The sequence below is a fragment of the Solwaraspora sp. WMMD792 genome, assembly GCF_029626105.1.
In the GTDB taxonomy this organism is placed as follows: Bacteria; Actinomycetota; Actinomycetes; order Mycobacteriales; family Micromonosporaceae; genus Micromonospora_E.
The window spans coordinates 3,396,607-3,857,979 of sequence record NZ_JARUBH010000009.1; the positions used below are offsets into that span (position 1 = coordinate 3,396,607).

Sequence of the window (461,373 nt, forward strand, 5' to 3'; positions counted from 1 at the left end):
GTACGCCGACGACCAACGCGCTGTCGGCCACGTTGAAGATCGGGAAAACCTGGCCGTACGGGTGGAAGACGCTGAACATGTCCACCACGTGGCCGAGAAGGGGCCCGGGGGCGCGGAACACCCGGTCCAGGAAGTTGCCGAGCGCCCCACCGAGGATCAGCCCGAGCGCCACCGCCCAGGGCAGCGACCGCAGCCCTCTGGTCAACCAGCCGATCCAGCCGACGACCGCCACGGTTACGAGCGGGAATATCCAGGTGTAGTCGGATCCGAGGCTGAACGCCGCACCGCTGTTGCGGATCAGCGTCAGGTAGAGGGCGCCGCCCAGCAGGCGGACCGGTTCCCGGTCGGTCAGGGCGCTGATCGCCCACTGCTTCGCGCCGAGGTCGACGAGCAGTGCCGCCGCCGCGACCAGGGCGAAGACCCACAGCGCACGTCGGCCGGTGCCCGTCACCGGCTCGCCGGTGACGGGCACGCCAGGGCCCGCTTCAGGTGCTGGCGGGGCGTCGTCACCGGCGTTCGGAACGTCCGGACGCGGATCGCCGTCGGCGGACAGACGCCTCTCCCTTCTCAGTGGAGCGGCTCGCCCGCGTCGGGCCCGTCACCGCCCGGCTAGCGCCGCTCCTCGATCTGCTTGCAGGACACACAGAGCGTGGCCGAGGGGAAGGCGGCGAGCCGCTCGACCGGAATGTCCGTGCCGCACCGCTCACACCAGCCGTAGTTTCCCTCGTCCAGCCGCTCCAGCGCCCGCTCAACCTGGTTGATGCGGTCCAGGATGCTCTTGGCGAGGGAGATCTCCTGCTCCCGCTCGAACGTCTTGGTGCCGGTGTCGGCCTGGTCGTCGCCGGCCGAGTCGGTCAGCCGTTCCCGCTGCAGCTCGGTGATCTCACTCAGCGTCTGATCATACTCGGCTCGCAGCTCGTCCCGACGGGCCTGCAGGGCAATCTGGATCTTGGTGGTCTCGGCCGCGCTGCGCGGTGCCCGGGCCGCTCGCCCGCGGGCGGCGGTCTTCGTGTCGGCTGGCTTCGCCATCGTCGCTCCCTCGGCCGCGTCACCCGCGGCGATCGGCAGTGCCTGTACGGGATCCTCCGGCGTCGGCAGGCCGGACGGTACGCGGCGCGGCGCGGCGGACGGGGTCACCCGACCCGTCCGGCACCTCGCTCCCGTCAGCTCGGCCATGCTGCCCCCAAAGCACAAAACGGGCGTACAACGGGTCCGTTGCACACTCCGGAGATTCGCAAGGATACGGAACGTGAAGACATCCGACAACAATGGCACAGCTTTCGTCCGGTGATGCACCGATTTGACTGGCCAGATCGAGCCGAAGGACACGGCGGCGCGGCGCGGGCCGACATATCACCCAAGAAGGACAGTCGCCGCGCCTTGTCGAGGAGTGTGACGTGTGGTCGGGGTGTCGTCAGCCGACCGTTCACCCGTCCCGCAGCCGCCGCAGCCGGGCGTCCAACGCCTCGGCCTCGTCGGTGGACACGGTGTCCACCCTGAACAGCTTGTCCCGACTGGCGGCACCGGACCGTAGCGTGACCCGCCGGGTCGGCACCTCGAGCGCTGTCGCGAGCGCATGCCGGGCCGCCTCCGTCGCACGGCCGTCCACCGCCGGGGCAGTGACCGCGACGATCAGCGCCGGTCCCTGAGGGCCGGGGTGACAACCACCGATCCGGGCGCGGGACGCACCGGGCTTGACCCGGACGGCGACCACCAGGTCGGTCTCCGGACGCCCGCTGGCACCGGCGGCCGGCCGGGTGGGCCGGCGGCTGCTCGCACGGGACACGAAAGACGCCGCCTGTTCAGACGCGGCCGGACTCGGCCAGCAGGGTCCGGTTCGGCTGGCAGAGCCCACACGGGGTGAATCCGAGTTCCAGGGCCTCGCGCACCGGCAGTGGCTCACCGTCCCTGGCCACCAGGTGCAGGCAGCTCGCCCGGTGGTAGCGGGGCCGTCCGTCGACCACGATCACCTCGGCATCGAGCCCGGCGAGCCGGGCGTGATCGGTCTCACCCATCTGCTCGACCGCCGGTTCGTCGGGCGGGTCGTCGTCGGCTGCCCCACCGCCGAGATGGTCGTCGGCCGGGTCGGTCGGCTGCCGACCGACCGGCGCGGCGGATGACCGTTGACCGGCCCACTGGTCCGGATCGGGGTCGACGCCGAACTCCGGACGGGAGTCCGGCTCCGGGTCGAACGGGCCGGTGCGCAGGTTGCCGGCTCGGGCCGCAGCGGCCTGCCGAGCACCGACCACGAGAGCCACCGCCGCGAGCAGACTGGCGACGATCGAGCCGACCAGCAGCAGGCTGGACCCGCTCGCCAGGCCGAGCACGAGCAGAGTGACGGCGACGAGGATGAGCACCAGACTTGCCACTATCACGGCTCACCCCCGCCGCCTCGTTGCTGACGTACCCCCCGCGAGAGGCTCGGCCTCAGCGGCCGGCCTCCAGCGCGCCGGACCGCCCACCGCCGTAGGAGCTGGCCAGGCCGGCGGTCGCCAGACCACCACCGCCCGACGCGGAGCGGCCGCCCTCGACCCGCCCCATCTCGGCCTCGAGGCCCTGACCGCGACCGTCCAGGTCGCGCAGCTGGCTCTCCAGGTACGCCTTGAGCCGGGTGCGGTACTCCCGCTCGAACTGCTTGAGCTCCTCGATGTGCTTCTGCAGGGCGGTCCGCTTGGCGTCCAGGCCACCCATCGCCTCCTGGTGGCGCTGCCGCGCGTCCCGCTCCAGCGCGTCGGCCTTGGCCCGCGCCTCGCGGGTGACCTCCTCGGCCTTGGTGCGGGCGTCGGTAAGCAGCTTGTCCGCTTCCCGGCGGGCGTCGGAGACGTGGTCGTCCGCCGTCCGCTGGGCCATCATCAGCACCCGCAGCGCCTGCTGCTCGCCGTCACCGCCGCCGCCGACGACCGGGCCACCGGCCGACCTGACCTGCTCCAGCTCGGCCTGCATGGCACGGGCGGCCTGCTCGGCGGCGGCCTTGTCCCGCTGTACGCGGTCGAGCTGGGCCTTCATGTCGTTGAGCTCCGCCGCGAGACGCGGGTCGGCGCCCGGGCCCGCCGGCCCGCCACGACCTCCGCGCTCCACCTGGGCGCGCAGCTCGTTGTTCTCCTCGATCAGACGGGCGAGCTCACGCTCGACCTCGTCCAGGAAGGCGTCGACCTCCTCCTCGTCGTACCCCCGCTTGCCGATCGGAGGCTTTTTGAAGGCGACGTTGTGGACGTCGGCCGGGGTTAGCGGCATCGAAACTCCTCGGGTCAGTTGCGGCCGCGTAGCGCGCCGGTCAGTTGGTTGCCCTGATCAGCGGCTCCACCACGAACGTGATCAGCACGAACAGGATAACCAGGAGCACAAGGGAGGCCAGGTCGAAGCTCACGGTACCAATTCGCAGTGGTGGGATCACCCGCCTCAACGCCTTAAGGGGGGGATCAGTGACGCTCCACACCGATTCCAATCCGGCTGCGGCACCCCGACCGGGTTGCCAGCGTCGACCGTACTGAAGCACCGCACTCAGGACAAACCTCGCCAACAGGGTGAGCAGAAAGACGTACAGCAGCAGATACAGGACTTGAAACAAGATCGACAACACGGCAGGCGAGGTCCTCAGGTCAGGCTAGCCCAGGCTGAAAAATCCACCCTCGGCTATCTTGGCCTTGTCCTCCGCGGTGACCTGGACGTTGGCCGGTGAGAGCAGAAACACCCGGTTGGTGACGCGTTCGATCGTACCGCGCAGACCGAACGCCAGACCGGCAGCGAAATCAACCAGACGGCGGGCGTCGGCCTCATCCATCTCGGTGAGGTTGATGATCACCGGCGTGCCGTCGCGGAAGTGCTCCCCGATCGTCCGGGCCTCCCGGTAGGTGGTCGGGTGCAGCGTGGTGATCTGGTACCGCTGCTCCTCCTCGGCGACGACCATCCGCTCCCGCACCACAGGCTGTGGCGCCAGAGCCAGATTGTCCCTGGTCGGGTAGCTGGCCGGCGCGGCCTCGGCACCGGCCCGGGTGATCGATCGCACACTGGCACGCTCACCCCGGTCGGGATCCGGACCCCGGTGCTCCCGCTCGGCAGCCCGGTGCTCCCGCTCGGCAGCCCGGGCCTGCAGCCGCTCCGACGGGCGCAGCCGCTCCACCGGTGGCCGCGCGCGTGGTGGCGGGTCGTCCGGCTCCTCGTCGTCGGCGAACTCGTCGGCGTACCTATTGTCGCGGTATCGCGACTCTCGGTAGCCACCCTTGTCGTAGCCATCGTCGTAGCCCTGGTCGTCGTCCTCCTCGACCAGACCTAGCCAGACCCCCGCTTTGCGCAGTGCACCCATGCCGCGCCCCTCCGTCCGCCGTGCGGCACGCGCCCCCGCCGTGCCACTGTCGCGCGTGAACACTGCAGTGCCCACCGGTCCGAGCCGGCTCCCCGCCATGACCGGTGCGCGGTCACGGACGTCGACCCCCGACGACGGGGAGTCCGGCTCAAACAACACTGATGTAGTTTGGTATCCGCCGCCAGGCTACCGTAGCGTTGGGCGCTTTCCGAGCAACGCACTTCCGACACGGACATGTGTCGCGCCGGCGTCCACCGCCGCCTCCAGGTCGGCGCTCATCCCGGCCGAAACCATCCACGCCCCCGGCACGGCGGCTCTGAGCTGGGCAGACACCTCCGCCAGCCGGGCGAACGCCGGCTCCGGCGGCTGGTCGAGCGGAGCCACCGCCATCACCCCGGCGAGTCGCAGATCGGACTGGCCCAGGATGCACTCGACCACCGGCCAGAAGCCGGTCACCGCATCCGCCGAGTCCGGCAACGCGCCGCCGCGCCCCGTCACGCCGTCCAGACTGACCTGGACCAGCACGTCGAGCGGTCGACCACGCCGACCGGCAGCGGCGGCCAGGGCGCGGGCCAGGGGCACCCGGTCGACCGAGTGCACCAGGTCCGCGTAGCCGACCACCGACCGGCACTTGTTGCGCTGCAGCTGGCCGACGAAGTGCCAGCGCAGCCCTGGCCCGCCGGACGGTCCGGGGGCCAGCTCGGCAGCCTTGGCCGCCGCCTCCTGGTCCCGGTTCTCGCCGACGTCGGTGACCCCGAGCTCGGCCAGCAGCCGCACGTCGGCGGCCGGATAGGTCTTGGTCACCGCGATCAGCGTGACGCTGTCCGCCGGCCGACCCGCCGCCGCCGTGGCGGCGGCAAGCCGGGACCGTACGGCGGTCAGCCGGTCGGCCAGTTCCGCACGTCGCCGTTCGGTGTCGACCGTCATGATCCGTTTTTGAGGAAGTCCGGTACGTCGACGTCGTCGAAGAGCACCCGGCGGGTCTGCTGGGTCGGCGTCTGGGGCGCCGGGGCGACAGCCGGGCTGGTCGGCGCGGCCGGCGAGACCGGTGCCGCCGGGACCTTACGCGGACCCTCGGCCGGCTTGTACGCGGGAGCCCCACCGTCGAAGCCGGCGGCGATGACGGTGACCCGCACCTCGTCGCCCAGCGCGTCGTCGATGACCGCCCCGAAGATGATGTTTGCGTCGGCGTGCGCGGCGTCGGTGACCAGCTGCGCCGCGTCGTTGATCTCGAACAGGCCGAGATCGGATCCACCGGCGATGGAGAGCAGCACCCCTCGGGCACCGTCCATGCTCTGCTCCAGCAGCGGGCTGGAGATCGCCGCCTCGGCCGCCTCGACCGCCCGGTTCTCGCCCCGCGCGCTGCCGATCCCCATCAACGCGCTACCGGCCCCGCTCATCACGCTCTTGACGTCGGCGAAGTCCAGATTGATCAGGCCGGGCGTGGTGATCAGGTCGGTGATGCCCTGGACACCGGAGAGCAGCACCTGGTCGGCCTGCCGGAAGGCGTCCATCATGCTGATCCCCCGGTCGCCGAGGGCCAGCAGCCGATCGTTCGGGATGACGATCAGCGTGTCGCACTGGTTGCGCAACTCCTCGATACCGGCCTCGGCCTGCACCTGGCGTCGCTTGCCCTCGAAGGAGAACGGCCGGGTGACCACACCGATCGTCAGGGCGCCGAGCTTGCGGGCGATGTTGGCCACCACCGGCGCCCCGCCGGTGCCGGTACCACCGCCCTCACCGCAGGTGACGAAGACCATGTCGGCGCCCTTGAGCACCTCCTCGATCTCGTCGCGGTGGTCCTCCGCGGCGTTCTTGCCGACGTCCGGGTTCGCCCCGGCGCCGAGGCCCCGGGTCAGCTCCCGGCCGACGTCGAGCTTGACGTCCGCGTCGCTCATCAGCAACGCCTGGGCGTCGGTGTTGATCGCGATGAACTCGACGCCCTTGAGGCCAACCTCGATCATCCGGTTGACGGCGTTGACTCCGCCTCCGCCGATGCCGACGACCTTGATGACCGCCAGGTAGTTGTGCGGAGGTGTCATCGGGGTGCCTTCCCTTCGAGAGTGGCGGGCGCCGGCCTGACCCGGCCCACTGGGACCACGGAGGACAGACCCGTCGGTACACGAGAGCGGGACGAACCCTCACCCTCTACTAGAGGCTTAGGGTTATGTCAACCACTGAACCTCTCCGGGCAACGTATGCGCACGTACCGCGTGATCCAAGGACCATGCTGGGCGTGTCGCAGGCCGCACCGGGCCGAGTCATTCTCGGCAGACCGTAATGTACCTTCTACACCGAGCCGTCCTGAAATCACCCAGACGACATGCCGGATCAGCGGATGGTCACCACGTCCGGCGCGCTGACGTCGATCACACTGCCGTCCTGGACCAGCAACGCGTCGGCGACCCTGGCCTTGACCGCATTCTCCGTGGCGTCACCCCAGATCACCACCCGGTCGTCGGCGATCCGCAGCTCGATCCCGGCCGGGCCGCTGACCACGACCTCCACCAGCACCTCACGCAGCTGGGCGGTCAGCGAGTCGAGTACCGCGACCGCGTCACGGACCAACGCCTGATCGAACTCGACCGTTTCCAGCCGGACGACCGCCAGGTCGTCCGGGCGCGCAGCCAGTGTCCGGAAGGCCACCCCGGCCCCGTCGACCACCACGAACGCGTCGCCCTGGGGCACCACGGCGGCCGGCACCCGCTCCACCACGGTGATCACCACCGTACCCGGCCAGTCCCGGCTCGCCACCACCCGCTCCACCGCAGCCAGGCCGGAGACCCGGCCGGCCACTGCGGCCAGATCCACCCGCGCCAGTGGGGTCCCCGGCGGAATCTGCGCGGCCTGCCGTACGTCCGACTCGGTCACCAGCGCCGCCCCCGCGACCCGGACCTGGTCCACGCCGAACACCGAGGTCGCCGAGACCACCCACCAGCCGACCGCGGCCAGGGCCGCCAGGCAACCGGCCACCGCCCAGGGCAGCGCGGCCCGCAACCGTCGTCGCCGGGCCCGGCGCATGAACCGCCGGACCGACGGTGGCACCGCCTCCCGGCTCGCCCGGACCAGCCGCCAGCGGCCCGTCGACCCGTCCGGGCGTCCCGGCTGGCGCCGGGTGTGCCCGGTCTCCGCTCCCGCCGGACCGGACCGGGCGGCGGGCACCCCGGCCCGACCGGTCCGACCGGCCGGCCGGACATCGCCCAGCCGACCAGCGCCGGAGCGGCTGGAACCGGTGCGCCCCGAGCCGGGCCTCGGCGAGCGACCAGGCGGGGTCATCCTGAGCCAGCCGCCGGATCGGCGAGCGCGGACAGCAGTTCGTCACCCAGCAACGAGATCGGTGGAGCGCCCATCGTGACCACCAGGTCACCCGGCCGGCAGCGGCGGGCCACCTCCGGTGGGACGTCCTCCCAGGACGGTACGAACACCTTACGATCGTCCGGCAACGGGACGTCCGCCGTCAGCGCCACCCCGCCCTCGCCCGGCTCCCGCAGCTCACCCGGCCCGAACACCTCCATCACGATCACCTCGTCGGCGATCGCCAGGGCGGCGGCCAGCTCGGCCTGCAGGTCCCGGGTCCGGTAGACCCGGTAGGGCTGGAACACCACCACCAGCCGGCCGGCACCGGCGACCTCCCGCATGGTGTGCAGCGCCGCGGTCATCGACGTCGGGTGGTAGGCGTACTCGTCGTAGACGGTGACGCCGCCGGCCGAGCCTTTGCGTTCGAACCGGCGCCGAACTCCGGGGAACGCGCCCAGCGCGGCGACCGCGTCACTCAACGGCAGCCCGAGGCGCAGTGCGGCAAGCACCGCGGCGGCGCTGTTCAGCCCGAGATGCCGGCCGGGTACCGGCAGGGCGATCTCGCCCAGCGGCGCGCCGTCCAGGGTGGCCAGGTAGCGGACCCCGGCCGCGGACGACGTGATCTCGGACAGCCGCAGATCGGCGTCGGCGGACTCACCGTAGGTGTGGACGGTCCGGCCCTCGTCGCGCAACGCCTCGGTCAGCTGCCGGGTCCCGGGGTTGTCCGCGCAGGTCACCACGAACCCGTCCGGATCGGTCAATCCGGCGAACTCGGCGAAACCCGCAGCGAGCCCGGCCAGGTCGCCGTACGTGTTCAGGTGGTCCGCGTCGATGTTGGTGATGATCGACACGAACGGGCGGTAGAGCAGGAACGAACGGTCACTCTCGTCGGCCTCGACGACGAAGTACTCGCCCGTACCGTGGTGGGCGTTCGAACCCACCTCGGAGATCTCGCCACCGATGACGAACGACGGGTCCTCGCCGGCCCGCTGCAGGGTCAGGGTCACCATCGAAGTGGTCGTGGTCTTGCCGTGGGTGCCGGCGACCGCGATGGTCCGCCGACCGGTCATCGCCGCCGCCAGGGCCTCCGACCGGTGCAGCACCCGCAGCCCACGCCGACGGGCGGCCGCCAGCTCCACGTGGTCGGCCGGGATGGCGGTGGAGTAGACCACCGTGTCCACCCCGTCGAGGTTGGCCTCCTCGTGGCTCATGTGGATGGTGCCGCCGAGTGCCCGCAGCACCGCCAGCGACGGCCAGTCCCGCAGCTCGCTGCCGGTCACCGGAATCCCCCGGGTCAGCAGCAGGCGGGCCAGGCCACTCATCCCGACCCCACCGATACCGATCAGGTGTACGGTCCCCAGCTCCTCGGCGGCGAGCGTGCCGGTGGGGGCGAACTCGGTGATGTTCACGTGGTCACCTTCCCGTGCGGGTCATCGGGACACCGCCTCGTAGACGAAGTCGAGCAGCGCCTCGTCGCCGTCGCGGCGACCGTACCCCGCCGCCGCCGAGCCCATCGCGGCCAGCCGCTGCGGGTCGCGAGCCAACGGAACCACGACCTGCTCCACCCAGGCCGGAGTCAGTTCGGCGTCGTCGACGAGCAGACCGCCACCGGCCTCGACCACCGGCAGCGCGTTGCGCTTCTGCTCCTGGTTGCTGTGCGGATAGGGCACGTAGACCGCGGGCAGTCCGATCGCGGCGACCTCGGCGCAGGTCATCGCACCCCCCCGGCAGACCATCAGGTCGGCTGCGGCGTACCCGAGCTCCATCTCCGACAGGTACGGCAACGTCACGTACGGCACCGGCAGATCACTGGGCACCGAGACCGGCTCGTTGCGGGCACCGATCGCGTGCAGCACCTGGACACCGGCCCGGGCCAGCTCCTTCGCCGCCCCGGAGACCGCCAGGTTGATCGACCGGGCGCCCTGGGATCCACCGGAGACGAAGACCGTCGGCAGATCCGGCCGCAGCCCGAAGTGCGCTCGGGCGGCTTCCCGGGTGGCCGCCCGGTCCAGCCCGGTGATGGACCGGCGCAGCGGCACCCCGACCACCCGGGCGTCGCGCAGCGACTCGGCCTGGACCGGCTGGTGTGGGAAGCCCACCGCGACGTGCTTGGTGAACTTCATGCCCATCCGGTTGGCCACGCCCGGCGGCACGTTCACCTCGTGCACCACGATCGGCATCTCGCGACGCCATGCCGCCAGGTAGGCCGGAACGGACACGTACCCGCCGAAGCCCACCACCACGTCGGCCCGCACCTCGTCGATGACCTTGCCGGCGGCGCGGGCGGCCTTGAACATCCGGTCTGGCGTACGCACGAGGTCCATGTTGACCGACCGGGGCAGCTGATGTGCGGGGATCAACCGCAGATCGTACCCTTTCGGCGGAATCAGCTCGTTTTCCAGCCCTTTCGGGGTACCGAGACAGGTGATCTGCACGCTCGGGTCGTGCCGGCGCAGACAGTCGGCGAACGCCAACAGCGGGTAGATGTGCCCACCGGTCCCCCCACCTGCCAGCACCACCGATCGCAGCGGACCCATCAGCAACTCCTCTCGCTCGACTCGGTGGCCGCGCGGCGGACCCGGCGGACCGCCGACGGCCCACGCGGCACGCCGGGCGGTGCGTACGGGGCCCGCCGGCCCGGATGCGCGCTTCGCGGGGGTACGTTAACGCCCGTCCCGTCGCCTCGGCACACGGGGCGTCGCCGACCCGCCCTGGCCGCCCGACCGTGACGCACCGCGACCACCCGAGCCTGACGTACCGCGACCACCCGAGCCTGACGTACCGCGACCACCCGAGCCTGACGCACCGCGACCACCCGAGCGCGACGAAGCGGACCCGGCCGACCGGCCGCCGCCGTCGGGGGCGGTCGATCGGCTGGGCTGCCCGGTGCCGGCCGGTCTGGGTCCGACACCGGTCATCCGCGGCTTGGCCGGGTGGCGCTTGCGGGGCATCGGCGGCAGCGGAGCCCAGACCAGCCGTACCCAGCGGGCCGGCGGACGGGCGTTGAGCGCCCGGGCGGCGTCGGGTTCGGCCCGGGCGAACGACGCCAGCATGCCGATCGCGGCGAGCGTCACCACCAGCGCACTGCCACCGGCCGAGATGAACGGCAGCGGAATACCGGTGATCGGCAGCAGCCCGATCACCCCAGAAATGTTGATCACCGCCTGGCTGATCAGCCAGCTGGCCGCCGCTGCGGCGGCGAGTCGCCGGAACGGGTCGTCGACCCGACGGGCGATCCGCAACGCGGTGTACGCGAGGACCGCGAACAGGGCGAGCACCACGACGCAGCCGACCACCCCGAGTTCCTCGGCGACGATGGCGAAGATGAAGTCGTCCTCGGCCTGCGGCAGGTATCCCCACTTCAACCGGCTGGAGCCGAGCCCTTCACCGAACCATCCGCCGTTGGCGATCGCGTACCTCGCCTGCAGCGCCTGGTAGCAGTCGTCGACGCACTGGTCCGGTGGAGTGAAGAACGACGTCAGCCTTGCCAGCCGGTAGTTGTCCGCGTCCTGCGCACCGGAACCGGCGCCCTGCCAGGCGGCGGCGATCAGCAGACCGATGCCGACCAGCCCGACCGCGCCCAACGTGGCGAAGATTCGCAGCGGTACGCCGGCCGCCCAGAGCAGCCCGACGACCAGGGCCAGGATGCACAGCATGGTGCCCAGGTCGTTGTAGCCGACCAGGAGGAACAGCAGGCCGACGGCGGGGAACAGCGGGATGGCCAGCTCCCGCCAGTGGCCCAGCTCGGCACCCTTGCGGGCGATGACGTCGGCACCCCACAACACCAGGCCGAGCTTGGCCAGCTCGGAGGGTTGCAGCTGGAAGGAGCCGAAGTAGAGCCAGAGCAGCTCCGCCTCGACCGGACCGACCCGGGCGGCCGGCCAGCCCGCCAGCGTGGACACCAGCAGCAGGCCGTTGAGCAGCAGCAGCAGGGCGACCGCCGCGCCGAGCACCACGATGCCCAGAGTGCGGAACGTCGCCGCCGGCAGCCGTTGACAGATCCAGAACGCGACCAGGCCGATCACCGCGAAGGTCGCCTGCCGGCTCAGCACGCTGAACGCGCTGCCGTCGTCGATGTACGCCTTGATGCTGGTCGCGGAGAAGACCATGGTCAGGCCGATCATCAGCAGCAGTCCGCTGCTGAAGATCAGCAGATAGTACGAGGCGAGCGGCCGGGCCAGCAGACCACGCAACGCGGCCAGTCCGCCGATCGGATCCAGCCGGGCCGCGGGGCCGGGCCGATTTGGGACAGGCTGCCCCGGGGCCGGCCGGTCCGAAGCCGGGCGGTCTGGGACAGGCCGGTCCGGAGCCGGGCGATCCGGGGCAGGCCGGTCCGAATCCGGCCGATCCGCAGCGGTGACAGGCCGATCAGTGACGGGCCGGCCCGGGTCAGCGTTCATCCGGGCCGCCACCTGTCGTCGCCATCGGTCCATCATCGGCGCTGCCGCCCTCGGCGGCCGGACATCGACACCGCACCGGCGTGTCGGGCCGGCCGCCGCCCACCGGGCGCGGGCTGGTCCGGGCGCTAGCCCATCACCGCGAGGAACTCGCTGTAGAACAGGCCGAGGCCGATCGCCACGCCGATCCCGGCGATGATCCAGAACCGGACGACGATGTTGACCTCGCTCCACCCGGCCAGTTCGAAGTGGTGCTGCAGCGGCGACATCCGGAACACCCGCTTGCCGGTGGTCCGGAACGAGATGATCTGGATCACCACCGACATGGTGATGATGACGAAGAGCCCGCCGATGATCAGCAGCAGCAGCATGGTCCGGGTGGCCATCGCCATCCCGGCGATCAGCCCGCCGAGCCCGAGCGCGCCGGTGTCGCCCATGAAGATCCGCGCCGGCGAGGTGTTCCACCAGAGGAAGCCAACACAGGCTCCGGCGGCCGCCCCGGCGATCAGGGCGATCTCCAACGGGTCGCGGACCTGGTAGCAGTACTCGGCGGTGTAGTTCGGGTCGGCGCACCAGTGCCGGTACTGCCAGAACGCGATCAACGCGTAGGTGGCGAGAACCATCACCGACGCGCCGGTGGCCAGACCGTCCAGCCCGTCGGTCAGGTTGACGCCGTTGGTCGTGGCCATCACCACCAGGATGAAGATCACCACCGACGCGGCCTTACCGACGTCGAGGGCGTCGATGTCGCGGATGAACGACAGCGTGGTGCTACCGACCGTCTCGGTGTTGGTCGCATCGCCGGTGGTGTCCACCATCGTGCTCGGGAAGTACAGGGCGATCACCCCGAACACCGCGCCGACCAGGATCTGGCCGAGCAGCTTGCCCCGCTTGTTCAACCCGGCGCTGTTGCGCTTGCGGACCTTGAGGAAGTCGTCGACGAAGCCGACCGCCCCGGAGAAGACCAGCAGACCGAGCAGGACGAGTGCGGTGATGGTCGGCCCGACCTGGGCGATCTGCTGGGCGGGCAGGGTGGTCAGGGCGAGGTGACCCGCGACGTACGCGATCACCGTCGCCACGATGAAGACCACGCCACCCATCGTCGGCGTGCCCTTCTTGCCCTGGTGCATGACCGGGCCTTCGGCCCGGATCGGCTGGCCGGCCTTGAGCCGGGTGAAGACCTTGATCGCCACCGGGGTGCCGAACAGTGACACCAGGAAGGCCACGGCCGCCGCGACGATGACCGCTCTCACGCCGTCGCCTCCCCGGCCCCGGTGACCGGCGTACCGTCCGAGGCCGAACCGTCACGCAGCGCGTCAGCGACCTCCCAGGTGCGGTACCGCGAGCCCTTCACCAGCACCACGTCCCCGTCGGCGAGCTCCCGCCGGAGCAGGTCGATCGCCGCCTGTTGATCGGTGACCAGCACCGACTCCCCTTCCCACGTCGCAACCGCCGCCGCCGCGTGCCGGATCGGCGCGGCCTGTTCACCCACCACCAGCACCCGGTGCACGCCGAGCTCGGCGGCCAACCGGCCGACCTCGGCGTGTCCCTGCTCCTCGTACTCGCCGAGCTCGGCGAGGTAGCCGAGCACTGCGAAGGTCCGCCGACCCGCGCCGAGATCGACCAACGCCCGCAGCGCCGCCGCCGTGGAGGCGGGGTTGGCGTTGTAGGAGTCGTCGATGACGGTGATCCCGTCCGCCCGGTCGAACACGTCCATCCGACGGGTCGAGACCAGCCGGAGCCGGCCGAGCGCGGCGGCCAGCTCCGCCGGGTCGGTCAGCCCCAGTTCGACCGCCACGGCCGCGGCGAGCAGGCTGTTGCCCACCTGGTGCCGGCCGCTGACCGCGAGCCGCACCGGCGCCGACCCGGCCGGGGTGACCAGCTGGTACGCCGCGCGTCCCCGGGCGTCCACGGTGACCTGCTCGGCACGCACCGTCGCCGCAGGATCCTCCCCGGCCAGCACCACCCGCCCGGCGGTGCGGTCGGCCATCCGCCGTACCCGGGGGTCATCGGCGTTGAGCACCGCCACGCCGTCGGCCGGCAACGCCTCGACCAGCTCACCCTTTGCGGTGGCGATGGCGTCGACCGAACCGAACTCCCCGATGTGCGCGACCCCGACGTTGATCACCACGCCGATCCGGGGCGGCGCGATCTCGCACAGATGCCGGATGTGGCCGATTCCCCGGGCGCCCATCTCCAGCACCAGAAACCGGGTCTCGGCGTCGGCCTGCAGCACGGTGTACGGGTGGCCGAGCTCGTTGTTGAACGAGCCGGCCGGCGCCACCGTCGGGCCGAGCCCGGCGGCGAGCTGCGCGATCAAGTCCTTGGTCGTGGTCTTACCCGACGATCCGGTCAGGCCGATCACGGTCAGCTGGGGCAGTCGGTCCAGGACCGCCCGGGCCAGCCGGGCCATCGCGTCGAGCGGGTCGTCGACAAGCACCATCGGCACCGGGGTGGCACCGCCGTCGACGGCGATCGGGCGGGTGCCGAGCACCGCGACGGCTCCGGCGGCGAGCGCCGCGCCGGCGAAGTCGTGCCCGTCGACCCGCTCGCCGGCGAAGGCGACGAACAACCCACCGGGCCCGATCTTGCGGGAGTCGAACTCCACCCCGCCGGTGACCCGGCTGGCCGGGTCGGCGTCCCGCAGCCGCCCACCGACCGCCTCGGCCACCTCGGCCAGCGTCATCGTGATCATGCCTGCCTCACCAGTGCCGGGAACCGGGCGGTCAGTGACGCCGCGAGCTCCACCCGGTCGTCGAACGGCTGGACGTCGCCGTCGATCTCCTGTCCCTGCTCGTGGCCCTTGCCGAGCAGCGCGACCACGTCGGTGGGCCCGGCCAGGCGGACCGCCTCGTCGATCGCCGCCCGCCGGCCGGCGACCTCCACCACCTCGGCTCCGGCGACGCCGTCGGCCCCGTGGCGTACCTCGGCCCGGATCGCCGCCGGGTCCTCGGTCCGCGGGTTGTCGTCGGTGACGATCACCAGGTCGGCGCCGCGGGCGGCGGCGGCGCCCATCGTCGGACGTTTGCCCCGGTCCCGGTCGCCGCCGGCGCCGATCACACAGATCAGCCGGCCCCGCCGGGAGTCGGCGAGGCCGCGCAGCGCGGTCAGCACGGCGACGATAGCGTCCGGCTTGTGCGCGTAGTCCACCACGCCGAGCACCGGGCCGGGGGCGGTGACCTGTTCCAACCGGCCGGGTACGCCGGGGCAGTCGGCCACTCCGGCGGCGGCCGTGGCCGGATCGACGCCGAGCGCGACCAGGGTCGCGATGGCCAGCAGCGCGTTCGCCACGTTGTGCCGCCCCGGCAGCCCGACGGCGGCCTCGATGGAGATCCCGTCCGGGCCCAGGGCGATGAAGTGTTGCCGGTAGCCGTCGTCGCTGACCGCCGCAGCCCGCCAGGTGGCGGCGGCGTCCCCGGCGGCCGAGTAGGTGACCGTGTGCGGACGACGCAGCGGTTCCAGGGCCGGGTCGTCGTGGTTGAGCACCTCGACCGCGCAGCGGCCGTCGAAGAGCCGGGCCTTGGCGGCGAAGTAATCGGCGGCGTCGGCGTGAAAGTCGAGGTGGTCCGACCCGAAGTTGGTGTAGCCGCCGACGGCGAACCGCACACCACCGACCCGGTCCAGGGCCAGCGCGTGGCTCGACACCTCCATCACCACGCTGGCCACGCCGTGCTCGCGGGCCACGGCCAACATCGCGTGCAGGTCGGTCGCCTCGGGGGTGGTCCGCACGCTGGGCACGACCAGTTCGCCGAGGCGGGTCTCGACCGTGCCGATCAACCCGGTCGACTGGCCGGCGGCCCGCAGTCCCGACTCGACCAGGTACGCGGTGGAGGTCTTGCCGGCGGTGCCGGTCAACCCGATCATGGCCAGGTGCCGGGTCGGCTCGCCGTAGACGACCGCCGCGACCCGGCCCAGTACGGTCCTCGGCTCGGGGACCACCAGGGCGGGCAGTCCGGCTTCCGCAGCCGCCGGGGCGCCGGCCGGATCGGTGAGCACGGCCACCGCGCCTCGGGCACCGGCGTCGGCGACGAACTCGGCGCCGTGCCGGCGGGCCCCGGGCAGCGCGGCGTACAGGTCACCGGGCCGGACGTCGCCGCTGGCGTGGGTGATTCCGCTGATCAGCGGGGCTGCGGCGGTCGGTGGCGGCACCGCCAGCGACGCGGCGAGCTCCGCGAACGGAATCGGACGATTGGTGCGGGGTCGTGGATTGCCGGGCACGGCGCTAGACCCTACCCGGTCCGCGGTCCGGGCCCGCGCAGCGGCGTACCGGTCGCTCCGCATCGCGCGGCGTTTCGTCCGTACGGATGAGTCCCGAACGTTGGTCGGGACGGACCGTCACGGGTGCACCACGAACTCGGGTGGCTCGGTGCCGGTCGGCGGAACCCGGTAGTGCAGCAGGGTGAAGCGCATCATGTCGCGGAACGCCGGGGCGGCGACGTCCCCGCAGCCACCACCGGGGGTGTGCGACACCACGGCGATCACGTAGCGCGGGTCGTCGGCCGGCGCCATGCCGATGAACGACGTCACCTCACCGGGGGCGACGGAGCCGTTGACGATCCGCCGACCGGTGCCGGTCTTGCCGGCCACCCGGTAGCCGGGGACCGCCGCCGCGGTGCCGGTGGCACCGGGGATGGTGGTGACGCCTTCCATGATCCTGCGCAGCGCGGCGGCGTTGTCGGCGCCGAGCACCCGGCGGGCGGTCGGCTCCTCGGTCGGGGTGCGCTGCCCGTGCTCGTCGACGATCTCCCGGACCAGACGGGGCGGTACGTAGACGCCGTCGTTGGCGATCGCCGCGTACGCGGCGGCCATCTGCAGCGGGGTGGCGTCGACGCTGTGCCCGAGCGGCACCGACCCGTACGACGAGGCGCTCCACTCGTCCAGCGGCAGCACCCGGCCGCTGGCCTCGCCGGGCAGTCCGACACCGGTCGGGCTGCCCAGACCGAACGCCTGCTGGTACGCATGCAGCCGCTCCGGCCCGAGCTGGTCGGCGATCTTGATCGTGCCGACGTTCGACGAGTAGGCCAGCATGCCGGCCAGGCTGGTCGCGACACCCGCCTCGATCGGGCGGGTGTCACGGAAGGTGGTGTCGCCCTTGCGGATCGTCGGACCGAGGTCGAGTGTGGTGTCCGGCTCGATCAGCCCTTCCTCCAAGGCCGCGGCGAGCACCAGCGGCTTGTGCACCGAGCCGGGTTCGGCGGTGAAGGTGGTGGCGATGTCCTGCCGGTCGGACGGGTCGCTGGACCATGCGTCGGCGGCGTTGTAGGTGGGCTCGCTGGCCTGGGCGAGCACCTCCCCGGTACGCGGGTCCAGTACCACCGCGGCGGCCACGCTGGCGGTGCACTGCTCCAGCGTCGCGCTGAGGATGCGTTGCACCTCGTACTGCAGGTCCCGGTCGATGGTGAGCACCAGCGAACTGCCGGGCTGCGGCTCGGTCTCCTGCCGGTAGCCGCCGGGAATCTCGGCCAACCGCAGGTCACGGTTGCCCTGCTCGGCGATCCGCTGCCCGTTCACCCCGCGCAGCACCTCGTCGTAGCGCGCCTCGAGGCCTTCCAGCCCGTTCATGTCCAGGCCGACGAAGCCGAGCAGGTTCGCGGCCAGGTCGTTGCCGGGCACCTCGCGCCGTTCGTCGTAGTCCACCCCGATGCCGGCCAGTTCGAGATTCATCACCTGTTCGGCGAGTTCGACGTCCACCCCGCGGGCCAGGAACTCGAACCGCGACTCCTGCCCGTCCGGGCGGGTCTGCGGGACCAGCCGCTCCAGCAGTGTGGAGCGGGGGATGCCGAGCAGCGGTGACAGCGCCTCCGCCGTCGCCTGCGGATCCTCGACCAGGACCGGGTCCGAGTAGACGAACCGGGCGGCGACGCTGTGTGCCAGCACCGCCCCGGTGCGGTCGTAGATGCTGCCCCGGGGGGCGGGCACGACGACCGGTGCGCCGACCCGGTCCCAGACGCCGCCGTCGGCGTACGCCGGGGCGTCGACGACCTGCAGCACGATCAGCCGGATCCCGATCACCACGAACATGGTCAGGGTGAGGAAGGTGCCCAGCCGCAGCCGGCGCCGGGGGTCGGCCAGCCGGGGCAGGGTGGCGGGCCGCCGTGGGCGGCCCCGGGTGCCCTGTCGGGCCGGGCCCGGGGCACGCCGGGCGGAGCCGGACGACGCCTGCCGGGACTTGCCGGCCGACCCGGCACGGCCGGTGGTCGACCGGCGGCGGTCGGAGTCGGCTCCGCGCCGCGCTGCCCGGTCCGGGTCGACGTCGCGGCGTGCCCTCCGGTCCGGGTCGACGTCGCGGCGCGACGTGCTCCGCCGGTCGGCGTCGCGACGTGGTCCGGTACCCGGTTCGGTGCCCCGGTCGCCGGGGTCCGCCGAGCCGGTCCGGGCCGGCGACCGACCGCTGGTGGCCCGACCCCCGTCGAGCACCTGCAGCGCGGGCCGGAACGGATCCCGGCTGCGTTCGGCACGGCCGGTACGGCGTTGCTCGGCCGACTCGCGCACCGTCCGACCCCGGGGGGTGTAGGCACGGGCGTCGGCGATCCCGCCGATCGGGCCGGGTTCACCGACGCCGCCGCGCCGGGATCCACGTGGATCCCGGCGCGGCGGATCGGAACGGTCAGCCACCCGGCTTACTCCCCCGCCCCCTGCTGCGAGCTGGTGATGGCCGGCTCACCGGTGGCCGGCTGCGGTACGCCGATGATCCGTCCGTCCGGCAGCCGGATGAACGCCGGCGGACCGGACTCGACCAGGCCGAGCTTGCGTGCCTGAGCGGCCAGGTTGTTCGGCGCCTCGTACTGCGCGATCTCCTTCTCCAGCTGCTGCTCCTGCAGATCCAGGTTCGACTGCTGCTGCTGCAGGGTGCCGATCCGCACCGCGTTCTCGTTGATCTTGGTGTTGACCAGCAGCACACCGAGCACCCCACCGACGACGACCACCAGGATCATCGCGATGAACGGTGCCCGGGGCACCGACACCGGTGCCGGCGGTGCGACCCGCAGTCGCGGCGGCGCCGGCTCCGCCGAGCTGTCCCAGACCCGGACCGAGTCCTGAGTCGTGGGCTGCTCCTGCAGCGCCGCGCTGCCCTGGGTCACGTAGCCCCCTGACGGGTTGCTGCGCCGCGCCGCGGTCCGGCCCCCCGACCGCGGTGCGCCCACCCGGGCGCCGCGCTGACCGACCTGCCCCGAGCGGTCGCGCTTCTCGACGTTCATCTCCCCTCCCCCTACTCCTTCTCGTCACGACCCCGATCGTGACGTCTCCGCCGGCCGGCTATCCCGTCCGGTGTGGATGGCCCGGACGCCGCCGCGTCGGGCCGGTGTGGTGCTGTCCCCGGGTGGGGCCGTTCGCGGGCGGCCCCACCCTTTCCCCGCCCGGCGGTGCCGGCACTGCGCACCGCCGCCTGTCCGATGTGCTCCGCCGCGCGCAGCCGTACCGACGCCGCCCGCGGGTTGGCCGCGATCTCCGCCTCGCCAGCCTGCTCGGCACCCCGGCCGAGCAGCCGCAGCGTCGGGCCGGTGCCCGGCAGCTCGACCGGCAGCTCCACCGGCGCGGTGCTGCGCGCCCGGCCAGCCAACGTCTGCTTGGTGATCCGGTCCTCCAGCGAGTGGTAGGACAGCACCACCATGCGGCCGCCGACGTGCAACGCGTCCAGCGCGGCCGGCAGCGCCCTGCGGAGCACCGCCAGCTCCTCGTTTACCTCGATACGCAACGCCTGAAACGTCCTCTTCGCGGGGTTTCCCCCAGTTCTTCGAGTAGCCGCCGGCACCGCCGACTCGACCAGTTCGGCCAAGCGCGTCGACGAGGTGATCGGCTGCCGCTGCCGCTCCCGCACGATCGCCGAGACGATCCGGCTGGCGAACCGCTCCTCGCCGTACTCCCGCAGCACCCGGACCAGGTCCCCCGGGGGGTAGCCGTTCACGATCTCCTCGGCCGTGGTCCCCCGCCCCTGGTCCATCCGCATGTCCAGGGCGACGTCCCGGGAGTAGGCGAACCCGCGCTCGGGCGCGTCGAGCTGCAGTGAGGACACCCCCAGATCGAACAACACGCTGTCCACCCCGGACAGCTCGAGCTGGTCAAGGACCTCGGGCAACTCGTCGTAGACCGCGTGGACCAGATGGACCCGGTCGGCGAACCCGGCCAGCCTCGCCCGGGCGTGTGCCAACGCCTCCCGGTCCCGGTCCAGCCCTACCAGGGTGACCAGCGGGAACGCCGCCAGCACCGCATGGGCGTGACCGCCCAGGCCGAGAGTCGCGTCGACATGCACGGTCGGCCGGTCACCGCGGTCCAGCGCGGGGGCGAGCAGCTCGAGACACCGCTCGAGCAGCACCGGTACGTGCGTACCGCGAAGCTCCCCCATGTCGACCCCCAGTGGCCTGCCTGCCGTGTCGTGCCCGGTTGCTGCGTTGCCGCTCGTCGTACCGCCAGATCCCCATCCGCTCTACTCCCGCCCACCGCCCGTGCCGGACCGGTGCTCGAAACACGCGCCTGGCGCCGGGGAAGTGGCGCCAGGTGCGGGAGCGGCTGGAGATCTCGCAGTACGTCGGACGACCGGTGCCGACCGGCGGCTCTCGCGTCAGCCACCGACACCCGACGAGACGTCGGGCGGTCGACCATCCGTTGCCCTACAGTCCGCCGGGCAGCACCCCCTCTTCGATGTCCGCGAAGTCGTCCTCGCTATCGGAGAGGTATGTCTCCCATGCCTGCTTGTCCCAGATCTCCACCCGGCTGCTCGCCCCGATCACCACGAGGTCGCGGCCGAGCCCGGCGTACTCCCGCAGATGTGCCGGGATCGTCACCCGGCCCTGCTTGTCGGGCACCTCGTCATGCGCACTGGCGAAGAAGACCCGGCTGTAGGCCCGCGCCGCCTTGTGCGTCATCGGTTGCTCGCGCAACTGCTCGGCGATCCGCTGGAACTCCGGCGTCGGGAACACGTACAGACAGCGTTCCTGTCCCTTGGTGATCACGACACCTCCCGCCAGCTCGTCCCGAAACTTGGCTGGAAGGATCAACCGGCCCTTTTCGTCCAGGCGCGGAGTATGGGTGCCGAGAAACACGGCCCAACCCCCCTTGCCCTTGTACGGCATTCGCGGTGCCGCATCCCCCGGGGCCGGCGGGCCCTCCCGGCCCCGCCATCGCGCCCCACTCTACTCCACTTCCCTCCACCTGCAACCAGAATCGCGACCGAAACACGCCCAATTCACCGACAAAACCGCACGTCAGCGGGGGTGGTGCCGAGTGGAGGGCGGGCGGGCGCCGGTCCGCTTTCCGACAGCGCGACATCGTTCTCTCCCGTCCGGCTCCCGTCCGGCGCGGACACCGACACCGCCCGCAGCGACGATGGCAAGGGCTGTCCGCTCCCGATGGCGGCAGCGGCTGTCGCTTCCGATGGCGGCCCGCTACCCGGCGAGGATCTCCAGCGCCGCCCGCACCGGATCACCGTTCCAGCGGGAGGCGAAAGCGTCGACCAACGCCCAACCGGCCCGGCGCAACGCCCGCTGCCGCGCCAGGTGCGCTTGCGGACCATCCGGATGGACTACACAGTTGAGACCGACGGCGTCGGCGCCGACACCGAGACAGATGTCCACCGTCCACCGTCCGACCGGGTAGTCGAACCGCACCACGCCGCCGATCTCGGTCAGCCGGGCACCGAGCTGTTCAGTCCAACCGCTGACCCCGGCGGTGGTCACCACACCCCCGGACGGCACCGCTGGCGGCGGTTGGCGCGCGTACCGCAGAAACTCCCCCACCAGACCGTCGGCGGCGGTCAGCGAGGTCACCACCACCAACTGCCGCCGTGCCCGCGTGATCAGGACGTTGAACAGGTGCGGATCGGCCAGGAAACGTAGCCTGGCCGGCGGATCGTCGTCGGTCACCGCGAACGACGCCACCACCGTCTCGGCCTCGCCGCCCTGGATCGCGTGCACGGTGCCGACCCGCAGCCCCAGCTCCTCGATCCGCTCCACCGGAAACTCCGCGACCAGCGCCGCCTCCAGCGCGTCGGCCTGCGCGCGGAACGGAGTGACCACGCTGATCTGCGACTGGCCGGAAGTGGCGAGTTCCCGCACCACTTCGACGGTGGCGGTCACCTCCGCCTGATTCACCCCGTCCACGGTGGCCGCCGACACCACCTGTCGCACCGCGATCACGTCGATCGACTCGTTCGCCGGGTGGCGGGTGGTGACCGCGAACCGGTCGGCGTAGAACCGCCGGGCCGAGAACTCGATCAGCTGCGGTACGCAGCGGAAGTGCTCGTCGAGCCAGGTTACCGGTGCGCTGGCGGCGGCGAGATCGAAGGCGCTGACCCGGCGGACGTCGAGCCGGTCGTCCAGACCGTGTCGGTCGAGCGTGTCGGCCACGTCCACGTCCGCGACGAAGGAGACGAAGCGCAACTGTCGTGGGTCACCGACGACCAGCGCCCGCCGGGCCCGGGCCAGCGCCGGGGCAGCCCGGATCTGGTCGCTGTGCGAGGCCTCATCGAGGATGACCAGGTCGAACAGACCGGGCGACGGCGGCAACAGCTCGGCTACGTCGGTCACCGTGCCGATCCACAACGGCAACGCCCGGACCAGGGCCGGACCGTCCAAGGCGGTCAGCAGCTCGCGGCGCCGGTTGCGCCCGGCCCGCAACGCGCTCGCCAACGCCCCGGCGTTGCGCCGGGCCGGCGGATCCCATCGACGCTCGCTGCCGGCGCGGTCCCGCATCGCGGTCGCGACCCGTTCGGCGAGCTCCCGGTCGGCCTCATCGAGCCGGTCCCAGTACGCCGCCAGATCAGTGCCGCCCGCAGCGGCGAGCCGAGCCCGAGCCGCCACCGCCCGGGCCGCCTCGACCGCGTCGGCGACCTGGTCCAGCGCACCGTCGGTGTCCCCGGCGAGGTCGACGGCGACACCGAGCCGACGCCGCAGCCAGCGACGGGCGGCCCGCCGACGCCACCTCGTCCACCAGTTCCCGCCACCCGGGGTACGCGCCAGCCGGACCGCACGCGTGGCACCGGACAGGTCGGCCCCGGGTACGAACGCGCCCGGTGCGGTCAGTGACAGCGCACCGAGCAGCGGCTCCCACTCGGTCGCGGCGGCGGCCAGCCGCTCGGTCTCCAGGGCGAGCCGGATCAGTCCGGTCTCCCGAGTGACCCGGCGGCGGGCCACCGCCACCGCGTCCTCGGCGGCGGACACCCGCACGGCCGGGACCCCCGAACCGGCACCGGCGGCGAGAGTGGCGGCGACCTCCGCCCGTCGTCGGGCGTCGCCGAACAGCACCGGGGTCGGCCCCCGGTAGCGGGCCAGGAGATCAACCAGTACGTCTGCGGCATGCGGCGACTGGGTCACCACCAGGACGCTGCCGCCCCGATCGACTGTGTCCAGGGCCGCGGCCACCACGGCGTGGCTCTTGCCGTTGCCCGGCGGACCAGACACGACGGTGAGCCGTTCCCGCCGGACCCGCCGGACCACGTCCGACTGGGCGGCGGTCAGCGGCAACGGCGACTCGACCGCAGCGGCGTCGAACCGGGCGCCGGGCGTGGCGGCGTCCCCCGCCACTGTTTCGCCGGCACCGCCGCCAGCGCCGTCAGCGCCGGTCGGCGTCGGCTGGTAGACCGCCGCCAGCGCGGTGCCGGTCAGGTCCCGGCCGGCCCAGGCCCGTAGTCCGTCGGCGAGCGCCACCCCGTAGACATCCCGGACGGTGAACAGCACCGCAGCCAGATAGCCGGTCAGCCCGCTCGCCGGCAGCCGGGGCCGCCGACCGGTCGGTGCCGGCCGTACCTCGGTCAACGGCAGCCCGGCTGCCGCGGCGGCGGTCCGCAGCCATGCCTGCGTCCCGGTCGCCGTCAGCCAACCCGGCCCGCCCAGACCCGGCACCGATTCCAGGTTCGCCGCCACGGCGCGATCCGTGACCAGGGAGGTCAGCTCCAACTCCCCGGCCGACACCACCCGGTAACCACGCAGCGCACGCTCCAACCGGACCGGTTCGGACAGCAACGGCAGCCGGACCCGGCGGCGGACCCCGTCCCGTTCGACGGTGCCGACGACCAGACCCAGGCCGCGTCGCAGGATCCGCTCGTCGCGGTGCAACAGGTCGACCGCAGCCAACCGGTCGGTGGCGGCATCACGCTGGTGCCGGTCCGGATCGGCGAGCCAGAGCAGCGGCTGGCCACCCCGGGTCACGTCCAACATCCGCTCGGGTGCGGCGGGCGCCAGCTCGGCCAACGCCCGCAGCGCGGTAGCGACCATTGAGCTACTCATCGGTCGTCGACCGTACCAACGCGTCCGTGCGGCGATCGGCACCGGACAGGGTCCGGTAACCTCGCTCGGGTGACGGACGCGAAGATGCCCTTGCGGGCAAAGGTGGCCAGCTCGGTGTCGCGCACCGCCGCGGCGCTGTCGCGGGCCGCCGGACGGGGCGACGGGTCGGTGATCGGCGGTTGGATCGGCCTCAAGATCGATCCGGAGCTGCTGGCGCATCTCGCCGCCGGGCGGGCCGTCGCGCTGGTCTCCGGCACCAACGGCAAGACCACCACCACCCGGCTCGCCGCGGCGGCGGTCGGCGTGCTCGGCCGGGTCGCGACGAACTCGTACGGCGCGAACATGCCGACCGGGCACACCTCCGCGCTGGCCAAGGCCGGCACCACGCCGTACGCGGTGCTCGAAGTGGACGAACACTACCTGGCTCAGGTGCTGGAGGCCACCAGTCCCCGGGTGGTCGCCCTGCTCAACCTCTCCCGCGACCAGCTGGACCGGGCCAAGGAGGTGGCGATGATGGCCCAGCTGTGGCAGGTGGCGCTGGCCGAGCACCCCGAGGTCAAGGTGGTGGCCAACGCCGACGACCCGATGGTGGTGTGGGCGGCCGCGACCGCCGGCGCGGTCTCCTGGTTCAGCGCCGGGCAGCGGTGGCACGACGACTCCTGGGTCTGCCCGGAATGCGGCTCGGCGATCGAACGCTCCGACGACCAGTGGTGGTGCGCCGGCTGCCCGCTGCGCCGACCCGAGCCGGAGTGGGTGGTCGACGAGGACGGCGTCATCGACCCGACCGGCGCCTGGCACAAGGTGACGCTGCAGCTGCCCGGCCAGGTCAACATCGGCAACGCGGCCACCGCGCTGGCGGTGGCCGCCGAGTTCGGCGTACGCCCGGTGGACGCGGTGTCCCGGCTGGCGGTGGTCACCTCGGTGGCCGGCCGGTACGCGCAGGTGGTCCGCAACGGGCGGACCATCCGGCTGCTGCTGGCCAAGAACCCGGCCAGTTGGCTGGAGGCGTTCGACATGGCCGAACAGGCACCGACGCTGCTGTCGATCAACGCCCGCGACCCCGACGGGTTGGACACCTCCTGGCTGTTCGACGTCGACTTCTCGCCGTTGCGCGGCCGCCAGGTGCTGATCACCGGGGACCGCGCCTTCGACCTCGCCGTCCGGCTGGAGGTCAACGACGTGCCGTTCCTGCACGTCCCGTCGCTCAACGCGGCGATCTCCTCGGTGCCGCCCGGCCGGCTAGAGGTCATCGCGAACTACACCGCATTCCAGGACATCCGAGCGGAGCTGGACCGTGTCAACTGAGTCGTTCCCGGCCATCGGCCCGTCGATCGGCGGCCCAAGCGTGCTCCGCCTGGTCTGGATCTACCCTGACCTGCTGTCCACCTACGGCGACCGGGGCAACCTGCTGATCCTGGCCCGGCGGGCCCAGCAGCGCGGCATCCCGGTGGAGCTCACCGAGATCCGTTCCGACCAGCCGGTGCCGCAGTCGGCCGACATCTACCTGATCGGCGGCGGCGAGGACGGCCCGCAGGCGCTGGCCGCCCAGCGGCTACGGGCCGACACCGGGCTGCACCGCGCGGTCGGCCAGGGTTCGGTGATCTTCGCGGTGTGCGCCGGCTACCAGTTGCTGGGCACCTCGTTCTTTGCCAAGGGCACCCAGTGCACCGGCCTGGAGCTGCTGGACCTGTACTCCGACCGGGGACCGAGCCGGGCGGTCGGCGAACTCGCCGGCGACATCGACCCGCGGCTCGGCGTACCGCCGCTGAGCGGTTTCGAGAACCACGGCGGGCGCACCCATCTCGGCAACGGCGTCTCGCCGCTGGCCCGGGTCACCGCCGGGGTCGGCAACGACGGGGCCAGCGAGGGCGCCTGGCGGGGCAACATCCTCGGCACCTACGCGCACGGCCCGGCGCTGGCCCGCAACCCGGCGTTGGCCGATCTGCTGCTGCGCTGGGCGATCGGCGCGGCCAGCCTGCCACCGCTCAACGACCTGTGGGCCGACCGGCTGCGGGCCGAACGGATGGCCGCGATCCGCACGTGAGGCGGCTGGGCCGGGCACTGCGCGAGCCGGCGGTGGCCCGGTTCGCGGCCCTGCTCACGCTGATCGGTGGCTGCGCCCTGCTGGTGCTGCTGGTCCCCCGGCCCGATCTGGCGGCCCTGACCGGGCTGCCCGACCGGCTCGGAGCGGCCGGGCCGGTGCTGGCCGTGGTCGGCGGCGCGCTGCTGCTGACCGTGCTGGTCCCCCGCACGTTCATCACCCTGACCTGGGGAGCACTGTTCGGCCCGGTGGCGGGTGCCGGCTACAGCCTCGCCGCGGCCGCGCTGGCGGCGCTGATCGGCTTCGGCGTCGGACGGTGGCTCGGCCGGGAGTACGTCGTCAGCCGGACCTCGATGGCGGCCCCGCCGGCCGGCCTGGCCGGGCGGACCGACCGGATCCGGTTGCGGCTGGCCCGGCTGGACCGCTGGTTCGCCACCCAGAGCGTGCTGGGCGTGGTCATGGTCCGGCTGCTGCCGATCAGCGGGTTCGGCATGGTCAGCTACGGCTACGGCACCACCGGCGCCCGGCCGGCCCCGTTCCTGATCGGCAGTGTGCTGGCGTCGGCGCCGACCGCGGTCGGCTACGCGGTGATCGGCGCGGCGGTGGTCGCCCCCGGTGAGGTCAACTGGCTGGCCGCCGCGCCCGCCGGGCTGGGTGCGGCGGCCACCGTCGTCCTGCTGCTGCGCTGGCGCCGCGCGGTCCGGGCGGACCGCGCGGCGCTGCGGGTCACGGGACCACGCTGACCATCCGGCCCGGGACCACGATCACCTTGCGCGGCGTACGGCCGGCCAGGTGCTCGGCGACGGCGGCCAGCGCGGCGGCCCGTACCTCGTCCTCGGCGGCCTCGGCCGGCACCTCGACGCGGCCCCGGACCTTGCCGGCCACCTGCACCGGGTAGGTCACCGACGCGGCCCGCAGCAGCGCCGGGTCGGCCGCCGGGAAGTCGGCGTAGGTCAGCGAACCGGTGTGGCCGAGCCGCTGCCACAGCTCCTCGGCGACGTGCGGGGCGAACGGGGCCAGCATCAGCACCAGCGGTTCGGCCACCTCGCGGGGGGTGGCCGGCAGCCGGGTCAACGCGTTGGTCAGCTCGATCAGTTTGGCGATCGCGGTGTTGAACCGCAGCCCGTCCATGTCCGACCGGACGCCGTCGATCACCCGGTGGGTCAGCCGGCGCAGCTCGTCGCCGGCCGGGTCGTCGGTCACCCGGGACGCCCCGGAGTGCTCGTCGACCAGGGCCCGCCAGACCCGTTGCAGGAACCGGTACGAGCCGACCACCGCCCGGGTCTCCCAGGGGCGGGACACCTCCAGCGGGCCCATCGACATCTCGTACACCCGGAACGTGTCGGCGCCGTACGCCTCGCACATCTCGTCCGGGGTGACCACGTTGCGCAGGCTCTTGCCCATCTTGCCGTACTCGCGGTTGACCGCGACGTCGCCGTGGAACCAGCCGCCGTCGCGCTCGGTCACCGCCGCCGCGTCGACGTACGCGCCGCGCGCGTCGGTGTACGCGTACGCCTGGATGTAGCCCTGGTTGAACAGCCGGCGGAACGGCTCGACGCTGGACACGTGCCCCAGGTCGAACAGCACCTTGTGCCAGAACCGGGCGTACAGCAGGTGCAGCACGGCGTGCTCGACCCCGCCGACGTACAGGTCGACACCGCCGCAGTCGGCCGACGACGCCGGACCCATCCAGTACCGCTCGTTGGCCGGGTCGACGAAGGCGTCGCTGTTGGCCGGGTCGGCGTAGCGCAGCTCGTACCAGCAGGAGCCGGCCCACTGCGGCATCGTGTTGGTCTCCCGGCGGTAGCGCCGCCGGCCGGCCGGCGCACCCGGCACCCCGGTCAGGTCCAGCTCCACCTCGACCCAGTCGGTGGCCCGCGACAGCGGGGTCTCCGGGTCGGATGCGGCGTCGTCGGGGTCGAAGGTACGCGGCGAGAAGTCGTCGATCTCGGGCAGCTCCAGCGGCAGCATCTCCTCCGGCAGCGGGATCGGCAGCCCGGTTTCGTCGTACACGATCGGGAACGGCTCGCCCCAGTAGCGCTGCCGGCTGAACAGCCAGTCCCGCAGCCGGTAGGTGACCGCGCCCCGGCCGTGACCGCCGGCCTCCAGCCAGGCGATGATCCGTTCCTTGGCCTCGGTCACGCCCAGGCCGTTCAGGAAGTCGCTGTTCATCGCCGGTCCGTCGCCGGTGTACGCCTTGCCGGTGAAGTCCTCCGGCGGCGTCACGGTCCGCACGATCGGCAGGTCGAACACCTCGGCGAAGTCCCAGTCCCGCTCGTCCTGCGCCGGCACCGCCATGATCGCCCCGGTGCCGTAGCCGGCCAGCACGTAGTCGGCGATGAAGATCGGCAGCCGGGCGCCGTTGACCGGGTTGGTGGCGTACGCGCCGACGAAGACGCCGGACTTGTCGCGGGTCTCGGCCTGCCGCTCGGCGTCGGTGCGGCCGGCCGCCTGCTTGCGGTACGCCTCGACCGCCTCGGCCGGCGTGGCGTGCCCGCCGGTCCACGCCGGCCGGGTGCCGTCCGGCCAGGCGGTCGGCACCAGCTCGTCGACCAGGGCGTGCTCGGGGGCCAGCACCATGTAGGTGGCGCCGAAGACGGTGTCCGGTCGGGTGGTGAAGACCTCGATCGGGGCGGCGTCGGTCGGGAAGGTGATGTGCGCGCCGGTGGACCGGCCGATCCAGTTGCGCTGCATCAGCTTGATCGGCTCGGGCCAGTCCAGCAGGTCCAGGTCGGTCAGCAGCCGGTCGGCGTAGGTGGTGATCCGCATCATCCACTGCCGCAGGTTGCGCTTGAAGACCGGGAAGTTGCCCCGCTCGGACCGGCCGTCGGCGGTGACCTCCTCGTTGGCCAGCACGGTGCCCAGACCGGGGCACCAGTTGACCGGCGCCTCGGAGACGTACGCCAGCCGGTGCGCGTCGACCAGCTCGCGGCGTTCCCGGTCGGTCAGCTCGGACCAGGCGCGCCCGTCCGGGGTGGCGCGCCGACCCGACTCGTACGCGGCGATCAGTTCACTGACCGGCCGGGCCTTGCCGGCCTCGGTGTCGTACCACGAGTTGAAGACCTGCAGGAAGATCCACTGGGTCCAGCGGTAGAACTCCACGTCGGTGGTGGCCACCGACCGCCGGTCGTCGTGGGCCAGCCCCAGCATCCGCAGCTGGGCCCGGTACCGTTCGATGTTGGCCTCGGTGGTGGTCCGCGGGTGCTGGCCGGTCTGCACCGCGTACTGCTCGGCGGGCAGGCCGAAGGCGTCGAAGCCCATCGCGTGCAGCACGTTGCGGCCGGCCATCCGCTGGTAGCGGCCGTAGCAGTCGGTGCCGATGAAGCCCAGCGGGTGGCCGACGTGCAGGCCTGCGCCGGACGGGTACGGGAACATGTCCAGCAGGAAGAGCTTCTCGGCGTCGGCGCGCGGGTGGGCCGGGTCGGCCAGCGGGCCGACCGGGTTGGGCGCGTGGAAGGTGCCGTCACGTTCCCACCGCTGCTGCCACCGTCGCTCGATCTCGCCGGCCATCGCGGCGGTGTACCGGAACGGTGGGGTGTCCGCCGCGGTCTCGACTGCCTCGCTCATCGTCGGTCGCCACCTCAGGGTCGGTTGTGGGCTGTGATGTGTTGGTCGTGGGCATGAAAAAACCCCTCCACAGGAGGGGTCGCCGTGCCGCCGCCGCCGGACGGCCGCTGCGCCGGTCAGGCGGCCTGGTGGGTCAGCACGGCCGGAGAAGGAGCAGGAAGGCGCCGGCCATGGCGCCAGTGTACTCCGGGTCGGAAAACCAGGTGGACCGCCCTCACCGCCGCCCTCACCGCCGCCTCGGCGACGGCTCCGGCTCCGGCGACGGCTACGGCGACGGCTACGGTCGGCTGGCCTCCCCCGGTCCCTCCGGCACCGCGCCCGGCCGTGTCTCGCCCTGCTCGGCGAGGGCGTCGAACCTGCTCTGCGGGCTCATCGGCGCACCGGACAGGTAGGCCGCCCGGGCCAGCGCGTACCCGCCGACCGGCGCGGTGACCACCTGCAGCAGTACGGCCAGGGTCACCACCGCCGCGGTCCGTGGGCTGGGCAGCAGGGTCAGCACGCCGAGCAGGATGAGCACCAGGCCCAGGCTGGCCGCCTTCGCCACCGCGTTCATCCGGTTGTAGACGTCGGGCAGCCGTAGCATGCCGAGCCCGGTGATCCCGATCAGCAGGGTGCCCGCACCGAGCAGTACCCCGGCGAGCACGTTCCAGCCGGTCACCGGCTCCTCCGATGTACCAGGCGGGCGAGCGCGACCGTGGCGAGGAACCCGACCAGGGTCGCGGTCAGCACGATGTCGAGCAGTTCGGCGATCCGCAGCCGGGCGGCGAGGACCGCCACTCCGGCGATGAAGACGAAGAAGCCGAAGTCGACGGCGGCGGCGCGGTCGGCGTCGGTCGGGCCGATCACCAGGCGGATGATCGCCGTCGCCATCGCCAGGGCCAGGACGGCGAGAACGAGGTCGAGTCCGGTCACCGGCGGGCTCCCCCCGGCTGGTCGGCCGGGTCGTCCCGGATATCCCGGATGTCCCGGACGGCTGGGCGCGCGGCGGGCAGCAGGTGGTCCTGTAGCCGGGCGAGTTCGGTGCGGAACCGCTGCGGGTCCTCGGCGTGCATGCCGTGCACGAACAGGGTCGGCGGTTGTGGCCGGACCGCCACGGTGAGCGTGCCCGGGGTCAGCCCGACGGCCAGCGCCATCAGCACCATCTCGGTGCTGGTCCGGGTCCGCAGCGGGAACTCGACGATCCCCGGCGACAGCCCGCTGCCCGGCGTGACGATCTCCCGGGCGACAACGACGTTCGCCACCACCAGGCGACCGGTGAAGTAGCCGACAAAGCTCAGCACCCGGCCGGCCCGGCGCAGCGTCCGGACCGACCAGTGCAGCAGCGTCCGGACCGACCAGTGCAGCAGCGTCCGGACCGGCCAGTGCAGCAGCGTCCGGGCCGGCCCCCGGCGCGGCCTGCCGACCCGGCCACCGCCGGCTCGCCGGCCGGTGCGGCTCTCCACCTGGCCGGTACGGGGCTCTTCCGTCCGTCGCGTTCGTCTGGTCACCGTCCGGTCACCGCCTCCACATAGGCACTCGGGTTGATCAGTCCGTCGGCCGCGGTGGCCGCCAGACCGAGCAGGGGCTGCGCGGCCGGCCCCAGCAGCAGGGTGAGGGCCGCGAGCAGCACCGCCGGCCCGGTCAGCCAGGTGGCGATCCGCGGCGGTACGTCGTCGGCGGTACGGGCGGGCGGGTGGCCGGCCGGGTCCGCGGGTGCGGGCGCGGGTTCGCCCCAGAACGCCAGATCCCAGATCTTGATCATCGAGATGAGTGTCCCGAGGCTGACCAGCACCGCGACCGCGAAGATCAGATAGTTGCCGTCGGCGACCGCGGCCCGCAGCAGCAGGAACTTGGCCAGGAATCCGGAGAACGGCGGCATCCCGGCCAGCGACAGCCCCGCGCCGATGAAGGCCAGGGCGAGCAGCCGGTGCGCCGTGGCCAGCCCGCCGAGCCGGTCCAGCCGATCGGTGCCGTAGCCGACCACCACCGCCCCGGCGCAGAGGAACAACGCCGCCTTGACCAGGATGTACTGCACCAGGAAGAAGATCGCCGCGGTGAGTGCGGCCGGGCTGAACACCACCAGCCCGATCAGCAGGTAGCCGATCTGGCTGACCATGTGGAACGCGAGCACCGAACGCATCGTGGTCTCGCCGAGCGCCCCGAGGACGCCGATCACCATGGTCACGGCGGCGGCCAGCCCGATCACCCACCGGTAGTCGACCGCGCCGTCGTAGACCACCGCCACGATCCGGACGATCGCGTACCCGCCGACCTTGGTGAGGATGCCGGAGAACAGCGCGGTGACCACCGGTGGCGCGTACGGGTAACTGCGCGGCAGCCAGCCGTGCAGCGGCACCACCGCGGCCTTCACCGCCAGGGCGAGCAGCACCACGGTGCCGGCCAGGGCCAACGCGCCGTCGCGGCCGGCCGCCCCGGCCAGTTCGCCGAGATCGACGGTGCCGGCGACGGCGTAGACCAGCCCCACCCCGGCCAGCAGGATCGTGGACGCCAGCAGGTTGACGGTCACGTAGATCCGCCCGGCCACCGTCCGCTCCCGGCCGGCGCCGGCGGTCAGCAGCACGTACGACGGCACCAGCATGACCTCGATCAGCACGAACAGGTTGAACAGGTCGGCGGTCAGGAAGGCCCCGAACGCGCCAGCGCTCGTCATCAGCGCCAGTGGGACCAGGTACGGCCGTCGGTCGTCCCCGGAACCGATGGCGAAGACCCCGCACAGCAGCACGACCAGCGCCACGACCGTGACCATCAGCGCGCTGAAGGTGTCCGCCGCCAGGGTGATCGCGAAGCCGGCCGGCCCGCCACCGATCCGTTCGGTCAGCACCTCACCACGGCGGGTCGCGGCCAGCAGCGTACCGCCCTGGGCGAGCACAGCCGCGCCGGTGCCCAGCCAGCCGATCCGGTGCAGCGTCAACCGATGCGGTACGGCCAGCAGTAGTCCGGCCACGACCAGTGGCAGCACGATCGGACCGACCAGCGGCAGCGGTGCATTCATCGGGGCAGCTCCCCGGTGTCGCCGCCGGCCGCCGTCCGACCGTGTTCGGCGACCTGGTCGGACATCGACCGTGGCTCGGTCAGCACCGGCTCCGGGCCGGGTTCCGGCTCCGGTCCCGCCGCGCCGTCCGGACCGTCCCTGCCGTCCGGGCCGGCCTCGCCCAGCTCCAAGTCGGGTCGGCCCGGTCGCGGCCGGTCGACCACCGCGAGCGCGAGCAGGAAGATCGTGATGCCGAAGGTGATCACGATGGCGGTGAGCGCGAAGGCCTGGGGCAGCGGATCGGCCGTCGCCGCCGGGTCGATGTCGCCGAACGGCGGCTGCCGGCGCCACAGCCCGCCCGAGGCGAGCAGCAGGATGTTGACGGCATGGCCGAGCAGGACGAAGCCGATGACGACCCGGATCAGGCCGCGGTGCAGGATCAGATAGACGCCGGCCGCGGTGAGCAGGCCGATCACCAACGCGACGGTCACGGTGCCCGCACCCCCGCCGCGTCCGGCGGGACCGGCGCGTCCGATGCGACGCCAGCGTCCGACGGAATCCCAGCGGCCGACGGGACCACCGCGCCGAGCCGCCGTACCGCCGCCGTGATCAGGCCCAGCACCATCAGATAGACGCCGAGGTCGAAGAAGGTCACCGGCGACACCGAGAAGCCGAGCACCGACAGTTTCAGTCCGGGCGACGGCGTCAGGAACGGCTCACCGGCCAGCAGCGCGGACAGGCCGATCCCGAGACAGGTCAGCAGCCCTGCGGCGAGCAGCGGCCGGGGCCGCAGCCGGCCGGCCGCCGTCGGTGGGCGGCCGGCGTACGCCAGTTGGCCGAGCCCGGCCGCGATCCCGGCCACCAGCGCGGCGACGAAGCCGCCGCCGGGCTCGTCGTGGCCGCGCAGGAACAGCCACGCCGAGACCACCAGCATCACCGGGGTGAGCAGTCGGTGCGCGAACCGGAGCACCGGATCCGGTACGGCCGGGCCGGATCCGGTGCGGCCGCGCCCAGCGGTGCCGCCAGGCCCGCCAGCGACGCCAGGCCCGCCGGTATCACCAGGCCCGCCGACGACGCCGCGTCCGGTGGTCCGGAACAGCCCGACCAGCCCGAGCGCCACGGCGACGAGGACGGTCGCCTCACCGAGGGTGTCGAACGCCCGGAACTCGACCAGGATCACGTTGACCACGTTGCCGCCCCCGGTCGCCGGTTGCGCAGTCCGCAGGAAGTAGTCCCCCGGGGCGGACAGGTCACGACGACCGGTCAGTCCGACCGTCGCGGCCACCGCGACGACACCGGCGGCGACCGCGAGGGCGGCGGCGAAGAAGCTGACCGGCTGGCGCCCGGCGCCCGGCAGCCGGGCCGGCAGCCGGCGCAGGACGAGCATCGCGACGACTGCGGTCAATACCTCGACGAGCATCAGGGTCAGCGCCACGTCCGGCGCGCCGGCGAGCAGGAACCAGGTGGCGACCATCAGACCGACCAGGCTCAGCAGCCCGACCGCCGCGAGTGCCGACCTGGCCAGCACGATCCCGGCCAGGGCCACCGCCAGCAGCACCAGCAGCGGCCAGTCGCCGGCCGCCGCGCCTGCGGCCGGCCAGGGCGGCATCGACCCCAGCGCGGCGCTGCCGGCCGCCCCGATCAGCACCAGCAGCAGCACCGGCCGGAACAGATGGGCGGCCGGCGAGTCGTAGCGGGTCGGCCGGCCGGCGATCCCGCCCAGTCTCAGCAGCGCGCCGTAGCAACGGTCGAAGGTGACCGCCCCGGCCGGTGGCAGCCGGACCGACTGCACCAGCTGGTCGACCCGGCTGCGGGCGATGAACAGGGCCGTACCAGCCAGCACGGTGAGCGCCGACAGCGCCAGCGCCGGGGTGAAGCCGTGCCAGAACGCCACGTACGGCGGATCGCCGCCGGGGGACGCGTCCTCGGTCGCCTGGTCGATCAACGGGCCGAGCAGCGCGGCCGCCGGGCCGAGCAGCAGGCTCAGCAGCGCGGCGATCGCCGCCGGGGTGAGAAACGTCCATGCTGGCTCGTACAGCTCCGGCTGTCGCGGCGGTCCGGCGAAGGTCTCATAGACGATCCGGGCGCCGTACGCGAAGGTGAGGGCGGACGCGGAAACGGCCAGCACCTCGGCTGACGGGCTGAGCCACGGATCGACCCCGGTCTTGATCAACGCGTCGAAGATCGCCTCCTTGCTGACGAACCCGAGCAGCGGCGGCAGGCCGGCCATCGACATCGCGGCCAGCCCGGTCAGGGTGGCGGTCACCGGCATCACGTGGCGCAGGCCGGAGAGCTGTCGGATGTCCCGGCTGCCGGCTTCCCGGTCGATGATGCCGACGAGCATGAACAGGGTGGCCTTGAACAACGCGTGCGCGACGGTGTGCAGCACCGCGGCGGCCAGCGCCGCCGGGGTGCCGACCCCGATCACCCCGACCAGCAGCCCGAGCTGGCTGACCGTCGAGTACGCCAGCATGGCCTTCAGGTCGTGCTGGCGCAGCGCGAGGAACGCGCCCGCCAGCGCGGTGCCGAGCCCGCCGAGGACCAGCACGACGGTCCAGGCGGCGTGGTGGGCGTAGATCGGCGAGAACCGGATCAGCAGGTAGATCCCGGCCTTGACCATCGTCGCCGCGTGCAGGTAGGCGCTGACCGGGGTGATCGCCACCATCGCGCTGGGCAGCCAGAAATGGAACGGGAACTGCGCGGACTTGGTGAACGCCGCGAGGATCAGCAGACCGCCGACCACCCAGGCGACCGGCGAGTCGAGCAGCCGGTCGGGGTAGGCCAGGATGGTGGTCAGGTCGCTGGTGCCCAGCTGGACCGTCATCACCACGACCGCCGCCAGCAGCGCCAGGCCGCCACCGGCGGTGACCAGCAACGCCCGGGTGGCGGGGCGGGCCGCCGCCGGACTGGCCTGGCCGATCAGGAAGAACGAGCAGACCGTGGTCAGCTCCCAGAACAGGAACAGCAGTACGGTGTCGGCGGCGAAGACCAAGCCGAGCATCGCCACGGTGAACAGGGTCAGCAGCGTGTAGAGCGCGGCGCACGGGCGGTGCGGGGCGAGGTAGCGCGGGCAGTACATCATGATCAGCGCGCCGACCCCGAGCACCAGCAGCCCGAAGACCATCGCCAGTCCGTCGAGCCGCAGCGCGAACGCGATGTCCAGCGACGGCAGCCAGCGGGCGGAGACCCCGACCGCGCCGTTGTCCAGCACCACCGGCAGCCGGGAGGCGAGCAGCCCGCAACCCAACAGGTAGCCGACCGCGAGCGGGTAGCCGGCGTCGCGGCCGAGCGAGCGGGTGAGCAGTGGTACGGCGGCGGCGAGCCCGGTCAACAGGGCCAGCACCGCGACCATCGTCAACGGGCACCCCTCGGCGCGGCGGTGATCCGGGCGTACGGACCGGCCCGGCACCGGTCGACGGTCGCCGGGCGCACCTCAACCGTCCTCGCTGGCGGCCAGCAGCACCGGCCGGGTGGCGTCCCGGACCACCTGGTCGGCGACGCTGCCGAGCAGCCGGTTGGACAGTCCACGGCCCCGCCGCCCGACCACGATCATGTCCACGTCGCGGGCCTGCGCGACGTCCAGCAGGGCCCGGGCGGGCCGGCCGGTGACGATCTCGATGCTGCTCGGCAGGGGCGGTCCGTCGGCGTGGCGCAGTCGGGCTGCCCGGTCGGTGAGCAGGTCCCGTGCCCGGTCCAGCTGGTCGGCCTCCTCGGCGGTGCGTTCGCCCCGCTCGACGGCGGCGACGTCGACCACGGTGGTCAGGATCAGCTCGCCGACGCGACCGGCGAGCACCCGGTGTGCCGTACGCAGGGCGTGCTCGGAGTCGGCGGAGCCGTCCAGGCCGACCAGCACCCGGGGTCCGGGGCCGGGTGCGCTCGGCCCGGTGCCGGCCGGCGCCGGACGGGCTTCCAACCGTCCCGTCGGTCGCGATCCGCGCTCCACCGCGATCGGGACGAAGAGCAGGCCGAGCACGGCGCCCAACGGATACCAGTACCAGGCGCGTTGGCCGTGCCGGGCGATGAACACCGCTACCGCTACGATCCCGGAGAGCACCCAGACGGCGACGACGGCCACGATGTATCCGGCTGTGGACATCCAGCTCCCTCCGGTTGCACGTACCGGTCGACCCGGCCCGACTATCTGGCCTGGTCACCGCTGGTGTCGCCGACTACCCGGGAAACGCCCGGCGTACCAGCTCACCCGGCGGTTCACCCCGCCGGGTGGTGTCGGTCGGGGGCGGGGCGATCGGTCCGGCAGGGCACTTGAACCGGACCGGTCACCGGCCCGTACTCCCGGTGGGGAGCGGGTGCCGCCCGGCCCGCTCCCGCGCGGCGCCCGGACCGTCCGTCTACGACCGGGTCGCCCACGGTGAGCAGGGCGGGTGAGCAGACCACGCCATCCCGTGGATGGCGGACATGCGAAAGATGGATAGCCTGAGAGGCATGTGGGGTCCCTGCGGCGGGAGACGACGGTCCCCCACCTGACCGACGGCGGGCGGCCGGACCGACCGACCCGCGTGACGCCGTACGACGAGGAGGAGGATCGTGACCCAAGACAGCTGGGACGATCTGGGTGCTCCGATGCCCCATGACGAGTTCCGCGCCGTGTCCGACGCCATCGTGGCCAACATAGAGCAGGTCATAGAGGGCAAGACCGCCACGGTTCGGCTGGCACTCGCCGTCCTACTCGCGGAGGGACACCTCCTGATCGAGGACGTTCCCGGAGTCGGCAAGACCAAACTCGCCAAGACGCTGGCCAGGTCGATCGACTGCTCCGTACGCCGGATCCAGTTCACCCCGGACCTGCTGCCCAGCGACGTGACCGGAGTCAGCGTCTACAACCAGGACAACCACGACTTCGAGTTCAAGCCGGGCGCGGTCTTCGCCAACCTGGTGGTCGGCGACGAGATCAACCGGGCATCCCCGAAGACCCAGGCCGCGCTGCTCGAATGCATGGAGGAGCGGCAGGTCACCGTCGACGGCACCACCTACGAGCTGCGGACGCCGTTCATGGTGATCGCCACCCAGAACCCGATCGAGATGGAGGGCACCTACCCGCTGCCGGAGGCGCAGCGGGACCGGTTCACCGCCCGGATCGCGATGGGCTACCCCGACCCGAGCGCCGAGCTGGCCATGCTCGACGGGCACGGCGCGGCAGATCCGGTGCACCAGTTGCAGCCGGTCTCCGACGCGGCCGGGGTACGGCGGTTGATCGCCACCGTCCGGGAGGTGCACGTCGCCGACCCGGTCAAGCAGTACGCGGTGGACCTGGTGACCGCCACCCGGGAGTCCCCGGAGCTGCGGCTCGGCGCCTCGCCCCGGTCGACGCTGCAGCTGCTGCGTACCGCCCGCGCGGTCGCCGCGCTGGAGGGCCGCGACTACGTGCTCCCGGACGACCTGCAGGCGCTCGCCGTTCCGGTGCTGGCCCACCGGCTGATCCCGACCGCCGAGGCCCAACTCGCCCGGCGGACCACCGACGCGATCATCGCCGAGCTGGTGCACCGGATGCCGTTGCCCCACGAACGGCAACGCCCGGCCGCTGCGGCGTACGACGGTCGCCAGTTCGGCCCGGCGGACGGCACGGTGGCGGCGGTCCCCTTCGAGCCGCGAGGGCGCTGACCGATGCGGGCGGCGCTGCGCGGCCTGACCACCCGCGGCCGGTCGTTCCTGGCCGCCGGCGCGGCGGCGGTCGTCTCGGCGCTGATCCTCGGCGAGAAGGACCTGCTGCGGGTCGCCATCCTGCTGGCCGTCCTGCCGCTGCTGGCCGCCCTGTACGTGGGCCGCAGCCGGTACAAGCTGGCCTGCACCCGCTCGCTGGAGCCGCACCGGGTGCCGGTCGGCTCCAACGCCCGGGTGGTGCTGCGGCTGCAGAACCTGTCCCGGCTGCCCACCGGCACCCTGCTGCTGGAGGACCGGCTGCCGTACGCCCTGGGCAGCCGGCCCCGGGTGGTGCTGGAGCGGCTCGGTGCCCAGCAGGCCAGCTCGGTGGCGTACACGGTGCGGGCCGAGGTCCGCGGCCGCTACGAGGTCGGGCCGCTGGTGGTCCGGCTCACCGACCCGTTCGGCCTGTGCGAGCTGACCCGGGCCTTCCCCAGCGTCGACCGGCTCACGGTCATCCCGCAGGTCACCGCGTTGCCGACGGTCCAGCTCGCCGGCGAGTACGCCGGATCCGGTGACAGCCGGGCCCGGTCGGTGGCGGTGCACGGCGACGACGACTCCGCCACCCGCGAGTACCGCCGCGGTGACGACCTGCGCCGGGTGCACTGGAAGTCGACCGCCCGCACCGGTGAGCTGATGGTGCGCCGGGAAGAACAGCCGTGGGAGACCCGGGCGACCGTGGTGCTCGACACCCGGGCGTACGCGCACCGTGGCGAGGGCCCGACGGCGAGCTTCGAGTGGGCGGTGGCGGCGGCGGCGAGCATCGCCGTGCACTTCCGGTCGAACGGCTACCGGCTGCGGCTGGTCACCGACACCGGCATCGACGCCGACGCCACCGAAGCCGACGGGGACGGACTGCTGCTCGACCGGCTGGCCGACGTCACCGCCAGCCAGCGCAGCGACATCGCCACCCTGGTCGATCAGGTACGCCGCCGCTCGGACAGTTCACTGGTGGTGGCGTTGTTCGGGGCGCTCACCCCGACCGAGGCGGAGCTGCTGGCCGGGCTGCGGGGCAACCGGTCGACCTGCGTCGGCCTGCTGATCGACAGCTCGACCTGGATGAATCTGAGCCCGGACGAGCGGGCCGAGGCCGACCGGGCGCACGGTGCCGCCGCGCTGTCGCTGCTGCAGAGCGGCTGGCGGGTGATCGGCGTGAACCACGGTGACCAGTTGCCGTCGCTGTGGCCGCAGCTCGCCCGGGGTTCCCAGGGCTTCGCCTGGCGGGCCGCGCTGGCCGAGACGATAGCCGGAGGAGTGAATTGACCACCCGCAGACACCTCGGTCTGGTCGCGGCGGCAGCCACCCTGATGGCGGCCGCGCCGATGGCCACCATCTTCCAGGACTGGACCTGGCTGGTGCAGTGCGCGATCACCGTGACCATGATCGGTGGCGCCGGGATGCTGGTCCGCTCGGTGCGGGCTCCCGGATGGCTGCACCCGGTGGCCATGATCGGCGCGCTGTTCCTCGCCCTGACCTGGCTGTTCCCCAGCGGCGACGAGTTCCTCGCGGTGCTGCCGTCGCCGGCGACGATCGGCCATTTCGGCGCGCTGCTGGCCCAGTCGGCGCAGGACGTGCACGCGTACGGCGTACCGGTGCCCGACGGCGACGCGCTGCTGTTCATCACCGCGCTGGGGATCGGTTCGGTCGCGGTCGTCGTCGACGTGCTCACGGTGACCCTGCGCCGGCCGGCGCTGGCCGGCCTGCCGATGCTGGCGATCTACTCGGTGCCGGTGGCGATCTACGTCGACAGCGTCCCGGCGGCGCCGTTCGTGGTCGGCGCGGTCGGCTACCTGTGGCTGCTGATGGCCGACAACGTCGACCGGGTCCGCCGGTTCGGCCGCCGGTTCACCGGCGACGGCCGGGACGTCGACGTCTGGGAGCCGTCGCCGCTGGCCGCCGCCGGACGGCGACTCGCCGTGCTCGGGGTGGTCGTCGCGGTGCTGATCCCGCTGACCATCCCGGGCATGACCTCGGGCCTGCTGACCAACCTCAGCGGCGGCGGGACCGGCGGCAACGGGCTGGGCAACGGGCCCGGCCAGGTGAACCTGTTCGCGGCGTTGAGCGGCCAGCTCAACCAGAGCGAGGTCACCGAGATGATCCGGGTGACGACCAACGACCCGGCCCCGGCGTACCTGCGGATCGGCATCGCCGATGAGCTGCGCGAGGACGGTTTCGCCAGTCGCCCGCCACGCGGGCGGCCGGACTCGGCCCGGTCGCTGCCCGACCCGCGGACCGACCCGAACATCCGCAACACCGGGGTCAGCCACCAGGCGTACGAGGCGACCGTCGAGGTCACCGGGAACTTCAACATGGCGCTGCTGCCGACCTACGCGGTGCCGGTGCAGATGCGCGACGTGGATGGCAGCTGGGCGTACGACCGCACCGCGCAGATCGTCTTCTCCGGTCGGTCCCGGGCCCGCAACATGACCTACGGATTCGAGTACGTCCGCACCAGCTACACCCCGGGGGCACTGCGCCGGTCCCAACCGCTGCCGGCCGACAACGACCTGCGGCAGGCGTTCACCACGGTGCCGCAGGTGCCGCAGGTGACCGAGCTGGTCGGGGAGCTGACCGCCGGCGCGCGCAGCGACTACGACCGCGTGCTGGCCATCTACGAGCACTTCTCCCGGGACAACGGTTTCACCTACAGCCTGGCCACCGAGGGCGGCACGGCCAGCCAGGACATCGTCAACTTCCTGGACAACAAGGTCGGTTTCTGCCAGCAGTACGCCGCCGCGATGGCGTGGCTGGTCCGCGCCGCGGACGTGCCGGCCCGGGTGGCGTTCGGTTTCACCAACGGCTCCCGGCGGCTGGAGAACACGTACACGCTGACCAACCTCAACCTGCACGCGTGGACCGAGGTCTACTTCGACGGGCTCGGCTGGGTGCCGTTCGACCCGACCCCGGCGGCGAGCATCCCCGGCTCGGTGCGCTCCGAGTGGGCGCCGGACGTGGACGCCCCGCCGGACGCCGGCCCGAGCGCCGGACCGAGCGCGGCCCCGTCCGCCGCGCCGTCGACGACGGCGCTGCCGGAGGCCGGGCCCGGCCAGCTCGACCCGGGTGCGCTGGGTGCCGGATCCGCCGCCGATTCCACCGCCGGTCCCCGTTGGCCGTGGTGGACCCTCGCCGGGGTGGTCGCGGTGCTCGTGTTGGCGGCCCTGCCGGCGGCCCGACGCGCGACGGTACGCCGTCGGCGGCTGGTCCGTGTCCGGGCTGCGGTGACCCCGGCGGGCACCGACCCGACGGACGCTCGGGACACCGACTCCCCCGCCGTGAGCGGGGCCGCCGCCGGTGCCGCTCCGCTGATGACGGTCACCGGCGCCGACGCCGGGGCCGCCCGGCAGCACGCGCACGCCGTCTGGAGCGAACTGGTCGACACCCTGGTCGACCTGCGGATGCCGGTCGACCGGTCGGAGACGCCACGGGCGACGGCGGCGCGGCTGGCCGGTCTGGAGTCGGTCCACGGTGCGGCGGCCGACGCGGTCCAGCTGCTCAGCCAGGCGGAGGAGCGGGCCCGGTACGCCCGTCAGCCGGTGCCGGGCGAGCCGCTGGTCGAGGCGTTGGGGCGGGTACGGGCGGCGTTGGCGGCCGGGGTGGGTCGGCGTACCCGGTTGGCGGCCCGGCTGCTGCCGCTGTCGGTACTGCTGCGCTGGCGGGACGCGGTTGTCGAGGCGTACAGCCGGGTGTTCTCGGTCGTCGGCCGGTGGCGCGACGCGGCGGCGCGGTTGAGCCCGCGCCGGCTGTTGGCCAACCGGGCGGGGCGCTGACCCGTCCCGGGGTTTCGCGAAACCGCCACCTCGGGTCGGCGCACCGGGCATAATCGCCCACGTGCCGAGACGCTCGATCGCAACGCGGTCAGTCAAGCAGCACGGTCAGTCGACGGGATCCGTGGCCGACCGCCGCTGCCCGGCGTGGGGGGCCGGCAGGTGGGCACGACGCGGCCGCCCGGTCACGCCGGACCGGGCGGCTGATACCCACCGGCTAGGTCAGCGGTGGCCCTCCGGCCGCTGGCGCCAGCGCTCGTCCAGCCGGTCGATCAACGATGACCGTCGCCCACTGCGGGTCTTCCGGCGCGTGGTCCCGCCGACCACCCGCAGATCGGGCGAGTTCGACTTGCGCTGGGACTGCATGGCGAACGCCGCTGCCCCGAGCATGACCACGAAGCCGGCCACACCGAGCAGCGGCACTTTGCTCACTGTGCCGTAAACGACCAGGGCAAGGCCAATGATGATCACACCGGCAGCGACGAGCAGGCGACGCCGCGCGTGGAAACGCGGGTCGCTGGCGCGCACGGCCGAGGCGAATTTGGGGTCCTCGGCAAGCGACCGCTCGATCTGCTCGAACAGCCGCTGCTCGTGCTCCGAGAGCGGCACGGCACTCCTCCCCGGTCACGTTGGTCAGCCCGGTCGGACCGACAGACCGTGGCAGCCAACCGGCTGCTTACCCGCAAGTCTACGAGGGGGGTCGCGGGTCGGAAAGCCGGACGACGGACCGCCTAGGTTGATTTTCCGTCCGGCGGACGTCATCACCTGGTAACAGAGTAGCCGCCCAACCGGACAGTGCACCGCTACCCGGCCCTCGTCACACCAGGAACTCGATCTTTCTCGCCCGCCGCACCGCGAGTTTCACTCCTATAGCACGCCCAACCGGGCAAATCACTCGGGACCCGCGCCGGTGGCGATCAGCAGTGGAACGGCCATCTCGACCTCGGTCACTCCACCGTGGAAGCCGACCAGCGCGGAGCCGACCGGGTCGGTCCGGGTGGCCACCACGACGGACCGGTCCCGGCAGATCACCACGACGTCACCGATCCGGCCCAGATGATCCGGTGGCACCGGGCCGAACCAGCCTTCGGCGATCAGCTCGTCCCGCTCGGCCACCCGGGCCGCCGGGCCGAGGACGGCCCGCCACCCGGCGATGACGTCGCCCACCGCACCCGGCACCGGGTGCAGGTAGCGGGCGCGAGGCTCCCCGGCGACCACCCGCACGCCGGCCCGCAGCCGGGGGTCGGTGTCCAGGTCGAACCGGTGTCGCGGGTCGGCCGGCACGTTCAGCTGACCGTGGTCGGCGGTCACCAGCAGCGCCGCGTCCCGGGGCAGCCCGGCCAGCACCCGGTCCAGCAGCCGGTCCAGGTCGGCGGCGGCGGCCCGCCAGGGCGGGGAACCGACCCCGGACAGGTGGCCGTGCCGGTCCAGGTCGGGGTGGTAGCCGGAGACCAGCACCGGAGCGTCGCCGGCGGTGACCGCGTCGAGCAGCCCGGTGGCGAGAGCGTCGGCGTCGGCCGCGCCCCGGTACCCGCCGCCCCGGTTGGCGGCGACCGTCAGCCCGCTGCCGGCGAACTCGGGCCGGCTGACCACGGTGACCGTCACCCCGGCGGCCGCCGCCCGTTCCAGCTGGGTCGGCACCGGCTGCCACTGCCGCGGGTCCGGGTCGTCGCGCCAGTCGACGTGGTTGAGCACCCGGTCGGTGCCGGGCACCAGACTGCGGAAGCCGAGCACCCCGTGCGCCCCCGGCGCGGCACCGGTGCCGAAGCTGACCAGGCTGGTCGGCGTGGTGGACGGGAAGCCGGTGGTGAGCCGCCGCGCGTACCGGCCGGCGACGAGCGCGGCCAGCGTCGGGGCGTGTTCGCCGGCTGCCGGCAACTGGTGCCAGCCGAGCCCGTCGACCAGCAGCACGACGACGCGCCGCACCCCGGTGAGCGGCCCGGTGAGGCCGAGTACGTCACTCGCGCCGGGCACCCCGAGCACCGCCAGCACGCTGGGCAGCACGTCGGCGAGGCTGGCCGCGCCGTACTCCGGACGCACCGGGCGCAGCAGCTCCGCGGCCGGCGGTTCCGGCGCTGTCACAGCGGTCGCCGGGCGAACAGGTGCAGCTGGGTGGCGAGGTCCCGGTACGGCGGCTGGGCGGCGACGGCCAGTTCCAGGGCGAGCAGGGCCTGCGGGTCACCCTCGGCGACGGCCGCCGGCAGCAGGTCGGACAGCACGCGTACCCCGTGGATCTGCTCGACCCGCAGCCCGGCGGCGGCGAGCAGATCCACGGCGCGGTCGGCGTCGTAGCGGCGGCGTAGCGTGTCCCGCGCGCCGGCGGCGCCCTGCGGGTCGGCGAGCAGCGCGGCGGCGAGGTCGAGATGCCCGTTGACCGCGCGGGCCAGCACCGCCGCGGCGCGGCCGGCGACCAGTACGCTGGCCGCCCCGCCCGGCCGCAGCACCGTGGCCAACGACTCCACCACCCGGGCCGGCTCGTCGACCACCTCCAGCACCGCGTGGCAGAGCACCAGATCGGCGCTGGCCGGCGCGATCAGCTCGCCGAGCGCGTCGCCGTCGCCCTGAGCAGCGGTGATCCGGTCGGCGACCCCGGCGTCGGCGGCCCGTCGGGTGAGCGCGGCCAGCGCGTCGGGGCTGGCGTCGACCACGGTCACCTGGTGTCCGGCCTCGGCCAACGGCACCGCGAAGCCACCGGTGCCGCCGCCGACGTCGACGACGGTGAGGCTGCGGTCGGGCTGTCGGTCCAGTTCGTGACGCAGTACGGACCAGACCACGGCGGTTCGCGGGCCGGCCGCCTGGCCGGCCGGAATGTGTGTCAGTTCCACCCGCGCGAGCCTATCGGCCCGGCCCGGTCCCACTCGGTCCGGTGCGGCCCGGGCCGGTCCGGGGCGGCCGGATCCGGGGCGGCGCTCGTCGCCGGGCGGCGGTACTCCGCGATTGACGGTATATCGCACTGCGAAGTAGTCTGCGAAGCGTGGATACCACCCAGCTTCTCAAAGGGGTGCTCGACCTGGCCGTCCTCGCGGTGCTGCAGCACGAGGACGGCTACGGCTACGACATCCTGCGGCGACTACGCACCGCCGGGCTGACCGAGGTCGGCGACGCCTCGGTGTACGGCACGCTGCGCCGACTGTTCCAGGCCGGTCTGCTCACCACCTACGTGGTCCCGTCCGAGGAGGGCCCGCACCGCAAGTACTACTCGCTCAACGGCGCCGGGCGCGACCAGCTGACCCGCTCCGGCAAGACCTGGCGCAGCTTCGCCGCCACGATGGACAACCTACTTGACGATCGGGGGGTGGCGGCGTGAACGCCGCGACGCAGGCTGAGATCACGCACTACGTCGAGCAGGTACGGGCCGCGCTGGCCGACCTGCCCGGCCCGGTCCGCGACGAACTACTCGAGGATCTGCCCGAGCACCTCGCCGAGGTGCTCGCCGAAGGCGACGGCACGCTGGTCGACCGGCTCGGCGACCCGACGGAGTACGCCGCCGAACTGCGTACCAGCGCCGCACTGGACGCGCCGGCAGCGGCGCCGGGGATCGGCCACCGGGCGGCCGTCGCCTGGCGGGCCACCCGCGACCGGCTGGGCCGGATCGACCGCCGGATCGGCCCGGTCCTCGGCTACGGCACCGCCAGCGAGTTCCTACGGCTGCTACGCCCCGGCTGGTGGGTGCTCCGCGGCTACCTGGCCGCAATGCTCTTCAGCTACCTCACCTCGGGCAACCCGCCGGGGATCTTTCCGCGTCCCGGCGGCAGCGTCGTCATCGGGCTGCTGGCGCTCGGCGGGTTCGTGGCCGGCTCGATCTGGCTGGGGCGTCGCCGGCCCAGGCTGACCAGCTGGCCCCGCTGGACACTCACCGTGACCACCGCCATCGCAGTGTTGTTCGGCATGGTCGCTGTGGTCGACATCGACCGCCGGTCCCGCAGCAGCACCCCGGGACCGGTCTACTACCAGAACGATCCGTACTTGCAGGTGCAGGACGTGTACATCTACGACGGACAGGGCCGGCTGGTCGAAGGTGCCCGGCTGTTCGACGAGAACGGCCAGCCGATCTCGCTCGGGGACCCGTACCGGTGCGAGCAACTTGACTACTCCCGGCAGGGGGTCGAGGAGATGTCACCACGGTTCGACACCCCGCGGTACGTCTACCCGTTCTGCCCCGAGCAGGCGCCGTTCACGCTGCCCGCCTCCACCCCGACACCGCCGCCGGTGCAGCTGGCACCGAGCGGACTGCCGTTGACCCCGCTGACCCCGACGCCCGGCCCGTCGGCGCCGGCGGCGGAGCCGGCGGTCAGCGGAAGTCCCGGGACGCCGGACTGACCGGGGTGGTCACCGCGTCCAGCCGGTCGGCGACCAGGTTGATCACCCCTTCGGCCTTCTCCAGCCGGCCCCGCACCAGCAGGGCGGCGCTGGACCGGGCCACCGTCCGGTAGCGCTGCCACAGCCCGGGTGAGCAGGTCACGTTGAGCATCCCGGTCTCGTCCTCCAGATTGACGAACGTCACCCCACCGGCGGTCGCCGGGCGCTGCCGGTGGGTGACGATGCCGCCGACCCGGACCCGGGTGCCGGCGTCGACCCGACCCAGGGCGGCGATCGGCACCGCCCCGGCGGCGGCCAGCCGGTCCCGGACGAACCGCACCGGGTGGGTGTCCGGTGACAGCCCGGTGGCCCACACGTCGGCCATCAGCGCGTCGACCTCGTCCAGGCCGGGCAGGGTCGGCGCGGCGACCCCGACGGCGACACCCGGCAGCCGGTCGGCGCGTTCCTGCGCGGCGGCCCCGGCTGCCCACAGCGCCTGCCGACGGGTCAGCCCGAAACAGGCGAACGCGTCGGCGGTGGCCAGCGCCTCCAGCTGGGCGGCGGTCAGCCCGACCCGGCGGACCAGGTCCGGCATGTCCCGGTACGGCCCGTGCGCGGCCCGTTCGGCCTCGATCCGCTCGGCCAGGTCGTCGCCGATGCCCCGTACCGCCGACAGGCCGAGGCGCACCTGCGGGCCGCCGACCCCCCACTGGTGCGGCGGCTCCCCCGGCGCGCCACCCCACCGGGTGCGGGCGTCGACGACCAGGGTGGCCGCCGCACCGCTGGCGTTGACGTCCGGCCGGTGCACCCGTACCCCGTGCCGGCGGGCGTCGTCGACCAGGGTCTGCGGCGAGTAGAACCCCATCGGCTGGGCGTTGAGCAACGCGGCCAGGAACGGCGCCGGGTGGTAACGCTTGAGCCAGGCACTGGCGTACACCAGGTAGGCGAAGCTCATCGCGTGGCTCTCCGGGAAGCCGAAGCTGGCGAACGCGCTCAGCTTCACGTACAGGTCATCGGCCAGCTCACCGGTGATGCCCCGGCCGGCCATCCCGGCGTACAGCCGGTCGCGGATGGCGGCCATCCGCTGTGCCGACCGTTTCGACCCCATCGCCTGGCGCAGCTGGTCGGCGCCGGCGGCGTCGAAGCCGGCCAGGTCGATCGCCAGCTGCATCAGCTGCTCCTGGAACAGCGGCACCCCGAGGGTCTTCTCCAGCGCGTTGCGCATCAGCGGATGCGGGTAGGTCACCGGGTCCTGGCCGTTGCGCCGACGGATGTACGGGTGCACCGAGCCGCCCTGGATCGGGCCGGGCCGGATCAACGCCACCTCGACGACCAGGTCGTAGAAGCAGGTCGGTTTCAGCCGGGGCAGGGTGGCCATCTGGGCGCGGCTCTCCACCTGGAACACCCCGACCGAGTCGGCCCGGCACAGCATCGCGTACACCTCGGGGTCGTCCAGCGACATGGCACCGAGGTCCAGTTCGGAGCCGATCAGGTCGTGCGCGTCGTGCAGCGCGGTCAGCATGCCCAGCCCGAGCAGGTCGAACTTGACCAGGCCGACGCTGGCGCAGTCGTCCTTGTCCCACTGCAGCACGGTGCGCCCCGGCATCCGGGCCCACTCCACCGGGCAGACCTCGATCACCGGCCGGTCGCAGATCACCATCCCGCCGGAGTGGACGCCCAGGTGCCGGGGGAAGGTCTGCAGCTCGTCGGCGTACGCCACCACCTGCGCCGGGATGTCCTCGCCGGCCGCCGCGACCGCGCCGTAGTGGTCGATCTGTTTGCTCCAGGCGTCCTGCTGGCCGGGTGAGAACCCGAACGCGCGGGCCACGTCGCGCACCGCCGACCGGGGCCGGTACGAGATCACGTTGGCCACCTGGGCGGCGTGTTCCCGGCCGTAGCGGCGGTACACGTACTGGATGACCTCCTCGCGGCGGCCGGACTCGATGTCGACGTCGATGTCGGGTGGCCCGTCGCGTTCGGGGGCGAGGAACCGCTCGAACAGCAGCTGGTGGCGGACCGCGTCGACGTTGGTGATCCGCAGCGCGTAGCAGACCGCCGAGTTGGCCGCCGACCCCCGCCCCTGGCAGTAGATGTCCTGCTCGCGGCAGAACGCCACGATGTCGTGCACGACCAGGAAGTAGCCGGGGAAGTCCAGCTTCTCGATCATGTCGAGCTCGTGGTCGAGCTGCTGGTACGCCTCCGGGTGGGCCTCGCGGGGGCCGTACCGGTCCAGCGCGCCCCGCCAGGTCAGCTCCCGCAGCCAGCTCATCTCGGTGTGCCCCGCCGGCACCGGATGGTCGGGCAGCCGGGGGGCGACCAGCTGCAGGTCGAAGGCCAGCTCGGTGCCGTAGCCGGCGGCCCGGGCCACCGCGCCCGGGTAGCCGGCGAACCGGGCCGCCATCTCGGCGCCGGAACGCAGGTGGGCGGCGCCGGCGGCGGGCAGCCAGCCGTCGATGTCGTCCAGACCGCGGCGGGCCCGGATCGCGGCCAGCACGGCGGCCATCCGGTGCCGGGCCGGCGCGGCGTAGTGCACGTTGCCGCTGGCCACCGTCGGCAGCCGCCGGGCGCGGGCCAGCTCTGCGAGGGCGTCGTTGCGGTCGCCGTCGTCCGGATGCCCGTGGTCGGTCAGCTCGACCGCGACGCCGTCCGCGCCGAACAGCGCCACCAGCCGGTCCAGCTCCGCGTCGGCGGCGGCCACCCCGCCGGTACGCAGTGCCGCCGGCACCGCCCCCTTGCGGCAGCCGGTGAGCACCAGTACGTGGTCACGCAGCTCGGCGGCGACCTGTTCCAGGCTGCCGTAGTCGGGGCGGCCCTTCTCCCCGCCGCGCAGCTGCGCCCGGGAGATGACGCGGGCCAGCCGGGCGTACCCGGCCGGGCCACGGGCCAGCGCCAGCAGATGCCGCCCGGCCGGATCCGGCTCCCCGGTGCGCGGTGCCGCCCGCCGGTCTGCGGCGTCCACGGCGCTGGTGAGGGTCAGTTCGGCACCGAACACGGTCGGCAGCCCGTACGCGGCGGCCGCCTCGGCGAAGCGGACCACCCCGTAGCAGCCGTCGTGGTCGGTGACGGCCAGCGCGGTCAACCCCAGCCGGACCGCCTCCTCGACGAGTTCCTCCGGGTGGCTGGCCCCATCGAGGAAACTGAAGTTGCTGTGGCAGTGCAGTTCGGCGTACGGCGTGACCGGCCCGCCCCCGGCGGTGACCAGCGGCGCGGCCGACGGTGCGGCCAGTGCCGGCGGCGGGGTGTACGGTGCCCGCTTGCGGGTCCAGCCCGGCGCGTCGCCGCCGTCGCCGTCGACCGCGAGTGGGTCGACCACGATCGGGTCGTCAGTCATAGACGGCCTCCACCACCCAGCGCCCGTCGGTGCGGGCGATCAGCAGGGCGCTGCCGTCGGCGAGCGCGACCTGGAACCGGGCCCGGCGGCGCGCCTCGGCCGGTGCCCACCAGCGTTCGTCGAGCGGCCACGGGCCGGCCCAGCCGGTGACGTCGACCGCAGGGCCCGTACCGACGGCGAGCCGGGCCGGCGCGGCGCTGACCACCAGCCGGGCGCTGACGGTGACCGGTTCGCCTGCCGCGTCGTACACCTCGGCCGGCAGTGGGGCGGGCAGCACGACCGCCGGTGCCGGTGGCGGCAGCCGGCCGGGCCACGGCGGCTGACCGGGCCGGGACGGTGCCCGTTCGTCGCCCCACGGCACCAGCCGGACCTGGTCGACCGGGGACCGGCCGCCACCGAGCACGGCGGTGACCACCGCGTCCGGCCCGAGTAGCCCCTGCACCCGGGTCAACGCCCGGCGGGCCCGGGCGTCCTCCGCGCCGATCTCCCCCCACAGGCCGGGTTGCAGGGCGACCCGGGCGAGCACCCCGTCCGGGACGAGCCGCAGCCGGACGATCCCGGCAGTGGGTGGTGGCGGTGACGCGGCGTCACCGGCACCCGGGCGGCGGGCGGCGGCGCCGGTGAGCCAGCCGTCGAGCTGCCAGCGCAGCCGGTCGGTGATCGCCGCGGCGGTGAGCATGCCGTCGTGTCGCCAGACGCGGTGCAGTTCCTGGCCGTGTGCGGTGACCGCTTCGATGCCGACCCGGGTGCAGGCCAGTCCGTGCCCGCTGAGCTGGTCGTGCAGTTGCTCGGCCAGGGCGCGGGCGGCGAACGCGGCCGCGTCGACCCGGTCGAGCGGTTCGTCGTAGTCGGCGGTGACGGACAGTTCGGGCGGCGGCTGTCGGGGGGTGAACGGCTGTTCGTCGCGCCCGTCGGCGAGCCGGTGGGCCAGCGCCGCGTCGGGGCCGAACCGGGCGAGCACGTCGCGGGCCGGCAGCGCGGCGAAATCCCCGAGGGTACGCAGACCGAGCCGGCGCAGCAGGCCGGCCAGGTCGGGTCGGCCGAGCACCCGCAGCGGCAGCCCGGCCAGGAACGTGCGGCTGTCGCCGGGCGGGACGATCCGGCCGGTACGGGCGGCCAGCCCGGCGGCGAAGAACCCGTCGGCGACACCTACCTGGCTTTCGACCTCGCAGACCTGCGCGACGTGTTCGACGATCTGCTCGGCGGCGGCCTCCTCGCCGCCGAAGTAGCGGGCCGGGCCTCGGGCGGCGACGGCGCACGCCCCGGGACGGTGCACCTCGACCCCGGCGACGACCTGTTCGATCGCGGCGACGACCGGCTCGAACGCGCGGGCGTCGCGGGCCGGGTCGTGGTCGAGCACGGTAAGCCCCGGGCAGCGACTCTGCGCCTCCCGTCGGCGCAACCCGGGGTGTACGCCGTCGGCGCGGGCGGCGGCGGAGCAGGCGACCACCCGGTTGGCGTGCAGGACGGCGACCGGCCCGGTGGCCGGCACGCCGTCGATGATCTCGGCGGCGGTCACCGGCCAGTCGGGGCACCAGACAACCAGCGCCCGGGTGGGCGGGCCGGGCCGGCCGGCCGGGGTGACCGCGTTCATCCGGGCCGCACCAGGGTCAGCCGCACCAAAGTCAGCTCAGTGCGGCTCATCCCCGCCGCACCAAAGTCAGCTCGGCGCGGCGGGCCCGGCGGGTGATGCCGCCGGTCGGCGCGGCGGCTGCCGGCGGCGGGCCACCGGGCAGCCAGATCCGGATCTCCCGGGGCCGGGTCAGTGTCCCCCGGCCCCGGGCGGAGACGACCATCTCCCGCCGGCGGAGCCGGCCCCGGCCCGCCCCGAGCCCTTCCCAGCGGCCGTTCACCACCTGCAGGGTGACGTCGGGGGCGTCCCACCGGCCGCAGGGCACCAGCACGCAGCCCCGCTGCCGGGCCCGGGCGGCGAGCCGGCCGGTCACCTGCGCTGTCACGGCGGCGGGGGCGGCGACGACCACCACGTCCACCCCGTCGATCAGCGCGGCGACCACCGCCGGCCAGTCCGGTCCGGGGTTGGGCACCAGGGCCAGCCGGTCCAGGGCGATGCCCAGCTCGGCGGCGGCGGTCACGCCCAGCGCCGGCACTCCGACGACGGCGCACCACAGGCCGGCCCGGGACGCCTCGGCGAGCAGGGCGAGCAGCAGCGAGGTGGCGCCGAGCCGGGCCGACCGGTGGGGCAGCACGTTGACGGTGGAGCCGCGGCGCAGCCCTCGCCCGGGTAGCAGGCCGGTGAGCATGGTCGGGACGGGAAGCACCTGGTCGATGCCGGCCGAACCGGGCAGGCCGGTCGGGTCCGGCGTACCGGCCGTCGCCGCTGAGCCGGCACCGCCGGCGAGCGCGCTGGCCGGGCGGACCAGGTTGGCGGCGGCGACCGCGGACAGTGCCGCCGTGCCGGCCACCATTCGCCCCGCCATCCTGCTTCTCTCCCCCGGGTTTCGCTCACTGGTGTTGGTCTCGGTGTTGGTGCGCGCGTGGTCGCCGCCGGCACCACGAGTGCCGGCGGCGACAGAGGTCACGCCGGTGCGGGGGTTGGTTGGTCAGGCAGCGGCCAGGCCGTCGAGAGCCGGGTCGAGAGCCGGTTGGTGGGCCAGCCCGAGGGTGTCCTCGACCAGGGAGACGAACTGCCCGGCGGAGCGCAGCAGGTCGTCGGCTTCCCGGGCGGTGACCACCCGGGGGATGCCGGCTTCGGCGGCGGCCCGTTTGCTGGCACCGGCGGCGAAGAAGGTGGCCCACTCGGCCATCTCGGGAGCGACCATCATCAGCAGGGCCCAGACGCTGGTGACCCGGTTGCGGCGGGTCGGGGCGGGCCGGGCGCGGGCGGCGAGCATCGCGGCGGCGGCGCGCAGAGCGGACAGGTGGGCCGCCGCGTACCGCAGCCCGTCGGGGCGGGTGCTGCCCGCTTCGGTCAGCCCGTGCCGGGCGAGGACGAGCAACTGGGCCGGGGTGCGGTTGGGCAGCAGGTGCGCCGGCACCGTGGGTGCCTGGGCCGGGACTGCAGTCGTGGCCTGGGCCGGTGCCGAATGAGCCGGTGCCGAAGTGGTCGGCATGGATCCTCCTCCGCGCGTTTCACCTGTTCGGGTGCCCGCCCACGGAGGAAGACGTCGGCGGGGCGTCGTCGGTGCGGATGCGGATGCTTCCCCACACCGCATCCGCACCGACGATGCTGGCGGGGTCCGCTGCCCGCCGCCCGGGGGTCGGGGGCGGCGGGCAGCGGTCCTGCCTGGTGGCGCTGGACCCGCGAAAGCCCAGTGCCGGGGCGTGCGGCTCGCGGCGCCGCACTGCCGGGACTCGCGCCGCGAATCGCTCCTCCCGGCGGCCAGTACGGGTGTCGACTCCGGTGGTGCCGTTGCTGACCGGCGGACCCAACCAGCAGAGCTACCTGTTATCGAACACCCGTTCTAACCTCTGCTTCACAGTACACCCTGCCACCGACGAAAATGCAACGTCAGGCACGCCAAACGCCGCTGGCCGGGTCCCGGCGTACGGGACCCGGCCAGCGGACCGGTCAAGCAACCTCATCGGTTCGACCTGGGCAGAGCTCGGGGACGTGGCTCAGGGACGGCTCAGGCGGAGTAGCCGCGCTTGGCGGTCCAGTCGGCCAACGCGTCGAGGTCCATCCAGTACTCCTGGCCCTCGTAGTACGGGTCGGCGATCTTCACCGTGTCACCACCATCGCGGTAACCGGTCACCGTCAGGTAGTGCCCACCCTCGTACGAATGCGCCACCCCGTCGACATCCGACGCCGTACCCATGATGTTCGCCACCACGGCCCGGTCGTCGTCCACCGCCTCCCGCACATCCGCCTTCAGCTTCTCCACATGCTCCGGCTTCGCCGCAGCCGCACCAATCGACACCGTCTCGTACTCGTCGCCACCGGTCACCTCGTTCAGCACCCGGGTCGTCTCCTCAGCCGAATCCGTACCGGCCTCCGTCGTCCCCAACTTGCCCGCCACCTCATCCTGCGACGGAGCATGACCCTGCGCCGTCAACGCGATCCGCGTCGCCGCCGGCCCGCAGTAGTAGAAATTCGGCTGCGCCTCGTACCGCACCGCCACCTCACGCGCACCACCATCGGCACCCGGACCAGCCGCCTGCGCCACCGCGGGAGCGGCCACCACACCACCAGCGGTCAACACACCAGCAACCGACAGAACAGACTTACGGAAGATCGTGTTCATAGCAGAATCTCCGTTCCGAGGGGAATGAACCGGACACCAGACCACACCGGGTCGATGACCGGTCACGAACGGGACAGAACAGAACACGCACAAGAAAGTCGAACTCAAACGATGCGCTCCGACCTGCGCACACCCGCCGATCCAGGCGGGAGGGCGGTCCCACCGGCGCACCGGATACAACCACCCGGGGGTGCCCGGCATTCCGCACCGGGCGGGGCCGCAGACCCGGCCGTACCCGCACCGGGCGACAGACCAGGCGGACCAGACCCGGCAGATCAGCCGGGCCGCTCGCCTACTCGGTCCAACGCCGGGATCCAACGCCGCCCGGCCGGCCGATGTTCCCCCGCGCCCGGCACCTCAGCCACCTACCCGCTGCGCCGCGCCGAACCTCGCAAACGGGACGCCACCGACCCCGGTCAGTCGCCCGGCTTCTTCCACAGCACGTACTCCAGTTGCAGCGGGCCTTCCTCGCCGTCGACCGAGGTGCGCTGGGTGAGCGTGCCGTACCGGCCGTCGCTGGTCCGAATGCAGTAGACCGGAAACAGCCGCCGCCACCGGTTGCCGCTGAACATGCCCTGGACGACCTCCTCGTCGTTCCAGGCCGAGTCGGGCAGTGACGAGCAGCCGCCGAGGGTGGGCGTGCCTTCGTCCCAGTCTGCGGCCTGTGCGCCGTTACGCAGGGCGGCCTGGCCGCCGGTCAGCGAGCTCCACGTGCCGGCGGACCGGGGCTCCACCAGATCCACCGCCGCGGCGAACTCCGGATCCTGCTCCGGGTCGCCGAACCGCCCGGTGTCGAGGTCGTAGTGCAGGTCGTCGCCGGTGAAGACGAGCCGGTCGCCGGCGTACACCGGTTCGCTGTCCAGCGCATCGGTGATCACGAGCGTGGAGTCGACGGTGGGGTCGGCGGTGATGGTGATCCGGTTCTGTTCGATCTCGGTGACGAACCGCCCGTCCATGTCGATCCGCAACTTGCGGGTGGTGTCGATCCGGAAGACGCTGACCCGCTGCGTACCGTCGATCGTCTGGTTGATCAACAGGTAGGTGGCGTCCTGGTCGGCCGCCTGCTCGTGGGCCGCCTCCTCGGTGGCGTAGATGCCGACCTCGGCGACGATCCGGTACGGCGCCGGCAGGGCCGCCACCGACTCCTTGGCGATCTCGACGACGATCGGCATGATCGCCTCCTCGAAGGCGGCCATCCGCTCGTCGTCACCGCAGCCGGCGACGGCGGTCAGGGTGACGGCGGCCGCGACGAGCCCGGCCACCGCCCGGGCCCATCGGCCCGACCCGTTACCTCCGTACGGCCGTGATCGTCCCGTTCGCTGCACGCGCACCTACCGCCTCTCCGACCACACCGGCACCGACCTGCCGGTTTGCTGATCATGGTGAGGTGGTCGGGCAAGGTCAACGCCCGGTCGGGCTCAGCCGGACGCCATCGCGATGTCGAGGGCCGCCGACCGGACATCGGGCACCGGATGGCGGCGCAGCCGGTGCAGCGACGACCGCCACGGCGGCGACCAGCCGTACCGGTCGCCGGCCCGGACCAGCGCCACCGCGAACAGCCCGGCGGCCAGGTCACCTCGGTCGGCCAGCGCCCCGGCAACGGTCGTCAGCACCGCCGGGTCCCACCTGCCGTCGGCGCGGCGGACCTCGTCGGCCAGCGTCTCGGCGAGCCGGCCGGCCAGCACCGGCCGGTCGGCGACCAGGTCGGCGAGCGCGGCCAGCTCTGCCACGACCGGGGTCGCGGTCGGTGCGGCCAGCGGCACCAGGTGGGCGAGCAGCCGGGCCGCCTGCGGGGTCAGGTCGGCAAACCCGACGAGGGTACGCGCGGCGGCCCGCACCGCCGCCCGGTCGGTGTCCGGGTCGGCGTCGCGGCACCAGCGCACCGCCGCGTCGACGAGCCGGTCGAGGCGGCGGCGGGCCGGCCGGTCCCCTGCCGGGTCGCCCGGCCGGTCGTCGGCCCGGTCCAGCCGGGCCAGCGCGTCCACCGCGACCACCAGCGGCGACCGGTCGACGGCCGGCGGCGACCCGTCAGCTGCCGACAGCGATCCATCGGCTGCCGCCGCCGGTTCGTCGAGCAGCCGGGTCACCACCCGCATCGCCGACGCCCACCGGTACGGGTCGTCCAGGTCGGTCAGGGCGGCGACGGTCAACCCGGTCAGCTCGGGTACCCAGCGGGCCCAGGCCGGCAACGCCATCCAGGCCAGCCGGGCCGCTTCCGGATCCGGGTTGCCGGTGGCGGCCACGACCAGTGCGGCGTACCGGGGGCGGTCCGGCTCGGCGATGGTCGACGGTGGTGCGTCCAGCAGCGCCGTCACCTCGGCCCGCGACGGTCTCGGCGAATCGGCTCCGCCAGCGCGGCCAGCGGTACCAGCCGCGTCAGCGGTGCCGGCCGCCCCGGCCAGGATCGTCCAACTGGCCGGCACGTCGGGTCGCTGCCGGGCGGCGGCGACGGCGGCGGCCCGCACGTCGGGGTGCTGGTCCACCCGCCGGTACGCCGCGGTGACCACGTCGAACGCCTCCGGCGGGCCGTACCGGGCGAGCAACCGCAGCGCCTGCTTGCGGCTGGTCACCTTGCCGGCGCCGAGCGCCACGTCGGTGAGCGTGGCAACCAGCGTCGACGGTGCGACGAGCCGGGCGGTACGGCCGGCCACGTAGACGGCGACGCGGGCCCGGTCGTCGTCGACGTGCCGCAGCAGCACCGGCAGCGCCTCGTCTGGCCGGTCGGTCCAGGCCAGCGCGGCCAGTGCCGCCTCGGCGAGGGTGACGTCCGCCGCGTCGAGATACCGGGCGACGACCGCCCAGCCGGCACCGGGTACCGGGGCGGCGCAGCTGATCGCCCGTACCCGATGGTGTCTGGCCATGCTCCGGTCGGCGGCGATCGACATCAGCAGGTCGGCGTACGCCCGCTGGTGGCGGGGCAGCCACCGGTCGACCCGGTGCGCCGGGCCGGGCACCCAGCCGGCACCGGCGGACAGAAACTTGCCGGCCCGCTTACCGGGCGGCGTGGTGAACACCTCATCGAGCAGGTCGGTGCGGCGGGCGCAGATCGTCTGCCACACCTCGTGGATCTCTACCGTGGACGCATCGACGGCGAGGACCTCGCCGACCCGGTCGGCCCGGGTCGCCGGGTCGGCCAGCCACAGCGTCACCGCCCGGCGGAACACCGACGACACCACGCCAGGATGGATCGCCTTGCGCAGCAGCCGCTGCAGGTGCGGCAGCCGCCAGGCCCGCCGGCCCAGCGACCAGGCGACGGCGAACAGCGGCTCGTACCGGTCCCGGGTCGCCGCGCCCTCGATCCACGGCGCGATCCGGGTGAACAGGTCGTGCTCCTGACCCCGGCGCAGCACCTGGTCGAGTCGGCCGAGGAACGGCAACTGCCGGCCGTCGTACAGCGTCTCGAAGGTCTGCATCGCCCAGCCGACCAGCGCCGGGTCGGCTGTGTGCCGGCGCAGCACCTGCCCGGCCAGCCCACCGATCGCCGTCAGGCTGGCCGGCGAGGTGTCCCGGGCGGCCACCGCCTGGGTGACGACGTCGGTCAGCGCCGGCACCGTCGCCGGGGTGAGCAGGCCGACCACCTGCGACAACGCGGTGAACGCGCGGGCCCGTACCGGATCCTGGTCGTTGCGCAGCCGGCGCAGTTGCTCGACGGCGGCGACGACGGCCGCCGGGTCGCCGCTGCGCCCGGCGGCGGCCAGCAGCAGCGTGTAGCCGGTGCCCCGGGCGGTGGCGTCGGCGCGCCGGGCCGCCGCGACCAGCGTCGACTCCGCTTCGGCCCAGGGCAGGAACGCGGTGTACGTCAGGGTCGAGTCCTCGCTGGCCCGGACCCGGTCGATGTGGAGCATCCGACGGGCCTCCCGGTGCCGACAGCGGCGGGGCAGCACGGCCAGCAGCTGCTCCGACAGCAGCAGCTCGGTGGTGTCCACATCAGCCGTCACCGCGTCGTACAGCTCACCGCGGCGGGCCGGTGCCAGGGCGGCGAGCAGCCGGGCGAAGGTGTGGTCGGTGCCGCGCAGCCGTACCCCGAGCGGGGTCAGGTCGGCCAGGTCGGCGTCGCGCAACCGGTACAGCAACCCGGACGGCAACGGCTGGCGGCGCAGCCAGCCGGCCCGGGCCGGGGCGGTGAGCAGCCGCAGGGTCCGCGTCGGATCGGCACCGGCCAGCACGCCGTACGCGGTCAGCTCGCCGGGCAGGCGGGTCGTCGGGGCGTACCGCTCCAGCAGGTCGAACACCCGCGTCGGATGCTGCTGCGCGGTGTGCAGCACCGCGCGGCCCCACTCGGACCACCAGTCCTCGCGGGCGACGCCGGACCGGCCGGCGAGCTGCGTGTCGGCGAAGTCGAGCAGTACGGTGGGGTGCCGGCGGGCCAGCCCGGCGCCGCCGGCGACGGTGTACGACAGCGGTGGCAGCAGCCGGGCGACGGTCTCCGGGCCGCAGGCGGGCAGCAGGACCGCGGCCTCGGTGTCGCCGAACCGGGCGCGGACCGGGTCGATCAGCGCGTCGGCGAGGTCGGCGCGGCGGGCGGCGCGCAGCGTCCGGTACGCGGTGCGCCGCAGGTCGGCCGGGGCGTCGTGCAGCAGCGCCGCCGCCTCGTCGGGGTCCGCCCAGCCGGAGCGCAGGTACGCGGTGACCGCGACCGCCCGCAACCGCCGGTCCGGGTCGGCGAAGCCGGCGCGCACCGTCGCCTGGTCGCCGACGATCACCGCCATGGTGAGGCCGAGGAACCGCTGGTGGGAGTCGCCGGCCGCCAACTCGGCCAATACGGCGGGCAGGTCTGCGGTGGCGGCCAGCCGGCGGGCGTGCCCGGCCAGGGCGGACATCCGGGCCCGGTGGGTCAGCGGGTCTCCGGCGGCGAGCAATTCGGCGGTGGGGTGCGGCACCGGATGATCGTCTCAGCCGCCGGCAACCGAATACCCGTCAGCGACACGTGGGCGGCACGTCCGTGAAGTGACGTCGTCAGCGGCTCGGTCAACGACGGCAAGCTGGACCCTATGTAGATGTCCGAGTATGCTGCCGGCATGACGCGACCGGTCCAGATCACCACCGGAGTGGCCCGGGTGCTGGCGGCGCTGCTCGACGACCCCGGCAACGGGCGCTACGGCCTGGAGCTGATGCGGACCACCGGGCAGCCCAGCGGCACCCTCTACCCGATCCTCAACCGGCTGCTGGCCGCCGGCTGGGTGCACGCGCAGTGGGAGCAGATCGACCCGGTGGACGAAGGCCGCCCGGCCCGGCGCTACTACCAGCTCACCCCGGACGGCCTGGTCGCCGCCCGCACTGAGCTGGCCGCGCTCTACGCCGCGCTGCGCCCGCACGCACCCGGGCACGCCGACCCGGCCACCGGCCGACCCGGCGCAGTCTCCCCCGAACCCACGTGACCAGCATGCTGAGCCGGCTGGTCCACCGGGCGTTCGTCGTCGCGGCCCGCCACTGGCCGGCCGCCGACCGCGACGAACTGATCCGCGAATGGCTCGCCGAGTCGTACACGCTCGGCCACGAGCCGGGAGTTCCCGTGCCGGTGCGCGCCTGGCGGCAGATCCGGTTCGCGGCGAGTCTCGCCTGTGCCAGGCAATCTCCGATCGGCGCCGTCGGCACGGTCCCGGTCGACCGCGTCGAGCGGACCGCGCTGCACGTCGTCGCACTGTTCCTCGCCCCGCTGGCGGCGGCCGTCCTGGCCATCCTCGCCAATGGACCACTGTGGATGGCCACTAGCACCGGCGACGACCTGCCGTCGGTCCTGACCCTGCTCCACCGCGCCGGGCACGTCGCCGCCGGGATCGGCTGCGGCGTACTGCTCGCCGACCGGATGCGCCGACGGCGGGGAGCACCGGTCAGCTGGCCGTGGTGCGTCGCCGCGACGGTCCCGGTGCTGGCCGGGCTGGTCGTCGCCGAATCGGCCGTACGCCACCTGGCGATCATCGTCGCCGGTCCGACGTTCACCATCGCTGTCACCGGTCCGGCAGGCACCGTCGCGGGCCCGGCCGTCGTCGCCGGGACGCTGATCCCGTTGACCATCCTGGTGGCGGCCCTCGCCCGCCGCGCCACCCGGTGGGCGCTCGCCGCCGCCGTACCGGGCACCGCCGCCATCACGCTGGCCGCGACCACGACCGCAGCCGCGCTCGTCGCCGGGCCTGATGGGGCACAGATACCGCTGCCGATCCCGCCCGGGATTCTGCTCGGTGCCGTCGCGCTGTCCCTGGCGTACACGGTGCGGGCGGTCCGGCCCCGACCGCCAGCGCCACCGCGACCTCGACCGGCACCGGCACCGCGCCTGCTGGTGGCCACGACGGCGGTGACCGGCGGCGGACTGCTCGTCGCCTACCTGTTCACCCCGTACGCCTGGTGGGCGACCCTGCCCACACCGGTCGTCACGGTCGCCACCCTCGCCACGAACGCGTTCTGTTTCGCCGTGGCGCGCTGGGTGGTCGTCCGGATCCCGGCGAGCCGGCCCGACCCGATCTGGCCGGAGGTCGTTCCCGGTCAGCCGGCCGTCGCACCGAATCAGGCGGCCGTACCAGCCGGTCAGCCGGAGTCCGTCCCGCTACGCCGATCCTGGCGGGAGGTCCTCGCCTGGGGCGGGGCGGCGGGCGCGGCGATCGGCTGGGCGGTCACGCTCGCCTACCTGACCCCGAACATCGGGCTGCAGACGCCGTGGCCGCACACCGACGCGGTGCCGGCGGGCTGGGCCGAGTGGGACACCTCGACCGGCCGGGTCTGGATGCAGGACCTGCAGATGTACGCCATCTGCTGCGTTGCGGTGTGCCTGGCGGCCGCCGCCGCGTACCGTCGCGCGTCGCTGCTGCCCGCACTGGCCAGCCCGGTCGTGCTGCTCGCCGCCACCGTCGGGGTGATCCAGTCCGGCTGGCACACCCCGGTCGCGCTGCCCTGGCTGGCCGCCGGGGCGCTACTGCTCACGATCGCGGCATGGTGGGCGACCGCTCGCCTCGCACCCACCCGTCGACGCACCCCGGAACGCGACAGGTTGCTGATCGCGCGGCTCGCCGTGCTGGCCGCGTTCCTGGTCCCGGGCATGTACGTTTACGGCGTCTTCCTCAGCGACGAGCCGTCGGTCCCGCCGGTCGCGCTCACCGTGACCGTCGGCCTGTCGACCGTACTGGCGATCGTCGCCAGTGCCGCGGTGACCGCGTCCTCGGCGCGGACGTCGATCAGGACGCTACCCGAGACAACTGCGGCGGCCTGGTCGCTCACGGTCGGTGCCGGCGTGGCGGTGTTCGGTACGGCGGTGTTCGGTACGGCGGTGCTCAGCGGCGACGGCACGTCGTCGCCGGTCAGCTATCCCCTAGCGGCCGTCGCGCCGGCGCTGGCAGTGCCGGCCGCCGCGCTGACCATCGCGGCGGTCCGCGCCTCAGGAGCACGTCGCACGCCGGAGGCGGGCCGCGCTACGAAAGCGGGCCGAGTGTCCGGGCCTGCCGGCAACGGCCGTTACCGCGTCGGTTCCGTGCGCCGCCTCGCTGTCGTGCGCCGCGTCGGCGGCGGCATCGGGCTCGGCGTAGCGCTGCTGACCACTGGATACGTGGCCCTGATCTGCGGCATGATCCTCGCGTTCGGGTTCGGCCAGCTGATTCCCTGGCTGGAGTACCAACAGAGCTACGACCCGATCGGCTATCTGCCCGGTGGGGTCGCGCTCGGTCTGCTGCTGGCCTTTCTCACGCCGTACCTGGTCGAACCGTGGGGAACGTATCCGGCCCGGCCGGCGGTGCCGATGCCACTGCGGGCCGTCACTGATTGACCGGTCTCGTGATCCACTTCGCGCTGTCGATCGGCGTCTCGGTGTGTCGCGTCGATCAGCCGAAGTGGATCAATGCCGCCAGCAAAGGAGTCGGCGGCCGGTGATCGGCTCACCCGCTGGTGAGTCGAGCGACCAGCCGGCGCGACACCGTCCAGCGGGCGAGCAGATGAAAGCTGGAAATCGTTGTGAAGGCCACCAGGAGGCCGGACATCGCCACCGTCATCGCCCAGCGGCCTGCGCTGCGGTCGGCCGGTAACGGGCCGTACCAGCCGTTCGGGTCCACCCACATGGTCAACTGGTCACCGTCGCGGCGTACCCCGATGTCGTGCCGGTACTGCCAGCCGAGGTCCGCTCCGGTATCCAACCGCGCCAGCCGGTACCGCTCGGTTTCACTGCCGCGCCAGGTGTCGGTCACGACGACCGGTGTCCGTTCACCCGCAAGGTGCAGATAGACCGGGCCGAGCCCGACGAAGACCGCCCAGCCGAGCAGTACGACAGCGACGAGCGCGACCCGTGACGGCACCGAAGCCCGAGGGCGGATGGCCCGGACGATGAGCAGTCCCAGTCCGAGACTGCCGCCGACGAGAGCGGCACCGAGATAGATTCCCCAGTACTGGCCATTGTGGTACAGCGAGCCGCTGTAGACGCAGAGGAGCAACCAGCCGAGCACAGCGGCAACGGCACTCATCCGCTGGGCGACAGTCCGCCATCCGATCGCTCGTATCCGGGACACCCGGCCGACGGTAACGCCCGCCCGCATCCCTGCCGGGCGCACCGCACCACGGGACCGGTCCGACAGATTACGGCTTGATCCACTTCGCGTCAGCAGACAGTGGTACGGCATGTCGCGTCGATCAGCCGAAGTGGATCAACCGCTGGCTGTCCGGCGTCGGCGGCGAACCATTGGCCGTACCCGGGCGGTTGTCTGAAATCTGTCTACCGGTTGGGTGCGGCTGGCCAGTCGGGTCGGATATGTTTGCCGGCTGCCCTCGGCGCAGCGGTGGGCCGGCATCCACGGTCCGCCTGTCCGTCCGTGTCTTAAGTACAGGCACCGGAACGACAGAGGGGAACGGATGAGCAGCCAGTCTCCAGCGAGCGGCAAGAGCCGGCACTGGGTGGTGATAGAGACCGGCGCCAATCAGGCGTACGTGTTCGCCAGCAACAAACAGGCGGTGAACGTCGGAGCCAGCGAATTGATCTTCCGGAGCGGCACCGAGTGGGTGACCGAGGCGGTCAGAAAGATCAACGAGAGGTCCGGGCGGGATGCTGTCGAGATCGTGGTAGCTGCCTCCGGCAAAGCACTGCTGCTGGCCCCGAACGCCGCCGATGGGAGGGCAGTCATCAGGGCGGTGACCCGCCGGGCACTGCATCAGGCGCCAGGGCTGGAAATCTGGGGCACCGTTGACCCGAAGGCGGTCGACAACGACGCCGACCTGGCGGATGGGCTGAGCCGGGCGTACCAGTTGCAGGCGGCGTGGCGCAGCCGCCGCCCGTCGCCGCTGCTGCGGCACCCGACGCTGCCGTTCACCCGGCCCTGCCACTACTCGGGGCAGCCGTCGACCGCGTTCGGCGACGAAGGCGGCACACCGTACCCGAGGGCGGCGAAGGTCGACGCGGCCTGGCGGCGGCGCAACGTCGGCCGGGACCGGATGGCCGATCGACTGGTCGACTCGGCAGTGGTCCAGGCCGACAAGTTGAACGACGGGGTCAGCAACGCCGGCTGGGTCGCGGTGATGCACGCCGACGGCAACGGCATCGGCGACGTATTCCGCAAGATCAGCACGACGTACAGCGGTCAAGATTTCCTCACCAAGCTGGGTGCCTTCAGCCGGGCGCTCGACGAGGTGACGGTCACCGCCCTGCGGTACGCCGTCGAGCAGGTCAACGACCGGACCGGTTGGCTGCTGCCGCTGGTCGTCGGCGGCGACGACGTGACCGTGGTGATGGACGCCCGGCCGGCGTTCGAAGTGACCGCGACCTTCGTGGAACGGTTCGCCGAGCAGGCCGCCGGCAACGAAACCATCTCGCAGGTGCTGACCGACGCGCGGTTGCCGGGTCTGACCGCCTGCGCCGGGATCGCGTACGTCAAACCGCATTACCCGTTCAGCCAGGCGTACGAGTTGGCCGAGGAATTGTGCAGTTCCGCCAAACAGATCAAGCGGATCGATCCCAGCTACGGTGCGCTGGACTTCCACGTGCTGCACGACTCGATCGGGCAGAGCCTGGGACGGATCCGCGCACCGCTGACCGTGACCGATGGCGACGAGGCCGAGTTGCGGCTGTGGCCCGGTCCGGTGGTCATCGGCGAGCCGACGAAAGGCGGCTGGGCGGCGGCGCACGACGTCACACTGTTGCGCGAAGTGGCCAAGGAACTGGGCCGCAAGCCGAGTGAGACCGACCCGCCGGTGCTGCCCCGCAGTGCCCTGCACCGGCTGCGGCAGGCGCTGCTCGCCGGCCGGACCGAAACAAACCGGGCTCGTGACCAGGTCACCGTATGGGCGCCCAACAGGGAGAAGGCGGACGCGTTCCTGCGGGACCATCTGCTGGTCGACGAACCGCCATCGGATTCCGGCGTCACGTTCAGCCGGATTCTCGGCGCGATCGACCTGATCGACATGGCGACCGGCACCGCCCCACACACCGCTGCGGAACGCGACAACATCCGCGCGGCGCAGCCGTCCAGGGAGGCGGCCTGATGACCAACACCAAGTCAGCGGCGGGCAACGCCGGGCTGCGTAACGGTCAGCCATTCACCGTCGACGTGGAGTTCCTCAGCGACTGGGCCTGCGGCACCGGCACCGGCCGGCACGGCGCGGTGGACCGCGAGGTGCAGCGCGATGCCGACGGGCTGCCGATGCTGCGCGGCAAGGCACTCGCGGCGGTGCTGCGTGACGCGGCGGAGACCGTCGCCACCGGTTTGGACGAAGGCGTCACCGGCACCTGGCACGCCTGGGTGGAGGCGGTTTTCGGCAGCCAGCCCGGTGCGTCGTCCCTGCAACGACTCGGCCCCGACGCGGCTGGCGAGCCACGACCGCAGCCACGCTCGATGCCGGTTCCGGCAGCGCTGCAGGCCCGGCCGCTACGCCTGCACACCGATGTACGGGAGGCGGTCGCGGCGTTCGGCGACCGGGACCGTGTCCTGGCCCGGGAGGCGGCTGTGTTGCTGCGTCCCGGGGTGCAGATCGACCAGTATCGGCACACCGCAGCAGACGACATGTTCCGCGTCGAGGAACGGGCTGCGGTCGGGTTGACGGTGACCGCCGACTGGCAGCTGGACTTTCCAGGGCTCGCCGTCGGCGACCCGGTGCCGTGGGAGGCCGAACTGCTGCTGCTGGCCGCCGCCCGGCTGGTCGACGCCGTCGGCGGCAAGCGGCGGCGCGGCGCGGGGCGGTGCCGGGTCACCATCGCCGGCCACGGCACCGACGGCGGTGCCGGTCCCCGGCTGACCGCTCTGCTGCACAAGATCGATCAGGCGAAGACCCCGGCCAAGTCGGTGGCGACAGCTGGCACGGAAACGGCCGGTACGACGCTCGGCGCCAAGGCCAAGACTTCGCCGGAGCACCGTCAGGATCTGCGGATCACCGCGCTGACTCCGTTGATGGTGGCCCGTGGCGTGCTCGGCAACCTGGTGTTGTCTGAACGGTTCGTGCCCGGCACGTCGCTGCTGCCGATGGTGGCCAAGGCGCTCGGCGACCGCGCCACCGAGCTGATCACCAGCGGTCAGGTGGTGGTCACCAACGCCACCGTCGAGGTCGGCAACGAACGGTCGCTGCCGCTGCCCCGCTCCCTGCACGAGTTCAAGGACGCCGACCCCAACCGGTCGGACGAACCACCGGTCCTGGTGAATCTGCTGAAGCCCCGTAGCGACGACGGCAAACGACTGCGGACCATGGTCGGCTTTTGCGTCCGCGACACCGTTGACGGCGGCATCCGCATCGCCGAGGTGGACCTGGTGACGCAGGCGCACGCCGTCATCGACGACACGTCGCAGCGGCCGACCGAGGAGTCCGGTGGCCTGTTCGTCTACGAGGCGATCGCCGCCGGCACAGTGCTGCGTTGCGAGCTGTGGCTCCCCGCCGACGCGGAGTTGGACACCGACTGGATCAACGGCGAACACGCGATCGGACGGTCCCGCAAGGACGATTACGGCCACATCAGGGTCGAGGTCATCGACCAGCCCACCAAGTCGGCGTTGACCAGCCGCGACGAAGATCCAATCGAGGGCGAGCTGGTCGTGTGGTTGCTGTCGGATCTGCTGCTGCGCGGCCCGGCCGGTGCGCCGGTGACCAGTCCGAACCTGCTGGGCACCGTGCTCGGCGAGGCGCTGGGCGTCGACCTGAAACTGCCGCCGCTGAAGCCGGGACAACCACCGGCGGAGTTCGTCACCACCCGGCGGGTCGAGTCATGGCAGCGCCGTTGGTCGATGCCGCGCCCGTCACTGACCGGAATCGCCGCCGGCAGCGTCGTGCGGTTCCAGATGAGTGGGGTGCCCACCGACGAAGCGCTGCACCGGATCGAGGCCGCCGGGCTCGGGGAGCGGACCGCCGAAGGCTACGGCCGGCTGGCGTTGCAGCCCTGGCTACTCGGCCAGGAGACGGTCCAGCTACCCAAACCCGACAAGAACAAGGACGGCAGCAGGGGCGGTGAGGGCACGGCCCGACGGTGGCTTCCGGATGACGTACCGGAGTTGGCGGTCGATCTGCTGGAGCGTGGCTGGCGGCGGGAACTGCACCGTACGGCAGCGGTCCGGGCAGCCGACGACACCCTGCGCGACCTTCTCGTGCCGGGCAACGCGACCGCGGCGCAGCTTGGGATCCTGCGCACGTTGGCCGACCGGCTCACCGCTGGTGACGGCTCAGCGCAGCTGCGGAGCTGGATCGCGGCGACCCGGCGCAACCCGCCACGCATGCAGGTGTGGGGCGAGCAGCGGCTCGATCAGTTGGCGCTGCTGGCCGGCGGCGACGAGAAGCTGTGGACCCATCTGGGCGTTCGTCCGCCGGAACCCATCGCGGGCGAGCTGTACCAGCAGGCAGCCGGCTGGCTGCTCACCGAGGTGGCGCGGGCCGAGGTCGAACGACGCCGCAACCCGGGGACAGACGACGACCAGCAGGCCGGTCCAGAAGCCGACCGCAACGAGGAGGTGCCGGTATGAGCCGCCAGGTGGCAATCAGGTGGGAGCTGACCGGCATCCTCGTCGCTAAGGCTGCGGTGCACATCGGTGGTCTCGACGCCGGGCCGGCGCAGCTGGTCCAGGCCCGCGACGGTGCCGGCCGGCCGCTGCTGCCCGGCACCGCGCTGGCCGGGGTGATCCGCTCCGCGCTACGCGGGGCAGGGAGCCCCGACAGTGTCCTGTGGGGCCTGCCGTCCGATGCGGACGGCGACGGCGGGCAGGCTTCCTGGGTACGGGTCGACGACGCCCCCGCGCTCGGCAGCCCGCACGTCGAGGTACGTGACCATGTGTCGATTGACCGGTTCCACGGTGCGGCGGCCAAGGGGCACCTGTTCAGCCGGGAGGTGCTGGCCGCCGGCACCCGATTCGCCTTCCGCATGGTGGTCGACGCCCCCGCAGACGGCGACGCGGCAGCGGCGCAGACTCTGGTCGAAGCGGTCGCGGCTCAGCTACGCGGCCCCGGCATCAGCGTCGGCGCGGCCACCACCCGTGGGCTCGGCCTGGTCCGGCTGACGGACGCCGTACGGCGCAAATCGGATCTGGCCACCCGGGCCGGCATGCTCGCCGCGCTGCGCAGCGGTGGGGAGCCGGTCGGCCTGCCCTCTGCGGATCCGGATCAAGTGCCGGCCGGTGTGCTGCGGATTCGGGTGCCGTGGCGTCCGCACGGTCCGCTGGCGGTGCAGGTCAGCGCGGACGGTGACGTGGTCAGCGCGTTTCCGTTGACCGGCCGCGACGAGGCTGGCATCCACCTGGAGCTGCCGGGCAGCTCGATCAAAGGTGTGCTGCGCAGTCACGCCGAGCGGATCACCCGTACGGTGACCGGCAAGTCCGCTCCCGAGGACTTCCTGGACCAGATGCGGGCCGACGGGCTCGACTCGGTGGCGGCCCTGTTCGGCACCGCCGCCGCCCGCGACAGCAGGGACCGGGATCAACCGACGGGTCGGCGCGGCGCGTTGCAGGTGGCCACCTGTACCAGCGAGGCCACCTTGCCGGCGGCTCAGTGGGACGCCGTGCGCCTGCTGCAGCAACGCCTCGGTGACAGTGCACGTGGTGGTGGTGTCGAGATCGATAAGAAGCCCGACAACAGACGATCGAGAAGAAGAAGGGAGAAGAATAAACCGCAGGCGGCCGGCAACACCGCGAACACGGCCAGCAAGGATGGCACCCAGCAGGAAGCAGACGTGCACCGGGTCGCGTTGGGCCAGCTGCAGCTCGCCGTCGACGAGCTGAACCGTGGCGTCAAGGACATCAAGTTCATGATCGCGCACCATGTGGCGGTGGACCGGTGGACCGGCGGCGCTGCGGACGCGCTGCTGTTCGCCACCTTGGAGCCGCACGCCACTGGCGACAAGGCGTGGCAGCCGATCACCCTCGATCTGCGGGTCAACGAACTCGGGCCGGCGCCGTCGAAGCCGGACCCCGGATCCGAGCAGGACGGGCAGTGCGCCCCGCCAGAACAGCTTGCCGCGCTGGCGTTGCTGCTGCTGGTGCTGCGGGACCTGTGCGACGGCTGGCTCGGCTTCGGCCACGGCACCACCCGTGGTGCCGGTGGCGTACGGGTCGACGCCGACAAGGTCCGCTTCACTGCCGGCTCGATGACCGGCTGGTTCAGCTGCCTCGACGGCCGGTCGCTGGCCCAGGTGCTGGCCGACCAGGAGCTGACGGCGTCGCTGACCACCGCCTGGCTGGCCACAGCTGAAGGAGCACCGGCATGAGCAAGACCATCCGTACCGTTAGTCCGGTCGACGCGGGCCCGGCCGGCGCGGCGCTGGCTGCGTTCGCCGCCGGCACGTCGGGAGTGGGTTTCTGCTACCGGCCGGCGGATGTCCGCTGGTTCCGGTTCGCCTCCGACGGGGTGGCTCGGGGCGATGACGGGTCGGCGCTCGACCTGACCGGTGTGTTCGAGCTCCGGGCGTTCACCGGTGAGGCCGAGTTGCGCTGGTTGCATGACAGCGGCGGAACGGGCACCGCTCACTGGGTCGGCGAGTCCGACACCGGCCGCAGCCGGCCAGGCGTGCCATGGCGGCTGCAGCACAAGCCGTACGAGCGGCTGCTGTGGGGCGCCGTGGTCGGCGAACGCAACGACCACGGCTGGGTGACGCTGCACGACGGGCGGATCGGCACGCTGCCGGTGCCGGTCGACGGGCCGGCACCGGAAGGCTCCCTGGTGTGGCTGCAGGCGGTCGAGTACGCCGAGAACGACGAGCACGGCAACGTAGCCGTCGTGGATGAACGTCTGGTCGGGCTGGTGGCCCGACCGTTTCCGACGCCGAAGGACAAGGGGGCCGCACGATGACGATCGACCAGGTTCCGAGCGAGGCGCCCGAGCCGTTGCCGATCGGCAACGGGTTCCTCAACCCGTACGCCTTCGTCTCGATCCCGGACCGGGCAGAGCTGCCGAAGTCGCTGTCGGACTGCGGGTTGGACAGCAGATTGGCAGGCAAGCTGGCCGGCCATGACCGTTACCACGCCGACCGGTGGACCGGGACGATCGGCGTCACCATCACCACCCGTACCCCGATGTTGATCCCCGACCACGGGCGACGTGCGGCCACCAGCACGAACGCCGATGAGCCGCTGGAGGTGCGGGTGGACCACAAGGGCCGTCCGATGCTGGCCGGGTCGGCGGTCAAAGGCGCGCTGCGCTCGGCGTACGAAATGATCACAAACTCGCGGTTCGGGGTATTCCAGCAGGACAGGCAGATGGCCATCCGGTCGACTGTTGACGAGAGCCTCGCCGACCTGCGACCGGCGGTGGTGCTGGAGGTCGGCGACGACACCGCCACCCTGCAGGTGGTCGAGTCCCTCACGCCGCACCATCTGCAGGGCAAGAAGCTGGAGCGGCCGGTGCAGACGGCGGTGTGGTCGAAGATGACGCTGCGATGCGAGTGCACCGGCGGCTGCAGTGGCAAGATCGGGCACGGCACGGACGGTGCCGAGGACCCACCGCGCAGCCCTGACCTGGAAGCGTGGATCTACTTCGCCAGGCTCGGCAAGTTCCCGCTGTGGCGGGTCGCCGCCCTTGCCGAGCCGGGCAAGTTGTGCGACAAGTCGACGGCGCGACAACGGCGGAGCGAGGACATCGAGCGTGAGAAGAAGCGCACCCGCGGGCTGACGATCGATGCGCAACATGACCTGGTCAAGGTTCGGGGACGGCTGCACCGTACCGGCAGCACCTTCCCGGCCGGCGGTGAACGGAAACGGTACGAGCGTTTCGTGGTCACCCAGGTGCTCGGCGGCCCCGCCGATGCGAAGCTGACCAAGGTCACCGTCGACAAGCAACTGCTCGACGGCTGGCAGGCCACGATCGACTCGTACCACCAGGCGCATCACCGGGAGAAGGACACGCACACCCGCTACGGCCAGTACGTGTGGCAGCCGCAGCGGTGGAGGCAACTGCGCCCGCACGACACCCTCTACGTCAGGATCGAGGAGGTCGACTCGGCGAAGGGCCGCACGATCCAGGCCAACCGGCTGTTCCCGGCGATGGTCGGTCGGGTGCCGTTTGCCGGCACGCCGGAGCAGAGCCTGCCGGAAGCACACCGTCCGGCGAAGAATCATTCGGAGCTGTCGCCAGCCGACCGGGTATTCGGCTGGGTGGGGCAGGATGGCCGCCGAGGTGACGAAGGCCCCGCCTATCGGGGGCATCTGCGGGTGCTGCCGCCACACGAGTCACAGGCACCGGACCCGAGCAGCGTGCACCGGATCGGTGGAGGGCTGCAGCTGGTCGCCCTCAACTCCCCCAAGCCGTCACAGTTCCGTTTCTACCTGGGTGACCGCGACGGAAAACCGCTCAACGGAGTGGCGAAGGACGCCGACGAGGGCTACCCGGCCGAGCCGGGCCGGCGCCGATTGCGCGGGCGCAAGGTCTATCTGACCCACGCGGAGGTGCTCTACGGCCAGCACTCCCCCGCGTACTGGAATCCGCCGGCTGCCGACGGCACCGGCCCGCTGAAGCCGGACCTCGTGCACGTCAAAGCCGGCCCGCGCTACCGCGAGTACGCCCGGACGCCGGTCCGCGACGGTGACAAGGACAACGTGGACGTCATCACGTCGGTGTCGCAGTGGGTGAAGCAGGGCACGAAGTTCCGGCTGACGCTGCAGGTCGACAACCTCACCGACACCGAACTCGGCGCGCTGCTGTGGCTGCTGTGGCTACCCGAAGGTGCCTGCCTCAAGCTCGGGCTGGGCAAGCCGCTCGGGTTCGGCGCGGTGCGGGCCGAGGTGAACTGGGACGACACCAGACTGTTCCATGGCGACCGGCTGCGGGAGCGCTACCGACTGTTGTCGCGCTCGCCGGAGCCGGTCGAAGTGTCGGCCGTCCGGCAGCTGATCGACGACTACGACGCACTACTGCGCGAACATCTCCCAACGGTACGGACGGAGTTCCTGAACGCCGCCTACGGTTTCCTCAATGCCCCGGTGCACTACCCCCGGGCGGCGGACACCGACAAGGAGCACACGCCGCCGCAGCCAGGCCAGCCGTCGACGCCACGCAACACCACCTACGACTGGTGGGTGACCAACGACGCCATCGGCGAGAAGGACAACCGGCCGAAGGACCGACGGCTGGCGTTGGGTGAGCTGTCCAACCCAGAAAACCTCGTCCTGCCGTACCACCCGATGAAGAAGGAACGCAACGCTGGCGGCAAGGGTGGCGGTAACGGGGGCAACGGCAAGAACGGCGGTGGCGGTGGAAAGAACGGCGGTGAAAAGAAGTAACTCTGCGCGCCGGTGAGCCGGCCGGGCTCCGGTGGAGGTCCCGCCACCGGAGCCCGGCGCCGGCCCGGCGGACGTGTCAGGTGTCGCGCAGTCGGCGTACGTCGTCGCGTAGCTCGGCGAGCACGTCGGCCAGCCGAGGGCCGCCGCCGACTCGGTCACCGAACGCGGTACGGGCGGCGGTGGCCATCGCGGTGAGCAGGCCGCTGACGGTGTGCTGCGCTCCCCCGGTGCGCTCCAGGATCAGGTCGTCGAGGGCGCGGGCGTCGAACGGCCCGTGCCCATGGGTGACCGGCAACTGGTTGCGGGTGTCGAACATCCAAGTCAGCTCGTTGCGGATCTTCGTCTTGGTCTGTGCGTGGTTGTCAGCTGAGCGTTCGGCGCAGGCGCAGGCACCGATGATCGCCCGCATCCCGGTTGCCGGGTCCGTGTCGACGCCGGGCAGCGCGGCCCACACCCCGATCCGTTCGGCGACCATGCGGACGGCGCGGTCCTCGGCGTCTACGGTGGTCATCGGCCAGTCCTCCGGCTCGCCGGCGAGGCGCAACGCGTTTGACAGACACTGCGCTTTGTCGCGCAACTGTTTGCCGGTGGCGAGGGTGCCGAGTAGCCGGGCGGCGGTGTCGAGTTCGGCGACGTCCAGGGCGTGGCTGGCGGCGGCGAGGATGGCCCGGTCGGTGCCGAACCGCAGCGGCAGCCGGTGGGTGCCGGCGTCGAGCACAGTCTGGGTCTTGGTGACGAGCTGGCGCAGGAACAGCGGGATGCCCCGTACGGCGGCGATCTGTTGCCCGGCGTCGAGCAGGGTCAGCACGTGCTCCTTCGGCCCGGTCGGGATCAGCACGATCGCCCCGGTGTCCGGGCCGACGTGTTGGCTCAGCAGCTCGACCGCGGCCTTCTCGGTGAACGCGTCCGGATGGTCGGGGTCGAGCCCGACGGCAGCGACCGAAGCGGTGACGACGGTGTGTCCAGCGGCGCGCAGCTGCTCGCCGACCCGCTGCGCGTGGGTGAACGTCCCGGAGGCGGTGCCGAGGATGATCATTTTCACCGGTACCTCGACCGGACCGCCGAGGTAGGTCTGGACGTCTTTCTCGATCCGCCGCCACCGGTTCTGTTGGACAGCATCGGCGATCTCCTCGACGACGTAGTCACCGCCTTTGCTGTCCGGCCAGCCGAGGATGGTGAGGTAGCAGACGGTGTCGCCGGGCACCAGGGGCAGCGGCCCGAGTCCGGACAGGGTGGGCAGGTCGGCCGCCGGGGCGGTGTCGTGTTCGGCGAGGTGCCGGCGCAGGGCGTCGAGCATCGCCGGCTGCGGCGGCGCGAGTTCGTGAGAGCTGTCCTTGCCCATCTCGTTGAGCTGCCGCACGATCGGCGAGAGGAGCCACTCGCCGCTGGCCGTGCGCTTCGCGTCGAGCACGGCGGCATCCTGATGCTCCCGGTCGATCGTGCCTATCAGCTTGCCGAGGGTGGCGGTCCGTCGCCCGTTGCGCTGCTGCGCCCAGGTGAGCAGATCGAGCGTGCTGCCGTCGTGTTCCCGCAGCTCCTGGTAGCGGTGGACGATGTAGGCGCGGACGGCGAAGCCGCTGCTGCCGTCGCCGCGCATCAACGCGGCGGCCATCACGGCCCGCATCCGGTCGGCGTTCGGCACGACGTACGCCCGCCCGAAGTGATCAGCCTCCGCGTCGACGACCCGCCGCTGCTCGACCGTCAGGCTCAGCTGGCCCGTGTCGGCGAGAACCCGCAGCAGATCGTGGTAACGCCAGCGACGCAGCAACGGCACCACCGGGTCGACCGGCAACCCGGCCGTCGGGTCGTAGACGGCGTGCCGGGGCACCACGGTCGGCCCGATCCGGATCAACGACCACGGCAACCCGGACGTGATCACCGCGTCGAGCGCGCCGAGGATGACCTGGGTGGAGCCGCTGCCCCATACCGTGTAGACCCGCCCCGCAATGGAGTCGGCGCGGCTGCGCAGGAAGCGGGCGACACCGCAGGCGATGTCGGGTTCGGTGACGCTCACGCCGTGGACGATGGTGACGGCGGTGACCGGTACGCCGTACAGGTCGGGTTGGCGGTCGAGGGCGTGCGCGATGACGTCGGCGATCGGCGCGACGACCGGGGTGCACAGGAGCACCAGGTGGATGGTGGTGGCGCCGGTATCGGTCGGCAGGGCGCCCAGTGCGGCGGCGAGCGGCGCGACCTGGCCGGTTGTCTGCTCGGGGGTGCGTAGCAGCAGGATCTGCCGGGTTTGGGGGTCGTCGTCGGGCCGCTGTTCGAGCCGGGCGAGGAGCTCACCGGCGTCGGCCTGCCCGGCCGAAAGGCGGGCGCGGCCCGCCGGTGCACCGAGGTCGGAGTTTCCGACGGCGTGGAGCAGGTAGGTGACGTGTCGGGTCACATTCGTCCTATTCGGGTCGGGTGTCGATGATGGTGCCGAGCCTGTTGTCGCCCAGGCCGCCCAGGCCGGGCAGTCCGGGTCGACCCGCCTGGCCGGCCCGTTCGGCGCGCCAGGCCAGCTCGGTGTGTTCGGTGTCGCGCAGCCGGCGTACGTCGGCGCGCAGCTCGGCGAGCAGGTCGGCCAGTCGGGGGCCGGTGCCGGGGCGGTCGCCGAAGGTGGTGCGGGCGGCGGCGGCCATCGCGGTGAGCAGCCCGCTGACGGTGTGCTGCGCTCCCCCGGTGCGCTCCACGATCAGCGGCTCCAGGTTGAGCGGCTCAGGGTTGAGCGGCTCCGGGGTGTCGCCGTCGGCGCGGCCGTGGCCGTGGGTGATCGGCAGCCGGTTGCGGATCTCGTACAGCGGTCGCAGCACCTGCCGCCGGGTGGCTTCCTTGAGCCGGTTGGCGTCGATGGAGTGTTCGGTGCTGGCGCAGGCGCCGATGATGGCGCGCATCCCGGTGGCGGCGTCCCGGTCGACGTCGGGCAGCGCGGCCCACACGTCGATCCGTTCGCCGATCATCCGGAAGGTGCAGTCCTCGGTGGTGGTGACGCCGGCCTGCACCGGTACCGGCCAGCGGCGCAGCCGCGGGGTGGCGCAGCGCAGCGCGTCGGACAGGCTCACCGCGCGGGCGCTCAGCGGCTGTCCGGTGGCGAGGGTGCCGAGCAGTCGGGCGGCGGTGTCGAGTTCGGCCACGTCCAGGGCGTGGCTGGCGGCGGCGAGGATGGCCAGGTCGGTGCCGAAGCGCAGCGGCAGCCGGTGGGTGCCGGCGTCGAGCACGCTCCGATCGCGGGTGACGAGTTGCCGTAGGAACAGCGGGATGCCCCGTACGGCTGCGGTCTGCTGCCCAGCGGCCAGCAGGGTCAGCACGTGTTCCTTCGGCCCGGTCGGGATGAGCACGATCGCCCCGGTGTCCGGGCCGACGTGCTGGCGCAGCAGTTCGGCGGCGGCCGGCTCGGTGAACGCGGCCGGGTCGTCTGCGGCGACACCGAGGTCGGCGATCGGGGCGGCGACGGCGGTGTGCCCGGCGGCCCGCAGCCGGTCGGCGGCCTGGCGGGCGTGCGGGTAGGTGCCGGCGGCGGTGCCGAGGATCAACGCCTTGACCGGCACCGGCTGGCCGGCCGGCAGCCCGAGGTAGGTGCGGACCGCCGGGTCGAGGTCGTCGCGCCGGTCGGGGTCGGCGGCGGCCTGGACGATCTGTTCGACGATGTACGGGCTGCCGTCGCGCGACGGGTTGCCGACGACGCTGAGGTACCAGACGGTGTCGCCGGGCACCAGGGTCAGCGGCCCGAGCCCGGCCGGCGCGTCGTCACCGGCTGCCGGCACGCCAAGGCCATCGCCAGCGGTGGCGGTGGCGGTCGGGGTTCTGTCGTGTTGGCGCAGGTGTCGGCGCAGCGCGTCGAGCATCAGCGGGTCCGGTGGTCTGAGTTCGTGGGCGCTGGCTTTGCCCATCTCGTTGAGCTGGTGCACGATCTGCGAGGCGAGCCACCGGCCGCTGGGTGCGGCTTTCGCAGCCCGTACCGCCGGGTCGGCGTGCCCGGCGCGTTGCTCGCGGATGACCCGCAGCATCGCCCCGAGGGTGACCGGGGTTCGTTTGGCGTGCTGTTCGGCCCAGGTGAGCAGGTCCAGCGGGGAGCCGTCGGCGGCGCGTAGTTCGTGGTAGCGCTGGGCGACGTAGGCGCGGACGGTGAAGCCGCTGCTGCCGTCGCCGCGCATCAACGCGGCGGCCATCACGGCCCGCATCCGGTCGGCGTTCGGCACGACGTACGCCTGCCCGAAGTGATCAGCCTCAGCGTCCACGACCCGCCGCTGCTCAACCGTCAGGCTCAGCTGACCCGCGTCGGCGAGAACCCGCAGCAGATCGTGGTAGCGCCAGCGACGCAACAACGGCACCACCGGGTCGACCGGCAACCCGGCCGTCGGGTCGTAGACGGCGTGCCGGGGCGCCACGGTCGGCCCGATCCGGATCAACGACCACGGCAGGCCGGACGTGATCACCGCGTCGAGCGCGCCGAGGACGGTCTGGGTGGAGCCGCTGCCCCAGACGACGTACGCCCGGTCGGTGCCCGGGTCGGCGTGGGTGTCGAGGGTGCGGGTGACGCCGGTGGCGATGTCGGTCTCGTCGAGGCTGTCGCCGTGCATGACGGTGACAGCGGCGATGGTGCCGCCGTACAGGTCGGGCAGGCGACGGACGGCGCGGTCGATCGCGGCGGCGATGGCGGCGACCCGGGCGGTGGTCGCGAGGATCAGGTGTACGGCGGTGCCGGCGGTGTCGGGGTCGGCGTGCAGGGCGGCGAGGGCGGCGGCCAGCGGCGCGGTGTCGCCGGTGGTCTGCGCCGGGGTGCGTAGCCGCAGGATCCGCCGGGTCTGGTCATCGTCGTCGGGCCGCTCGTCGAGCAGCCGCAGCAGGTCGGTGGCGCCGGCGCTGTCGGGTGGGGGTACGCCGAGGTCGGCGTGCCCGACGGCGTGCAGCACGAAGGAGACGCGAGGGGACACGGCCCGTCCAATCGAGGGGGTGGTCGCGGGGGATGGTGCCGAGCCGATCAACGTTACTCAGTGGATCTGTCGCGGAGCCGGCGGTGTCGGGTATCCGATGGCGACCTTGCCCCGGCGGCGGGTTCCACAGTGGCGCGGTCGGCGTCGATGATGGCACGGTGACGGACGATCGGTGGGACGGACCGGGGCTGACGGTGTTCGGCTCGGCCACCGGTGGCGGCCGGGCTGGCCGGGCCGGCGGCGGGTCGGGCGGTGACCGGGGCGGCTGGGCGGGCGGGCTGCGGGCGGCGTTGTCGGACGGGACGGCGGCGGTGGCGGTCGGCGGCGCGCTGGCTGGCGGGTTCGGTGTCGAGGCGGCCAAGTCGGTGATGGTCGGTGAGGCGGCCGGCCGGTGGTGGTTCGTGGTGGGTTGCCTGGCCGGGGTGGCGCTGCTGGTGGCCGGGTTCGGGCTGCGGGAGCGGGCGCACCGGCAGGTGCAGGTGGGGATCGTGGTGACCGCGCGCGACGTCGGGCGTGGGCTGGCCAGGGCCCGGCAGTACGAGCAGCAGGCCGAGGAGTTCAGCCGGTCGACGTGTGCGGTGACGGTGGCGACGGCGGTCACCTTGTCCGGTGATCCGGCGGTGGACAAAACTCGGGTCGAGGAGTTGGCGGATGAGACGTTCAACGCGTTGATGCTGGCGCAGCGGCTGACGCCGGAGGCGACCCGGGTCAATCTGATCCCGACGATGCCGCTGCATCTGGCGTTCTGGTTCGGGGCCCGGCTGGGTCACACCCATTCGCGTGAGGTGCGGGTCCACGCCGTCCGCCAGGCCGACGGGTCTCCCCCGTATTTCGCGGCGACGGCGTTGCGGGCCACCGAGTCGGCGGTGGCACCGTTGTCGGCGAGCCTGGAGGTCGTGGCGGGCGGGGATCCGTCGCGGGCGGCGCTCGCGTTGGATCTGCAAGGCTTCGGGCGCCAGTTCGCCGATCCGGTACGGGAGACCTGCCGACAACATGGAATCGGTCACCTGCTGGTGCTGCGCAGCGCGGGTGCGTTGTTGACCGAGGACGCGGCCACCTACACCGGGGTGGTGGAGCAGGCCCGCCGGGAGTGGCTGGCCGCCGCGTTGCCGAGTGCGGCCCGCACCGGCCGGTACGCGGTGTTCCTCAGCGGCTCGGTGGCGATCTCGCTGGCGTTGGGTGCCCGCCTGGCGGCACCGGATCCGGGGCGGTGGACGGTCTTTTCGTTCGACCGGGACACCCACTCGTACCAACCGTTTCCCTTGCCGGAGCCGACCCGGTGAGCGACAATTTCCACATCGGCCTGTCGGCGACTACCGGGCGGGAGGTGAGACAGCCACGCCGGGCACAGCGGCCTCCATCGAGGACGGACAAGCCATCGATGTACGCAAGATTAGGTGCCGGAGTTGTGGCGAAATGTCGATTGCGACAACCTCCGACACGCCCGGGATCCGGGGGAGGTTGGCGGAAAGATCCCAAAGTACGCCTGAGCTGCGAAAACTCACCTTACGGAGATCATCTAAGCCGGCATCAAGATCATGATGATCATGAGGTTGCCCTCGGAGCCACCTGTTTGCGCAGCTCAGACCGCCCAACATTTCGGACACGGTCTCCGGACACACGAAAACCGCACCGGATTGAAACCCGATGCAACCTCCGCCCCGCCTGTTGCCTGTCAGGGTCTCCGGACACACGAAAACCGCACCGGATTGAAACCCGATGCAACCTCCGCCCCGCCTGTTGCCTGTCAGGGTCTCCGGACACACGAAAACCGCACCGGATTGAAACGTCAGCAACCCCAGTAGGCTGCGCCGCAGCCATTGGAGTCTCCGGACACACGAAAACCGCACCGGATTGAAACTTGAACCGCCCAACCACCATTCTGCTGACCTGTGTCTCGGTCTCCGGACACACGAAAACCGCACCGGATTGAAACGCGCATCAGACATCCCTGAGTTTTGCACTCAGCGGATGTAGTCTCCGGACACACGAAAACCGCACCGGATTGAAACCGGCCCCAAAACGTCAGGGATGGGTAGACCCGAGCCGATTTCGGGGCTGAGTGTCAGCGCGGTGGTGGTGGGGTGGTGGTAAGTTCGCCGCATTTGGGGCACCAGCGGCTCTTGACTCGGAATGAGAACAGGCCGGCGAGGTAGCCGATTAGCGCGGTGCTCGTCAACGCGCAGATGTCCATTATCCTCTGCCTTCTCTACGAATGAGGATGGTTGGGGTCGGGCCGGTGGTTGCCGCCACCGGCCCGACCCCTGAAGCTCCACCGGGTCACCCCAGCGGAGTACGAGCCCGGGGCGCTTGTCCTGCCGCTGCGACACCCTGACTGTGTAGGCAGCGATGGACACCGGGCCGAGCGGCCGTCCGCGTGCTCGGAGGCGGACGTGGGGGCGTCACCGCTCGTCGGGTGCCTGGTGCCCGGCCGCCCACCAGGGCTGCAGCGGGTACGCGCCCCGGGGGTCTACGGCCGCTCGGTGGCGGGGAAGTCGACGCCGTTGGGTGGCTGCCGGCGCTGCACCACACCGGGGCGGGTCAAGGCACTCTTGTAGACGCCGATCGCGGCCATCCGCCCGTCCCGCCCGGCCGAGGTAATAGTGGCGAGGATGCCCACCACCGGGGAATCGACATCGTCGAGGCCGTACCGGATGTCAGAGACCCGTACCGTCATCGATCGGTCACCGAACACCCAGTCGGCCTTACCGAGATACAGCGTGTCGCCTACCCGGATCAGATCGCGGTCGGTCATCAGTCGTCCCGCCCGTCGTGGACGTACCCGTCCGGCCAGAGCCCGGCGTATCGCAACACCGCCCGCACCCGACGCGCCTTGACCTGATCCCACCGGTCCAACACGGCCAACGCGCTGGTAAACGGCGGGCAGAACGCCGGCACGTCACACACCCGGCACTCGGCCAACCGACTCGGCATGTGCCCGGCGACCGTCTCCCGCGCCTGGGCCAACACCTCCGCGTCCGGCCGGTTCCGCATCGCCGCCGCCACCGCATCCAAGGGCGTCCCCTGCGGGTCTTCGCCAGGTGCCGCCGCCCCACGAGCGGCCAGCAACCGGAAACGCGGATCACGCCCGATGTCCGTCTGTCCCGGCGCCCGTCGCGGCAACGGCGGCCGGTCCGGCGTCGGACCCGCGCTAACCACTGGCTGTCGGGTCCGTTGATACCTGTTGTCGGGAACCTGGTTCCTGTACACGGCTCTCTCCATCGCGGGTCAAAATGCGTTTGAAGGATCTTTTGTGGACTCTTCCTGTGTGGAGGGGATGCCGGGACCTCTGCGTCAGGTAGCCTAGGGACGTTCACAAACGTCCCGGGAGTGATCAACCATGAACACAGCGCTGCACGTGGCGATGAGCCGAACCGGCATGACACCCGCGACCCTGGCCGGCAAGGTGGGCGTCGACCCGAAGACTGTCGCCCGGTGGCTCGGCGGTCGCGTTCCTCACCCCCGCCACCGCTCGCAGGTCGCCCAGGTGCTGAGAGAAGATGAAGACGTGATCTGGTCCGGCTTGGTCAAACGCGGATACGACCGGGAGATCCGCGCCGCATGGCCGACACGCTCAGCCGTCCCCCGGGAACTCTGGAACGACCTCCTCCACCGCGCCACGTCCCGCATCTGGTGCGCCGGCTACACCTCATACTTCCTCTGGACCGAGGTCCCCGGCATCACACCCACCCTGCGCAACAAGGCCGCATCCGGGCTCGACCTACGCTTCCTCCTCGGACACAAGGACTCACCCGTCACCCGCGACCGCGAACGCGTCGAGGACGCCGCCCTGTCGATCTCCACCCGCATCGACATCACCACCGCCGAACTCACCAAAATCGAACCCACCCCACAGGTACGCCACACCGACCGCCACATCAGCCTGTCCGTCTGGATCTTCGACGACGAAGCCCTCGTCAGCACCCACCTCGCCGACCAACTCGGACACGCCTCCCCCACCCTGCACATCCGCCGACGCGGATCCAGCGGACTCTTCGACCAATACGCCAACCACGTCGAACACCTCTGGGATGCAGCCGCCGCACCAGCAACAACCACCTGACAGCAGGTTGAGGCGAGCCAATTAGGCTTTGGTGCTTATGCTCGCCGCGTACGTGATCCGGCACTGCCCCCTGGAGGATCGACCCCGAGCGATTACAGCGTCGCAGACAGCGGCACGAGCTGCCCCCCGGCACGGGAGCGGGCGATCACCGCAGCGTCCTTGCTGTCCCGGAAAGCTTCGAGCTCTTCCCACTCGTCGATTTGGTGACCCCACTAGATCGGCGGCCACGTTCAGTGGGCGGTCCAGCCGGGTTGGCGGGTGAGGCGGTGTGGCTGGCGGGCCGGCAGCCACCTGGCCCGGCGGGCGCAGTCGGGGCACGGGGCGTGGCCGTGGATCCGGTCCGCCGGGCCGGCGACCGCGGCCAGGTCGGCGACGACCCGCGCCGCGGTCAGGTTGACCTCCGGTGGCACCAGCCACCCGCTGTACTGGAAGCGGTCGGCGATCGGGCCGAGCCGGGCACGTACCTCGGCGCGGCGGCGGTCGTTCACGATGTCGTAGACGACGAGCACCGGCCGGTTCACCAGCCGGCCCAGCCCTGCTCGGGGAGGACTTCCAGCGGTACGCCGTACCCGGCGGTTTCGCAGTCCGGGCAGGACGGCAGGGCCAGCAGGTGCCCGCCGCCGGTGAACCGTTCGGCGCTGGCGGCGAGCAGCCGGTCCAGGTGCGCGTCACCGATGTGGATGGTGAAGACGCTGTACAGCACCCGTACGCCGTGGCGGCGCAGCAGCGTCGTCAGCTGCCGGCGGTCGCGGTCGTCGGGCAGGTCGAAGGTGACGGTCCACCAGCTGGGCCTCATGACGGTCACCTCCAGCGGAACGGCCGGTACTGCGCCTGCTCGTCGAGCAGCCAGCCGCGCAGCCGCAGCGCCTGGCGGCGTACCAGTTGGTGGTAGGTCGGCTGGTCGGCGGGGGCCGGCCATTCGCGGGCCGGCATGGCAAGCCGGGCCTGATACCGCGAGATCAGCGCGGACGTCGCGCCGGGTGTCAGGTGGGTGCCGTCGAAGTCGGCGTCGGTCACGGTACGCAGACCGAGCATCGCCAGTACGGTGCTCTCCAGCAGCGCCGGCCGCCACTCCTCCATCAGGTCGAAGGCGAGCGTGGGCCGGCCCCGGCTCGGGGTGTGCAGGAACGACAGGTACGGGTCGAGCCCGGCGGCGAGGATCGCCCCGTGTACGGTTTCCCGCAGCAGCGCCGAGCAGTAGTTGATCAACGCGTTGATCACGTCGCGGCGGCTGCGGTCGCGGGCGGCGAAGCCGTACTCGGCCGGTGTCATCACCCGGACGGCGCGGAAGTACGCCCCAGCCGCCGCGCCTTCGATGCCGATCAGTTGTGCCAGGTCGGTCGCGGCGCTGGCGGCCTGCTCGAACTCGGCGAGCCGGGTGACCGCCGCCCACACCGTCGCCGGGTCGCCACTGCGTTTGGCGCGGCGGCGCAGCAGCGTCGCCTGGTTGGCGATCTTGGCGGGGATGACGGCGCGGGCCAGGTCGAGCCGGGCGGCCGGGTCGCGGTGCCGGTCGAGTTGACGCAGCCGGGCGGCGATGTGCCCGGCGGTGGGCGGTTCGAGCCGACCCAGCGGTCGGCCGGTGCGGCTGAGCAGGATCAGCGGGATGTCGTGGGCGAGCATGCTGTGCATGGCGTGCGGGGTGACGGTCACCCGGCCGGTGGCGACGACCTCGCCGACCATGGTCAGTGGCGCGGAGGCGCGCAGCACACCGTCGCGGTGCACGACGAGCCGGCCGTCGCGCCGGCCGAGGACGCAGTCCGGGCCGATCACGTGGAACGCCTTGCCGATCATCGCCGGCTCCCGTTGCTGGCCGGCAGCTTGCCCCGCTGCGGCGTGTTGAGCAGCGGATGGGTCCAGTCCGCGTTGGGCTGCTCGGGCCGGCCGTGCTCGCCGTCGAACACCCAGCCGAGCATGCTGAACCCGGCGTCGAACGTGGTGATCTGCGTCTTGTCCGGGTGCAGCCGCAGGTTGAGCGCGGCCAGCTCGGCGCCGATCTGCCGGGCGCCGCTGATCGCCGCATCGAGGTCGAGGCAGAACAGCGCCAGGTCGTCGGCGTAGCGCACCAGTCGGCCGTGCCGGCCGTCGACCCGGGCGTCGAATTCACGCAGGTAGAGATTGGCCAGGGTCGGGCTGATCGGCGCGCCTTCGGGAATACCCCGGACCCGGGTACGCAGACCGGCGGCGGTCAGCATCGGCGCGGCGAACCAGCCGCGTACGATCCGGCTGACCGCCGGGTCGGCGAGACTGCCGCTGACCATCTCGTGCAGGAGCTGGTGGTCGACGCTGGCGAAGAAATCCGCGATGTCCGCGCGGACCACATAGCGCAACCCCTTGTCCCGGTACGCGAGAGCCATCGTCAACGCGTCCACCCAGGAACGACCCCGCTGGTACGCGAAACTGACCTCGGCGCGGCGGGTCTCCCACCGGTCGCCGGCGACGTGCAGGAAAGCGCGCTGGGCGACCCGGTCGGCGACGGTCGGAATGCCCCGGTCGCGGCGCTCGCCACCACGGTTGACGGTCATCAGTCGAAGGGGTTGTGGGGTGTATTCGCCGCTGCGCAGCAGCGTGGACAGCGACTCCAGTCGTGGGCCGAGGTGATGGGCGAACTCGGCGACGGTCACACCGTCCGCTCCGGCGAGTGCGGTGCCGGCGGCGACCCGCGACCACGCGGCCCACAACGTCGGCTGGTCAGACATCCGACTCAACAGCCGGGAAGGAGAGGTATTCATGCCGAGATCGGACGGACGAACTCCGATAGAATCGGTGGCATCGACGTCACCGCCGAGATCAACAGGAGCTTATGTCCGGAAATGCCCATTGCGACAACCCCCGACACGCCCGGGATCCCGGGTAGGTTGGCGGAAAGATCCCAAAGTGAACCTGAGCTGCAAAAACATGCCCCATGGAGATCACTTGAGGCTCCCCCAAGATCATGATCAACAAGAGGTTGCCCCCGGAGCACCATGTTTGCCCAGCTCAGACCGCCCGACATTTCGGACACGGTCCCCGGACACACGAAAACCGCACCGGATTGAAACCTGAACCCCGCGGGGCAGGTTGATCTTCTTGATCGTCCCCGGACACACGAAAACCGCACCGGATTGAAACTCATGTCCATGGTGGGGTCTGCCCGGGGGGGCTCAGTCCCCGGACACACGAAAACCGCACCGGATTGAAACTGGGGGAGCTCCCTCTCGAGCAGGTGCCGTTCCGCTAGTCCCCGGACACACGAAAACCGCACCGGATTGAAACGGGTTGGGAGGAGGCCCTTCAGCCTTCTTCCCTCCAGTCCCCGGACACACGAAAAACGCGCCCGTATTTGGGCAGGCAAGAATGCCCGTCGGGGTGTCCGCGAGTGGCGTACCACGACGGTGCAGCATTGATCCCCGATGCACCGTCGCGCGTGATCCCGTCAGGGGAGAAAATCCCGTGGCGGGATCACGCGAAATCGCATCAGGTCTACCGAGAGCCGGCGTCAGCTGGGCTGGGATCAGGTGTCGTGGTGGCGGGACTCGTTGCGTGGGCCTGGCTCGCCGGGTGACGAATATCGGGATGGCTGGGTGTTCGGGCTCGGTGATGCTCCGGCAGCGTCGTGCGCCGCTGGAGGCGCGGTCGTCCGGGCCACGGACGGTGGGCCGGCGGCGTCGCTGAGCCCGCGTGGCGAGTCCGGCCCGCAGGCCAGGCACTCCGGGTCGCGGTCGGCGTCCAGCACCGTCGTTTCGTTCGCCGTCGCGTCCATCAGCAGATACCGCACCGGTGGCCGCCACGGTGAGACATAGTTCAGCAGCTCGCCGACGGCGTACCCGGCGATGATCTGGTTGAGGAAAACCACGCTGGGCGTCGGCTCGGCCGGATCGTCGACCCGGTAGCCGGCCGCCCGGCGAGCAGCTGCCAACCCCGGGTCAAGCTCGGCGTCCACCAGCCGCGGGTCGTAGCCGGACAGGCAGAGCAGGCACGGGCCACCGGGGCGGACCACCGCCAGATGCCCGCCGGCTTCCAGCCGTACCCGGGAATTGGCTTCTTGGTTGTGGTCGTCGGGCGGCTCCGGCCGGGGTGCCGGTCCCAGCTCGACCCCGACGTCGAGATAGCAGCGGGCGTACTGCACGGCCAGCCGGTTCAACGCCCAGCGTGGCGCGTGCCCGTCGACCGCGCCGAGGATCACCTCGGCCGGGCGCACCTGCTGCCAGACGACCGGGTCGAGGATGCTGCCGGCGATGCCGCGTACCCGTACCTGCGGGTTGATGGTCCGGACCGTGCGGGACGCGACAGTGACCTTGGTCGCCGCCCGCGCCACGTCGGCCGGCTTGGCGCCGACCAGACGGTTCAGGTTGGTGGCGGTGACCGTGTCCGGGTCGACCAGCAGCAGCCCACCCACGCCCAGGTGGGCCAGTGACTGGACGACCTGGCTGCCGACGCCGCCGAGGCCGACCACGGCGACGGTCAGCTCGGCGAGCCGACGCTGCGTGTGCGGACCGAACGCCCGGACCTGCCGGTCGTAGCGGTCCGCCGGGGTCGGCCCGTTGGAATCGGCCTGCGGGTCCGGCCCACGGGCCGGTGTGGTCAGGGTCGGCGTGGTCAGAATCGGCACAGTTTCACCTCGGTCAGGTCGTCGTCGCCGAGCAGCACCAACCGGTCGAGCATCCGCAGCGTCCCGTCGTCCGGGTCGGTGTACGCGCCGGCCACCGACGCCTGCCCGAGCACCAGCGACGCCACCCCGACCGGCGGCGCGGCCGGCATCCGGTCGAGGAACTCGGTGTGCGTCTGGCGCATGTTCTCCACGTCGAGGCCGGAGAATCTGACCGTGTCGTCGGCGAACGGGTGGCTGTGCACGTCGACCAGGGACAGACCGGTCTCGAAGCAGGCGATCAGCACCTCCCGGGTCAGCCAGGCGGCGACTTCGATCCGTACGCCGTTCTGCACCGACAGCGCGTCGTCCGGGATCGGGATGGCCCGGGTGACCAGCAGGTCGGTGACGGCCCCGGTGCCCCACGGGTCGGTCCACCGGCCGGCGCGGGCCAGCAGGTAGGCGCCGCGTTCGTCGTCGCTGTCGCGCAGATGCCGCCGTACGGTGTCCCAGGTGTCGTGGCTGATCCGCAGCACGCAGGTCATCAGTCGACCGTGCCGAGGTAGGTGCGGATCGCCTCGACGTAGCTGACCAGCGAGTCGAAGCGCGGATCCCAGTTGCGTTCGGGGTCTTCCAGGCAGTACCAGCGGTAGCCCAGCTCGGCGTAACGGTTCTTGTAGGCCGAGAAGTAGTGGGCGGGTTGCACGAGCGTGCGGCCGTCGCGGCGGCGCAGGTGGTCGCCGAGGAAGAAGCCGTCCGGGGCGGTCTCCGGGTAGGTGGCCGGCGGCACGATCAGCACGGTGGTGCGGTCCGGCTCCCAGTGTGGCGGCAGCCGGAACTCGGGGATGTGCAGCCAGGACTCGTCGTCGGCGACGGTCAGCCCCGGGTACGCGTACGCGAGCTGGGCGGCTTCGTGGCGGATGCGCAGCCGCCTCGGGTCGAGCGTGTTCATCGCCTTGGAGTGCCGGGCGTGGTGGGTGAACTGCTGCTGATCGGCGACGCGGATCCGCTGGTCGTCGGGGACGATGACGTTGCGGTCGTCGTCCTGGCGGACCAGGACCCGCTCCTGCGGCAGGCCGGCCGCCCGCTTGATGTCGCGGCCGGACAGCATGTCGTCGATCACCGGTACGTCGACCCCGTTGATCCTGATCGTCTTGCCCATGTCGTCCTCCGGTTGCCGGGGTTGCTCCTACCTGGAGCAGATGGACGAAGTGGCAGCGCAGTCCACCAGGTGGACGTGTGTGGACGGTCACCGGCCTCGGATCGGCCTCCAGTTGCTACCATCGAGTAACCACACGTATGGTATTCACATGAACACCAGGAGTTAGTCTCACTGGTTGCCTCGCTCCCCGTCCACGGTCCTTGGGCCGGCGCCCTGGGCGGTCGCTCCCCACCACATCACGACACCGGTGTCGTCCGGCGGGCACCCAGCCCGCCCGCTCATCCACCCCGCTGTTCTCCTGCGTCGCAACGGGAGGCACCTCGATGGACACTGCACTGCGTTCACCGGAACCCGCAAGACACGTACACCTTCTTCTTCCTCGCCGTCGTCCGCGCCATGACCCACCACCTGGGGATGGTCATCGCCCGCACCGTGCACGGCACCAGCCACTGCGTCGACAGCCCGCGCGCCGCCAACCGGTGGCTGCACCTGTGCGCCAACTGCGCCGACGTACGCGACGAGCACATCCGCCGCCAGTTCGACCGGCTCCGGCGCAACGCCACCGACCACGGCACCGCCAGCGGCAACGCCGGCAGCGGCTCCGGCGGCACCAGCGTCGGCGGCCCGACCCGGATCGAGGAGATCAACCAGGTGGTGTCCTTCCTATACGGGCCACAGGCGTCGACGGTCGACCCGGACGCTGCCGGTGCGGACCTGCTCCGCTACGCGCACCACCCGGATCGGGCCAACGCTGACATCGCTCCGTGGCTACGCGCCGTCTACTGGCAGTTCGTGCACCAGGACCAGCGCCAGGCCATCGCCGAACTGCGCCGCCGGTCGGCGACGGCGCGCGGCATGCACGCCCGCCCCGAACGCGACCTCACCACTGCCCGCTGGGCGGCGCCGCTGGCCGCCGACCCGGTCGGCCTCGACCTGCTGATCAGCTTCGTGATCGGGCTGCGCGACCAGGTCGCCGACCCGTGGCGGATCCCGCACGCGGCGGCCAAGCACGGACTCACCGACCAGCAGGTACGCCTGCGTCTGACGGCGGCCGTCGACCTGCTCCGGCGGATCAACCCGGCCTTCTACGAAGCGAACGTCGCCGCCGCGCTGCACCGCCGCGCTGACCGACTCGACCCGTGCGACGACCTGCCAGGTGCCCGGCCGATCCGCGGCACCGCCCCGGGCGACCCGGCCGAGCGGTACGCCGACCCCGGCGACACTCCCCAACGGCGTCGTCGCCGCCAGGTGCTGCTGCGGCTGCTGGCCAACCCGGCCGTACGCCGCAGCGGGCTGCCGAAGCTGCTCGCCGAGATGTGCGATGTCGCGCTCGAACGATCCGCCGTCGATCTGGAAAAGTCCTGCGCACGACGACTGCGGCTGCCGGCCGGCATCGCCCGTCGGCGACTGGAAATCCTCGCGGTCCTCGTCGCCGGTGCCGGTGTCGAGTGGCTGGACGATCTCCTATCGGAACCACCCGGATAGTCCGGGTATCCGGGGAGTGGGTGGGGCGGCGGAAACCCACCGCCGCCCCACCTACTCCCCTATTCCATCACTGAGCCTTTTTCATCCTGTGTAGCGGTTGGCTTCGACGTGCTGCAGAACGAGGATGGCCTGCACGATGGGGGTCGCTCGTCGTGGACAACAGCGCAGCTTGTTCAGGATCTTCCAGGTCTTGACGGTGGCGATCGCGCGTTCGCCGCGAGCGCGGATTTTCGCGTGGGCACGGTTCACGGCCTTCTGCCGGCGTGACAGCTTCGGGCGGAAGCGGCGTCGCTTGAACGGTGTGCGCACGCTGCCGTGGGCTCCTTGGTAGCCCTTATCGGCGAAGGTCATCACGTCTTCCCTGGTCAGTGCGTCGATGATGCCGTGGGTTCGGGCTGCGGTCAGGTCGTGGACCGAACCGGGCAGCGCCCGTGAAGCCCATACGAGCCGGCCAGCGGCATCGGCGATGACCTGCACGTTCACCCCGTGTTGCTTGTGTTTCCCGGAGTAGTACGGTCGTTGGTCGGCGACCCGGTCGATCGGAATCAGGGCGCCGTCCAGGATTGCGTACGCCAGCAGCCGGATGCGTCGCATCGCGGTGTCCAGGTCGTCGGCTGCCGAACTGAGCAGGGCTATCGCCTCCTGCACGTACCGCCAGGCGGTGGCGACACCGATCTTGAAGCCGGCGGCGAGGCGGGTGTAGGTGTCGCCGTTTCGCAGATGAGCCAGAACGAGCAGCGCCTGCCGGGCGGGGTCGAGTCGCCGCCACCGGGAGCGGCGCTGCTTGCGGTGGCCGCGGATACGTTCGGCGAGGTGGTTCAGGGTGCGGCTGGACAACGGAATCGTGGCGGGGTAGGACAGCACGGCGAGGCTCCCGGTTGGGGCTTCGAGTCTTGGTCGACAGCTGTCCTACCTGGAGCCTCGCACCCATCGATCACCGGGCCTGCCACACCCCTCCTGAGCTGCAACATCAGCTTGGAAAAGGCTCACTGTGGACGAGCGAATAGACTGGAGCCTGGCAGACCCGCCAGGATCCCCCAGGGAGGTGATTCGTCCGGAATGCCCGTTGCGACAACCCCCGACACGCCCGGGATCCGGGGTAGGTTGGCGGAAAGATCCCAAAGTAGACCTGAGCTGCGAAAACATGCCCGTCAAAGATCGTCTAGCAGCTTCCCAAGATCATGATCAACAGGAGGTTGCCCCCGAGGGCCCCTGTTTCCGCAGGTCAGACCGCCCGACATTTCGGACACGGTCCCCGAGCACACGAAAACCGCGCCGGATTGAAACAAGTCGTACCGCGCGCATGCTTCGTCGATAGTTGTGAACTCCCCGAGCACACGAAAACCGCACCGGATTGAAACTCGCGCAGCTCGTACACCTCCTTCATAAGATGGTACTGTCCCCGAGCACACGAAAACCGCACCGGACTGAAACCTGGTCACCAGATGTCAATTGACATGCGCCTCTACATGCTGGACACAAGGCGGAGATCGCTTATCTGATTGTTGCGACGCTGGCCGGCCTTGTCGGTGCCGTATTCGGTTCATGGCTGGGCTGGCAGACGGCAGGGCCGACCACCGACACGGTGGCAGCCCGACAGGCGGTCGCTGTCGCGTTTCCCGGCGTCGAGGCGGGTGAGCCGACCCGAAACGGTGACCGGCACGGATTTCCGCCGGCTGTCGACGGTGCCTGGAACCTGCTTGTCGGAGGACGGCTACGTCGCCGGGACCGTCAGGGTCCCGTTGCCGTTCGGTCCGGCGTCAACCTCCGACGGCCGCATGGTCAGCGAGGCGGTCGACCGGCTCACGGCTGCCGGTTGGGATGCCAAACGATTCCGCGCCAGAGGCGACTACGACGCTTTCACGGCGACCCGGGACGGTGTCGCCGTGCGCCTGTCCGCGCGGGACGCCACGAGCTTCGTGCTCGACGTTGGCCGCGCGCAGCCGTCGTGGGTCTGGCCGCTGGCGGTCACCGGATTCCTCGTCGCCCTGATCACCACGTTGCTTGCCCTCCGGCAACTCGATGCTCACACCAGAAGACGCGCCCGGGTCCGGGCCGTCACCGTCTCCTTGCTCGGAGCTGCCGCCGTCTTGATCCTGCCCGCTCTGGCGGTGGGCGGGCTGGCCGCCAACCATGCCGCGATCAGCGGCGGCGACCCGTGGGCGCCGCCGTGGCTCGGCTTCACGATGGTCGGCCTGCCCCATGGCGTGGCTGGCCGGGCTGCTCACGGTCACCGCGACCCTCATCGCCACCGCACCACCGACGCGAACGCCGGCGACCGGCTGTGAGCGAGGTGCCGCGTACCCGAGCCAGGAAACCCATGATGCTTCCGTGGCTTGATGCCTCAGGTGCATCTTGATGCACCTGAGGCATCAAGCTCGACCAGTGATCCCGACCCGGTGAGGTGACACGGCGTCCGCCGGCCAGAGCGCAACGTCACCGGCGGGCACGGCGGGCGACGACGGCACCGCTCACCACCAGCACCAGCAGATTGAAGGCGAACGTGCCGACGTACGCCTGCCGGGCGGCCACGGCGGTCACCGCGCGGGCCTCGGCCTCGACCGCCGTGCGTGTCGTCGGCGGCGCGTCGGGGCAGCTGACGCGGGTGCCGGCGGTGAAGTCGGTCAAGCCCTCGTCGGCGCAGGCGGCGACGGCCGGCCGCGTGGCACCCTCGCCGTCGCCGTCGGCGGGCAGCGCCTGATCCAGGCTGGCCTGCGCCAACGCCGCGAAGATGATGGTGACGATCACGACGCTCAGCGACTGGGCGACCAGTTGCACGGTGGTGAACACGGCTGACGCCGTCGAGGCGATCTCTCGGCGGACGTTGCGCAGCAGCATCTCGTACAGCGGCGTGGTGACCAGAGCCTGGCCGGTGCCGAGCAGCAGCACCGGCAGGATGAGGGCGGCCAGCGTGATCTGTTCCCCGGTGGTGTGCACGACGGTGGCGAGTCCGGCGAGCGCGACGGCCATCACACCGCAGCCGAGGACGATCGTCCAATCGCCGAGGCGGCGTTTGATCGGGTTGATGAACTGCGAGGTCAGCACGAAGGTGACGCCGAACGGCAGCAGGCTCAGGCTGGCCTGCAACGCGGTGAATCCTGCGACAACCTGCAGATACAGCGTGGTGAGCAGGAAGAATCCGGGCGGGCCGAGGAAGAACACCACGATGACGGTCAGGCCCAGCCGGAAGGTGCGGTCGCGGAACAGGTCCGGCGAGAGGACCGGATCGTCGCCGCGGCGCAGGACGCGCCGTTCCACGGCCACGAAGACCACGGTGGCCACCGCGGAGAGGGCGAACCCGGCGATGCTCCAGGCCGGCCAGCCGGCCTGACGGCCGAGAATCAGCGGGACGATGAGCAGGCCGAGAAGCACGGCCAGGGTCGCCATGCCGAGCAGGTCCGGCCGTGGGGCGGCGGGGCGGCGTGACTCGGTGAGCGTCAGCGCGGCGCCGGTGAGGGCGACGGCGGCGAGCGGCACGTTGATCAGGAAGATCGCGCGCCAGCCGAGCCCGGCGATGTCGGCGCTGAGCAGGAGGCCACCGAGCACGATGCCGCTGACCCAGGCCATTCCCATGGAGACGCCGAAGACGGCGAATGCGCGTTCCCGGGCCTGGCCGGCGAACATCGCGTGCAGCGAGCCGATCGCCTGTGGCATCAGCAGCGCGGCCGCCGCTCCCTGGACGACCCGGGCGCCGATGAGCACCCAGGCGTCGGTGGCGGTGCCGCACAGCAGGGACGCGACGGCGAAGCCGGTGACGCCGATCATGAAGATGCGTTTGCGGCCGTACAGGTCGCCGAGCCGGCCGCCGGTGATGACCGCGACGGCGTAGGCGGCGCCGTAGCTGACCGCGATCAGCTGCACCTGCGACAGGGTCGCGCCGAGGTCGGCCTGCACGCTCGGGATCGCGACGTTGACGATGAAGAAGTCCACCTGGGCCACGAATGTGCCGGTCAGCAGCACGGCGAGGCCCAGCCAGGCGCGTGTCGATGTCTGCTGCTGGGCGGTCGACCCGGTCTCTGCGGTGGTCACGGAGCTGGCTCCTCCTCGATGTTCAGCAGTTGGGCGACGCGGCGCAGCGCAGCGTCGCCGACCATGTCGAAGTGGTCGCCGGGGATCTCAACCACTTCGACGTCCCGTCCGGTGAGTTGCTGCCATGCCCGGACCTGCGCGCGTCGTACGTCCGGGGCACGGTCGGTGGCGGTGACCAGCAGCAGCGGCAGGTCGGCGGGTTCCGGCCGGTACGCCTGGCCGAGCCGGACGTGGGCGCGGAACGTGTCGTAGGTGGCCCGCAGCTCCTGCTCGGCGACCTCCGCATCGATCCATCCGAGACGTCGGGCGGCGCTCACCAGCTCGGGCCAGCTGCCCGGCGGTTCACCGGTGTCGACCGCGCCGGCCCGGCGGCGTAGCTGCAGCGTGAACTCCCGCAGCATGGCCTCCTCGTCGGTGATCACGTCGCCGGTCAGCGGCTCGGCGTCGAGCAGCACGACCCGCCGCACCGGCGTGCCGGCCGCGACGGACTGTCGCGCCATCTCGTAAGCCAGCAGCCCGCCGAACGACCAGCCCAGCAGGTCGACGGGGCCGAGCACGCCTGCGGTGCGCAGTTCGTCGAGGTACGCGGCCGCCATCTCGGTCAGCGACCGGTGCCCGCCCGGCGGCACGGGGTCGGCCTGCACGCCCCAGACCGGCTGGTCCGGCCCGCAGAAGCCGGTCAGCGGCGCGTACGGCAGTACCGTGCCGTCCGAGGTGTGTACGCAGATCAGCGGCGTACGACCGTCGCCGGCCTGCAGCTGGATCAGATGCCGACGGGTGTCCTGCTCGGCGGTGAGCGCCCGGGCGATGTCGCGGACGGTCGGGGCCTGGAAGAGCAGCGGCAGCCGGATGTGGTGGCCGGTCTCGCGGCGGATCACCGACGCCAGACGCATGGCGTTGAGCGAGTGGCCGCCGTGTTCGAAGAACGAGTCGGTGACGCCGATCTGCTCGGTGCCCAGCACCCGTCGCCACAGCGGCAGCAGCTCAGCTTCCAGTGGCGTGGCCGGCTCGGTGACGGTGTGGGCGGGTCCGTCGTCCGCCTGCGCCCGCAGCCGCCGGCGGTCGACCTTGCCGTTGTGGGTCAACGGCAGGCTGTCCAGCACGGTGGTCACGCTGGGCACCATGTAGCCGGGCAGGGTGCGGCGCAGGTGCTCGCCGACCGTGCTGGCGGACCCGACGGCGCCGGTGACGAAGGCAGTCAGCCGGCGGCCGGTGCCGGTGCCGGTGACGACCACGGCCGCGTCGGCGACTGCGGGGATCTGCCGCAGTGCCGCCTCGATCTCGCCGAGTTCGATGCGGAATCCACGGATCTTGACCTGGTCGTCGACCCGGCCGACGAAGTCGATCTGCCCGTCGGCGCGCTGGCGTACGCGGTCACCGGTCCGGTAGAGCCGCCCGCCGGGTGGGCCGAACGGGTCGGGCAGGAAACGGTCGCGGGTCAGCTCGTCCTGGTTCAGGTAGCCGCGGGCGACCTGTACTCCGCCGACGTAGAGCTCGCCCTCGACGCCGGGCGGCACCGGCCGGTGCCGGTCGTCCAATATGTACGCGGTGGTGCCCGGCACCGGTCGCCCGATCGGCGGCTGCCGGTCGTACGGGTCGTCCGGCTGCACGACGGCGACCGTCGACAGGATCGTGTTCTCCGTCGGGCCGTACCCGTTGATCAGTGTGAAGCCGCACCCGCCCAGCGCGGGCTGCCGATGCAGCCGGTCCCCGCCGGTGATGACGGTCCGCAGGGCCAGGCCGTCGGGCACCGGCTCGGCCAGCATCGTCTCGACCAGCGGGGTGACCAGGAAGCTCACGGTCGCGGCGATGTCCCGCAGCCAGTTCCACATGCCGGCCGGGTCGGTCAGGACAGCGGCGGGGGCGAAGTGCAGCGTCGCGCCGGCGGCGAGGCACGGCCACAGCTCCATCACGCAGGCGTCGAAGCCGGCGTTGACTGTCTGCGTGCACTGGTCCTGCGGCCCGAGTCCGTACGCCTCGGTGAACCAGGCCACGAAGTTGTCGAGCGCGGCGTGCTCGACCAGCACGCCCTTCGGCTGCCCGGTCGAGCCGGACGTGTAGATGACGTAGGCCAAGTCGGCCGGCTCAATGTCCCGCTTTCGGGCCGGCGCCTCCGGTCCCCCGGGTGACTGCGGTCCGTCGATGACCAGGGTGGCGACGTCGTCCGGTACCAGGTCGGCCGTGGCCGTGGTGACCAGCGCAGCGGCGGCGCCGCTGTCGCGGAGCATGAACCGGATGCGCTCCGCCGGGGTGCCGGCGTCGATCGGCAGGTACGCCGCGCCGGTCTTTATCACCGCCAGGCAGGCGGCCACGAACATCGGGGTGCGACCGGTCAGCACGGCGACGATCGTCTCCGCGCCGATGCCCTGCTCGATGAGTTGGCCGGCCCAACGGTCGGACAGCGCGTCGAGGTCGGCGTAGGTGAGCGTCGTGTCGTCGTCGCGGGCGGCGACGGAGTCCGGGCGCTCCTGGGCGTGCCGGCGTACGGCTGCTTCGACGGGCAGTGGGCGTCGCGGCTGCGCCGGGCCGGCGCCGGCGCGTAGCAGCTCGGCGGTCTGGGCGTCGTCGAGCAGCTGGTAGTCGCCGAGCGGCCGGCCGGCGTCGCGCACGACCTGGCGCAGCAGCCGTACGAAGTGCCGGGCCATGCCCTGGACCTGGTCCTCGTCCCACAGGTCCGCGTCGTACTCCCACCAGCCGCCGAGCGCCTCGTCGGCGGTGATCAGGCTGACCGTGAGGTCGTACTTCGCGGTACGCCACTGCACGTCCAGGCGTTCGGCCTGCACCCCGGCGAGCCGGAGCTGCTGTGCCTCCGGCGGCTCCGAGGTGAACAGCACCTGCACCAGCGGCGAGTATCCGGGATCGCGTGGCACGCCGAGCTCCCGGACGATGTCCTCGAACGACATCCGGTGGTGCTCGAACGCCTCCAGGCAGGTTTCCCGTACGGTGGCGAGGAAGTCGGCGAACGTGGGGTCACCGGCGAGCCGGGTGTAGAGCGGCAGGTTGCCGGTGAACATGCCGACGACCTGGCTGCCTCTGTCCTCGTCCTCGGGGCGTTGCACGAAGGCGGTGCCCACGCCGATCCCCGGCGAGTCGGCGCTGTTGACGTAGCGCAGCAGCAACGTCTTGAAGACCGCCAGCAGGACGATGAACCGCGTCGCGCCGTGGCGGCGGGCGAACTCGCCGACCCGCTGCCACTCCGGGCCGTCGAACGACACCGGCACCCGGCGGCCGCGGTACGCCTTGCGGGCCGGCCGGGGCCGTTCGGTGGGCAGCGGCAGCAGCGCCGGCGCGCCGTCGAGCGTGTGGCGCCAGTAGGCCACGTCCGCCGGGTCGGGGCCGGGTCCGGCCGGGTCCGGCAGCACGTCGATGAAGTGTGCCGGCGGTGCCGGGGTGGGCGCGCGGGCGGCCAGGACTCCGGCGTACTCGGCGGAGATGTCGCGCAGCACGGCGGCCAGCGACGACCCGTCGACCATCGCGTGGTGCACGAGCAGCCCGAACGCCCACTCGCCAGGGCCGAGCCCGATGAGCACCGCGCGCAGCACCAGCCCGGTTTCGAGGTCGAGGGTCTGCGCGGCGAACTCCTCCAGCGCGGCCCGCAGGCCGTCGGGTCCGGCAGTGGCCGGCAGCCGCCGCTGGGTGAACGACGCCGCCACGTCGGTGCGCACCCGCTGCGTCGGCGTGCCGTCCACATCGGTCACGGCGGTACGCAGCGCCTCGTGCCGGTCGACGACGCGCTGCACGGCGGCGCGCAGCATGGCCGGGTCGAGGTCACCGGCGAGTCGCCACGCCTTGCAGATGTTGTAGAGCGTACGCACACCGCTGATCTGTTCGTGGAGGTAGATGCCGCGCTGGTGGGTGCTCAGCGGCGCGGTCCGCGACTCGGCGGGCCGGTCCTCACGCCGGTACCCCAGGGCACGGGCCAGTGCCGTCGTGGCCGGTGACAGCGTCGCGGGGTCGAACGCGTGCCGCCAGCGCTCGGCGGCGGTGGCGTCGACGCCGCGGTCCGGGTCGAACGTCGGGTCGCCGTGCATGCGCGACTGCGGGTGCAAACCGCTGGTCATCCGGCCGTCGGCGCCGACGGCCGGGTCCAGCATGGCCGGTTCGAGGGGTACGCCGAGGAAGCCGGCGAGCCGGGTCAGCACCTCCTGCGGGTCGGCGACGAGGTCCTCGTAGCGGATGAGGATGCGGCGGTCGGCCGGCACGTCGGCGAGTGCGGCGGTGACGTTGTCGTTGGCGGTCAGCCAGGTCAGCTCGGCCAGCTCACGCGGGGTGAACGCGTGTGGGTGGCGGAACACCTGCTCCATCCGGGCCCGCAGGAACGAGTCGATCATGCCGCCCGGATGCCGGACGAGGTGGATGTAGTACGGCTGGTCGAAGAGCGTCTCGGCGCGGCGGATCGCTGCGGCGTCCACGGCGTAGGTGGAGGTCTTGTCGACCAGCAGCCTGCCCCGCGCGCTGGACTGCAGGTAGTCGTAGGTGTCCCGGACCGGCCGGTCGGCCAGCTCGGCGAGGCGTTCGGCCGCCTGGGCGGCGGTGCCGCCGTCGAGGTCCATGGCGGCGCGTAGCAGACCCTCCGTGGCGTACCGGTGGCTGCCGCCGAGCGCGGCCGCGCGCTGGGCCATCGTGTCGAAACCGAGCAGCTCCAGCTCCGGCGGGGCGAAGAGCCGGCTGCTGCCGGCCAACAGCACGCGCAGCAGGGTGGACCCGGACCGTGGGGCGGACAGGATGAAGGCCGCGCGGGGCAGCTTCGGACCGGCGGCCGGCGCCGGCTCGACGCCGGTGACGATGGCGCGGAACCGTCGCAGATCGGCACCGGTGATCGCCGTGTCGGGGCGGCGGCTGGCGGTGGTCTGCGGCGCGCCGGTGAGGTGGGTCGCCAACGCCGGGTACTGCGTGGCCAGGTAGGTGCAGAAGGCGCGCAGGGTCGGAGCGTCGAACAGGGCGCGGACGTAGAGCACGTCGCCGGCGGGGTTCATCCGCTGGAGGCGGTTGATCAGCTCGCCCGCGCGCAGGGACGAGCCGCCGATGCCGAAGAAGTCGTCGTCCACGTCGACCGTGTCGACGGCCAGCACGTCGGCCCAGATCGCGGCCATCGCGGTGCGCAGAGCCTCGCCGTGGGGGCGCGCATCGGATCGCGCGGCGAGGTGCGCCGCCGACCTCTCGGCCTCCGTCGAGGGCCGCCCTTGCGCCGGGGACGCGGTGACTGGGGGTTCCGCCTGCGCCGGGGACGCGGTGGTCAGCGGCGTACGGCGCAGTGCCGGACGGTCGATCTTGCCGTTGGGCAGCAGCGGCAGGCTTGCGCTGAGGGTCAGGCGGGACGGCACCAGGTACGGCGGCAGGACCCGCGCCAGCCGAACCCGGATGTCGGCGACCGTGACGGTGTCGTCGGCGGGCACGACCCAGGCGGCCAGCTCCTTCGCGCCGTCCGGCCCGGCCACGGCGGCGACCACCGCGCGTTCGACGCCGGACAGCCCGGCGAGCGCCGCCTCCACCTCCCCGGGCTCCACCCGGAATCCAGCGATCTTGATCTGCTGGTCGTCCCGGCCGAGGATTTCCAGTCGGCCGTCCGGCAGCCGGCGGGCCAGGTCACCGGTTCGGTAGAGCCGGCGGCCGGCCGCGTCGACGGGAAACCGCTCCGCGGTCAGTTCGGGGCGGTTCCAGTACCCGCGGGCGAGCCCGGCGCCGCCGATGCACAGCTCGCCGACCCAGCCGACCGGGACCGGCCGGAGGTGGGCGTCGGTGACGTAGACGCTCTGGTTCGGCAGCGGGCGGCCGATCGTCGGGCGGTCGGCGTCCTGGATCCCGATACGCGCCGCCGTCGACCAGACCGTCGTTTCTGTCGGTCCGTACATGTTCCACACCGCACGCGACCGTGCCACCAGCCGACGGGCCAGCGCCGGCGGCATGGGCTCGCCGCCGCAGAGCGCGATCAGCGGCGGCAGGTCGGGGGTCGCGGCCAGCAGCATCTGCCAGGTCGTCGGGGTGGCCTGCATGACGCCGGCCCCGCTGCGGCGCAGCAGCTGCCCGAGCCGGGCGCCATCGCGCACGTCGTCCGGTCCGGCGATGACCACCCGTCCGCCGGTCAGCAGAGGCGCCAGCAGTTCGAGCGTGGCGATGTCGAAGGACAGCGAGGTCACCGACAGCAGCGCGTCGGCCGGGCCGAGGCCGATCAGGTCCGCGGCCCCGTACAGCAGGTTGAGCAGCGCCGAGTGCGGCACGTCGACGCCCTTCGGCGTGCCCGTCGACCCGGAGGTGTAGATCAGGTACGCGGTGCCGCCCGGGGCGGCGTCGCACTCGTGGCCCGCCGCCGGGTCGCGGTCCGGTTCGCGGTCCGGTTCGCTGTGCAGCAGATCGTGGTGGAGAGGCAGCAGCACCCGGCCGGCGTGCAGCCCGGCGGGCGGGGTGGCGGCCTCGGCGTCGGTGAGCACGATCATGGCGCCGCTGTCGGTGAGCATGAACTCCAGGCGCCGGTGGGGGTAGGCGGGGTCGAGGGGCAGCCAGGCCGCGCCGGCCCTCCAGACCGCCAACATGGCCACCACCTGCAGCATCCCGCGTTGCAGGTGTACGCCGACGATGTCGCCGGGTCCCGCGCCGGTACGGCGCAGCCGGGCCGCGAGCCGGTGGGCGGCGGCGTCGAGCTGCCGGTAGGTCAGCGTCTCGTCGCCGCAGATCAGCGCGACGGAGGCCGGTGTGCGCCGCGCCTGCGCCGCGATCAGGTGCGACGCCGTGGTACCGCTCGGGTACGGGCGCGCCGTGTCGTTCCACCTGTCCTCGATGAGCGCGCGTTCGTCGTCGTCGAGCAGGCTCAGCGAGTCGATCGGGGCGTCGGGGCTCGTCGCGCAGCCGCGCATCAGCACCGGCAGCCGCCCCAGCCAGCCCGGCACCGGCCCGCTCGTGCCGGCGGTGGCGTACAGCAGGTCGCCGTCGTCATGCACCTCGACGACGATCGGCACCGCGTCGTCGTCGGCGGCGATGCGCGTGCCGCGCTGTGCCAGCAGCGCCCGCGGCGAGGGCGCGCCGGTCAACCGGTAGCGGTGCTGATGGGTCAGGCCACCGGTGATGACGGTCGCCTCGACCGTGGTCGTCTCGGTGCCCTGCTCGGTGCGGACCGCGATGGCGGCGACGGCGCCGAGCACGCATTCGACGGGGCAGCCGGTGTGGTGGCTGAGGCCGGCCGTTGCGGCGATGTCGGTGCGTGGGACGGCGACGCTCATCCGCGCTCGACCTGGGCCGGCACGGTGTTGGTGGCTCGCCACTGCTCACCGGTACGCGCCACGATGGTGTCGCCGGTCGAGACCGCCAGCGGCGCCGCCAGGGGGCTGTACGTCTCGGTGGTCCAGACCGGCTGTCCGTCGTAGAGCAGCTCCTGCGTCCACAGCAGGCCCGACACCCGCCCTGGTACCGCTGCCCGCAGTCGCGTCTCGCCGGGGAAGCCGATGAACGACGGTGCCGAGTAGTCGATCATGTGGAAGGTGTCGGTCTCGCTGAGCAGCCGCACGTGACGTCGGTCGAAGCGGACCGATGCCATCGAGGTGGGTGGCCGCCAGGCCGTCGCGGCCGGGTCGGTGGGCCGGCTCCGCTTGATCGGCAGCTCCTGCTTGGTGCGGTCGATCAACGGCTGGTAGTCCAACCCGTACACGCTGCGGAGCACGTCAGCGGAGGCGTCCAGGTCGGCCCGCTCGGTGAACAGGTCCCAGTCCAGCCGCTCGCACGCGGCGACGCTGTAGCGCACCGCTCCCGGCACGATGCGGCACTCGGGCACGCAGAAGCGGTCCCGCAGCTCGAACACCATGCGGGAGCGGGCCTCGTCGATCAACGGATGGTTGGTGTAGATGAAGGCCAGCAGCAGGTCGAACCGAGCCTCGAGGACGGCCGGCGGCAGGTCCAGGTCCATCAGGTCTGCCTGCAGGAAGGTCATCCGATCGGCCAGGCCGTTCTTCTCCGCCACCGCCTGGGCCAACTCCAGGTGCTGGCGGTCGACGCCCACCGCGCTGACCGCCCCGGCCCGCAGGGCGACGAACGACAGCAGGCCACTGCCGGTTCCGGCATCGAGGACACGGTCGCCGGGGCGGGTGGCCGCCCGCACCGCGCGCTGCACGTTGTGACCACGGTCGAGACTCAGCAGCAGGCGCAGGTGCAGATCGGTGGTGAACGGTACGTCGACAAGGCGGCTCATTGGCCCTCCGTGGGCTCGGATCTGAACACGGAGACGCGAAGCCGCACCGCAGCCGCCGGTCCTCCGTGCAGGACCGTTTCAGCATCGACGGCGGTAACATCGACGCTACACTGTTATGTCACAGGCCTGAGCATTGACTCGTTCACAGAGGACGGATACCGTGTCGCCGCTTTGGCGCTTCGGGGGGATGCCAAGTGGAGTACCGGATCCTTGGCGCGCTTCAGGTATGCGCCGATCAGGGAGACGTACCGGTGGGTGGGCCGCGGTCGCAGCGACTACTGGCCGCGATGCTGCTCAACGCCAACCGCCCGGTATCGGTTGACGCGCTGATCGCGGCCGCCTGGGACGGCGATCCACCGAGGACGGCCCGCCGGCAGGTCCTCAACCGTATCGCCGGCCTCCGGGCCACGCTCACCCGCGCCGGGGGCGCCGTCGACACCCGCACCGCTGGCTACCTGCTGCGGGTCGCGCCGGAGCAGGTCGACGCCCTCGCGTTCGACAGCCTCGTCCGGCAGGCCGCCACGGCACCCGACGACGCGAGGTCCGTCTCGATGTACCGGCAGGCGCTCGCACTGTGGCGAGGTCCCGCGCTCGCCGGTCTACGGGGCGGGTTCCTCGAAGCGGAGGCGGCCGGACTCGACGAGCGGCGCCTTTGCGTACACGCCGACTGCATCGAGCGCGAACTGGCCCGTGGCGAGGCCGACCGGCTCGTCCCGGAGCTGCGCCGGCTGGTCGCCGAGCACCCGTTCCGGGAGCGGTTCGCCGGGCTGCTGATCACCACCCTGACTCACGCCGGCCGGCGGGCCGAGGCCCTGGATGCCTACCGGGAGCTTCGCGAACGCCTCGTCTCCGAGCTCGGCTTCGAGCCGAGCGCGGCCCTGCAGGCGCTGCACCAGGCCGCCCTGCGGGACGCGCCGGCGTCGACCGCCGCCGCGTCACAGCCAGCACCACGACAGCAGCCGCGCGACGTGCCCACCTTCACCGGCCGCCACCAGGAGCTCGCCACGATACGGCGGCTGTTCGGCACCGGCACCACCGGACCCGTGGCGGTGGTCGCGGTGCAAGGAGTGGGCGGCATCGGCAAGTCGGCTCTGGCCGTACACGCCGCCCACCGGTTCGCCGACCGGTTCCCCGACGGTGTCCTCTACGCCGATCTACGCGGCGCTACCGCCGGTCTCGCCCCGGTGAGCCCACTCGACGCCCTGCACCGGTTCCTGCGGGCGCTCGACGCCGCACCGGTCCGCCTGCCGATGGACGTCGACGAGGCTGCGGCGATGTTCCGCTCGGCAGTCGCCGACCTGTGCCTGCTTGTCGTGCTCGACAACGCACGCGACGCCGCCCAGGTCGCGCCCCTGCTACCCGGCGGCGGCGGATGCGGCGTGATCGTGACCAGCCGCCGGATGCTGAGCACTCTCGACGGTGCACACCACATCCAGCTGGAACCCCTCACCGAGCAGGAGGGCCTAGCCCAGCTGACCGGGACCGTCGGGAACGAGCGCATCGCCGCCGATCCGCAGGCCGCGCGTGAGCTGGTCCGTTGGTGTGGCCGGTTCCCGCTGGCGCTGCGGATCGCGGGCGCGCGACTGGCGGCCCACTCCGGGTGGACGGTGCGGGACTTCGCCGCGCGGCTCGCCGACGAGCAGCGCCGCCTCGACGAACTTGAGGTGGCCGACCTCAGCGTCCGCGCGAGCATCGCCCTGTCCCACCGGAAGCTGCGCGGCAGTGCCGACCCCATCGACCGGGACGCCGCGACCGCGATCGCGACCCTCAGCATCTGGGACGGGCCGGACGTCAGCGACCTGTTCGCCGCCCGGCTGATGGACCGGCCCCCGACCGCGGCCGCCCGGGCGTTGGAACGGCTCGTCGCCGCGAGCCTGCTCGACAGCGAGGTGCCCGGCCGCTACCACCACCACGACCTCATCCGCCTGTACGGCCGTGAGCAGGCCACCATCTCCTTGCGTGGCGCGGAGCGGGCCGCCGCACTCACCCGGGCCATCGGTTGGTACGTCGGTACGGTCTGGGGGACGTACCCCCTGCTGCGCCCCGGCGACCGCCGCCCGCAGACCGTGGGAGACCAGTGGACAGGCGACGCCACCGCGTTCCCGGACCCCGACTCGGCGCTGCGCTGGCTCGACGACGAGCGCAGCAACCACCTGGTGGCGCTGCACCAGGCCGCGGCGAATCCGGCTGTACCGGCCAGCCTGGTCGTCCAGCTCGGTCAGGGCCTGTATGCCTTCCACCGGGTTCGCAACTCCTGGGGCGACGTGTCGGCCATCAACAGCCTGGTGCTCGAGGTGGCCGCCCGCAGCGACGACAATTCCGCACTGGCCGTCGCCCACACCGACATGGGCGCGGCACTGTGCCAGCTGGAACGGTTCGACGAGGCCGCCGAACACCTGCGTACCGCGATCGCCCGGCACCGCGCCATCGGCGACCGGCACGGCCATGCCCAGGCGCTGGCGCTGATGGGCAACGTCCACCAGGCCGAGGGACGCAGCCAGGAGGCGCTGATGTGCTACCAGGCGTGTCTGGCCGTCAACGAGGAGCTGGGTGACCTGCGCGGCCAGGCCATGAACCTGGGCAACCTGGGCCTGGTGTGGCGTCTGCTCGGCCGTTACGACGAGGCTCAGCGCGCCCACGAGCGGGGCATGGCACTCTTCCGGGAGCTCGGCGACCGTTACGGGCAGGCCATCGGGCTCACCAACCTGGCCAGCCTCTACCGGGACACCGAGCGCTACGACGCGGCGGTCACCGTCCTGCAGGAATGTCTGGAGACGTACCGCAGCGTCGGCGATCGCTTCGGCCAGGCCAAGGTCCACCTGGAGCGGGGCATGGTGCGCCGGCTCCAGCAGCGCTACCAGGAGGCGCTGGCCGACCAACGCACCGCAGCCGCTGCCCTGCGTGAACTGGGCCGGCGGCAGAGCCTGGCTGAAAGCCTCCGCGAATCCGGCCTGATCCTGCACCTGCTCGGCCAGTTCTCGGCTGCCCGGCACGACTGGCAGGAGGCGCTGGGCCTGTTCCTGAGCCTCGGGATACGGTCCGAGGCCGCCCAGGTTCGGCGGCTGCTCGCACCACTTGACGCGACGACCCGCCCAGCTTGACCGGTCGGTCGGCCGACCGACCGGCCAGGGGTCAGGGCTCGCGGTCGAACAGTCGTTTCGACCAGAGGTATCCGCCGAGCGCGATGGCCGCGCACCAGGCGAGCGCGATCCACCCGTTGTCGCCGACCGGCTCGTCCATCAGCAGGCCGCGCAGGGTTTCGATGATCGGGGTGAACGGCTGGTACTCGGCGAACCAGCGCAGCCCGGCCGGCATCGAGTCGGTGGGGACGAACCCGCTGCCGAGCAACGGCAGCAGGATCAGCGGCATCGGCAGGTTGCTGGCCGTCTCGACGCTGCGGCTCACCTGGCCGAGCGCGACGGACAGCCAGACGAGCGCGAAGGTCACCACCAGCAGGAATCCGGCGGCGGCCAGCCACTCGACCGGCCCGGCCGTGGGCCGGAAGCCGACCAGCAGCGCCACGCCGATGACGACCGCCAGGCTGACCACCGCCTGGATCATGCTGCCCAGGACGTGTCCGGTCAGCACCGAGCCGCGGGCGATGTGCATCGTACGGAATCGGCTGATGATGCCTTCGGTCATGTCCATGGCGATCGAGATCGCCGTCCCCTGGACGGTGGCCGTCACGGTCATCAGGATGATCGCCGGTGCCACGTAGTTGACGTACGCGGCGCGCCCACCGGCCCCGCCGCCGGGAAGCGTCCCGCCGGACATCGTCGCGCCGAGTTCGCCGAGCCCGGCGCCGAGGGTGCCGCCGAACACGTAGACGAACAGCAGCAGGAAGACGACGGGCATCCCGACGAGGGTCACGGTCATCGACGGGTAGCGCAGCATGCGTCTGAGGTTGCGGCGCAGCATCGTCACCGAGTCGCGCAGCGGGTGGTTACGCAGGCCGGCGACGGCGGCGGCCGGGCCGGCCAGGGCGTGGGCGCTCATCGGGTGGTCACCTTGTCGTCGGAGGGGTCGCCGGTCAGGGCGAGGAAGACGTCGTCGAGGTCGGGTGTGTGTACGGACAATTCGTCGACTTCGACGGCCTGGGCGTCGAGCCGGCCGATCAGGGTCTTCAGCGCCTGCAGGCTGCCGTCGCTGGGCACCCGCAGGGCGAGCGGGTCGTGGTCGCGGGTGGCCTGGCCGAGTGAGTGGGCTGCCTGGCCGAGCGCTGCTGGTGTCTGGTCGAGTACGCGGGTGGCCGCGTCGAGGCGTCGCTGGTCGGCGAAGCGCAGCCGGATGTGCCCGCCGGGGATGCGGCGTTTGAGCTCCTCGGCGGTCCCTTCGGCGACCACCCGCCCGTGGTCGAGCAGCGCGATCCGGTCGGCCAGTTCGTCGGCTTCGGCCAGGTACTGGGTGGTCAGGAAGATGGTGACGCCGTCGGCGACCAGGCCCCGGACGATCTGCCACATGGTGCGTCGGCTGCGCGGGTCGAGCCCGGTGGTCGGCTCGTCGAGGAAGATCACCCGGGGGTCGCCGACCAGGGTCATCGCCAGGTCGAGTCGCCGCCGCATGCCGCCGGAGTAGGTCGACGCCGGTTTGCCGGCCGCCTCGGTCAGGTCGAACTGGTCGAGCAGTCCGGCGACGCGCCGCTGCCGGTCGGCCCGGCCGAGGTGGTGCAGGTCGGCCATCAGTCGCAGGTTCTCCGCGCCGGTGAGCAGGTTGTCCACCGCCGAGAACTGGCCGGTGACGCCGATCGCGGCGCGTACCGCGTCGGGGTCGCGGGTGAGGTCGTGCCCGGCGACCCGGGCGTCCCCGGCGTCCGGTCGGATCAGCGTGGACAGGATCTTGACCGTGGTGGTCTTCCCGGCGCCGTTCGCGCCGAGCAGCGAGAAGACCGTTCCCGCCGGTACGTGCAGGTCGATGCCGTCGAGCACGACGTGATCGCCGTACGCCTTGCGGAGCCCGGTGGCGGCGATCGCCGGCTGGGGCTGCGTGGAGGTCATGGTGTCCCTCTCTTCGAGCAAGGAGTGGGTCAGGAGCGGTGGATGGTGATGTCGCCGTAGGAGACGCGGGCGCGTACCTCGACGGTCTCGTCGGCGTCGTCGGGCCGGGTGGCGGTCTCCAGCAGGTTGTGGACCTGCCCGAAGTCGGTCTTCACTTCCAGCCAGGCGGCGGTGCCCTCGGCGATGCCGACGTCCAGGTTGCCCATGGCGGTGCCGAGCACGACCGAGCCGCGCACCACCTCGCCGAGGCGGATGCTGCCGTTGGACGTCTTCGCGTCGACGCCGGCGCCGGCCCGTTCGACGCGGATGTCGCCGTTGGCCGCCCGCACCCGTACGTCGCCGGTGACCGCGTCGATCGTGGTCTCGCCGTTGGAGTTCTTGACCACGGCGGTGCCGTCGATCTCGCCGAGCTGGACCTTGCCGGAGCCGGTGGCGATCCGGGCGTCGCCGGTGACGCCGTCGACGGTGACGTGGCCGGCTGCGGTGTCCACCCGCAGCGGGCCGGTCAGCTCCAGCCAGGCGTTTCCGGCGGCGGTCTTGACCCGGCACTGCCCGAGCCGTCCGGTGCAGCGGACGTCGCCCAGCTGCAGTTCGGCGGAGACCTGGGAGCCGCTGGGCAGTTCGATGGACACCTCGGCCGATCGGGTCCGGCGGGAGAAGTCGAAGGCGGGTGACTTCGGGCCGGTGATCCGCAGGGTGCCGTTGGCGTAGTCGACGCGTACCCGGGCGGCGGCGGCCACGTCGGAGTCGTCGGCTGCGTCGCTGGGGCGGACCTCGACGACGGTGTCGGTGCGGTCGCTCGCGGCGATCCGTACGTCGCCGCTGCCGAGTTCGAGGGTGACGGAGATCGGTTCGGGTGTGTCGAAAGTAGGCATGGTTGTCCCCGCATCTTGGGTTGGTGGGCCGTCCCCGCAGGTCGGGGACGTGAGGTGTGGAAGGTGGACGGTGGACCGCGGGGGGCGGTGTGGCTAGCGCACCCAGCCGGTGAAGGTCTGCGTGCTCCGTTTCCCGGTGCCGCGTTCGTCGCGACGCCGGTCCCGGCCGCCCTGCTGGACGGTGGTGGCCGCAGCTCGGACCAGCCAGGCGTTGACCGAGCGCCCCTCCTTGGCGGCGGCCTCCTCGATGGCGGCCTTGAGCTGCTCGGGCAGGCGTACGTTGATCCGCGCGACCGGGCCGTCCTCGGCGGTCAGCAGGTCGCTGTCCGGTGTGCCGTCGTCCGTCGCTGGGGCGTCCCCGCCGGCGGGTCCGGTCGGACCGGTCGGATCGGCGGGTGGCGCGGTGACGACGAACTGCGGGTCGCGTCCTCGCAGCCGCAGTTCCACCGAGCCGGGTGCCAGGTCGCGGGTGATCTCGTCGGCGGCGGCCGACAGCGCGTCCAGCAGGGTCATCCGGATGGCTGACTCGAGCGACCCGGTCAGGCGCTCGACCAGTGCCCGTGCCTCGTCTCCGCCGGTTTCGGCGAGGGTGGCGAACTCCCGCCCGAGGTTGCTCACGTACGACGTCAGGTCCATGACGCCATCATGGCACACGATGGCACCACTAGCAAGCCGCAATGGCATCACAGTGATGCCCTTCTGGCACCTCGTGGCACCCTGATCCGAAGGAGTGACGCTGCGGCCGAAAGACAGAACTGCGCGGCACCCACCAGCCGATGGGTGCCGCGCAGTTCCTCGTTGATCAGCTTGCGGTGCAGCTCAGCGAAGACACGTTGGCTCCGCTGTTGCCCGAGCCGATGAAGCCGAACGTCGTACTGGCTCCGGCGCCGAGCGACCCGTTGTAGGAAACGTTGCGGGCGGTCACGTTGGCACCGCTCGACGTGACAGTGGCGCTCCAGGACTGGCTGACGGTCTGCCCGCCGTTGAACGTCCAGGTGACCGTCCAGCCGCTGATCGACGTTGATCCGGCGGTGACCCGCACCTCACCTTGGAAGCCACCCTGCCACTGCCCGATCACCGAGTACGTCGCCGAACACGACGGCCCGGTGGGCGGCGGCGTGGTCGGTGGTGCGGTCGTCGGCGGGGCCGTGGTCGGTGGTGCGGTGGTCGGTGGAGCGGTCGTTGGCGGGGCCGTGGTGGGCGGCGCCGTGGTCGGTGGCGCCGTCGTCGGCGGTGGGGTCGTGCCGCCGCCACGGAAGGTGAACTCGTCGACGTCGAACAGGTAGCTGGAGCCGCCGGTGAAGACGAGGAACAGGTTCTGCGTACCGCTGGGTGGGGTGAGCGTGCCGGTGACGGTGGTCCAGGTCTCCCAGTCGCCGGTCGGACTCACGGTGGCCGTACCGATGACGGGTCCCGACGCCGAGCCGGTCCGCAGCGAGATGGTGCCGCCGGAGCCGGCGGAGGCGACCCGGGCGGTGAACGACGTGGCCCCGGCCAGGTTGTACGGGGTGAACGAGATCCAGTCGCCGTTCTCGATGTAGCCGACCGCGCTCCCGCCGTGTGCGGAGGCCTTCTCCACCAGCGTGGTGCCCTGCTGGTCGCCGTAGTGCTCGGCCTGGCGGGTCCGGGGCTGCAGCACCGTCTGCGCCGAGGTCACCGGGATGGTCTCGCCCGCCGGGGTGTACTCGGCGATCATGACTCCGAAGATGTTCGCGTTCGGGTCGTGTTCGCCGTCCTCGGTGGTCTGCAGGGTGCCCGAGCAGCCGGTGGCGCTGGAGATGCCGTGGGCGTGGCTGTCGTGCCCGAGCAGATAGTTGACCTTCACCCGGCTGCAGTCGATCGTCGACGCGTCCGGGTCGGTGACCGTCACCTCGAACGGGATGGCGTCACCGAACTCGAACAGCCGGCCGTTGCGCGGTAGGTCGAGGGTGACCGTCGGCCGGCCCACCCCGATCACCACGCTCGCGGTGGCGCTGCGGCCGGTGCTGTCGCGCACTGTGAGCGTCGCCGTGAACTCGCCGTTGCTGGTGTACGTGTACGACGGGTTCGGCTGCGTCGAGTCGGTGCTGCCGTCCGTGGTGAAGTCCCACGCGTACGTGATGGCGTCACCGTCCGGGTCGCTGGTCCCGGCCGAACTGAACTGCACGGTCAGCGGCGCGTTACCGGTGGTCGGGTCGGCGGACGCGGCGGCGATCGGCGATCGGCCACCGCCGGAGCTGTACTCGATGCGGTACACCGCCGAGCTGGCGTCACCGCTGCCCCAGCCGGTGCCGTAGTCGAGCACGTAGAGGGCGCCGTCCGGGCCGAACTCCAGGTCCATCACCTGGGTGCCGGTGTAGTCCGGGAACGGGTCGATCGAGCCCACCCCGCCGGAGCCGGTGACCGTGACCGTCTTGATCCACCGTCGGCCGAACTCGCCGATGAACACCTTGCCGTTCATCGACGCCGGGAACTTCACGTCGGAGGCGAGCGAGGGGTCGTAGTTGTAGACCACGGCGTCCATCGGTGACAGGCCGCCGCAGCACAGCTCCGGCGGGTTCTGCTCGCCACCGTACGGCAGCCAGGCCCGCTGCGACGGGGGCAGCTGGGTGATGCCGGAGTTGTTCGGGGAGTTGTTCACCGGCCCGCCGGAGCAGTTGAACGGGGCACCGGAGGGGCCGGACGGGAACGTGAAGTCGATGTACGGCGTGTTGTAGTTCGAGCAGTACGGCCAGCCGTAGAAGCCGGGCTGGGCGATGCGTTCGAACGCGACGTGGTTTGCCGGCCCGCGGTTGGGGTTGGCGGTGCTGGCGTCCGGCCCGTACTCGCCGAGGTAGACGATGCCGGTCGCCTTGTCCACGGACATCCGGAACGGGTTGCGGAAGCCCATCGCGTAGATCTCCGGCTTGGTGTTCGCCGTGCCGGCCGGGAACATGTTGCCGGCCGGGATGGTGTAGCCGCCGTTTGCGCTCGGCCGGATCCGCAGCACCTTGCCCCGCAGGTCGTTGCTGTTGCCGGCGGTACGCTGCGCGTCGTACGCCGGGTTGCGGTTGGACCGTTCGTCGATCGGCGTGTAGCCGCTGGAGTCGAACGGGTTCGTGTCGTCTCCGGTCGACAGGTAGAGGTTGCCGTCCGCGTCGAAGTCGATGTCACCGCCGACGTGGCAGCACATGCCCCGGCTGGTCGGGACCTGCAGGACCGTCACCTCCGACGACCGGTCCAGGGTGTGGTCGGCGTTGACCGTGAAGCGGGACAGCCGGTTGTAGCCGTTGAACGGTGCGAACTGCGACGCCGAGCCGGTCGACGGCGCGTCGCCGCCCGGGGTGTTCAGTGGCGGCGAGTAGTACACGTACACCCAGCGGTTGGTGGCGAAGTTCGGGTCCGCCTCGATGCTCTGCAGCCCTTCCTCGTCGTGGGTGTACACCGGGATGGTCAGCGCCACCTTGGTGTTGCCGGCCGCGTCGGTGTAGCGGATGGTGCCTTCGCGGGAGGTGTGCAGCACGCCCCGGTTCGGCAGCACCGTCATGCCCATCGGCTCGCCGACCTCGGCCACGCCCTTGGCCAGGGTGACCTCGCTGTAGCCGGGGGGTGTCTGGCTGGTCGAGCAGTTGCCGGCGCCCTGTGCGGCGTACTGGATGCCGCCCAGCACGTGGCTGCGGAAGTTCGCGTCGCTGAAGCTCTCGTTGGTGTGGCCCATGCCGGTGTACCAGGAGCGGCCACCGTCGTAGCCTCGGCACCACGCGATCGGGTGGTCGCTGCCCATCGTGCCGCCGGTGTACGTGCTCTCGTCCACGGTGGCCAGGATGTGGTTGTCCGAGCGTGGGTTGGTCCGGTAGTTGTACCACTCGTCGTAGCGGTTCCACGCGGTCGGCAGCCCGGCCGTCGACGGGTGCGAGCTGTCCTCGATCCGTACGGTGGCGTTCTGGTTCGCCGGGTGGCTGGCGAAGTACGCGCCGACCAGGTTGCCGTACCACTGCCAGTTGTATTCGGTGTCGGCCGCCGCGTGGATGCCGGCGTAGCCACCGCCGCCTCGGATGAAGCTCTCGAACGCCGACTGCTGGCTGGCGTTGAGGACGTCTCCGGTGGTCGACAGCCAGATGACCGCCTGGAACCGGGACAGGTTGGCGGTGGTGAACTGGCCGGCGTCCTCGGTGGTCTCGACGGTGAAGTTGTGCTGCGCGCCGAGCTGCTCGATGGCGGCGATGCCGGCCGGGATCGAGTCGTGCCGGAACCCGGCGGTCTTGCTGAAGACCAGGACGGTGAAGTCCGCCTGGGCCTGGGCCGGCACGGCGCTGAAGCTGATCGTGACCAGCACCATGACCAGGCAGAGGGCCAATCTTCGGAACATGATTCGGGAGCTCGCTTTCTGTCGTGACAGGTGCGGACAGGCGTGCGCCGAATCACGCCGCAGGGGGATCGACTGGAGCGGGGACGCTGGCCGGCGAGGCTCGAGCCACGCGCGCACAACGGGCGGGCCCGCCAGGGCGGCCCTGCTCACCTTCGCCCGGAGCGACACACGATGCCGGCTCCAGGTCACCGCATCGCTATCGAAGGCCGTCGTTGCGACCCTACGGGAGCCACAAAATGGAAGTCAATGGATCTGTCGCAGCCAGACACGCCCCGGCGGTACGCCCGCCGGGACCACGTCCTTCCATTACGACCTTGGTACGTCGTAACCTCTGTCGATGGAAGCGCTCCCACGACTGCCCAACCCACGACAGGAGAACCGCTAAATGCCGTCGATACGGACACGGTGGGTCGCCACAGCGGCGGCCGGCCTGCTACTCGGGGCGGTCGCCGCCGTCCCGACCGCCCCCGCCACGGCAGCCGCCGCCCCACCGGCTGCCCGCACCGGCACGTCGGCCACCGCATCAGCGCCAGCCACCGCATCAGCCGCGGCCGCGGCCGCAGCCGCGCAGGCCGTGCCGGCGAACGACTGGCTGCACACCGACGGCAACACGATCGTCGACGAGGCCGGCAACCAGGTGTGGCTCACCGGGGCCAACTGGTTCGGCTACAACGCCACCGAGCGGGTCTTCCACGGCCTGTGGTCGGCCAACATCGAGGCGGTCACCCGCGCGATGGCACAGCGCGGCATCAACATCGTCCGGGTGCCGATCTCGACCCAGCTGCTGCTGGAGTGGAAGGCCGGCCAGCCGCTGGCCCGGCCCAACATCAACGCGTACGTCAACCCGGAGCTGGACGGGCTGAACAACCTGCAGATCTTCGACTACTGGCTCGACCTGTGCGAAAAGTACGGCCTGAAGGTCATGCTGGATGTGCACAGCGCCGAAGCCGACAACTCCGGCCACCTCTACCCGATGTGGTTCAAAGGCTCGATCACCCCGGAGGACTTCTACCAGGGCTGGGAGTGGGTGGCCGAGCGCTACCGCGACAACGACACGATCGTCGCGATGGACATCGAGAACGAGCCGCACGGCACCCCGAACGACCCGCAGCGGGCCAAGTGGGACTCGTCGACCGACCAGGACAACTTCAAGCACGCCTGCGAAACCGCCGGTCGGCGGATCCTGGCGATCAACCCCGACCTGCTGATCCTCTGCGAAGGCATCGAGGTCTACCCGCGCCCGCACGCCGACTGGGACTCCCCCAACACCAACCCGGACCTCAGCCCGAACTACTTCTACAACTGGTGGGGCGGCAACCTGCGGGGCGTCGCCGAGCACCCGGTCGACCTGGGCACCAACCAGGACCAGCTGGTCTACTCCCCGCACGACTACGGCCCGCTGGTCTACGAGCAGCCGTGGTTCCAGGGCGAGTTCGACAAGGCGTCGCTGACCGAGGACGTGTGGCGGCCCAACTGGCTCTACATCCACGAGGACGACACCGCGCCGCTGCTGATCGGCGAGTGGGGCGGCCGGTACGGCCAGGACGCCCGGCAGGACAAGTGGCTGCACGCCCTGCGCGACCTGATGATCGACTACGGCATCCACCACACGTTCTGGTCGTTGAACCCCAACTCCGGTGACACCGGCGGCCTGCTGCTCGACGACTGGACCAGTTGGGACGAGGTCAAGTACAACCAGGTGCTCAAGCCGGCGCTGTGGCAGCACGACGGCAAGTTCGTCAGCCTCGACCACCAGGTGCCGCTCGGCGGGGCCGGCTCCACCACCGGGATCAGCCTCGCGCAGCGCTACAGCGACGGCGGCGGGGACGACGACGTGACCGCGCCGACCGCCCCCGGCCAGCCGACCGCCAGCGACGTCACCGCCGACTCGGTGACGTTGACCTGGGCGGCGTCGACCGACAACGTCGGCGTCACCTCGTACCAGGTGCTGCGGTCGACCGGCGGTGCGCCGGCCACCCTGGTCGCCACGGTCTCCGGCACCACGTACACCGTCTCCGGCCTGACCGCCGAGACCAGCTACACGTTCACGGTGCGGGCCCGCGACGCCGCCGGCAACGTCTCGCCGGCCTCACCGGCGCGGACGGTCACCACCGCGGCCGACGACGGTGGCCCCGGCGACGACGGCTGCACCGCGACGTACACGGTGACCAGCAGCTGGCAGGGCGGCTTCCAGGGCGGCATCGAGGTGCGCAACACCGGCACCTCGGCGATCTCCGGCTGGACGCTCACCTGGACCAACCCGAGCGGTACGTCGATCGGGTCGCTGTGGAACGGCCGGTTGACCACGTCCGGCGGAGTCAACACGGTACGCAACGAGCCGTACAACGGGGCCCTCGCGCCGGACGCCGCCACCACGGTCGGCTTCGTCGGCTCCGGGCCCAGCACCACACCGACCGACCTGAGCTGCACCGCGTCCTGATCCTGCACCGGTACCGCCTACGGAGCGGACCGAATCCGGATCCGATCCGCTGCCCGACTCCGACCGGGTCGGGCAGCGGATCCCCCGGCCCGCTGGCGCCGGTCTGCTTGAGTGGGGGGCACTCACCGACCACACCAGACCGAGAGGGTACGCCGGCCCGATGCCCACCCAGATCGTCGTCTCCCTGGTGCCGACCGCCGCCACGGCGGTCCCGCCACCGCACACCGGCCCGGCCGTCTACGCCGCGTTCCTCAAAGCGGTCCGCGCCGTCGACCCGGAGCTGTCCACGATGCTGCACGACAGTGCCCGGTACAAGCCGTTCACCCTCAGCCCGGTCCTCGACGAGCAGGGCCGGCCACCGTCGACACCGGGGCAGCCGGCCCGGATCGTGGTCGGCCTGCTGATCGACGCGTACGCCGCCCCGGTGCTCGCCGCGCTGCACCACGCCGCCGGGCATCAGATCGCGCAGACCCGTTACCGCACCGTCGACGTCGCCGTGCACGCCGTGTCGTACGCCGAGCTGGCCACCGGCGCCGACCCGGCCGCCACCACCTGGGCGTACGACCTGCTGACCCCGGTCGGGTTCGCCACCGGACGCGGGGACGGTGCCCGCCGCCAGCGCCCCTGGCCGGACGCGGAGCGGGTGTTCACCAACCTGACCCGGCGCTGGGACGCGTTCGCCGGGGAGGTGGCGTTGCCGACGTCGGCGGAGCCGGCGGTCGTCGACCATCTGGAGGTGGTCGACGCTCAACTGCGGATGGCCACGCACCTGGTGGAGCCGGGGCAGCGTAACCCGGAGCACCGGTTCCGTCGGGGCACGGTCGGCTCGGTGACCTTCCAGTTGGCGGAGGCATCGGGGGTGCCCGGCGACGCGCGACGCGCGGTCGACGCCCTGGCGGCGTTCGCCAGCTACGCCGGTTTCGGGGACCGGACCGCGATGGGCATGGGTCACGTCCGGCGCAGGCTCAGCCCGCCACCGCAGCAGTGATCCACTTCGGCTCATCGGACTGCCGACCGGCGTGTCGGGTCGATGAACCGCAGCGGATCAAGGCCAGCCGGTGACGACCGTTGGCCGGGTCTGCCGGGTACCCGGCAGACCCGGCCAACATGGTCAGGGCGAGGTCAGGACGTCAGTGCGAGTAGCCGCGGGTGGCGATCCAGTGCGCAAGGGTCTCGGTGCTCACCCAGTAGTGTTCGGCGCCCAGGAAGGCCGGGTCGGCGATCTTGACGGCGTCGCCGCCCTCGCCGTAGCCGACCACGGTCACGTAGTGCCCGCCCGGGTACGAGTGGGTCCGGCCGTCGACGTCGCTCACCGTACCGATGATGTTGGCCACCACGGCCCGGCCGTCGTCCACGGTCGCCCGCACGTCGTCGCGCAGCTGGTCGATCTGCGCCTGGCTCGCCTTGGACGCCTCGATCGCGGTGGTCCGGTACTTGTCGTCGCCGGTGAGCTCGTTGAGCACCCGGGTGGTGTCCTCGGCCGAGTCGGTGCCGGCGACCGTGGTGCCCAGCCTGCTGGCCACCTCGTCCTGCGACAGTTCGCGGCCCTGCGCGGTCAGCGCGATCCGGGTCGCCGCCGGCCCGCAGTAGTAGAAGTTCGGCTGCCGCTCGTAGCGGGTGTTCAGCAGCCGGCCCTCGCTGGACCACTCGCCGCTGCCGGAACTGGCGGAGGCAGTGGTGGACCTGGCGGTGTCCGAGGCCGGGGCGGCCTGGGCTGCGGCAGCCGGACCGGCCACCACACCGCCGGCTACCAGCAGACCGGCGACGGACAGTGCGGATCTGTGAAGAACGGTGGTCATCTGCGGATCTCCGTTCCGGGAGGGTGCGGAAGATCCGGGCACTGATCGTCTGGCAGAGGCCCGGACCCCGCGAACGGGACATACGGTCAGTCGGTGCCCAGCACGGCGGTCAGGGCTGATGCGACGCCCATTCCCGACCGCGCGGAACGCCCCGCGTGCGGAAATCACAACGACGCGTACGCACGGGACGCACCGGGTAACAACCGCAGCAGGGCGGCCGACATTCCGTCGTCCCGCCAATCAACCGGAGATCAACCGCCGATTGCCGGTCGCTCGGCGACGTCGTTGAAGATCTGGTCCTCGAACGCGAGCAGCGTCGAGCCGACGGCCTTGATGAATGCGAAGTTCAGCCCTCCGCCGACCACCGCTCCGACGATCGGCACCGCCTTGCCCAGAGTGCGCGCCGTGAGCCGTTTGAGCAGTTCCTGCGCGACCCGTAGGGCGAGGAACTCGACACCCTTGATGCCCAGTGCCAGCGTCACTCCGCCGCCGAGCCCGGCAGCGGCGCCGGTGCCGGCGGCCAGACCGGCGCAGTAGTTGATGTAACCGTTCATCCATCGGATGCCAACGAATTGTTTGGCAACGCGACGGTATTCGACGACGAAGCCCAACCGCGAGAGTGGTACGTACAAGCACGACAGTCAGCCACACCGTCGGCACCGCCGGGCCGGGCGGGTCAGCCCGGCGAAGGACCATTGTCGACGAGCCGGAAGTATGTCGTGAGCGTCGCGTCGCCCAGCTCTTCGAGGATCAGGCCCCGGGTGGCGGAGTGCTGCAGGTACGCCGAGGCGCTGCTGATCGCGTACGACGGTTCCCCGCCGGCCCGTTCCACGACGCTGATCGCGAAGTGCTGCCGCGGCTCAGATGCCACGCAGTCCGCCGCGACGACGGTCAACGGGTCCGAGCCCGACGACCTGACCTGCCAGCACGCGTCGGAGCCGTCCGGGTTCGGTTCGGCGGCGCGGATCCGGAAGGTGTCCGCCCCGGCCGGTTCGATGACGAACAGCCGTCGGCCCTCGGTCCCGTCGACCTCGCCCAGCGGGCCGTCGTCGAGCAGCGACACCGCCGACTCGAACGCGTCGGTACGCACGATCGCGACCTGGCGGTCCCCGGACAGCAGCGGATCGTCCCCGACGGAGGCCGGCGCCCCGGTCGGGACCCCAGTCGGGGTGCCAGTCGGTGATCCGGTCGGCGATCCGGACGGCGATCCGGACGGCACGCTCACCGTCGGGCCGGCCGGTCCGACCGGCAGCTGCGGTGCGGCGGTCACCAGCTGGATCGCAGCGACGCCCGCGCCGACGGCTCCGACCAGCGTCACCGCCAGCGCGGCGGTGGTGGCCCGTCGGCGTCGGCGCAGCGTCTCGCCGCGCCGCCGGATGTCCGCCGCCGGGGCGAGCCGGCCGGTCTGCCCGGCCCGCCGGGCCACGTCGCGTAGCGTCTCGTCGAATCGGTCGTCAGACGGCACGGCTCCGCCCTTCGTCGCCGCTGGTGGTCAGGTGTACAGCCAACGCCTTGCGGCCCCGGGCCAGCCAGGTCTTGATCGTGTTCGGGCTGGTGCCGGTCTCCGCGGCGATCTCAGCGACGCTCAGGCCGACCAGGTGGTGCAGCACGACGGCCCGGCGCTGGTCGACACCGAGCCGCCGCAACGCGGCGACGATCGCGACGTGGTCGGCCGACACCTCGTCGACCTGTTGGCCGTTGGCGTCGCGGCGGTGGGCGCGCAGCCGGTTCACCGCCTTACGCCAGGAGCTCACCGCGATCCGGTACGCGACCGTGCGTACCCAGGCTTCCGGGCTGTCACAGTCGCGCACGGACCGCCACCGGTCCCACGCGCGGGCGTACGCCTCCGCGACCGCGTCCTCGGCGTCGGCCCGGTTGCCGAGCACCACGGACAGGTGTCCGAGCACCCGTTGGGCGGACGCGGCGTAAAAGGCGTCGAACTCGTCGGCGTCACGCATCCGTCGTGCTCCACCCGTCACCTGGTCGTGCCTCACCCGTCACCTGATCGTTCCTCCGCCGGTCACCGGGTCGGCGCCGGCCCATTGTCGGTGAACCGGAACCCGTCCGGGGTCGGCGAACCGTCGCCCTGCTCCTCCAGGATCAGCCCGGAGCGGGCCGAGGTGCGCAGGTACGCCGACCTGTTGCTGATCATGAAGGTGTCGTCGGCGCCGGTGTCGGCCGCGACGATCGCGAACCGCTGCCGGGGGTCACCGGCGTCGCAGGCCGCACCCTCGACCGACAACGATCCCCCGTCTCCAGGGTTGTGCACCCGCCAGCAGACCGGGTCACCGGCGCCGGGGCCGCCGCCGCCGGTCCCCTGGTACGACTCGATCAGAAACAGCCGCCCCTGCAACGGGACCGCGACGAACAACTGCCGGCCCTCGTCTCCGTCGACCTCGGCCAACCGTCCGTCGTCGGTGACCGACAGCCCGGACTCGAACGCCTCGGCCCGCACGATGGTGACCTGCCGGGTGCCGGACAGCACCTGCGGCAGACCGCCCGTCGGTGCCGTCGGCTCCGGCGGCGGCGCCAGGCTGCCGGTCGGGGTCCCGGTCACCGTCGTCGGGTCCGGGTCGGACGTCGGCGTCGCGTCACCGGCCGGTGCGGTCGTGCCGCACGCCGCCACCGCGCCGGCCAGCACGGCGATTCCCAGACCCGTGATCCATCGGCTCGTCACCACGTTTCACCCTCATCCGACTGTCGGTGACCCGGCGGCGACGGCTACCCGCCCACCGCCGGGGTCCCGGTCGATGTTCCCAATTCGACCGACATCCCCCAGACGTGTGGCGGAGGCGCGCGGTTTCAGCCGTGCCGGGAAACTTCCCGGCAGGCGTGGTCGGCCAGGCGGGTCGTCTCCGGCAGCCGGTAGTGAGGCGTCAGGCGCAGGGTGACCTCGGTCGCCTGGGCGATGTCGATGAGATGCCCGGCCGACACGTACACCGGTTTGACGCCGGTGCGGGTGCGCAGCGCCCGGCCGACCACCTCACCGCCGTCGACCAGGTCGGCCCAGCCGCCGCGCTCGGGCGGCACCTCGCCGTGGGTGCTGACGAACGCCGTCTTGGCCACGCCGAACGCCGGGATGCCGGTGACCACGCCCAGGTGGCTGGCCAGGCCGCAGCGGCGCGGATGCGCGACGCCGTACCCGTCGCAGACCAGCAGGTCCGGGCGGACGGTGAGCTGGTCGAGGACGGTGAGCAGGACCGGAACCTCGCGGAACGCGAGCAGGCCGGGAACGTACGGGAAGTCGCAGACGCCGGTCGCGGTCGCGCTGGCCACGACGGACAGGTCGTCGGCCAGGTCGAGCACGACGACGGCACCGGCGAGTCGGCCCGCCGCCGACGAGTCCGATTCGTACGCGACGTCGACGCCGGCGACGAACCTCGGCGGGTCGGCCATCGGCTGGTCGACCCGTACCCGGCGGGCCAGCTCGCGCTGGATCTCGACGGCCTCCCGCTCGGTACGCGGTGTCGCCGCCGTCATCGCGGCCCCGTCCCGTGCGTGGCCGGCGGAGACGGCAGCGTCGCACCGAGCGCCCCGGTCGTGTCGACGTCGTCAGACGGCCGCAGCCCGCTGCCGTCCTGGTGGGTGCCGCGTCCCCACTCGTCGCGGGCGTCGAGCCATGACGCGTACAGCTCGATGGTGGGTGCGATCAGCTCAGGCACGTCGGCAGACTACGCGGCATGGCAATCCGTATCCGCCCCGTCGATCGGCACGACACGGCCCGGCTCGGCGTCCTGCTGGATCAGCTCGGCTACCCCACCGATGACGCCGATGTCCACGAACGTCTGACCTACTGGCTGCACGACCAGGCCAGCGTGCTGCTCGGCGCCGATGACGCCGGCGAGCTGATCGGAGTCGCCGCCCTGCATGTGTGTCCGATATTGGAGAGGACCGGCAGGTTCGGCCGGGTCGTCGCCTTGGTCGTCGACGACCGATACCGGGGGCAGGGCGTCGGGCATTCGTTGCTGACCGAGATCGAGCGCCGGGCCTGGGCCGCCGGTTGCATCATGATGGAGGTGACCAGCAGCGTTCACCGGGACGCGGCGCACCGGTTCTACGCGGGTCTTGGGTACGAGGACACGGTGGACAGGTCTCGACGATTTATCAAGCCCTTACCACCTGACGGGGAGAGCCCGCGCAGGTAGCCCGTCCGGCGCCCCGGAAACAGTGCCAGGCCGAGGGCACCGAGCAGCAGGTACGCGGTCGTCGGCTCGCCCACCGCCTCTCCTGCCTTGTCGTTGTGCCACCCGACCAGCTTGACCGCAGGGCTCAGACGCTCGGCGGTGGCGGGGTGGTGGTGAGTTCGCCGCACTTGGGGCACCAGCGGCTCTTGACCCGGAACGAGAACAGCCCGGCCAGGTAGCCGAGCACCGCAGCGCTGGTCAACGCGCAGACGTCCATAACCTGTTCCTTCTCTCCAGGGCGGGCAAGACATGACTTCGTCTCGGCGGCGACGGCTCGGCTCACCCGGCCGGAGGCGGCGTCGGGCCGGCAGCCCGTCGCCGACGGTCGATCCAGGAGGCACGCAGCGACAGCCAGCTCGACGGGCCTCGGGCGTACACCTCGGTCAGCAGGGATGCGAAGACCTCGCTCCGCCGGTCGGCCGGCAGGTGCGGTCGGGCCAGTCTGTGGTTGTCGGGCGGCGGCCCGGTCCCACATCAGGGTTTCGGCGTGCAGGGCGTCGATCTCGTTGCGGCACGCACCGGTGCACCGGTAGACGCGGGTGGCGGCACGGACGGCCGGGGTCATCGGGGTCCGGCAGTCCGCGCAGTGGATCAGTGCGGCCAGTGGGTATCCGGCCGGGTCGGGGTAGTCGACCATCATCAGCCGCCGCCGGTCAGCCACGGTGGGCGGCGACGGTACGGCCGAGTGCCGCGCGGGTCTGCCGGGCCAGGTCGACGATCGGCGGCCAGCCGTGGTCGACGAGGGTGCGCAGGTCGTCGTAGGCGTGCGGCGGCGCACCGTTGAGGATGTGCCGGTCGAGGCCACAGGCCCAGGTCAACGCCGCCAGACCCTGATCGGTGACGTGGAGGCGGCGGCGGGCGCGCAGCGCGGTGGCCAGCCGGACGGCGGGCCAGCCGGCGGTGTTCATGTCGGTGGGCACCCACCGTTCGCCGCGACCGACGAGGCGACGGCGGGTCACTTCCCGGCGTACGTGGCCGGCGCGGGCCAGTCGGGTGGCGACCTGCCGGACCGCGGTCTCGCTGAGCAGACCGACCCAGGTCTTCACCGGTTGCGGGGTCGGCGCGGCGCTGATCTGGGCGAGGATGCCGTGCACCAGGTCGTCGGGCGGGGCGACGGTCGCGCCGACGACGACCAGGCCGCGGCGCACGGCGATCCGCTGCGGGTAGAGCAGTTCGGCCAGCAACGCGGCGGCCAGTCCGTGGCTGAGCGCGCGGGGGTGCAGCAACGGTCGGCCGTGCAACCGGTGGTGGGCCATCCGGAACAGGTCGTCGGCCAGCGGGTACGTGGACATTCGGCAGACTCCTCGGCAGAGTGCGCAGACAAGGGCGTGGAACGCCGCCCGCCGCCACGCCCACCTCGGCAGCGACGACGGGCGGCGGCTCAGGTGCGCCAGACGATCAGCAGGTCGTCGGCGTCGGCACCGACGTACACCTGATCGATGGCCTCGCCGATCACGTCGGCGTCGGTGCGCGGCGGCGACACAGCGGCCAGGTCGGGGCGGCGGCGGGCGATGGACAGGCCGACGAGCCGCTCGATCCGGCCCGCGTCGGCCGGGCCCAGCCGGCAACCACACGGTCCCCGGTACGCCCGCCCACCGTCAGTGGTCCGCAACGGCTGCAGCCGCCGCCCACACGCCGCGCACATCAGGACCCCACGTAGCGGCCACTGGTCGGACGTGTCGCCGCGCTCGGGTTCCCCGACCGGTGGGCCGTCTTTGGGCAGGTCAGAGCGCAGCGAAGGCATCGAAGGACTCCTACGGGTGCACGAGGTTGGCCGGCGACGGAACGGGTGCCACCGGCACAGAGGACTGAAGATCACAGATCGTCGCGATCCAGTAACTCGCTTGGATCGACAGTGGCACGCCGAATCTGGTCCGTCAATTCTTCCATGGAAAAATCTTGAGACCATCTCGATCGGTCGGCCTTAATGATCAAGATGGATCACGCTAGCCTGGTTGCGCTGACAGGCATGGATGGTCCAAGATGGCGGAATCCACCTCACCCACTGTGGAGGCAGACGTGCCCAAGGTCGTCGGTCCAACCATCCCGCGCTGGCAGCTCGGCGAGGAGCTCACCCGCCTACGCCGCGCCGCCAACCTCACCGAGGCAGTCGTCGCCGACAAACTCGGCTGCTCCGAGTCGAAGATCAAGAAGGTCGAGGCGGGCTACGTCGGCACCAACCGCGCCGAGCTCATGGTCATGCTCGACATGTACGGCGTCACCGACGAGACCGCCCGCAACGACATGATCGAGCTGCAGAAGCGCGGCAAGGAACGCGGCTGGTGGTCCAAGTTCGGCATGGTGCCCCAGCAGTTCGCGACCTTCCTCAGCCTGGAGTCCTCGGCCACCAACATCCGCGTCTTCGAACCGCTGATGGTCCACGGACTCCTGCAGACCGAGGACTACACCCGCGCGATCGTCTCGACGCACCTGCCGAACGCGCCCGCCGAGGAAGTCGAACGGCAGGTGCAGATCCGCCGCGCCCGTCAGGAACGGCTCTTCGCGGACCCGCCGCAGACCTGGATCATCCTCGACGAGGCGGTCCTGCACCGCCGGGTTGGCGGCACCGACGTGATGCGCGCCCAGCTCACCCACATCCTCGACACCGTCAAGGCTGCTCCGTGGCTCACTCTCCAGGTCGTCCCGTACAGCCACGGCAGCTACCCCGGCGAGCTCGGCGCGTTCACGATCTTCGACTTCGAGGAGGACATCCACTCACCCGTCGTCTACGTCGAAGGCCAGGCCGGCGGCCTCTATCTCGAACGCGAGGCAGACCTGCGTCGGTGTAACCTGGCGTACAACCACATCACCGCCGCCGCGCTCAGCCCACCCGAGAGCGCCAAGCTGATCACCGCCCTGACCCGCGCCACGGGTTGACCGACGAGGAGCAGCACGTGACCCCCGACCTCGACCTCAGCACTGCCGTCTGGCGCAAGAGCAGGAAGTCATCCGCGAACGGTGGCTGCGTCGAGGTCGCCAACCTGGGTCAGGCGTACGCGCTCCGCGACTCCAAGAACCCGGACGGTCCGGTCCTGATCTTCACCCCCGAGGAGTGGGACTGCTTCCTCGACGGCGCAGAAAAGGGCGAGTTCCGCCAACTCTGACCGGACCTGCGACCCGCAGGCTCCGACAGCAACCAGCCACTGACCTCCGGTGACCCGTGTCCACTGCGGATCTCCGAGAATTCATCATCGCAACCGTTTGGACTTCAGCGATCAGTCGGAAAATCCACCGATCCACTGAGATCGTCAAGTTCGATTGCGACGGCATCCGCCTCATCTCGACCAGTCACCCCGATCATGGTCAACAGATACGCAGCCCGGCCATAGCAGTACTCATCCAGCCTGCCAAACATGGACAGGAAGTCAATACACTGCATCCTTTCCGGACGCGATCCGCACTCCGCTATTTCGGCGACCGCCGGCAGGCAGTTGATGACCTCACGGCGCACAATCCCCGCCTCGGGATGTCGCACCACCCCTCCTGCGAGCTGAAAGGCCAGGTAAAGCAGCTCAATTCGACCAGCTCCAGCAGCTCGGACAAGACCTTGGGCAACACAGGCAGCAACGGCAGCCGCCATCGCTTGACGCATCGGCCCGTTGGCAGGAACGGCTTCGGCCTCAACGAGTGCCATCAGCTCACTCGCCCGATCCCCATCTTCCGTGGCCACAAGCTCTTCGATCCACATACCGACACGAGCGTTGCCCAAGCCCAACCAGTCATGTCTGGAGATTTCCCACCGCATTCAGCCAACCCCAACACAACAAGCATCAGGCGCTACCGCTGCCATAGTACGACGATCTCGGCGGAGTCACAGCTAGACTATTGACGGCCTGCCCGGATCCAACAGATCAGGATCCGCCGACACCAACAGGCGCTCGAATGCATCCCAACCCTCGCTCGACACGAACTCAGCCTCGGCGACGCTAATGGGGACCATCCACACTATAGCGACACCGCAGCCATCCTCGAGCTCAACTGAATCAAATCCTTCGTCGAAATAGCCCGGAGCTGCAGCGTACAACACTGCCATTTTACTGCCCTCCGCCACCGACCACGGCAGCGCGAACGTTTGACCACGCAGGATCGGAACGTGGCGCGCAAGTAGTTCACCTGCGACCAGTTGAAGGGCCTGAGGGAATCGAGAAGGAGCCAAAGCGGAGTGCGTCGTCATCACGAGCTCCAGCGAGATGCCCTGCTGGCCAGCCGGAGACGGAAGAGAATGTCTACTGACTCCGATGGTCGCGTATGAGGTGGATCCCACGAGCTGCCCGCCACCGCCGAACTCAGCAACTTGAAAAGGGAGTTCGACCCCACTCGGATCACGCGTCCAACCGGACCTAAGGGGCCCAAGCCGAGTTTCCAGGTGATCGACAATCACCGGCGTCAGCTTATCCACTAAGTCACCCCCTCGTCGATCTTCACGCACTCCCATACCAACTCCTGCAGCTCATAGGAAACAGCAAGGACTTTAGCGCCCAACTCCCCGGAATACAATTGGGAGTTTGATTCGGTGGCCGGAACTATATCGACCAAAATACCGACACCGAGCCGGGGAATAGTATCACAATTCACCCATGCAAGAGCACACTTTTGGAGCGCATCTTTGAGCGCAATCAGCGCCGGCTCATTTATCCCACGATTCTCCCGAAGCGCCAGGTCGAATTCTTTCCAGGACCCAGCCAGAAGCGAAAGCTCCGGTGACATTACCGCCCCCCCCCACGGCACGTAGATCGGCACGAATTTCGGGCAGAGAAGACGATCAGTGATCGATCCGACCCCCAGCTCGTAGTAGCCACAACCGGATTCCCGATATTTCTTAACGTCGGCATCGTTGATGTAAACGATACTCTATTCCAAATTGTCGTCAATCAACTTGCCACCTATCCCGGAATGCCGCGACGCGCGCACGGTCAAGATCGACTACATCCAGGACGTCTAACATGAAATCAGCGTTGATCTTCGATAGCTTAGAGTACATCACCCAGATGCCCTCCCTTGCTCGCTCCACACAGCGCTCGACGAGGTCGTAGTTACCCATTTCCAACTCGGACGCATGTGGCTCTCCCGTAATGATATTGTGCAGCACATTCATCAGCTCCATCTCGGCCGCAACCGGAAGATTCTCTGCATATGCCGCCACAATGACCCCAACAGCCGGCAATGCTACCTCGTACACCATCGACTGAACCTCGAGGCGGTATTCAAGGGTGCAACCAAGTAGGTCCGAATCCGAATCAGCTTCGAGTATCCGCATGAAGATATCGGGAATGCCGAACCCATTGCCAGTGGGCGCTCGATACGTCGACCAGTCATATCGGGCGAGTTCCACTTTCGCAGCCGTCACCTGCACGGACTCACGCCCTGCACCTATCCAGTCGTGCACGTTCAGCCCGCCATCATTCCACTAATCCGATCATTTGAGGAATGTTGCGAATGAACCGCGCCTCATGCTCGTCGAGCGAATCACTGGCGACCACTTCGACGAGCTCAATAAACTTGAAGCGATCAACTTCCGCGAATTTTAGAAGTTCGTGCGCGATGCTCTCCATTCCACGCACGGCAGCATCGGGATCAACCTCGTCAGAACTCGATTCTTCCAGGAAGATCATCGCAGCCACGATAGCCCTAACCAACGGCTTCTTGTTCATCTACGGAGCCAATCTTACGGTAATTGTGGACACTCCGGCGAAGTCCATGAATCTATTTGCGGCTGCGACAGCCCCCGGTGTTGGCATTTCCCACACAGCCTGAAATCCATTATACGCGGCGGTTGCTGCCTGGCGTCGCGCCTGATCGACCGCCTTATCAGTAAACATCGGGTTCAGCTTGCGATCGATAACCTCGTTTCCATCGATGCCGTCAAACTTCGCCGTAATAGTCGTTCCATCTACAGCTGGCATTTCCAATTGCGGCGCCATTCCACGCCTTGTCGCAAGGTTTGAACGGGCACCAATAACTCCAGATTGGTAATCGTATGCACCAGAAGGCATACCGCGTCGACCAGTGGCTAGATCACCACCTTCATCAACCCAGCAAACGGCACCGTTGTTGTTGTGGACGAGGACGGGGTGGTCGTCTGCGAGTACATGGTACGTGTGGGTGTGGGCGACTGTCAGGTCGCGCATCTCCCGCTCGTCCCGGCGTGTCTCGACCGACACCACCGTGACCTCGCCGCGACCGGCCACCCGCAGCCGGGTGCCCGGTGTGAGGTCGCCGGCGTTGACCCATGCCTGCCGGTCCTCGTCCCAGAAGGGGTGGTTCGGAGTGGTCTCGACGACGACCGTCGCACCGCCACCGCCGCGGTTGTGGTTGTCTCTGGTGCGGACCTGGACGTCGGTGAGTTCGTGGTCGGTGTTGCGGTGTAGTTGGGTGACGGGTTTCGGCGACGATGTGCCGGACACCGGGTCGGTGGCTATGACCTGGTCGCCGATGTTGATGTCGGTGATGGGGCGGGTGGTGCCGTCGGCCATCAGGACGCGGGTGTCGGGGGCGAAGCTGTGCGTACGGCATCCCGGTCCTGACCCGCCACGACCACTTGAGGCGGATGGGCTGGCGGTGCTGCCGCCGCGTCCGGGTGGGGCGCGGGCGGGGCCTGCTCCGCCCCCTTTGCGGCCGATGAGGTTGAGTCCCGGCACCGTCCCGAGTGCGGCGGCTTTGAGGTCGACGCGTCCGGTGGTGGCGGCCTGGGAGATGACGTCGGAGATGCCGTTCTCGACGGCGTCGCTGGCCAACCGGGCGGTCACCCCGGAGCCGGCCTTGGCGGCGATCGCCGTGCCGACCTTCGCCGCGATCGCCCCACCGGCCCCGCCGGCCAGGCCCATGATCGCCCCCGTACCGAGGGAGCCGAGGGCGTCACCGACGGAGTGGATGTCGCCCTGCGCCACGTCCTTCGCCAGGTTGATCAACGCACCCGCGCCGACCATGCAGGCGACCGCGCCCGCGCCGGCGGTGACCGCCGTGCACGCCAGCCCGGCGACGACGGCGCCGGCGATCGCGGCGACCTCCAGGATGGTGTCCTTGTGCTCCACCACCCACTTCTTGGTGGCGTTCGCCGCGTCCTTCACCACGGTGACGGTCTTCTTCACCACCCGGGTCGCTTTCGCGGCGACCTTCTTCGCCGCCTGCTTCACCTGGGCGACTTTCTGTTTCACCTTCTGTTTCGCCTTGGCGACCTTCTTCGCCACGTACTTCTTGGCCTGGTTGACTTTCTTCTTGACCGCCTTCTTCGCCTTGGCGTACGTCTTCTTGACCTTGTTCTTGACCTTCGCGGCCTTGGCCTTGACCTGGTCGACCTTCTTCTTCGCGGCGGTGGTGACCTTCCTCGCCGCGGTCTTCGTGACCTTCTTCGCCTTCTGGTAGGCGGCGCTGCCGTAACTCGACACGCTGGACACCGCCCGGCGGGTGACGCTGGACACCTTCGACGTCGCTTTCGACGCCAGCTTCGCCGCCGCCTTCAACGGGTTGCCCCAGTGCCCGGTCGGGTCGATCGTCGTCAACGGGGTGCCGTCGCCGTACTGGTAGCGGTTCGCCGCGATCGAGTCCGGCACCGGGCTGTTCGCCGCCGTGTCGCGGGTGTCGAACTGCCCGGTGTCGGTGTTGTACCAGCGGGCGTGCATGTTCACCCGCGACGTGGCCGCGTCGGTCCACTCCGACTGGTAACCCAGACTCCCCACGATTCCGGTGCTCGCAACCACCTTGCCCAGCGGGTCGTACGTCGTCGCCCCGGCGAGGGTGGTGCCGGTCGTCGTGAACTGGCCGACCACGTCGGTGTGCAGATCCGTCCACACCAGCCGCTGCGTGCCACCCGCCGTCCCGGCCACGACCTCACCCGACGGCCCCCGCACGTACGTCGCCGTGTCGTCGGCCGCCAGGTCGTTACCGACCCCGGTGTACGCGAACCCCGGCCGCACCGCCCGACCCAACCCGTCGTAGTCGTAGGTACGGGCCGGCCCACCACCGCCGGTCTGCTGGCTGTGCACCTGACCGAACGCGTCGGCGGTCGTGGCGACGGTGCCGGCGGCGGCGAGGGTGCCACGGGCGGTGTACGTGTACGCCGTCCCGTCGGCGGTCAGCAGCCGGTTCCGCTGGTCGTAGGTGAACAGCTTGGCGCCGTTCTGCACCCGGTTACCGGCCTTGTCGTACGCGTACACCACGGTCGCCGAACCGTTGTTCCACGACGTCAACCGGTCGGCCAGGTCGTAGCTGTAGGTGTTGGTGACGGCGGCACCACCGAACCCGGTGGCCGTCTTCGAGACCAGGTTGTCGTTTTCGTCCCAGCCGTAGCCGATCGCCGCGATCTGCGTACCACCGGAGGTCTTCAACGTGTCGCCGGTGAGCCGGTGCAGGTCGTCGAAGGTGAACTCCCGGCGGTTGCCGGTGCCGCCGTAGGTGATCTGCGAGACCTGGGACAGGTTGTTGTACGCGTAGCCCATCGTCACGCCGGCCGTCGGGTTGGTCAGGCTGGCCAGCCGCCCGGCGGTGTCGTAGCCGTAGCTGGTGGTGCCGGCCGCGTCCTGCCGGCTGGCCAGCTGCCCGCTGCCGTTGTACGTGAACGTCGAGTTGCCGACCGGGCCGCTGATCGACAGCGGCAGGTCCCGGTCGTCGTAGCTGATCGTGTTGGTGCCACCGCCGCCGGAGAACTCGGTCATCCGGCCGCCGAGGTCGTAGTCGAAGACCCGGTCGACGGTGGTCGCCTCCGCGCCAGAGCCTTCCTGACGCAGCAGCTGGCCCATCTCGTCGTACTCACTGCTGATGGTGACCCCGCCGGGCAGGAACTGGGTCACCGGTCGGCCGGCGGCGTCGTAGGCGACGCTGAACGTCCGGTCGGCCGCCGCCGGGTGCGCGGTGGTCGACGGCTCGATCTGCTTCTCCGGCAGATGCCACGGGTTGTACCCGGTCCAGAAGGCGTTGCCGCGCCCGTCGGTGAACCGGGTCCGGTTGCCGGACAGGTCGTAGCCGAACGTGGTGACGATGTCGTCGGAGCCGGAGATCGGCTGGGTGTGCTTGGTGAGCGCACCGGTGGCGTCGTACTCGAAGGTGGTGGTAGTGCCGCGCCCGTCGGTCGCGGCGGTCACGTTGCCGGCCCGGTCGTAGCTGGTGGTCTCCCGCACCAGCTGCACGCCGGCCGCGTCGTACATGGCGGTCGCCAGGACCCGGCCGGTCAGATCGTGCTCGACGTTGGTGTAGCTGTCGTCGGGCAGCGTGGTCCGGGTCATCCGGCCGGCACCGTCGTAGGTGTACTCGGTGGTGTTGCCGGCCCCGTCGGTGACGGTCAGCGGCTGCCCGACCGCGTTGTACGTCGCGGCGGTGGTCACCCCGGTCGGGTCGGTCACCTGGGCGAGCCGGCCCCCCGGGCCGTAGCTGTACGTGGTGGTGTGGTTGGTGCCGGTCTGCCGGACCACGTCGGTGCTGGTTTCCTGCCGGCCCAGGTAGTCGTAGGTGGATCTGGCCACCGCGCCGGTCGGGTCGGTGGTGGTCAGCAGGTCCCCGGCCAGGTTGTACGCGTACCGGGTGGTGCCGTCGTTCGGGGTGACCACCTTGGTCAGCCGGCCCAGCTGGTCGTAGGTGTACTCGGTGGTCTCGTCGAACGGGTCGGTGACCGAGGCCACCTGCCCCGACGCGTCGTAGCTGTAGGTGATCTCCGGGGTGATCGGGGTGGCCGACCCCGGCGGGGTGTACGCCGGCAACTGCTCACCGGCCACCCGGCCGTCGGCGTCGTAGCTGGTCACCGACCAGTTGCCGGACGGGTCGAGGGTGTCGGTGACCTCGTCGAACGTGTTGTAGCCGACCCAGGAGGCGGCGTTGGCCAGCACCGGCGACGGGCTGTCGACCGACTGGGCGTACGCCGCCGGGGCGGTGGTCTTGACCGCGTTGCCGCCCTCGTCGTACGTGATGTAGGTGGTGTCGCCGTTGGCGTCGGTGGCCGCGACGACCTCGCCGTTGGCGTCGACCTGGTAGCTCTCCCGCACCACGTGGGCGTCGGCCGCCGGTGCGGTGCCGCCGTGCACGGCGGCGACCTCGGTCGGGCTGAGCGCCTTCTGGTACGCCTGCACGTCGCTGATCTCACCGGGCCAGAAGTTGCCCCGGGATCCGTTCCACATGCCGGCGCCGACGACGAACGTGCCGCGGGCGGTGAACGGCTTCGCGCCGCTCTGGCTGCCTTCCAGTGCACCGTTGACGTAGATGCTGATGGTGCCGGTGGCCGCGTCGTACGTCCCGGCCAGGTGGGTCCAGGTGTTCAGCGCCGGGGTGCTGGTGGACACGACGGTGACCGGTTGCGTCACGTCCGGCGCGTCGAGGGTGCTGGTCCGCAGCCGCCAACGGTCGGCGGCCTTGTCGTAGGCCAGGTCGAACGGGGTCTGCTGCTCACCGTTGGCGGCGACCGCCTTGCGCAGGTCACCCTTGTCGGTCAGGTACACCCAGGCGGCCACGGTGAAGCTGCGTCCGGTGTCGATGACCGGGCCGTCGCTTTCGATGACCGAGCTGATGCCGTTGAATCCGGCGGCTCCGCCGTTGCCGGTGGTCCACCACATGCCGGGGACGGCCGTGCCGGGGCTGTTGCCGGCGGAGTCGGCGGCGGCGACCCCGGCGGTCTCGTCGAGCCGCCAGCGCAGCACCGGGGTGGGGTCGGCGATCGACGGGTATTCGGTTTCGGCGAGCACCTCGCCGGCCGGGTCGTACAGGGTTTCGCTGAAGCCGACCGTGGCGCCGCCGGCGTCGGTCTGTCGTTCGGTGACCACGTTGTCGTCGGCGTCGTAGCCGTAGTGGGTGGTGCGCTTCAGCCCGTCCGGGTCGACGGTGGTCGACGTCTGCCGGCCGGCGGCGTCGTAGGCGTACGTGACGACGGTCGCGCCGTCGTCGGTGACCTCGCGGACCAGGTTGCCGGCCGCGTCGTACTCGTTCGACTCGACGACGAACGACGAGCTGCCGTTGGTGCGGGTGACGTCGGCGATCAGCCCGTTGTCGGTGTACGTGTACTCGGTGATCCAGCCCATCGGGTCGGTCTCGGCGGCCAGCCGCCCGGCCGGGTCGTACGACTTCGCCGAGATCAGCACGTCGGTGGCGGGCTGCGGGTCGTCCGGGTCGCCGGTGAAGCCGAGCACCTTCGTGGTCAGCAGGTTGCCTTCGTCGTCGTACTCATTGGTGGTGACGCCGCCGTCGTGGTCGGTCTCGGTGACCACCCGGCCGTACGCGTCGTAGCCGAGGGTGGTGACCGTGCCGCCGGGGGTGGTCGAGGTCTCCTGCTGGCCGTACTGGTTGTAGGTGTGCTGTTCGGTGCGCGACGCGTCGCCGCCGGTCAGGTCGGCGACGGTTTCGGTGAGCACGTTGCCGTCGTCGTCGTAGGTGTAGGTGGTGCGGGCGGTGTGCACCGCGCCGGTGACCCGGTTGGTCACCGGAGGCCCGGTCTCGGTCGCCACCCGCCCGGCCGCGTCGTACGTGTAGGTGGTGGTCAGCCCGGCCGGGAAGGTGTCGCTGAGCTCCGTCTCGGTCAGGGTGCGACCCAACCCGTCGTACGTGAACCGGTCGATCTTGCCGCTCGGGTCGGTGACCTGGGCTACGTCGCCGTTGGCGTAGTACTCGACGGTCTGCACCGCGCCGCCCGGGGTGGTGACCCGGGTCGGCAGGCCGGCCGGGGCGATCCCACCGCCGTACGCGGCGGTGCTGGTGCCGTCGGTGTAGCCGGTGGTGGTGACCCGGCCCAGCGGGTCGGTGATGGTGGTCTGGTTGCCGCTGGTGTCGTAGCCGTACGACGTACGGTAGGTGTCGTCGGTCTCCGACGCCGACCGTCCGTCGCGGACGGTGAGCAGCAGGTCGTTGCGGGCGTCCGGAGTCAGCGTCGTGGTCGTCGCGTCCGGGTAGTAGGTGTAGTAGACCGACGAGCACTTGTCGGCGGACTGGTCCTGGCAGCTGACGCTCTGCTTGGTGTTGCCGCGCACGTCCTGGAACGTCTGCGTCCACACCCCGCGCGGGTCGTAGACGAGGCTGCTGTAGCCGCCGACGTCGTAGCCGAACTTGGTGACGTTGCCGAGCGCGTCGGTCTGCGCCACCGGCCGCCCGCCGTTGACCAGGTCGTAGCTGTAGGAGAGGGTCTCGCCGGTGGGGCCGGTGACGGCGACCTGGGACACCGGCATCGGGATCGCGGTGGCCACCCCGGAGATCATCGTGACGGCGACCGGGGCGGTCTGCTGCGACGCGGCGTAGTGGGCGGTGACCTGCGTCTGGCTGAGTTCGCTGGTGAAGAACGCCGCCTCGGCGATCTGCCCCGGGAAGTAGCTGATGTCCCCGGAGGTCGACGGCCAGGTGCTCGGGGTGAAACCGGTACCGAGGTACGCGTAGGCGGCCGGGGTGGTCTGGCCGCCGTAGTTGAGCGTGCCGACGAGGTTCCCGTCGAGGTAGAGCCGCTGGGTGTTGGCGGACAGGGTCATCGCGACGTGGTGCCAGTTACCGTCACGGACACTGCCGGTGGTGGTGATCGGCGGATGGGTGTTGCCGCACCAGCACCACTTGCCGCGCAGTTTGCCGTCGGCACCGACGTACAGCGCGGGAATCCGCTCGTTGGCGACGAGACCGCTGGTGATCGAGTTGGTCTGGAAGCTGTAGAGAACACCGCTGGAGGTGCCGCCGGTGGGCATCCTGAACCACATCGACACCGACGCCGGATCGGTGCCGCCGATGCGCTCCGGTGGCAACTCGACGTACGAGCTGGTGCCGTTGAAGGAGGCGGCGGTGGCACCGGCGAACGGGCCGTCCGCGCCGAGAGTCACCTGGTTGTAGGTGGCGACACCACCGTCGACCTGGTTGACCGCCTCGGTCACCGCCACCTCGCCGAGACGCCAGTAGTCGGCCGGCTTCGCGCCGAGCACCGACGCGGCGTACACGTCGGCGCTGCCGGCGACGGTCGGGGTGCCCATCGTCCAGACGCCGCCGTTCTCGTCGGTGACGGTGGCGACCCGGCCGGTGGTGCCCTGGTAGGTGACCTGCGCGGTGACGCCGCCGGTCGGCCGGGTCACCGTCGACAGCACCGGATGGGTACGGGTGCCGGCGGCGTGCAGGGCGGCGACGGTGGCCGCCGGCAACGCCTGGTTGTGGAACGCCACGTCGGAGATCGAGCCGGAGAAGTAGCTCGCCGCCGCCGGGCTGACCCCGCTGTTCTGGTGGCCGGGCCAGTTGCCGCCGATGAAGCCGGCGCCGACGTGGATGTTGTCGGCGTTGTCGGGCAGCTGCATGATGATGCCGCCGAGGCTGCCCTGGGCGACGCCGTCGAGGTAGAGGGTCTGCGTGCTGCCGGCCCCGGCGAGCGCCACGTGGTGCCAGTCGCCGTCGTTGACCGGCGCGGCGGTGGTGATCGCGGCGGCGGCGTTGCCCTGCCAGAACTGGCCGCGCAGTTTGCCGTCACTGCCGACGTACAGGGCCGGGACGTAGGTGGTGGGTGTGGTGCCGGCGGTGACCGGCGCGGCGCTGTAGCCGAACAGCACGCCGTTGACGGCAGTGGTGCGGAACCACATGCTGACCGTCTGGTACTGGCCGTCGGCGACCAGGTCGCCCGGCAGCTGCAGGTACGACGAGGCGCCGTCGAAGGCGGCGACGGTGGCGGTCGAGCCGGGGCGGGCCGCCGGCTGGCCGAGGGTCACTGCGGCGTACCGGGCGTTGTCGATGCCGGCGTTGGTGAGCACCGCGCTGCGGGCCACCGTCTCACCGGACGACTCCGACAGCGGCCAGTACGAGTACGGCCCGGTGTCCAGCACCGTGTTGGCGTACGGGGAGATGGTGGTGTGGCTGTAGCCGTGGCAGGCGCTCGGGCCGGTCGGCGGGCAGACCTGCGTCAGGGTGTCGTCCGGGCCGTACGCGTACTGCCAGGTCTCGGCGCTGGCCGGGGTGCCCGGATCGGCCGGGTCGGTGGCGACGGTGGTGACGTGCGGGTGGGCCGACCCGGTCGGGGTGTCCCAGGTCAGCCACAGCGACCGGCCGGCGGCGCTGGTGATCCGGCTGGCCAGCCCGCCCGTGTAGTCGACGGTCAGGGTGCGGCCGTTGGCGTCGGTGACCGCGGTCAGCCGGAACACGCCGCCGCCGGCGGACTGCCCGAACGTGTAGACGGAGGCGTCCTTGTCGGTCAGCGTGTAGCCGGTCAGGGTGGTGCCGCTGCGGGTCTCGGTGAAGGTGGCGAACCGGCCGGACGGTGCGGTGAAGGTGCCGTCGGCGTTGCGGCCGAACGCGATGTCCTGCCCGGTCGGATAGGTGACCAGCACCGACTGGACGCTGCCGGTGGCGTCCGGCACGGCGGTGGCCCGCACGTCGAGCAGGCTCGACCAGCCGGTGCCGAACGCCGACGTACGCCGGGTGTCCAGGCTGTTGTAGCTGCGGGTGATGGTCAGTGACGGGCCGACGGTGGCGACCGTCGCGTCGGTCGCCGAGGTGGTGTAGTTGCCGATACCCGGGTCGTAGCCCTTGCCGGCGTTCTGGCTGAGGTTGCCGGCCAGGGTCGGTTGCGGCACGCCGGTGGTGAACGCGTACGCCGGGTATACGGCGCTGTAGCTCACCTGGTCGTGCACCCGGACCGTGTAGAGGTAGGTCTTGTTCCAGGCCAGCGTGCCGGTCGGTACCCGCCACGACGGGCTGGTCACCCAGCCGGAGTTGGCCACCACGGTGGTGCCGGTGCTGTCGTAGACGACGTACTGGTGGCGCAGCCCTTGGTTGGGCCAGGCGTCCGGGTCCTTGGACCGGACCAGCAGTTCCGGGGTCAGCGTCGGAGTCACCGCGTTGTTCGCCGGGTAGCGGACGTTGACCTGCGGCGCGACGTTGTCGGTGTAGGTCAGCTCGACGTACGGCTTGTAGGCGCCGCCGCCGTAGTTGGCCGAGGTGAACCGCTTCCAGCCGTTGGAGTCGGTCTCCGAGGCGGTCAGCGCCAGGCCGTGGTTGGTCCCGCCGGTGGACCAGTCGTTGAAGGTGGCGACGTTCAGCGGCACGGTCACCCATTTGCCGACACTGCGGTCGCCGGAGGTGTTCTGGCAGGACGGATAGTTGTCGGTGACGGTCAGCGAACCGATCGAGCTGGAGATCGCCGGGCCGGGGTGGCTGGCGGTGGACAGATTCGCCACCGTCCACGCCTGGTTGACCCGGTGCACGGCGAAGGCCCGATGCTCGGAGCAGCTGTAGGCCCAGGTCAGGTAGAGCTTCAGTTTGGCGGCGGTGATCCGCTTGCCGATGAACCCGTCGTCGTCGAACTCGTCGAAGTGGATGAACGAGCGGGCCTTGACGCCGCCGCCGTCGTAGGTGCCGACCGGCAGGTTGTCACCGTTGTGGTTGGTGGTCTGGTTGTCGCTGTCGACGTACACGTCGCCGGTGGTGCCGGTGGTGGCGGTCGGGTCCACCCGGACGGGGTAGACCCGGGCCGGGTCGTCCAGCCAGGCCCGGTCGGCGGTGACCTTCAGCGCCTGGCCGCCGCCGGGCTGGTCGACCAGCTCGAAGTCGACGTCGGGCGACTGGGCCGGCGCGCCGGAGTGCGGGTCGACGTTGCTGTCCTCCATGAACCCGCGCGGGAACCAGACCCTGGCGTCGCCGTCGGCGTCGACCAGCTCCACCCAGCCTTCGGCGGTGAGCCGGGGCGTCAGCCCGGTCAGGTCGAGCGGGAACATCCAGGTCGACGGGGCCTGCGGTGAGTGCAGGATCAACGTCTCCTTGAGCCCGGCGTCGAAAGTGATCAGCTCCAGGTCGGTGTGCGGAAGGATGTCCCGGTAGGTCGCGGTGTTGCCGTCGGTCTCGGCGGCGACGTCGGCGGCACCGTCCAGCTCGTAGGCGACCCGTTTGCCGTCGGGCAGTGCCAGCACCCCGAGGTCGGTGTCGCCGGTGCTGCCGGCGACGCTCACCTGCAGGCTGTTCGCCCGCATGTGCAGCCGCCCGTCGCGGCGCTCGACCAGGTCGGTGTCGATCGGGCGCCAACTGCCGTCGGCGGCCCGGTAGTTGACCGGCCGGCTGTAGGTGCGCACCGTCGTCGAACCGTCGGCGTTGTCGTAGACGTCGGTCCGGGCGGTGGCCTCGTCGGCGTCCCGGCGGCTGGTCGCCGCGTCGAATCCGGGCTCGGCGACACCGGTCGGGGTGGTCGGCACCGTCGGGTCGTGCGGCTGGTACGGCGGCAGCGTGTCGGCTACCTGGCTGGCCCGGCGGCCCGCGCCGCCGGCCGCAGTGGTCTCCCCGGCCGGCACGTGGTGCTCGCCGGTGAACGGTGCCGGGCCGGCCATCACCGGCGCGCCGAGGGCGGCTGCCGCTGCCGACCACAACGGACGGTTGACCGCCCACGACCACAGCCACGACGTCGGCCAGGAGTCGGCCGGTACGGCACCGGCCGGCACCACCACGGTCAGTCCGAAGATCAGCAGCGTCAGGGTCGCGATCCGGCGGGACGCACGACTGATGGCACGGCGCATGGCCGCCCTCCCCCGTGTACAAAGACTGTCCGACGTTGATCACGCCGACATCGGACAGTCTCCGACCGCACTAGCGGAGCGCACAAGCGTCCGTACGGAGGGTTGACTTAGATCAACCCTCGGCGATTTAATCCCGGGCTCAGTCGTCGGCCGGGTCACCGACCGCTGCGGCGACCAGGTCGCGTACCCGCTGCTGGACAGCGGCCGGATCGGCGTCTGACACCACGGTCACGTTGCCGGCGTCGCCCGCCGGCTGGCCCTCGGCGATGAGTACGAAGTCGACCTGCGGGTAACGGCTGGCGTCCCCGGCCGTCGCGGCGGTCGGCGCCTCGCCGACGGCCAGGACCAGTTGACACTGGCTGCCGGCCAGACTGGCGAGGTATCCGGCGGCGTTGTCGGCGGTCTGCGGCCCGTTGACTTCGAGGAACTGCACCCTGGCCCGGGTCTGCAACGAGGCGTCCTGCATCCCGGCCCAGACCGGCGCGGCGGCCGGGTCGGTCACCCCGCCGGATCCGGTGAGCAGGCACGCGGTGACGTCACGGTACTCGCGGGCGCGGGGCTCCTCGGGATCGTCCGGCCACAGCACCACCGTCAGCAGCACCGCCACGACGACGACCAGCCCGGCACCGCCGGCCAGCAGGGCGATCCGCTTGCGCCGCTGTCCATCCTGGTGGTCCTGCGTCCGCTGCCCGTCCCGACCGCCCTTGCGCTTCGTCACGCTCGCACCCTACCCGCCGGCACGGTCGCCACGACCGCCGACGCGTTCGGCCAGGTGCACAGCCAGCAGGTCAGCGGTGGTGGGCCGGCGCGTACCTACGACTACGACGGGTTGGGTCGGGCGGTGCGGCCGAGCCGGAACGGCTCGACCGAATGCGCGCAGACCCCATGTTCAGTACATGTCGTACTCGGCCCGCGACAGCCGGAACCCATGACCACTGTGCTCGCTGTAGCATTCGACACCGGACGGCTCGCTGATACAGACGACCGGGCCGGTCCGCAGCCCGTGGCCGTACTCCAGTACGAAGTCGTACTGACCGCCGGGGCCGTCGCCAGCGCAGAGGAAGTAGGAGTCACCGTCGGATTCGACCTGGACGGCGTGGCCATAGTCGAGTTCGCAGTCCGGCGGGGTCTGCACCGCCCATTCCTTGTCGACGATGTCACAGCGGGCTGCTTCGCCGTCGTACGCGGTGGCGGGGTCGAGCCGACAGATGATGTTGTGTGACGGGGCGGCGAAGATGACCGGATCGGTGATGACGGCGACGACCGGACCGGGGGGCGACGGCGACGGAAGCAGGGACGGCGGTTGCGACCCGACCGCTGGCGGCGGTGTCGGGCCGTACGCCCCCGGTTGGAACGCGGTCGGCGGAAGCGCGGTGCAGTAGCGTGCCATCGTCACCAGCGCGGTACTGGCGCGGGTCATGTCGCCGGCGCGCAGCCCGGCTTCGGCTTCGCGTGACATGCTCCCCAGCACCAGATCGGGGGTTGCCCGCGCGGCCATCGTCACGTCGGCTTCCCGGACGCCGTAGCTGCCGTCCATCACCTCGCTGAGACTTCGGGTGCGGGTCGCGTCGACCAGCGCGAGGCATGCCTCGGTCATCGCCACCGGCTCGGTGCCGGGGTCCGCCAGCCGGTCCAGTACGGCCTGTGGGACGGGCGTCGCCGCCGACGTGAACATGGCGGTGAACCAGACCGGAGTCCCGGCATACGCAAAGAACCCCATCGCGGTCAGGACGGGCAGGAACATCGCGAGGACCGCTGCTCGACGACGGGCCGGTGGTTCCTGACGCCGTTTGTTGGACATCCGATCGGTGACCGCCCGCAGCGACGATCCGGCCAGGACCGCCGTGCCGGTGCCGAGCGCCAGCACGGCGAACGCGAGCATCGACATGCCGCCGTTGGTCACCTCCGGCAGGTCTGATGACAAGATGCAATCGACCCCGGACGAGTCGACTCCGCACAGCGCCAGACCCACGTGCAGGTAGACGAGCGGGACCGCTGCCAACGCCGGAATGACCATCCCCAGCAGACTCGCTGCCAGGACGACACCGGTGCGGCGGCGGCCACCAGCCGTCCAGCCGACGGTCGCGCCGGCGACGACAGCGACGGCACCGGCAACGGCGCTCAGCAGCAACAGCGCACCGATCAGGGCCGACTGCTCGCCGGTGACGTACGACTCGATCAGACTCCGTCTCAGCATCGGATAGACCGGCCATCCGGCGACGGCGAATCCGGCGGTGACCACGCCGCTCAGCACGAGCGCCGACAACAGCGGGGTACGGGGACCACGCCACACCACGACAAGGTAGGCACACGCCCACAGAATCGTCAGCTGCAGCGCCGGGTTCAACGCAATGGTGAACATGACCAGGGTCAGCGACCGCAGGCTCGGCACGCCGACGACGACCATCTCATTGACGAGGAACCAGAACGCCAGCCACAGCGCGACGAGGATCGCCGACTGGAGCACCCCGATCCAGTAGGCACGGCGGCCGGCGTCGTGCCGCATCCGGGTCCACGCACCGAGCACCGTCCAGCGCAGGTAGACCAGGGTCATCAGCAACAGCAGCAGGGCGGTGGCCACACCGATCAGCGGCGCGGACCCGACGATCGGGCGCCAGCTGCCGACGAGCGGGAACGGCGGGGCAAGATACTGTGCGGCCAGGACACCACCGGTGAAGGCGACCGCGAACCGGCCGGTACGCGGCGGCGGTTCGCCGAGCACGACGCTGCCCTGCACCGCCCGCCACACCGCGCCGGTCACCACGGCGGCCACCAGACCACCGAACAGCAGGGCGACCAGCCAGCCCCGCACATGCACACTGCTGCTCGCGTCCACCAGCGTGAGGACGTAGTAGGCGGGTGGGTAGCCGAAGCCAAGGAGCAGGCCGACGGCTGCCCCCAACGCCGGGCTCAGCCGGTACACCCTGGGTGCTCCGTGCAGTACGGCGATCCGGTTACGGATGCGCGGGTGGTGCACCGACCGCAGTTGCCAGCGCAGCCAGCCGAGTGGTGTGCGGCTGACGGGACGGTCGGGGATGGTCCGCAGCACCGCCACCAGGTCGTCGGGCGGGGCCGACCGGGCGACGTGCAGATCGGCGTAGTACTCACGGGTCCTCAGCACCGCGACACGGATCAGCCACATCATCACGATCAGCACGGTCATCGGCCAGACCAGGCCGATCAGATCGGCTGGTCGTAGGGCGACGGCGACAGCCGACGGGACGCCGACCACGGCCAGGAAGGCCCACCAGACCGCGATGGTCATCGACGTCAGGTCGACGTCCCGGTTCGCCAGGTGGCCCAGTTCGTGATCGAGCACCGCCCGCAGCGTGCGTTGCGTCTGGGGGGTGGCGCGCAGCAGACGTGCGTCGAGCAGGATTCGGTAGTGCCGGAGCCGCCCGAAGGTCCGGGCGAGACCGACCAGTGGTGCGACGCTCACATGGACCCGTACCCGATGTCCTGATGCGGCGACGGCCTCGCGGACCAGTGCCGCAGCAGACGTGGCGGCCATCGTGTCGAGTGGCAGGACTCCCCGGCGGAGCACCCACCAGGGGGTGGCCAGGTAGATGATGGCGGTGACGACCGCCAGGAGCACCCCGGGCACCACCAGGTACGCGGCGATACGCAGGTTCACGCCGTACTGGCAGCGGTCGAACGCGGCGACCAACGCCGCCGGCTCCACCGCTTCCACCGTCTCGTAGGCGCGGGCGCCGCACTGGAAGAGACTCGCCCCGAGGTCGGGCTGGTAGGCGACGCCGATCCAGTAGTAGGCATAGCCGGAGCTGACCAGTGCGGTCAGGATCAGCAGCAGGAACCGGCCGGCGGTGGCAGGTGGCAGCCGGAACGCGTCGGCGGCGGTGAGCGCCCGGCCGGGCTGGTTCCCGGTCATTTCCCGGTTGGATCTTCCATCAGTTTGGCTGCCAGGGTGATGGACAGCCGGGTGCCGGTGTCGGTGGACAGACCGCAGCTGTGGGCCAGCTGCCTGGCAAGTTCGCCGACCGCCGCCGCCTCACCTGGGGTGAGCTTCGGCAACGGCGTGGCCTCGGCGGCCGGGGCCGCTGAGGTCAGCTGACGGGCGAGCCGACGGCTGGCCAGCCAGCGGCCCAGGTCGTTGATCTGGTGTTCGGCGTAGCCACTGAGGACATTAGTCGCTACCCCGTTGAGGATGATGAGGGCAAGGGACGCCACGAGCTGGCCTGCTTCGACGGCGCCGAACCCGAGGGCGGCGTCGCGGCCCTTGCCGAGCAGGATGCCGCGCACGGTGGCCCGACGGGAAACGTCGCTGCCGTAGAAGCTGTGGGTCACGGCTGCCAAAAGATCCAGTTCGTCGGATGCCACATCGGCCACGACGTCCTGTAGAGCATCTGCGATTGTCGCCACCGGACCAGCGTATTCCGACGGTCCACGGAGGATAATTAGCCGATCATACGTGCCGTGCCACCCTGTCGACGGCATCGGGGTGACCTGTGCCGCCGATGGTCGGGCCGGTCGGCCAGAGTGCCGCCAGGTCGGCCGGGGCCAGCGGGCCCTGGTACGCGGCCCGCAGCACCGCCGCGCCGGTCTCGACGCCGCCCCGGTCGGCGAGCGCCACGAACCAGTCGACGCCGGCCGGGTACGCCCACAGGTACGACCGCAGCTGCGGGTCGACGCCACGGTCGGTCAGCGCGTCGCCGATCTCCTCGTCGGACCAGAACGGCACCCGCTGCCGGGCCCACGCCACACAGTCGGCGACCGGCACGCCGTCGTCGATCGCCCGGTGCAGCCCGGCCCGGACCAACTGGGTGTAGTGCGTCAGCCGCACCCGCGCCACCGCCGCCGCGTCGTCGCCGATGACGAACAGCGGCAGCGCCTGCGCTAGCCCTTCCAGCAGCACCTGGGTGTTCGTGTGCACCGACAGCAGGCGTACTACACCATCGTCCACGGTAGACCATTCGGCGTACCAGCTGGCCGACTGCAGGGCGTGGCCGAGCACCTCGTGCAGCGCGAACACCCGGGCCTGCGTCTCGGTGAACTCGGCGCGCTGCCGGTTCAGCCGCAGCCGGGCGGCGGAGCCGGCCCCGTCCAGCCAGTACGACCAGTAGGCGTCGACGTCGACCCGTTCGATCGTCAACTGGTACGGCGCGGACGTGCCGGTCGCCGCCCGTACCTGGGGTTCCAGCTCGGCGGCCGCCTGCTCGATGGCGTCCGGGACGTCCTGGCGGCGCAGGATGCCTTCGGCGCGGGCCAACCGGCCGGGGAGCCGGTCGTCCCAGTCCACCCCGAGGCCGGCCAGGCTGGTCCGGGCCCGGTCGCCGACCTCCGCCAGGTGGTCGTCCGGCCAGCCCGCCGCGCCGCAGCCCTGGGTTCGCCGGATGTAGTCGGTCAGCGGCAGCCGCTCGCCGAGCATGGCCCGCAGGTAGGCGATGTCCGCGTCGACCCGGGCCCGCAGCCGGTCGTCGGCCCGGCAGTCCGGCCCGTCGGCGACGGCGGCCAGTTCGTCGGCGACGGCGGTCAGTTCGGCCAGTACGGCGAACCTGCTGGTCGCGGGTGCGGGTGACGGGGCGGCCGGGTCGAGCGGCGCGCAGTCGTAGTCGATCACCGGGGTGGCGCCACGTCGGCGCTCGTAACCGTCCCACCCCCGCAGCGTCGCCTCGACCCTGTCCCGTACCGGCATCGTCGTCACGGTCCCATCCTGGCGTACCGGCTGGCACAGCCAACTCCCAGCTGGGATCCAGCGGGCAGCGGGCAACGGTGGTGAGGGTTGGTCGCAGATACGCACGACACCCGACAGTGAGCCATCTTCACGAACGGAGAAACGGATGCGACGCGACTCCCGCCGGGACACCACCCCGCGCTACCAGGGACGTCCGCTGGCCCGTCCCGACGAGGAAATCGTCGACCAGGGCCTCGGCTTCGACCTCGGCACCCTGCTGGGCCGCCGGCAGGTGCTGCGGGCGTTCGGCCTGGGTGCCGCGACCCTCGGCCTCGCCGCCTGCAGCGCGAACACGGGCGCCAGGGGCGGCACCTCGGCGGCGGCCGCGACCGCTGCGGCGACCGGCGAGATCCCGGACGAGACCGCCGGACCGTACCCCGGTGACGGCTCCAACGGGCCCGACGTCCTCGAACAGAGCGGTGTCGTCCGCAGCGACATCCGCTCCAGCTTCGGCGAGTCCAGCGGTACGGCCGACGGCGTACCACTGACCCTGGAACTCACCGTCACCGACCTGGCCAACGGCGGCACCCCGTTCGCCGGCGTCGCCGTCTACGTCTGGCACTGCGACCGCGAAGGCCGCTACTCCATGTACTCCGAAGGCGTCACCGACCAGAACTACCTCCGCGGCGTCCAGATCACCGACACCGACGGCAAGGTCACCTTCACCACCATCTTCCCCGCCTGCTACACCGGCCGCTGGCCGCACATCCACTTCGAGGTCTACCCCGACGAGGCCAGCATCACCGACGCCGGCAACGCCATCGCCACCTCCCAGGTCGCCCTTCCCCAAAATGTCTGCGACACCGTGTACGCCGAACCCGGCTACGAATCATCGGTCACCAACCTCGCCCAGCTCAGCCTCGACACCGACAACGTCTTCGGCGACGACGGCGGGGCGAGCCAGCTGGCCACCGTGACCGGGGACGTCTCGGCCGGCTACGCGGCGACGTTGGTGGTGCCGGTCGACACGACGACGGAGCCGACCGGCGGCGGCGCGGCTCCAGGCGGTGGCGGCCCGTCCGGTGGGCCGGCGGGTGGTGGACCGGCCGGAGGCGGTCCCGGCGGGGCGCCGCCGAGCGGCATGCCGTCCTGACCTGCCACGTGCTGCCGCCGGGTCAGCCGCCCCCGCCACCTCCGTCGCCCCCGCCGGAGCCACCGGTGCCACCGCCACCGCCACCGTCACCGCCGCCGTCGCTCCCACCGGCACCGTCGCCACCACCGCTACCGTCACCGGTTCCGCCGCTGCCCTCCGCCGCGCACCAGTCGGTGAAGTGCAGGGTCGGTCGGTCCACCTCGGTGAGCCCCCAGGTGGCCGGGTCGAACAGGTCGGTGTCGATCTCACGGTCCCGTACGGTCCGTCGGCCGGCGCTGATCGCGAGCAGCTCGGCCCGGGGTGGGGCGAGCGCCCGGCCGAGAACGGTGAACGCCGCCCGCAGCGCGGCGGCGACCGGCTCGGGGTCCGGCCGGTGGTCGTGCCACCACCCGGGACGGGTCACCGGCGCGCTGGGCAGGTCCCGCTGAGAGCCGGCGAGCCAGAGCAGTTCGTAGGGCAGGCCGGCGGCGGCCGGGGGGCGGCCCCGGCGGTGGCGACCGTACCAGCGGTAGTGGCTATGGGCCCGGCGCTGGCGCGCCGAGGCGGCGCGGCCGGTCCTGGTGCGGATGACCTGCTTCGGCAGCGCGTAGCGCACCAGGCCGAGCAGGCTCCCGGTGAGCACCATGACCAGGACGGAGAACATCAGCGCGGCGAAGTTGCCGGTGCCTTCGAAGACCTGGACGAGGACGAACAGGCACAACAGCAGGTAGCCGACCTGCAGGAGGCGGAAGATCTCGTGGGGCTTGACCGCCGACAGGTATCCGGTCTCGGTGAGTCGGGCCCGCGTGGTCGCCACGATCAACGGCGCAACCGGCCGGTCCCCCGGTTGGTCCAGGGTCAGTTCCCGGCCGGCACCGTCGAGTTGTCCGAACAGGGCGGTCAGGATGTCGCGCTGCCCGGTGGGCAGCCCGTCGCCGGGCCTGGGCGAGCGGACCAGGGTGACCGACTCGCCGGACCGGCCGGCGTGAACGTCGAGGTAGCCGGCCTCGGCCAGCTCCACGACGGCTGCGGCCAGCGCCGTACCGCTGTGCAGCACGGTTCCGTCGGTCAGGACGTAGATGTCCAGCAGCGTCGGCGGTCCGGACGGATCCGTTTCGATGCCGGCGCCGCCGGCTCGCTTCGTCACGTCGGCCATGGCACCGAGTGTGACGACCCCGCGCCACCGGGTGGCGACTGAGACAGCTCGGTGGCAGGTCGCCCTGCCCCGTCGACGTCGGACCGGCGTTGCGGGCACCGGTCCGACGTCGGCGGCGGCCAGGGTCAGCTACGCAGGGTCCACTGCTGGTTGGTGCCGGTGTGGCAGGTCCAGAGGATCATCTTCGTGCCGTTGGCGGTTGCGGCGCCGTTGGCGTCGAGGCAGAGCCCGGACTGTACGCCCCGGATGGTCCCGTTGGCGTCGACGGTCCACTGCTGGTTGGTCTGCCCGTTGCAGTCCCAGATGATGACCGTGGTGCCGTTGGTGGTGCCCTGGCCGTTCGCGTCCAGGCACTTGCTGCCGTACACCATGAGCTGCCCGGCGGAGGTGTGGGTCCACCGTTGGCCAGTGGCACCGTTGCAGTCCCACAGCTGGGTCTGGGTGCCGTTGGTGGTGCTCGAGTTCGGCACCTCCAGGCAGCGTCCGGACTGGACTCCGACGATCTGTACGGTCTGTTCGTCACCGCCGCCGGTGCGGGGTCCGGCGGCGGCCATCACCGCGCGGGCACCCGCCGGCCAGTTGCCGTTGGTGACGGTGGTGTTGTTGTTGACGACGTTACCCCGGTCGCCGTTCGTCACGTTGGTACTGCCGTTTGTCGACCAGTTGTTGGTGACGGTGAAGTTGCCCATGTTCTCGGCGAACCAGTAGTTGGCGGTGGCCCACGTGCCGGTGTTCGAGAAGACGTTGTTCCTGGCGGTCCAGTACCGGGATCCTTCGTCGAAGTAGACCCCGAAGTAGCCGTTGGTCCGTAGGCAGTAGTTGTCGCTGATCAGCCCGCCCTGGTTCGCCGACAGCGTGTAGATGCATCCGCCGTCGTTCATCTGCTGCATCACGTCGTGCACGTAGTTGCCGATGAGCCGGTTGTTCGACGCGGTGGTGGGCGTCGAGTAGCGCGGCTGGTAGTTGTACAGGCCGCGGTCCGCGTAGTGGTTGCTGCCGCCCGCGTCGTTGGCGCCCCAGCCGTACCCCATGGACATGCCGGTGTACGGCATGTTGTAGACCTCGTTGTAGGAGACAGTGGCGTTGGTGACGTAGGTGGTCAGGACCGAGACGATGCCCCGGTGTTCGATCCCGATGTCGTGGATCCGGTTGTCGCTGATGGTGATGTCCCGGTTCACCATCCGCTGGTCGCTGGGGTGGTGCGCGTCGGCCCGCACCCCGCCGACCACGATGCCACCGGCCGACGTACGGGCGATCTCGGACTTTTCGATCGTGATGTTGCTGGCGCCGAGTCCGACGCCGCTGGCGTGGGCGTTGGCGTCGTTGCCGATACCGAGCGCCGTCTGGCCCAGGTTGACGAACCGCGAGTCGGTGATCGTGATGTCGTTGGCGGCGGATATCTGCACGGCGGCGGGTGACTGGTACCAGTTCGGGCGGGCGGCCTCGAACTGCGGGCAGCCGTTGTGGCAGGAGGAGAAGCCGGGCCAGTTCCAGTTGCCGGCGATGTAGGCGCCGGTCTGCTGGTCCACGTAGCCCTGGTTGCTGCTGGGCCCGAGCCAACTGGTGCCGGTGAACGTGATTCCGCTGAATGTGACGTGGTGCACGGGGGCGTCGTAGGTGCCGCCGAGGTTCACCAGCGACTGCAACGTCGGCAGTTCGACGCTGATGCCGGTCATGTTCCGGCCGGCGGGTGGGATGTAGTACAGGTCGCCGGTGGTCCGGTTGAGATACCACTCCCCCGCCGCGTCGAGGAACTCGTACGCGTTGGTCAGATAGAGCGGGCCGGCGCGGTGCGGGCTGGTGAAGGTGTCGTACCCGAAGTTGTTGTTGTTCCACGCCGGTTGCGCCATGGTGATGAGGTTGCCGGCGATGCTCTGCACCGGGGAGTACCGGTCCGTGAAGGAGCCGACGCTTTCCATTTCGATCCGGTTCTGGTTGGCCAGATTGTTCAGGTAGCCGAGCGCGGGGTTGCTGAACCTCATGCCGGTGCTGCTGGGGGTGAAGTCGGCGCGGTTGACCTGGGTGCGCGCCCTGGTGGCGATGGCACCGTCGACGTACAGCTGCCGGGTTTCGGTCCCGGCTCCCACGTTCGCGCGCCAGATGTTGCGTCCGGAGTCGGCCAGCGACCAGCCGGTGACCGCCCGCGCGCCGCTGATCACCGGGTTCGCCGACGGTGCCGCCTGCCAGAGCACCCGGTAGCCGTTGTTGCCCGAGTCCGCCGCGGTGAACCGCAGCGGTGCCGACAGCCGGTACACCCCGTCGGCCAGTTGCACGACGATGTCACCGGACATTGCACCGTTGAGTGAGCGCACCGCCGACTGGGCGGAGGTCAGCGAGCAGGGCTGGGCGAGAGAGCAACTGGCGCCGGTGCCGGACGGGGACGCGTACAGGGTGGTGGTGGCCGCCATCGCGGGAGCCGCCCCGACGACGGTCACTGCGGCTACGGCGGTCAACGCCGCGACTCCTCCGGCCAACACCCGGCTTCGCGCCGAGGAGGATGCGGATCTGGACACGGTGGATCTCCTTACCCTTGGGACGGGACGGTGCGGTGCGCGAACAGGACGGTTGTTAGCGCTAACAGAAGCCTTGCCCGGGAGGCCTGTGAAGAATAGAGCATACGTCATACGTTGATTAACGTCAATGCAGTTGAACTGTTTCGCGGTTTGCTACGAATCGGATGAAGATGGTTCCGGTCGCTCCGTCGCAAACAGCACCGGCACCCGGTCGGAAATCGTCATCGGTCGTCACCGGCGCCCTGACCGGTGCCGGTCAGGCCAGCCGCCCGCAACGCCAACCAGAGTTCGCCCGGAACCTCGATGTCCGCCCGCCGCAGGGTCTCGGTCACCTGGTGGCTGTTGCGCATGCCGACCACCGTCGAGACCACCGTGGGATGCGATCGGGCGAAGGCGAGTGCCGCCTGCGGAAGCGTGACACCGTGCCGCTCGCAGATCGCCGCGATCCGCCGGGCCCGCTCGATCAGCTCCGGCGCCGCCCGGCGGTAGTCGTATAGCGCGTCGTCCGGTGGCCGCTCACGCGACAACAGCCCCGAGTTGTAGACACCGGCGATCACCACACCGACCGCGCGCTCCTGCGCCGCGGGCATCAGATCGGCCAACGCGGCCTGGTCGAGCAGAGTGTACCGGCCGGCACACATCACCAGGTCGACGTCGGACTCCCGGACGAACCGGGCAAGCAGCCGCGACTGGTTCATGCCGACCCCGACCGCGCGCAGGACGCCCTGGTCACGGAGCTCGGTCAGGGCGGGCAACGCCTCGGCCACGGCCTGCTCCCAGTGGTCGTCGGGGTCGTGCAGGTAGGCGACGTCGATCCGGTCCAGACCCATCCGCTCCAGACTCGCCTCCAGACAACGGCGCACACCGTCGCGGCTGAAGTCCCAGACCCGGCGGTGGCTCGCGGCGACGTCGAACCCCTCCGGGTCGCGCGAACCCGCGGTCTCCGGCGACGGTACGAGAATCCGTCCGACCTTCGTCGACACCACGTACTCGTCGCGCGGTCTGGACCGCAGGGCGGCCCCGAGCCGCCGCTCGGACAGCCCCAGCCCGTAGTGCGGCGCGGTGTCGAAGTACCGGACACCACCGTCCCACGCGGTGTCGATGGCGGCGGCGAACTCCTCGTCGGTCGTCACCCGGTGCAGATTGCCGCCCTGGGACGCGCCGAAGCCGATACCGGTCAGGCGTACCGCCGGTCGACGCGGCAGCGACCGGTCCGACGTCAGGTGCTCCGTACCGCCCGTCATCAGAGTCCTTCCGTGGATACTCCGGCCTTCAGGCCGGGGAGGAAACGGAACCCCTGCGGAGCAGGGCAGGGAAAGCCGGTTCGCCGCCAAGGCGGATCGGCGTCCACCCCACACGCGACCCCACGGCTCACGACCGAATCGCTAGACTGTGGACTGTGTCCAGGACCGTGAAGCGGGCGTTCAAGTACCGCTTCCACCCCACCCCGGAGCAGGCCGCCGAGCTCGCCCGGACGTTCGGCTGTGTCCGGCTGGTCTACAACATGGCCCTGGCCGCCCGCAGCGAGGCGTGGACCCTGCGTCGGGAGCGGGTCACCTACAACGCCACCTCGGCGATGCTGACCGGGTGGAAGAAGACCGACGACCTCGCCTTCCTCGGCGAGGTGTCGTCGGTGCCGTTGCAGCAGGCGCTGCGGCACCTGCAGACCGCGTTCACGAACTTCTTCGCCAGACGCGCCCGGTACCCGACGTTCAAGTCGAGGAAGAGGTCGCGGCGGTCGGCGGAGTACACCGCCAGCGCGTTCCGCTGGCGCGACGGTCGGCTGACCCTGGCGAAGATGTCCGATCCGTTGGACATCGTGTGGTCCCGACCGTTGCCGGAGGGCGCGGCGCCGTCGACGGTGACCGTGTCGCAGGACCCGGCGGGCCGCTGGTTCGTCTCCCTGCTCTGCGACGACCGGATCGAACCGGCCCCGGCGTCGGGTGCCGTGGTGGGGGTCGACGCCGGCCTCGACAGCCTGTTCACCCTGTCCACCGGGGAGAAGATCCCCAACCCGAGACATGAACGCCGCGACCGGCGGCGGCTGGCCCGCGCCCAGCGGAACCTCGCACGCAAGGCCAAAGGCTCGGCGAACCGGGCCAAGGCCCGGCTGGCGGTGGCCCGGATTCATGCCCGGATCGCCGACCGCCGCCGCGACCACCTGCACAAACTCAGCACTCGGCTCGTTCGTGAAACCCAAACGATCGTGATCGAGGACCTGACCGTCCGCAACATGACGGCCAACCACCGTCTGGCCCGCGCCGTCTCCGACGCGGGCTGGCGGCAGTTCCGCAGCATGCTGGAGTACAAGACGCGCTGGTACGGCCGCGACCTGGTGGTCGTGGACCGCTGGTTCCCGTCGACCCGACTGTGCTCGGGCTGTGGCGTACTGGCTGAACACCTGCCGTTGCAGGTGCGGTCGTGGACCTGCCGGTGCGGGCAGGCCCATGACCGGGATGTCAACGCGGCCCGCAACATTCTCGCGGAGGGGCTCTCCGTGATTGCCTGTGGAGGCGGTGTAAGACCTCACCGGGAGTCCTCCTCTCGGACGGGGCGGTCGTCGGTGAAGCAGGAACCCCCTGGGGCGACCCAGGGAATCCCCGTTCCTTCAGGGCGGGGAGGAAGTCAACGGCCCAGCCAACCGCCGTCGACCGGCAGGACGATCCCGTCGACGTAGTCCGAGGCGGACGACGCCAGGAAGACGGTGGCCCCGCCGATGTCGTCAGCCCGCCCCCAGCGGCCCGCCGGGATCCGCGTCAGGATGGCCTGGTTCCGGTCCGGGTCGTCGCGCAGCGCCCGGGTGTTGTCCGTGGCGATGTAGCCCGGCGCGATCGCGTTGACGTTCACCCCGTGCGGCGCCCACTCGTTCGCCAGCGCCCTGGTGAGCCCGGCCAGGCCGGACTTCGACGCCGCGTAGCCCGGGACGTTGACGCCGCCCTGGAAGCTCAACAGCGAGGCGGTGAAGATGATTTTCCCGTACCCCCGGGCGACCATTTTCCGACCGATCTCGCGGCTCAGCACGAACTGGCTGGTCAGGTTCACCTCGATGACGTGGTCCCAGCTCTCGTCGGGATGCTCGGCAGCCGGGGCGCGGGCGATCGTGCCGCCGTTGTTCACCAGGATGTCCGGCGGACCGGCAGCGGTGAGATCGTCCGCCAGCTGACGCACGGCCGCCCGGTCGGCCAGGTCGGCCCGCAGCGCGGTGAACCGGCGGCCGGCGGCGCGTACCCGCCGCTCGACCTCGCTGCCGCGCGCCTCGAGACGGGCGGAGACACCGACGATGTCGGCGCCGGCCCGGGCGAGCGCCTCGGCCATGGCCAGGCCGATACCGCGCCGCGCGCCGGTGACGACCGCGGTCCGCCCGGTCAGATCGAACGCGGCGGTCACCGGGCCGCCGCCTGCCAGTCGAGCAGCACCTTCAGCACCCCGTCGCCGTTCTCCAACGCCGCGAAGGCGGCGTCGACCGATGCGAAGGGCATGACCCGCGAGATGAGCGCGCGCGCCGGGATGTCCCCCGCGGCCACCAGCCGAATCGCCTCCACCATGTCGTCGCGCCGGTACAGGCGGGCACCGAGCAGTTCCAGCTCACGCCAGAAGAACCGGTGCAGGTCGACGGTCCGCGGCTGGGCGTGGATCGCCACCATCACCAGCCGGCCGTGGGTGGTCAGGACGTCGACCGCGGTGGCGACGCCGCCGGCTGAGCCGGACACCTCGAAGGCGATGTCCGCGCCCGCGCCGTCGGTCCACTCGTTCACCACCGTCACCGGATCCGTCGCCTGCGGATCGACCACCGCGAACCCGATCTCACCGGCGACGGCCCGCCGGAACGGATCCGGTTCGACGAGCAGGACCCGCGCGCCGTGCAGCTGGGCGACGGTGGCGATGAGGACACCGACCGGTCCGCCGCCGATCACCACGACCTGGTCGCCAGGGGTCACGCCGGCCCGCCGGACGTCGTGCACGGCGACCGCGACCGGCTCGACCAGCGCCGCGTGGTCGAGTGGCACCCCTTCCGGCAGCGGCAGGACCAGCTCCGCCGGCACCGTCCAGTACGACTGCATGGCACCCGGCGAGTCGATGCCGAGGAAGTCCATCGCGTGGCAGACGTGGGAACTTCCGCGCCGGCAGGCGACACACCGCCCGCACGACCGGGTGGGCATGACCGTGACGGCCTGGCCGACGGACCAGCCGTCGACGCCCGGTCCGACGTCGGCGACCCGTCCGGACATCTCGTGCCCGATCACGGCCGGCGCGCCGACCCGGGCGTCCATGTCCCCGTGGTAGATGTGCAGATCGGTGCCGCAGATCCCGGTGTAGGCCACCGCGATGCTCAGCTCGCCGGGACCCGGCGGCCGCGCGGCACGTGCCTCGACCTCGAGGTGACGAGCGGTACGGTAGACCACTGCCTGCATCGGTCCTCCCTCTCAAATGGTCGGTGCTCCGAAGTGCGCGGGACGGTCAGCTCGCGGCGGTGGGGAACACCTCGTTGCGGCTGGGTGGAGGTCCGACCGGTAGCTGGTCGGCGAGGTGCCGCGGTCCGGCCGGGGTACCGTCGACCGCCCCCAGCAGCTGTCGTCCGGCGCGCTCCGGCCGGATGTGCGGACCGTCGGTGGTCGGCGGGCTCGGGTGCGGGCCCGAGGACGTGATCGCGTGCTCATCGAGCCGGACCCCCAGCCCCGGGGCGTCGCCCAGGACGAACGCCCCGCCCTCGACGTGCAGGTCGAGGGCGATCCCGAGCGGCGGACGCAGATCCTGCAGCTCACTGGCCATGTGGTTGGGCACCGACGTCGCGGCGTGCAGCAGCCCGACCGGGCTGTTGCCGATCGGGCTGACCGGCAGGTCGTTGGCGTGCGCCAGAGCACTGACCCGGAGGAAGTGGGTCACTCCCCAGACCGCGGACGTCTGGACCACGTCGACCGCTCCCGCCGCGATCAGCGGCCGGAACTGTTCGAGGCCGGTGAGGTTCTCCCCGGTGGCGACCGACGCGCGGATCCCCCGACCGACGGCGGCGAGACCTTCCGCGTCCCACCGTCGGACCGGCTCCTCGATCCAGATGAGATCGAGGGTGCGCTCGAGCTCGCAGACGTGCCGGACGGCCTGCTTGCGGGTCCACGCCTCGTTCACGTCGAGCATCAGCCCCGGCCGCAGCCCGTGCGCCGCCTCGGTCAGGACGTCCCGGACCAGACACAGGCGGTGCCGGTCCCGCTCGATGTCGAGGCCGCCCTTGAGCTTGGCCGCCCGCAGGCCGTGGGTGGCGTAGACCCCGTACTCCGCGACGAGCTGGTCGTCGGTCAGGCCGATGTCCAGGCCGGAGGCGTACGCCGGAACCCGCCGGTCGCGCCCACCGAGCAGTCGCCAGAGTGGCTCGCCGGCCGCTTGGGCCTTGATGTCCCACAGCGCGGTGTCGAGAGCACCGATGGTGCCGAAGACCGGGCCGGCGTGGCCCGCCTTGAACGCTTGGCGCAGCATCCGGTCGTACAGGGCTGTCACCGCGCGTGGGTCCTCGTTGTCGATGGCCGGGAAGATCCGCTCGATGTCGACGTGCGGCCCCATGCCCACCCCGGAGATTCCCTCGTCGGTCTCCACGACGACGATCGGCACCGAGGTGACGCCGTCGGCGAAGACGCCGTTGGCATCGCCGACCGGTCGGCCCCATTGCTGGACCGTCGTCAGGGTCCGATACCCGGTGATCCGCATGTCAACCCTTCGTGGAACCGGCGGCGACGCCGTCGGCGATCTGACGCTGGAGAAAGAGATAGACGACCAGAACGGGAACGGCAGCGATCAGCACCCCCGAGGCGAAGGTCGGGATGTCGTCGGAGTACTGGCCACGCAGCGAGGTGACGCCCACCATGAGGGTCCGGTGCTCGGCCGACGGCATCATCAGCAGTGCAATGAGCACGTCGTTCCAGCAGAACAGTGCGTCGAGGATGCCGACCGACAACAGCGCCGGTGTGCCGAGCGGCAGCATGATCCTCCGGTACACGCCGTACACGCTGTTTCCGTCGATCCGGGCGGCGTCCACGATCTCCGGTGGGATCGTCCGGTAGTAGCTCGTCATGAGAAAGACGGTGAACGGAAGGAACTGCGCGACATAGGCGAGAATCAGACCCGGGTAGGTGTCGATCAGGCCACTGTCCGCCATGGTCCGGGCGAGCGGCACCATGATCACCTGGAACGGGACGAAGAGCGCCGCCAGACAGCCCAGGAAGATCATCGAAGACCCGCGGAACCGCAGCTGACTCAGCGCGAACCCGGCCATCGACCCGATCAGCAGGAGCAGCACCACCGAGAACGTCACGACGACGAGCGAGTTGACGAAGTACCGGCCCATTCCGACCGAGCCCCACGCTGTCTGGAGATTCTCCACGCGCACCGCGTCAGCCAGCGAGAACCGGTCCAGGATGTACTCGCGCCGGGTCTTCGAGGCGACGTTCGCGGTGAAGACGAGTGGGTAGATCGTCGCCAGGGCGAGCAGTGCCATCGGTACGGCGACCACCCATCTGGCCAGCCGGAAGCGGGACATCAGTCCTCCCTCCCCGCCCGCCGGAGCAGGCTGATCTGCAGCATCCCCACCACGAGCATGATGAGGAAGAGAACCGTCGACGCGGCCGACGCGAGTGCCGGTCGGTTCATCTGTCCCTGCTGAATCCAGATGTAGTACTCCGGCAGATACGTCGAGCCCTCCGGGCCACCGCTGGTCATCACGTACAGCAGTCCGAACATGGAGGTCAGCATCCCGGCCATCGTGGTCACGAAGACGAACTGGATGGTACGGATGAGACTGGGGACGATCACGTGCCAGATGGTCTGGGGAAGCGACGCCCCGTCGACCCGGGCCGCGTCCAGCAGCGATCCGTCCAGGGTGGCGAACCCGGCGAGGAACACCACCAGGGCCATTCCGAAGGTCGCCCAGACGTGCACCCCGACGACCGTGAACATGGCGACGTCCGGGTCACCGAGCCAGTCGATCCGGCCGATGCTGACCGCCGACAGGGCCGCGTTGACCGGGCCGTCGAACGCGAGCAGAAGATTGAAGATCGCGCCGACGATGACCGGGGAGAGCACCGCTGGGAAGAAGTAGACGCTGCGGTAGAGCCGGTGCCCGGGCACCCGCAGGTAGATGAACGTCGCGATCAGGCCGGGAATCGCCACGGCGACCGGAAGGAGCAGCACCAGCAGCGCCACGTTGCCGAGCGATGTCTGGAACAGCGGATCACCGAACAACTCGAGGTAGTTGTCGACGCCGACCGCGGTCCCGTCGCGCTCGCCGTCGCCGGTGAAGGAGAAGTTGACCCCGAGCAGCAGTGGCCACAGCCGCAGTACGACGATGGTCAGGACAGCCGGCGCCACCAGGACGTACGGGGCGAGCCGCTCGCCCCGACGCGCGGCGGAGGTCGCCACGGGCTCAGCCCGCTTGGTCGGAGTCAGCCAACTGCCGCACCGCCTCGTCGACGGTGACCGAGCCGCTGAGGAGTTGCTGGGACAGTCGGCCCATCAGTTCCAGGGTCTGCGAGGAGAGCGCCACGTGCAGGGCGGGTTTGCCGGAACTGAGCTGCGGCACCATCGCGGCGACGGCCGGCCCGGCCTGCGACACGTCGATGGTGGTGTCCGAGGCGATCGCACCGGCCTCGGCGTAGAAGGCGTTCAGCGCTTCGGTCGAGGTCAGGGACCGGACCAGGGCTGCGGCGGCATCCGGATCCGTCGTCCACTTCGCCACCCCGTAGCCGATACCACCGTCGTACGGCAGGCTCGGGACGGCTCCGGCGGTGGCCGCCGGGGCGGCCATGACGCCGAGCTCGTCGGCCGCCAGGAACTCGCCGAAGTCCTTCCAGTGCCCGACGTCGGACATCAGCCCGATCACGTGGGCGGCCTTGCCGGACTGGAAGAGCGCGAAGGAGTCGTTGAACATCGCCGTCGAATTTGCGCCCTCGTTGTTGAGCCCCTTGTCGCCGGCTTCCTTCCACAGTTGGAAGATCCGCTTGACGTTGGGCGACTCCCAGTCGCGCTTGCCGTCGATCCAGGCGTCGTACTCGTCGGGGGTGAGGATTCCGGACGCCAGGCCCGACATGAAGAACTGGATGCCGTAACCTTCCTTGTTTCCGAGTGCGAGGCAGTCGGCACCGGTGGACTCGATGATCGCCGCGCAGTCGTTGACGAACTCGTCCCAGGTCGTGGCCGGACTGTCCGGGTCGAGCCCCGCTTTCTCGTAGAGCGCCTTGTTGTAGTAGATCGGATGCCCCTGCAGAGTCACCGGTGCGGCGTAGGTCCGGCCGTCGCTGGTGAACGCCTCCCACCCGGCCAGCCGCTGCCGGTCATCGGCCACGTACTCGTCGAGCGGTAGCAGCGCGTCGACCCGGTCGCGGATCTGGCCGCCACCGTTGAACAGAACGACGTCGGGCCCCTTGCCGGCCTGGATGGCCGCACCGAGCAGGGTGTAGTACTGGTCGAAAGGTTGGGCGACGAACTCGACGGTGACGTCCGGGTGTTTCCTGGCGAAGTCCGCTTTCGCCTTGTCGATGTAGGCGGCGGCACTCGCGTCGCCGGACTTCCAGTCCCAGACCACCAGTTTGCCGTCCGACTCGCCGGACGAGGATTGCGATCCGGTGGCGCTCCCGCAGCCCGCCAGGGCCAGGCCCGCGACGAGAATGGCCGACACCACTACTCGGTGCTTCATCGCTGCTCGCTTTCGAAGAGGGGGGCCGGCGGAACCGGTCATCGGGACGCGAAACACGAACGTAACTCGTATGACGTCTGACGTCAAGAGCGAGACGTACACTGACCACGGAGGTCGTGGCACGGCGGCCACCCCGGAGGGAACGATGACGGCAACGCAGCACACCGCCTTGAACGCTTCGACGCCTCCGGCCTGGACACGACGGCCGGCCAACCTCGCCACGGCGGTGACCGCGGAGCTCGTGCAGAGAATCGTGCGCGGGGTGCACCCTTCGGGCACGACGCTGCCGGCCGAACCGGTCCTCTGCGAGACCTTCTCGGTGAGCCGGACGGTCGTCCGGGAAGCCGTGAAGATCCTCCAGGAGAAAGGGCTGGTACAGATCCGCCAGGGCAGCGGAACCATCGTCACGCCGACGTCGATGTGGGACATGCTCGACGAGCATGTCCTCGGGGCGACCATCGCCGAGGACGACAGCCTGGCGATACTCGACGACCTCGTCGTGACCCGGCGGGTGCTGGAGTCGGACATGGCCAATGTCGCCGCCCGGCTGGCCGACCAGGACACCATCGACCGGCTGCACACCCTGGTCGAGCGGATGGACGAACTCGTCGACGACCACGTCACGTACCACGAGCATGACCGGGCCTTTCACGACACGGTCATGCAGGCATCCGGGAACCGCATCGCCCGCGGCGTCATCCGGGCGTTGGAGAGTCAGGTCGTCAACACCGCCCGGTACATGGGACGGACCGAGCGTGCCCTGTGCGTGGCGTCCAACCGCGGCCACCGACGGATCTACGAACGCATCGCCGCACACGACCCGGAAGGCGCTGCGGCGGCGATGTTCACGCACATCACCGAAGCCTGGCTCGTCCGCCGCAGCGGCCCCGGCGAGCCCGCCCGGCTGCAACGGTAGGGCCGGTCCCCCGACACGCCGGTGGCCGGGTCCCCGTACGGGAACCCGGCCACCAGGGATGTCACCGGTCAGGCGGAGTAGCCGCGCTTGGCGGTCCAGTCCGCCAGCACCTCAAGATCCATCCAGTACTCCTGACCCTCGAAGTACGGGTCGGCGATCTTCACCGTGTCACCACCATCGCGGTAACCGGTCACCGTCAGGTAGTGCCCACCCTCGTACGAGTGCGCCACCCCGTCGACATCCGACGCCGTACCCATGATGTTCGCCACCACGGCCCGGTCGTCGTCCACGGCCTCCCGCACATCAGCCTTCAGCTTCTCCACATGCTCCGGCTTCGCCGCGGCCGCACCGATCGACACCGTCTCGTACTCGTCGCCACCGGTCACCTCGTTCAGCACCCGGGTCGTCTCCTCAGCCGAATCCGTACCGGCCTCGGTCGTCCCCAACTTGCCCGCCACCTCATCCTGCGACGGAGCATGACCCTGCGCCGTCAACGCGATCCGCGTCGCCGCCGGCCCGCAGTAGTAGAAATTCGGCTGCGCCTCGTACTGCACCGCCACCTCACGCGCACCACCATCGGCACCCGGACCAGCCGCCTGCGCCACCGCAGGAGCGGCCACCACACCACCAGCGGTCAGCAGACCAGCAACCGACAGAGCAGACTTACGGAAGATCGTGTTCATAGCAGAATCTCCGTTCCGAGGGGAATGAACCGGACACCAGACCCACAGGCGATGACCGGTCACGAACGGGACAGAACAGAACACGCACAAGAAAGTCGAACTCAAATGATGCGCTCCGACCTGCGCACACCCGCCGGTCCAGGCGGGAGGGCGGTCTCACCGGCGCACCGGATACAACCATCCGGGGGTGCCCGGCATTCCGCACCGGGCGGACCGGGCGACCCCGCACCACGGGCGCTCGCCTACTCGGTCCAACGCCGGGATCCAACGCCGCCCGGCCGGCCGATGTTCCCCCGGCGCCCGGTGCCTCAGCCACCCGCCCACCCCGCCGCGCCGAACCTCGCAAACGGTGCCTGATGCCCCATCGGTGTCCTGCGTCCACACGAAAACCGATGGCGACCATGGCGGCGGGTTGCGTACCGTCCGGCGGCATGAGCGCCGAGTTGAGCCCGTTCATCCGCGAGGGGCGTCTCGTCTCGTTGCCGGCCCGGCAGGCGCGCCGCCGCGTGGTGCTGGCGCACATCGCGCAGGCGTGTTTCGAACGCGACGTGGTCTACGACGAGTCGACGGTCGACGAACGGTTACGCCGCTGGTGTGATGGCGGGGCGGTGGACCACGTCACGGTCCGCCGATACCTGATCGAAGCCGAGCTGATGGCTCGGGCCGACGGCCGGTACTGCCGCAACGCGCTGGCGTTGCCGTACCCGAACAGCGCCGAGCGGTACGTGGAGTCGATGGGCCTGAGCTGAGCCGACCGGCCGGTCAGTTGCCGGCGGACTCGTAACGGCGCAGACCGGATCGGAAGATCAGCGCCGCCACGGCGACACAGTAGGCGGCGACCAGCGGGGTGAGCCAGCCCAGCCAGGTCGGACCGACCCCGGCGCGGACGGCATCGTCGCCACCGGCACCGAGCACCGCGCTGGCCGGGAAGAATCCGACGAAGGCGAACGGCAGCCCGACCACCAGCACCAGCCGCACCCCGAACGTATAAACCGATACCGGGTAACGGGCCAGGTCACCGATCTGGTGCACCGCGTACGCGAAGATCGAATGCGGACTCTGCAGCCAGAACGCCGACGAGTTGGTGGCCAGGCTGATCGACAGCTTGACCGCCATGCCGCTGGCGAACAGCCCCAGCCCGCCGACGACCAGCGCCGGGGTCCAGGCGACGTCGACCCGCCACAGCGCCCAGCCGAACATCGCCCCACCGGTGACCAGGTTGCCCAGCCCGTTGATGCCGACGTCGTCACTGAGCACCTGCAGCACCACCGGGTACGGCCGGACCAGTTTGTAGTCCAGCTCCCCCTTGTTCACCAGCCACGGCAGCCGCCACACGCCCTCGAACAGCAGCGGCCCGACCGCGTCGGAGAGCACCACGACCGAGTAGATCAGCACCACCTCGGCGAACGTCCAGCCGTTGACGTGCGGCACCCGGGAGAAGACCGCGCCGAGAAATGCCAGGCCGACGAGCTGGGTCAGCGCCGATCCGGCGACCAGGATCCAGAAGTCCGCCTCGTACTCCAGGGTGGACCGCAGGTGGGCGCCGAGGCTGCGCCGGTAGAGCCGTACCCCCCGGCGTAGGCCGGTCTGACGCGGGCCGCTGCGCGTTCGCATGATCATCCCCCGTGTACGGTCAGTTGGCGCACCGCCGAGCGCCAGGCCAGCCGGGCTCCCCACCACAACGCCACCGTCCACACCGCCTGGATGCCGATCAGCAGCCAGGCGTCGGATCCGGTCGCCTGCCCCAGGTAGATCGTCGCCGGGGTGAACGTCATCCCGGCGAACGGCAGCACCGCGGCGATCGCCTGCAGCCAGCCGGGCAGCAGCGTCAACGGCACCAACGCCCCGGAGAACAGGTTGGTGATCGCTCCCCGGGCCAACGACACGCCGAAGATGTTCTGCGTCCAGAAGCACAGTAGGGCCGTTAGGTAGACGGTGGTGAACCGTAGCGGCAGCACCAGCAGGGCGCTGACCGCGAACAGCGCCGCCTGGCCGGGCGGCGGCACCGGGACCGGCCCGGTGACCGCCAGCACCACGGCACAGACCGCCAACGCGAAGGCGACCTCGACGACGGCGACGCCGAGCGTCTCGGCGAACCGGGCCCGCTGGTAGTCGACCGGGCGGGTCAGATCGACCGCGACCATGCCGTCACGGATCCGGGCGGCCATCTCCCAGTCACCGAACGACATCAATGACCCAGTGACATAGGCGATCAGCAGGTACGCCTTCATCTGCGGCCAGCTGAACCCGCCGACGCTGGTCCCGGAGCCGAGCAGCACCGCCCAGATGGACAGCATGGCGAGCAGCTGCAGCAGCACCCCGGCCATGCCGAGGACGAAGCTCAACGGGTACGCGACGGCGCTGCGGGCCGCCACCCGGGCCAGCGCCCGGTACGGCCGGACACCGGTGGACGGTGTGGCCCGAGCCGGAGCGCCCGTGTCGGCGGCGACCGTGGTCACGGTGCCGGCACCAGCCGCAGCTCACCGGCGTACACCTTGCGGACCACGTCCTCGATGGCCGGCTCGTCGATGCGCAGGTCGCGTACCTCGGACACCGCCGACACGGCCGCGATCACCTGGCCGGCGGTGACCGCGAACCGGTCGAACCGGACGGTGAACTCACCCGGCGTCGCGCCGGCGGCGACCTGCGCGCTGCCGACGGCGGCGGCGACCGTGTCCAGCGGCACCGGATCGGCCAGGTGCAGGTGCATCGACCGGTGCCGGGCGAACTGGTCCTTCACCCCGGCCAACGGGCCGTCGTAGATGATCCGCCCCTGGTCGATGATCACGATCCGCTGGCAGACGTCCTCGATGTCGCCGAGGTCGTGGGTGGTCAGGATCAGCGTGGTGCCGTCGGCGCGCAGCTCCCGCAGGAACGCCCGGACCCGGTCCTTGACCGCGATGTCCAGCCCGATGGTCGGCTCGTCGAGGTAGACCACCCGGGGGCGGTGCAGCAGCGCGGCGGCCAGGTCGGCGCGCATCCGCTGACCGAGGGAGAGCTTGCGGGCCACCACCGGCAGCAGCTCACCGAGCCCGAGTACGTCGTCGAAGCGCTCCAACTGCTCCCGGTAGGTAGCGGTGTCGACGTCGTACAGGTCACGCAGCAGGGCGAGGGACTCGCGGACCGGCAGGTCCCACCACAACTGGGTACGTTGGCCGAACAGCACACCGATCTGCCGGGCGTTGGCGACCCGCTGCCGGTGCGGCACCACCCCGCCGACCCGGACCTGCCCGGCGGTCGGCACCAGGATGCCGGCCAGCAGTTTCACCGTGGTCGACTTGCCGGCGCCGTTCGGCCCGACGTACGCCACCGCCTCGCCCGCCTCGACCCGCAGATCGACGCCGTCGACCGCGACATGGTCGGCGAACCGGCGTACCACCAGGTGTTTCAACGCGCCGCGCAGACCCGGGCCCTTCACCGGTCGGCGGAACCGTTTGGTCAAGCCATCAGCTTCGATGAAGGCCATGCCCGGATGGTGCCGTAGTCGGGGCGTTGCCGCCCACCGAATTTCCGGCCGGCGGACCACCATGCTTTCCGGCCGGCGGACCACCATGCGGTAAGGGCCGATATCGGGTACGGCACTGACAGCGGTGAGGGTAGCCTCACCGCCGTGACGACTGTGTTCGCCCGTCGACCGGTGCTCGGCCTGGCCATGGTGGTCGGGGCCAGCGCCCTGTTCGCGATCAACGGCACCGTTTCCAAGCTGGTGCTGCGGGCCGGGCTGGACGCCCCGCAACTGACCGTGCTGCGGGCGGTCGGCGCCTTCACCGGGCTGCTGGTGCTCAGCGTCGTGCTGCGGCCCGGTGCCCGCCGGGTGCGGCTGCGCCGCCGCGAGGTTCCGCTGCTCGTCGCGTACGGGCTGACCGGTTTCTTCCTGGTCCCGATGCTCTACTTCGTGGCCATCTCCCGGCTGCCGGTCGGCATCGCGCTGCTGTTCGAGTACACCGCGCCGCTGATGGTGGCGGTCTGGGCCTGGGCCGTGCAACGCCAGCAGGTGCGGTCCCGGCTGTGGGCCGGGCTGGCGCTGAGCCTGCTCGGGCTGGCCTGTGTGGCGCAGGTGTGGGGCGGGCTGACCCTCGACCCGCTGGGGGTAGCCGCCGGGCTGGGCGCGGCAGTGATGCTCGCCGCGTACTTCCTGATCGGTGCCCGGGGCGTCCAGGACCGCGACACCCTGTCCCTGACCACCTGGGCGTTCGGCGCGTCGGCGATCGCCGGGCTGATCGTCCGCGCCGCCACCGCCGGCCTGGACGGCTGGCAGCCGCTGCTCACCCGTACCGAGAATGGGGTACCGGTCGCGTTGCTCTGCTGCTACGTGGTGGTCCTCGGCTCGATCGTGCCGTACCTGATGATCACCGGCGCGTTGCGGCACCTGCCGGCGACCAGCGTCGGCATCGTCGGCATGGTCGAGCCGGTGTTCGCCGCCACGGTGGCCTGGGTGGTGCTGGGCGCGAGCGAGGCGTTGACCCCGGTGCAGCTGGCCGGCGGCGCGTTGGTGCTGACCGGGGTGGCGCTGGCCGAGACAGCCCGGACCGGCACCGGCGCGCCGCCCGCCGTACCGCCGGCACCCGACGGGCCGCTGCCACCGGGACCGCCGCTGCCGGACGGCCGGCCGGCACCGGGACCGTCACAGCCGGACGGCCGGCCGCCGTCGGCCGGCGTAGTGGCCGGTGCCGGCGGGTAAGACCGGCGGTATGAGTGCACCGAAACGGGTCGCCGTCGTCGCGCACCGCAAGAAGACCCTCGGCGGCGGCCTCGACGAGTTGCGCGCGGCGATCGCCGGGCACGGCGCCGAGGACATCGACTGGTACGAGGTGCCGAAGAGCCGCAAGGCACCGAAGAAGGCCCGCCGGGCCGTCGAGCGGGGCGCCGAGCTGGTCTTCGTGTGGGGCGGCGACGGGATGGTGCAACGCTGCCTGGACGCGCTGGCCGGCCGCGACGCCACCGTGGCGATCGTCCCCGCCGGCACGGCGAACCTGCTGGCGGGCAACCTCGGTGTGCCCGAGGACCTCGGCGAGGCGGTGCGGATCGGTTTCCAGGGCGAACGTCGCCGGCTCGACCTGGGCAGGGTCAACGGCGAGCATTTCGCGGTGATGGCCGGGGCCGGTTTTGACGGGCGGCTGATCCGCGACGCCGACCGAGACCTGAAGGACCGGGCCGGCAAACTCGCGTACGTCTGGACCGGTCTGCGCCACGTCGGCGGCGTCACGCCCCGGACCCGGATCAAGGTCGACGGCACGACCTGGTTCGACGAGCCGGCCAGCTGCGTCCTGGTCGGCAACGTCGGCCGGATCACCGGCGGCATCCACGCCTTCGACGATGCCCGGCCTGACGACGGCTGGCTGGAGGTCGGGGTGACCACCGCGCAGGGGGCGGCAGAGTGGGCGCGCACGCTGGGTCGGATGGCGGTCGGGCGCTCGGAGCGCTCCCCGTTCGTCCGAATGACCCGGGCCCGGCGGGTCGACATCCGGCTGGCCGAGCCGATGACGTACGAACTCGACGGCGGCGCCCGGGGTCAGGCCAAGAAGCTGAAGGTACGGGTGGTGCCCGCCGCGATCACGGTCTGCGTCCCGGCCTGATCCGGAAGAGTGCGTGGCGGCGCACCGGGCCGTCGGGCACGTTCGGGTGGTCGAAGTCGCCGTCCGGGTCACGGGTCATCCCGATCCGCCGCATCACCGCCTGCGAGCGCAGGTTGCCGACGGCGGTCAACGCGACGATCTCCGGCAGGCCGAGGGTGTCGAAGCCGTACGCCAGGCAGGCGCGGGCGGCTTCGGTCGCGTACCCGTTGCCCCAGGCGTCGCGGCGCAGCCGCCAGCCGACCTCGACCCCGTCGAACGGCATGTTGGCCTCCACCGGGCTCAGGCCGGTCATGCCGATGAACTCGCCGGTCTCCGTCACCTCGACCGCCCACCAGCCCCAGCCACGCTGGTCCAGGCCAGCCTGGCAGCGGGACATGGTGGTGGCACTCTGCTCGCGGGTCGCCAGGCCCGGGAAGAACTCCCGCACCTGAGGGTCGGCGTTCATCGCCACCCACGGCTCCAGGTCGGACCCGCGCCAGTGCCGCAGCACCAGCCGCGGCGTGGTCAACTCCGCCATGGCGGCACTGTAGCGCCAGTGCCGCACGCCGAGATCGTCGAGCCCGGTCACCGGCCGGGCAGGAGGATCACCGTACGGCCGGCGTCGGTGGTCGCCGAGAACCGCATCGGCAGTGGTGTCGCCAACCTGTGCATGATCGTGTCGCAGTCGAAGCTGACCCGTACGTCGACGGATCCCACTCCTCCAGGCCGTACGCGGGTCTGCCCGCCCGTATCGGCCACTGCCAGGCCGGGGGACTCCGTGTCGAGGACCCGTACGGTGACCTGCTGCGTTCCGGTGTTGACCACGGTCACCTTGGCGTTCAGCTGCCCGTCGCCCATGCCCACGCCGGCCAGCAGTACGCCGACGAGCCGGCCCGGTCCGCGAAAGCGTCGCCGCGCCGCGTCGCCAGCCGGTGCCGCGGGCGCCGTCGCGCCGGTCGGCCGGTCGAGATCGATGAGCCGCCCCTCCGCCGTCACCGGACCAGGTTAGTCGCAACGCCGATCAGTCAAAGACAACGGTGGCTGCGTGCAGCGGACGCATCGTCACCTTCATCGGCCCTGGGTGCCGGTCGGGCTTGATGCCACAGGTGCATCAAGATGCACCTGTGGCATCAAGCCTGCGGCGGCACCTTGGATCCCCGGGAGCCGGCACGGGGCACTCCGCTCGCGCGGGCCGGCCGGCCGCGCGCATCCGCCTGATTGACCGGCGCCGAGATTCATCGCAGCACGAGCCGAACACCAGATACCTGTTCCGGCGGCGATGAGGTATCTGACGTTCGGCTCGTGCCGAAGCGCGCAGGCGTGCAGGCGTGCAGACGGAGCAGGGCGAGCGGGGAAGGCCGGAGCGGGGCGGGTGAGCCGGTGCGCGGGGCGGGTACGCGGGTGCGCGGGTGCGCGGGTGCGCGGCTGGGTTCAGTGGCGGAGCAGGCCGCGTACCGGAACCGGGGTGACGTGGCCGCTCGGCGGGCGGGTGCGGTCGAGCTCCAGACCGACGTCGACGATCACCGCCCGGGTCAGCTGCGGCACCTGCGACAGCGGCACCCACTGTGCCAGGTCGGTGGAGCCGCCGACCTCGGGCCGCAGCGCTCCGCCGACGACCCGTACCCGGTAGAAGACCCCCAGGTTGTGCCGTTCGCCGCGGCCGGGCAGCCGGCGCTGCGCGGGCACGGTACGGGAGTCGACGCCGAGCAGCGACTCCACCTCGACCTGGTAGCCGGTCTCCTCGGCCGCCTCGCGGACCACCGCGTCGACCGGGTCCTCGGCGTGTTCGACCTTGCCGCCGGGCAGCGTCCAGTGCCGCCGCGAGCCGCCCGGCGAGACGAAGCGGGCCAGCAGCAGCTGCTCCTGGTCGACACAGACCGCATAGGCGGCCACCCGAAGCCGGTGGGCAGTCATGCTCGTAATTCCTCCGCGCTAGATCCGCCACAAGGAGCATAACTCTCCCAAATAGGGTGTAAATGATCCGGGCGGCGGCACGATCCGGGCCACGAGCAAGATAGAGGCCATGCAGACACATCCGAACGTGCAGGCGGTGCAGGACGCGTTGAACACCGCCGACGCCCGGGACGGCTCCGGTGCCAACTGCCGGGTCCGGCTACTGCCGGACGCGGTGCACACCGCCGCCGCGGCGGCCGCCGCCCTCGACATCGAGGTGGGGCAGATCGCCAACTCGTTGATCTTCGACGCCGACGGTGAGCCGCTGCTGGTGCTCACCTCGGGTGCACACCGGGTGGACACCGCGAAGGTCGCCGCCGACCTCGGCGTCTACGCGCTGCGCCGAGCCACCCCCGAGTTCGTCCGGGAACACACCGGGCAGCCGATCGGCGGGGTCGCGCCGCTGGGCCACCCCAAGCCGGTCCGCACCCTGGTCGACGTCGCCCTGGAGCAGTACCCGGAGATCTGGGCGGCCGGCGGCGTACCCCGGGCGGTCTTCCCGACCACCTACGCCGAGCTGCTGCGGATCACCGCCGGCACCGCCGCCGAGGTGGCGTGAACGACCCGGTCGACCACGCGGCCCCGGTTCCCGACCACGCGGCCCCGGGTTCCGGGCTGGTCACGCTGCACGTCTGGCGGGTCCCCCGGCGACGGTTGCCGCGCGTGCTGGCCCGGATGGCCGTCGACGCCCGCCGGCTGCGGCGCGTCGACGGCGTACGGTTCGCCAAACTGCTCGGCACCGGAACCGGCACCGGATTCGGGCCCACCGACGTCGACCCGACCCGGTGGGCGGCGCTGGTGGTGTGGGACGACCCGGCGGCGGCGGCCGGGTTCGACACCTCGCCGGTCGGGCAGTCGTGGCGACGGATCGCCGACGCGCGGGTCCGCGTCGACCTGCGGCCGTTGCACAGCCGGGGCCGCTGGTCCGGCATCGCGCCGTTCGGCGAGCCGAGCGGTGGGCCGGGCGGCGAGCCGGGCGGTGGGCAGCCCGGCGCCGGGCGACCGGTGTTGGCGTTGACCCGGGCGCGGCTGCGGCCGGCGAAGGCGGTCACCTTCTGGCGGGCGGTGCCGCCGGTCGCCGCCGCCCTGGCCGACGCCGACGGGCTGCACTGCCGATTCGGCGTCGGCGAGGCACCGCTCGGCTGGCAGGGCACCGTCAGCGTGTGGCGGGACACGGCGGATCTGACCCGGTTCGCGTACCGTCACCCGCAGCACCGGGCGGCCATCACCCGGACCCCGGTGACACAGTGGTACGCCGAGGAGCTCTTCGCCCGGTTCGAGGTGCTCGGTGTCACCGGCGACCGGGCCGTGCTGGGCTGGGCCGGAGAGGACGAGGATGGGACATGCGGTGCTGGCGGCGGATGAGAGGCGGACCCCGATGAGGCTGGTGCCGTGGCTGCCGGACGACCTGCTGCGGCGGCTCGACGACGTGGTCACCGTGTACGGCGAGGCGATGAACTACCGGGCCGAGCTGCTGGAGGTACGCCGCGGCTACATCGCCACCCACGTGCGGCGCCCCGGGTTCCGGGCGGTCGCCACCCTCACCGCCGAAGGCGCGCTCGCCGGGTTCGGCTACGGCTACCGGTCGGCCGCCGGGCAGTGGTGGCACGACCAGGTACGCGGTGCGCTGTCGAAAACCGCCCGCAGCACCTGGCTCACCGACTGCTTCGAAGTGGTGGAGCTGCACGTGCACCCGCAGGCGCAGGGGCACGGGCTCGGCGCCCACCAGCTGCGTACCCTGCTCGGGATGGCCGCCGGCGCGACCACCCTGCTGTCCACCCCGGAGGCCGACGAGCAGCGGTCCCGGGCCTGGCGGTTGTACCGGCGATTCGGCTACGTCGACGTGCTGCGCAACTTTCACTTTCCCGGCGACGAGCGGGCCTTCGCGGTCCTCGGCCGTACCCTGCCGCTGCCCCACCCGCAGGCCGCACCGGCTGCGGGGGCCGGGCCGTCGACGGACCCGGCGCCGCAGCGGTCATGAGCGCCCGACGGGTGCTGCCCTGGGCATTGCTGGCGCTGCTGGTGCTGGCCCAGATCGGCTACCCGCTGACCGGCGGCGGCACCCGGGCCGGATTGACCGTCGCCACCGTGGTGATCGGCTTCGTCCTGTCGGTCGGCCACGCGTGGCTGACCCGGGGGCCGGCCGCCGCCGCCGCGCTGCTGCTGGTCACCACCGGCGGTGGGCTGGCGGTCGAAGCCTGTGGGGTGGCGACCGGGGTCCCGTTCGGCGGCTACGACTACGCCGGCACGCTCGGGCCGAAGCTGCTCGGCGTACCGGTGGTGATCCCGCTGGCCTGGACCTGGATGGCCTGGCCGGCGTGGTTGGTCGCGGTGCGGCTGGTCCGCCCGACGGCGGCCCGGATCGCCGTCGGCGCGGCCGCGCTGGCCTCCTGGGACCTCTTCCTCGACCCGCAGATGGTCACCGAGGGCCACTGGACCTGGCTGGACACCGACCCGGCGCTGCCCGGGGTGCCGGACGTCCCGATCGGCAACTACCTGGGCTGGCTGGCCGTGGCAGCGGTGATGATGACGCTGCTGCGGCTCACCGCCGGGGTCGACGCCCGCCGGGCCGACGGGCCGGCGGACGCCCCGATGTACGCGCTGTACCTGTGGACGTACGCGTCGAGTCTGCTCGCCCACGCGGTGTTCCTCGGGCTGCCCGCCTCGGCCGGCTGGGGCGGGCTCGGCATGGGGCTGGTGGCGGTGCCGTTCGCGGTGATGCTGATCCGGACGCGGCGGGCGACACGACCTGGTGGACGACGGCCGCGACGGGTGACATGACCAGGTGGACGGCATGACCAGGTGGACGGCATGACCAGGTGGACGGCATGACCGGGTGGACGGCGGCCGCGACGGGTGCGCTCGGCATCGTCGCGGTGCTGCTGGCGCTGACCGCGGCGACGCTGGTCAACACGCTGCGCTGGCTGCGCCGGCCCGGCCCGGCGGCACCGGTGACCGAACCGGTGTCGATCCTGCTGCCGCTGCGCGACGAGGCCGACCGGGTGGCACCGTGCCTGCGGGCGCTGCTCGCCCAACGGCAGCTGACCGACTGGTGGATCGTGGTGCTCGACGACGGGTCGACCGACGGCACCGCCGAGGTGGTCGCCGAGGTGGCCGGCGACGACCCCCGGGTACGGCTGATCACCGGTGCCCCGCTGCCGCCCGGCTGGCTGGGCAAGCCGCACGCCTGCCAGCAGCTCGCGGACGCGGTCTCCTTCATGCCGGACGGGGTACTGGTCTTCGTCGACGCCGATGTGGTCCTCGCCCCTGATGCGGTGGCCGCCGCCGTCGGCACCCTGCGGTCGGTGCCGGCGCAGCTGCTCAGCCCGTACCCGCGGATCGTCGCCGGGTCGGTCGGCGAGCGGCTGGTGCAGCCGCTGCTGCAGTGGAGCTGGCTGACGTTCCTGCCGCTGCGCGCGATGGAACGTTCGCCGCGTACCTCGCTGGCCGCCGCCGGCGGCCAGTTCCTACTGGTCGACCACGACGCGTACCGGCGGGCCGGCGGGCACGCCGCCGTGCGGGACCAGGTGCTGGAGGACATCGGGCTGGCCCGTGCGGTGAAGCGGGTCGGTGGGCGGATCGCCCTGGCCGACGGTTCGGCGTTGGCGACCTGCCGGATGTACGGGTCCTGGCGGGAGCTGTCCGCCGGCTACACCAAGTCGCTGTGGGCGTCGCTGCCGTCGCCGGCCGGCGCGGCCGCCGTCGTGGCCGGACTGTTGACGTTGTACGCGGCCCCGCCGGTGCTCGGCGTTGTCGGGCTGGCCGGGCTGGCCGCCGGGGCCGGTCCGGCGGCGGCGGCGCTGGTCGCGGCCGGTGCCGTCGGGTACGGGCTCGGGGTGGCCGGGCGGACGCTCGCCGCCCGGGCCACCGGCGGCCGGGCGATGCCGGACGGATTGGCACATCCGGTCTCGGTCGCGCTGCTCGGCTGGCTCGTGATCCGGTCCTACTATCTGCGCAAGCGACGGCGCCTCGCCTGGCGCGGTCGCCCGGTGGCCCTGCCCTGACCGAAACTGCTGCGAGGAGGAGCACCGATGAGCCGGGTGGTGGTGATCGGCGCCGGGGTCGGCGGGTTGGCCGCCGCGATCCGGCTGGCACACGGCGGGCACGACGTCACCGTCATCGAACAGGCCGACACCGTCGGCGGGAAACTGGCCCGCTGGACCCGGCAGACCCCCGCCGGTGCGTTCACCTTCGACACCGGGCCGAGCCTGCTGACCCTGCCGCAGGTCTTCGCCGACCTGTTCGACGGCACCGGCGAACCACTGGAGAAGGTGCTGGATCTGGTCGAGCTGGATCCGATCGTGCGGCACCGGTTCCCGGCCGGGCCCGGTGGGCCGGTAGGACGGCTCGACCCGTGCTGGCTCGACTCGTGCGCCGACCCGGCGACGTTCGCCGAACGGATCGCGGTGGCCTTCGGCGACGGAGCCGCCGACGACTGGCAGCGGGTGTGGCGGCGGGCCCGACGGATCTGGGACGCCTCCTGGCGGGACGTGCTGCGCCGGGAGGTCAGCTCGCCGCTGGCGATGGCGCGGATGGCGTACCGGCTCGGCGACCTGACCGCGGTCGCCCCAGGCCGCAGCCTGCGCGGGGTGCTGCGCCGCGAGGTCCGCGACCCGCGACTGCGGACCCTGCTGGAGCGGTACGCCACCTACACCGGCGCGGACCCACGGCGGGCCCCGGCGGCGCTGCTCGCCGTGCCGTACGCCGAGTTGACCTTCGGCGGCTGGTACGTGCGGGGCGGGCTGGGGGCGCTCGCCGACGCGCTGCTGTCCCGCTGCCTGGACCTGGGCGTGGTGGTGCGCACCGGGTCGACGGTCACCGCGATCGACGCGGCCGGTGGCCGGGTGCACGGCGTCCGGGTGGCCGGTGAGGCCCGTCCGGTGCCGGCCGACGTGGTGGTGGCCAACGTGGACGCGTCGCGGGTCTACCGGGAGTTGCTGCCGCACGCCCGGCGGCTGACCCGACTGGCCGACCGCAGCCTCGGCGGTTTCGTACTGCTGCTCGGGGTGCGCGGCCGGACCCCGGAGCTGGCCCACCACACGGTGTTCTTCCCGCGCGACTACGACGCCGAGTTCGACGCGGTGTTCGGTGATCCGGGGCGGGGTCGGCCGGCCCGGCCGGTCACCGACCCGACGATCTTCGTGACGGTCGCCGACGACCCGGCGGCCCGGCCGGACGGTCACGAGGCGTGGTTCGTGCTGGTCAACGCGGCCCGCCAGGACCTGTCGCTGGCCGGGGTGGACTGGCGCCGGCCGGGTCTGGCCGACGCGTACGCCGATCAGGTGCTGCGGGTGCTGGCCGACCGGGGGGTGGACGTGCGGGACCGGCTGCTGTTCCGCGAGGTGCGGACACCGGCGGACCTGGCCGCGTCGACCGGCACGCCGGGCGGGTCTATCTACGGTACGGCCGGCGGGCTGCTGCGCCCGGCGAACCGGGCACCGGCGGCCGGACTGTTCCTGGTCGGCGGGTCGGTGCACCCCGGTGGCGGGCTGCCGATGGTGACCCTGTCAGCGCAGATCGTCGCCGACCGGATCGGCCCGGCCGGCCGCTGAGTCAACGCCCAGCACCGTCAGGCCAGGGCGCGGCGGACGGCGGTGAACAGTTGGCTGAGCCCGAACAGGCCGAGCAGCACCCAGACCGAGGTGGCCAGGGTGAGCACCCCGGCGGCGAGATCCGGCGCAATCAGCGCGGCGGCACCGGCCAGCAGCAGGCCGACCAGGGCGATGCTGACCCGGGTCGGTCGCTCCCCGACCGTCACCGCGCCGATCTCCCGCATGCCGGCCGCCGCTGCCCGGGCCCGCAGGTACTCGTGCAGCCAGGACAGCGTGCCGGCGGCGACGACCAGCGGGCCGGGGGCGCCGGCCAGCCAGAAACCGAGCAGCCAGAACGCCTCACCCGCCCGGTCGGCGAGCGAGTCGTAGACGTAGCCGAGCCGGGTGGTCCGGCCGGTGACCACGGCCAGCGCACCGTCGACGGTGTCGGCGACCGCGGCCAGCAGCACCAGGCCGGCGGCGGCGAGCAGACCGGGACCGCCGCGCGGGGCGAGCACCGGCACCCCGAGGCAGAGCAGCACTCCGGCGGCGGTGACCGCGGTCGGGCCGACCTTGGCCCGGCCGAGCAGGTCGGCGACGGCGTGCGCGGCGCGCAGCCAGTAGCGCACCACCGGGGTGGCGGTGCGGGGGTCGAAACCGCCGTGCAGCCGTGCCCAGGTGACGGCGTAGTCCTGCCAGTTGAGCCGGGTCTCCACGACAGCTCAACCGCTGCGGGACGGCTCGGGTGGCGGGCCGGTCACGCCCGGGTGCCGGCGGCGACGTTGAGCCACACCTCACGGGTGGCCGTCGACCGGTTCATGGTGATGAAGTGCAGACCCGGCACGCCCTCGTCGATCAGCCGCTGGCAGAGCTGGTTGGCCTGGTCGATGCCGAGCCGGCGGACCGCGTCGGCGTCGTCGGCGACCTGGGCGAACTGGGCGGCCAGCGCCGGCGGGAACGGGGCACCGGACAGCTGCTCGGAGCGCTCAATGGTGGCCAGTTTGGTGACCGGCATCACGCCGGGCAGGATCGGGGTGTCGCAGCCCGCCGCTGCGACCCGGTCCCGCAGCCGCAGGTAGTCGTCGGCGTCGAAGACCATCTGGGTGATCGCGAAGTCCGCGCCGGCCCGGCACTTGCGGATGAAGTACCGGGTGTCGGTGGCGATGTCCGGCGAGCGCGGATGTTTGTACGGGAAGGCGGCCACGCCGACGCTGAAGTCACCCGACTCGCGGACCAGCCGGACCAGGTCCTCGGCGTAGTGCACGCCCTGCGGGTGGGCGACCCACTCCCCGGTCGGGTCGCCGGGCGGGTCACCGCGCACGGCGAGCACGTTGCGGACCCCGGCACCGGCCAGCCGGCCGATGACGTTGCGCAGCTCGGCGACCGAATGGTCGACGGCGGTCAGGTGCGCCATCGGCAGCAGGGTCGTCTCGGTGGCGATCCGTTCGGTGAGGTCGACCGTGGTGTCCCGGGTGGTGCCGCCGGCGCCGTAGGTGATCGACACGAACGACGGCCGCAGCGGCTCCAGCTCGCGGATCGCCTGCCAGAGCAGCTGCTCGCCGGCGGGGGTCTTCGGTGGGAAGAACTCGAACGAGAAGGTCGGCTGGCCGGCGCGGATCAGCTCCCCGATCGACGGCTGCGAGCCGGGGAGTACGGACGGTAGACCGAGAGCCACGCAGCCGACTGTACCGGGTGGCCTGCGGGCGGCGCATCGACCAGCCGATAGCGTCAGGGAGTGGCAGACAGCATCACGGTGGCGCCGACCGATCGGGCCGACCTGCGTCGACGTGTCGACCGGGCGTTGGCCGACTTCCTCCAGGGCCGGCGACGCTGGCTGGGCGACGTCGACGAGGCGCTGCTGCCGGTGGCCGCGGCGATCGAGGACTTCGTGCTCGGCGGCGGCAAACGGCTGCGGCCGGCGTTCGGCTACTGGGGTTACCGGGGAGCCGGCGGCGGCGACTCACCCGAGGTGGTCGCGGCCCTGGCTGCACTGGAGTTCGTGCAGGCCAGCGCCCTGATTCACGACGATCTGGTGGACGGTTCGGACACCCGGCGCGGCGAGCCGTCGATCCACCGGCGGTTCGCCGCGCACCACCGGCGCAGCGGGTGGCGCGGGCCGGCGGACGGCTTCGGTGCCTCGGCGGCGGTGCTGCTGGGCGACCTGTGCCTGGTCTGGTCCGACGAGCTGCTGCACGGTGCCGGGCTGACCGACGGGATGCTGCGCCGGGCCCGGCCGGTCTTCGACGAGATGCGCACCGAGGTCACCGTCGGGCAGTACCTGGACGTGCTCACCCAGTTCACCGGCGACACCTCGGTGCACCGGGCCACCCAGGTGGCCCGGCTCAAGTCGGCGAAGTACACCGTGGAGCGGCCGCTGCTGCTGGGCGCGGCGTTGGCCGACGCGCCGGCCGCCGTCGCCGCCGGCTACTCCGGGTACGGGCTGCCGCTCGGTGAGGCGTTCCAGCTGCGCGACGACGTACTCGGGGTGTTCGGTGACCCGGCGCTCACCGGCAAGCCGGCCGGTGACGACCTGCGGGAGGGCAAACGCACCTTCCTGGTGGCGTCGGCGTACCGGACGACGTCGCCGGCCGGCCGGGCGTTGCTGGACGACCGGCTCGGTGACCCGGCGCTCGACGCCGACGGGATCGAGCGGCTGCGCGAGGTGATCGTGGCCAGTGGTGCGTTGGCCGTCACCGAGGCGCGGATCACCGAGCTGACCGAGCGGGCGTTGACCGCGTTGGCGCCGGTGCCGGTCGAGCCCGAGGCCGGGCAGGTGCTCCGGGAGCTGGCGGTGGCGGCGACCACCCGTACCGGCTGACCGCCGCCCACCCCAGACCGGCTCAGCTCAGCCGGTAACTGTTGGCGAAGTTGTTCGGGCTGCAGACGTTGAGCTGGCTGCGTACCTGGTCGTAGCTGAACCCGGTCGGCACCCGGCAGGCCCACATCCCGACCACCGGCACCCGGATCCGGTAGCTGTTGGCGAAGTTGTTCGGGCTGCACGTGTTGAGCCGGTTGGTCACCAGGTCGTAGGTGTACCCGGACGGGACGGTGCAGGTGGAGATGTTGTCCCTGGGCAACCGCAGCCGGTAGCTGTTGGCAAAGTTGTTCGGGCTGCATTCGTTGAGCCGGCTGACCACCAGATCGTAGGTGTAGCCGGACGGCACCGAGCAGGCGTAGGTGCCGTCCAGGTTCTGCCCGACCGTCCAGCTGAAGGCGGTCGCGGCGGTCCGGTTGGCGGCGTCGCGGGCGGTCACCGTCACGCTGTACGTCCGGACGGTCGTCGGCGTTCCCGAGATCAGCCCGGTCGAGGAGTTGATCGACAGCCCGGCCGGCAGCCCGGTCGCCGACCAGGTGTACGGCGCGGTCCCGCCGGAGGCGGTCATCCGCAGGCTGACCGCGACGCCCCGCAGGGTGTTCTGGGCGCCCGGGTTGTCGACGGCCGGCATGCCCGGCGTACCGCCGCCGGTGTTGACGAACAGCAGCCGGTTCGGCGAGCCGCTTCCCGCGTTGGTGATCTTGTTGGGGGTGGCGATGGTGGACATCGCGGTGGCGACCTGGGCGGGGGTCAGGTTCGGGCTGGCTGCAAGGATCAGCGCCGCGCCGCCGGCGACGTGCGGTGCCGCCATCGAGGTGCCGCTGATCGTGTTGGTGGCGGTGTTGCCGGTGTGCCAGGCCGAGGTGATGCCGACCCCGGGGGCGAAGATGTCGGTGCAGCTTCCGTAGTTGGAGAAGGAGGCACGGGCGTCGTTGCTGGCGCTGGCGTTGACGGTGATTGCCTGGCTGACCCGGGCCGGGGTGAAGTTGCAGGCGTTGGAGTTGGAGTTGCCGGAGGCGATCGCGTAGACCACGCCGTCGGCGATGGAGTTGCGTACCGCGTTCTCCAGGGTGGTGTTGCTGCCCTGGCCGCCCAGGCTCATGTTGGCCACCGCCGGACCGGAGGCGTGGTTGCCGGTCACCCAGTCGACCCCGGCCGTCACCGCGGCGAACGAGCCGCTGCCGGCGCAGTCGAGCACCTTCACGGCGACCAGGCGGACCGCCTTGGCCACCCCGTACGAGGTGCCGCCGACCGTGCCGGCGACGTGGGTGCCGTGCCCGTTGCAGTCGGAGTTGCTGCCGCCCACGGTGTTGACCCCCCACACCGCCCGGCCACCGAAGTCGCTGTGCGTGGTACGGATGCCGGTGTCGATGATGTACGCGGTGACGCCGGACGCGGTGTTCGGGTAGGTGTAGGCGTTGTCCAGTGGCAGATTCCGCTGGTCGATCCGGTTCAGGCCCCAGGACGGCGGGTTGGTCTGGGTGGCGGTGGTCCGCACCTCGCCGTTCTGCTCGACGTAGGCCACGTCGGGGTGGGCGGCCAGCCGGCGGGCGGCCCGCTCGCTGAACCGGCCGGCGAAGCCGCGCAGCGCGTGTCGGTAGGTGTAGTCGACGCGGGCACCGTACCGGCCGGCCAACGTGCTGGTGAGCGCGTCCACCCGGTGGGGAGACGCGTCACGGTCGGCGAAGACGACCAGGTAGCTGTCCTTGATGGCGGTCGGGTTGGCGGTGCCGAGGATCTCACCTGCGGCCTGCGCGGGTGCGGCGGCGACGGTGCTGAACGCCAGCAGCGCCGCCAGGGCCGCACCGACGGCGGCGAGCCGCCTGCCGCGAACATGTCGAACCTTTCCCATGACAGATTTCTCCCCTTCGGGCAGAACAGAACGGGGTATAGGTAGGTTCGCGCGACCGTGGTACGGACACTAAACGATCAGATGACGCAGATCAATGCATCACATCGCGACGAATTTTGCCGTAAACAAATCGGTGCGAATTCGTAGCAGTTTCTGGTCAATGCTCGTCTCCGGGGGCTGCTGCGGACTGGCGCGCCCGGCGCCGCCGCCGCAGCCGGGCGAGCAGCCAGTCGCCCTCGCCGGCCGCCGGGGTGCGCTGCACGCCGCGCCGCCCCAGCCACACCCACACCGACAGGGTGAACAGCACCATCGCGAAGCCGAACAGCAGATCCTCGACCGGCGCGTACGCGATCCGCAGCCCGACGATAGCGGCCGGGTCGTAGCGCACGATGGCACGGCCGGTCAGGATCCCGTTGGAGAGCAACTGGAAGCCGACGATGATCGGGTAGGTCGCCCAGAAGACCGCCCGCAGCACCAGCCGGGTACGCAGCACCACGAGGTCGACCAGCACGGCGGCCACCACCCCGAGCAGCGCGGCGACGGTGTAGCTCACCGGACTCGCCGCCGGCCGGCATCGGCCCCGTCGCCGGCCCGACTGCGGTCGGCCTCGTCGCCCGCCGGCCGGTGATCGGCCTCGTCGCCGGCCGACCAGCGGTCGTCGGGCCGGCGTGGGCGGCCGGGCGGGGTGCGCACCGCGCGGACCGCCTCGAACCCCAGCACCGTGCAGATCGGCACGACCACGAAGAACAGCAGCTCGTCCAGTGGCAGCTGGCCGGGCAGCAGCACCCCGGTCGTCTGGGCGGGGTCGAAACTCCAGTGCCCGGCGGCGATCGCGGCCAGGTCCCAGGCCACGAAGACCACCACCACCGCCAGCAGGGTCAGGGACAGCCGACGCCAGCGGCGGAGCACGTTGACCCGCAGCACCGGCTCCAGCCAGATCGCGGCGAACAGGCAGCCGGCCAGCACCGCCAGGTAGCTGAGCTGACCCATGCCGGTCAGAAACCCTCGGCCTGTGCCCGACGTTTCACCTCGCGGGCGCGGTCCCCGCCGAGCGCAGTCGCGGGCGTGCCGGGCAGCGAATCGTCCGGCCGGTACAGCCAGCCCAGCATCTCCTCGTCGGAGAAGCCGGCGTCGTGCAGCAGGGTCAGGATGCCGGGCAGGTGCTTGCGTACGGTGTGGTTGGCCACCAGTTCGGCCGGCACCCGGCGGACCCCGTCACGCCGGACCGCGAGCAGTTCCCGGTCCCGGATCATCTGGTGGACCTTGCTGATCGTCACGTCGAGGCGTTCGGCGACATCGGGCAAGGTCAGCCAACCGGCCGGCTCGCCGACGGTCACCGGCCCGGTCCCACCGGAGGCCGGCTGCGCTGAGGTCGAGGCGGGATCTGTCACGTCACCACCCTGCCACGCACCGGCCCCGCCGGCACCACTGACCCCGTCCTGACGCGCCAGGTGAGCCCGTCCGGTTGCGCCGCGACGGGTCGCCGTTCGGCGGGTCGGGGCGGGTTGCCAGTTGGTTGCCGTACGCTGCCGGCAGGTAACGGTTTGGCCCGGTTCGGCGGACCCGGCCTGATCGGAGTTCTGCCCTCCCCCTGCGGCCGCATAGACTGCCTGCCGATGGACACACAGGTCGCCGACTCGCTGCTGGGCTCGTTGATCGACGGGCGGTACCGGATCCGTGCCCGGGTGGCGCGGGGTGGCATGGCGACCGTGTACACGGCGACCGACGAACGGCTCGAACGCACCGTCGCGCTGAAGATCATCCATCCGACGCAGCTCAACGACGTGCAGGGCCGCGACGCCGGGTTCCTCGACCGGTTCACCGACGAGGCCAAGACCATCGCCCGGCTGACCCACCCCAACGTGGTCGCCGTCTACGACCAGGGCACCCACCTCGGGCTGCCGTACCTGGTGATGGAGTACGTCCGGGGCCGGACGCTGCGCGACGTGCTGGCCGAGCGACGGCGGCTCAACCCGGGCGAGGCGCTGGCGATCCTGGAGCAGATGCTGGCGGCGATCGGTGCCGCCCACCGGGCCGGACTGGTGCACCGCGACGTCAAACCCGAGAACGTGCTGGTCGCCGAGGCGCCGACCGGCGGCGCCGGGAACCTGATCGACAGCGTCGTGAAGGTCGCCGATTTCGGCCTGGCCCAGGCCGTGCAGGCCAGCGCCGAGGCCGGCGGCGGACAGTTGATGGCCACCGTGGCGTACGTGGCGCCGGAGCTCGTCACCCAGGGCCGGGCCGATCCGCGTACCGACGTCTACTCGGCGGGCATCGTGCTGTTCGAGATGCTCACCGGCCGGGTGCCCTACGACGGCGACCGCCCGGCGGAGGTCGCCTGGCAGCACGTCGACCAGGACGTGCCCCCGCCGTCGCAGTCGGTGCCGGGTGTCCCGGCGATGGTCGACGACCTGGTCGTCCGGGCCACCCGCCGGGATCCGGGTGAACGCCCCACCGACGCCGGGGCGCTGCTGTCCGACGTCCAGGTGGTCCGCGACGATCTCGGCAACGCGAGCGCCAACACGGCGGTGCTGCGCCAACTGGCGCAGCCGACGATGGCGGTCTCGCCGGTGCCGGAGGCCGAGCGCCCGTCCTGGGCCCGGCTGCCGGAGCCGAAGGACCGACGGGACCGGTCGGCACCGCGCCGACGGGCCGCCTCCAGCACCGTGGTCCGCTCGGCCGCCGCCGGTGGGCCTCCAGTGATCGCCAGCGGCGGGGCCGACCCGGCGCCCGGCCGGCGGCGCGGCGCCGAGCGGAGTCGGGCGAAGAGCACCGAACAGCCCGGCGGCGCAGGTGCCGGCGGGCTGCGGGACCGGCTGGCGGAGGATCCGCGGGCCCGGCTGGCGGCGATCGCCGGGGCGCTGGTGTTCCTGCTGCTACTCGGGGTCGGCGGCTGGTGGCTCGGGGCCGGCCGGTACACCGTCGCGCCCAGCATGGTCGGCCTCGACCAGGCACAGGCGCAGGCACTGGCCGCGCAGCGCGGCCTCACGATCAGCGTCGCCGACCCCCGGCACGACGAGACCGTCGCCCGCGATCTGGTGCTGGCCCAGGATCCGCCCGGCAACGGCCGGATCGTCCGCGGCGGCGAGATCACCCTGACCTTCTCCCTCGGCCCCGAGCGCTACGCGGTGCCGGACGTGGTCGGCAAGACGCTCGACCTGGCCCGGGTCGACCTGGAGAAGGCGCAGCTGGTGTTGGAGCAGGCGGCCGACCGGTACGACGACAACCTGCCCGCCGGCGTGGTGGCCGCCGTCGACCCGCCGGTCGGCACCGAGGTGCAGGCCGGCGACGTGGTGAAGGTGACGGTCAGCAAGGGCCGGGCCCCGATCACCGTGCCCAACGTGGTGGGGCTCAACGTCGACGAGGCACGCCGGATGTTGGAGGAGCTCAAGCTCGAGCCGCTGGTCGCCTCCGAGGAGTCGGACAAGCCGAAGGACCAGGTCATCGGTCAGGAGCCGGCGGACGGCGCCGGGGTGGAAGAGGGTACGGAGATCAGGCTCAGGGTGAGCGAGGGCCCGCCAGCGGTCGTCGTGCCGAGGATGATCGACCGACCCTGCCAGGAGGCGCTGGCCGAACTGCAGGGCCTGGGCTTCCCGGTCCGGGTCGACTTCAACCCCAACGGCACGGTCCGCTATCAGAGCCCCAACGACGGTTCCGAGGTGCCGCCGGGCACCGAGATCGTGATCGGCTGTCTCTGAGATGCCGGTCGACGGTTCCGCCGGGCACCGGCCGGTCGGCTCGCACACGCCCACCTCGGGCGGGCTGGCCCGAGCCGCACTGCCGTACGCCGACGCGGCCGCCTCCGAGGTGGTGCAGGTGTACGTCGGCAACTCGCGCGGCTGGGCGATGCCCGACGGCGACCCGGCCCAGGACGTGGCGTTCCGCGACGGCTGCGCCGAGCGTGGGCTGCGCGCGTACATCCACGCCTCGCTGCTGGTGAACCTCGGCTCGCCGACGACCGCCACGGTGGAACGCTCCGCCGCGACCCTGGCGCACGCGCTGCGCCGGGGCCGGGCGATCGGCGCCGAGGCGGTCGTCTTCCACGCCGGCAGCGCCGTCGACGACGGCTACGCCGACACCGCGATGCGTCAGGTACGGGAGGCGCTGCTGCCGTTGCTGGACGCCGCCGAGGCCGCCGGCGGACCGATGCTGCTGGTGGAGCCGAGCGCTGGCGGTGGCCGGTCGCTGGCGTCCCGGGTCGAGCACCTGCGGCCGTACCTCGCCGCGGTGGACTGGCATCCCCGGATGGGGGTCTGCTTCGACACCTGCCACGCGTGGGCCGCCGGGCACGACGTGGCCGGCCCGGGTGGCATGACGGCGACGATCGACGCGCTGGTCGACGCCGTCGGGGCGGACCGGTTGCGGCTGGTGCACGCCAACGACTCCCGCGACGGTTGCGGGTCCACCCGGGACCGGCACGAGACGATCGGCGCGGGCATGATCGGCGAGGCGGCGTTCGCCGAGTTGATGCGGCATCCGGCCACCGCCGGCGTGCCGGTGCTGGTCGAGACGCCGAGCGAGAAGCACGTCGGGCACGCCGCCGACATCGCGACGCTGCGTCGCCTGGCCGAGGTGGCGGACGGCCCGGCCGGGCTGGTGGCCGTCCGCCAACCGTCGTCAGCGCGCTGACCCGAGGTCAGGTGCGAAGCTTGCGGTATGCCCGCGCGGCGAGCGGGGCGAAGATCGCGGTGATCAGCAGCGGCCAGCACGGCGAAGCGCAGCCGCAGCAGCCCGACGCAGCGGTCCTTCCGCTTCGGCCTGGACCGGATCGTCGACGGGCTGCAGCGCCTACTTGAGCGCTAGCGACGCAGAATGGTGCCCAGCACCTCGCCCGCCCGGTCCACCGCCGCGTCGTCGACGTCCAGGTGGGTGACCAGCCGGGCGGCGGTCGGCCCGACCACCGACACCAGCACCCCGTCGGCCCGGGCCGCCTCGGCCAGCGCCGGGGCGGCCAGCGGGGTCTTGGCCAGGTCGAGACCGACGATGTTGCTGCGCACCTGGTCCGGGCGCACCACACCGTACGGCTCCAACGTCCGCGCGAGTCGGGCCGCCCGCACATGGTCGTCGGCGAGCCGGTCCACGTGGTGTGCCAGGGCGTACCGCCCGGCGGCGGCGAGCACCCCGGCCTGACGCATCCCGCCGCCCATCCGTTTACGCAGGACGCGAGCGGCCGCGACCCGTTCGGCGCTGCCGACCAGCACCGAGCCGGCCGGCGCGCCGAGCCCTTTGGACAGGCACACCGACAGGGTGTCGAACATCGCGCCGTAGTCGGCCAACGGCACACCGTCGGCGACGTGCGCGTGCCAGATCCGGGCACCGTCGCAGTGCAGCGCCACCCCGGCGTCGGCGGTGACCGCCCGCAGCCCACGCAGCACGTCCAGCCCGATGATCTGTCCGCCGGAACGGTTGTGGGTCTGTTCGACGGCGACCGCCCGGGTCGGCACCGCGCCGTACCCGGCCGGCCGGATCATCGCCGCGACCAGGTCGGGGTCGAGGTCGCCACCGACCGGCGGCCAGGTCCGTGAGGAGATCCCGCCGTACGCGGCGGCAGCACCGACCTCGTAGGTGACCACGTGTGCGTCGGCGTCGCAGAGCAACTCGCCGCCGGGCGGCACCAGGGTCTGCAGGGCGACCTGATTGGCCATCGAACCGGTCGGAGCGAACAGCGCCGCCTCGTGGCCGAACATCGCGGCGACCTCGGACTCCAACGCGTTGACCGTCGGGTCCTCGCCGTACACGTCGTCGCCGACCTCGGCCGCGGCCATCGCCGCCCGCATCCCCGGCGTCGGCCGGGTGACGGTGTCCGACCGCAGGTCGACCACCGGCCGGACGGCGCTGCCGGACGGGGTCGGCTCAGCCACGGAGCATCTCCGCGACCAGGAAGGCCAGCTCCAGGGACTGCTGGGTGTTGAGCCGCGGGTCGCAGGCGGTCTCGTACCGGTCCGGCAGGTGGATGTCCTCGATCGCCTGGGCGCCGCCGAGGCACTCGGTGACGTCCTCGCCGGTCAGCTCAACGTGCAGACCACCGGGGTGGGTCTGCAGACCCCGGTGCACCTCGAAGTAGCCGAGCACCTCGTCGACGATGCGGTCGAAGTGGCGGGTCTTGTAGCCGTTGGACGACTCGTGGGTGTTGCCGTGCATCGGGTCGCACTGCCACACCACCCGGGCGCCAGCGGCGGTGACCTTCTCGACGATCGGCGGCAGCGCGTCGCGGACCTTGTGGTTGCCCATCCGGCTGATCAGCGTGAGCCGGCCGGGAATGTTGTCCGGGTTGAGCTTCTCGCACAGCTCGAGGGCCTGCTCGGGACTGGTGCCGGGGCCGAGCTTGACGCCGATCGGGTTGGCGATGCGGGAGATGAAGTCGATGTGCGCGCCGTCAATCTGCCGGGTCCGCTCGCCTACCCACAGGAAGTGTCCGGACAGTCCGTAGGGGCGGTCGCCGGAGATCCGGGTCAACGCCCGGTCGTACTCCAGCGCGAGCGCCTCGTGTGAGCAGTAGAGGGTGACGGTCCGCAACGCCTCGTCGTCGGTCATCCCGCAGGCCTGGATGAACGCCAGCGCCCGGTCGATCTCCCGGGCGATCGCCTCGTAGCGTTCGCCGGCCGGGGACCGCTTGACGAAGCCCTTGTTCCAGTCGTGCACCGCGTGCAGGTCGGCCAGCCCACCGGCGAGGTAGGCGCGGAGCATGTTCATCGCGGCGGCGGAGTTGGCGTACGCCCGGATCATCCGCTGCGGGTCGGCGACCCGGGCCTGCGCCGTGGTGTCCAGCGAGTTGATCATGTCGCCGCGGTACGCGGGCAACCCGAGCGCGTCGGTCGGCGACGAGCGGGGCTTGGTGTACTGACCGGCGACCCGGGCCACCTTGACCACCGGTAGCGACGCGCCGTACGTCAGCACCACCGCCATCTGCAGGATGGTGCGGGCGTTGGCCAGCAGATGGCTCTCGGTGTTGTCGGTGAAGGTCTCGGCGCAGTCGCCGCCCTGCAGCAGGAAGGCCTTGCCGTCACAGACCAGCGCCAGCCGCTCCCGCAACTGGTCGACCTCGTACGGGGCGACCACCGACGGGACGTTGCCCAGCACCTGGCACACCTCGTCGACCGCGGCCGGATCCGGCCAGGGCGGTGTCTGTGCCCGGGGCAGGCCGCGCCACCGGTCCAGCCCGAACGCCTCGTCCTCGACCGAGTCGGCGGCGGGACGGCTGGTCTGCAGGCTCGGGTGCCCGACCGACGGATAGCTCAACTGATGCCATTCTTGGCCCATGGCCAAAAGCCTAGTCCGGCGGCGCGGCGGCGGACCCGCCGGCCGGGGCGGTACCCGGCGCACCTGCCGGAGCGGCATCGACGTCGACGTCGACGTCACCTGGACCGGTGTCGCCGGGCTGGTCTGGCGTCGCGGTCTCATCGTGGATGCACCAGCCGCCGTCGCCGCTGCCGGCCGGCGTCACGGTGAACACGAGACTGACCCGGAGCGTCTCCGACCCGGCCCGGAGCGTGGTGGATCCGACGGCAGCGGTGACGGTGGCGGTGACCTCGTGGCCGACCGGGACCGGCCGGGAGGCCACGATCTCCGCCCGCTCCACCATCAACGACTCGGCGAAGTCGCCGTTGGGGCCGGTGGCGCTCGCGTCGAAGATCTCCTGCGTCGCGGCGCAGAGCTGGGCGCGCCCTTTGTCGAGGTCCTTGGCGACCATCGCGTCGAGGTAGTCCTGCACCAGCCGCCGGGACTCTTCGGCACCGACGGGCACGTCCGTCCCGGTCGGTCCCGGTTGTGGTTGCGGGCTGACGGTGCAGCCGGTGGCCGTCGATGTCAGCAGGGCCAGGGCGCCGACGGCCATGCCGCGGGCTGGTAGCGCCCGGGTCCGCATCCGCAGCGCGCTGGTCCGCATCCCGTTCCTCCCGTACCGCTGGCCGCCGTCGCCGCAGGCCACCACCAGCCGCCGAGTCTACGACCGGGCTGGCAGTAACTGATCCGTCGAGGGATTGACATGCCGTCGACACAGTCGTAGCTTCCTTGTCGAATCGCTTCGTCGAAGCGTTTCGACAACCGAATTCGTCTCCCCCTCCACCGATCAGCCGCGTTCGAGACCCCGCCGTCAGCGGGCAGCCTCACCGCGGTCCGTGACCTTCACCCGACCCCTGTCCCCGTGGCGGCGCCTGCACCGCGCCGCCCCTGCGGCACACCCGCGAGGAGGCTGGAAGTGTTCCGTCAACCGAGAACAAGCACCCGCACCCTGATAGCCGCCGTACTCACCGCCACCGCCCTGACCCTGTCGGCCTGCGGCGCCGATGCCGACGACAGCGGCGACGGCAGCACCCTGCGCCTGTGGCACTACGAAGGCGCCAACAGCGCCATGGGCATCGCCTGGGCCGAAGCCATCAAGCAGTTCGAGGCCAGCCATCCCGGCGTCACCGTGGTCTACGAGGAGAAGGGCTTCGAGCAGATCCGGCAGAACGCCGGCATGATCCTCAACTCCGACCAGGGACCGGACATCCTGGAGTACAACAAGGGCAACGCCACCGCCGGCCTGCTGTCCAAGCAAGGGCTGCTCACCGACCTCAGCGACGTGGTGGCCGAACGCGGCTGGGACGAGATGATCTCGCCGAGCGTCGCCACCACCTGCCGGTACGACGCCAACGGGGTGATGGGTGGCGACACCTGGTACGGCATCCCCAACTACGGCGAATTCGTGATGGTCTACTACAACAAGGACATGTTCGCCGAGTACGACCTGTCGGTGCCCACCACCTTCGCCGAGTTCGAGGGCGTCCTGGACACCTTCGTCGACAACGGCGTCACCCCGATCTCGGTCGGCGGCGCCGAGTACCCGGCCCAGCAGATCCTCTACGAGTTGGCGTTGACCCAGGCCGACCGGTCCTTCGTCGACGACTTCCAGCTCTACGCCAACCCGGTCGACTTCCACGGTCCGGAGTTCAGCTACGCGGCCACCACGTTCGCCGAGTGGGTCGACAAGGGCTACATCGGCGCCGACTCCGCCGGCATCAAGGCCGAGGACATGGGCGTCGCCTTCACCCAGGGCAGCTTCCCGATCATGATCTCCGGCAGCTGGTGGTACGGCCGGATGAGCGACGAGATCACCGACTTCGAGTGGGGCACCTTCCTCTTCCCCGGCAGCGACCTGCACCCCGGCTCCGGCGGAAACATCTGGGTGGTGCCGAGCAACGCCAAGAACAAGGACCTCGCCTACGACTTCATCGACATCACCATGCAGCCGGACATCCAGAACCTGCTCGGCGAGTCCGGCGGGGTGCCGCTGGCCGCGGACCCGGCCGCGATCACCAACCCGAAGGCCAAGGAGCTGATCGAGAACTTCAACACGCTCAACGACTCCGACGGGCTGGCCTTCTACCCGGACTGGCCGGCACCGGGCTACTACGACGTCCTGGTCGCCGGGGTCCAGCAGCTGATCAACGGCAGCAAGTCGCCGGACGAGGTGCTCGACGAGATCGCCAAGCCGTACAACGACAACCTGGCCAGCATCGGCGAGTGAGCGACGACCGTGCGCCGGGGACGCCGGTCCCCCGGCGCACGGTCCGCTCCGGGAGGTTCCATGGCTAAGCCGCTCACCCGCCCTCACCCCCGTACCCGCGCCGGCGCGGGCGCCCGGAAAACGGACTACGGATACGTAGCCTTCCTGCTCCCCGGGATCGTGCTGTTCCTCGCCGTGATCGTCGTGCCGCTGCTGATGAACATCGGGATCAGCTTCACCCGGTGGTCCGGCGTCGGGACGCCGGAGTGGATCGGGTTCGACAACTACGACCGGTTGCTGCACGACACCAACTTCTGGATCTCGTTTCGCAACATCGGCTTCATCATCCTCGCGATGGCGGTGCTGCCGACGCTGCTCGGCCTGTTTCTCGCCGCGGTCCTGTTCGACTACGTGGCCAAGCGGATCGGCCCGCGTACGGCGAGCGTGTTCCGCTCCGGGCTGTACCTGCCGCAGGTGCTGCCGGTCGCGGTGACCGGCATCGTCTGGGGCTGGATCCTGCACCCCAGTTACGGTGCGCTGAACTCGATCCTGGACCGCGTCGGTCTGGGTGCCCTCGCCCAGAACTGGCTCGGTGACCCGGCGTACGCCCTGCTCAGCGTCATGGCGGTGATGGTCTGGTTCCAGCTCGGCTACCCGGTCGTGATGTTCATGGCAGGTCTGCAACGGGTCGATCCGGAACTCTACGAGGCGGCCGACCTCGACGGCGCCGGCTGGTTCCAGCGGTTCACCCGCATCGCGGTGCACCAGATCAGGCCGGAGATCTACGTCGTACTGGTCACCACGACCATCGCCGCGCTGAAGATCTTCGGGCAGATCTTCGTGCTGACCCGGGGCGGCCCGGGCAACGCCACCCTGGTGCCGTCGTACTTCGCCTACCAGAACTTCTTCGAGAAGGCCGACGCCGGATACGGCTCGGCGATCGCCACCGTACTGACCGCCATCATCGTCGTGCTGACCTACCTGTTCCTGCGGATCCAGACCCGCGACGAGCGCCTGGAAGGGAGCTGAGATGGTCGCCGCCACAACTGCCCGGCGCGGCCGGCCCGGCCGGCTGACCGCCTCGACCGTCCTGATCGGCCTGACCGTACTCACCCTGCTGGTGCTGGCACCGTTCCTGGTCGTGGCGCTCAACGCGGTGAAGGCGCCGGCCGAGTACGCCGCCAACGGTCCGCTCTCCCTGCCCGGCGAGCTCTACCTGCGCGGTATCGTCGACTTCTGGTTCCGGGTCGACTTCGGCGAGAAGCTGTGGAACAGCTTCCTGATCAGCGCCACGGTCGCCGTCGGCGCGGTGGTGATCTCGGTGCTCAACGCGTACGCGATCGGCATCGGTCGGATGCGCGGACGACTCGCCTTCCTGATGTTCTTCCTACTGGCCAACCTGCTGCCGCAGGAGGCGCTGGTCTACCCGCTCTATTATCTGTCCAAACAGGTCGGACTCTACAACAGCCGGATCGCGGTCATCATCATCTTCACCGCGATCCAGGCGGCGTTCGGCACCTATCTGCTCTCCTCGGTGTTCCGCGACTTTCCGCGACAGTTGCTGGAGGCCGCCGCGATGGACGGGGCGGGCAAGTGGCGGGTGCTGTGGAAAGTAGTCGTTCCGACCAGCTGGCCGACCCTGTCGGTGCTGTTCACCTTCTTCTTCATCTGGACCTGGAACGAGTTCTTCCTGCCGCTGATCTTCCTGATCTCCAACGACAAGCAGACGGTGCCGGTGGCGCTCGGCGTACTGCAGGGAGACCGGATGATGGACGCCACCACCACCAGCGCGTCGGCGCTGCTCGGCATCGTGCCGGCGGTGCTGTTCTTCCTCATCTTCCAGCGCACCCTGACCCGGGGTGTGCTGGCCGGCGCGGTCAAGTAGGACCTGACCCGAGAGAGGGTTCGATGAAATTCAGCAACGGATACTGGCGGATGCGTGACGGCGTACGGCCGCTCTATCCCGCGCAGGTGCACGACGTCGAGGTCGAGCCGGCGGCGTTGACCGTGTACGCCCCGACCCGGCGGATCACCGGTCGCGGCGACACCCTCAACCAGCCGCTGCTCACCGTACGCTGCACCTCCCCCGCCCCAGACGTGATCTCCGTCCAGGTGGGGCACTTCCTCGGCCGGCGGCCCCGGCATCCGGACTTCGCCCTGGCCACCGAGCCGGACACCGACGTCCAGGTGACCGACGGCGCCGAGCACGCCAGCATCACCTCGGGTGAGCTGACCGCCCGGTTCGCCCGGGGCGACGGCTGGCGGCTGGAGTTCGTGGCCGCCGACCGGGTGCTCACCGGCAGCGGCTACAAGAGCATGGCCGCGCTGGACACCGACGACGGGTCGTACGTGCGGGAACAGCTCAGCCTCGGCGTCGGCGAGACGGTGTACGGACTCGGTGAGCGGTTCGGCCCGCTGGTCCGCAACGGCCAGGTGGTCGACATCTGGCAGGAGGACGGCGGCACCAGCAGCGAGCAGGCGTACAAGAACGTTCCGTTCTACCTCACCACCGGCGGGTACGGGGTGTTCGTCAACCACCCCGGGCTGGTCTCGTTCGAGGTCGGCTCCGAGGTGGTCTCCCGGGTGTCGTTCAGCGTCGCCGGGCAGAGCCTGGAGTACCTGGTCATCTACGGCCCGACGCCGCACGAGATCCTGCGCAAGTACACCGCCCTGACCGGCCGTCCGGCCCTGCCGCCGGCCTGGTCGTTCGGGCTGTGGTTGAGCACCTCGTTCACCACCTCCTACGACGAGCAGACGGTGAGCTCGTTCATCGACACCATGGCGGAGCTGGAGCTGCCGCTGTCGGTGTTCCACTTCGACTGTTTCTGGATGCGCGAGTTCCACTGGTCGAACTTCGAATGGGATCCGCGGGTCTTTCCCGAACCCGAGCTGATGTTGGAGCGGCTACGCAAGCGGGACCTGAAGATCTGCGTGTGGATCAACCCGTACATCGCGCAGCGGTCGGCGCTGTTCGCCGAAGGGGCGGCGCGGGGCTACCTGGTCCGGACCGCCGACGACGACGTCTGGCAGTGTGACCTCTGGCAGGCCGGGATGGGTCTGGTCGACTTCACCAACCCGGACGCCCGACGCTGGTACGCCGACAAGTTGCGGGCGTTGCTGGACATGGGCGTCGACGCGTTCAAGACCGATTTCGGGGAGCGGATCCCGACCGACGTCATCTGGCACGACGGCGCCGACCCGGAACGGATGCACAACTACTACACGCACCTGTACAACCAGACGGTGTTCGACCTGCTCCGGGAGCACCGCGGCGAGGGCGAGGCGGTGCTGTTCGCCCGGTCGGCGACCGCTGGCGGGCAGCAGTTCCCGGTGCACTGGGGCGGTGACTGCGAATCCACCTTCGAGTCGATGGCGGAGAGCCTGCGCGGCGGCTTGTCGCTGGCGATGTCCGGGTTCGGCTTCTGGAGCCACGACATCGGCGGTTTCGAGGGCCGGCCGGCACCGGAGGTGTTCAAGCGCTGGATCCCGTTCGGGCTGCTCTCCTCGCACAGCCGGTTGCACGGCAGCCAGACCTACCGGGTGCCGTGGACGTTCGACGAGGAGGCGGTCGACGTACTGCGGATCTTCACCCGGCTCAAGGCGCGGCTGATGCCGTACCTGTTCGGTCAGGCGGTACTGGCCCACGCCGAGGGGATCCCGGTGATGCGTCCGCTGGTCGCCGACTTCCCGGACGACCCGGCGGTGACCCACCTGGAGCGGCAGTACCTGCTCGGGGACAGCCTGCTGGTGGCGCCGGTGTTCCGGGCCGACGGGCAGGTGGATTTCTACCTTCCGGCCGGCACCTGGACCCACCTGCAGACCGGCGAGGAGATCACCGGCCCGGGCTGGGTGCGCCGGACGGTCGGGTTCGACCAGGTGCCGGTGCTGGTGCGCCCCGGCACGGTGCTGCCGCTCGGGGCGAACGCGGACCGACCGGACTACTCGTACGCCGACGGGGTGACCCTGGCGGTGTACCAGCTCGCCGACGGGCAGCAGGTGCAGGTGTCGGTGCCGGCGCTGGACGGGTCCGAGGCCGCCAGGTTCGTGGTCGCCCGGCACGGCACGGCGGTCACCGCGGACCGGGTCGCCGGGCCGGCCCTGCCGTGGCGGGTGCAGCTGGTCGGCCACGGCGAGGTCCGAGAGGTGGCCGCCGACATCAGCCGGTGGCAGGGGGAGCTGACGGACCGGTAGCCGGGTTGGCTGCCCGGCTGCCCGCCGGGTCGGCCGCCGGGTCGGTTGCCGCCCCGGCGGTGAGGGCGGCGGCGACCGAGGCGGCCAGCCGGGCGACGTAGCCGCGCGGCAGCGGGGTACGGGCCACCGCGAGCCGCCAGTAGAGCGGGCCGACCATCAGGTCGACGACGAAGTCGGGATCGGTGTCGGCGGGCAGTTCGCCCCGCCGCACCGCCCGGTTCGTCACCAGGGTGCCGATCCCCCGCTGGTTGTCGCGCAGGGCTGCCTGCAGGGTCTGCGCGATCGCCGGGTTGCGGGCCGCCTCGGCGAGCAGGTCCGGCACGATCTGCCCGGCCAACGGATGACGCAACGCCCGGGCCGCGATGGTCAGCACCAGCTCGAGGTCACCGCGCAAGGTGCCGGTGTCCGGCACGGCGGTCACCCCGAGGGCGACCTCGGAGACGATCCCGATGACCATCTCCAGTTTCGAACCCCACCGCCGGTAGACGGCGGTCTTGCCGACCCCGGCCCGGCGGGCCACCGCTTCGATCGACATCCTGCCGTAGCCGACTGCGGCCAGTTCCTGCAACGCGGCAGCCCGGATCGCCTGCGTCACATCCTCCCGCAGTACCGCCGCGCCCGCCGGCGGTCGCTTTCCGTCGCCCTGCATTCGAGCCAGTGTAACCGCACGACGATACGGTTGCGTATCGTCGTTGCCTCCCCTACCGTTTCCGTCAGGACGCGACGGTATCGTTCCGTGCCATCGGACATGAAGATGAGAAGCCGGACATGAACCGGCCTCACCGGTCCGGCACCACCCGTGCCAGCGGGTCGCGCGGCACCGTCGTCGCGGCGTCCGGGACGAGAGGTACCCGTCGGAGAGGGGCGCGGGTGTGCACGAGCGGCAGCGTTGGCTGATGGAAGGACAGATCGGATGCGGCAGCCAACCAGTGGCACGACCGTGACGCTGGAACCGGATAGCGGGCCTACCCTCGCCGAGCTGGCCCGACAACACGGCCTGGCGGTGAGCGGTGCCCGCCCGTCGCTGGGTGCCTACGTCAAGCAGTTGTGGTCGCGGCGGCATTTCATCTGGGCGTACTCCAACGCCCGGCTGATCGCCATGTACACCAACGCCCGGCTGGGCCAGATCTGGCAGGTGATCACCCCGCTGGCCAACGCCGGGGTGTACTTCCTGGTCTTCGGGCTGCTGCTGGGCACCGACCGCGGCATCGACAACTACATCGCGTACCTCTGCACCGGGATCTTCATCTTCACCTTCACCCAGCAGGCGGTGACCACCTCGGCCCGGTCGATCGGCGACAACATGAACCTGATCCGGGCGGTGCACTTCCCCCGGGCCAGCCTGCCGTTGACCTCGGTGCTGGTGCAGTTGCAGCAACTCGCCCCGTCGATGACCGTGCTTGCGGTCATCATGCTGGCCACCGGTGAGGGGATCGACTTCAGCTGGCTGCTGCTGATCCCGGCGCTGCTGCTGCAGACGCTGTTCAGCGGCGGGCTGGCCATGATGGTGGCCCGCTGGGCGGCGCGCACCAGTGACCTCTCCCAACTGCTGCCGTTCGTGATGCGGACCTGGCTGTACTCGTCCGGCGTGTTCTACAGCATCGACCGGTTCACCGGCGACCTGCCCGGCTGGGTGGTCACCGTGCTGCAGTTCAACCCGATGGCGGTCTACATCGACCTGGTCCGCTACGCGTTGATGGACTCGATGGGCAGCCCGCCCGGGTACCTGTGGCCGGCGGCCGGCGGTTGGGCCGTGCTGATGGGTGTGGTGGGCTTCATCTACTTCTGGCGTGCCGAGGAGGAGTACGGCCGTGGCTGACCTGCTGGACGCACCGGCTTCCGGGGCCGACACCCGGGTGCCCACCGTGATCGTCGACAACCTGCACGTCGTCTACCGGATCAACACCGGCGGCGGTGGGCGCAACAGCCCGGTCGCGGCGCTGCGGCGGATCGCGACCCGCAAGCAGGCCCCGACGGTACGCGAGGTGCACGCCATTCGCGGCGTCAGCTTCGTGGCGCACCGTGGCGAGGCGATCGGGCTGATCGGCAGCAACGGCTCCGGCAAGTCGACCCTGCTGCGTGCGGTGGCCGGCCTGCTGCCGCCGCGCCGGGGCAAGGTCTACACCCAGGGTCAGCCGTCCCTGCTCGGGGTGAACGCCGCCCTGATGAACGACCTGACCGGCGAGCGTAACGTCGTGCTCGGTTGCCTGGCGATGGGAATGAGCCCGGCGGAGGTGCGGGCGAAGTACGACGGGATCGTACAGTTCTCTGGCATCAACGAACGGGACGATTTCGCGTCGCTGCCGATGCGGACCTACTCGTCGGGTATGGCGGCCCGACTGCGGTTCTCGATCGCCGCGGCGAAGAGCCACGATGTGCTGATGATCGACGAGGCGCTGGCCACCGGCGACGCCGCGTTCCAGCGGCGCAGCGAGGAACGGGTCCGTGAGCTGCGGGCCGAGGCCGGGACCGTCTTCCTGGTCAGTCACAGCAACAAGTCGATTCTGGACACCTGTGAGCGCAGTATCTGGCTGGAGTCCGGCGTGATCCGCATGGACGGGCCGAGCACCGAGGTGGTCAAGGCCTACCAGGAGTACGCCAACCGCAGGTGACCCGAGCCGGGTGTCCGGGGGCGGCGTACCCGCCGCCCCCGGACACCCGTGCGGGTGGTGGTTTCAGCCTCAGCCGAGACCGTTGCGGATCGCGGTGACCAGTTCACCGTTGCCGGTGTCGCCGGACAACTCCCAGAAGAACGCCCCGCCGAGGCCCTGGCCCCTGGCGTAGTTCATCTTGCCGCCGATGGTCGCCGGGGTGTCGTAGCTCCACCAGTTGTTGCCGCACTTGGCGTACGCGGTGCCGCCGACGGTGCCGGTCGCCGGGCAGGTGTTCTTCAGCACCTTGTAGTCCTCGATGCCCTGCTCGTAGGTGCCCGGTGCCGGACCGGTGGCGGTGCCACCCGGAGCGCTCTGGCTGACGCCGGTCCAGCCCCGACCGTAGAAGCCGATGCCGAGCAGCAGCTTGTTCGCCGGGATGCCCTTGCTCTTCAGCTTCTGGATCGCCGCGTCCGACCAGAAGCCCTGCTGCGGGATTCCCGGGTACGAGGTCAGTGGCGAGTGTGGGGCGGTCGGTCCCTGCGCGTTGAAGGCGCCGAAGTAGTCGTACGTCATCGGCATGATCCAGTTCAGGTCGCCGACCGCTCCGGCGTAGTCGGCCGCATCGATCTTGCCGCCGTTGCTGCCGTCCGCGGTGATCGCCGCGGTCACCAGCGCGCTCGACCCGAACCGGTCACGCAGTGCCGAGATCAGGTTCCGGAACGCCGCAGGACCGCTGGAGTCGCAGGTCAGGCCACAGGCGTTGGGGTACTCCCAGTCGATGTCGATACCGTCGAACACGTCCGCCCAGCGTGGGTCCTCGACCAGGTTGTAGCAGGACTCGGCGAACGCGGCCGGGTTCTGCGCGGCCTGGGTGAAGCCGCCGGACCAGGTCCAGCCGCCGAACGACCAGATCACCTTCAGGTGCGGGTACATCGCCTTGAGCTTGCGCAGCTGGTTGAAGTTGCCCCGCAACGGCTGGTCCCAGGTGTCGGCGACCCCGTCGACGCTGTCCGCGGCGGTGTACGCCTTCTCGTAATCGGCGTAGCTGTCCCCGATGGCGCAGCGCCCACCGGCGGTGTTGCCGAAGGCGTACATGATGTGGGTCATCTTCGCCGCCGACCCGCTCGTGTGGATGTTGCGCACGTGGTAGTTGCGGGCGTAGACCCCCCACTGGGTGAAGTAGCCGACCACCTTCTGCCCACCGGGCGGCGGTGGCGGAGTCGTCGGCGGTGGCGTGGTGGGCGGCGCGGTGGTGGGCGGCGCCGTCGTCGGGGGCGGCGCGGTGGTCGGTGCCGGGCCACCGGCACAGGAGACCCCGTTGATGGTGCAGTTCTGCGGTGCCCGGAATGCGCCGGTGCCGATGTAGCCCCAGCTGAACGATGCTCCCGGCGCGAGGCCACCGGCCCAGCTCTTCTTCACCGCGGTGTACCGGTTGCCGCTGCGCGTCACGTCGGCGTCCCAGAAGCTGCTGATGGTGGTGCCGGCCGGCAGGTCGAACTCGATCCGCCAGGTGCCGACGGTGGCGTCGGAGCCGTTGGCGACCGTCACCCGGACCTCGTGTCCGGTACCCCAGTCGGAGCTGGCGACGAAGCTGGCGGAGATGGTGCCGGCGCCGAACGCCGCGGTGACCGGCACCGCCGCCGCGGCCGTCACCACGGCCAGCGCCCCGGCCCAGACGGCGCGGCGCAGTGATCTTCTCATCAGGCGTCTCCCCATTTAGTTAGGAAACTTTCCATAAAGTGCCTGAGACGCTACTCACACATCGACCAGTTCGTCAAGATGTCGATATCTCGATGGCTGCGCGACCCCGGCCAGGCGTCGTCCGACAGCACCGGGGAACCGCGCGGACGAAGCCGGGCTCAGATCCGGCGTCGGCCGGAGAACCCACACTCCAGGCGGTGGTACCAGCGGATCTCGCCGTCGCCTTCCAGCCAGCACCACAGGACCGGACGGTCGTCCAGCTCGCCCGGGAAGTCGAGCAGCACCGGGGCGACGCCCTTGACCTGGATCTCCTGCTCGTTCAGCTCGTCGAGAATCCCGTAGATCCGCGCTTCCAGCCCTTTCACCTCGGCCAGACCGCCGTGCGGGCTGTCCGATCCGGCCGCCAGATCCGCCCGCAACTCAGCCAGGTCCGCGCGGAGTAGGACCAACTCGTCGATCCGTGGACGGAGGGTTGCCATCAGGTGGCGGGCCTGGGCGAGGGTGAACACGTTCGCCAGTATGGTCCATCACCACCCGTCGTGGGTCGACCGGTCGCCGGAGGACTGCGGCCGACCGTCACGCGAGGCCGCTGGGCTGCGGCCGACCGCCCGGCGCGGCCACTGACCCGGACGGCTGCCCCGGGCCGCCGCCGGTCGCCGTGCGCCGGCGGCGGCACTGGGCGCGTCGGCGGAACGCGCCCGTCAGCCGGCCGCAGGGGGGCAGCCAGGGCCGGCTGTCGACGTCGCCGCAGGGGAAGTCACGATACGACGCCGGTACGGCGGTCGCCCAGTGCCGGCGGACCTCGTTCCCGTCGAGCCACCTACGACCACCTATGTCGCAAACGGTAGCCACACCGACACGTTCGGCGGAAGAGGGTGAGCGTGAATGAATACCTCAGCCGTGCTGCGCGGCCAGCTCCCGGGCGCGGTCGCGGGCCGCTTCCAGGGCGGCGAGCAGCGCCGCCCGGACCCCGTGGTTCTCCAGCTCGCGGATGGCCGAGATGGTGGTGCCGGCCGGCGAGGTGACGGCCTCACGCAGCTTGACCGGATGCTCGCCGGAGTCCCGCAGCATCACCGCCGAACCGATCGCCGTCTGCACGATCAGGTCGTGCGCCACCTGGCGGGGCAGCCCGAGCAGGATTCCGGCGTCGATCATCGCCTCGACCAGCAGGTAGAAGTAGGCCGGGCCGGAGCCGGACAACGCGGTGACCGCGTCCTGCTGGGTCTCCGGCACCCGGATCGTGACACCGAGCGGCTGGAACATCTCCTCGGCGAGGGCCAGATGCTCGGCGGTGGCGTGCCGGCCGGCGGAGATGGCGGTCATCGCCTGATCCACCAGCGCCGGGGTGTTGGTCATCACCCGTACCACCGGGGTGCCGTCCGGTAGGCGGCGGGCGAAGAACTCGGTCGGTAGTCCCGCGCAGAGCGAGACGACCAGCTTGTCCGCCGGCACCTTGGGGCCGATCTGGTCCAGCAGGGTGGCGGCGTCCTGCGGCTTGACCGCCACGGCCAGCACCTCCGCCTCGGCCACCGCGGTGTGGTTGTCCACCACCGACACGCCGTAGCGCACCGCGATGTCCTCGGCCCGCTCCCGCCGCCGAGTCGTCGCCAGCAGTTGATCGGCCGGCCAGCCGGCCCGCAACAGGCCGGAGAGGACCAGCTCGCCGATCTTGCCGGCGCCGATCACGGCCACCTTGTGCGCGCCGGGAGGCATCCGTACGTCATCCTCTCTCGAACCGAACCGAACCGAACCGAACCGGTGACCGACCGGGACCGAATCGCGCCGGACCGGACCGTGACGGACCGGGCGGAGCGGCGCCCTGGCGGGAGCCGCTCATCCCGGCCCGGAACGGGTGGTCAGCTGCCGAAGAAGACCTCGGCCTCGGTGTAGCGCTCCAGCGGGACGGTCTTGAGCTCCCGGGTCGCCTCGGCCAGCGGCACCCGGACGATGTCGGTGCCCCGGATACCGACCATCTTGCCCCAGTCGCCGTCGTTGGCGGCGTCGATCGCGTGCAGGCCGAGCCGGGTGGCGAGCACCCGGTCGAAGGCGGTGGGGGTGCCGCCGCGCTGGATGTGCCCCAGCACGACGGTCCGGGCCTCCTTGCCCGTCTTGGCCTCCAGCTGCTCGGCGAGCCACTGGCCGATGCCGCCGAGCCGGACGTGGCCGAAGGAGTCGAGCTCCTTGTTCTGCAGGACCATCTGGCCCTCCATCGGGTGGGCCCCCTCGGCGACCACCACGATCGGGGCGTACTGCTTCTGGAACCGCTTCTCGACGTAGGTGGCGACCTGCTCCACGTCGAACTCGCGCTCCGGCAGCAGGATCACGTTCGCCCCACCGGCGAGGCCGGCGTGCAGCGCGATCCAGCCGGCGTGCCGGCCCATCACCTCGACCACCAGGGTGCGGTGGTGGCTCTCGGCGGTGGTGTGCAGCCGGTCGATGGCCTCCATCGCGATGTTGACCGCGGTGTCGAAGCCGAAGGTGTAGTCGGTGGCGCCGAGGTCGTTGTCGATCGTCTTCGGCACGCCGACCACCTGCACGCCGAGTTCGTGCAGCTTGGTGGCGACGCCGAGAGTGTCCTCGCCGCCGATCGCGACCAGGGCGTCCACGCCCTGGGACGCCAGGTTCTCCTTGATCCGCTCGACCCCGCCGTCGATCTTGAACGGGTTGGTCCGGGACGAACCGAGGATGGTGCCGCCGCGGGGCAGGATGCCCCGGACCTCGTCGATACCGAGAGGCCGGCTCAGCCCCTCCAGCGGTCCGCGCCAGCCGTCGCGGAATCCGATGAACTCGTGACCGTAGCTGGCGACGCCCTTGCGCACCACCGCCCTGATCACTGCGTTCAGGCCGGGGCAGTCGCCGCCGCCGGTGAGCACGCCGATACGCATGATCCGCTCATCCTCCAGGAAACTGTGCGGTAGACCCACTCGAGCCCCAGGAACGAAGTCCGGTCAGACCGTCGGCATCGTTGCCGGCCCGGGGCGGGCCGTCAGTGCGCACTTTATCGGCCCGACCGGCGACCGGGCGAGCAGACCCCGAGGATCACCGGACCGTCGCTGGCCCGGTCACCGCCGGTAGGCCCGGCTGATCACCTGCCAGCGGGCAAGGTTGTGGCGTGCGTCGACGAGCGCGTCGTGCCGGTCGGCGGCCGACGCCGGCAGCTCCGGCCGACCGGCGTCGTCCCACCGCTGCCGCAGGTCCTTGGTGAACCGGGGAATCTCCCGGGGCAGGGCCGGCATGGCCCCCCACAACTGGGCCAGCGCCACATGATCGTACGCGGCGTACCAGGCCCACAGCTCCAACTCGGTGGCCGAACCGTCGCGCAGCGGCGCGACCAGGAACGCGTACAGCTCGTCGCGGATCCGCGCCCGGGACCGCCAGGCCGGATCGGCCGGTGACGGCAGCTTGTCGAGCACGTGGCGACGCACCCACGGCACCGCCCGGGCACCGTCGAACTCCGTGGAGACCGCGTAGAACTCCCGGCCGTGCTCGTCGACGACACCGATCGAAACCAGATCGACGAGGCGCCCGTCCTCGATGAACTCGCAGTCGTAGAAGTAGCGGTAGATCATTACCGCCATCCTCGCCGATACCGGAGATAGACCCCCATCGGGGTACCGGCCGGAGCGTCGCCGTCGACCGGCTCGCTCCGACCGGTACCGCATCCCCACGGCCGGATCCGCCGGGCCCCGTGTCGGCCCCCACCCGCCGGTGGATCTGGCCGCTAGCCTGCCGGTTTGTCGGGCACAGGACTGTCACAGAAATGATTGTGGGGGTGTACACCACGCGACACGGCAGCCATGATCTGATGTTGACACCGTTCTCCGAACGGTATCTATTTCATGTTCGCCTGGGTCGGGTGATGCACCCCGGACGGGCACGATGGTGCCCCCAGTGGGATGGTGCCCTTGGTGGGGAGGGGTTGGACCGTGGAGATGCGCCTGCCGGAGCCGGGTGACGCGCTCACCGGCGTGGACATGTTCGCCGGGCTCGAACCCGAGGTCCGGCAACGGGTCATCGCTGCCGCCGTGCCCCGCACCTACCGCAGGGGTCAGTTGCTCTTCGTCGAGAACGACCCGGGCGAGTCGCTCATCGTGCTCAAAAGGGGCGCCGTCGCGGTCTTCCGCACCGCGCCGACCGGCGAACGGGCGGTGTTGTCCGTCGTCCGCCCGCCCGACGTGCTGGGCGAGGTGTCGCTGCTGGACGCGTCGACCCGGTCGGCGTCCGCCGAGGCCATCGAGGACTGCACCGCGCTGGCGTTGTCCCGGGGCGCGTTCATGGATCTGGTGCACTCCAACCCGCGCATTCTCGACGCGGTGATGCGCTCACTCGGTGCGCTGATCCGCCGGCTCACCGAGCAGAACGCCGATCACGTCTTCCTCGATCTGCCCGGTCGGGTGGCCAAGACGCTGGTCCGGCTGGCCGGGGAGAGCCAGGCCCCGATGATCACCATCGAGCTGAACCAGAGCCAGCTGGCGGAGATGGCCGGTGGCTCCCGGCAGAGCGTCAACCAGGCGATCGGATCGTTCAGCAACCGGGGTTGGCTGCGTACCGAAGGTCGGCGGATCGTGGTGACCGACGTGGCCGCGCTGCGCCGCCGGGCCGGAATGGCCGACCGATGAGGACGATACCGGCGGTACGCGCGTGGCGCGCGTACCGCCGGGCCTGACGTCTGCCGCTGTCAGGGCTGGGTGCTGGTCGGGCCGATCCAGTTGGTGCCGACCTTCTCCCCGGTCGGGCCGATCCACTCCTCGGCCACGACCCCCTCCTCCTGCAACTTCGCCAGCGTGCCGGCGTCGAGATCGATCATCTCCCCCGCGCCGTGGCTGGCCCCGGACGGGTCCGTCCAGTCCTTCTCCAACTTGACGTACACCATGTCAGGACTCCCCTGCTCGGTCTGATCTGGCCAGATGAATGTATCCCGGTACCACCGGTAGATGGACTGTCCATTAGCCAACAGCCCGGTTATGGACAGTTGACCGCACCGGCGATACTCGGGCTGACGCACCCGCCGTGACCTGCGAGTCCGGCCACCCCGGCAGGTCGGGTCCGGCACCGCCACGCCCGGCCGGGCATAGCCGCTGGCCAGGGCAGGTGGCCAGATGCGACAGTAGGCTCCCGACTCGACGTTCCCGCGAGGAGGCTGGCATCGCTGCCCCGTGCGAAAAGTGTGGCCGGACCGCGGCCGACGACGACCGCTACTGCGGCGGCTGCGGTACGGCGCTCATCCCTGTCTGCGCGCACTGCGACCGCCCGCTGGCGGCCGACGCGAGCTTCTGCACCTCCTGCGGCCAGCCGCAGGGTGGCCGACGGCCGACCGAGCCGAGTCAGGAGGACCGACGTCGGGTCAGCGTCCTGTTCATCGACCTGATCAACTTCACGCCGTACGTGGAACGGGTCGACCCCGAGCAGGTCCGGCGGATGCAGACGAACTTCTTCTCCATCGCGCGCCGGGTCGTCGGCCAGTACGGCGGGGTGGTGGAGAAGTACATCGGCGACGCGGTGATGGCGCTGTTCGGTGCACCGGTGGCCACCGAGAACGACGCCCTGCGCTGCGTCCGGGCCGGGCTCGACCTGCGCCGCGCCCTGACCGAGTTCACCGCGACGGCCGGCGAGGGACTCCGGTTCCGCATCGGCGTGGCCACCGGCGAGGCACTGGTCGACACCGGCGCGGCCCGCGACGGCGGCCAGGCGTTCCTGGCCGGCGACGTGGTCAACACCGCGTCCCGGATGCAGGCGGTGGCACCGGCCGACGGGTTGCTGGTGTGCGGCGTCACGCACGGGCTGACCAAGGAGGCGATCCGCTACGACCCGCAGCCGGCGGTGACGCTGCGCGGCCGGTCGTCGCCGACCGAGGTGTGGCTGGCACTGGCCCCGCTGCGTCCGGTGCCGGCCGACCGGCAGACCGACGCGACCCCGCTGATCGACCGCGAACACGAGCTGGGGTTGCTGGTCAACGCGCTGTACCGGTCGATCCGCGACCAGCGCCCCCAGGTGCTCACCGTGCTCGGCCAGGCCGGCATCGGCAAGAGCCGACTGGTCCGGGAGCTGCTGCGGCACACCGAACGGCTGGTCGACCAGCCGGTCACCTGGCGGATCGGACGGTGCCCGCCGTTCGGGGAGAACGTCACGTTCGCCGCGCTCGCCGACATCGTCAAGGCCGAGGCCGGCATCCTCGACACCGACCTGGCCACCGTCGCCGAGCAGAAGTTGGCCGCCGGGGTCCAGGCCCTGGTGGGGCCGGAGGCGGACCGGCTGGTCGACGCGTTGCGCCCACTGGTCGGGCTGCCGCACCGCAACCTGCCGGCCGAGGAGACCGAGTCGGCGTGGCGGCGGTTCCTGCTCGCCCTGGCCGCCCGGCAGCCGACCGTGCTGGTCTTCGAGGACCTGCACTGGGCCGACGAGGCGATGCTGCGCTTCGTCGAGCTGCTCGGCGCCTCCGCCCGCCAGGTGCCGCTGCTGCTGCTGTGCACCGCCCGACCCGAGCTGATCAGCCGTGAGCCGGCCTGGGCGGGCACCACTCCGGGCGCGCTGACCGTCACCCTGCCGCCGCTGCGCGACACCGGGGTGGCCGCGCTGTACGCGCACATGTTCGGCGCGGCGCCGTTCTCGGCCGACCTGCTCGGCCCGTTGATCGAGGTGGCCGACGGCAACCCGCTCTATGCCCATGAGTACGTGCGGATGCTGATGGAGCAGGGGGCGTTGCGGCGCAGCGGCCGTGGTTGGGCGTTGACCCGCAGCGGCCAGCTGCCGATCCCGGACAGTGTGCACGGGGTGATCGCCAACCGGATGGATCTGCTGGACGTCACCGACCGGGCGGTGCTGCTCGCCGCAGCCGTGGTCGGCGTGCAGTTCTGGCCCGGCGCGGTCGCCGCCGCCCTCGGCCAGCCGGTGGAGCTGGTCGACCGGGCGCTGCGCCGGTTGGAGCAGCGCGACTTCGTCCACGAACAGCCGGATTCGGCGATGGCGCAGCAACCCGAGTTCCGGTTCCGCCACGTGCTGGTCCGCGACGTCTGCTACCAGCGGCTGCCCCGCAACGAACGGGTCGCCCGGCACGCCCGGACCGCCGACTGGCTGGACACCCTCGCCGGCGACCGGGACACCGACCTGGCCGAGGTGCTGGCCCACCACCGGTGGGCAGCGCACGAGATCGCGCACACGCTGGGTCTGGAGACCCACGGGTACGCCGATGCTGCCCGGGACGCCCTGCACCGTGCGGCCCGCCGGGCGTACGCCCTGCACGCGCTGGACGTGGCGAGCGGGCACGTGGAACGCGCGCTGCGCCTGGTGACCGTCGCCGGCACCGACGGACTGGGTGAGCGGTTGCAGCTCGAACTGCTCGGCGCCGAGCTCGCGTTTCTGCGCGACGGCCCGGGCTTCCTCGCCGAGGGTGGCACCGACCGGCTGGGTGCGCTCGCCGACCAGCTGGCCGAGGTCAACGACCAGGGGTGCGCGGCCCGGGCCTGGACCCTGCTCGGGCGGGCCGCCTGGCTGCGGACCGACCGGGACGAGGCGCTGCGCTGCCTCGACCGGGCGGTGGAACTGTTCGACGCGCTGCCGGACACCGACCAGAAGGCCGACGCGTACGCCGAACTGGGGCGGCTGCACATGCTCAACCTGGAACGGGACCCGGCGGTCGCGGCGGCCGGGGCGGCGGCCGAGATCGCCGACCGGCTGGGGCTGACCGAGGCGCTGGCCAACGCCCGGATCACCGTCGCCATGGCCCGGTACCAGGCCGGTGACCGATCCGGGCTGGACGAGCTGCGGGCGGCCACCGCGATGTGTCGCGAGCACCAGTTGCTCGCGCTGCCCCGGGCGCTGCAGAACCTGTCGTACGCGTTGTGCGAGGAGGGCGACTGGTCCGGTGCCCAGGAGCTGATGTCCGGTGCCGCGTCCGGCTCCGGGCTGAGCACCGGATACTCCGGCGAAGCCATGCGTGCCTACTTCGCCGGGGACTTCGCCGCTTTCCTCGCCGCGGCCGACGCGTTCGTCGCGACGCCCAGCGGCCGGTGGGACATCCAGGTACGGGGCCTACGGGCGTGTCTGCGGGTGCTGCGCGGCGATCCGGTGCCCATGGCCGACCAGAGCGGGGTCGACGACGTCGCCGACGCGGTCCGCGCGGCCCGGGACAGCGGCTTCCGCCGGCCGTACTGGAACAGCCTCGGGTTGGGCGCGTTGTGCCGCGCGCTGCAGGGGCGGGGTGCGGAGGCCGCGGCGCTGCTCGACGAGCTGGACCGGTCCTGGTCGAAGGTGCCCGCGCTGGCCAGCGGCGAGTGGATCGCGGCTGCCGCGTTCGCCGCCGCGATCGCCGGCCGTGGCCCGGCGGTGCAGGTACGGGCGATGCTCGACCGGGTGCAGCATCGGACCCCGTGGGCCGAGGCCGCGCTGCGGACGGTGACCGGGGCGGTGGCGGCGGCCGACGGCGAAGACCGCCGGGCAGGCGAGCTGTACGCCGCCGCGGCGGCCGGGTTCGCCGACATCGACGCGACCACCGACCGGATGATCGCGTTGGCGCTGGCCGTCGCGGCGTGGCGGCGTGGCGGCGACCGCGACGCCGACGCGGCGGCGCTGGCCGAGGTGCGAAGCTTCGCGCTGCGTAACAAGGCACCCGGGTTGCTGCACCTCGGCGACCAGGGCACGGGCGGCTACCGCTGGTCTCCGACGCTGGCGTCGTGACCACCGGCGGCGGGATCGACGGGCACGGCACCGCACAACGCACTCCCACAACCACCTACCGGCGTGTCACGATTCAAGGGCACGGCACGCCCCCGGCCGGGGGCCCGCCGGCGGACAGGGCGCGACGGCGGCCGGTGAGGAGTTGATTCGGTGTCTGCGGGTGGCGCGCGTCGGGGGCGGCGGGACAACGGCCTCGACGCATCCGAGTACGCCGTGGCCGGCGACGTCGACCCGCGGGTCGGCGAACACCTGCTCGACGTACTCGCCGCCGGTGGGATCGCGGCCTACCTGCAGCCGTCGTCGGACGTCAATCCGGTCACCCGCACGACAACCGTGCCGGCCCGACCGGTGGACCGGCTCTTCGTCGACCGGGCGCACCTGGACACCGCCCGGGGCTACCTGGTGCAGTTGGCCGAGGACGGTCCGGTCGCACCGGGCAGCCGCCCCGGTACGCCGGCCACCGGGTCCGGGCAGATCACGTCGCCGGCGACGGACCCGACCGTTCCGGCCGGCGCGGGGCAGCCGGCCGGTCGGGACGCAGATGTCGACGCCGTCTGGGCCGGCATCATCGCCAACTATCACGCTCCGGCTCCGGCGGACCCCACCGCCGCCCCCTGGCCGGCCGCCGAGAACCTGCCGCCGGTCGAGAACCTGCCGGTCGAGGGCCGGTCGACCAGGCGGGATCCGCTCGCCGGCGGTCCGCGCCGGGACGGGACCGGAGGCGAGGGCGACGGCCGTGAGCCGGCCAGCCGGGACGCCACCGGCCGGGACGCCACCGAGCGAGGCCCGGCCGATCGGGACAGCGACAGCCGGGACAGCGACAGCCGGGCCGGCGACGACGCTCACGGCCGCGCCGAGCCGGAGTCCACGGCCACCGCCTCGCCGGACCCGTTGCCGTGGGCGGTCGGCTACACCAACATCTCCGTCGGACGGCGGGACGACGAACCGTCCCTGCTGGACGGACTGGACACCTTCGGTGCCCGGCTGCCGGACGAGCCGGAGGAGGGTTACACGCCTCCCCTGCCGCCCCCGTTGCCCCGGTTGTCGTCGGCTGCGGTCCTCGGAGTACTGGCGATCATCGCCGGCTTCATCCTCTTCGTCTTCCCGACGGTGCTTCCGGTGGATCGTGGACTGGCCATCCTGCTCGGTTTCGCTGGCGTGGTCGGTGGGTTTGTCACGCTGATCTGGCGGCTGCGGCCGGATCACGACGAGGATGACGATCTGGACGACGGCGCGGTCGTCTGAAACTGACCAACGGATGGCGAAAATCCGGATTCATTGACGGCTGTGGTCACTCTGTAACACTCGCGTAACTTGGTCTCAGTAGGAATAATTCTCGTAGCCGATCCCCCACGAGTTCGTGATCACTCGCCATGCGCGGCATCCGCCGCAGCGAAACGAGGTCCCCTCATGCGTCAGAGTTCTCTCGTCGTGGTGGCGAACCGGCTGCCGGTGGATGACAGCGTCGCGCGCGACGGCGCGTGCGAATGGCGTCGCAGCCCCGGTGGTCTGGTCAGCGCCCTGCACCCGATCCTGCAGCACACCCCGGCCACCTGGGTCGGCTGGGCCGGTGGCACCGGCCCGGCACCGAGCCTGCCCGACATCGACGGCGTACGGATGCACACCGTCGCTCTGTCCCAGGAGGACATCAGAGACCACTACGAGGGATTCGCCAACGCCACGCTCTGGCCGCTGTATCACGACTCGGTGGAGCAACCCGCGTACCACCGCAGGTGGTGGGAGGCGTACCAGCGGGTGAACCAGCGCTTCGCCGAGGCGGCGGCGGCCGCCGCCGAGCCGGGCGCGCTGGTCTGGGTGCAGGACTACCACCTGCAGCTGGTGCCCGGGATGCTCCGGGCGCTGCGGCCCGACCTGCTGATCGGATTCTTTCTGCACGTTCCGTTCCCGCCGCCGGAGCTGTTCATGCAGCTGCCGCGCCGGGCCGAGCTGATGCTCGGCATGCTCGGCGCCGACCTGGTGGGGTTCCAACGCGCCCAGGCCGCGCACAACTTCGCCCAGCTGGCGACGAAAGTGCTCAAGGTGCCGGCCACCGACCGGCGAATCGCCATCGACGACCGGGTGGTGCGCATCGGCGCCTTCCCGGTGTCGATCAACATGTCCGAGATGGAGTCCCTCGCCGGCCGGCCGGATGTGCTGGAACGGGCCCGTCAGCTGCGGTCCGACCTCGGGGACCCGCAGCACGTCATCCTCAGTGTGGACCGGATGGACTACACCAAGGGCATCGAGCAACGACTCAAGGCGTACAGCGAACTGATCGCCGATGGGCACATCAAGGTCCGCGACACGGTGATGGTTCAGGTCGCGGTGCCCAGTCGGGAACGGGTCGAGCAGTACCGCATCCTGCGCGACCGGGTGGAACGCGAGGTCGGACGGATCAACGGCGAGTTCGGCCGGGTCGGCGAACCGGCGATCCACTACCTCAACCAGTCGTTCAGCCGGGCCGACCTGGCGGCGCTGTACCGGGTCGCCGACATCATGGCGGTAACCCCGCTACGGGACGGGATGAACCTGGTCGCCAAGGAGTACGTCGCCGCCCGGGTCGACGACGACGGTGCGCTGCTGCTCAGCGAGTTCGCCGGTGCCGCCGCCGAGTTCCAGCAGGCGTACCTGGTCAACCCGCACGATCTCGACGGACTCAAATTGACACTGATGCACGCGCTGGAGGCGTCACCGACCGACGTGGCGGACCGGATGCGCTCCATGCGCGAGCATCTGCGCACCCACGACATCCGAGCCTGGGTGCACGGCTACCTCACCGCGCTGGACCGCACCGGTTCCCTGGCCGCCCGGCTCACCGCCTGATCGCACCGGCCGATCGCCAGCGGTCAGCCGGCACCCTTGTCCAGCCAGTCGAGGATCGCGTCGACCGGCTCCGTCCAGCGTGCGTCGAGCATCAGATCGTGGCCCATCCCCGGGAACAGCAACGGAGCGCCCCCGTACCGCCGGGCCGCGCGGTCCAGCACCGCAGCCGGCACCACCCGGTCGTCGGGGCTGCCGAGGACCAGCACCGGTGGGTCGCCCACCGGCGGCTCGACCCGCTGGCGGAGCAGCAGCTGCCACTGGGCCCGGGCCGACGCGCGCCCCAACCGATCCACGTAGGACAGTGCGACGGCCTCCGGAAGCTCCCGGCTGAACAGTTGACCGGCGCGCAGCCGCAACGCCCCGCCGAAGACGGCCGGCAGGGTGCCGAACGGATTGCGCCGCAGCGCCGCGCCGAGCAGCGGCCAGCCACCGAGCACGGGGGCGGCCAGCACCGCGGCCCGCGCCGGATAGCGGGCCAACGCGTGACCGACCACCAACGCCCCGGCGCCGTGCCCGATCAGCACCGCCTGCCGGGGCAGGCCGGCCGCGGCCTGCACCACGTCGTGCACGTACGCCCGCAGGTCGGCCCGTGGCGCCGCCCCGCTGTCCCCGTGCCCGCGCAGACTGACCGCGTACGCCGGGAACCCGCGCTCGGCGGCCCGCTCCAGCCAGTGCTCGGCGAACACCCACGCGCCGTGCCCGAACCCGGGCACGAACAGCAGCGGCGATCGGCCCTCGTCGCGCGACACGTCGGCGTGCAGCACCTCGCGGCGCACCGCCGGGACCGGTCTGGCCCACTCCCGGGTACGGACGATGCGGGGGGCCGCAAGGGTACGGCTCATCGGGCCGCCACCTCCAGACTGTCCAGGGTCTCCTGCAGCGCGCGCAGGTAGGTGACGTGGCTGACCTCGAACCAGCGCCGGGCCGGGTCGGTCACCTTGGCGTCGTGCCAGGGCCGTCCCGCGCCGGCCTCGATCCGGGCGGCGAGGGCCGCGGTGGCCGCCGGGTCCGCCGACCGGGCGCGCAGCCACCGGGCGACCATCACGCTCTGCCAGTGGACCAGCGGGAAGACCCCGAACTCCGCCTGCACCAGCCCGACCACCGACAGCGTCGGATGTCCCGGGGCGAAGGTGTGCAGGTGCAGGCGAGGCCGGCCGTCCGCGTCGACGCCGAGCACCCGAGGGTCGAGAAAGTCGAACTGGGGCTGGTAACCGGTGGCGAGCACGACGAGGTCGGGATCCACCTCGGTGCCGTCGGCGAGCTGCACGGTGTGCCGGCGGAACCTGGCCACGTCGGGCACCGGGCGGACCGTGCCGTGCCCGATGTGCAGGACGAGTTGGCTGTTGACCACCGGATGGGCGTCGAACACCCGGTGCTCCGGAGCCGGTAGCCCGAACCGGGTCTGGTCACCGACGACCAACCGGAGCAGCCGGTGAAGAACTCCCTGGCGCAGCCAGCGCGGCAGACGCCGGGCGAGCAGCCCTGCGTTGACCTGGTCACTCGGCCGGCCGAACAGGTACTTCGGGGTGTACCAGTAGCCCCGACGGGTGGAGTGCCAGCAGCGGGCCGCCTGTTGCCCGGCCTCGACCGCGATGTCGCATCCGGTGTTGCCGCCACCCACCACCAGTACCCGACGGCCGCGCAGCTGGGTCGCGTCGTGGTAGGCCGACGCGTGGATCACCTGGCCGGTGAAATCGGACAGTCCTTCGTAGTCGGGCAGCCGGGGTGCCCAGTTGTGTCCGTTGGCGACGACCACGGCGGCGTAGCGTTGGGTGCGTTGGGCACCGTTGCCGCCGGCGCTGCGGGTCGTCACGTCCCAGCGGTCCCCCGGCGCCGGTTCGACCCGTACCACCTCGGTGCCGAACCAGATGTGCCGGCGCAGATCGAAATGGTCGGCGTAGCGTTCCAGATAGGCCAGCAACTGGCTGTGGTGCGGGTAGTCGGGCCAACTGTCCGGCAGCGGGAAGTCAGGGTACTGGCTGAACGGCTTCGACGAGATCAGATGGGTGCTGGCGTAGACCGGACTGCGGTCGTGGCGCCAGTTCCAGGCACCCCCGACGCCCGTCTCCCGTTCGTAACAGTCGACCCCGAACCCCTGTTCGCGCAGGTTCTTGACCGCGCACAACCCGCTCGCCCCGGCACCGATGACGCAGACGTTCTCACCCTGTTCGGAGATCGGGCGGTCGTCCCGCCACCGGTCGTCACCGGTGGTGGGGCTGTCGTAGTCAGCGGAAGTAGACACCGGCAATCTCCTTCGTACGGCTGCGAAATCGTGCCGGCTAGCCGCCCCGCTTGTCCAGTCCTGGTGCCGGTTCGGTGAGCACCAGATCGGCAACGACCGGAAGATGGTCACTCGCCCGCCGCGCCGCCGGGGTGTCCACCACTTGGCAGCCGACCACCTCGATGCGCGGATCGACGAAGATCGCGTCGATCCGTCGGCGCGGGTCGCGGCCCGGGAACGTGCCGGCCCGGCCCGCCCCGGCGGCGGCAGCGGCGTCGGTGAACCCGGCGGCGGCCAACCGCCACGCCGCACCGGTGTCGCCCGGCGGCGGGGCGTCGGTGCCGGACGCAAACCGGGCGTCGGTGCCGGACGTCGGCGGGTCGTCGGGGTCCGCCGGCTGGTCGTTGACGTCCAGCCCGAGGATCACCGGCCCGTCGACGTCGGCGCAGGCCTGGCGGAGCAGCCGGGCCTGCGCCGGCCGCTCCGTCGGATCAGTGGACAGATGCGATCCGACCACCACGAAGCGGGCCGGGCCGACCGCGCAGCGGGCGAACACCGCGCCGCGCAGGTGCCGGCCGGGCGTCAGCGGGAACCGGACCGACCAGGTGCTCCCCACCCGTACCCGCAGCGTGGTCAGCACCAGGTTGCCCAACGGCGGTGGCCCACCGGATCCGACGACCATGTCGAACGCGTTCGCCAGCGCGGCTGACCTGGTCCGCCACCGCCACCGACGCGGCGCCTCCTGCAGGATCGCCACATCCGGGGCGATCTGGCGGACCACCTCGGCCAGCGCGGCCCGGTCGTCACGCTGGCCGTGGATGTTGTACGTGAGCACCCGCAGCCGCACACCGGGCCGCTGCGGCGCGGTCGTCTGGTCAGCCGTCACAGTCTCCTCCTCGGCACGATGTGAAGGGGCCGGAATCCGGTGGGCGGGTCGGCTCAGATCCGGTGGACGGGTCGGCTCAGATCCGCCGGGCGAGGTCGGCCGCACCGACCACACCGGCGGCGTTGCCGAGTTCGGCCGGCCGCACCTCGGCCACCGGAATGCGGACCCGCTGGGCCAGCGCGTCGGTGTACGCCCGTTGAGCGGGGCCGAGCAGCAGCTCACCCGCGTCGACCACGCCGCCGCCGATCACCATCACCTCGGGATCGAGAATCTGCGCCAGGTCGGCCAGGCCGATGCCGAGCCAACGCCCGATCTGCGCGAACGCCTCGCAGGAGACCGGATCACCGGAGCGGGCCGCGGTGGTGACCATCGGCCCGGTGACCGCCTCGGCGTCGCCGCCGGCCAGGGCGAGCAGTTTGGTCGCCCGGTCCGGTTCCTGCCGGGCGCCGGCACGGGCGAACCGGACCAGGGCGTTGCCGCTGGCGTACTGCTCGATACAGCCCTGCCGGCCGCAACCGCACTGATGTCCGTCCGGGACCGCCAGCATGTGGCCGAGTTCCGCGGCGATGCCGTGCGCGCCACGGACGAGTTCGCCGCCGTACACGATCCCGCCGCCGATGCCGGTGCCCACGGTGAACATCACCATCGAGTCGGCGGCGTCCCGGCCGGCGCCGTGCCGGAACTCTGCCCAGGCCGCGACGTTGGCGTCGTTCTCGACGATCACCGGCAGGTCGACCGCCGCGCTCACGTACTCCCGCAGCGGTTCGTCCCGCCAGGCGAGGTTCGGGGCGAACAGCACAGTTGAACGACGTGCGTCGATCCATCCGGCGGCCCCGATACCGACCGCGCCGACCGGGTGGTTCGCCGCCAGCTCGAGCACCACCTCGATGATCACGTCCCGGGTCTTGGCCACGTCGTCGGCCGGCGTCTCGTGCCGGGTCCGGGCCAGGACCTTTCCGTCCGGATCGACGACCCCGCCGGCGACCTTGGTGCCACCGATGTCGACTCCGATGGTCAGCGTCACCGCTGCCGCTCCCCTCTGCTGTGCTCTTCGCGCGCCGGTGTCCGCACCGGTCCGGTCCGGCGGCTGTCCACCGCCGGGGCAGTCGTCCGGCCGGACGGTGCCGGATCAGGCCGGATCAGGTCCCGGCCGGCCGTGGTCCGGCCGGGTGGCACCCGACCGGTCCGGCTCCGCCCCGGCGGCATCCGCGCCGGGTGTCGCCGGGGCGGTCACCGCCGGACCGCCGGAGCGGCCCTGGGCTGGTGGTGCGCCTGTCCCGGCGACGTCGACGGGGGCGTTCGTCGCGGCCGACCAGACGTCCCGATCACCCGCTGAGTCCGAATCATCCATGGTCCAGGTGGCCTGGCGCCAGACCTCGTCGTCCGAGGTCATCCGGCCGGTCGGCGGATCGTGCCGGTCCGGCGGCGGGCCGGCGGGATCCGCAGCCGGCGAACCGGCCGCCGGCTCCGGCGGCGCGGCGGGGTCAGCCGGACGCTCCGATTGCCCGGCGGAGTCGGCCGGACGCTCCGGGGCCAGGGCACGCAGCAGGCTGGCGACTCCGGCGGCGAAGTCCCCGGCACCGGCGGCCAGCCGGTCGGCCAGCTCCGGGCTGGGGTCACGCAGTGCCGTGATGGCCCGGCAGACCGGGCAGACGCAGCAGGCCGGGTCGCCGGTGGCGACCGGCCCGGTGCCGCCCAGCAGGTCACGCAGCAGGCCGAGGCCGCCGGCGGCACCGGCGCCGAGCCGCTGGCCGCGCGCCGCCAGCTGCGCCATCGCCAACGCGGTCGCCACCAACCGTTCCGCCTCCGCCCGCGCGGAGCGAGGATCTGTGCCCACCGTCGGCCCGCCCCCTAGCCTGTCTCCGTCGCACCGAGCTGTTCCACTCGGTGCTTGAGCTGTGTCAGGGCAGCATCCATGATCATTTTTTCGGCCTTGCGGCGGAACATCCCGAGCATCCCGACGGAGAGCTCCACCTCCAGCGTGTAGGTCACCGTGGTGGTTCCGTCCCCGTTGTCCTCGATGTCGTACGCACCGTCCTGCCGGCGCTGCATCCGGGACGGCTCAGCCAGCCGCCACTCGATCCGGGACAGGTCCTCGGAGTACTCGTAGATCAACGTGTACTCGTCTGCGAGCACTCCGGCGTCCAGCACGAAGCGGACCTCACGGGCGTATCCATCCTCGTACTCCTGGCGCACCTCGACTCGGTCCAGCGCCTCGGTCCACTCGGGGTAGCGCACGAAGTCGCAGATCACCGCCGTCACCCGGGACGCGGGCGCGGCGACGACGATCGACTTGGTGGAGGACTCCGCCATGTGGGGCAGGCTACCCGGTGCCGGGCCAAGATCAAGCCAGTGGCCGACAACCGTCCGGCCGCCACCGGCAGCGGGCTGACCGCGCAGGTCATCGGTCGCCCGGTAGGTTGCGGGTAGCCGGACGTGCACCGCCGGTCCGGTCCGCCTCAGCCCGCGAGCACAAGGAGTGCAGGTGCGCGAGTTCTCCGTACCACCGGTCGTCACGGTCGGTGATGCCGCCAACCTGACCGATCCGGTCTGGGACAACGCCGAGACCGCACCGGACGCGGTCCAGTTCACCCGGCCCGGACCGGACGGGCCGCAGGAGGTGACCTGCCGGGAGTTCCGCGACGAGGTGGTGGCGGTCGCCTGCGGCCTGATCGGCGCGGGAATCAACGCCGGCGACCGGGTCGGTCTGATGAGCCGGACGCGGTACGAGTGGACGCTGCTCGACTACGCGATCTGGTCGATCGGCGCGGTGACCGTGCCGGTGTACGAGACGTCCAGCGCCGAGCAGGTCAGCTGGATCCTGGCCGACTCCGGGGCGGTCGCCTGCGTGCTGGAGACCAACGGGCACGCGATCACCCTGGCCTCGGTCCGCGACCGGCTGCCCGCGCTACGCGAGGTGTGGCAGCTGGAAACCGGCGGTCTCGACGAGATCCTGGCCCGGGGCGGGACCGTCGACGCCGCCCAGGTGCAGCACCGCCGCCAGCAGCTGACCTCGAACGACATCGCCACGATCATCTACACCAGTGGAACCACCGGACGGCCGAAGGGCTGCGTGCTCAGCCACCGGAACATGTACGCCGACATCGCCAACGCGATCCCCGGTCTGCCGAACCTGTTCCACGAGGGTGCCGCCACTCTGCTGTTCCTGCCGCTGGCGCACTCGTTCGCCCGACTGATCCAGATCGGCGCGGTGCACGCCCGGGCCACGATGACCCACGCCGCCGACCCGAAGAACCTGGTCGACGACCTGGCCAGCGTCCGCCCGACATTCGTGTTGTCCGTACCCCGGGTCTTCGAGAAGGTCTACAACGCGGCCCGGCAGCGTGCCTACGACGGCGGCAAGGGCGCCATCTTCGACCGGGCCGACCAGGTGGCCGTCGCCTACAGCGAGGCGCTGGACACCCCCGGCGGGCCGGGGCTCGGGCTGCGCGCCCGGCACGCGGTGTTCGACCGGCTGGTCTACCGGAAGCTGCGGGCCGCGCTCGGCGGCCGGTGCCGCACCGCGATCTCCGGCGGCGCCCCGCTGGGCGCCCGGTTGGCGCACTTCTTCCGCGGCGTCGGGGTGACCGTCTACGAGGGGTACGGGCTGACCGAGACCTCCCCGGCGGTGTCGGTCAACCTGCAGCACGCGATCCGGATCGGCACCGTCGGCCGGCCGCTGCCCGGCGTCAGCGTCCGGATCGCCGACGACGGCGAGGTGCTGATCAGCGGCGACCTGGTGTTCCAGGGGTACTGGAACAACCGGCAGCAGACCGATGAGGTGCTCACCGACGACGGCTGGTTCCGCAGTGGCGACCTCGGCCAGCTCGACGACGACGGATTCCTCACCATCACCGGGCGTAAGAAGGAGCTGATCGTCACCGCCGGCGGCAAGAACGTCGCGCCCGCCGTGCTGGAGGACCAGTTGCGGGCCCACCCGCTGGTCAGCCAGTGCGTGGTGGTCGGCGACCGACGGCCGTTCATCGCCGCGCTGCTCACCGTCGACGAGGACGCCTGGCCGGGCTGGCTGGAACGCAACGGTCACCCGGCCGGTCGCACCGTCGCCGATCTGCGCGACGATCCGACGCTGCTGGCCGAACTCCAGCAGGCCGTGGACGAGGCGAACCGCGCCGTCTCGGCCGCCGAGTCAATCCGGCGGTTCCGGGTGCTGGCCCGCGACTTCACTGAGGCGAGCGGCGAGTTGACCCCGTCGCTGAAGGTGAAACGGGCGGTGGTGCACGCCAACTACGAAGCCGAGATCGCCGAAATCTACGGGGGCTGACTACCATCCGTCACGTGTCCGCACCGACATCCGACGCGCCCCGTCCGCATCCACTCGCCGCGGTGGCGCGCCTGGTCATGCTCGCGCTCGTCGCGGTACTGACCCTGGTCACCACCCGGGACCTCGGCGAACTGCGCTGGGTGGCGCTGCTGGCGGTCGCCGGCGCCCCGGCGGTACTCGTCCCCCGTCACCCGGTCATCGCCATGCTCGGCCGCCTCGCCGAGGTCGTCATCGTCGGCCTGGCCACGAGCGAGGTGGCCGCCGCCGCCAACCTGCGCGGCTCCATCGGTGCCGGGCTGGGCGCGTCGGCGATGCTGCCGTACCTGTCGGTGCCGTTGACGGTGGCGGTGCTGCAACGGCGGACCCGCGAGGCGACCGCGCTGCTCGGCGTCACCGCGCTCACCCTGGCCCTCAGCGGGTTGTTCACCACGATCGACGGCCGACCGCAGCTGGCCCAGCTCGGCTACGTCGCGGTCTGCACGCAGTGGCTGATCCTGGCCAGCCTCGGCATCGTGGCCGCCGGCACGCTGCAGCAGGTGATGCAGGCCCGTGGGGAGAGCAAGCCGGCCCCGTACGCGGAGGCCACCCGGCTGCTCACCCAGCTGCGCAGCGTCGCGCGGCAGCTGCCCGGTGCCACGCTCGACCCCGGCAGCATCTCCGAGCATCTGATCGAGGAGCTGCGGGCGGTGGCGCCGACCGGTCGCACCGCGGTGCTCTCCGGCAGCGGTGGGGGGCGGCTGGTGGTGCTCGCCCAGGCCGGTCTGGATCGGGTCGACTGGGAGACGACTCTGGACGCCGATTCGGCCATCGCCGACGCCTGGGCCAGCCAACTGCCGCAGACGGCGGCCCGCTCGCAGGCCCGGTCGCATCCCGGCGGTGACGTGTCGGCGCTGGTGGTGCCGCTGGTCGCCGGGGTGCGCACGGTCGGTCTGGTGATCCTGGAGACGGACAGCGCCAACGCCTACCCGCCGCCGGTGGTCGGCCGGATCACCGCGTTGACCCGCCCGGCGGCGCTGCGGCTGGAGGCCGCGCTGCTGTTCGACGAGGTCCGGTCGCTGGCCACCAACGAGGAACGGCAACGGCTGGCCCGGGAGATCCACGACGGGGTGGCCCAGGAGCTGGTGATGGTCGGCTACGGCATCGACAACGCCCTGGCCACCCTGCCGGAGGGCAGTGACGAGACCGCCGAGGACCTGCGGACGCTGCGCGGTGAGGTCACCCGGGTGATCACCGAGCTGCGGCTGAGCCTGTTCGAGCTGCGCAGTGAGGTGGACCGGCACGGCGGGCTGGCGGCCGCGATCGCCGAGTACGCCCGTACCGTCGGATCGTCCGGCCGGTTGCGGGTGCACCTGTCGCTGGACGAGTCCGGGGCCCGGCTGCCGGCGGCCACCGAGGCGGAACTGCTGCGCATCGCACAGGAGGCGATTACCAATGCGCGCAAGCATGCCGGTGCCGCGAATCTGTGGGTCACGTGCGACATTGACCCGCCGTACGCGCAAATAGAAGTGTCGGATGACGGTCAGGGGATCGCCGACCAGCGTCCGGACGGGCGGTACGGTCTTGCGATCATGGCAGAGAGAGCGGAACGTATCCGGGGCCGGTTGGAGATCAGGCCACGACACCCGAGCGGAACGACCGTGGCAGTGGTGCTCGGAACCTCGCCCCGGCGCGATAGCGTGCGCGATAGCGTGACAGCACCAGAAGGGGAGTAGCCACAGCATGACCACCAGCCCCACACCGACCACCCGGACCAAGGTCCTGCTTGTCGATGATCACGACCTCATCCGGAAGGGCCTGCGGCACGCTTTCGAGCGCGACCGCCAGTTCGAGGTCGTCGGTGAGGCCGCAACGGCGGCCGAGGGTGTACGCCAGGCGGGCGCCCTGCAACCAGATGTTGTGATCATGGACCTGCGGCTGCCGGACGGCAGCGGCCTCGAAGCGACCCGGGCGCTGCGCAAGTCCAGCTCCACGATGGGCATCGTGGTGTTGACCATGTACGCCGGCGACGACCAACTGTTCGGCGCGCTGGAGGCCGGGGCCAGCGCGTTCGTGCCGAAGACCGCACCGGCGGACGAGGTGGTCGCGGCGGCCCGGCACGCGGCCTCCTCGCCGAGCGCGTTCACCGCGGCTGACCTGGCCGAGGCGATGAAACGCCGGCTCGCGCCGTCCGGGCCGCAACTGTCCCCCCGGGAGGGCCAGGTGCTGCGCCTGCTCGCCGACGGGATGAGCGTGGCCGGGATCGCCAAGCAGTTGTTCGTCAGCGAGTCGACGGCCAAGACGCACATTTCCAAGTTGTACGAGAAGCTCGGCGCGGCGAACCGGGCCCAGGCGCTGATGACGGCGCTGCGGCTCGGTCTGCTCGAGGCGCCGGACGCTCCGAAGTTCTGACCTGGTCACGTGGTGCCGGCGACGGGTGGGCCGGCCCACGTCGACCGTGGCGACTCTGATCGGCGCGGCGGGAACCTCGCGGTTCGGACGCTCTGGATGCCCGGGCACGCAGCGGGCACAATGGCTAGCGCCACCAGCCAGCCAGCAAACGGCCAGACAGGGACAAAAGGGGCGAAAATGGATCGGCCGCACTGGGCACCGGAGAACATCGACGTCGAGCGGCCGAGCGTCGCCCGGATGTACGACTACTACCTCGGCGGCTCACACAACTTCGCCGCCGATCGGGCCGCCGCCCAGGCGATGATCACGGCCGTTCCCGATGCCCCGTTGATGGCCCAGGCGAACCGGGCCTTCATGCGCCGCGTCGTGCAATTCCTCGTCGAGTCGGGAATCCGGCAGTTCCTTGACATCGGCTCCGGGATCCCCACTGTGGGCAACGTGCACGAGATCGCCCAACGGCTGGCACCGGAATCGAAGGTCGCCTACGTGGACGTCGATCCGGTCGCCGTCGCACACAGCCGGGAGATCCTCGCCGGCAACGACCGGACCACGATCCTGCATGAGGACCTGCGCAACCCGGAACGGATCCTGCACGATCCTCAGGTGCGCAAGCTACTCGACTTCGACCAGCCGGTCGCGGTGCTGATCGTCGCGGTCCTGCATTTCGTGCCGGACTCCGACGACCCCACCGGGATCCTGGCCGAGCTGCGCGCCGCCCTCGCGCCCGGCAGCTATCTGGTCCTGTCCCAGGCCAGCGACGACGGTCGCAGCGACGAGGAACGCCGCGAGGCGGACCAGATCTACCGGCGCACCGACAACCCGCTCAACATCCGGTCCCGGGCCGCGCTGACCAACTTCTTCGACGGGTTCGACCTGCTACCGCCGGGCGTGGTCTGGGTGCCGCAGTGGCGCCCCGAGTCGCCCGAGGCGGCCGAGGACGCCGAGCGTGCCGTCTTCATGGGCGGGGTAGGCCGACTCGGTGGCTGAGCAGTCCGAGCCGGCCGCCGATCCGCCCGGTGGACGGCCACCGGGCGTCGCCGCCGTCGCCCGGGCCTGGGCCAAGGCGGTAACCGGGACCAGCTACCTGCCGCTGACCCAGGAGCAGTTGGAGGCGTTTCTCGGCGACCTGACCGTACGGCTCGTCACGGCGCTGCGCGCCGAGCCGTTCACCATCCGGGTCGGCTACCAGGTCGGGTCGGACCTGGTCGCCGCGCACATCGCCTCGGCGGAAGGGCTCGGCCGCACCATCGAGGTACTCGACCTGCGGCTACTGCGCGACCTGGACATCGACGACCCGGACATGCCGGACCGGATGGCACGGCTGCTCGGCGGTATCGCCACCGGCTACACCCGGGCGCTGCGCGACCGCACCCTGGACGAGCAGGAGACCATCCGCCGCGCGGCGTTGGTCGCCCGGGAGCAGGCCGAGATCGCGCTGCGGGAGAGCGAGGCCCGGTACCGGCACCGGGCCACCCACGACCCGCTCACCGATCTGCCCAACCGGAGCCTGTTCACCCAGCGGCTGGACGACGTGTTCAGCACGACCGGGCGTACCGGCGGGGACGGACGCCGACTCGGCGTCTGCTTCGTCGACCTCGACGGTTTCAAGATCGTCAACGACACCCTCGGCCACCACATCGGGGACCTGCTGCTGGTCTCCGTCGCCGAGCGGCTGCGCCGGGGCGTCGGCGAACACCTGGTGGCCCGCATCGGTGGCGACGAGTTCGTCATCCTGGTCGCCGACACCACCTGCACCGACGACGTGCTCAAGGTCGCCGAGGCCGCGCTCGCCGCGATCGGCGAACCGGTCGTCGTCGACGGCCACGAGCTGACCGTGACCGCCAGCATCGGCATCGTGGAGCGCACGGTCGCCGGCACCACCCCGAGCGAGGTGATGCGGGCCGCCGACGTCACCCTGCACTGGGCGAAATCGGCGGGCAAGGGCCGGTGGGCGCTGTTCGATCCGGTGCGCAACGACCACCAGCTGGCCCGGTACGCGCTGTCCGCGGCGATGCCCGCCGCTCTCGACCGGGGCGAGTTCTTCCTGGACTACCAGCCGCTGGTCGCGCTCGCCGGCGGCGCGCTGCTCGGCGTCGAGGCGCTGGTCCGCTGGCGGCACCCGACGATGGGGGTACTCGGGCCGGACCGGTTCATCTCCCTCGCCGAGGACTCCGGGCTGATCGTCCGGCTCGGATCGTGGGTGCTGGCGGAAGCCTGCCGGGAGGCCCGGCGCTGGCTGGACCGCAGCGCGAACGCCCCGTTCGTCAGTGTCAACCTGGCTGTCCGGCAGGTCAACGACCTCGGTCTGGTGCGGTACGTGACCGAGGTGCTCGCCGACACCCGGCTACCAGCCGACCGGCTGCAGCTGGAGATCACCGAGAGCGCCCTGATGAGCACCGCCGACGGACCGGTCCGCACCCTGCGAGAACTGGCCGACCTGGGCGTACGGATCGCCATCGACGACTTCGGGACGGGCTACTCCAACCTGTCCTACCTCCGCTCGCTGCCGGTGCAGGAGCTGAAGCTGGCCGGGAAGTTCGTCGAAGGGCTCCGTGCCCCGGCGGGCACCGACCGGACCGACGAGAGCATCCTGCTCACCCTGGTGACGTTGGCCCACACGCTGCGGCTGACGGTCACCGCCGAAGGAGTGGAGACCGCCGGGCAGGCCGAGCGGCTCCGGGCGATCGGCTGCGACGCCGCCCAGGGCTGGCATTTCGGCCGGCCCGGACCAGCCGACGGGATCACCGAACGACTCGGCTGACGCCGCAAGCAGCCGCCCACCGCAGGAGGGCCGGGCGACGCCGCCGGGAGTCACGCCGCCGAGGGTCACGCCGCTCAGCCGGCCAGCAGCGACGCCATCCGCTGCGCCTGGGTGTCCCAGCGCCATTCACGCTCCACCCAGGCCCGACCGGCGGCCCCCATCCGCCGGGCCAGCTCCCGGTCGGCCAGCAGGCCCGCCAGCCGTTCGGCCAGCTGGCTCGAGTCTCGACCGTTCACGACGTACCCGGTCTCGCCGTCGCGGACCGCATCCGGCGCGCCGCCGGAATCCCCGGCCACCACTGGCAGCCCGGTCGCCGATCCTTCCAGGTAGACGATGCCCAGGCCTTCCACGTCGAGCCCGCCGCGACGGGTGCGGCAGGGCATCGCGTACACGTCCCCGGCGGCGTAGTGCGCCGGCAGTTCCGCCCAGGGCACCGCCCCGGTGAAGGTGACGTCGTCGGCCACCCCGGCGCGCCCGGCGAGTCGTTGCAACCGGCTGCGGTCCGGGCCGCCGCCGACGATCAGCAACGCGGCGCCCGGCACCCGACGCCGTACCAGCGGCCAGGCCCGGATCAACGTGTCCTGACCCTTGCGCGGCACCAGCCGGGACACGCAGACCACCACCGGCCGGTCCGACAACCGGTGCCGGCGGCGCACCTCGCCGCCGTCGACGCCCGGATGGTAGGCATCGGTGTCCACACCCGGGGCGAGCCGACGCAGCTCGGTCAGCCCGCCGATCGCGCGGTCCAGCCGGACCCGGGTGTACTCCCCCAGGTAGGTCACCACGTCGGTGGCGCGGGCGATCCGGCGGAGCATCGACCTCGCGCCGGGCAGCGCGGCCCACCCCACCTCGTGCCCATGGGTCAGGGCCACCGCCCGGCTGATCCCGACCCGCCGGCGCAGGCCGTCGGCGAGCAGGCCGAGCGGCGCGGCCGCCCCGAACCAGACGGTGTCGCAGCCCCGGGCCCGCGCCAGGGCGGCGGTCTGCCGGGCCACCGCCGGCGTGGGCAGCAGCATGCCGGTCGGGTTACGGATCACCTCGAACGGCTGGTCGGCGTCGAACCGCTCGGCACCGTCGTAGCTCGACGCGTAGACCACGATGGTCTGCGCGGGCTGCCGCAGCGCCAGATTGTGCACGAACGACTGGATGCCGCCGGGCCGCGGCGGAAAGTCGTTGGTGACCAGCAGGGTGCGGTTCATCGGCCCGCCCGGTCGGCGTACCTGCGGGCCGCCGCGATTCGTTCCACGGTCGACGGGTGCGTGGCGGAGTAGAGGTACTCCCAGCGGGGCGGGTCCGGATCGGCGAGATTGATCGCGGACAGCCGGCGGTGCACCGCCGCGTACGCCGCCGGGTCACCGTGCAGCGCCAGCGCGTGCGCGTCGGCGCGGGCCTCGATCCGGCGCGACACCAGCGCCTGCGCCGGTGTCGCCACCAGACCGACCAGCGTGACCACGGCCAGCAGCAGGGCGATCGCCCGCGGCTCGGCGATGTCGGCGACGCCGGCCGCCCGCAGCACCGGCCGCCAACTGCCGAGCAGGTACAGCCCGACGACGGCCGCGGCGGCGCCGAGCGCGCCCAACCCGGTGCCGGTCAGCACGTCCCGCGCGCGGGCGTGGCCCAGCTCGTGGGCGACCACGGCGGCCAGCTCCGCCGGAGGCGCCTCGCGCAGCAGGTTGTCGTAGACGACGATCCGCCGGGTGGGGCCGAACCCGGACACGTAGGCGTTGACCGCGCGGGTACGCCGGGACGCGTCGGCGACCAGCACGTCCCGCACCGGGACGCCGTCGCGCTCGGCCAGCTCCAGCAGCTGCGTGCGCACCGGACCGTCCGGCATCGGGGTGAACTTGTTGAACACCGGCTCGACCAGCACCGGCAGAACGAACGACAGCAGCACCACCAGGGCGGCCGCGCCGGTCGCGGCCAGCGCCCACCACCAGCGGGGGGCCAGCCGAACGACGGTGTAGAAGCCGAGCAGGGCCACCGTCGCGATGACCGCGCCGACCGCGTACGACCGGGCCAGGTCCAGGCCCCAGCCGGCCCAGCCCTGGGTGGCCAGCCCGTGCTCGGTCAGGATCCGGTGCCGCAAGGCGGCGAACGGCAGGGTCAGCAGGTCGGCCAGGAACACCACGAGCAGCCCGCCGAGCAACGCCTGGGCGGCCCAGTGGCCGCCGAACGGCCGGCCGGCGACCTCCACCAGCCGGGCACCGACCGGGGTGAACCCGAGCAGCAGCGCCACGAGCAGGCCGGCCAGCATCGCGCCGTAGCGACCCGGTCGCAACGCCGCCCGCAGGGCCCGCCCCCGCTCGACCTGATCGACGGGCAGCTCACGCAGGGCGGCGAGCTGGTCGGCGCGGGGCACCGGCGGCCGCTGCCACGGCACCAGCACGGCCGCCGCGACGACGACCGCCACCACCAGGACGGCGAAGGTGACCAACGCCCATGCGCGAGGCGTCATCGGGCTCCTTCCGCCGGCCGGTCGCCCGACCATCCTAGGTGTGCCGGCGCGGTCCCGGTCCGCGCTCGGCGACAGACCGGATCCTGTCAGCTCGACCGGTCGATCGCTCAGGCGACCTGTCTTCGGGACCGGGGCCGGCGCTGCCGGCGGCCACGCGGCGCGGCCGTCGACCCGCCGAGCACCTCGACGTCGAACCCGGCACGCGCGAACACCTCGATCGCGTACCGCTCGCCGGCGTCCAGGTTGGCCACCGCGTCCGGGCTGTCGATCAGGGCACTGACCAGGCAACCCCGGCAACTCGGGCCGCGCTCGACGGCGCAGGTGTCACAGTCGATCAGCATGGTCGTCTCCTCACGTGACGGTGCGATCGGACAGTGGCCGGCGGTGACCGGCCCCCGTACGACGCAGCATCGCCGACCGACCACCGCCAGTGACATCGACGATAGGCATCAGGTACGACAGTTCCGCGCGACCGGGTGTCGGCTCAGGACCGGGCCAGTCGACGCAGCAGCGAATCGGCGCCCATCGGGTACGCGCCGTGCCGCCGGACCCCGTCGGCCACCTCCCGGTCGGAGGAGACCACCACGATCACCCGGCCGGACGGCTCGGCCCGGACCAGCCGACGGATGAGTTCGTCGGCTGTTTCCCCTTTGCGGGAGAACAGCACCCGTACGCCGCGTGGAGCCGGCGGCAACCCGTGCATCCGCTCGGCGCCGTCGAAGACCACGGTCACCTCGTCCCCGGTCTGCGCGGCGATCCCACCGAGCCCGGTGATCAACCGCTTGCGTTGCTGCTCCAGCGGCATCTCACCGAAGCCCCGCTTGGTCACGTTGTAGCCGTCGACGACGAGGTGGGCCCGGGGCAGGGCGAGCAGGTCGTCCAGCCGGGCCGGGTCGTCGGTGTCGCGGGCCCGGGTCGACGTCGCCGCCGCCGGTCGGTCGGTGAACGCGTCGGCGACGTAGTCGGCCGGCAACCGGTCGGCCGGGTCCAGGGCGAGCTCCCGCCGCAGCCCCTGGGCCGCCTGCCCGATCGTCTCCAGCAGCAGCCACAGCCGGGCGTCGTCGACCGCCCGGGCCTCCTTCGCCGACTGCCGGGCGGCGCCGGCGGTCAGCTCCGCGTCGGCGAGCTTGGCGCGCAGCCGCCGCAGCTCCGCGTCGTGGTCGGCGGCGGCCCGCCCGGCGCGGCCGCGTTCGGTGGCGAGCAGCTCGTTGGCCCGCCGCTGCTGCGCCTGCGCCTCGCGCAGCGTGCGGGACAGCTGCCGGGACTCCTCGCGGAGCTGGCCCAGCTCCTCGCGTACCCGGGCCAGCTCGTCGCGGAGCTTCTCCACCTCGACCCGGGCGACGGTGCGGTCGTGTTCGGCCCGGTTGGCGCGGGCCTCGGCATCGCGGATCAGTTCGGCGACGGCGGCCCGGTCGGCCTCGGCCCGGACCGCCGCACCGGCGGCGTCGACCAGCTCACGCCAGCCCGCCGGCCGCATCAGGTACGCCAGGGCGGCGACCTCGACCGGGTCCGCCGCCGCGGGTGAGACCCCTTCGCTGACCGCTGTGCCCAGCTCACCGGCCTCGGTCAGCGCGCGGGCAGCCACCCGTTGCCGCAGCGACGGATCGTTGGTCAGCGCCGCCGCGATCGCCGCGCCGCCGTAGCGGGCCCGCCGGTTCGGCGCGAACTTGGCGACCTTGCGCAGCTGGGGTGGCATCTCGTCGGTCGGGATCTCGGGCAGCGCGGCGGCGGCGAGCACGACGATGCGCGACCGCACCGGCTCCGGCAGCACCGGCTCGGCGGGTGGACCACCGGCCGGCTGGTCGGCGGACAGGGGCAGGGCGCCGGTCGTCGGCGCCGCCCCCTCGGGACGAGCGTCGGTCGGATCCGGTGCGGCCATGCACCCCAGTCTCCCACCGGGTGGCCGCCGCGTGCCCGACAGGAAGAATGATCTCGCAGAGTCGATCGGATCGTTACCGATGGTACCCATGGGACGGCTGTGTCGTACCCACGTCCTATCGTCTGCGCCGTGGCACCGCCTGACCCCGCACCTCGACCGGCCTACACCCAGGGCTCGATCGACTCGCTGCTGTCAGCCGGGCCGGGCCAGTCGCTGTCGACCGGCGCGGACCGGTCGCTGCGGGAGACCACCTTCGTCGTGCTGGATCTGGAGACCACCGGCGGCGCGCCGGACGGCGGCGGCATCACCGAGATCGGCGCGGTCAAGGTGCGCGGCGGGGAGGAGCTCGGCGTCTTCGCCACGCTGGTCAACCCGGGCCGACCGGTGCCGCCGTTCATCACCGTGCTCACCGGCATCACCGAGGCGATGCTCGTTCCCGCGCCGCCGATCGAGCAGGTGCTGCCCAGCCTGCTGGAATTTCTCGGCGGCGCGGTGCTGGTGGCGCACAACGCGCCGTACGACGTGGGTTTTCTCAAGGCCGCGTGCGCCCGGCACGGCTATTCCTGGCCGGCGCCGACGGTGTTGGACACCGCGGCCCTCGCCCGCCGGGTGCTGACCCGCGACGAGGTGCCCAACCGCAAGCTCGGCACCCTCGCCGGCTACTTCCGCACCCCTCGCCGGCCCACCCACCGGGCACTTGCCGACGCCCAGGCGACCGTGGACGTGCTGCACGGGCTGATCGCCCGGCTCGGCGGGCACCAGGTGACGAGCATCGGCGACGCGGTCGAGTTCAGCCGGGCGGTCAGCGACGTCCAGCGACGCAAGCGGCACCTCGCCGACGGGTTGCCCCGCTCCCCCGGGGTGTACATCTTCCGGGCGGCCGACGACCGGCCGCTGTACGTCGGCACCTCGGGCGACGTCGCGACCCGGGTACGCAGCTACTTCACCGCCGCCGAGCGGCGGGCGCGGATGTCCGAGATGCTGGCCGCAGCGGTGCGGGTCGACGCGGTCGAGTGCGCCCACCGGCTGGAGGCCGAGGTACGTGAGCTGCGGCTGATCGCCGCCCACGCGCCGCCGTACAACCGCAGGTCGAAGTTCCCGGAGCGGATGGTCTGGTTGAAGGTCACCGACGAGGTCTATCCACGGCTGTCCACGGTCCGGGCGATCTCACCGGCCGACACCACCGTGCTCGGGCCGTTCGCCTCCCGCCGGGCGGCCGAGCTGGCCGCCGCCGGCATCCACGACGCGCTGCCGCTGCGTCAGTGCACCCACCGGTTGTCCACCCGGACCCGGACCCCGGCCTGCGCGCTGGCCGAGCTGGGTCGTTGTCCGGCACCGTGCGAACACCGGATCGACCCGCTGCAGTACGCCGAGCTGGCCGTCACCCCGCTGCGTACGGCCCTCGAAACCGACCCGCAGCCACTGGTCGACACGTTGCTCGCCCGGATCGACCGGCTCGCCGCCGGGCAGCGGTTCGAGGAGGCGGCGGTGGTCCGGGGCCGGTTGGCCGCGTTCCTGCGGGCGACCGTCCGGATGCAGCGGTTGACCGCGCTGACCCGCATCACCGAGCTGGTCGCGGCACGACGGGCCGGGCACGGTGGCTGGGAGCTGGCGATCGTCCGGCACGGTCGGCTCGCCGCCGCCGGCGTGTCGCCCCCACGGCAGCACCCTCGGGCCACCATCGAGCTGCTGTGCGCCACCGCCGAGACAGTGCCGGCCGGGCACGGTCCGGTGCCCCGGGCGAGCGCGGCCGAGAGCGAGCGGATTCTGTCCTGGTTGGAGCCGGAACAGACCCGACTGGTCAGGGTGAGCGGGGACTGGTCCTCGCCGGTCCGCGGCGCCGGCCGATTCCACCATCTGCTGGTCAAGGCCGAGGAAGCCGCCCGGACGACGGCCGGCGTCGACGAAGCGGACCAAAGACTCGACCGATCGATCACCCGCAAGTAGCCGATCGTACTACGCTCGCTCGCTTAGGCTGTTAGAGAAGTGCAGTCCTGTCAGCCAACGCCCGATTCGTGGCGTGCGTCCGGGCGGTCGACCGGCCGGGCGATGGGTGAGGAGGTGTCTCCGCGTGGACGTCGACGCCGGTCCCGGCGCCGCCATCGGACGTTTCCTGCCCACCGCGACACCCCTGTCCGCCCGCCTGCGGGCCTGGCTGTCCTGGTCGCCCGGCGCGCCGGAACCGGTCGCCGAGCTGATCCGGGTCCACCGGTCGATCCACCCGTCGGCGGACCCGGCGGTGCTGCGCCGCGGCTACCAGATCGCCGACAGCATGCACGCCGGCCAGTACCGCAAGAGCGGCGAGCCGTACATCACCCACCCGTTGGCCGTCGCGGAGATCTGCGCCGGGCTCGGCATGGACACCACCACCCTGGTGGCCGCACTGCTGCACGACACCGTCGAGGACACCACGTACGACCTGCCGACACTGGCCGCAGACTTCGGCGACGAGGTCGCCCACCTGGTCGACGGGGTGACCAAGTTCGACAAGGCGTTCTACGGCAAGGCCGCCGAGGCCGAGACCATCCGAAAGATGATCATCGCTGCGGCGAAGGACGTTCGGGTGCTGGTCATCAAGCTCGCCGACCGGCTGCACAACATGCGGACCCTCGGTGTGCGCTCCCCTGCCTCCCGGGCCCGGATCGCCAAGGCGACCCTGGACGTGCTGGTCCCGCTCTGTGATCGGCTCGGCATCCAGAAGCTCAAACGGGAACTCGACGACATCGTCCTGTTCCACCTGGAGCCGGAGGCCTACCAGCAGATCGAGGAACACCTGGCCAACCGACCGGGCTGGGCGACGTACCTGGACACCGTCTGCGGACAGGCGCGGGTGACGTTACGCCGGGAGAAGGTCACCGCCCGGGTCGCGGCCCGGCCCCGGCACCGCTACTCGATCTGGAAGGACACCGTCGCCGGCGGCCACCGTGCCCCGTTCGACCTGCCCCGCATCGAGGTCGTGGTCACCGGGCCGGACACCGACTGCTACGCGGCGCTCGGCGCGATCCACTGCCGCTGGCGACCGGTACCGGGCAGGTTCAAGGACTTCATCGCGGCACCGAAGAACAACCTCTACCGTTCGCTGCACACCACGGTCATCGGTCCGGACGAGCGTCCACTCGAGGTGCTGATCCGGACCGAGGCGATGCACCGCTCCGCCGAGTTCGGCATCGCCGCGCCGTACCACTTCCCCAAGCCCGGCCGCAGTCGTGCCGCCGCCCGCGCCGACGAGCTGGCCTGGCTGCGCAGGGCAATCGACTGGTCACAGGAAAACATCGACGCCGACCAGTTCGTCCACTCGCTGCGCTGCGACCTGGTGGACGCGCAGATCCAGGTCTTCACCGACGGCCGGCCGATCGTGCTGCCGGCCGGGTCGACGCCGGTCGACCTCGCGTACGAGCTGGATCCACGCAAAGGCGCGCACTGTCTCGCCGTCCGGATCAACGGCCGACTGGCACCGCTGGCCTCCGAGTTGACCGACGGCGACGTGGTCGAGATCTTCACCGAGAGCGACGACCAGCCGACCGGGACGGCACCGACGTCAGCCGGGCCGCGAAAGGAGTGGCTGGGTTTCGTCAAGTCGCCGCAGGCCCAGATGCAGATCAACCGCTGGTTCGCCGAACACTCCGAACCGGGCATCAGCATCAGCGACAAGGTACGCCTCGGCCGCGCCACCGTCAGCCTGATCCTGCGCAAACACGACCGGGCGTTGTCCAACGACAAACCACTGCGCCAGCTCGCGGAGAACCTCAAGTACCCGGACATGGAGACCCTGCTGGTCGCGGTGGTGGACCGGACCATCGAGCCCGAGGCCGTCGTCGATCAGCTCATCGCCCTGGTCGACCAGCCGGGCTGACCTGACCCGGCGCCGGCGACCGGCTACCTCTAGCCTGAACCATATGATCACCCGCCGATCCCCCGCACGCGCCCTGTTGTACGGCGTGTTCTACCGGTTGCCGCACCCGGTCCGTCGGCGGTTGGTCCGGCTCGCTGTGCAGAAGTACATCGTCGGCGCCGTGACGCTGGTGACCGATGCCGAAGTCGATCCGTCGGCACCCGCCCGACTACTGCTGCTGCGCCAGCCACCCGGCCGGGGCTGGACGCTGCCCGCCGGTCTGCTGCGACACCGCGAGGCGCCGGTGGTCGGCGCGGCCCGGGAGCTCGCCGAGGAGACCGGCATCCGGCTGGCCCCGGACCAGCTACGCCCGGCGGTACCGAACGCCGTGGTGCACGCCAAGGGCTGGGTGGACGTCGTCTTCGAAGCCGCCGTGGCAGCGTCGCGAACCCAACTGGTGGTCGACGGGGCCGAGGTGTACGAAGCCGCCTGGCACCGGCTCGACGACCTGCCCCGGCTGACCCCGGCGACCGCCCGGCTGCTGGCGCATTACGGCATCGGGCCGCTCGTCGTGCCAGCGGAGACCGACGTACCAGTGGAGACCGGCCCGCCAGCGGCCGGGCAGCCGCCGGCGGGCCAGGAGCCGGGGTGAGCGCACCGGCGGTCGGACCGGACCGGATCTGCGCAGTGATCCTCGCCGCCGGTGAGGGCCGCCGGCTGCGGCCGTTGACCGGTCTCGTCCCGAAGGCGCTCTGCCCGGTCGGGAACGTACCGCTGCTGGACCGGGCACTCGCCCGGGTCGGCGCCCTCGGCTTCACCGGGCCGGCGGCGGTCGCGGTCAACGCCTGCTACCTCGGCCGGCAGGTGGTGGCGCATGTCGGAGACCGGGCACAGCTGTCCGTGGAGCCAGGAGACCCGTTGGGCACCGCCGGCGGCATCGGCCGGCTACGGGACTGGATCGATGGCCGGGGCGTACTGGTCGGCAACGTCGACGGCTACCTCGCCCATCCGGATCTGGCTCCCGGGCCGGACATCGCTGCGCTGCTCCACGGCTGGGACGGTGAGACGGTCCGGCTGCTGGGCAAGCGGTTCACCGACCCGGCCGCTCAGGGCGGCTTCGACGGGCACCGGTTCGCCGGCTTCTCGCTGCTGCCGTGGCGCTACGTCAGCGAACTACCGGCCGCCCCCGGCGAACTGGTCCGTACCGTCTGGCGGCCGGCGGAGGCCGTCGGCGCGCTGCAGGTGATCAACTATCCGGGTACCTACCTGGACACCGGGACACCACCGGACTACCTCGCGGCCAATCTGCACGCGGCAGGTGGTCGGAGCCTGCTCGACCCGTCGGCCACGGTGACCGGCCCGGTCGACCATTCCGTGGTCGGCGCCGGGGCGGTGGTACGGGGGACGTTGGTCCGCTCGGTGGTGTGGCCCGGCGCGCGGGTGCCGGCCGGGGAACAGCTGACCGACGCGATCCGGGTGGGCAGCGATCTGACGGTGTCCGCCGGTTGACCGTTCACTATTGAGTAACATCGGCGGCGGACGCCGATGAGGGACGGAGGACCTGCGTGATCACTGCGATCGTGTTGATCGACTGCGCCACGGACTCGATCCCGGAGGTGGCCGAGGCGCTTGCCGGTCTCGACGGGGTGAGCGAGGTCTACTCGGTGGCCGGGCACGTGGACCTGATCGCGATCGTCCGGGTGCGGCAGTTCGACCAGATCGCCGACGTGATCGCCGGACGGATCTCGAAGGTTCCGGGTGTACTCAACACCGAGTCGCACATCGCCTTCCGCGCCTACTCGCAGCACGATCTGGAGGCGGCCTTCGCGATCGGGCTGGCCGACGCCGACTGACCAGCGCTGCTGACTTTCCAGCGCGGACTGACCGGCGGCGCTGATCCTCCGGACGCGGGCACGGACAGTTGTCCGCGCCCACCGGCGAGGCGGCGGGCGCGGACAACTGTCGTGGTACGGGACGATCAGCGGCTGCCGCTGCTGATCTCCTCCCGGTCGGCCGTCTTCCTGTCCTTGTCGGCCGGCGGCAGATCAGCCGGCTGTTCCTCGGCCGGGTCGATTGCCACATGCGCCGGCGGCGGGACCTGCACCGGCTTCTCGATCGGGAAGAAGAAGCCCTTGACGGCCGGGCCGAGCGCGCCGAGCCGGTTCATCTTCTTCGGCACCACCCAGCCGACGTACTCCAGCTTGCCGTGGCCGTGCTCGTCGGTCGGTCCCAGCGGCTGGTGCACTTCGACGAAGCGGCCGTCAGGCAGCCGTCGGATGATGCCGGTCTCGACACCGTGCGCCAGCACTTCCCGGTCGTGCTGCTGCAGACCGAGACAGATCCGGTAGGTGACGTAGTAGGCCAACGGCGGGAGCAGGATCAATCCGATCCGGCCGGCCCAGGTCATCGCGTTCAGGCTGATGAAGAACTTGTCGGCGAACACGTCGTTGCCGCCGGAGATGGTCAGCACGATGAAGAAGGTGACGGCCATCGCGCCGACGGCGGTCCGGGCCGGCACGTCCCGGGGCCGCTGCAGCAGGTTGTGGCTGGCCTTGTCCTTCGTGTACCGCGCTTCGAGGAACGGGTACGCCAGGGAGAGCATGACCAGGATGCCGGGCAGCACCACGGTCGGCCAGAACAGCGGCGGGATCACGTACCCGTCGCCGATCGGGATGGTCAACTCCCAGGCTGGCATCAACCGGGTGGAGCCGTCCAGGAACATGACGTACCAGTCGGGCTGGCTCGCCGCCGAGACGACGGCGGCCTCGTACGGGCCGAACAGCCACACCGGGTTGATCTGGAAGACCCCCGCCATCAGGGCGACCACCCCGAAGACGATCATGAAGAAGCCGCCCTGTTTGATCGCGTAGCGGGGGAACATCCGCTCACCGACCACGTTGTCGTTGGTCCGTCCCGGGCCGGGCCACTGGGTGTGCTTCTGCTTGAAGACCAGGCCGAGGTGGGCGCTGATCAGCGCCACCAGCAGCCCGGGGATCAGCAGCACGTGGGCTATGTAGAACCGGCTGATGATGATCGTGCCCGGGAACTCGCCGCCGAAGATCGACGAGGTGACCCAGGACCCGATCACCGGGATGGACAGCATGATCGCCGACGCGATCCGCAGCCCGGTGCCGGACAGGCCGTCGTCGGGCAGCGAGTAGCCGGTGAAGCCGGCGAGGAAGCCGACCCAGAACAGCAGCGAGCCGATGATCCAGTTGGCCTCACGCGGCTTGCGGAACGCGCCGGTGAAGAACACCCGCAGCATGTGCACCACGATCGACGCCATGAACAGCAGCGCCCCCCAGTGGTGCATCTGCCGCATGATCAGGCCGCCCCGGACGTCGAACGAGATGTCCAGCGTCGACGCGTACGCCGCCGACATCGGGATCCCGCGCAGCGGGGCGTAACTGCCGTCGTAGACGACCTCCTCCATCGACGGGTCGAAGAAGAAGGTCAGGTAGACACCGGTGAGCAGGACGACGACGAACGAGAAGAGCGCGATCTCGCCGAGCAGGAACGACCAGTGGTCCGGGAAGACCTTGTTCAGCAGCTTGCGCAGCGGGGTGGCGGCCTGGAACCGGTCGTCGAGCTGCCCGGCGGCCTGGCCGGGCAGCGCCCGGGCGTCGAACTTACGGCGTTTCATGGCCGCTCCCAGAAGTCGGGTCCGACGATCTCGGTGTAGTCGGAGGTGGCGACGAAGAAGCCCTCGTCGTCGACGGAGATGGGCAGCTGCGGCAGCCGACGGCTGGCCGGGCCGAAGACCGGCTTGGCGTTGTCGGTGATCAGGAACTGCGACTGGTGGCAGGGGCAGAGCAGCCGGTTGGTCTGCTGCTCGTACAGGCTCGCCGGGCAGCCCGCGTGGGTGCAGATCTTCGAGTACGCGATGTAGTTGCCCCACATGTAGTCAGGCTTGCCCACCGCCTCGTTGTTCTCCCGGGCGGTCCGGGCGTCGTCCAGCCGCAGATGGATCAGCAGGGTCGGCGAGTCGGCGTACCGGTTGGTGTGCCCGCCGGGAATCCCCGGGAAGACCGTCATCTGACCACCGACGCTGACGTCCGCGGGCCGGATCGGCGAGCCGTCCTCCCTGGTCAGCCGGACCAGCTCGGTGCCGCCACCGACCGTCTCGACCGGCTCCCAGCCGGTGGTGGCCATCTGGTTGTCGGTGTGCGGATCCCGGATCAGGCCGCCGACCAGCGGAGCGGCCGCGACCGCGGCCACCGGAGCCAACCCGGCCAGCAGCGACACCCCGAGCAGCGGACGGCGCTTCACCCCGAGCTCGTCCACCATGTAGGTGAGCGTGCCGCCGGTGATCTTGCGGTCGTCCGGGCTGGACGGGCCGTCGTGCCGGTCCTGGATCGCCACCTCGTGGGGCAGCAGCTTCTTGCCCCAGGTGAGGATGCCGACGCCGATGGCCAGCAAGGTCAGCCCGAGGCTGACGCCGAGCAGCGGGGTGTAGAACTTACTGATCCCGGTGCCGAGTTCGTACTCCCAGGGCCACCAGATGTACACCACCAGGAACGCGGTCGCGGTGAGCCCGGCGAGCAGGAACAGCCCGGCGACGAACCGGCTGATCCGCCGTTCCGCCCTGGTGCCGGGCACCGGAAATGGCGGCTCGTAGTGGACGATCTCGATGTCGTCGCGCCGGGCGCCCTCGCGCAGCACGTCGAACGACGTCAGCCGAGGGTCGTCCAGGCTCACCGGCGCCGGCTGGCGGTGCTGCTGAGTGGTGTCGATGTCGGTGCTCATGACTTCCCCGCAATCCACAGGCTGGCGAAGACCAGCGCGGTGATGCCGACCAGGAAGATGGCGATGCCCTCGGTCACCGGACCGTACCGGCCGAGGTTGGCCAGCCCGCCGGGGTCACCGTCGGTCTTCAGCCCTTCCTGCACGAAGGCGATGATGTCGCGCTTCTGCTCGGGGGTGAGCTGGTTGTCCCCGAAGACCGGCATGTTCTGCGGGCCGGTCAGCATGGCGGCGTACAGCTGCCGGTCGGTGGCCGGATCCAGGCTCGGTGCGTACTTGCCGGAGGACAACGCTCCGCCGCCGCCGCTGAAGGCGTGGCAGGACGAGCAGTTGATCCGGTAGAGGTGACCGCCGACGGCGATGTCACCGCCGGTACGCAGCATCTCGCCGTCCGGCAGCTGCGGGCCGCCGCCCAGCTCCTGGATGTACTGGCCGAGCTGGCGGATCTCCTCCTCGGTGAAGACCACCGGCTTGCGCTCGGCCTGGGCCTCCTGCCGGGCCATCGGCATCCGGCCCGTGCCGACCTGGAACTCCACCGACGCCGATCCGACACCGATCAGGCTGGGGCCGCGTCCCTCGACGCCCTGGGCGTTGCGCCCGTGGCAGGAGATGCAGCTCTGGTCGAACAGCGCCTTGCCGTCCTCGGCCGCCTGGGACAGCTGCGGGGTGTCCTGCGCCTGCAGGCCCGGGGCGAAGACGGTGTACGCACCGCCGGCCAGGAACAGCGCGGCGAGCAACCGGACCGCGGTGCCCAGCCGACGGCGGCCCCGGCCTCGCGGCGTGGCCCGCCCGCTGCGCAGCCGGGCGAGGAGACCACGTCCGCGGTCGGCTCGCCGGTCGGCGGGGGTGTCAGATGTCATTGACCTGAATCCTTGTCGGTTTTGCGACCTGCCTGGTCGGCACGACGCCGCACCATCACGGTGAGTGACCGCTTGATGATCATTGCAGCCAGTAGATCATGAAGTAGAGGCCGATCCAGACCACGTCGACGAAGTGCCAGTAGTACGACACGACGATGGCCGAGGTGGCCTGGGCCGGGGTGAACCGCCCCATCGTGGTGCGGACCATGTAGATCAGGAAGGCGACCAGGCCACCCGCCACGTGCAGCCCGTGGAAGCCGGTGGTGAGGTAGAACACCGAGCCGTAGCCGTCACCGTTGATCTTGATGCCGTGGTGGACCAGCTCCCGGTACTCGTTGACCTGGCCGAGCAGGAAGATCAGGCCCATCACGAAGGTGATCGTGAACCACCGCCGCAGCGCGTGCACGTCTCCCCGCTCTGCGGCGAACACCCCGATCTGGCAGGTGACCGAGGAGGCCACCAGGATCGCGGTGAAGACCGTCGCGTACGGGATGTTCAGCTCTGGGGTGTGCTCCTCCCACATGCTGTAGTCCGCCGCGCGGATGGAGAAGTACATCGCGAACAGCGCCGCGAAGAACATCAGTTCGCTGGAGAGCCACACGATCGTCCCGACGCTGACCATGTTCGGTCGGGTCAGCGAGTGGATCCGGCTCTTGTCAATCGCTGGGGCCGCAGTCACGCGGTCATTATTGCTGCCGGTCAGTGCCCACGGACGGCGGGGTGGCAAACCCGACCCGCCGGTGGGCCGGATAACGTCGACCGAGGCCGCTGGCCTAGCCTCGTCGTGTGGCAGATGTCGCTGCGATGGCCGTCCCGCCGTTCACGGTCTCGGCCCTGTTCACCGAGATCCAGCTGACCAACTGGCTGGCGCTGGCACTCGTCGTGGCCGCCGGCCTCTACCTGTACGGGGTGCACCGGCTGCGGCTACGCGGCGACCGCTGGCCGGTGTCACGCACCGTACTGTTCCTCGGCCCCGGACTGGGTGGCATCGCCGCCGTCACGGTGAGCGGAATCGGCGCCTACGACACCACGCTGCTGTCGGTGCACATGGTCCAGCACATGGTGCTGTCGATGATCGCGCCGATCTTCCTCGCGCTGGGTGCACCGGTCACCCTGGCGCTGCGCACCCTGCCCGGCAACCCGCGGCGCCGCCTGCTCGCCGTCCTGCACAGCAGGTACGCCCGAGTGGTCACCTTCCCGCTGGTCGCCTTCGGCCTGTTTGTCATAAACCCGTTTGTGCTGTATTTCACTGATTTGTACCGGTTGACCCTGGAGAGCAGCCTCGCCCACGAGTTCGTCCACGCCCACTTCATCATGACCGGCTGCCTGTTCTTCTGGCCGCTGGTCGGGCTCGACCCGCTGCCCGGCCGCTGGCCGTACCCGGCCCGGGCGCTGCTGATGGTGCTCTCCGTGCCGTTCCACACCGTGCTCGGGCTCACCGTCATGCAGAGCAGCACCCTGTTCGGCGGCGACTGGTACCCGTCGCTCGGGCTGACCTGGGCCGACCCGTGGGCCGACCAGGAGGTGGCCGGCGGCGTCCTGTGGGCCGGCGGGGAGTTCGTCAGCGTCACCATGCTCGCCGTGCTGGTGGTGCAGTGGATGCGCCAGTCCGAGCGGGAAGCCCGACGCATCGACCGGGAACTCGACCGTCAGGAGGCGCGACAGGCCCGCGCGGCGGTCGCCGCCGACTGACCCGCTCGCCGGACGCGACCCGGACGGACGGTACGATCAGCGCGCAGCTACGAGGTGGGAGTCGAGCGAGAAGATGACCGAGCGCGTGCACACCGTCCTGCTCTACAGCGACGACCCGCAGGTACGGGACCGGATGCGGCTGGCCGTCGGCACCCGCCCCGCCACCGACCTGACCGTCGAGTTCGTCGAGGCGTCCGACTACGCCGGGTGCGTCCGGCTGGTTGACGAGTACGAGATCGACCTGATGCTGCTCGACGGTGAGGCCACCCCCGGCGGCGGGCTCGGTATCGCCCGGCAGATCAAGGACGACCGCGCCGACGCGCCGCCGACCTGCGTGGTGATCGCCCGCGCCGCCGATCGCTGGCTGGCCTCGTTCGCCGAGGTCGACGCCACCCTGATGCACCCGCTCGACCCGGTGACCACCGGCCAGACCGTCGCCGGCATGCTGCGCGGCCGGTCCGGCAAGCTGCCCGCCGCCTGACCCGCGCACCACGGCACCGGCACCGGCTACACCGCACCGCATCACGGCACCACCCACGCCCCCACCGCACCGCCCCATCGCATCTGGGAGAGGCCCCATGGGTGAACGGTCCTGGCCGAATCTGCTCAACGCGCTGCTCGCCGGCGAGCAGCTCTCCACCGCCGACACCACCTGGGCGATGGGCGAGATCATGACGGGCTCCGCCACACCCGCGCAGATCGCCGGCTTCGCCGTCGCCCTGCGGGCCAAGGGTGAGACGTCGGCCGAACTGGTCGGGCTGGTGGAGTCGATGCTCGCCAACGCGGTGCCGGTCGGTCTGCCGGACGGACTGCGCGCGGAGACGGTGGACGTCGTCGGCACCGGCGGGGACCGGGCCCACACGGTGAACATCTCCACCATGGCCGCGATCGTCACGGCGGCCGCCGGTGCCCGGGTGGTCAAGCACGGCAACCGGGCGGCCTCGTCCTCGTGCGGCGCGGCCGACCTGCTGGAGCACTTCGGTATCCCGCTCGACCTGGGGCCCGAAGGGGTGGCCCGGTGCGTGGCCGAGGTCGGCATCGGTTTCTGCTTCGCCGCCCGGTACCACCCGGGGATGCGGCACACCGGGACGACCCGGCGGGAGATCGGCGTACCGACCGTGTTCAACTTCCTCGGCCCGCTGACCAACCCGGCCCGGCCCCGGGCCGGGGCGATCGGCTGTTTCGACACCCGGATGGCGCCGGTGATGGCGCAGGTGTTCGCCAGCCGGGGCGACACCGCGCTGGTGATGCGGGGTGAGGACGGGCTGGACGAGCTCAGCACCGCCGCCCCGACCAGGGTCTGGTTCGCCGCCGACGGCGGGGTCCGGGAAATGGTCGTGGACGCCGCCGAGGACCTGGGGGTCGCCCGCAGCGCCCCCGGCGATCTCCGTGGCGGGGACGCCGCCTTCAACGCCGATGTCACCCGGCGGCTACTCGCCGGCCAGACCGGTCCGGTCCGGGACGCGGTGCTGGCCAACGCCGCAGCGGCGCTGACCGCTCAGGCGGTACAGACCGGCGCCGCGCCGGTTGACGAGCCGCTGGAGACGATGCGGGCACAGTTGGGCCGGGCCGCCGAGGCGGTGGACAGCGGCGCGGCCGCCGCGCTGCTGGACCGGTGGGTCCAGGTGGCCCAGTCGGCTGCGGGTACCACCACCGGCTGAGTCGCGACGCCCAGCGGCTGAGCCGGATGTGGTCGCCGGGACCGGTGAGCAAACAGTGACATTCTCCCAGCAATTTACCTTAATATTCCCAGCTTTGCCCCTTTTATCCGCAGATTCGATGACGTAGCGTAATCACTGACCGCAAGGGTGCGGCGCCCCCCGCCCCCTCCCCCCTTGAGGTCAGCGATGCTGCGGATCTTCCTCACCGCACTGGTCGTCCTCGGCGGTCTCTTCCTCGTCTCCCTGCTGGTCGCCTTCGGCTACGGCCTGCTGCGCCCGGAGCGGGTCCACCGCGCCGCCCGGGCACGCCGCGCCAACCACCCCCGGTACGGCCCGGTACGCCACGATCAGGTGGCTATCCTCGTCGCCTGCCGCAACGGCGCCGGCACCATCGCCGCCGCAGTGGCGGCGGCCCGCCGTACCGGGGCACCGGTCTTCGTCGTCTCCGACGCCTCGACCGACGACACTGCCCGCCGCGCGGCCCAGGCCGGCGCCGAGGTGCTGGACCTGGCCACCAACGTCGGCAAACCGGCCGCGCTGCACGCCGGATACCGGCACTTCCAGCTCGGCGCACGGTTCCGGGCGGTGGCGATCCTCGACGACGATGTGATCATCGCCGAGAACTTCGTCACCGAGGCGCTGGCCACCATGACCGACCAGGTGGCGATCGCGGTCGGGCACAACGTCACCTGGTGGCCGCGCGAGCACCGGTGGAATCCATGGCTGGCCAAGCGGGCCTACAGCTACTGGAACTACCAGCTGTTTCTGCGCCGGATCCAGAGCCACTTCAACGTGATGAACTGCATCTCCGGCTCCAACTCGCTGTACCGGGTGGAACTGCTCGACCGGGTGTTGCCGCAGCAGCCGCCGTACATCGTCGACGACACCTACTGGGTGCTGGAGACCCACCGCCGCGACCTGGGCCGGGTCGTCTACGCACCCCGGGCCACCGCGCTGTTGCAGGACCCGACCTCACTACGCGACTGGTACAAGCAGAATCTGCGCTGGCTCTGGGGCACTTTCCAGGGCATCCTCGGTCACCGGGTGGGGCGGCAGGTCAGCACCTTCGACTACGCGTACCTGCTGCTGATCCTGCACTGGGTGCTGTACGTGGCGGGCGCCCCGCTCACCGTGTGGGTGCTGGCCACCGCCGGACCGGGGTTGCTGCCCGGACTGCTGCTACTCGCTGCCGGTCAGGGTGTCTGGGTGGCACTGGCCGCCTGGCGGCTACGGCACCCGCAACTGCTGCTCATGCTGCCGCTGATCATGGTCGCCGACGTGATCTACCGGGTGATCTTCGTCCACGCGGCGGTCAAGGCCGTACGCCGACCCACCGTTGACCGCTGCGTCTGGTCCTCGCCGGAGCGAATCGGCACCCCGGCAGCCGCCGCCACAGCCGCCACCCCGGCAGCCGTCACACCGTGAAAGCCGTCGACAGAAGACCCTGAACCCGTCCAGCAGGACCCTGAACCAGTCAGCACGCCCTGAACCACCTCGAACGCCTCAGGAGGCAAAATGTCCGCGAGTCAGGACCTTCCAGTCACCGGAGCACCGGCCGCAGCCGTCGGGCTGGTCGGCGCGATCTCCCTCGCCATCGGTACGGCGCTGGTCGCCGTCGCCGGCTGGGGCGCGAAGCTGCGCCGCCGCAACAACCGGTGACTACCGGCTCAGCCGGAGCGGGCGACGGTCAGCTCAGTGCTCGGCGGTACGCCGGGTGCCGGTGTAGTACTCGAACAGCAACCCGGCCGCAGTGGCGATCACCGAGAGCAGCCCGAAGATGAGCAGCCACCACTGCCAGAAGACCAGGCCGAGACCGGCGATGGTAGCGGCCAGTGCCACCCCGAACGGCCAGTAGCTGCCCGGGCTGAAGAAGCCGACCTCGCCCGCTCCGTCGGAGATCTCAGCGTCCGGCCGGTCCTCGGGGCGCAGATCGATCCGGCGCGACACGAACCAGAAAAAGCCGCCACACATCGTGCAGAGCAGGAAGGACAGGATCAGCGCCGTGGTGCCGATCCACTCGACGTGCCCGAGCTGCCCGTAGGTCCACGCCGGGTAGACACCGGACACGACGAGCAGGAACGCCGCGACGATGCCGAACAGTCGCCACTCGGTCTTCATGACCGGCCCTCAGCTTCCCGCGCCCTGGGCGCTCGCGTTCCCGAAGTTCTGCGCGTCACGCTTGGTATCGAACGGGAAGGTCGTCACCGCGTACGGATCCTCCCCGATCGCGGCCAGCGCGTCCGGCGTCGAACTACCGGCCTGCTTCGCCGCGATGAACTGGTCGTACTGCTCCGGGTCGACCACCCGCATTTCGAAGTTCATCATCGAGTGGTACGTGCCACACAGCTCGGCGCACCGGCCGACGTAGGCGCCGTTCTGTTCGATGGTCACCTCGAACTGGTTGCGGATGCTGCCCGGGAAGACGTCCCGCTTGAACAGCAGCTCCGGTACCCAGAACGAGTGGATCACGTCGGTGCTGGTCTCCTCGAACCGGATGGTCCGCTCCGACGGCACCACCAGCACCGGGATGATGTCGGACGAACCGACCGTCGACGCCACCGTGTTGGCGTCCTCGCCTACCCCGTCACGGTAGTTGAACTGCCAGTTCCACTTGAACGCGACGACCTCGACGGTGACGTCCGGGTCCTCGCTGAGCCGGTCGACGTCGGTCTGCACCACAGCCGTGTAGTAGAACAGCACCGACACGACCAGGATCGGCGCGATGGTGTAGAGGAACTCCATCGGCATGTTGAACCGGGTCTGCACCGGCAACTGGTCACCGCGCTTGCGGTACCGGATGATGCACCAGAAGATCAGGCCCCAGACGAAGACGCCGACCGCGAGCGCCGCGATCACCGAGGCGATCCACAGGTCGTACATCCGGTGGGCCTGCGGGGTGATGCCCTGCGGCCAGCCGAAGCCGCCGAACGCAGCCCCGACGTCGCAGCCAGTAAGCAGGGTGAGCAGTGCCGCGCCGCCGAGACCGAGCTCGACGGCCCGCAACCGGAGCTGCCGCCGGCCGGGCCCGCGCCGTGCGCGCGTCGGCTGCCGGCCGTCGGCCGACGGCTGCCCTGCTGAATCGCTTGCGACCACCTGGTCCTGCCTCCCTCGCGGTGCCACCGATGCCACCTGTGGCAACCGGAACGACCTGGCCACGCGTGACGACATCGGCGATCAAAGGCGTCACCGACGGTCGCAGATTACTCGACCCGACAGGTCACCATCGGCGTGGGGTCTGGTTTGTCACCCGCCACGACCACCGGCGGGCCAGCCCACGGCCGGTACCGTCGACGGCTGTGGACTATCTCGACGCCGCGACCGCCGCACCGCTGCACCCGGTCGCCCGGGAGGCGCTGTCGGCGGCGCTGACCGACGGCTGGGCCGACCCGGCCAAGCTGTACACCCGGGCCCGCCGGGCCGGTCAGCTCCTCGACGCGGCCCGGGAGGTCACCGCCGACGTGCTGCGGGTTCGCACCGACGAGATCTCCTTCACACCCAGCGGTACGGTCGCCGCGCACGCCGCCGTCCTCGGCGGTCTCGCCGGGCGACGGCGGGTCGGGCACACCCTGGTGCACTCGGCGGTCGAACATTCGGCGGTGCTGCACGCCGGGCAGCGGCACACCGCCGACGGCGGCGAGGCGGTGTCGGTGCCGGTGGACCGGCTCGGCCGGATCGACCTGGCCGTCTGGTCGGCGGCGGTGTGCCGGCCGGGTGTGGCGTTCGCCGCACTGATCAGCGCCAGCCACGAGGTGGGTACGGTCCAACCGGTCGCCGAGGCGGCCCGGGTGTGCGCCGCGCACGGGGTGCCGCTGTACGTCGACGCCGCCCAGTCGGTGGGTCGGGTGCCGGTGCCCGACGGCTGGTCGGTGCTGACGGCCAGCGCCCACAAGTGGGGCGGGCTGCCGGGCGTCGGGGTGCTGGTGGTCCGCAAGGGCACCCGGTGGGAGTCGCCCTACCCGGCCGATGAGCGGGAGTTCGGCCGTACGCCCGGAGCGGTGAACCTGCCGGCGGTGGTCGCGTCGGCGGCGGCGCTGCGCGCGGCGGCCGCCGAGGCGCACGCGCAGGCCGCCCGGTTGTCGGCGCTGGTGGACCGGATCCGCGCGACGGTGGCCGCGACGGTGCCGGACGTGGAGGTGGTCGGCGACCCGACCGACCGGCTGCCGCACCTGGTCACCTTCTCCTGCCTTTACGTCGACGGTGAGGCGCTGCTGCACGCACTGGACCGGCGCGGCTTCGCAGTCTCCTCCGGCTCGTCGTGTACGTCGTCGACGCTGCGCCCGTCACACGTGCTGGAGGCGATGGGGGTGCTGTCGCACGGCAACGTCCGGGTCTCGCTGCACCGGGACACCACCGAGGCCGAGGTGGACCGGTTCCTGGCCGAGTTGCCGCAGGTGGTGGCCGACCTGCGGGCCGAGGCCGGAGTGGTCGGCCTGTGACCGGCGACGGCGCGGCACCGCAGCCCTCCGGCTGCGAGACGGCGCAGCCACCTGGTAGCGAGGTGGCGGAGACTCTCGACTGTCTGGGGCAGCGCTGCCCGCTGCCGGTGATCGCGCTGGCCCGGCGGCTGCCACAGCTGCCGGTCGGGTCGGTGGTCCGGGTGCTGGCCGACGATCCGGCGGCCGCCCTGGACATCCCGGCCTGGTGCCGGATCCGCAATCAGGAGTTCGTCGCCGCGTCGACCGTCGCCGGCTCCCCCGCCTTCGACGTCCGCCGCACCAGCTGAGCTGTCCGCCGCACCCACTGCGCGGACGGTGGCGCCACCGATGTGAGGCTGAGATACCTTACGACGCGGGCGGATTCAACCGGTCGTCGCAACAGTGGGTGTTTATGCTGCTGACGGGGCTGATAGTAGCTCGGCGAGGGCCTCGGCGGGGGTGCGGATGCCGAGTGTCTTGCGGGGGCGTCCGTTCAACTCGGCGGCGACAGCGGCGAGATGCTCGGCACTGTGGACAGAAAGGTCGGTGCCCTTCGGGAAGTACTGCCGCAGCAACCCGTTGGTGTTCTCGTTGCTGCCCCGCTGCCACGGCGAGTGCGGATCGCAGAAGTAGATGTCGATCCCGGCAGCGATCGACACCTCGACGTGGCGGGCCAACTCCCGGCCCTGGTCCCACGTCACCGACCGCCGCAACTGCTCGGGCATTGTCCGGATCGCCGCGATCAACGCATCCCGCACCTGCACCGCGTCGCGCCCGTCGGGCAGGTGCAGCAGCATGCAGAACCGGGTCGACCGCTCCACCAACGTCCCGATCGCCGACGCCCCGTTACGGCCGATGATCAGGTCGCCCTCCCAATGTCCGGGCACCGCCCGGTCAGCGACCTCCGCCGGCCGGTCCCGAATGTTGACCATGTCCGACAACCGGCCCCGCCGCTCACGCTCACGCCGACGCGGCCGCCGCAACGCCCGCCCCGTGCGCAGACACGCCGCCAGTTCCCGCCGCAACGCGCCCCGGCCCTGCACGTACAACGACTGGTAGATCGTCTCCGGTGAAACCCGCATGCTCTCATCGTCGGGGAACGCGGCCACCAGCCGCAGACTGATCTGCTCCGGTGACCACCGCAACGTCAACCAGTGCTGCACCACCATGTGTAGCCGCTCGTCGGCGGCCAGCTTCGCGACCTTCGGCCGTCTTGCCCGTTGCCTGGTCATCTTCTCGGCAGGTCCGGCCCGATAGGGGCCCCGCCAACCCTTGTTGCGGGTGACCTCCCGACAGATCGTCGACGGCGAGCGACCCAACCGGGTCGCGATCGACCGCTGCGACTCGCCCCGCGCCAAGGCCAGGGCGATCTCCTCCCGCTCATCGAACGACAGGTAGCGGCCCGACGCCGCCCGAGGTCCGTTGCTCTTCACCCCACCAGCCTCGGCGAACCACCGCAGCTCAGTGGGATGAGTGACCCCGGCGTGTCGTCCCGCCTCCTCGTTCGACATACCCGCCCGGACCGCGTCCCAGAACGCGACCCGCCGGAACCGGGGCAGTGATCTAGACATCGCAACTCCCTTGATCAACTCAGGTGTTGCGACGACCCCTTGAACCCGAGGCGCAGGTTAGGTATCTCAGCCTCACATCGGCGTGTCCAGAGGGTCGGCCGCCCGCGCACGCTACAGGTAACGAACGTCATGCTCGGGTCGAAGAGGTGCGTGCGAGGATGGCGGGCGTGAGCGCGCAGAACGGGTGGAGCAAGCTGCTGGAGTCCAACCCTGGGCACTCACAGTGGTACGTCGACCGGTTCCGGTCACTGGCCCGCGACGGTGCCGACCTCGACGGCGAGGCCCGGCTGGTCGACGCGATGCTGCCGCGTACGGCACGGGTGCTGGACGCCGGCTGCGGTCCCGGCCGGGTCGGCGCGGCTCTGGCCGCCGCTGGTCACGACGTCGTCGGCGTCGACCTGGACCCGGTGCTGATCGACGCCGCCCGGCAGGACCACCCGGGCCCGCGGTGGCTGGTCGGCGACCTGGCCGGGTTGGACCTGCCCGCACAGGGCATCACCGACGGCTTCGACGCGATCGTCAGCGCCGGCAACGTCATGACGTTCCTGGCTCCGGACACCCGCCGGGAGGTGCTGCGCCGGATGCGGCTGCACCTGCGCGACGGTGGCCGGATCGCGGTCGGGTTCGGCACCGACCGGGGCTATCCGGTCACCGACTTCCTGGCCGACACGCACGCCGCCGATCTGGTCGAGGATCTGCTGCTGGCGACCTGGGACCTGCGCCCGTACCGCGACGACTCCGATTTCCTGGTCGCGGTGCTGCGACCGGCCTGACCCCGCCGGTCAGGTCAGCTGGCGACCGTCGGGCGGGTCGACCCACACCAGCTGTACGGGGCGGACCATCCCGTACATCCGCAGTGCTGCCTTGACACCGCTGAACGGGTTGGGCAGGCCGCCGTTGGTCGGTACGACCACGGCTTCGTCGTCGAACGCCAGTCCCCAGCCGAGCACTCCACCGTCCTCGCCGGCCTCGGTCTCCGCACAGATCGCGAAGCGCGCCGGCACCTGCTCGGACGCCTGCTCTGTCATCATCTGCCGGACACTCACAGGCGTCTCCGACTGACGTCCTACCTCGTCGAGCCCCATAGCAGCCTCCTTCAGTTGCTGCGGCCCGAGGACGGCCCGCATCAGGCCAGCGCCATTGGGCAGTTCGCACTACTCGAGTTCGGTCACGGCATCCGGCCGGTGGCATACACGGAGCTTCTCGACGACGCCGTATTCGTACATGACCTCGATCGGGTCCGCACGTACCAGTGGGTCGCCGACAACCTTCGCGAGCTCGCGCTCCCGCCCGCCGAGACGCTCAACTGTCTTCAGACAGAGCTGAACCGGTGGTCGAAGGCGGGGTGAGCTGAGCAGAGATCAAGATCAGGTGAGCGCTGTGGACGTCTCAACCGCGAGGTGAGGTCCATGGCGCTCACCTGATCTTGGCCACCGACGCTGTCGTGAGTGCGCGGGCCAACGCTGTTGCGAGGCGAGCGGGCGGGTGGGCGAGCCGGTAGACGGCGCGGCCGGCGGTGCAAGCAGTTTGTCAGGCCGGCAGGTGGGCGCGGACGTCGTCGGCGACGGTGTCGCCGTACGAGTCGGCGAGCCGCTTGAGGAAGAGGTCCGGCTTGACGGCGTACTCCTGCGGTCCGGTGGTCTCCAGCACCAGCGCGGCGAGCAGGCAGCCGACCTGCGCGGCGCGTTCCAGGCCGAGGCCCCAGCCGAGGGCGGCGAAGAAGCCGGCGCGGAAGCCGTCACCGACACCGGTCGGGTCGTCGGCGACCACGTCGCGGGCCACCGGTACGTGGATCCGCTCGATGCCCCGGCCGGTGATCTCCACCCCGTCGGCGCCGAGCGTGGTGACCCGTACCGACACCAGGTCGAGCACCTGGTCGCCGGTGAGGCCGACCTTGCTCTCCAGCAGCGACCGCTCGTACTCGTTGGTCAGCAGGTACTCGGCGCCGTCGATCAGCTGCCGGACGTCCTCGCCGCTCATCCGGGCCAGCTGCTGCGACGGGTCGGCAGCGAACCGGTAGCCCCGGGCCCGGCACTCGGCGGAGTGCCGCAGCATCGCCTCGGGGTCGTTGGCGCTGACCAGCACCAGTTCAAGGCCACCCACCCGGGCGGCGACCGGCGCCAACTCGATGTTGCGGGCCTCGCTCATCGCACCGGCGTAGAAGGACGCGATCTGGCACAGGTCGTCGTCGGTGGTGCAGACGAAGCGCGCCGTGTGCGCCAACTCGCTGACATGCACCGAGTCGCAGTCGACGCCGTGGCGCTCCAGCCAGGAACGGTAGTCGGCGAAGTCGGCGCCGACCGCGCCGAGCAGCACCGGGCGCAGACCGAGCTGGGCCATCCCGAAGGCGATGTTCGCCGCCACCCCGCCCCGGCGGACGACCAGGTCGTCGACGAGGAACGACAGGGACACCTTGTCCAGCTGATCGGCGATCAGCTGGCCGGCGAACCGGCCGGGAAAGTGCATCAGATGGTCGGTGGCGATCGAGCCGGTGACGGCGATCTTCATGAGGGCCCTCGGGTGTCGGGGGTACGGAAATCGTGCGCGGGCCAGCTTACCGGGACGGGAGCCACCGGAACCCGTACCTGTCTCAACTATGCACGTTCAGCGCACAACCGACCGACTGCCGCCCAGGGCCGGACTGACGTCTGCCCCGGACGGCACCGAAAGGACCGATCGGATCAGTGGAAGGAGTCGCCGCAGGCGCAGGAGTTCTGCGCGTTCGGGTTGTCGATGGTGAAACCCTGCGCGTCGATCCGGTCCGCGAAGTCGATCTTCGCGCCGGTCAGGTACGGGGCGCTCATCCGGTCCACCACGACCTCGACGCCACCGAAGTCGTCGACGATGTCCCCGTCGAGCGACCGCTCGTCGAAGAACAGCTGGTACCGCAGGCCGGAGCAGCCGCCGGGCTGTACGGCGACCCGCAGCCGCAGGTCGTCGCGGCCTTCCTGGTCGAGCAGTGCCTTGACCTTCTCGGCCGCCACGTCGGTGAGGACGACGGTGGTCGAGGCGGCGGTCTCGGCCGTTTCGGACTGCGCTGATGTGCTCACGTGAAGGTCTCCCCTGCGACGGTGCGAATTCGTCCGTATCAGGTAACGCTAACCGGCCGGGCCACGATTCCCAATCCGGGTGGCCACAATCCGTACGTGATCCGCCGCGCATCCCACCATCCGGAAGATCACCAGGAACTCACCGTCCCACAGCCGCCGGCACGCCGTCAGCGGCTCCACTGGCCGGCCAGCCGGGCGGCGATCCCGCGCAGCCCGTCCGCCGGCCGGGCCAGTGCCTGCGCCAGCCCACCGCCGGTCTCGCCGCCGAAGTGGTCCACGAGGGCGTACGCCTCGGTGACGCCGGCCGCGGCCGACTCCCGCCGGCCGGTGGACACCTGGCCGGCGAGCACTACGCAGGGCAGTCCCCGGTCCCGGGCCGCGCCGGCCACCCCGGCGACCACCTTGCCGCGCAGTGACTGGTGGTCGAACGACCCTTCCCCGGTGATCACCAGGTCGGCGGCGTCCAGCGCGGCGGGCAGCCCGATCAGCGCGGTGACGAGGTCGATGCCGGACTCGCACCGCCCGCCGAGGGCGAGCAGCGCGGCACCGATGCCACCGGCGGCGCCGGCCCCGGGTAGCGCGGCCAGCTCCGGCGGGCAGCCGGGCAGCTCCGCGACCAGGGTGCCGGCGAACCGTTGCAGCGCGGCGTCGAGCAGCAGTACGTCGGCCCGGTCGGCACCCTTCTGCGGCCCGTACACGTTGCTGGCCCCGTGCAGCCCGGTCAGCGGGTTGTCGACGTCGGTCGCGGCGACCAGCTCGACTCCGCGCAGCCGGGGTGCGCCGTCGAGGCGGTCGACCCCGGCGAGGGCCGCGCCGCCGAACGGCAGCGCGTAGCCGGCGGCGTCGAGCGGGGTGACCCCCAGCGCGGTGAGCATGCCGGCACCGGCGTCGTTGGTGGCCGACCCGCCGAGCCCGACGACCACCCGACGGGCACCGTGTTCGACCGCCGCGACCAGCAGCAGCCCGAGGCCGTACGAGGTGGTGTGTTTCGGGTCACGTTCGGCTTCGGCGAGCAGGTGCAGCCCGCACGCCTGGGCGCTCTCCACGTACGCGGTCGGGCCGGCGGTCGCGGTCCCCCCGGCCCCCGGGCCGTCGACCAGCAGGATCTCGCCCGGCACCGGTCGGCCGAGTGGGTCGACCGTCGGTACCGGGACCCGCCGGCCGGCGGTCGACTCGGCCAGCACCTCGACGAATCCCGGACCGCCGTCGGACAACGGACGCAGCACCAGTTCGTCGGTCGGCGCCCGGTCCCGCCACCCGGTGGCGACGGCGGCGGCCACCTCGGCGGCGGGCAGGGTGCCGGCGAACTTGTCCGGACAGATCAGGACCCGCATGGTTTGGCAGTGTGGCAGGCCACACTTGGGCTGGTCGCAGGCGGGCGGACCTGTGCGAGCATGGATCTCGTGACTTCGACGTGGGTTGAGCCTTCCAGCACCGCGACCGCCCTGTTGCTGCTCGGTCGGGGCAGCGACCCGGCCAGCGAGCGCGGCGTCGACTGTCCGGGTGAGCTCCCGGCACCCAGCGATCCGGATCTGGTCGCCCGGGCCACCGCCGCCAAGGCGGCGCTCGGCGACCGGGTCTTCGTGCTCGGTCACCACTACCAGCGCGACGAGGTCATCCAGTTCGCCGATGTCACCGGCGACTCGTTCAAGCTGGCCAGGGAGGCCGCCGCACGGCCGTCGGCCGAGTTCATCGTCTTCTGCGGTGTGCACTTCATGGCGGAGAGCGCGGACATCCTGACCGGCGACGCGCAGCGGGTGGTGCTGCCGGATCTGGCCGCCGGCTGTTCGATGGCGGACATGGCGGCCCTCGGCCAGGTGGAGACCGCCTGGGAGGCGCTGGCCGACGCGGGCGCGGCCGACTCGACGGTGCCGGTGACGTACATGAACTCGTCGGCGGACATCAAGGGCTTCGTCGGCCGCAACGGCGGGGTGGTCTGCACCTCGTCGAACGCCAAGCGGGCCCTGACCTGGGCGTTCGAGCGCGGCCAGCGGGTGCTGTTCCTGCCGGACCAGCATCTGGGCCGCAACACGGCGGTGCTGGAGATGGGCCTCGACGCCGACGACTGCGTGCTCTACGACCCGCACAAGCCCGGTGGTGGGCTGACTGCGCAGCAGTTGCGCGAGGCGAAGATGGTGCTCTGGCGGGGGCACTGCTCGGTGCACGGCCGGTTCACCCGCAGCAGCGTCGACGAGGTGCGGATGCGGGTGCCCGGGGTCAACGTGCTGGTCCACCCGGAGTGCCGCTACGAGGTGGTCACTGCCGCCGACCAGATCGGCTCGACGGAGTACATCATCCGGACCATCGAGGCCGCCCCGGCCGGATCGGCGTGGGCCGTGGGCACGGAGCTGAACCTGGTCCGCCGGTTGGCGCTGGCCCACCCGGACAAGCAGGTCATGTTCCTGGACCGGACGGTCTGCTACTGCTCGACGATGAACCGGATCGACCTGCCGCACCTGGTGTGGGCGTTGGAGGAGCTGGTCGCCGGCCGGGTGCCGAACCAGATCACGGTCGAGGCGCGTACGGCGCATTTCGCCCGGGTCGCGTTGGACCAGATGCTGGCACTGCCCTGATCGGACAGGCTCCCTGGATCGGATAGCAGACACCGCATCACCGGGTCACTCAACGTAATCTAAGTCCTACGTATACGTGCCGTCGTTCCCGAATTCGTGCCAATCGCAGCCGCTGCGGGATCCCACTTTCATCACGGAGCGCTATGCTGCCTCAGGCGACGAACGGGCAGCGCGGATCTTCGATGCTCCCCGGTGACAACCGGTAACCGGATGTCACCCGAGGTCCACCGACCGCCGGCTCCGTACGTGGGTCGTCCGGTTTCACCCACCGCCGGCTGGGACATGTTCATCCCATCTCGCCGGGCCAGCTCCACCCCACAAGACGGCAGCATCGACGCGCTGGAGGTTCCCTTGACCGACGACGTCCTGATCGTGCACGGCGGCACCCCCCTGCACGGGCAGATCCGGGTCCGAGGCGCCAAGAATCTCGTCTCCAAGGCGATGGTGGCCGCCCTCCTCGGCGACGAGCCGAGCAGGTTGTACGACGTACCGCGGATCCGCGACGTCGAGATCGTCCGAGGCCTGCTCGAACTGCACGGGGTCAAGGTCAGCGACGGCGTTGAGGACGGCGAGCTGGTGCTCGATCCGGCCAATGTGGAAAGCGCCTCGTTCGACCAGATCAACGTGCATGCCGGCTCCAGCCGGATCCCGATCCTGTTCTGCGGCCCGCTGCTGCACCGGCTCGGTCACGCCTTCATCCCGGACCTCGGCGGTTGCCACATCGGTCCCCGGCCGATCGACTTCCACATGCAGGCGCTGCGCGAGTTCGGCGCGGTCGTCGAGAAGACCCCGCAAGGGCTGCACCTGACCGCGCCCAACGGTCTGCACGGCACCAAGTTCGAGCTGCCGTACCCGAGCGTCGGCGCCACCGAGCAGGTGCTGCTGACCGCCGTACTCGCCGACGGGGTGACCGAGCTGCGCAACGCCGCGGTCGAGCCGGAGATCGTCGACCTGATCTGCGTCATGCAGAAGATGGGCGCGATCATCAAGGTGCACACCGACCGGGTGATCGAGATCCACGGCGTTTCCCGGCTCGGCGGCTACTCGCACCGGCCGATCCCGGACCGGATTGAGGCGGCCAGCTGGGCGGCGGCGGCGCTGGCCACCGGCGGCGACGTCAACGTGCTCGGCGCGCAGCAGGCCGACATGATGACCTTCCTGAACGTGTTCCGGTCGGTCGGCGGCGCGTACCAGGTCACCGACGCCCGCCCACCGCGCGTCGGCAGCGCCGGCCAGGAGGGCGGAATCCGGTTCTGGCACCCGGGCAACGAGCTGCGCGCGGTCGCCCTGGAGACCGACGTGCACCCGGGCTTCATGACCGACTGGCAGCAGCCGCTGGTCGTCGCGTTGACCCAGGCCCGTGGGCTGTCGATCGTCCACGAGACGGTGTACGAGCAGCGGCTGGGCTACACCGAGGCGCTCAACACGATGGGCGCGACGATCCAGGTCTACCGGGAGTGCCTGGGCGGGACCCCGTGCCGGTTCGGTCGGCGCAACTTCAAGCACTCGGCGGTGATCGCCGGGCCCAGCAAGCTGCACGCCGCCGACCTGGTCATCCCGGACCTGCGGGCCGGGTTCAGCCACCTGATCGCGGCGCTCGCCGCCGAGGGCACCTCCCGGGTGTACGGCGTCGACCTGATCAACCGCGGGTACGAGGACTTCGAGGCCAAGCTGGCCGACCTCGGCGCCCACGTGGAACGTCCCTGATCCGACGCGACCCGACTCTGATCCGACGCGTCCGCGCCGGATCCGACGTACCCGCGCCCGGTTCGTGCCCTCGTGGACCGGACCGGGCCGGGGCGTCCGGTGCCCTCGTTCGCCGGCCGGCGAGCGACGACCGGGTGCGAGGTGCGGGTGACGCACCTGGTTGGCTACCCTTCACGCGTGCCGTCGCTGTTTCGCCGCAAGTCCGCCGATGTCGTGGAAGCCGACCTGCCGGAGGACGATGTTCCCCCGTCGCAGGACGAGGCCGGGTCCGTCCGTGCCCGCCGGCACACGCCGAGCAAGAAGGAACTCGGTGTGGTCACCCCGAAGCGGCCGGCTGCCGGCCGCCGGCCGGCGGCAAACGCCAAGCCGCTGACCAAGCAGGAGGCCCGCGAGCAGCGACGGGCCCGACGGGCGGCGATCTCGGAGGAGTTCCGGCGCGAGGGCGGGCCACGTGACCGTGCCCCGGAGCGCGGGCTCGCCCGCGACGTGGTGGATTCCCGGCGTACGGTCGGCACCTGGTTCTTCGGTGGCGCGCTGCTCGTGCTGATCGGGTCCGGCCCGACGATGCCGCCAGCGGTGCAGTTGGCGTCGAACCTGCTCTGGGTGACCCTGGCGGTGCTGGTGGTCGTCGACTCTTTGTTGATCTCCCGCCGGATCCGCAAACTGGTGCGGGAGCGGTTCCCCAAGTCGGACCAGCGGATGGGCGGCCTGTACTTCTACGCCATCATGCGCGCGATGACGTTCCGCCGGATGCGCACCCCGATCCCCCGGGTGCAGCTCGGCGACAAGATCTGACCTGCCCGGCAGGCGCTGGACGGGCTACGGCACCCGAGAGCCCGGGCACCTCGGCGGGGCGGAAAAGACACTGTTTCGATTCAGTACGGGCGGTTCGGTGGCGTCGACCGAGCCCGCGCGGCTACCCTCCATCCGCAACCACGCCGCCACTGGGCCGGGGGGACCCGATCGGGTTGCCACGGTCGCTCAGCGAGTATTCGACGAGGTGACACGCCGTGAGCGAGCCACACGGACCGCTGACACGGTTCTCGCCTGCCCGGCGGGCCGCCCGTAACGACACCCGCGGCGAGGTGCCGGCGTGACCGAGGGGTACTTCGACCGCCGTTGGCAATCTTGGCAGTGGGAGGACGACGGCGCACCGGACCGTTCGGCCGACGGACATCGCGACGTCGGCTGGGACGACGACGACCGGTGGGAAGCGATGCGCCGGGCGCGGGACCATCGGCCGCAGGAACCGGGCTGGGTCACCGATCCGACCAACGAATGGGTGCCGCTACCGGGCCAGCGGTACCCCGGCGACAACGGCGCGGGTCGGTCGGCCCGGCGGGAACCGACCAGCCGCGGTGTCAGCCGTGGGCGAGCCAACGTCTACCAGTCCGGTTCCGGAACCGGGCGGGCACCTGTCGGCGACCGGACAGACCAGCCCTCGGCCCGCAGGCCGCAGATTGACGCCGACCGGGCCCGGCGGGACGGTCGCCGCGAGGCACCACGCCCGAACGAACCGGCGCCGGAAGCCGCCGGGGCCGCCGGCTGGTTCGCCGAGGGCGGCCAGCAACAGCCGTCCCACACCGACGGGACCGGCCGTCGGCAGCATCCCGACGACGTGTTCCACCACCGCCGCCGGCATCCGGACGATGTCTTCCACGAGCGCCCGTACCCACCGGAGCGACGCCGTGGTGGTCCACCCGCCGATCGGGACCGGCCCCCGTGGCAGCCGGCTGAGCCGTTCGACCGGGACCGGCCGCAGCCTCGTGACCAACGGCCGCCGGTGCGGCCGGACGGCCCGGCGTCCCGGTGGGACCAGCACCATCGGGCAGGCCCACCGGACGGCCCTCGCCGGGACGGACAGCAGCCCTCGGACGCCGACCCGCGCCGCACACCGCAGCGCTGGCATACGCCACCGCCGACGGCACCGCCACCGCCACCGGCACCGCCGCCACAGACTGCGCAGACGGCACCGCCACCGGCACCGGATCGCCGGGTGGCTGGCCGGCCGGCAGCCCGGCAGCCGGGACCGGATGAGGTGTACCGGGTCAAGCCCGCCGCCCAGGCGCCCCCGCCGGCACCTCCGGAGCATCCGGCGCGTCCGATCTCCGGCGCGGTCCCGCCACCGCCGGGTCGGATGCCCACGGCAGGGGCGGGCCCCGACGGCCGGCTCCACCGACCGGACCCGGGTCAGACCGGCGAGCAACTGCCAATTCCGGTCTCCGCCCCGGCCGGGCCGCCCCCGGAGTTCCGGGTACAGACGCCGACCGGCGAGCACCCGCAGATCCGGCCGGTCCCCCGAGGGGAGGATGTCGCCGAACCGGAGTACGTGGTGCGGGCCAAGGCCGAGCCGCGGCACGCCCCGCCGCCGTACATCGTGCGCCCGCAGCCGGACCAGCCAGCACCGCCGCGACCAGTGCAGGCCTCCCCGGCGGGACCCGTGGCTGAGCCGCCGGCGCCGGTCTCCCCCACCGCCGCACCGTCCGGTCGGGTCCCGTCGCAGGCGCCGGTCCCGGCCGAGGCCCCAGTTCCGGCCGAGGCCCCGGTCCCGGCCGAGGCCCCAGTTCCGACCGAGGCCCCGGTCCAGTCGGACGTCCCGGCGCCACCAGCCACCGCGTTGGTCCGGCCGGACACAGCGCCCGCTGCGGAAACCGCCGCTGCCGCTGCCACGGACCGCGACGGCGGACCGTCTCCGCTGCCCGACCAACTCGATATTGACCCGGCTGGCACCGAGCCGGCCGGCACCGACCCGCCTGCCACCGACCCGGCCGGCACCGAGCCGGCTGCCGGACTCACCGACGATCCGATCGGTACCGCCCCGGACGACAACGATGGCGGGTCCGGCTCCGGCCCTGCCGGGCCGCCGGCCAGTCCGGACACTGTCCTACCGGTCACCGGGACCGCCGCCGGCTCGGCCACGGCGCTCGGCGCACCCACCATGCTGGCCCCGCTCGTACAGCCGGACCTGCCAACCGACGAACCCGACCCGGCGCAGGATCCCGAGACCGCACCGGACGAGACCGAGCCCCAGCTCAGCGATCCCGAACAGATGCTGTCGTCGTACCACTGGCGTTTCCACCACGAGACGCTACGTGAGCTGGTGGACAATCCCGACGAGTTCCGGGCCATCCGGGACCGGCTCACCGAGAAGATCGAACCGGCGACTGACAACGCCACCCGGGCCCGGCTGTTGAGCCTGCGGGCGGTCGTCTCCCGCATCCTCGGCGACCTCGGCAAGGCACTGGCCGACGCCAAACTGGCGCTAGCGCACGCCGAGGCGACCGGGGAACTACGCCGGGTCGCGATCGCCCAGGCGCGGCTGGCGCACGTGCTGCAGTGGCGGGGTGACTTCGCTGAAGCGGACCGGTTGTTCGAGGAGGCCAACTCGGCCGAACTACCGGACCGGCTGCGGGCGACGATGCATGAACACGCCGGTCGGTCCTGCTACGACCAGGGCCGCTACATGGAGGCGTGCAACCACTTCGAACGTGCGCTGGAGCTGCGCAAGGTCGAGGATCCGGACCTGATCGCGCGTACCGAGCTGGCGCTGGACGCGGTGTTCGCCAAGGTCGCCGAGAACGGTTGGGGGCCGTACCCCCGGGACCGGGAGGAGATCCTGCGGCTGCACCGTCCGCCGCGACCGACCTTCAGTGACCAGGCCCAGCAATGGGGGTACGCGGGGGTCGACGGTGAGCTGGTGATCGCTCCCGGCTACGCCGACGTCCAGCCGTTCCACGAGGGGGTGGCCTGGGTCCGCCGGCCGGAGGCCAAATGGTGGGAGCTGATCGACGAGTCGGGGACAACGGTGATCGCGCCGACCGCCGGCTACATCGGGGTCGGCTCGTTCTCCGACGGACTCGCCTGGGTCACCGCCGACGGCACCGGCAGCTGGATCGCCATCGACCGGAACAACACCGTGGTGATCGGGACCGGCTTCGAGGACGTACGCCCGTTCCGGCGCGGCGTCGCGGTGGTCCGGCGCGGCGGCTGGGGCGCGGTCGACAAGACCGGCCGGATGCTGCTCCCGCCCCGGTTCGGCGGCTTCCCGACCGCGCTCACCGACGGCCGCTACATCGACGGCTTCACCGACGAGGGTTTGGCGATCATCGACTCGGGTGGGCGCAAGGGCGTGGTCGACCGGTCCGGACGGATGGTCGTACCACCGGTGCATCCGGCGATGGCGATCCACCCCGTGGCGTTCCTGGTCGCGGCCCCCGACGGACACTGGGGGGCGTTGGACCGGCGCGGGGAACCGCTGATCGACCCGGTGCTGCCCAGCCGCGCGGACGTGATGGACGAGATCGACCGGCTGCTGGCCGACACCAAACCGCTGCTGTGACGCCGCGGTACTCGGCGCCCGTACCGGACAACCGGTCCGTCGGCACCATCGCGAGATCGATTTACCGCTGTACGCAAGCTCATGCCGAACGTCCCGGCGGGCCGACGGCCGACTAGGGTTGAGGCATGGAATTCCGACACCTAGGCCGCTCCGGCATGCTCGTCAGCGAGATCTCCTACGGAAACTGGATCACCCACGGATCGCAGGTGGAGGAAGAAGCAGCCAACGCCTGCGTACGCGCCGCGCTGGACGTCGGCATCACCACCTTCGACACCGCCGACACGTACGCCGGCACCCGGGCCGAGGAGGTGCTCGGCCGGGCGCTGCGTGGCGAACGCCGGGAAGGGCTGGAGATCCTGACCAAGGTCTTCTGGCCGACCGGCGAGGGGCGCAACGACCGGGGATTGTCCCGCAAGCACATCATGGAGTCGATCAACGGCTCGCTGCGCCGGCTGCAGACCGACTACGTCGACCTCTACCAGGCGCACCGGTTCGACTACGCCACTCCGCTGGAGGAGACGATGGAGGCCTTCGCCGACATCGTGCATTCCGGCAAGGCCCACTACATCGGGGTCTCGGAGTGGAACGCCTCGCAGATCCGTCAGGGCCACGCCCTGGCCCGTGAGCTGAAGATCCCGCTGGTGTCCAACCAGCCGCAGTACTCGATGCTGTGGCGGGTCATCGAGGCCGAGGTGATCCCGGCCAGCGAGGAACTCGGCGTCGGGCAGATCGTCTTCTCGCCGCTGGGTCAGGGTGTGCTCACCGGCAAGTACCAGCCTGGTCAGCCACCGCCGGCCGGCTCGCGGGCCACCGACCAGTCCGGGGGCGCGACGTTCATCGCCCGGTTCATGACCGACCAGACGCTGAGCACCGTGGCGCAGCTCAAGCCGCTGGCCGAGCAGGCCGGCCTGTCGATGGCCCAGCTGGCCCTCGCCTGGGTGCTGCAGAACCCCAACGTGTCGTCGGCCATCATCGGTGCCACCCGGCCCGAGCAGGTGCGCGACAACGTCAAGGCCAGCGGGGTCCAGCTGGACGGCGGTCTGATGAAGGCCATCGACGAGATCCTGGAGCCGATCGTCGAGCGGGACCCGGGCCGGACCGTCAGCCCGGCCAGTCGGCCGTAGCCGGCACCGTGCCAGGTCCGTCATGCCGCTGCGGCACACCGCAGCGGCATGACACACCGGCCGACGCGTTCGGCCCGGCACGGGTACCCCGCCGCCGGACCAGACAGCCGTCAGGACCAGAACCGGATCAGCGCCAGACCGTAGCTGTAGAGCGGGGCGGGCAGCCCGAGCAGGTCGCCGAGCCGGAACACGGCCTGGAAGAACGCGCCGCCGATCTGGTCGTCCCACAGCAACGCGAACAGGCCGATGAAGCCGAACGGCGCGAGCACCTGGTAACCGCGCTGCCAGGCCGGCGGCAGCCACGGTTGGATCATGTTGCCGCCGTCCAGTCCGGGGACCGGCAGCAGGTTGAGCACACTGGCGGTCAACTGCAGGAAGCCCAGCAGGGCGAGGCCCGCCCAGAACTCCTGTCGGCCGCCCGGATCCACGCCGACGAGGAACGGCACCGCGAGTGCCACCGCGAGGGACACGTTGACCGCCGGGCCGGCGAGGCTGACCAGGGTGTGCCGGAGCCGGCCCGGAATCCGGTGCCGGTCCACCCAGACCGCGCCCCCGGGCAGGCCGATCCCGCCGAGCAGGACCACCAGCACCGGCAGCGCGACGGACAGCAGCGGATGGGTGTACCTGAACGGGTTGAGCGTCAGGTAGCCCCGGTGCGCCACGCTGCGGTCACCGAACCGGTAGGCGACCAGCGCGTGCGCGTACTCGTGCAGGCAGAGTGAGACCAGCCAGCCGCTGACCACCAGCGCGAAGACGGCCAACCGGGCGTACCGCTCACTTGACCAGGCGAGTGCGCCGCTGCCGGCCACCAGGGCGACCAGGACGAGGAAGACCGGGCTGGGCCGCCAGCTCGTCGCCGGCCGACCGGCCAGCGGGCCACCCGACGGTCCGTCGGACGGCACCGGCCGCATCTCACTTGCCTGCCGGCAGCAGACTCATCCGGTACTCGGTGCGGTCGTCCTCCAGCAGCTCGACCGAGGCGACGCCCGCTGCGGCCAACTCCCGCCAGGCCTGGCCGATCCAGGACTCGGCGTCGGCCTGGGTGCCGAACGTCTCGGTCGGCCCCTGCGCGGGCTGACCTTCCGCGTCCACGTACCGCCAACTCCATGGCATATCGCTGCTCCCGTTAGCTTTCAGTGCGCTTCGACCCAGTGCGCTTCAACCCTCGGCGATGGATGCATGCAAGCCTAGCCGCGACCGGTGACATCCCACCGCACCGGAGCACCGCCGGCACCGCCCCGGCAGGTCACGGCCGGCCGCGCCCGCCGTAAGGTACGGGCATGTCCGTTGGCGGGTGGCAGTCCATTCTCGTGCTCGGTGGGATCCGGTCCGGCAAGTCCGACTACGCCGAGTCCCTGGTCACCGGGGATCCGGTGGTGCGTTACGTGGCGACGGGAGCGGCGGATCCGTCCGACGCCGAGTGGCTCGCCCGGATCGAGGAGCACCGGGCACGCCGGCCGACCGACTGGCACACCGACGAGGCCACCGGGGATCCGGGCCGGCTGATCGAGGCGATCTCGTCGGCCCGCGCGGAGGAGACGCTGCTCGTCGACGACGTGGGCGGCTGGGTCGCCGCGCTGCTCGATCCGGCTCGGCAACCAGCCGACGACCGGGCCGCCATCGCTGAGCTCGCCGCCGCGGTGCGGTCCTGTCCGGCCCGGTTGGTGCTGGTCAGCCCGGAGGTGGGGCTGGCGCTGATGCCGTCCACACCGGTCGGCCGGGCGTTCGCGGATGCGCTCGGCCTGACCAACCAACTGCTGGCCGAGGTGGCCGACACGGTGGTGCTGGTCGTGGCCGGACAGCCGGTGCAGCTGAAGTCGACCGGGCCGACCGTGACCGGGCCGACCGTGACCGGGCCGACCGAGCAGGCCAGGCCGGAGCAGACCGAGCAGGCCGGGCTGGCGAGCGGCCCGGAGCAGGCCGGCCCGGAGCTGGCGGCGGCCGATGGTTCCGGCACGGCGGCGCAGATCACCCCCGGGATGACCCTGCCGATGCCGGCGGAGAAGACCCGGACCGCCGGCGTCGCCCGGCTGGGCCGGCTGGACCTGCCCGGCGCCGGGTTCGGTGCGCTCGAAAACGTCATCGGGTTCGCCGCCGGTACGCAGGACGCGGTCAGCCCACGACCGTGGGACCCGGTCCAGGTGGTGCTGATCCACGGCGACCACGAAGGTGGAGTCGCCGCCGGCGACAGCCCGCAGGACTCGGCGCGCCGGGCCGACCAGGCCCGCGCCGGCCACGGGGCGCTGGCGCGGCTGGCCGCCACCGCCGGTGCGGTCGTCGACGTCGTCGCCGCCCCCGTCGCCGCCCCGATCGAACACCGATCGGCGCTCACCCCCGACGAGGTGGACAGCGCGTTGGCGACCGGGTGGGAGGTGGCGCAGCGGGCCGGCCGGGCCGGCGTGGCGGCGATCGTCATCGCCGCCTGCGGCGCGGGCGGTGCCGCCGCAGCGGCCGCCGTCGTCGCGGCGACCACCGGCGCGGAGCCGGCGGCGCTGCTCGGCCGGGTGCCTGCGGCGGGCGGAAAGGTCGACGACGCCGCGTGGATGTCACGGTGCGCCGCGGTACGTGACGCGCTGCACCGCACTCGGCGCGGCACCCGTGGTGCCCGGGAGGTACTGGCGGAGTACGCCGGCGGGGAGATCGCGGTGGCCACCGGGGTGCTGCTCGGTGCGACCGCCAACCGGATCCCGGTGCTGTTGGACGGCCCGGTCGGGGTGGCCGCCGCGCTGGTCAGCCGGGATCTCGCCGGCCAGGCCCGGCACTGGTGCCTGCTGCCCGACCATGGTCGGCAGCCCACCGTGCGGCACGCGGCGGACGTACTCGGCCTGACCCCGCTGCTGGACCTGCGGCTCGACCTGGGTGAGGGCGCCACCGCGCTGGCCGCGTTGCCGCTGCTGCGTTCGGCGCTCGCCCTGGCCGACACGCTCGACGAGCACCCGACGTTCGCCGAACCGGAGCCGGCCGGCCCCGGTCCGGCCGCTGCCGACCCGGTGCGGTGACCAGCGAGCGGCCCACCGGTGCGGTGCGCACCGTCTCCGCCGGCGTCCGGCTCGCCGTCACCACCTTCACCGTGTTTCCGCTGCGGCCCGGCGCGGTGCACCGGGCGGCGGCGGCCGTGGCGATGTCGGTCGCCCCGGTGGTCGGCCTCGGGCTGGGCGTGCTCCTCGCAATGGCCCTGCTCGCGCTCTCGGCCGCCGGGACCCCGGCGCTGGTCGCCGCAGCGCTCGTGACGGGCCTGGCCGCAGCGTCGACCCGGGGACTGCACCTGGATGGACTGGCCGACACCGTCGACGCGCTCGGCTCACACCGGCCCGCTGACGGCGCGCTGGCGGTGATGCGCCGGCCGGACATCGGTCCGTTCGGCGTGGTTGCCCTGGTCGTCGTACTGCTGGCGCAGACGGCGTCGCTCGGGTCGCTACCGGCCGGCCGGTCGTGGCCGGCGGTCCTGGCGACGGTCGCCGCCGCAGTCGCGGCAGGCCGGCTCGCGGTCACGTGGGCCTGCCGCCAGACCGTGCCGGCAGCCCGACCGGACGGGCTCGGCGCGCTGGTGGCCGGCACCCAGCGGTGGCCGGCGGTGGCGGCCGGCACGGTCCTGGTCGCCGCCGTGGCGGTCGCCGCCGTACCCGACCGCCCCTGGCAGGGGCCACTGGTCGTGCTGGGCGCGGTGCTGCTGTGGCTGATCTGGCTGCGCCATCTGGTACGCCGGTTCGGCGGGATCACCGGCGACGTGCTGGGTGCCGGCGTCGAGTTCACCAGCACCGCCGTCTACCTCGGCCTGGTGACCGTGCGGTAACCCGGTGCCCGAAGCCGCCGTGACCTGGTGACCGTGCGGTGCCGGCCGCGCCCCGACCAGCCGCGCCCCGACCAGCCGGCGGCGGGCCACGGCGATCGGCAACCTCGGCCGCCACGGGTCCGGAGCGCGGTAGCGTTCACCTCGCCAGCGACGCACGACCCGGGGAGCAGTGAGCACCTATGGCCGCCAGTTCGGACGACCTGCTGCTGCCGGTTCCGGTGCCGGAGTCGCTGGCCGCCACCTACCTGGTCCCGGTAATACCGCCGGACGCGGCCGTACCGGATGCGCTGGACGCGGTGGACCGGCTCGGTGACCGGCTGTCCCGGCCGGTACGTGACCTGACCCGGCAGATGCTCGGCAGCCCGCTGATGACCGTGCAGACCCGCCCGGTCGACCGGCTGCCGGAGCTGCCGCCGGATCTGCTGGCCGCGTTCGGGGCCACCGGTGGCCAGCTCGCCCGGCTGCGCACCGCGCAGCGTTGCGTGGTGGTGCAGGCCAGCTACCGGCCGGGTTGGCCGCCGGCGCACGAGTGGGCCGCGCGGGCGGTCGGCGCGGCGCTGGCCGACGCGCTCGACGTCGACCTGATCGACCTGTTCGGGCTGCAGTTCCTCGACCCGGCCGGCGCGTTGCGGTCGCTGCCCGACGCCGACGGACGGATCCGCCTGGTCGACTGGGTCCTGGTGCCCTACTCCCCCGACGACGACGGGCTCTGGTTCACCACGAAAGGGCTACGTCGGTTCGGGCTGCTGGAGCTGCAGGCGCAGCAGGTGCCGCCGAGATTCGTCCGGGCCTGGGGGGCGATCATGACCGGGACCGCCCGACGGCTGCTGCGGATCTGGACCGAGGCCCTGGCTGAACCGGAGCCGCCGGCCTTCGTCCAGCTGCCGGTGAACCTGCCGGTGTCCGGCCACGACATCGCCGTCGCGTACGGCAACCAGGACCGGCACGATTCGGCGGGTTCTGCGCTGCTGCGGATCGTGCTGGACCCGTCGACCGATCCGGAGGCCGACTCCTTCCTCACCCTCCGTCCGCCGCCGCAGGTGGCCGACAGCGACGCCGGGGACTATTTCGCCCAGGTCTGCGGCGAGCTCTTCGGCGCCGGGCAGCCGGAGATCCACTACGCTCGACAGAGCGACGCGATGGCGCAGGCGATCACCACCGCCCGCCGGTCGCTGGGCGGGGTCCGGGCCCGGTTCCTCGCCCGCGCGCTCGGCGGCCAACTGCTGGTCAAGTACGGTCTCACCGCGCCGGACGGCCACGAGTACGTGTGGGCCAGCGTCACCGGCTGGCCGCATCCCGGCCGGATTCACGCCGCCAGCACGGTCGACGCGGTCTGCGACCCGACCGTACGGGTCGGCAGCCCGGTCGAGGTGGACGCCGCGGACGTGGTCGACTGGGCGCTGATCAGCGGGGACCGGATGGTGGAGGGTGGTTGGACCGAGTCGGTGCTCGATCAGGGCGACCGAGGTGCGACCGGGCGCTGAGCCGGGACGCCGGCAGCGCAGCTGGCAGTCAGCGCACCGACGACGGCACGAACGGCGGGGTCACCACCCGCATCGGCGCGTGCCGGCCGCGTACGTCGACCTGCACCTCGACACCGTCGGTCGGCACTGCGGCGGTGTCCAGCAGAGCCAGGCCGACGCCTGCCTTGCGGGTCGGCGAGAACGTACCGCTGGTCACCGCACCGACCTGCGCTCCGTCGAGCAGCACCGCCATGCCGGGTCGCGGGATGGCCCGCTGTACGGCCTGCAGACCGCGCAGCAGCCGGGCCGGCCCGGCCGTCTTCTCCGCCAGCAGTACGGTCCGACCCCAGAAGTCCGGTTTGCGCCAGCCGACCGCCCAACCGAGCCGGGCCTGCACCGGGGTGACCGCCACCGTCAGGTCCTGACCGTGCAGCGCATACCCCATCTCGGTGCGCAGCGTGTCCCGCGCGCCCAGCCCACAGGCCCGCGCGGCGACCGGCGTCTCGGCGGCCAGCAGCAGGTCCCACACCCGGCCCGCCGCCTCGGCCGGCACCACCAGTTCGTAGCCGTGCTCGCCGGTGTACCCGGTCCGGCAGACGACCAGGTCGGTGCCGGCCAGCCGACCGGCGGCGAAGCTCATGTACGGATGCCCGGTGGGCAGTCCCAGCCCGGCGAGCAGTCCAGCCGAGGCCGGTCCCTGCACCGCCAGTACGGCGTACCCGGTGTGCTCGTCGGTCACCGTGACCCCGCCCGGCGCCGCCGCCCGCAGGCGGCCGACCACCTCGCCGGTGTTGGCCGCGTTGGGCACCAGGAACACGTGGTCGTCGGCGTACCGGTAGGCGATGATGTCGTCGACGACGCCGCCGGTGGCGTCGTCGCAGCAGAGCGTGTACTGGGCCGAGCCGGCGGTGATCCGGTCCAGGTCGTTGCTGAGGCAGGAGTTGACGAACGCCGCCGCGCCGGGTCCGGTGACCCGGGCCTTGCCGAGGTGCGACACGTCGAACACGCCGACGGCGTTGCGCACCGACTCGTGCTCGCGCAGCACGCCGCCGCCGGCGTACTCCAGCGGCATCTGCCAGCCACCGAAGGCCGCGAACTTCGCGCCGAGCGCGACGTGCCGGTCGTGCAGCGGGGATTTGCGCGGCGCGCCGTCCCCGGTCATGGTCACCTCGGTCATGGGAGGCAACTTACCGGCGGACCCGCAGGTGGCTAGCATCGGCGGGGCACCACCCCGTCCGGCGGAGCAAGTTGCGCCGGAGACCAACCTGCCGGTCGCCCACAAGGCAACCGGCCCAGCTGCCGGAGACGCCGAGTGACATCAACCACCACAACCCTGGACCTGGTCGACACCGACCCCGCTGAGCTGGCCGTGGACGCGCTGGTGATCGGTGTACATAGTCAGGACCAGCCGGACGCAGACCAGGCGGCGGACGGCGCGCCGGGCACGACGCGCGCCCTGTTGCTGGCGACCGGGGCGGAGAGCATCGCGGTCGCGTTCGAGGGTCGACTGACCGAGGCCCTCAGTCTGCTCGGCGCCACCGGCGCCGCCGGCGAAGTGATCAAGCTGGCCACGCTCGGTACGGTCGGGCCGCCGCTTCTGGTCGCAGTCGGGCTGGGTCCGGAGCCGACCGGCGCGGCGCCCGCCCCGGAAACGCTGCGCCGAGCGACCGGCGCGGCGGTACGGGCACTCGCCGGCACCTCGCGGGTCGCCGTGGCGTTGCCGGTCCCGGATGACGCGGACGGACCGGCGGCACTGCGCGCGGTCGCCGAGGGCGCGCTGCTCGGTAGCTACCGGTTCGCCGGCTACAAGACCCGGCCGCAGCCGGGCCGACGGGCACCGGTCGCCTCGATCGCCCTGCACGTGACCGACGCCGCCGACCCCGCGGTGCAGGCCGAGGTGGCCCGAGCGGAGGCGGTCGCCGCGGCGGTGATCGCCTGCCGGGACTGGGTGAACACCCCGCCGAACGAGCTGCGGCCGCCGGCGTTCGCCGATTCGGTACGGGACGCGGTGGTCGCCGCCGGGCTGACCGTGCAGGTGCTGGACGAGCAGGCGCTGGTCGACGGGGGCTACGGCGGGATCCTCGCCGTGGGCGGCGGCTCGGCCGCCCCGCCCCGGCTGGTGATCGTCTCCTACACGCCGCCGGAGGCGGCCCCGGACGCCCCACGGGTCGCGTTGGTCGGCAAGGGCATCACCTTCGACACCGGCGGCGTGTCGATCAAGCCGGCGCAGGGCATGTGGGAGATGAAGTCGGACATGGCCGGCGCGGCCGCCGTCGGGGCGGCCATGCTGGCGATCGCGGCGCTGCGGCCGTCGGTGCCGGTCACCGCGTACCTGCCGATGGCGGAGAACATGCCGTCGGGTACCGCGTACCGGCCCGGCGATGTGGTGACCATGTTCGACGGCAAGCGGGTGGAGGTGCTCAACACCGACGCCGAGGGCCGGATGGTGCTCGCCGACGCGATGGCCCGGGCCTGCGCGGACGGCTGCGACTACCTGCTGGAGACCTCGACGCTGACCGGCGGTCAGGTGGTCGCGCTGGGCAAGCGGATGGCCGGGGTGATGGGCAGCGACGAGCTGTGCGCCCGGGTACGGGCCGGCGGGGACGCGGTGGGCGAGCCGGCCTGGCCGATGCCGCTGCCCGACGACGTCCGCAAGGGCATGGAGTCGGAGGTGGCGGACATCTGCCAGGTGAACTCGGCGATGGACCGGGCCGGCCACATGCTGCAGGGCGGGGTGTTCCTCCGCGAGTTCGTCAGCGAGGGGGTCGCCTGGGCGCACCTCGACGTCGCCGGCCCGGCTTACCACTCCGGCGAGCCGTTCGGCTACTGGAGCAAGGGCGGCACTGGCGTACCGGTGCGCACGCTGGTGCACCTGGTGCAGGACATCGCGGCCAACGGCTGACCCGTCACAGCCCGACGTGGGTCGGGTGCCGGCCGGCACCCGACCCACGCGGGGACGTCAGCCCCGGTCGGCCCGGTCGGCCCGCTTGCGCCGTTCGTTGAAGTCCCGCATCCGCTGCGGGTAGCCGACCAGCGCCACGTCGTAGATCGGGATGGCCATCTTGTGCGCGAAGCGACGGGCGGTGTCCGGGCCGTCGACCCGACGACGGGTCCACTCACCGTCGTACGCGATGAGCATCACCGTCGTCTCGGTAACCGTGGTCCGGGGCTCGATGAACGCCTCGACCCCGCGGCGGCTGCGGACGAACTCCTCGAGATGGTCGAGATCAGCCCGGTTCGCCGGCCGTCCTCCCGGTGCCCCGCTCGACTGCTTGCGCCGACGAAACCACGCCACCGGCGTTCCCCTCCCCCAGCTGACAAGACCGCGCAGGTGCCGGCCGGGCGGCCTGGTGCGGTCGGGCCGGGCCCGGCTGTCCGACGCCCGCGCGCATAGACGGACAGGGCAAGCCTACGTTGCGACCACGTGTCCTTGGGCACCTCGTTGAGCGTTCAGACACTACAAGTGACAAGATGACCGGGGAAAGTCTGCCCGTTCCATGGGACGACGCAGGGGACGGCCCTCCTGTGCAGCGACGTGACCTGGGAGTGAACTGTGAGTGAGCCGAACGGCGGGACCTTCGACCTGGTCATCCTCGGCGGCGGTAGTGGAGGCTACGCGGCTGCCCTGCGCGCCGTACAACTCGATCTGTCGGTAGCCCTGATCGAGAAGGACAAGGTCGGTGGCACCTGCCTGCACCGTGGCTGCATCCCCACCAAGGCGCTGCTGCACGCCGCCGAAGTGGCCGACAACGCGCGCGAGTCCGAGCAGTTCGGTGTCAAGGCGGACCTGGTCGGCATCGACATGGCCGGGGTGAACAGTTACAAGGACGGCGTGGTCGGCCGGCTGTACAAGGGCCTGCAGGGCATGATCAAGTCTTCGAAGATCACCTACGTGGCGGGCACCGGCCGGCTGGTCGGCCCGGACACCGTCGAGGTCGACGGGGCCCGGTACACCGGCCGCAACGTGATCCTGGCCACCGGGTCCTACTCGCGTAGCCTGCCCGGCATCGAGGTCGACGGCGAGCGGATTCTGACCAGCGAGCACGCGCTGGAGCTGGACCGGGTGCCGTCGTCGGCGATCGTGCTCGGCGGCGGGGTGATCGGTGTCGAGTTCGCCAGCGTCTGGCGCTCCTTCGGCGTCGACGTGACCATCGTCGAGGCGCTGCCCCGGCTGGTCGCCGCCGAGGACGAGGAGTCGTCCAAGGCGCTGGAGCGGGCGTTCCGCAAGCGCGGTATCGGGTTCAAGACCGGCAAGCCGTTCGAGAAGGTCGAACGTACCGAGTCCGGCGTCCGGATGACGATCGCCGGCGGCGAGACCCTGGAGGCCGAGCTGCTGCTGGTCGCCGTCGGGCGCGGGCCGGTGACCGCCAACCTCGGGTACGAAGAGCAGGGTCTGAAGATGGACCGTGGCTTCGTGCTGACCGACGAGCGGCTGCGGACCAACCTGCCGAACGTCTACGCCGTGGGCGACATCGTGCCCGGCCTGCAGCTGGCCCACCGCGGCTTCCAGCAGGGCATCTTCGTCGCCGAGGAGATCGCCGGCCGCAGCCCAGCGGTGATCGACGAGAGCGGCATCCCCCGGGTCACCTACTCGGACCCGGAGCTCGCGTCGGTCGGGCTGACCGAGGCGAAGGCCAAGGAGCAGTACGGGGCCGACAAGGTCAAGACCTACAACTACAACCTCGGCGGCAACGGCAAGAGCCAGATCCTCAAGACCACCGGCTTCGTCAAGCTCGTCCGGGTCGTCGACGGCCCGGTCGTGGGACTGCACCTGGTCGGTGCCCGGGTCGGCGAGCTGATCGGCGAGGCGCAGTTGATCTACAACTGGGAGGCCGACCCGGCCGACGTCGCACCACTCGTGCACGCCCACCCGACCCAGGGCGAGGCGCTGGGCGAGGCCCACCTGGCCCTGGCCGGCAAGCCGCTGCACGCACACGCCTGACTAGAGGAGTCTTGTAGATATGCCGGTATCGGTCACCATGCCCCGGCTCGGCGAGAGCGTCACCGAGGGCACCGTCACCCGCTGGTTGAAGCAGGAAGGCGACCGGGTCGAGGTCGACGAACCGCTGCTGGAGGTCTCCACCGACAAGGTCGACACCGAGATCCCGTCGCCTGCGGCCGGGGTGCTCACCCGGATCGTGGTGAGTGAGGACGAGACCGCCGAGGTGGGCAGCGAACTCGCGGTCATCTCCGGCGGGCAGGACGACGGCGGACAGCAGGAGGACGGCGGACAGGACGACGGTGGGCAGACCGCCCCCGCCGAGCCCGCCGCGACCACGCCGCAGGAACAGCCCGCCGAGCCGGAGCCGGCCGCAGCGCCGGCCCAGCCAGCGGCCGACAGCGCCCCACCGGCGACCGGTGGCGACGCCACCGCGGTCCGGATGCCGGCCCTCGGCGAGAGCGTCACCGAGGGCACCGTCACCCGCTGGCTCAAGCAGGTCGGTGATTCCGTCGAGGTCGACGAACCGCTGCTGGAGGTCTCCACCGACAAGGTCGACACCGAGATCCCGTCGCCGGTCGCGGGGACGCTGCTGGAGATCAAGGTGCCGGAGGACGACACCGCCGACGTCGGTGCCGAGCTGGCCCTGGTCGGCAGCCCCGGTGGGGCCTCGGCTCCGGCGGCACCGGAGCCGGCCGCCGCACCGCAGGCCGAACCCGCCCAGCCGCAGCCGGCGGCACAACCGGAGCCGGCCGCCCCCGCACCGGCCCAGCCGGGCGCCTCGTACGCCAGCCCGGCCCCGGCCACCGAGTCCGCCGCACCGACGCAGGCCGCACCGCCGGCACCGGCACAGCAGACCGCTCCGGCGGCCCCGCCGGCCAGCGCCAACGGTGACGGCGGTTACGTCACCCCGCTGGTCCGCAAGCTCGCCGCCGAGCAGGGGGTCGACCTGGCCTCGGTGCGCGGCACCGGGGTCGGCGGGCGGATCCGCAAGCAGGACGTGCTGACCGCGGCCGAGCAGGCGCGGGCCGCCGCCGAGCGGGCCAAGGCCGAACAGGCCAAGCCGGCGGCACCGGCTGCGGCACCGGCTGCGGCACCGACGGCGGCCAAGGCGCAACCCAGCCCGCTGCGCGGCCGGACCGAGAAGATGAGCCGGACCCGGACCGTCATCGCCAAGCGGATGCACGAGTCGCTGCAGAGCTCGGCCCAGCTGACCACGGTCGTCGAGGTCGACGTGACCAAGATCGCCCGGTTGCGGGCCCGGGTCAAGGGCGACTTCCAGGCCAAGCACGGCGTCAAACTGTCGTTCCTGCCGTTCTTCGCGCTGGCGGCGGTGGAGGCACTGCGCACCTACCCGGTGGTCAACGCCTCCATCGACATGCAGGCCGGCACGATCACCTATCCCGACGGGGAGCACCTCGGCGTGGCGGTGGACACCGAGCGGGGTCTGCTGGTGCCGGTGATCCGCGACGCCGGCGATCTCAACCTCGGTGGACTGGCACGGCGGATCGCCGACGTGGCCGAGCGGACCCGGACCAACAAGATCGGCCCCGACGAGCTGTCCGGTGCCACCTTCACGCTGACCAACACCGGCAGCCGGGGGGCGCTGTTCGACACCCCGATCGTGCCGTTGCCGCAGGCCGCCATCCTCGGCACCGGAGCGGTGGTGAAACGCGCCGCCGTGGTCGACGACCCGGAGCTCGGCGAGATCATCGCACCACGGTCGATGGTCTTCCTGGCGCTGTCCTACGACCACCGGCTGGTCGACGGCGCGGACGCCGCCCGGTTCCTCAGCGCGGTCAAGGAGCGGCTGGAGGCCGGCGCGTTCGAAGGCGAGCTCGGCCTGTCCTGACGGCGTTCGACGACAGAGCGACCCCGGTTGCCGTAGCGGTGGGTGCCGGCCGATCCCGGCCGGCACCCACCGCCGTTCTGCACCGGATGGTGGTGGTCCGCATCCGGCATCACCACGATCAGCGAAGATGTCGGCATGCGCATCCTGCTGGCCGGCGCGTCCGGCTTCCTCGGCACCAGACTGACCGACCACCTGCACAGCTGCGGACACGAGACCGTACAGCTGGTCCGCCGACCGGCGCGCGGGCCGGCTGAGTTCAGCTGGTCACCGTCGGCCGGGCAGCTCGACCCGGCGGTGTTCACCGGCATCGACGCGGTGATCAACCTGGCCGGCGCCGGGGTCGGCGACAAGCGCTGGACCGACGGCTACAAGGCGTTGATCCGGTCCAGCCGGGTGGACAGCACCACCACGCTGGCCACCGCGATGGCCGGGCTCGCGGCGGCGGACCGGCCGGCGGTGCTGCTGAACTCGTCGGCGGTCGGCTGGTACGGCGACACCGGCGACCAGCCGGTCGAGGAGAACGCCCCGGCCGGTGAGGGTTTCCTGGCCGACGTGGCCCGGGTCTGGGAGGCGGCCACCGGGCCGGCCGAGACCGCTGGCGTACGGGTGGTCCGGCTGCGCACCGGTCTGCCGTTGCACCGCGACGGCGGCCTGCTCAAGCCGCAGCTGCTGCCGTTCCGGCTCGGCCTGGGCGGCAAGCTCGGCAGCGGGCGGCAGTGGGTGCCGTGGATCGCCATGCAGGACTGGCTGCGGGCGGCGACCTTCCTGCTCGACCACGACGACATCTCCGGGCCGGTCAACGTGGTCGGGCCGGCACCGGTGACCAACGCGGCGTTCGGCAAGGCGCTCGGGGCGGCGGTGCACCGACCGGCGGTGCTGCCGATCCCGGCGTTCGCGTTGCACGTGGCGCTGGGCGAGTTCGCCACCGAGGCGCTGCGCTCCTCCCGGGTGCTGCCCGGGGCGCTGACCGAGGCCGGCTTCACGTACCGGTATCCGGAGCTGCCGGACGCGCTGCACGCCGCCCTGACGCAGGGGTGACCCGGCACCGGGTGGCGTCCAGACCGGTCAGAGCTCCGAACCGGTCAGGGCAGGGCCGGGAGCAGATCGGTGCCGATGGCGCTGATCAGCTCGCCGGTGGCGGCCGGGCCGACGCCCTCGACCATCAGCACCAGCCGGTGGGCGCCGACGGTCGCCGCGCTGGCGGCGAGCCGCGCGGCGCACTCGGCCGCGCTGCCCAGTGGGTGGATTCGCAGCAGGTGCTCGGCGTAGGCGTCGAGGTCCCGGTGGGCCGGCGACGAGCCGTCGATCCGGACGTACTCCCGGGTGGTGGCCAGCCAGGGTGGCAGGGTCCGGCGGAGCTGACGCTCGGCGGCGGCCCGGGAGTCGGCGAGCCCGATCAGATGCACCGAGGCGTGCGGCACGACGGCCGGATCGTGTCCGTGGTCGGCGGCGACGTCGGCGTACCGGGCCAGCGTGGCGGCCTTCGCCGCGTCGTCGTCGTGCACCCCGAGCAGCAGCGGATGGCCTCGGGCGGCCGCGAGGTCGACCGTGGCCGGCGAGGTCGCCGCCACCCAGACCGGGATCGGGCGGGCCGGTCGGGGCACCACCGGCACGTCCCGGAACGCGAAGAACCCGCCGTCGGCGCCGACCGTCGCCGCGCCGGAGAGCCAGCGGCCCAGCAGATCCAGCGACTCGGCGAAGCCGTCCCGGTACCGGTCCAGGCCGGTGCCGAAGACCTCCAGGTCCACCCAGGGACCGCCACGGGCGACACCGAGCCGGAACCGGCCGGCGGAGACCGTGTCGAGCAGGACCGTCTCCTCGGCGAGCGCGACCGGATGCCGGTTGGACAGCACGGCCGCCGCGGTGCCGACGGCGATCCGACGGGTGGCCCCGAGCAGGTAGCCGGCCAGGGTGGTGGCGGACGGGCACTGCCCGTACGAGACGAAGTGGTGTTCGGCCAGCCACACGCCGCCGAGGCCGGCTGCCTCGGCGGCGCGCGCGTAGTCGACGGTGGCCGGCAGACCATGTGCCGCCAGCAGGAACAGGTCCACTGCTGGCTGGTTCAGGTCGCCGGCCACCGGTGCGGTGATCGGCTCAGCAGTCACGCAGCTCGGGTGACTGGTTGCGCAGCTGGGCCACCGGGGAGATGAACTCCTGGTAGGTCACTCCGCCGACGGCGGAGAGTTTGAAGGCGGCCACCCGGTGGCAGTTCTGGAAGGCGAACTTGACGCCGAAGTGCCGCTCCAGGCCACCCCGGATCGCGTCGCTGGCCAGCGCCCGCAGCAGCTGGCCACGCTCGGCCTCGCTGGGCGGCGGCACCGCGTGGTCGGCGAACTCGGCCGGGCCGTCCTGGGCCTCGGCGGCCACCTGGGACACCACCGACCAGGCGTACGGCAGGGACTGGCGTACGCAGTCGACGAACTCGGCGTCGTCGACCCGGCCGGCCTCGGCCTGCTCCAGCAGAGCGGCGGGTACGTCGAGGGACATGCTTTCTCCTCACGCTGACGGTCAGCGGACCAGGAGGTCTGGTCCGAGTACGAACTCCGGGTCGACCTGGTCGGCGAGGTTCTCGCCGACCCGGTCGTTGGCCCAGGCGGCGGCGTTGCGCAGGTGGAACTCCACCGCCTGCCGGGTGTAGCTGGCCCAGTCCTTCACACAAGCATCGACGGCTGTACGCATCGTGTCCAGTGCGTCACGGTTCGCCGGCTCCATCGCGGTGATCGGTTGGTGTCGACCTCGTTCGGCGGCCTTGACGAAGGCCGACCGGCCGACCCAGGTAAGCAGGTCGGCGCCGACGTGCTCGCGCAGGAAGTCCACGTCCGACTCGTCGTCGATCTTGTTGCCGATCACGTGCACCCGTACGCCGTAGTCGCGGGCGTACCCGACGTACTGCCGGTAGACCCCGACGCTGCGCACCGTGGGCTCGCAGACCAGAAACGTCGTGTCGAATCGGGTGAACAGCCCGGATGCGAACGAGTCGGCCCCTGCGGTCATGTCGACCACCACGTACTCGCCGGCACCGTCGACCAGGTGGTTGAGCAGCAGTTCCACCGCACCGACCTTGGAGTGGTAGCAGGCGACGCCGAGATCGTCGGTGGCGAACGGCCCGGTCACGGCGAGCCGGATGCCGGCCACCTCGCGGACCAACGCGTCGTAGATCGGGTTGGCCCCGGCGACGGTGAGCAGCCGCGAGCCACGCCCGGGCGGGGTGGTCTTGACCATCGCCGCAGCCGAGCTGATCCGGGGATTGTCGCCGCGCAGGTACTCCTTGATGTCGGCCAGGTGGTCGCCCAGCGCCGGTAGCAGCACCGCCTCGTCGTCGCTGGCACCGAGGGCCGCGGCGAGATGCTGGTTGATGTCGGCGTCGACCGCGAGCAGCGGCGGCGGGCCGCCGTCGGGGCCGACCGGGGTGGCTGCGAGGTGGCGGGCGAACAGGGCCGCCAGGGTGGTCTTGCCACTGCCACCCTTACCGACAAAACAGATCTTCACCGTGGATCTCTCCCAAACAACTCAACAGGTACGCGTACATTGGAAGTCATTTCCAATAACTTCGTCAAGCCTAGGTACGGCACGGGCGTGTCGGGCGAAATTGGTACTCTCCGCCGGTGCCGACCGCTCCGTCCCCACTGCCCGACAGCGCCGCGACCACCCGGCCGGTGACCAGCGGCCGTCCGGGGGGCCGGGCCGGCGGCCCGACCCGGTGGCGCGCCGACCTGGTCGTCGCGGTCGTCGCGGTGGCCCTCGCCGGCTGGGTCACCAGCGGACTCTGGGCCGGACCGGGCAGCCGGGCGATCACCGTCAACTCCAGCGACCAGGCGCTGTTCGAGTGGCTGCTCGGCTACGGGGCGTACGCGCTGACCCACGGCGAGAACCCGTTGTTCACGTACCTGCTCAACGCCCCCGACGGGGTGAATCTCGCGGTCAACACCTCGATCACCGTGTACGCGGTGCTGTTCGCGCCGCTGACCTTCCTGATCGGGCCACCGGCGACCTTCCTGGTGATCCTCACCCTCAACCTGGCCGGCACCGGTTTCGCCTGGTACTGGCTGCTGTCCCGGCTACCCACCGGCGACAACGGCGCTCCGTTCGTGCCGTCCCGGCTGGCCGCCGCCGTCGGCGGACTGTTCTGCGGCTTCGCGCCGGCCATGGTGTCGCACGCCAACGCCCACCTCAACTGGACCGCCGGCTGGCTGGTGCCGATCATCGTCTGGCGGGTCCTCGCGCTGCGTGGGCGCCCCGGAGCGCGGCCGCTGGACCGGGGCGGCTGGGCACGCAACGGCCTGATCCTCGGCGTAGCCGTCGCGGCGGCCTTCTCGATCGCCGCCGAGGGCCTGTTCTTCACCGCTCTGGCCTGCGGCGTGTTCCTCGGCGTCTGGGCGCTGGACCGCAGCCGCCGGGCCGAGGTCCGCGACGCGCTCCCCCGACTGCTACGCGGACTGGCGGTGACCGCGGTGGTCGCCATCACGCTGTTGGCGTACCCGTTGTGGTTGCACTTCTTCGGCCCGCAGGTGTTCCACGGCACCGGGTTCGACGCCCGGGTGCACAGCGAGGACCTCCTCGCCTACGGGGCGTTCCCGGAACGCTCGCTGGCCGGTGTCGCCGGGCTGGGTACCGGGCTGGCGCCGAACGAGACCGAGGAGAACAGCTTCTTCGGCGTACCGCTGCTGGTGTTGACCGTCGGCTGCCTGGTGCTGCTCTGGCGGGCCGCCGATCCCGGCCGGCGAGCGACGCTGCGAGCCCTCGCCGTCACCGCCGCCGTGTTCGCGCTGCTCTCCCTCGGCCCCCGACTGAAGATCGGCGGGACGATCACCGACATCCCGCTGCCGTACGCCCCGTTGGCCGGCGCACCGGTGTTCAACGCCGCGCTGCCGGCCCGGCTGGCCATGGTGGTCACCCCGGTCATCGGCATCCTGCTGGCGCTGACGCTGACGCTGCTACTCACCCGTCGGGCCGCCGGGCAGGCGCGGTACGGCCGGTGGTGGGCCGCGGCGTTCGTCGCGGCGCTGCTGCCGCTGACCCCGGCCAGTCTGCTCACCATCGAACGGGAGCCGATCCCGGACTTCATCACCTCGGGTGCCTGGCGCGACCACGTCAGCCAGGGCGGGGTGCTCGCCCCGGTACCGTTCACCCTCGACGTGCTCCCCGACGGTCAACGCTGGCAGGCGTACGCGTTCGCGAACCGGCAGGGCGAGTTCGCCATCCCGTCCGGCTTCTTCCTCGGCCCCGGCGGACCGGACGGCCGGGGCCGGATCGGACCGGTCCCCCGGGCCACCGACGGGCTGCTGCACGAGGTCGCCCGCTCCGGCGTGGTGCCGCCGATCACCGACGCCGACCGGGCCGCCGCCCGCGCCGACCTGCGGTACTGGGACGCCGAGGCAGTGGTGCTCGCCGATCAGGTGCACGGCGCGAAGTTCCCGGTCGACGCCGAGGCCCTGCTGACCGCGACCACCGAGCTGCTCGGCCCGCCGCAACGGATCACCGACGTCTGGCTCTGGCCGGCGCCCGAGGGCGGCTGGTGAGCCGGACCACGGACCGGACCGGCCCGACCGACCGGTAACGGACTAGGCTGGACGGCGTGACCAGCACCCTTCCCCGCGCGCGCGGGGTCCGAGCCGGAGTCGTCGACTACCAGACCGCCTGGCAGGAGCAGCGTCGACTGCACGCCGCCGTGGTCGCCGGTGAGGAGCCGGACACCGTGCTCCTGCTGGAGCACCCGAGCGTGTACACGGCCGGCAAGCGCACCGAACCGTGGGACCGCCCGGTGGACGGCACCCCGGTGGTGGACGTCGACCGGGGCGGCAAGATCACCTGGCACGGCCCGGGGCAGCTGGTCGGCTACCCCATCGTCCGGTTGCCGGAACCGATCGACGTGGTCGCCTACGTACGCCGGGTCGAGCAACTGCTGATCGACGTCTGCGCCGAGTTCGGGCTGGCCGCCACCCGCCTCGACGGGCCGAACCACAGCGGGGTCTGGGTGCCGGCCGACGACCGTGGACCGGCCCGCAAGGTGGCGGCGATCGGCATCCGGGTCGCCCGCGGGGTCACCCAGCACGGCTTCGCGATCAACTGCGATCCGGACCTGACGGCGTACGACCGGATCGTGCCGTGCGGTCTGCGCGACGTCGGCGTCACCTCGCTGAGCGCCGAGCTCGGCCGGCCGGTGACCGTCGCCGAGGTGCTGCCGGTCGTCGAACGGCACCTGCCCACGCTCGGCTGAGCCGACCGCTCTCCGGCCAGCCGGCCGATCTCGGGTCAGCCGGCCGATCGATGCCTCGGGTGAGCCAACTCACCCGGTGAGCGGCGGCCGCGCGGTCGCCTGGCCGCCCGAGCGGGCACCGGCCGGCGTAGGCTGGCAAGGGTGACCATTGCTCCGGAGGGACGACGCCTGCTGCGCCTGGAGGTCCGCAACGCCGAGACCCCGATCGAGCGCAAACCCCCGTGGATCAAGGTCAAGGCCAGGATGGGGCCGGAGTTCACCGAGCTGCGCGGGCTGGTGCAACGGGAAGGGCTGCACACCGTCTGTCAGGAGGCCGGCTGCCCCAACATCTACGAGTGTTGGGAAGACCGGGAGGCCACCTTCCTCATCGGTGGGGACCAGTGCACCCGGCGCTGCGACTTCTGTCAGATCGACACCGGCAAGCCGGCCGAGTTCGACGCCGACGAGCCCCGCCGGGTCGGCGAGTCGGTCGCGGCGATGGGTCTGCGCTACGCCACGGTCACCGGGGTGGCCCGCGACGACCTGCCCGACGGGGGTGCCTGGCTGTACGCCGAGACCGTCCGGCAGATCCACGCGCTGCAGCCCGGCTGCGGGGTCGAGTTGCTGATCCCGGATTTCAACGGCGACGCCGGCCAGCTCGACGAGGTGTTCGCCGCCCGACCGGAGGTGCTCGCCCACAACGTCGAGACGGTGCCCCGGATCTTCAAGCGGATCCGGCCGGCCTTCCGGTACGAGCGCTCGCTCGACGTGCTCACCCGGGCCCGCACGGCCGGTCTGGTGGCCAAGTCCAATCTGATCCTCGGCCTCGGCGAGGAGCGCTCCGAGGTGTCGCAGGCGCTGCGCGATCTGCACGCCGCCGGGTGCGAGCTGATCACCATCACCCAGTATCTGCGCCCGACGCCGCGGCATCACCCGGTGCAGCGCTGGGTCAAGCCGGAGGAGTTCGTCGAGCTGCGCGAGGAGGCCGAGCAGATCGGCTTTTCCGGGGTGATGAGCGGCCCGCTGGTGCGTTCGTCGTACCGCGCCGGCCGGCTCTACCAGCAGGCGCTGCGCCAGCGCGAGGCCCAGCCGCTGGCCGGCTGACCGCCCGGTGAACGGCTTCGCCCCCGGCAACTAGACTCCCTCGCATGGCGAAACCCCAGGAGAAGGTGTCGTTCGGCCAGCGGCTGAAGCAGATCGGCATGGTGTTCTCGTTCACCGCCAAGCGCGACAAGTGGTTCGTCCCGCTGGCGGTGGCCGCCGTCGTGCTGCCGCTGGCGATCACTGTGCCGGTGACGCTGGCCTGGGGCTGGATGTGGCTGCCGGTCGGCATCCTGCTGGCGCTGCTCGCCGTACTGATCGTGCTGAACCTGCGGTCGAACACGGCCATGATGAACGTCGCCGAGGGCCAGCCGGGTGCGGCGGCCTCGCTGCTGGAGAACATGCGCGGTGACTGGCGGGTGACGCCGGCGGTCAGTTCGACCACCCAGATGGACATGGTCCATCTGGTGATCGGGCGGCCGGGGGTGATCCTGCTCGCCGAGGGCAACCCGCAGCGGGTCCGAGGGTTGCTCGGTCAGGAGAAGCGGCGGCTGGCGAAGGTGATCGGCAGCGCGCCGCTGTACGACTACGTGATCGGCACCGACGAGGGCGAGTTGTCGATCCGCAAGATGCGTACGACGTTGATGCGCTTGCCGCGCAACCTGACCGGCAAGGACGTCAACGCGTTGGACAAGCGGCTGACCGCGTTGTCGGCCCGGCCGCAAATACCCAAGGGCGCCATTCCGAAGAACATGCGCCCGCCGAAGGGCGCCTTCCGGCAGACCCGCGGCCGCTGACCGCCGGTCGCCGCCATTGCGGTCCGGGTCGGGTCGGTCGGTCCGGTCGGGTAGCGGCGGGCCGGGCAGTCCGGCTAGGGGTGGCGGTGCGGTCGTGGGTCAGCGGGGGGCGGCGACGACGACCGATCCGGCGGCCCGGTCGTGCAGGCCGCGCCGCCGCCCGTCCATCACCAGGGGCGGGATCACCAGGGCCAGCAGCAGTCCGCGCAGCAGTGCCCGGGGTACGCCGATCCGGCCGCCGTCGGCGTCCGAGACGCACCGGATCCTGGCCAGCCACATTCCCGGGGTCTGGGCGAACAAGCCCAGGAAGAAGCCGTACTCGGCGATCAGCACCACCACCGGTGGCCAGCCGGAGCGGGCCGGGTCGGCGAAGAGGCTGGAGATCAGCACACAGAGTAGCCAATCAATCACCAGGGCGCCGGTTCGTCGTAGCAGACTCGGCACCTCGTCACCCGGCCCCGCCGGGCCACCGGTCGCTCCACCCGCAGCCGCGTTTGCGCTTGCCGCCACGCTGCCCCCTCCCGATACCCACGAACGGCCAGACTAGTCTGGGCCGTCTGCCGTATCCTGCGGGGGACGATTGGTCGGGATCACGCTCCGCACCGGACGTAACACGGCGGAAACATTAGAGACATGGTGGGGCAACCCTGCGGCCATAGCGTCGCGACCAGCATAGCCATCAGTGCGACGTGCCAGGAGGACGTGTGTTCGCCAATCCCGAGGAACTACTGCGGTACCTCAAAGACGAGGGCGTGAAATTCGTCGACGTACGCTTCTGTGACCTGCCCGGCGTGATGCAGCACTTCAACTTGCCGGTCGAGTCGGTCGACGAGGACATTTTCACCACCGGCCTCGCCTTCGACGGGTCTTCGATCCGTGGTTTCCAGGCGATCCACGAGTCGGACATGCTGCTGCTGCCGGATGTCGCCACCGCCTTCATCGACCCGTTCCGGATCGAGAAGACGCTGGCGCTCAACTTCTTCATCCACGACCCGTTCACCCGGGAGCCGTACTCCCGGGACCCGCGCAACGTGGCCAAGAAGGCGGAGGCCTACCTGGCGGCGAGCGGCATCGCCGACACCGCCTACTTCGGGCCCGAGGCGGAGTTCTACATCTTCGACTCGATCCGCCACGAGACCTCCGCGAACCAGGCCTACTACTACATCGACTCGATCGAGGGCTGGTGGAACAGCGGTCGCGAGGAAGAGGGCGGCAACCGCGGGTACAAGACCAACTACAAGGGCGGCTACTTCCCGGTGCCGCCGGTCGACCACTACGCCGACCTGCGTGACAAGATCGTCCGCAAGCTGATCGACACCGGCTTCACCGTGGAGCGGTCGCACCACGAGGTCGGCACCGCCGGCCAGGCCGAGATCAACTACAAGTTCTCCACCCTGCTGCACGCCGGCGACCAGCTGCAGCTGTTCAAGTACATCGTGAAGAACACCGCCTGGGCCAGCGGCAAGACGGCGACCTTCATGCCGAAGCCGCTGTTCGGCGACAACGGCTCCGGCATGCACACCCACCAGAGCCTGTGGCTCAACGGTGAGCCGCTGTTCTACGACGAGACCGGCTACGCCGGCCTGTCGGACACCGCCCGCTGGTACATCGGCGGTCTGCTGCACCACGCGCCGTCGCTGCTGGCCTTCACCAACCCGACGGTCAACTCGTACCGCCGGCTGGTGCCCGGCTTCGAGGCGCCGGTCAACCTGGTGTACTCGCAGCGCAACCGGTCCGCCTGCACCCGTATCCCGGTCACCGGCAGCAACGCCAAGGCCAAGCGGGTCGAGTTCCGGGTGCCGGACCCGTCGGCCAACGTCTACCTGGCCTTCTCCGCCATGCTGATGGCCGGTCTGGACGGCATCAAGAGCAAGATCGAGCCGCCGGAGCCGATCGACAAGGACCTGTACGACCTGCCGCCGGAGGAGTGGGGCAACGTCAAGCAGGTGCCGGGTTCGCTGCCGGCCGTGCTGGACTCGCTGGAGGCCGACCACGACTTCCTGCTCGAGGGTGGGGTCTTCACGCCGGACCTCATCTCCACCTGGATCGACTGGAAGCGGTCCAACGAGGTCGACCCGGTCCGCCTGCGGCCGACCCCGCACGAGTTCGCGATGTACTTCGACTGCTGATTCCGGCCGCGCCGGTCCAGCAGTGGACGACGGCGGTGGGGGCGGGCCTCGGCTCGCCCCCACCGCCGTTTCGCTGCCCGCCCCGGTCTCGTCCGACGTCCGTCAGCTCGCGTCGGGGCGCCGGGCGGACCGGACCGCCCGCACCACCAGCACCACGATCAGCGCGCACATGGCCACCGTGCCCGGCGCCTTGGTGAGCGCGGCGACCCCCGAACCGTCCGGCAGGACCAGGAAACCGGCGACCGCCACCGGCAGCAGGAACCACCCGGTGCGGTACGCGGCGGCGGCCAGCAACGCCAACGGCCAGCTCAGGTACCACGGGTAGACGACCGGCGCGGCGAGCACCGTGGCGGCCAGCGCCAGCCCTGCCCCGAACACCACGGTCCCCCGGTCCCAGGTCGCCGGTGGGCCGACGGAGTCCGCCACCGGCACGGCACGACCGTCCGGGCCCCGCCAGCCGGCGAACGGTCCGCCGCCGCGCCACACCCGCCACCACAGCCACACCAGGAAACCGGCGAGCACCGCCAGGCCCACCACGCGGGCCGCCCCGACCGCGTCCAGTCGCACCCCGACCAGTCGCCCCAGATAGTCGATCAGCAGCCCGACGGCGGTCGGCGGTGAGGTCCACTGCCGCGAGTCGCCGCTGCGAAACAGCCCGTCCACCCAGCCCAGGCCGAGCCCGGACAGCGCCGTGGTGGCCGCGACCGCGCCGACCACCCCCGCCACCACCAGCGCACCGGCCCGGACCAGGGCGGCCGGTCGGCGCGGCCCGGCCACCGCGAGCACCGCCGCGAACGGTACGACCACCAGGGCCGTCGCCTTCACCGCGACGGCCAGCCCGAGCAGCAGCCCACCGGCGACGGCCGCCACCGACGCACCACCGACGCCGCCGGTCCCTGGATCGGTCCCGCGGGCCGAGCCGGCGGCGATCACCCATAGCGCCGCGACCAGCAGACCGACCATCAACGCGTCGTTGTGCGCCCCCGACACCAGGTGGATCAGCACCACCGGGCAGCCCAAGGTCAGCCAGAGCGCCCGGCCGGCCGGCAGGCCGCACCTGGCGGCCAGACCGGGCAGCGCCACCGCCACCAGCACCAGCCCGGCCACGGCGGTCAGCCGCAGCGCCAGCAGGGTGCCGATCAGACCGGCACCGACCGCGACCGCCAGCCCGGCTAGCCAGACGAACAGTGGCCCGTACGGGGCCGGGGTGTCGCGCCACAGCGGGGCGACCGCGTCGACCCAGGGACAGCCCTGACCGGCCACTCCGGAGTACGGGTCGCCACCGTCGCGCAGAATCCAGCCCTGGCAGGCGTACGAGTAGATGTCCCGGCTGCCCAACGGCGGCGCCACCAGCAGCGGCACCGCCCAGAGGCCGACGGTGGTCGACGCCCACCGTACCGACGGCACACCGTGCCGGGCCGACCACCAGGCCCACACCATCGCACCGGTGCCGGCGGCCCAGGCGAGCACGCTGAGTACGCCGGTTCCGCTGGTGAAGACCGCCCAGCCGGCGGCCGGTGGTTCGGGCAGCGCGCCGCCCAGGCCGGCGGCGACCGCGAGGGCGACCGCGCCGGCCAGACCGACGTAGCGGATGAGGTGGTACCGCGTCCCGGGCTCGCCGCCGCGGTCAGGCACCGAGGACCCGCTCCGCCGCGGCCCGGCAGCGGCGGGCGGTCCGCAGGTAGTCGTCCAGGAACTGGCCGGGGTCGGTGCCGCCGAGCAACCGGACCACCCCGGCCAGCTCGGCACCGTGCCGGGGCAGTTGGTCGGTGGCCCGGCCCCGGACCAGCATCAGCGCGTCGCGGACCCGGGAGGCGAGGACCCATCCGGCGCGCAGCGCGGTCGCGTCGGCCCGGTCGACCAGGCCGGCATCGCGGGCCGCGGCCAAGGCGACCAGGGTACGGGTGTCGCGCAGCGCCGGCACCGCGTGCCCGTGCCGCAGCTGGGTCAGCTGCACCGCCCATTCGACGTCGGCGAGCCCGCCCCGGCCGAGCTTGGTGTGGGTGGCCGGGTCGGCGCCGCGCGGCAGTCGTTCGGTCTCCACCCGGGCCTTGATCCGGCGGATCTCGACGACCTGCTCCCGGCTCAACCCGCCGGCCGGGTAGCGGACCGGGTCGGCGACGGCGACGAACTCCTCGCCCAGCGACGGGTCGCCGCAGACGAACCGGGCCCGCAGCAGCGCCTGCGCCTCCCACACCTTCGCCCACCGGGCGTAGTACTGGGCGTACGCCGCGAGGCTGCGCACCAGCGGCCCCTGCCGGCCTTCGGGGCGCAGGTCGGCGTCCACCCCGAGCGGCGGGTCGGGGGCCGGCATGCCGAGCAGCCGGCGCAGCTCCTCGGCGACCGCCCGGGCGGCGGCGCTGGCCTCGTCGTCGGCGAGGCCGGGCGGTGGGTCGTAGACGAAGAGCACGTCGGCGTCGGAGGAGTAGCTCATCTCGTACCCGCCGAGGCGGCCCATGCCGATGATCGCGAACCGCAGACCGTCCGGTGGCGGCACGGTCTCGACCGCGACCCGCAGCGCGGCGGCGAGCGTGGCGTCGGCCACCGCGGACAGCCCGGCGCCGACGGCGGCCACGTCCAGCCGGCCCCGGGCCTCGCGGGCCGGGGCCAGCGCGCCGGCCCGGTTGAGTACGTCGGCGCAGGCCAGCCGGAGCAGTTCGCGCCGGCGCAGGGCCCGTACCGCGCGGACCGCCTGGACCGGGTCGGGCGGCTCGCCGCCGCCGCTGCCGAGGTGGCGGGCCGCAGCGGCGTCGAAGCCGGCGCGCAGCACCGCCGCGTCGCGTGGGGTGAGTTCGACGTCGGAGGCCAGCATCCGCAGTGCCTCGGGCTCGCGGGCCAGCAGGTCGGCGGCGTACCGGGACAGCCCGAGGGTCCGGGCGAGCCGGCCGGCGACCAGACCTTCGTCGCGCAGCAGCCGCAGGTACCAGGGGGTGCTGCCGAGCTTGTCGGACACCTGCCGGTAGCTCAGCAGCCCCCGGTCCGGCTCGGGGGCGTCGGCGAACTCCTGCAGCAGCACCGGTAGCAACGTGCGCTGGATGGCGGCGGTCCGGGAGACGCCGCCGGTGAGGGCTTCCAGGTGCCGCAGCGCCCCGGCCGGGTCGGCGAAGCCCAGCACCTCGAGCCGGCGCCGGGCGGCCTGTGGGGTCATCCGCAGCGACTCGGCCGGCACCCGGGCGACGGATTCGAGCAGCGGCCGGTAGAGCAGTTTGGCGTGCAGCCGGCGTACCTCGGTGGCGTGACTGACCCAGTCGGCCCGGAACGCGTCGACGACGTCGGTTTCGGGGGTCGAGGCGTAGCCGAGGGCCTGGGCCAGCCAGCGCAGCGCCACCGGGTCGGCCGGCACGGTGTGGGTGCGGCGCAGCCCCTGCAGTTGCAGCCGGTGCTCGACGCCGCGCAGGAACCGGTAGCCGCGCAGCAGCGCCTCGCCGTCGGCGCGGCCGACGTACCCGCCGGCGACCAGGGCCCGCAGGGTGGGCAGCGTGCCGGGGGCCCGCAGCGTCTCGTCGACCCGACCGTGCACCAACTGCAGCAGCTGGACGGCGAACTCGATGTCGCGCAGCCCGCCGGGGCCGCGTTTGATCTCGCGTTCCAGCTCGCGGGGTGGGACGTTCTCGATGATCCGGCGCCGCATGGCGCGCACGTCCTCGACCGCCTCCGGGCGCTCGGCGGCGTGCCAGACCAGCGGCGACAGCAGCCGGATCCACTCCTGCGCGAGGTCGCGGTCGCCGGCCGCCGGCCGGGCCTTGAGCAGCGCCTGGAACTCCCAGGTCCGGGCCCACCGCTGGTAGTAGGCGAGGTGGCTGGTGAGGGTACGGACCAGTGGCCCGCGGTTGCCTTCCGGGCGCAGCGCGGCGTCCACCGGCCAGGCCACCAACCCGCAGATGTGGATCAGGCGGGTGGCGACGGTAGTGGCGACCGTCAGGTCGGCGTCGTCGGCGGCGACGAAAATGACGTCCACGTCGGAGACGTAGTTCAGCTCGTTGCCGCCGCACTTGCCCATCGCCACCACGGCGAGCCCGGGCGGGCCGCTGCCGTCGGGCAGCTCGGCGACGGCGATGTCGTACGCGGCGGACAGGGTCGCGTCGGCCAGCGCGGACAACGCCGCCATGGTCTGTTCCAGGCACCGTCCCCCGGTCAGGTCGGCCGCCGCGATCCGCAGCAGGGCCAACCGGTACGCCCGGCGCAGCGCGGTGATCGCCGCCGCGCCGACCAGCGGGGTCGGCGCGGCGTCGGCATTTCCGTCGGCAGCGGCGGGGGGCGGGTCGACGTCGAGGGCACCGTCGGCGGTGGGGGCCACCCCGTTCTCGGTGGCGAGCACCGACCACTGGTCCGGGTTGGCGACCAGATGGTCGCCGAGGCTGGATGAGGCACCGAGGACGGCGATCAGCCGCCGACGCAGCCCCGGGTCGGCGTGCAGGGCGTCGAGCACCGGCGACCCGCCGGCACCGTTTCCACCGCCAACCCCGCTACCGCTACCGCCGGTGCCGGCGTCGCGCCGCTGCGCCTCGACGAGCCGGTGCAGCTGGCGCAGCGCCAGATCGGGGTCGGCGGCCCGGGACAGCGCGGTCAGCAGTTCGGCGGCCGGCGGGTCGACGGGCTGCTGCGCCTGCACCTGCCACAGCCCGAGCCCGTCGGGGCCGAGCAGGTCGGCGGCCCGGACGGTGTCCGTACCGCTGACGTCGAAGCCGTATCGGGCGAGCCGGCCGGTGGCACTGGTCGGTCTGGTCATCGGGGGCCTAACTGCCGAGCAGTGGAAGGGTCCGGGGGAGGTCCGAGTCGGGCAGCTGGCCGAGGGCGAGCGCGGCGAACCGGACGGCGAACGGTTGCCAGACCTCCTCGATGTCACCGAGCACCTCGACGCAGGCGTCGACGACCACGTCGGCGGGCAGGCGCAGCTCGGTCAGGAGGGTCGACCCGGCCGCCCAGCTGCTGACCATGTCCCGGTCGCACTCGATGTGGAACTGCAGCCCCCAGGCCCGGTCACCGAGGCGGAACGCCTGGTGGGGGTAGTGCGTGGAGGCGGCCAGCAGCACCGCGCCGTGCGGCAGCTCGGTGATCTCGTCGACGTGCCACTGCAGCACGTCCGGCGCGAGCGGCACGTACCGGAACAGCGGGTCGGTGGCGGCGGCGTCCCGCTTGCCGACCAGCGCAGGCCCGATCTCCGGCCCGGCGGCGCTGCGTTCGACGGTGCCGGCGTGCGCGGTGGCGAGCAGGTGCGCGCCGAGCCCGATGCCGAGGGTCGGGATCCGGTGGCGGACGGCCTTGCGCAGCAGCCCTTCGACCGCGGGCAGCCAGCCGGCGGCCGGGTCGGGACCGACGGCGGACGGCCGGCCGCCGAGGACGATCACCGCCGGTCGGCCGGCCGGGTCGGCCGGGACCGGGTCATCGGCGTACGGGCGACACACCTCGATCGGCAGGCCGGCTTCGGCGAGCCACTCCCCCAGCCGTCGCAGGTCGTCGGTCGGGTCGTTCTCGATCACCAGAGCGCTGCCCACGTGTCGAGGCTATCCAATCGGCCGGGGCGGTGACCGTAGGTGGTGCCTGCGTGCTCGCGGTTGCGTACTCGTAAAATCTGCTCGCTCGGACCGGAACCAAATCTGCTCGTTCGGACCGGTAACCTCGCGTAGTCTCGCGCCGGTGACCGACCCGCGACCGGCCGACCGCCGAGGCGGCGAGCCGCTTTCCCGAGCCGGTGAGACGGTTCCACCTGGTGCTCTGACGCTGCACCCGCCCGCGCTGCGACCCGGTGACGAGGTCCGGGTCGTGGCCCCGGGTGGGCCGGTGGCCGCCGAGCCGGTCGAGCGGGGGATGGCCGTGCTGGCCGGCTGGGGGCTGCGGCCCCGGTTGGGCCGGCACGCGCTGGGCCGGCGCGGTTTCCTGGCCGGCACCGACGAGCAGCGGGCCGCCGACCTCGCCGAGGCGTTCGCCGACCCGGCGGTACGGGGCATCGTCTGCGCCCGGGGCGGCTACGGCACCCAGCGGGTGGTGGACCTGCTGGACATCGCGGCGGTACGCCGGGATCCGAAGGTCGTCTGCGGCTACTCGGACATCACCGCGCTGCACCTGGCGCTGTGGCGGGGCGCCCGGTTGGCGACGGTGCACGGGCCGGTGGCGGCCTGGGACGACGAGCGGACCCCGGCGGTGTCCGCCGGGTCGCTGCGCCGGGCGCTGATGGAGCCGGTGCCGACGGTGCTCACCCGGTCGCCGAACGAGGCCGGCGCGGCGGTGCTGGTGCCGGGTCAGGCCGACGGCACCCTGCTCGGCGGCAACCTGACCGTGCTCGCGGCCTCGGTGGGCACCGCCGACCTGCCGGACCTGACCGGGGCGATCCTGCTGATCGAGGAGATCGGTGAGCCGCCGTACCGGGTGGACCGGCTGCTCACCCAGTTGCGCCGGGCCGGCGCGCTGGATGGCCTGGCCGGGGTCGCCCTCGGCCAGTTCACCGGCTGCGCCGACCGGCACGGGGTGGACGTCGCCGAGGTGCTCACTGAACGGCTGGGTGATCTCGGCGTGCCGGTACTGGGTGGGCTGCCGCTCGGGCACGGGCAGACCCCACGCAGCGTCGGCCTCGGCGTACCAGCCAACGTCGACGCCGCCGCCGGCACCCTCCTGGTCTCTCCCGCCGTGCGCTGACCTGAGCTGGCCGGATTCTCAGCCCGTTGACAGCTTCGGCATGGGTTGCGTTGAGGGCGGCCGGGCACCGTCGGTCAGGTCACCGCACCACACCGAGACGACATCCGGAGGTTCGACTTGTCCAGACGGATCACAAGGAAGCGGGCGCTCGCGGGCCTGGCTGCGGCGGGCGTGCTCAGCGTCGGGATCGCGGCGCCGACCATCGCCTTCGCGCAGGAGGGCGCCGAGCCGAGCGCCAGTGCCAGCGCCGACGGATCGACCGGCGAGGAGCGCCGGGCGGCGAAGATGACCGACCTGGCCGAGGCGCTGGCCGCAGAACTCGGCGTCTCCGCCGACGACGTCACCGCCGCCCTGGAGAAAGTCCATGATGAGCGGGCCGGTGACCGGCCCGAACGTGGAGAGCGGCCGGAGGGGACGGCCGACCGGCAGGCGGCGCTGCAGGAGCGGCTCGACGCGGCGGTCGCCGACGGAAAGCTCACCCAGGCCGAGGCAGACGCGGTGCTCAAGGCGTACGAGGAAGGGGTGCTCGCCGGCCCCGGACGCGGCGGTGGTCCGGGCCGTGGCAGCCCGATGGGCGGTACGGACGAGGAGCCGGATGCCGCCCAGTCGCCGGACGGCACCTGATCCGCTCCCGCCCCCGAAAGGTCCTGGCGCCGGAACACCCCTCGCGGGGTTGCTCCGGCGCCAGGATCGTCTTCGCGCCGGCCGGTAGCGGTACCCGGGCCGGCGGCGGCCGGGGACGACGAGCCGGCTCAGGCGATGCAGGCGCAGACGATCAGGGCGGCGCCGAAGTGCGACGCGGCGCTGACCCGGGCGGCGGGGTGCGGCTCGTCGGAGCAGATCACCGCGCCGAGCCGGCCGGGGGTCAGCCAGTCGAGCACGGCGAAGGCCAACGCCATGATGCCGAGCCCGATCAGTCCGAAGAGGATCGTCGAGGCGAGCCCTTTGGTGAACGACGGGTAGCTCGTCAGGATCGCGGTGAAGACGATGCCGGCGACGCCGAGCTGGTTGGCGGCGAGCAGCAGCGCCGCGTTGCCGTTGCGCTGCACCCAGATCAGCTCGCGCAACTTCCCAGGGGTGAGCCAGTCGACCACCACGAAGCCGGCCGCCATCAGAGCGACGCCGACCGCTCCGAAGACGATGCTCTGCCAAGCTCCGGTGAGCAGATCCTCCAGCACGCACGTTCCTCCCGATCGGGTCGCCGCGGGGGCGGCGAGTGTCGGGAGGGACGATAGCGTGGCGGCGCCAGCCCGCTCAGAGCGCGCCGAGGTAGCGGCGACGCTCGTACGGGGTGACCTCGCGGCGGTACTGCTCCCACTCGGAGCGCTTGTTGCGCAGGAAGAAGTCGAAGACGTGCTCACCGAGCACCTCGGCGATCAGCTCCGAGCTGGCCATCACCTCGATGGCCTCGGAGAGGTTCTCCGGCAGCGACTCGTACCCCATCGCCTTGCGCTCGGCGGCGGACAGCGCCGACACGTCGTCCTCGGAGCCCGGCGGCAGCTCGTAGCCCTCCTCGATGCCCTTGAGACCGGCGCCGAGCATCACCGCGAAAGCCAGGTACGGGTTGGTCGCCGAGTCCAGCGAGCGGACCTCGACCCGGGCCGAGTTCGGCTTGCCGTACGCGGGGACCCGCACCAGCGCGGACCGGTTCAGGTGCCCCCAGCACACGTACGCCGGGGACTCGGTGATCCGGTCCGGCAGCGCCTGCGGGAACAGCCGCTTGTAGGAGTTGACCCACTGGTTGGTGACCGCGGTGTACTCGCGGGCGTGCACCAGGAGCCCGGCGATGAACGCCTTGGCGACCTTGGAGATCTTCATCGGGTCACCGGCGTCGTGGAAGGCGTTGCGCTCGCCCTCGAACAGCGACAGGTGGGTGTGCATCCCGCTGCCCGGCTGGTCGGTGAAGGGCTTGGGCATGAAGGTCGCCGCGACGCCGTGCGACAGGGCGACCTCCTTGACCACGTGCCGGAAGGTCATGATGTTGTCGGCGGTGGTCAACGCGTCGGCGTAGCGCAGGTCGATCTCCTGCTGACCGGGGGCCACCTCGTGGTGGCTGAACTCGACCGAGATGCCGATCCGCTCCAGGGCGAGCACCGCCTGGCGGCGGAAGTCACGGGCCACCGCGTGGGTGGTGTGGTCGAAGTAGCCGCCGGAGTCGACCGGCACCGGGGTGGACCCGTCGGCCGGGCTGTTCTCCAGCAGGAAGAACTCGATCTCGGGATGGGTGTAGAAGGTGAAGCCCTTGTCCGCGGCCCGGGACAACGCCCGGCGCAGCACGTGCCGGGGATCGGCCCAGGACGGCGTACCGTCGGGCAGCAGGATGTCGCAGAACATCCGGGCGCTCTCGCCGCTGACGCCGCCCTCGAACGGGAAAACCTGAAATGTGGTGGGATCCGGCATGGCGACCATGTCGGACTCGAAGACCCGGGCGAACCCTTCGATGGCGGAGCCATCGAAGCCGATGCCTTCTTCGAATGCTGCCTCAAGCTCAGCCGGCGCGACCGAGACGCTCTTGAGCGTGCCGAGCACGTCGGTGAACCACAACCGAACGAAACGGATGTCGCGCTCTTCCAGAGTACGGAGCACGAACTCCTGCTGACGGTCCACGTCTACCCCTCGTGACACTGGTCTGCCCGGACCGGTTCCATTCTCCGCGCTGCTGCCCTCCAGCGCAGGACCAGGTGCTATCGGCTCCCACCTGAGCTGCCCAGTCTTTACCGACCTCGTTACACCGACGTTACGGGACCGCTCCGGTCGCGCACCTGGCGGGGCTAGCCGACAGTCCACACCATTCCGGCACTTTACTACCAACCATCACGAAGGGGATATTAGACCACGATCACCGGAGCACACCGGAGCATGTCCGCACAGTCACCTGACCGGTCCCCGCCGCGAGGCGTCGGCGACCGGCGGGTTGGTCGGGGTCGCGCTGGGGGAAGATAGCGACATGCCGACGCTGCGCATCGCCCTCGCCCAGGTCAACCCCACCGTTGGCGATCTACCGGGCAACGCCCGGCTGGTCCGCGACTACACCCGTACGGCGGTGGACGCCGGCGGGCAACTGGTCGTGTTCCCGGAGATGATGCTCACCGGCTACCCGGTGGAGGACCTGGTGTTCCGGGAGTCGTTCGTCGCCGCCGCCCGGTCCGGCGTCGGGCAACTCGCCGCCGACCTGGCCGCCGACGGGTTCGGCGACGTACCTGTGCTGGTCGGCTACCTCGACGCCGACGGGCCGGCCGCGATCAGCGCCGAGGCCGACCCGGGCCGGGGTCCGCGCAACGCCCTCGCCGTGTTGCACGGCGGCACCGTGGCGGCCACCTACTTCAAACACCACCTGCCCAACTACGGCGTCTTCGACGAGGACCGCTACTTCGTGCCGGGCACCGCGTTGACCGTCGTACGCGTCGGCGGGGTCGACGTGGCGTTGACCATCTGCGAGGACCTGTGGCAGGCCGGCGGGCCGTTCACCGCCGCCCGCCGCGCCGGCGTCGGCCTGGTCGTCACGGTCAACGGGTCGCCGTACGAGTTGGACAAGGACGACGCCCGGCTGCCACTGGTGCGGCGGCGGGCCGCCGAGGCCGGTGCCACCGTGGCGTACGTCAACCTGGTCGGCGGGCAGGACGAGCTGGTCTTCGACGGCGACTCGATGATCGTCGCCGCAGACGGCACGCTGCTGGCCCGCGCGCCGCAGTTCGTCGAGCATCTGCTGCTGCACGACCTGACGCTGCCGGACGCGGACGCCCCGGCGCAGGACCCCGCCGCGACCCCGGAAGCCGCCGACGCGACGGCCACCCCGGAGACCCCGGACGGCCCGGACCGGATGACCGTCGACCGGGTGGTGGTCGGTGACCGGTCGGCCGACCCGACGGGCGGGCCGGTCAGCGGCGGGGTCGCCGAGCCGCTGCCGGCCGAGGCGGAGATCTGGTCGGCGCTGGTGCTCGGGCTGCGCGACTACGTCCGCAAGAACGGCTTCTCCTCGGTGGTGCTGGGGCTGTCCGGCGGGATCGACTCGGCGGTGGTGGCCGCGATCGCGGTGGACGCGCTCGGCCCGGACCGGGTCGTCGGCGTCTCGCTGCCCAGTCAGTTCTCCTCCGAACACTCCCGGTCCGACGCCGCCGAGCTGGCCAAACGGACCGGCCTGGACTACCGGATCGAGCCGATCCAACCGATGGTCGACCCGTTCCTGGCCAACATCTCGCTCTCCGGGCTGGCCGTGGAGAACCTGCAGGCCCGGGTGCGCGGGGTGATCCTGATGGCGCTGTCCAACCAGGAGGGCCACCTGGTGCTGACCACCGGCAACAAGAGCGAACTGGCGGTCGGCTACTCCACCCTGTACGGCGACTCGGTCGGCGGCTTCAACCCGATCAAGGACGTCTGGAAGTCGCTGGTGTGGACGCTGGCCCGGTGGCGCAACGACGACGCCGTGCGGCGCGGCGAGGAGCCGCCGATCCCGGAAAACTCGATCGCCAAGCCACCCAGCGCGGAGCTGCGACCCGGCCAGCTCGACACCGACTCGCTGCCCGACTACGCACTGCTCGACGGGGTGCTCACCGGCTACATCGACGGCGATGCCGGCCGCGACGACCTGGTCGCCGCCGGGCACGATCCGGCGCTGGTCGACCGGGTGCTGCGAATGGTGGACCTGGCCGAGTACAAGCGGCGGCAGTCGGCGCCCGGCACCAAGATATCGATCAAGGCGTTCGGCCGTGATCGACGGCTGCCGATCACCAACCGGTGGCGGGAGCCCGGCGACGGATGAGACCACCGGGTGCCCGGGTGAGGTGTGAATTCCTGCACTGAAGCCTCTCCGCGCCGGTGCCGCCGGTGGCACCATCGGGGACGTACCCCGGGGACCGCGACCGCGGCCACGAGGGTGAGAGGAGACGACGATGTCCCGATCCACGCCGGGCGCCGGGCCCAGCCAGTCAGCCACACCCACCGAGCCGGCCGAGTCAGCCACGCCGGCCGAGGCCGTCGCACTGTACGGCGGACCGGTCAGCCGCCGGGTCCGCGCCCGGGATCTGATCGCCGCCAAGGAACGCGGCGAACGGTGGGCCATGCTCACCTCGTACGACCAGTACACCGCCGCGATCTTCGACCAGGCCGGTATACCGGTGCTGCTGGTCGGCGACTCCGCGGCGAACAACGTGTTCGGCCACGAGACCACCGTCCCGGTCACCGTCGACGAACTGCTGCCGCTGGTCCGGGCCGTGGTCCGGGCCACCCGGGGTGCCCTGGTCGTCGGTGACCTGCCGTTCGGCTCCTACGAGGAGGGGCCGACGCAGGCGCTGCGGACCGCCGTACGGTTCATGAAGGAAGGCGGCTGCGGCGCGGTCAAACTCGAAGGCGGCCGGCGGGTCGCCGACCAGATCGCCGCGCTGACCGGGGCCGGCATCCCGGTGATGGCGCACGTCGGCTTCACCCCGCAGCGGGAGCACACCATCGGCGGCTACCGGGTGCAGGGCCGTGGCGACGCCGCCGACGAGGTGATCGCCGACGCCCACGCGGTCGCCGAGGCCGGCGCGTTCGCCGTGGTGCTGGAGATGGTGCCGGGGGTGGTCGCCAAGCGGATCACCCACGACCTGCCGGTGCCGACGGTCGGCATCGGCGCCGGCCCGGAGACCGACGCGCAGGTGCTGGTCTGGCAGGACATGTCCGGCATGCGGTCCGGCCCGACCCCACGGTTCGTGAAGACCTACGCCGACCTCGCCGGGATGCTCGCCGACGCGACCCGCCGGTACGCCGACGACGTCCGTGCCGGCCGGTTCCCGACCGCTGCACACACCTTCTGACCGACCGCCGTCACCGTCCGGTCCCGGCGGATCGCAAGATCCCCCGGGACCGGGCGATCTCACAGATCGGTGACCCGTACCCCGGAATGTGCCTTGTACCGGCGGTTGATGGCGATCAGGTTGGCGGTGAACGCCTCGATCTGGTGCGCGTTGCGCAGCCGGCCGGCGTAGATTCCCCGCATGTCCGGGATCCGCGCGGCGAGCGCGGCGACGACCGCCGCCGCCTCCCGGTCCTCGGCGCAGATCAGTACGTCCAGGTCGATCCGCTCGATCTTCGGGTCGGCCAGCAACGGCGCGCTCAGGTGGTTGAAGGCGGCGCAGACCCGTGAGTCGGGCAGCAGCGCCGCGGCCTGCTGCGCGGCGCTGCCCTGCGCCACCGGCAACGGGTACGGGCCCTGCTTGTCGAAGCCGAGCGGGTTCACGCAGTCGACCACGATCTTGCCGGCGAGCGGGCCGCGCAGTGCGGCGACGGTCGCCTCGTGACCCTCCCACGGCACCGCGACGATCACCAGGTCGGACCCGCCGGCCACCTCGTCGTTGCCGTCGCCGCTGATCACCCCGGCCGCGACCCCGGGCAACGCGGCGATCTCCTCGGCGGCGGCGGCGGCCCGGGCACCGTCGCGGGACCCGATGCGGACCGGCTGGCCGGCGCGGGCGAGCCGGTACGCCAGGCCCCGTCCCTGGTCGCCGGTGCCGCCGATGATGCCGACCGTCAGGCCGGAGACGTCGGGCAGTGTGCTGGCGTCATATCCCATCCGCTCATCCTCACCCACCAGACGGCCGCACGGGACCGGACCGTGACGTCGACCACCACCCGGTTCCGCACCGGCCACCACCTGCTCCGACCTGCGGTCAGCCGCTGCTCGCGGCGGGGACCGGCCCGGGCTCGTCGGCCGGGTACCGGAAGATCACCCGCCGGCTGGCCGGGTCGGCGGTGACCAGCCGGACCCGGACCCGTTCGCCGACCGGTGGAGCGCCGGTGCAGCGGGCGATCACCGCCGGCTCGTCGAGGGCGACGGTGCCGCGCGGCGCCCGCTTCGCGGTGCCCGGGTCGGCGTCCAGCACCGCGACGTCGAACTCCGCACCGACCCGGTTCGCCAGCAGCACCGCCTCGGTCAGGTCGATCGCGGCGCGGGCCGCCGCGCTGGCGGTCCGGTCGGTGCCGGCCATCACCTCCGGCAGCCGGGGCAGCGCCTCGGCGACCGGCGGCGGTACCTCCCGGCCAGCGGTCACCGCCAGGCACACCTCCGTGGCGTACCGGTCGGCCAGCCGCCGCAACGGCGCGGTGACGTGCGCGTACGGGGCACCGACCCCGCCGTGGCCGGATTCTGCCGGTGCCTCGTCGGCGAACGCGGTGTACCGGGCACCGCGCAGCAGCTCGGCGGCGTGGTCCAGGAACGCGGCGCCGCGCGGCTGTGCCGCGTCGACGCCGGCGGTGACCTCACCGACGGCCGCGCCCGGCGGCCACCAGACGCCCAGGGCACGGGCCGCCGCCCGCAGCCGGGTCACCGCCGCCGGTTGCGGTGCCGGCATGGTACGCAGCAGACCGACGCCGGCCCGCAGCATGATCTCGGCGGCGGCCATCCCGGTGAGCAGCGAGATCTGGGCGTTGTGCTCCTCGATCGGCAGCGGTGGACGCAGCACCAGTCGCCAGCCGTCGCCGGCTGGTTCGACGTCCTGGTCGGGCAGCGGGAGCGCGACCGCGCCCCGCGCCGCCGCCCGCGCGCTCAGCAGCCCGCCGATGCGCGGCAGCCGGGCGATCGGCTCGGCGAGTTCGGCGAGCCGACCGGCGGTCAGTGCGGCGTGCACGGTCGGGTAGTCGAGCTGCGCCCGGCTGCGGACCCGGGCGCGTTCCAGCCGGGTGTCGACCAGCGCGCCGTCGGCGGCCAGGTCGAGCGTCCACACGACGGCCGGTCGGACGGCGTCGGGCAGCAGACTGGCGGCGTTCTCGCTGAGGCTGGGTGGGTGCAGCGGGATGGTTCCGTCGGGCAGGTAGATGGTCTGGCCACGGCGCCAGGTCTCGGCCTGCAGCGGGCCGCCGTCGGCGACGAACCGGGCGACGTCGGCGATCGCGTACCGGATCCGGAAGCCGCCGCCGGGCCGGTCGGTCAGGCACATCGCCTGGTCCAGGTCGCGTGACCCGGGCGGGTCGAGGGTGACGAACGGGATGTCGGTGAGGTCGGTGAGGTCGGCCTCCGGCGGCGGTACGCGCGACGCCGCCTCGTCCGCCTCACGTTGCGCCGCGGGCGGGAACGCGGTGGGCAGTTCCAGCTCGCGGCGCAACGCGCCGAAGTCGATCCGGGGCGCGGTCAGGCGTGGCAACGGCACGGATCATTCCTAGCAGCCGGCCGCCACGCCGACGCGCCGGTGGTGCGTCGGCGGCCGGCCGGACACGGTGTGCAGATGCGGTGGCCGGTGTGCGCCCCGGGTCAGCGGCCGGCCTTGCGGGCGGTCTGGGTCCCGGCCTTCTTGGTGGTCTTCTTCGCGGTCTTGCGGGTGGCCGCCGCCTTCTTGGCGGTACCCCGCTGGGCGGGGGTGGCGTTCTTCGGTGAGGTGGCCCGCTGCACCCGGCCGGCGGTGCGCTTCGTCGCGGCGGCGACCTTCTTCCCGGCCCGGCCGGTGGTGCCCTTGGCCGGCGTGGACCTGGTCGCGGTCGTCGTCGCCGTGGTTTTCGCGGCCGTGCTCTTGCCTGCGGTCGCGGTCTTCTTCGCCGGGCTGGTCTTCCTCGCTGGGCTGGTCTTCGCCGCCGGACTGGTCTTGCGGGCGGTGGCCGTCGCCTTCTTGGCTGGAGTGGTCTTGCGCGCCGTGGCCGTCGTCCTGCGCGCCGCCGGGCTGGTCTTCTTGGCCGCTGCCTTCTTCGCCGTCGGGCTGGTCTTGCGCGCCGTCGGGCTGGTCTTCTTCGTAGCGGGTTTCTTTGCCGCCGTCGCGGACGTCTTCCGCGCGGACGTCTTCTTCGCCGCCGTACTCGTCTTCTTCGCCGCCGTCTTCGTGGTGGCGGTGCTCGACGCCCGCCGGGTGGCGGGACGGGTCGCGGCTTTGGTGCCAGCAACCATGACTTTTTCCTCCTTGCGGACTTTCAATGGATTTGTCCCCTACGGAGACAATGGAGTCTCCGGTCCCCGACCCACGTACGGCCGGACCGGCCTAGCCCTGCTCCCCGGTCCAGCGGGCGTCCTCGGTCTCCCACTCCTCGTTGCGTTCCGACACGCGCTGCAGCGCCTGCTCAGCTTCGGCCTTCGAGGTGTAGGGACCGAGCCGGTACTTGGCGGCACACAGGTCCGCCCCGGACTCCACGCGCTGATGACGAAGACACCAGAAGTACTCGCCACCAGGTCCGCTGTCGCTCATGAGAACACTGTGCACGGAAAAACGGCATAGCGCTACCGTTTCGCCCAAAATGTCGCCGCTTTTCCATAATAGACGAGCGCCATTGCAGCCGGCTCCCATGCCGGCAATTGACGGCTCGATACGAAAGGCCGGCAACGCCCCGCGCCAAGGCGAGTCGAGTCGAGTCCATCCTGGGCGGAGCGGACCGGGTGCCGTCGCGGAAACCGAGCCAGGTCAACCGGTCGCGAACGCTGTCTCGATCAGCCGCCGCAGCCCGTGGCCGTCATCGACGGTCACGTCCGGCACCCCGTCGGGCTGGCCCCGTTCCCGACCGGTGCGGGCCGAGACCATCAGCACCGCCGCACCGGCACCGGCCCGCCGGGCGCACGGGACGTCCCGGGCCGGGCTGTCTCCGACGAACCAGCAGTCCGCAACCGGTACGCCGAGTGCCCGCGCCGCGAGCCAGGCGACCTCAGGGTTGGGCTTACGCACCCCGGCCTCGTCGCTGTAGATCTGCACGGCGAACCGGTCACCGAGACCGACGGCGTCCAGGAAGTCGCGGTGGGCCGCACCGCACAACGTGTTGCTGACGATCGCCAGCGGCAGACCGGCGTCGGCGGCGACGTCCAACGCGGCACGGATACCGGGGCGTACCGTCCAGTCCGCGCGCCGGGTCCACGCGTAGCTCAACGCGGTCGCCTCGCGCAGCACCGCGTCGCGGGCCGGGGCCGGCCAGCCGGTCGTGATGAACTCCCGCCAGACCTGCTCGTGGCCGTACTCCCGGGGGCGGTCCTGCTCGCCGATCCGGTCCCGCCAGGCGGCGTACTCGCGTTGCCCGTCGACCAGTGACCGGGTGATCCGTTCGGCGGACAACGCGTCGCCGACCAGCCCGCACAGCCGGTCGACCAGGTGGACCGGCCGCGGTGACATGGACGGGGCGTCGACGAGGACGCCGCCGAAATCGAGCAGCAGGGCGCGAGGGGTGGGCAGCATCCGACCATCATCCCCGGTGGCTGGGCGCGCCGGCGACCCTGGGACTCGCCATGTTTACGCAAACACGGCGAGCACTGCTAGTGTCAGCGCGGCTACCGGCGTACCCCCGACACCGGGCGTCGCCGACGCCAGGAGAGGAAGGTCTCGGCGCCCGATGAGCTCGACCGCACCCGACCCGCCGGGGCGTCGCCGACGCCGGGTGTCGATGGCCGACGTGGCCCGGCTCGCCGGGGTCTCCACCCAGACCGTCTCCCGGGTGTCCACCGGGCACCCAGGTGTCATCCCCAGCACCCGCGAGCAGGTCGTCGCCGCGATGCAGCAGCTCGGCTACCGGCCCAACAGCGCCGCCCGGGCACTCAAGTACGGCGAGTTCCGCACCATCGGCGTGATCACCTTCACCCTGTCCACCACCGGCAACAGCAACACCGTGGAGGCGATCGCCACCCACGCCGCGGCCGAGGGTTACGTGATCACGCTGATCCCGGTCGCCGCTCCCACCCAGGACCGGGTGCTCGGTGCCTTCACCCGGCTCGGCGAACTCGCGGTCGACGCGGTCATCGTGATCATGGAGGTGCACCTGCTCGACGCCAGCACCGTGCTGCTGCCTCCCGACGTGCATCTCGTCGTGGTCGACTCGGACGCCGGTGACCGCTACCGGGTGGTCGACACCAACCAGGCCGACGGTGCCCGGCAGGCCGTCCGACACCTGCTCGACCTCGGCCACCGTACGGTGTGGCACGTCGCCGGACCGCCGGAGTCGTACGCCGCAGAGCGGCGGGCGACCGCCTGGCGTACCACCTTGTCGCAGGCCGGCCGGGAGGTGCCGGCGCTGCGCCGCGGCGACTGGTCGGCCGAGGCCGGCTACCGGGCCGGCCTCGAACTGGCCGACGAACCGGCCTGCACCGCGATCTTCGTCGCCAACGACCAGATGGCGCTCGGGGTGCTGCGGGCCATGCACGAACGCGGCCGAGTGGTGCCGCGTGACGTCAGTGTGGTGGGCTTCGACGACATCGCCGAGGCCGGGTCGTTCATCCCGCCGCTGACCACCGTCCACCAGGACTTCGCCGAGGTCGGGCGGCGCTGCGTGGAGGCGGTGCTGCATCAGGTCCGGACCGGCACCGCGCAGACCGGCACCACCCTGGTGCCGACCCGCCTGGTGGTCCGGGCCAGTACCGCCGCCCCGCCGACGGCACGCTGACCCAGCAGTGCCGACGGCACGCTGACCGGATCCCACGGCCGGTCAGTGCGCCGTCGGCACCGCCCGTACCGAGACCCCCCGGGGCGGCAGCGTCTCGGCCGGCCCGACCAGCGGTACGCCCGCAACGTCGGCCAACGACACCGGCTCGTCGGTCCGGTTGATCAGGAACCAGTGCTCGCCCCGGACGGCCAACTCGACCCGGCCCCGCAGCCGCTCCGGCAGGTCGCTGGTCACCCCGGCCGCCGTCGCGAAGCTGGCCAGCACACCGGCCAGATCGGACACTCCGAGCCGGGTGGAGACGTAGCCGGCGGAACCGGCACCGACCGTACGGCGGGTGACCGCCGGCCGGCCGGCGTACTCGCCGGTGCGGTAGGACGCCAGCACCTCGACCTGCGGATCGGTCACCGTGACACGGTCGGTCCACAGCTGGCCGGTCGCGCCGGTGTCCAGCAGCACCTGGGCGCCGTCGGGCAGCGGGCCGAACTCCTCGATCCGCAGGCCGAGCAGATCCCGCAGCGCCCCCGGGTAGCCGCCGAGCCAGATGTGGTCGTGCTCGTCGACGATCCCGGAGAAGTAGGTGGTCACCAGGTGGCCGCCGGCGGTGACGTGCTCCCTCAGCCGGCCGGCGAGCGCCGCCGGCACCAGATGCAGGATCGGGGCGACCACCAGGCGATACCCGGAGAGGTCGGCGGCGACCGGCAGCACGTCGGCCCGGATGCCGAGGGCGAGGAACGCCGAGTACCAGTCGAGCGCCTCCTGCTTGTAGCGCAGCCGCGACGTCGGATGGGAGTCCTGCTCGCAGGCCCACCAAGACTCCCAGTCGAACAGGATCGCCGCCGGTGCCGGCGTGCGCGGGCTGCCGGCGACACCGGCCAGGTCGGACAGCGTACGGCCGAGCGCGGCGACCGAATGGAACAGGTCGCTGTCGGCCCCGGCGTGCGGCAGCATCGCCGAGTGGTACTTCTCGGCGCCGGCCGCCGACTGGCGCCACTGGAAGAAGCAGACCGCGTCGGCGCCGTGCGCCACGTGCGTCAACGAGTCGCGGGCCAATTCCCCGGCACGTTTGGGCAGGTTGACCGGCTGCCAGTTGACGGCGCTGGTGGAGTGCTCCATCAGGAACCAGGGTCGCCCGCCGGCCAGGTTGCCGGTCAGGTTCGCCGAGAAGGACAGTTCGTCGAGGGCCTGCGGTCCGGGGTGCACGTAGTGGTCGTTGGCGACGAAGTCGACCTCACTCGCCCAGTCGGCGTAGTTCATCCCGGACGACTCCCCCATCACCATGAAGTTGGTGGTGACCGGTACGTCCGGGGTGACCTCGCGCAGCAGGTCGCGTTCGGCGCGCAGATGCGCGCGCAGCGCGTCGGAGGAGAACCGCTTGAAGTCCAGCTGCTGGGTCGGGTTCGGGTAGGAGGCGGCCTGCCGGGGCGGCAGGATCTGGGCGAAGTCGGTGTACCGCTGCGACCAGAACGCCGTACCCCAGGCGTGGTTGAGCGTGTCGATGTCGCCGTAGCGGTCCCGCAGCCAGGCGCGGAACGCGGCGGCGGCGTCGTCGGAGAAGTCGTAGACGTTGTGGCAGCCGAGTTCGTTGGAGACGTGCCAGGCGGCCAACGCCGGATGGTCCCGGTAGCGCTCGGCGATCGCCCGGACCAGACGCAACGCGTACGCCCGGAAGATCGGTGAGGTGGGCCGCCAGTGTTGCCGGGCGCCGGGCCAGACGGTGGCGCCGCGCCGGTCGACCGGCAGGATCTGCGGGTGCGCGGCGGTCAGCCACGGCGGCGGCGAAGCGGTCGCGGTGGCCAGGTCGACGGCGATCCCGTTGGCGTGCAGCAGGTCCATCACGTCGTCGAGCCAGGCGAAGTCGAACTCGTCCGGGCCGGGCTGCAGCCGCGCCCAGGAGAAGATGGCCAGCGAGACGATGTTCACCCCGGCGGCGCGCATGGCCGCCACGTCGTCGTCCCAGACCGACCGGGGCCACTGTTCGGGGTTGTAATCGGCACCGTAGCCGATCCGGGGGCCGCCGTTGCCCGGCCAGCGCAGCCAGCGGTAGTCGCCACCGAATGCCACGTACGTCTCCTCGCTCCTGAGGGGGTGGGCGTGGGCCCGGCACCGGCCGTCGCGGCGGTGCCGGGCTGCGCCGGGTCAGCTGACGGTGAAGCCCTGGTCGGTGCCGTAGCTGACGCAGGTGTCCCGCCAGGCGTTCAGCGCGTCGGTCAGCGGGGTGTCCGACACGTACGCCTGACCGACGGTGTCGTTGAACACACTGTTGGCGTACACCTGGAACGGCAGGTAGGACCAGCCGTCGACGACGTTGCCGGCCGACTCGGCGAAGATCTCGTTGGCCTGCTGCCCGCCGAAGTACGCGAACTCGGCGCCGAGGAACTCCGGCGACTGCAGCTGCGCGGTGGTGGCCGGGAAGGCGCCGCCGTCGACCCGGATCTGCACCCCGTCGCCGGCGTTGGCGTACTCGATGAACCCGTACGCGAGGGCCTTGTTCGCCGCCGCCGACGGGACGGCCAGTGAGCTGCCGCCGTTCTCGGCGCTGGCGGTGCCACCGGCGTCCCACTGCGGCAGCGGGGCGACCCGCCACTTGCCGGCACCGTCGGCGACGCCGGAGATCAGGTTGGCCGGCATCCAGGCGCCGGTGGCGAGGCTGGCGATGGTCCCGTCGGCCAGCCCCTGGTACCACTGGTCGCTCCACGAGCTGACCGGGGCGAGCAGGTCCTCACTGATCAGCTGCTCCCAGGTGTCGGCGAACCGGGCCGAGCCGTCGTCGGTGAAGTCGATGCGCACCTCGGTGCCGTCGACCTGGAACGGCTGACCGCCGGACTGCCAGATCAGGCTGGTGGTGAAGCCGGCGTCGCCGACGTCGTTGGTGATGTACACCTGCGGGTCGGCCCGGTGCAGTTCACGGGCGGCGTCGACGTACTCGTCCCAGGTGGCCGGCACGTCGATGCCGTGCTCGTCGAAGACCTCCTGGTTGTAGAACAGCGCCATCGGGCCGGAGTCCATCGGCAGGCCGTGGACGCCGCCGCCGGTGTTCACCGACGACCAGGGTCCGGGGGTGAAGGTGTCGGCCAGGTCGCCGGCCCCGTAACCGGTGAGGTCGGTGACCGACCCGGCGAGGGCGAACTGCGGCAGCGCGTAGTACTCGATCTGGGCGACGTCGGGCAGCCCGTCACCGGCGGCGATCGCGTTCTGCAGGGCGGTGTACTGGTCGTCGCCGGTGCCGGCGTTGACCAGTTCCACCGTGACGTTCGGGTAGGCGGCCTGGAAGCCGGTGACGACCTCGGCGAGGGTCGGTTCCCAGGCCCAGACGGTCAACTCGCCGCCGGCCTCCAGGGCGGCCTGCACGTCGGCGGCGGAGACCTGCTCGTCACCGGCGGAGTCGGTCGGGTCGTCGCCGGAGCCGCAGCCGGTTAGCGCCAGGGTGGCCGCCGCGGCGACCGCGACCGCCCGCACAGTGGTGCCGTTCATGGGGTGTCCCTTCGGTGATGGGTGGTCACTCCTTGACGCCGCCGGCGGCCAGCCCCGACTGCCAGTAGCGCTGCAGGAGCAGGAAGGCCGCCAGCAGCGGCAGGATGGTCAGCAGCGACCCGGTGATGACCAGGTGGAACACCGGCTGGCCGCCGGCGGTGGCGGCCTGGGCGTTCCAGGCGTCCAGGCCGAGGGTCAGCGGGTACCAGTCCGGGTCCTTCAGCATGATCAGCGGCAGGAAGTAGTTGTTCCAGGTGGCGACCATGCTGAACAGCAGCACCGTGACGATGCCGGGAGCCAGCAGCGGCAGACAGATCTGGAACAGGGTGCGCAGTTCGCTCGCCCCGTCGCACCGCGCCGCCTCCAGCAGTTCGTCGGGGATCGCCTCGGCGGCGAACACCCACATCAGATAGAGCCCGAACGGTGTGATCAGCGACGGGACGATCACCGCCCATGGCGTGTTGGTCAGCCCGAGACGGCTGAACATCAAAAAGGTCGGCACGGCCAGCGCCGTGCCGGGCACGGCGACCGCGCCGATGACGATCGCGAAGACCGCCCAGCGGCCGACGAAGTCGAACTTGGCCAGGCCGTACCCGCCGAGGGTGGCGAGCAGGGTGGCACCGCCGGCACCGGCGAGCACGTACAGCAGGGTGTTGCCCAGCCAGCGCAGGAAGATCCCGTCGTCGTAGCGCAGCGTCTCGACGACGTTGTCCCACAGCGCGAAGTCGTCGGCGAACCACAGCCCGAACGAGGAGAACAGGCCCGGCTGCGACTTGGTGGCGTTGACCAGCAGCCAGATCAGCGGGACGAGGCTGTAGACGAGGACGATCCCGGTCAGCGCGGTCAGGGTCAGACTGCGGCCGGGCCGACGCACCCGGGTGGTGGCGGGCCGACGCACCCGGGTGAGGGCCGGCGTCATCGTCCCTCCCGGATACCGCGCAGCTGGACGAGGTACGCGATCGCCATGGTCACCAGGCCCATCACGATGGCGACGGTGGCCGAGTAGTTGTACTGCTGCCCCGAGAACGACAGCGAGTACGCGTACAGGTTGGGGGTGAAGTAGGTGGTGATCGCGTTGGGTGCCAGGTGCTGCAGGATGCTCGGTTCGTTGAACAGCTGGAAGCTGCCGATGATGGAGAAGATGGTGGCGATGACCAGCGCGCCCCGGATGGCCGGCAGTTTGATGGCGCGGATGACCCGCAGCTGACCGGCACCGTCGACCTCGGCCGCCTCGTACAGCGACGTCGGCACCACGCGCAGCGCCGAATAGAAGATGACCATGTTGTAGCCGACGAACTCCCAGGTGACGATGTTGCCGATGGACAGCAGCACCAGGTCGGGGTGCAGCGGGTCGGGCAGCGTCACGCCGAGCGCGTCGTTGATGTTGCCGACCAGCCCGAACCGGGTGCCGTACATGAAGCCCCACATCAGCGTGGCGACGACGGCCGGGACCGCGTACGGCAGGAAGATCGCGACCCGGAAGAAGCTCCTGCCGTACAGCCGACCGCTGTCGATGGCCAGCGCCACCAGCAGCGCGAGGAACAGCATGATCGGCACCTGGACGGCGAGGAAGACGGCCACCCGGCCGAGCGCCGACCAGAACTGCGGGTCGGTCAGCGCCCGCTGGTAGTTGTCCAGCCCGACGAAGGAGTTGCCGCCGATCAGCTGCCGTCGGTAGAGGCTGAGGTGGATCGCGTAGCCGATCGGCGCGATGAAGACGAGCGCGAAGACCAGCATGAACGGCGCGACGAACTGCCAGCCGGCCAGCGAGCGCCGGCGCGGCAGCCGGCGAGGTCGCGCCTGCGGAGTGGTCATCACGCCCAACCTTCGGTAGCTGAGGGGCCGCGGAGCGGCGAAGTCGATGTTTGCGCAAACATCGACCGCAGCCAGGTGATGTTTGCGCAAACATCGGGGTCCCGATGTTTGCACCGGCCCGGCCCCGCGTCAACCCCGGCCGGTCAACCCGTTCAGTTGGGCGCGGACCGGTTCGGCGTCCGGATGCCGCAGACTGTCCAGGATGCGCACCGCCGCGCCCCAGCACGCCTCGGCCGCCGCCAGATCCCCGGTGTCGTGCCCGACCTCACCCAGGCTGCTCAACACCAGCGCCTCCAGATGCCGGTCACCGAGCCGACGGAACAGCTCCAGCGCCTCCTGGTAACAGACCGCGGCCTCGTCCGGATCACCGAGATGCTGGTACGCGTACCCCAGGCTGTGCCAGGTGGTCGCCTGCCCGGGCCCGTCCCCGAGCTCGCGCAGCAGGCGCAACGCCCGACCGCACCAGTCCAGCGTCTCGGCGTACTCGCCGAGCTGGGCGTGCTGCCAGCCGACCACGTTGAGCGCCTTGCCCTCCCCCCGTCGGTCACCGGCCGCCGCGTAGAGCTCGTACGCCGTCCGCCCGTGCGCCAACGCCTCGCGATGACGCTCCTGCCTCTCTCGCAGCAACGACAGGTTCAGGTGGGTGAGCCCCTGCCGTGCCAGGTCGCCTCGGCCCTGCTCCAGCTTCAACGCGGCACCGAGATGCCCCTCGGCCTCGGCGTACCGGCTGGTCCGGGTGTACGCACGGGCGAGGTGGCGATGCGCCACCGCCGCCGCGGCGACATCACCGACCTGCCGGGCCAACTGCAAGGCGGACCGCTGCATGACGGTCAACGCCGACCAGTGCCCGCGTCGGTCCAGATAGGTGTACGTCACCTGAGTGAGATGCAGCGCTTCAGCCCTCAGCCCGGCGGCGACGGCCGCGTCGAACACCGCCTCCAGCACGGTGTGCTCGGCGGCGAACCAGGTCAGCGCCGCCTGGCTGTCCATCGGCAGTTCGGCGACGACACCGGGGCGGGCCGGACCGGGCACCGTCGGCGCCGGGTTCGGCTGCAAGGTCTGGTCGGCCTGATACGCGCTGCGGACATAGTGGTCGACCAACCGGCGCAGAGCGGCGTCAAGCGCCGACCCGGTCTCCAGCTCCCGGGCCCGTTCCGCAGCGTAGACCCGCAGCAGGTCGTGCAGACCGTGCCGCCCACCGGGGTACGCGTTCAACAGGTTCGCCCGGACCAGCTCGGCGAGCAGCGGCCGTACCCGCGCCACCGGCAGACCGGCGAGACTCGCCGCCGCCGGGGCCGACACGGTAGGACCGGGGTGGACACCGAGCAGCCGGAACAGCTGCGCCGCCGACGGGCTCAGCGCCTGGTAGGACCAGGAGAAGACGGCGCGTACCCCGAGCTGCGGATCGTCCGGCGCCAGCGCGTCGAGGCGGTGCCGGGCGACCCGCAGCTCGGTGGCGAGCGCCATCAACGGCATCTGCGGCGCGATGACGGCACGCGCCGCGACCACCGCCAACGCCAACGGCAGGCCGACGCACCGGGCGACGATCTCGTCCACCGCTGCCGGCTCGGCGGCGCACCGCCGCTGGCCGACCCGCCGCCGCAGCAGTTCCGCCGCGTCCGCCGGGTGCAGCAGGTCGAGGGTCAACGGCTGGGCGCCGTGCGCGGCGACCAGCCCGGTGAGCTGGTTCCGGCTGGTCACCACCACCAGGCACTGCGGCGAGCTGGGCAGCAGCATCCGTACGTGACCACTGTCGCGGGCGTTGTCCAGCACGATCAGCAGCCGACGACTGGCCAATGTGGTGCGGTACAGCGCGGCCTGAGCGTCCAGGTCGGTCGGCACCTGGACCGGCGGTACGCCGAGCGCGTCGAGCAGCAGCCGCAGCGCGGTGGCCGGCTCGGTCACCGAACCGTCCGGGTCGAAACCGCGCAGGTTCAGGTAGAGCTGTCCGTCGGGGAACCGGTCGGCGACCTGGTGCGCCCATTGCACGACGAGGGTCGTCTTGCCGACCCCGGCGGTGCCGCTGACCGCCACGATCCGGACCGTACCGGCCGGGGTGATCTGCCGCGCCGGGTCGGTGGCCGGCGCGAGCCGGGCGAGCTGCGCCAACTCGGTACGGCGGCCGCTGAAGTGCCCGAGCGCCGGTGGCAGCTGCCGGGGCACCGCCCGGACGACCTGGTCGACGGGCCCGACCGCCGGGTCCGTCGGCACGGTGACGCGACGCTGCTCGTCGACCCGGTCCCGGGCGCTGGCCAGCACACCACGCTCGACCGGACTGGCGCCGAGCAACCCGACCAGCACGTCGAACCGGTCCGTCGGCGGCAGCGTCTTACCGGTGAGGTACTCCGCCACCGCCGTGTGCGACCAGCCGGCGCGGGTGGCCAGCACCCGGTAGGACAGCACCCGCTGACCCTCGCGGCGGGCGTGCCGCCGCCGCAGCGCCCTCAGCAACGCGGCAAGGTCGTCCACTGTCCGCGCCCCGGCGGCGTCGCGCACCAGCCGGTCGGGCGGCCGCGTGTCCACTCCGTGCACCATCGCGACTCTCACGACCTTCACCGGTCAGACGTCACTGTGGCGACCCGCCGTGCGACGAACCGCTCCACAGCGGATGTTAGTCGATGTACGCCGATGTACGGAGATGATCGTGATCACTGTCCCGACTCCGGTCGACACCGCACCCTGGACACGCACCAAATGCACACCGGACAGAGAGGATGCCGGCCGATGTACTGGTCCACGCGGGTTCGCGGGTAGCGAAGACGCACTACGGTCAGGCGGCGGGTGACCGGACGGGACCCCGGTCACCCGCGTGTTCGTTCCCGGCGTACCGCCCACCGCAGGGTCCGCCGGCCGGCAGACTGTCCTGGTGAACGACGAGCCGACCGCCGGACGCCGGTCGCCGCGCTGGCGGACCTGGGCGCCGCTGGCGGCGCTGACCGCCGTGGTGCTGGCCGGCGGCGTGCTGCGCCTCGCCGGTGCCGGCTCCGTCGCCGACGGGGTGTGGGCGGTCGCCACGGTCGCGGCGCTGCTGCCGGCGCTGCGCTGGATGGGTCAGTCGCTGCGCCGGCGACGGATCGGCGTCGACGTCATCGCCGTACTCGCCCTGGTCGGCGCGCTGCTGGCCGCCGAGTACCTGGCCGGCGCGGTGGTGGCGCTGATGCTGGCCAGCGGGCACACCCTGGAGACGTACGCGCAGCGGCGAGCCAGCCGGGACCTGCAGGCGCTCGTCGCACACGCACCGCGTACCGCCCGGCGGCGGGCCGCCGACGGCACCGTCGCCGCCGTCGACGTGGGTGAGGTCGTCGCCGGGGACCGGCTGGTCGTCGGCCCCGGCGACGTGGTGCCGGTCGACGGCGTCGTCGAGGAGCCGGCCACCCTCGACGAGTCGGTGGTGACCGGTGAGTCACGGCCGGTGGAGCGGGCCGCCGGGGAGCGCGTCGCCAGCGGGGTGGTCAACGCCGGGGCGGCGGTGGGGCTGCGTGCCGTCGAGACCGCGCAGGGCAGCACGTACGCCGGGATCGTCCGGCTGGCCGCCGAGGCCGGTGCCGGCAAGGCACCGACGGTACGCCTGGCCGACCGGTACGCCGCCGCGTTCGTCCCGTTCACCCTGGTGCTGGCCGGAGCCGGCTGGATCGTCTCCGGCGAGTTCGTCCGCGCGGTCGCCGTGCTGGTCGTCGCCACCCCCTGCCCGTTGCTGCTGGCCACCCCGGTCGCCATCGTCGCCGGGCTGTCCCGCGCCGCACGCCGCGGCGTGCTGGTCCGCGACGGCGGTGCGCTGGAGCAGCTCGGCCACGCCCGTACCCTGCTGGTCGACAAGACCGGGACGTTGACCACGGGTCGGCCGGAGACCGCCGACGTGGTCACCGGCGACGGAGCCGACCCGACCGAACTGCTGCGGCTGGCCGCCTCGGTGGAACAGCTCTCCCCGCACGTACTGGCTGGCGCGGTGGTCCGGGCCGCCGGCGACCGGGGCCTGCGGTTGACCGCCCCGGCCGAGGTCACCGAGGATCCCGGCCGGGGTGTCCGTGGCCGGGTCGACGGCCGTACGGTGCGGGTCGGCCAGCCGGACGGGCCGCTGCCGGACTGGGCGGTCCGGGTCCGGGACCGGGCCGAAGCCGACGGGCTGTCGGCGGTGTGGGTCGGCGTGGACGGCGTCCCCGCCGGGGCGATCCTGCTGCGCGACCCGGTGCGGCCCGACGCCGCCGGCACGGTGCGGCGGCTGCGGCAGGCCGGGTTCACCCGGCTGGTCATGCTGACCGGCGACCGGCGGGAGGTGGCCGAGCGGGTCGCCGCGCAGGTCGAGGTGGACGACATCGTGGCGCGCTGCCCACCACAGGAGAAGACCGCCCGGGTACGCGACGAGTCGGCCCGCGCGGTGACGGTGATGGTCGGCGACGGGGTGAACGACGCCCCGGCGTTGGCCGCCGCCCACGTGGGCGTGGCAGTCGGCGGCACCGGAACCAGCGCCGCGGCCGGGGTCGCCGACGCGGTACTCACCGGCGACCGGCTGGACCGGCTCGCCGACGCGGTCGACATCGCTCACCGGTCCCGGCGGATCGCGGTGCAGAGCGCCTCGGTCGGCATGGGCCTGGCGGTGGTGGCGATGGCGGTCGCCGCGTTCGGCCTGCTGCCGCCGGTGGCCGGCGCGTTCACTCAGGAGGGCATCGACGTCGCGGTGATCCTCAACGCGCTGCGCGCCCTGCGCCCCGGCCGCCGCCGACCCGCCACGTCGTCACCCGGCACGCCGTGACCCAGGTCGGGCAGTGACCCTGGTTCAGGCCGCCAACAGGTCCGACAGCGCCGCCATGTGCGGCACCTGGCCACGGTGTTGCCGAGCCTGCAGCACCAGGTTGGCCACGACGAGCGACGGGTCGACCTGCGGCACACTGATTCCGAGGTGCCGGCTGACCCAGGGGACGACCTCGCTCCACCGGTAGAACAGCGCGCCGTCGCGGGCCGGATTGACCGGCGGCGGGAAACCACCGGGACCACGCTCACCGGTGACGTACCGACGGATCGACTCCCGGCTCTGGCCAACTCGCTGCGCGATGTCCGCCAGCGTCACCAGGTCCTGGTCGATCAGCCGCAGCGCGGTGAGGCCGACCGACTCGACGGCTCGGACCGCTGTCGCGATCGCGTCCGCGATGGTGTCCCCCTGCCGGTCGAACTCCGCGACGGGGAGTCCGCCCTCGACACCAAAGGCCGCGTCGTCACATCCGGCGGCGAACAGGGCATCGACCTCGTCGTTTGTCGGACTTCGATCGAGCACGAGAGTAAAGGTGTGTGTGGTCATCGTCGCACTACGCATCCCGGGTATGCCGTGCCTACAACATACCCGGGGGCGGTGCACTTGTGCACCACTTTGGGCGATCGGTCGGTGGCGGGGCGGCGGTAGCCTCGGGGCGCGTGGACCAAGGCGAGATCATCGGGTTGCTGGGCAGGGTGTACGCCGCCGCGAACAGCCACTTCGACAGTGCCGGGCGACACGTGCACCGCGTACCGTCGACGATCCCCGCCACCGACCTGGCCGCACTCGCCGCGCACGGATTCGCCCCGAACACCTTCCGCCGGTTCGAGCACGACGACGCGGTCTCCGGACTGCGCCGGCTCGCTGCCGCCGTACCGGAACGGGTCGCCGCCGACGCCTTCGTCGCCGGGCTGGGTAGCGCGTCGCGCAGCTGGCGGGCGGTGCTGCCGGCGTGGGCGCTCGGCACCACCATGCCGGCGCATCCGGGTCAGATCGGCGACCGATGCTGCGACGTCTGCTTCCTGACCGCCGAGACGACCCTCGACACCACGCTCGCCTGGTGGCAGCGGTCCAGGTCCGGGTCACCGCTGCCCGGCGACGTCTGCGGCTACCTGCTGGCGCTGGAGTCGGCGACCCCGCCGCTGCCGGCACCGCAGCCGTACGACGTGTGGGTGCTGCACGAGATCCTCGACGTGATCCGGTCGCTGCCGCCGACCACTCGGGCCGGCGGGGCGGTGCAGGCGCTCCGGGCCGCCGGGCTGCTACCCGGAGCCGACAAGTGGACGTACCGGTCGCTGTTGGAGGACCTCGCCTTCGTCGGCGTCCTGCAGACGGCGGACCATCCGGGGATGCTGACCGCGTTCACCACGGCCAGCGAGCGGGACCGGCGCCCGAGCACCCGGGTCGAGGTGGACGCGCCGCTGTCGTTCTGGCGGGCCGCCGACGGGGTGACCGAGTCGCTGGTGCGGCGACTGTTCGGGCACCTCCCCCGGCCAGCCGACCGGCCGCCGACGCCGACCTCAGCGTCGGCGAAGCCGGTGTCAGCGCGGCGTGGTGCCCGGTCGGCACCGCTGCCGGTGGCGCTGCGCGGCGAGGCCCGCGCCGGCGACCTGTACGCCGTACGCTGCCGAGAGGACGCCTGGGTGCTGGCCTACTGCCATCGGGTGGACGACCGCGGCGGGCGCCGCTACGGCCTGGTCGAGTATCTCGACGGGGTGTTCGCTGCCCAGCCGACCGCCGCCGATGTGGACGCCACGGTCGACCGGCGGTTGCGCGGCCGTGGGTCGGACCGCTGGCAGATGTGGGCGTCGCGGTTGGACGCCACCACCGGGGTACGCCGGATCGCCCGCGACATCGCTGCGCCTGTCGACGACCGGCCCGCGCCGGAGCGGGTGTCCACCGGCGGAGCGAAGGACCTGGCACACATGGCATCGTGGTGCTACCCGGACATGTGAGCAGGAATGAGCCCTCCATGCGTGTTGCCCGTACCGCCGCCGTGGCCTGTCTGATCCCCGCCGCGCTGACCCTCGCCGCCTGCGGTGACTCCGCACCCGACGCGGAGCCGACCACCGACACGTCGCCGACCGCCAGCGCAGCGCCGACCACCGCTGCCGACCCGACGGGCGACGGATCCGACGCCCCAGGCGATGGCGGTACGGCCGCCTGTGCCAGTACCGACCTGGCTGTCGACGTGATCTTTCAGCAGGCCGGCGTAGCGATGCTGGCGCTGACCAACGACTCAGCGGCACCGTGTCAGCTCGACGGTTGGGTGACACTGGCCTTCGAGCGCGCCGACCGCAGCCCAGTCGACGTGGCGCAGCGACAGGTGGAGCAGCCGGGGCCGCCGGTCGCCACTGACCTGGATCCGGGCGAGTCCGCGTTCGCCGGAGTCAAGTGGGCCGCCTGCGACCCGGCGTCGACCGACTGCGCGGTGGCGACCACGGTCCGGGTCGGCGCGCCCGGTGACAGCACGACGGTGGTCGCCCGGACCGTCGGCCTGGACGGCGAAGAGGCAGTCGGCGAGCTGCCGATCGCCGACGTGCAGATCGGCTCGATCCAGCCGTCCACCCAGGGCGTCGTCGCCTGGTAGACCGGGTTCAGGTCCCCGCTACCCGTCGACGCTTGCGCGGATCGACTCACGGGAGGCGGTCACCGTACGGCGCAGTTCGTCGACGTCGACGTCGACCAGCCTCCCGGCCGCTTTACGGATCCGGCCCCCGACCACGACCGTGTCGATGTTGCGGGCGTCGGCACCGAGCACCAGCGTGCCGACCGCGTCGTTGAGCGGCATCGTGTTGACCTCGTCGGCCCGGACCACCAGCAGGTCCGCCTGCTTGCCGGGGCTGAGTGAGCCGGTGACGTCGCCGAGCCCGTTGGTCCGCGCGCCCTGCGCGGTGGCGAAGTCCAGCACGTCGCGGGTGGTGATCCGCTGCCCCACCGGGTGATCCGTGCCGTAGGTGGCGTGCACCGCGCGCATCCGTTGGATCGCGTGCAGCGCCCGCATCTGGGTGAACATGTCGCTGGCCAGCGCCACTTCGACGTCGATGCTGAGCCCGGGTCGCACGCCGACGGCGAGCGCCTCGTCGATCGCCGGCACCGCCGTCTCCAGCCCGATCTGCGCCTCGGAGGTGGGTGCCAGCGCCACGGTGGTCCCGGTGTCGCCGATCACCTTCCATGCCTGCCCGGTGAGCCCGGTGGCGTGGATCAGGGTCACGTCCGGGCCGAGCAGGCCGGCGGTCGTCCAGCTCTCGATGGCCGCCGACGACGACTCGCCGAACACGGCGTCGACGCTGACGCCGATGCCGAGATCGCGGGCGAGCGCCGCCAGCTCCGGCCCGTAGGCCAGCGCCGGTCCGGCGATCTCGTCGGTGGCCAGCGCCGCCAACCGTACGGTCACCAGGCCGTCGTTGGCGCCGTGGAACGTCTCCCGCAGCCGGACCAGGTCGGCGGGCCACTGCTTGTCCCAGTCGCCAAAGTGCGGACCCATCGAGGCGTGCACGCCCCGGATCCCGGTGTCGATCAGGGCCTGCACCGCTGCGTCGGAGTGCGCCGCCGAGCGGGAGTTGTGCGAGAAGTCGAGCATCGTGGTGATGCCGGCGTCGAGGGCGGTGAGTGCGGCGAGCCGGGTGCCGACGTACATGTCGTGCGGGGTGTACGCGGGTGCGACGCCGGCCAGCGTCGACATCACGTACTCGCCGAGGTCGTTGACGTCCGGGATGCCTCGGCGCAGCTGCGCCTGCCAGGCGTGCCGGTGGGTGTCGACGAAGCCGGGGCAGACGATGCCACCGGTGGTGTCGACGACGGTCGCGCCGGCCGCGTCCGGGTGCGACCGCAGGTCCGGGCCGACGGCGACGATCCGGTCGTCGCGGACCAGCACGTCGCCGGAGTCGAGGTCGCCGATCGTCGGGTCCATGGTGACGACCGCGCCTCCGCTGAACAGCGTCTTCATCTTCTTCTCCTACTCTTCGTCGAGGTTCACTGGCTCTCTGTCGGGTTCACCTGCGGTGGAACACGTAGCCGGCGTGGTGCAGCACGTCGTCGCTGAACCGGCCGTACGCCCAGAAACCCAGGTCGTCGCGGTAGACGATCCGGTCGCCGTGGATCCAGAACGACCCCTGGTACGCGTGCGGCCGACCGCCGCGCGTCTCGTCGTAGCGGCCGTCGGCGGTGAGTTCCTGGTGGATGAAGCCGGTCTCGTCGATCCACATGCCGAGGTACGGGCTGTCGACGACCCGGGGGCTGCCGTCGTCGGAGCCGGTCGGGGTGGTCTCGTCGACCGTTCCCGGCGTCAGTCGGCGGCCGTTGAACAGGGCGATCTCGCCGTCGACGACGATCGCGGCGGCCTGCTCCGGCCGCCAGATGACCATCTCCACGGCGGAGTCATCGGCGCCTGCACCGGCGATCACGGCGAAGGTGGCGGGATTGCCGGGGGTCAGGGTGCCGACCCGGTCGGCGGGGCCGGTACGCAGGCCGGCGACAGCGACGCCGTCGACGACCGCCGGCACGATGGTCAGACCGGTGCAGTCGACGACGATTGCCCCGTCGTCCTCTGCCGCAGTGCGCAGGCCGGGGCCGACTGCGACGATCACGTCGCCGCCGAGCAGCAGGTCGGCGGTGGCGAAGTCGCCGATCACCGGGTCCAGGGTGTGGACGGTGGCGTCGACGAACATCAGCGGCCGACGATGATCTGTTGTGGTGTCCCCACCTGCGGTGTCGGCGGTGATCTCCGCGAGGACTGCCTCGTCGAGTGTGCGGGTGGTCACGAGAACCTCCAGTAGTCGTTCTGCTGGGTCCCCTCCACCATCGGCGCGGCGGTTCCGGCCAACCAGGCCGGCCGTTACCAGGGTGTGGCGCACCCTGGTTGGCCGGCGCCGGTGCTGGCTACCGTGGGCGGCATGCCCTCCACCGCACTCGGGGCGTTCCTCGTCGCCCGCCGGGCCCGGCTCACACCGGGCAACGTCGGGCTGACGTCCAGCGGCACCCGGCGGGTCGCCGGGCTGCGCCGCGAAGAGGTCGCGGTGCTGGCCGGGGTGAGCGTCGACTACTACACCCGGCTGGAGCAGGGCCGGGAACGCCACCCGTCGGCGTCAGTGCTGGATGCCGTGGCCAGCGCCCTCGACCTGGACGCCGACGCCCGGGAACATCTGTTCCGGCTGGCCGATGTCGCCCCCGGGTCGACCCCGACGCCGGCCCGCCCCCGGGTCGACCCGGCGCTGCGGGAGCTGCTCGACGCCTGGCCGGACACCCCGGCGATCGTGATCGACCGCCGCCTCGACCTGCTGGCCGGCAACGCGCTGGCCGACGCGTTCTACGCCGATTTCACCGAGCCGGACAACATCGTCCGGATGACGTTCCTCGACCCGGCCGGTGCCACCTTCTTCGTCGACTGGCAACGTGCCGCGCAGGCGTGCGTGGCGAATCTGCGGCTCGCGCTCGGTCACGATCCACACGACCGGCGGGTGCACGAGCTGGTCGAGGAGGTGAGCGCAGCCAGCCCGGAGTTCCGCCGGCTGTGGCAGCGCAACGACGTACGGGGCAAGACCCACGAGGCGAAGACGTTCCGACACGGCAGGGTCGGCGAGTTGACGTTGACGTACCACGCGTTCGACGTGCGGGGTGCCGCTGGCCAGCAGCTGATTGTCTACCGCGCATCGGATGGTCGCAGCGCCGAGGCGTTGCGACTGCTCGGCACCCTGGCCGTGAGCAACTGGCTGTCCTGACCGGCCGGCGACATGTGCCACTTTACCGACGGCGGTAACCCGTACTGGCAAATGTCGTTCCTGGACATCAATTGATGGCCAGCCCGCAGGGTGGGTAATGTGATCGATAACATCGATGACCATCGGTTCGATGGCCCACCCCACGACGGGCAAGGAGACACCCGATGCCAGGAACTGCGACGACACATCCACCACCCGCGGACTCCCGTCCCGGCCGGCGGCCGGCCCGACGACGCCCACTCAAGCTGCTCGCCACGGCAGCGGCGGCCACTCTCGGGCTGGCTGTCGGGATCGTGGCAGCCGGTCCGGCGGCGGTCGCGGCGGACAACCCGTACCAGCGGGGTCCGGACCCGACCCCCGCGAGCGTCGCCGCTCCGAACGGACCGTTCGCCACCGCGCAGGTCAGCGTCCCGCCCGGGTACGGCTTCAACGGCGGCATGATCTACTACCCGACCGACACCAGCCAGGGCACCTTCGGCGCGATCGCCATCTCCCCCGGCTACACCGCGCTGTTCTCCGTCGAACTCGCCTGGATGGGGCCCCGGCTCGCCTCGCAGGGCTTCGTCGTCATCGGCATCGAGACCAACGACCGCAACGACTTCGACACCGCCCGGGGCACCCAACTGCTGGCCGCGCTGGACTACCTCACCGGGCAGAGCTCGGTGCGCAGCCGGGTCGACCCGAACCGGCTCGCCGTCGCGGGTCACTCGATGGGCGGCGGCGGCGCGTTCAGCGCGGCGCTGCGGCGGCCAGCGCTGAAGGCCGCGGTCGGCTTCACGCCGTTCTCGCCTTCGCAGAACCTGACCAACATGCAGGTTCCGGCGTTGCTCTACTCCGGACAAAACGACACGGTGACCACCCCGTCGTCGGTCAGCAACCTCTACAACGGGCTGCCGTCGACGACCGAAGGTGCGTACATCGAGGCCGCCGGGCTGGACCACAGCTTCCCGACCCGGCCGAACACGCTGCTGATGCGCACGATGATCCCCTGGGTCAAGATCTTCCTCGACAACGACCTGCGGTACACCCAGTTCCTCTGCCCACTGATGGACTCCTCCGGGGTACTGCAGTACCGCAACACCTGCCCGCTCGTCCCGCCGGGCCTCCCGTCCCCGTCCCCGTCGACCGCACCGCCGACCACGGCACCGCCCACCACCGCTCCCCCGACCACGGCACCGCCCACCACCGCTCCCCCGACCACCGCACCGCCCACCACCGCTCCCCCGACCACCGCACCGCCCACGACCGCGCCGCCCACGACGGCCCCGCCGTCGGGTGCCTGCACGGCCACCTACCAGACCATCGGGTCGTGGCCGGGTGGTTTCCAGGGTGAGGTGACCGTCCGGGCCGGCAACTCGGCGATCAACGGCTGGACCGTCGGGTGGAGCCTCGGCAGCGGCCAGAGCATCACCCAGATCTGGAACGGCACCCTGAGCACCAGCGGCTCCAGCGTCTCGGTACGCAACGTGTCGTACAACGGGTCACTGCCGGCCGCCGGCACCGCGACCTTCGGCTTCCTCGGCTCCGGATCGCCGTCGACGCCGTCGTCGTTGACCTGCACCAGTCCCTGATCCCACTGAACGGTCCGGGGGCGACTGAACGGTCCGGGGCGACGACAACAACTGGGCGTCGTCGCCCCGGACCGGCGCTCACCGCTGCCGCCGGTAGAGTAGGCGCAGTCCGTCCCGCTGCACGAAGATCTCCCGCCGTTCGACGGCCGTGCCGTCGCGGTCGAGCACGTAGCCGGTGAGCCACACCCAATCGGCGTAGGTCCAGCGTTTGTCGACGGCGGTGATCCGGAAGCGGAAGCCCCGGTCACCAGCGAACTGGACGCTGGCGGCGGCCCCGATCGCCAGCACGTCACCCGGCTCAGGTGCCGGGGTCGATGTCGAGTTCACCGACGTACGGCAGCCGAGCCTGATCGCTCTGCCAGTCCCGCAGCGACTGCTTGAGCAGCGACAACTCGTCGACGAGTTGGGCGATGCTCTGGTCGCGGCGGCGTAGCTCGGCGGCGACCTGGGCGACGTACGCCGCGACGTGCCGTGGGTCGAGGCCCCGCCAGCGGGTACGGAAGCGCACCCGGGCCACCTGCTCGGCGGTCAGCGGGACCGGCGCGGCGTCCCCCTCGTACGTCTCGCCGTTGACGCTGACCACCGGCGGCCGGTGCCGGCCGAATGACTTGGTCACAGTGCTTCTCCCTCCGGTGGCGGCGGTCCGGGCCAGGTCGTCCGGCCGCACCAGGGACACCATCTGACTTTCACCTTGAAGGCGAACAGTCCAGCCAGGAATCCCAGCAGGACCGCGCCGACTAACGCACCGACTTCCACGAGGACCTACCCCCTCTTCGGTCGGGGCGCCGGCCGGCCGCCTTGCCGCGACGCCGGCCGGCGCCCAGGTGGGTGGGGATGTGCGAGGCGACGAGGCGGTACGCCGACTTCGGGTCTGCCGGCCCGACTCTCGCAGCCAGAGACAGATTGACATCTCTGTCGTACGGCTACAAGACTTCAGTGTAAGTTTTCTCCAGATGGCCGACTGGATGGAGTCAGGTCTTGAAAGTTGCGGGAATGAAGGGAAGACTGCCTATCGGCAGGTCCGAAGAGGATCCGGAGGAGGTCTACATGTCAAGAGCAAGCGGACCCACGATCGCCCGATGGCAGCTCGGCAGGCAGCTCAAGGCCGCCCGCGAGGCGGCCGGCATCACCCAGATCGCCATCGCCGAGGTGCTCGCCTGCAGCGAATCGAAGATCTACAAGATCGAGGCTGGTGACGTCGGCGTCGGCCGTGGCGACCTGATCGTCATGCTCGACCGCTACGGCGTCACCGACGAAGATCGCCGCACCACCATCTTCGACCTGCAGAAGCAGGGCAAGCAGCGCGGCTGGTGGTCCAAGTACGGCACCATCCCGATGAACTACAGCATGTACGTCGGCCTCGAAAGCGCCGCCCGCGAGGTGCGCAACTTCGAGCTGGCCATCGTCCCCGGCCTGCTCCAGACCGAGGAGTACGCCCGAGCCGTCGCCTCCACGGCGTGGCCGGACGATCCCGGCGAGGTGGACCGGCGGGTCGAGCTACGGATGGCGCGGCAAGCGTGCCTCGCCGAGGACCCGCCGCTGAAGTTCTGGGCCATTGTTGACGAGGCTGTGCTGCACCGGCGGCCCGGTGGCGACGCGGTGATGCGTCGCCAGCTCGACCACCTGACCGAGGTAAGCACCCGACCGAACGTCATGCTGCAGGTGCTGCCGTTCAGCGAGGGCTGGCATCCCGGCACCAGCGGATCGTTCTCGATCCTGGACTTCGACGAGACCGTGCACAGCCCGGTCGCGTACATCGAGAGCCAGGCCGGCGACGTGTATCTGGAACGTCCCGAGGACATGAACCGGGTTACCCTTACCTACACCCACCTGCAGACGGCAGCGCTCAGTGCCAGGAAGTCCCGGGACCTGATCGCCGCGATCGCCAAGGACTTGGCGTAGACCAGAAGGAGGGGCGCGATGGATCTCACCCGCGCCATGTGGATCAAAAGCAGCCGCAGCAACGCCAACAGCCAGTGCGTCGAGGTCGCCCGCAACCTGCCGGGAGTCGTCGCCACCCGCGACAGCAAGGACCCGACCGGCCCGGCGCTGACCTTCGCCCCCTCCGCCTGGACCACCTTCACCACCGCGCTCAAGTCGTCCCAGCTCTCCGCGTAACCGCTCCTCCCCCACTCCAAAGAGGCACCGCGAATGCGAGACACCGACCTGACCGACGCCACCTGGCGTACCAGCAGCTACTCCGGCGGCAACGGTAACTGCGTCGAAGTCGCCGACAACCTGCCCGCCGTCGTCGCCGTACGCGACAGCAAGGACCGTTCCGGTCCCCTGCTCGCCTTCTCCTCTGCGGCGTGGACGTCCTTCACCGCGTCGCTCGGGGCGCAGACGCGCCAGCGGTAGCGGATCCGTGACCGCGTTGCGAGTGCGGGCGCGGTCACGCCAACCGCTTCGGAAGCGGACCGCGATCGCCCGCGAGCACGCCTCATGACCGCTGAACTCGCCGCCGTCATCGGCCGCGCCCGGTTCCTGCTGCTCGACTTCGACGGACCCGTCTGCAAGGTCTTCGCCAACCACCCCGCGCCCCAGGTCGCCGCCACCCTGCGCCGCCTGCTCGTCGACCAGGGCGTCACCGTCCCGCCCGATCTGCTCGATGAACCCGACCCGCTCGCCGTGCTGCGCTGGAGTGCCACCCTTGACCGGCTCGCCATCGTGCGCCAAGTCGACGACGCCCTGCGCGCTGCCGAGTTGGACGCCGTCGCCGTCGCCGACCCCACCCCGTACGCCCGGGAAGTCATCGTGACCGCCCACCGCGCCCAGCGCGGCATCGCGATCGTCTCCAACAACAGCGCCGGCGCCGTCAACCGGTACCTGATCGCGCGCCGTCTCGCCGGCTACATCCACCCCGTCATCGGCCGCCCGTACGCCGGCCCAGCCGGAATGAAACCGAACCCGGCACCGGTGCTCGCCGCCATCTGCGAACTGCACGCCCACCCCGAGGACTGCGTGCTCATTGGCGACTCACCTACCGACATCGAGGCCGCCCAGGCGGTCGGCGTACCCACCATCGGCTACGCCAACAAACCCCGCAAATACCACAGACTCAGCGAATCAGACGCCATCATCGGCAGCATGGCCGAAGTCGTCACCGCCCTCACCGGTCGCCGGGTGCAAGGCGGTAGACCCGCGAGTCACGGAGACTGAAGCCGAGTCGTTCGTAGAGCCGGTTCGCGGCAGCACGAGACGGGCGGGACGTCAGGTCAACGGTCCGAGCGCCAGCCTCCCGAGCCAGCCTGACGGCCTCCTGGGTCAGCGCCGCCCCGACCCCGAGGCCGCGCGCCGACTCGTCGACCACCACATCCTCGATCCACGCCCGCCTACCGGTCGGGATCGGGAACATCACCAGGGTCAACGCGCCGACGATCTCGCCCTCGCAGCGAGCGATCAGCAAAGTGCTTGCGTCCGACGCCACCAGCTCGTTCAACGCCGTCAGATCGAGTGGCTTGGCGGAACGGGACAGCTGCGGGAGGAGCCGGCCGAACGCTTTCACGACCTCGTCGGTGGCGACTCGTACGGCCTCGATCTCGACGCTCATACTCGCGACTCTATCGACCGGACACGCCACGCGAGGCGGTCCAGCGAGTACGACAAGTCAGCCAGGGTCACCACACTCTGATGAGTACCGTCGGGTCCGGCAGCGGACTTGCCGGCCTACGTCGTCGTTGCCGACCGCGTCCGCATCGGGTAATTGCCTCGCCGCGTCGGCGGGAATTCCGGTGTAATCCCTGCCATGCGCATCACCTCGGAAACCGTCGGTGACGGCATCCGCGAGCAGCTCTTCAGCGTCGGGGACATCCCCGGGGTGCTCTGGACGCCTGCTGAGGGCTCCGGTCCCCGTCCGTTGGTCTTGATCGGGCACGGCGGCGGCCAGCACAAGAAGGGGTGGGAGGTCGTCTCCAGAGCCTTTCCCTACGTCACCTCCGGTGGCTTCGCGGTCGCCGCGATCGACGCGCCGGGTACCGGTGACAGGCCGGAGCACCCGGAGATCCGGCGGCTTGTCGCGCTCATCGAGGAACGGGAGGCCGCAGGCGAGCCCTTCGGCCCGGCGTGGCCCGCCCTGAACGAAACCGTGGCGGCGCAGCTCATACCCGACTGGCGGACCACTCTGGACGCGCTGCAGAACCTGGACTCCGTCGGCGACAGCCAGCCCGTCGGGTACTACGGTCTGTCCGAGGCCGGTGAGATGGGTATCCGCCTGGTCGCGGCCGAGCCTCGGATCACGGCTGCGGTCCTCGGCCTCGTTGGAAGCGAGTGGCTCACCGGCATCGCAGCGCGGATCACGATCCCGGTCGAGTTCCTGCTGCAGTGGGACGACGAAGGCAATCCACGGGACTCCGTCCTGAAGCTGTACGACGCCCTCGGCTCCGCAGAGAAGACATTGCACGCCAACCCCGGCAGCCACTTTCGAGTCCCGTCGTTCGAAATCGAGAGCTCGATCCGGTTCTTCGCCCGGCACCTGGGTAGCCCTGGCACCGCAATCAGTTCCTGACACCACCGAGCGATCACCGATCTGGCTCCGCGCGCCCTACGGTCCCCCCACCTGATTCCCGCCCTCAAGGTAGACAGTCCCGCTGTCCGTCGCTGCTTACACAGCGGCAGCGGCCCGCCGGGCCAGCAGCGGCGACAGCCGCTGCTGCGCCTGCGGCAGGGTCGACCACGCCCAGCTGCGCAACTCCTGCGGCGGAAGCCGGATCGCGTCGGCCTGCGACGCGTCAAGGATGCCGCCGTCGTACACGAACATCACTCCTTCGGTGCGGCCGGCGCGAGGCGGCACCCAGTCGACTACCAGCAGCCGTCCGGGAGTAACCGCCAAGCCGAGTTCTTCGGTTAGCTCACGGACCGCCGCGTCGTACGGCGACTCGTCGGCCTCCACCGCCCAACCTGGTAGTTCCCAGTAGTCCTTGTACGTCGGCTCGACGAGCAGGATTCGTCCGTCACGGTCCCGCAGCAGCACGGCCGAGCCCATCCGCTTGCGCGGCAACGTCGCTGTGTAATCGTCAGGCGGGGAGCTCACCACCGGAGGTTAACCGCCCGAATGTCCAGTTGTCGGAAGCTTCCGCCGGTCAGGGCTCGTGGCGGCGGGCCACCTGTACCGATCAGGAATCGAGAAGCACCGGCCGCTGCGGCACGGCTACCGTCGTGGTGGCAAGGCAGCCACCGAGGAGCTCGACGTGCTGTCGAAGATCGCCCAGATGGAACCGTCGGACCGCGCACTGGCCGAACGCGTCCACGCCATCGTCACCACCAACGCCCCCGACCTGTCCCCGAAGCTCTGGTACGGCCAGCCGGCGTACGCGAGGAAGGGCAAGGTCGTGTGCTTCTTCCGCAGCGGACACGCGGACAAGGAGCCGTACTCCACCTTCGGCTTCACCGCTGCGGCCAACCTCGCCGACGACAGCGGCCTGTGGCCGACGTCCTTCGCCGTCGCCCAGCTCAGCGAGCAGGCCGCAGAGACCATCGCCGCCCTCGTCAAGAAGGCCATGAGCTGACCTACTGGTACGCCTTCGACCGACAAGTGAGCACCGAAAGCTGGGTGGGTTGCGCTACGATCGCTGCGCCGTGCACGACTGCTGCCCGAGGAGGTGAGTCCGATCAACGCTGTGACAGGTCGGGACTCCCTCCCCCGCATGGTCTAGGGAGCGCCCGCAAAGGGACTCTCGAAAGGCGCGTACGCGCATGCACAACATCCAGGAAGAACACTTCGCCGTCGACGGCGTACCCGCTGTGCTCTGGACCTCAGCCGGCAGCGGAGCCGACCGCCCGCCGCTGATCGTCATCGGCCACGGCGGCGGCCAGCACAAGACCGCTCCCGGCGTCCTGCACCGCGCCCACCGTTTCGTGTCCAGCGGATTCGCGGCCGTCTGCGTGGACGTGCCGAACCACGGCGAGCGCCCGACCGACGAGCGCTACCAGGACATCGCCACCGAGATCCAGTCCGCTGTCAGCTCCGGAGGTGACCTGGCCGCGCTGCTCGCCGACTTCCACGCCCTGGTCGCCGAGCAGACCGTTGCGGAGTGGCGGGCCGTCCTCGACCATCTCGATGCCGGGCCGGTCGGCTACTGGGGAGTCTCGCTGGGCTGCGGGCTCGGCGTACCGTTCGTCGCCGCCGAGCCGCGCGTCCGCGCGGCGGTCCTCGGACTGGGCGGAGCCAGCGCCGCTGCCACGCTGGAGGCTGCGGCACGGATCGCCGTGCCCGTCGAGTTCCTGATCCAGTGGGACGACGAACGGGTGCCCCGGGAGCAGAGCCTGGCCCTGTTCGACGCGTTCGGCTCGACCGAGAAGACGCTGCACGCCAACCCGGGCCGGCACGCCGACCGGCTCCCGGAATACGAACTGGACAGCACGGTCCGGTTCTTCACCCGGCACCTCATGCCGCACTGACCAGCACTGATCGAAGCTGGCATCCGTCCGGATCGGCTCGGGCTCAGCAGATCCGGTTGCCGTCCTCGAGATAGCGAGTCCCGCCGTCCTCGACTGCCTCGGCGGCGGCGGTGGCCCGCCGGGCCAGCAGCGGTGACAACCGCTGCTGCGCCTGAGCCAGGGTCGACCACGCCCAGCTGCGCAACTCCTGCGGCGGCAGCCGGATCGCGTCGGTCCGCGCGGTGTCCAGGACCCCGCCGTCGTAGACGAACATGACGCCTTCGGCGCGACCGGAGCGCGGCGGCACCCAGTCCACGACCAGCAGCCGGCCCGGAGCAACGGTCAGGCCGAGTTCTTCCGTCAGCTCGCGGACCGACGCGTCGTACGGCGACTCGTCGGCCTCCACCACCCCGCCCGGCAGCTCCCAGTAATCCTTGTACGTAGGCTCGACGATCAGGATCCGTCCGATGTGGTCCCGGAAGAGCACCCCCGAACCCATCCGCTTGCGCGGCAACGTCGCGGTGTAGTCGTTCGCCGATGCAGTCATCCGGGGACGCTAACGGCACCCCACGTTTCACAACGGCTACGACACGTCAACGAGTTCGAGTCCGTCGTACTCGGCGAAGTCGATAAAATCCTTCGTGTTGAAGGTGGCGAGCGGAAGACCTTGCACCAGGCAGCAAGCGGCGATCCAGGTGTCGTTGACCGGCCGAGGACGACCACGGAGCTGAGCGTGGGCTTGAAGTTGGCCCCAGGTCGTTGCGACTCGTTCGTCAAACCCGAGCACAAGAATTCGCCGACGCCAAGTCTCCAGGCTCGCGCGTCGTCGCGGACCCCAACTACGGATAGCGGTCCACTTGGTCAGCTCGCCGAGCGTCACGAAGCTGATGCAGGCCGAACTCGCGACGAGTCGAGCACTGAAAGTAGCCGGCAGCCGACCCAGGAAACTGGCAGAGGCAACATCAGTGTCGAGGACGATGAAGCTCACGCAAGACCTGCCCGCCGTGAGGCGTAAAGGTCGGCGAGGAACTCGTCCAGCTCCTCGTCAGATTCGAACATGCCAGGCTGCAGCAAGTCATCGGCTGAACGAAGTGGGCGAACCCCCTGCTGTCGCGCCAACTCTTCCACCGTTACGTGCTGGTCGGACTGCGACCAGTCAGATAGGTCCTCAGCATTGCTTGACACGGATGCGCTCCCTTCACAGGCAAGGCTCCGCCAAGCCTACCTTCCTTGCCGTGATCGACTTCGTACTCCCCGTCGACCAGGAACGTGTCAGCCACGGTCAGTGCTGGTGGCTGCGGTGGGCGGGGCAGCGACGACGGTCCCGGGCCGTGGTCAGGCATGGCAGGCATCGGCCGTACGAGGGGTTCGCGTCCGGTCAGCCGTACCGGATCGCCCTGATGGGTAAGATCGACGGTGGCCGACAGGTCAGCGTCGAGCGACTCGTAGCGCACCTCGTCGGCGGTCAGGGGACCCGTCGATGGTCCGATCGCCGAGATCCGCCAGGTCGTGCAGGGCGGCCTCGGCGAACAGGTCGTACGCGAGGTCCGGTGCATCGCCTGCACCAGATCGGCCTGTTTGACCAACTGCTTGCGGTAGAGCTTGAGGTACGGAAAGCCCAGCAGCAGCGGACAGTCGTCGGATTCCATCGCGGCGAATCCGGTCAAGGTCCGCCCGGTACGTCGCACCAGCCAGTCCTGATCTATCTGCCTGCACGGGCCACCGATACCCAGCCGCCTCGCACGGCAACCGCAGCGCCCACTCGCTGATGGCGCTTCGACACCGCCGACCCGTCTTACCCTCACCGCATGAGCCCCAGCGACGAGCCGAGCCCATTCGCGACTTTCGAGGGCTCGGTTCTGACGACGAATGTCCGTGCCCTAGTCGGAGCCGCTCGCCGACCTGGTCGGCTACGAGGCCGACGACTGGGACTGGGACGCCGTTGCCAACGAGCCCGGCGCCACCATCACCTCGGTCCGGCTCCACCACCGGGCGGACGAAGCTCTGACCGCTCGCGTCGAAACCGTCGTGTCGATGCTGGCCCGCTATCAGGTCACCCCGTGATGGGACGGACGAGTCGACCTGTACGCCGGATTCTGTCCCGTACGCGCCGGTTACCCGGGTCGCGCAGCGGGGGCGGCCATCCATCTAGACCTACCGTCGCCGGCAGGCTCCAGCGGCCTACCCGCAGACTCGGGCGGGCAGCCCTCGAACGCCTGCGCAGGTCGGCGTCTCACGACACCGGCCCTCTTGGCCTTGCTCCGGGTGGGGTTTACCGAGCCATCCCGGTCACCCGGGATGCTGGTGGGCTCTTACCCCACCGTTTCACCCTTACCGGGCGTTTCACCGCCCGGCGGTCTGTTTTCTGTGGCACTGTCCCGCGGGTCACCCCGGGTTGCCGTTAGCAACCACCCTGCCCTGTGGAGTCCGGACGTTCCTCGGCAGCAGGGGACGTATCCCCCGCTGACGCGGCCGCCCGGTCGACTCGTCCGTCCGAGCATCAATCGTACGCAGCCCACGATCATTCCCGCCCGCAGGCCCGGCAGGCCACCACGACCAGCCTAGAACAGTGATCTAGAAGGATTATGGTCGATATACCGGCCAAATCCTTCTAGATCCACCGCATGACCTACGCCCGCAGCCAGGCAACAGACAGGCAACAGCCAGGCGGCTCAGGTCAGCAACTCCATCGGTGGCTGGCCCCGCTCGCCCGGCGGCAGGTGGCCGATGTCGTTGAAGCTCACCAGGGTCGGCGGAGCATCGCTGCGCCACTGCACGATCGTCAACCCGCAGTTGAACTGGTTCAGCCCGAGCCACCGCCAGTACGGCGCGTCCAGCGCGTGCCGGACCGCCCAGCCGATCACGAAGTTGTGCGTCACCACCAGTTCGTGCCGGTCGACGTCGCCGACCCGCCCCCAGTGGTTCACCGCTGCCTGTGCCCGTACCGCGCCGGGGTCGCGCTCCTGTTCCGGGACCGCGTCGACGAAATCGGCATACCGCTGCGGCACCGCCTGGTCGGCGCGCCCGGGAGCCGGCACCGGCGTCACGTCGGCGGCGAACCGACACTCGTGCACCGCGATCCCGGGCAGGAAAGCCGCGATCTCCTCGGCGGTCTGCGCGGCCCGCGCCGCCGGACCGTGGTGGACGGCGTCGAACGGCACAGCACGCAGACGCTGACCGAGCCGGCGCGCCTGGCGCCGGCCGAGCTCCGACAGGCCTGGGTCGGACCCGGTCTCGTCGCTGTCCTGCTCGCCGTGCCGGACCAGGTACAACAGCGTCCGCGCCATCCGATCATCATCCCGGCCAACCGTCGCCGTCAGTGGGCCCGGGCGCTCGAGTTGAAGGTCAGCGACCTTATTGGCGGCAGATAGGGTATCTGGCCTTCAACTCGAGCGCGGACCCTGCGGAGTGGCGGTCAGCGCCGGCAGGAGAAAGCAGGCTCGGCGGTCAGCGCGGGCAGGCTCTGCGGTGAGCGCGCCGAGAGCGGGTCAGCGTAGGGCGCGGGCCAGCAGCAGGACGCCGATACCGACGCCGAAGGCGACTATGCCGAAGCGCAGCACGGTCGGCGGCAGCTTGCGCACCACCCGCGCGCCGACGTAGCCGCCGACGATGGTGGCCGGGGCGACTGTCACCGCCGCGACCCAGTCGACCGGGCCGAAGATGGCGAACACGGCGACGGTGGTCACCCCGACCGCCGCCGACAGCAGGTTCTTCAACGCGACGACGCCGTTGAGCGCCTCGTCGAGCACCAGGGCCAGGCCGGCGACCAGCATCACCCCGAGCGCGGCACCGAAATATCCGCCGTACGCGGCGCAGAAAAAGGTCATCGCCTGCAGTGACAGCTGTTCACGCCCGGCTGGCAGATCCTTGGGCTCCCCGACGATACGCCGCAGCTGGTTCTGGAAGCCGAGCACCGCCGCCGCGCTGATCACCAGGAACGGCACGATCAGCTCGAAGGCCCGGGGCGGGGTGATCAGCAGCAGGACGCAGCCGAGGACCGCCCCGGCGACGGCGGTCGGGACGAGGCGCCACAGTCCGCGTCGGCGCGGCAGGTCGTCGCGGCTGCCGACGGTGCTGGCCACATAGCCGGGGCAGACCGCGATCGCGTTGGTGACGTTCGCCGACACCGGCGGCAGGCCGACGGCGATCAACGCCGGGAAGGTGATCAACGAGCCGCCGCCGGCCGCCGCGTTGACGGTGCCGGCCGCCAACCCGGCCCCGACCAGCAACGCGAACGCGGGAAGATCCATCCTGCGAGGCTAGCGGCGCACCGGCCACACCACGCCCCGGTGTGGCCAGGCCAACGCCAGCAGCGGCGGCCCCGGCGTCAGGGCGTGGCGATGCCGGCGAGGTGGGCGGTGTCGTTGACGGTACGTACCGCCACGCCGCCGTCCGGCCAGGTGTCGATCACCGAGATGCCGGTCGGGTCGAGGTAGAGCCGGTGCAGCAGCGCGTCCCCGGCACCCAGCGCGTCCCGCAGCATGATCTTCAGCGGGGAGACGTGCGAGACCACCACCACGGTCTTTCCCCGGTACGCGGTGAGCAGTTCCCGCACCACCCGGCGGACCCGGCCGGCGACCTGGGCGAACGACTCCCCGCCCGGCGGGGACAGTTCGGTGGAGGCCAGCCAGGCGGTCAGCTCGGCCGGCCAGCGTTCCCGCACCTCAGCGAAGGTGCGGCCCTCCCATTCGCCGAAGTCGCACTCGATCAGGTCGGCTTCGGCGCGTACCGGCGGGTCGCCGACCTCGGCGGCGATCGACCGCGCCGTGTCGACGCAGCGCGACAGCGGCGAGCAGACGATGACGTCGACCTTGGCCCGGATCACCGCGATCCGCGCGGCGGCGGCGGTGGCCTGCGCCGCGCCCTGCTCGGACAGCGGTACGTCGCCGCGCCCGGAGTAGCGGCTCTGCTTGTTCAGCCCGGTCTCGCCGTGCCGGACCAGGATGAGCCGGGTGGCGGTGGCGGTGGTCGGCGGCTCCCAGGAGGCGGCCGGGGCGTCGCCGGCCCCGGCGACGGCGAACATCGACGGCTGGACCTCGACGACCGATCCGACAGAGGCCGCCGGGGCCGCAGCGGCAGCCGACGCGACCGACGCCGCAGACGCAGCAGGTGCCGGCGGAGCCTTGGTGGCCTTGGCCGGTTTGCCGGCGGCCTGGTCCATCGCCTGGTTGGCCAGGGTGTCGGCGCGCTTGTTCTGCTCCCGGGGGATCCAGCTGAACCTGACCAAGTCGAACTCGCGGACCAGTGTAGCGGCCTGCGCGGCGAGCGGCCGCAGCCCCGGGTTCTTGATCTGCCACCGGCCGCACATCTGCTCGACGACCAGCTTCGAGTCCATCCGTACGTCGACCGAGGTGGCGCCGATCTCGGCGGCGGCCCGCAGCCCGGCGATCAGCCCCTGGTACTCGGCGACGTTGTTGGTGGCGACGCCGAGCGCCTCGCCCCGTTCGGCGAGCACCGTCCCGGTGTCGGCGTCGAGCACCACCGCCCCGTACCCGGCGGGCCCGGGGTTGCCCCGGGCACCCCCGTCGGCTTCGACGACGACCCGCATCGCGGCGCTCACAGGCCCGACTCGGCAGTCCGTACCATGATCCGACGGCAGTCCTCGCAGCGAACCACCTCGGCCGGGTCGGCCGCTTTGATCCGGCCCCGTTCGGTGGCGGACAGTTCGAGGCGGCAGCCGCCGCAGCGGCCGGCGCGCAGCAGCGCGGCGGCCAGCCCACCCGAGTTTTCCCGGATCTTGTCGTAGAGGGCGACCAGGTCGGCCGGGAGGTCGCCGGCCAGCGGGGCGCGGGCGGACGTCTTGAACTGTTCCTCGCTGGCGATCTCTGCGAGGTTGCGTTCCCGGGTCTGCTCGACCTCGGCACGCCGTTGCCGGGCGCTGTCGATGCGTCCGGTGACCTGGTCGAGCGCGGCCTGGGCGGTCTCCCGCTGTTCCATCAGCTCCAGTTCGGCGTCCTCCAGCTCGGTCTGCCGGCGGGTCAGTGACGCGAGTTCGTGCTGCAGCGCCTCCAACTCCCGGGCCGGGCCGGAGCCGGCGGTGAGCCGGGCCTGGTCCTTGTCCTTGCGGGCGCGGACCTGGTCGACGTCGCGTTCCAGCCGGGCGATGTCGCGGTCCAGGTCGTCGACGGCGACCTGGGCGCGGACCCGCTCGTCTTCCAACGCCGACAGTTCCCGCGCCAGGGCGTCCAGCTCAGCGTGCTCGGGCAGGGTCCGTCGCCGGTGGGCGAGTTGGGCGAGCGCGGTGTCGATCGCCTGCAGGTCGAGCAGGCGGCGCTGGGCTTGCGGGTCTGCCTTCACGGATGGGGCTCCTCATGGATGGATGCGGCGGGCGCGGAACGGGTGGGGGTGGCGCTGGTTGCCACGCGGGGGCGGCCGGCGGACGGTGTGTGCAGCGTCCACGGGTCGGTGTCGAGGTCGGAGACGGTGGCGTCGACCCCGAGTTCGCCGGTGAGGTACGCGGCGAGGTCGTCCAGCCAGGGGCGTTCGGTGGCCCAGTGGGCGGCGTCGAGCAGCGTCGGGCCGCCGCTGGCGATCTGTTCGCTGACCGGGTGATGGCGCAGGTCGGCGGTCAGGAAGGCGTCAACTCCGGCGGCGGTCGCGGCGGCCAGGTAGGCGTCACCGGCACCGCCGCAGACCGCCACCGTGGTGACGAGGCGTCCCGGGTCGCCGGCGGCCCGCACCCCCCAGGCGGTGGCCGGCAGCACCTCCGCGGCGTGCCGGGTGAGCGCGGCGAGGGTGAGCGGCTGGCGCAGCGTGCCGATCCGGCCGGCGCCCTGGCCGGCGACGGCGGCGGCCGGGCTGCCGGGTGCCGCCGGCACCAGGGGCCGCAGGTCGGTCAGGCCGAGCCGGTCGGCGAGTGCGTCGGAGACCCCGGGTCGGGCCACGTCGGCGTTGGTGTGCGCGACGTACAGCGCGACGCCGGCCCGGATCAGGTCGTGGACGATCCGCCCCTTGTACGTGGTGGGGGCGACCGAGGAGACGCCGCGCAGCAGCAGCGGGTGGTGGGCGATGATCATGTCGGCGCCGGCGCCGACCGCCTCGGCGACGGTTTCCGGTACGCAGTCGACGACGCACCACACGTGCCGTACCAGGGCATCCGGTTCGCCGAGGACCAGGCCGACACGGTCCCACTGCTCAGCCCAGGCCGGCGGGTAGCGCCGCTCGACGGCGGCGGCCACGTCGGCGACCCGTACCGGTGATGCTGCAGTTGTGTCCACGGCGGCCCAGCTTACCCATCCGCCCGCCGCGCTCCGGACGTTCAGGCGCGGCGGCGTCCCGGTCAGCCGTGGGTGGTGCCGGCGGGCAACTGCTCGTCGAGGGCCTCGAGGGTGAGGTGCCAGGGGATCCGGTCGATGATCTGGTCCCCCTCACCGGGCGGCCGCAACGGCAGCACGTCGTCACCGAGCAGCACCCGCACCCCCCAGTCGCGCAGCCGGGCGACGCTTGCCTGGAACGCCGGATGCCGGGCGAGCGCGGTGTTCGTGAACGGCAGTGTGACGATCGGCAGGCCCTTGCCCTGTGCTTCGACGACCAGTCCGAGGGCGAGGGTGTCGGTGATCCCGGCGGCCCACTTGTTGATCGTGTTGGCGGTGGCCGGAGCGATGATCATCGCGTCGGCGGGGGGTAGCACATCCGGGTCGCCGGGGTTCTTGTAGTCGACCCGCACCGGGTGGCCGGTCTGTGCGGCCAGCGCCGGCAGGTCGACGAACTTGCGTCCGTCCGGGGTGACCACCACGCAGACCGACCAGCCGCGTTGTCGGGCCAGCGTGACCAGCCTCCCGACATGACGGGAGGCTGGACTGCCGCAAGCGATCACGTAGAGAATCCGGGCACCGGCCGGGGTCACACCGTCACCTCTCCGTCGATGGGTACGTGGCTGTCGCGGGGTGTCGGGTCACACGCCGACCCCCATCTGTTCGGCGAGTTCGGCGACCGGCGCCGACGGCGTACCCCGGGTGCGGCGCAGCACGTCGGACATGACGGCGTGGGCCACCGGTCGGCAACGGATCTCCGCCGGGGCGAGCCGGTCGCCCTCCAGCAGCATCTCGGTGGCCTTCTCCAGCTCGCCGGACTGAGCGTAGCCGCGGGCGATGTCGAGCAGATGGTGCGCCCGCCGTTCCGGCAGCAGGGCGCTGAATCCCGGATCTTCCATGATCGCCTGGTGGGTCTCGACCGCCGCCCGGCCCTCACCGAGCTCGACGGCGGCCGCCGCCCGGTGCAGTTGCACGTTGGTCGGGCCGAAGCAGGTCCAGTAATGGTTGCGGTTCTCGCCAAGCGCCCGCGCCGCATCGTCGGCGCCGTTGACCAGGTCCCGGACGGTGGCGCTGTCGCCCAGCCGGGCGGCGGCCATCGCACCCTGCAGTAGCAGCAGGCCGTAGACGGACAGCTGCTCCGGAGTGCTGCTGCGACTGTCCGCCGGGGCCAGCCGGTTGGCGATGTTCACGTTCACTTCGAGGGCCGCACGGGACCGGCCGAGGGCCAGCAGCGCGTTGCCGACCCGACAGGTCGCCACCCCGGTCAGCAGCCGGTCGCCGGCCCGGTGCGACACCGCGATCGACCGGTCGGCGGCCAGCCAGGCGAGATCGTACTCACCGAGCTTGCGCAGGGTGGACGAGGCGATCTGGTAGAGCTGGCCGAGCAGACTCGCCGCCTGCTGCGCGTCGTCGTCGTCACCGGTGTAGTGGGCGTCGGCGGCCTGCGCGTCACGCAGCAGCCGGGGCAGTGCCCGGGCCAGCACCCCGTACTTGGCGTGCTGGAAGGTCAGCCAGGCGTGGTTGGTCGCCTTGTGCATCTCGGCGAGCGGCGGCAGGCTGTTCGTGGGTCGGAAGAACGTACTGATCGAGTCGTAGCGTTCCAGTGCGGCCCGAATCTCCTCCACCTCCACCTGGTCTATGCAGGTGACGCTCTCCGGCCGCCGCTCCGGGTCCTTGCCGAGCAGCAGTTGCGCGTCGAGCTGTAGCACGTCGGCGATCTCGTGGATCACCGAAAACTTGTCCAGTCGGCGCACCCCCCGTTCGACCTTGTCCACCCAACTCTTGGATTTGCCGAGCCGGTCGGCGAACACCTGTTGGGACATCTTGCGTCGGCCACGCCAGTAGGCGACCCGTCGACCGATGGGTAACTCTTCCACGCTCATGTTCCCCCTCGCGGTGCCGGGCACCTAGGAGCCGGCAAACGTGCTGGTCGATGCGGCATCCCCCCGGACACCGGGACCACTGACCGTGCTCATCGCACAGGCAGTGCGTTAGGTCCATCACAGATCGTCGTAGTTTTCGATGCAACTTGCAAAGGGTTGGCAGTCGAAAAGTTCCGGCGTGTCGCCGGGGGCGTACCCGTCCCGGCCACGCCGGATCCGGCTGCCCTGATCCGACCGGCCGGACCCGGCGAGTGGTCCGGCCGGCACCCAGATGTCTTGGAGGAATCTCGATCATGCGGTGGACGGTCCAACCGCCTTTCGTCCGTCTGCGGCTACGCCGCGGCGCGCTGCGCTACGCCAGGCACGGCTGGCCGGTGACGCCAGGGGCATACCTGCACCAGGGGCGCTTCCGGTGCGACCGCCCCGGCTGTCCCACCACAGGCTGCCATCCGGCGTTGCAGCACTGGGAACGGGACGCCAGCGATCAGCGCGACCGGGTCGGCTCGTGGTGGCGCCAGCAGCCGCATACCGTCCTGCTGACTACCGGACAGGCGTTCGACGTACTCGACGTGCCGGCCCGGCTCGGCCTGCGGACGCTGTGCACGCTGCGGCTGCGTGGCGGTGCCGCAGCACCCGGCCGGGGCCAGCTGCGCGGGCCGGTCGCGGTCACCCCGACCGGGCGGTGGATGTTCCTGGTACGCCCGGGTGACGCGCTGCGCCCGGAGCTGGCCGATTCGCTGGACGTCATCCAGCACGGCCCGGGTTCCTGGATCCCCGCCCCACCGACGGTACTGCCGCAGGGGCCGGTCCGCTGGGCGGTCGATCCGGACGAGGTCGGCTGGCGGCTACCTGACTCGTACGCCGTACAGCGGATCATCGTCGCCGCCCGGGAAACCGCCGCCGCGCCACCACGGCTGCCGCAGCCCCGCAGCGCGCCGGTCGGGCCGCTGCCGGGCGCCGTACCGCTCGCCGTACCGCTCGCTCCGGCGGCCGCGGTTTTCGTTCCCCGGCAGACGTCCACCCTGCGCCGGGCGTTGTGACCTTCCCAGCGGTCACCTGCGGGTGACTCCACCGGCCCGGGTACTCACCCGGGTAGGCGGATCTTCCCGGCGGCCGCCGGCCCGGGACCGCGCGGTCCCGGGCCGGCGGCCGTCCTGTTTGCCGGTTGAGGCGGAAGCTGCAGGACCGGGCTGCGTGAGCGGCGGGCGATTGGGTAATGCCCCGATGGCCGTTCGGTACGCATCGTTCGGTACGCATCGTTCGATAGGCACAGCGCGCTACCGCACCACGCCACCGAAGCCACCACGCCACGGCCGTTTGGGACGTTCGGAGGGAAGGCACACCATGCTCAGCAGGGAGGATCAACGCCGGTTCGACCAGATCGCCCGCCATCTGCGGACGACCGATCCGGACTTCGTCGCCCGCCTGGGTGATCAGGCCGCCGACCGGCGGAACCGGGCGGCGATCATCGCCAGTGTGCTGCTCTGGGCGGTGGTGCCGCTGCTCGCCCTGTTCGGCGGCTGGATCGCCGCGTCGATCTGCACGGTGGCACTCACCGCCGCCGGTCTGCTCGCGCTGCGGGCCCGCCGCTGGTAGCCAGGGCATGCCGCTGGTAGCCAGAGCCCGCCGCTGGTAGCCGGGTCAGTCGTCGGCCGGTGCGGGTTCGGCGAACCGCCGGTAGGCCCGGCCCAGCACCGTCGCCAGGCCCGGACCGCCGATCGCCGGTGACGGCGCGCCGAGCTGGCGCAGCAGCAGGTCGGCGCGGGCCGGCAGGACCGGCTCGCGGTCCGGCAGCGGCACCGGCGCACGCCAGAATCCGGCGTCCGACGTGGCGACGGGTTCGGACAGGCCGGCCAGCGCCGGGCCGGCACCGACCGGGGACCTCACCGGCAGCTCACCGGAGTCGGTGGACGGCGGGGCAGTCTCGACGGAGGGCGCACCGGCGGAGGGCGCACCGTCGACGGACGGCGCACCGTCACCACCGCCCCGGGCGAGCCGCAGCTGACGCAGCAGGGTGGCCCGGTCCCGTCCCCGCCAGTGCAGGATCTGGAACGGGTCGGTGTCGAACTCCTCGGCGAGCAGATAGCAGGTGGCGGCCAGATGCTTGCACGGCACCGCCGCGTCCGGGCAGCTGCAGCTCATCGCCAGCTCGTCGACCCCGGCCGGGAACAGGGGTGCCCCGGCGGCGACGAACACCTGCTCCAGCTCCGGCGGCAGGTCGCCGGCGAGCAGCCGGGCACTGTACAGCGCCTGGCCGGCCAGAGTGTGCTCGATCCGCCGCCACACCGTGTCGCCGTAGCGCCGCAGCCCGATCCGTGCCTGGTACGGGCGGGGCCGGGAACCCTGTACCTGGGCGGTCACCACGCCAGGTGCCACGGTCAGGGCGAGCACCTGCCCGGCCCGGGCGTAGGAGCGGCCCCGGGTCAGCCGGGTGCCGAGCGCGAACGACTCCAGCACGTCGACGAAGCGGCGCGACCACCAGGACTGACCGATCGCACCCCGGGTGCTGCGGGCCCGCAGCCCGCCGTCGACCCTCCGGGGCCGGCCGAAATCGGCGAACGAGCTCATTCGACCACCGCCCCGGCCTCCAATGTGAACAGCTCCCGCAGCTGCGCGGTCGACAGCTCGGTCAGCCACTGCTCGCCGCTGCCGACGACGGTCGCGGCGAGGCCACGCTTGTCCGTCACCATCGCCGCGATCTTCTCCTCCACGGTGCCGGCGCAGACGAACTTGCGGACCTGCACCGCCCGCCGCTGGCCGATCCGGAACGCCCGGTCGGTGGCCTGGTCCTCCACCGCCGGGTTCCACCACCGGTCCACATGCACCACGTGGTTGGCGGCGGTCAGGGTCAGCCCGGTGCCGCCGGCCTTCAACGACAGAACGAACAGCGGCGGACCGGCGCGCCCGTCGCCGTCGGCGTCGCCACCGGCCTGGAACCGGGCCACCAGGTCGTCACGGTCCGCCTTGGCCAGACCGCCGTGCAGGAACAGCACCTCCCGACCGGTGTACGCCGACAGGTACCCGCGCAGCATCGCGCCGAACTCGGCGTACTGGGTGAACAGCAGCGCCTTCTCCCCCGCCGCCAACACTTCGTCGAGGATCCCGGTGAGCCGGGCCAGCTTGCCGGAGCGTCCGGCCAGGTGCGAGCCGTCGCGCAGGAACTGCGCCGGGTGGTTGCAGATCTGCTTGAGCTTGGTCATGGTGGCCAGCACCAGGCCGCGACGCTCGACGCCGTCGCTGGACTCGATCCGCCCCATCATGTCGTCGACCACGGCCTGGTAGAGCGACGCCTGCTCGGCGGTGAGGTTGCACACCACCTCCATCTCCAACTTGGCCGGCAGGTCGGAGATGATCGAGGTGTCGGTCTTGAGCCGGCGCAGCACGAACGGGCTGGTGATCCGGCGCAGCCGCTGGGCGGCCTCGGCGTCGCCGTGGCGTTCCACCGGTTCGGCGTACCGGCGGCGGAAACTGGCCGCGCCGCCGAGCAGGCCCGGATTCGCGAACTCCATGATCGACCACAGGTCGGCGAGGCGGTTCTCCACCGGCGTACCGGTGATCGCTACCCGGTGCCGGGCGGGCAGTGACCGGACCGCGACGGCCTGCCGGGTCGCCGCGTTCTTGATCGCCTGCGCCTCGTCGACCATGATCCGGTGCCAGCCGACCCCGGCCAGGTCGGCGGCGTCCCGGGCGGCCACCGCGTAGGTGGTGACCACCAGCCGAGCGCCGGTCACCGCCGCGACGAATTCCGGGCCACGGGGTCGGTCGGCGCCGTGGTGCACGTGCACCGTCAGGTCCGGCACGAACCGGGCGGCCTCCCGCTGCCAGTTGCCGACCAGCGACATCGGACAGATCAGCAGCGTCGGTCCGGCGCCGGGTTCGTCGGCGGCGAGCAGCGCCAGCAGCTGTACGGTCTTGCCGAGTCCCATGTCGTCGGCGAGCACCCCGCCGAGTCCCAACGAGTCCAGGAACCGCAGCCAGGCCAGACCCCGCTGCTGGTACGGGCGCAGCCGGCCCCGGAAACCGGCCGGCTCGGCCACCGGGGTGAGCCGGCGCTCCACCTCTCCGCTGAGCAGGTCACCGAGCGCCCCGTCGGCGTCGATGCCGAGCACTGGCAGCGGCAGCGCGGCACCGTCGCCGTCGCCGTCGAGAGCGACCCGCAGCAGGTCGGTGACGGTCAGCTCACCGCCGGAGCGCAGCAGTTTCAGTCCGGCGGCGAGCCGGGTCGGGTCGACCTCGACCCATTCGCCGCGCAGCCGTACCAGCGGGCTCTTGGCCCGGGCCAGGTCGCGCAGCTCCTGTTCGGTCAGCGGCTGGTCGCCGAGGGCGACCTCCCAGCGGTAGTCGACCAGGGCGGACGTGCCGAAGTCGCGGTCGACGGCGACGGTGCCCGGGGCGGTACGGCTGCTCGCCCGCAGCCGGGCACCGAGTCGGGCGGTGGGCCGCCGCCACCACGACGGCAGCAGGACGCCGAACCCGGCGGCGTGCAGGGCCGGCGCGCCGTCGCGCAGGAACCGGTGGGCGGCGGCGACGTCCAGGTCCATCCCGTCGGGGGTGGCGGTGCGCAGCGCGTCGTCGATGGCCGGCCACAGCCGGCTGGCCCGGCCGAGCTCGGCCAGCAGCGTCTCCTGCGGGTCGGCGGTGTGCCGGGTGAGCGGCTGGAGCTGCCGGCCGCCGCGCCAGATCGCAGCGGCGTCGACCAGCAGGCTCGGCTCGGCGGTGGCCTGCAACGCGAACTCCAACCGCCATCCGACGGTGCCGTCGCCGTCGGTGCCGTCACCGTCGGTGGCGGGATCGGGGTCGCGTTCGGGTTCGCGCAGCCGGAACAGGGCCCGCACCGGGCCGCCAGCCGCGTCGCGCTGCCAGTGCTCCAGCTCGGCGACGAGCGTGTCGAGTGCCGCGACCGGGGCGGTGAAGTCCCGCCGGGGCCCGGTCAACGCGGTCAGCCAGGCGTCGCGGGCGCCCAACGGCCCGGACCGGGCCCGGCCCTCGGCCAGCCGTACACCGTGCAGCGCGGCGCGGGCGGCGGCGTCGGTCAGCGCGTCCAGCGCCTCGGCGACCCGCCGGTGTCCGGTGCCGGGCGCCCCGGCGGCCAGCGCCGCCGCCGGAGTGGCCAACGCCAGCGACCGGGCCCACCGCTGGTCGACACCGGTCAGCAGCGGCAGCCAGCAGGCGGTGGCCGACCCGGGTGCCGCGCCGGGCCGGACGGCGGGTAGCACCCGGCCCCGGGCGACCAGTTCGGCGGCGAACCCGGCGAACAGCGCCAGGTGGCGCACCCCGGCGCCGATCACCAACCCGCCCGGCAGACCGTCGCCCGGCGCGATGTCGCCAGGCAGCCCGTCGCCAGGCGCGATGTCGGCTGCCGGATCGACGTCGTGCAGAGTGCAGAGCACCGGCAACGCCTCGTCGGCGTCGAACTCCAGGGTGGACACCAGCCAGTCGGCGTGGCCGCCGTCGCGGGCCAGCCCGGTGGTCGGCGCGTCGGACTGGGTACGGACCAGCTCCGGTGACTCGACCGGAGCACCGGCGACGGTCGGCAGCCGGACCGCCGTACTGCCGGTGACCGCCTTCACCGCCACCGGCCCGAGCAGTGGGCTCAGCGCGGCGACCAGGGTCTCGTGTCCGGCGGCGAACGGATGCGGTCGGCGGCGCGGCGGCCGCCCCGGCCGCCGGGGCGGCGCCGACGGCAACGTCGAGTCCTCAGCCCAGACGGCGAGCCGACCGGCGGGGCCGAGTAGCCCCTGCACCACCAGCACACTCACTCCTTCGCCGTCGCACCTGCGCCGATGGTACGGGTGGTTCGGCTGGTACGGCCGACGCCACCGCCGGGGGGGCGGTCAGCCGTGCCAGGAGCGCCACAAGGCGGCGTATGCGCCGTCGGCGGCGATCAACTCGTCGTGGCTGCCCTGCTCGGTGATCCGACCCTGGTCCAGTACCGCCACCCGGTCGGCGTCGTGGGCCGAGTTCAACCGGTGCGCGATGGCGATGACGGTCCGCCCGGCCAGTACCGCCGCCAACGCCTGCTCGGTCCGGCGGGCGGTGGTCGGGTCCAGTGCGGCGGTCGCCTCGTCCAGGATCAGGATGTCCGGATCGGCGACCACCAGCCGGGCGAGCGCCACCTGCTGGGCGTGCGCGGCCGGCAGGTCGAGCGCGCCGTCGCCGAGCAACGTGTCCAGGCCGGCGGGCAGGTCGGCGTACCAGTCGGCACCGACGGTGACCAACGCGGACCGCAACGCCTGGTCGGACGCCTCGGGGGCGGCGAACCGCAGGTTGTCGCGCAGCGTACCGATGAAAACGTGGTGTTCCTGGGTGACCAGGGCGATCCGGCGGCGCCGCTGCGCCGGGTCAAGGTCGGTGACCGGGCAGCCGCCGAGGAGCACCGCGCCGTCGCGGGGCGCCTCGATGCCGGCGATCAGCCGGGCCAGGGTGGACTTGCCCGCCCCGGACGGGCCGACGATCGCCAGCCGTTGCCCGGCGGCCACCGTCAGGTCGATGCCGCGCAGCACGTCGACGCCGCCGCCGTAGCCGAAGGTCAGACCGGTCACCCGCACCTCACGGCCGGTCGGCGTGGCGTTCCGGCCACGCGGCTCTGGCGGCACCTGCCCGACGCCGAGCACCCGGGCGTACGACGTCAGCCCACGCTGGGCCTGTTCGATCCACTGCAGGATGGTGTCCAACGGCTCGACGGCCTGCTGCAGGTAGAGCGCGGCGGCGACCACCGCGCCGAGGGTGACGGTCTCCCGGTGCAGCAGCAGCCCGCCGACCAGCAACGCGGCACCGATCGGCAGCGCGACACTGGCCTCGGCCACCGGAAAGTACACCGAACGCAGAGCGAGGGTGGCCCGCCGGGCGGCCCACAGGTCGGCGATCCGGGTCCGGCCGGCGCGGATCCGTTCGTCGCCCAGCCGCAGCGCCTCCACCGTACGGGCACCGTCGGCGGTGGTGGTCAACGCGTCGGTCAACGCGGCCATCGCCGCGCCCTCGGTCAGGTAGGCCGGGCGCGCCCGACGCAGGTACCACCGGGTCACCGCCACGATCGACGGCAGGCCGATCAGGCCGGCCAGCCCCAGCAGCGGATGCAGCCAGAACACCGCACCGAACAGCAGGACCAGCTGCGCGGTGGCGATCACCACCACCGGCACCACATCGCGGACCATGGTGCCGACCGTGGCGACGTCACTGGAGCTGCGGGTGGCGAGGTCGCCGGTGCCGGCTCGTTCGACCACCGACACCGGTAGTCCGAGGACGCGGTGCACGAAGTCCTCGCGGAGCCGGGCGACCGCCCGTTCGCCGAAGCGCAGCCCGACGTACCGGGCGAAGCGGGTGAGCAGCCCTTGCAGCAGGACGAACCCGATCAGCGCCGCCGCCAGCCGATCGACCGCGGCCACCGACGCGCCGGCGGTGACCACGTCGACGATCCGGCCGAGCAGCCACGGCCCGGCCAGGCCGGCCAGGGCCGCGCCGACGTGCAGCACCAGGATGCCGACGACCACCCAGCGTTGCTGACCGAGTAGTTCACCGGTCGCCCGCCGGACGGTACGCGGATCGGCCACCGGCAACCGACCGGAGGCGGTCACGGTTGCCCCGCCCCGGGCGACGCCCCTGCAGTCGGCCCCACGATCGGCCCCAGCGTCGGTCCGGCCGCGTCGGTCAGTTCGCCGCCCCGGGCGACCAGCGCTCGGTAGTCCGGGTCGCCGGCCAGCAGCTCCGGGTGGCCGCCGATCCCGACGACCCGACCGCCGCGCAGGTACGCCACCGTGTCGGTGGCCGCGAGCAGCAGCGGGGACGTGGTGACCAGCACCGTGGTCCGGCCTGCCCGCGCCACGCGCAGCCGGTCGGCGACCCGTGCCTCGGTATGCGCGTCAACCGCCGAGGTCGGCTCGATCAGGATCAGCACCTCCGGCTCCACCAGCAGCGCCCGGGCCAGCCGGACCCGCTGGCGCTGGCCGCCGGAGAGGGTACGGGCGCGACTGCCGATCGGGGTAGCCAGGCCGTCCGGCAGCGACGTCACCACGTCGTCGGCGGACGCGACCCGGACCGCCGCCCGCACCCGTCGGTCACCGGCCGCGTCCGGCTCGTCCGCCCGCGCACCCTGCAGGATCTGCCGCAGCGTGCCGGCGAACAGGTACGCGTCGTGGTCAGCGACCAGGATCCGGGCCCGCACCTCGTCGAGCGCGACCGCGCCCAGCGGCACCGCGCCCCAGGTCACCCCGGACCGGCGGAACCGGCCCAGCCGGTCGGCCAGGGCCTGCCCGTCGCCCGGGTCGTCGGCCGCCACTCCGATCATCCGTCCGGCCGGCACGGTCAACCCGCTGTCGGGGTCGTGCAGGTCGGCCGGCTGCCGTGGGGCGGCGGCGGTGTGCCCCTCCGCCAGGTCCGTCACCGGGTCGGGAGTGAGCCGCAGCAGGGCCACGATCCGGCGGGCCGCGACCCGGCCCCGGATGAACTGGTAGCTGCCCTCCTGCAGGAACCAGACCGGGACGGTCAGCGCGGCCACGTACCCGTAGACGGCGACCAGCTCCCCGATGGTGATCTCGTCGGCGACCGCCATCCGGGCGGAGATCCACACCACGGCGGCGAGGAACAGGCCGGGGACGGTGACGGTGAGCGCCTCGATCCAGCTGTTCACCGCCGCGACCCGGTAGCCGTGCCCACGCAGCCGCTGGGAGTGGTCGACATAGCGGTCGGCGAACAGGGACCGACCGCCGACCCCGGCCAGCACCCGCAGCCCGGCGACGATGTCACCGGCGCGGGCGGTGAGCTGGCCCTGTTCCCGCCGGTAGGTCTGCTCGGCCCGGTCCAACCGGCGCAGCAGCGGGCCGAGCAGCGCCGCGACGACCGGCACGCCGATCAGGATGACCGCCGCCAGCACCGGCGAGACCGTCCAGAGCAGGACCGCGACCACCAGGTACGCCAGCACCGCGCCGACGCCCGGCCCGGTCAGGGTGAGCACGTGCGAGGTGTGGGTGATGTCGGTGCCGCCGACGGTGGCCACCTCGCCGGTGGCGAGCCGGCTCGGCAGCACCGCGCCGATGCGGGCCAACTGCCGCGACAGCACCCCGGCGGACCGGGCGGTGGCGTCCTCGCGGATGTAGGTCATCGTGCGGTGCCGGAACACACCGACCACGGAGATCAGCACCCCGGCGACCAGGACGGCACCGACCCACCACGCCAGTACGGCCCACCGGCCAGGGCGCAGTCCGTCGTCGATCGCCCGGGCCACCAGATACGGCCGACCGGCCAGGCCGACCATCCACACCGTACTGAGCAACGCGCCGCGCAGCACCCGCCACGGTTGGCGACACACCAGCCACCACAGGTAGCGCACCGGCCCCCGGATATCGGGACTGCCCGGATCGGGGTGCGGGATCAGCGGCGGCACCCGCCCAGGCTAAAACGTCCCAACTCACGTCGCCGACGCATTTTCCCCCATCGGCCGGCTGTGTCGTCGGTCACCGGGCACCGCTGAGCTGGGCCGCGCCGCGACCGGGCAGCTGGCACCGGTCGTGCAGAATCGGCGGCAGTCCGACGATTCGATCATGGGGGTGGGTCGACCATGGGATGGTCCTGGCTGGTGTGGCCGGTCGGGGCTGCCGTGCTGGTGGCCGCCGGATACGTCACGGCGACGCTGCCCCGACGTCGGGCGCACCAGAACGCCCGGCGCGTCTCCTGGTCGACGGCGAGATCCGCGATCGACGCGGCCACGGTCAGCCGCGACGCCGCGCCCCGGCCGGTCGCCGAGGCGGAGCAGCTGCTCACCCGGGCGCAGACCCTCGCCGCCGACCGGGGTGGACCGGCGGCAGCCCGCGCCGCCACCGACTACGCCCGGCGCGCCGACAAGCTGTGGCGTACCGCCGCCGGATCGCAGGACCGGGCATGAGACGCGCCGTCGGCACCGAGGTGGTGCGCTGGGGCGCCCTGACAGCGGCCGTCGCAGTCCTGGTGGTCTTCCTGCTGGCACAGCGGCAGCACATCGACGTCAGCTACGGGCAGTCGCCAGCCCGTGCGACGATCGCCGAGGGCAGCGCCGGCGAGTTGAGCGACGCCAGCGTGCCGTCGGTCGAGGAGATGACCGCGCTGGTCGCGGCCGACCCGGTGGTCCGCCTTCCCGGGGCGGTCGCCGAGTGGGACGACGACCGGGTGGCCGCCGTCATCGGCGACGCCGACGTGCGGATTCTGGTCGCCCCGCCCGGCCTGGACGAGGCGGAACGCGATCGGGTCCGCGAGGTCGACAACGCCACCGTACGGATCATCGGCACCCAGGTCAGCGGCGGCTTCTACCAGGCGTACTCCACCGATCTGGACAGCTGGCGCGGGCAGTTCGCCACCGGCGACGTCACCGGCCTGCTGACCGTCCTGATCGCCGCGCTCACCGACCAGCCGAAACCGGCCGACGAGGAGGGTTTCGCCTGGCGGGACCCGACCCCGGCGGAACTCGGCGTGGTCGTCGGCGACCTGCGTACCGCCGAACGGCACGTCGCCGACGGCGCGACCCTGGCCGACGCGCCGCGGCCGGGTGCGGCGGACGCCTTCCCCGACGGCACGGTGCGATACGTCGCTCTGCCGCGACAGCCGTTCGGCGAACCGGTGCCGAACTACGGTCCCGCGCTGGCCGAGGTCTTCCCCGGCGACCCGATCGTGGTGCAGTACGGCAACTGGGTCGAGTACCACGGGCCGGCCGCCGACGAGTTCGCCGAGGTGGCCGCGGCCAGCTTCTACGGCCAGTTCAGCGACCGGCTGAGCCGCTACGACTACCCGCAGACCAACGTGCTCGACGCGTACCTGAACCGGGTCACCGACGTGCGGTACGCCGGACTGTTCGACCGGCCGTTGCCGTACCAGCCGGTCGATCCGCTCCGGGTGGCGTTGCCGGCCCTGCCGTGGCTGTTCGCCGGCTGCGTGGTGCTGTTCCTCGTGTTGTCGGTGCGGTCGGTGCTGCGCGCCGACAACCCGGCCGGGCAGCGGCGCAGCGTGCGTGGCCACAGCACGGTCCCGGCCCGGCTGGCCGGGTTGACCGCGCTGGCCGTGGAGATGTCCGCGGTGCCCGGCGGCGCCAGCGACGCGCCGCTGACCCGAGGCATCGGCAGGCTGGGCGCGGCCCGCGCCGCGCTCGACGACGACCTGCCCGACCGGCATGTGCACACCCTGCTCGACGAGGCGGAGGACGAGTTGGACGGCACCGCCCGGCTGCTGGGCTTCGACGGTTACCGCCCGGACGTCTACCTGCGGAGCAGGCTCGGATGATCCGGTTGACGCGGTTCATCGGTACGCCGTTCGGCCTGGCCACGCTGGCCTGCCTGGCGCTGGCCGGCTGGGCGTTGTGGTCCGGTGGTGTCCTCGACGGCCCGATCGCCCGCGAGGTCCGGGGTTCCTCGGTGTACGCCGCCCCCGGGGTGGAGCTCGACGAGCCGGCGGCCGAGCAGGTGATCGGCAACCGGCGGCTGGTCGTGCTCTTCCTGGAGCCCGGTGCCGATCTGCGCGACGGCTGCCGGGCGACGGAACGGGCGGCGGACGGGACGCTGGTGCTGGCGTTGAGCCGGGAGGTCGACGACGAGGGCTACGACACGTACGGCTGCGCCTGGCTGCCCGGCCGCGACGACGCGAACTTCGGCCGGGCGGCGGTCGCCGAGACGACCATCGGCCGGGGCGCCGACCAGTTCCCGGACGAGCCGGTCGAGGCGGTCAAGGTGATGGTGGTCAACTACGACCTGCTGGTACGGGCCGACATCGTCCCCGACGGTGCCCGCACCATCAGCCCGTCGCTGCCGCGCTTCCTGGTCGCGGCCGCTGCGGTCGCGGCGGTCGGCGTCGGCGCGGCGAGCATCTGGCTGGCCGCCCGGCGGGCCGGGCGGCTAGCGGACCGGCGGCGGGCCCGCCGGCAGCAGCTGGCGGACAGCCGCAGCCGGTTGTCGGCCGCCGCTGCCGTGCTCGGCCAGCAGATCATCGACCTGGACCGCCGGTACGCGCGGGCGGAACGAGGTACGGCCGGCGGCAAACAAGACGCGGTCGGTGGCACCGGGGAGCGAGGTGACTTCGTCCGACGGTACCGTCGACTCACCATGGACTACACCGACCTGCTTGCCGACATCGTCGCCGCCGACCGGGCCGACGGGCCGGATGTCGACCGGCTCACCGCCCGGCTGGAGCAGTTGATCGGACGTGGCCGCGAGCTGGCCGACTCGCCCGCCGTACCGGGGAGCTGAGCGGATGCGCGGCGCGCGGCCGGCGGCCGGCGGCGGCCGGTGGGTGGAAATCTCCCCGGAGCGCCTGCGGGGCTGGCTGGACGGCTTCTACGGCCGGCACGACGGCGCCGCCGAGGACGGTCTGACCCTGACCGGGGCCAGCAACGGCGACACGGCGACCCTGCATCCGCCGCCCGGAGTCGACGGGATCACCGACGTCGACGGTCTGCTCACCGCACTGATCCGGCCGCCGCGCATCGGCCTGCTGCTGGCCCGCAAGGGCGCGGTGGCGGTCGGTGTCGTCGACGGCACCAATGTTGCGGTGTCCAAGGTGGAGCGCCACTACGTGCAGGGACGCACCGCCGCCGGCGGGCAGTCACAGCAGCGGTACGCCCGCCGACGCGACAACCAGGCGACGGCGGCGGCCGGCCGGGCCGCCGACATCGTGGCCCGGGTGCTGCTGCCATACTGTCCCGCCGACGCTGAGGAGCCGATCCGCGCGCTGGTCTGCGGCGGCGACCGGTTGATGGTCGACGCGGTCCTCGCCGACCGGCGGCTGGCACCGTTGCTGCCGATGCGCCACCCGCACCTGCTGGACTGCCCCGAGCCACGGCTCGCCGTGCTGCAGGACGCCGCAGTCGCCGCCCGCCGCGTCCGCATCCACCTGGTGCCGTAGGCCGCACGCCGTCGGCTCAGGAACGGACGAACGTCGCGGTGCCGGTGTTGCTCGGCGAGCCCGCATCCACCCAGTGCATGTCCGCCCGGTCCGGCTCCTGCAGGATCAGCGTCCACTGCGCCGCGCCGACGCACAGGGACCGCGAGTTGACCGTCGTACGCTGACGGAGGTGAATCTCCCGGCTCGTCGGACGCGGTTCGATGATCGTAAGAGTGCCCTCGCAGCCGAGACTGGTCGACCGGAAGGTCCCGCCGTCGGCGCCGGCCGCGAACGTCGCCGTCAGACTCCACGAGGTGACCGTGCCGGTGGGCTGGTCGACGATCCCGCTCCACTGGCCGGCGAACGAGGTAGGCACGCCGGTCGGGGTCGGCAGCGCCACAGCCAGCGGGCTGGCCGACTCCGATGGGTCGGTCGAGGGCTGCCGGGTCTGGTCCTGCCCGGTCTGCGGCGACCCGCCGTCAGGGTCGTCGTCCCGCTGCTCCATGACCAGGTATCCGACCCCGGCTGTCACCGCGAGTACGACGGTCACCGCGACGGCCAGCATCCGCCGGGTGCCACGCACCGACAGCGACCTTCCGACCAGCGGTGGGCTCACGGCCGGAGGCGGATTCACGGCCGGCACCGGACTCACGGCCGGAGGCGGACTCACCGGCCGGGGCGGCGCGGCGACGCTGCCGTACGCCACGGCAAGCTCCGGCTGGTCGAGCACCACCGGCGGACGGCCGTACGCCTGGTGCAGCAACGTGCCGACCAGCGGGATCCGGGTCGAGCCGCCGACCAGGAAGATCTCGGCAAGGTCCGATTCGGCGAGCTGAGCGTCCCGCAGGGTCGCCCGGCTCGCCGCGATCGTCCGGTCCAGCACCGGACGGGCCAGCGTCTCGAACTGCTCCCGGCCCAGCGGCACCTCCGTCTCCAGCATCGGGACGTGGACCGACGTCGCCGCCGCTCGGGACAGCACCTGCTTGGCGACCCGGACGCCGTCGAGGAACATCCGCCTGGCCCGCAACTCCGTCGGTGTGCTGGGACTGCGCAGACAGCGCCAGGCGGCATCGTCGGGTCGCAGGTTCGCGCTGATCGACGCCGCGACCGCCTCGTCGATGTACAGCCCACCGGCGTCGGACAGGCCCTGGCTGGCGATCACCTCGAATCCGGCCGCCGAGCGCCGGATCACGGTCGCGTCGAAGGTGCCCGCGCCGAGGTCGTACACCAGCGCCAGTTGTCCCTCGGCCAGCCGGACGTCCGGCAGCCCCACGAAGTGCGCGGCGGCGGCCACCGGCTCGTGCACCGTCGCCGGTTCCGGCAGGCCGGCCAGCCGTGCCGCCGCGGTGAGCGTCGCCAGCCGGCGCTGCCCCCAGGCCACCGGGTAGGCGATGGTCACCGCGTCCACCCGGCCGGCCGCCTGCTCGGCGGCGACCCGCACCCGTCGCAGCAGCGCGGCGAGCAGCGTCTCCACCGGCACCTCCTGCGCACCGAGCAGGACGTACCGGTCGTCGATGCATCTTTTGGGGTTGGGCTCCAGTTGCGCCGGCCGGGTCATCGCGGCGTGCCAGGCGTCGGGTCCGACGAGCGTCGTGTCACCGTCGACGAACACGGCGGACGGCAGCAGCGGCGCCCCGTCGAACAGCACCGGCTGAACGCGACCGTCCCGGCCCCGCAGTGCAGCAGCCGTGTTGTAGGTGCCGATGTCGACGCCGAGGTGCACCTCGCCGGAGCCGGCCGGGCTTGTTCCCATCGGTCTGAAGTCTAGGCCGGCGACGCTCGTCGGCCACAGTGGCCGTTGCGCCGAACGTACCTTGCCGACCGCCACGTCGGGCGGCAACCTGGGACATTTACCAGGGTCTACATCCATTGGTCCCGTCCGGTAACACTTCTCCACCAGGATCGGGTGACGACCCGACTACAGAAGGCGTGCCCGACGATGACTGTGACGAGCCGACCGATCACCGACCCGCCGGTCGGGGAACGCGCCGACCAGACCGGCCGGACCGACTGGCACGGGTTCATCCGGCTGGCCCGGCTGCGCTTCCTGCTCTACAACCTGCTCCCGGTGGGGCTCGCGGTGGCGGTCTCGGTGCACCAGGGCTATCCGCTGCACCTCGGCTGGTACGTCCTGGCGCAGCTGTTCGCCTGGACGGTCCACCTGATGACGCACTACTGCAACGAGTACTTCGATCTGGCGGCCGACCGGGCCAACGTCTATTTCACCCCGTGGACCGGCGGCAGCCGGGCCCTCGTCGACGGTCTGGTGCCGCCGGTGGTGGCGCTGGGCACCGCGTTCGTGCTGGCCGCCGTGGCGCAACTGATGATCGTCGCGATGCCGGACTGGCCGACCCGGTTGGCCGCCACAGCCGCCATCGTGCTGGCCTGGTTCTACACCGCGCCGCCCGGCCGGTTCAACTACCGCGGCCTCGGTGAGGTGACCGTCGCGGCGATCCTCAACGGGCTGTGGCCAGTGGTCGCGGTGCTGCTGCAGACCGGCACCGTGCCGGTCCTGCTGCTGGCGATCCTCGCCCCGACCGCGCTGCTGCAGACCGTACGGATGATGGTGATGAACCTCGGCGACCGTCGCTCCGACGAGCAGGTCGGCAAGCGCACCGTCCCGGTCATCATCGGCTACGACCGGGCGGTACGCGTCATCGTCACCGCCCAGCCGGTCGCGTACGCCGCGCTGACCGGATTCGCCCTGGCCGGCTGGGTGCCCTGGCTGGTCTGGGCGCCGATGACGGCGACCGCGGCGATCTCCGGCTGGCTGGTGCTGCGGCTGCGCCGGGGCGACATGCGCGACCTCGACCAGCGGCGGATGACCCCGGTGGTCTTCTGGGCCTCCAACCACGTCTCGCTGATCGTCGGCGCGGCGATGCTCGGCGTCCTGCTCGACGCGGCCCGCACCGGCGCCGACGGCGGCGCGCTCACCCTGCTCGGCGCGGTGCTCGCCGGCTACCTGGGCCTGTTCGCCCACCGGCTGTGGCTGGCCGGGCGGACCCGCCCGACCAGCGCACCGGTCGACCGCCGCTGATCAGAGCGGCTGGGGCACCAACTGGTCCGGCACCGCCGTCGGTGCCGGACCGGCGCCGTCGGCCGCCCGCCGGTCGGCGTCGGCGACCGCCGGCCCGGTGTGCGGCTCGGCGGCCAGGAGTTCGTTGAGCACCTGAATGGCGCCGGTGATCCGCAACAGGGTCTGCTGGATGTCGGCCCGCCTGGCCTCCACCTCGGCGAGCATCTGCTGGCCGGCGCGCAGCTCGGCCTCCAACTCGGCGACCCGCTGCGCCAATTGCTCCCGCATGTCTTGATCCATCCCGTCGAGGGTCGGCTGTCACTGGTCGGAGATCTCGAACTGCCAGAACGTTTTCGTGTGCGAGGCCGCAGGCTGCCCCGGAATCCACGTCAACGCGTGGAAGTAGGGGCCGCCGTCGAACTTCCTGGCGCCGTCCCAGATGTAGCTGTCGTAGTAGGTGTTCCGCAGCTTGCAGACCAACTCGTTGTCGGCCAGCTTCTTCAGGATCTTCAGCTCGCGCTCACCGATGACGACGTCACCGATCCGCACCGTCTTCGCGGTCACCTGCCCGGCGTGGATACCGCGATATTCGCCATCGCCCGCTCTGAAGTGGAACCCGGCCGGGTCCACTTCGAGCTGGTACGCGTACCGGCCACCGTGGTGGAACCGGATGGCGAGCGGCGTGGGCGGCACGGTGTGCGCGGCCGTGTCAGCCTGTAGCAACTCCAGGAAGACGAGTTTCTGTCCCGGCTCGACGTCGCGCGCGTCCCGGCGCAACAGCAGATGCCGGTGCTCGGCCCGGACAGCCAACTGGTACCCACCGGTGGCGTCGGTGCCGACCCCGACCTGGCCGGCCGGGTTGACGGTGAGCCGGGCGGCCTGGTTGGTGACCAGCGTCAGCGGGCTCGCCGTCCCGGTGCCCACGATCATCCCGGCCGGCGCACCGAACATCCCGGTGTCGTGCGCCATCACCCGGCCGTCCACCTTCGCTGTGCGGACCGACAGCTTGGTGGTCGCCGTGCCGACCACGTCGACGACCCGACCCCAGCCGTCGGCACCCGACAGGTCGGTGGTGCCGATGCCGACGTGGCCGTTCGCGTCGACGAAGAGCCGGGTCGTTCCGGCCGGGTCCGAGTCGTGGGTCCGCACGTGCAGGCCATGCCCGGCGGCCGACCGTCCGTCGTACTCGATGGAGAAGCCCTGGTTGGCCGCGCCGGCCCAGAACCGGATCCCGCCGCGACGCTGATCGTCGTCGGCGAACCGGAACGTCAGATGCCGGTCCTGCGGGTCGAAGTCGCCCACGTCCAGGCCGCCACCGACGGCGTCGGTGCCGATCCCGATACCGCCCGCCATCGACAGGCTGGACCGGTGGGCGGCGGTCGGGTCCACCGTGACGTCGCCGTTGGCGGCCACCGTGAGCCGGCCGAGCAGCACCGTCGGTCCCTCCAGCTCGGGCGGGGCCTCGGCGGGGGCGACCGCCGTCGTTCCGTTCGGGGCGACCGCCACGACCTTCGGCCGCTCCTCCCAGCGCCGGGCACCTACCCCGCCGTCCCCGGTCTGTCCCACGTCCGTCGGGGACTCCTGGTAGGCCAGACGCACCTCGACGTTCTGCTGGTTGGCGAATCCCGAACCCAGCGCAATATCGGTGCCGACGGCCAGGACGAGGTGCCGGCCCAGGGCGTCGACCGCCATCCCGGCGGAGACGGTGACCGTGGACGGCTCGTCCGCAGCAGTCAGGGTCAGGCCGTCGCTGACGCCGGTGAGCCGCAGCAGCCGGCTCTGCCGGCGCTCGCGGTCCAGGTGGAACTTCTGCTCGTCGATGAAGTCCTGGTCCTCCAGGAACTGCCCGTCGAAGAAGCGGACACGCTTCGATACGACGTCAGGTTGGGTGTAGTCCGCCATCGGACCTCCTCCGGTTTCAGGTCGAGTCGCGCGTGCCGAGCAACGTGTTGCGGCCGAGGACGAGCCGCTCCGGCTTGCCGCCCTCGCTTTCCTTCAACTCCTCGGAGACCAGCCGCATCGTGGGCACCACGACCTTGAGCGCGTAGAACGTGTGGGCCGGCTTCTCCCGGTCGATGATCGCCCGGGCGGTCTCCTGCACCCTGCGCAGCTCGTCGCGGTCGGCGGCGCCGAGAGTCAGCTGGACCTGGAAGTAGTGTGCGGGAGTGTCGTAGTCGTCGAGGATCACCACGTCCTCCCGGGTCACCTGGTCGGCCAGGGGCCGCAGGTAGATCTCCAGCATGCGGCGCATCCCGGCCAGGGTCCCCCGCTGCCGGTACAGCGGCACGATCTCCCGGATGAAGCCACGCTTGGTGGCCGTGTCCCAGTCCGCGCGCAGACTCAGCGCCACCCACCCGGCCAGCCACGGCAGGAAGTCCTCACCGGTGTGCACCGGGTCGATGTAGTCGGCGGACCCTTCGATGGCCTGTTCCAGACCCTCGACGTCGTCGCGGCCGGTCAGGATCGCCTCGAAGGCCAGCAGGAAGCGCCCGGCGAACGGGTCCTCCCGGAACATCGCCGGCAGGTGGTCGAGGTACCGGCTCATGGCGCACCCGCCCCACTCGGCAGGTGGGTGCGGCCGTACGTGTCGTAGCCGACCAGGTCCAGCCGGGCCAGCCGGGGCAGCTGGTGCACGTCCAACTCGATACTGGCCGCCACACCGTCGGCGCTGGTGGCGGCACCATCTGCGTCGACCAGGGTGAGCCGCACGTTCTCGATGTAGTCGAGCAGCGGTGACTGTTCGAGTACGGAGTACACCTCGGACGGGTGGATCCCCTGCCCGAAGGGCCAGCCGGTGCCGGCGGCGCCGCCGGTGAGCGGGTCGTAGAACCGGTGCAGCCGGGCCTGTGCGTCGGCGAGGGCGTCGGCCGGCGGGGCGTCCTCGCGCAGCGCCAGGTCGGCGGAGACGCCGATGTCGACGTACTGCGGGCCGACGACATGGTGGCGTACGGTCAGCAGCCGGCGCGGCTCGAGAAAGTCGTGCAGCTCGGTGGTCAGCGCATCGGTGGGCACCGGATGGGTGTCGGTCGCCGCGCCCGGCTCAGGGACGACGACGACGCTGACGTGCGCCGGGGCGACCGCAGCCGGATCGGGGCCGGCAAGGTCACGACCCGCGACGCACCGGACCCGCCGGACCGGGGCCGGCCCGGCGGACTCGCGTTGCGCCGGCCAGAGGGTGCCGACCAGGTACTCGTAGTCGTCGGCGGTCGCGGCCCGGTAGCGCTCATGCAGGTCGGCCAGGCTCTGCCGGACGGCGGCGTCGAGCCCGCCGGTGGCTGGCGGGGTCCACTCCGGGCCGTTGAGCAGCTGCAGGAAGTTGCGGGTGTGGCTCTGTGGGATCTGGTTGACCTGATACAGCTGCATCTCGGTCAGCCAGGCCAGCATCTCGACCAGGACGATGCCGGGGTCGCTCGGGTTGTGGTCGGTCCACTCCGGCAGCAGGACCGGGATCAGCGACCGCGCCTCGCCGACGAGGTCGTCGTAGTCGCGGTCGTCGAGGTTCGGCAACGGAATCGGCACGGCGGTCCTCACGCTGGAAGGGTCACGGTGATCTGGTGCCGCCCGGAGTAGACCAGCGCGCGCGCCAGCCACCGGGCCAGGTCCGGAGCCACCGGCTCGGCCGCGCCCTGGGCGAGCGAACGGTCGAGGACGGCCGCCAGCCGCTCGCCGAGCACGTCGGACTCGGCCACCTGCGCCACGTCGAGCTCGCGGACGTGGTCGACTCCGTCGATCGCGGTGACCGCCGCGTACAGGTCCGAACGGTGTGGCTTGCGGCCGAACGCCCAGCCGGTGCCGTCCGGTCCGCCGGTCAGCGGGTGCAGGAAGCGGTCCAGGGTCTGCACGACCCGCGCCTGGATCAGCCCGGCGGCCTCGGGTGTGGTGGCCACCACCGTGGCGGCGACGGTTACCTCGATCCATTCCGGTCCGGCGACCCAGAGGCCGACGGTCGGCGCACACCGGGCCCGCAGGTGCTGATCCACCTGCCGCAGCAGTCCCAGGCTGGGCACCGGTCGGGCGGCGTTGGAGACCGGGACCACGATGACCCCGACCCCGCCGACGTCGGCCTGCTGATGCTCGTCACCCGGCTGCTCGTCCGGATCGAGCCACAGGTTGAACGGGTCGAACCCGCTCGGCGGCACCGCCTGGGCCCGAGCCACCTCCGTCGAGGACTCGAACGCGAGGTCCACGTAGTCGTCGACCGTGACTGCCCGGTCGCGGTGGCGCAGCGCCTTCGGTCCCCGGTCCCGTACCCGCTCCAGCGGCTCCCAGCCCGCACCACCGGAAGCCGGCTCGTGGTTGGTCACCGAGTCCAGGTAGGGCACGGCAGATTTCAAGGTGGTGATGGTGCCCGCCGGTCGGTTGCCCTGCTCACCGCCGCCGGTGCGGTAGGTGATCCGCACGTTGTTCTGCCCAAGCGGCACCACCCGCCCCGCCTGGCCGTCGCCGAATCCGATCTCGCCGGTCGCGGCGTCGATGGTGTAGTGCCGGTCGCCCGGCCCGGAACGGTGGAAATCCGTCACCTCGTGCCAGCGTACCCAGATCTGCTCGGCGTCGTCGGTGACCGTGACCGCGCCCGGGCCGTCGGCCTCGACGAGCGCGGCCTCCTCCGGCGGTGACGGCCGCTGCGGCTCGCGCACGACGAGCCGCTGGCCGGCCAGTACCGGCGTCTGCGCGGTGGTCAGCCGTTGGCCGGCCTCGGCGACGCCGGACCCGAGGATCTCCTCGGCGATGGTGGTCGTCTGCGTCGCCCAGGTCGTGTTGGGAGAGACCCGGCGCAGGCGGGGCGGGATCGCGAAGCTGCCGCGCCGATGCCGCAGGCGCAGCCAGCACCGGTGCTGCCCGAAACGTTCCCCGGCGGTCAGGTCCGGCGGGCCGACGAAGCGGACCACACCACGGTCGCCCAGCGTCCCGGTCTCGTCGATCGCGGCCAATGGCCGCCAGCCGTCGACGCCGCTGTACTCCCACACCAGGTCGGCCCGGTCGGTCAGGTCGGCCCCGGCGAGCCGGTCGGCGGCCACCTCCTCCGGCGCCGGTGGCTCGACCTGCAGGTAGAGCGTGACCGGGCGGTTGCCGAACGGCTGGTCGAAGCCGAGGTAGAGGGCGGGGTCCCGGTGCGGATTGGGGACGAACGGGGTGACCTCCCACGGCTCGTCGCCGACACGGTGATGGGTGACGAGGCGGAAGTCGTTCTCGGTCACGCAGGCCTGCGCCGGGACTGCGGCTGCCAGCCCGGCCCGGGACTGCCAGGACAACGTGGTGACGACCGGCGGCGCGAAGGTCGCGTCGACGAGTTCGTAGCCGCCGTCGTCGTCGTCGCGCGTGTAGTGGGCCGCGACGCCGTAGTCGCCGCCGATCAGCCGGACCCGGACCCAGTACTCCTCCACCCCGTTGACCTCGGTGGGGGCGAAACCGACCGGCGGGGTGAGCGTCACGGTGCCGCTGTCGGTGAAGGCGTACTCCGGATCGTCGACGGTCACCGTACGCCAGGCCGCGCCGTCCCAGGCCTCCCAGACGAGCCGTGGGTGACCCTCGGTGCGTACCGGCGGCACCGCGGGACCGGCCGGGTCGTCCGGGCCCGCCGGGTCGGTCGGCCCGTTGGTCAGCGTCACCTCGACGACGAGCTCCGCGCCCGGCCAGACCAGGTTCGCCGGACAGGCCAGGTAGCAGGTGTCGTTGAACCGGGGCTGCTCGCCGAAGGGACGGAAGTCCTTGGTCACGTCGATCGGGCTGGTGTTGCTGAAGGCGTGCGGCAGCGCCACCGGGTCCGGTGCCGTCTGCATCGATACGTCGATGGCGGTGATGACGGGCAGCTCCGAGTCATATCCCACGGTCACCGCCGCCAGCTGGGGCAGGGTGGCGTACGTCGCACCGTCGTCGACGATCTCGGCCCGCAGCCAGTGGCCGGACCGTCCCTGGAACAGCTCGGCCGGCCACTCGGCCGGCACCCGGAAGCTGATGTCGCCGTCGCGGGTCAGCGCCTGCGTACCGTCGCGCAGCCTGGCCGGAGTGTCGAACCCGGACGCCACCTGCGCCGTGCTGGACCGGCCCAGCGGCTGCCATTCGTCGCCGACCTTGTACGACCACACCACCTGCACCCTGGTGTCCGGGACGGCCGTTGCCGGTCGGGCGAGGGTGACGGTCAGTCGGACGACGGCACCGGGAAAAGCCGTCGCCGTCGGGACGCTGAGGTAGCACCGCCGGACCTGGCTGCTCTCGCCGAACGGGAAGACCCCCGCGACGTCAACCTGCGGGGTGCGCTGACCGGCCGCGACGGCGTCGAGGGCCAGCCCGGTAACCGGGTGTGGCAGCGGCATGTCGAGCTGTGCGCGTAACCATCCGGCGGTGGTGCCGTTCACGTCGTACGCGGGCAGGGGCGGCAGGCCGGCGAGGGTCACCACCAACGCGGTGTCCGCCAGCACCGTGTCGGCGTCGACCGGCTGCCACCGGGCGCCGTCCCAGTACGCCCAGGAAACCGGCCAACCGCCGAGCATCGCGACGTCCGTGGTGGTCAACCGCACGGTGACGGTCTTGATCCCTTCGGTGGCGAGGACCGGGTCGCAGGCCAGGTAGAACCGGTGCGGCACCGGCTGGTCACCGGTGAAGGCAGCGAACGACTCGTCGCGCTGGCCGGTGCCCGCGGCGCTGCGGTCGGCGTAACTGTCCGTCAGCGCGTCGTCCACGAGCACGGCCTGCAGCTGGGCCGGGGTGACCACCAGGTCGGCCGCGGTCTCGAAGACGACCTCGTCGTCCTCGCCGTCGCGCGGGGTGGCCGCGACCTGGGTGCCGGCCGGGACCACCGCTTCGGTGCGGCTGCCCGCGGCAAGGACGAAGGTGAGCGGTACGCGGGCCGGTCGCGGCGGCACCGGTCGGGTCCCGATCAGGTTGAGGAACGCGAGGTAGTCGCGTTCGGGCACCTGGTTCAGCCGCTGCACCACCAACTCGGCGTAGCGGGCGAAGATGCCGATCAGTGCCTGGCCGGCGTCGGGCCGTCCGTCGGCGCGCGGCCGCCAGTCGCTGTACCGGGTCGCCAGCGCGGTGGTCTGCGCGGCGAGCGCCGCCCGGTCGCGGGGATCGATGGGTGGGGGCTGTCCGGTCATGTCAGGTAGAAGGGGTAGACGAGGTTGAACCGGCTGTTGGTCGAGCGCACCTGGTAGTTGATCTCGATGAGCAGTCGGCGCCGGTCGGCGGGGTCAGGTGCGGCGTAGACGTCCAGCACGTCGATCCGGGGTTCCCAGCGGGCCAGTGCCTCGCGCACCGACCGGCTGACCCGACCGGCGGTGCCGATGTCGTTGACGTCGAACACGATGTCGTGGATGCCGCAGCCGAATTCCGGCCGCATCACCCGCTCGCCGGGTGCGGTGCCGAGGATGAGTCCGATCGACTGACGGATCAGTGCCTCGCCGTCGTCGCTGAGCCGGATGCCCTGCGCCGGCTCGTGGCCGACCGGGAACGCCCAGCCGGTGCCGAGAAAGCCGTGTTTCACCGTGCCGGTCACCCGACCGTCACCGTGCCCGTGGCCAGCACCGTGCCGCTCGGCAGGTCCTGCGGATCGTTGCAGGTCGAGGCCAGGTCGCCGGACCTGATCGCCGGCTTACCGTTGATCTTCACGGTCGTACTGCCGCCTTCGAGGGTGGCCGTGTTCGACGGCTGCTTCTGGAACGACGTACCGGGCGCGGTGGGTACGTGCGCCGGGGTGTTCTCGGCGGTGGAGCCGGCCACCGCCGCCGGCTTGCCCATGATCTTGACATCGGCGCTCAGCCCGCCGTTGATGATCCCGGTGAAGGGATGCGGCAACGGTGTCGGTGTCGGCGCGGGTGCCCCGGGCACCATGACGATGTGGATGTCGGTCGCGTTGACCCGGTCACCCTGCTTCGCCGCGAACTGCCCCATGAGAACTCACCCCCCATTCAGTTGATGTTGACTTGGCTGCCCTTGATGTCCAACTGCCCACTGGACTTCACCGCGAGCGCGGACTTCGCCTCGACCTTGACGTCGGCAGTGGAGGTGATCTCGACGCCGGCACCGGCCAGCCGCAGCCGCCCGCCGGCGGAGATCACCACGTCCGCGTCCGCGGTGACGGTGATCTGGTTGTCCTTCGTACTGATCACGATGCTGTTCCTACCGCTGCCGTCGACGATCTCGATGCGCTCGTCCTGCTTGGTGTCGACCAGGCGGATCACGTGCTTGCTGCGGGAGACCATCACCCGTACGTCGTTGCGGCCGTCGGCGTTGGTGACCGGTGGGGCGTCCTTGCCGTTCCACAGCGCACCGACGACGTAGGGGACCTCCGGATTGCCGTGCTCGAAGGCGACCAGGACCTCGTCGCCGACCTCCGGTAGGAAGTAGCAGCCACGGCCAGGGCCGGCCATCGGCGAGGCCACCCGCGCCCAGTCGGTCTCGACATCGTCGGCCAGCCAGGGCAGCGCCACCTTGACCCTGGCCAGACCGTCCGGGTCGTTGTTGTTGGTGACGATGCCGATCACCACCCCGTGGTACCGCCCGTCCGGGTGGGCCGGCTCGCCACCCGCCAACTGGTGGTAGACGTCCGTCACGCCGCGTTCCTCCGTACTTCGAAGCTGGACCGGTAACCGGCCGCTGCGGTCACCGAGTGTTCGACGGAGACGACGTAGTACTCACCGCTGAAGGTCTCACCCGCTCCCTCGATCCGCACCACCTCGCCGGCGTGCAGGCGAGGCTGCCCGCCGCACTCGGCCTCGCCGGTGATGTAGCTCAACGCCAGGTCGTCGAACTGTCCCCGGGCAAGCTGGTCGGCACGGTCCTGGTTCGGCACCGGCAGGTCCACCCTGGTCGATCTGGTTCGGCCGAAGACCCGGCCGACCTCGCGGGGCCCGGTGACGGCACCCATCGCCGTGGACTCGGATCCGGAGCCGAACGTGGCGACGACGGCCTTCTTGGCGGCCACGTCCCAGCCCCGTACGGAGTGTTCGGCAGCCTGGCCCATGGTCCGCAGCCGGGGGGTGAACTGGGAGATGTCGTCGCCGACGCGCAGCTTCGCCGCCGGCACCCGGCCGTGCTGCGGCGGCCGGAAGGACAGCACCTTGTCCCGTACGTGAATCTCGTACCCGAGCAGCCCCGCCCTCCGCTGCAGGAACTCCAGATCGGTCTGGTTGTTCTGCAGTACGTAGTCGAGGTCGGTGCGGGTGTCGGGTACGTCGGCGCGCAGACCCGCTTCCTTGGCCAACTGCCGAGCGATGGTGCTGTCCCTGGTGCGGGTGAAGGTCCTGGTCCGCTGCCGGCGGGCCAACCGGTGTCGCAGGTCGTAGCCGCGGATGGTCAGCGTCGGCGGCCGGCCTTCCGCGAACGACGGCTCCAGGCTGGTGATCTCCCCGGTGATCGCCAGGTGCAGGTCCTTCACGTACCCGAGCGAGATCCGCACCTCGGTGCCGACCGCGAACAGCGTGGAGTCCGACCAGGTGACCGCGAGCCGCTCCGCGTCCCAGTTCTTCAACGTCACGGTGAACATGCTCAGCGCGTTCAGGTCCTCCAGCACGGTCACCGACTCCACGTCCTTGTGGGCGTTCGGCGGCAGGCGCCGGCCACCACACCGGATCTCGAAGTCCGGCCCCGACTCGGCGGTTTCCATCGTCTGACTCTCCGCTCAGCTCAGCCGCGGGATGGTCAGGACCGTGCCGGGACGCAGGTCACGGGGGTTGACGATGCCGTTGGCCGAGGCGATGTGCCGCCACAGCCGCGGATCCCGGTACTCGGCGGCGGCGATGCTGTGCAGCGTGTCGTTGCGCCGCACCACCCACGTCTTGTGCACGTCGGAGGAGTGCAGCTCACGCTCCTTGAGCTGCGCGTCGGTGAGCGACTCCACGAAGCTGCAGGAAACCGTCGCCCGGACCGGTGTGCCGTCGGGCAGGAACATGGTGAACCGTTCGCTGATCTGGGTGAGCACGCCGGTGAAGATGTCGGCGAAGGCACCCCAGGACAGGGTGCACAGCGGAGGTCGGTGCAGTTCCTTGTCGAACTCGGCCAGCCGGGCCACCCGGCCGGTCAGCGCGGTGACGTCGGTCGCGTCGCCGGTCTGGAACGGATTGGGTGGCGTCACCAGCGAGGTGGCCCGGGCCCACATGGACGCCTCCGCCCTCGACTCGTAGGTGTCGAAGAACAGCTCGAGCGACAACGTCGCGGGCTGCATGGCCGCGAACTCCTGCTGCAACCCGCTCCACGTCCAGGCACTGCCCTTGCCGGCGCTCTCGTGCGCGTGCCAGTTGACCGACCGCGACCGGGTGATCTCGTGCGGATTGAACAGCGCCTCGATCGGGCCGTTGCGATCGAAGTCCGTGCCGTCGTGGGCGATGGTCAGTTTCTGCAACCCACCGCCGCCGGGGCCGAACCCGAGCGCGGCGCTGGCCAGGCCCGCCTTGTTGAGACTCACCGCCGCACCCCCCGACGCTCGGCCTCGACCGCCAGCCGGCGCATGATCCGGCCGTGCACCTGCTCGGTGACCTGCCCGACGTCGACCTGCGGGGCCGGCTGAGCAGGCGGCTGCGGCACACCACGGTCGGCCCGGGTCGGCCCGGACCCGAAACTGCCGGGCAGGGGGCCGGCGCCGTCGCGCGAGCCGACTCCACGGCCGCCGAGGAAGGTCGCACCATGCCCGGTCGCACCATGCCCCGGGCCGCCGGAAGCCGCCCGCATCGGGCCCGCACCGGCCGGGTGCTGTGGTACGCCGGCCGCCGACGGTGCGGCCAGCGGAAGCTGCGGCGCCGGTCGGGCCGCCGGAGGCCGCGCCGTGACCACCTGGGACGGGGTCGCGGCGGGCGAGCGCTGCCCGCCGGTGGACGGCACACCGGCGGCGGGCCAGCCGGCCTGATCTGCCGTGGGTGGCGTGCGGAAGACCAGGTGGGGTCCGCTGGCCATCCGGCCCGGGTCGCCGATCAGCCCGGCCCAGTCGGCAGGGCCGGCTGCCGTCGGAGCCGTAGCCGTGGGAGTCCACGGCCCGGCGTCGGCGGCCGGGGCACCCGTCGGCACCGCCGGCCCGGTGGCCGACGGTCCGATGGACGCCGGCCGTTTGGCCTGGTCGGCCGGCGATGGCGCGGAACCCGGTTCGGCAGACACGGCCGCCTTGCGTTGGATGGTCAGCGGCCGGCCGGCGGCCGGCCGGGGCGGCACCGGCTGCGTGGAGCGGCCGGCGACCCCGGGACCGGTGGCGGCCCACACCGGGCTCGACTCGGCAACGGGGCGGGCCGGGCGCGCCGGCACCACCGGGCCGGACGCGGCGGCCGGCGATCCGCCGGCCGGGTCGGCGGCCGAACGGCGGGCGGACGCGACCGGCCTACGGTGCGCCGGGGCTGGTGGCCCGGCGCTCGCCGGGTCGGCGGCCGGGCTGGTCGGCAGAGCAGCGGCCGGGGCAGCGTGTCCGGCGGACGGCGGCGGTGCGGGTCGCGCGTACACGATGGGTGTCGTCGGCCCGGTGTGCTGCTGCGTGGCCAGGTTGACGTAGCGCGAAGCGACCTCGGCCAGCGGCAGACCCGCCGGCATGGTGTGGTGGCGGGTGAGCGCGGACCGGGCCTGGCCCAGGTCGATCAGGCCGGGTCGCCGGGCCGGCCGGGACAGCCGGTGGACCAGCGCCGGGTCGAAGGTCGTGTCGTCGTTCATCCGAGGCTCCCGGTCAGCCGACCATGCCGGCCACGCCGTGCGCCAGCGCGGCGGCCTGGCCCAGCAGCGGCTTGGTCAGACCCTCGTGCACCAGCTCCAGCGACTCGAAGCCGACATCGTCGCCGCTCGCGCTGAACGTCGGGCCGGTCCAGCGCACCGGCAACGCGTTGCGGAAGTTCCACCACATCACCGGGATCTGCCGCCGGTCGAGCAGCACGATCGTGCCGCTGCGGCGCTGGATGACGCCCCGGGTGGTGTTGTCGTACCAGCCCCACAGACCGCTGAGCGGGCTCAGCCCCTGCCGCAGCACCAGGTGCGCGGGAGTGGCCGCGCCGGGCAGCTGGTGAACGAAGCCGTTGACCCCGCCCTCCCGGTAGGACTCCATCTCGATCTGACTTTCCAGGCCGCTGACCTCGTTGAACCCGGCCAGCAGCAGGCCCTCGATCTCCACCGCGAAGTTGAAGGTCTGGAACGGGTCCGGCAGCCGCAGGCCGGTCCAGTTGCCCACGGCGGCAGGTGCCCAGCTGAGCCCGAGCGGAATCCCGGTCGACATCATCTCCGTGCCCCTCCCTGTTCATTGAGTCGCTCGTTGATCCGCGCGACCTCCGCGACCCAGCGCTGCCGTTCCCGGTGGTCCAGCTGCATGATCTCGTGATAAGGCCAGTGAAAGTGATAGGCCAGGTACGCTACTTCCTCGTGCAGCCGGTCCGGGGAGTAGCGCGTCATCCCCCCAGGCTGGGCGGCTCCACTTCGAACGATCCACTGCAGTGTGGGCAGTCGACCTGCAGCCGGGCGTGCCCGTTGAGGTTGATCCGCTGGTAGAAGTCCTGCAGGTAGGCGAGATCGGCGGAGTAGAGGTTCTCCACCACGTTGGTGTTGATGTACTCCAGTCCGCCCAGCCTGGTGATCACCCGGGCCAGCAGGATGATCACCAGGTAGCCCGGGTTCGACCGTACCCGGGGATCCTTGATCGGCTCGATCTCGTCGAGCGCGGTGGCCATCCGCATGGCTCCCTCGCGGTGCACCGTGCCGTCCGGCGCGACCAGTCCGTGCGGCAGGGTGAACGGGAACTCGGTACGGCGGGCCTCGACGACGCCGGTCAGCTCCACTGGTCGACCTCGATGCGTTCACAGGCGAGGATGAGTTGCTCCACGGCGATCTCGTCGCTGGTCGCGCTGAGGCTGGGTCCGCTCCACGACTTGGGCCAGCAGTCGAACAGGTTCCAGGTCACCTTCGGATTGCCCTGCTGGTCGAGCAGGGTGATCGACACGTTGTGCCGTTCCACGGTGCCCTTCATCACCTTCTGCCGCCACTCCCACAGCTTGCTGTCGCTGGTGAGGCCACGGCTGAGCGTGATGTCACCGTAGCTGTTCAGCCCGGGAATCTTGCGCGGCGCCAGGTTCCGGTCCGTACCCTCCCGGTACTCGGCGACGTTCTGGCTGGTCTCCAGCCCGGAAGCCTCCCGGAATCCGGCCCGGGTGATGCCGTCGAGCTCCACCGCGAAGTTGTACCCGAAGTATGGGTCGAGTCTGTCCACAACCGCACCTCACTGTTTGTCCGCACCGACTGTTGTCCGCACCGGTCACGCCACGCCGACCGTCACCCCGCTCGCGCCGTGGATGACGCGGACGGTGATGAACTCGGCCGGCGCGGTCGGTGCCACTCCGATGTGTGTCACTACCACCCCGGCCTCGATGACCGCGGGTGGGTTCGTCTCGTGGTCGCACTTGACGTAGAACGCCTCGGCGGGCGTGCGGCCCTGCAGGGCACCGCGCTGGAACAGCCCGTCGAGGTACGCGGTGAGTTCCCGCATGATCCGCACCCACAGCCGGACGTCGTTGGGCTCGTGCACCAGGCCGGTCATGAACCGTTCGATCCACCGGCCGATCGTGCTCACCAGGCGGCGGGCGGTCACGTCCTGCCAGGCCGGGTCGGCGCCGAGGGTACGCGCGCCCCAGACCCGTACGCCCCGGCCGGGCAACGCCCGCAGGCAGTTGACCCGCTGCCCGTACAGCGTGCCGACCTCGGCAGCGGTGAGCTGCACCTGCAGGTCGACAATGCCCTCGACCACGGTGTTGGCCGGTGCCTTGTGGACGCCGACCCGTTGGTCGGCGGTGGAGTACACGCCGGCCACGTGCCCGGACGGCGGCAGGTGACGCAGCCGCCCGTCGGCGCCGGACGCGCCCAACCAGGGGTAGTACAGCGCGCCGAACGCACCGTCGGCCCCGGTCAGCGCCGCGCACTGCTCGGCGACCTTCGCCGGGTCGACGGCCGGGACGCCGTCGAGCAGCGCGAACCGGTCACCGTGCTGCCGGCAGTGCCGCAGCATCGCCTGCTGTGCCTGCACGACCGGGGCGAGATCCTTGTCGACCGGCCACGGCGCGGCGGCCACGATGCCGGGGGCACAAATCAGGTCGACATCGTCCAGGTCGTCCAGCGTCGCCAGTGCTTCCTGCACCTCCTCGACGGGCGTCAGCCCTCTGGGCACCCGGACGACGTGACACAGCGTCCCGCCGTTGTCGAAGAACCCCCGGACCGCGTCGGCCAGGAAGCCGTCCGGGGCGTCGCCGGAGGTCGCACCACCGAAGACCGCCTCGAACTGCGGCCACAGGGTCAGCCGCTGCGGGGTGTACGGGCCGGTGGCGGCCCGGCCGAGGAAGGCGGGCACCCCGGTGAGCTGGGTCGGTGGCGGCGGCGGGAACACGTCCTGCCGGTGCACACCGGGTGTCAGCGGGTAGGTCACGGTTTCGTCCGGGCGTCCGCTACTGGACCCCGCCGGCCCACTGGCTGATCCGGAACACCACGAACTCGGCCGGGCGTACCATCGCCACCCCGATCTCGACCACCAGTTGGCCGGCGTCGCGGACCGCGGCCGGGTTGACGGTCTCGTCACAGCGTACGTAGAACGCCTGCTCCGGGGTGTTGCCCAGCAGCGCACCGGAGGCCCACACAGTGGTCAGGAAGGCACTGACGTTACGCCGGATCTTCGACCACAGCTCCGGCGCGTTCGGCTCGAAGACCACCCACTGGGTGCCTTCGTCGATCGATTCGCGCAGGAAGTTGAACAGCCGCCGGGAGGAGATGTAGCGCCACTCAGCCTGATCCTTGCCGGCGAGGGTACGGGCACCCCAGATCGTGATGTTGCCGCCGAACTTGCGGATCACGTTGATGTCGTCCGGGTTGAGCCCGGCCTGCTGCTGCTTGCTGACCAACGCCTCGACGCCCAGCGCACCCCGAATCACCTCGTTGGCCGGCGCTTTGTGCACACCCCGCTCGGTGTCCACGCGGGCGTACACCCCGGCGATGTGCCCGCTCGGCGGCTGGTACACCTTGTTGCCGTCGGCGTCGGTGACGCCCACGTCGATCCACGGGTAGTAGATCGCGCCGTAGCTGCTGTCCCGGACGTCGCCCTGGATCGCTGCCTTGGTCAACGTGGTGGTCTGCCGACCGTCGAGGATCGCGAACCGGTCCTGCAGGTACTGGTTCTCGCAGTGGTCGAGCAGCGCGGTCTGCACCGCGTCGCTCACCGCGCCGGGGATCGCGACCAGGGCGATCTCGTCGATCGCGGCGAAGGTCGCCAACGCGTCGATCAGGTCGTCGTCCGAGGATCCGGCGGCGGCAGCGGGGGCAGAGGCGGCATCGTCGGCGTCGTCATCGTCGGCGTCGGCGGGTGCGGGTGCGGGTGCGGGTGCGGAGGGGGCGGCGACGCGGGTGATCCAGCAGCGGCCGCCACCGTTGTTGAAGAAGCCGTACACGGCGTGGGCGAGGGTGCGGTTGCCGGGCTGGATGTCGCCGAAGAGGTTCTTGAACGTCTCCCAGCCGTCGACGAGCTGAGCCTCGCCGGCAGGCGCCACCACGTGGAAGTCGGCCGGCACGGGGGTGCCGTCCGCCGTCACACCGGCACGACCGGGCAGCAGCGGCATTGTGACGTCGTCGGCGACGACACCGATGAAGCCGGCGGTGCTGGTCCCCACACCGGCGATCGGCTTGATCGCCGAGGGGACCTCCTCGACGTACACGCCCGGCGCTAGATACTGCGGCATCTGTGGGTACTCCCCCTCGTCAGGACTCGTGGCCCACGCCCTGGCCGACACGAATGACCGTCCCGGTCACCTCGGGCCCGACCGGCATGGATTCGAACACGTCGACGCTGAGCGTGACGCTGTAGTGCAGAACCGCTTTGGGTCGACCGCCCATGGCCTGCCAGAACTCGCCGATGCCCTGCAGTTGGCTCTCGGCGGTGACCATCGCGCGCAGCGGTGGCTGCTGCCCGGCCAGGTCACCGCGCAGGTAGTCGGCGGGAATCTCCCGGTGGCGCAGCAGCACCCGCAGTACGTCGCCGAGCAGCCGGTGCTCGTCCTGCGCCGGGTTGGGCGCGCTGTCGTTGGGCCAGGCGGTGACCAGGTAGGAGCAGTCGACCCGGGCCGGCACCCGCCGACGGGTGATCATCCCGGACTCCTGCCGGGTGTTCTCCCACTGGTTGGTCCGCAGCTCGTGGTTCTCCCGTACGTCGTAGAGGAAGAACGCGATCGCGGGCAGGGTGACGCCGGAGGGCGGAAACTGGTCGTCCGGTGTGGCGAAGCTGACGGTGATGCCGGGCAGCGCCAGCTCGCCCTGCACGAGGGCGGCGAGCGACGCGTCCAGATCATGAAACACTGCCCTGTCCCGCCCCCAATTGCGTCCTTCGCGCCGGTCGACAGGTCTACCGGACGGGCGTCCCACGAGCGTCTGCGCCGGCGTCTACCGGACCGCCTCGGCGGATCCTGGGCGACGAACCAAAGGGCTTGACGTGGCAAGTCACATGTCAATGTGATGCGCGCCACATAGGCATCACGCTGTCCCGACCACCACAGTCACGAGATGAACAGCCCCCTGAAGATCTCTCCTGCCCTGGAGACCTCCCCCGGCGCGTACCCCCGTCTGGCGCGCAGGTTGTTGCGGACCCGGACCGCCATGTCCGCCCACTCGTTGGGCTGGTAGGTATGCCGGTAGGTGTGTAGCCACGCCTGTTGCGCTCCAGCAGTTCATCAACGAGGTCGTCCTCCGCGAAGAGCGCTTCGAGTTCCGGATGCGTTTCGACCATATGCACGTCGAACCCTCCACAGTCTCGTCAGAAGCGCCGATCAGCGGCGACCTGCCCGTTCGGCGGGTCGGCGCCGAATTCCCCCGCCGAGAGGATCTTGCCCATCTTCTGATACTCACGCCGGGTGGCGTGGAGCAGATGCGCCATGGTCACCTTGCCCTCGTCGGCGGCGGCGAGGAAGGCGCTGGCGAGGGCGATGTTTCGGATGTTTCCGCCGGGCAGATCGACCTGCCGGGCCAGCAGGTCCAGATCGACTGTCGGGTCCAGCGGCGCCTGCTCGGGCCAGACCTGCGTCCAGATGCGGCGACGGTCCGCCACCTCGGGGACCGGGAAGTCGACGGTGGCGTGCAGCCGGCGGGTGAACGCGTCATCGAGGTTCTTGCGCAGGTTCGTCGCCAGGATGACCATGCCCTCGTGCTGCTCCATCCGCTGCAGCAGGTAGCTGACCTCCAGATTGGCGTACCGGTCGTGTGCGTCACGGACCTGGGAACGTTTCCCGAACATCGCGTCGGCCTCGTCGAAGAACAGCACCGCGTTGCTGGTGGCCGCCTCTTCGAAGATCCGGGACAGGTTCTTCTCCGTCTCGCCGATGTACTTGCTCACCACCGTCGACAGGTCGATCCGGTAGAGGTCCAGGCCGAGTTCGTGGGCCAGCACGTCGGCGGCCATCGTCTTGCCGGTGCCCGACGGGCCGGCGAACAGCACCGCCAGGCCGCGCCCGTTGGCCAGCTTGCGCTCGAACCCCCAGGACTCGTAGACCAGGGCCCGGTAACGGGCCTGGTCGGCGATCTCCCGCAACTGCTGCATCCGGTCGGCGGGCAGCACGATGTCCGACCAGCCGTAGTGCGGCGTGATCCGCTGCGCCAGGTCGGTCAGCTTACGGTTGGACTGCAGGCGGCACGCCGCGTACAGGTCGTCCTGGGTGATCCCGGGCGCGTCGGGCGTCCGGGCGTACGCCAGGTTGCGGGCCGTCGCCGCGGCGTCGCGGATCTGGCCACCGGTGAGTCGGAACTTGCCGGCGACGGCGGCCGGGTCCAGGTCACCCTGGTCCCCCCCGACCAGCGCGTCGTCCCAGATGCGCAGCCGCTCGGCGTAGCCGGGCGCGGGGAACTCCAGCCGGACGAAGGTCAGGCCCGCCGGCAGGTCGACCGGCTCCCAGGTGGTGCCACCGGCCAGGAACGACGGAGCAGGGTACGCCGCCAGGGCGGACATCAGCAGCGACAGCCGTGGCCGGGCCTGCTCGACCAGCAGGGAGTCGGCGTTCACCCAGCACATGACCGCGCCCTGCAGCCTGGCTTCCCGCTCGACCAGGCCAACCAGGGTCGCGAACTCCTCGGCCGGGCGGTCGGCCAGCAGATCGGCGGACACCACCAGCAGCGGCGCGCTCCAGTGACGGGCGCACGCCGCCGCGAGGCTGCGCCGGCCGACGCCGTACGGCCCCTGGCAGTAGACCAACAGGTCGTCGCCAGCGTGCTCCCGCAGCCGGGCCAGGGTCGCCGCGAACTCCGCCGGAAAGTGCAGGTCGTCGAGGGTCCCGGTCGGTGCGACGATCCGGGCGTACGGCTGAAGCTGCTCGGCGAGGTCGTCGTCTTCCAGCAGGAAGCCGACGACCCGTGGGTCCAACCGGAGGTTGTTACCCAGCAGTGAGTGCACCGGTGCGGTCGGGTCCTCTGTCGACGTGACGAGCCGATGGCGGAGCAACGGTGCCGACGGCGCGAACCGGGCTCGCGCGGCCATCCGTGACTGACGGTCGGCGCACAACATGGTGAGAACGAGATCGACCGTCGGCAGCCGGCGGGTCAGATCGTCGTGCAGGTAGCCGTACAGCCGCTCGTAGCTCCGGTCGATCTCGGGCGCGAGGCAGGCCACGATCACTTCGACGTCGAACGGGGCGAGGTCGAACATTCCGGCCAGTGCCACCAGCCGCAGACCCACACCGTCCCGCAGGCTCTGTGCCACCCGCTCGCCGATCTCGTGGGACAACCTGTCCAGCTCGGCGGCGGTCCCCGGGTCGTCGTCGCCCGGCGGCGCCCAGTCGGGTACACCGTCCAGCAACGCGTCGGCTTCGGCCTCGGAAACATAGAAGGTGGAAAGCTCGCCGCCGGGCCGGGGTCGGGCCTTCCGGACCCGACTGACCTGCCTACCCAGCACCAGGTCGAGCCGGGCGAGTTCGGCCAGCAGGTGTTCCGTCGAGTTGGCGTACCCCGAACCGTCCATGGATCCCAGCACCTCGTCCCGGTTGTCCCCGACCGGTAGATCATCGCCGCCGGAAGGGGCCGGCACGATCGTTGATACGCCGACCGTCAGCACCGATCGGCCGTTCCCCGGTCGGATGTCCGCCGTCCGGTCCGCCCGGATCTGCTCGTAGAGGACCGTGGTGTCCACCGACGGGCGCACCCCGAACTCCTGGTCCACCACCGACGTACACAGATCGTACTGGCGAAGCGCGGCGATCCGGTCACCGGCGGCGTAGTGCAGCCGCATCAGCTGGCGGTGGGTCCGCTCGCGCGCCGCGTCGTGGCGCAGCACGGTCTGACCGAGGTCCACGCCCCTGGCGTAGAGACCACGGGCCTCGCAGTAGCCCATGAGCTGTTCCTGCATCAACAGGTAGGTGTCGCGTAGCCGGTCCCGTTCGGCACCGCACCAGTCGTGGTACCAGGTGGCGAGAAGATCTCCACGGTAGAGCTTCAGCGCATGCTCCACCGCCTGCGCCTGGTCGTCGGAGAGCGCTTCGCCGGGCACGTCGCGGACCGCCGCGTAGCTCTGCTCGAACGCGTCCACATCCAACCAGCAGGACGCATCCGGGTTGATCCGTACCCAGCCGGGGTCGATGACGACGAGGTCGCTCGCCGGCCGCCGGTCGTTCGGCTGGTCCTGCATGCTCGTGTTGAGCCGCCACAGTGCCTGGCGCAGGTACTTGCGGGCAACGCCGGGCTCGGCCCCCGGCCACAGCAGTTCCGAGATGGATTCGCGGGCGTGGGTCCGGTCCCGGTGGACGAGCAGGTAGCCGAACAGCTCGAGGGCCTTGCCGGGCGGAGCGTTCAGTGGCTGGCCACGTCGGAGGATCGAGACGTCATCGAAGAGTCTCACCTGCACGACGCGTCTCCTTCGTACCGCAACGGCCCGCCCGGCCGGCCACCGCCGGCACGGATGCGGGCGCCGCTCGCCGCCTCGTCGCCGCACGTCGTCCCCGGCTCCGGTGCCAATCGGACATACGGGCGCCACGCTACTCCACGGTGGTTCGACTGGTCACCGTGACTGTCGTCGACCGGCCACCGTCACCCGCGACAACGGGCGCCCCGCCACCCGCGTGGCCCGCAGATGAGACAGAACAGGTTCGGTCCGGCATGGCGACATCTGCCGACGTACATCGATGCCATATGCCATGCGGCTCCCTGCCGTCCCCTGCCCAACCAACCTCCGGAGGGCAACGATGGTGCTGGCGCAGGCTGCTCGCGCTCTCAGCCGCAGCGGCAGCCACCGGCACCACGGTGCTCGCCTGGTACGCGTTCGACGGAGGTCACACGCCGACGACGCCACCGGCCAGCCAGACACCTCCGCCGAAGGCCGGTGCCTGCACCGCCAGCTACCGGATCATCAGCCAGTGGACCGGCGGTTTCCAGGGCGAGGTGACCGTACGCAACGGCACCTCGACCCGCGACCACGGGATGGACGGTGACCGCCCGCAACGCGAGCTGGAACGGCAACCTACCCGGCAGCGGCAGCACCACGTTCGACTTCCTCGCCTCCTGGAACGACACCAAACCGGCACCCACGTCGAGCTGCACACTCGGCTGACCGCCCGGGTGCCCGACACTGGAAACGCGTACCCCGCCGGCGCGGTTATGGCTCACGGGCTATTTCCGGCAAAAGCAGGGTATGCCTCTCACTGGGCGGCGAGCTCCGCCGTAAGACGGCGCGCGATCGCCCTCTTACGCCGGTTCACCACACCGGCAAAGTTGACCAGGAAACCAAGATAGACAATGGTATCGGATGCCCACATGTCGACCTGAGAACCACCATCCGAGCGACGTCCGACGGTGATTGACATGGTGATTCCACCACGGAATCCCCGCCGACGCATGTTGATCGTTCCCGGCCCGCTGGCTGCCGTCCACAGCACGGCACGCGGGCCGGCGAACGACTCTCGGACGATGCGAGCGACCTCCGCTGGATCGTAGGTCGTCTCTATTGTCGTCGTCTCGACCGCATTCCGCGTCTCGATGAGCTGCCAGACAAGTACGGCGATCGGGCCGACAACCAGCATGATACACAGAAGACTTTCCACAGCGTTCTCCTTCTTCAGCGCGCGCACGGATCGATCCAGCGGAGCATTTACGAAAGACGCAGCAGATTCAGCCGCGCCCCTCCCTGATCTGCGCAATTCGTTCCATCTCGAAACCCGTCAGCATGGCGGACGACAGCCCGCGCGACCGCTTGAATTCGATGCCTGCGTCGATCAATGGCAACGCGAGGGGGATGCGAAGTGCGTCACTCCCGTACATTTCCCAGACGAGGCGGGCGGCGCCGAAGGTCGCGAATCCACCGCGATCGTCCGCCACGACGGCCTGAAGTCCGGCGAGGAAGCCTTCCCGGTCGCCGGTCGCGTGACCGTAGAGTCCCCCGACGCGGCGCCACAGGTCCCCGCCGTCGATGCCGCTGTGCTGAGCGTCGAGCGAGTAGCGGCCGAACAGCCCCAACCACCGCAACATGTCGTCGGGGAACGGCGACCGACGCTTCCTACCGAACAGTCCCATGTCCCGTCTCTGACGGACCTAGGTCTGTCAGAAGGCAACCGGGAACTGCGGAGGAGGGACCCCCGTGTCATCCAGCAGGACAGCAGGCGGACGGTGTCCGCGATGAGCCGATGGCCGGCATCTCCAAGAGCCGTGGACACACCGAGGAGACAGGAGCTGCCCGCTCGGGACCGGGCAGCTCCTGATGGAAATCGGTGGGCGCGGCAGGTTTCGAACCTGCGACCCCTCGCTTGTAAGGCGAGTGCTCTCCCACTGAGCTACGCGCCCGGGCATCACAAGAATCGCCGGCCCGGCGGCGGCCAGTTTACCCTGCCGTCTCCGGCGCGGCGCGACCGAGTTCCCGGCGGTCGGCGACCGTACGGCCGGCAAGCGGACCGCCCCGGCCCGCGGGGCCCGCTGGACGGTAGCGGGTCCCGCAGGGTCGGACGCTGGTCAATCGGCCCGGAGGCTGGTCAGTTGTCCGTGACGCTGGTCAATCGGCCAGGTCGGCCAGCGCCTTGCGCCACACGGCCTGGTCGCGGGCCTGGCCCGGCCCGTTCATTTCGGCGAAGCGGACCACGCCGGCCTTGTCGATCACGAACGTGCCCCGGTTGGCGATCCCGGCGGCGTCGTTGAACACCCCGTACGCCTGGGCGACCGCGCCGTGCGGCCAGAAGTCGGCGAGCAGCGGGAACTGGAAACCTTCCTGCTCCGCCCAGATCTTGTGGGTGTAGACGGAGTCCACGCTGACGGTGAGCGTCTGCACGTCGTCGTTGACGTAGGCGTCGATGTTGTCCCGGACCTCCTGCAGCTCGCCCTGGCAGGTGCCGGTGAACGCGAGCGGGTAGAAGATCAGCAGGACCGCCTGCCGACCCCGGAAGTCGGCCAGCCGCACCTCCTGGTTGTTCTGGTTCTTGAGGGTGAACTCCGGTGCCGGCGTGCCGACCTCGACGGGCATGTGCGCTCCTTCACTCACTTCTTGGCCTTGGCCCCACGGCGCAGTACCAGCCGGGCGGCACTCCAGTCCTTGCCGGCGTTGACCATGGAAGTCTGTTGCAGTCCGGCGCTGGGCGCGGACTCGCTGATGTCACTCGGCTCGACGTGGCCGTCACGCCCGGCCTTGGGCGTCAGCAGCCACACCACCCCGTTGTCGGCCAGCGGGCCGAGCGAGTCGACGAGCAACTCGAACAGGTCTCCGTCACCGTCGCGGTACCACAGCAGCACCGCGTCGACGACCTCGTCGGTGTCCTCGTCGACCAACTCGCCGCAGCGGTCGGTCAGGGCGTCGCGGAGATCCTGGTCGACGTCGTCGTCGTAACCCATCTCCATGACCACCATGCCCGGCTCGATGCCGAACCGGTCCGCCAGGCTCCGTACGCCGTCGGCGGCCTGACCAGCGGTCGCGCTCACTGTTACTTGCCTCCTCGTCTTGAGCTGCCGGTATCCGTCGGACACCGATAGCGGGTAGTTCACACAGTTGTGCCGCCCGGCGCAAGTGGCGCACCGAGTTCACCGGAATTTACCGTGCCAGCAGCGCTCGGGCACCCTGGGTGATGGCATCTTCGCCGACCAGCACCTGGTTGGCGACCGGGCCGAGGGGGACGTAGGTGTCCAATGCCGCGATCCGGGCAGCAGCTCCGACGTACCCGGCTTCGACCAGCGCTGCCAGCACCCCCTCACCGACCCCGCCGGAGCGGCGGGTCTCGTCGACCACCAGCACCCGACCGGTCGCCGTCGCCTCGCGGATGATGTCGGCCACCGGCAGCGGTGCGAGCCAGCGCAGGTCGACGACCCGACAGCCGGCCCCTTCGGCGGCCAGCCGGGCCGCGACCCGCAACGACATCCGTACGCCGTTGCCGAACGTGATCACCGTCAGGTCCTCGCCGCTGCCGACGGAGTAGCTGCGGGCCCGGCCGACCGGGATGTGCCGGGCGCCCCACTCCCCTGGCGGGGTGTACGGCGCCAGCCACAGTCCGTCGTCCGGACTGTGCAGGTCACGGGTGTCGTAGAGGGCGACGGGCTCCAGGAAGACGCACACACTGCCGTCGACCGCCGCGCTGGCCAGGCAGGACCGCAGCAGCCCGGCGGCGTCGTCGGCCCGGGCCGGCACGGCCAGGACCAGGCCGGGTACGTCCCGCAGCACCGCCAGCGAGTTGTCGTTGTAGAGATGTCCGCCGAGGCTCTCCTGGTAGGCCAGACCGGACACCCGCAGCACCATCGGGTTGCGGTAGCCGCCCCGGGAGAGGAACTGCAGCGCGGCGGCCTCGCCGCGCAGCTGGTCCTCGGCGCTGTGCAGGTGGCTCAGGTACTGGATCTCCGGTACCGGCAGCTGACCGGCCAGTCCGGCGCCGAGTCCGATGCCGAGGACTGTGGTGCCGTCGCCGGTGGTGTCGAAGACGCGGTGGTCGCCGAACCGGTCCTGCAGCCCGGCGGTGACGCCGTGCACCCCGCCTTTGGCGGCAACGTCGGCACCGAACACGGTCATTGCCGGGTACGCCAGCAGACCGTCGGCGAGCGCCGCAGTGATCGTCTGGGCCAGGGTCATCGGCCCGCGTTCCTCGGGCAGCCGGGTGCCGAGGGTGGTGGCGCGGGTGGTGGCGGCCGCTCCGGCCGCGCGGGCGCCGGTGTCGGCGACCACCCGGGCGACCCGGATCGGCCGGCGCGGGGCGATGGTGGCCACGACCTGCCCGGCGGTTTCGAGCTTGGCCTCCCCGATGACCTCCTCGGCGACCTTGCGCACCTGCCAGCCGACTTCGTCGTACCGGGAAATGATCTCGTCGGGGCTGGCCAGGCCGGCGGCGACCAGCAGCCGCGCGGTGCCGACCAGTGGGTCGCGGGCGACGTCGCGGTCGATCTCCTCAGCCGACCGGTACGCCGATTCGACGTCGGCGCCGCTGTGCCCCATCAGCCGGACGGTGGACAGGTGCAGCACCGCCGGCCGGCGGTGCTCGCGGACCCAGGCGGCAGCCTCAGCGGCGACGTCGTAGGTGGCCGCCAGGTCGCACCCGTCGGCGGCGAAGTACCGCAGCCCTGGTCGGGAGCGCAGCGTCTCGGCGACCCAGCCATCCGGCGACCGTACGCTGCCACCCAGGCCGTTGTCCTCGCAGACGAACAGCACCGGCGTGGACAGCCCTGCGTGATCGGCCCAGCCGGCGGTGTTGAAGGCCGCCGCAGCAGCGGCATGGTTGACCGCCGCGTCGCCGAAGCTGCAGACCACGATGGCGTCGTCCGGCCAGGGCAGCCGGGGTTCCAGGTACGCCCGGCCGACTGCGGCGGACCGGGTCAGCCCTGGTTGACGTTGCCGGACGGTCGGCACCATCCGGCGCATCCGGTCGATGCCGAGCGCGGTCCCGACCGCCCGGGGCAGGTGCCCGCCGACGGTGCCGGAGGTGGGCACGATGTTGATCGCGGTGTTGCCGAACACCTTGCCCCGGCCGCCGGTGGTCGGGTCGGAGGCGGAGGCGACGGCGCCGCGCAACACGTCCCAGGCGGCGTCGGTGACCGGGTCGGTTCCGGCTTCGCCAGCGTCGGTGCCGGCCGCGGGGTCGGCCACGCCGGGGCGGAGGCCCGACTCGACGCCGGGCTCGTGGCCGGCGGCGAGGCCGGCCTGGGCGAGCCGGGCGCAGTAGAAGCCACCGGACCGGTAGTGCAGTAGCGCCGGGTCGGTCACCCGGACGGCGGCCGCCAGCGCCGCGTTGCCCTCGTGGCCGGACGAGCCGAGCGTGTAGAAACCTTCTCCGAAGCTGCGCAGCCAGCGTTTGGCCAGGTCGAGATGGCGGCTGGTGAGTTGGGCGTCGAACAGCGCCAGCGCGGACTGCCCGGTGAGCAGGGTGCCGTCGCGTACCGGCTGTTCGGGTGCCCGTCGGTCCGGCGCGGTGTCCATCGCGGCGACCGCGGTGCGGAACCGTTCGTCGAGGTCCTGCGGGGTGGTCACGTCGGACAGCATTACCGACGCCCGCCAGGCGCGGCCACCGGGCGGCGAGCGGGCCGCCACTGGGCCGGGTCGGGGCAGACTGCAGCGCCGCTGGTGGCCGGGGAGGTCATGGTCGCGATGCTACGCGGCAGCCCGGCAAACGGCAGCGCAGCCGCGCCGCCGGGAGCGGCTTGGACACGGCAGCGCAGCCGCGCCGCCAGCGGGGTCACTTGCGGGCGGCGGATAGCATAAGGTTCAGTACGTTCTGAACGTTCGTAACAGCCGTTGATCGTCACAGCCGTTGATCGTCAAACGCTTCGAGGCGCAGCGTCGACAACCCAAGTCAAGGAGGCGAGGTCCGATGGCTGACCCGGCCATCCGTACCGAGCAGTTGATCAAGACGTACGGCCGCAACCGCGGCCTCACCGGCCTCGACCTTCAGGTCGAGACCGCCGAGGTGTACGGGTTCCTCGGCCCCAACGGGGCCGGCAAGTCCACCACAATCCGGCTGCTACTGGATCTGATCCGCCCGACCAGCGGCACCGTCCGGGTGCTGGGGCTCGACCCGCGCGCCGACGGCATTCCGCTCCGCCGACGGATCGGCTACCTGGCCGGCGACTTCATCGTGGACGGCCGGCAGACCGGCCACGAACTCCTCACCTATCTGGGCAACCTGCGCGGCGGGGTGCCCAAGGCGCGGATCACCGAACTGGCCGACCGGCTCGACCTCGACCTCGGCCGGCGGATCAAAGGGCTGTCCAAGGGCAACCGGCAGAAGGTCGGGGTCGTGCAGGCCTTCATGCACTCCCCCGAGCTGCTCATCCTCGACGAACCGACCAGCGGCCTGGACCCCTTCCTGCAGCAGGAGTTCGTCGCGATGGTCCGCGAGGCAAAGGCCGCCGGGCAGACCGTCTTCATGTCCTCGCACGTGATGAGCGAGGTGCAGCAGACCGCCGACCGGGTCGGCATCATCCGCGACGGCCGGCTGGTCACCGTCGAACGGGTCGAGGAGCTGCGGGAACGGGCGGTACGCCGGATCGAGATCGTCTTCGACGCACCGGTGCCGGCCGACGAGTTCGCGACGGTTCCCGGGCTCAGCGACGTCGTGGTGCGCGACAACCGGCTCAGTTGCCGGCTCGACGGACGGGCCGATCCGCTGATCAAGGCGGCGAGCCGGTACACCGTCGTCAGCTTCCTCGCCGAGGAGCCCGACCTGGAGGACCTCTTCTTCACCTACTACGAGCGGACGGAGACCGACGGTGTTGCTGCGTAACCCGTTCACCAAGGCGCTGCGCGACAACCGCCGGTCCATGCTGGGCTGGGCGGTGTCGATCGCAGCCGTCGGCACCATGTACGCGGCGTTCTGGCCGACCATGCAGACACCGGAGATGGCAGACGCACTGGCTGCATATCCGGAAGGGATGCTGGAGGCGCTCAACTTCGAAGACGTCACCAGTCCCGCCGGCTATCTCGGCAGCGCCGTCTACGGACTGCTCATCCCCCTGCTCGTGGCGGTGTTCGGGATCGGCGCCGGGGCCCGGACGATCGCCGGTGACGAGGAGACCGGTTCGTTGGACCTGCTGCTCGCCCACCCGGTCGGCCGGGCCCGGGCCGCGCTGCAGCGGTTCGCCGCGCTGCTGGTCGGGCTGGTGGTCACCGGGGCGCTGCTCTGGCTGGCCCTGGTGGCGATCCGTGGTCCGGCCGAGTTCACCGCCGTCGGGGTCGGTGCGCTGGCCGCGATGACCCTGCATCTGGTGCTGTTCGGCACCGCGTTCGCCGCCCTGGCGTACGGCGTGGGGGCCGCCACCGGCAGCCGCGCGACGGCGCTCGGCGTCGGCGCGGCGGTCGCCGTGCTCGGCTACCTCGCCAATGCCGTCCTGCCCCAGGTCGACGCATTGGCGTGGGCCCGCGACGTCTCCCCGTTCCACTGGTACCTCGACGGCGACCCGTTGGTGAACGGGGTGCAGGTCGGCGGCGTACTGCTGCTCGCCGGCTTCGCCGCGGTCTGCGTCGCCGCCGGCACCTGGCGCTTCACCCGCCGCGACATCGCCGTGTGACGAATCCGCCGCGCGGCCGGGTTGGTGGGTGCCGCGCCGGCCGGGCCCGCCCAGCCGGGCGGGCCCGGCTGCCACACTGGCAGGCATGGACTCCGACGTGATCTCCATCCGGACCGGCTCCCGACCCGTGGTGCGTGACATCACCGCCGAGGCGGGACGGTTCGTCGCCGGACGTGGCGACGGGCTGCTGCACGTGTTCGTACCGCACGCCACCGCCGGTATCGCGATCATCGAGACCGGTGCCGGCTCCGACGACGATCTGCTCACCGCCCTGGACCAACTGCTGCCCACCGACGACCGCTGGCAGCACCGGCACGGCTCCCCCGGGCACGGCCGGGACCATGTGCTGCCGGCGTTCGTCGCCCCGTACGCCACCCTGCCCGTGCTCGACGGCCGGCTCGCCCTCGGCACCTGGCAGTCGGTCTGCCTGGTCGACCCGAACGGGGACAACGCCGACCGCAAGGTCCGGTTCTCCTTCCTCGCCGGTTGACGGCGGCCGACTCGCTGGTCGAGACGGCCGGCCGGGGCGGTCGGAGCCGGGGCCGGAGCCGGCCGGAAGTTACCGTCTGGTACCTGTGTCCCAGATCGCCTCTATGGCGACCGCGCGTGACGCAACCGGCCTCCAGGGGGCAGGATGGTCAGTAGAGACCTATCCCACACACAACTGAGGGAACGCCTGTGGCCACGGAACGCAAGCGCCCGGTGATCAGCGACGGCCTGCCGAGCCAGCTTCCGGACATCGACCCTGAAGAAACCAGCGAATGGGTCGAGTCACTCGACGGAGTGATCGACGAACGCGGCGCCAAACGCGCCCGCTACGTCATGCTGCGCCTGCTCGAACGGGCTCGGGAGCGTCAGGTCGGGGTGCCGCCACTGACCACCACCGACTACATCAACACGATTCCGCCGGAACGCGAACCCTGGTTCCCCGGCGACGAGATGATCGAGCGGCGGATCCGCGCGTACATCCGGTGGAACGCCGCGGTGCTGGTGCACCGCGCGCAGCGGCCGGAGATCGGCGTCGGTGGCCACATCTCCACCTACGCCAGCGCCGCGTCCCTCTACGAAGTGGGGATGAATCACTTCTTCCGTGGCAAGCAGCACCCCGGCGGTGGTGACCACATCTTCTTCCAGGGGCACGCCTCCCCCGGCATGTACGCCCGCGCCTTCGTCGAGGGCCGGCTGTCGGAGCAGCGCCTCGACGGCTTCCGGCAGGAGCTGTCGCACGCCGGGCTCGGCGGCGGCCTGCCGTCGTACCCGCACCCGCGACTGATGCCGGACTTCTGGGAGTTCCCCACCGTCTCGATGGGCCTCGGCGCGATCAACGCGATCTACCAGGCCCGGTTCAACCGGTACCTGCAGCACCGGGGCATCAAGGACACCTCCGACCAGCACGTGTGGGCGTTCCTCGGCGACGGTGAGATGGACGAGCCGGAGTCGCTCGGCGCGATCGGGGTGGCCGCCCGCGAGGAGCTGGACAACCTCACCTTCGTGATCAACTGCAACCTGCAGCGGCTGGACGGCCCGGTGCGCGGCAACGGCAAGGTCATGCAGGAGCTGGAGGCGTTCTTCCGGGGCGCCGGCTGGAACGTGATCAAGGTCGTCTGGGGCCGGGAGTGGGATCCGCTGCTCGCCGCGGACACCGACGGCGCGCTGGTCAACCTGATGAACACCACGCCGGACGGCGACTACCAGACCTACAAGGCCGAGTCCGGCGCGTACGTGCGGGAGCACTTCTTCGGTCGCGACCCGCGTACCCGCAAGATGGTCGAAGGGCTGTCCGACGACGAGATCTGGAACCTCAAGCGCGGCGGACACGACTACCGCAAGCTGTACGCGGCGTACAAGGCGGCCACCGAGCACACCGGCCAGCCGACGGTGATCCTGGCCAAGACGATCAAGGGCTGGACGCTCGGGGAGCACTTCGAGGGCCGCAACGCAACCCACCAGATGAAGAAGCTGACCCTGGACGACCTGAAGACCTTCCGGGACCGGCTCTACCTGGACGTGCCGGACGAGCAGTTGGAAGCCAACCCGTACCTCCCGCCGTACCTGCGCCCGGCCGACGATTCCCCGGAGATGACCTACCTGCAGGAGCGCCGCAAGGCCCTCGGCGGGTACGTGCCGACCCGGCGGACCGCCGCCCGTCCGCTGGCGGTGCCGGGCAGCGAGCGGTTCGGTGACGTCAAACGCGGCTCCGGCAAGCAGAAGGTCGCCACCACGATGGCCTTCGTCCGGCTGCTCAAGGACATCATGAAGGACCGCGAGTTCGGCAAGCGGTGGGTGCCGATCATCCCGGACGAGGCGCGGACCTTCGGCATGGACTCGCTGTTCCCGACGCAGAAGATCTACTCACCGCACGGGCAGAAGTACACTGCGGTGGACCGGGAGCTGTTCCTGTCGTACAAGGAGTCCACCGCCGGGCAGATCCTGCACGAGGGGATCAACGAGGCCGGCTCGGTCGCGTCGTTCACCGCCGCCGGCACGTCGTACGCCACTCACGACGAGCCGATGATCCCGCTGTACATCTTCTACTCGATGTTCGGCTTCCAGCGCACCGGTGACGCGTTCTGGGCGGCGGCCGACCAGATGGCCCGCGGCTTCGTCCTCGGGGCCACCGCCGGGCGGACCACGCTCAACGGCGAGGGCCTGCAGCACGAGGACGGGCATTCGCAGCTGCTCGCCGCGACCAACCCGGCGGTGGTCGCCTATGACCCGGCGTTCGCGTTCGAGATCGCCCACATCGTGGAGAACGGCCTGCACCGGATGTACGGCGAGTCGCCGGAGAACATCTTCTACTACCTGACGGTGTACAACGAGCCGATCCTGCAGCCGGCGCAGCCGGACGGGCTCGACGTCGAAGGACTACTCAAGGGCCTCTACCGGTACGCGGCGGCACCACAGGTGAGCCGGGCCGACGGCGCCGAGGTGCCGCGCGCGACGATCCTCGCCTCCGGCACCGGGATGCAGTGGGCGCTCAAGGCCCAGCAGCTGCTCGCCGAGGACTGGCAGGTGGCCGCCGAGGTGTGGTCGGTGACCTCCTGGACGGAGCTGCGTCGCGACGCGGTCGCCTGTGAGGAGCACAACCTGCTCAACCCGGGCGGTGACCTGCGGGTTCCGCATGTACGCACGGCGCTGGCCGACGCGCCCGGCTCGGTGGTCGCGGTCAGCGACTGGATGCGGGCGGTGCCGGACCTGATCGCCCGTTGGGTGCCGGGGGACTACACCTCACTCGGCACCGACGGTTTCGGGCTGTCGGACACCCGGCACGCGCTGCGTCGGCACTTCCACGTCGACGCCGAGTCGGTGGCGGTCGCGGCATTGCGCCAGTTGGCGCTGCGCGGCGAGATCCCGGCCGAGGTGCCCGCTGGCGCCGCCAAGAAGTACGCGATCGACGATGTCGGGGCTGCCCCGGTCGGGGAGACCGGCGGCGAGTCCTGATCCGCGGCGACCGCTGTCGACGGGCCCTGGCGGGTGACCGCCGGGGCCCGTCGCGTCCGGGGGCCGCACCGTCTGCGGACCTGCCGTAGCTGGGGTCGGCCACGGTCAGCAGACGTAGGTCCGGTCGGCCACAGTCAGCAGACGTTGGTCCGGTCGCCGACGTTGGTCCGGTCGCCGGCGTTGGCGGCGTGCCGGGCGGCGGCCAGGTCGGACAGGCGGCCCAGGGAGGTCTCCAGATCGGCACCGACCCGGTGCTTGCCGAGTCGCAGCAGGGTCGCGCTGACCTGGCCGGCCGGCCACCGCACGATGGTCAGCCGTACTGCGGTGCCGTCGCCCTCCGGGGTGAGTTCGACCTGCACCTCGGTACGGGCCTCGGCCCGCAGGCCGGGACCGGCGGCCCGCTCCCGCCAGGCGATCAGCTTGGGCGGCTGGAACTCGATTACCTCGGCGTCCGCGGCCGCGCCGTCCGCCGTGTGCACCCGCATCCGGCGGATGTCGCCGCCGATCACCTCGGCCTGGCGGACACCGGCGAGCCAGTCGGGCAGCAACGCGGCCTGCCCGACCACCTCCCAGACGGTGTCGATCGGGGCCTCCGCCCGTCCGCTGCGTTCGATGAGGATCATCTGCCCGCCTGTCTCTGCCTGCTCGTCCTGACAGGCGCAGCCTAAATCACATTTTCCACAAAAGGTGCAGACTTCGCTGTTCGCCCGACGCCACCGCGACCGCCGCACGCCGACCGGTCCGGTCGGTCGCCCCCGAGCCGACGACGGTGACCGGACCTGGCCGTCGGGCGGGGATCGGCCGCCCGTAGGCTGGGGCCGTGACGGTACGCGTACGCTTCGCCCCATCCCCCACCGGTATGTTCCATGTCGGCGGTGCCCGTTCAGCACTGCAGAACTGGATCTACGCCAAGCAGCACGGGGGCGTGTTCGTACTGCGGGTGGAGGACACCGACGCGGCCCGCAACCGCCCCGAGTGGATCGAGGGGATCCTCAGCGCGCTGGACTGGATCGGCATCCGTCGTGGTTCGTACGAGGGGCCGTACTTCCAGTCGACCAACGCCGGCGAGCACCGCGCGGCGGCCGACCGGCTGCACCAGTCCGGGCGTGCCTACTACTGCGACTGCGCCCGCGCCGACGTGCAGGCCCGCACCGGCAGCGAGTACCGGGGGTACGACGGGTTCTGCCGCGACCGGGGTCTCGACGCTGGTGCTGGACGGGCACTGCGGTTCCGCACTCCGGACACCGGCAGCACCACGGTCGTCGACCTGATCCGCGGCGAGCCGACGTTCGAGAACCAGTTGATCGAGGACTTCGTCATCGCCCGGGGCGACGGCTCACCGGTCTTCCTGCTGGCCAACGTGGTCGACGACATCTCCCAGGGGATCACCCACGTGATCCGCGCCGAGGAACACCTGCCGAACACCCCGAAACAGCAACTGCTCTGGGCAGCACTCGGGGTCAAGCCACCGGTGTGGGCGCACGTGCCGGTGGTCGTCAACGAGAAACGCCAGAAGCTGTCCAAGCGCCGCGACAAGGTGGCGCTGGAGGCGTACCGCGACGAGGGGTACCTCGCCGACGCGATGCGCAACTATCTGATGCTGCTCGGCTGGGCGCCGAGCAACGACCGGGAGATCGTGCCCTGGTCGGTGATCGAGGAGGAGTTCCGGCTGGAGGGGGTGAACCCGTCACCGGCGTTCTTCGACGAGCGCAAGCTACGCGCCTTCAACGGCGAGTACATCCGGGCGCTGCCGGTCGAGGACTTCATCGCCGCCTGCCAGCCCTGGCTGACCGGGACTCCGTCGGCGCCGGCGCCGACCGGCAGCGGTATCGCGCCGCCGCCGTGGCGGGCGACCGACTACGACCCGACGACGTTCGCGGCGGTCGCCCCGCTCGCTCAGACCAGGATCGCCGTACTCAGCGAGATCGTCGCCAACGTCGATTTCCTCTTCCTCGACGTCCCGGTGATCGACGACGCCGCGTGGGCAAAGGCGATGAAGGACGGCTCGGCCGACCTGCTGGACGCGACGATCGCCGCGTTCGCGGCGCTGCCGGACTGGTCCGCCGAGCCGTTGAAGGCGGCGCTGGAGCAGGTCGGCGCCGAGCGTGGCCTCAAGCTCGGCAGGGCCCAGGCACCGGTACGGGTCGCGGTGACCGGCCGGTCCGTCGGGCTGCCGCTGTTCGAGTCACTGGAAGTCCTCGGGCCGGAGCGCACGTTGCGTCGGCTGCGCGACGCCCGCGCCCGGCTCGGCTGACGCCGCGACGCCCGCGCCCGGCTGGACGCCGCGACGGTCCGGCCGGATCGCCTGGACGCTGCGACGGTCAGGTCAGGTGCTACGGCGGCGGACGAAGAACGCTCCGGCCGCCACCGCGACCAGCAGGACGACGGCACCGACCAGCCACGGCCACCAGGGCGTCGACTCGGTGGAGCTGGTCGCCTGCGGCGTCGGCGGCGCCGGGGTCGCCTCCGGTGTCGGTTCGGCGGCGGTGGGACTGGGCGCCCCGGTCGGTGACGGATCAGCGGTCGGCTCGACACCGACCGTCAAAGTGAAGGCGAGTGTGCCCTTGACCCAGTGCCCATCAGTAGACAACACATTGTAGTCCACTGTGTATTCGCCGGCGGGTCCGGGACGGAACGGCACGCTCACCGCCTTGCCGTCCACTACGGGCGCCCCGGTGGACGCCGCAGCGCCGTCCGGACCGGTCACACTCAGTTCGGTCTGCTCCTGGTTGAGATTGGCCAGAAAGGTGAGGCGGACCGTCTCGGGGGCCTGCGCAAGCTCCGCGCCGTCAGCCGGATCGCTCCCAGTCAGCACGTTGTGTGCCTGGGCCGGTGATGCTCCGAACAGCACCGCGAGCATCCCGACGAACACCGCGAGCAACACCCCTGGTACGCGTACCACCCTGTCCCCCACCTGTTGCGATCGCCGGATACGATCGGTCGCCAGACAACGTACCGGGCCGTCATCGGCCGACCTCCCTGGTTGGTCGGTCACCGGTCGTCGATGGTTCCCGAAAAATCCGTCCAGCGGGTGCAACCGTCCAGGGTCATGCGGAGTCTCTCACAGTGAGGGTCCGCGACCCCGCCCGCCGCTGATTACGTCGGGCAGCCATCGGGTAGTGAGCACATCGACTAGGGACCTGACCTCCGCGGGGCGAGGGAGTTGACCATGGGACAGCGGGCAGCCAGCCGTCTCTTAGCGGCCGGTGCGCTGCTCCTGGCATTCGGCACGTCCATTTTGTCGGCGAACCGGGTGTACGCGGCACCACCTGCACCAACGACCGTCACCATCGAAGGTGACGACCTGCCGGAGCCGCTCGCCGTGCACGCCGACGCCGACGCCGAGTTGTTCGCGGCCGTGCTGAGCCAGGTCAGCTGGCTCACCGGACCGGGCCAGACCAGTTCCCCGGAGCCGGGCGACCTCGGCCCGAAGTACCTGGTCGTGGTCATGGTGGCGGACGAGCCACATCGCACCTACGAGCTGTATCCACTGGCCGAGGGTGGCCCGCGCGCGTTCCGACCGGCGGAGCAGCCCGGTGACGGCAAGACCACGGCCGGCTGGTTCTTCGGCCGGCTGACGATGTCCGAGACGCTGCGGGCGGCCGGCGCACCGCTGCCGGCCCGCCCGGACAGCATCAGCGGTGGCATCGGCGGCGGCGAACGGGTGATCCCGGAGGACGCGCTCAACCCGGGTGAGGACATCGACAAGATGCTCACCGACCTGCGACAGGTCATGATGCTCAACGCCGCCGTGGTGGTCGGCATCACCCTGGGTATCGCGGGGATCGCCCTGCTGGTGCGCCGCCGGACCCGGTGACCGGCTGGGCCGTGCAGGTGACCGGCCGGGGCGTGTCAGCACCAGCGGTGCGGCGGGCGTTCCCGACGTACCACCCGGGAGCTCGGCCGGACCCCGAGGTGACGGTGCGCGCCCGCCCATCCCCGTTGCCCCGCGCAGCAGGTCGACGGCGGCCGCGGGTCGGCCGGGCCGCCCCGGCCGGTTCCCTGCCCGGTCAACGTCCGACCGGGTGACGGTTGGTCCCGCTCCCCCGGATGGTCCCGTTCGACGCCGCCGCTGTGGCCAGCCCCCAGGTACGCCATCACGAACTCCTCACCTCGCACGAGCCGTCCCGAGACGACACCTTGCCAGGTACCGGGCCGGCCGCCGCCGGCCCCCCCGCCCGTGATGACCAGAGGCGGGCGGCCAGCGCCACCACCGTCACCGCCACCAGGACGCCGCCGATCACGTCGACCGGCCAGTGGGCGAGCAGCACCAGCCGGGTCGCCGCGATGAACAGCGCACCGGCTCCGGCGAGCACCACCACCAGCAACCGCCCGGTACGCCGTACCCGGGGCCAGACCAGCAGGACGACCGCGAACGCCGCAGCGGCGGCGTTGGTGGTGTGCCCGCTGGGGAAGCCGTTGGCGGCGATGGTCACGAAGCCGTCCGCCGGGCGGGGCCGGTGCAGCAGCCACTGCCCCAGTTGCCAGCTGACCGGGGCCGCGACGGTCACCGTCGCGCAGAACCAGGCCCGGGGCCGGTCCCGGCGCAGGGCGAACAGGATGGTCGCGGCGGCTCCGACGGCCAGGAACGACAGCGTCGCCGCCAGATCGGTGGCGGTCCGCAGGACCGCCACCAGCGTCGGCCGGTCCGCGGCGTAGGCCCGCAGCCCGTCGGTCACCGGGGCGTCCAGCCGGGCGACCAACGCGGGATCCACCACCAGACCGGTGGTCAGCGCCGCGAGGGCGAGCAGGGCCAGCAGCGGGACGACCAGCGGCGGGCGGGCGATCATCAGCACATGTTGGCACGGTCGGCGCGGTCGTGCCCGCTGGCCGTGACACCCTGACGGGGTGGCGACCAAGCGCAACGACGCCGGGCTCACCGCGACCCTGCGTCGTATCGAGCGGTCGGCCGGGGCGCTGGCGACCGCGAGCGTGGCCCGGATGGACGAGACCCTGCCCTGGTTCCGTGAGCTGCCCGCCGACCAGCGTTCCTGGGTGATGGTGATCGCCCAGGCCGGGGTGCGGTCCCTGGTGGAGTGGCTGCGCGACGGTGGCGGCGCGAACGGGAGCCCGCAGGAGGTCTCCGACGAGGTCTTCGCCGCGGCGCCGCGGGCGCTGGCCCGGTCGATCAGCCTGCAGCACACGGTCGCCCTGATCAAGGTCACCATCGACGTGGTCGAGGCGCAGGTGCCGCACCTGGCCGCGACCGGCGAGGAGTCGCTGCTGCGCGAGGCGGTGCTGCGGTTCTCCCGGGAGATCGCCTTCGCCGCCGCCCGGGTGTACGCGCGGGCGGCGGAGTCGCGCGGCGCGTGGGACGCCCGGCTGCAGGCGCTGCTGGTCGACGCGCTGCTGCGCGGCGACTCGTCGGACGTGCTGGCCAGCCGGGCCGCCGCGCTGGGCTGGACCGACGCCTCGCCGGTGTCGGTGGTGGTGGGGCGGTCACCGGGCGGCGAGGTCAGCGCGGTCCTACAGATCGTCTACCGGGCCGCCCGGCGGATCGGGGTGGAGACGATCGGCGGGGTGCACAACGACCGGCTGGTGGTGGTGCTGGGCGGGGCGGCCGATCCGGCGGCGGCGACCGGCAAGCTGCTGGACGCGTTCGGCGCCGGCCCGGTGGTGGTCGGACCGATGGTGGCCAGCCTGGACGAGGCGACCGAGTCGGCTCGGGCGGCGCTGGCCGGATACCGGGCGGCGCCGGCCTGGCCGGCGGCGCCCCGCCCGGTCGCGGCGACCGATCTGCTGCCGGAGCGGGCCCTCGCCGGTGATCCCGAGGCCCGCCGTCGGCTGCGCCGCGACGTGTACGGAACCCTGGTCCGGGCCGGCGGGGAACTGCTGGAGACCCTGGACGCGTTCTTCGCCGCCGGGGCCGTGCTGGAGGCGACAGCGCGGGCGCTGTTCGTACATCCGAACACGGTGCGTTACCGACTGCGGCGCATCGGTGAGGTGACCGGACTGTCGCCGTTCGCTGCCCGCGACGCGTACGCGCTGCAGATGGCCCTGGCGATCGGCCGGCTGGATCCCCCGCCGCTGCTGCGCACCTCACCTGACTGAACGCACTTCCGAGCAACATTTGCGGGCAAAAGACGTGCACATCCGACGATCTTTGTAGGAATCCTCCAACGACGGTAGTGCGGATTGGTATCTCAGCGCACCCAAGTGACCCGTGGGTATCAGGAAGAGTCATAGCCGTGCTCGCCGTACTCTCCCCCGGCCAGGGGTCCCAGAAGCCCGGCTTCCTCACCCCGTGGCTCGACCTGCCCGGCGCCGAGGCCCGCCTGCGGTGGTGGTCCGCGCTCGCCGGGGTCGACCTGGTGCACCTCGGCACCACCGCCGACGCCGACGAGATCAAGGACACCGCTCGCACCCAGCCACTGCTGGTCGCCGCGGCCCTGCTCGCCGCCGAGCACCTGCCTGGCGGATCACCGGCCGGGCACCGCCGGGGCGGGCTCTACGACGTCGCCGTCGTCGCCGGTCACAGCGTCGGCGAACTCGCCGCCGCGTCGCTGGCCGGGGTTCTGCCCGCCGAGTCGGCCATCACGCTGGCCGCGGTCCGGGGCCGGGAGATGGCCGCCGCCTGCGCGCTGGAACCCTCCGGGATGGCCGCCGTGCTCGGCGGCGACCGGGACGAGGTGCTGGCCGCGATCGACCGTCACGGACTGCACCCGGCGAACCACAACGGAGCCGGTCAGATCGTGGTGGCCGGAGCCACCGGCCGACTGGAGAAGTTCGCTGCCGAGCCGCCGGCCCGGGCCCGGGTGGCGGTGCTGCAGGTAGCCGGGGCGTTCCACACCCCGTACATGGCCCCGGCCGAGCAGGCGCTCGCGAGCGTCGCCGCCGGGATCATTCCGGCCGATCCCAACCGAATCCTGCTGTCCAATCTGGATGGCGATGCCGTCGACCACGGCCGGGAGCTGCTGCAACGCCTCGTCCGGCAGGTGACCGCACCGGTGCGCTGGGACCTGTGCATGCACACCCTGGCGGACCTCGGTGTCACCGGAGTACTGGAGCTGCCACCGGCCGGCACCCTCGCCGGTCTGGTCAAGCGGGAGTTCAAGGACCGCGGCGTGCCGGAGATCGTCACCCTGAAGACCCCGGACGACCTGCCTGCGGCGCGGGCCCTGATCGCCCGGCACGGAATGGCCCCCAGCCACGAGCCGACCAGGCAGTTCCGGGTCGTCGTGTCGGCCAGCGCCGGCACCTTCGAACCAGCTGCCGGACTCGCCGAGGGCGACCCGCTGACCGCCGGTCAGATCATCGGACACGTCACCACCCGGCAGGGCCCGGTCGAGGTCGCCGCGCACGACGCCGGCCTGCTCACCGAATGGCTCGCCCACCACGACGACCCGGTCGCACCGGGCCAGCCGCTGGCCCGGATCAGCGGTTCCGCACTGTGAGCGCGCACCCCGACAGCGCGCCGGGAAAGGCAGCAACATGACCGGATCACAGATCGTGGCACTCGGGCACTACCAGCCCTCCCGGGTGGTCACCAACGACGAGCTCGCCCAACTGGTGGATACCAACGACGCCTGGATCCGGGACCGTGTCGGTGTCGTCACCCGCCGGATCGCCGACTCGGAGACCGTCGCCGACATGGCCTCGGCGGCGGCCGAGAAGGCACTGGCCAACGCCGGCCTCACCGCGGCCGACATCGACCTGGTGGTGGTGGCGACCTGCACCGCCATCGACCGCAGCCCGAACGTCGCCTGCCGGGTCGCGTCCCGCCTCGGCATCGCCGCCCCGGGTGCGTACGACATCAACACCGCCTGCTCGGGCTTCAGCTACGCGCTCGGCACCGTCGACCACGCCGTACGGGCCGGTGCCGCACGCAACGCCCTCGTCATCGGCGCGGAGAAGCTCTCCGACTTCACCAACTGGACCGACCGCTCCACCTGCATCATCTTCGGTGACGGCGCCGGTGCCGCCGTGGTCACCGCCACCGGCGGCAACGAGCCGGCCGGGATCGGACCGGTGGTCTGGGGCTCGGTTCCGGACAAGAGCGACGCGGTACGCATCGAGGGTTGGCGGCCGTACGTCGAGCAGGAGGGCCAGTCGGTGTTCCGGTGGGCGACCACCGCGCTCGCCCCGTTGGCCCTGCAGGCCTGCGAGCGCGCCGGGGTCGACCCGGCGGAAATCGCCGCCTTCGTCCCCCACCAGGCGAACGCCCGGATCATCGACGGCATCGCCAAGCGGCTCGGGATGCCCGACGCGATCGTCGCCAAGGACATCGTCGAGTCCGGCAACACCTCGGCGGCCAGTGTGCCGTTGGCGCTGTCGAAGCTGGTCGAGCGGCGGGAAATCCCGTCCGGCGCCCCGGTGCTGCTGTTCGGCTTCGGCGGTGGACTCACCTACGCCGGGCAGGTCGTCCGCTGCCCGTAAGCTCCTACCGCCCGCTCCGAGGTGGAGCGGGCCGCCCGCCGATCCGGCAGGCATCATTGTTTCAACCGAGAGGAAAGTAGAAACCCATGACCCGTGACGAGATCACCGCCGGCCTCGCCGAGATCCTCGAAGAGGTCGCCGGGGTCAACCCGGACGACGTGGCCGGCGACAAGTCGTTCACCGATGACCTGGACGTCGATTCGCTCTCCATGGTCGAGGTCGTGGTGGCCGCCGAGGAGAAGTTCGGCGTGAAGATCCCGGACAACGAGGTGCAGAACCTCAAGACCGTCGGCGACGCGGTCGCCTACATCGAGACGCAGGCGTGACGATGGTCGACGTCGTCGTCACCGGGCTCGGCGCGACGACCCCGCTCGGCGGGGACGTCGCGGCGACCTGGGATGCCATGCTCAACGGCAAGTCCGGAGTCGACAAGCTCACCCACGACTGGGCCGCGCAGCTGCCGGTCCGGATCGCCGCCGAGTTGGCGTCCGAACCCGCCGAACGGTTGGACCGGGTCAAGCTGCGCCGGCTGGACCGATCCGAGGCGATCGCGCTGATCGCCGCAGGTGAGGCGTGGACGGACGCTGGGCTGGGCGACGCCGGCGTCGACCGGGAACGGCTCGGCGTCAGCATCGGTTCCGGCATCGGCGGCGCGCTCACCCTGCTCGCTCAGGACGACATCCTGGAAGCCTCCGGGCCCCGACGGGTGTCGCCGCACACCGTACCGATGCTGATGCCCAACGGCCCGGCCGCCTGGGTCGGGTTGGAGTTCGGCGCGCAGGCCGGCGTCCACTCGGTCGCCAGCGCCTGCGCGACCGGCGCGGAGGCGATCGCGCTCGGCCTGGACATGATCCGGGCCGGCCGGGCCGACGTGGTGATGGCCGGCGGCACCGAGGCCGTGGTGCACGGCCTGCCGATCGCCGGTTTCGCCGCGATGCGGGCCATGTCCACCCGCAACGACGACCCGGAACGGGCGTCGCGGCCATGGGACAAGGCCCGCGACGGGTTCGTCCTCGGTGAGGGCGCCGGGGTCGTGGTGCTGGAACGGGCCGAGCACGCGGCGGCCCGCGGCGCCCGGGTGTACGCCCGGCTCGCCGGGGCCGGGCTCACCTCCGACGGGTACGACATGGTGCAGCCGCACCCCGAAGGGCTCGGCGCGGCCCGGGCGATCCGGCTGGCCCTCGCCGACGCCGGAGTGTCCGGCGGCGACATCGTGCACGTCAACGCGCACGCCACCTCGACCCCGGCCGGCGACCTCGCCGAACTGGTGGCGCTACGCGAAGCGATCGGCGACCACCCGGTGCTGACCGCGACCAAGTCGATGTCCGGCCATCTGCTGGGTGCGGCCGGCGCGCTGGAGTCGATCGCCACCATCCTGGCGATCCGCGACAGCGTCGTCCCGCCGACGATCAACCTGGACGACCCGGACGACCAGCTCGACCTCGACGTGGCAGCGCAGAAGGCCCGATCGATGGACGTACCCGCCGCGTTGAACAACTCGTTCGGCTTCGGCGGACACAACGTCGCGCTCGTCTTCACCCGGGTCTGACAGCCGACCGGGTCACGACGACAGCAGACAGGGCTCCGGCCCTGCCGACGGCGCTCCGGCCCTGGCGGGCCGGAGCGCCGTCGGCGTCTGGTCGACGCGTGTGGTCAACCGGTGCAGCTGGTGGCGGGCAGGCCGGACACTGGCACCGGCAACCGGCCGGGCGCCGGTGCGGCACCCCGCAGGACGTCGGCCAGCGCGGACATCGACGCCGGGCTCGACGAGTAGGTGGCCAGCAACGTCGCGGACCGGGCCTCGGCAAGCAGGTGCGGGGTGTCCATGGCAACGGTCACCGCCGCGTCGACGTTCAGGTCGGACGGGCCGTCGCCGTAGCCGACCAGGTGCACGACCGTACCGCCCTGGCCGACCACCTCGACGCCGGCGGCGCGCAACTCCTCGATCAACAGCGCCCGGGTACGCTCCCGGCCACCCGAGGCGGTGACGGTCACCGGCCCGTCGACCCCGGCGCAGTCCCCCCGCACCTGGGTGACGGCGGCGGCGGCCAACCGCCGGGCGGCGGCGTAGTGGTCTTCGGCGCCGAGCACCGTCATCGGCGGGGTGGGCTCCCCGGCGAGCCGCTGTTTGAGGGTCAGCACCCGGGTGACCGCCTGCACGAGTCGCGTCCGGGGCAGTGACCCGTCGCGCAGCGCGGCGAGCAGACCCTCGTACGCGGCCGTCACGTCCGGCGGCATGAGAATCAGGTCGTTACCCGCGTTGATCGCCGCGACGGCCGCGTCGCCGGGCGACAACGCGCGGGCCGGAGCCATGTTCATCCCGTCGGTGACCACCACCCCGTCGAAGCCGAGTTCGCCGCGGAGCAGGTCGGTGAGGACCTTGCGGGAGAACGTCGCCGCCACCCCCGGGTCGACCGCGGCGACGTCCAGGTGTCCGGACATCACCAGGCCGGCGCCGGCGTCGATGCCGGCCACGAACGGCGGCAGGTCGGCGGCGGCGAGAGCGGTCCGGTCCTGGTCGAGCACGGGCAGGTCGCCGTGGGAGTCGACAGCGGTGTGGCCATGCCCCGGGAAGTGCTTGAGGGTGGCCGCGACGCCGGCCGTCTGCAGGCCACGGACGGCGGCGGCGACCTGTCCGGCCGCCGCGTCCGGGTCGGCGCCGTACGACCGGGAGCCGATCACCGTGCTGTTCACCCCGAGGACGTCGGCGACCGGCGCGAAGTCGACGTTGACGCCGAGCGCCGCGAGTTCGGTACCGGCCGCCCGCCAGGCCGCCTCGGTCAGCTCCGGCTGCCCGGCCGCACCGGCCGCCATCGCGCTGGGCAGCAACGTCACCCCCTGGTTGATCCGGGTGACGATGCCGAACTCCTGGTCGGTGCCGATCAGCAGCGGCAGCTCGCCGACGCCGTCGGGCAGCGCGGCGGCGGGCAACCGCCCGGCGGCGTCCTGCAACCCGGTGGTCAGCTCCCGCACCTGGGTGGTGCTGTCGACGTTGGTGGTGGGTTGGTTGCTGCCGGTCGGGTCGTCGGCCGAGAAGCCGACCAGGATCAGGCCGCCGACCCGGTAACGGTCGATCATCTCGGCCGGGGTGTCGACTCCGGCGAGCTGCTGGTTACCGGCCGCCGACCCCGGCGAGACCTCGGTCGCGGACGCCCCGTACGCGTACGGCATCAGCACCTGACCGACCAGGTCCTCGTCACTGAGCGTCGCGGCCAGCTGGGCGGCCGGCGACGCTGCAGGGCTGGCTTTCGGTTCGCTGGAAGGGCCTTCCGGGCTGCTGGGAGTGCTGGCTTCAGGCCGGTCGCCGGGTCCGGCGCAGCCGCTGGTGACACCGAGGATGGCCAGCAGAACGGAAGCGATGGTTACGCGGGGTGAGGGGAGCACACCGGCCATCCCATCAGGCTACGGTCGCGGCGGCAACCCGTGCCCGGCTGGGGTAGGTTCCGTGCCCGGCTCACCCGGCCGGGTCTGCTCACCCGGTGACCGGATCAGCCCACCCGGGTGAGCAAGGTCACCGGCGCTCCTTCACCGGCGTGCCGGTACGGCTCGAGTTCGGTGTCCCAGGCGGTGCCCATCGCCTTGTCGAGGGCGTGCGCGATCGCTTCGGGAGCCGGCGACGCCGCGATGATCGCCCGGATCCGGTCCTCGCCGAGCTGGATGTCCCCGGCCGCCCCGATGGTGGCCCGGAACAGGCCGCGACCGGGTACATGCATGAACCGCTCCCCGTCGGCGCCCGGGCTGGGTTCCTCGGTGACTTCGAAACGGGTCATCGGCCACTGCCGTAGGGCAGCGGCCAGCTCGGCCCCGGTCCCCGCCCGGCCGGTCCAACTGCACTCGGCACGCCGGCCGTTCGGATCGAGCGGCTGAGCGGTCCAGTGCAGGTTTACCGGCGCGACGAGGACGCGCGATATCGCCCATTCGACGTGAGGGCACACGGCGAGCGGGGTCGAGTGGACGTATACGACGCCACGCGTTGGCACGGTGACCTCCCGGAGAGCGAGGTGCGTCTTCCCCTACGACCTCGACCACCGGGCGGTGTGACCAATGATGACTGTTGTGACGGGTGGTGCGCCAGTGAATCGGCAAACTGGTCGCGGAAATTGTCGCCGCCCGGCTCGTCGGGTCCGCTCCGCCGCTGGGAATGACAGCCACGGGTGCGTCGTTGTCCCTGCTGGCCGGCCGGAAACCGGGGCCGAGAGCGAGGTGGCCAGCCGGTCTGCGGCCAGCCGTCCGGTAAGATGAGGTCGGCGTATGCCCGACACCCGGCGGACCCGTTCGTGTGATCCGCCGTACCGCCAGTTTTGCCAGTACCACCAGTCTTGCCAGTACCACCAGTCCTGTCCGTACCGTCAGTCCTGCAAGGGAGTCCCCCCGTGGCGAGCAACACCTCCAAGACCGCGCGCGCGTCAGTCCGCGCCGGCCAGGCCGGTCAGGGTGGTGCCCTGAGCGTCCTCGGCGAGTTCAAGTACCTGATCCCGCTCAACGGCGGCAAGCACGCCTATGTCCGCAACCTCACCAACGGGAAGACCGCTCACCTGCGTACCGACTCGGACGCGTTCGTGGAGGAGATCCGGTCGCTCGCCGGTGCCGGCCACGCCGCGAAGATCCGGTTGGAGATCAACGCACTGGCGGCCGCCCACCCGGGTCACGGCTGGGAGCTGACCGAGAAGCGGCTCGTCGAGGCCGGGGTCTTCGAGGCCTGAGCATGATCTGACGGGTCGGCGACGACCCGGACCTTGGACGGCCCCGCCGGGCGACACGCCCGGCGGGGCCGTTTCCGTCGCTGGTGTTGGCGACTGCTCAGTTGAGCAGTTCCACCTGACCGTTTCCGAGGTCGTAGACCCCGCCGGTGACGTCGATCCGCCCGTCCGCGAGCGCCGCGGCGAGCAACTCCACCTGCCGCAGCCGCTGCACGGTCCGCCGCACATGGGCCCGTACCGCGAGGGGCTGCACATCCGGGTGCCCGACACCGACCTCGGTCACCGCCGGAGCGATCTGCTCCACCAGGTACCCGATGCTGCCGGCCGGGCGGCTGCCGGTGCGTTGCGCGCTGATCGTCGACGCCACCGCCCCGCACCGCTCGTGTCCGAGCACGATGACCAACGGCACACCCAACGCGCCGACGGCAAACTCGATCGACCCGACGATCGCCTGGTCCAGCACCTGGGCGCCGGACCGCCCGACGCAGATCGAGCCGAAGTTCTGGTCGAAGATCGCCTCCAGCGGCACCCGCGAGTCGATGCAGCCGAGCACGAACGCGATCGGATACTGCTCGCCGAGCGCCGCGCTGGCCGCAGCCGCCGACACGTCGTGACCGTGCCGTGGTCGTCCGGTGACGAAGCGCTGGTTACCGGCCAGCAGCTCGGCCAGCGCCTCGGCCGGGCCGGGGTGATCGGGTGGTGGCGGGCCGGACGGACGCGGTGCCCGGGAATCCGGCATCGGGAACGACGGTGACGACATGGTTGCAGCGTGGCGTGCTACTGGCCGGTCGGGAAGGCAGTTGCGAGTCTTCTCACCGTGCTGGTTCCAGATCCGGCCTACCGGGGTACGTACGTCCGAGCCGGGACCGCCAGCGACATGGGCGGAGGTGACGACGGTGGGCAGGCATCAGGAGTTCAGCGTCCGGCTGCCGGACGGAGCGGTGCTGCGCGGGCGGTCGAGCGGCCCGCGCGCTGCGGAACTGACCCTCGTCCTGTTGCACGGCTGGACGCTCGACCAGCACACCTGGCACCGTCAGGTCGGTGAGCTGGCCGGGACGTCCGGACAGCGGGTCCGGGTGGTCACCTACGACGCCCGCGGTCATGGCCGGTCCACGGCCGCCGGGCTGGCCACGATGACTCTCGGGCAGTTGGGCGACGACCTCGCCGCAGTGTTGCGCCAGGTGGACGCCGCCGGCCCGGTGGTCCTGGCCGGGCATTCGATGGGTGGCATGGCGATCATGGAGTACGCGCACCGGCACCCGGTGGATTTCGCCGCCCGGGTCGCCGGCCTGGCGTTCGTGGCCACCACGGCGGAGGGACACACCCATACCGCGTACGGGCTGGCACCCCCGGTCGCCCGGCTGGTCCGGCTCTGCGAGGTGGCCGGAGCCGGCGTGCTGGCCAGGTGTGGCGCCTGGCGACCGCATCCGGGTCTGCTGCAGCCGCTGCGGCCGACCCTGCGGTGGCTGCTGTTCGGCGACACCTGCGACCCGCAGGACCTCGAACTGGCGACCACCGCCGTCGGTCGGACGACGCTACGGGCGATCGGCGGCTACCGTGCTTCGATCGGCGCGCAACGCCGGCTCCGCACGCTGGCGGCGCTCGACGAGGTCCCAGCGGCGGTGCTGGTGGGAGATCGCGACCGGCTGACGCCGCCGATCTGTGCCGAATCGATCGTCGACGCGTTGCCCGGAACCGACCTGACGGTCTGCCACGGGGCCGGACACATGCTGATGCTGGAACGACCGGACCGGGTGACGGCCGCCCTCGTCGAGGTGCTCGGCAGGGCGGCGCGCTGAAACAGGCTCGGCAGGGCGAACGCGGTCGTCGGGTGCCCTGGGAGCCAGCGCCGGGCTGGCGCGCGGACGGTAACGTCGTAAGGCTGCCGGGTCCGATCACGTGACGGGGTCACCACGCTCTGCCGTCGCCACCCGGCGCCGTGACCGTCCGCCGGCGGACCGGCCGCCCTACCCCGGCCGGCCCGCCCTCGCCCAGGAGCCGCAGCGTTGACCGACGCCACCACGTTGGACCAGGAGATCGCCGCCGAGCAGCGGCACGTCGACCGGGTGTACGCCCGGTTGGCGCAGCTACGCCAGGACGCGGTACGCGCCGAGCGGGACGGCTACCGCCTTGCCCGGGTGGGCAACGTCGGCGCCCTGGTGGAGCGCGACGCGATGGTCTTCCACGCGGCCCGGCGGCGGCATCTGCTCGACGCCGAGCACGAAGGGCTGGTGTTCGGCCGGCTCGATCTACGCGACGGCGCGGTGCTGTACGTGGGTCGGCTCGGGGTGCGCGGCGAGCGGGCCGAGCCGCTGCTGATCGACTGGCGTGCCCCGGCTGCCGCCGCGTTCTACCAGGCGACGCCGGCCCGACCGCGGGGCGTGGTGCGGCGGCGAACCATCCAGTCCCGGGGCGAGCGGGTCACCGGTGTCTCCGACGACCTGCTCGATCCGGCGGCCGCGCCGGCCGGGATGCGGGTGGTCGGCGACGGTGCGCTGCTGGCCACCCTGGCCCGGGCCAAGGGACGTGGGATGCGCGACATCGTGGCCACCATCCAGCAGGAGCAGGACCAGGCGATCCGGTCGCCCGCCGCCGGGGTGACGATCGTCTCGGGCGGCCCCGGCACCGGCAAGACCGCGGTCGCGCTGCACCGGGCGGCGTACCTGCTCTATTCGGACCGGAGCCGGTTCGCCGGCGGCGGCATCCTGGTCGTCGGCCCGACCGGTGTCTTCGTCGAGTACATCGCCGCTGTGCTGCCGGCCCTGGGTGAGGAGAGCGCCACCCTGAGGTCGTTGGGGTCGCTGCCGCCGGGAGTGTCGGCGACCCGGACGGATCCAGCGTCGGTCGCCGTGCTGAAGGGGTCGCTACGGATGCGGCGGGTGCTGGAACGGGCGGTACGTGACGCGGTACCGGACGGGCCGACCGAGCTACGGCTGCTCTACCGGGGGCAGTTGCTGCGGCTACGCGGCCCGGAACTGGACGGCATCCGGGCCCGCGCGCTGCCCCGGGGGGCGCGGCGCAACGAGGTCCGGCGGGCCGGTATCGACGGGTTGTTCGAGGCGTTGTGGGCGCAGGCCCGGCAGTTGGTGGCCCCGGCCCGGCTGCCCGGACAGGCCGAGTTCGAGGACGAGTTGTCGGACCGGGACGATTTCCGGGACTTCCTGCGGGCCTGGTGGCCCCGCCTGCTGCCGCGACACGTGCTGGGCTGGCTGGCCCGGCCGGACCGGCTGCGTCGGTACGCGCGGGGAGTGCTCGACCCGGCCGAGATCACGGTGCTCGCCGACGCGTTCGGTGGCCTGGCGGACAACGGGCCGACGATCGCGGACGTGGCGCTGCTGGACGAGTTGGACGAACTGCTCGGCCGGCCACCGCAGCCCCGCCGCCGGCACCGGGATCCGTTCCAGGTGACCGGCGGGGTGCGTGAGGTGACGACCTTCGCCGATCGGGACCGGGCGGCCCGGGCCGCCGCCCGGGAGCGGCCGGCCGACTACCGGGAGTACGCCCACGTGGTGGTCGACGAGGCGCAGGACGTGTCGCCGATGCAGTGGCGGATGATCGGGCGCCGGGGCCGACTCGCCTCCTGGACGGTGGTCGGGGATCCGGCGCAGACCGCGTGGACCGGGGATCCGGCCGAGCTCGCCCAGGCCCGGGACCGGGCGTTGGGGCGGCGGCCGCGGCGGGAATTCCAGCTGACCACGAACTACCGCAACCCGGCGGAGATCTTCGAACTGGCCGCCGAGGTGATCCGCGAGGTCGCTCCGGACGCCCCGTTGCCGACGGCGGTCCGATCGACCGGGGTGGCGCCACGCCGGGACCGGATAGCTGCGGCGGTGCTGCCGGCTGCCGTCCGTACCGCGACCGCCGAGATGCTGGCCGCAGTGGAGGGGACGGTCGGCGTCATCGCCGCGGTGGCCCGGCGGGACGAGGTCGCCGGCTGGCTCGGCGAGCTGGCGACCTCTCGGCTGCAGGTGGTGTCGAGCCTGCAGGCGAAGGGCATGGAGTACGACGCGGTGGTGCTGGTGGCCGGCGAGGAGATCCGTGCCGAGTCCGAGGCCGGGGTGCGCACCCTCTACGTCGCGCTCTCCCGGGCGACGCAGCGGCTGGTCACCATCGACCTCGACCCGGAGTCGATTGCACATATTGCTATGTGAGCATTAGTCTACTGACGAGACGCCGGGCGACGGAGGGTGGCAGGCGTGGGAGTCGGACACGATCACGGCGCCGGGAGCACCGGCCAGCGACACTACGGGCGTCTCTGGGCCGCCTTCGCCCTGCTGGCGGGCTTCATGGTCGTCGAGGCGGTCACCGCGCTGGCCACCGGCTCCCTGGCACTGCTGTCCGACGCCGGGCACATGTTCACCGACGTACTCGGCATCGGCATGGCGCTCGCGGCGATAGCCGCGACCCGGCGACCGACCGGGGAGCCGCAGCGCACCTTCGGCCTCTACCGCCTCGAGGTGCTGGCCGCGCTGGCGAACGCCGTACTGCTCGCCGGGGTCGCGCTCTACGTCCTGGTTGAGGCGGCCCGCCGGTTCGCCGATCCGGAGCCGGTGACGGTCGGCCCGATGCTGGTGGTGGCGGTCGCCGGACTGCTCGCCAACATCGTCGCCTTCGCCCTGCTGCGCCAGGGGGCCAGGGAGAGCCTCAACGTACGGGGCGCCTACCTGGAGGTACTCGGCGACCTGCTCGGCTCGGTGGGAGTGCTGGTGGCCGCCACGGTGATCGCCACCACCGGCTGGTGGTACGCCGACCCGCTGGTCGCCGTCGGTGTCGGGGTGTTCATCCTGCCGCGCACCTGGCGGCTGGCCCGGGCCGCGCTGCGCATCCTGGTGCAGGCGGCGCCGGAGCATGTGGAGGTCGCCCGGGTCCGCAGCCGGCTGGCCACCGTGCCGGGCGTCTGCGACGTGCACGACCTCCACGTCTGGACGCTCACCCCGGGCATGGAGGTGGCCTCGGCACACCTGGCCGTGACCCCGTCAGCCGATATCGGCACGGTGCTGCGGGACGCCCGGACGGCCCTGCACGACGAGTTCGGTATCGAGCACGCGACGCTGCAGATCGAGCCGCTGGCCCCCGCCGACTCCTGTGGACCGGCCGACTGGTGATTAGCAGATGCTTAAGTTTCGTGACCTTACCGCGACGTTGACAGCTACGATATACGTATATTTCTGATTTTTCCAGACATAACATGGCTATCGATACCGGGACGGCAACCCGGGGAACCGGTAGTCTCGGCCCCGGTCTCCGCTCGGGCGGCGCCCCTCCGGCGCCCGCGGAGGCCGTCGCCTAATCGCCGTACGGCGAGCCGGGGAACCACGTACCTGGGGTGCATCCGCGTCACGCGGTAGGGATCTTCCGTCCCGAACCCGTCAGCTAACCCGGTCGGCGGCTGACGGAAGGAACGCACAGTGTCACGCACAGTCCACAGGAAAACCCGATTCGCGTTGTTGGCGGCGTTGACCGCCGCCCTGATGGCCGTCACCGGCACCCCGATCGGCTCGCCGGCCGGAGCCGCCCTGCCCACGAACCGACCCGACCGGGTCGACGACGAGGGCGGCACCGACAGCCTGCGCAAGGAGCTCGATGCGGCCTCGAAGGGCTGGATCGACGCCAAGGCGGCGCTCAACCATTCGAAGGACCGGCAGAAGAAGCTGTCCGAGCAGCTCGACACGGTCGGTGCTGAGCTGGAGCAACGGAACAGGAACGTCGGGCACATCGTCGACCGCGCGTACCGCAACGGCCGGCTCGGCCCGGTCTCCGCGCTGCTCAACAGCACCTCGCCGGAAGGGTTCATCGACCGGGCGGCGGCGCTGAGCGCGGTGACCGCCAACGAGGAGAAGCAGCTCCGCGAGCTGTACCGCACCCGTGACCAGGTGACCAGGTCCAAGGCTGCGATCGAGCATGAGATCCGGGAGCAGCAGAAGCAGGTCACCATCATGGACCAGCGCCGGAACCAGGCGGAGCGGGCCCTGGCCGTCGCGGTCGCCGCCGAGAAGGAGGCGGAGGAACGGGCGAGGCAGCAGGCGGCGGAGGAGGCCGAGCGGGCCGCCGCCAGCGGATCCTCCGGCTCAGGATCCTCCGGCTCCGGCTCGTCGGGATCCGGGTCGTCCAGCGCGTCGGCGACCCCGGCCCCACGCAACGCCAACGGCTCCTGGCCGGCCGAGTCGTGCAACGTCGACGACCCCACCACCTCCGGCTGCATCACGCCGCGTACGCTGCACGCCCTGAACCAGGCGAAGGCTGCCGGCTTCACCCGCTACGTGTCCTGCTTCCGCAACGGCAGCTCCGGCGAGCACCCCAAGGGCCGGGCGTGTGACTTCGCCGCCCAGCCCAACGGCTTCGGTGGAGTGGCGACCGGCGGCGACAAGAGCTATGGCGACAACCTCGCGAACTACTACATCAACAACGCCGACCGGCTCGGCGTGCTCTATGTGATCTGGTACAAGCGGATCTGGCTGCCCAGCAGCGGCTGGAAGACGTACAGCGGCGCAGGCGGCGACCCGTCCAGCGACCACACCAACCACGTGCACCTGTCGGTGTACTGACGTCGCGCGTACGGGGGCGGACGGCCACGTCGGTGGCCGTCCGCCCCCGTACTGCTATGAACCGACGCCCCCGCCGGCTCGACGGTGATCCCCCGAATCGCCGTAGCGCATTCCCGGAGGACGATTCCTGTCAGCATCGATAATAGATGTGCAGGAGCCTCGGGCAGCACCGAAAGACCGATCGGCATATCGACCGACGGCCACCGGCATCCACACGAGAGCGCTCTACCACCACGCAGTCACACCCGGCTCACGCTGGGCACATTGCCGCCCGCGAGGCCGAGAGAGCGCTCTCACAGTTAGATATATAGCAGCAGCGGCACGGCTGTCAACAGACCGCGACGACCCCGTACCGGATGAACGAAACTTCATGTCGGGATATTGACAGGAGCCCGTATGTCTGATGACCTCCTGGCAATAACTCATTAATGGGCGTGAAATTTTTCGCGATCGTGGACTGCGCCCGACCCAACCCGGAGGCACCATGAACCTGTCGATCCGTGGCGCGCGAACAGGTCGTACGCCGCGCCGGATCCTGGCAGCCACCACCGTGACGGCGCTGGCCGCCACCGGACTGATCTTCGGCGTACTGCGCACCGCCGACGCCGCCACCGTCGGCGCCGGCAGCTACACCACCACCCGCCCGGCGGGCGCGGCCGCCCCGACCGCCTGCGGCAACATCTCCGCCAACCCCCGGCAGTACGTCACGGGCAACGCCCCAGCCGGCGCGGTGCCGACCAACGACTGGTGGTCGTCGCTGCTGTTCAAGCGGTACAACTGCGCCTACTCCGACCCGCTGCACGCCCACCCGATGTCGTTCCAGCCGACCGCCGGCGGACTCGGCGTCTCCTACACCACCGAGGCGGCGATCTCCGGCACGTCGACCGGCGTCGGCGAATACCACTACCCGTACACCCGGGAGTTCACCCTCGGCGTCGCCGGACTCAACGCCCCGGACGTCAAGGTCGACGGCTGGACCGACTGGACGGTCAGCCCGTACTGGTCCGACGGGGCCCGTACCCTGCGCGCGACCGTCGGCCACGGTCTGCCGTTCGTGTACGCCCAGGTCACCGGCGGCAACGCGGAACTGTCGTTTCCCGGCACCCCGACGGTCTGGCACCACGGCGGCACCCGGGTCGGCTTCTCCATGCGCGGCCACGACTACGTCGCCTACGCCCCCAGCGGCGCGACCTGGACCGTCAACGGGACCACCATCAGCTCCACCCTCGCCGGCCGCGGCTACTTCTCCGTCGCGCTGCTGCCGACCGGCGCCGGCACCAGCGCCGCGCGGCGCACCGCCCTGATGGACAGCTACGGCCGGTACGCCCACGCGCACGTCACCGGCACCCGGGTCAGCTGGAGCTACGATCAGGCCAGCAGCACGGTCGACGCCACCTACAGCTTCACCACCACGGCCCGGGAGGGCTCCGTCACCGGCACGGTCGTCTCCCTCTATCCCCACCAGTGGAAGCACCTCGACGGCGGCAGCCCGATCGCCGAGACCTACGTGTCGGCCCGGGGCCCGATGCGCAACCTGATCGGCGCGACATCGTTCCGGACCGCGATGCGCTTCCACGGCGTACTGCCGGAGGTCCCGGCGGTGGCCACCAGCGTCGGTGCCGACCTCGCCACGCTCACCGCGCACCTGGACCAGGCCGCGTCCGGCGACCCGCTCGCCGGCTTCGACAACGACACCTACTGGACCGGCAAGGCGCTCGGCCGGGCCGCCCGGCTGGCCGAGATCGCCGACCAGCTCGGCCGCACCGCCCAGCGCGACCACCTGCTCACCGCGATCCGGAACCGGCTGACCGACTGGTTCACCGCCAGCCCCGGCAAGACCCAACGGGTGTTCTTCTACGACCAGGCCTGGGGCACTCTGGTCGGCTACCCCGCCTCGTACGGCTCCGACACCGATCTCAACGACCACCACTTCCACTACGGCTACTACATCGCCGCCGCCGCGACGCTGGCCAAGTTCGACCCCACCTGGGCGGCGACCAGCCAGTACGGCGGAATGGTCAACCTGCTGATCCGCGACGCCAACAGCTGGGACCGCAACGACCCGATGTTCCCGTTCCTGCGCGACTTCGACATCTACGCCGGCCATGACTGGGCCGCCGGACACGGAGCGTTCTTCGCCGGCAACAACCAGGAGTCGTCCTCGGAGGGAATGAACTTCGCCAACGCCCTGATCCAGTGGGGCCTGGCCACCGGCAACACCGCGATCCGCGACGCCGGGCTGTACATCTACACCACCCAGTCGGCGGCCATCCAGGAATACTGGTTCGACTCCTCGGACACCAACTTCCCGGCCTCCTTCGGCCACCGGTCGGTCGGGATGGTCTGGGGCGACGGCGGGGCGTACGCCACCTGGTTCAGCGCCGAGCCGGAGATGATCCAGGGCATCAACATGCTGCCGGTCACCGGCGGTTCGCTCTATCTCGGCTACCGGCCGGACTACATCGCCACCAACTGGAACGCGCTGGTCACCAACAACGGCGGCCCGCCGACGGTCTGGCAGGACATCCTCTGGTCGTTCCAGGCGCTCGGCGACGCCAACGGCGCCCTGGCCAACCTGCGGGCGAACCCCAACTACCCGGTCGAGGAGGGCGAGAGCCGGGCGCACACCTTCCACTGGGTACGCAACCTGGCAGCGTTGGGCCGGGTCGACACCGGCGTCACCGCGAACACTGCCCTGTACGCGGTGTTCAACCGCAACGGTGCCCGCACCTATGTGGCGAGCAACATCACCGCATCGCCGGTCACGGTCACCTTCTCCGACGGCACCCGGATGACCGTGCCGGCCGGCCGGACCGCCACCACCGGGGCGCATACCTGGAGCGGCGGCAACGCCACCGGCGCCCCGACCACCCCCAACCCGTCACCGAGCCTGTCCCCAACGCCGCCGACCTCGCCCACGCCGGATCCGACCACCCCGCCGGTCACCACGGACCTGTTCCATCTGCGGTCCGCCGGGGTGCTGAGCAACACCGCCGGAACGAACGCGACGACGGTCACGGTGCCGTCGGCCGGCGGGGCGAACCACGACGGTACGCCGCACAATCCGGTCACCTTCCGGGCCTGCGGGTTGACCGGTGCGTACCGGTCGGCGGCCAGCACGTTCGACCTCCAGGTGGACGCAGGCACCTCGGTCGGTGCGGGCATCCAGGCCCGGGTGTCGTACGACTTCACCGGCTCCGGCAGCTACGGCCGTACGGAGACCTACCACTACTTCGCCACCGACCCGGTGCCCGGCACGGAGTCCTACCGGCAGAGCGCCGGACTGAAATCCGCCTCGGGTGAGTTCCGGGCGATGAGCAACGGGTGCGTCCGGCTGGAGTTGTGGAACGCGATCGGTAACGCACCGACCACGGTTCGGGTCGACGCGGCGAGCGCCGACGCCGGTCGGTCAACCCTGCGGGTGCCGTTCCGGATCGGCTGATCCGACCGGCACCTCCGACCGGTACCGAAGGAGGAAACCCTTTCCCGACGCGCGGCGCCGGGAAAGGGTCCTCGCCGTTGACGATGCCGGACGTGCCGCGACGGCGGAGCCACTTCCCGGACATCTGCTACATATTGCACAATCCCCCAGAATGACCGATAATTCTTGATTCAGGGCAGAACGTCGTGACTCGCCCTGGCAACGCCGATCCCGCTGTGTGGGCCGATCCCGCTGTGTGGGCCGATCCCGCTGTGTGGGCCGATGCCGACGCCGCTGCCGCTGCCGCTGTCGACGCCGACGCCGCTGTCGCCGAGCAGGTCCCAGAGCGCGAACGCCGCCTCGACGCTGGTCGGTCGGTTCTCCGGACGCTTGCTCATGCAGGCCCGGCAGAGATCGGCCACGGGACGCGGCAACCCGGCGACCGCCAGCACCGGGGTGGGAGCCAGGGCCCCTGTCCGCACACCGGTCACCGGCGACCCCGGGCTGATCCCCGGGTACGGCAACCGCCCGGTCAGCATGTGGTAGAGCAAGACGCCGAGGGAGTAGACGTCGTCGCCCGGTCGACCGGAGCCGGCCACCGTCCCCGGCGGCCGGCCGGCCGCCGGCGGGCCCGCCAACCGAGCCAGCCCGAAATCAATGATCTTGGCACCGGACCGGGTCAACATCACGTTGCCGGCGGTGAGGTCCCGGTGCACCACACCCCGCCGGTGGGCCACCGCCAGCACGTCTGCGGCGGTGCCCGCCGTGCGCACCGCGGTCGGCCACGGCAACGGACCGCCGGTCAGCCGGTCAGCCAGCGACTCGCCGCAGATCAGCTCCATGACGACGTACGACGACGTGCCGCCCCCGGGTAGCGGCAGTTCGCCGACGTCGTAGACGCGGGGCACACTCGGATGCCGCAACCGCTGGGTGATCGACGCCTCCCGGCGGATGTCGTCCCTGGCGCGTCGGTCGTCGGCGGCGGCCGGTGCCAGCAACTTGATCGCGAACGGTCGGGCCGAGTCGACGTCGATCGCCTGGTAGACGAGCGACACCCCACCGCGACCGATCGGACGAAGAAGGACATAGCGCCGGAGAATGGTGGTACCCACCAGCAACCATGTCACGATGGACCATTTTCCGGCAGGACAGCGCTACCGACAAGATCTACCGCCGGGTGTTAACACGGCCCTAATCAGCCGTTCGAGCTGCGGCCGGACGCCACCGACCGCCGCGAGGTCAGGAGAGCGGCACCTCGCGCTCGGCGCTGTCGCCGACATACGGCTCAGGCGCGCCGAACAGACCGAGCAGCCCGGTCACCCACAACTGACGGTGCACGAACCGGCTCGGCTCGGTCACCACCAGCTTGATGCCGCTCACCTCGGCCGCCTGGAAACCGGCAACCATCGCGCTGATGCCCACCGAGTCGATGAACGTCACCAGCCGCATGTTCAGCTGGATCCGGGTCGGACGGCCGTTGGTCAGCACCGCCTGCACCGCTTCACGCACCTCATGCGCGGTATCCACGTCGATCTCACCCTGTGGTGAAATCTCGACCACTGCACCAGGCAGCGTCGATGTGACAACCGACAGGCTCACGCGAGCACCTCCACTCGCCCATCCGGGCGTCTCGTCAGTACGCGGGCCGCGACCGAGAGTATTCCGGTGCGGGCTTCACCGCCAGCTTTCGCCGGGCCGGATCCGCATCCGACGGGCACAATAATCGCTAACAATCAGACATCCCGCATCATAGCCCCCTGCGCGCTGAGCTACGGCACGGACACCCGGGGCACGATTCGTAGAGGCTTGGGGCGCCTGGGTGCCAACCACGAACCTCCGGTGCCCCACCGGCCTCCGGCTCCGCGCCGGCTGTCGTCCCAACAGTAGCGGCCCGGTACGACAGAAGACAGCCGTAACGGCGCGACGACGAGGGGGTTTGCCGTCGACCAGGGCTGGGCACGTGGAGGCAACCGCAGCGCGCCACGGCCGCCGGGCGCTACCGGCAGCCGTGGCGCTGGAGGAGGTAGCAGCATGTTCGCGACCAACCTGATGGAACGCCGCCGCAAGCCGCAACGCGTCACCGACCAGGCCTGGGCGCATCTGGTCTCGGCGGTCGACTCCGCCGGCGACGCCGCTCGCCTGGCCCGCCGGCACACCTCGAACCTCGCCACCGAGACCGGATCACGGATGGGCCCGGCCAGCGCGGAGGCGCGGCACCGGGCGCGAGCGGCCGTCGACGCGCTCGCTGGCCGTCGTCGGGCCATGCCGTGGGCGTTGCTCGCCGGTGCGGCGGCGGCCGGGGTGGCCCTCGGCTGGCTGGCCGGGGCGATGACCCGGTCGGTGCTCCGGCCCGGCGAGCGGTCCGACGAGGCGCGGATCGAGTTCGTCGACGTGGACGAGCCGACCGGCAGTACCCCGCGGCGGTGATCGGCACCGACCGCAGCACGACCGCCGGGGCGGCGTCGACCGAGGTCGACGCCGCCCCGGGCCATGAACCCGCCACCCGGCTCAGTCCGCTGCGCAGCTCACGCCCGCTGGAACTCCGTTACCAGCTGTCCAGTCGGCCAGGAAACCCAGTGTGGTGCTGCCCCCGGGACCGAGGTCACCGTTCCACGAGACGTTTCGGACCGTGACATCGTCACCGCTCTGCGCGTGCTGCCCACCCCAGAGCTGGGTGATCCGCTGACCGTCAGGGAAAGTCCAGGTCACCGTCCAGCCGGTGATCCCGGCGCTGCCGGTGTTGGTCACCCGAACCTCACCCTGGAAGCCGCCCTGCCAGGAGCCGACCACCTGGTAGACCGCCGTGCATCCGCCCGGCGGCGGGGTGGTCGGACCGGGGGTGGGGCTGCCACTCGGACTCACCGACGGACTCGGACTCACCGAGGGACTCACCGACGGGCTCGGACTGGCCGACGGGCTGCCGGACGGGGTCGGGCCGACCGTCGGTGACGGCGGCGCACCGAGCCGGTCCGCCATCAGAATGCCGCGGCCGTTGGTGCCGAGGTACACCCGGCCGTACACCCGGGGATCGCCGGTGATCGCGTCGCCCATGTTGCCGTACTGATGCTGGTCGTCGTTGATCCGCACCCAGCTGGCACCGGTGTCGTCGGAGCGGAACACCCCGGTGACCCCGTCGATCGTGCCGACCAGGAAGACGGCGTGGTAACCGGCCCCGGGTGCGGCCTTGCCGAACCCGACGTTGCGGCCAGCGGTGACGCCGGCCACCCGGCTGAACGTGGCACCGGAGTCGGTGGAACGGAACAGGCCGGAGTCGCCGGCCAGCCAGATGTGACCTTCGTGGCCGGCGACCGTGGCGAACCGGCCCTGCTCGGCCGGCAGACCGGTGGCCGCCGAAACGACGAAGCTGCGACCCCCGTCGGTGCTCACGTAGAACTGCCCGTCCGCGTAGGCGTAGAACGTCTCGCCGTCGACCCGGTCGGCCTCCACCCGTGCCCCGGCCGGCACCCCGGTGGACGGGCTGAACCCGCCGCCGAAGCTGGTCGCATGGTGCACGCCGACCCCGCCCGGGCTCCACACCACCGCGCCACCGTCGGCCGCGACGGCGACCGTACCGCCGGAGGTGACGCCAGCAGGCTCGCTGCCGGCGTACCAGTTGGCCCCGGAGCTGTACGAGTAGGCGATGTGGCTGACACCGGAGTCGCCGTTGCCGACCCGGACCATCTGCTGCGGGTTCAGCTCGGCGTAGTCGATGCTGGTGTTTCCGGAGAGGTTGGGCTGGTCATGCATCATGGCCGGCACGGTGTCCGGGTCGGTGTGCCGGAAGCCACCGATGTCGCCGAGCCCGGAGATCAGGAAGGCGTCGCCGGTCGGCGGGCTGACCAGGTCGAGCACCGCGGTCTCCTCCAGGCCCTCGACCATGGTACGGATGGCGACCGTGCCGCCGTCGTCCAGCGCGGTGAGGTTGGTGGAGCCGTAGATGGTGGCACCGGTGCCGTACATGAACCGGTCCGGGTCGTGCGGGTCGATCGCCAGGGCCTCGGTCATCCAGCCGAGCTTCGGGGTGACCTCCGGCGGCTGCGGGTTGGCCCCCCAGGACAGCCACGGCGAGTCGCTGATGTCCATGGTGTAGTGGTTGGTTCGGTTCGGGTAGGTGATGTCGTAGAACGACGTCCAGGAAGCGCCGCCGTCGGTGCTGCGGTAGATGAACGTGTCCGGCCACCACGAGCTGTAGCCGGTCACCATCACCGTGCCCGGGTTGCTCCGGTCCACGCTCAACCCGGAGTAGCCGTACCAGTTGTTCGCGGTGTCGTCCGACGGCGTCGGGCTGATCCGGGTCCACTCGCCGGTCGCGGTGGCGTACTTCCAGACGTCGCCGTGGTCGCCGGCGTACGGCCCGCCGTTGTCGCTGGTGGCGATGTAGAGGGTGCCGGTCGCATGGTCGATCTTGCCCTGGTGGGCGATGAAGCCGGTCGGCTGACCGGCGAGCCGCTGCCAGGTCACCCCGGCGTCGGTGCTGCGGTAGACCGTGTTCTGCAGGTCCGCCACCCCGACGTAGATGTGCGGCGTACGGCTGCCGACGCTGCCCGTCGACTCGTCGAAGGTCACCCAGACCACCCCCGGCTGATGGTCGAGGTACCCGTTCGGGTCGGCCGGATCCTCGGCCCAGTTGCCGGGGTTCGGGAAGCTGGTCACCTCGGCCCAGGTCTGGCCGTGGTCGGTGCTGCGCCACAGGCCGTTGCCGTTCTCGGCGCCGAAGTAGACGACGCGGTTGTCGTTCGGGTCGACTGCCAGCCGCTCCCCCATGCCCCGGCCGGGCATGTTGCCGCCGACCTTGAATGGCAACTCGGTCGCCTGCCAGGTGTCGCCCCTGTCGGTGGAGCGCAAGATCGCGCCGTTGTTCGGGTCCCAGTCGTTGGTGTACATGCCGACCGCCGCGTACACCCGGTCGGTCTGCACCGGGTCGGTGGCCAGGCTGAGCACACCGTTCCAGCCCCAGCGGTCCCAGCCCACCCAGTCCAGCAGCGGGGTCCACGACTGGTCGGCCTGGTTCCAGCGGTAGGCCCCGCCGATGTCGGTCCGGGCGTAGATGAGGTCAGGTTCGGTCTCGTTGAAGACGATGCCCGGCACGAAGCCGCCGCCGTCGATCCGGACGTTGCGCCAGGAGTACGGGTCAGCGGCGACGGCGCGGGCGGGCGAGGCGGCTCCATCGACCATCACCTGGGTGGCGACGGCCGCGACGCCGGCGAGCACCACCGCCGCGAGTGAGCCGGCAAGGGTTCTGCGCATGTAACGGGCTTCCTCTCTGCACAGGCAGACGAATCCTGCGTCGGGTTTGCCGGGGGTGCCCAGGCCCCACTTCCGGCTTGCCGACTCCCGCAACCGGCCGATGTCCAGACGTTCACACACACCGCGACGAGGTGTCAATAGTTTGGTTGGCCAACAAAGAAACCCCGCACCACCAACCTCGTCCGACGGTGCGCGGCGACGGTACGAGCGCACCGGACGGCGGCGTCGACAGTAGGCTGGTCGGGTGGGGCAACGGGACCAGCAGGACTGGGCGCGGCAGCGCCGGCAGGCAATCGCCGCCCATGCGGCCGACCAGCAGCGCCGTCGGGCCGACGAGGCCCAGCAGGCCGCGGATCTGCTCGCCGATTTCGTCGCGACCGCCCGGCGTCACGGAATCGCCGCGCAGCACCTGTCCGCCCAGCCACACCACGGCCGGGGCCGGTACCGGACCGGGCTGCACGGCTGGTACCTGAAATCGGACCGCACCCTGGCCGTCGGTACCGACGGAAACCTTTACCTGTTGACCGTCCCAGCCGACCTGCGGTCCAGATTGACCGGCGCACGCGTCTCCCCCATGGAGCCACGGCTGGTGATCGGTGCCGGCGGTCGCGACGGCGAGTCCATCCCACTCGCCACCCTGCTCGACCGGCGGCTCGCCGCAGGCCCCGGGCGGTCCGGCTGACCGGAGCCGCGCCCTGTCCTCGATTGGACATCACCGGGCTCTAGTTACTCTCCGCTGTCAAACATAAACTTCAAGTCACTTGCCGTTCTGCTCGGGCCCAGCGGACGGCACCGGTTCCATCCCTTTTCGGCATCTCGCGTCCACGCCGCGGAATGCCAATCTGCGAGGAGTTTCACCATGTCCGAGTCATTCAGCGCGGAACGCGACGCCGGCATCACCGAACAGCCGCCGGTGTCCAAGACAGAACGGGAGCAGGCCAGTATCGCGCTGGTCCCCGCCACCACGTCCGGAATGCCGCCGACCGCCCAGAGCTTCTTCGCGGTCGTCAACGCGAACGGCACCCTGGCCCGTGGCTTCGGCGCGGTCTCCGCGACCCGTCTCGCCACCGGCACCTACCAGGTGGTCTTCAGCCACAACCTGACCGGGTCGGCCTACGTCGGCAGCATCGGCCTGTCCGGCAGCGTCGGCGCGTCGGCCCCGGGTGAGATCACCGTCGTGGGTCGGGCCGGCATCCCCAACGGGGTGTTCATCCAGACCTTCACCAGCGCCGGAGTGCTGGCCGACCGCGGCTTCCACCTGGCGATCCTCTCCTGACCGGCCGGTTCTGTTGATCAGCCCAGAACCGTCGTACGACCGGAACGGCTGCGGGCCCGGACTCGTTCGAGTCCGGGCCCGCAGCTGTGGTGATCGTTGCGCTAGAGCGCTGGTCAGTTCACGGTGATCCGGACCGAGTCGAAGGCCGGGGTCTGGTTGGCCCGCTCCGACATCGGCAGCCGGTGCGAACCGTCACCGGCCCAGACCGAGCACTGCGCGGTACCGGACTGCGGCATGCCCGAGACCTGGATGGTGACCTGGTCCGGCTCGCGACCGCCACCGCCGTCCTCGGTCGCCACGAAGAACTCCGGAGCCGGAGCCGGGTCGGGCGCGACCTCGGTCGAGTCCAGCATCCGACACGCGGTGTGGAAGTGACCGCGGGTCAGGCCCTGCTCGTTGAGCAGCGAGCTCTCGACGTAGTAGCCACCCTGAGCCGCCGGGAGGAATCGGTCCCGAACCAGGTTACGGGTGCTGACCCGGATGGTGAACGGCTCTTCCACGCCGACCTCGTCCGGGAACTCGGTGATCAGCAGCGACGGGTTGTTGGCGGCCGCGCCGACCTCACCGAACTGCGTGTCGACACAGCGGTTGCCGACCTGGAAGCCGTCGTGGTCGTCCAGATTGCTGTCGTCACAGCTGTTGGCCAGGATCTCCAGCCCGTTTCCGCCGTCGTTGTTCCCGCCACCGTCGTTGCCGCCGTTGTTGCCGCCGCCGTCGTTGTTCCCGCCACCGTCGTTGTTGCCGGGGCGGTTGACGAGCTCGCAGGTGGCCAACTCGTCGAGCCCACGCGGACGCGGCGCGACCCGGCCGATGGCGATCGCGATCCGGTCCAGGGTGGCGACCCGCTTACTGGCCAGCGGGCCGAGGATGGCGTTGTTGATGAAGTTCGGCCCGCCCTCGCCGACACTGTTGGCGAGCCGGTTGTTGGCCTCTTCGATCTGCTTCTCCAGCAGGCCGAGGTTGCGCTCCACCTCGGTACGCGCCGCAGCGGGAACCTCCGGCAGTTTGTCCGCTACGGACGGGCACTCGATGGTCGGGGCCGCGACGACGGTCCCGCCGCTCTCGCACTCCTCGAGCGTGGTCTGTCCGTCACCCCAGTGGTGCCGCACCTCGCGACCGTTCTCCCGGGTCACGGTGGTGGTCACGCCGCCTTCAGCCGTGGAACCAGGGCTAGGCGCGACACATTCCGTGGCGGTACGCAGCTGGTCGTTGGCGGAGGAGACCTGGGTGACCGCGACGATGCCCGCGAACACCGTGACCGTGCCGAGGACAGCGATGATGCGTTTGTTGCGGCCACTGACAGTGCGCTGGTTTCGGCCACGCGGGGTCGAACTGCGCCGTTGTGCCGACCTGTACATGGGGGGTTACCTACTCCTTCTCGTCGAGGGCGGCGCGGTTGACAGGCGTCGTCCGGTGGGGCAGCCGTGTTCTGCTAGCTGGTCAAACGGGTGCCTTCAAACGCCCACTTCCATTGCCGGAACGAGTTCGCACCACGTTTACGAGAAGCCACGCTAAAAGTGGGTTCTCTGGGCTGTCAAGCAGCCCGATCCCGTATCCGGGGTGTCTCACGGTTAGTGGAAAATTGGCGGGCGTCCCTCAACCCGCCGACATCATACTTTCGGTCAATGGGCCGGGTTCAACATCGGCTCAAAAATCTTGTTTCGGCAGCTCAGAGCCGCCCAGCGGGCACGGGCCGTATTCACCTCGTTCGACCAACAAGACGGATCACGTACCGCAAGCGACCACCTGGGAACTCAGTGGAATCGCGCCGGGTCGAGCCGATCCCGCAGTGAGAAAATCCACCCGCCGGGCGGATCCGGCAGGCGGCGGGCGGCCCGGTGGCGACGACGGGTGACCGGGGGCCATGAGCAGAGGCACCACAGGGCGATCGCAGGGGTGCGCCGCACCGGCTGACCGGTGCGGCGCACGAGACGGGCAGGGAATCAGGCTGGCACGGGTCAGGCAGGCAAGCCACCGACCTGGGTGTTGATCCAGGAGCGGATCGACGGCAGATCGCCGTAGATCGACGGACCGGTGGCGCAGGTGGAGTTGTTGTTGCCGGCACGGCTGGTGGCCCCGATCAGGTACCACCGGCCGGAGACCATCCGGACCTGCGGACCACCGGAGTCGCCGTAGCAGGCACCGGCGTTTCCGTTGGTGTTGTTGGTACAGATCTCATAGCCGGCATCGATGCCGAGACACCGACTGTCCGCCACGATCGAAGTGTCCAACTCGTGGGCGATGGTCGGGGCCGAGCCGCAGCCACGGGGAGCGCAGGTCTGGCCCCAGCCGATGATCCGGGTGGCGGTGCCGACCGCACCGGAGGTGGTCGGGATCGGTGCCGGGGCGTAGCTCACCGAGTTGGCCAGCTGCATCAGTTTGACGTCGATCCGCGGGTGGTTGACCGCGCGGATCACCCGGACCACCGTGCCGCCACTGGTCCGGTTGACGCTGCCCACCCGTACCGAGATCGGGGTCGGGCAGTGCCGGGCGGTGACCACCCAGTTCGACTTGATCAGCGAACCGGTGCAGCCGGACGTGTAGACCATGAACGGGTAGTTCTCGGTGGCCGGACGGCCGTTCACCACCAGGGTGCCGATCTCGTCGGCGGTGCTGGACGGCGGCGCGGCCTGCGCCGTGGTGGCCGGCATCGCGAGGCTGGCGGCGGCGAGCCCGGTGGCCAGCAGCATCCGGGACAGGAGCGGGAGTGCCTTCATCGTGCAGTGTCCTCATCGTCAGGGGGTACGCGCCGACTGATGGGCGGCGCGGCGATAGAACAGGTTGTTCGGCCTTGTCAGACAGGCGCTGCTGGGTACCCGATGCGAACACTATCGACAAACCACGATACTTCAATGCTTCTGGGGATACCGGTCCTGCCCTATTACCGGGTGATGGGGTGCCGGCTGTTGGAAGGACTCACGCTCGAGCCGCTGCGGCTGGTGACCCCCCGCGCCGAGGTCACCGTGCACGGCGTTTCCGAGGCGAACTTCCCGGCGATCGGGATCGGACTGCTCGCCGTCGCGCTGAGCGCGGTCCTGCTCTGGGGCTGGACGAAGCCGTGGCCGGCTCTCGCCGCGATCATCGGCACCGGCATAGTGGTCGAAACCTCCGCGCACCTGCTGTGTCCCGGCCGGATCACCAGCGGTCAGTTGACCGTGCTGCTCGTCGTCTGGGCGTCCTGCATGGCGGTGGTCACCGTCTTCCTACCTGTTACCGAGCAGTCCCCCGATCGGGTCTGACGCCGCCCGGTCACCGTCCGCCCGGCGCTCACCGGTCAGGGTCCGCCGGACGAACTCCAGCAGCAGTGCCCATTTGAACGCCTGCTGCGCATTGTCCGCGGCTGCGGAATGCCCACCCTCGACGTTCTCGTGGTAGGTGACGTCGTGGCCGTACTCGCGCAGCCGGGCGACCATCTTGCGGGCATGACCGGGATGGACCCGGTCGTCGCGGGTCGAGGTGAGAAAGAGCGACGGCGGGTACGCCGTACCCCGTCGGATGTTCTGGTACGGCGAGTACTCCCGCAGAAACGCCCAGTCCGCCGGATCGTCGGGGTCACCGTACTCGGCCATCCAGGAGGCTCCAGCCAGCAGCTTGTGATACCGGCGCATGTCCAGCAGCGGCACCTGCCCGACGACCGCGCCGAACAGCTCCGGGCAGCGGGTCAACATCACGCCCATCAGCAGCCCGCCGTTGCTGCCGCCGTAGGCGCCGAGCCGGTCCGGACTGGACAGTCCACGGGCGACCAGGTCGGTGGCGACGGCGGCGAAGTCCTCGTACGCGCGGAGCCGGTTCTCCCGCAGGGCGGCGGTGTGCCAGCGCGGTCCGTACTCACCGCCGCCCCGGATGTTGGCGACCACGAAGCTGCCGCCCCGGGCCAGCCAGCCGGCACCGACGACGCCGCTGTAGGTCGGAGTCCAGGCGATCTCGAAACCCCCGTACCCGGTCATCAGGGTGAGCCCGGCCGCCGGTCCGGGCGGGCTGGTCTCGCCCGGTGTGACCAGGAAGTACGGCACCTCGGTGCCGTCGGCGGAGACGGCGAAGAACTGCCGGACGGTCATCTGTTCGGCGTCGAAGAAGGCCGGACCGGTCTTGACCGGCCGCGTCGGGCCGTCGACGGTGCCGTGCAGCAGCGTCGGTGGCCGGATGAACCCGGCGGTGTGCAGCAGGAACTCGTCACCCCGGTCCGGCTCGGTGTCGGCCACGTCGGTGTGGTCGAATCCGCCGGCTTCGGGCAGCGTGCGCCGCCGCCAGCCGTCATCGCCGGGGGTCAGTACGGTGATCTCGCTACGGACGTCGGTCAGGGTGACCAGCAGCAGATGGTTGCGGGTCCAGGCGTGGTAGCTGTAGGCGGAGCGCTCGGTCGGCTCGAAGATCGTGGTCAACTCCCGTTTGCCGGCCAGCAACTCGTCGACCGGGGTGACCAGCACCGCGCCGGCCGGGTAGGTGACGTCACCGGCCAGCCAGTCGCTGCGCAGCTCGATCAGCAGCCACTGCCGGTGCAGGTCGATCTCGGCGTCCGAGGGCACGTCGACCAGGCCCCAACCGCCGTCGGGCCGCAGCAGGTAGGTCCGGTTACGGAAGAACTCGGTACGCCGTACCGCCAGGTCGCGCTCGTAGCCGGCGGTCGGGTCGTGCACCACGTAGACGGTGACGTCGTCGACCTCGCCGGCGAACGCCAGCGGGGCGTCAGCCAGTGCGGTGCCGCGCTGCCAGCGCCGGATGGTCCGCGGATAGCCGGAGTTGGTGACGGTGCCGGGCCCGAAGTCGGTGCCCACGTAGATGTGGTCGCGGTCGATCCAGCAGACGGTGCTCTTCGCCTCCGCGACGATGAAACCATCGGGCACGAAGTCGCGGGTGGTCAGGTCGAACTCGCGGACCACCGCGGCGTCCGATCCGCCCCGGGACAGCACCACCAGGCACCGGTCGTACCCGGGCCGCAGCACGTGGGCACCCTTCCAGACCCAGTTCTCCCCTTCGACCCGGGCGAGTTCGTCGAGGTCGAGCAGGATCTCCCAGCTCGGCTGCGGCCGACGGAACTCGTCGAGGGTGGCCCGCCGCCACACTCCCCGGGGATGTCCGGCGTCCTGCCAGAAGTTGTAGAGGTGGTCCCCGCGCCAGGTCGGGTCGGGGATCTTGTCGGCGGAGTCGAGCACCTGCTTGATCTGGTCCCGCAGCTGGGTGAACCCCGGCTCGGCGGTCCAGCCGGCGGTGGTCTCCGCGTTGCGGTCGCGGACCCAGTCCAGGGCAGCGTCACCGAGCACCTCCTCCAACCAGAGGTACGGATCGCCGCCGTGCGACACCCGGCCGTCCATCACCATCCGTCTGTCCTCCCCCGCCCCCGGCCCGCTCTGCGGGGGTACGCACCAGGATAGGCAAACTCGTCGTACCGCACCGCCCAGCAGAGGGTGCCGTCCCAAGGCCGGCCGCGAACGTCGCCGCCGGAAGCTGGACACTGGACGCTACCGTGACGGTCGGACAAGATTGACGCACGTCCAACGTGCAGACGTGCGACCGGTGATCCGTCCGGGCCGGGTGGCGCGGACGGTTGGGGCGGGAGTGGACCGGCGACGATCGGGGCTGACAGATGAGCAGCATGCAGGAGGCGCAGCGGGCACATGCCCAGCAGGTGCACGCCCAGCACCGGGCCCAGGCCTTCGCGTACCGTCAGCATCAGCAGATGGTCTGGGAGGCGGAGAACGCCCGGCAGGCCGCCGAGCAGGCCGCCGCCGAGGACGAACGCCAACGCAAGCGTCTCTACACCGAGGCCCGTGCGGCGAAGGTCGCGGCGGCCAACGCGAACCTGCGGTCGCGGGTGGCCGAGCTGGAGGAGCTGCTCGCCGACACCCTGGCCGTCGACGACCACATCGACCTCGAACGGCTCAAGCGCAGCAGCACTCCACCGCCGTTCGACCCCGGTGACCTCGCCGTACCGCTGGCCGCACCGCAGTGGTCCGATTTCGCCCCGCCGGAGCCGGCCGGTCTGGGCCGGATGTTCGGCGGCGAGGTCCGCCACCAGCAGCAGGTCGCCGAGGCGCGACAGGTGTTCGAGCAGGCCACCGCGAAACACGAGGCGGCGGAGGCGCAGCGGCGCCGCCGGCTGGCCGCAGCCGAGGAGAAGTACCGTCAGCAGTGCGAGAAGCTGGCCGCCAAGATCGCCGCGCACAACGCGGCGATCGACCGGTTCTCCGCCGTCTTCGCCGCCGCCGACCCGAAGGCCGTCGTCGAGTACTTCGGACTGGTGCTCGGAAATTCCGTCTACCCGGACGACTTTCCGCAGCGTTACCGGCTGGCCTACCTGCCCGAGTCCCGTCAGTTGGTGGTCGAGTACCACCTGCCGGCGGTGGAGGTCGTCCCCCGGATCCGGGAATACCGTTACCAGCCGGCCGACGACGAGGTGACGGCGGTCGGCCGGTCGGCGACCGAAATCGCCGATCGGTACGCCGACCTCATCACCCAGATCACCCTGCGTACGGTGCACGAGCTGTACGAGGCGGACCGTACCAGGCTGCTGGAGACCGTCTGTATCAACGGCATCGTCGAACGGATCGACCCGGCCACCGGCCGACCGGCCCGGCCCTGCCTGGTCAGTCTGCGTACCACCCGGGACGAGTTCGTCGCGATCAACCTGGCCAACGTCGACCCGGCCGCCTGCCTGCGCCGGCTCGGCGCACGGATCTCCGCCCATCCGGTGGATCTGGCGTCGGTGCCTGCCGTCGTCGATTTCGACCAGGTCGACAAGCGGTTCGCCGACGAGATCGACGTCCTCGCCGACCTGGACCAGCGACCGGACCTGCTGACCATACCGGCTGACCAGTTCGAGCAGCTGATCGCCGACCTGTTCACCAAGCTCGGGCTGCAGATGCGCCAGGTGCGCACGACGGCCGACGGCACGGTGGAGTGCATGGCGCACGATCCCCGCCCGTTGTTCGGCGGCACGGTCGTCGTGCTGGCTCGGCGCGGCGGCGGCACCATGGACGTGTCGGCGGTCCGTGACCTGTTCGGCGTCGTCCAGGCGGAGAACGCCTCGAACGGCATCCTGGTGACCACCGCCGGCTACACCTCGGCGGCCTTCGACTTCGCTTCCGGAAAGCCGTTGGAGCTGATCGACGGCTCGGCGCTGCTGCACATGCTCGCCGAGACCGGCGGGGTCAAGGCCCGCATCGACCGCCGGGCCTGAACCGCGACCGTCGCGGGTCAGCGGGTCAGCGGGTCAGCGGGTCAGCGGGTCAGCGGGTCAGCGGGGAAAGTACCGGTCCAGGAAGTCGTTGTGGAACACCCCGGCCGGGTCGTAGCGGGCCAGCAGGTCGGCGAAGTCGTCCCACCGCGAATACCTGCCGGCGAGTTCGTCCCGGCCAATGCCGAACAGCTTGCCCCAGTGCGGTCGGGGGGCGTACGGCGTCAGCGCCTGCTCGACCGCGGCGATCACCGGCGTCACCGCCGTAGCATCCGCGACCCAGGTGAAGTGGATCGCGACGCTGTCCCGCGAATGGTTCATGCTCAGCCACAGTTCGTCGGCGGCGACGGTACGGATCTCGCAGACCTGCAGCACGGGCGCGACCCGGTCGCGGATCCGGGCCACCGCGTCGAGGGCGTCTCCCACGTCGCCGGCCGCTACCAGGTATTCCGACTGTAGTTCGGCACCGCTGCTCGGGGTGAAGTCGAGCCGGAAGTGCGGCAACCTGGTGTGCCACGGACCGGCCACCCCCAGCTGGCTGGTGCAGTTCTCCACCGGCATTCCGGGCACCGGGTGGCGGGGGCCGTCGGCGGCGGCGAGCCCCAACCCGTCGGCGTCAACCGGCGGATGGTCGTGGTCGGTGCGCCGTTTCACCCACACCTGGTCGATACCGGTCCCGGTCCAGTCGGTGAACATGCTGACGCTGTAGCCGCTGGCCTGGAGTCGGTCCCATCCGGCGGCGAGCGCGTCGCGGGACAGCCCGTGATAGACGTACTGCGCCACATCGAAGGTCGGCTCGATCGTCAAGGTAACGCTGGTGACCACGCCGAGCCCGCCGAGACCGACCACCGCGCCGGCGAAATCGGGATGGGACTGGTCCAGCCGGACCAGGTCTCCGTTGGCGGTCACCAACTCCACCGCCCGTACGGCGGTGGCCAGGTTGCCGTTGCCGCGCCCGGAGCCATGGGTAGCGGTCGCGCAGGCACCGGCGACCGAGATGTGCGGCAGCGAGGCCAGGTTGTGCAGCGCGTACCCGTGGGCGTGCAGGTGTTCGGCAAGCTCGCCGTAGCGGACACCACCGCCGGCGGTGACCGTCAACGTCTCGGCGTCGACCGTCACCTCGGCGGGCAGGCCGGCGAGCGAGACGAGGTCTCCGTCGGTGTCGGCGATCCGGTTGAACGAGTGCCCGGTGCCGAGCACCCGCAGCCGGGCCGATCCGCCCACGACCTGTCGCAGTTCGTCGACGGTGGTCGGGCGGTGGACGTGACGCGCGGCGAAGGTGACGTTACGCGCCCAGTTGGTGACCGCAGCGGTCATCAGCCCGTTCTCCTCTCGCCGACCCGCCTCACCGTACCCTGGACCGGCGGAAGCTACGGTCGCGCCGGAGGAGGTCCCATGCGGGTGGCAGTGTTCAGCACCAAGCCGTACGACAAGCGGTTCCTGGCCGCCGCGAACGCCGAGGCCGGTCACGACCTGGTGTTCCTGGAGCCGAGGTTGTCGGCGGACACCGCGCCGTTGGCCGACGGTTGCGACGCGGTCTGCGCGTTCGTCAACGACGACCTCAGCGCCCCGGTGCTGGAGACGCTGGCCGGCGGCGGGGTCCGGCTGGTCGCGCTGCGCTCGGCCGGGTTCAACCATGTCGATCTGGCCACCGCGCGCCGGCTCGGGCTGACCGTCACCCGGGTGCCGGGCTACTCGCCGCACGCGGTCGCGGAGCACTGCGTCGGGCTGATCCTGGCGCTCAACCGCAAGATCCATCGCGCCTACAACCGGGTCCGGGAGCACAACTTCGCCCTCAACGGGCTGCTCGGCTTCGACCTGCACGGCCGGACCGTCGGTGTCGTCGGCACCGGCAAGATCGGCGTCCGGTTCATTCGGATCATGGCCGGGTTCGGCTGCCGGGTGCTCGCCGCCGACCCGTACCCGTCGGACGAGGCCGTCGCCGCCGGCGCCAGCTACGTCCCGCTGCCGACGCTGCTCGCCGAGTCGGACATCGTCACCCTGCACTGTCCACTCACCCCCGACACTCATCACCTGATCGACGAGGAACGGATCGCGCAGATGCGCGACGGCGTGATGTTGATCAACACCAGCCGGGGCGCGCTGGTCGACACCGCCGCCGTGATCCGCGGTCTGAAGAGCGGCAAGATCGGCTACCTGGGGTTGGACGTGTACGAGGAGGAGGCCGACCTGTTCTTCGAGGACCTGTCCGACCAGATGCTGCGCGACGACCTGTTCTCCCGGCTGGTCACCTTCCCCAACGTGCTGATCACCGGCCATCAGGCGTTCTTCACCGAGGAGGCGCTGCACAACATCGCCACCACCACCGTCGGCAGCCTGACCGCGTACGAGCGGGAGGGCACCCCGGCGGACATCCAGCCCGACGCCCTGGTGCGCTGACCGACGAACCCGTGCGCGGGCGTCCGGGCCCAGCGCCGGTCGCAAGTCCGGTCCGATCCGGCCGGGAGCAGACAGTGTCAAAGTCATGGCTGGAGGTCGGCCGGCCGGTTCCCCGTTCCCGCCGGTTCACACCGGTTATCTTCCCACGTCTGCGGAGACTCTTCACCCTGACGGATGCTCAGCCCGGGCCGGCCCGGCAGCGCGGCCCAGCCGGCCGACCAAGGGGCAGAACCAGGAGCGCACCGAGAGTCAGGAGTGACGCCATGGGGTACCTCACCACGCAGGACGGCACCCAGCTCTACTACAAGGACTGGGGTTCCGGCCCCGCCATCGTGTTCTCACACGGCTGGCCGCTGAACGCCGACGCCTGGGACGGCCAACTACTGTTCCTCGCCCAGCAGGGGTTCCGGGTCATCGCGCACGACCGGCGTGGGCACGGCCGGTCCAGCCAGTCGCCCGAGGGCAACGACATGAACGGCTACGCCGACGACCTCGCCGCGGTGATCGAGGCGTTCGGCCTGACCGACGCCACGCTGATCGGGCACTCCACCGGTGGCGGTGAGGTTGCCCGGTACATCGGCCGGTACGGCACCGGTCGGGTGGCGAAGGTGGTGCTCATCTCCGCCGTACCGCCGATCATGGTGCAGACGCCGGACAACCCGGACGGGCTGCCGCTGGCCGTGTTCGACGAGATGCGGGCCAGCCTGGCCCACGACCGGGCGCAGTTCTACCAGGATCTGGCGATCAAGTTCTACGGCGTGAACCGGCCAGGTGCCGAGGTTTCCGACGGCATCCTGCACCAGTTCTGGTCGTGGAGCATGCAGGCCGGGCTGTGGAACGCGTACCAGAGTGTGGCGGCGTTCTCGGAGACCGACTTCCGGGACGACCTCGCCGCGTTCGACGTCCCCACCCTGGTCATGCAGGGCGACGACGACCAGATCGTGCCGATCGGGAACGCTTCGATGAAGACCGCCCAACTGGTGTCCGGCGCCCAGGAGGTCTACTATCCGGGCGCCCCGCACGGTATCACCGCGACCCACCAGGACCAGGTCAACCAGGATCTGCTCACGTTCCTGAAGAGCTGAGCCCGGCACCGGCCGCGTTCGTCGGCCTGAACCGACTCCATCGCAAGTAGCCGAGCGGTCCGTTCCGTCAGGACCGCTCGGTCCCCCCCAATTCGTCTCGCACCTCACGCCGCACACTGCATACGTCACGCCGCACCGGACCGAACGCGACGAGTTCCGGACGTCGATGTGTGGCGCAAGACCTTTAGCGGACGGTGGTGGAAAATCCACCAGATGAAGAACCGACCTGGCATCGGTGCGGACGGCGGACTGGCCGAACGCCCCGCCGCCAATTCTCCGGCCACCCGACACTCCCTCCGTGCGGAGCTTGTCGCGTTGGGTCTGCCGGCCGGCGGTATCGTCCTGGTGCACAGCTCGTTGCGGGCGATGGGTTACGTGTGCGGTGGGCCGGTCGCCGTGGTCCAGGCGCTGCTCGACGTCCTGACGCCCGACGGAACGCTGGTGGTGCCGAGCCAGACGCCGCAGAACCGGGACCCGGCGCGGTGGGTACGGCAGGTGCCGGCAGACTGGTGGCCGACAATCCGCGAGCACCTGCCGGCCTTTGATCCGGCGGTTCATGACTGCCGGGCCATGGGCATGGTCGCCGAGACCGTACGGACGTGGCCGGGGGCGGTCCGTAGTCAGCATCCCCAGACGTCGTTCGCGGCGGTCGGTCCCCGAGCGGCGGAGCTGATGGCCCGCCACGACCTGGACAGCGAGCTGGGCGAACGATCACCGCTCGCGGCACTCGACGCGACCGACGCACACACGTTGCTGCTCGGCGTGGGTTACGACCGGTGTACGGCGTTCCACCTTGCCGAGTACCGTCTTCCGCGGCCGCCGGAGCCGCACCGCAACGCCTGCGTGGTCCTCGGCGCGGACGGCCAACGGCAGTGGCGGACGTACGTCGGTGCCCGGCTCGACGCGGGACCGTTCAGCGAACTCGGCCGCGACTTCGAGCGGGACAGCTCGTCGGTCGCCACCGGCCCGGTGGGGCGGGCCGTCGCCCGGCTCCTACCGATCCGACCGGCGGTGGCCTACGCACGCGCCTGGCTGACGCTACGCTGTCCGGATGGCGACAGTTCCAGCGGTCCCGGGAATTGACCGCCAAGGGAGCAGGTGGCGTGCCCGAAGGTGGCGTCACTAGATCATTAGGCGCAATGATCTTCAAAAAGACTCTTCCCTGAAGAAGACCTGGGAGATATATACTCCTTACACTCGGTGTCACCCTGCGGACATTTTGTGCGTGGTGTCGACGTCTCACTTGACACACGTACCGCCGCCCGCGACGGCGCACCGTCGACAGGCGGGAGGGCGGTTGTCGGATAACGATCGCGGCCCGCGGTGCTACTTCTTTCTCAGCTACGCTCGCGAAGACGAAGACGAGTGGGTTCGACGCTTCTACCATGACCTGAGCAACGAAGTCCGGGCTTATGCCGGGCTTTCACCCGGCACCGAGGTCGGCTTCCTCGACACGCAGAGCCTGGATCTGGGCGCACGATGGTCTGACCGGCTGGCCCGGGAACTCGCCCGCTGTTGCACCTTCGTCGCGTTGATCTCCCCCCGCTACGTGAAGAGTCCCTGGTGCGGTCGTGAGTGGGCGGTGTTCGCCGACCGGCTCGCCCAGCACACGTCGTCGGACGGACCACCCTCCGCACTGCTACCGGTGAACTGGCTGTCCACCCCCACCCTGCCGGCGGTGGTGGGCGACCACCAGTTGACCGACAGCAGTCTTCCGCCGCAGTACCTTGAGAAAGGACTGCGCAGACTTTCCCGGCTCAACAACTACGAGGACCCGTACCTCGACGTCGTCGAGGTACTCGCCAAGAAGATCGTGCGCAACGCGCACGCGGACGAGGTGCCACGACTCGTCACGCCGCCGGCCTTCACGCAGGTGCCGAGCGTCTTCCACCCGCCGGTGCCGGCCAATCGGCCGACCCGGTCGCCAGCGACCTGGCCGCCGGACCCGGGTCAGCCGGTGGCGCCCGGTCCGGTGGCGCCCGGACCGGCGATGTCCGCCGGACCGGCCGACCAACGGATCTGTTTCGTGGTCGCCGCGCCTGTCGACGACGACGTACGGGGCTTTCTGGCGTCGACCGGCCGGGACCGTCGCTACTACGGCCCGACCCCCGCCGACTGGTCCCCGTACCTGCCGGAACTCGACATGCCGCTGGTCGAGTACGCGCGGCAGGTCGCGGAGCAGGAGCAGTTCACGGCGGTCGTCACCGATCTGGCCGGGCTGCACTCCGCGGTGGGCGCCGCCCAGGCCGGCGGCTCGCCGGTGGTCCTGCTGGTCGACCTGTGGGTGGTCTACGTCGACGGGCCCCGGCGGCTCCTCAGCCAGCACAGCGGAGACACCTTCGACGATTGGCCGGTGACCGCCGTGCTGGTACCGGCCAACGGCACCGACGCACAGACCCGGTCCCGGCACAACGAGCTCATGGCGGCACTGCGCCAGGTCATCGGCGACCGGATGCGCAACTCCGGTGCGGTGATCTCCCGTACCCGGATCTCCAGCCATCAGGAGTTCCGCAGCGACCTCCAGGCGGTCCTGGAAAAGGTCCGCAACGACGGGTTCCGAACCCGCCACCCGTACCACCGTCCGCCCGGCCGTCCCAACCCTCGACCGATCCTGCGGGGGCCCTGACGCGCCCACGGCTGAAGGAGCACACGATGCCCGGTCCCCTGTCGTCCCGAGGTCAGATCGTCACGTTCTACTCGTTCAAGGGCGGCACCGGCCGCACCATGGCACTGGCCAACGTGGCCTGGATCCTGGCCGCCAACGGCAAGCGGGTGCTCGCCGTGGACTGGGATCTGGAGTCCCCCGGCCTGCACCACTACTTCCGGCCGTTCCTGACCGATCCGAAGCTGCGCCACTCGCGGGGCGTCATCGACGTGATGCGCGACTTCGCCGCCCGAGTCGTCGACCCCGGTACGCCGATCGACGGCCCGAACTGGTTCCGGCACGTCGCGGACGTAGAACGTGAGGCTGTCTCACTGAACTGGCGTTTCCCCAACGGCGGAAGTCTCGACCTGCTCCCAGCCGGGGTGCAGGACCCGGCGTACTCGCAACGGGTGAGCGGCTTTGACTGGCGCAACTTCTACGACCGGCTCAACGGTGAGGCGTTCCTGCACGCGATCCGCGACAGCATGCGGCAGCAGTACGACTGGGTACTCATCGACAGCCGCACCGGCCTCAGCGACTCGGCCGGGATCTGCACGGTCGTCATGCCCGACACCGTGGTCGACTGCTTCACCCTCAACGACCAGAGCATCGACGGCGCGGCCGCAGTAGCGGAGGCGATCCGCAGCCAGCGCCGCGACGAAGCGGTACGGATTCTGCCGGTGCCGATGCGGGTGGAGGCCGCCGAGCAGTTCAAGCTGGAAGCTGGCCGGGACTACGCCCGGTACCGCTTCGGATCCTATCTGGATGCCACCGACGACGAGGCCGACGCCTACTGGGGCGACGTGGAGATCCCGTACAAACCATTCTTCGCGTACGAGGAGATCCTTGCGGTCTTTGGCGAGCGCTCCCGCCAGGAGTACTCACTGCTCTCCTCGTATGAACGACTCAGTGGAATCATCACCAGTGACACGGTCCGCGAGTTCCCGGCCATCGACGAACGCGAACGCCGACGACGACTCGCCCAGTACGAACGACAGAAGTCGCTGCTGCCCAACGACGTCGTGGTCAGCTACGCCTCGGTGAACCGGTCCTGGACCGACTGGATCGCCAACGAGTTGGAGAGCATCGGCCTGCGGGTCACCTTGCGGGAGGTGGACCTGACCACCGGCGAGACGTCGACCGGCGACGTCGGACTCGACTCGTGGCTCGACTCGTGGCTCGACCCCACCACCCGGGTATTGGCTCTGCTGTCGCGCGACTACGTCGTCTCGGCCAACGCGGCGTCGCTCTGGCGGGCCGCCACAGCCAAGGACCCGACCGGCGCCATGCTGGTCCCGGTGCGGCTGGACAACACCCGGCTGCCGGCCCCGTTCACCGACCGGGTCGCGGCGCTCGACCTGGTCAACAGCACCGAAGAACGGGCCCGGCAGGCGCTGCTGGGCATCTTCGACGGCGTCGCCCCGGCCGGCCGCCGGCCGGCCGGCCGGCACACTCCACGCTTTCCGGCCGGTCAGCCCCCGGTCTGGGAGGTCCCACAGCGCAACACCACCTTCACCGGCCGCAGCGACCTCCTCGAAGGACTGCGCGACCGGCTCTCCGCCGACGCCACCTCGGTCATGCCGCAGGCGCTGCACGGTCTGGGCGGCGTGGGCAAGACGCAGATCGCGCTGGAGTACGCGCACCGGTTCGCGGTGGATTACGACATCGTCTGGTGGATGTCGGCCGAACAGCCGGAACTGGTCCGCAGTTCCCTCGCCGAGCTGTCCGAACGCCTCGACCTGCCGACCGGTGGGGACCTGAGCGAGCAGGTGGACACTGTGCTCGACGCGCTGCGCCTGGGCGAGCCGTACCAGCGCTGGCTGTTGATCTTCGACAACGCGGGCGACCCCGCCGAGCTCGAACGCTATCTGCCGCAGGGGCCGGGGCACATCGTCATCACCACCCGCGACGCCGGCTGGTCCCGTCGGGCGACCACGACCGAGGTGGGGGTGTTCAGCCGGGCGGAGAGTGTGGCGCTGCTGCGTCGCCGGGTTCCCGCGCTGACCCCGCCACAGGCGGACGCCCTGGCGGAGAAGCTGGGCGACCTGCCGCTGGTGATCGAGCAGGCCGGCGCCTGGCTGGCAGTGACCGGAATGCCGGTGCAGACCTACACCGAACTGCTGGACACCCAGCTGTCCCGGGTGCTGAGCGAAAACCCGCCGCCCAGCTACGGGGTGCCGGCCGCCGCGACCTGGCGGCTGTCCCTGGACCGGCTGCGCCGGCAGATGCCGGCCGCCGCGAAGCTGCTGGAGGTGTGCGCGTTCTTCGCGGCCGAGCCGATCCCGATCTCCTTTTTCTACAACGAGCGGTTCATCGCCGTACTACTCCCGATGGACCCGCTGCTCAGCGAGCCACTGGTCCAAGGGCGACTGGTCCAGGAGATCGGCCGGTACGCGCTGGCCCGGATCGACTCCGGGCAGTCGACGCTCCAGCTGCACCGGCTGGTGCAGGCGGTCATCCGCGACGGGCTACCTGAGGTCGAGCAGCAGGCCAACCGCCAGCACGTCCATGAGATCCTCGCCTCGATCAATCCGAAGGATCCCGACGACGTCAACCTGTGGCGCGCCTACCAGCAGCTCCATCGCCACCTCGGTGCCTCCGGCGCGCTGGAGTCGACCATACCGGCGGTACGCCAGCTGGTCATCGACATGGTCCGGTATCTCTGGAAACGTGGCGACCATCAGGCCAGCCAGCAGCTGGGTGAGAGCGCGTTGGCCGGCTGGCAGGCCCGGCCCGATGCGTCCACCGAGGACGTCACCACGTTGTCCCTGCGGCTGCACCTGGCCAACGCCACCCGCTCACTCGCCCGGTACGACGAGGCGTACGCGGCGGACACCGAGATCCGTGACGCGCTGGCCCGTCAGCTCGACTGGAACCATCCGTACACGATCATGGCGACCTCGTCGCTCGCCGCCGATCTGCGGGCCAAGGGCCGGTACGCCGAGGCCAAGGAACTCGACGAGCAGGGACTGACGTTGTCCACCGAGGTACTCGGACAGGAGCACTACCGGACGACCAACGCGATGAACAACCTTGCGTTGTCGCTGGCCCTGGTCGGCGATTTCCAGTCCGCCGCCGCTCTTGACGAGCAGGCCCTGGAGATCCGCCGCCGCACGCTGGGGCACCGCCACCAGGTGACCCTCTCCTCGGTCGCCGCGCTCGGCCGCGACTACCGGGACCTGGGTCGCTTCTCGGAGGCCCAGGAGTTGCTCGGCAGCCACCTCCCGATAGCCCAGGAGGAGCTCGGCGAGACCCATCCGCTCACGCTGCGGATCACCCGCACCCTGGCGGTCACCCTGCGCAAGGCGGGCGAGATCGACGCCGCCTACCGGATGAGCGCCGAGTCGCTGCCCAGGCACGAACGCAAGCTCGGCGCGCTGCACCCGGACACCATCGCCTGCGCCAGCAACCTGGCGTGCGACCAGTCGGCGATCGGCGACGACCGGACCGCCCGGGAGACCGCAGAGGACGTGCTCGTCCGCTGCCGGGCCAAGGTCGGCGAAGATCATCCGTTCCTGCTGTCCGGGGAGAACAACCTTGCGATCTTCCTGCGCCGGCTGGGTGAGCTCGACGCCGCGCACCCGATCGCCGAGCGGGTGGTCGACCGGTTGTCGGCCACCCTCGGTCCGGACCATCCGTACACGCTGGCCTGCCGGATCAACTATGCGAACCAGCTGTACGACCTGCGGGAGTACCCCGCCGCGTTGCAGGTCGACCTCGACGTACGGGATCGGATCAACCGGTCACTCGGTCCGGACCATCCGGACACCCTCGCGGCCGAGAACAATCTGGCCGTCAGCCTGCGCCGGACCGGATCAACGGATCAGGCAGACGGGCTCGCCGGCAGCGTGCTGCACCGCGCCTACCGGGTACTCGGCCTGGAACACCCCAACTCCACGGCCGTCCGCAACGGGGTCCGGCTCAACTGCGATATCGACCCTCCGCAGTTCTGACCGGGCCTGCCGCCGACAGCCAGCGGACGAGCGCCGACGGCCGGACGTCAGCCGCGCCGGCCCGCCGGAGTTCGCCCAGCAACGCGCGGACGAGCTCCGGTCGGGCGGCGGGCGCGTCGTCGGCCGACGACTGGGCGGCGGGCGTCAGCTCCAACGCCAGCATCGCCCAGGCCTCCGCGTCGTCCGGATCGTCGAACAGCCGACGGTCCAGCACACTGACCCGGTCCGCGGTCCGGTCGTCCCGGATGCCGGGCGCCGGCGGAGCCGCGACCACCGACGCCCGGCCGGTGATCGTCTCCTGCCGGATCCGGCGCACCAGGCTCGCGGCCATCGCGGCGCCGCCGGCCGGCCTCGCGACGGCGAGCTCGACCTCGACGGCCTGCGTCGACGCGTCGAGCCCGGCGCGGAAGGCGGCGGCCAGCGGCGAGAGCTGCTCCGCCGGCACCTGGAGGTTGCGGAGCCGCCACTGGACGTCGGCGACCGTCATACAGGCCGACACCCCGGCCTGCACCTCGGCGTCGGCGGCACCGGGCCAGCCGTGCAGGGTGTCGGCGAGCCGTTCGACGAAGGTCTCCCCGAGAGGGGTCAGCGCCGACGAACCGGCGAACGCGTCGATCGCCCGCCGGCACTGGTCCCGCCAGAGCACGTACTCGAAATCGGCCCCCCGCCGCGCCGGACCGGTCAGCCGCGAGCGACGAGCCCGCCAGAAGTCAGCGACCGCGACGTGCGCGTAGATGCCCTGCAGCAGTGCGCTGGCCGGGCGGGGATCGGTACGCCAGGGAGCGTGGAAGACGTCCGGGCAGTCGGGGTCGGTCAGCGCGAACAGATCAAGTACGGCGCTCAGCTTGGTGTGCTGCGTCTCGTGCACCATCAACAGTGCCAGCTCCGCCGCGTCGGCTGGCACCGAGATCGCCACCGCGCCGTAGGTCCGCTGGTGCGAGGCGCTGACCGAGCCGCCGGGCGACCCGGCCGGCACCAGCGAGCGGAGGCAGCCGGCCACCGTCGGGGCGTACTGGACAAGGTCCGTGCCGATCAACGTCCACGCCTGCGGCAGGTGCGCCCGCAGCCGGCTCAGCGGCCGACCGCGCAGCCGGTCGGTGACCGGTAGCCCGAAGCAGCTCCGGTGCGGGTCGAGGTCGTCGATCTCGATAGCGAGATCACCGGCCGGACCGCGACAGTGGACCACCCGGTACGCCTGCCGGGCGTCACCGGTACGCAGCACGGTGCCGTCGTACCGGAGAACCCGGTGCCGGGGGCCGAGGCCGCCGACCCGACCGAGCCCCGGAATCAGCACCGTCTCGACGCCGACGGGCAGGCTCAGCTCGAACGCGGTCCCGGTGGCCATCGCGGCGGCGGCGGCGAGCCCGGTCAGATACTCCGGACCGGGTGGCCCGGGCGGGCTCCGGTCCGGCTGCGGATCGCCGTCCCGCCGGCTGCCGGGCACCGGCTGCCGGCCATGCAGCAGCCGATGCGCCCACAGGTCGACGAACGGACGGGAGAGCACCGTCGCGGCCGCCGTCGACGACTGCGTCACAGCGGTGTCCAGCACGGCCCACGCCTGCTGCCCGGTCTCACCGAGTCTGGTACGCAGCCGCAGCTCCCGCAGCAGCAGCAGCCGCTTGCTCAACTGTGCGCGGCCCAGCGCGGACAACGTCCCGGTGTCGCCACCGCCAGCGGCGAGCGCATCGAACTGAGCCCGGGTGAGGCCGTGCCGCCGGCCGGGGTCGGTCGGCGGCGCACCCGTGGTCACCGGAGAGCTCCGACGTCGTGCTGGCGGTCCCCAGCGGCCGCCAGTCGCCGCAGATCGGTCCGCATCCGACCGTGTACGTGACCGATCAGCCGGGCCAGATCCGGACAGTAGACCGACGGGTTGCCGAACCCGGTCGAACCGTCGTACCGGTGTGCGTAGTGCCCGCCGCCGCAGACGTTCACCAGGCTGCAACGTCGGCAGGTCGTACCGAGCGCGGCCAGGCCGATCTGGCGTTGACGCAGCCCGGGAAGCAGCAGCAGATCGTCGAATCCGGAACGCTCGACGTGCAGCCCGGTTGCGGTCGCGCCAGCTGTGGTGGTCTTCAGCGCGTCGCCGTGTTCGATGCTGCCGTCGGTCTCCACCACGACGAAGTCGACGGGTGCCAACCCGACCGATTCGCTCCGGCCGGGACCGCCGAGCAGCAGCGACATGATCACACTGAACAGACGGATGTCCGTCTCCCGCTGTGGCGCGTCGTACCACCGGTCGAACACGGCGATCAGCCAGTCCGCGTACGGTGTGTGCGTGGTTCCCGGGCCACGACCGGCCGGCGGGGAACTCCAGTTCCCGTGCGGCAGCAGCAGGTCCAGCCGCGGCGGGGCGAACCGCAGCAGGCCGGCGTACACCTCGATCGGATCGTTGCGCAGGTTGATCGTACATAGTAGACCGCCGAACAGGTGCCGGAACCGGTCCTGCCGCAGCCGGTCCAGCCCTGCCGACACGTCGGTGTAGCTGCCTCCGCCATGTGGGAAACGCCGGTGCAGATCGTTGGCGTGACGGTCGCCGTCCAAGCTGACGCCAACCCGCACCGAGAGCCGACTAAACGTCTCCAGAAAGGCCTCGTCGAGAAGGACTCCGTTTGTTTGCACCGTGAAAGTGACCACGATGTCCGGTGACATCCGCCGCCGGACAGCGGCCACCGCGTATTCAAAGAAATCGACGCCGGCCAGCAGCGGCTCGCCACCGTGAAAGGTGACCGTCACCCGTGACAGCCGCCACCGGCGGGCATGTTCGGCGAGACGGTCGGCGGCAGCGTCGATCACCGACGGTGACATGATCAAAGGCTGTCGACGCCAAGACTGATCGACATGCTGGTAGACATAGCAGTAGCTGCACGAGAGGTTGCAGCGACTGTGCACCTTCAGTAACATGTGCCTTAGCGGCGTCAGCCCAGCGGGCGGCGAGGTGGCCGGATCAGATATAGTTGTTGAATGCACTGACGGCCTCCGCAAGGCGGTCAGCGGCTGTGGAATGGTCCGCCGATTCAACCTCGTAGCGATTGCGGATGGCATGGCCGAGTGCATTGTCGCCCGGTGACATCAGGGTCGACCACGGCAAGTCGGTGACATCTACGATAGCGCCTTCAATGCCGCGCTCCGGTGAAGCCGTCATGGAGGCCTCTTGTCTCAAAGTCATCTCAAATTTGTTTCGGACAGGTTAGACAGCAGGCGCGACTACCCGACGCCGTGCCCAACGTGGATAACCGGAACAGTGTACGACACGTCACAGGCAGAGCCACGGTAAACCCCGACGAAAGTCGAACGCGGCGTGGGATCAGGTCGCTGCCGGCTCGATGTCGCTGCTGATCCGCGTCCCGTCGTGCAACGCAGCCACATATGGGTGTCCCGGGCCGAGCCGCAGCGTGGCCGCCCGCAGCGCATCCGCGTACAGCTGGGCGGCGCTCTCCGGCAGGCCCGCCGCCACCCGGGTCGTCGCCAGATTCGCCGCCGCCGCGACCACCGCCGGACATTCCTCGCCCAACCTTGCTCGCAGTCCGGCGTAGCAGCGCTCGTCCACCTCCCGGGCGCGGTCGTGGTCTCCTACGGCGAACAACACGTTGGCGTGGTTGGCGGCGCACAGCAGGGCGTACGGGTGCTCCTCGCCGAGGACCTCGGCGAACCGGCCCGCAGTCTCCGCCAGCAGCGGTCCGGCCTGGGTGAAACCTCCATCCCGCACCAGAAAAATCCCGAGGTTGTTCGCAGCGGCCAACGAATGGGGGTGGTCGACGCCCATCAACTCGCCGTACCGGTCGCACAGCCTGCCCGCCGCGACGGCGGCGTCGGAATGCTCGCCGCGGGCCGACCGTACGCAGGCCAGCTCCAGCTCGGCGGCGAGAGTGTTCGGATGATCCGCCCCGAGCTGCTGCTCGTACGACCGGCGGACCACCTCGCTGAGCTCCCGGGACCGGTCCAGGTGGCCCAACCGGCGCAGCGTCACCGCGAGGTTCTTCGTCGCGGCCAGCGTGTGGCCGTGCAGGTCGCCGAACTCTCGACGGCAGGTGGACACCACAGTCTCCAGCGTCTCCCGGGAACGGACCAGGTCACCGGTCTCCCGCAGTACCCTCCCGTGGTTGATCCGGTAGATGACGGTCCACTGGTTGGTCTGCCCGAGCAGGCGGCCGGCAATCTCCACCACCTCCTCGGCCAGCAGGAGCGAGCTGCGGAAGTCACCGGTCAGCAGGTACGACAACGACAGGTTGTTGATCGCCTTGTGGGTCTCATCGTGATCGCGCCCCATGGCGGCCTGCCACTTGGCGACCGCGTCCTCGTCGAGGTCGCGGGCCTGCCGGTATCGACCCAGTCCGCGCAGGTCCGCCGCGACGCCCCGGAGACTCACCAACGAGTACGGGTGCACCCCGCCGAACACCCGCTCCATCCGTTCGCGTACATCGATGTCGATGTCCAGCGCCGCCTGGTAGTCCCCGAGCTGTCGCAGCACGTTCGCCAGTTCGGCACGCAGTCGCAGGACCGAAGCGTCGTCGGCGCCCGAGGTCACGGTCCAGCCGTGCAACGCGCGGACCGCCAGGTCGTGACTGCTGGTGAGGTCGCCCCGGTAGCGCAACGCCCGCACCATGTCGATGACGAGGTTGTGCACGTCGCGGTCGTCGGACTCCAGCGCGCCAGTGGGCTCCAGATGGGGCAGCATCCGCCGGTAGCTGTCCCAGTTCAGCCGGTCGTCGGGAACACCACGGCGCTCGGCGGCCAGGATCGAATGCACCTGCCGCCGACGTTCCTGCCGTACCTCCGGATCGAGGTCGTTGCGGATCACCTGCTGGACCAGGCGATGCATCCGCAGTGCCCGCACCGTCGGATCCAGGCGGGCCAGACCGAACCGGGTGATCTCGCGGACCAGTGCGCCGTACAGCAGCGGGTCCCGCATCGCCGGATCGTCCTGGCTCAGCACCTGTAGCATCCCCGGACTGGACAGCAGGTCCGTCGGGATCGGCTCGGGCGCGAGGCAGGCACAGAGCTCCACCAGGTGCGCCGCGGCTGGGTTCGACATCCGTAGCCGCTGCTGCGAGATGCGCCAGATCTCCGCCGCCGGATGCGGGTAGTCCGACGCGGGCGGCGTCTCCAGGATCCGGGGCAGGTGTTCGTCCAGAATCGCCAGGTAGCGGTCCGGGCTCATCGCGGTCGCCGCCAGCCAGCCCGCCGCCTGCTCCACCGCCAGCGGCAGATCCCCCAGCTTGTCGGCGATCACGTCGGCGGAGGCCCGGTCGATACTCGGCACCCACCGGGCGATGAGGTCGATACTCTCCGTACGGCTGAAAGTGTTGACCTCGATGGTCCACCCGCTGCCCGACCAGTCACCGCCGCGCGTGGTGACGATGACGTCGCCCTGCCCGGCCGGCACGTACGGCAGCAGCTGTTTCGGATCCTCGATGTTGTCGAACACCACCGCCCACCGGCGGGACGGCCGGCCGAGGCGCAACGCTTCCAGGACCGCCCCGACCTGACCGGCCACGTCCGCCGCCGACAGATCCAGCGCGTTCGCCAGATCGGCCAACGCGGACGGCACCAGTCTCGGCTGCTCGGCCGAGATCCACCAGACGATGTCGTAGTCGGCGGCGAATCGGTGCAGGTACTCGGTGACGATTTGCGTCTTGCCCACCCCGCCGATCCCCTGCAACACGGTCGGACCGTTCATCGCGGTGCTGGCGTTGAGGCGTTCGCGCAACTGCTCGAGGATCGCGTCGCGGCCGGTGAACGTGGCGTTGCGCGACGGTGCCCGCCAGACCCGCGCCGGCTCGAACGGGAACCGGGGACGCGGAATGGCCCCGAGCATCGCCTCGCTGGCCGGTGCCACGTCGCGCAGGTCGAACTGCGCCAGCAGGGCGTCGCGGGAGTGCTGCCGGGAGACGTTGAACATGTCGACCGGTTCCTGAGAGTCGTACGGCTGCGGTAGCCGGAAGCCGTCCAGCCGGATCGGCACCAGGAACGGCCCTGAGCCGGACGGTTCACGCCGCTGGGCCGCCGACCAGAACGCATGCGCGTGCGGGGTCCGGACCGACTCCTGCGACAGCAGCAGCAATGCCCGGTCCGAGTCCCCCACCACCGTCACCGCGTCGTCAGCGGTGATGTCCTGCAACACGCCCCGGTGTCCCACCGTGCGCAGTTGCAGGGCGATCCACTCGGCCCAGATCCGGTCACGTGGCAGGTAGCCGATCAGCACGGTCCCCTGCTCGACCGGATGAGGTCGCTCGAACTCACCGAGCCAGCTGCGTCGGACCGCCTCGGTCGGCCCTTCGTACCGACACGGCTCCCCGATCAGCTCTCCGGCGAGCCGCTGGTACGCGGCCAACAGGGTGTTCTCCAGGTGCGGGCGGTCACCCAGGGTCGCCAACGTCTCCTCGTAGGCGTAGGAAACCTTGTACGGGATCTCGATCGCTCCCCAGTACAGGGTGTCGTCGGAGTAGCCGAGGTCGGCCACCACGTCGCTGAACCGCTGCTGCGCGTTTGCCCGCCACCGGTCGAGCTTGGCCGCTTCGCCGTCCTCCACCCGGGTCGGCACCGGAAACACCCGCACCGGCTCGCCGTACTGGTTGCGCCGTTCGCGGATGCTGTTGGCGGCCGCCACCGCCCCGTCGAGATTCTGGTGATTGAAGGTGAAGCAGTTGACCACCACGTCGGGTATCTCCAACGTGCACATGGCCGCGTTGGTGCCGAGCCCGGTGCTGCTGTCGACCAGGGTGACGTCGTACTCCGCCCGCATGCCCGCCGCCCAGGACCAGAGGAAGGACCCGGCGTCGAACTGGTCCCAGAACTCGGACCAGTCGAACGCGGTCAGCCGGACCGCGTACTCCGGGTCCTGCTGTCCGCAGGGGATGAAGTCGATCGACCCGCCGTTGGGAAATTCGTAGCGCTCCAACGGAATCGCGTGCTGCTGAACCCTGGCGACCCGGGCCAGTCTGGCCGCTGACAGCGGCCCGTACTGGTCGACCTCCTGGCGGTAGCGCGCCATGGCGTCGATCACTCCCGGCGACCGACGCAGCTTACGGTCGGCCAGGAACGGCCGGAAGTACAGGTGCAGGCCGGGCGAGTCGAAGTCACAGTCGACAGTCAGCACCCGGCGGCCGGTACTGGCGAGGATCCAGGCGACGTTGGCCAGCGCCATCGTCCGGCCGACACCGCCCTTGTACGAGTAGAAGGTAAAAATCTGACCGTTTCGCGGGGTGGCTGATTCCATCGCTCGGCAACCTCGTCCCTGCCCCGTCGGGCCCGCCCCCGGACGGCAGCAGGCCGATCGACCAACGGCACTGTCTGTAACCAGAATATGAAGCTGCGTCCACGATCTGAAGCGGTCCGATGCCAACGGCCGTACGCTGTTCGACGTACCGCTGGCGCTGTTCGACGTACCGCTGGCGACCGCCTCTGCCTGCCGGTCTACCGCCGGGTCGACGTACGCGGCGGTCTACCGCCGGGCCGCGCCCGGCGGCCAGATCACCCGCACCGTGATTCCCCGCCGGTTGGCCTCCGCGACCATCTCGGCGGTGCCACCGACGCCGCCCTCGGTCCCGTCCCAGACCGCGAAAAGAAGATCGCAGCGGTCGAGAACGAGCCGGCCCGCCTCGGCATAGGTCCGACTACCGGAAACCGTTCCGGCGTACGAGACCGATCGCGCGAGGGCGAGCAGATCGTCGAACGCCGGCCGTCGCACCGGTCGGATACACCTGGACCGGTAGTCCGGCGCGGGCAACACCACATCGAAGGTCGCGCCGGCAGCGACGATCTCCTCGGCGAACAACTGGTCGGCGCCTTCCGCGAGGCAGGTCAGCCCGTGGATCGGTCGGCACCCGGCCTGTCGGTGAACCTCACGCAACGCCGCTCGCAGTGCCAGCCGGACCAGCCGGTCGGACCCGGCGGCCAGCCCGATGTGACCGGAGACTCCGATCCGCAGTTCACGATGCCCCGACGCGGCGCCGGGTCCGGTGCCGCCGGCGGCGCCGGAGGTGTCAGCAGACCTGGTCGCTGTACCGCCCCTCACCGCCGATGCTCCCGGGTCGCTGACCACCGCGTGACCGGCTCCGGCGCGCCGGTACCGACCCGCACGATCTCCAGCCCGACATCGGCCAGCACACCGGGGATCTGCCGCATCTCGTCGCGGTTCTTCTCCTTGACCTGCTCCGGAAGCTCGCGCCAGGGACGCAGGTCCGGATGGGTACGGGCGGCTCTGTCCCGCCGCGGGCCGTGCACCCAGCCGGTCGACCTGCGTTCCCGGGACCACCGTTGGTGTTCCAGCACGGCGAGCCGTTCGATCTGCTCCCGGGTCAACCGCACCGCCACGTTCGTCCGGGTCCGTGGCGCCAACGCCAGCCCGAGGACCCGCAACTTCCGACCGATGTCGGCGGCCTGAGCACGGTTCGTCCGACGCAGATCCTCCGGTAGCGAGGCCCAGGGCAGCAACGCCGGATCGGCGACCGACCCGACCGCCCCGACCCGCGACGCCAGCAGGTACCGGTCGTGGATCGACCGGCCGAGCCGCTCGACCAGGTCGTCGCCGATCCGATCGGGGTCGCTGGCCGCGTCGACCGTCGGGTAGCAGCGCACCGTGCCGGAAATCGCGTCGAGCAGGCCCGAGTGGCCGTCGCCGTCGGCGAACGCGCCGGCCAGGCCGGCGAGCCGGGTGACCGGTACGGTGACCGATCCCGGCCCGCCCCGCCACAACGACGGTGTGGTCAACGCGATCTTCAACGCCTGCTCCTCGTCGTCGAGGCAGAGCAGGACCCGGTCGTGCGGGACGCGGAAGGCCGGGCCGGGCAGCAACGCGTCCGGCTCGCGCTCGTAGCACACGACGTCGCAGACGCCGCCGAGGAACGGGTACCGGTGCACCAGATCGTCGACCACCGACCGGGCGTCCGCAGCAATGAGATCGACACGGAGCCGGCCGGCGGTGTCCGGCTGGTGGATCCGCCAGTGCCGGGCCGCTTCGACCAGCACCGCGCGGCCGAACGACGACATCCCGATCACCAGCAGCCGACTGAGCCGTACGGTCGGCAACGGGTCCTGCCGGAACAACCAGCGGGCGGCGAGCTCGTCGACGTTGAAGAAGTCGAGCCGCAGATCGACGCCGGCCGAATGGCTCAACCGGCGGGCCTGCATCGCCAGACAGAGTTCCGGATCGTGGAGTTGGGCGTAGACCCGCATGCCGCCGTTGTGTTCGTCGCGCAGCATCCCGGCGGTGGTGGCGGCGAGGATGTTGTCCGTGCTGTCATCGGTGCAGGCGTACACCAGCGCGGCGCGTCCTACGCCGGCCGCCCGCAGCACTTCGGCGGCGGTGGGGTCCCCGGGTACGGAGTACCACCGACGACGGGACGGGACCGGCGTGCCCGACGGCAGGCCCACCACGACCACCTTCCTGCCGGCGGCGTGCAACCGGGCCGCGAGGTTGCGGGCCATGGCCGAGTCACCGCACACCACGACGTGCCCGCTGGCCCGCCGGGCACGCAACCGGTGCAGTTCACCGGTCAGCAGTACCCGGGCAGTCTCGACGAGAGCGAACACGGTCGCCGCCGGCGCGGTGAACCGGGCGACCTGCAACTGCCAGGGCAGGTCGGCCCGGTCCGCGAGCTGGTCTGCATCGAGGACGAAGAGCTGCAACGTGTAGTAGAGAACGTCGACCGGCGTGGTCGTGCCGCCGCGCTCGCCCACGAGCAGCTCGGCGTAACCGACGAATCCCAGGATCGCCGACACCCCCGCCAGCAGCACGAAAGTGATGCGGAGCAGGGTGATTGTCGTTCTGTTCCGGTCCTGGTCCAGGGAAGCCTCCCACCGTCCGGTCTGACGGTCGATGTAACGAGTATCACCCATAGACGCCAGTCGGCTACCCAACGCTTGACCATCACATTTCATGGTGAAGTAGGAAAATTCGCCTTGGTGCCACGGGTCCGTCACCGCGCACACCGACCGGATAAGATTCCTTCGCCGGGGCGGTAGCTCAGCCGGTCAGAGCAGGGGACTCATAATCCCTCGGTCGCGGGTTCGAGCCCCGCCCGCCCCACCAGGTGCAGCGTTTCGCGAACCGGATCCAATTCTCAGGGGTTGCCGCCGGTTGTCGTCGTGGTGGCATCCGCGCCCACGGGGAGCTGCGCGCCCGGCGACAGCACCACGGCGACGAACAGGACGACGGCCGGGTACCGGAGAGAGGTATGAAGGCGCTCGGGGCGCCGATCCTTGTTCTCGGAGCTATCGGTGACTCGTCGGGGCGGCTGGATTTGGCACCGGTGTGACGGCCACCGAGCCGAGCAGGGCTAGCTTGTCTGCGTCGGCGCTGCCGGGTTGAGGGTGGTAGACGACCAGAACCATGCCGTCAGTGCCACTGATGTGCAGTTTCTCGCGGTTGAGGCGGATCTCGCCGAGCTGCGGATGCAGCAGGGGCACCACCGCGCCTTCGCGGGGCCGGACGTCGTGGCGGGCCCACAATTGGCGAAAGAGCGGGCTGACGAGGGCAAGCTCACCGACAAGCTCGATGAAGCGCGGGTCGTCGGTGTCGGTGCCGACCGCCCCGCGGAACGACGCGACGAGGGCGGTGGCGGCTGCCTCCCAATCGGGCCACATGGCCTGCTCCTCCGTGTCGAGAAGCACGTCACGCAGCCGGTTGGCGCCAGCGACCAGGCGCGGTGACAGGGCGGTCGCCGACGGATTGGCGGCAAGAACATCCAAGTAACGGCCTTCGATGAAGGCGGGAAAGGGCAACATCGCCAAGAATTGAGCCGTACGCGCTGGAACGATCTCCTTGCGCGGACGGCGCACCCGGCGGCGCGGCTTGTCGGCGGCGAGGCTCAGCAGGTACTGCCTGGCGTGGTCGTCGAGGTGCAGAACCCGGGCGATTGACTCCAGTACCTGGCTTGACGGGCTCCGGTCACGGCCGCGTTCCAGCCGCAGGTAGTAGTCGGCGCTGATTCCGGCAAGTATCGCCACCTCCTCACGGCGCAGGCCGGGTACCCGCCGGACACCCACCACGGGGATGCCCACCTGTTCGGGGGTGACCAGCTCCCGGCGGGCCCGCAGGAAGCCGCCGAGCGGATTCGATTCGTCGCTCACCGGCCCCACGGTAAACGTGATCGCGCCCGGCTGAGGGGTCTTGCTGGGCCCCTGGCTGACCGGGGCCATGGCTGGCTGCGCACGGTCGTCGGATCGTGGTGTCACGGCACCGGGGACGTCAGGCGCCGGGCCGAATCCACCCACCACGGGAGTGCTTTCATGTCTGCGCAGCGAGTTCTGGTCACCGGAGGCTCCGGCTTCATCGCCGGCCACGTCATTCTTCATCTGCTCCAGCAGGGTTTTCGGGTACGCGCCACGGTCCGGTCACTGCAGCGCGAGACTGCCGTTCGCGGCGCGTTGGCGGACGCCGGGATGGTCAACGGCGACGCATTGAGCTTCGCCGCCGCGGACCTGCTGGAGGACGAGGGGTGGGCACAGGCTGCGACCGGCTGCGACTACGTGCTGCACGTGGCGTCGCCGGTGCACACCGGCAACTCCGGGGACGAGAACGCGGTGATCCTCCCGGCCAGGGAGGGCACTCTGCGAGTGCTCCGCGCCGCCCGGGACGCCGGCGTCCGGCGAGTCGTGCTGACCTCCGCGTTCCATGCGATCAGCTGGGGTCACCCGCACCGCGACCAGGCGTTCACCGAGAACGACTGGACCGTGCTGGACGGGCCCGGCGTTGACGCGTACGCGAAGAGCAAGACCCTCGCCGAGCGTGACGCGTGGGATTTCGCGTCCGCCGAGGACTCCGGCATGGAACTGGTGACCCTGTGTCCGGTCGCCGTGGTCGGCCCGGTGATGGGCAAGGAGATCTCCGGCGCCAACCACATCGTGCAGCGCAGCCTGGACGGCAGCATGCGGGGTTACCCGCACCTGTACATCCCGTTCGTCGACGTGCGCGACGTCGCCGCCGCCCACGTGCTGGCCATGACCACGCCCGGTGCCGCCGGTCAGCGGTTCCTGCTCTCCGGCGGCCCGGCGATCGCGATGAAGCAGGTCGGCGCCCTGCTGAAGGCCAACCTCGGCGACGCGGCCAAGCGGGTGCCCACCCGGACCATCCCCAATCCCGTCGTGCGGGTGGCGGCCCTGTTCAGCAAGGAGTTCCGGCCCATCGTCCCGGACCTCGGCTACGCCAAGAAGGTTTCCAACGAGAAGGCTCGCCGCGTGCTGGGGTTCCAGCCGCGCCAGACCGACGAGGCGATCCTCGCCGCCGCAACCACGATGCTCGACAAGGGCCTGGTCAACAAGTAAGGGGTGCCGACAGTGACCCGCCTACGGGTCACCGCCAGCTTTCCCGGCTCCGCTGCAGACCGTCGAGGATCAGGTCGAGTCCGACGTCGAACTCGGCCGCGTAGGAGTAGCCGGGTGCCAGCGCCCGATGAACGATCATCTCGGCGAGATGCGGCAACTCGTCACGGGGCAGTTGCTCCAGGATCGCGCCCGCCACCTCGGTGACCTCGGCGGACGAGGTGAACGGCAGGCTGAGTTCCTGCAGGGTGAACCCGTAGACGTAGCTGTCCAGCATGGAGAGCGCGTGCGCCGCGCCGGCGACGGAGAATCCACCTGCACGCAGGCAGCCCAGCACCGCGTCGTGGTGGCGCAGGGTCGCCGGGCCGGGGTTGGTCCGGGAGTCCATCAAACCGATGGCCCACGGGTGCCGGATCAGCGCCGCCCGCATCGAAGCCGCCCGGTCCCGCATCGCGGCACACCAGTCGACCCCGTCCGCCGGTAGGTCGATCTCACCGAACACGACATCGACCATTCCGTCGAGGATCAGGTCCTTGTTGCGGAAGTGGTGGTAGAGCGACATCGCCTCGACGCCGAGCCGCTGCGCGAGCCGGCGCATGCTCGGCACCCCCGAACCGGCCTCGTCGGCCAGCGCGACCGCTTCGCGCAGCACCAGGTCCCTGGTGAGCGCGGTGCGCCGGTTCCCGGGCGTACCGGCTGGCTCTGTGACCACGTGATCCTCCTGCCGTCATCCGCTCGGACCGCTTGACAACCTTACACCGCAAGGCTGTACCTTACGGCGTAAGCCAATCGTGGTGCGGGGAATTCGAGAGACAGGAGCGGGACCATGGAACCGATCGGGACCGACGGAGTCGGCCAGCCAGGTGCGGGCCGGCGGATCTGCGTCGTCGGCGCGTCCGGGAAGCTCGGGCGGTACATGGTGCGGCACGCGCTGGAGCGCGGGTACGAGGTCGTCGCCGTGTGCCGCGAGAAGAGCGTGCCCAAACTGTCCGAATTCGACGGACGGATCACCGTGGTCGCAGGTCCGACCAACTCCCGTACGGTCATCGCCCAGGCGGTGCGCGGTTGCGACGCCGTGCTCACGGTGCTGGTGCCGTGGGGGGTGCAAAGTTACGCTTCGGGCACCGCGCAGGCGGTGCTCGACTACGCCGAGCCCGGTGCCCGGCTGATCTTCTCCTGTGGTTGGCACATCACCCGCGACGGCCGGGACGTCTACCCCCGGGGGTTCAAGCTCTACACGACGGTCTTCGGCTGGCTGGCAAAGCTGCTGCGGGTGGTAGACGTCGACGACCAGGTGCAGGCCTGCCAACGGGTCTTCGCCAGCGGCACCGACTGGACCGTCGTACGCGGCAGCGACCTCGAGGAGGGCGACAGCCAGGGCCTGCCGGTGTGGAGCCGACACGTGGGTGACCCGGTGCTGGCCAGCAACCTGACCCGGCGCATCGACTACGCCCGGTTCATGGTCGAGGCCGTGGACGACGACACCCTCATCCGGGAGGCCCCGGCCATCGTCGGTCGGCTGACCCCGTCCGCCCTCGCCCATGCCGGTCGGCCGCAGTGACAGGCGCGGCCCAGCCGGTGCGCCGATGTACCGGCTCGCCGGCCCGGTGTCCGAGGTCGGACAGGCTGCGACGGCGGTCTCAGGATCCCTGTCCTACCTGGTCAGCGGCGTGGTGGTCGGGATAGCGTCCGGATTGCCCGGCGGGGACGCCCGCAGGTATCCATCGTCACCGACGGTCGTCGCGACCACCCCTCGGTCCGGCGACGCGTACCGGACGGCGCCCCGGTGACCGCGCGGTGACTCCCGTACGCCAGTGGGAGGACAGATGCATCCGTCGTTTCCTGAGTCCGAAGACCCGGCGCCGGCAGCCCGGCATTCCGCAGCTCCGCTCAGCCGTGATTGCGCACATCCGCCCGCCCGGCGCTCCACGCACCGGACCGCGCACCGGATTGCGCACCGGACCGCGCGGCCGGATCGCAGCCGGCGTCGAATTCGAGGTGTGCTCGCCGCGGCGACGGCCGCGCTGCTGGCGGTCGCCGGGCTCACGTTGATCCCGAACGCGAGCGCCGCCGAGAACCCGTTCGAACGGGGTCCGGCACCGAGCGCGTCCAGTCTCGCCGCTGCCCGGGGCCCGTTCGCGACGTCCCAGGTGACGGTGTCGTCGCGCGATGCCAGTGGGTTCGGCGGCGGCACGATCTACTTCCCGACCAGTGGCGACGACGGCACCTTCGGTGCAGTGGCGGTCGCCCCCGGCTTCACCGCGTCCCGGTCGAGCATGGCCTGGCTGGGACCCCGGCTGGCATCACAGGGGTTCATTGTATTCAATATCGACACCATTACCCGCTCCGACCAGCCGGCGAGCCGCGGCCGGCAACTTCTCGCCGCGCTGGACTTCCTGGTAGAGCGCAGCCCGATTCGGGACCGGGTGGACCCGGACCGGCTCGCGGTGATGGGTCACTCGATGGGCGGTGGCGGTGCGCTCGAGGCGGCCGAGTCGCGCCCGACCTTGCGGGCCGCGATTCCGCTCACCCCGTGGAATCTCAACAAGAACTGGTCGCGGGTGCAGGTTCCAACGATGGTGATCGGCGCCGAACGAGACACGATCGCCTCGGTACGATTTCATTCCGAGCCATTCTTCGACAGCCTTCCCTCCGATTTGGACAAGGCATATCTGGAGCTCAACAACGCCAGCCATTTCGCACCGAACATTCCGAACGCTACCATCTCGTCGTTCAGCGTGGCATGGCTGAAGCGCTTCGTCGACGACGACACCCGCTACGAGCAGTTTCTCTGCCCACCGCCCCGACCCGACGGAGAGATCTCCGAATATCAGGACACCTGCGCCCGCGTGTCCTGATCACGCGGTGAGCCCGGCCGGCGCGGACCGCCGGCCGGGCTCACCGTGGGCTCACCGCGCCCCGCAGAGCAGGGACCGCAGCGCCTGTTCGGTCAGGTCGAGGTCCGGCTGCCGGCCGGCGAGCAACTCCGCGTAGATGGCGGACTCGACGATCCGGATGTAGAGGTACGCCAGCGCCTCCGGTGCGGCGTGGATGGCCGTATCCGGGCCGAGCACGTCGACAAAGATGTCCGCCTGGGCACGGATGAACCGCCGGTGCACCCAGCCCGGCTCGGCGAACAGGACCCGGGCCGCCGTCTCGGGTTCGTCGGCGAGGAACTGCCGGAACGGCGCGGACCGGCGCACCGCGGCGGCGTAGCGCATGGTCACCTCGATCACGCCGTCCACCCCGGTCCGTCGACGTGCGCCACGCGCTTCGGCCAGTTGACGGCTGCCGAGCCACCACAGGACTTCACCGAGCAGCCGGTCCCGACTGCCGGTGACCCGGTAGAGCGTCGCCCGGCTGACCGCCAATGCGTCGGCGAGCCCGCCCATGTCGATGGTGCCGTGGCTGAGGAAGTACCGGCCGCCACCGCGTACCACCGTCTCCTCGCTTACCACCCGACGGGGTACCGGACTTCGGGCGACCGGTATCTGTGCGGTCTTGCCGTTGCCGTGTCGCGTGCTGCTGGCCGGGCGGACCCGGTAGGCCATTGACCCCATACTCTGGGCACGTTCCGTGATCGCCAATGGTTCAAGGCATCGCCGTGATCGATCCGGCCAGCGGATACTCCGCCAACAGTTGGTGACTCACCGCAATCTGCCCGACTCGGCGGACGGGTGGAACCGCGCCGCTCAGGATGGCGGCCGCCATAGATCAAGCAACCAGGAAGAAGCAGCCGACCGGTCGGCAATGTAAAGATCCATGCACTTCATTCCAATCGGAAGGCAGGCTTGCCATGAGCAACGATACGGTGGTCCTCCTATTTCCCATCGCCGTGGCGATCATCATGCTCGGACTCGGGCTCACCCTGACAATGGAGGACTTCCGCCGGGTCCTGCGATACCCGCGGGCCATGGTGGTCTGCCTGGTCAGCCAGATGCTGGTGCTGCCAGCGCTCTGCCTCGGTCTGGTCTTCGTGCTCGGTCTGCGCCCCGAACTGGCGGTCGGCATGATGCTGCTCGCCGCCTCACCGGGCGGCAGTACGGCGAGCCTTTACAGCCACCTGTTCAAAGGTGACCTGGCGCTGAACATCTCGCTCACCGCAGTCAACTCGGTGCTGGCGCTGTTCACCCTGCCGGTGATCGTCAACCTGTCCGTCGCCGGGTTCATGGGGTCGGACAGCTCGATCGGGCTCCAGTTCGACAAGGTGATTCAGGTGTTCGCCCTCGTGCTGATCCCGATCTCCATCGGCATGGCGGTCCGGCGGCGGTTCACCAGCCTCGCGATCCGGTTGGAGCGCGCGGTCAAGGTGCTGTCCGTCCTCGTGCTGCTGATGATGATCGCCAGCGTGATCGCTGGTCTCGGCGAAGAGGTGTTCGACGTCCTTGGGGAGATCATCCTCGCCGTCGTGCTGTTCAACCTGCTCAGCATGACGATCGGCTACTTCGGCCCCCGGCTGTTCCGGGTCGGCGAACGCGAGTCGATCGCCTCCGCCTTCGAGATCGGCCTGCACAACGCCAGCCTGTCGATCACCATCGCGATGACCCCGACGCTGCTCGGCAACACGGAGATGGCGATGCCCTCGGTGACGTACGGATTCGTCATGTTCTTCACCGCCGCTGTCTTCGGCTTCATCGTCGCCCGGCGGGTCCCGGCGGCAAGCGCGACCGCCGAGCGGGCGGCGCCGTCCAGCCGGGTCTGACCCCCGCTGACCCCTGATGTGACCCAGGGCCCGAAGGTCGGCGCCGACACCGCAGCGACAGCCCGGTGCCGGCGCCGACCTCTGGTCAGGAACCGGCAGCCATCGTCTGGTCCGGAATCGGCACCGGCCTCTGGTCAGGACCGACGACGCAGCACCGCGCCCGCGACCCGCCAGCCGCTGGCGAGTGCACCCTGGATAGACGGGCTGTCGCGATGGTCGCCGGCGACGAAGATGCCACTGCTGACCTGCGCCGGTGCGCGCAGCGTGCCACGCGGCGGCACCGCCGCCGGCAGCGCGCCGACGACCGCCACCGTCCGCAGGTGACACCAACCGGTGGTCGAGGTCTGGTACAGCCGTGCCAACTCGGCCCGGACGACCGTCTCTGGCGGTGTCTCTCGGCCGACAACGGAGGTGGCGATCAGGTGCTGACCGGGCGGTGCGTAGTCCGGTGCCGCCTGACTGACCACGACGGTGTTCGCGACCGGCCCGCTGCGGTGCCCGTCGAGCAGCAGGATCGGCTCGGCCACCGGCGGCTGCTCGGCGGCATGATAATAGGTAGTCAACTGGCGCATCCGTACCGGCGCGACCGACGGGATCAGCCGGGCGGCCGCCGGTGGATCGGTCGCCACGACGATCCACCGGCAGCGCAGGTCGGTGTCCCGGGTGCGCACCAGGCCAGGCTCGATCGCCGTCACGTCGGTCGCCAGCCGGATCCGATCGGGTGGCAACGGCCCGGCGAGGGCACGGGGCAGGTCGGCCATTCCGGCAGCCGGTACCCCGATCCGACCCCGGGCGAAGGATCGCAGAATCATCGCGACGACATGATTCGACGTTTCCAGGTCGGGGTCGGCGAGCACTCCGGACAGGAATGGTCGCAGCAGTTCGTCGATGATCCGGGTGGAGAGTCCAGCTCGCCGCAACTCGTCCACAGCGCTCGTCTCCGCTCGGGTGAGCAGCCGGGCGGGGCTGGTCAGGGCGTACCGCATCAGCAGCCGACCGAGTCGGAGCCGGTCCGGCAGGGTGCCGACGCCGGCGAGCAGCGTCGCCGGCGCGGCGAACGGCATCCGTAACGGGTGCACCAGCCGTACCGTGTCATCGGCCCGCCGGACCAGCACAGCCGGAGTGAAGAAGCGCAGGTCGAGGCGGTCCAAGTCGATCAGATCGGCCAGCCGCGGGTAGGCGGTGTTGAGCACCTGGAAGCCACGGTCGAGCCGGAAGCCGTCGACGACATCGGTGGCTACCCGGCCGCCGATCCGATCGGCCCGGTCGATGAGTAGGTGATCGACGCCGGCTGCGGAGAGTCGGCGGGCTGCCGCCAGCCCAGCGAGCCCGGCACCGACGATGACAACTTCCGCCGCGACGGCCATCCGTGGAAGCTCCCCCGTTTGGACTCGAACCAAAAACCTGCCGGTTAACAGCCGGCTGCTCTGCCAATTGAGCTACGGGGGACCGCTGCGTAGCCGGCACCGGATCTCTCCGACCGCCTGGCGACGGGACAAGAGTACAGGACGCCACCGCCGGATGGGCGACCGGGTTCGCCGCCCCGGACCGGCCGGGTCCGCCGCCCCGGACCGGCCGGGTCCACGGCACGGCCCGGCCGGCCGAGCTCCGATAAGAAGCCTATCGAAACGGACAAAAGACCGAGTTGTCTGCGCTGACGCGTGAGAAGGGAGCAGGATGGGTAGACAGCACCGGACAGATGACGAAGGCACGACCGGGTCACTCATCGGCCAGCCGGCACCGAACCGGACCGCCGGCCGACGGGTACACCGGGTCAGGTACGGAAGGAGCCGCCATGCGCGGAAAACTTTGGTTCATCGGCGGGGTGGCCGTGGGTTTCGTCCTGGGCGCCCGCGCCGGCCGGGAGAAGTACGACGAGCTGGTACTCAACGCACGCAAGGTGATGGACCACCCGACGGTGCAGGAGGCCGCCGGGGTGGCGCAGGCTCAGGCCAACCGGATCTACGCGGAGGGCCGGGAGCGGCTCAGCCACACCCGGCTGGGCGAACGCCTCAACGGCCACGACCACCTCACCACCCCCGACAGCAGTCTCGCCGACGCCGGGATGGGCACGGCCTCCTCGCCCGGGTCCACCGGTGCGACGACGGCCGGGAGCAAGCCAGGCAAGGGCACCGGGCCCGGCGGCAGCGCCAGCTGACGCCGGCACGCACCGTCGGGAACGCGGCGTACGCGTGGGCCGGTCACCCCCCGTTGACGGGGGGTGACCGGCCCACGGTCGTCCAGGTGTGTTCGCCGCCGCTGGTCCGGCGGCGGCCAGGTCAGTCCCGGCTGCTGGAGAACGCCGCGTCGAACGCCGCCGTCGGGGCGTCGAACGCCTGCTGACGGACGAACCGCAACGCCTCGGGGGCGCCGACCAACCGGTCCATTCCGGCGTCCTCCCACTCGACGGAGATCGGTCCGTCGTAACCGATTGCGTTGAGTGCCCGGAAACAGTCCTCCCACGGCACGTCGCCGTGCCCGGTGGAGACGAAGTCCCAGCCCCGCCGCAGATCCGCCCAGGGCAGGTGGGAGGCGAGCCGGCCACGCCGACCGTCGCCGGTACGGACCTTCGCGTCCTTGCAGTCGACGTGATAGATCCGGTCGGCGAATTCGAGGATGAAGTTGACCGGGTCCAGTTCCTGCCAGACGAAGTGCGACGGGTCCCAGTTGAGGCCGAACGCCGGGCGGTTGCCGATCGCCTCCAGGGTGCGGCGGGTCGTCCAGTAGTCGTAGGCGATCTCGCTTGGGTGCACCTCGTGGGCGAACCTGACGCCGACCTCGTCGAACACGTCGAGGATCGGGTTGAACCGGTCGGCGAAGTCCTGGTAGCCGCGTTCAATCATCTCCGGCGGCACCGGTGGGAACATGGCCAGGGTGTGCCAGATCGACGAGCCGGTGAAGCCGATGACGGTGTTGACGCCGAGCTTCGCGGCGGCCCGGGCGGTGTCCTTGATCTCCTCGGCGGCGCGCTGACGGACGCCTTCGGGTTCCCCGTCGCCCCAGATCCGGGCGGGCAGGATCCCCTGGTGCCGCTCGTCGATCGGATGGTCGCAGACCGCCTGGCCGACCAGGTGGTTGGAGATCGCGTACACCTTGAGGTTGTACTTGGCCAAGGTCTGTAGCTTGCGTTCGACGTAGTCGTCCTCGGCCAGCGCCCGGTCCACCTCGAAGTGATCGCCCCAGCAGGCGATCTCCAGGCCGTCGTAGCCCCACTCCGAGGTCAGCCGACACACTTCCTCGAACGGCAGGTCGGCCCACTGGCCGGTGAAGAGCGTGATGGGTCGCGCCATGGTCCTTCTCCCGTTGTCGTCACTGGGATTCCAGCCCGCGCCGCAGGTGCGGCGCCTGGTTGGACCGGCGCGAGGTGACGGCCCGATGAGCTACCGGCGTGGAACTGTACGGTCGTGGTACACCGACCGGTGGTGCAGGCAGCGAACACCGGCCGGCTGGTCACGACGGCACCCGGCACGGTCACCGTGCCGGCGCGGCGCTTCCCGACCGGGCGGGTTGCGCCTCCCGCCCGGACACCGGCCCGGGTACGGGCCTGCCCGCACCACTCTAGGCCGGTTGCCGGCCTGCGCGATAGAGGCAGCCGAGGTACGACGCCAGCGGAGTACGAGCCTGGCTGGTCAGTAACCCCACTCGGCGAGCGGCTTCTCCAGCACCCGGTCAACCGCAGCCAACTGCTCCGGGCTGAGTTCCCGGTGGTACGCCGCCCCGCGACCGCTGTGGAACTCGTACCGGCGGAAGCCACGCTCGAACGCGGGCGACCAGTCGAGGCCGAGAAAGTCCAGCATCCGGGCTACTTCGTCGCGCGGTGCGACCAGCAGGTCCTCGTACCGTACGTCCAGCCATTGGCCGGCCGGGTGGCTGGCCCGAGCCTCGGCGAACGCGGCCATCAGCATCTTCCAGCCGAGCGCGGCCAGCACCGGAAACGACCGGTCGGCTTCTTCCCACTCGGCCCGCAGGTCGGCTGGCAGCGGGCCGAGGAACCAGTTGTCCGGGCCACGCCAGCCGTCCCACCAGCCCATCTGCAGCCACGAGTTGGCCACCGCCCGTCCGTCGCGGACCACGTTGACCACCCGCAGTTCCGGGTACGCGGCATGCAGCCAACCGGTGCGGGGCCAGCCAGTGACGTGTTGCAGCAGCACCTGGCAGCCCTGCCGCTCGACCCGGCGGTCGAAGAAGGCGCGCAGCCGCTGGCCCACGTACGGGGTGAGGTCGTCGGCCCGCAGATCCCGGCACGGCCTGGAGTAGCCGGCCATCACCTGCCGGTCGATCAGCCGGTACGCCTCGGACGGCGCCACCCGCAGCCGGCCGCGTTCCAGCAGGCGACGGCTGTGCCCGAGCGAGGTCATGCCGGCCGGCCGGGGCGTCGAGCGGCGGTAAAGCCGGCCGTTGCGGCGACCGGCCAGGTTGAGCCGGGGCAGCTTGTCGTCCAGCCCGGACACGAAACCGACGGCCGGGTGCCGGGCCAGGATCTCCTGGACGAGGGTCGATCCGCACCGTCCGGTGCCCACGACGACGGACAGCATCGGGTCAGCCTTCCTTGCTCGGTGTCGTGGCGGGGACCGGCCCGCCCGGTACCCCGGCCGGCCCGCCCTGGACCGGCCCGCCCTGGGTCCTGGCCGGGGGCACAGCCGGGGCCGGGGGCGCTGCGGGTCGCCGTACCGGGTAGCCGAAGCGGCGCAGCAGCGGCAGCGTCACCGCGGTGACCACCGCGAACGACCGGCCGGGCAACGCCCGGACCCATTCGGCGTCGTCGCTGACCGGGACCGCTCCGGTACGGTGCCGCGCCGGGTTGCCCGCCACCGAATGGGTGGGGGCCAGAGTGACCCGGCCTTCGGCGTCCACCGGCAACCCGGCCGGATCCAGCCCGGCGAACAGCGCGATCCGGCGCAGCTGACCGGCCGGGTCGGCAACTACGTCCTCGTAGCGGATCCGCAGGTAGCGGTCGGGTCCGGCGGCTTCGAAGAACCGCGCGGTGGCGGCGTTCCACACCCGCCACAGCAGCGCCGCCTTCCACACCGGCGGGCGGCTCATCAGCTTGCGGTCCGCCGCGCCGTCCAGTCCACGCCGACGGCGCCAGGAGAAGGCGGTGCCGCGCGGGTCCCGGACCAGGTGCAGCACCCGCAGGTCGATGCCGGGCAGGTCACGCAGCAACGCACCGTACGGTGGCAGCTTCGACGAGTCGACCACCACCACCGGTCCGTCGCCGCCGCGGCTCACCTGGCGGGCGACCGCCGGATAGACCGCTGCGATCGCGGCATCGTCGGCGTGGTGCGGCACGGCCCGCCGTCCGGCGCCGGCCCGGCGCAGCATGGCTGGCAGGTCCCGCATCCGCAGCCTGGTCCGCAGTCGTCGGGCGATGCCGGCGGCAACCGAGCCGGCGGCAAATGCCGGGTCGGCGGCAGCCGGGTCGGCGGCGGCAAATGCCGGACCAGCAGCAGTTGCCAGCTCGGCGGTGACCGCCCGCCAGACCGGACACGCGTTGAACGGCGCGCCGCAGCCGCAGGGACGGTTGTCGACCATCCCGCGCTGCCAGAGGTAGCGCAGCTCGCCGGCGGCGAAACAGCCGTCCAGCTGCCCCAGGACGGTGGTGATCAGGGTGCTGCCGCTGCGACCACTGCCGGCCAGGTAGAGCACCCGGACCGGAGGACTCGACGGGCCGGACGTGCCAGCGGCAGAGGGCGTACCGGCAGCAGAGGGCGTACCGGTCATCGTCGGGTTCCGGCCGGGGCGGTCAACGCCGCGGCCAAATAGGCGTCGCGGAGCCGGTTCAGGTGCAGGTCGGGCGTGAAGTCACGGTCGATCTTGTCCCGGGCGGCCCGGCCCATCGCGTACGCCCGGTCCGGGTCGGCGACCAGCCTGCCCAGCGCGTCGCCGAGAGCCGCCGGGTCGTCGGCCGGGACGGTCTCGCCATCGACGCCGGGACTGATCAGCTCCGGCAGCCCACCAAGGTCGGTGCCGACCACCGGCACGCCGCAGGCGAACGCCTCGAGCACCGCCATCGGCTGGTTCTCGTGCCAACGGGACGGCACCGTGACCGCCGCCGAGGACCTGATCAGGTCGTGTAGCCGGGACTTGTCCAGCCGGCCGTGGAACCGCACCCGACCGGGTGCCACCCGGTCGGCGAGGGCCCGGACCGCAGGCAGCGCGGGGCCGTCGCCGGCCACGTGGACGGGCACCTGCCGGGGCAGCCGGGCGACCGCCTCGACCAGCGTGTCCACTCCCTTCTCGGCGGAGATCCGGCCGGCGAAGACCACTCCCCCGCCCGGCGAGTCCTTCACCGCCACGGCAGCCGTGTCCACGAAGTGGTTGATCACCCGTAGCCGGTCCGGGTAGACGCCGGCCCGGCGCATCACGTCGGCGAGGAACCGGCTGGGGCTGACGAACACCCCGACCGAACCATAGGCCTGTGACTTTCTGTGTATCCACGACTCCACAGCGAGTAGCGTACTGGCGGATGCCGATCCGTCCTTGCACCTGCGCCGCGCGGCGTGTAGCGGACCTCCATCGACGCACGCCTCACAGACCTTGCCCCGGTCCAGCAGCTGGTAGCTGGGGCAGGCGAGCTTGTAGTCGTGCATGGTCAGCACGCACGGCACCCCGACGTCGCGGGCGGCGGCGAGCACCGACGGAGACAGCTGGTGGTAGATGTTGTGCAGGTGGATGACGTCCGGCCCAAAGTCTTCGATCACCCGGGTCAGGCCGCGGCGGCTCGCCGGCGACCAGATCATCCGACCAGCGACGGCCAGCCGGGGGCGCAGTCCGCGCGGTGCCGGTTCCAGCTCGACGTGCGGCGGGAAGTGCCGGGCGTACGGCAGCGGCCCGTCGTTGTCCGGGTGGGTCATCCCGAAGTACGCAACCTCGTCCCCGGCGGCGCGCTGCAGATCGGCGAGGTCGATCAGATACCCCTCAGCGCCACCCCGACGGTACAAAAACTTGTTCACATGGAGGACACGCATCAGTCCGGCCCGCTCGCTCGATACCGGGGTGTGGCCACCCGGTTATGGTGGCGCAGGGCTCCCGCCCTGGCTGCTGCCTCACGCTATGCACCCACGCCGGGTTAGTCCAGTACCGAATCGCCAACTAGCTGATCGGATGATCTTGTGTGGCTGACCAGCCTGCGTTCTGGCGTTTCGCCCCGATCCGTGGGTAGCCTGACCGCGGCCCGACCTCGCCCCAGCCTGGCCACAGCGGCTGGTGACGTGCCCGAGGAGGACCGGTGAACGACGACGAGCCTTCCACCCTGGCCTGGACCGCGCGGCGAATCGCCCGGCACGCCCGGTGGATCCGCACCGAAGGACTCCGCCGCCTCGTCGAGGAGGACCGGCTCAACCCGGTCGACCGGGCCACCACGGCGTGGACCAAGCTGCGCTGGCGACACCAGCACGGCGTACCCCGTGGTCAGGCCACCCCGGTCTACCTGGTCGGCCTGCAGCGGTCCGGCACCAACATGCTGGTCCGCGGGCTGGAGAACGCCGGCGAGTTCGAGGTCCGCAACGAAAGCGACCGACGGGTCTTCCATCGTTTTCAACTCCGCGACGACGCGGTGCTGACCACTGTGGTGAACCGGAGCCGACACGCGTACGTCCTGGTCAAACCGCTGTGTGAGAGCCACCGGGTGGACGAGTTGCTCGCCCTGCCCGGGATGGCGCCGGGGCGGGCGGTCTGGGCGTGGCGCGACGTCGACGACCGGGCCCGCTCCGAGGTGGCCAAGTTCGGCGACGCCAACCTGCGGGCACTCGCCGCCATCGCCGACGGCACCATCGGCCGCCGCTGGCAGGGCCAGCGCCTCGACGCGGACACCTACGAGCTGATCCACGGCTTCGACTACCGACGGATGGACCGGCACACCGCCGCCGCTCTTTTCTGGTACGTCCGGAACACCCTCTACTTCCGCCTCGGCCTGGACCGCCGCGACGACGTGCTGCTCAGCTCGTACGACGCGTTGATCGCCGATCCGGCCGGGCAGATCAGCCGGCTGTGCGACTTCCTCGGGATCGCCTACCGCCCCGACCTGTCCGCGCACATCGCCCCTCGCACCCCCGCCCGCCAGCCGCTGCCGATCGACCCGGCGGTCCGTACGCTCTGCGACGAACTCACCACCCGACTGACCGCCAGCGGCCGCCCACACTCCCCCACCACCCCACCTCAACAAGCCGACACCGACCGGCGTACCCCGGTGAGCGTGGAAAGGACCGACCATGGCTGAAGCCCCCGCGCCGGCCGCCGCCGAAGTGGCGCAGTCGCCGACGGCGCCCATCTTCCTGGTGGGCTGCCAGCGCTCCGGCACCACCTTCCTGCGGCTGGTGCTCGACTCGCACTCCCGGATCTCCTGCGGTCCGGAGACCCGGTTCCTGCCGGACCTGCGACGCATCGTCGGCTCCGACTGGGAGCGGCTGGCCCGCTTCGGCTTCACCCGGGAGGACTGGCTGCGCCGCATCGCCGACTTCTTCGGCGGCGTGCACGCCGACTACGCCGCCGGTCGGGGCAAGGCCCGGTGGGCAGACAAGACCCCGCTGTACGCGATCTCGCTCGACTTCGTCACCGAGGTTTTCCCGGACGCGCAGATCGTGCACGTGATCCGGGACGGCCGCGACGTGGTGGTCTCGCACCGCAAGCGGTTCGGGTACTGGTCGGCGGTGAAATGCGTGGTCAAGTGGCCGCGCTACATTCGTACCGCCCGCGCGATGGGCGCCACCCTGCCAGCTGACCGCTACCACGAGCTGCGCTACGAGGACGCGGTACGTGAGCCGGAGAAGTCGATGCGCGCGCTGTTCGAGTTCCTCGGCGAACCGTGGGAGGAAGGCGTGCTCGACTACGTCGACAAGCCGCATGACGTGGCCGGAAAGTACACCAGTGAGGCGGACCGACGCCGCGCCTCCGCCGGCACCGACTCGGCCATCTACCGGTCCCGCGTCGGCAGCTACCGCCGGGAGCTGGATCCGTTCCTGCGGTTGCTCGTCGCGGTCTTCTCCGGTCGGATGCTGCGCGAGCTGGGCTACCGATGAACGCCGCGACCCGGCCGGACACTGCGACCCGGCCGAACACCGCGGCCCGCCGCTGCGTGGCGGCGGTCCTCGGCGGGCTGTTGCTGCTGGCCGGCTGCACCAGCGCCGACGAGGACACCACCCCGCCACCGGTGCCGCCAACCGGCGCGCCGCTGCCGAGCCTGCCGCCGTACCCCGAGGACACCCACCCGTTCGGCGCGCACTGGGACTGGAACCGGTACGACGAGTTCCTGCCGTACCTGCGCAAACTGTCCGGGTCCGCCACCTACCACGAGATCAGCTGGTGCAGCATCGAGCCGACCCAGGGGCAACAGGACTGGTCGGCCCTGGACCAGATCGCCCAGCGCAGCCGGGAACTCGGCATCGTGCTGAACATCAAGATCCGGACCGAGATGTGCTGGGCCACCGGTGGCACCCCGGAACACGTCCGCGGCCAGGCCAACAAGACCGAGTCGACGATGCCGCTGGACATGGCCGCCTACCGGCAGTTCGTCGGTGACGTGGTGCGCCGCTACACGCCCTACGGCGTCCGCCAGTATGCGATCGAGAACGAGGTCAACGCCCCGCAGTACTGGCGCGGCACCCCCGAGGAGTACATCGAGCTGGCCACCGCCGCCGCTGAGGCGGTGCACGCCGCGAACCCGGACGCGGTGGTCGTCGACTCCGGCATCAGCAGTGTCGCGTACGGCTTCGGGGTGGTCGACCGGCTGGTCCAAGCCGGCCGCAACGACGAGGCGATCGCCGCCTACAACGCGTACTTCCAGCGGCGGATCGGCACCCGGGGCCGCAAGATCCCCGAGGTGGACACGATCGAGACGCTGCGGACCGCGCTCGACAACGAGACCAACGTACGCAACGTCGCCTTCCTGGCCGCGACCGAGCAGCTGATCGACGACGGGGTGGTGCAGCTACGTCAGGTGCACTACTACGAGCACTTCGACGGCGTACCGGCGCTGCTGGACTACCTGGCGGCACAGACCCCGGTCGACGTGCCGATCGAGGCGTGGGAGGTCGGGCAGTTCTGGCGCGACGGTGACGGTGACGACGTCAGCCGGGCCGAGGAGGTCGTCAAGGTCTCCACCATGCTGCTGGCCGGCGGTGTCCGGCAGGTGATGTGGCTGCCGCTGGGCTACAACCCGAACAACCGGGCCGGCAGCGAGGTTCGCTACGGCCTGCTCGACCCGGACGGTACGGAACGTGAGGCCGGCCGGATGTTCGAGAGCCTGGCGGTGGCGGCCCGTGGCGCGACCGTCACTCCGGTCCGCCGGGACGGACTGATCGGCGTCGCGTTCCAGCAGGGCGGGGAGAGCACCCTGGTCGTCTGGTCCGGCGAGGTCAACGACGCGGTACGGGTGTCCGCGGTGCCGAGCCTGCACGCCGGGCCGGCCGGCGCCTCGCCGACCAAGACAGCGGCCGAGGTGACCGTCACCGATCGGCCGGTGCTGTTGCACGCCACCGGCACCCCGGAGTCGATCCTCGCCGAGGTCGACTGATCAGCCGTACCCCCGGCGGTGGAGGATGGTCAGGATCTCGCGGCGGACCTGCCGCGGCTCGGTCACCAGCCGGCGGTGTGCGAACCGCACAACCTGGATGCCGACGGTGGCCAGCAGCGCGTCACGCCGCAGATCGATCTCACGCTGGGCAGGGCTGCCGTGCGAGGCGGCTCCGTCGAGCTCGAAGTCGATCCGTTCCCGCTCGGCGTACACGTCCAGGTAGATGGTGCGTCCACCGACCCGGACCGGATATTGCCGCTGGAAGTCGGGCATGCCAGCGCCGACGAAGACCTGATCGTGGCCCCAGATCTCCAACTGGCTGCGGCAGCCGGCGGCGAGCTTCGCCAGCAGCGTCCGCAACGCGGCCCGGTCGGTGAGCCGCGGCAGCTCATCGAGAGTTGCCCAGATCCGGTCCGCATTCGTCCACCTGTCATTGACAGCCCGGATCAGCGGAGCCGGCCGGTCGGCGGCCGACAGCAGCGGCCAGGACTCGACAAGACTCCGTTCCAGCCGCGTCACCGGCGCCTCGTCGCGTACCACCACCTGCGGCGGACCGACGGCGAACGCCGGTCGGTGGTGCACGGTCAGGCCGGCCTGGCTGCGAATTCCCACGCCGACCGGCACCGTCAGGTGCAGTGCCTCGTCAGTGGGTTGCTGGCGCAGCCCCCAGAGACCGAGTGCGGTGGTGTGGCTGAACGCGACCCGACCGTCGGCGTGGGCCAGCACCGCACGCCGACGCAGCTGCGGTGCGAGCGACTGGATCGACGACACTCCGCCACGGTTGTCGTCGATCAACTCGGTGGTGACGTAGACGCCCGGCAGAACGCGCCGCAGTCGACCGGCGCGTACCGCGTCGTCCAGCACCCAGCGCGGCACCATCTGAAGGGCCTGGCGACGGGTCACCACACCGCCGCTGCGCCGGCACAGCTCCTCGATCACCTCGTTCATGCTCGGCTACGCTGCCGCGACCTCGGCCGCTGGACGGCCCAGCTGCGGTCGCACTGTGGACAGCTTCCTGACTGTGGACAGGCTGCTGTCTGCCTCGGTAATGCGCTATCGACGTGTGATCACTTGACGGTCTGCTGGGCGCCCGTCGGCGTGTCGGCCGAATTTTCATCATCTGATCATGAGGGCAGCCACTGATCATGAGGTGGCGGGCTGCTGCTCCGGATCGGGCCGGCGGTCGTAGGCGGCCAGGGTCGCCTTGTTCGTGCTGGCATCCTGGAACACCAGCTCCCACGGGCCGGTGTTGACGTCCATCTCCTTGCCGAACCCGATCCACTTTCCGGTCAGCCGGCGCCCGGTGGGCTCGGCCAGCAGTTGGATCGCGCCGAGGTAACGGGCGCCCCGGTAGTAGCCCTGCGGCGCGGTCTGCTCGACCCAGGTTCCGGTGACCACGTTGCCGTCGACGGTCAGGTCCATGGTGAGCGGCGCGTCGGAGGAACCGGGCAGACTGCGTACGGTGAGCCGGTCACCGTGCTGCAGCAGCACGACGTAGTGCCGACCGGTGAACGTGGCACCACGACCCGAGCTGTAGTACTCGTACCTGGACAGCCACACCCCGGAGTAGTTGCCGGTCGGCGCGGTCCGCAGGGCAGGGCCACCGCGCGGCACCGGAGTGGACGCCTGCCCGGTCGCCGGCACCTGAGCACCCCGCGCTTCGTCACCGCCCTCGCCACTCCGGCCGCCGGCTCCATCCTCGCTGGCGTCGGCGCTGCGAGCATGCGGGACCGCCACGGTGAAGCCGAGCGAGCTGATCGGCAGGCCGGTGACCGACTCCAGGGCGCGCGCGTACGCCGGACGGGGCGAAATGATCGCCCCGGCCTCCCAGCGTTGCACGAGGCGCTTGTTCGCATCGTTGGGCATTCCGGCGCGATCCCCTGCCTGCCGCAGTGCGCGGGCGAAGTCGTCCTGACTCATCAGCAGGCCCATCCGCACGGCCTGCAACGTCGCGTTCGGAGTGGTCGTCATGCCAGCGATCGTTGCCCTCGTGTCGCCGGAATGTCGCCCTGCAGACAGCCGAACTGGACAGTGGATCAGGCAGTTCGGCTGTCTACGTGCTCCGCCCCCGTGGCTGATGCGACAGGCGTGGGGCCTCGCCAGCGAGTGAGCGGGTCAGCCGCGCGACTGGAGGAGGAAAACCGGGTGGCAGTCCGCTTCGGCGAGGAACCCGGACGGACCGTCGCCGGGGGTGGCGTCGAAGGCCTGCCGGACGAACGGGATGAACCCGAACGCGCGGCGGTAGCGATACAGAACGTCCAGCTTGGTTTCGCCGTCGACCTCGACGATGCCGACAGTGCGGAACCGGTGTCCGCGACCGAGTTCGGCGCGGCCGTTGGCGCGGATGTTGCGCACCCACTGTGTGACACCGAACGGTGAGACGAGCCAGTCGAGGTCGGCGTGCCGCAGCGTGACGACCGGCACGGTACGCGGCAGGCCGCTGCGCCGGCCCTGGGTACGCAGCAGGGTCAGCGGCCCCATCGGCACCCCCCAGCTGAGCAACCGGTACGGGATACGGCTGACCCGCTCCACCCCGGCGGGCAGGGCAGCGGCGTTCACGACGGGGCCACCGTGGTGGTGGCTTCCCGTTCGGCGAGGCGGCGGGCGGCCTGGCCGAGCATCCGGCCGTTGAGGCGGATCGACCGGGTCCGGGGCAGCAGCCGGGTCATGATCCGCATCGACCGACCCGGGATGTGGGTGGGCCGACCGCGCAGGAACGCGGCCACGCTCTCGCGTACGGCGGTCTGGACCGGCTGGGGTCGGATCGGCATCGCCGCACGGTCGATGCCGTAGGCGTCGATGATCGGGGTGTCGACGTTGCCCGGCAACAGCACGGTGACGTCGACGCCGCCGGCGGCGAGCTCGTGGTGCAGGGCCTCGCCGAGGTTGAGCACGTAGGCCTTGGCCGCGCTCTCGTGGGCCATGTTCGGCAGCCCGTGCACCGCGCCCAGTGCCGACACGAGGATGATGCCGCCCCGGCCACGGGTGACGAACCGCCGCCCGAAGGCGTGGGCCAGATCCAGGTGCGTGGTGGCGTTGATGGTGAACCGGCGGTGCAGGTCGGCGAGGTCCTGGTCGAGGAGCGGGCCGGGGCGGCCGGTGCCGGCGTTGGAGACCAGCAGGCCGACGTCGAGATCCGCGGTCGCGTCGACGAGCTCGGCGGCGGCCTCGGTCCTGCCGAAGTCGACGGTGACCACCCGGCAACTGATGCCGTGGGCACGGGTCAGCGCGGTGGCGAGGGTTTCGAGCCGGTCGGTGGATCGGGCCGCCAGGACAAGGTGCAGCCCGGCAGCGGCGAGGTACTCGGCGAACGCCTCACCGATGCCGGACGAGGCACCGGTGATCAGCGCCCACGGACCGTAGGATCTGATTTCAACCATGATTTAGACTGTAATCTGGATTCTGGTCCAGGGCAAGCCGGATAGGCTGTATCGACGTGAAGACCCCTCCGGCTGACCTCGCGCGACGCCTGCTCGACGTCAGCGAGCAGGTGCTCCACGGCGACCCTGCGCCCCGTCTGGAAGACATCGCCGGCATGGTCGGGGCATCGCGAGCGACGTTGTACTACTACTTCGCCGGCCGTGACGACCTGCTCACGTACCTCCTGACCGCGCACGCCCACGACGGAGCCCAGGCGGTGCAGGCCTCGATAGACCCCACCGACCCACCCGAGCGGCGACTACGGGCGATGGTGACGGCTCTCGCCACCTACTTGTCGCAGCACCCCGGGATCTGCGCCGGCCTGCTCAGCGCCCTCGGTTCCACCGGCCGGATGACCGACGTCATGGCCGCCAACGACAGATGGATCGCCGGCCCGCTCCGGGAACTCCTCGCCGAAACAAAGACCGACACCGACGGCGCAGTCACCGTCGCAGACATCGCCAACGCCATCCTCGGCGCGTTGCTGCTCGCCGTGCTCGGCCGGTCCGTCGCCGGAGCCGACCCCACCGACGCCCGGTTCCGCGACCAACTCACCGACCAGGTACTGCACGGCGTACTCACCCGTGCACCAGCCAACGGATCCTGAGCCATGACCTTGCCGCCGGATCATGATCACTTGATGCTCTGCTGGGGGCCGGTCGGCGTGTCGGCCGAATTTTCGTCATGTGATCATGACGCGGCGGGATGTGATCATGAGGCGGTGGGCGGCTGCTCCGAGGCCGCTACGGGCAGGACACCGCCCTGGCGGTGATGTCCGAGTAGACGGTGGACTTCCGGTGGAGGTCCCACCTGACGCACACGGTCACCTCGCCCTCCGCATAGAACCAGCCGCCGCCGGACGACACGTCCTCGGTGAACATTGCCTCCACCCGACCATGGTCGCCGTGCACGTCGACCAGGTAGACCCGGCCGGTGAGCCCGAGTTCCGTCCGTTCCCGGCCCTCGACGGTGGCGACGATCCGGATGACGTGCCCGGCCGGTGGGTCGTCCGCCGGCAACAGGCTCACCTCCCGGCTGAGCCGCTGCGCCCGATCGGCGAACACCCGCGCCCCCGATTGCTGCAGCGGATCCTTGCGGAACTCCAGCACGGCGGCCGTCAGACACAGGGTGCAGGAAATCGCCACTACCCCGCAGAACACGAGCAGCAGGGAGGCAGCGGCACCCAGCGGCTTACGGGGTCGAGACGGCAACGGACAACCGCCATTCTGGCCGGAGACACCCAGTGTCTCAGCCGACGGCAAGCCCCGGCCGGCATCAGCGGAGCCGCGACCGAGCGTCGGTCAACTCCGGGGCGACCAGGTGTGCGGCCAGCCGAGCAGGTCGGCGAGGTCGGCGTTGTACGGGGCGAAATAGCCGCCGAGCTGGGCTCGCAGCGTGTCGGTCAGCTCCCCCGGCCCCCGGTCGGTACGCCGGGTGTGCTGGGCGAACCCCGCCGGTGTGAACGGATCCAGGTCTAGGAAGCGCAGCACCCGGTCGTAGACGCCGGCCGGGTCGGCGTACATGTCCTCACTGCGCAGCACCAGCAGCCGGTCCGCCGGCAGGACGGCGTACCAGCGCCGCAGCTGCTCGGCGTAGCGCCCCCGGGCGAGGTAGGAGTAGTTGCGCAGGGCGGTGTGCGCGGTCGGGCTGTCCGGGCCGTCGCGCAACGCGTCGGCCAGCCGCTGATCTTCGGCGTCGACCGCGTCGGCGAACGACAGCGGTTCGGCACCGTACGAGCGGGTGTGCAGGTAGTGCGAGTAGGCCCGTTCGACCGGGTCGCGCAGCAGGGCGATGCAGCGGGCCTGCGGCAGGCCGGCGGCGACCCGGGCCGGCACGCTCGGGTGAAACAGGTAGTACGGACTGGCCTCGAAGCTGCGGACACCGGCCGGGCGGGCCGGGAAGTGCGCCTGGTACCAGCGTTCGCCACGTCCATGGTGGATGCTGAAGTACTGCAGCTCCTTACCGGTGGCCGGGCGGACCTGCGGATGGGCGGCGAGATAGTGGTGCAACGAGGTGGTACCGCAGCGCTGCCCGCCGATGATCAGGAAGTCCGGCAGGGCGCCGAGCTGGCCGGGGACCATCGTGCGTGCCCAGGCCCGGGCCCCGCGTACCGTGCGGCGCAGTCGGTCGGTGGTTCCCCGGTTGCCGGTCAACGCGTCACCTCCTGCAGATCCGCCGCCGACTCACCGGAACGGCCCTGGCCGGCCGCACCGCCGGGACGGCCGGCCCCGCCGCGCCGGCCACCCCTGCGCAGGGTACGCAGCACCATGATGTCCTCCCGGCTCAGGCCGAGCGCCAGCACCACGCCAACGTAGACGGTCACCACCACCGGCAGCCCGACCAGCAGCTGCTCCGGCCAGCCGGGCAGCAGCAGCCGAATGACCAGCCCGGCGGCCAGCGCGGCCAGCCCGGCACCGAGGCCTTTGATCATGCCCACGGTCACCGGGACCGCCCGGATCAGGGCCCGGACCTGCAACACCCGGGCGACGTTGACCACCGCGAGGGAGATCGCCCAGGCGATCGCCGCGCCGATGATCCCGTACGCCGGGATCAGCCAGAGGTTGAGCAGGATGTTCAGCAGCAGGGCGGCGATGTTGTCGTACATGTTGATCGCCACCCGGCCGGACATGTTCAGCACCGTGCCGCACGGTCCGGTGGCGGCGTTGACCAGCTGCCCGACCGCGAGGACCAGGGTGACCGCCGCCCCGGCGGCGAACCCGCCGCCGAAGACCGTCAGCAGGCTCTCCGGGAAGACCAGCAGCGCCACGAACGCCGGCAGCGACAGTCGCACCACCCAGCCGGTGGCGGCACCGTAGATCCGCCGTACCTCGTCGGCCCGCCCCTGGTGGTGCAGGTACGCCAGGTACGGCCCGAACGCGGCGTTGATCGGCGCCAGCACGAAGATCGCCACGGTGACCAGTCGGGTGGCGACGTTGTAGACGCCGATCTCGTCGTTGGCGAAGAAGCCGAGCATCAGGGTGTCGACCCAGATCAGGCCGGTCGACGACAGCGACGACACCCAGCTGACCGTGGAAAAGCTGAACAGTTGCCGGGGCCGGTAGACGACCGGGCCCGGCGCCACCCGGCGCATCAGCCGGGCCAGCGCGCCGAGGGCCAGCAGCGCGGCCGACCAGCCGGCCACGACCAGCGCCCAGTAGCTGCCGGTGACCCCGACGCCGGTGATCAGGGCCAGCGCGGTGAGCAGCAGCCGGGTGCCGGGCTCGTAGATCTGCCCGATCAAAGTGAACGGCCGCTGGGTGCGCCAGCCCCGGGTGGCGGCGAGCGCCGCCTCGCAGACGGTCAGCGCAGGCAGGGTCAACGCGACCAGGCGCAGCCCGGTGACCAGGCCGGGGTCGTGGAGCGCGGCGGCCAGCGCGGGGGCGGCCAGGGCCAGCGCGATCGCGATCACGGTCGCCGAGCCGGCGGAGATGGCCAGGCCGAGTCGGATGGTGCCGCGGATCGCGGCCGGGTCGTCGTCGGCGAGGTGTACGGCGACGAACCGGGTCAGCCCGGCCCGGAACCCGGACAGCGACAGCAGGCTGAGCAGGGCCAGTACGGCGTAGCACTGGGCGTACTGGCCGACTTCGCTGATCCCGAGGAAGCGGGCCAGCAGCAGCATGACCAGAAAGACCGCGCCCTGGTTGAGGACCGCCCCGACCAGGTTGAGCCCGCCGCCGCGAGCCATGCCGCGAATGTGCTGGTCGCCGGAGTCAGGGGCCGACAAGGTGCCGGCGGCGGGGGCCGGGGGCGGCTCGGCCGTCACGTCACCGCCCCGGGTGCGGTTCGAGCGAGCCGCCCGCGCCGTAGACCCGACCGGCGGTCCGGGACACCTGCCCGACCGGGGTGGCCCGGCCGACCCGGGCAGCCGGGATCTCCCGGGTCTCGTCGCCGCCGGTCGGACCGGGCCCCGGGGGCGGTGTGGGGTCGCCGCTGGGCGACGCCGGTGGTTCGCCGGCCCGGTTGCGGGCGAGCAGCTCCAGCATGGCGACCAGGACCACGGCGAGCAGCAGCCCGGCACCGGCGACCGGCACCGTGGTGTTGACCAGGCTCCTGGTGCGGGACACGGCCCGGACCGCTCCGACGCTGGTCACCTCGGTCGGATCGGCCGCCTGGGCCTGCGCCCGGGCGGCCTGCAGGCCCTGCCGGGCCGAGGAGAGCGCGCTGGTCGCGGCATCCCGCTGGGCGAGCAGCGCCTCGTAGTCGGGCAGCTTCGGGCCGATGGTGTCGAGTCGGCGCTGCCCGGCCTCGATCGCCTCGGTGGCGGCGTCGACGCCCCGGCCGTTGCCGACCGCCTGCATCTGCAGTCGCTGCTGGCGCAGGCTGGCCAACTCGTTCAGCGTCGCCTGGTAGATCTTGTCCGGCTGGGTGACCTCGTTCTCGTCCTCCCAGGCGGTGATCGCGGCGGTCGCCTCGTCGACGTCGGTGCTGGCTGCGGTGACCTGCTCGGTGGCGATCGCGACCTGGGAGGAGAAGAGGAAGGCGAGGGCCCGTTCGGCGGTGGCGGCGAGCACCGGGCTCACCATCGACCGGTCCGCCGACGCGAAGGTGATCTCCATCTGGCTGCTCGCCCCGACCTGGCTGACCACCAGCCCGGACCGCAGCCGGTTGGCGGCGACGCCGGTCTCGGCGGTCACCTCGTCCACGACCCGGGGCGAGGTGGCGGCGGCGCTGAACGCGGCGGCGAACTGGTTGGCCGCCTGGTTGCCGGTGTACTGCTGGGCGGCCGCCCCGCCGACCAGCGCCGGTGCCGCCACGTACGCGGTCGCGGTGTACTGCTGCGGGGCGATCAGCACCAGGGTCGCGGCCGCACCGGCGGCCAGCACCGGCACACCGACCAGCAGCCACAGCCGCCGGCGCGCGATGCGCAGGTAGTCGACGATCTCCACGCTATGGGCTCCTACTCGTACCGAAGTTGTGGTGCCGGGGTGGTCACCGACCCGGTGCCGGCCCGGCCGTGGGTGATGGCGTCCGCGACTCGGCCGTGGGTCGTCGCGCTGGTCGTGCGACCGTGCGCGATGGCGCTGGTCGTCCGGCCGTGCGCGATGGCGCTGGCCGCGGCGGCGAACGCGACGAAGTACCACAGCGTCACCACGTTGGAGATGACGTTGGAGCCGAGGCTGACCGCGATGAACACCACCGCGCAGCCGGCGAAGCCGACCGCGACGCCGCGTTCCAGGCTGTCCGGCGGGGCGCGGCGCAACGCCGTACGGGCGGTGTACAGCAACAGCACCAGCATCGCCAGGTAGGCCAGCAGCCCGGCCAGACCGGTCTCCACGTACGCCCGCAGCAGGTCGTTGTGCGGCTTCTTCGCCTCTGAGGTCTCGTGCTGGGTCATGTTCGGCCCGATCCCGGTGACCGGGTTGCGGTTGGCCAGGGTGACGATCTCCGCCCAGTAGTCGACCCGCCACTGCAGGGTGTTTCCGGTCGGCCCGCCGCCGGTGGGCCGGTCCTCGGCGAGCTGGGCGAACCTGTCCCCGACCGAGGGCAGCAGACTGACTCCGGCGACCGCGACGACCAGCAGGGTGGCGAGCATCCGACCGCTACGGTGCAGCACCGCGACGACGACCAGCCCGAGCGCCGCACCGAGGATCGCCGAACGGGTGTTGGTCAGCATCAGGAAAACCAGGGAAAGCCCGAGCAGTACGGCGAGGACCAACTGGGCGCGCCGGGCCAGGAACCGGTAGATCGCGAACCCGAAGACGATCATGAACATCAGGTACCGGCCGAAGGTGGTCGACTGGCTGAACGGGCCGCTGACCCTGATGAACTGGCCTTTGACCTCGGACGGCACCTGCCCGAATGCGCTGACCAGCACGGTGTAGAGCAGCGCCAGGGCCAGCGAGCCGTAGCAGGCGATCAGGATCCGCCGGACCGCCGCCCGGTCGGGCATCAACTGTTCGAGTACCACGAACATGACCACCACGGTCAGAATCCGCATCGCCTCGAGCAGGCTCGGCGTCGGCCGGTTCGCGCCGAGCGCGCTGACCAGCGCGGTCGCGCCGACCAGCAGCATCGCCCAGCCCAGCGGGGTGCCGCGCAACCGGCCGCTGCGGCGTAACTGGGCGGCGAGCCAGAGCCCGGCGGCGAGCAGGAAGAGCACCGCGACCATGGTCGACGGGTCGCTCAGCCGGGACGCCTGGTCGGTGTCCGCCCGGCCGGCGGTCGGTCCGCTCAGCTTGACCACGTCCAGCAGCGGACGCACGGCGAGCATCAGGATCACGTACCCGGAGAACCGGGTGATGGCCAGCACCCCGACGGCGGCTCCGGCGACGAGGGCGATCGGCAGCACCACGCCGCGCCGGTCACCGGCGGCGAGCGCCAGGCCGGCGGTGACGGCGACGGCCGCAGCGGCGACCGCAGCGAGCACGCTGAGCAGCCGGCCCGCTGGCCGGTACTCCCGCTGTTGTCTGGTCACCGCACGCCGATCCGCTGTTCCGCTTCGCCCGTGGTCCCGCTGCGCCCGTTGTCGGGTCGAGCCGCGCCGCATACCCGGACCGCCGCCGACCCCGGGTCGGGGGCGGGCGGAGGTCGATCTGCCGTCCCGGTGGGCCGGCCCGGCCCACCGCCGTTCGCCGGTGGGCCGGCCTAATCTAGCTGGATCCTCGACGAGGCAGTATGGGCCGACACGCCGGGGCCGGCCATCAGCCGTCCGGTTCGCTGCGGGGCCGGCGGCGGGGCCGGATCAGCTGCGGCTTGCGGGCCGGCAGCAGATCCAGGTACAGCGCTTCCAGTTCGGCGGTGGCCGCGTCCCAGGTGTACTCGGCACCGACCCGGTCACGCAGGGCTTTGGCTCCGGTGCGCTCCGCGTCGGGATCGGCGGCCACCTGGCGCAGCGCGCGGACCAGATCGTCGGCGTCGCCGTCGCGGAAGATCCGGTGACCGGGCCCGTCGGTGGCGAGCACCTCGACGTGCGGGGTGATGTCGCTGGCCACCACCGGCAGACCGTAGGAGGCCGCTTCCAGCAGGGTCAGCGGCAGCCCTTCCAGCCGGGACGGCTGGACGAAACCGGCGGCGTGCGAGTAGAGCTCGGCCAGCAGATCGCCGTACGCGAACCCGGTGAAGACGACCCGGGGGTCGTCGACGGCCTCGGCGCGTACCCGGGCCACGAAGTCGTCGCTGAACGACGATCCGCCGACGATGGCCAACCGCAGATCGGTGTCGACCTGGCGGAAGGCGCGGACCAGCAGATCCGCCGATTTCTCCGGCACGAGACGGCCGACCATCAGCAGGTACCGGCCGGGGGTGAGGCCGAAGCGGGGGCCGATCTGTCGGGCCGGGACCTGGCGTGGGGTGCCGACCCCGTTCGGGATGTAGCTGGCCGAACTGCCGAACCTGGTCTGGTAGTGGTTGGCCAGGCCGCGGGAGACGGCGACCCGGGCGTCGGGCACGTACCCGCTGAGCCAGTGGGCGGTGCCGAGCACCGTCTGGGCGAGCCGGCTCCACTTGGCCCGCTGCTGGTCCAGGCCGTGCACGGTGAGCACCACCTTGCTGCGGGCCAGGTAGCGAGGCAGCGGCGCGACCAGGCCGGGGCCGAGACCGTGGTAATGGACGATGTCCGGCCGGTCACGCATGGCGGCCAGGGTCGAGGTGGTGGAGTGCACGATGGCGTCGAGGTGTTTGCTGGCCACGGTTCGCACCTGGCGCAGCCGTACGCCGCGGTACCGGTCCATCGGCACCGACCCGTAGCTGGGCCGGCAGTACACGGTGACGTCGTGTCCCCGAGCGGCCAGCCGGCTGGCCAGCTCCTCGACGTGGCGTTCGATCCCGCCGTACGTCGCGGGCATCCCCTTCTGGCCGATCATGGCTATCCGCAGCCGCCGGTGCTCCGTTCCCGGTTCGACACCATGCTGGTCGACCGGGTGTGAACCACCGGTCACCTGATGGGGTACGGCCACGATGCCTCCTTGGGGTCCTGCGGGTCAGCTCTGCCGCTCGGCCACCGATTCAGCCAGGGCGGTCAATTCCGTGCGCGTCTCGGGGGTCAACGACGCATCGACGAGAATGGTCACCGCTTCCTGGGTACGAATCCGGATCATCTGCTCGATCGCCTCGAGAGCTCCCGTGTCGACGATGATGCCGCGCAGCTCGTCGGCCCCGGTCGGGTCCAGCTCCGGATTGCCGAACAGCTCTCGCAACCGGGCTGCCTGGCTGCGGTCCGCCAGGTTGCGGGCCTGCGCCATCATCACCGTCGACTTGCCCTCTCGCAGATCGTCGAGCACCGACTTGCCGGTGACCGCCGGGTCGCCGAACACTCCGAGTACGTCGTCCCGGAGCTGGAACGCGTCACCCAGTGGATCACCGAAGGCAGCGTACGCGTCCAGCAGTTCGGGCCCGGCCCCGGCAAGGGCCGCACCGATCTGCAATGGTCGGGTAACTGTGTATCTAGCGGCTTTCATCCGGATTACCGTCAACGCACTGGCCACCGAACCGTCGCCGACGCCGGACACCAGGTCCAGGTACTGCCCGGCGATCACCTCGGTACGCATCCCGGCGAAGACCGCGTAGCCGCGCCGGATCTGCGCGGCGTCGAGCCCGCACTCGTGGAACATCTGGTCCGCCCAGGCGGCGCAGAGGTCCCCGCAGAGCAGCGCCGCGTTGCGCCCGTACCGGCCGGAGTCGCCCCGCCAGGACGAGCGGGTGTGCAGGTCGGCGAAGATCCGGTGCACCGACGGCTCGCCCCGGCGACGGTCGCTTCCGTCCATGATGTCGTCGTGGATCAGCGCGAACGCGTGGAAGATCTCCAGCGCGGCGGCGGCCGCGACGATCTCCCGGCAGTCCGCTCCCCCGGCACCGCGCCACCCCCAGTAGCAGAAGACCGGACGCAGCCGCTTGCCGCCGACCAGGACGAACCGGCGCAGTGTGTCGTACACCCCGCGCGGTGCCCCGTCCGGCCAGTGCGGATCCTGCCGGTCGAGGAACGCCGTCAGTTCGGCGTCGCACCGCTCGCGCAGCGACCAGCCCACCGCACCGGCACCGGCACCGGCCGGGGCGTCCGGACCCGGGCTGTCGCCGGGGCGGGCCGGCGCCACGGTCACCGGGACACCTCAGGCGACGGCGCCTGAGCCGGTGCCGGTGCATCGGCGTCGAGCCCGGCCAATTCCAGCAGCAGCGACTTGACCTCGGTGGCGGCGAACCGGTCCCGGGCCGGCGCCGGGTCCGAGCAGAGCAGCACCGGACCGTCGGCGGGGTCGTCCGGCAGCCGGCCGTGCGATCCGTGTACCGCCCGCGCGCCGGCGTCCAGCCCGACCACGTTCATCGTGTACCGCAGGCCGATCTTCTTGCGGGCCAGGGCGATCGCCGCGCGTGCCTTGGCGGCACCCGGGTTGGTCGGGTCGAACAGCAGCTCCGCCGGGTCGTAGCCGGGCTTGCGGTGAATCTCCACCAACCGGGCGAAGTCCGGCGCGGCGGTGTCGTCGCGCCAGTAGTAGTAGGTGAACCAGGCCTGCGGCTGCGCCACCAGCACCAGCTCACCGGAGCGCGGATGGTCCAGGCCGGCGGCCGCCTTGCCGTCGGCGTCGAGGACCTGCGCCACCCCGGGCAGGCCGGCGCAGAGCTTGGCCACCGTCGCGACGTCGGCCGGATCCCGGACGTACACGTGGGCGATCTGGTGATCGGCGACGGCGAACGCCCGCGACGTCCACGGATCCAGGTACTCCATCCCGGCCTGGGTGTAGACCCGCAGCAGCCCTTCGGCGCGCAGCAGCCGGTTGACGTGCACCGGCTGCGACACGTCGGTGATGCCGTACTCGGACAGCGCCACCACGGTCGCGCCGCGCGCCGCCGCCGCGTCCAGCAGCGGAGCCAGCACCGCGTCGAGTTCGGCCGCCGCCCGCTGCGCGTGCGGGCCGGCGCCACCGTAGCGTTGCAGGTCGTAGTCGAGATGCGGCAGGTACGCCAGGGTCAGATCCGGCGAATGGTCGGCCATGATCTGCCGGGTCGCCTTCGCGATCCACTCCGACGACACCAGCCCGGCACCCGGCCCCCAGTAGTTGAACAGCGGGAACGTGCCGAGCCGACCAGTCAGCTCGTCGTGCAGCTGCGGCGGATCGGTGTAGCAGTCCGGGTCCTTGCGCCCGTCGGCGTGGTAGATCGGCCGGGGGGTGACCGTCCAGTTGACGTCCGCACCCATCGCGTACCACCAGCAGATGTTCGCCACCGTGTAGTCGGGGCGGACCCGGCGCGCGGCCTGCCACAGTTTCTCCCCGCCGACCAGGGCGTTGTGCTGCCGCCAGAGGAACACCTCGCCGAGGTCGCGGAAGTACCAGCCGTTACCGACGATGCCGTGGCCGGACGGCGGCTCACCGGTCAGGAAGGTGGACTGCACCGAGCAGGTGACCGCCGGCAGCACGGTGCCGAGTTCGGCCTGGAAGCCGGTGTCGGCGACCGCCGCCAGCCGGGGCATGTGGCGCAGCAGCCGGGGGGTCAGGCCGACCACGTCGAGCACCAGCAACGGGTTCATGCGGCGGCCTCCGATCCGGCGGCGGTACGGGTGGCGGTGGTACGGGTGCGGGCGCTCATGCCGAGCCCGACCAGTTCGTCGCGGGCCTGGGCCAGCTCGGCGGCGATCCCGGCGGCGAGCTGGTCGGGTCCGGTAGGACGTTGTCCGGCCGGCAGCACCCCCCAGGTGTAGGTCTCCACGTCGAAGTGGTCACAGCCGTCGCCGTCGATGATCGCGGCGAGACCGGCCCGCAGCTGCGGCATCGTCGAGGCCAGCGGCGCGACCGGCGCGGCGTGCAGCGGCACGTGGTAGTGCACCCGCCACGGGCCGGGCAGCCCGGCGTCGAGCGCGGCGTCGAGATCGTCGGTCGCCCCGGCAACCCCGGACCGGGTCTGGTGCAGGAACCGAGGTTCGACGTACCCGGCGATCGCGGACCGGTCCCGCACCGGGTCGGTGACCTCCAACGCGGCCGACACCTGGACCTTGACCACCGGTAGCCCGGCGGACCGCAGCCGACCGACCGCGGCGACCGGCTCCTCCCAGGCACAGGCGAGATGGGCCAGGTCGACGCAGACGCCGAGCCGGTCGGTGTCCACCCGGCCCAGCTGTTCGGCGGCCTGGGCGGTGGTCTCCACGACGCAGCCCGGTTCAGGTTCGAAGCCGACCCGGATCGTCCGACCGGTGTCCCGTTCGACCTCGGCCAGGCCGACGGCCAGCCGGTCCAGCATCCGGGCGCAGGCGTCGGCCCGCTCGGCGTCCCACGGCTCCCGCCAGGCCAGCGGCAGCGTGGAGATGGAGCCGCGCTCGGCGTCGTCGGGCAGCAGGTCGGCGAGGATCCGGGCCAGCGCCAGGGTGTAGTCCAGCCGGCGCGGGTCGGCCCAGTCCGGGTGGTACACGGCGTGTTTGACCACCGGCGCCTGGAACGCCTCGTACGGGAACCCGTTGAGGGTGACCACTTCCAGGCCACGGTCGGTGAGCGCGGTGCGCAGCCGGCGACGGGCGGCCGGGTCGGCGGCGAGCGCGGCGGCGGCCGGCGCGGCCAGCCACAGACCCAGGCCGAGCGGGTCAGCGGCGAGCCGGTCGCGGACCGGCACCGCGTACGTGTCGAGCTGGCCGAGCACTCCGTCGAGGTCCTCGGCCGGGTGCACGTTGGTGCAGTAGCTGAGGTGGACGGTGCGCCGCCGCCGGTCGTGCAGGCGCATCAGCCACCGCCCCGCATGATCGAGCTGCCTTCGAAGGTCGGTGCGGTGGCGGCGACGTCGCTCAGGTCGAGCCGGCCGGACTGGCCGTAGAACTCCACCGGGTTGCGCCACAGCACCCGGTCGACGTCGTCGGCGCTGAATCCGGCGGCCAGCATCGCCTCGCCGGTGGTCCGGGTCAGCAACGGATCGGACCGGCCCCAGTCGGCGGCCGAGTTGACCAGGATCCGCTCCGGGCCGTACTGCTTGAGGATCTCCACCATCCGCGGCGGCGACATCTTGGTCTCCGGATAGATGGAGAAGCCCATCCAGCAGCCGGACTCCTTGACCAGCCCGACCGTCACCTCGTTGAGGTGGTCGACGACGACGCGGCCGGCGTCGATGCCGGACTCGGCGACCACCGCCAGGGTCCGTTCGGTGCCCCGGGCCTTGTCCCGGTGCGGGGTGTGCACCAGGGCCGGCAACTCGTGCGCGCGGGCCAGCGCCAGCTGGGCGGCGAACGCCTCGTCCTCGGCCGGGGTCATCGAGTCGTAGCCGATCTCGCCGACCGCCACCACCCCGTCCTTGACCAGGTAGCGGGGCAGTACGTCGAGCACACCGGCGCAGCGGGGGTCGTTGGCCTCCTTCGGGTTCAGCGCGATCGTGGCGTGGTGCCGGATGCCGAACTGGCTGGCCCGGAACGGCTCCCAGCCGAGCAGCGAGTCGAAGTAGTCGACGAACGAGCCGACGTTGGTGCGCGGCTGGCCGAGCCAGAACGCCGGTTCGACCAGGGCCCGGACCCCGGCGTCGGCCATCGCCTGGTAGTCGTCGGTGGTCCGCGAGGTCATGTGGATGTGCGGGTCGAAGATGCGCATTCACCCCTCCTGTCG

General features: G+C 71.5%; 388 protein-coding genes, 3 tRNA genes, 1 other RNA gene, 4 pseudogenes, 2 CRISPR repeat arrays and 1 riboswitch (2 of these 399 cut by a window edge). Of the genes and pseudogenes, 148 read left to right on the forward strand and 248 right to left on the reverse strand.

Annotated features, from left to right (window positions below):
- From lspA to O7629_RS16440, 21 genes and pseudogenes are all read right to left on the reverse strand, one after another.
- On the reverse strand, positions 1-451 hold the 5' portion of the coding sequence (gene lspA, locus O7629_RS16340; RefSeq protein ID WP_278174554.1) for a signal peptidase II. It extends 74 nt beyond the left edge of the window; the window shows 451 of its 525 coding nt (coding positions 1-451); the start codon lies at positions 449-451; its stop codon lies beyond the left edge, outside the window.
- Between the two features lie 158 nt (positions 452-609).
- Positions 610-1,029 (reverse strand): TraR/DksA family transcriptional regulator, encoded by a 420-nt coding sequence (locus O7629_RS16345; protein ID WP_278174555.1) that lies wholly within the window; start codon positions 1,027-1,029, stop codon positions 610-612.
- Positions 1,030-1,426: 397 nt separating this feature from the next.
- Entirely contained in the window at positions 1,427-1,717 is a 291-nt protein-coding gene (locus O7629_RS16350; RefSeq protein WP_278174556.1) for a DUF167 domain-containing protein, read from the reverse strand.
- A gap of 85 nt (positions 1,718-1,802) precedes the next feature.
- On the reverse strand, positions 1,803-2,375 hold the full coding sequence (locus tag O7629_RS16355) for a hypothetical protein (RefSeq protein WP_278170186.1): 573 nt from the start codon (positions 2,373-2,375) through the stop codon (positions 1,803-1,805).
- 52 nt (positions 2,376-2,427) lie between these two features.
- Positions 2,428-3,234 carry a DivIVA domain-containing protein gene (locus O7629_RS16360; RefSeq protein WP_278170187.1) on the reverse strand — a complete coding sequence of 269 codons (807 nt, stop codon included), beginning with the start codon at positions 3,232-3,234 and terminating at the stop codon, positions 2,428-2,430.
- Between the two features lie 40 nt (positions 3,235-3,274).
- A complete protein-coding gene (locus tag O7629_RS16365) occupies positions 3,275-3,580 on the reverse strand; it encodes a YggT family protein (protein WP_123602596.1) in 306 nt (101 codons plus the stop codon).
- Between the two features lie 24 nt (positions 3,581-3,604).
- A complete protein-coding gene (sepF, locus tag O7629_RS16370; RefSeq protein WP_278170188.1) occupies positions 3,605-4,303 on the reverse strand; it encodes a cell division protein SepF in 699 nt (232 codons plus the stop codon).
- A 186-nt stretch (positions 4,304-4,489) separates the two neighbouring features.
- Positions 4,490-5,230 carry a YggS family pyridoxal phosphate-dependent enzyme gene (locus tag O7629_RS16375; RefSeq protein ID WP_278170189.1) on the reverse strand — a complete coding sequence of 247 codons (741 nt, stop codon included), beginning with the start codon at positions 5,228-5,230 and terminating at the stop codon, positions 4,490-4,492.
- Positions 5,227-6,345, reverse strand: a complete 1,119-nt coding sequence (ftsZ, locus tag O7629_RS16380; RefSeq protein WP_278170190.1) for a cell division protein FtsZ — start codon at positions 6,343-6,345, stop codon at positions 5,227-5,229. Before ftsZ ends, O7629_RS16375 begins: the two co-directional genes overlap by 4 nt.
- A 289-nt stretch (positions 6,346-6,634) precedes the next feature.
- Positions 6,635-7,579, reverse strand: a complete 945-nt coding sequence (locus tag O7629_RS16385; RefSeq protein ID WP_278170191.1) for an FtsQ-type POTRA domain-containing protein — start codon at positions 7,577-7,579, stop codon at positions 6,635-6,637.
- Positions 7,576-9,009: a UDP-N-acetylmuramate--L-alanine ligase gene (gene murC, locus O7629_RS16390; protein ID WP_278170192.1), complete on the reverse strand. Its 1,434-nt coding sequence runs from the start codon at positions 9,007-9,009 to the stop codon at positions 7,576-7,578. Before murC ends, O7629_RS16385 begins: the two co-directional genes overlap by 4 nt.
- 21 nt (positions 9,010-9,030) lie before the next feature.
- Positions 9,031-10,137 (reverse strand): undecaprenyldiphospho-muramoylpentapeptide beta-N-acetylglucosaminyltransferase, encoded by a 1,107-nt coding sequence (murG, locus tag O7629_RS16395; RefSeq protein ID WP_278170193.1) that lies wholly within the window; start codon positions 10,135-10,137, stop codon positions 9,031-9,033.
- Between the two features lie 399 nt (positions 10,138-10,536).
- Positions 10,537-11,802, reverse strand: a pseudogene (locus O7629_RS16400) (putative peptidoglycan glycosyltransferase FtsW); the annotation flags it as partial.
- Between the two features lie 323 nt (positions 11,803-12,125).
- Entirely contained in the window at positions 12,126-13,250 is a 1,125-nt protein-coding gene (gene mraY, locus O7629_RS16405; RefSeq protein WP_278170194.1) for a phospho-N-acetylmuramoyl-pentapeptide-transferase, read from the reverse strand.
- Positions 13,247-14,692 (reverse strand): UDP-N-acetylmuramoyl-tripeptide--D-alanyl-D-alanine ligase, encoded by a 1,446-nt coding sequence (gene murF, locus O7629_RS16410; protein ID WP_278170195.1) that lies wholly within the window; start codon positions 14,690-14,692, stop codon positions 13,247-13,249. The genes mraY and murF overlap by 4 nt, the downstream gene beginning before the upstream one ends.
- Positions 14,689-16,278, reverse strand: coding sequence for a UDP-N-acetylmuramoyl-L-alanyl-D-glutamate--2,6-diaminopimelate ligase (locus O7629_RS16415; protein ID WP_278170196.1), 1,590 nt, complete (start codon positions 16,276-16,278; stop codon positions 14,689-14,691). Before O7629_RS16415 ends, murF begins: the two co-directional genes overlap by 4 nt.
- A 54-nt stretch (positions 16,279-16,332) precedes the next feature.
- Positions 16,333-18,612, reverse strand: coding sequence for a penicillin-binding transpeptidase domain-containing protein (locus O7629_RS16420; protein WP_278170197.1), 2,280 nt, complete (start codon positions 18,610-18,612; stop codon positions 16,333-16,335).
- A gap of 5 nt (positions 18,613-18,617) precedes the next feature.
- Positions 18,618-19,196, reverse strand: coding sequence for a hypothetical protein (locus O7629_RS16425; RefSeq protein ID WP_123602605.1), 579 nt, complete (start codon positions 19,194-19,196; stop codon positions 18,618-18,620).
- An 11-nt stretch (positions 19,197-19,207) separates the two neighbouring features.
- Complete coding sequence (gene rsmH, locus O7629_RS16430; RefSeq protein ID WP_347403672.1) at positions 19,208-20,341, reverse strand: 16S rRNA (cytosine(1402)-N(4))-methyltransferase RsmH; 1,134 nt, start codon at positions 20,339-20,341, stop codon at positions 19,208-19,210.
- Positions 20,342-20,606: 265 nt separating this feature from the next.
- On the reverse strand, positions 20,607-21,038 hold the full coding sequence (gene mraZ, locus O7629_RS16435) for a division/cell wall cluster transcriptional repressor MraZ (RefSeq protein ID WP_123602607.1): 432 nt from the start codon (positions 21,036-21,038) through the stop codon (positions 20,607-20,609).
- 342 nt (positions 21,039-21,380) lie between these two features.
- On the reverse strand, positions 21,381-24,218 hold the full coding sequence (locus O7629_RS16440) for a DEAD/DEAH box helicase (RefSeq protein ID WP_278170198.1): 2,838 nt from the start codon (positions 24,216-24,218) through the stop codon (positions 21,381-21,383).
- Between the two features lie 84 nt (positions 24,219-24,302).
- Between O7629_RS16440 and O7629_RS16445 the strand changes: the two genes are divergently transcribed.
- Genes O7629_RS16445 through O7629_RS16455 form a run of 3 tightly spaced genes read left to right on the forward strand, consistent with a single transcriptional unit; the run spans position 24,303 to position 27,002 of the window.
- Positions 24,303-25,523: a MurT ligase domain-containing protein gene (locus tag O7629_RS16445; RefSeq protein ID WP_278174557.1), complete on the forward strand. Its 1,221-nt coding sequence runs from the start codon at positions 24,303-24,305 to the stop codon at positions 25,521-25,523.
- A gap of 25 nt (positions 25,524-25,548) precedes the next feature.
- Complete coding sequence (locus O7629_RS16450; protein ID WP_278174558.1) at positions 25,549-26,262, forward strand: glutamine amidotransferase; 714 nt, start codon at positions 25,549-25,551, stop codon at positions 26,260-26,262.
- Positions 26,259-27,002, forward strand: a complete 744-nt coding sequence (locus O7629_RS16455; protein ID WP_278170199.1) for a VTT domain-containing protein — start codon at positions 26,259-26,261, stop codon at positions 27,000-27,002. Before O7629_RS16450 ends, O7629_RS16455 begins: the two co-directional genes overlap by 4 nt.
- On the opposite strand, the gene leuS is transcribed toward O7629_RS16455, so the two are convergent.
- The 8 genes and pseudogenes from leuS to O7629_RS16495 form a co-directional block, all read right to left on the reverse strand.
- Positions 26,986-29,826, reverse strand: a complete 2,841-nt coding sequence (leuS, locus tag O7629_RS16460) for a leucine--tRNA ligase (RefSeq protein ID WP_278170200.1) — start codon at positions 29,824-29,826, stop codon at positions 26,986-26,988. The genes O7629_RS16455 and leuS overlap by 17 nt on opposite strands.
- A 277-nt stretch (positions 29,827-30,103) precedes the next feature.
- Entirely contained in the window at positions 30,104-30,484 is a 381-nt protein-coding gene (gene mnhG, locus O7629_RS16465) for a monovalent cation/H(+) antiporter subunit G (RefSeq protein WP_278170201.1), read from the reverse strand.
- Positions 30,481-30,738, reverse strand: a complete 258-nt coding sequence (locus O7629_RS16470; protein WP_278170202.1) for a monovalent cation/H+ antiporter complex subunit F — start codon at positions 30,736-30,738, stop codon at positions 30,481-30,483. Before O7629_RS16470 ends, mnhG begins: the two co-directional genes overlap by 4 nt.
- Positions 30,735-31,148, reverse strand: coding sequence for a Na+/H+ antiporter subunit E (locus tag O7629_RS16475; RefSeq protein WP_278174559.1), 414 nt, complete (start codon positions 31,146-31,148; stop codon positions 30,735-30,737). Before O7629_RS16475 ends, O7629_RS16470 begins: the two co-directional genes overlap by 4 nt.
- A gap of 161 nt (positions 31,149-31,309) precedes the next feature.
- Positions 31,310-32,818 carry a monovalent cation/H+ antiporter subunit D family protein gene (locus O7629_RS16480; protein ID WP_278170203.1) on the reverse strand — a complete coding sequence of 503 codons (1,509 nt, stop codon included), beginning with the start codon at positions 32,816-32,818 and terminating at the stop codon, positions 31,310-31,312.
- Between the two features lie 206 nt (positions 32,819-33,024).
- A pseudogene (locus tag O7629_RS33640) lies at positions 33,025-33,288 on the reverse strand (NADH-quinone oxidoreductase subunit K); the annotation flags it as partial.
- The gene (gene mbhE, locus O7629_RS16490) at positions 33,285-36,149 is read right to left on the reverse strand and encodes a hydrogen gas-evolving membrane-bound hydrogenase subunit E (RefSeq protein ID WP_278174560.1); all 2,865 of its coding nucleotides are present in this window, start codon (positions 36,147-36,149) and stop codon (positions 33,285-33,287) included. The pseudogene O7629_RS33640 and the gene mbhE, both read right to left, overlap by 4 nt.
- A gap of 81 nt (positions 36,150-36,230) precedes the next feature.
- A complete protein-coding gene (locus O7629_RS16495) occupies positions 36,231-36,893 on the reverse strand; it encodes a universal stress protein (RefSeq protein ID WP_278170205.1) in 663 nt (220 codons plus the stop codon).
- A gap of 449 nt (positions 36,894-37,342) precedes the next feature.
- Here O7629_RS16495 and O7629_RS16500 point away from each other — a divergent pair, with 449 nt between their 5' ends.
- The 3 genes from O7629_RS16500 to O7629_RS16510 are packed head-to-tail and all read left to right on the forward strand — an operon-like array spanning position 37,343 to position 42,222.
- Entirely contained in the window at positions 37,343-38,416 is a 1,074-nt protein-coding gene (locus O7629_RS16500; protein ID WP_278170206.1) for a MoxR family ATPase, read from the forward strand.
- 3 nt (positions 38,417-38,419) lie between these two features.
- The gene (locus tag O7629_RS16505; RefSeq protein WP_278170207.1) at positions 38,420-39,718 is read left to right on the forward strand and encodes a DUF58 domain-containing protein; all 1,299 of its coding nucleotides are present in this window, start codon (positions 38,420-38,422) and stop codon (positions 39,716-39,718) included.
- Positions 39,715-42,222 (forward strand): DUF3488 and transglutaminase-like domain-containing protein, encoded by a 2,508-nt coding sequence (locus O7629_RS16510; RefSeq protein ID WP_278170208.1) that lies wholly within the window; start codon positions 39,715-39,717, stop codon positions 42,220-42,222. The genes O7629_RS16505 and O7629_RS16510 overlap by 4 nt, the downstream gene beginning before the upstream one ends.
- Positions 42,223-42,441: 219 nt before the next feature.
- On the opposite strand, the gene O7629_RS16515 is transcribed toward O7629_RS16510, so the two are convergent.
- The 3 genes from O7629_RS16515 to O7629_RS16525 form a co-directional block, all read right to left on the reverse strand.
- Positions 42,442-42,828 carry a DUF3040 domain-containing protein gene (locus O7629_RS16515; protein WP_123602618.1) on the reverse strand — a complete coding sequence of 129 codons (387 nt, stop codon included), beginning with the start codon at positions 42,826-42,828 and terminating at the stop codon, positions 42,442-42,444.
- Between the two features lie 282 nt (positions 42,829-43,110).
- On the reverse strand, positions 43,111-44,301 hold the full coding sequence (locus O7629_RS16520; protein WP_347403673.1) for a nucleotide pyrophosphatase/phosphodiesterase family protein: 1,191 nt from the start codon (positions 44,299-44,301) through the stop codon (positions 43,111-43,113).
- Positions 44,298-45,044: a methyltransferase domain-containing protein gene (locus O7629_RS16525; RefSeq protein ID WP_278170209.1), complete on the reverse strand. Its 747-nt coding sequence runs from the start codon at positions 45,042-45,044 to the stop codon at positions 44,298-44,300. Before O7629_RS16525 ends, O7629_RS16520 begins: the two co-directional genes overlap by 4 nt.
- Positions 45,045-45,193: 149 nt before the next feature.
- Between O7629_RS16525 and O7629_RS16530 the strand changes: the two genes are divergently transcribed.
- Together O7629_RS16530 and O7629_RS16535 are read left to right on the forward strand one after the other, a co-directional pair.
- Positions 45,194-45,526 carry a PadR family transcriptional regulator gene (locus tag O7629_RS16530; protein WP_278170210.1) on the forward strand — a complete coding sequence of 111 codons (333 nt, stop codon included), beginning with the start codon at positions 45,194-45,196 and terminating at the stop codon, positions 45,524-45,526.
- Positions 45,523-46,539 (forward strand): hypothetical protein, encoded by a 1,017-nt coding sequence (locus tag O7629_RS16535; protein ID WP_278170211.1) that lies wholly within the window; start codon positions 45,523-45,525, stop codon positions 46,537-46,539. The genes O7629_RS16530 and O7629_RS16535 overlap by 4 nt, the downstream gene beginning before the upstream one ends.
- Here O7629_RS16535 and O7629_RS16540 read toward each other — a convergent pair.
- The 7 genes from O7629_RS16540 to O7629_RS16570 all read right to left on the reverse strand — a co-directional run bounded on the left by O7629_RS16540 (position 46,511) and on the right by O7629_RS16570 (position 58,931).
- The gene (locus O7629_RS16540; protein ID WP_278170212.1) at positions 46,511-49,849 is read right to left on the reverse strand and encodes an error-prone DNA polymerase; all 3,339 of its coding nucleotides are present in this window, start codon (positions 49,847-49,849) and stop codon (positions 46,511-46,513) included. The two genes, O7629_RS16535 and O7629_RS16540, sit on opposite strands and share 29 nt — an antisense overlap.
- Positions 49,842-51,443 (reverse strand): DNA polymerase Y family protein, encoded by a 1,602-nt coding sequence (locus tag O7629_RS16545; protein WP_278170213.1) that lies wholly within the window; start codon positions 51,441-51,443, stop codon positions 49,842-49,844. Before O7629_RS16545 ends, O7629_RS16540 begins: the two co-directional genes overlap by 8 nt.
- Positions 51,444-51,489: 46 nt before the next feature.
- Positions 51,490-52,287 carry a hypothetical protein gene (locus O7629_RS16550; protein ID WP_347403674.1) on the reverse strand — a complete coding sequence of 266 codons (798 nt, stop codon included), beginning with the start codon at positions 52,285-52,287 and terminating at the stop codon, positions 51,490-51,492.
- A 123-nt stretch (positions 52,288-52,410) separates the two neighbouring features.
- On the reverse strand, positions 52,411-52,920 hold the full coding sequence (locus tag O7629_RS16555) for an SAV_6107 family HEPN domain-containing protein (protein WP_278170214.1): 510 nt from the start codon (positions 52,918-52,920) through the stop codon (positions 52,411-52,413).
- A gap of 516 nt (positions 52,921-53,436) precedes the next feature.
- The gene (locus tag O7629_RS16560) at positions 53,437-54,051 is read right to left on the reverse strand and encodes a C39 family peptidase (RefSeq protein ID WP_278170215.1); all 615 of its coding nucleotides are present in this window, start codon (positions 54,049-54,051) and stop codon (positions 53,437-53,439) included.
- 416 nt (positions 54,052-54,467) lie between these two features.
- The gene (locus O7629_RS16565; RefSeq protein ID WP_278170216.1) at positions 54,468-55,313 is read right to left on the reverse strand and encodes a hypothetical protein; all 846 of its coding nucleotides are present in this window, start codon (positions 55,311-55,313) and stop codon (positions 54,468-54,470) included.
- 156 nt (positions 55,314-55,469) lie between these two features.
- Positions 55,470-58,931: a hypothetical protein gene (locus O7629_RS16570; RefSeq protein WP_278170217.1), complete on the reverse strand. Its 3,462-nt coding sequence runs from the start codon at positions 58,929-58,931 to the stop codon at positions 55,470-55,472.
- A gap of 138 nt (positions 58,932-59,069) precedes the next feature.
- Here O7629_RS16570 and O7629_RS16575 point away from each other — a divergent pair, with 138 nt between their 5' ends.
- Together O7629_RS16575 and O7629_RS16580 are read left to right on the forward strand one after the other, a co-directional pair.
- The gene (locus tag O7629_RS16575) at positions 59,070-59,429 is read left to right on the forward strand and encodes a PadR family transcriptional regulator (protein WP_278170218.1); all 360 of its coding nucleotides are present in this window, start codon (positions 59,070-59,072) and stop codon (positions 59,427-59,429) included.
- The gene (locus O7629_RS16580; RefSeq protein ID WP_278170219.1) at positions 59,426-61,801 is read left to right on the forward strand and encodes a hypothetical protein; all 2,376 of its coding nucleotides are present in this window, start codon (positions 59,426-59,428) and stop codon (positions 61,799-61,801) included. The genes O7629_RS16575 and O7629_RS16580 overlap by 4 nt, the downstream gene beginning before the upstream one ends.
- 109 nt (positions 61,802-61,910) lie before the next feature.
- Here the strand turns inward: O7629_RS16580 and O7629_RS16585 are convergent, their stop codons facing one another.
- Positions 61,911-62,534 (reverse strand): hypothetical protein, encoded by a 624-nt coding sequence (locus tag O7629_RS16585; RefSeq protein ID WP_278170220.1) that lies wholly within the window; start codon positions 62,532-62,534, stop codon positions 61,911-61,913.
- A 340-nt stretch (positions 62,535-62,874) separates the two neighbouring features.
- Here O7629_RS16585 and O7629_RS16590 point away from each other — a divergent pair, with 340 nt between their 5' ends.
- The 5 genes from O7629_RS16590 to O7629_RS16610 are packed head-to-tail and all read left to right on the forward strand — an operon-like array spanning position 62,875 to position 71,693.
- On the forward strand, positions 62,875-64,497 hold the full coding sequence (locus O7629_RS16590) for a hypothetical protein (protein WP_278170221.1): 1,623 nt from the start codon (positions 62,875-62,877) through the stop codon (positions 64,495-64,497).
- Positions 64,497-66,953 carry an RAMP superfamily CRISPR-associated protein gene (locus O7629_RS16595; protein ID WP_278170222.1) on the forward strand — a complete coding sequence of 819 codons (2,457 nt, stop codon included), beginning with the start codon at positions 64,497-64,499 and terminating at the stop codon, positions 66,951-66,953. The genes O7629_RS16590 and O7629_RS16595 overlap by 1 nt, the downstream gene beginning before the upstream one ends.
- On the forward strand, positions 66,950-68,686 hold the full coding sequence (locus tag O7629_RS16600; RefSeq protein ID WP_278170223.1) for an RAMP superfamily CRISPR-associated protein: 1,737 nt from the start codon (positions 66,950-66,952) through the stop codon (positions 68,684-68,686). Before O7629_RS16595 ends, O7629_RS16600 begins: the two co-directional genes overlap by 4 nt.
- Positions 68,683-69,267, forward strand: a complete 585-nt coding sequence (csx19, locus tag O7629_RS16605; protein ID WP_278170224.1) for a CRISPR-associated protein Csx19 — start codon at positions 68,683-68,685, stop codon at positions 69,265-69,267. The genes O7629_RS16600 and csx19 overlap by 4 nt, the downstream gene beginning before the upstream one ends.
- A complete protein-coding gene (locus O7629_RS16610) occupies positions 69,264-71,693 on the forward strand; it encodes an RAMP superfamily CRISPR-associated protein (protein ID WP_278170225.1) in 2,430 nt (809 codons plus the stop codon). The genes csx19 and O7629_RS16610 overlap by 4 nt, the downstream gene beginning before the upstream one ends.
- A 76-nt stretch (positions 71,694-71,769) precedes the next feature.
- Here the strand turns inward: O7629_RS16610 and O7629_RS16615 are convergent, their stop codons facing one another.
- The gene (locus tag O7629_RS16615) at positions 71,770-74,082 is read right to left on the reverse strand and encodes a hypothetical protein (protein ID WP_278170226.1); all 2,313 of its coding nucleotides are present in this window, start codon (positions 74,080-74,082) and stop codon (positions 71,770-71,772) included.
- A gap of 7 nt (positions 74,083-74,089) precedes the next feature.
- A complete protein-coding gene (locus O7629_RS16620) occupies positions 74,090-76,612 on the reverse strand; it encodes a hypothetical protein (protein ID WP_278170227.1) in 2,523 nt (840 codons plus the stop codon).
- A 158-nt stretch (positions 76,613-76,770) separates the two neighbouring features.
- Between O7629_RS16620 and O7629_RS16625 the strand changes: the two genes are divergently transcribed.
- Positions 76,771-77,895, forward strand: coding sequence for an SAVED domain-containing protein (locus tag O7629_RS16625; protein WP_278170228.1), 1,125 nt, complete (start codon positions 76,771-76,773; stop codon positions 77,893-77,895).
- A 325-nt stretch (positions 77,896-78,220) separates the two neighbouring features.
- A CRISPR array of direct repeats spans positions 78,221-78,624; the repeat unit is 36 nt; unit sequence GTCTCCGGACACACGAAAACCGCACCGGATTGAAAC.
- A gap of 458 nt (positions 78,625-79,082) precedes the next feature.
- On the opposite strand, the gene O7629_RS16630 is transcribed toward O7629_RS16625, so the two are convergent.
- Both O7629_RS16630 and O7629_RS16635 read right to left on the reverse strand, forming a co-directional pair.
- On the reverse strand, positions 79,083-79,367 hold the full coding sequence (locus O7629_RS16630) for a hypothetical protein (protein WP_278170229.1): 285 nt from the start codon (positions 79,365-79,367) through the stop codon (positions 79,083-79,085).
- Complete coding sequence (locus O7629_RS16635) at positions 79,367-79,606, reverse strand: hypothetical protein (RefSeq protein ID WP_278170230.1); 240 nt, start codon at positions 79,604-79,606, stop codon at positions 79,367-79,369. The genes O7629_RS16630 and O7629_RS16635 overlap by 1 nt, the downstream gene beginning before the upstream one ends.
- A gap of 412 nt (positions 79,607-80,018) precedes the next feature.
- Between O7629_RS16635 and O7629_RS16640 the strand changes: the two genes are divergently transcribed.
- The gene (locus O7629_RS16640) at positions 80,019-80,675 is read left to right on the forward strand and encodes an XRE family transcriptional regulator (RefSeq protein WP_278170231.1); all 657 of its coding nucleotides are present in this window, start codon (positions 80,019-80,021) and stop codon (positions 80,673-80,675) included.
- A gap of 95 nt (positions 80,676-80,770) precedes the next feature.
- Here O7629_RS16640 and O7629_RS16645 read toward each other — a convergent pair.
- The 8 genes and pseudogenes from O7629_RS16645 to O7629_RS16680 form a co-directional block, all read right to left on the reverse strand.
- A pseudogene (locus O7629_RS16645) lies at positions 80,771-80,966 on the reverse strand (hypothetical protein); the annotation flags it as partial.
- Positions 80,906-81,196 carry a CRISPR-associated endonuclease Cas2 gene (locus O7629_RS16650; protein WP_278114760.1) on the reverse strand — a complete coding sequence of 97 codons (291 nt, stop codon included), beginning with the start codon at positions 81,194-81,196 and terminating at the stop codon, positions 80,906-80,908. The gene O7629_RS16650 and the pseudogene O7629_RS16645, both read right to left, overlap by 61 nt.
- Positions 81,193-81,471 carry a CRISPR-associated endonuclease Cas2 gene (locus O7629_RS16655; RefSeq protein WP_278170232.1) on the reverse strand — a complete coding sequence of 93 codons (279 nt, stop codon included), beginning with the start codon at positions 81,469-81,471 and terminating at the stop codon, positions 81,193-81,195. Before O7629_RS16655 ends, O7629_RS16650 begins: the two co-directional genes overlap by 4 nt.
- Before the next feature lie 5 nt (positions 81,472-81,476).
- The gene (gene cas1 / locus O7629_RS16660) at positions 81,477-82,469 is read right to left on the reverse strand and encodes a CRISPR-associated endonuclease Cas1 (RefSeq protein WP_278170233.1); all 993 of its coding nucleotides are present in this window, start codon (positions 82,467-82,469) and stop codon (positions 81,477-81,479) included.
- The gene (locus O7629_RS16665; RefSeq protein ID WP_278170234.1) at positions 82,466-83,374 is read right to left on the reverse strand and encodes a reverse transcriptase domain-containing protein; all 909 of its coding nucleotides are present in this window, start codon (positions 83,372-83,374) and stop codon (positions 82,466-82,468) included. Before O7629_RS16665 ends, cas1 begins: the two co-directional genes overlap by 4 nt.
- 306 nt (positions 83,375-83,680) lie before the next feature.
- Positions 83,681-84,002: direct repeats of the CRISPR family, unit length 36 nt; unit sequence GTCCCCGGACACACGAAAACCGCACCGGATTGAAAC.
- Positions 84,003-84,168: 166 nt separating this feature from the next.
- The gene (locus tag O7629_RS16670) at positions 84,169-85,266 is read right to left on the reverse strand and encodes a ThiF family adenylyltransferase (RefSeq protein WP_278170235.1); all 1,098 of its coding nucleotides are present in this window, start codon (positions 85,264-85,266) and stop codon (positions 84,169-84,171) included.
- Entirely contained in the window at positions 85,254-85,787 is a 534-nt protein-coding gene (locus O7629_RS16675; protein WP_278170236.1) for a hypothetical protein, read from the reverse strand. The genes O7629_RS16670 and O7629_RS16675 overlap by 13 nt, the downstream gene beginning before the upstream one ends.
- The gene (locus tag O7629_RS16680) at positions 85,787-86,404 is read right to left on the reverse strand and encodes an E2/UBC family protein (RefSeq protein WP_278170237.1); all 618 of its coding nucleotides are present in this window, start codon (positions 86,402-86,404) and stop codon (positions 85,787-85,789) included. The genes O7629_RS16675 and O7629_RS16680 overlap by 1 nt, the downstream gene beginning before the upstream one ends.
- A 396-nt stretch (positions 86,405-86,800) precedes the next feature.
- On the opposite strand from O7629_RS16680, the gene O7629_RS16685 reads away from it, so the two are divergent.
- Positions 86,801-87,889 carry a hypothetical protein gene (locus tag O7629_RS16685; RefSeq protein ID WP_278170238.1) on the forward strand — a complete coding sequence of 363 codons (1,089 nt, stop codon included), beginning with the start codon at positions 86,801-86,803 and terminating at the stop codon, positions 87,887-87,889.
- An 81-nt stretch (positions 87,890-87,970) separates the two neighbouring features.
- Here O7629_RS16685 and O7629_RS16690 read toward each other — a convergent pair whose 3' ends face one another.
- A complete protein-coding gene (locus O7629_RS16690; protein ID WP_278170239.1) occupies positions 87,971-88,753 on the reverse strand; it encodes a transposase family protein in 783 nt (260 codons plus the stop codon).
- Between the two features lie 788 nt (positions 88,754-89,541).
- Between O7629_RS16690 and O7629_RS16695 the strand changes: the two genes are divergently transcribed.
- Positions 89,542-90,177 (forward strand): hypothetical protein, encoded by a 636-nt coding sequence (locus O7629_RS16695; protein WP_278170240.1) that lies wholly within the window; start codon positions 89,542-89,544, stop codon positions 90,175-90,177.
- A 148-nt stretch (positions 90,178-90,325) separates the two neighbouring features.
- Here O7629_RS16695 and O7629_RS16700 read toward each other — a convergent pair whose 3' ends face one another.
- Genes O7629_RS16700 through O7629_RS16710 form a run of 3 tightly spaced genes read right to left on the reverse strand, consistent with a single transcriptional unit; the run spans position 90,326 to position 100,094 of the window.
- Positions 90,326-91,918 carry an MFS transporter gene (locus O7629_RS16700; protein WP_278170241.1) on the reverse strand — a complete coding sequence of 531 codons (1,593 nt, stop codon included), beginning with the start codon at positions 91,916-91,918 and terminating at the stop codon, positions 90,326-90,328.
- Positions 91,915-99,132 carry a non-ribosomal peptide synthetase gene (locus O7629_RS16705; RefSeq protein ID WP_278170242.1) on the reverse strand — a complete coding sequence of 2,406 codons (7,218 nt, stop codon included), beginning with the start codon at positions 99,130-99,132 and terminating at the stop codon, positions 91,915-91,917. Before O7629_RS16705 ends, O7629_RS16700 begins: the two co-directional genes overlap by 4 nt.
- A complete protein-coding gene (locus O7629_RS16710) occupies positions 99,129-100,094 on the reverse strand; it encodes a 50S ribosomal protein L11 methyltransferase (protein WP_278170243.1) in 966 nt (321 codons plus the stop codon). The genes O7629_RS16705 and O7629_RS16710 overlap by 4 nt, the downstream gene beginning before the upstream one ends.
- A 251-nt stretch (positions 100,095-100,345) precedes the next feature.
- On the opposite strand from O7629_RS16710, the gene O7629_RS16715 reads away from it, so the two are divergent.
- Positions 100,346-103,195 carry a BTAD domain-containing putative transcriptional regulator gene (locus O7629_RS16715; RefSeq protein WP_278170244.1) on the forward strand — a complete coding sequence of 950 codons (2,850 nt, stop codon included), beginning with the start codon at positions 100,346-100,348 and terminating at the stop codon, positions 103,193-103,195.
- A 31-nt stretch (positions 103,196-103,226) separates the two neighbouring features.
- Here O7629_RS16715 and O7629_RS16720 read toward each other — a convergent pair whose 3' ends face one another.
- From O7629_RS16720 to O7629_RS16740, 5 genes are all read right to left on the reverse strand, one after another.
- Positions 103,227-104,090 carry an ABC transporter permease gene (locus tag O7629_RS16720; RefSeq protein WP_278170245.1) on the reverse strand — a complete coding sequence of 288 codons (864 nt, stop codon included), beginning with the start codon at positions 104,088-104,090 and terminating at the stop codon, positions 103,227-103,229.
- A complete protein-coding gene (locus O7629_RS16725) occupies positions 104,087-105,088 on the reverse strand; it encodes an ATP-binding cassette domain-containing protein (RefSeq protein WP_278170246.1) in 1,002 nt (333 codons plus the stop codon). Before O7629_RS16725 ends, O7629_RS16720 begins: the two co-directional genes overlap by 4 nt.
- A gap of 29 nt (positions 105,089-105,117) precedes the next feature.
- On the reverse strand, positions 105,118-105,963 hold the full coding sequence (locus tag O7629_RS16730) for a DUF4097 family beta strand repeat-containing protein (RefSeq protein WP_278170247.1): 846 nt from the start codon (positions 105,961-105,963) through the stop codon (positions 105,118-105,120).
- 93 nt (positions 105,964-106,056) lie between these two features.
- On the reverse strand, positions 106,057-106,599 hold the full coding sequence (locus O7629_RS16735) for a ribbon-helix-helix protein, CopG family (protein WP_278170248.1): 543 nt from the start codon (positions 106,597-106,599) through the stop codon (positions 106,057-106,059).
- A gap of 166 nt (positions 106,600-106,765) precedes the next feature.
- Positions 106,766-110,290, reverse strand: coding sequence for a ThuA domain-containing protein (locus tag O7629_RS16740; protein WP_278170249.1), 3,525 nt, complete (start codon positions 110,288-110,290; stop codon positions 106,766-106,768).
- 385 nt (positions 110,291-110,675) lie between these two features.
- Between O7629_RS16740 and O7629_RS16745 the strand changes: the two genes are divergently transcribed.
- Entirely contained in the window at positions 110,676-112,730 is a 2,055-nt protein-coding gene (locus O7629_RS16745; RefSeq protein ID WP_278170250.1) for a cellulase family glycosylhydrolase, read from the forward strand.
- A 160-nt stretch (positions 112,731-112,890) separates the two neighbouring features.
- Positions 112,891-113,718: a CRISPR system precrRNA processing endoribonuclease RAMP protein Cas6 gene (gene cas6, locus O7629_RS16750; protein ID WP_278170251.1), complete on the forward strand. Its 828-nt coding sequence runs from the start codon at positions 112,891-112,893 to the stop codon at positions 113,716-113,718.
- A gap of 142 nt (positions 113,719-113,860) precedes the next feature.
- Here the strand turns inward: cas6 and O7629_RS16755 are convergent, their stop codons facing one another.
- The 7 genes from O7629_RS16755 to O7629_RS16785 all read right to left on the reverse strand — a co-directional run bounded on the left by O7629_RS16755 (position 113,861) and on the right by O7629_RS16785 (position 118,191).
- Positions 113,861-114,529, reverse strand: coding sequence for a C39 family peptidase (locus O7629_RS16755; protein WP_278170252.1), 669 nt, complete (start codon positions 114,527-114,529; stop codon positions 113,861-113,863).
- 251 nt (positions 114,530-114,780) lie between these two features.
- Complete coding sequence (locus O7629_RS16760; protein WP_278170253.1) at positions 114,781-115,140, reverse strand: hypothetical protein; 360 nt, start codon at positions 115,138-115,140, stop codon at positions 114,781-114,783.
- 65 nt (positions 115,141-115,205) lie between these two features.
- Entirely contained in the window at positions 115,206-115,994 is a 789-nt protein-coding gene (locus tag O7629_RS16765; protein ID WP_278170254.1) for a hypothetical protein, read from the reverse strand.
- Positions 115,984-116,487, reverse strand: coding sequence for a sigma-70 family RNA polymerase sigma factor (locus O7629_RS16770; protein ID WP_278170255.1), 504 nt, complete (start codon positions 116,485-116,487; stop codon positions 115,984-115,986). Before O7629_RS16770 ends, O7629_RS16765 begins: the two co-directional genes overlap by 11 nt.
- A 62-nt stretch (positions 116,488-116,549) precedes the next feature.
- Positions 116,550-117,206, reverse strand: a complete 657-nt coding sequence (locus O7629_RS16775; protein WP_278170256.1) for a hypothetical protein — start codon at positions 117,204-117,206, stop codon at positions 116,550-116,552.
- Between the two features lie 125 nt (positions 117,207-117,331).
- On the reverse strand, positions 117,332-118,009 hold the full coding sequence (locus tag O7629_RS16780; protein ID WP_278170257.1) for an endonuclease V: 678 nt from the start codon (positions 118,007-118,009) through the stop codon (positions 117,332-117,334).
- The gene (locus O7629_RS16785) at positions 118,006-118,191 is read right to left on the reverse strand and encodes a hypothetical protein (protein WP_278170258.1); all 186 of its coding nucleotides are present in this window, start codon (positions 118,189-118,191) and stop codon (positions 118,006-118,008) included. The genes O7629_RS16780 and O7629_RS16785 overlap by 4 nt, the downstream gene beginning before the upstream one ends.
- Positions 118,192-118,209: 18 nt before the next feature.
- On the opposite strand from O7629_RS16785, the gene O7629_RS16790 reads away from it, so the two are divergent.
- Entirely contained in the window at positions 118,210-118,674 is a 465-nt protein-coding gene (locus O7629_RS16790) for a GNAT family N-acetyltransferase (protein WP_278170259.1), read from the forward strand.
- Positions 118,675-118,798: 124 nt separating this feature from the next.
- Here the strand turns inward: O7629_RS16790 and O7629_RS16795 are convergent, their stop codons facing one another.
- From O7629_RS16795 to O7629_RS16805, 3 genes are all read right to left on the reverse strand, one after another.
- Positions 118,799-118,930 (reverse strand): hypothetical protein, encoded by a 132-nt coding sequence (locus O7629_RS16795; protein WP_278170260.1) that lies wholly within the window; start codon positions 118,928-118,930, stop codon positions 118,799-118,801.
- 436 nt (positions 118,931-119,366) lie between these two features.
- A complete protein-coding gene (locus O7629_RS16800) occupies positions 119,367-120,005 on the reverse strand; it encodes a GPP34 family phosphoprotein (protein ID WP_278170261.1) in 639 nt (212 codons plus the stop codon).
- A gap of 89 nt (positions 120,006-120,094) precedes the next feature.
- Positions 120,095-120,457, reverse strand: coding sequence for a zinc ribbon domain-containing protein (locus O7629_RS16805; protein ID WP_278170262.1), 363 nt, complete (start codon positions 120,455-120,457; stop codon positions 120,095-120,097).
- Between the two features lie 239 nt (positions 120,458-120,696).
- On the opposite strand from O7629_RS16805, the gene O7629_RS16810 reads away from it, so the two are divergent.
- Together O7629_RS16810 and O7629_RS16815 are read left to right on the forward strand one after the other, a co-directional pair.
- Complete coding sequence (locus tag O7629_RS16810; protein ID WP_278170263.1) at positions 120,697-121,590, forward strand: helix-turn-helix transcriptional regulator; 894 nt, start codon at positions 120,697-120,699, stop codon at positions 121,588-121,590.
- A gap of 17 nt (positions 121,591-121,607) precedes the next feature.
- Entirely contained in the window at positions 121,608-121,817 is a 210-nt protein-coding gene (locus tag O7629_RS16815; protein ID WP_123604840.1) for a DUF397 domain-containing protein, read from the forward strand.
- 104 nt (positions 121,818-121,921) lie between these two features.
- On the opposite strand, the gene O7629_RS16820 is transcribed toward O7629_RS16815, so the two are convergent.
- From O7629_RS16820 to O7629_RS16865, 10 genes are all read right to left on the reverse strand, one after another.
- Positions 121,922-122,401, reverse strand: coding sequence for a hypothetical protein (locus O7629_RS16820; protein WP_278170264.1), 480 nt, complete (start codon positions 122,399-122,401; stop codon positions 121,922-121,924).
- Between the two features lie 129 nt (positions 122,402-122,530).
- Positions 122,531-123,148: a suppressor of fused domain protein gene (locus O7629_RS16825; protein ID WP_278170265.1), complete on the reverse strand. Its 618-nt coding sequence runs from the start codon at positions 123,146-123,148 to the stop codon at positions 122,531-122,533.
- Positions 123,112-123,453 (reverse strand): hypothetical protein, encoded by a 342-nt coding sequence (locus tag O7629_RS16830; RefSeq protein WP_278174819.1) that lies wholly within the window; start codon positions 123,451-123,453, stop codon positions 123,112-123,114. Before O7629_RS16830 ends, O7629_RS16825 begins: the two co-directional genes overlap by 37 nt.
- Positions 123,454-123,580: 127 nt before the next feature.
- Entirely contained in the window at positions 123,581-124,099 is a 519-nt protein-coding gene (locus tag O7629_RS16835) for a hypothetical protein (RefSeq protein WP_278170266.1), read from the reverse strand.
- 13 nt (positions 124,100-124,112) lie between these two features.
- Positions 124,113-124,364 carry a hypothetical protein gene (locus tag O7629_RS16840; RefSeq protein ID WP_278170267.1) on the reverse strand — a complete coding sequence of 84 codons (252 nt, stop codon included), beginning with the start codon at positions 124,362-124,364 and terminating at the stop codon, positions 124,113-124,115.
- The gene (locus O7629_RS16845; protein WP_278170268.1) at positions 124,365-135,137 is read right to left on the reverse strand and encodes a LamG-like jellyroll fold domain-containing protein; all 10,773 of its coding nucleotides are present in this window, start codon (positions 135,135-135,137) and stop codon (positions 124,365-124,367) included.
- 139 nt (positions 135,138-135,276) lie between these two features.
- Positions 135,277-135,855 (reverse strand): hypothetical protein, encoded by a 579-nt coding sequence (locus O7629_RS16850; protein ID WP_278170269.1) that lies wholly within the window; start codon positions 135,853-135,855, stop codon positions 135,277-135,279.
- 171 nt (positions 135,856-136,026) lie between these two features.
- Complete coding sequence (locus O7629_RS16855) at positions 136,027-139,026, reverse strand: DUF6636 domain-containing protein (protein WP_278170270.1); 3,000 nt, start codon at positions 139,024-139,026, stop codon at positions 136,027-136,029.
- Complete coding sequence (locus O7629_RS16860) at positions 139,023-139,517, reverse strand: hypothetical protein (RefSeq protein ID WP_278170271.1); 495 nt, start codon at positions 139,515-139,517, stop codon at positions 139,023-139,025. The genes O7629_RS16855 and O7629_RS16860 overlap by 4 nt, the downstream gene beginning before the upstream one ends.
- Before the next feature lie 43 nt (positions 139,518-139,560).
- Positions 139,561-140,799 carry a hypothetical protein gene (locus O7629_RS16865; protein ID WP_278170272.1) on the reverse strand — a complete coding sequence of 413 codons (1,239 nt, stop codon included), beginning with the start codon at positions 140,797-140,799 and terminating at the stop codon, positions 139,561-139,563.
- Positions 140,800-140,935: 136 nt separating this feature from the next.
- On the opposite strand from O7629_RS16865, the gene O7629_RS16870 reads away from it, so the two are divergent.
- Complete coding sequence (locus O7629_RS16870; RefSeq protein WP_278170273.1) at positions 140,936-141,922, forward strand: intradiol ring-cleavage dioxygenase; 987 nt, start codon at positions 140,936-140,938, stop codon at positions 141,920-141,922.
- A 22-nt stretch (positions 141,923-141,944) separates the two neighbouring features.
- Here the strand turns inward: O7629_RS16870 and O7629_RS16875 are convergent, their stop codons facing one another.
- The 3 genes from O7629_RS16875 to O7629_RS16885 form a co-directional block, all read right to left on the reverse strand.
- Positions 141,945-143,057 (reverse strand): hypothetical protein, encoded by a 1,113-nt coding sequence (locus O7629_RS16875; RefSeq protein WP_278170274.1) that lies wholly within the window; start codon positions 143,055-143,057, stop codon positions 141,945-141,947.
- A gap of 125 nt (positions 143,058-143,182) precedes the next feature.
- Positions 143,183-145,570: an RICIN domain-containing protein gene (locus O7629_RS16880; RefSeq protein WP_278170275.1), complete on the reverse strand. Its 2,388-nt coding sequence runs from the start codon at positions 145,568-145,570 to the stop codon at positions 143,183-143,185.
- A gap of 221 nt (positions 145,571-145,791) precedes the next feature.
- Positions 145,792-146,814, reverse strand: a complete 1,023-nt coding sequence (locus O7629_RS16885) for an aldo/keto reductase (RefSeq protein ID WP_278170276.1) — start codon at positions 146,812-146,814, stop codon at positions 145,792-145,794.
- 155 nt (positions 146,815-146,969) lie between these two features.
- Here O7629_RS16885 and O7629_RS16890 point away from each other — a divergent pair, with 155 nt between their 5' ends.
- On the forward strand, positions 146,970-148,247 hold the full coding sequence (locus O7629_RS16890; RefSeq protein ID WP_278170277.1) for an RNA-guided endonuclease TnpB family protein: 1,278 nt from the start codon (positions 146,970-146,972) through the stop codon (positions 148,245-148,247).
- Here the strand turns inward: O7629_RS16890 and O7629_RS16895 are convergent.
- The 6 genes from O7629_RS16895 to O7629_RS16920 are packed head-to-tail and all read right to left on the reverse strand — an operon-like array spanning position 148,196 to position 154,247.
- The gene (locus O7629_RS16895) at positions 148,196-148,957 is read right to left on the reverse strand and encodes an SDR family oxidoreductase (RefSeq protein WP_278170278.1); all 762 of its coding nucleotides are present in this window, start codon (positions 148,955-148,957) and stop codon (positions 148,196-148,198) included. The two genes, O7629_RS16890 and O7629_RS16895, sit on opposite strands and share 52 nt — an antisense overlap.
- The gene (locus O7629_RS16900) at positions 148,954-149,982 is read right to left on the reverse strand and encodes an alcohol dehydrogenase catalytic domain-containing protein (RefSeq protein ID WP_278170279.1); all 1,029 of its coding nucleotides are present in this window, start codon (positions 149,980-149,982) and stop codon (positions 148,954-148,956) included. Before O7629_RS16900 ends, O7629_RS16895 begins: the two co-directional genes overlap by 4 nt.
- 46 nt (positions 149,983-150,028) lie before the next feature.
- Positions 150,029-151,267 carry a mandelate racemase/muconate lactonizing enzyme family protein gene (locus tag O7629_RS16905; protein ID WP_278170280.1) on the reverse strand — a complete coding sequence of 413 codons (1,239 nt, stop codon included), beginning with the start codon at positions 151,265-151,267 and terminating at the stop codon, positions 150,029-150,031.
- A 1-nt stretch (position 151,268) separates the two neighbouring features.
- A complete protein-coding gene (locus O7629_RS16910) occupies positions 151,269-152,096 on the reverse strand; it encodes a carbohydrate ABC transporter permease (protein WP_278170281.1) in 828 nt (275 codons plus the stop codon).
- Positions 152,096-152,974 (reverse strand): sugar ABC transporter permease, encoded by an 879-nt coding sequence (locus tag O7629_RS16915; RefSeq protein WP_278170282.1) that lies wholly within the window; start codon positions 152,972-152,974, stop codon positions 152,096-152,098. The genes O7629_RS16910 and O7629_RS16915 overlap by 1 nt, the downstream gene beginning before the upstream one ends.
- A gap of 4 nt (positions 152,975-152,978) precedes the next feature.
- Positions 152,979-154,247, reverse strand: coding sequence for an extracellular solute-binding protein (locus O7629_RS16920; protein WP_278170283.1), 1,269 nt, complete (start codon positions 154,245-154,247; stop codon positions 152,979-152,981).
- A 145-nt stretch (positions 154,248-154,392) separates the two neighbouring features.
- Between O7629_RS16920 and O7629_RS16925 the strand changes: the two genes are divergently transcribed.
- Entirely contained in the window at positions 154,393-155,163 is a 771-nt protein-coding gene (locus O7629_RS16925; RefSeq protein ID WP_278170284.1) for a FadR/GntR family transcriptional regulator, read from the forward strand.
- 68 nt (positions 155,164-155,231) lie between these two features.
- On the opposite strand, the gene O7629_RS16930 is transcribed toward O7629_RS16925, so the two are convergent.
- Positions 155,232-155,846: a C39 family peptidase gene (locus O7629_RS16930; protein ID WP_278170285.1), complete on the reverse strand. Its 615-nt coding sequence runs from the start codon at positions 155,844-155,846 to the stop codon at positions 155,232-155,234.
- A 431-nt stretch (positions 155,847-156,277) separates the two neighbouring features.
- Here O7629_RS16930 and O7629_RS16935 point away from each other — a divergent pair, with 431 nt between their 5' ends.
- Positions 156,278-156,595 (forward strand): DUF2087 domain-containing protein, encoded by a 318-nt coding sequence (locus O7629_RS16935; RefSeq protein WP_278170286.1) that lies wholly within the window; start codon positions 156,278-156,280, stop codon positions 156,593-156,595.
- A gap of 13 nt (positions 156,596-156,608) precedes the next feature.
- Here O7629_RS16935 and O7629_RS16940 read toward each other — a convergent pair whose 3' ends face one another.
- From O7629_RS16940 to O7629_RS16950, 3 genes are read right to left on the reverse strand one after another with little or no spacing between them, the layout of a single operon-like run.
- Positions 156,609-157,460: an ABC-2 family transporter protein gene (locus O7629_RS16940; RefSeq protein ID WP_278170287.1), complete on the reverse strand. Its 852-nt coding sequence runs from the start codon at positions 157,458-157,460 to the stop codon at positions 156,609-156,611.
- Between the two features lie 2 nt (positions 157,461-157,462).
- Positions 157,463-158,305 carry an ABC-2 family transporter protein gene (locus O7629_RS16945; protein WP_278170288.1) on the reverse strand — a complete coding sequence of 281 codons (843 nt, stop codon included), beginning with the start codon at positions 158,303-158,305 and terminating at the stop codon, positions 157,463-157,465.
- Positions 158,302-159,312, reverse strand: coding sequence for an ATP-binding cassette domain-containing protein (locus tag O7629_RS16950; protein WP_278170289.1), 1,011 nt, complete (start codon positions 159,310-159,312; stop codon positions 158,302-158,304). The genes O7629_RS16945 and O7629_RS16950 overlap by 4 nt, the downstream gene beginning before the upstream one ends.
- 144 nt (positions 159,313-159,456) lie before the next feature.
- Between O7629_RS16950 and O7629_RS16955 the strand changes: the two genes are divergently transcribed.
- Positions 159,457-160,527, forward strand: coding sequence for an EamA family transporter (locus tag O7629_RS16955; protein ID WP_278170290.1), 1,071 nt, complete (start codon positions 159,457-159,459; stop codon positions 160,525-160,527).
- Between the two features lie 10 nt (positions 160,528-160,537).
- Positions 160,538-161,422 (forward strand): YegS/Rv2252/BmrU family lipid kinase, encoded by an 885-nt coding sequence (locus O7629_RS16960; RefSeq protein ID WP_278170291.1) that lies wholly within the window; start codon positions 160,538-160,540, stop codon positions 161,420-161,422.
- Here O7629_RS16960 and O7629_RS16965 read toward each other — a convergent pair.
- The 3 genes from O7629_RS16965 to O7629_RS16975 all read right to left on the reverse strand — a co-directional run bounded on the left by O7629_RS16965 (position 161,400) and on the right by O7629_RS16975 (position 163,315).
- Entirely contained in the window at positions 161,400-161,939 is a 540-nt protein-coding gene (locus O7629_RS16965; protein WP_278170292.1) for a GNAT family N-acetyltransferase, read from the reverse strand. The two genes, O7629_RS16960 and O7629_RS16965, sit on opposite strands and share 23 nt — an antisense overlap.
- A gap of 47 nt (positions 161,940-161,986) precedes the next feature.
- Entirely contained in the window at positions 161,987-162,397 is a 411-nt protein-coding gene (locus O7629_RS16970; protein WP_278170293.1) for a hypothetical protein, read from the reverse strand.
- Between the two features lie 435 nt (positions 162,398-162,832).
- Complete coding sequence (locus O7629_RS16975) at positions 162,833-163,315, reverse strand: NUDIX hydrolase (protein ID WP_278170294.1); 483 nt, start codon at positions 163,313-163,315, stop codon at positions 162,833-162,835.
- A gap of 109 nt (positions 163,316-163,424) precedes the next feature.
- Between O7629_RS16975 and O7629_RS16980 the strand changes: the two genes are divergently transcribed.
- Genes O7629_RS16980 through crtI form a run of 6 tightly spaced genes read left to right on the forward strand, consistent with a single transcriptional unit; the run spans position 163,425 to position 168,906 of the window.
- The gene (locus tag O7629_RS16980) at positions 163,425-163,913 is read left to right on the forward strand and encodes a YbaK/EbsC family protein (protein ID WP_278170295.1); all 489 of its coding nucleotides are present in this window, start codon (positions 163,425-163,427) and stop codon (positions 163,911-163,913) included.
- Positions 163,910-164,719: a monooxygenase gene (locus tag O7629_RS16985; RefSeq protein ID WP_278170296.1), complete on the forward strand. Its 810-nt coding sequence runs from the start codon at positions 163,910-163,912 to the stop codon at positions 164,717-164,719. Before O7629_RS16980 ends, O7629_RS16985 begins: the two co-directional genes overlap by 4 nt.
- A 13-nt stretch (positions 164,720-164,732) precedes the next feature.
- Positions 164,733-165,335 carry a GNAT family N-acetyltransferase gene (locus O7629_RS16990; protein WP_278170297.1) on the forward strand — a complete coding sequence of 201 codons (603 nt, stop codon included), beginning with the start codon at positions 164,733-164,735 and terminating at the stop codon, positions 165,333-165,335.
- Entirely contained in the window at positions 165,332-166,135 is an 804-nt protein-coding gene (locus O7629_RS16995; RefSeq protein ID WP_278170298.1) for a carotenoid biosynthesis protein, read from the forward strand. The genes O7629_RS16990 and O7629_RS16995 overlap by 4 nt, the downstream gene beginning before the upstream one ends.
- A gap of 47 nt (positions 166,136-166,182) precedes the next feature.
- On the forward strand, positions 166,183-167,358 hold the full coding sequence (locus tag O7629_RS17000) for a glycosyltransferase family 2 protein (RefSeq protein WP_278170299.1): 1,176 nt from the start codon (positions 166,183-166,185) through the stop codon (positions 167,356-167,358).
- Positions 167,359-167,385: 27 nt separating this feature from the next.
- Positions 167,386-168,906: a phytoene desaturase family protein gene (gene crtI / locus O7629_RS17005; protein ID WP_278170300.1), complete on the forward strand. Its 1,521-nt coding sequence runs from the start codon at positions 167,386-167,388 to the stop codon at positions 168,904-168,906.
- A gap of 17 nt (positions 168,907-168,923) precedes the next feature.
- On the opposite strand, the gene O7629_RS17010 is transcribed toward crtI, so the two are convergent.
- Together O7629_RS17010 and metF are read right to left on the reverse strand one after the other, a co-directional pair.
- Positions 168,924-169,601, reverse strand: coding sequence for a CDP-alcohol phosphatidyltransferase family protein (locus O7629_RS17010; RefSeq protein ID WP_278170301.1), 678 nt, complete (start codon positions 169,599-169,601; stop codon positions 168,924-168,926).
- Between the two features lie 41 nt (positions 169,602-169,642).
- Positions 169,643-170,560: a methylenetetrahydrofolate reductase [NAD(P)H] gene (gene metF / locus O7629_RS17015; RefSeq protein WP_278170302.1), complete on the reverse strand. Its 918-nt coding sequence runs from the start codon at positions 170,558-170,560 to the stop codon at positions 169,643-169,645.
- A gap of 60 nt (positions 170,561-170,620) precedes the next feature.
- On the opposite strand from metF, the gene O7629_RS17020 reads away from it, so the two are divergent.
- Positions 170,621-171,703, forward strand: a complete 1,083-nt coding sequence (locus O7629_RS17020; protein WP_278170303.1) for a polyprenyl synthetase family protein — start codon at positions 170,621-170,623, stop codon at positions 171,701-171,703.
- Between the two features lie 22 nt (positions 171,704-171,725).
- On the opposite strand, the gene O7629_RS17025 is transcribed toward O7629_RS17020, so the two are convergent.
- From O7629_RS17025 to O7629_RS17040, 4 genes are all read right to left on the reverse strand, one after another.
- A complete protein-coding gene (locus O7629_RS17025; protein WP_278170304.1) occupies positions 171,726-173,552 on the reverse strand; it encodes a S8 family peptidase in 1,827 nt (608 codons plus the stop codon).
- A 157-nt stretch (positions 173,553-173,709) separates the two neighbouring features.
- Complete coding sequence (locus tag O7629_RS17030) at positions 173,710-174,105, reverse strand: lycopene cyclase domain-containing protein (RefSeq protein ID WP_278170306.1); 396 nt, start codon at positions 174,103-174,105, stop codon at positions 173,710-173,712.
- Positions 174,102-174,542 (reverse strand): lycopene cyclase domain-containing protein, encoded by a 441-nt coding sequence (locus tag O7629_RS17035; RefSeq protein ID WP_278170308.1) that lies wholly within the window; start codon positions 174,540-174,542, stop codon positions 174,102-174,104. The genes O7629_RS17030 and O7629_RS17035 overlap by 4 nt, the downstream gene beginning before the upstream one ends.
- Before the next feature lie 5 nt (positions 174,543-174,547).
- Entirely contained in the window at positions 174,548-174,889 is a 342-nt protein-coding gene (locus O7629_RS17040) for an Rv2175c family DNA-binding protein (protein WP_278174562.1), read from the reverse strand.
- Positions 174,890-175,168: 279 nt separating this feature from the next.
- On the opposite strand from O7629_RS17040, the gene pknB reads away from it, so the two are divergent.
- Together pknB and O7629_RS17050 are read left to right on the forward strand one after the other, a co-directional pair.
- Positions 175,169-177,250: a Stk1 family PASTA domain-containing Ser/Thr kinase gene (pknB, locus tag O7629_RS17045; RefSeq protein WP_278170309.1), complete on the forward strand. Its 2,082-nt coding sequence runs from the start codon at positions 175,169-175,171 to the stop codon at positions 177,248-177,250.
- Between the two features lies 1 nt (position 177,251).
- Positions 177,252-178,181 (forward strand): deoxyribonuclease IV, encoded by a 930-nt coding sequence (locus tag O7629_RS17050; RefSeq protein WP_278170310.1) that lies wholly within the window; start codon positions 177,252-177,254, stop codon positions 178,179-178,181.
- 170 nt (positions 178,182-178,351) lie between these two features.
- Here the strand turns inward: O7629_RS17050 and O7629_RS17055 are convergent, their stop codons facing one another.
- Genes O7629_RS17055 through O7629_RS17065 form a run of 3 tightly spaced genes read right to left on the reverse strand, consistent with a single transcriptional unit; the run spans position 178,352 to position 181,437 of the window.
- Positions 178,352-179,374, reverse strand: coding sequence for a GntG family PLP-dependent aldolase (locus O7629_RS17055; protein WP_278174563.1), 1,023 nt, complete (start codon positions 179,372-179,374; stop codon positions 178,352-178,354).
- 31 nt (positions 179,375-179,405) lie between these two features.
- Positions 179,406-180,812, reverse strand: coding sequence for a 3-deoxy-7-phosphoheptulonate synthase class II (locus O7629_RS17060; RefSeq protein WP_278170312.1), 1,407 nt, complete (start codon positions 180,810-180,812; stop codon positions 179,406-179,408).
- A 10-nt stretch (positions 180,813-180,822) separates the two neighbouring features.
- On the reverse strand, positions 180,823-181,437 hold the full coding sequence (locus O7629_RS17065) for a hypothetical protein (RefSeq protein ID WP_278170313.1): 615 nt from the start codon (positions 181,435-181,437) through the stop codon (positions 180,823-180,825).
- Between the two features lie 312 nt (positions 181,438-181,749).
- Here O7629_RS17065 and O7629_RS17070 point away from each other — a divergent pair, with 312 nt between their 5' ends.
- From O7629_RS17070 to yicI, 4 genes are read left to right on the forward strand one after another with little or no spacing between them, the layout of a single operon-like run.
- Positions 181,750-183,060, forward strand: a complete 1,311-nt coding sequence (locus O7629_RS17070) for an extracellular solute-binding protein (protein ID WP_278170315.1) — start codon at positions 181,750-181,752, stop codon at positions 183,058-183,060.
- Positions 183,061-183,120: 60 nt separating this feature from the next.
- Positions 183,121-184,068 carry a sugar ABC transporter permease gene (locus O7629_RS17075; RefSeq protein ID WP_278170316.1) on the forward strand — a complete coding sequence of 316 codons (948 nt, stop codon included), beginning with the start codon at positions 183,121-183,123 and terminating at the stop codon, positions 184,066-184,068.
- Between the two features lies 1 nt (position 184,069).
- Positions 184,070-184,924: a carbohydrate ABC transporter permease gene (locus tag O7629_RS17080; RefSeq protein WP_278170317.1), complete on the forward strand. Its 855-nt coding sequence runs from the start codon at positions 184,070-184,072 to the stop codon at positions 184,922-184,924.
- A gap of 23 nt (positions 184,925-184,947) precedes the next feature.
- The gene (gene yicI / locus O7629_RS17085; RefSeq protein WP_278170318.1) at positions 184,948-187,230 is read left to right on the forward strand and encodes an alpha-xylosidase; all 2,283 of its coding nucleotides are present in this window, start codon (positions 184,948-184,950) and stop codon (positions 187,228-187,230) included.
- Here the strand turns inward: yicI and O7629_RS17090 are convergent.
- Complete coding sequence (locus O7629_RS17090) at positions 187,196-187,879, reverse strand: TetR/AcrR family transcriptional regulator (protein ID WP_278170319.1); 684 nt, start codon at positions 187,877-187,879, stop codon at positions 187,196-187,198. The two genes, yicI and O7629_RS17090, sit on opposite strands and share 35 nt — an antisense overlap.
- A 264-nt stretch (positions 187,880-188,143) precedes the next feature.
- Here O7629_RS17090 and O7629_RS17095 point away from each other — a divergent pair, with 264 nt between their 5' ends.
- Both O7629_RS17095 and O7629_RS17100 read left to right on the forward strand, forming a co-directional pair.
- Entirely contained in the window at positions 188,144-189,049 is a 906-nt protein-coding gene (locus O7629_RS17095) for an ABC transporter permease (protein WP_278170320.1), read from the forward strand.
- Positions 189,042-189,842 carry an ABC transporter ATP-binding protein gene (locus tag O7629_RS17100; protein ID WP_278170321.1) on the forward strand — a complete coding sequence of 267 codons (801 nt, stop codon included), beginning with the start codon at positions 189,042-189,044 and terminating at the stop codon, positions 189,840-189,842. Before O7629_RS17095 ends, O7629_RS17100 begins: the two co-directional genes overlap by 8 nt.
- Positions 189,843-189,911: 69 nt before the next feature.
- On the opposite strand, the gene O7629_RS17105 is transcribed toward O7629_RS17100, so the two are convergent.
- The 5 genes from O7629_RS17105 to O7629_RS17125 form a co-directional block, all read right to left on the reverse strand.
- Positions 189,912-191,525, reverse strand: a complete 1,614-nt coding sequence (locus tag O7629_RS17105) for a glycosyl hydrolase family 18 protein (protein ID WP_278170322.1) — start codon at positions 191,523-191,525, stop codon at positions 189,912-189,914.
- A 158-nt stretch (positions 191,526-191,683) separates the two neighbouring features.
- Positions 191,684-192,034: a DUF2203 domain-containing protein gene (locus O7629_RS17110; protein ID WP_123602715.1), complete on the reverse strand. Its 351-nt coding sequence runs from the start codon at positions 192,032-192,034 to the stop codon at positions 191,684-191,686.
- A gap of 385 nt (positions 192,035-192,419) precedes the next feature.
- Positions 192,420-193,238, reverse strand: a complete 819-nt coding sequence (gene proC, locus O7629_RS17115; RefSeq protein ID WP_278170324.1) for a pyrroline-5-carboxylate reductase — start codon at positions 193,236-193,238, stop codon at positions 192,420-192,422.
- Positions 193,239-193,381: 143 nt separating this feature from the next.
- Complete coding sequence (locus tag O7629_RS17120; protein ID WP_278170326.1) at positions 193,382-194,410, reverse strand: 6-phosphofructokinase; 1,029 nt, start codon at positions 194,408-194,410, stop codon at positions 193,382-193,384.
- Between the two features lie 177 nt (positions 194,411-194,587).
- Entirely contained in the window at positions 194,588-195,094 is a 507-nt protein-coding gene (locus tag O7629_RS17125; RefSeq protein WP_278170328.1) for a polyadenylate-specific 3'-exoribonuclease AS, read from the reverse strand.
- Between the two features lie 357 nt (positions 195,095-195,451).
- Here O7629_RS17125 and O7629_RS17130 point away from each other — a divergent pair, with 357 nt between their 5' ends.
- On the forward strand, positions 195,452-196,144 hold the full coding sequence (locus tag O7629_RS17130) for a Crp/Fnr family transcriptional regulator (RefSeq protein ID WP_123602718.1): 693 nt from the start codon (positions 195,452-195,454) through the stop codon (positions 196,142-196,144).
- Positions 196,145-196,203: 59 nt separating this feature from the next.
- On the opposite strand, the gene O7629_RS17135 is transcribed toward O7629_RS17130, so the two are convergent.
- Positions 196,204-196,398 (reverse strand): hypothetical protein, encoded by a 195-nt coding sequence (locus O7629_RS17135; protein WP_278170330.1) that lies wholly within the window; start codon positions 196,396-196,398, stop codon positions 196,204-196,206.
- A gap of 218 nt (positions 196,399-196,616) precedes the next feature.
- On the opposite strand from O7629_RS17135, the gene O7629_RS17140 reads away from it, so the two are divergent.
- The 3 genes from O7629_RS17140 to O7629_RS17150 all read left to right on the forward strand — a co-directional run bounded on the left by O7629_RS17140 (position 196,617) and on the right by O7629_RS17150 (position 203,021).
- Positions 196,617-200,198: an adenylate/guanylate cyclase domain-containing protein gene (locus O7629_RS17140; RefSeq protein ID WP_278170332.1), complete on the forward strand. Its 3,582-nt coding sequence runs from the start codon at positions 196,617-196,619 to the stop codon at positions 200,196-200,198.
- Between the two features lie 150 nt (positions 200,199-200,348).
- Entirely contained in the window at positions 200,349-201,443 is a 1,095-nt protein-coding gene (locus O7629_RS17145; RefSeq protein ID WP_278170333.1) for a DUF308 domain-containing protein, read from the forward strand.
- A 165-nt stretch (positions 201,444-201,608) separates the two neighbouring features.
- Positions 201,609-203,021 carry a trehalose-6-phosphate synthase gene (locus O7629_RS17150; protein WP_278170335.1) on the forward strand — a complete coding sequence of 471 codons (1,413 nt, stop codon included), beginning with the start codon at positions 201,609-201,611 and terminating at the stop codon, positions 203,019-203,021.
- Between the two features lie 23 nt (positions 203,022-203,044).
- Here the strand turns inward: O7629_RS17150 and O7629_RS17155 are convergent, their stop codons facing one another.
- The 6 genes from O7629_RS17155 to O7629_RS17180 form a co-directional block, all read right to left on the reverse strand.
- Positions 203,045-203,863, reverse strand: a complete 819-nt coding sequence (locus O7629_RS17155) for an alpha/beta fold hydrolase (protein WP_278170337.1) — start codon at positions 203,861-203,863, stop codon at positions 203,045-203,047.
- Positions 203,860-205,263 (reverse strand): NAD(P)-binding domain-containing protein, encoded by a 1,404-nt coding sequence (locus tag O7629_RS17160; RefSeq protein WP_278170338.1) that lies wholly within the window; start codon positions 205,261-205,263, stop codon positions 203,860-203,862. The genes O7629_RS17155 and O7629_RS17160 overlap by 4 nt, the downstream gene beginning before the upstream one ends.
- Positions 205,264-205,300: 37 nt before the next feature.
- Positions 205,301-206,128, reverse strand: coding sequence for an endonuclease/exonuclease/phosphatase family protein (locus O7629_RS17165; RefSeq protein WP_278170339.1), 828 nt, complete (start codon positions 206,126-206,128; stop codon positions 205,301-205,303).
- A gap of 76 nt (positions 206,129-206,204) precedes the next feature.
- A complete protein-coding gene (locus tag O7629_RS17170) occupies positions 206,205-207,152 on the reverse strand; it encodes an ROK family glucokinase (protein WP_278170340.1) in 948 nt (315 codons plus the stop codon).
- A gap of 105 nt (positions 207,153-207,257) precedes the next feature.
- Positions 207,258-207,965 carry a hypothetical protein gene (locus tag O7629_RS17175; protein ID WP_278170341.1) on the reverse strand — a complete coding sequence of 236 codons (708 nt, stop codon included), beginning with the start codon at positions 207,963-207,965 and terminating at the stop codon, positions 207,258-207,260.
- A gap of 14 nt (positions 207,966-207,979) precedes the next feature.
- Positions 207,980-208,441, reverse strand: coding sequence for an SRPBCC family protein (locus O7629_RS17180; RefSeq protein WP_278170342.1), 462 nt, complete (start codon positions 208,439-208,441; stop codon positions 207,980-207,982).
- Positions 208,442-208,613: 172 nt separating this feature from the next.
- Here O7629_RS17180 and O7629_RS17185 point away from each other — a divergent pair, with 172 nt between their 5' ends.
- From O7629_RS17185 to O7629_RS17205, 5 genes are all read left to right on the forward strand, one after another.
- Positions 208,614-210,410, forward strand: a complete 1,797-nt coding sequence (locus tag O7629_RS17185) for an AMP-dependent synthetase/ligase (RefSeq protein ID WP_278170343.1) — start codon at positions 208,614-208,616, stop codon at positions 210,408-210,410.
- A gap of 71 nt (positions 210,411-210,481) precedes the next feature.
- On the forward strand, positions 210,482-212,122 hold the full coding sequence (locus O7629_RS17190) for a GAF domain-containing sensor histidine kinase (RefSeq protein WP_278174564.1): 1,641 nt from the start codon (positions 210,482-210,484) through the stop codon (positions 212,120-212,122).
- Between the two features lie 7 nt (positions 212,123-212,129).
- Entirely contained in the window at positions 212,130-212,798 is a 669-nt protein-coding gene (locus O7629_RS17195; RefSeq protein ID WP_123602728.1) for a response regulator transcription factor, read from the forward strand.
- A gap of 177 nt (positions 212,799-212,975) precedes the next feature.
- Positions 212,976-213,785 carry an SAM-dependent methyltransferase gene (locus O7629_RS17200; RefSeq protein WP_278170344.1) on the forward strand — a complete coding sequence of 270 codons (810 nt, stop codon included), beginning with the start codon at positions 212,976-212,978 and terminating at the stop codon, positions 213,783-213,785.
- Entirely contained in the window at positions 213,778-215,559 is a 1,782-nt protein-coding gene (locus tag O7629_RS17205) for a bifunctional diguanylate cyclase/phosphodiesterase (protein WP_278170345.1), read from the forward strand. The genes O7629_RS17200 and O7629_RS17205 overlap by 8 nt, the downstream gene beginning before the upstream one ends.
- 74 nt (positions 215,560-215,633) lie before the next feature.
- On the opposite strand, the gene O7629_RS17210 is transcribed toward O7629_RS17205, so the two are convergent.
- The 4 genes from O7629_RS17210 to O7629_RS17225 form a co-directional block, all read right to left on the reverse strand.
- A complete protein-coding gene (locus tag O7629_RS17210; RefSeq protein WP_278170346.1) occupies positions 215,634-216,758 on the reverse strand; it encodes a glycosyltransferase family 4 protein in 1,125 nt (374 codons plus the stop codon).
- Positions 216,755-218,014 (reverse strand): M48 family metalloprotease, encoded by a 1,260-nt coding sequence (locus O7629_RS17215; RefSeq protein ID WP_278170347.1) that lies wholly within the window; start codon positions 218,012-218,014, stop codon positions 216,755-216,757. The genes O7629_RS17210 and O7629_RS17215 overlap by 4 nt, the downstream gene beginning before the upstream one ends.
- 107 nt (positions 218,015-218,121) lie before the next feature.
- The gene (locus O7629_RS17220; RefSeq protein ID WP_278170348.1) at positions 218,122-218,355 is read right to left on the reverse strand and encodes a hypothetical protein; all 234 of its coding nucleotides are present in this window, start codon (positions 218,353-218,355) and stop codon (positions 218,122-218,124) included.
- A 143-nt stretch (positions 218,356-218,498) separates the two neighbouring features.
- Complete coding sequence (locus O7629_RS17225; protein WP_278170349.1) at positions 218,499-219,893, reverse strand: NYN domain-containing protein; 1,395 nt, start codon at positions 219,891-219,893, stop codon at positions 218,499-218,501.
- A gap of 186 nt (positions 219,894-220,079) precedes the next feature.
- Between O7629_RS17225 and O7629_RS17230 the strand changes: the two genes are divergently transcribed.
- The 5 genes from O7629_RS17230 to O7629_RS17250 all read left to right on the forward strand — a co-directional run bounded on the left by O7629_RS17230 (position 220,080) and on the right by O7629_RS17250 (position 225,578).
- Complete coding sequence (locus tag O7629_RS17230; protein WP_347403732.1) at positions 220,080-221,840, forward strand: DEDD exonuclease domain-containing protein; 1,761 nt, start codon at positions 220,080-220,082, stop codon at positions 221,838-221,840.
- A gap of 124 nt (positions 221,841-221,964) precedes the next feature.
- Positions 221,965-223,746 (forward strand): HD domain-containing protein, encoded by a 1,782-nt coding sequence (locus O7629_RS17235; protein WP_278170350.1) that lies wholly within the window; start codon positions 221,965-221,967, stop codon positions 223,744-223,746.
- 43 nt (positions 223,747-223,789) lie between these two features.
- Positions 223,790-224,377, forward strand: a complete 588-nt coding sequence (locus O7629_RS17240; RefSeq protein WP_278170351.1) for an NUDIX domain-containing protein — start codon at positions 223,790-223,792, stop codon at positions 224,375-224,377.
- Positions 224,374-225,234: an NTP transferase domain-containing protein gene (locus O7629_RS17245; protein ID WP_278170352.1), complete on the forward strand. Its 861-nt coding sequence runs from the start codon at positions 224,374-224,376 to the stop codon at positions 225,232-225,234. The genes O7629_RS17240 and O7629_RS17245 overlap by 4 nt, the downstream gene beginning before the upstream one ends.
- 56 nt (positions 225,235-225,290) lie before the next feature.
- Complete coding sequence (locus O7629_RS17250; RefSeq protein ID WP_278170353.1) at positions 225,291-225,578, forward strand: Lrp/AsnC ligand binding domain-containing protein; 288 nt, start codon at positions 225,291-225,293, stop codon at positions 225,576-225,578.
- A gap of 125 nt (positions 225,579-225,703) precedes the next feature.
- Here O7629_RS17250 and O7629_RS17255 read toward each other — a convergent pair whose 3' ends face one another.
- From O7629_RS17255 to O7629_RS17270, 4 genes are all read right to left on the reverse strand, one after another.
- A complete protein-coding gene (locus O7629_RS17255; protein ID WP_278170354.1) occupies positions 225,704-227,368 on the reverse strand; it encodes a ubiquinol-cytochrome c reductase cytochrome b subunit in 1,665 nt (554 codons plus the stop codon).
- Positions 227,365-228,471, reverse strand: a complete 1,107-nt coding sequence (locus O7629_RS17260) for a Rieske 2Fe-2S domain-containing protein (RefSeq protein ID WP_278170355.1) — start codon at positions 228,469-228,471, stop codon at positions 227,365-227,367. Before O7629_RS17260 ends, O7629_RS17255 begins: the two co-directional genes overlap by 4 nt.
- Positions 228,468-229,328, reverse strand: coding sequence for a cytochrome c (locus O7629_RS17265; protein WP_278170356.1), 861 nt, complete (start codon positions 229,326-229,328; stop codon positions 228,468-228,470). The genes O7629_RS17260 and O7629_RS17265 overlap by 4 nt, the downstream gene beginning before the upstream one ends.
- A 79-nt stretch (positions 229,329-229,407) precedes the next feature.
- Positions 229,408-230,007, reverse strand: a complete 600-nt coding sequence (locus tag O7629_RS17270; protein WP_278170357.1) for a heme-copper oxidase subunit III — start codon at positions 230,005-230,007, stop codon at positions 229,408-229,410.
- A 107-nt stretch (positions 230,008-230,114) separates the two neighbouring features.
- Here O7629_RS17270 and O7629_RS17275 point away from each other — a divergent pair, with 107 nt between their 5' ends.
- From O7629_RS17275 to O7629_RS17295, 5 genes are all read left to right on the forward strand, one after another.
- Positions 230,115-231,020, forward strand: coding sequence for a cytochrome c oxidase assembly protein (locus tag O7629_RS17275; protein ID WP_278170358.1), 906 nt, complete (start codon positions 230,115-230,117; stop codon positions 231,018-231,020).
- Between the two features lie 73 nt (positions 231,021-231,093).
- Positions 231,094-231,501, forward strand: coding sequence for a hypothetical protein (locus tag O7629_RS17280; protein WP_278170359.1), 408 nt, complete (start codon positions 231,094-231,096; stop codon positions 231,499-231,501).
- Between the two features lie 97 nt (positions 231,502-231,598).
- Positions 231,599-232,681, forward strand: a complete 1,083-nt coding sequence (trpD, locus tag O7629_RS17285; RefSeq protein ID WP_278170360.1) for an anthranilate phosphoribosyltransferase — start codon at positions 231,599-231,601, stop codon at positions 232,679-232,681.
- A 186-nt stretch (positions 232,682-232,867) separates the two neighbouring features.
- Entirely contained in the window at positions 232,868-234,106 is a 1,239-nt protein-coding gene (locus tag O7629_RS17290; protein WP_278170361.1) for a glycosyltransferase family 2 protein, read from the forward strand.
- Positions 234,107-234,196: 90 nt separating this feature from the next.
- Positions 234,197-234,340, forward strand: coding sequence for a hypothetical protein (locus O7629_RS17295; RefSeq protein ID WP_278170362.1), 144 nt, complete (start codon positions 234,197-234,199; stop codon positions 234,338-234,340).
- A gap of 33 nt (positions 234,341-234,373) precedes the next feature.
- Here the strand turns inward: O7629_RS17295 and O7629_RS17300 are convergent, their stop codons facing one another.
- Together O7629_RS17300 and coxB are read right to left on the reverse strand one after the other, a co-directional pair.
- Entirely contained in the window at positions 234,374-234,799 is a 426-nt protein-coding gene (locus tag O7629_RS17300) for a cytochrome c oxidase subunit 4 (RefSeq protein WP_278170363.1), read from the reverse strand.
- Positions 234,800-234,808: 9 nt separating this feature from the next.
- Positions 234,809-235,684 carry a cytochrome c oxidase subunit II gene (coxB, locus tag O7629_RS17305; protein WP_278174565.1) on the reverse strand — a complete coding sequence of 292 codons (876 nt, stop codon included), beginning with the start codon at positions 235,682-235,684 and terminating at the stop codon, positions 234,809-234,811.
- A gap of 119 nt (positions 235,685-235,803) precedes the next feature.
- Between coxB and O7629_RS17310 the strand changes: the two genes are divergently transcribed.
- Positions 235,804-237,117 (forward strand): aminotransferase class V-fold PLP-dependent enzyme, encoded by a 1,314-nt coding sequence (locus O7629_RS17310; protein WP_278170364.1) that lies wholly within the window; start codon positions 235,804-235,806, stop codon positions 237,115-237,117.
- A 62-nt stretch (positions 237,118-237,179) separates the two neighbouring features.
- On the forward strand, positions 237,180-237,404 hold the full coding sequence (locus O7629_RS17315; RefSeq protein WP_278174566.1) for a sulfurtransferase TusA family protein: 225 nt from the start codon (positions 237,180-237,182) through the stop codon (positions 237,402-237,404).
- A 102-nt stretch (positions 237,405-237,506) separates the two neighbouring features.
- Here the strand turns inward: O7629_RS17315 and O7629_RS17320 are convergent, their stop codons facing one another.
- The gene (locus tag O7629_RS17320; protein ID WP_278170365.1) at positions 237,507-238,667 is read right to left on the reverse strand and encodes an IS30 family transposase; all 1,161 of its coding nucleotides are present in this window, start codon (positions 238,665-238,667) and stop codon (positions 237,507-237,509) included.
- A 167-nt stretch (positions 238,668-238,834) separates the two neighbouring features.
- Between O7629_RS17320 and O7629_RS17325 the strand changes: the two genes are divergently transcribed.
- Positions 238,835-239,440: a class I SAM-dependent methyltransferase gene (locus tag O7629_RS17325; protein ID WP_278170366.1), complete on the forward strand. Its 606-nt coding sequence runs from the start codon at positions 238,835-238,837 to the stop codon at positions 239,438-239,440.
- 9 nt (positions 239,441-239,449) lie between these two features.
- Here O7629_RS17325 and O7629_RS17330 read toward each other — a convergent pair whose 3' ends face one another.
- Positions 239,450-239,713: a hypothetical protein gene (locus O7629_RS17330; RefSeq protein WP_278170367.1), complete on the reverse strand. Its 264-nt coding sequence runs from the start codon at positions 239,711-239,713 to the stop codon at positions 239,450-239,452.
- 54 nt (positions 239,714-239,767) lie between these two features.
- Here O7629_RS17330 and O7629_RS17335 point away from each other — a divergent pair, with 54 nt between their 5' ends.
- On the forward strand, positions 239,768-240,016 hold the full coding sequence (locus O7629_RS17335; RefSeq protein ID WP_278170368.1) for a Scr1 family TA system antitoxin-like transcriptional regulator: 249 nt from the start codon (positions 239,768-239,770) through the stop codon (positions 240,014-240,016).
- Between the two features lie 181 nt (positions 240,017-240,197).
- Here the strand turns inward: O7629_RS17335 and O7629_RS17340 are convergent, their stop codons facing one another.
- The 3 genes from O7629_RS17340 to O7629_RS17350 all read right to left on the reverse strand — a co-directional run bounded on the left by O7629_RS17340 (position 240,198) and on the right by O7629_RS17350 (position 243,051).
- Positions 240,198-241,175 carry a carbohydrate kinase family protein gene (locus O7629_RS17340; protein WP_278170369.1) on the reverse strand — a complete coding sequence of 326 codons (978 nt, stop codon included), beginning with the start codon at positions 241,173-241,175 and terminating at the stop codon, positions 240,198-240,200.
- Positions 241,176-241,348: 173 nt separating this feature from the next.
- Complete coding sequence (erpA, locus tag O7629_RS17345; RefSeq protein WP_278170370.1) at positions 241,349-241,717, reverse strand: iron-sulfur cluster insertion protein ErpA; 369 nt, start codon at positions 241,715-241,717, stop codon at positions 241,349-241,351.
- A gap of 167 nt (positions 241,718-241,884) precedes the next feature.
- Positions 241,885-243,051 carry a glycerate kinase gene (locus O7629_RS17350; protein WP_278170371.1) on the reverse strand — a complete coding sequence of 389 codons (1,167 nt, stop codon included), beginning with the start codon at positions 243,049-243,051 and terminating at the stop codon, positions 241,885-241,887.
- A gap of 69 nt (positions 243,052-243,120) precedes the next feature.
- Here O7629_RS17350 and nadA point away from each other — a divergent pair, with 69 nt between their 5' ends.
- From nadA to O7629_RS17375, 5 genes are all read left to right on the forward strand, one after another.
- Positions 243,121-244,290, forward strand: a complete 1,170-nt coding sequence (nadA, locus tag O7629_RS17355) for a quinolinate synthase NadA (RefSeq protein WP_278170372.1) — start codon at positions 243,121-243,123, stop codon at positions 244,288-244,290.
- Positions 244,291-244,641: 351 nt separating this feature from the next.
- Entirely contained in the window at positions 244,642-245,997 is a 1,356-nt protein-coding gene (gene murA, locus O7629_RS17360) for a UDP-N-acetylglucosamine 1-carboxyvinyltransferase (protein WP_347403733.1), read from the forward strand.
- 177 nt (positions 245,998-246,174) lie between these two features.
- Positions 246,175-246,792 carry a DUF3043 domain-containing protein gene (locus O7629_RS17365; RefSeq protein WP_278170374.1) on the forward strand — a complete coding sequence of 206 codons (618 nt, stop codon included), beginning with the start codon at positions 246,175-246,177 and terminating at the stop codon, positions 246,790-246,792.
- Positions 246,793-247,213: 421 nt separating this feature from the next.
- Positions 247,214-250,336 (forward strand): WG repeat-containing protein, encoded by a 3,123-nt coding sequence (locus O7629_RS17370; RefSeq protein WP_278170375.1) that lies wholly within the window; start codon positions 247,214-247,216, stop codon positions 250,334-250,336.
- A gap of 125 nt (positions 250,337-250,461) precedes the next feature.
- Positions 250,462-251,460, forward strand: a complete 999-nt coding sequence (locus O7629_RS17375; RefSeq protein WP_278170376.1) for an aldo/keto reductase family protein — start codon at positions 250,462-250,464, stop codon at positions 251,458-251,460.
- A gap of 110 nt (positions 251,461-251,570) precedes the next feature.
- On the opposite strand, the gene O7629_RS17380 is transcribed toward O7629_RS17375, so the two are convergent.
- Entirely contained in the window at positions 251,571-252,362 is a 792-nt protein-coding gene (locus O7629_RS17380) for a site-2 protease family protein (protein WP_278170377.1), read from the reverse strand.
- Between the two features lie 10 nt (positions 252,363-252,372).
- Entirely contained in the window at positions 252,373-252,573 is a 201-nt protein-coding gene (locus O7629_RS17385) for a hypothetical protein (protein WP_123602758.1), read from the reverse strand.
- A 167-nt stretch (positions 252,574-252,740) separates the two neighbouring features.
- Here O7629_RS17385 and O7629_RS17390 point away from each other — a divergent pair, with 167 nt between their 5' ends.
- From O7629_RS17390 to O7629_RS17400, 3 genes are all read left to right on the forward strand, one after another.
- A complete protein-coding gene (locus O7629_RS17390) occupies positions 252,741-254,459 on the forward strand; it encodes a bifunctional adenosylcobinamide kinase/adenosylcobinamide-phosphate guanylyltransferase (protein ID WP_278170378.1) in 1,719 nt (572 codons plus the stop codon).
- Positions 254,456-255,253 (forward strand): adenosylcobinamide-GDP ribazoletransferase, encoded by a 798-nt coding sequence (locus tag O7629_RS17395; RefSeq protein ID WP_278170379.1) that lies wholly within the window; start codon positions 254,456-254,458, stop codon positions 255,251-255,253. Before O7629_RS17390 ends, O7629_RS17395 begins: the two co-directional genes overlap by 4 nt.
- A 179-nt stretch (positions 255,254-255,432) precedes the next feature.
- Positions 255,433-256,737, forward strand: a complete 1,305-nt coding sequence (locus tag O7629_RS17400) for a DUF2314 domain-containing protein (protein WP_278170380.1) — start codon at positions 255,433-255,435, stop codon at positions 256,735-256,737.
- Positions 256,738-256,765: 28 nt separating this feature from the next.
- On the opposite strand, the gene gcvT is transcribed toward O7629_RS17400, so the two are convergent.
- The gene (gcvT, locus tag O7629_RS17405; RefSeq protein ID WP_278170381.1) at positions 256,766-257,893 is read right to left on the reverse strand and encodes a glycine cleavage system aminomethyltransferase GcvT; all 1,128 of its coding nucleotides are present in this window, start codon (positions 257,891-257,893) and stop codon (positions 256,766-256,768) included.
- A 135-nt stretch (positions 257,894-258,028) separates the two neighbouring features.
- Here gcvT and O7629_RS17410 point away from each other — a divergent pair, with 135 nt between their 5' ends.
- Positions 258,029-259,618 carry a leucyl aminopeptidase gene (locus O7629_RS17410; RefSeq protein ID WP_278170382.1) on the forward strand — a complete coding sequence of 530 codons (1,590 nt, stop codon included), beginning with the start codon at positions 258,029-258,031 and terminating at the stop codon, positions 259,616-259,618.
- A 57-nt stretch (positions 259,619-259,675) separates the two neighbouring features.
- Here the strand turns inward: O7629_RS17410 and O7629_RS17415 are convergent, their stop codons facing one another.
- The gene (locus tag O7629_RS17415) at positions 259,676-260,011 is read right to left on the reverse strand and encodes a hypothetical protein (RefSeq protein WP_278170383.1); all 336 of its coding nucleotides are present in this window, start codon (positions 260,009-260,011) and stop codon (positions 259,676-259,678) included.
- A 258-nt stretch (positions 260,012-260,269) separates the two neighbouring features.
- On the opposite strand from O7629_RS17415, the gene lpdA reads away from it, so the two are divergent.
- The 3 genes from lpdA to O7629_RS17430 all read left to right on the forward strand — a co-directional run bounded on the left by lpdA (position 260,270) and on the right by O7629_RS17430 (position 264,545).
- The gene (gene lpdA / locus O7629_RS17420) at positions 260,270-261,658 is read left to right on the forward strand and encodes a dihydrolipoyl dehydrogenase (RefSeq protein ID WP_278170385.1); all 1,389 of its coding nucleotides are present in this window, start codon (positions 260,270-260,272) and stop codon (positions 261,656-261,658) included.
- 19 nt (positions 261,659-261,677) lie between these two features.
- Positions 261,678-263,507 (forward strand): 2-oxoglutarate dehydrogenase, E2 component, dihydrolipoamide succinyltransferase, encoded by a 1,830-nt coding sequence (sucB, locus tag O7629_RS17425; protein WP_278170386.1) that lies wholly within the window; start codon positions 261,678-261,680, stop codon positions 263,505-263,507.
- Positions 263,508-263,642: 135 nt separating this feature from the next.
- Complete coding sequence (locus tag O7629_RS17430) at positions 263,643-264,545, forward strand: TIGR01777 family oxidoreductase (protein WP_278170387.1); 903 nt, start codon at positions 263,643-263,645, stop codon at positions 264,543-264,545.
- Between the two features lie 44 nt (positions 264,546-264,589).
- On the opposite strand, the gene O7629_RS17435 is transcribed toward O7629_RS17430, so the two are convergent.
- From O7629_RS17435 to O7629_RS17445, 3 genes are read right to left on the reverse strand one after another with little or no spacing between them, the layout of a single operon-like run.
- Positions 264,590-265,612, reverse strand: coding sequence for an LLM class flavin-dependent oxidoreductase (locus O7629_RS17435; protein WP_278170388.1), 1,023 nt, complete (start codon positions 265,610-265,612; stop codon positions 264,590-264,592).
- Positions 265,602-265,994, reverse strand: a complete 393-nt coding sequence (locus tag O7629_RS17440) for an SCO5389 family protein (protein ID WP_278170389.1) — start codon at positions 265,992-265,994, stop codon at positions 265,602-265,604. Before O7629_RS17440 ends, O7629_RS17435 begins: the two co-directional genes overlap by 11 nt.
- Before the next feature lie 21 nt (positions 265,995-266,015).
- A complete protein-coding gene (locus O7629_RS17445; protein ID WP_278170390.1) occupies positions 266,016-266,996 on the reverse strand; it encodes an ATP-binding protein in 981 nt (326 codons plus the stop codon).
- 167 nt (positions 266,997-267,163) lie between these two features.
- Here O7629_RS17445 and O7629_RS17450 point away from each other — a divergent pair, with 167 nt between their 5' ends.
- The 4 genes from O7629_RS17450 to O7629_RS17465 all read left to right on the forward strand — a co-directional run bounded on the left by O7629_RS17450 (position 267,164) and on the right by O7629_RS17465 (position 271,541).
- Positions 267,164-269,026, forward strand: coding sequence for a DUF2079 domain-containing protein (locus tag O7629_RS17450; protein ID WP_278174567.1), 1,863 nt, complete (start codon positions 267,164-267,166; stop codon positions 269,024-269,026).
- Between the two features lie 56 nt (positions 269,027-269,082).
- Positions 269,083-269,724, forward strand: coding sequence for a lipoyl(octanoyl) transferase LipB (gene lipB, locus O7629_RS17455; RefSeq protein WP_278170391.1), 642 nt, complete (start codon positions 269,083-269,085; stop codon positions 269,722-269,724).
- A gap of 141 nt (positions 269,725-269,865) precedes the next feature.
- Complete coding sequence (lipA, locus tag O7629_RS17460; protein ID WP_278170393.1) at positions 269,866-270,807, forward strand: lipoyl synthase; 942 nt, start codon at positions 269,866-269,868, stop codon at positions 270,805-270,807.
- Positions 270,808-270,851: 44 nt separating this feature from the next.
- On the forward strand, positions 270,852-271,541 hold the full coding sequence (locus tag O7629_RS17465) for a DUF4191 domain-containing protein (RefSeq protein WP_278170394.1): 690 nt from the start codon (positions 270,852-270,854) through the stop codon (positions 271,539-271,541).
- Between the two features lie 99 nt (positions 271,542-271,640).
- Here the strand turns inward: O7629_RS17465 and O7629_RS17470 are convergent, their stop codons facing one another.
- Positions 271,641-271,985 carry an RDD family protein gene (locus O7629_RS17470; RefSeq protein WP_278174568.1) on the reverse strand — a complete coding sequence of 115 codons (345 nt, stop codon included), beginning with the start codon at positions 271,983-271,985 and terminating at the stop codon, positions 271,641-271,643.
- A gap of 260 nt (positions 271,986-272,245) precedes the next feature.
- Here O7629_RS17470 and glnA (O7629_RS17475) point away from each other — a divergent pair, with 260 nt between their 5' ends.
- Positions 272,246-273,670: a type I glutamate--ammonia ligase gene (glnA, locus tag O7629_RS17475; RefSeq protein ID WP_278170396.1), complete on the forward strand. Its 1,425-nt coding sequence runs from the start codon at positions 272,246-272,248 to the stop codon at positions 273,668-273,670.
- Positions 273,671-273,772: 102 nt separating this feature from the next.
- On the opposite strand, the gene mptB is transcribed toward glnA (O7629_RS17475), so the two are convergent.
- The 3 genes from mptB to O7629_RS17490 are packed head-to-tail and all read right to left on the reverse strand — an operon-like array spanning position 273,773 to position 279,165.
- Entirely contained in the window at positions 273,773-275,305 is a 1,533-nt protein-coding gene (mptB, locus tag O7629_RS17480; protein WP_278170397.1) for a polyprenol phosphomannose-dependent alpha 1,6 mannosyltransferase MptB, read from the reverse strand.
- Positions 275,298-278,399: a bifunctional [glutamine synthetase] adenylyltransferase/[glutamine synthetase]-adenylyl-L-tyrosine phosphorylase gene (locus O7629_RS17485; RefSeq protein WP_278170399.1), complete on the reverse strand. Its 3,102-nt coding sequence runs from the start codon at positions 278,397-278,399 to the stop codon at positions 275,298-275,300. The genes mptB and O7629_RS17485 overlap by 8 nt, the downstream gene beginning before the upstream one ends.
- 7 nt (positions 278,400-278,406) lie before the next feature.
- The gene (locus tag O7629_RS17490) at positions 278,407-279,165 is read right to left on the reverse strand and encodes a type 1 glutamine amidotransferase (RefSeq protein WP_278170400.1); all 759 of its coding nucleotides are present in this window, start codon (positions 279,163-279,165) and stop codon (positions 278,407-278,409) included.
- A gap of 220 nt (positions 279,166-279,385) precedes the next feature.
- Here O7629_RS17490 and O7629_RS17495 point away from each other — a divergent pair, with 220 nt between their 5' ends.
- Both O7629_RS17495 and O7629_RS17500 read left to right on the forward strand, forming a co-directional pair.
- Entirely contained in the window at positions 279,386-280,303 is a 918-nt protein-coding gene (locus O7629_RS17495) for an LD-carboxypeptidase (RefSeq protein ID WP_278174569.1), read from the forward strand.
- A gap of 117 nt (positions 280,304-280,420) precedes the next feature.
- On the forward strand, positions 280,421-280,927 hold the full coding sequence (locus O7629_RS17500) for a hypothetical protein (RefSeq protein WP_278170401.1): 507 nt from the start codon (positions 280,421-280,423) through the stop codon (positions 280,925-280,927).
- 128 nt (positions 280,928-281,055) lie between these two features.
- On the opposite strand, the gene O7629_RS17505 is transcribed toward O7629_RS17500, so the two are convergent.
- Together O7629_RS17505 and glnA (O7629_RS17510) are read right to left on the reverse strand one after the other, a co-directional pair.
- Complete coding sequence (locus O7629_RS17505) at positions 281,056-281,481, reverse strand: DUF350 domain-containing protein (protein WP_278170402.1); 426 nt, start codon at positions 281,479-281,481, stop codon at positions 281,056-281,058.
- A gap of 76 nt (positions 281,482-281,557) precedes the next feature.
- Positions 281,558-282,910, reverse strand: a complete 1,353-nt coding sequence (gene glnA / locus O7629_RS17510; RefSeq protein WP_123602782.1) for a type I glutamate--ammonia ligase — start codon at positions 282,908-282,910, stop codon at positions 281,558-281,560.
- 340 nt (positions 282,911-283,250) lie between these two features.
- Between glnA (O7629_RS17510) and O7629_RS17515 the strand changes: the two genes are divergently transcribed.
- Positions 283,251-285,062 carry an NAD+ synthase gene (locus O7629_RS17515; protein WP_278170403.1) on the forward strand — a complete coding sequence of 604 codons (1,812 nt, stop codon included), beginning with the start codon at positions 283,251-283,253 and terminating at the stop codon, positions 285,060-285,062.
- Between the two features lie 130 nt (positions 285,063-285,192).
- Complete coding sequence (gene panB / locus O7629_RS17520; RefSeq protein ID WP_278170404.1) at positions 285,193-286,095, forward strand: 3-methyl-2-oxobutanoate hydroxymethyltransferase; 903 nt, start codon at positions 285,193-285,195, stop codon at positions 286,093-286,095.
- 59 nt (positions 286,096-286,154) lie between these two features.
- On the opposite strand, the gene npdG is transcribed toward panB, so the two are convergent.
- From npdG to O7629_RS17545, 5 genes are all read right to left on the reverse strand, one after another.
- Positions 286,155-286,850: an NADPH-dependent F420 reductase gene (npdG, locus tag O7629_RS17525; protein ID WP_278170406.1), complete on the reverse strand. Its 696-nt coding sequence runs from the start codon at positions 286,848-286,850 to the stop codon at positions 286,155-286,157.
- A gap of 97 nt (positions 286,851-286,947) precedes the next feature.
- Entirely contained in the window at positions 286,948-288,423 is a 1,476-nt protein-coding gene (locus O7629_RS17530) for an RNB domain-containing ribonuclease (RefSeq protein WP_278170408.1), read from the reverse strand.
- Positions 288,424-288,524: 101 nt separating this feature from the next.
- A complete protein-coding gene (locus tag O7629_RS17535) occupies positions 288,525-289,148 on the reverse strand; it encodes a hypothetical protein (protein ID WP_278170409.1) in 624 nt (207 codons plus the stop codon).
- A gap of 91 nt (positions 289,149-289,239) precedes the next feature.
- Entirely contained in the window at positions 289,240-289,443 is a 204-nt protein-coding gene (locus tag O7629_RS17540; protein ID WP_123604862.1) for a hypothetical protein, read from the reverse strand.
- A gap of 213 nt (positions 289,444-289,656) precedes the next feature.
- Positions 289,657-290,415: an HAD family hydrolase gene (locus O7629_RS17545; protein ID WP_278170412.1), complete on the reverse strand. Its 759-nt coding sequence runs from the start codon at positions 290,413-290,415 to the stop codon at positions 289,657-289,659.
- Between the two features lie 154 nt (positions 290,416-290,569).
- On the opposite strand from O7629_RS17545, the gene O7629_RS17550 reads away from it, so the two are divergent.
- Positions 290,570-291,613: a LacI family DNA-binding transcriptional regulator gene (locus tag O7629_RS17550; protein WP_278170413.1), complete on the forward strand. Its 1,044-nt coding sequence runs from the start codon at positions 290,570-290,572 to the stop codon at positions 291,611-291,613.
- Between the two features lie 42 nt (positions 291,614-291,655).
- On the opposite strand, the gene O7629_RS17555 is transcribed toward O7629_RS17550, so the two are convergent.
- The 5 genes from O7629_RS17555 to O7629_RS17575 all read right to left on the reverse strand — a co-directional run bounded on the left by O7629_RS17555 (position 291,656) and on the right by O7629_RS17575 (position 299,446).
- Positions 291,656-293,674: a beta-galactosidase gene (locus O7629_RS17555; protein ID WP_278170414.1), complete on the reverse strand. Its 2,019-nt coding sequence runs from the start codon at positions 293,672-293,674 to the stop codon at positions 291,656-291,658.
- Between the two features lie 75 nt (positions 293,675-293,749).
- Complete coding sequence (locus tag O7629_RS17560) at positions 293,750-295,084, reverse strand: extracellular solute-binding protein (protein ID WP_278170415.1); 1,335 nt, start codon at positions 295,082-295,084, stop codon at positions 293,750-293,752.
- 25 nt (positions 295,085-295,109) lie between these two features.
- Positions 295,110-296,003: a carbohydrate ABC transporter permease gene (locus O7629_RS17565; protein ID WP_278170416.1), complete on the reverse strand. Its 894-nt coding sequence runs from the start codon at positions 296,001-296,003 to the stop codon at positions 295,110-295,112.
- On the reverse strand, positions 296,000-296,899 hold the full coding sequence (locus tag O7629_RS17570) for a sugar ABC transporter permease (protein WP_278170417.1): 900 nt from the start codon (positions 296,897-296,899) through the stop codon (positions 296,000-296,002). The genes O7629_RS17565 and O7629_RS17570 overlap by 4 nt, the downstream gene beginning before the upstream one ends.
- Positions 296,900-297,028: 129 nt before the next feature.
- A complete protein-coding gene (locus O7629_RS17575) occupies positions 297,029-299,446 on the reverse strand; it encodes a tetratricopeptide repeat protein (protein WP_278170418.1) in 2,418 nt (805 codons plus the stop codon).
- A 319-nt stretch (positions 299,447-299,765) separates the two neighbouring features.
- Here O7629_RS17575 and O7629_RS17580 point away from each other — a divergent pair, with 319 nt between their 5' ends.
- A complete protein-coding gene (locus O7629_RS17580) occupies positions 299,766-301,649 on the forward strand; it encodes a heavy metal translocating P-type ATPase (RefSeq protein WP_278170419.1) in 1,884 nt (627 codons plus the stop codon).
- Between the two features lie 24 nt (positions 301,650-301,673).
- On the opposite strand, the gene O7629_RS17585 is transcribed toward O7629_RS17580, so the two are convergent.
- Positions 301,674-302,168 carry a hypothetical protein gene (locus O7629_RS17585; protein WP_278170420.1) on the reverse strand — a complete coding sequence of 165 codons (495 nt, stop codon included), beginning with the start codon at positions 302,166-302,168 and terminating at the stop codon, positions 301,674-301,676.
- A 137-nt stretch (positions 302,169-302,305) separates the two neighbouring features.
- Between O7629_RS17585 and O7629_RS17590 the strand changes: the two genes are divergently transcribed.
- Both O7629_RS17590 and O7629_RS17595 read left to right on the forward strand, forming a co-directional pair.
- Positions 302,306-303,601 carry a hypothetical protein gene (locus tag O7629_RS17590; RefSeq protein ID WP_278170421.1) on the forward strand — a complete coding sequence of 432 codons (1,296 nt, stop codon included), beginning with the start codon at positions 302,306-302,308 and terminating at the stop codon, positions 303,599-303,601.
- 17 nt (positions 303,602-303,618) lie between these two features.
- Positions 303,619-304,236, forward strand: a complete 618-nt coding sequence (locus O7629_RS17595; protein WP_278170422.1) for a DUF4232 domain-containing protein — start codon at positions 303,619-303,621, stop codon at positions 304,234-304,236.
- An 18-nt stretch (positions 304,237-304,254) separates the two neighbouring features.
- Here the strand turns inward: O7629_RS17595 and O7629_RS17600 are convergent, their stop codons facing one another.
- Together O7629_RS17600 and O7629_RS17605 are read right to left on the reverse strand one after the other, a co-directional pair.
- Entirely contained in the window at positions 304,255-305,595 is a 1,341-nt protein-coding gene (locus tag O7629_RS17600) for an amidohydrolase family protein (RefSeq protein WP_278170423.1), read from the reverse strand.
- A 46-nt stretch (positions 305,596-305,641) separates the two neighbouring features.
- Entirely contained in the window at positions 305,642-306,409 is a 768-nt protein-coding gene (locus O7629_RS17605; protein WP_278170425.1) for an Atu4866 domain-containing protein, read from the reverse strand.
- Between the two features lie 132 nt (positions 306,410-306,541).
- Here O7629_RS17605 and O7629_RS17610 point away from each other — a divergent pair, with 132 nt between their 5' ends.
- Together O7629_RS17610 and O7629_RS17615 are read left to right on the forward strand one after the other, a co-directional pair.
- Positions 306,542-307,366, forward strand: a complete 825-nt coding sequence (locus O7629_RS17610) for a helix-turn-helix transcriptional regulator (RefSeq protein WP_278170426.1) — start codon at positions 306,542-306,544, stop codon at positions 307,364-307,366.
- A gap of 164 nt (positions 307,367-307,530) precedes the next feature.
- Positions 307,531-308,937, forward strand: coding sequence for a cellulose binding domain-containing protein (locus O7629_RS17615; RefSeq protein ID WP_278170428.1), 1,407 nt, complete (start codon positions 307,531-307,533; stop codon positions 308,935-308,937).
- A gap of 78 nt (positions 308,938-309,015) precedes the next feature.
- Here the strand turns inward: O7629_RS17615 and O7629_RS17620 are convergent, their stop codons facing one another.
- Together O7629_RS17620 and O7629_RS17625 are read right to left on the reverse strand one after the other, a co-directional pair.
- Complete coding sequence (locus O7629_RS17620) at positions 309,016-309,264, reverse strand: hypothetical protein (RefSeq protein WP_278170429.1); 249 nt, start codon at positions 309,262-309,264, stop codon at positions 309,016-309,018.
- On the reverse strand, positions 309,236-309,553 hold the full coding sequence (locus O7629_RS17625; RefSeq protein WP_278170430.1) for a DivIVA domain-containing protein: 318 nt from the start codon (positions 309,551-309,553) through the stop codon (positions 309,236-309,238). Before O7629_RS17625 ends, O7629_RS17620 begins: the two co-directional genes overlap by 29 nt.
- A 377-nt stretch (positions 309,554-309,930) precedes the next feature.
- Between O7629_RS17625 and O7629_RS17630 the strand changes: the two genes are divergently transcribed.
- From O7629_RS17630 to O7629_RS17645, 4 genes are all read left to right on the forward strand, one after another.
- Complete coding sequence (locus O7629_RS17630) at positions 309,931-310,839, forward strand: helix-turn-helix transcriptional regulator (protein ID WP_278170431.1); 909 nt, start codon at positions 309,931-309,933, stop codon at positions 310,837-310,839.
- 18 nt (positions 310,840-310,857) lie between these two features.
- Positions 310,858-311,055, forward strand: a complete 198-nt coding sequence (locus O7629_RS17635) for a DUF397 domain-containing protein (RefSeq protein ID WP_278170432.1) — start codon at positions 310,858-310,860, stop codon at positions 311,053-311,055.
- A gap of 33 nt (positions 311,056-311,088) precedes the next feature.
- Positions 311,089-311,295, forward strand: a complete 207-nt coding sequence (locus tag O7629_RS17640; RefSeq protein ID WP_278170433.1) for a DUF397 domain-containing protein — start codon at positions 311,089-311,091, stop codon at positions 311,293-311,295.
- A gap of 84 nt (positions 311,296-311,379) precedes the next feature.
- Positions 311,380-312,096 carry an HAD hydrolase-like protein gene (locus O7629_RS17645; protein WP_278170434.1) on the forward strand — a complete coding sequence of 239 codons (717 nt, stop codon included), beginning with the start codon at positions 311,380-311,382 and terminating at the stop codon, positions 312,094-312,096.
- Here the strand turns inward: O7629_RS17645 and O7629_RS17650 are convergent.
- Positions 312,047-312,487: a GNAT family N-acetyltransferase gene (locus tag O7629_RS17650; protein WP_278170436.1), complete on the reverse strand. Its 441-nt coding sequence runs from the start codon at positions 312,485-312,487 to the stop codon at positions 312,047-312,049. The two genes, O7629_RS17645 and O7629_RS17650, sit on opposite strands and share 50 nt — an antisense overlap.
- Before the next feature lie 153 nt (positions 312,488-312,640).
- Here O7629_RS17650 and O7629_RS17655 point away from each other — a divergent pair, with 153 nt between their 5' ends.
- Positions 312,641-313,441: an alpha/beta hydrolase gene (locus O7629_RS17655; protein WP_278170437.1), complete on the forward strand. Its 801-nt coding sequence runs from the start codon at positions 312,641-312,643 to the stop codon at positions 313,439-313,441.
- Positions 313,442-313,537: 96 nt separating this feature from the next.
- Here O7629_RS17655 and O7629_RS17660 read toward each other — a convergent pair whose 3' ends face one another.
- The gene (locus O7629_RS17660; protein WP_347403675.1) at positions 313,538-313,966 is read right to left on the reverse strand and encodes an NUDIX hydrolase; all 429 of its coding nucleotides are present in this window, start codon (positions 313,964-313,966) and stop codon (positions 313,538-313,540) included.
- A 133-nt stretch (positions 313,967-314,099) separates the two neighbouring features.
- On the opposite strand from O7629_RS17660, the pseudogene O7629_RS17665 reads away from it, so the two are divergent.
- Both O7629_RS17665 and O7629_RS17670 read left to right on the forward strand, forming a co-directional pair.
- A pseudogene (locus tag O7629_RS17665) lies at positions 314,100-314,441 on the forward strand (DUF1801 domain-containing protein); the annotation flags it as partial.
- A gap of 187 nt (positions 314,442-314,628) precedes the next feature.
- Positions 314,629-315,333, forward strand: coding sequence for a dienelactone hydrolase family protein (locus O7629_RS17670; protein ID WP_278170440.1), 705 nt, complete (start codon positions 314,629-314,631; stop codon positions 315,331-315,333).
- A gap of 43 nt (positions 315,334-315,376) precedes the next feature.
- Here O7629_RS17670 and O7629_RS17675 read toward each other — a convergent pair whose 3' ends face one another.
- From O7629_RS17675 to O7629_RS17725, 11 genes are all read right to left on the reverse strand, one after another.
- Positions 315,377-315,859, reverse strand: a complete 483-nt coding sequence (locus tag O7629_RS17675) for an NUDIX hydrolase (protein WP_347403676.1) — start codon at positions 315,857-315,859, stop codon at positions 315,377-315,379.
- A gap of 36 nt (positions 315,860-315,895) precedes the next feature.
- Positions 315,896-316,300, reverse strand: coding sequence for a type II toxin-antitoxin system VapC family toxin (locus O7629_RS17680; RefSeq protein WP_278170441.1), 405 nt, complete (start codon positions 316,298-316,300; stop codon positions 315,896-315,898).
- A gap of 142 nt (positions 316,301-316,442) precedes the next feature.
- Positions 316,443-316,961 (reverse strand): hypothetical protein, encoded by a 519-nt coding sequence (locus O7629_RS17685; protein ID WP_278170443.1) that lies wholly within the window; start codon positions 316,959-316,961, stop codon positions 316,443-316,445.
- A 420-nt stretch (positions 316,962-317,381) separates the two neighbouring features.
- An RNA gene (rnpB, locus tag O7629_RS17690) (RNase P RNA component class A) lies at positions 317,382-317,800 on the reverse strand.
- Between the two features lie 184 nt (positions 317,801-317,984).
- Positions 317,985-318,599, reverse strand: a complete 615-nt coding sequence (locus O7629_RS17695) for a histidine phosphatase family protein (protein WP_278170445.1) — start codon at positions 318,597-318,599, stop codon at positions 317,985-317,987.
- A 201-nt stretch (positions 318,600-318,800) separates the two neighbouring features.
- The gene (locus O7629_RS17700) at positions 318,801-319,562 is read right to left on the reverse strand and encodes a sulfite exporter TauE/SafE family protein (RefSeq protein ID WP_278170447.1); all 762 of its coding nucleotides are present in this window, start codon (positions 319,560-319,562) and stop codon (positions 318,801-318,803) included.
- A 77-nt stretch (positions 319,563-319,639) separates the two neighbouring features.
- Entirely contained in the window at positions 319,640-320,860 is a 1,221-nt protein-coding gene (locus O7629_RS17705; RefSeq protein WP_278174573.1) for a bifunctional RNase H/acid phosphatase, read from the reverse strand.
- A gap of 8 nt (positions 320,861-320,868) precedes the next feature.
- The gene (locus O7629_RS17710) at positions 320,869-321,609 is read right to left on the reverse strand and encodes a C4-type zinc ribbon domain-containing protein (RefSeq protein WP_278170448.1); all 741 of its coding nucleotides are present in this window, start codon (positions 321,607-321,609) and stop codon (positions 320,869-320,871) included.
- Entirely contained in the window at positions 321,606-322,529 is a 924-nt protein-coding gene (locus O7629_RS17715) for a Nif3-like dinuclear metal center hexameric protein (RefSeq protein ID WP_278170450.1), read from the reverse strand. The genes O7629_RS17710 and O7629_RS17715 overlap by 4 nt, the downstream gene beginning before the upstream one ends.
- Positions 322,530-322,591: 62 nt before the next feature.
- On the reverse strand, positions 322,592-323,158 hold the full coding sequence (locus tag O7629_RS17720) for a flavoprotein (RefSeq protein WP_278170451.1): 567 nt from the start codon (positions 323,156-323,158) through the stop codon (positions 322,592-322,594).
- A 48-nt stretch (positions 323,159-323,206) separates the two neighbouring features.
- Entirely contained in the window at positions 323,207-324,442 is a 1,236-nt protein-coding gene (locus tag O7629_RS17725; RefSeq protein WP_278170452.1) for a helix-turn-helix domain-containing protein, read from the reverse strand.
- A 299-nt stretch (positions 324,443-324,741) separates the two neighbouring features.
- Here O7629_RS17725 and O7629_RS17730 point away from each other — a divergent pair, with 299 nt between their 5' ends.
- Positions 324,742-325,488: a bifunctional DNA primase/polymerase gene (locus tag O7629_RS17730; protein ID WP_278170453.1), complete on the forward strand. Its 747-nt coding sequence runs from the start codon at positions 324,742-324,744 to the stop codon at positions 325,486-325,488.
- A 304-nt stretch (positions 325,489-325,792) separates the two neighbouring features.
- Entirely contained in the window at positions 325,793-326,044 is a 252-nt protein-coding gene (locus O7629_RS17735; protein ID WP_278170454.1) for a DUF3040 domain-containing protein, read from the forward strand.
- A gap of 45 nt (positions 326,045-326,089) precedes the next feature.
- On the opposite strand, the gene O7629_RS17740 is transcribed toward O7629_RS17735, so the two are convergent.
- The 4 genes from O7629_RS17740 to O7629_RS17755 form a co-directional block, all read right to left on the reverse strand.
- Positions 326,090-327,016, reverse strand: coding sequence for an SWIM zinc finger family protein (locus O7629_RS17740; protein ID WP_278170456.1), 927 nt, complete (start codon positions 327,014-327,016; stop codon positions 326,090-326,092).
- Complete coding sequence (locus O7629_RS17745; RefSeq protein WP_278170457.1) at positions 327,013-330,201, reverse strand: DEAD/DEAH box helicase; 3,189 nt, start codon at positions 330,199-330,201, stop codon at positions 327,013-327,015. The genes O7629_RS17740 and O7629_RS17745 overlap by 4 nt, the downstream gene beginning before the upstream one ends.
- Positions 330,202-330,282: 81 nt before the next feature.
- Positions 330,283-332,022, reverse strand: coding sequence for an ABC transporter ATP-binding protein (locus tag O7629_RS17750; RefSeq protein WP_278170458.1), 1,740 nt, complete (start codon positions 332,020-332,022; stop codon positions 330,283-330,285).
- Positions 332,019-333,827, reverse strand: a complete 1,809-nt coding sequence (locus O7629_RS17755; RefSeq protein WP_347403677.1) for an ABC transporter ATP-binding protein — start codon at positions 333,825-333,827, stop codon at positions 332,019-332,021. Before O7629_RS17755 ends, O7629_RS17750 begins: the two co-directional genes overlap by 4 nt.
- 174 nt (positions 333,828-334,001) lie before the next feature.
- Between O7629_RS17755 and O7629_RS17760 the strand changes: the two genes are divergently transcribed.
- Genes O7629_RS17760 through O7629_RS17775 form a run of 4 tightly spaced genes read left to right on the forward strand, consistent with a single transcriptional unit; the run spans position 334,002 to position 337,303 of the window.
- Positions 334,002-334,325, forward strand: coding sequence for a DUF6403 family protein (locus tag O7629_RS17760; protein ID WP_278170459.1), 324 nt, complete (start codon positions 334,002-334,004; stop codon positions 334,323-334,325).
- Positions 334,322-335,689: a hypothetical protein gene (locus tag O7629_RS17765; protein ID WP_278170461.1), complete on the forward strand. Its 1,368-nt coding sequence runs from the start codon at positions 334,322-334,324 to the stop codon at positions 335,687-335,689. Before O7629_RS17760 ends, O7629_RS17765 begins: the two co-directional genes overlap by 4 nt.
- Positions 335,686-336,648: a hypothetical protein gene (locus O7629_RS17770; protein ID WP_278170463.1), complete on the forward strand. Its 963-nt coding sequence runs from the start codon at positions 335,686-335,688 to the stop codon at positions 336,646-336,648. Before O7629_RS17765 ends, O7629_RS17770 begins: the two co-directional genes overlap by 4 nt.
- 4 nt (positions 336,649-336,652) lie before the next feature.
- Complete coding sequence (locus O7629_RS17775; RefSeq protein WP_278170464.1) at positions 336,653-337,303, forward strand: acVLRF1 family peptidyl-tRNA hydrolase; 651 nt, start codon at positions 336,653-336,655, stop codon at positions 337,301-337,303.
- A gap of 16 nt (positions 337,304-337,319) precedes the next feature.
- Here O7629_RS17775 and O7629_RS17780 read toward each other — a convergent pair whose 3' ends face one another.
- A complete protein-coding gene (locus O7629_RS17780) occupies positions 337,320-339,035 on the reverse strand; it encodes an Hsp70 family protein (RefSeq protein ID WP_278170466.1) in 1,716 nt (571 codons plus the stop codon).
- A gap of 186 nt (positions 339,036-339,221) precedes the next feature.
- On the opposite strand from O7629_RS17780, the gene O7629_RS17785 reads away from it, so the two are divergent.
- Positions 339,222-340,319 (forward strand): prenyltransferase, encoded by a 1,098-nt coding sequence (locus O7629_RS17785; RefSeq protein WP_278170467.1) that lies wholly within the window; start codon positions 339,222-339,224, stop codon positions 340,317-340,319.
- On the opposite strand, the gene O7629_RS17790 is transcribed toward O7629_RS17785, so the two are convergent.
- From O7629_RS17790 to O7629_RS17880, 19 genes are all read right to left on the reverse strand, one after another.
- Positions 340,320-340,598, reverse strand: a complete 279-nt coding sequence (locus tag O7629_RS17790) for a hypothetical protein (protein ID WP_278170469.1) — start codon at positions 340,596-340,598, stop codon at positions 340,320-340,322.
- Positions 340,599-340,616: 18 nt separating this feature from the next.
- Entirely contained in the window at positions 340,617-342,200 is a 1,584-nt protein-coding gene (locus O7629_RS17795) for a hypothetical protein (protein WP_278170470.1), read from the reverse strand.
- A gap of 16 nt (positions 342,201-342,216) precedes the next feature.
- A complete protein-coding gene (locus O7629_RS17800) occupies positions 342,217-342,843 on the reverse strand; it encodes a phage tail protein (RefSeq protein ID WP_278170472.1) in 627 nt (208 codons plus the stop codon).
- Positions 342,840-343,829, reverse strand: coding sequence for a hypothetical protein (locus tag O7629_RS17805; RefSeq protein WP_278170473.1), 990 nt, complete (start codon positions 343,827-343,829; stop codon positions 342,840-342,842). Before O7629_RS17805 ends, O7629_RS17800 begins: the two co-directional genes overlap by 4 nt.
- Entirely contained in the window at positions 343,826-347,395 is a 3,570-nt protein-coding gene (locus O7629_RS17810) for a putative baseplate assembly protein (RefSeq protein WP_278170474.1), read from the reverse strand. Before O7629_RS17810 ends, O7629_RS17805 begins: the two co-directional genes overlap by 4 nt.
- Entirely contained in the window at positions 347,392-347,793 is a 402-nt protein-coding gene (locus O7629_RS17815; RefSeq protein WP_278170475.1) for a GPW/gp25 family protein, read from the reverse strand. The genes O7629_RS17810 and O7629_RS17815 overlap by 4 nt, the downstream gene beginning before the upstream one ends.
- Entirely contained in the window at positions 347,790-348,188 is a 399-nt protein-coding gene (locus O7629_RS17820; RefSeq protein WP_278170477.1) for a PAAR domain-containing protein, read from the reverse strand. Before O7629_RS17820 ends, O7629_RS17815 begins: the two co-directional genes overlap by 4 nt.
- 17 nt (positions 348,189-348,205) lie before the next feature.
- Complete coding sequence (locus O7629_RS17825; protein ID WP_278170479.1) at positions 348,206-348,850, reverse strand: phage baseplate assembly protein V; 645 nt, start codon at positions 348,848-348,850, stop codon at positions 348,206-348,208.
- The gene (locus O7629_RS17830; protein ID WP_278170480.1) at positions 348,847-349,902 is read right to left on the reverse strand and encodes a contractile injection system protein, VgrG/Pvc8 family; all 1,056 of its coding nucleotides are present in this window, start codon (positions 349,900-349,902) and stop codon (positions 348,847-348,849) included. Before O7629_RS17830 ends, O7629_RS17825 begins: the two co-directional genes overlap by 4 nt.
- 15 nt (positions 349,903-349,917) lie before the next feature.
- Positions 349,918-350,700 (reverse strand): LysM peptidoglycan-binding domain-containing protein, encoded by a 783-nt coding sequence (locus O7629_RS17835; RefSeq protein WP_278170482.1) that lies wholly within the window; start codon positions 350,698-350,700, stop codon positions 349,918-349,920.
- Positions 350,697-351,923 carry a hypothetical protein gene (locus tag O7629_RS17840; protein WP_278170484.1) on the reverse strand — a complete coding sequence of 409 codons (1,227 nt, stop codon included), beginning with the start codon at positions 351,921-351,923 and terminating at the stop codon, positions 350,697-350,699. The genes O7629_RS17835 and O7629_RS17840 overlap by 4 nt, the downstream gene beginning before the upstream one ends.
- 13 nt (positions 351,924-351,936) lie before the next feature.
- A complete protein-coding gene (locus O7629_RS17845) occupies positions 351,937-352,479 on the reverse strand; it encodes a phage tail protein (protein ID WP_278170487.1) in 543 nt (180 codons plus the stop codon).
- A complete protein-coding gene (locus O7629_RS17850; protein WP_199757663.1) occupies positions 352,476-352,649 on the reverse strand; it encodes a DUF6760 family protein in 174 nt (57 codons plus the stop codon). The genes O7629_RS17845 and O7629_RS17850 overlap by 4 nt, the downstream gene beginning before the upstream one ends.
- The gene (locus O7629_RS17855; protein ID WP_278170489.1) at positions 352,646-353,032 is read right to left on the reverse strand and encodes a hypothetical protein; all 387 of its coding nucleotides are present in this window, start codon (positions 353,030-353,032) and stop codon (positions 352,646-352,648) included. Before O7629_RS17855 ends, O7629_RS17850 begins: the two co-directional genes overlap by 4 nt.
- Positions 353,023-353,460 carry a phage tail protein gene (locus tag O7629_RS17860; protein ID WP_278170490.1) on the reverse strand — a complete coding sequence of 146 codons (438 nt, stop codon included), beginning with the start codon at positions 353,458-353,460 and terminating at the stop codon, positions 353,023-353,025. Before O7629_RS17860 ends, O7629_RS17855 begins: the two co-directional genes overlap by 10 nt.
- Positions 353,461-353,505: 45 nt before the next feature.
- Positions 353,506-354,666 carry a phage tail sheath subtilisin-like domain-containing protein gene (locus O7629_RS17865; RefSeq protein ID WP_278170491.1) on the reverse strand — a complete coding sequence of 387 codons (1,161 nt, stop codon included), beginning with the start codon at positions 354,664-354,666 and terminating at the stop codon, positions 353,506-353,508.
- A gap of 19 nt (positions 354,667-354,685) precedes the next feature.
- On the reverse strand, positions 354,686-355,966 hold the full coding sequence (locus tag O7629_RS17870) for a phage tail sheath subtilisin-like domain-containing protein (protein WP_278170492.1): 1,281 nt from the start codon (positions 355,964-355,966) through the stop codon (positions 354,686-354,688).
- A 19-nt stretch (positions 355,967-355,985) separates the two neighbouring features.
- Positions 355,986-356,579 carry a DUF4255 domain-containing protein gene (locus tag O7629_RS17875; RefSeq protein WP_278170493.1) on the reverse strand — a complete coding sequence of 198 codons (594 nt, stop codon included), beginning with the start codon at positions 356,577-356,579 and terminating at the stop codon, positions 355,986-355,988.
- A gap of 454 nt (positions 356,580-357,033) precedes the next feature.
- On the reverse strand, positions 357,034-360,102 hold the full coding sequence (locus tag O7629_RS17880) for an AAA family ATPase (RefSeq protein WP_278170495.1): 3,069 nt from the start codon (positions 360,100-360,102) through the stop codon (positions 357,034-357,036).
- A gap of 579 nt (positions 360,103-360,681) precedes the next feature.
- Between O7629_RS17880 and O7629_RS17885 the strand changes: the two genes are divergently transcribed.
- Positions 360,682-360,804 (forward strand): hypothetical protein, encoded by a 123-nt coding sequence (locus O7629_RS17885; protein WP_278170496.1) that lies wholly within the window; start codon positions 360,682-360,684, stop codon positions 360,802-360,804.
- A gap of 88 nt (positions 360,805-360,892) precedes the next feature.
- Here the strand turns inward: O7629_RS17885 and O7629_RS17890 are convergent, their stop codons facing one another.
- The 6 genes from O7629_RS17890 to O7629_RS17915 all read right to left on the reverse strand — a co-directional run bounded on the left by O7629_RS17890 (position 360,893) and on the right by O7629_RS17915 (position 365,688).
- Positions 360,893-361,321: a hypothetical protein gene (locus O7629_RS17890; RefSeq protein WP_278170498.1), complete on the reverse strand. Its 429-nt coding sequence runs from the start codon at positions 361,319-361,321 to the stop codon at positions 360,893-360,895.
- Between the two features lie 40 nt (positions 361,322-361,361).
- Positions 361,362-361,706 (reverse strand): hypothetical protein, encoded by a 345-nt coding sequence (locus tag O7629_RS17895; protein ID WP_278170499.1) that lies wholly within the window; start codon positions 361,704-361,706, stop codon positions 361,362-361,364.
- Positions 361,707-361,958: 252 nt separating this feature from the next.
- A tRNA-Val gene (locus tag O7629_RS17900) sits at positions 361,959-362,030 on the reverse strand.
- A gap of 205 nt (positions 362,031-362,235) precedes the next feature.
- Positions 362,236-362,700 (reverse strand): peroxiredoxin, encoded by a 465-nt coding sequence (locus O7629_RS17905; protein ID WP_278170501.1) that lies wholly within the window; start codon positions 362,698-362,700, stop codon positions 362,236-362,238.
- Between the two features lie 14 nt (positions 362,701-362,714).
- On the reverse strand, positions 362,715-363,152 hold the full coding sequence (locus O7629_RS17910; protein ID WP_123602854.1) for a DUF3052 domain-containing protein: 438 nt from the start codon (positions 363,150-363,152) through the stop codon (positions 362,715-362,717).
- Positions 363,153-363,261: 109 nt separating this feature from the next.
- Positions 363,262-365,688, reverse strand: coding sequence for a transketolase C-terminal domain-containing protein (locus O7629_RS17915; RefSeq protein WP_278170503.1), 2,427 nt, complete (start codon positions 365,686-365,688; stop codon positions 363,262-363,264).
- Positions 365,689-366,016: 328 nt separating this feature from the next.
- On the opposite strand from O7629_RS17915, the gene O7629_RS17920 reads away from it, so the two are divergent.
- From O7629_RS17920 to aceE, 4 genes are all read left to right on the forward strand, one after another.
- Positions 366,017-366,928, forward strand: coding sequence for an ABC transporter ATP-binding protein (locus O7629_RS17920; RefSeq protein ID WP_278170504.1), 912 nt, complete (start codon positions 366,017-366,019; stop codon positions 366,926-366,928).
- Positions 366,915-367,712, forward strand: coding sequence for an ABC transporter permease subunit (locus tag O7629_RS17925; RefSeq protein WP_278170505.1), 798 nt, complete (start codon positions 366,915-366,917; stop codon positions 367,710-367,712). Before O7629_RS17920 ends, O7629_RS17925 begins: the two co-directional genes overlap by 14 nt.
- 85 nt (positions 367,713-367,797) lie before the next feature.
- The gene (locus tag O7629_RS17930) at positions 367,798-368,202 is read left to right on the forward strand and encodes a YjbQ family protein (protein ID WP_199757666.1); all 405 of its coding nucleotides are present in this window, start codon (positions 367,798-367,800) and stop codon (positions 368,200-368,202) included.
- Between the two features lie 188 nt (positions 368,203-368,390).
- Entirely contained in the window at positions 368,391-371,153 is a 2,763-nt protein-coding gene (gene aceE, locus O7629_RS17935; protein ID WP_347403678.1) for a pyruvate dehydrogenase (acetyl-transferring), homodimeric type, read from the forward strand.
- Between the two features lie 134 nt (positions 371,154-371,287).
- On the opposite strand, the gene O7629_RS17940 is transcribed toward aceE, so the two are convergent.
- Entirely contained in the window at positions 371,288-371,776 is a 489-nt protein-coding gene (locus O7629_RS17940) for an SRPBCC domain-containing protein (RefSeq protein WP_278170506.1), read from the reverse strand.
- A 197-nt stretch (positions 371,777-371,973) separates the two neighbouring features.
- Here O7629_RS17940 and gltX point away from each other — a divergent pair, with 197 nt between their 5' ends.
- Complete coding sequence (gene gltX, locus O7629_RS17945; protein ID WP_278170507.1) at positions 371,974-373,407, forward strand: glutamate--tRNA ligase; 1,434 nt, start codon at positions 371,974-371,976, stop codon at positions 373,405-373,407.
- Positions 373,408-373,479: 72 nt separating this feature from the next.
- Here gltX and O7629_RS17950 read toward each other — a convergent pair whose 3' ends face one another.
- Positions 373,480-374,055, reverse strand: a complete 576-nt coding sequence (locus O7629_RS17950) for a copper resistance CopC family protein (RefSeq protein ID WP_278170508.1) — start codon at positions 374,053-374,055, stop codon at positions 373,480-373,482.
- Between the two features lie 267 nt (positions 374,056-374,322).
- Between O7629_RS17950 and O7629_RS17955 the strand changes: the two genes are divergently transcribed.
- Positions 374,323-374,970: a hypothetical protein gene (locus O7629_RS17955; protein ID WP_278170509.1), complete on the forward strand. Its 648-nt coding sequence runs from the start codon at positions 374,323-374,325 to the stop codon at positions 374,968-374,970.
- A gap of 280 nt (positions 374,971-375,250) precedes the next feature.
- Here the strand turns inward: O7629_RS17955 and O7629_RS17960 are convergent, their stop codons facing one another.
- Positions 375,251-375,943: a phosphatase PAP2 family protein gene (locus O7629_RS17960; protein ID WP_278170510.1), complete on the reverse strand. Its 693-nt coding sequence runs from the start codon at positions 375,941-375,943 to the stop codon at positions 375,251-375,253.
- A gap of 58 nt (positions 375,944-376,001) precedes the next feature.
- On the opposite strand from O7629_RS17960, the gene O7629_RS17965 reads away from it, so the two are divergent.
- The 5 genes from O7629_RS17965 (at position 376,002) to fabF (ending at position 381,078) form a co-directional block, all read left to right on the forward strand.
- Positions 376,002-377,204: a helix-turn-helix domain-containing protein gene (locus O7629_RS17965; RefSeq protein ID WP_278170511.1), complete on the forward strand. Its 1,203-nt coding sequence runs from the start codon at positions 376,002-376,004 to the stop codon at positions 377,202-377,204.
- 137 nt (positions 377,205-377,341) lie between these two features.
- A complete protein-coding gene (locus tag O7629_RS17970; RefSeq protein ID WP_278170512.1) occupies positions 377,342-378,547 on the forward strand; it encodes an acyltransferase domain-containing protein in 1,206 nt (401 codons plus the stop codon).
- Positions 378,548-378,584: 37 nt separating this feature from the next.
- Positions 378,585-379,529, forward strand: coding sequence for a beta-ketoacyl-ACP synthase III (locus O7629_RS17975; protein ID WP_278170514.1), 945 nt, complete (start codon positions 378,585-378,587; stop codon positions 379,527-379,529).
- 86 nt (positions 379,530-379,615) lie between these two features.
- A complete protein-coding gene (locus tag O7629_RS17980) occupies positions 379,616-379,855 on the forward strand; it encodes an acyl carrier protein (protein ID WP_123602866.1) in 240 nt (79 codons plus the stop codon).
- Positions 379,852-381,078, forward strand: coding sequence for a beta-ketoacyl-ACP synthase II (fabF, locus tag O7629_RS17985; RefSeq protein WP_278170516.1), 1,227 nt, complete (start codon positions 379,852-379,854; stop codon positions 381,076-381,078). Before O7629_RS17980 ends, fabF begins: the two co-directional genes overlap by 4 nt.
- A 104-nt stretch (positions 381,079-381,182) precedes the next feature.
- Here fabF and O7629_RS17990 read toward each other — a convergent pair whose 3' ends face one another.
- Together O7629_RS17990 and O7629_RS17995 are read right to left on the reverse strand one after the other, a co-directional pair.
- Positions 381,183-382,922 carry a glycoside hydrolase family 3 protein gene (locus tag O7629_RS17990; protein WP_278170517.1) on the reverse strand — a complete coding sequence of 580 codons (1,740 nt, stop codon included), beginning with the start codon at positions 382,920-382,922 and terminating at the stop codon, positions 381,183-381,185.
- Positions 382,923-383,017: 95 nt separating this feature from the next.
- Positions 383,018-383,509 carry a DUF3145 domain-containing protein gene (locus O7629_RS17995; protein WP_123602869.1) on the reverse strand — a complete coding sequence of 164 codons (492 nt, stop codon included), beginning with the start codon at positions 383,507-383,509 and terminating at the stop codon, positions 383,018-383,020.
- Between the two features lie 393 nt (positions 383,510-383,902).
- Between O7629_RS17995 and O7629_RS18000 the strand changes: the two genes are divergently transcribed.
- Positions 383,903-384,232, forward strand: a complete 330-nt coding sequence (locus O7629_RS18000) for a hypothetical protein (protein WP_278170518.1) — start codon at positions 383,903-383,905, stop codon at positions 384,230-384,232.
- A 97-nt stretch (positions 384,233-384,329) separates the two neighbouring features.
- Here the strand turns inward: O7629_RS18000 and O7629_RS18005 are convergent, their stop codons facing one another.
- Positions 384,330-384,989, reverse strand: coding sequence for a carbonic anhydrase (locus O7629_RS18005; RefSeq protein WP_278170520.1), 660 nt, complete (start codon positions 384,987-384,989; stop codon positions 384,330-384,332).
- 166 nt (positions 384,990-385,155) lie between these two features.
- On the opposite strand from O7629_RS18005, the gene O7629_RS18010 reads away from it, so the two are divergent.
- The 5 genes from O7629_RS18010 to O7629_RS18030 all read left to right on the forward strand — a co-directional run bounded on the left by O7629_RS18010 (position 385,156) and on the right by O7629_RS18030 (position 394,216).
- Positions 385,156-386,028, forward strand: coding sequence for an alpha/beta hydrolase (locus O7629_RS18010; RefSeq protein WP_278174576.1), 873 nt, complete (start codon positions 385,156-385,158; stop codon positions 386,026-386,028).
- Positions 386,029-386,235: 207 nt separating this feature from the next.
- Positions 386,236-388,380 (forward strand): AAA family ATPase, encoded by a 2,145-nt coding sequence (locus tag O7629_RS18015; protein WP_278170522.1) that lies wholly within the window; start codon positions 386,236-386,238, stop codon positions 388,378-388,380.
- 45 nt (positions 388,381-388,425) lie between these two features.
- Positions 388,426-389,334 (forward strand): cation diffusion facilitator family transporter, encoded by a 909-nt coding sequence (locus tag O7629_RS18020; RefSeq protein ID WP_278170524.1) that lies wholly within the window; start codon positions 388,426-388,428, stop codon positions 389,332-389,334.
- A 168-nt stretch (positions 389,335-389,502) separates the two neighbouring features.
- Positions 389,503-389,633: riboswitch (cyclic di-AMP (ydaO/yuaA leader) on the forward strand.
- A 4-nt stretch (positions 389,634-389,637) separates the two neighbouring features.
- The gene (locus O7629_RS18025; protein ID WP_278170526.1) at positions 389,638-390,774 is read left to right on the forward strand and encodes a hypothetical protein; all 1,137 of its coding nucleotides are present in this window, start codon (positions 389,638-389,640) and stop codon (positions 390,772-390,774) included.
- Positions 390,775-391,258: 484 nt separating this feature from the next.
- Positions 391,259-394,216 (forward strand): glycosyl hydrolase, encoded by a 2,958-nt coding sequence (locus O7629_RS18030; RefSeq protein ID WP_278170528.1) that lies wholly within the window; start codon positions 391,259-391,261, stop codon positions 394,214-394,216.
- 170 nt (positions 394,217-394,386) lie between these two features.
- On the opposite strand, the gene O7629_RS18035 is transcribed toward O7629_RS18030, so the two are convergent.
- Both O7629_RS18035 and O7629_RS18040 read right to left on the reverse strand, forming a co-directional pair.
- Entirely contained in the window at positions 394,387-395,307 is a 921-nt protein-coding gene (locus O7629_RS18035) for a serine/threonine-protein kinase (protein WP_278174577.1), read from the reverse strand.
- Between the two features lie 127 nt (positions 395,308-395,434).
- Positions 395,435-395,794, reverse strand: a complete 360-nt coding sequence (locus O7629_RS18040; protein ID WP_278170530.1) for an STAS domain-containing protein — start codon at positions 395,792-395,794, stop codon at positions 395,435-395,437.
- A gap of 432 nt (positions 395,795-396,226) precedes the next feature.
- Between O7629_RS18040 and O7629_RS18045 the strand changes: the two genes are divergently transcribed.
- The gene (locus O7629_RS18045) at positions 396,227-396,622 is read left to right on the forward strand and encodes a hypothetical protein (protein ID WP_278170532.1); all 396 of its coding nucleotides are present in this window, start codon (positions 396,227-396,229) and stop codon (positions 396,620-396,622) included.
- Positions 396,623-396,703: 81 nt separating this feature from the next.
- Here the strand turns inward: O7629_RS18045 and O7629_RS18050 are convergent, their stop codons facing one another.
- Positions 396,704-399,442, reverse strand: a complete 2,739-nt coding sequence (locus O7629_RS18050) for a cellulose binding domain-containing protein (RefSeq protein ID WP_278170534.1) — start codon at positions 399,440-399,442, stop codon at positions 396,704-396,706.
- 244 nt (positions 399,443-399,686) lie between these two features.
- On the opposite strand from O7629_RS18050, the gene O7629_RS18055 reads away from it, so the two are divergent.
- Both O7629_RS18055 and O7629_RS18060 read left to right on the forward strand, forming a co-directional pair.
- The gene (locus tag O7629_RS18055; RefSeq protein WP_278170536.1) at positions 399,687-400,124 is read left to right on the forward strand and encodes a hypothetical protein; all 438 of its coding nucleotides are present in this window, start codon (positions 399,687-399,689) and stop codon (positions 400,122-400,124) included.
- A 177-nt stretch (positions 400,125-400,301) separates the two neighbouring features.
- Complete coding sequence (locus O7629_RS18060) at positions 400,302-400,718, forward strand: hypothetical protein (protein ID WP_278170539.1); 417 nt, start codon at positions 400,302-400,304, stop codon at positions 400,716-400,718.
- 113 nt (positions 400,719-400,831) lie between these two features.
- Here the strand turns inward: O7629_RS18060 and O7629_RS18065 are convergent, their stop codons facing one another.
- Entirely contained in the window at positions 400,832-402,076 is a 1,245-nt protein-coding gene (locus O7629_RS18065; RefSeq protein ID WP_278170540.1) for a hypothetical protein, read from the reverse strand.
- Positions 402,077-402,676: 600 nt separating this feature from the next.
- Complete coding sequence (locus O7629_RS18070) at positions 402,677-403,435, reverse strand: serine protease (protein ID WP_278170542.1); 759 nt, start codon at positions 403,433-403,435, stop codon at positions 402,677-402,679.
- Positions 403,436-403,570: 135 nt separating this feature from the next.
- Here O7629_RS18070 and O7629_RS18075 point away from each other — a divergent pair, with 135 nt between their 5' ends.
- Positions 403,571-403,957: a hypothetical protein gene (locus O7629_RS18075; RefSeq protein ID WP_278170543.1), complete on the forward strand. Its 387-nt coding sequence runs from the start codon at positions 403,571-403,573 to the stop codon at positions 403,955-403,957.
- On the opposite strand, the gene O7629_RS18080 is transcribed toward O7629_RS18075, so the two are convergent.
- Positions 403,922-406,036 (reverse strand): prolyl oligopeptidase family serine peptidase, encoded by a 2,115-nt coding sequence (locus O7629_RS18080; RefSeq protein ID WP_278170544.1) that lies wholly within the window; start codon positions 406,034-406,036, stop codon positions 403,922-403,924. The two genes, O7629_RS18075 and O7629_RS18080, sit on opposite strands and share 36 nt — an antisense overlap.
- A 266-nt stretch (positions 406,037-406,302) precedes the next feature.
- Between O7629_RS18080 and O7629_RS18085 the strand changes: the two genes are divergently transcribed.
- The gene (locus O7629_RS18085; RefSeq protein ID WP_278170546.1) at positions 406,303-407,895 is read left to right on the forward strand and encodes a restriction endonuclease; all 1,593 of its coding nucleotides are present in this window, start codon (positions 406,303-406,305) and stop codon (positions 407,893-407,895) included.
- A gap of 57 nt (positions 407,896-407,952) precedes the next feature.
- Here the strand turns inward: O7629_RS18085 and O7629_RS18090 are convergent, their stop codons facing one another.
- Positions 407,953-409,209, reverse strand: coding sequence for an FAD-binding protein (locus O7629_RS18090; protein WP_278170547.1), 1,257 nt, complete (start codon positions 409,207-409,209; stop codon positions 407,953-407,955).
- 78 nt (positions 409,210-409,287) lie between these two features.
- Between O7629_RS18090 and O7629_RS18095 the strand changes: the two genes are divergently transcribed.
- From O7629_RS18095 to fxsT (O7629_RS18115), 5 genes are all read left to right on the forward strand, one after another.
- The gene (locus O7629_RS18095) at positions 409,288-410,292 is read left to right on the forward strand and encodes a 2-hydroxyacid dehydrogenase (RefSeq protein ID WP_278170548.1); all 1,005 of its coding nucleotides are present in this window, start codon (positions 409,288-409,290) and stop codon (positions 410,290-410,292) included.
- Positions 410,293-410,555: 263 nt separating this feature from the next.
- A complete protein-coding gene (locus tag O7629_RS18100; protein WP_278170550.1) occupies positions 410,556-411,377 on the forward strand; it encodes an alpha/beta hydrolase in 822 nt (273 codons plus the stop codon).
- 213 nt (positions 411,378-411,590) lie between these two features.
- Positions 411,591-412,460 carry an AAC(3) family N-acetyltransferase gene (locus O7629_RS18105; RefSeq protein ID WP_278170551.1) on the forward strand — a complete coding sequence of 290 codons (870 nt, stop codon included), beginning with the start codon at positions 411,591-411,593 and terminating at the stop codon, positions 412,458-412,460.
- A 214-nt stretch (positions 412,461-412,674) separates the two neighbouring features.
- A complete protein-coding gene (locus O7629_RS18110; protein ID WP_278170552.1) occupies positions 412,675-414,003 on the forward strand; it encodes a TIR-like protein FxsC in 1,329 nt (442 codons plus the stop codon).
- A 26-nt stretch (positions 414,004-414,029) separates the two neighbouring features.
- The gene (gene fxsT / locus O7629_RS18115) at positions 414,030-417,974 is read left to right on the forward strand and encodes an FxSxx-COOH system tetratricopeptide repeat protein (protein ID WP_278170553.1); all 3,945 of its coding nucleotides are present in this window, start codon (positions 414,030-414,032) and stop codon (positions 417,972-417,974) included.
- Here the strand turns inward: fxsT (O7629_RS18115) and O7629_RS18120 are convergent.
- From O7629_RS18120 to O7629_RS18145, 6 genes are all read right to left on the reverse strand, one after another.
- Complete coding sequence (locus O7629_RS18120; protein WP_278170554.1) at positions 417,943-419,724, reverse strand: HEXXH motif-containing putative peptide modification protein; 1,782 nt, start codon at positions 419,722-419,724, stop codon at positions 417,943-417,945. The genes fxsT (O7629_RS18115) and O7629_RS18120 overlap by 32 nt on opposite strands.
- Positions 419,721-420,875 (reverse strand): FxsB family cyclophane-forming radical SAM/SPASM peptide maturase, encoded by a 1,155-nt coding sequence (locus O7629_RS18125; RefSeq protein ID WP_278170555.1) that lies wholly within the window; start codon positions 420,873-420,875, stop codon positions 419,721-419,723. Before O7629_RS18125 ends, O7629_RS18120 begins: the two co-directional genes overlap by 4 nt.
- A gap of 43 nt (positions 420,876-420,918) precedes the next feature.
- Positions 420,919-421,116 carry a hypothetical protein gene (locus tag O7629_RS18130; RefSeq protein WP_278170556.1) on the reverse strand — a complete coding sequence of 66 codons (198 nt, stop codon included), beginning with the start codon at positions 421,114-421,116 and terminating at the stop codon, positions 420,919-420,921.
- A gap of 162 nt (positions 421,117-421,278) precedes the next feature.
- Positions 421,279-425,190, reverse strand: a complete 3,912-nt coding sequence (gene fxsT / locus O7629_RS18135) for an FxSxx-COOH system tetratricopeptide repeat protein (RefSeq protein WP_278170557.1) — start codon at positions 425,188-425,190, stop codon at positions 421,279-421,281.
- A 225-nt stretch (positions 425,191-425,415) separates the two neighbouring features.
- Positions 425,416-425,988, reverse strand: coding sequence for a hypothetical protein (locus O7629_RS18140; protein ID WP_278170558.1), 573 nt, complete (start codon positions 425,986-425,988; stop codon positions 425,416-425,418).
- Positions 425,985-427,811, reverse strand: coding sequence for a RyR domain-containing protein (locus tag O7629_RS18145; RefSeq protein WP_278170559.1), 1,827 nt, complete (start codon positions 427,809-427,811; stop codon positions 425,985-425,987). Before O7629_RS18145 ends, O7629_RS18140 begins: the two co-directional genes overlap by 4 nt.
- A 116-nt stretch (positions 427,812-427,927) precedes the next feature.
- On the opposite strand from O7629_RS18145, the gene O7629_RS18150 reads away from it, so the two are divergent.
- Positions 427,928-428,004, forward strand: a tRNA-Ile gene (locus tag O7629_RS18150).
- A gap of 182 nt (positions 428,005-428,186) precedes the next feature.
- On the opposite strand, the gene O7629_RS18155 is transcribed toward O7629_RS18150, so the two are convergent.
- The gene (locus tag O7629_RS18155; protein ID WP_278170560.1) at positions 428,187-429,044 is read right to left on the reverse strand and encodes a helix-turn-helix transcriptional regulator; all 858 of its coding nucleotides are present in this window, start codon (positions 429,042-429,044) and stop codon (positions 428,187-428,189) included.
- A 159-nt stretch (positions 429,045-429,203) separates the two neighbouring features.
- On the opposite strand from O7629_RS18155, the gene O7629_RS18160 reads away from it, so the two are divergent.
- Positions 429,204-430,238 (forward strand): aldehyde reductase, encoded by a 1,035-nt coding sequence (locus tag O7629_RS18160; protein ID WP_278170561.1) that lies wholly within the window; start codon positions 429,204-429,206, stop codon positions 430,236-430,238.
- Positions 430,239-430,266: 28 nt separating this feature from the next.
- Here the strand turns inward: O7629_RS18160 and O7629_RS18165 are convergent, their stop codons facing one another.
- Positions 430,267-430,947 carry a TetR/AcrR family transcriptional regulator gene (locus O7629_RS18165; RefSeq protein ID WP_278170562.1) on the reverse strand — a complete coding sequence of 227 codons (681 nt, stop codon included), beginning with the start codon at positions 430,945-430,947 and terminating at the stop codon, positions 430,267-430,269.
- 114 nt (positions 430,948-431,061) lie between these two features.
- On the opposite strand from O7629_RS18165, the gene O7629_RS18170 reads away from it, so the two are divergent.
- Together O7629_RS18170 and O7629_RS18175 are read left to right on the forward strand one after the other, a co-directional pair.
- A complete protein-coding gene (locus tag O7629_RS18170) occupies positions 431,062-431,796 on the forward strand; it encodes an NAD(P)-binding oxidoreductase (protein ID WP_278170563.1) in 735 nt (244 codons plus the stop codon).
- Between the two features lie 439 nt (positions 431,797-432,235).
- Positions 432,236-433,093 carry a dienelactone hydrolase family protein gene (locus tag O7629_RS18175; protein ID WP_278170564.1) on the forward strand — a complete coding sequence of 286 codons (858 nt, stop codon included), beginning with the start codon at positions 432,236-432,238 and terminating at the stop codon, positions 433,091-433,093.
- Positions 433,094-433,144: 51 nt separating this feature from the next.
- Here O7629_RS18175 and O7629_RS18180 read toward each other — a convergent pair whose 3' ends face one another.
- A complete protein-coding gene (locus O7629_RS18180) occupies positions 433,145-433,786 on the reverse strand; it encodes a QsdR family transcriptional regulator (protein WP_278170565.1) in 642 nt (213 codons plus the stop codon).
- 245 nt (positions 433,787-434,031) lie between these two features.
- On the opposite strand from O7629_RS18180, the gene O7629_RS18185 reads away from it, so the two are divergent.
- The gene (locus tag O7629_RS18185) at positions 434,032-434,937 is read left to right on the forward strand and encodes a bile acid:sodium symporter family protein (protein ID WP_278174578.1); all 906 of its coding nucleotides are present in this window, start codon (positions 434,032-434,034) and stop codon (positions 434,935-434,937) included.
- 134 nt (positions 434,938-435,071) lie between these two features.
- On the opposite strand, the gene O7629_RS18190 is transcribed toward O7629_RS18185, so the two are convergent.
- Positions 435,072-436,304 carry an FAD-dependent oxidoreductase gene (locus tag O7629_RS18190; protein WP_278170566.1) on the reverse strand — a complete coding sequence of 411 codons (1,233 nt, stop codon included), beginning with the start codon at positions 436,302-436,304 and terminating at the stop codon, positions 435,072-435,074.
- Between the two features lie 9 nt (positions 436,305-436,313).
- Positions 436,314-436,386: transfer RNA gene (locus O7629_RS18195), tRNA-Asn, on the reverse strand.
- 346 nt (positions 436,387-436,732) lie between these two features.
- Between O7629_RS18195 and O7629_RS18200 the strand changes: the two genes are divergently transcribed.
- Positions 436,733-437,095, forward strand: coding sequence for a hypothetical protein (locus tag O7629_RS18200; protein WP_278170567.1), 363 nt, complete (start codon positions 436,733-436,735; stop codon positions 437,093-437,095).
- A 121-nt stretch (positions 437,096-437,216) separates the two neighbouring features.
- Here O7629_RS18200 and O7629_RS18205 read toward each other — a convergent pair whose 3' ends face one another.
- The 4 genes from O7629_RS18205 to O7629_RS18220 all read right to left on the reverse strand — a co-directional run bounded on the left by O7629_RS18205 (position 437,217) and on the right by O7629_RS18220 (position 441,905).
- Positions 437,217-438,227, reverse strand: coding sequence for a sugar phosphate isomerase/epimerase family protein (locus tag O7629_RS18205; RefSeq protein WP_278170568.1), 1,011 nt, complete (start codon positions 438,225-438,227; stop codon positions 437,217-437,219).
- Positions 438,228-438,566: 339 nt separating this feature from the next.
- Positions 438,567-439,472 (reverse strand): sulfotransferase, encoded by a 906-nt coding sequence (locus O7629_RS18210; RefSeq protein WP_278170569.1) that lies wholly within the window; start codon positions 439,470-439,472, stop codon positions 438,567-438,569.
- A gap of 4 nt (positions 439,473-439,476) precedes the next feature.
- Positions 439,477-440,658: a sulfotransferase gene (locus O7629_RS18215; protein ID WP_278170570.1), complete on the reverse strand. Its 1,182-nt coding sequence runs from the start codon at positions 440,656-440,658 to the stop codon at positions 439,477-439,479.
- Complete coding sequence (locus tag O7629_RS18220) at positions 440,655-441,905, reverse strand: glycosyltransferase (RefSeq protein ID WP_278170571.1); 1,251 nt, start codon at positions 441,903-441,905, stop codon at positions 440,655-440,657. The genes O7629_RS18215 and O7629_RS18220 overlap by 4 nt, the downstream gene beginning before the upstream one ends.
- 260 nt (positions 441,906-442,165) lie before the next feature.
- Between O7629_RS18220 and O7629_RS18225 the strand changes: the two genes are divergently transcribed.
- From O7629_RS18225 to O7629_RS18235, 3 genes are read left to right on the forward strand one after another with little or no spacing between them, the layout of a single operon-like run.
- Positions 442,166-443,155, forward strand: a complete 990-nt coding sequence (locus tag O7629_RS18225) for a hypothetical protein (RefSeq protein WP_278170572.1) — start codon at positions 442,166-442,168, stop codon at positions 443,153-443,155.
- Positions 443,148-443,954 carry a sulfotransferase gene (locus O7629_RS18230; protein WP_278170574.1) on the forward strand — a complete coding sequence of 269 codons (807 nt, stop codon included), beginning with the start codon at positions 443,148-443,150 and terminating at the stop codon, positions 443,952-443,954. Before O7629_RS18225 ends, O7629_RS18230 begins: the two co-directional genes overlap by 8 nt.
- A complete protein-coding gene (locus O7629_RS18235; protein ID WP_278170576.1) occupies positions 443,951-445,447 on the forward strand; it encodes a hypothetical protein in 1,497 nt (498 codons plus the stop codon). The genes O7629_RS18230 and O7629_RS18235 overlap by 4 nt, the downstream gene beginning before the upstream one ends.
- On the opposite strand, the gene O7629_RS18240 is transcribed toward O7629_RS18235, so the two are convergent.
- From O7629_RS18240 to O7629_RS18255, 4 genes are all read right to left on the reverse strand, one after another.
- Complete coding sequence (locus O7629_RS18240) at positions 445,448-446,395, reverse strand: DUF559 domain-containing protein (protein ID WP_278170577.1); 948 nt, start codon at positions 446,393-446,395, stop codon at positions 445,448-445,450. It lies immediately after the preceding gene.
- A gap of 195 nt (positions 446,396-446,590) precedes the next feature.
- Positions 446,591-447,418 (reverse strand): XRE family transcriptional regulator, encoded by an 828-nt coding sequence (locus O7629_RS18245; RefSeq protein WP_278170578.1) that lies wholly within the window; start codon positions 447,416-447,418, stop codon positions 446,591-446,593.
- A 144-nt stretch (positions 447,419-447,562) separates the two neighbouring features.
- Entirely contained in the window at positions 447,563-448,006 is a 444-nt protein-coding gene (locus O7629_RS18250; protein ID WP_278170579.1) for a nitroreductase family deazaflavin-dependent oxidoreductase, read from the reverse strand.
- Positions 448,003-448,827, reverse strand: a complete 825-nt coding sequence (locus O7629_RS18255; protein ID WP_278170581.1) for an SDR family NAD(P)-dependent oxidoreductase — start codon at positions 448,825-448,827, stop codon at positions 448,003-448,005. The genes O7629_RS18250 and O7629_RS18255 overlap by 4 nt, the downstream gene beginning before the upstream one ends.
- 56 nt (positions 448,828-448,883) lie before the next feature.
- Here O7629_RS18255 and O7629_RS18260 point away from each other — a divergent pair, with 56 nt between their 5' ends.
- The gene (locus O7629_RS18260; RefSeq protein ID WP_278170583.1) at positions 448,884-449,474 is read left to right on the forward strand and encodes a TetR/AcrR family transcriptional regulator; all 591 of its coding nucleotides are present in this window, start codon (positions 448,884-448,886) and stop codon (positions 449,472-449,474) included.
- A 136-nt stretch (positions 449,475-449,610) separates the two neighbouring features.
- Here the strand turns inward: O7629_RS18260 and O7629_RS18265 are convergent, their stop codons facing one another.
- The 11 genes from O7629_RS18265 to O7629_RS18315 all read right to left on the reverse strand — a co-directional run.
- Positions 449,611-450,078: a hypothetical protein gene (locus tag O7629_RS18265; protein WP_278170585.1), complete on the reverse strand. Its 468-nt coding sequence runs from the start codon at positions 450,076-450,078 to the stop codon at positions 449,611-449,613.
- Positions 450,079-450,168: 90 nt separating this feature from the next.
- A complete protein-coding gene (locus O7629_RS18270; RefSeq protein WP_278170586.1) occupies positions 450,169-451,020 on the reverse strand; it encodes a sulfotransferase in 852 nt (283 codons plus the stop codon).
- On the reverse strand, positions 451,017-452,552 hold the full coding sequence (locus O7629_RS18275) for an oligosaccharide flippase family protein (protein ID WP_278170588.1): 1,536 nt from the start codon (positions 452,550-452,552) through the stop codon (positions 451,017-451,019). The genes O7629_RS18270 and O7629_RS18275 overlap by 4 nt, the downstream gene beginning before the upstream one ends.
- A 79-nt stretch (positions 452,553-452,631) precedes the next feature.
- A complete protein-coding gene (locus O7629_RS18280; RefSeq protein ID WP_278170589.1) occupies positions 452,632-453,753 on the reverse strand; it encodes a Wzz/FepE/Etk N-terminal domain-containing protein in 1,122 nt (373 codons plus the stop codon).
- An 11-nt stretch (positions 453,754-453,764) separates the two neighbouring features.
- A complete protein-coding gene (locus O7629_RS18285) occupies positions 453,765-455,282 on the reverse strand; it encodes an O-antigen ligase family protein (protein ID WP_278170590.1) in 1,518 nt (505 codons plus the stop codon).
- 226 nt (positions 455,283-455,508) lie between these two features.
- Positions 455,509-456,762 (reverse strand): glycosyltransferase family 4 protein, encoded by a 1,254-nt coding sequence (locus O7629_RS18290; protein ID WP_278170591.1) that lies wholly within the window; start codon positions 456,760-456,762, stop codon positions 455,509-455,511.
- A gap of 24 nt (positions 456,763-456,786) precedes the next feature.
- Positions 456,787-457,902, reverse strand: a complete 1,116-nt coding sequence (locus O7629_RS18295; RefSeq protein WP_278170592.1) for a polyprenyl synthetase family protein — start codon at positions 457,900-457,902, stop codon at positions 456,787-456,789.
- A complete protein-coding gene (locus O7629_RS18300; protein ID WP_278170593.1) occupies positions 457,899-459,326 on the reverse strand; it encodes a nucleotide pyrophosphatase/phosphodiesterase family protein in 1,428 nt (475 codons plus the stop codon). Before O7629_RS18300 ends, O7629_RS18295 begins: the two co-directional genes overlap by 4 nt.
- On the reverse strand, positions 459,323-460,507 hold the full coding sequence (eboE, locus tag O7629_RS18305; protein WP_278170594.1) for a metabolite traffic protein EboE: 1,185 nt from the start codon (positions 460,505-460,507) through the stop codon (positions 459,323-459,325). Before eboE ends, O7629_RS18300 begins: the two co-directional genes overlap by 4 nt.
- Entirely contained in the window at positions 460,507-461,358 is an 852-nt protein-coding gene (locus O7629_RS18310; RefSeq protein WP_278170595.1) for a TatD family hydrolase, read from the reverse strand. Before O7629_RS18310 ends, eboE begins: the two co-directional genes overlap by 1 nt.
- On the reverse strand, positions 461,359-461,373 hold the final stretch of the coding sequence (locus O7629_RS18315) for an EboA domain-containing protein (RefSeq protein WP_278170596.1). Its footprint extends 672 nt past the window's final position; the window shows 15 of its 687 coding nt (coding positions 673-687); its start codon lies off the right edge, out of view — the gene reads right to left on this strand; it ends in the stop codon at positions 461,359-461,361.

Coding starts and splice junctions, on each gene's coding strand:
- O7629_RS16345 (WP_278174555.1), bottom strand. CDS start 1,029: ATGGCGAAGCCAGCCGACACGAAGACCGCCGCCCGCGGGCGAGCGGCC.
- O7629_RS16360 (WP_278170187.1), bottom strand. CDS start 3,234: ATGCCGCTAACCCCGGCCGACGTCCACAACGTCGCCTTCAAAAAGCCT.
- sepF (WP_278170188.1), bottom strand. CDS start 4,303: ATGGGTGCACTGCGCAAAGCGGGGGTCTGGCTAGGTCTGGTCGAGGAG.
- O7629_RS16375 (WP_278170189.1), bottom strand. CDS start 5,230: ATGACGGTCGACACCGAACGGCGACGTGCGGAACTGGCCGACCGGCTG.
- ftsZ (WP_278170190.1), bottom strand. CDS start 6,345: ATGACACCTCCGCACAACTACCTGGCGGTCATCAAGGTCGTCGGCATC.
- O7629_RS16385 (WP_278170191.1), bottom strand. CDS start 7,579: ATGACCCCGCCTGGTCGCTCGCCGAGGCCCGGCTCGGGGCGCACCGGT.
- murG (WP_278170193.1), bottom strand. CDS start 10,137: ATGGGTCCGCTGCGATCGGTGGTGCTGGCAGGTGGGGGGACCGGTGGG.
- murF (WP_278170195.1), bottom strand. CDS start 14,692: ATGATCACGATGACGCTGGCCGAGGTGGCCGAGGCGGTCGGTGGGCGG.
- O7629_RS16415 (WP_278170196.1), bottom strand. CDS start 16,278: ATGCGGAGCGACCGGTACGCCGCTGCGCGGGCCCGGACCGCGGACCGG.
- O7629_RS16425 (WP_123602605.1), bottom strand. CDS start 19,196: ATGAACGTCGAGAAGCGCGACCGCTCGGGGCAGGTCGGTCAGCGCGGC.
- rsmH (WP_347403672.1), bottom strand. CDS start 20,341: ATGGGGGAGCTTCGCGGTACGCACGTACCGGTGCTGCTCGAGCGGTGT.
- O7629_RS16440 (WP_278170198.1), bottom strand. CDS start 24,218: ATGAGTAGCTCAATGGTCGCTACCGCGCTGCGGGCGTTGGCCGAGCTG.
- O7629_RS16445 (WP_278174557.1), top strand. CDS start 24,303: ATGCCCTTGCGGGCAAAGGTGGCCAGCTCGGTGTCGCGCACCGCCGCG.
- leuS (WP_278170200.1), bottom strand. CDS start 29,826: ATGAGCGAGGCAGTCGAGACCGCGGCGGACACCCCACCGTTCCGGTAC.
- O7629_RS16480 (WP_278170203.1), bottom strand. CDS start 32,818: ATGAATGCACCGCTGCCGCTGGTCGGTCCGATCGTGCTGCCACTGGTC.
- mbhE (WP_278174560.1), bottom strand. CDS start 36,149: ATGGTCGCGGTGCTGGCCCTGTTGACCGGGCTCGCCGCCGCCGTACCA.
- O7629_RS16495 (WP_278170205.1), bottom strand. CDS start 36,893: ATGTCCACAGCCGGATACATCGTGGCCGTCGTCGCCGTCTGGGTGCTC.
- O7629_RS16505 (WP_278170207.1), top strand. CDS start 38,420: ATGCGGGCGGCGCTGCGCGGCCTGACCACCCGCGGCCGGTCGTTCCTG.
- O7629_RS16540 (WP_278170212.1), bottom strand. CDS start 49,849: ATGACTGACGACCCGATCGTGGTCGACCCACTCGCGGTCGACGGCGAC.
- O7629_RS16545 (WP_278170213.1), bottom strand. CDS start 51,443: ATGAACGCGGTCACCCCGGCCGGCCGGCCCGGCCCGCCCACCCGGGCG.
- O7629_RS16550 (WP_347403674.1), bottom strand. CDS start 52,287: ATGGCGGGGCGAATGGTGGCCGGCACGGCGGCACTGTCCGCGGTCGCC.
- O7629_RS16555 (WP_278170214.1), bottom strand. CDS start 52,920: ATGCCGACCACTTCGGCACCGGCTCATTCGGCACCGGCCCAGGCCACG.
- O7629_RS16560 (WP_278170215.1), bottom strand. CDS start 54,051: ATGAACACGATCTTCCGTAAGTCTGTTCTGTCGGTTGCTGGTGTGTTG.
- O7629_RS16575 (WP_278170218.1), top strand. CDS start 59,070: ATGACGCGACCGGTCCAGATCACCACCGGAGTGGCCCGGGTGCTGGCG.
- O7629_RS16590 (WP_278170221.1), top strand. CDS start 62,875: ATGAGCAGCCAGTCTCCAGCGAGCGGCAAGAGCCGGCACTGGGTGGTG.
- O7629_RS16595 (WP_278170222.1), top strand. CDS start 64,497: ATGACCAACACCAAGTCAGCGGCGGGCAACGCCGGGCTGCGTAACGGT.
- O7629_RS16600 (WP_278170223.1), top strand. CDS start 66,950: ATGAGCCGCCAGGTGGCAATCAGGTGGGAGCTGACCGGCATCCTCGTC.
- csx19 (WP_278170224.1), top strand. CDS start 68,683: ATGAGCAAGACCATCCGTACCGTTAGTCCGGTCGACGCGGGCCCGGCC.
- O7629_RS16610 (WP_278170225.1), top strand. CDS start 69,264: ATGACGATCGACCAGGTTCCGAGCGAGGCGCCCGAGCCGTTGCCGATC.
- O7629_RS16630 (WP_278170229.1), bottom strand. CDS start 79,367: ATGACCGACCGCGATCTGATCCGGGTAGGCGACACGCTGTATCTCGGT.
- O7629_RS16635 (WP_278170230.1), bottom strand. CDS start 79,606: ATGCGGAACCGGCCGGACGCGGAGGTGTTGGCCCAGGCGCGGGAGACG.
- O7629_RS16655 (WP_278170232.1), bottom strand. CDS start 81,471: ATGAGGCCCAGCTGGTGGACCGTCACCTTCGACCTGCCCGACGACCGC.
- cas1 (WP_278170233.1), bottom strand. CDS start 82,469: ATGATCGGCAAGGCGTTCCACGTGATCGGCCCGGACTGCGTCCTCGGC.
- O7629_RS16665 (WP_278170234.1), bottom strand. CDS start 83,374: ATGTCTGACCAGCCGACGTTGTGGGCCGCGTGGTCGCGGGTCGCCGCC.
- O7629_RS16675 (WP_278170236.1), bottom strand. CDS start 85,787: ATGACCTGCGTGCTGCGGATCAGCCACGACACCTGGGACACCGTACGG.
- O7629_RS16680 (WP_278170237.1), bottom strand. CDS start 86,404: ATGGGCAAGACGATCAGGATCAACGGGGTCGACGTACCGGTGATCGAC.
- O7629_RS16685 (WP_278170238.1), top strand. CDS start 86,801: ATGACCCACCACCTGGGGATGGTCATCGCCCGCACCGTGCACGGCACC.
- O7629_RS16705 (WP_278170242.1), bottom strand. CDS start 99,132: ATGAGCGTCGCCGTCCCACGCACCGACATCGCCGCAACGGCCGGCCTC.
- O7629_RS16710 (WP_278170243.1), bottom strand. CDS start 100,094: ATGAGCCGCCTTGTCGACGTACCGTTCACCACCGATCTGCACCTGCGC.
- O7629_RS16720 (WP_278170245.1), bottom strand. CDS start 104,090: ATGAGCGCCCACGCCCTGGCCGGCCCGGCCGCCGCCGTCGCCGGCCTG.
- O7629_RS16725 (WP_278170246.1), bottom strand. CDS start 105,088: ATGACCTCCACGCAGCCCCAGCCGGCGATCGCCGCCACCGGGCTCCGC.
- O7629_RS16730 (WP_278170247.1), bottom strand. CDS start 105,963: ATGCCTACTTTCGACACACCCGAACCGATCTCCGTCACCCTCGAACTC.
- O7629_RS16735 (WP_278170248.1), bottom strand. CDS start 106,599: ATGGACCTGACGTCGTACGTGAGCAACCTCGGGCGGGAGTTCGCCACC.
- O7629_RS16740 (WP_278170249.1), bottom strand. CDS start 110,290: ATGTTCCGAAGATTGGCCCTCTGCCTGGTCATGGTGCTGGTCACGATC.
- O7629_RS16745 (WP_278170250.1), top strand. CDS start 110,676: ATGCCGTCGATACGGACACGGTGGGTCGCCACAGCGGCGGCCGGCCTG.
- cas6 (WP_278170251.1), top strand. CDS start 112,891: ATGCCCACCCAGATCGTCGTCTCCCTGGTGCCGACCGCCGCCACGGCG.
- O7629_RS16755 (WP_278170252.1), bottom strand. CDS start 114,529: ATGACCACCGTTCTTCACAGATCCGCACTGTCCGTCGCCGGTCTGCTG.
- O7629_RS16770 (WP_278170255.1), bottom strand. CDS start 116,487: ATGCGTGACGCCGACGAGTTCGACGCCTTTTACGCCGCGTCCGCCCAA.
- O7629_RS16780 (WP_278170257.1), bottom strand. CDS start 118,009: ATGACGGCGGCGACACCGCGTACCGAGCGGGAGGCCGTCGAGATCCAG.
- O7629_RS16790 (WP_278170259.1), top strand. CDS start 118,210: ATGGCAATCCGTATCCGCCCCGTCGATCGGCACGACACGGCCCGGCTC.
- O7629_RS16795 (WP_278170260.1), bottom strand. CDS start 118,930: ATGGACGTCTGCGCGTTGACCAGCGCTGCGGTGCTCGGCTACCTGGCC.
- O7629_RS16800 (WP_278170261.1), bottom strand. CDS start 120,005: ATGTCCACGTACCCGCTGGCCGACGACCTGTTCCGGATGGCCCACCAC.
- O7629_RS16805 (WP_278170262.1), bottom strand. CDS start 120,457: ATGCCTTCGCTGCGCTCTGACCTGCCCAAAGACGGCCCACCGGTCGGG.
- O7629_RS16810 (WP_278170263.1), top strand. CDS start 120,697: ATGGCGGAATCCACCTCACCCACTGTGGAGGCAGACGTGCCCAAGGTC.
- O7629_RS16820 (WP_278170264.1), bottom strand. CDS start 122,401: ATGTGGATCGAAGAGCTTGTGGCCACGGAAGATGGGGATCGGGCGAGT.
- O7629_RS16825 (WP_278170265.1), bottom strand. CDS start 123,148: ATGGGAGTGCGTGAAGATCGACGAGGGGGTGACTTAGTGGATAAGCTG.
- O7629_RS16840 (WP_278170267.1), bottom strand. CDS start 124,364: ATGAACAAGAAGCCGTTGGTTAGGGCTATCGTGGCTGCGATGATCTTC.
- O7629_RS16845 (WP_278170268.1), bottom strand. CDS start 135,137: ATGCGCCGTGCCATCAGTCGTGCGTCCCGCCGGATCGCGACCCTGACG.
- O7629_RS16855 (WP_278170270.1), bottom strand. CDS start 139,026: ATGACCGGGAACCAGCCCGGCCGGGCGCTCACCGCCGCCGACGCGTTC.
- O7629_RS16870 (WP_278170273.1), top strand. CDS start 140,936: ATGCGACGCGACTCCCGCCGGGACACCACCCCGCGCTACCAGGGACGT.
- O7629_RS16875 (WP_278170274.1), bottom strand. CDS start 143,057: ATGGCCGACGTGACGAAGCGAGCCGGCGGCGCCGGCATCGAAACGGAT.
- O7629_RS16885 (WP_278170276.1), bottom strand. CDS start 146,814: ATGACGGGCGGTACGGAGCACCTGACGTCGGACCGGTCGCTGCCGCGT.
- O7629_RS16900 (WP_278170279.1), bottom strand. CDS start 149,982: ATGCAGGCAGTGGTCTACCGTACCGCTCGTCACCTCGAGGTCGAGGCA.
- O7629_RS16905 (WP_278170280.1), bottom strand. CDS start 151,267: ATGCGGATCACCGGGTATCGGACCCTGACGACGGTCCAGCAATGGGGC.
- O7629_RS16910 (WP_278170281.1), bottom strand. CDS start 152,096: ATGTCCCGCTTCCGGCTGGCCAGATGGGTGGTCGCCGTACCGATGGCA.
- O7629_RS16920 (WP_278170283.1), bottom strand. CDS start 154,247: ATGAAGCACCGAGTAGTGGTGTCGGCCATTCTCGTCGCGGGCCTGGCC.
- O7629_RS16925 (WP_278170284.1), top strand. CDS start 154,393: ATGACGGCAACGCAGCACACCGCCTTGAACGCTTCGACGCCTCCGGCC.
- O7629_RS16930 (WP_278170285.1), bottom strand. CDS start 155,846: ATGAACACGATCTTCCGTAAGTCTGCTCTGTCGGTTGCTGGTCTGCTG.
- O7629_RS16935 (WP_278170286.1), top strand. CDS start 156,278: ATGAGCGCCGAGTTGAGCCCGTTCATCCGCGAGGGGCGTCTCGTCTCG.
- O7629_RS16940 (WP_278170287.1), bottom strand. CDS start 157,460: ATGCGAACGCGCAGCGGCCCGCGTCAGACCGGCCTACGCCGGGGGGTA.
- O7629_RS16950 (WP_278170289.1), bottom strand. CDS start 159,312: ATGGCCTTCATCGAAGCTGATGGCTTGACCAAACGGTTCCGCCGACCG.
- O7629_RS16960 (WP_278170291.1), top strand. CDS start 160,538: ATGAGTGCACCGAAACGGGTCGCCGTCGTCGCGCACCGCAAGAAGACC.
- O7629_RS16965 (WP_278170292.1), bottom strand. CDS start 161,939: ATGGCGGAGTTGACCACGCCGCGGCTGGTGCTGCGGCACTGGCGCGGG.
- O7629_RS16975 (WP_278170294.1), bottom strand. CDS start 163,315: ATGACTGCCCACCGGCTTCGGGTGGCCGCCTATGCGGTCTGTGTCGAC.
- O7629_RS16980 (WP_278170295.1), top strand. CDS start 163,425: ATGCAGACACATCCGAACGTGCAGGCGGTGCAGGACGCGTTGAACACC.
- O7629_RS16990 (WP_278170297.1), top strand. CDS start 164,733: ATGAGGCTGGTGCCGTGGCTGCCGGACGACCTGCTGCGGCGGCTCGAC.
- O7629_RS16995 (WP_278170298.1), top strand. CDS start 165,332: ATGAGCGCCCGACGGGTGCTGCCCTGGGCATTGCTGGCGCTGCTGGTG.
- O7629_RS17000 (WP_278170299.1), top strand. CDS start 166,183: ATGACCGGGTGGACGGCGGCCGCGACGGGTGCGCTCGGCATCGTCGCG.
- crtI (WP_278170300.1), top strand. CDS start 167,386: ATGAGCCGGGTGGTGGTGATCGGCGCCGGGGTCGGCGGGTTGGCCGCC.
- O7629_RS17025 (WP_278170304.1), bottom strand. CDS start 173,552: ATGGGAAAGGTTCGACATGTTCGCGGCAGGCGGCTCGCCGCCGTCGGT.
- O7629_RS17035 (WP_278170308.1), bottom strand. CDS start 174,542: ATGGGTCAGCTCAGCTACCTGGCGGTGCTGGCCGGCTGCCTGTTCGCC.
- pknB (WP_278170309.1), top strand. CDS start 175,169: ATGGACACACAGGTCGCCGACTCGCTGCTGGGCTCGTTGATCGACGGG.
- O7629_RS17050 (WP_278170310.1), top strand. CDS start 177,252: ATGCCGGTCGACGGTTCCGCCGGGCACCGGCCGGTCGGCTCGCACACG.
- O7629_RS17060 (WP_278170312.1), bottom strand. CDS start 180,812: ATGGGCCAAGAATGGCATCAGTTGAGCTATCCGTCGGTCGGGCACCCG.
- O7629_RS17065 (WP_278170313.1), bottom strand. CDS start 181,437: ATGCGGACCAGCGCGCTGCGGATGCGGACCCGGGCGCTACCAGCCCGC.
- O7629_RS17075 (WP_278170316.1), top strand. CDS start 183,121: ATGGCTAAGCCGCTCACCCGCCCTCACCCCCGTACCCGCGCCGGCGCG.
- O7629_RS17080 (WP_278170317.1), top strand. CDS start 184,070: ATGGTCGCCGCCACAACTGCCCGGCGCGGCCGGCCCGGCCGGCTGACC.
- yicI (WP_278170318.1), top strand. CDS start 184,948: ATGAAATTCAGCAACGGATACTGGCGGATGCGTGACGGCGTACGGCCG.
- O7629_RS17090 (WP_278170319.1), bottom strand. CDS start 187,879: ATGCAGGGCGACGGAAAGCGACCGCCGGCGGGCGCGGCGGTACTGCGG.
- O7629_RS17095 (WP_278170320.1), top strand. CDS start 188,144: ATGCGGCAGCCAACCAGTGGCACGACCGTGACGCTGGAACCGGATAGC.
- O7629_RS17105 (WP_278170322.1), bottom strand. CDS start 191,525: ATGAGAAGATCACTGCGCCGCGCCGTCTGGGCCGGGGCGCTGGCCGTG.
- proC (WP_278170324.1), bottom strand. CDS start 193,238: ATGCCTCCCGGCGCGCACAAGGTGGCCGTGATCGGCGCCGGCAAGATC.
- O7629_RS17120 (WP_278170326.1), bottom strand. CDS start 194,410: ATGCGTATCGGCGTGCTCACCGGCGGCGGCGACTGCCCCGGCCTGAAC.
- O7629_RS17125 (WP_278170328.1), bottom strand. CDS start 195,094: ATGATCTACCGCTACTTCTACGACTGCGAGTTCATCGAGGACGGGCGC.
- O7629_RS17135 (WP_278170330.1), bottom strand. CDS start 196,398: ATGGTGTACGTCAAGTTGGAGAAGGACTGGACGGACCCGTCCGGGGCC.
- O7629_RS17150 (WP_278170335.1), top strand. CDS start 201,609: ATGCGTCAGAGTTCTCTCGTCGTGGTGGCGAACCGGCTGCCGGTGGAT.
- O7629_RS17155 (WP_278170337.1), bottom strand. CDS start 203,863: ATGAGCCGTACCCTTGCGGCCCCCCGCATCGTCCGTACCCGGGAGTGG.
- O7629_RS17180 (WP_278170342.1), bottom strand. CDS start 208,441: ATGGCGGAGTCCTCCACCAAGTCGATCGTCGTCGCCGCGCCCGCGTCC.
- O7629_RS17195 (WP_123602728.1), top strand. CDS start 212,130: ATGACCACCAGCCCCACACCGACCACCCGGACCAAGGTCCTGCTTGTC.
- O7629_RS17200 (WP_278170344.1), top strand. CDS start 212,976: ATGGATCGGCCGCACTGGGCACCGGAGAACATCGACGTCGAGCGGCCG.
- O7629_RS17210 (WP_278170346.1), bottom strand. CDS start 216,758: ATGAACCGCACCCTGCTGGTCACCAACGACTTTCCGCCGCGGCCCGGC.
- O7629_RS17215 (WP_278170347.1), bottom strand. CDS start 218,014: ATGACGCCTCGCGCATGGGCGTTGGTCACCTTCGCCGTCCTGGTGGTG.
- O7629_RS17220 (WP_278170348.1), bottom strand. CDS start 218,355: ATGCTGATCGACTGTGACACCTGCGCCGTCGAGCGCGGCCCGAGTTGC.
- O7629_RS17225 (WP_278170349.1), bottom strand. CDS start 219,893: ATGGCCGCACCGGATCCGACCGACGCTCGTCCCGAGGGGGCGGCGCCG.
- O7629_RS17240 (WP_278170351.1), top strand. CDS start 223,790: ATGATCACCCGCCGATCCCCCGCACGCGCCCTGTTGTACGGCGTGTTC.
- O7629_RS17255 (WP_278170354.1), bottom strand. CDS start 227,368: ATGAAACGCCGTAAGTTCGACGCCCGGGCGCTGCCCGGCCAGGCCGCC.
- O7629_RS17260 (WP_278170355.1), bottom strand. CDS start 228,471: ATGAGCACCGACATCGACACCACTCAGCAGCACCGCCAGCCGGCGCCG.
- O7629_RS17265 (WP_278170356.1), bottom strand. CDS start 229,328: ATGACATCTGACACCCCCGCCGACCGGCGAGCCGACCGCGGACGTGGT.
- O7629_RS17280 (WP_278170359.1), top strand. CDS start 231,094: ATGACCGAGCGCGTGCACACCGTCCTGCTCTACAGCGACGACCCGCAG.
- trpD (WP_278170360.1), top strand. CDS start 231,599: ATGGGTGAACGGTCCTGGCCGAATCTGCTCAACGCGCTGCTCGCCGGC.
- O7629_RS17290 (WP_278170361.1), top strand. CDS start 232,868: ATGCTGCGGATCTTCCTCACCGCACTGGTCGTCCTCGGCGGTCTCTTC.
- O7629_RS17295 (WP_278170362.1), top strand. CDS start 234,197: ATGTCCGCGAGTCAGGACCTTCCAGTCACCGGAGCACCGGCCGCAGCC.
- O7629_RS17300 (WP_278170363.1), bottom strand. CDS start 234,799: ATGAAGACCGAGTGGCGACTGTTCGGCATCGTCGCGGCGTTCCTGCTC.
- O7629_RS17310 (WP_278170364.1), top strand. CDS start 235,804: ATGCCACCTGTGGCAACCGGAACGACCTGGCCACGCGTGACGACATCG.
- O7629_RS17320 (WP_278170365.1), bottom strand. CDS start 238,667: ATGTCTAGATCACTGCCCCGGTTCCGGCGGGTCGCGTTCTGGGACGCG.
- O7629_RS17340 (WP_278170369.1), bottom strand. CDS start 241,175: ATGAAGATCGCCGTCACCGGCTCGATCGCCACCGACCATCTGATGCAC.
- O7629_RS17350 (WP_278170371.1), bottom strand. CDS start 243,051: ATGCGGGTCCTGATCTGTCCGGACAAGTTCGCCGGCACCCTGCCCGCC.
- O7629_RS17370 (WP_278170375.1), top strand. CDS start 247,214: ATGCGCCGGGCGCGGGACCATCGGCCGCAGGAACCGGGCTGGGTCACC.
- O7629_RS17375 (WP_278170376.1), top strand. CDS start 250,462: ATGGAATTCCGACACCTAGGCCGCTCCGGCATGCTCGTCAGCGAGATC.
- O7629_RS17385 (WP_123602758.1), bottom strand. CDS start 252,573: ATGCCATGGAGTTGGCGGTACGTGGACGCGGAAGGTCAGCCCGCGCAG.
- O7629_RS17390 (WP_278170378.1), top strand. CDS start 252,741: ATGTCCGTTGGCGGGTGGCAGTCCATTCTCGTGCTCGGTGGGATCCGG.
- O7629_RS17400 (WP_278170380.1), top strand. CDS start 255,433: ATGGCCGCCAGTTCGGACGACCTGCTGCTGCCGGTTCCGGTGCCGGAG.
- gcvT (WP_278170381.1), bottom strand. CDS start 257,893: ATGACCGAGGTGACCATGACCGGGGACGGCGCGCCGCGCAAATCCCCG.
- sucB (WP_278170386.1), top strand. CDS start 261,678: ATGCCGGTATCGGTCACCATGCCCCGGCTCGGCGAGAGCGTCACCGAG.
- O7629_RS17430 (WP_278170387.1), top strand. CDS start 263,643: ATGCGCATCCTGCTGGCCGGCGCGTCCGGCTTCCTCGGCACCAGACTG.
- O7629_RS17440 (WP_278170389.1), bottom strand. CDS start 265,994: ATGTCCCTCGACGTACCCGCCGCTCTGCTGGAGCAGGCCGAGGCCGGC.
- O7629_RS17465 (WP_278170394.1), top strand. CDS start 270,852: ATGGCGAAACCCCAGGAGAAGGTGTCGTTCGGCCAGCGGCTGAAGCAG.
- O7629_RS17485 (WP_278170399.1), bottom strand. CDS start 278,399: ATGACCAGACCGACCAGTGCCACCGGCCGGCTCGCCCGATACGGCTTC.
- O7629_RS17515 (WP_278170403.1), top strand. CDS start 283,251: ATGCCGACGCTGCGCATCGCCCTCGCCCAGGTCAACCCCACCGTTGGC.
- panB (WP_278170404.1), top strand. CDS start 285,193: ATGTCCCGATCCACGCCGGGCGCCGGGCCCAGCCAGTCAGCCACACCC.
- npdG (WP_278170406.1), bottom strand. CDS start 286,850: ATGGGATATGACGCCAGCACACTGCCCGACGTCTCCGGCCTGACGGTC.
- O7629_RS17535 (WP_278170409.1), bottom strand. CDS start 289,148: ATGGTTGCTGGCACCAAAGCCGCGACCCGTCCCGCCACCCGGCGGGCG.
- O7629_RS17540 (WP_123604862.1), bottom strand. CDS start 289,443: ATGAGCGACAGCGGACCTGGTGGCGAGTACTTCTGGTGTCTTCGTCAT.
- O7629_RS17545 (WP_278170412.1), bottom strand. CDS start 290,415: ATGCTGCCCACCCCTCGCGCCCTGCTGCTCGATTTCGGCGGCGTCCTC.
- O7629_RS17550 (WP_278170413.1), top strand. CDS start 290,570: ATGAGCTCGACCGCACCCGACCCGCCGGGGCGTCGCCGACGCCGGGTG.
- O7629_RS17560 (WP_278170415.1), bottom strand. CDS start 295,084: ATGAACGGCACCACTGTGCGGGCGGTCGCGGTCGCCGCGGCGGCCACC.
- O7629_RS17565 (WP_278170416.1), bottom strand. CDS start 296,003: ATGACGCCGGCCCTCACCCGGGTGCGTCGGCCCGCCACCACCCGGGTG.
- O7629_RS17570 (WP_278170417.1), bottom strand. CDS start 296,899: ATGACCACTCCGCAGGCGCGACCTCGCCGGCTGCCGCGCCGGCGCTCG.
- O7629_RS17595 (WP_278170422.1), top strand. CDS start 303,619: ATGCGTGTTGCCCGTACCGCCGCCGTGGCCTGTCTGATCCCCGCCGCG.
- O7629_RS17600 (WP_278170423.1), bottom strand. CDS start 305,595: ATGAAGACGCTGTTCAGCGGAGGCGCGGTCGTCACCATGGACCCGACG.
- O7629_RS17610 (WP_278170426.1), top strand. CDS start 306,542: ATGCCCTCCACCGCACTCGGGGCGTTCCTCGTCGCCCGCCGGGCCCGG.
- O7629_RS17615 (WP_278170428.1), top strand. CDS start 307,531: ATGCCAGGAACTGCGACGACACATCCACCACCCGCGGACTCCCGTCCC.
- O7629_RS17630 (WP_278170431.1), top strand. CDS start 309,931: ATGAAGGGAAGACTGCCTATCGGCAGGTCCGAAGAGGATCCGGAGGAG.
- O7629_RS17635 (WP_278170432.1), top strand. CDS start 310,858: ATGGATCTCACCCGCGCCATGTGGATCAAAAGCAGCCGCAGCAACGCC.
- O7629_RS17640 (WP_278170433.1), top strand. CDS start 311,089: ATGCGAGACACCGACCTGACCGACGCCACCTGGCGTACCAGCAGCTAC.
- O7629_RS17645 (WP_278170434.1), top strand. CDS start 311,380: ATGACCGCTGAACTCGCCGCCGTCATCGGCCGCGCCCGGTTCCTGCTG.
- O7629_RS17650 (WP_278170436.1), bottom strand. CDS start 312,487: ATGAGCGTCGAGATCGAGGCCGTACGAGTCGCCACCGACGAGGTCGTG.
- O7629_RS17670 (WP_278170440.1), top strand. CDS start 314,629: ATGCACAACATCCAGGAAGAACACTTCGCCGTCGACGGCGTACCCGCT.
- O7629_RS17675 (WP_347403676.1), bottom strand. CDS start 315,859: ATGACTGCATCGGCGAACGACTACACCGCGACGTTGCCGCGCAAGCGG.
- O7629_RS17685 (WP_278170443.1), bottom strand. CDS start 316,961: ATGGAATCCGACGACTGTCCGCTGCTGCTGGGCTTTCCGTACCTCAAG.
- O7629_RS17695 (WP_278170445.1), bottom strand. CDS start 318,599: ATGGCGCGGACGCTGTTGTACCTGGTCCGGCACGGCGAGCAGGACAGC.
- O7629_RS17700 (WP_278170447.1), bottom strand. CDS start 319,562: ATGGATCTTCCCGCGTTCGCGTTGCTGGTCGGGGCCGGGTTGGCGGCC.
- O7629_RS17705 (WP_278174573.1), bottom strand. CDS start 320,860: ATGCGGGTCGTCGTCGAAGCCGACGGGGGTGCCCGGGGCAACCCCGGG.
- O7629_RS17730 (WP_278170453.1), top strand. CDS start 324,742: ATGCGGTGGACGGTCCAACCGCCTTTCGTCCGTCTGCGGCTACGCCGC.
- O7629_RS17735 (WP_278170454.1), top strand. CDS start 325,793: ATGCTCAGCAGGGAGGATCAACGCCGGTTCGACCAGATCGCCCGCCAT.
- O7629_RS17740 (WP_278170456.1), bottom strand. CDS start 327,016: ATGAGCTCGTTCGCCGATTTCGGCCGGCCCCGGAGGGTCGACGGCGGG.
- O7629_RS17760 (WP_278170459.1), top strand. CDS start 334,002: ATGGGATGGTCCTGGCTGGTGTGGCCGGTCGGGGCTGCCGTGCTGGTG.
- O7629_RS17765 (WP_278170461.1), top strand. CDS start 334,322: ATGAGACGCGCCGTCGGCACCGAGGTGGTGCGCTGGGGCGCCCTGACA.
- O7629_RS17770 (WP_278170463.1), top strand. CDS start 335,686: ATGATCCGGTTGACGCGGTTCATCGGTACGCCGTTCGGCCTGGCCACG.
- O7629_RS17775 (WP_278170464.1), top strand. CDS start 336,653: ATGCGCGGCGCGCGGCCGGCGGCCGGCGGCGGCCGGTGGGTGGAAATC.
- O7629_RS17780 (WP_278170466.1), bottom strand. CDS start 339,035: ATGGGAACAAGCCCGGCCGGCTCCGGCGAGGTGCACCTCGGCGTCGAC.
- O7629_RS17785 (WP_278170467.1), top strand. CDS start 339,222: ATGACTGTGACGAGCCGACCGATCACCGACCCGCCGGTCGGGGAACGC.
- O7629_RS17790 (WP_278170469.1), bottom strand. CDS start 340,598: ATGGATCAAGACATGCGGGAGCAATTGGCGCAGCGGGTCGCCGAGTTG.
- O7629_RS17795 (WP_278170470.1), bottom strand. CDS start 342,200: ATGGCGGACTACACCCAACCTGACGTCGTATCGAAGCGTGTCCGCTTC.
- O7629_RS17800 (WP_278170472.1), bottom strand. CDS start 342,843: ATGAGCCGGTACCTCGACCACCTGCCGGCGATGTTCCGGGAGGACCCG.
- O7629_RS17810 (WP_278170474.1), bottom strand. CDS start 347,395: ATGACCGGACAGCCCCCACCCATCGATCCCCGCGACCGGGCGGCGCTC.
- O7629_RS17820 (WP_278170477.1), bottom strand. CDS start 348,188: ATGGGGCAGTTCGCGGCGAAGCAGGGTGACCGGGTCAACGCGACCGAC.
- O7629_RS17830 (WP_278170480.1), bottom strand. CDS start 349,902: ATGGAAACCGCCGAGTCGGGGCCGGACTTCGAGATCCGGTGTGGTGGC.
- O7629_RS17840 (WP_278170484.1), bottom strand. CDS start 351,923: ATGAACGACGACACGACCTTCGACCCGGCGCTGGTCCACCGGCTGTCC.
- O7629_RS17845 (WP_278170487.1), bottom strand. CDS start 352,479: ATGATGTCGACCGGGATTCCGCTCGGGCTCAGCTGGGCACCTGCCGCC.
- O7629_RS17850 (WP_199757663.1), bottom strand. CDS start 352,649: ATGACGCGCTACTCCCCGGACCGGCTGCACGAGGAAGTAGCGTACCTG.
- O7629_RS17870 (WP_278170492.1), bottom strand. CDS start 355,966: ATGCCGCAGTATCTAGCGCCGGGCGTGTACGTCGAGGAGGTCCCCTCG.
- O7629_RS17905 (WP_278170501.1), bottom strand. CDS start 362,700: ATGCCCGTCGAGGTCGGCACGCCGGCACCGGAGTTCACCCTCAAGAAC.
- O7629_RS17915 (WP_278170503.1), bottom strand. CDS start 365,688: ATGCTGTCCGACGTGACCACCCCGCAGGACCTCGACGAACGGTTCCGC.
- O7629_RS17920 (WP_278170504.1), top strand. CDS start 366,017: ATGGCTGACCCGGCCATCCGTACCGAGCAGTTGATCAAGACGTACGGC.
- O7629_RS17930 (WP_199757666.1), top strand. CDS start 367,798: ATGGACTCCGACGTGATCTCCATCCGGACCGGCTCCCGACCCGTGGTG.
- O7629_RS17940 (WP_278170506.1), bottom strand. CDS start 371,776: ATGATCCTCATCGAACGCAGCGGACGGGCGGAGGCCCCGATCGACACC.
- O7629_RS17955 (WP_278170509.1), top strand. CDS start 374,323: ATGGGACAGCGGGCAGCCAGCCGTCTCTTAGCGGCCGGTGCGCTGCTC.
- O7629_RS17960 (WP_278170510.1), bottom strand. CDS start 375,943: ATGATCGCCCGCCCGCCGCTGGTCGTCCCGCTGCTGGCCCTGCTCGCC.
- O7629_RS17975 (WP_278170514.1), top strand. CDS start 378,585: ATGACCGGATCACAGATCGTGGCACTCGGGCACTACCAGCCCTCCCGG.
- O7629_RS17980 (WP_123602866.1), top strand. CDS start 379,616: ATGACCCGTGACGAGATCACCGCCGGCCTCGCCGAGATCCTCGAAGAG.
- O7629_RS17990 (WP_278170517.1), bottom strand. CDS start 382,922: ATGGCCGGTGTGCTCCCCTCACCCCGCGTAACCATCGCTTCCGTTCTG.
- O7629_RS18005 (WP_278170520.1), bottom strand. CDS start 384,989: ATGTCGTCACCGTCGTTCCCGATGCCGGATTCCCGGGCACCGCGTCCG.
- O7629_RS18030 (WP_278170528.1), top strand. CDS start 391,259: ATGAACCTGTCGATCCGTGGCGCGCGAACAGGTCGTACGCCGCGCCGG.
- O7629_RS18045 (WP_278170532.1), top strand. CDS start 396,227: ATGTTCGCGACCAACCTGATGGAACGCCGCCGCAAGCCGCAACGCGTC.
- O7629_RS18050 (WP_278170534.1), bottom strand. CDS start 399,442: ATGCGCAGAACCCTTGCCGGCTCACTCGCGGCGGTGGTGCTCGCCGGC.
- O7629_RS18060 (WP_278170539.1), top strand. CDS start 400,302: ATGTCCGAGTCATTCAGCGCGGAACGCGACGCCGGCATCACCGAACAG.
- O7629_RS18065 (WP_278170540.1), bottom strand. CDS start 402,076: ATGTACAGGTCGGCACAACGGCGCAGTTCGACCCCGCGTGGCCGAAAC.
- O7629_RS18070 (WP_278170542.1), bottom strand. CDS start 403,435: ATGAAGGCACTCCCGCTCCTGTCCCGGATGCTGCTGGCCACCGGGCTC.
- O7629_RS18075 (WP_278170543.1), top strand. CDS start 403,571: ATGCTTCTGGGGATACCGGTCCTGCCCTATTACCGGGTGATGGGGTGC.
- O7629_RS18080 (WP_278170544.1), bottom strand. CDS start 406,036: ATGGTGATGGACGGCCGGGTGTCGCACGGCGGCGATCCGTACCTCTGG.
- O7629_RS18085 (WP_278170546.1), top strand. CDS start 406,303: ATGAGCAGCATGCAGGAGGCGCAGCGGGCACATGCCCAGCAGGTGCAC.
- O7629_RS18090 (WP_278170547.1), bottom strand. CDS start 409,209: ATGACCGCTGCGGTCACCAACTGGGCGCGTAACGTCACCTTCGCCGCG.
- O7629_RS18095 (WP_278170548.1), top strand. CDS start 409,288: ATGCGGGTGGCAGTGTTCAGCACCAAGCCGTACGACAAGCGGTTCCTG.
- O7629_RS18100 (WP_278170550.1), top strand. CDS start 410,556: ATGGGGTACCTCACCACGCAGGACGGCACCCAGCTCTACTACAAGGAC.
- O7629_RS18105 (WP_278170551.1), top strand. CDS start 411,591: ATGAAGAACCGACCTGGCATCGGTGCGGACGGCGGACTGGCCGAACGC.
- fxsT (WP_278170553.1), top strand. CDS start 414,030: ATGCCCGGTCCCCTGTCGTCCCGAGGTCAGATCGTCACGTTCTACTCG.
- O7629_RS18125 (WP_278170555.1), bottom strand. CDS start 420,875: ATGTTACTGAAGGTGCACAGTCGCTGCAACCTCTCGTGCAGCTACTGC.
- O7629_RS18130 (WP_278170556.1), bottom strand. CDS start 421,116: ATGACGGCTTCACCGGAGCGCGGCATTGAAGGCGCTATCGTAGATGTC.
- fxsT (WP_278170557.1), bottom strand. CDS start 425,190: ATGGAATCAGCCACCCCGCGAAACGGTCAGATTTTTACCTTCTACTCG.
- O7629_RS18145 (WP_278170559.1), bottom strand. CDS start 427,811: ATGGGTGATACTCGTTACATCGACCGTCAGACCGGACGGTGGGAGGCT.
- O7629_RS18160 (WP_278170561.1), top strand. CDS start 429,204: ATGTCTGCGCAGCGAGTTCTGGTCACCGGAGGCTCCGGCTTCATCGCC.
- O7629_RS18170 (WP_278170563.1), top strand. CDS start 431,062: ATGGAACCGATCGGGACCGACGGAGTCGGCCAGCCAGGTGCGGGCCGG.
- O7629_RS18180 (WP_278170565.1), bottom strand. CDS start 433,786: ATGGCCTACCGGGTCCGCCCGGCCAGCAGCACGCGACACGGCAACGGC.
- O7629_RS18185 (WP_278174578.1), top strand. CDS start 434,032: ATGAGCAACGATACGGTGGTCCTCCTATTTCCCATCGCCGTGGCGATC.
- O7629_RS18190 (WP_278170566.1), bottom strand. CDS start 436,304: ATGGCCGTCGCGGCGGAAGTTGTCATCGTCGGTGCCGGGCTCGCTGGG.
- O7629_RS18200 (WP_278170567.1), top strand. CDS start 436,733: ATGCGCGGAAAACTTTGGTTCATCGGCGGGGTGGCCGTGGGTTTCGTC.
- O7629_RS18205 (WP_278170568.1), bottom strand. CDS start 438,227: ATGGCGCGACCCATCACGCTCTTCACCGGCCAGTGGGCCGACCTGCCG.
- O7629_RS18210 (WP_278170569.1), bottom strand. CDS start 439,472: ATGCTGTCCGTCGTCGTGGGCACCGGACGGTGCGGATCGACCCTCGTC.
- O7629_RS18215 (WP_278170570.1), bottom strand. CDS start 440,658: ATGACCGGTACGCCCTCTGCTGCCGGTACGCCCTCTGCCGCTGGCACG.
- O7629_RS18220 (WP_278170571.1), bottom strand. CDS start 441,905: ATGCGTGTCCTCCATGTGAACAAGTTTTTGTACCGTCGGGGTGGCGCT.
- O7629_RS18230 (WP_278170574.1), top strand. CDS start 443,148: ATGGCTGAAGCCCCCGCGCCGGCCGCCGCCGAAGTGGCGCAGTCGCCG.
- O7629_RS18235 (WP_278170576.1), top strand. CDS start 443,951: ATGAACGCCGCGACCCGGCCGGACACTGCGACCCGGCCGAACACCGCG.
- O7629_RS18240 (WP_278170577.1), bottom strand. CDS start 446,395: ATGAACGAGGTGATCGAGGAGCTGTGCCGGCGCAGCGGCGGTGTGGTG.
- O7629_RS18245 (WP_278170578.1), bottom strand. CDS start 447,418: ATGACGACCACTCCGAACGCGACGTTGCAGGCCGTGCGGATGGGCCTG.
- O7629_RS18255 (WP_278170581.1), bottom strand. CDS start 448,827: ATGGTTGAAATCAGATCCTACGGTCCGTGGGCGCTGATCACCGGTGCC.
- O7629_RS18275 (WP_278170588.1), bottom strand. CDS start 452,552: ATGGCTCGCGGCGGCGGGCTCAACCTGGTCGGGGCGGTCCTCAACCAG.
- O7629_RS18300 (WP_278170593.1), bottom strand. CDS start 459,326: ATGAACCCGTTGCTGGTGCTCGACGTGGTCGGCCTGACCCCCCGGCTG.
- eboE (WP_278170594.1), bottom strand. CDS start 460,507: ATGCGCCTGCACGACCGGCGGCGGCGCACCGTCCACCTCAGCTACTGC.
- O7629_RS18310 (WP_278170595.1), bottom strand. CDS start 461,358: ATGCGCATCTTCGACCCGCACATCCACATGACCTCGCGGACCACCGAC.